The organism is Streptomyces sp. NPDC033178 (genome assembly GCF_055577685.1).
This window is the reverse complement of sequence record NZ_JBVIPT010000003.1, coordinates 1-461,373: the sequence shown is the minus strand read 5'-3', so window position 1 is coordinate 461,373 and position 461,373 is coordinate 1. Positions and strand designations below refer to the sequence as shown.

The 461,373-nt window shown below is 70.6% G+C and carries 371 protein-coding genes, 3 tRNA genes, 9 pseudogenes and 3 riboswitches; of the genes and pseudogenes, 216 read left to right on the top strand and 167 right to left on the bottom strand.

Annotated features, from left to right (window positions below):
* The first annotated feature begins 30 nt into the window (after positions 1–30).
* The gene (locus ACZ5VQ_RS09330) at positions 31–1,176 is read left to right on the top strand and encodes an MFS transporter (RefSeq protein WP_469104367.1); all 1,146 of its coding nucleotides are present in this window, start codon (positions 31–33) and stop codon (positions 1,174–1,176) included.
* Between the two features lie 197 nt (positions 1,177–1,373).
* Here the strand turns inward: ACZ5VQ_RS09330 and ACZ5VQ_RS09325 are convergent, their stop codons facing one another.
* A complete protein-coding gene (locus tag ACZ5VQ_RS09325; protein WP_469104366.1) occupies positions 1,374–2,129 on the bottom strand; it encodes an Atu4866 domain-containing protein in 756 nt (251 codons plus the stop codon).
* 903 nt (positions 2,130–3,032) lie between these two features.
* On the opposite strand from ACZ5VQ_RS09325, the gene ACZ5VQ_RS09320 reads away from it, so the two are divergent.
* The gene (locus tag ACZ5VQ_RS09320; RefSeq protein ID WP_469104365.1) at positions 3,033–5,909 is read left to right on the top strand and encodes an alpha-L-rhamnosidase-related protein; all 2,877 of its coding nucleotides are present in this window, start codon (positions 3,033–3,035) and stop codon (positions 5,907–5,909) included.
* A 287-nt stretch (positions 5,910–6,196) separates the two neighbouring features.
* Here ACZ5VQ_RS09320 and ACZ5VQ_RS09315 read toward each other — a convergent pair whose 3' ends face one another.
* From ACZ5VQ_RS09315 to ACZ5VQ_RS09290, 6 genes are all read right to left on the bottom strand, one after another.
* On the bottom strand, positions 6,197–8,131 hold the full coding sequence (locus ACZ5VQ_RS09315) for a glycoside hydrolase family 9 protein (protein WP_469104364.1): 1,935 nt from the start codon (positions 8,129–8,131) through the stop codon (positions 6,197–6,199).
* Entirely contained in the window at positions 8,128–9,528 is a 1,401-nt protein-coding gene (locus ACZ5VQ_RS09310) for a sensor histidine kinase (protein WP_469104363.1), read from the bottom strand. Before ACZ5VQ_RS09310 ends, ACZ5VQ_RS09315 begins: the two co-directional genes overlap by 4 nt.
* A gap of 65 nt (positions 9,529–9,593) precedes the next feature.
* Entirely contained in the window at positions 9,594–10,265 is a 672-nt protein-coding gene (locus ACZ5VQ_RS09305; RefSeq protein WP_469104362.1) for a winged helix-turn-helix domain-containing protein, read from the bottom strand.
* 135 nt (positions 10,266–10,400) lie between these two features.
* Positions 10,401–11,180 (bottom strand): SDR family oxidoreductase, encoded by a 780-nt coding sequence (locus ACZ5VQ_RS09300; protein ID WP_469104361.1) that lies wholly within the window; start codon positions 11,178–11,180, stop codon positions 10,401–10,403.
* A 128-nt stretch (positions 11,181–11,308) separates the two neighbouring features.
* A complete protein-coding gene (locus ACZ5VQ_RS09295) occupies positions 11,309–12,148 on the bottom strand; it encodes an SDR family NAD(P)-dependent oxidoreductase (protein ID WP_469104360.1) in 840 nt (279 codons plus the stop codon).
* 136 nt (positions 12,149–12,284) lie between these two features.
* Positions 12,285–13,160: a helix-turn-helix transcriptional regulator gene (locus ACZ5VQ_RS09290; protein ID WP_469104359.1), complete on the bottom strand. Its 876-nt coding sequence runs from the start codon at positions 13,158–13,160 to the stop codon at positions 12,285–12,287.
* Between the two features lie 177 nt (positions 13,161–13,337).
* On the opposite strand from ACZ5VQ_RS09290, the gene ACZ5VQ_RS09285 reads away from it, so the two are divergent.
* The 3 genes from ACZ5VQ_RS09285 (at position 13,338) to ACZ5VQ_RS09275 (ending at position 16,892) form a co-directional block, all read left to right on the top strand.
* A complete protein-coding gene (locus ACZ5VQ_RS09285; RefSeq protein WP_469104358.1) occupies positions 13,338–14,258 on the top strand; it encodes a helix-turn-helix transcriptional regulator in 921 nt (306 codons plus the stop codon).
* A 185-nt stretch (positions 14,259–14,443) separates the two neighbouring features.
* Positions 14,444–15,010, top strand: a complete 567-nt coding sequence (locus ACZ5VQ_RS09280; RefSeq protein ID WP_469104357.1) for a flavin reductase family protein — start codon at positions 14,444–14,446, stop codon at positions 15,008–15,010.
* 289 nt (positions 15,011–15,299) lie between these two features.
* The gene (locus ACZ5VQ_RS09275; RefSeq protein ID WP_469104356.1) at positions 15,300–16,892 is read left to right on the top strand and encodes a serine/threonine-protein kinase; all 1,593 of its coding nucleotides are present in this window, start codon (positions 15,300–15,302) and stop codon (positions 16,890–16,892) included.
* A 31-nt stretch (positions 16,893–16,923) separates the two neighbouring features.
* Here ACZ5VQ_RS09275 and ACZ5VQ_RS09270 read toward each other — a convergent pair whose 3' ends face one another.
* Positions 16,924–17,793: a DUF2236 domain-containing protein gene (locus tag ACZ5VQ_RS09270; protein WP_469104355.1), complete on the bottom strand. Its 870-nt coding sequence runs from the start codon at positions 17,791–17,793 to the stop codon at positions 16,924–16,926.
* Positions 17,794–18,089: 296 nt separating this feature from the next.
* Here ACZ5VQ_RS09270 and ACZ5VQ_RS09265 point away from each other — a divergent pair, with 296 nt between their 5' ends.
* The 4 genes and pseudogenes from ACZ5VQ_RS09265 to ACZ5VQ_RS09250 all read left to right on the top strand — a co-directional run bounded on the left by ACZ5VQ_RS09265 (position 18,090) and on the right by ACZ5VQ_RS09250 (position 21,169).
* Positions 18,090–18,347, top strand: coding sequence for a hypothetical protein (locus ACZ5VQ_RS09265; RefSeq protein WP_469104354.1), 258 nt, complete (start codon positions 18,090–18,092; stop codon positions 18,345–18,347).
* Positions 18,348–18,390: 43 nt separating this feature from the next.
* Positions 18,391–18,738, top strand: a pseudogene (locus ACZ5VQ_RS09260) (hypothetical protein); the annotation flags it as partial.
* A 151-nt stretch (positions 18,739–18,889) separates the two neighbouring features.
* Positions 18,890–19,819 (top strand): LysR family transcriptional regulator, encoded by a 930-nt coding sequence (locus ACZ5VQ_RS09255; protein WP_469104353.1) that lies wholly within the window; start codon positions 18,890–18,892, stop codon positions 19,817–19,819.
* 189 nt (positions 19,820–20,008) lie between these two features.
* Entirely contained in the window at positions 20,009–21,169 is a 1,161-nt protein-coding gene (locus tag ACZ5VQ_RS09250) for an NAD-dependent formate dehydrogenase (RefSeq protein WP_469104352.1), read from the top strand.
* A gap of 164 nt (positions 21,170–21,333) precedes the next feature.
* Here ACZ5VQ_RS09250 and ACZ5VQ_RS09245 read toward each other — a convergent pair whose 3' ends face one another.
* The 6 genes from ACZ5VQ_RS09245 to ACZ5VQ_RS09220 all read right to left on the bottom strand — a co-directional run bounded on the left by ACZ5VQ_RS09245 (position 21,334) and on the right by ACZ5VQ_RS09220 (position 26,908).
* Positions 21,334–21,726 (bottom strand): TOBE domain-containing protein, encoded by a 393-nt coding sequence (locus ACZ5VQ_RS09245; RefSeq protein WP_055613660.1) that lies wholly within the window; start codon positions 21,724–21,726, stop codon positions 21,334–21,336.
* A gap of 18 nt (positions 21,727–21,744) precedes the next feature.
* Positions 21,745–24,141 carry an ATP-binding cassette domain-containing protein gene (locus ACZ5VQ_RS09240; RefSeq protein WP_469104351.1) on the bottom strand — a complete coding sequence of 799 codons (2,397 nt, stop codon included), beginning with the start codon at positions 24,139–24,141 and terminating at the stop codon, positions 21,745–21,747.
* A gap of 189 nt (positions 24,142–24,330) precedes the next feature.
* Positions 24,331–24,783 (bottom strand): pyridoxamine 5'-phosphate oxidase family protein, encoded by a 453-nt coding sequence (locus ACZ5VQ_RS09235; protein ID WP_469104350.1) that lies wholly within the window; start codon positions 24,781–24,783, stop codon positions 24,331–24,333.
* Complete coding sequence (locus tag ACZ5VQ_RS09230) at positions 24,780–25,136, bottom strand: VOC family protein (protein ID WP_362076464.1); 357 nt, start codon at positions 25,134–25,136, stop codon at positions 24,780–24,782. Before ACZ5VQ_RS09230 ends, ACZ5VQ_RS09235 begins: the two co-directional genes overlap by 4 nt.
* Positions 25,137–25,366: 230 nt before the next feature.
* Complete coding sequence (locus ACZ5VQ_RS09225) at positions 25,367–25,846, bottom strand: hypothetical protein (protein ID WP_469104349.1); 480 nt, start codon at positions 25,844–25,846, stop codon at positions 25,367–25,369.
* Between the two features lie 12 nt (positions 25,847–25,858).
* A complete protein-coding gene (locus ACZ5VQ_RS09220) occupies positions 25,859–26,908 on the bottom strand; it encodes a LacI family DNA-binding transcriptional regulator (protein WP_469104348.1) in 1,050 nt (349 codons plus the stop codon).
* 242 nt (positions 26,909–27,150) lie between these two features.
* Between ACZ5VQ_RS09220 and ACZ5VQ_RS09215 the strand changes: the two genes are divergently transcribed.
* Together ACZ5VQ_RS09215 and ACZ5VQ_RS09210 are read left to right on the top strand one after the other, a co-directional pair.
* Complete coding sequence (locus tag ACZ5VQ_RS09215) at positions 27,151–27,933, top strand: TIM barrel protein (protein WP_469104347.1); 783 nt, start codon at positions 27,151–27,153, stop codon at positions 27,931–27,933.
* Between the two features lie 117 nt (positions 27,934–28,050).
* A complete protein-coding gene (locus tag ACZ5VQ_RS09210) occupies positions 28,051–29,088 on the top strand; it encodes a Gfo/Idh/MocA family oxidoreductase (RefSeq protein ID WP_469104346.1) in 1,038 nt (345 codons plus the stop codon).
* A 75-nt stretch (positions 29,089–29,163) separates the two neighbouring features.
* Here the strand turns inward: ACZ5VQ_RS09210 and ACZ5VQ_RS09205 are convergent, their stop codons facing one another.
* On the bottom strand, positions 29,164–29,526 hold the full coding sequence (locus tag ACZ5VQ_RS09205) for a DUF952 domain-containing protein (protein ID WP_469104345.1): 363 nt from the start codon (positions 29,524–29,526) through the stop codon (positions 29,164–29,166).
* 233 nt (positions 29,527–29,759) lie between these two features.
* Between ACZ5VQ_RS09205 and ACZ5VQ_RS09200 the strand changes: the two genes are divergently transcribed.
* The 3 genes from ACZ5VQ_RS09200 to fusA all read left to right on the top strand — a co-directional run bounded on the left by ACZ5VQ_RS09200 (position 29,760) and on the right by fusA (position 33,637).
* Complete coding sequence (locus ACZ5VQ_RS09200) at positions 29,760–30,182, top strand: PPOX class F420-dependent oxidoreductase (protein ID WP_469104344.1); 423 nt, start codon at positions 29,760–29,762, stop codon at positions 30,180–30,182.
* 52 nt (positions 30,183–30,234) lie between these two features.
* On the top strand, positions 30,235–31,068 hold the full coding sequence (locus ACZ5VQ_RS09195) for a DUF429 domain-containing protein (RefSeq protein WP_469104343.1): 834 nt from the start codon (positions 30,235–30,237) through the stop codon (positions 31,066–31,068).
* A gap of 397 nt (positions 31,069–31,465) precedes the next feature.
* Positions 31,466–33,637 carry an elongation factor G gene (fusA, locus tag ACZ5VQ_RS09190; RefSeq protein WP_469104342.1) on the top strand — a complete coding sequence of 724 codons (2,172 nt, stop codon included), beginning with the start codon at positions 31,466–31,468 and terminating at the stop codon, positions 33,635–33,637.
* A 116-nt stretch (positions 33,638–33,753) separates the two neighbouring features.
* On the opposite strand, the gene ACZ5VQ_RS09185 is transcribed toward fusA, so the two are convergent.
* The gene (locus ACZ5VQ_RS09185; protein WP_469104341.1) at positions 33,754–36,438 is read right to left on the bottom strand and encodes a DUF7824 domain-containing protein; all 2,685 of its coding nucleotides are present in this window, start codon (positions 36,436–36,438) and stop codon (positions 33,754–33,756) included.
* Positions 36,439–36,443: 5 nt separating this feature from the next.
* Complete coding sequence (locus ACZ5VQ_RS09180) at positions 36,444–37,322, bottom strand: hypothetical protein (protein WP_469104340.1); 879 nt, start codon at positions 37,320–37,322, stop codon at positions 36,444–36,446.
* Positions 37,323–37,758: 436 nt separating this feature from the next.
* On the opposite strand from ACZ5VQ_RS09180, the gene ACZ5VQ_RS09175 reads away from it, so the two are divergent.
* Together ACZ5VQ_RS09175 and ACZ5VQ_RS09170 are read left to right on the top strand one after the other, a co-directional pair.
* On the top strand, positions 37,759–39,837 hold the full coding sequence (locus tag ACZ5VQ_RS09175; RefSeq protein ID WP_469104339.1) for a glycosyltransferase: 2,079 nt from the start codon (positions 37,759–37,761) through the stop codon (positions 39,835–39,837).
* A 29-nt stretch (positions 39,838–39,866) separates the two neighbouring features.
* Positions 39,867–41,078: an LCP family protein gene (locus ACZ5VQ_RS09170; protein WP_469104338.1), complete on the top strand. Its 1,212-nt coding sequence runs from the start codon at positions 39,867–39,869 to the stop codon at positions 41,076–41,078.
* A gap of 71 nt (positions 41,079–41,149) precedes the next feature.
* Here ACZ5VQ_RS09170 and ACZ5VQ_RS09165 read toward each other — a convergent pair whose 3' ends face one another.
* Complete coding sequence (locus ACZ5VQ_RS09165; RefSeq protein WP_469104337.1) at positions 41,150–42,343, bottom strand: N(5)-(carboxyethyl)ornithine synthase; 1,194 nt, start codon at positions 42,341–42,343, stop codon at positions 41,150–41,152.
* A 114-nt stretch (positions 42,344–42,457) separates the two neighbouring features.
* Complete coding sequence (locus ACZ5VQ_RS09160) at positions 42,458–42,730, bottom strand: hypothetical protein (RefSeq protein WP_200394834.1); 273 nt, start codon at positions 42,728–42,730, stop codon at positions 42,458–42,460.
* 486 nt (positions 42,731–43,216) lie between these two features.
* Here ACZ5VQ_RS09160 and ACZ5VQ_RS09155 point away from each other — a divergent pair, with 486 nt between their 5' ends.
* Together ACZ5VQ_RS09155 and ACZ5VQ_RS09150 are read left to right on the top strand one after the other, a co-directional pair.
* Positions 43,217–43,420 (top strand): cold-shock protein, encoded by a 204-nt coding sequence (locus ACZ5VQ_RS09155; RefSeq protein WP_266752945.1) that lies wholly within the window; start codon positions 43,217–43,219, stop codon positions 43,418–43,420.
* Positions 43,421–43,595: 175 nt separating this feature from the next.
* Positions 43,596–44,696: a fatty acid desaturase family protein gene (locus ACZ5VQ_RS09150; protein WP_469104336.1), complete on the top strand. Its 1,101-nt coding sequence runs from the start codon at positions 43,596–43,598 to the stop codon at positions 44,694–44,696.
* 6 nt (positions 44,697–44,702) lie between these two features.
* Here the strand turns inward: ACZ5VQ_RS09150 and ACZ5VQ_RS09145 are convergent, their stop codons facing one another.
* On the bottom strand, positions 44,703–45,281 hold the full coding sequence (locus ACZ5VQ_RS09145; protein ID WP_469104335.1) for a TetR/AcrR family transcriptional regulator: 579 nt from the start codon (positions 45,279–45,281) through the stop codon (positions 44,703–44,705).
* Positions 45,282–45,674: 393 nt separating this feature from the next.
* On the opposite strand from ACZ5VQ_RS09145, the gene ACZ5VQ_RS09140 reads away from it, so the two are divergent.
* The gene (locus ACZ5VQ_RS09140) at positions 45,675–47,138 is read left to right on the top strand and encodes an MFS transporter (RefSeq protein ID WP_469104334.1); all 1,464 of its coding nucleotides are present in this window, start codon (positions 45,675–45,677) and stop codon (positions 47,136–47,138) included.
* Positions 47,139–47,160: 22 nt separating this feature from the next.
* Here ACZ5VQ_RS09140 and ACZ5VQ_RS09135 read toward each other — a convergent pair whose 3' ends face one another.
* Positions 47,161–48,072, bottom strand: coding sequence for a helix-turn-helix transcriptional regulator (locus tag ACZ5VQ_RS09135; RefSeq protein WP_469104333.1), 912 nt, complete (start codon positions 48,070–48,072; stop codon positions 47,161–47,163).
* Between the two features lie 172 nt (positions 48,073–48,244).
* Between ACZ5VQ_RS09135 and ACZ5VQ_RS09130 the strand changes: the two genes are divergently transcribed.
* A complete protein-coding gene (locus tag ACZ5VQ_RS09130) occupies positions 48,245–49,123 on the top strand; it encodes an oxidoreductase (RefSeq protein WP_469104332.1) in 879 nt (292 codons plus the stop codon).
* Positions 49,124–49,254: 131 nt separating this feature from the next.
* Here ACZ5VQ_RS09130 and ACZ5VQ_RS09125 read toward each other — a convergent pair whose 3' ends face one another.
* The gene (locus ACZ5VQ_RS09125) at positions 49,255–50,040 is read right to left on the bottom strand and encodes a CDP-alcohol phosphatidyltransferase family protein (RefSeq protein WP_469104331.1); all 786 of its coding nucleotides are present in this window, start codon (positions 50,038–50,040) and stop codon (positions 49,255–49,257) included.
* Positions 50,041–50,184: 144 nt separating this feature from the next.
* Here ACZ5VQ_RS09125 and ACZ5VQ_RS09120 point away from each other — a divergent pair, with 144 nt between their 5' ends.
* From ACZ5VQ_RS09120 to ACZ5VQ_RS09100, 5 genes and pseudogenes are all read left to right on the top strand, one after another.
* On the top strand, positions 50,185–51,207 hold the full coding sequence (locus tag ACZ5VQ_RS09120) for a zinc-dependent alcohol dehydrogenase (RefSeq protein ID WP_469104330.1): 1,023 nt from the start codon (positions 50,185–50,187) through the stop codon (positions 51,205–51,207).
* Between the two features lie 171 nt (positions 51,208–51,378).
* On the top strand, positions 51,379–51,777 hold the full coding sequence (locus ACZ5VQ_RS09115) for a 6-pyruvoyl trahydropterin synthase family protein (RefSeq protein WP_189839644.1): 399 nt from the start codon (positions 51,379–51,381) through the stop codon (positions 51,775–51,777).
* Between the two features lie 23 nt (positions 51,778–51,800).
* Complete coding sequence (locus ACZ5VQ_RS09110; RefSeq protein ID WP_469104584.1) at positions 51,801–52,901, top strand: glycosyltransferase family 4 protein; 1,101 nt, start codon at positions 51,801–51,803, stop codon at positions 52,899–52,901.
* Positions 52,898–53,977: a class I SAM-dependent methyltransferase gene (locus ACZ5VQ_RS09105; protein ID WP_469104329.1), complete on the top strand. Its 1,080-nt coding sequence runs from the start codon at positions 52,898–52,900 to the stop codon at positions 53,975–53,977. Before ACZ5VQ_RS09110 ends, ACZ5VQ_RS09105 begins: the two co-directional genes overlap by 4 nt.
* A pseudogene (locus tag ACZ5VQ_RS09100) lies at positions 53,977–55,026 on the top strand (lysylphosphatidylglycerol synthase transmembrane domain-containing protein); the annotation flags it as partial. The gene ACZ5VQ_RS09105 and the pseudogene ACZ5VQ_RS09100, both read left to right, overlap by 1 nt.
* A 206-nt stretch (positions 55,027–55,232) precedes the next feature.
* Here ACZ5VQ_RS09100 and ACZ5VQ_RS09095 read toward each other — a convergent pair.
* The gene (locus tag ACZ5VQ_RS09095; RefSeq protein ID WP_469104328.1) at positions 55,233–56,024 is read right to left on the bottom strand and encodes a creatininase family protein; all 792 of its coding nucleotides are present in this window, start codon (positions 56,022–56,024) and stop codon (positions 55,233–55,235) included.
* A gap of 39 nt (positions 56,025–56,063) precedes the next feature.
* On the opposite strand from ACZ5VQ_RS09095, the gene ribA reads away from it, so the two are divergent.
* From ribA to ACZ5VQ_RS09070, 5 genes are all read left to right on the top strand, one after another.
* Entirely contained in the window at positions 56,064–56,723 is a 660-nt protein-coding gene (gene ribA / locus ACZ5VQ_RS09090; RefSeq protein ID WP_469104327.1) for a GTP cyclohydrolase II, read from the top strand.
* Between the two features lie 149 nt (positions 56,724–56,872).
* Positions 56,873–57,850 (top strand): ornithine cyclodeaminase family protein, encoded by a 978-nt coding sequence (locus tag ACZ5VQ_RS09085; RefSeq protein WP_469104326.1) that lies wholly within the window; start codon positions 56,873–56,875, stop codon positions 57,848–57,850.
* Positions 57,847–59,001, top strand: a complete 1,155-nt coding sequence (locus tag ACZ5VQ_RS09080; protein WP_469104325.1) for an NAD(P)/FAD-dependent oxidoreductase — start codon at positions 57,847–57,849, stop codon at positions 58,999–59,001. The genes ACZ5VQ_RS09085 and ACZ5VQ_RS09080 overlap by 4 nt, the downstream gene beginning before the upstream one ends.
* Positions 58,998–60,059: a saccharopine dehydrogenase gene (locus ACZ5VQ_RS09075; protein WP_469104324.1), complete on the top strand. Its 1,062-nt coding sequence runs from the start codon at positions 58,998–59,000 to the stop codon at positions 60,057–60,059. Before ACZ5VQ_RS09080 ends, ACZ5VQ_RS09075 begins: the two co-directional genes overlap by 4 nt.
* Positions 60,052–61,248, top strand: a complete 1,197-nt coding sequence (locus ACZ5VQ_RS09070; protein WP_469104323.1) for a saccharopine dehydrogenase family protein — start codon at positions 60,052–60,054, stop codon at positions 61,246–61,248. Before ACZ5VQ_RS09075 ends, ACZ5VQ_RS09070 begins: the two co-directional genes overlap by 8 nt.
* A gap of 126 nt (positions 61,249–61,374) precedes the next feature.
* Here the strand turns inward: ACZ5VQ_RS09070 and ACZ5VQ_RS09065 are convergent, their stop codons facing one another.
* Positions 61,375–62,595 (bottom strand): serine hydrolase domain-containing protein, encoded by a 1,221-nt coding sequence (locus ACZ5VQ_RS09065; protein WP_469104322.1) that lies wholly within the window; start codon positions 62,593–62,595, stop codon positions 61,375–61,377.
* A 511-nt stretch (positions 62,596–63,106) separates the two neighbouring features.
* On the opposite strand from ACZ5VQ_RS09065, the gene tgmA reads away from it, so the two are divergent.
* Both tgmA and tgmB read left to right on the top strand, forming a co-directional pair.
* Positions 63,107–63,298, top strand: a complete 192-nt coding sequence (tgmA, locus tag ACZ5VQ_RS09060) for a putative ATP-grasp-modified RiPP (protein WP_033325990.1) — start codon at positions 63,107–63,109, stop codon at positions 63,296–63,298.
* A gap of 16 nt (positions 63,299–63,314) precedes the next feature.
* Positions 63,315–64,304, top strand: a complete 990-nt coding sequence (gene tgmB, locus ACZ5VQ_RS09055) for an ATP-grasp ribosomal peptide maturase (protein WP_469104321.1) — start codon at positions 63,315–63,317, stop codon at positions 64,302–64,304.
* A gap of 139 nt (positions 64,305–64,443) precedes the next feature.
* Here tgmB and ACZ5VQ_RS09050 read toward each other — a convergent pair whose 3' ends face one another.
* Together ACZ5VQ_RS09050 and ACZ5VQ_RS09045 are read right to left on the bottom strand one after the other, a co-directional pair.
* Positions 64,444–66,360, bottom strand: a complete 1,917-nt coding sequence (locus tag ACZ5VQ_RS09050) for a phosphatase PAP2 family protein (protein WP_469104320.1) — start codon at positions 66,358–66,360, stop codon at positions 64,444–64,446.
* 211 nt (positions 66,361–66,571) lie between these two features.
* Positions 66,572–67,513, bottom strand: coding sequence for an N-acetylglucosamine kinase (locus ACZ5VQ_RS09045; RefSeq protein ID WP_469104319.1), 942 nt, complete (start codon positions 67,511–67,513; stop codon positions 66,572–66,574).
* Between the two features lie 256 nt (positions 67,514–67,769).
* On the opposite strand from ACZ5VQ_RS09045, the gene ACZ5VQ_RS09040 reads away from it, so the two are divergent.
* The 5 genes from ACZ5VQ_RS09040 to ACZ5VQ_RS09020 all read left to right on the top strand — a co-directional run bounded on the left by ACZ5VQ_RS09040 (position 67,770) and on the right by ACZ5VQ_RS09020 (position 74,378).
* Positions 67,770–68,891 carry an ROK family protein gene (locus ACZ5VQ_RS09040; protein ID WP_469104318.1) on the top strand — a complete coding sequence of 374 codons (1,122 nt, stop codon included), beginning with the start codon at positions 67,770–67,772 and terminating at the stop codon, positions 68,889–68,891.
* Between the two features lie 267 nt (positions 68,892–69,158).
* Positions 69,159–70,490, top strand: a complete 1,332-nt coding sequence (locus ACZ5VQ_RS09035; RefSeq protein ID WP_200394812.1) for an ABC transporter substrate-binding protein — start codon at positions 69,159–69,161, stop codon at positions 70,488–70,490.
* Positions 70,491–70,633: 143 nt separating this feature from the next.
* Complete coding sequence (locus ACZ5VQ_RS09030; protein WP_469104317.1) at positions 70,634–71,611, top strand: carbohydrate ABC transporter permease; 978 nt, start codon at positions 70,634–70,636, stop codon at positions 71,609–71,611.
* Between the two features lie 32 nt (positions 71,612–71,643).
* Positions 71,644–72,531, top strand: a complete 888-nt coding sequence (locus ACZ5VQ_RS09025) for a carbohydrate ABC transporter permease (RefSeq protein ID WP_359721770.1) — start codon at positions 71,644–71,646, stop codon at positions 72,529–72,531.
* A gap of 5 nt (positions 72,532–72,536) precedes the next feature.
* The gene (locus ACZ5VQ_RS09020; protein WP_469104316.1) at positions 72,537–74,378 is read left to right on the top strand and encodes a hypothetical protein; all 1,842 of its coding nucleotides are present in this window, start codon (positions 72,537–72,539) and stop codon (positions 74,376–74,378) included.
* A gap of 71 nt (positions 74,379–74,449) precedes the next feature.
* Here the strand turns inward: ACZ5VQ_RS09020 and ACZ5VQ_RS09015 are convergent.
* Both ACZ5VQ_RS09015 and ACZ5VQ_RS09010 read right to left on the bottom strand, forming a co-directional pair.
* Positions 74,450–74,674, bottom strand: a pseudogene (locus ACZ5VQ_RS09015) (MFS transporter); the annotation flags it as partial.
* A gap of 38 nt (positions 74,675–74,712) precedes the next feature.
* A complete protein-coding gene (locus ACZ5VQ_RS09010) occupies positions 74,713–75,378 on the bottom strand; it encodes a TetR/AcrR family transcriptional regulator (RefSeq protein ID WP_469104315.1) in 666 nt (221 codons plus the stop codon).
* Positions 75,379–75,543: 165 nt separating this feature from the next.
* On the opposite strand from ACZ5VQ_RS09010, the gene ACZ5VQ_RS09005 reads away from it, so the two are divergent.
* The 4 genes from ACZ5VQ_RS09005 to ACZ5VQ_RS08990 all read left to right on the top strand — a co-directional run bounded on the left by ACZ5VQ_RS09005 (position 75,544) and on the right by ACZ5VQ_RS08990 (position 81,116).
* Positions 75,544–76,428, top strand: coding sequence for a shikimate dehydrogenase (locus ACZ5VQ_RS09005; RefSeq protein ID WP_469104583.1), 885 nt, complete (start codon positions 75,544–75,546; stop codon positions 76,426–76,428).
* Between the two features lie 137 nt (positions 76,429–76,565).
* Positions 76,566–78,362 (top strand): bifunctional sugar phosphate isomerase/epimerase/4-hydroxyphenylpyruvate dioxygenase family protein, encoded by a 1,797-nt coding sequence (locus ACZ5VQ_RS09000; protein ID WP_469104314.1) that lies wholly within the window; start codon positions 76,566–76,568, stop codon positions 78,360–78,362.
* Between the two features lie 298 nt (positions 78,363–78,660).
* A complete protein-coding gene (locus tag ACZ5VQ_RS08995) occupies positions 78,661–80,142 on the top strand; it encodes an APC family permease (protein ID WP_469104313.1) in 1,482 nt (493 codons plus the stop codon).
* 11 nt (positions 80,143–80,153) lie between these two features.
* Positions 80,154–81,116 (top strand): hypothetical protein, encoded by a 963-nt coding sequence (locus ACZ5VQ_RS08990; protein ID WP_469104312.1) that lies wholly within the window; start codon positions 80,154–80,156, stop codon positions 81,114–81,116.
* A 219-nt stretch (positions 81,117–81,335) separates the two neighbouring features.
* Here the strand turns inward: ACZ5VQ_RS08990 and ACZ5VQ_RS08985 are convergent, their stop codons facing one another.
* The 7 genes from ACZ5VQ_RS08985 to tkt are packed head-to-tail and all read right to left on the bottom strand — an operon-like array spanning position 81,336 to position 90,404.
* On the bottom strand, positions 81,336–81,929 hold the full coding sequence (locus ACZ5VQ_RS08985; RefSeq protein WP_469104311.1) for a histidine phosphatase family protein: 594 nt from the start codon (positions 81,927–81,929) through the stop codon (positions 81,336–81,338).
* 12 nt (positions 81,930–81,941) lie between these two features.
* Positions 81,942–82,820, bottom strand: coding sequence for a phosphogluconate dehydrogenase (NAD(+)-dependent, decarboxylating) (gnd, locus tag ACZ5VQ_RS08980; protein WP_469104582.1), 879 nt, complete (start codon positions 82,818–82,820; stop codon positions 81,942–81,944).
* 15 nt (positions 82,821–82,835) lie between these two features.
* The gene (gene pgi, locus ACZ5VQ_RS08975) at positions 82,836–84,542 is read right to left on the bottom strand and encodes a glucose-6-phosphate isomerase (protein WP_469104310.1); all 1,707 of its coding nucleotides are present in this window, start codon (positions 84,540–84,542) and stop codon (positions 82,836–82,838) included.
* On the bottom strand, positions 84,535–85,470 hold the full coding sequence (gene opcA, locus ACZ5VQ_RS08970; RefSeq protein ID WP_469104309.1) for a glucose-6-phosphate dehydrogenase assembly protein OpcA: 936 nt from the start codon (positions 85,468–85,470) through the stop codon (positions 84,535–84,537). The genes pgi and opcA overlap by 8 nt, the downstream gene beginning before the upstream one ends.
* On the bottom strand, positions 85,467–87,170 hold the full coding sequence (gene zwf / locus ACZ5VQ_RS08965) for a glucose-6-phosphate dehydrogenase (protein ID WP_469104308.1): 1,704 nt from the start codon (positions 87,168–87,170) through the stop codon (positions 85,467–85,469). The genes opcA and zwf overlap by 4 nt, the downstream gene beginning before the upstream one ends.
* On the bottom strand, positions 87,167–88,309 hold the full coding sequence (gene tal / locus ACZ5VQ_RS08960) for a transaldolase (protein WP_469104307.1): 1,143 nt from the start codon (positions 88,307–88,309) through the stop codon (positions 87,167–87,169). The genes zwf and tal overlap by 4 nt, the downstream gene beginning before the upstream one ends.
* A gap of 19 nt (positions 88,310–88,328) precedes the next feature.
* Positions 88,329–90,404 (bottom strand): transketolase, encoded by a 2,076-nt coding sequence (gene tkt / locus ACZ5VQ_RS08955; protein ID WP_469104306.1) that lies wholly within the window; start codon positions 90,402–90,404, stop codon positions 88,329–88,331.
* 145 nt (positions 90,405–90,549) lie between these two features.
* Here tkt and ACZ5VQ_RS08950 point away from each other — a divergent pair, with 145 nt between their 5' ends.
* On the top strand, positions 90,550–91,461 hold the full coding sequence (locus ACZ5VQ_RS08950) for a helix-turn-helix domain-containing protein (RefSeq protein ID WP_469104305.1): 912 nt from the start codon (positions 90,550–90,552) through the stop codon (positions 91,459–91,461).
* Between the two features lie 99 nt (positions 91,462–91,560).
* On the opposite strand, the gene ACZ5VQ_RS08945 is transcribed toward ACZ5VQ_RS08950, so the two are convergent.
* Both ACZ5VQ_RS08945 and ACZ5VQ_RS08940 read right to left on the bottom strand, forming a co-directional pair.
* Positions 91,561–92,943, bottom strand: a complete 1,383-nt coding sequence (locus tag ACZ5VQ_RS08945; protein ID WP_469104304.1) for a glycoside hydrolase family 16 protein — start codon at positions 92,941–92,943, stop codon at positions 91,561–91,563.
* Positions 92,944–93,183: 240 nt separating this feature from the next.
* Positions 93,184–94,428 carry a L,D-transpeptidase gene (locus tag ACZ5VQ_RS08940; protein WP_469104303.1) on the bottom strand — a complete coding sequence of 415 codons (1,245 nt, stop codon included), beginning with the start codon at positions 94,426–94,428 and terminating at the stop codon, positions 93,184–93,186.
* Between the two features lie 231 nt (positions 94,429–94,659).
* On the opposite strand from ACZ5VQ_RS08940, the gene ACZ5VQ_RS08935 reads away from it, so the two are divergent.
* Complete coding sequence (locus ACZ5VQ_RS08935) at positions 94,660–95,343, top strand: hypothetical protein (RefSeq protein ID WP_469104302.1); 684 nt, start codon at positions 94,660–94,662, stop codon at positions 95,341–95,343.
* A gap of 101 nt (positions 95,344–95,444) precedes the next feature.
* Positions 95,445–95,861 carry an ester cyclase gene (locus ACZ5VQ_RS08930; RefSeq protein WP_469104301.1) on the top strand — a complete coding sequence of 139 codons (417 nt, stop codon included), beginning with the start codon at positions 95,445–95,447 and terminating at the stop codon, positions 95,859–95,861.
* Between the two features lie 138 nt (positions 95,862–95,999).
* Here ACZ5VQ_RS08930 and ACZ5VQ_RS08925 read toward each other — a convergent pair whose 3' ends face one another.
* From ACZ5VQ_RS08925 to ACZ5VQ_RS08905, 5 genes are all read right to left on the bottom strand, one after another.
* Complete coding sequence (locus ACZ5VQ_RS08925; RefSeq protein WP_469104300.1) at positions 96,000–98,105, bottom strand: MMPL family transporter; 2,106 nt, start codon at positions 98,103–98,105, stop codon at positions 96,000–96,002.
* A gap of 285 nt (positions 98,106–98,390) precedes the next feature.
* Entirely contained in the window at positions 98,391–99,062 is a 672-nt protein-coding gene (locus tag ACZ5VQ_RS08920; RefSeq protein ID WP_469104299.1) for a response regulator, read from the bottom strand.
* A complete protein-coding gene (locus tag ACZ5VQ_RS08915; protein ID WP_469104298.1) occupies positions 99,059–100,285 on the bottom strand; it encodes a sensor histidine kinase in 1,227 nt (408 codons plus the stop codon). The genes ACZ5VQ_RS08920 and ACZ5VQ_RS08915 overlap by 4 nt, the downstream gene beginning before the upstream one ends.
* 270 nt (positions 100,286–100,555) lie before the next feature.
* Complete coding sequence (locus ACZ5VQ_RS08910; RefSeq protein ID WP_469104297.1) at positions 100,556–101,305, bottom strand: IclR family transcriptional regulator; 750 nt, start codon at positions 101,303–101,305, stop codon at positions 100,556–100,558.
* 30 nt (positions 101,306–101,335) lie between these two features.
* Complete coding sequence (locus ACZ5VQ_RS08905; protein ID WP_469104296.1) at positions 101,336–101,764, bottom strand: MarR family winged helix-turn-helix transcriptional regulator; 429 nt, start codon at positions 101,762–101,764, stop codon at positions 101,336–101,338.
* Between the two features lie 242 nt (positions 101,765–102,006).
* Here ACZ5VQ_RS08905 and ACZ5VQ_RS08900 point away from each other — a divergent pair, with 242 nt between their 5' ends.
* From ACZ5VQ_RS08900 to ACZ5VQ_RS08885, 4 genes are all read left to right on the top strand, one after another.
* Positions 102,007–102,924, top strand: a complete 918-nt coding sequence (locus ACZ5VQ_RS08900) for an SDR family oxidoreductase (RefSeq protein ID WP_469104295.1) — start codon at positions 102,007–102,009, stop codon at positions 102,922–102,924.
* 12 nt (positions 102,925–102,936) lie between these two features.
* Positions 102,937–103,812 carry an amidohydrolase family protein gene (locus ACZ5VQ_RS08895; RefSeq protein ID WP_325176327.1) on the top strand — a complete coding sequence of 292 codons (876 nt, stop codon included), beginning with the start codon at positions 102,937–102,939 and terminating at the stop codon, positions 103,810–103,812.
* A 64-nt stretch (positions 103,813–103,876) separates the two neighbouring features.
* Complete coding sequence (gene menE / locus ACZ5VQ_RS08890) at positions 103,877–105,382, top strand: o-succinylbenzoate--CoA ligase (RefSeq protein ID WP_469104294.1); 1,506 nt, start codon at positions 103,877–103,879, stop codon at positions 105,380–105,382.
* Positions 105,383–105,400: 18 nt separating this feature from the next.
* Positions 105,401–105,856, top strand: a complete 456-nt coding sequence (locus tag ACZ5VQ_RS08885; protein WP_359711807.1) for a MaoC family dehydratase — start codon at positions 105,401–105,403, stop codon at positions 105,854–105,856.
* 67 nt (positions 105,857–105,923) lie between these two features.
* On the opposite strand, the gene ACZ5VQ_RS08880 is transcribed toward ACZ5VQ_RS08885, so the two are convergent.
* The 8 genes from ACZ5VQ_RS08880 to ACZ5VQ_RS08845 form a co-directional block, all read right to left on the bottom strand.
* On the bottom strand, positions 105,924–106,748 hold the full coding sequence (locus tag ACZ5VQ_RS08880) for a PaaX family transcriptional regulator (RefSeq protein WP_469104293.1): 825 nt from the start codon (positions 106,746–106,748) through the stop codon (positions 105,924–105,926).
* A gap of 118 nt (positions 106,749–106,866) precedes the next feature.
* Positions 106,867–108,537 (bottom strand): PHP domain-containing protein, encoded by a 1,671-nt coding sequence (locus ACZ5VQ_RS08875; protein WP_469104292.1) that lies wholly within the window; start codon positions 108,535–108,537, stop codon positions 106,867–106,869.
* A gap of 30 nt (positions 108,538–108,567) precedes the next feature.
* Positions 108,568–110,418: a LamG-like jellyroll fold domain-containing protein gene (locus tag ACZ5VQ_RS08870; RefSeq protein WP_469104291.1), complete on the bottom strand. Its 1,851-nt coding sequence runs from the start codon at positions 110,416–110,418 to the stop codon at positions 108,568–108,570.
* Between the two features lie 123 nt (positions 110,419–110,541).
* Positions 110,542–113,457 carry a glycoside hydrolase family 2 TIM barrel-domain containing protein gene (locus ACZ5VQ_RS08865; RefSeq protein WP_469104290.1) on the bottom strand — a complete coding sequence of 972 codons (2,916 nt, stop codon included), beginning with the start codon at positions 113,455–113,457 and terminating at the stop codon, positions 110,542–110,544.
* Positions 113,457–114,353 (bottom strand): carbohydrate ABC transporter permease, encoded by an 897-nt coding sequence (locus tag ACZ5VQ_RS08860; protein WP_362081049.1) that lies wholly within the window; start codon positions 114,351–114,353, stop codon positions 113,457–113,459. The genes ACZ5VQ_RS08865 and ACZ5VQ_RS08860 overlap by 1 nt, the downstream gene beginning before the upstream one ends.
* 14 nt (positions 114,354–114,367) lie before the next feature.
* Complete coding sequence (locus tag ACZ5VQ_RS08855; RefSeq protein WP_469104289.1) at positions 114,368–115,330, bottom strand: carbohydrate ABC transporter permease; 963 nt, start codon at positions 115,328–115,330, stop codon at positions 114,368–114,370.
* Entirely contained in the window at positions 115,330–116,616 is a 1,287-nt protein-coding gene (locus ACZ5VQ_RS08850) for an extracellular solute-binding protein (RefSeq protein ID WP_469104288.1), read from the bottom strand. Before ACZ5VQ_RS08850 ends, ACZ5VQ_RS08855 begins: the two co-directional genes overlap by 1 nt.
* A gap of 37 nt (positions 116,617–116,653) precedes the next feature.
* Positions 116,654–117,709, bottom strand: a complete 1,056-nt coding sequence (locus ACZ5VQ_RS08845; RefSeq protein WP_469104287.1) for a carbohydrate kinase family protein — start codon at positions 117,707–117,709, stop codon at positions 116,654–116,656.
* Between the two features lie 148 nt (positions 117,710–117,857).
* Between ACZ5VQ_RS08845 and ACZ5VQ_RS08840 the strand changes: the two genes are divergently transcribed.
* The 5 genes and pseudogenes from ACZ5VQ_RS08840 to ACZ5VQ_RS08820 form a co-directional block, all read left to right on the top strand.
* The gene (locus ACZ5VQ_RS08840) at positions 117,858–118,607 is read left to right on the top strand and encodes a DeoR/GlpR family DNA-binding transcription regulator (protein ID WP_055614767.1); all 750 of its coding nucleotides are present in this window, start codon (positions 117,858–117,860) and stop codon (positions 118,605–118,607) included.
* A gap of 70 nt (positions 118,608–118,677) precedes the next feature.
* A complete protein-coding gene (locus ACZ5VQ_RS08835; RefSeq protein ID WP_469104286.1) occupies positions 118,678–120,015 on the top strand; it encodes a 6-phospho-beta-glucosidase in 1,338 nt (445 codons plus the stop codon).
* Positions 120,016–120,044: 29 nt separating this feature from the next.
* On the top strand, positions 120,045–123,098 hold the full coding sequence (locus ACZ5VQ_RS08830) for an alpha-mannosidase (protein WP_469104285.1): 3,054 nt from the start codon (positions 120,045–120,047) through the stop codon (positions 123,096–123,098).
* A 151-nt stretch (positions 123,099–123,249) separates the two neighbouring features.
* The gene (locus tag ACZ5VQ_RS08825) at positions 123,250–124,122 is read left to right on the top strand and encodes a sulfotransferase family protein (RefSeq protein ID WP_469104284.1); all 873 of its coding nucleotides are present in this window, start codon (positions 123,250–123,252) and stop codon (positions 124,120–124,122) included.
* A 481-nt stretch (positions 124,123–124,603) separates the two neighbouring features.
* Positions 124,604–124,920: pseudogene (locus tag ACZ5VQ_RS08820) on the top strand (IS200/IS605 family accessory protein TnpB-related protein); the annotation flags it as partial.
* A 51-nt stretch (positions 124,921–124,971) separates the two neighbouring features.
* On the opposite strand, the gene ACZ5VQ_RS08815 reads toward ACZ5VQ_RS08820, so the two are convergent.
* The 4 genes from ACZ5VQ_RS08815 to ACZ5VQ_RS08800 all read right to left on the bottom strand — a co-directional run bounded on the left by ACZ5VQ_RS08815 (position 124,972) and on the right by ACZ5VQ_RS08800 (position 129,301).
* Complete coding sequence (locus ACZ5VQ_RS08815) at positions 124,972–126,153, bottom strand: ATP-grasp domain-containing protein (RefSeq protein ID WP_469104283.1); 1,182 nt, start codon at positions 126,151–126,153, stop codon at positions 124,972–124,974.
* Positions 126,154–126,354: 201 nt separating this feature from the next.
* On the bottom strand, positions 126,355–127,119 hold the full coding sequence (locus tag ACZ5VQ_RS08810) for a 2-oxo acid dehydrogenase subunit E2 (RefSeq protein WP_469104282.1): 765 nt from the start codon (positions 127,117–127,119) through the stop codon (positions 126,355–126,357).
* The gene (locus ACZ5VQ_RS08805; RefSeq protein WP_266752837.1) at positions 127,116–127,343 is read right to left on the bottom strand and encodes an acyl carrier protein; all 228 of its coding nucleotides are present in this window, start codon (positions 127,341–127,343) and stop codon (positions 127,116–127,118) included. Before ACZ5VQ_RS08805 ends, ACZ5VQ_RS08810 begins: the two co-directional genes overlap by 4 nt.
* Positions 127,340–129,301, bottom strand: a complete 1,962-nt coding sequence (locus ACZ5VQ_RS08800) for an HAD-IIIC family phosphatase (protein WP_469104281.1) — start codon at positions 129,299–129,301, stop codon at positions 127,340–127,342. The genes ACZ5VQ_RS08805 and ACZ5VQ_RS08800 overlap by 4 nt, the downstream gene beginning before the upstream one ends.
* Positions 129,302–129,526: 225 nt before the next feature.
* On the opposite strand from ACZ5VQ_RS08800, the gene ACZ5VQ_RS08795 reads away from it, so the two are divergent.
* Together ACZ5VQ_RS08795 and ACZ5VQ_RS08790 are read left to right on the top strand one after the other, a co-directional pair.
* On the top strand, positions 129,527–130,432 hold the full coding sequence (locus ACZ5VQ_RS08795) for a metallophosphoesterase family protein (RefSeq protein ID WP_469104280.1): 906 nt from the start codon (positions 129,527–129,529) through the stop codon (positions 130,430–130,432).
* Positions 130,380–131,078, top strand: a complete 699-nt coding sequence (locus tag ACZ5VQ_RS08790; RefSeq protein WP_469104279.1) for a 4'-phosphopantetheinyl transferase family protein — start codon at positions 130,380–130,382, stop codon at positions 131,076–131,078. The genes ACZ5VQ_RS08795 and ACZ5VQ_RS08790 overlap by 53 nt, the downstream gene beginning before the upstream one ends.
* A 150-nt stretch (positions 131,079–131,228) precedes the next feature.
* Here ACZ5VQ_RS08790 and ACZ5VQ_RS08785 read toward each other — a convergent pair whose 3' ends face one another.
* Positions 131,229–131,456, bottom strand: coding sequence for a hypothetical protein (locus ACZ5VQ_RS08785; RefSeq protein ID WP_055614757.1), 228 nt, complete (start codon positions 131,454–131,456; stop codon positions 131,229–131,231).
* 241 nt (positions 131,457–131,697) lie between these two features.
* On the opposite strand from ACZ5VQ_RS08785, the gene ACZ5VQ_RS08780 reads away from it, so the two are divergent.
* Positions 131,698–132,741 carry an alpha/beta fold hydrolase gene (locus ACZ5VQ_RS08780; protein WP_469104278.1) on the top strand — a complete coding sequence of 348 codons (1,044 nt, stop codon included), beginning with the start codon at positions 131,698–131,700 and terminating at the stop codon, positions 132,739–132,741.
* Positions 132,742–132,776: 35 nt separating this feature from the next.
* Here the strand turns inward: ACZ5VQ_RS08780 and ACZ5VQ_RS08775 are convergent, their stop codons facing one another.
* From ACZ5VQ_RS08775 to ACZ5VQ_RS08760, 4 genes are read right to left on the bottom strand one after another with little or no spacing between them, the layout of a single operon-like run.
* Entirely contained in the window at positions 132,777–134,213 is a 1,437-nt protein-coding gene (locus tag ACZ5VQ_RS08775; protein WP_469104277.1) for an NAD(P)/FAD-dependent oxidoreductase, read from the bottom strand.
* Positions 134,197–135,438, bottom strand: coding sequence for an MAB_1171c family putative transporter (locus ACZ5VQ_RS08770; protein WP_469104276.1), 1,242 nt, complete (start codon positions 135,436–135,438; stop codon positions 134,197–134,199). The genes ACZ5VQ_RS08775 and ACZ5VQ_RS08770 overlap by 17 nt, the downstream gene beginning before the upstream one ends.
* A gap of 15 nt (positions 135,439–135,453) precedes the next feature.
* Entirely contained in the window at positions 135,454–135,984 is a 531-nt protein-coding gene (locus tag ACZ5VQ_RS08765; protein ID WP_359711860.1) for a toxin-antitoxin system, toxin component, read from the bottom strand.
* Positions 135,985–136,015: 31 nt separating this feature from the next.
* Complete coding sequence (locus ACZ5VQ_RS08760) at positions 136,016–136,675, bottom strand: helix-turn-helix domain-containing protein (RefSeq protein ID WP_362081249.1); 660 nt, start codon at positions 136,673–136,675, stop codon at positions 136,016–136,018.
* 275 nt (positions 136,676–136,950) lie between these two features.
* Here ACZ5VQ_RS08760 and ACZ5VQ_RS08755 point away from each other — a divergent pair, with 275 nt between their 5' ends.
* Positions 136,951–137,607, top strand: coding sequence for an MmyB family transcriptional regulator (locus ACZ5VQ_RS08755; protein ID WP_469104275.1), 657 nt, complete (start codon positions 136,951–136,953; stop codon positions 137,605–137,607).
* Positions 137,608–137,615: 8 nt separating this feature from the next.
* On the opposite strand, the gene ACZ5VQ_RS08750 is transcribed toward ACZ5VQ_RS08755, so the two are convergent.
* From ACZ5VQ_RS08750 to ACZ5VQ_RS08735, 4 genes are read right to left on the bottom strand one after another with little or no spacing between them, the layout of a single operon-like run.
* Positions 137,616–138,422 carry an ABC transporter ATP-binding protein gene (locus ACZ5VQ_RS08750; RefSeq protein ID WP_469104274.1) on the bottom strand — a complete coding sequence of 269 codons (807 nt, stop codon included), beginning with the start codon at positions 138,420–138,422 and terminating at the stop codon, positions 137,616–137,618.
* A 20-nt stretch (positions 138,423–138,442) separates the two neighbouring features.
* Complete coding sequence (locus ACZ5VQ_RS08745) at positions 138,443–139,222, bottom strand: ABC transporter permease (RefSeq protein WP_469104273.1); 780 nt, start codon at positions 139,220–139,222, stop codon at positions 138,443–138,445.
* Positions 139,219–139,992, bottom strand: coding sequence for an ABC transporter permease (locus tag ACZ5VQ_RS08740; RefSeq protein ID WP_469104272.1), 774 nt, complete (start codon positions 139,990–139,992; stop codon positions 139,219–139,221). Before ACZ5VQ_RS08740 ends, ACZ5VQ_RS08745 begins: the two co-directional genes overlap by 4 nt.
* A complete protein-coding gene (locus ACZ5VQ_RS08735; protein WP_469104271.1) occupies positions 139,989–140,960 on the bottom strand; it encodes an ABC transporter substrate-binding protein in 972 nt (323 codons plus the stop codon). Before ACZ5VQ_RS08735 ends, ACZ5VQ_RS08740 begins: the two co-directional genes overlap by 4 nt.
* 190 nt (positions 140,961–141,150) lie before the next feature.
* Between ACZ5VQ_RS08735 and ACZ5VQ_RS08730 the strand changes: the two genes are divergently transcribed.
* The gene (locus ACZ5VQ_RS08730) at positions 141,151–141,948 is read left to right on the top strand and encodes an IclR family transcriptional regulator domain-containing protein (RefSeq protein WP_362081118.1); all 798 of its coding nucleotides are present in this window, start codon (positions 141,151–141,153) and stop codon (positions 141,946–141,948) included.
* A 6-nt stretch (positions 141,949–141,954) separates the two neighbouring features.
* On the opposite strand, the gene ACZ5VQ_RS08725 is transcribed toward ACZ5VQ_RS08730, so the two are convergent.
* The 3 genes from ACZ5VQ_RS08725 to ACZ5VQ_RS08715 are packed head-to-tail and all read right to left on the bottom strand — an operon-like array spanning position 141,955 to position 144,232.
* The gene (locus ACZ5VQ_RS08725) at positions 141,955–142,899 is read right to left on the bottom strand and encodes a PDR/VanB family oxidoreductase (RefSeq protein ID WP_469104270.1); all 945 of its coding nucleotides are present in this window, start codon (positions 142,897–142,899) and stop codon (positions 141,955–141,957) included.
* On the bottom strand, positions 142,896–143,171 hold the full coding sequence (locus ACZ5VQ_RS08720) for a hypothetical protein (protein ID WP_469104602.1): 276 nt from the start codon (positions 143,169–143,171) through the stop codon (positions 142,896–142,898). Before ACZ5VQ_RS08720 ends, ACZ5VQ_RS08725 begins: the two co-directional genes overlap by 4 nt.
* Entirely contained in the window at positions 143,168–144,232 is a 1,065-nt protein-coding gene (locus ACZ5VQ_RS08715) for a Rieske 2Fe-2S domain-containing protein (RefSeq protein ID WP_469104269.1), read from the bottom strand. The genes ACZ5VQ_RS08720 and ACZ5VQ_RS08715 overlap by 4 nt, the downstream gene beginning before the upstream one ends.
* A gap of 295 nt (positions 144,233–144,527) precedes the next feature.
* On the opposite strand from ACZ5VQ_RS08715, the gene ACZ5VQ_RS08710 reads away from it, so the two are divergent.
* From ACZ5VQ_RS08710 to ACZ5VQ_RS08685, 6 genes and pseudogenes are all read left to right on the top strand, one after another.
* Positions 144,528–145,205, top strand: a complete 678-nt coding sequence (locus ACZ5VQ_RS08710) for an HD domain-containing protein (protein WP_469104268.1) — start codon at positions 144,528–144,530, stop codon at positions 145,203–145,205.
* 23 nt (positions 145,206–145,228) lie between these two features.
* A complete protein-coding gene (locus ACZ5VQ_RS08705; protein WP_469104267.1) occupies positions 145,229–146,182 on the top strand; it encodes a GlxA family transcriptional regulator in 954 nt (317 codons plus the stop codon).
* Positions 146,179–146,779: pseudogene (locus ACZ5VQ_RS08700) on the top strand (HAD hydrolase-like protein); the annotation flags it as partial. The gene ACZ5VQ_RS08705 and the pseudogene ACZ5VQ_RS08700, both read left to right, overlap by 4 nt.
* Positions 146,776–147,028, top strand: a pseudogene (locus ACZ5VQ_RS08695) (ATP-binding cassette domain-containing protein); the annotation flags it as partial. The pseudogenes ACZ5VQ_RS08700 and ACZ5VQ_RS08695, both read left to right, overlap by 4 nt.
* Positions 147,029–147,308: 280 nt before the next feature.
* On the top strand, positions 147,309–149,357 hold the full coding sequence (locus ACZ5VQ_RS08690) for a phosphocholine-specific phospholipase C (protein WP_469104266.1): 2,049 nt from the start codon (positions 147,309–147,311) through the stop codon (positions 149,355–149,357).
* 86 nt (positions 149,358–149,443) lie between these two features.
* On the top strand, positions 149,444–150,343 hold the full coding sequence (locus tag ACZ5VQ_RS08685) for an LURP-one-related family protein (protein ID WP_469104265.1): 900 nt from the start codon (positions 149,444–149,446) through the stop codon (positions 150,341–150,343).
* 97 nt (positions 150,344–150,440) lie between these two features.
* Here the strand turns inward: ACZ5VQ_RS08685 and ACZ5VQ_RS08680 are convergent, their stop codons facing one another.
* On the bottom strand, positions 150,441–151,421 hold the full coding sequence (locus ACZ5VQ_RS08680; protein WP_469104264.1) for a DMT family transporter: 981 nt from the start codon (positions 151,419–151,421) through the stop codon (positions 150,441–150,443).
* A complete protein-coding gene (locus ACZ5VQ_RS08675; RefSeq protein WP_469104263.1) occupies positions 151,418–152,284 on the bottom strand; it encodes a phosphatase PAP2 family protein in 867 nt (288 codons plus the stop codon). The genes ACZ5VQ_RS08680 and ACZ5VQ_RS08675 overlap by 4 nt, the downstream gene beginning before the upstream one ends.
* Positions 152,285–152,533: 249 nt before the next feature.
* Here ACZ5VQ_RS08675 and ACZ5VQ_RS08670 point away from each other — a divergent pair, with 249 nt between their 5' ends.
* Complete coding sequence (locus tag ACZ5VQ_RS08670) at positions 152,534–153,157, top strand: TetR/AcrR family transcriptional regulator (protein ID WP_469104262.1); 624 nt, start codon at positions 152,534–152,536, stop codon at positions 153,155–153,157.
* A 181-nt stretch (positions 153,158–153,338) separates the two neighbouring features.
* On the opposite strand, the gene ACZ5VQ_RS08665 is transcribed toward ACZ5VQ_RS08670, so the two are convergent.
* The 3 genes from ACZ5VQ_RS08665 to ACZ5VQ_RS08655 all read right to left on the bottom strand — a co-directional run bounded on the left by ACZ5VQ_RS08665 (position 153,339) and on the right by ACZ5VQ_RS08655 (position 156,990).
* Positions 153,339–154,301: a DUF2510 domain-containing protein gene (locus tag ACZ5VQ_RS08665; protein ID WP_469104261.1), complete on the bottom strand. Its 963-nt coding sequence runs from the start codon at positions 154,299–154,301 to the stop codon at positions 153,339–153,341.
* 54 nt (positions 154,302–154,355) lie between these two features.
* The gene (locus tag ACZ5VQ_RS08660) at positions 154,356–155,612 is read right to left on the bottom strand and encodes an anhydro-N-acetylmuramic acid kinase (protein WP_469104581.1); all 1,257 of its coding nucleotides are present in this window, start codon (positions 155,610–155,612) and stop codon (positions 154,356–154,358) included.
* 73 nt (positions 155,613–155,685) lie between these two features.
* Positions 155,686–156,990: an MFS transporter gene (locus ACZ5VQ_RS08655; RefSeq protein ID WP_469104260.1), complete on the bottom strand. Its 1,305-nt coding sequence runs from the start codon at positions 156,988–156,990 to the stop codon at positions 155,686–155,688.
* 225 nt (positions 156,991–157,215) lie between these two features.
* On the opposite strand from ACZ5VQ_RS08655, the gene ACZ5VQ_RS08650 reads away from it, so the two are divergent.
* The gene (locus ACZ5VQ_RS08650; RefSeq protein WP_469104259.1) at positions 157,216–159,906 is read left to right on the top strand and encodes an ATP-binding protein; all 2,691 of its coding nucleotides are present in this window, start codon (positions 157,216–157,218) and stop codon (positions 159,904–159,906) included.
* A gap of 233 nt (positions 159,907–160,139) precedes the next feature.
* Here the strand turns inward: ACZ5VQ_RS08650 and pcaDC are convergent, their stop codons facing one another.
* The 7 genes from pcaDC to ACZ5VQ_RS08615 all read right to left on the bottom strand — a co-directional run bounded on the left by pcaDC (position 160,140) and on the right by ACZ5VQ_RS08615 (position 166,673).
* Positions 160,140–161,291 carry a bifunctional 3-oxoadipate enol-lactonase/4-carboxymuconolactone decarboxylase PcaDC gene (pcaDC, locus tag ACZ5VQ_RS08645; protein ID WP_469104258.1) on the bottom strand — a complete coding sequence of 384 codons (1,152 nt, stop codon included), beginning with the start codon at positions 161,289–161,291 and terminating at the stop codon, positions 160,140–160,142.
* A complete protein-coding gene (gene pcaB / locus ACZ5VQ_RS08640) occupies positions 161,288–162,601 on the bottom strand; it encodes a 3-carboxy-cis,cis-muconate cycloisomerase (RefSeq protein WP_469104580.1) in 1,314 nt (437 codons plus the stop codon). The genes pcaDC and pcaB overlap by 4 nt, the downstream gene beginning before the upstream one ends.
* An 86-nt stretch (positions 162,602–162,687) precedes the next feature.
* Positions 162,688–163,251 (bottom strand): protocatechuate 3,4-dioxygenase subunit alpha, encoded by a 564-nt coding sequence (gene pcaG, locus ACZ5VQ_RS08635; RefSeq protein ID WP_469104257.1) that lies wholly within the window; start codon positions 163,249–163,251, stop codon positions 162,688–162,690.
* A gap of 2 nt (positions 163,252–163,253) precedes the next feature.
* Positions 163,254–164,024, bottom strand: a complete 771-nt coding sequence (pcaH, locus tag ACZ5VQ_RS08630) for a protocatechuate 3,4-dioxygenase subunit beta (protein WP_469104256.1) — start codon at positions 164,022–164,024, stop codon at positions 163,254–163,256.
* A gap of 8 nt (positions 164,025–164,032) precedes the next feature.
* Positions 164,033–165,235, bottom strand: coding sequence for a thiolase family protein (locus ACZ5VQ_RS08625; RefSeq protein ID WP_469104255.1), 1,203 nt, complete (start codon positions 165,233–165,235; stop codon positions 164,033–164,035).
* Positions 165,232–165,891, bottom strand: coding sequence for a CoA transferase subunit B (locus ACZ5VQ_RS08620; RefSeq protein ID WP_469104254.1), 660 nt, complete (start codon positions 165,889–165,891; stop codon positions 165,232–165,234). Before ACZ5VQ_RS08620 ends, ACZ5VQ_RS08625 begins: the two co-directional genes overlap by 4 nt.
* Entirely contained in the window at positions 165,891–166,673 is a 783-nt protein-coding gene (locus tag ACZ5VQ_RS08615; RefSeq protein ID WP_362081173.1) for a CoA transferase subunit A, read from the bottom strand. The genes ACZ5VQ_RS08620 and ACZ5VQ_RS08615 overlap by 1 nt, the downstream gene beginning before the upstream one ends.
* Positions 166,674–166,877: 204 nt before the next feature.
* Between ACZ5VQ_RS08615 and ACZ5VQ_RS08610 the strand changes: the two genes are divergently transcribed.
* Positions 166,878–167,351 carry a MarR family winged helix-turn-helix transcriptional regulator gene (locus ACZ5VQ_RS08610; protein WP_362081176.1) on the top strand — a complete coding sequence of 158 codons (474 nt, stop codon included), beginning with the start codon at positions 166,878–166,880 and terminating at the stop codon, positions 167,349–167,351.
* Between the two features lie 3 nt (positions 167,352–167,354).
* Here ACZ5VQ_RS08610 and ACZ5VQ_RS08605 read toward each other — a convergent pair whose 3' ends face one another.
* Positions 167,355–168,341: a DUF3048 domain-containing protein gene (locus tag ACZ5VQ_RS08605; RefSeq protein ID WP_469104253.1), complete on the bottom strand. Its 987-nt coding sequence runs from the start codon at positions 168,339–168,341 to the stop codon at positions 167,355–167,357.
* Between the two features lie 201 nt (positions 168,342–168,542).
* Positions 168,543–169,613, bottom strand: a complete 1,071-nt coding sequence (locus ACZ5VQ_RS08600) for an ATP-dependent DNA ligase (RefSeq protein WP_469104252.1) — start codon at positions 169,611–169,613, stop codon at positions 168,543–168,545.
* A 94-nt stretch (positions 169,614–169,707) separates the two neighbouring features.
* Between ACZ5VQ_RS08600 and ligD the strand changes: the two genes are divergently transcribed.
* On the top strand, positions 169,708–170,736 hold the full coding sequence (gene ligD, locus ACZ5VQ_RS08595; protein ID WP_469104251.1) for a non-homologous end-joining DNA ligase: 1,029 nt from the start codon (positions 169,708–169,710) through the stop codon (positions 170,734–170,736).
* Here the strand turns inward: ligD and ACZ5VQ_RS08590 are convergent.
* Both ACZ5VQ_RS08590 and ACZ5VQ_RS08585 read right to left on the bottom strand, forming a co-directional pair.
* Positions 170,723–172,939, bottom strand: a complete 2,217-nt coding sequence (locus ACZ5VQ_RS08590) for an OmpL47-type beta-barrel domain-containing protein (protein ID WP_469104250.1) — start codon at positions 172,937–172,939, stop codon at positions 170,723–170,725. The two genes, ligD and ACZ5VQ_RS08590, sit on opposite strands and share 14 nt — an antisense overlap.
* A 14-nt stretch (positions 172,940–172,953) precedes the next feature.
* Entirely contained in the window at positions 172,954–175,461 is a 2,508-nt protein-coding gene (locus ACZ5VQ_RS08585; RefSeq protein WP_469104579.1) for a ThuA domain-containing protein, read from the bottom strand.
* A gap of 295 nt (positions 175,462–175,756) precedes the next feature.
* Here ACZ5VQ_RS08585 and ACZ5VQ_RS08580 point away from each other — a divergent pair, with 295 nt between their 5' ends.
* Positions 175,757–176,725, top strand: a complete 969-nt coding sequence (locus ACZ5VQ_RS08580; protein ID WP_469104578.1) for a multicopper oxidase domain-containing protein — start codon at positions 175,757–175,759, stop codon at positions 176,723–176,725.
* Positions 176,726–176,920: 195 nt separating this feature from the next.
* Positions 176,921–177,967: a LacI family DNA-binding transcriptional regulator gene (locus tag ACZ5VQ_RS08575; protein ID WP_362081191.1), complete on the top strand. Its 1,047-nt coding sequence runs from the start codon at positions 176,921–176,923 to the stop codon at positions 177,965–177,967.
* Between the two features lie 132 nt (positions 177,968–178,099).
* Here the strand turns inward: ACZ5VQ_RS08575 and ACZ5VQ_RS08570 are convergent, their stop codons facing one another.
* Positions 178,100–179,326 (bottom strand): glycoside hydrolase family 64 protein, encoded by a 1,227-nt coding sequence (locus ACZ5VQ_RS08570; RefSeq protein WP_469104249.1) that lies wholly within the window; start codon positions 179,324–179,326, stop codon positions 178,100–178,102.
* Between the two features lie 253 nt (positions 179,327–179,579).
* Positions 179,580–180,368: a VOC family protein gene (locus ACZ5VQ_RS08565; protein WP_469104248.1), complete on the bottom strand. Its 789-nt coding sequence runs from the start codon at positions 180,366–180,368 to the stop codon at positions 179,580–179,582.
* 355 nt (positions 180,369–180,723) lie between these two features.
* On the opposite strand from ACZ5VQ_RS08565, the gene ACZ5VQ_RS08560 reads away from it, so the two are divergent.
* The gene (locus ACZ5VQ_RS08560; RefSeq protein ID WP_190227651.1) at positions 180,724–180,993 is read left to right on the top strand and encodes a WhiB family transcriptional regulator; all 270 of its coding nucleotides are present in this window, start codon (positions 180,724–180,726) and stop codon (positions 180,991–180,993) included.
* A 12-nt stretch (positions 180,994–181,005) separates the two neighbouring features.
* On the opposite strand, the gene ACZ5VQ_RS08555 is transcribed toward ACZ5VQ_RS08560, so the two are convergent.
* The gene (locus ACZ5VQ_RS08555; protein WP_469104247.1) at positions 181,006–181,908 is read right to left on the bottom strand and encodes a hypothetical protein; all 903 of its coding nucleotides are present in this window, start codon (positions 181,906–181,908) and stop codon (positions 181,006–181,008) included.
* A gap of 164 nt (positions 181,909–182,072) precedes the next feature.
* Here ACZ5VQ_RS08555 and ACZ5VQ_RS08550 point away from each other — a divergent pair, with 164 nt between their 5' ends.
* Complete coding sequence (locus ACZ5VQ_RS08550; protein WP_469104246.1) at positions 182,073–185,465, top strand: hypothetical protein; 3,393 nt, start codon at positions 182,073–182,075, stop codon at positions 185,463–185,465.
* 110 nt (positions 185,466–185,575) lie between these two features.
* Here the strand turns inward: ACZ5VQ_RS08550 and ACZ5VQ_RS08545 are convergent, their stop codons facing one another.
* From ACZ5VQ_RS08545 to ACZ5VQ_RS08530, 4 genes are all read right to left on the bottom strand, one after another.
* Positions 185,576–186,556 (bottom strand): acyl-ACP desaturase, encoded by a 981-nt coding sequence (locus ACZ5VQ_RS08545; RefSeq protein ID WP_362081206.1) that lies wholly within the window; start codon positions 186,554–186,556, stop codon positions 185,576–185,578.
* 215 nt (positions 186,557–186,771) lie between these two features.
* On the bottom strand, positions 186,772–187,548 hold the full coding sequence (gene ddaH, locus ACZ5VQ_RS08540) for a dimethylargininase (RefSeq protein WP_362081208.1): 777 nt from the start codon (positions 187,546–187,548) through the stop codon (positions 186,772–186,774).
* A 165-nt stretch (positions 187,549–187,713) separates the two neighbouring features.
* Complete coding sequence (locus ACZ5VQ_RS08535) at positions 187,714–190,056, bottom strand: ATP-binding cassette domain-containing protein (protein WP_469104245.1); 2,343 nt, start codon at positions 190,054–190,056, stop codon at positions 187,714–187,716.
* Positions 190,057–190,066: 10 nt separating this feature from the next.
* On the bottom strand, positions 190,067–191,698 hold the full coding sequence (locus ACZ5VQ_RS08530; RefSeq protein ID WP_469104244.1) for an ABC-F family ATP-binding cassette domain-containing protein: 1,632 nt from the start codon (positions 191,696–191,698) through the stop codon (positions 190,067–190,069).
* 321 nt (positions 191,699–192,019) lie between these two features.
* Between ACZ5VQ_RS08530 and ACZ5VQ_RS08525 the strand changes: the two genes are divergently transcribed.
* Together ACZ5VQ_RS08525 and ACZ5VQ_RS08520 are read left to right on the top strand one after the other, a co-directional pair.
* Entirely contained in the window at positions 192,020–192,688 is a 669-nt protein-coding gene (locus tag ACZ5VQ_RS08525; protein ID WP_469104243.1) for a GOLPH3/VPS74 family protein, read from the top strand.
* Positions 192,689–193,066: 378 nt separating this feature from the next.
* Positions 193,067–193,540: an isocitrate lyase/phosphoenolpyruvate mutase family protein gene (locus ACZ5VQ_RS08520; protein ID WP_469104242.1), complete on the top strand. Its 474-nt coding sequence runs from the start codon at positions 193,067–193,069 to the stop codon at positions 193,538–193,540.
* 15 nt (positions 193,541–193,555) lie between these two features.
* Here the strand turns inward: ACZ5VQ_RS08520 and ssgD are convergent, their stop codons facing one another.
* The gene (gene ssgD / locus ACZ5VQ_RS08515; protein WP_055614704.1) at positions 193,556–193,972 is read right to left on the bottom strand and encodes a spore wall synthesis regulator SsgD; all 417 of its coding nucleotides are present in this window, start codon (positions 193,970–193,972) and stop codon (positions 193,556–193,558) included.
* A 222-nt stretch (positions 193,973–194,194) separates the two neighbouring features.
* On the opposite strand from ssgD, the gene ACZ5VQ_RS08510 reads away from it, so the two are divergent.
* The 3 genes from ACZ5VQ_RS08510 (at position 194,195) to mmpA (ending at position 196,490) form a co-directional block, all read left to right on the top strand.
* The gene (locus ACZ5VQ_RS08510) at positions 194,195–195,382 is read left to right on the top strand and encodes a WD40/YVTN/BNR-like repeat-containing protein (RefSeq protein ID WP_469104241.1); all 1,188 of its coding nucleotides are present in this window, start codon (positions 194,195–194,197) and stop codon (positions 195,380–195,382) included.
* A 79-nt stretch (positions 195,383–195,461) separates the two neighbouring features.
* Positions 195,462–196,154, top strand: a complete 693-nt coding sequence (locus ACZ5VQ_RS08505; RefSeq protein ID WP_469104240.1) for an endonuclease V — start codon at positions 195,462–195,464, stop codon at positions 196,152–196,154.
* Between the two features lie 189 nt (positions 196,155–196,343).
* Positions 196,344–196,490: a morphogenic membrane protein MmpA gene (gene mmpA / locus ACZ5VQ_RS08500; RefSeq protein ID WP_469104239.1), complete on the top strand. Its 147-nt coding sequence runs from the start codon at positions 196,344–196,346 to the stop codon at positions 196,488–196,490.
* On the opposite strand, the gene ACZ5VQ_RS08495 is transcribed toward mmpA, so the two are convergent.
* Positions 196,471–197,367 (bottom strand): adenosine kinase, encoded by an 897-nt coding sequence (locus ACZ5VQ_RS08495; RefSeq protein ID WP_469104238.1) that lies wholly within the window; start codon positions 197,365–197,367, stop codon positions 196,471–196,473. The genes mmpA and ACZ5VQ_RS08495 overlap by 20 nt on opposite strands.
* Positions 197,368–197,402: 35 nt before the next feature.
* A complete protein-coding gene (locus tag ACZ5VQ_RS08490) occupies positions 197,403–198,593 on the bottom strand; it encodes a saccharopine dehydrogenase family protein (protein ID WP_469104237.1) in 1,191 nt (396 codons plus the stop codon).
* A 112-nt stretch (positions 198,594–198,705) separates the two neighbouring features.
* On the opposite strand from ACZ5VQ_RS08490, the gene ACZ5VQ_RS08485 reads away from it, so the two are divergent.
* The 7 genes from ACZ5VQ_RS08485 to ACZ5VQ_RS08455 all read left to right on the top strand — a co-directional run bounded on the left by ACZ5VQ_RS08485 (position 198,706) and on the right by ACZ5VQ_RS08455 (position 207,989).
* Positions 198,706–199,086 (top strand): MmcQ/YjbR family DNA-binding protein, encoded by a 381-nt coding sequence (locus tag ACZ5VQ_RS08485; protein ID WP_055618769.1) that lies wholly within the window; start codon positions 198,706–198,708, stop codon positions 199,084–199,086.
* Between the two features lie 118 nt (positions 199,087–199,204).
* Positions 199,205–200,434, top strand: coding sequence for a CaiB/BaiF CoA transferase family protein (locus tag ACZ5VQ_RS08480; protein ID WP_469104236.1), 1,230 nt, complete (start codon positions 199,205–199,207; stop codon positions 200,432–200,434).
* Entirely contained in the window at positions 200,431–201,573 is a 1,143-nt protein-coding gene (locus tag ACZ5VQ_RS08475) for an acyl-CoA dehydrogenase family protein (protein ID WP_469104235.1), read from the top strand. Before ACZ5VQ_RS08480 ends, ACZ5VQ_RS08475 begins: the two co-directional genes overlap by 4 nt.
* A 40-nt stretch (positions 201,574–201,613) precedes the next feature.
* Positions 201,614–202,828 carry an acetyl-CoA C-acetyltransferase gene (locus tag ACZ5VQ_RS08470; RefSeq protein ID WP_469104234.1) on the top strand — a complete coding sequence of 405 codons (1,215 nt, stop codon included), beginning with the start codon at positions 201,614–201,616 and terminating at the stop codon, positions 202,826–202,828.
* Positions 202,829–202,868: 40 nt separating this feature from the next.
* Positions 202,869–205,094 carry a 3-hydroxyacyl-CoA dehydrogenase NAD-binding domain-containing protein gene (locus tag ACZ5VQ_RS08465; RefSeq protein WP_469104233.1) on the top strand — a complete coding sequence of 742 codons (2,226 nt, stop codon included), beginning with the start codon at positions 202,869–202,871 and terminating at the stop codon, positions 205,092–205,094.
* Between the two features lie 349 nt (positions 205,095–205,443).
* Positions 205,444–207,069, top strand: coding sequence for a thiamine pyrophosphate-binding protein (locus tag ACZ5VQ_RS08460; RefSeq protein ID WP_469104232.1), 1,626 nt, complete (start codon positions 205,444–205,446; stop codon positions 207,067–207,069).
* A gap of 167 nt (positions 207,070–207,236) precedes the next feature.
* Positions 207,237–207,989 carry an IclR family transcriptional regulator gene (locus tag ACZ5VQ_RS08455; protein WP_362073203.1) on the top strand — a complete coding sequence of 251 codons (753 nt, stop codon included), beginning with the start codon at positions 207,237–207,239 and terminating at the stop codon, positions 207,987–207,989.
* A gap of 29 nt (positions 207,990–208,018) precedes the next feature.
* Here ACZ5VQ_RS08455 and ACZ5VQ_RS08450 read toward each other — a convergent pair whose 3' ends face one another.
* The 3 genes from ACZ5VQ_RS08450 to ACZ5VQ_RS08440 form a co-directional block, all read right to left on the bottom strand.
* Entirely contained in the window at positions 208,019–209,503 is a 1,485-nt protein-coding gene (locus ACZ5VQ_RS08450) for a sugar ABC transporter ATP-binding protein (protein WP_469104231.1), read from the bottom strand.
* A gap of 1 nt (position 209,504) precedes the next feature.
* Positions 209,505–210,575 (bottom strand): sugar ABC transporter substrate-binding protein, encoded by a 1,071-nt coding sequence (locus tag ACZ5VQ_RS08445; protein ID WP_469104230.1) that lies wholly within the window; start codon positions 210,573–210,575, stop codon positions 209,505–209,507.
* 102 nt (positions 210,576–210,677) lie between these two features.
* Positions 210,678–211,736, bottom strand: coding sequence for an ABC transporter permease (locus ACZ5VQ_RS08440; RefSeq protein WP_469104229.1), 1,059 nt, complete (start codon positions 211,734–211,736; stop codon positions 210,678–210,680).
* Between the two features lie 227 nt (positions 211,737–211,963).
* Here ACZ5VQ_RS08440 and ACZ5VQ_RS08435 point away from each other — a divergent pair, with 227 nt between their 5' ends.
* Positions 211,964–212,689: an SDR family NAD(P)-dependent oxidoreductase gene (locus ACZ5VQ_RS08435; RefSeq protein WP_189839564.1), complete on the top strand. Its 726-nt coding sequence runs from the start codon at positions 211,964–211,966 to the stop codon at positions 212,687–212,689.
* 43 nt (positions 212,690–212,732) lie between these two features.
* On the opposite strand, the gene ACZ5VQ_RS08430 is transcribed toward ACZ5VQ_RS08435, so the two are convergent.
* Positions 212,733–213,440 (bottom strand): MerR family transcriptional regulator, encoded by a 708-nt coding sequence (locus tag ACZ5VQ_RS08430; RefSeq protein WP_362073188.1) that lies wholly within the window; start codon positions 213,438–213,440, stop codon positions 212,733–212,735.
* A gap of 145 nt (positions 213,441–213,585) precedes the next feature.
* Between ACZ5VQ_RS08430 and ACZ5VQ_RS08425 the strand changes: the two genes are divergently transcribed.
* The gene (locus tag ACZ5VQ_RS08425; protein ID WP_469104228.1) at positions 213,586–214,065 is read left to right on the top strand and encodes a macro domain-containing protein; all 480 of its coding nucleotides are present in this window, start codon (positions 213,586–213,588) and stop codon (positions 214,063–214,065) included.
* Positions 214,066–214,215: 150 nt separating this feature from the next.
* On the opposite strand, the gene ACZ5VQ_RS08420 is transcribed toward ACZ5VQ_RS08425, so the two are convergent.
* Entirely contained in the window at positions 214,216–215,715 is a 1,500-nt protein-coding gene (locus ACZ5VQ_RS08420) for a M1 family metallopeptidase (protein WP_469104227.1), read from the bottom strand.
* A 216-nt stretch (positions 215,716–215,931) separates the two neighbouring features.
* Between ACZ5VQ_RS08420 and ACZ5VQ_RS08415 the strand changes: the two genes are divergently transcribed.
* The 3 genes from ACZ5VQ_RS08415 (at position 215,932) to ACZ5VQ_RS08405 (ending at position 220,965) form a co-directional block, all read left to right on the top strand.
* Positions 215,932–217,893, top strand: a complete 1,962-nt coding sequence (locus ACZ5VQ_RS08415; protein ID WP_469104226.1) for a Xaa-Pro dipeptidyl-peptidase — start codon at positions 215,932–215,934, stop codon at positions 217,891–217,893.
* Complete coding sequence (locus tag ACZ5VQ_RS08410) at positions 217,893–219,170, top strand: M14 family metallopeptidase (protein ID WP_469104225.1); 1,278 nt, start codon at positions 217,893–217,895, stop codon at positions 219,168–219,170. Before ACZ5VQ_RS08415 ends, ACZ5VQ_RS08410 begins: the two co-directional genes overlap by 1 nt.
* 88 nt (positions 219,171–219,258) lie before the next feature.
* Positions 219,259–220,965, top strand: coding sequence for a BCCT family transporter (locus tag ACZ5VQ_RS08405; RefSeq protein ID WP_469104224.1), 1,707 nt, complete (start codon positions 219,259–219,261; stop codon positions 220,963–220,965).
* A gap of 166 nt (positions 220,966–221,131) precedes the next feature.
* Here the strand turns inward: ACZ5VQ_RS08405 and ACZ5VQ_RS08400 are convergent, their stop codons facing one another.
* Positions 221,132–222,091 (bottom strand): FAD-dependent oxidoreductase, encoded by a 960-nt coding sequence (locus tag ACZ5VQ_RS08400; protein ID WP_469104223.1) that lies wholly within the window; start codon positions 222,089–222,091, stop codon positions 221,132–221,134.
* 66 nt (positions 222,092–222,157) lie between these two features.
* Here ACZ5VQ_RS08400 and ACZ5VQ_RS08395 point away from each other — a divergent pair, with 66 nt between their 5' ends.
* Both ACZ5VQ_RS08395 and ACZ5VQ_RS08390 read left to right on the top strand, forming a co-directional pair.
* Positions 222,158–223,177: an oxidoreductase gene (locus tag ACZ5VQ_RS08395; RefSeq protein ID WP_469104222.1), complete on the top strand. Its 1,020-nt coding sequence runs from the start codon at positions 222,158–222,160 to the stop codon at positions 223,175–223,177.
* 226 nt (positions 223,178–223,403) lie between these two features.
* Entirely contained in the window at positions 223,404–225,044 is a 1,641-nt protein-coding gene (locus tag ACZ5VQ_RS08390) for an ABC-F family ATP-binding cassette domain-containing protein (protein WP_469104221.1), read from the top strand.
* A 97-nt stretch (positions 225,045–225,141) separates the two neighbouring features.
* Here ACZ5VQ_RS08390 and ACZ5VQ_RS08385 read toward each other — a convergent pair whose 3' ends face one another.
* The 3 genes from ACZ5VQ_RS08385 to ACZ5VQ_RS08375 form a co-directional block, all read right to left on the bottom strand.
* Complete coding sequence (locus ACZ5VQ_RS08385) at positions 225,142–227,532, bottom strand: Tex family protein (RefSeq protein ID WP_469104220.1); 2,391 nt, start codon at positions 227,530–227,532, stop codon at positions 225,142–225,144.
* A 158-nt stretch (positions 227,533–227,690) separates the two neighbouring features.
* The gene (locus ACZ5VQ_RS08380) at positions 227,691–227,831 is read right to left on the bottom strand and encodes an LPFR motif small protein (RefSeq protein ID WP_189839553.1); all 141 of its coding nucleotides are present in this window, start codon (positions 227,829–227,831) and stop codon (positions 227,691–227,693) included.
* Between the two features lie 149 nt (positions 227,832–227,980).
* Positions 227,981–228,847, bottom strand: coding sequence for an SCO6745 family protein (locus ACZ5VQ_RS08375; RefSeq protein WP_469104219.1), 867 nt, complete (start codon positions 228,845–228,847; stop codon positions 227,981–227,983).
* Positions 228,848–228,994: 147 nt separating this feature from the next.
* Between ACZ5VQ_RS08375 and ACZ5VQ_RS08370 the strand changes: the two genes are divergently transcribed.
* Together ACZ5VQ_RS08370 and ACZ5VQ_RS08365 are read left to right on the top strand one after the other, a co-directional pair.
* Positions 228,995–229,963, top strand: coding sequence for a GlxA family transcriptional regulator (locus tag ACZ5VQ_RS08370; RefSeq protein WP_469104218.1), 969 nt, complete (start codon positions 228,995–228,997; stop codon positions 229,961–229,963).
* 116 nt (positions 229,964–230,079) lie between these two features.
* Positions 230,080–230,715, top strand: coding sequence for a DJ-1/PfpI family protein (locus ACZ5VQ_RS08365; RefSeq protein WP_469104217.1), 636 nt, complete (start codon positions 230,080–230,082; stop codon positions 230,713–230,715).
* Here ACZ5VQ_RS08365 and ACZ5VQ_RS08360 read toward each other — a convergent pair.
* On the bottom strand, positions 230,702–231,475 hold the full coding sequence (locus ACZ5VQ_RS08360; RefSeq protein ID WP_469104216.1) for an enoyl-CoA hydratase/isomerase family protein: 774 nt from the start codon (positions 231,473–231,475) through the stop codon (positions 230,702–230,704). The genes ACZ5VQ_RS08365 and ACZ5VQ_RS08360 overlap by 14 nt on opposite strands.
* Positions 231,476–231,742: 267 nt before the next feature.
* On the opposite strand from ACZ5VQ_RS08360, the gene ACZ5VQ_RS08355 reads away from it, so the two are divergent.
* Positions 231,743–232,249, top strand: a complete 507-nt coding sequence (locus ACZ5VQ_RS08355) for an ATP-binding protein (protein ID WP_469104577.1) — start codon at positions 231,743–231,745, stop codon at positions 232,247–232,249.
* A gap of 59 nt (positions 232,250–232,308) precedes the next feature.
* Here ACZ5VQ_RS08355 and idi read toward each other — a convergent pair whose 3' ends face one another.
* The 3 genes from idi to galE form a co-directional block, all read right to left on the bottom strand.
* Complete coding sequence (gene idi, locus ACZ5VQ_RS08350) at positions 232,309–232,902, bottom strand: isopentenyl-diphosphate Delta-isomerase (RefSeq protein ID WP_362073147.1); 594 nt, start codon at positions 232,900–232,902, stop codon at positions 232,309–232,311.
* A 332-nt stretch (positions 232,903–233,234) separates the two neighbouring features.
* Positions 233,235–234,179, bottom strand: coding sequence for a cation diffusion facilitator family transporter (locus tag ACZ5VQ_RS08345; protein WP_469104215.1), 945 nt, complete (start codon positions 234,177–234,179; stop codon positions 233,235–233,237).
* Between the two features lie 182 nt (positions 234,180–234,361).
* Positions 234,362–235,351, bottom strand: a complete 990-nt coding sequence (galE, locus tag ACZ5VQ_RS08340; protein WP_469104214.1) for a UDP-glucose 4-epimerase GalE — start codon at positions 235,349–235,351, stop codon at positions 234,362–234,364.
* A 334-nt stretch (positions 235,352–235,685) separates the two neighbouring features.
* Here galE and ACZ5VQ_RS08335 point away from each other — a divergent pair, with 334 nt between their 5' ends.
* The 20 genes from ACZ5VQ_RS08335 (at position 235,686) to ACZ5VQ_RS08240 (ending at position 257,047) form a co-directional block, all read left to right on the top strand.
* Positions 235,686–237,482 (top strand): DUF5941 domain-containing protein, encoded by a 1,797-nt coding sequence (locus tag ACZ5VQ_RS08335; protein WP_469104576.1) that lies wholly within the window; start codon positions 235,686–235,688, stop codon positions 237,480–237,482.
* Positions 237,479–238,231, top strand: a complete 753-nt coding sequence (locus tag ACZ5VQ_RS08330) for a phosphocholine cytidylyltransferase family protein (protein WP_200394692.1) — start codon at positions 237,479–237,481, stop codon at positions 238,229–238,231. The genes ACZ5VQ_RS08335 and ACZ5VQ_RS08330 overlap by 4 nt, the downstream gene beginning before the upstream one ends.
* Positions 238,219–239,280, top strand: coding sequence for an iron-containing alcohol dehydrogenase family protein (locus tag ACZ5VQ_RS08325; protein ID WP_469104213.1), 1,062 nt, complete (start codon positions 238,219–238,221; stop codon positions 239,278–239,280). Before ACZ5VQ_RS08330 ends, ACZ5VQ_RS08325 begins: the two co-directional genes overlap by 13 nt.
* Positions 239,258–240,037, top strand: coding sequence for a CDP-alcohol phosphatidyltransferase family protein (locus ACZ5VQ_RS08320; protein ID WP_388905169.1), 780 nt, complete (start codon positions 239,258–239,260; stop codon positions 240,035–240,037). Before ACZ5VQ_RS08325 ends, ACZ5VQ_RS08320 begins: the two co-directional genes overlap by 23 nt.
* Positions 240,034–240,918, top strand: coding sequence for a glycosyltransferase family 2 protein (locus ACZ5VQ_RS08315; protein WP_469104212.1), 885 nt, complete (start codon positions 240,034–240,036; stop codon positions 240,916–240,918). The genes ACZ5VQ_RS08320 and ACZ5VQ_RS08315 overlap by 4 nt, the downstream gene beginning before the upstream one ends.
* A 98-nt stretch (positions 240,919–241,016) precedes the next feature.
* Positions 241,017–241,946, top strand: coding sequence for an ABC transporter permease (locus ACZ5VQ_RS08310; protein WP_190227418.1), 930 nt, complete (start codon positions 241,017–241,019; stop codon positions 241,944–241,946).
* Positions 241,939–242,718 (top strand): ABC transporter ATP-binding protein, encoded by a 780-nt coding sequence (locus ACZ5VQ_RS08305; protein WP_362073131.1) that lies wholly within the window; start codon positions 241,939–241,941, stop codon positions 242,716–242,718. Before ACZ5VQ_RS08310 ends, ACZ5VQ_RS08305 begins: the two co-directional genes overlap by 8 nt.
* A gap of 374 nt (positions 242,719–243,092) precedes the next feature.
* Complete coding sequence (gene hpnC / locus ACZ5VQ_RS08300; protein ID WP_469104211.1) at positions 243,093–243,995, top strand: squalene synthase HpnC; 903 nt, start codon at positions 243,093–243,095, stop codon at positions 243,993–243,995.
* A gap of 26 nt (positions 243,996–244,021) precedes the next feature.
* Positions 244,022–244,942, top strand: a complete 921-nt coding sequence (gene hpnD / locus ACZ5VQ_RS08295; RefSeq protein ID WP_307887923.1) for a presqualene diphosphate synthase HpnD — start codon at positions 244,022–244,024, stop codon at positions 244,940–244,942.
* Positions 244,942–245,082: a DUF6380 family protein gene (locus ACZ5VQ_RS08290; protein WP_469104575.1), complete on the top strand. Its 141-nt coding sequence runs from the start codon at positions 244,942–244,944 to the stop codon at positions 245,080–245,082. Before hpnD ends, ACZ5VQ_RS08290 begins: the two co-directional genes overlap by 1 nt.
* On the top strand, positions 245,079–246,503 hold the full coding sequence (hpnE, locus tag ACZ5VQ_RS08285) for a hydroxysqualene dehydroxylase HpnE (protein ID WP_469104210.1): 1,425 nt from the start codon (positions 245,079–245,081) through the stop codon (positions 246,501–246,503). The genes ACZ5VQ_RS08290 and hpnE overlap by 4 nt, the downstream gene beginning before the upstream one ends.
* Positions 246,500–247,630 (top strand): polyprenyl synthetase family protein, encoded by a 1,131-nt coding sequence (locus ACZ5VQ_RS08280; protein ID WP_200394684.1) that lies wholly within the window; start codon positions 246,500–246,502, stop codon positions 247,628–247,630. The genes hpnE and ACZ5VQ_RS08280 overlap by 4 nt, the downstream gene beginning before the upstream one ends.
* A gap of 112 nt (positions 247,631–247,742) precedes the next feature.
* Entirely contained in the window at positions 247,743–249,761 is a 2,019-nt protein-coding gene (gene shc / locus ACZ5VQ_RS08275) for a squalene--hopene cyclase (RefSeq protein ID WP_469104209.1), read from the top strand.
* Complete coding sequence (locus ACZ5VQ_RS08270) at positions 249,761–250,405, top strand: phosphorylase family protein (protein WP_469104208.1); 645 nt, start codon at positions 249,761–249,763, stop codon at positions 250,403–250,405. The genes shc and ACZ5VQ_RS08270 overlap by 1 nt, the downstream gene beginning before the upstream one ends.
* 5 nt (positions 250,406–250,410) lie before the next feature.
* Positions 250,411–251,433, top strand: a complete 1,023-nt coding sequence (gene hpnH / locus ACZ5VQ_RS08265; protein WP_469104207.1) for an adenosyl-hopene transferase HpnH — start codon at positions 250,411–250,413, stop codon at positions 251,431–251,433.
* A 4-nt stretch (positions 251,434–251,437) separates the two neighbouring features.
* On the top strand, positions 251,438–252,619 hold the full coding sequence (ispG, locus tag ACZ5VQ_RS08260; protein ID WP_055616154.1) for a flavodoxin-dependent (E)-4-hydroxy-3-methylbut-2-enyl-diphosphate synthase: 1,182 nt from the start codon (positions 251,438–251,440) through the stop codon (positions 252,617–252,619).
* Positions 252,620–252,648: 29 nt separating this feature from the next.
* The gene (gene dxs, locus ACZ5VQ_RS08255) at positions 252,649–254,745 is read left to right on the top strand and encodes a 1-deoxy-D-xylulose-5-phosphate synthase (protein ID WP_469104206.1); all 2,097 of its coding nucleotides are present in this window, start codon (positions 252,649–252,651) and stop codon (positions 254,743–254,745) included.
* A complete protein-coding gene (locus ACZ5VQ_RS08250; protein WP_469104205.1) occupies positions 254,742–256,139 on the top strand; it encodes an aspartate aminotransferase family protein in 1,398 nt (465 codons plus the stop codon). Before dxs ends, ACZ5VQ_RS08250 begins: the two co-directional genes overlap by 4 nt.
* A 153-nt stretch (positions 256,140–256,292) precedes the next feature.
* Positions 256,293–256,925: a helix-turn-helix domain-containing protein gene (locus tag ACZ5VQ_RS08245; RefSeq protein ID WP_362073109.1), complete on the top strand. Its 633-nt coding sequence runs from the start codon at positions 256,293–256,295 to the stop codon at positions 256,923–256,925.
* Positions 256,922–257,047, top strand: a complete 126-nt coding sequence (locus ACZ5VQ_RS08240) for a DUF6126 family protein (protein WP_055616152.1) — start codon at positions 256,922–256,924, stop codon at positions 257,045–257,047. Before ACZ5VQ_RS08245 ends, ACZ5VQ_RS08240 begins: the two co-directional genes overlap by 4 nt.
* A gap of 72 nt (positions 257,048–257,119) precedes the next feature.
* Here ACZ5VQ_RS08240 and ACZ5VQ_RS08235 read toward each other — a convergent pair whose 3' ends face one another.
* Entirely contained in the window at positions 257,120–257,917 is a 798-nt protein-coding gene (locus tag ACZ5VQ_RS08235) for a tyrosine-protein phosphatase (protein WP_469104204.1), read from the bottom strand.
* 169 nt (positions 257,918–258,086) lie between these two features.
* Between ACZ5VQ_RS08235 and ACZ5VQ_RS08230 the strand changes: the two genes are divergently transcribed.
* The 4 genes from ACZ5VQ_RS08230 to ACZ5VQ_RS08215 all read left to right on the top strand — a co-directional run bounded on the left by ACZ5VQ_RS08230 (position 258,087) and on the right by ACZ5VQ_RS08215 (position 263,402).
* On the top strand, positions 258,087–260,168 hold the full coding sequence (locus ACZ5VQ_RS08230; RefSeq protein ID WP_469104203.1) for an alpha-galactosidase: 2,082 nt from the start codon (positions 258,087–258,089) through the stop codon (positions 260,166–260,168).
* 295 nt (positions 260,169–260,463) lie between these two features.
* Positions 260,464–260,630, top strand: a riboswitch (cyclic di-AMP (ydaO/yuaA leader).
* A gap of 2 nt (positions 260,631–260,632) precedes the next feature.
* On the top strand, positions 260,633–261,553 hold the full coding sequence (locus tag ACZ5VQ_RS08225; RefSeq protein ID WP_362073100.1) for a M23 family metallopeptidase: 921 nt from the start codon (positions 260,633–260,635) through the stop codon (positions 261,551–261,553).
* A gap of 197 nt (positions 261,554–261,750) precedes the next feature.
* On the top strand, positions 261,751–262,470 hold the full coding sequence (locus ACZ5VQ_RS08220; protein WP_469104202.1) for a DUF6250 domain-containing protein: 720 nt from the start codon (positions 261,751–261,753) through the stop codon (positions 262,468–262,470).
* Positions 262,471–262,616: 146 nt separating this feature from the next.
* Entirely contained in the window at positions 262,617–263,402 is a 786-nt protein-coding gene (locus ACZ5VQ_RS08215; protein ID WP_362073094.1) for an SGNH/GDSL hydrolase family protein, read from the top strand.
* A 329-nt stretch (positions 263,403–263,731) separates the two neighbouring features.
* Here ACZ5VQ_RS08215 and ACZ5VQ_RS08210 read toward each other — a convergent pair whose 3' ends face one another.
* Positions 263,732–264,352, bottom strand: coding sequence for a TetR/AcrR family transcriptional regulator (locus ACZ5VQ_RS08210; RefSeq protein WP_362073091.1), 621 nt, complete (start codon positions 264,350–264,352; stop codon positions 263,732–263,734).
* Between the two features lie 99 nt (positions 264,353–264,451).
* Positions 264,452–265,642, bottom strand: a complete 1,191-nt coding sequence (locus ACZ5VQ_RS08205; RefSeq protein WP_469104201.1) for a glutamate dehydrogenase — start codon at positions 265,640–265,642, stop codon at positions 264,452–264,454.
* Between the two features lie 339 nt (positions 265,643–265,981).
* Here ACZ5VQ_RS08205 and ACZ5VQ_RS08200 point away from each other — a divergent pair, with 339 nt between their 5' ends.
* The 6 genes from ACZ5VQ_RS08200 (at position 265,982) to ACZ5VQ_RS08175 (ending at position 272,139) form a co-directional block, all read left to right on the top strand.
* Positions 265,982–267,184, top strand: a complete 1,203-nt coding sequence (locus ACZ5VQ_RS08200) for an MBL fold metallo-hydrolase (protein WP_362073085.1) — start codon at positions 265,982–265,984, stop codon at positions 267,182–267,184.
* Between the two features lie 382 nt (positions 267,185–267,566).
* Positions 267,567–270,086: a sensor histidine kinase gene (locus ACZ5VQ_RS08195; RefSeq protein WP_469104200.1), complete on the top strand. Its 2,520-nt coding sequence runs from the start codon at positions 267,567–267,569 to the stop codon at positions 270,084–270,086.
* Positions 270,087–270,163: 77 nt separating this feature from the next.
* The gene (locus ACZ5VQ_RS08190; protein ID WP_055509592.1) at positions 270,164–270,598 is read left to right on the top strand and encodes a roadblock/LC7 domain-containing protein; all 435 of its coding nucleotides are present in this window, start codon (positions 270,164–270,166) and stop codon (positions 270,596–270,598) included.
* 2 nt (positions 270,599–270,600) lie between these two features.
* A complete protein-coding gene (locus tag ACZ5VQ_RS08185; RefSeq protein ID WP_143635063.1) occupies positions 270,601–270,972 on the top strand; it encodes a DUF742 domain-containing protein in 372 nt (123 codons plus the stop codon).
* Entirely contained in the window at positions 270,950–271,549 is a 600-nt protein-coding gene (locus ACZ5VQ_RS08180; RefSeq protein WP_469104199.1) for a GTP-binding protein, read from the top strand. The genes ACZ5VQ_RS08185 and ACZ5VQ_RS08180 overlap by 23 nt, the downstream gene beginning before the upstream one ends.
* A complete protein-coding gene (locus ACZ5VQ_RS08175) occupies positions 271,546–272,139 on the top strand; it encodes a GAF domain-containing protein (protein WP_362073076.1) in 594 nt (197 codons plus the stop codon). Before ACZ5VQ_RS08180 ends, ACZ5VQ_RS08175 begins: the two co-directional genes overlap by 4 nt.
* 83 nt (positions 272,140–272,222) lie before the next feature.
* Here ACZ5VQ_RS08175 and ACZ5VQ_RS08170 read toward each other — a convergent pair whose 3' ends face one another.
* A complete protein-coding gene (locus ACZ5VQ_RS08170; RefSeq protein ID WP_469104198.1) occupies positions 272,223–274,106 on the bottom strand; it encodes a DUF2264 domain-containing protein in 1,884 nt (627 codons plus the stop codon).
* Positions 274,107–274,409: 303 nt separating this feature from the next.
* Here ACZ5VQ_RS08170 and ACZ5VQ_RS08165 point away from each other — a divergent pair, with 303 nt between their 5' ends.
* The 9 genes from ACZ5VQ_RS08165 (at position 274,410) to ACZ5VQ_RS08125 (ending at position 282,546) form a co-directional block, all read left to right on the top strand.
* The gene (locus ACZ5VQ_RS08165; protein WP_469104197.1) at positions 274,410–275,594 is read left to right on the top strand and encodes a Gfo/Idh/MocA family protein; all 1,185 of its coding nucleotides are present in this window, start codon (positions 274,410–274,412) and stop codon (positions 275,592–275,594) included.
* 252 nt (positions 275,595–275,846) lie between these two features.
* Positions 275,847–276,875, top strand: a complete 1,029-nt coding sequence (tdh, locus tag ACZ5VQ_RS08160) for an L-threonine 3-dehydrogenase (RefSeq protein ID WP_469104574.1) — start codon at positions 275,847–275,849, stop codon at positions 276,873–276,875.
* Between the two features lie 67 nt (positions 276,876–276,942).
* Complete coding sequence (locus ACZ5VQ_RS08155) at positions 276,943–278,157, top strand: glycine C-acetyltransferase (protein WP_469104196.1); 1,215 nt, start codon at positions 276,943–276,945, stop codon at positions 278,155–278,157.
* Between the two features lie 59 nt (positions 278,158–278,216).
* Complete coding sequence (locus ACZ5VQ_RS08150; protein ID WP_469104195.1) at positions 278,217–279,122, top strand: LysR family transcriptional regulator; 906 nt, start codon at positions 278,217–278,219, stop codon at positions 279,120–279,122.
* Positions 279,123–279,146: 24 nt separating this feature from the next.
* Positions 279,147–279,764: a helix-turn-helix domain-containing protein gene (locus ACZ5VQ_RS08145; RefSeq protein ID WP_469104194.1), complete on the top strand. Its 618-nt coding sequence runs from the start codon at positions 279,147–279,149 to the stop codon at positions 279,762–279,764.
* On the top strand, positions 279,761–280,312 hold the full coding sequence (locus ACZ5VQ_RS08140) for a GNAT family N-acetyltransferase (RefSeq protein ID WP_469104193.1): 552 nt from the start codon (positions 279,761–279,763) through the stop codon (positions 280,310–280,312). The genes ACZ5VQ_RS08145 and ACZ5VQ_RS08140 overlap by 4 nt, the downstream gene beginning before the upstream one ends.
* Positions 280,313–280,409: 97 nt before the next feature.
* Entirely contained in the window at positions 280,410–280,769 is a 360-nt protein-coding gene (locus tag ACZ5VQ_RS08135; protein WP_469104192.1) for an MmcQ/YjbR family DNA-binding protein, read from the top strand.
* 191 nt (positions 280,770–280,960) lie between these two features.
* Positions 280,961–281,176, top strand: coding sequence for a hypothetical protein (locus ACZ5VQ_RS08130; protein ID WP_469104191.1), 216 nt, complete (start codon positions 280,961–280,963; stop codon positions 281,174–281,176).
* Positions 281,173–282,546, top strand: coding sequence for an MFS transporter (locus ACZ5VQ_RS08125; protein WP_469104190.1), 1,374 nt, complete (start codon positions 281,173–281,175; stop codon positions 282,544–282,546). Before ACZ5VQ_RS08130 ends, ACZ5VQ_RS08125 begins: the two co-directional genes overlap by 4 nt.
* Before the next feature lie 21 nt (positions 282,547–282,567).
* Here the strand turns inward: ACZ5VQ_RS08125 and ACZ5VQ_RS08120 are convergent, their stop codons facing one another.
* On the bottom strand, positions 282,568–283,482 hold the full coding sequence (locus tag ACZ5VQ_RS08120; RefSeq protein ID WP_362073046.1) for a transketolase family protein: 915 nt from the start codon (positions 283,480–283,482) through the stop codon (positions 282,568–282,570).
* Positions 283,483–283,522: 40 nt separating this feature from the next.
* A complete protein-coding gene (locus ACZ5VQ_RS08115) occupies positions 283,523–284,227 on the bottom strand; it encodes a transketolase (RefSeq protein WP_469104189.1) in 705 nt (234 codons plus the stop codon).
* A 140-nt stretch (positions 284,228–284,367) separates the two neighbouring features.
* On the opposite strand from ACZ5VQ_RS08115, the gene ACZ5VQ_RS08110 reads away from it, so the two are divergent.
* A tRNA-Pro gene (locus tag ACZ5VQ_RS08110) sits at positions 284,368–284,444 on the top strand.
* 238 nt (positions 284,445–284,682) lie between these two features.
* Here ACZ5VQ_RS08110 and ACZ5VQ_RS08105 read toward each other — a convergent pair.
* Genes ACZ5VQ_RS08105 through ACZ5VQ_RS08095 form a run of 3 tightly spaced genes read right to left on the bottom strand, consistent with a single transcriptional unit; the run spans position 284,683 to position 286,669 of the window.
* Entirely contained in the window at positions 284,683–285,555 is an 873-nt protein-coding gene (locus ACZ5VQ_RS08105) for a haloalkane dehalogenase (RefSeq protein WP_469104188.1), read from the bottom strand.
* Positions 285,556–285,587: 32 nt separating this feature from the next.
* A complete protein-coding gene (locus tag ACZ5VQ_RS08100; RefSeq protein ID WP_469104187.1) occupies positions 285,588–285,992 on the bottom strand; it encodes a pyridoxamine 5'-phosphate oxidase family protein in 405 nt (134 codons plus the stop codon).
* Entirely contained in the window at positions 285,989–286,669 is a 681-nt protein-coding gene (locus ACZ5VQ_RS08095; RefSeq protein WP_469104186.1) for an NAD(P)-dependent oxidoreductase, read from the bottom strand. Before ACZ5VQ_RS08095 ends, ACZ5VQ_RS08100 begins: the two co-directional genes overlap by 4 nt.
* On the opposite strand from ACZ5VQ_RS08095, the gene ACZ5VQ_RS08090 reads away from it, so the two are divergent.
* Complete coding sequence (locus ACZ5VQ_RS08090) at positions 286,632–287,294, top strand: TetR/AcrR family transcriptional regulator (RefSeq protein ID WP_469104185.1); 663 nt, start codon at positions 286,632–286,634, stop codon at positions 287,292–287,294. The genes ACZ5VQ_RS08095 and ACZ5VQ_RS08090 overlap by 38 nt on opposite strands.
* Positions 287,295–287,352: 58 nt before the next feature.
* Here the strand turns inward: ACZ5VQ_RS08090 and ACZ5VQ_RS08085 are convergent, their stop codons facing one another.
* Entirely contained in the window at positions 287,353–288,708 is a 1,356-nt protein-coding gene (locus ACZ5VQ_RS08085) for an outer membrane protein assembly factor BamB family protein (RefSeq protein ID WP_469104184.1), read from the bottom strand.
* Positions 288,705–289,253, bottom strand: a complete 549-nt coding sequence (locus tag ACZ5VQ_RS08080) for a SigE family RNA polymerase sigma factor (protein WP_362072943.1) — start codon at positions 289,251–289,253, stop codon at positions 288,705–288,707. The genes ACZ5VQ_RS08085 and ACZ5VQ_RS08080 overlap by 4 nt, the downstream gene beginning before the upstream one ends.
* Positions 289,254–289,445: 192 nt before the next feature.
* Between ACZ5VQ_RS08080 and ACZ5VQ_RS08075 the strand changes: the two genes are divergently transcribed.
* Positions 289,446–290,648 (top strand): cytochrome P450 family protein, encoded by a 1,203-nt coding sequence (locus ACZ5VQ_RS08075; RefSeq protein ID WP_469104183.1) that lies wholly within the window; start codon positions 289,446–289,448, stop codon positions 290,646–290,648.
* Here the strand turns inward: ACZ5VQ_RS08075 and ACZ5VQ_RS08070 are convergent.
* The 5 genes from ACZ5VQ_RS08070 to ACZ5VQ_RS08050 all read right to left on the bottom strand — a co-directional run bounded on the left by ACZ5VQ_RS08070 (position 290,614) and on the right by ACZ5VQ_RS08050 (position 294,386).
* Entirely contained in the window at positions 290,614–291,033 is a 420-nt protein-coding gene (locus ACZ5VQ_RS08070) for a TOBE domain-containing protein (protein WP_362072937.1), read from the bottom strand. The two genes, ACZ5VQ_RS08075 and ACZ5VQ_RS08070, sit on opposite strands and share 35 nt — an antisense overlap.
* Before the next feature lie 112 nt (positions 291,034–291,145).
* Positions 291,146–292,258, bottom strand: a complete 1,113-nt coding sequence (locus ACZ5VQ_RS08065; RefSeq protein WP_469104182.1) for an ABC transporter ATP-binding protein — start codon at positions 292,256–292,258, stop codon at positions 291,146–291,148.
* The gene (locus tag ACZ5VQ_RS08060) at positions 292,255–293,127 is read right to left on the bottom strand and encodes an ABC transporter permease (RefSeq protein WP_469104181.1); all 873 of its coding nucleotides are present in this window, start codon (positions 293,125–293,127) and stop codon (positions 292,255–292,257) included. Before ACZ5VQ_RS08060 ends, ACZ5VQ_RS08065 begins: the two co-directional genes overlap by 4 nt.
* Positions 293,124–293,948, bottom strand: coding sequence for a molybdate ABC transporter substrate-binding protein (gene modA, locus ACZ5VQ_RS08055; protein WP_469104573.1), 825 nt, complete (start codon positions 293,946–293,948; stop codon positions 293,124–293,126). Before modA ends, ACZ5VQ_RS08060 begins: the two co-directional genes overlap by 4 nt.
* A 51-nt stretch (positions 293,949–293,999) precedes the next feature.
* The gene (locus ACZ5VQ_RS08050) at positions 294,000–294,386 is read right to left on the bottom strand and encodes a TOBE domain-containing protein (protein WP_469104180.1); all 387 of its coding nucleotides are present in this window, start codon (positions 294,384–294,386) and stop codon (positions 294,000–294,002) included.
* A gap of 242 nt (positions 294,387–294,628) precedes the next feature.
* On the opposite strand from ACZ5VQ_RS08050, the pseudogene ACZ5VQ_RS08045 reads away from it, so the two are divergent.
* Positions 294,629–294,892, top strand: a pseudogene (locus ACZ5VQ_RS08045) (glutamine amidotransferase-related protein); the annotation flags it as partial.
* Positions 294,893–295,319: 427 nt separating this feature from the next.
* On the opposite strand, the gene ACZ5VQ_RS08040 reads toward ACZ5VQ_RS08045, so the two are convergent.
* Entirely contained in the window at positions 295,320–296,165 is an 846-nt protein-coding gene (locus ACZ5VQ_RS08040) for an SCO2400 family protein (RefSeq protein ID WP_469104179.1), read from the bottom strand.
* 193 nt (positions 296,166–296,358) lie between these two features.
* Complete coding sequence (locus tag ACZ5VQ_RS08035; RefSeq protein ID WP_200402108.1) at positions 296,359–296,529, bottom strand: hypothetical protein; 171 nt, start codon at positions 296,527–296,529, stop codon at positions 296,359–296,361.
* 404 nt (positions 296,530–296,933) lie between these two features.
* Between ACZ5VQ_RS08035 and ACZ5VQ_RS08030 the strand changes: the two genes are divergently transcribed.
* From ACZ5VQ_RS08030 to ACZ5VQ_RS08015, 4 genes are all read left to right on the top strand, one after another.
* Complete coding sequence (locus ACZ5VQ_RS08030; protein WP_469104178.1) at positions 296,934–298,781, top strand: ABC transporter ATP-binding protein; 1,848 nt, start codon at positions 296,934–296,936, stop codon at positions 298,779–298,781.
* 217 nt (positions 298,782–298,998) lie between these two features.
* A complete protein-coding gene (locus ACZ5VQ_RS08025) occupies positions 298,999–299,949 on the top strand; it encodes an SDR family NAD(P)-dependent oxidoreductase (protein WP_469104177.1) in 951 nt (316 codons plus the stop codon).
* 203 nt (positions 299,950–300,152) lie between these two features.
* Entirely contained in the window at positions 300,153–303,527 is a 3,375-nt protein-coding gene (locus ACZ5VQ_RS08020) for a pyruvate carboxylase (protein ID WP_469104572.1), read from the top strand.
* Positions 303,528–303,600: 73 nt separating this feature from the next.
* Positions 303,601–304,248 (top strand): dihydroorotase, encoded by a 648-nt coding sequence (locus ACZ5VQ_RS08015; RefSeq protein ID WP_469104176.1) that lies wholly within the window; start codon positions 303,601–303,603, stop codon positions 304,246–304,248.
* Between the two features lie 35 nt (positions 304,249–304,283).
* On the opposite strand, the gene ACZ5VQ_RS08010 is transcribed toward ACZ5VQ_RS08015, so the two are convergent.
* On the bottom strand, positions 304,284–305,366 hold the full coding sequence (locus ACZ5VQ_RS08010; protein ID WP_469104175.1) for a DUF2235 domain-containing protein: 1,083 nt from the start codon (positions 305,364–305,366) through the stop codon (positions 304,284–304,286).
* 135 nt (positions 305,367–305,501) lie between these two features.
* Here ACZ5VQ_RS08010 and ACZ5VQ_RS08005 point away from each other — a divergent pair, with 135 nt between their 5' ends.
* Genes ACZ5VQ_RS08005 through ACZ5VQ_RS07995 form a run of 3 tightly spaced genes read left to right on the top strand, consistent with a single transcriptional unit; the run spans position 305,502 to position 308,994 of the window.
* Positions 305,502–306,674, top strand: a complete 1,173-nt coding sequence (locus ACZ5VQ_RS08005; protein WP_469104174.1) for a caspase family protein — start codon at positions 305,502–305,504, stop codon at positions 306,672–306,674.
* On the top strand, positions 306,671–307,957 hold the full coding sequence (locus ACZ5VQ_RS08000) for a hypothetical protein (protein ID WP_469104173.1): 1,287 nt from the start codon (positions 306,671–306,673) through the stop codon (positions 307,955–307,957). Before ACZ5VQ_RS08005 ends, ACZ5VQ_RS08000 begins: the two co-directional genes overlap by 4 nt.
* Positions 307,954–308,994 (top strand): ComEC/Rec2 family competence protein, encoded by a 1,041-nt coding sequence (locus ACZ5VQ_RS07995; RefSeq protein WP_469104172.1) that lies wholly within the window; start codon positions 307,954–307,956, stop codon positions 308,992–308,994. Before ACZ5VQ_RS08000 ends, ACZ5VQ_RS07995 begins: the two co-directional genes overlap by 4 nt.
* A gap of 30 nt (positions 308,995–309,024) precedes the next feature.
* Here the strand turns inward: ACZ5VQ_RS07995 and ACZ5VQ_RS07990 are convergent, their stop codons facing one another.
* The 3 genes from ACZ5VQ_RS07990 to ACZ5VQ_RS07980 form a co-directional block, all read right to left on the bottom strand.
* Positions 309,025–309,552, bottom strand: coding sequence for an NUDIX hydrolase family protein (locus ACZ5VQ_RS07990; RefSeq protein ID WP_055612524.1), 528 nt, complete (start codon positions 309,550–309,552; stop codon positions 309,025–309,027).
* 162 nt (positions 309,553–309,714) lie between these two features.
* Positions 309,715–310,779 carry an iron-siderophore ABC transporter substrate-binding protein gene (locus tag ACZ5VQ_RS07985; RefSeq protein ID WP_469104171.1) on the bottom strand — a complete coding sequence of 355 codons (1,065 nt, stop codon included), beginning with the start codon at positions 310,777–310,779 and terminating at the stop codon, positions 309,715–309,717.
* A gap of 206 nt (positions 310,780–310,985) precedes the next feature.
* On the bottom strand, positions 310,986–312,335 hold the full coding sequence (locus ACZ5VQ_RS07980; RefSeq protein ID WP_469104170.1) for a lysine N(6)-hydroxylase/L-ornithine N(5)-oxygenase family protein: 1,350 nt from the start codon (positions 312,333–312,335) through the stop codon (positions 310,986–310,988).
* Positions 312,336–312,420: 85 nt separating this feature from the next.
* On the opposite strand from ACZ5VQ_RS07980, the pseudogene ACZ5VQ_RS07975 reads away from it, so the two are divergent.
* Positions 312,421–312,582: pseudogene (locus ACZ5VQ_RS07975) on the top strand (methionyl-tRNA formyltransferase); the annotation flags it as partial.
* 116 nt (positions 312,583–312,698) lie between these two features.
* Complete coding sequence (argB, locus tag ACZ5VQ_RS07970) at positions 312,699–313,520, top strand: acetylglutamate kinase (protein ID WP_469104571.1); 822 nt, start codon at positions 312,699–312,701, stop codon at positions 313,518–313,520.
* A gap of 105 nt (positions 313,521–313,625) precedes the next feature.
* Here argB and ACZ5VQ_RS07965 read toward each other — a convergent pair whose 3' ends face one another.
* The 4 genes from ACZ5VQ_RS07965 to ACZ5VQ_RS07950 all read right to left on the bottom strand — a co-directional run bounded on the left by ACZ5VQ_RS07965 (position 313,626) and on the right by ACZ5VQ_RS07950 (position 317,724).
* Complete coding sequence (locus ACZ5VQ_RS07965; protein WP_469104169.1) at positions 313,626–314,507, bottom strand: ABC transporter ATP-binding protein; 882 nt, start codon at positions 314,505–314,507, stop codon at positions 313,626–313,628.
* A 4-nt stretch (positions 314,508–314,511) separates the two neighbouring features.
* Positions 314,512–315,531, bottom strand: coding sequence for a FecCD family ABC transporter permease (locus ACZ5VQ_RS07960; protein ID WP_469104570.1), 1,020 nt, complete (start codon positions 315,529–315,531; stop codon positions 314,512–314,514).
* An 83-nt stretch (positions 315,532–315,614) separates the two neighbouring features.
* Positions 315,615–316,637 (bottom strand): FecCD family ABC transporter permease, encoded by a 1,023-nt coding sequence (locus tag ACZ5VQ_RS07955; RefSeq protein WP_469104168.1) that lies wholly within the window; start codon positions 316,635–316,637, stop codon positions 315,615–315,617.
* Positions 316,638–316,776: 139 nt separating this feature from the next.
* The gene (locus tag ACZ5VQ_RS07950; protein ID WP_362072883.1) at positions 316,777–317,724 is read right to left on the bottom strand and encodes a methionyl-tRNA formyltransferase; all 948 of its coding nucleotides are present in this window, start codon (positions 317,722–317,724) and stop codon (positions 316,777–316,779) included.
* A 255-nt stretch (positions 317,725–317,979) separates the two neighbouring features.
* On the opposite strand from ACZ5VQ_RS07950, the gene ACZ5VQ_RS07945 reads away from it, so the two are divergent.
* The 8 genes from ACZ5VQ_RS07945 (at position 317,980) to ACZ5VQ_RS07910 (ending at position 338,219) form a co-directional block, all read left to right on the top strand.
* Entirely contained in the window at positions 317,980–319,314 is a 1,335-nt protein-coding gene (locus ACZ5VQ_RS07945; RefSeq protein WP_469104167.1) for a lysine N(6)-hydroxylase/L-ornithine N(5)-oxygenase family protein, read from the top strand.
* Between the two features lie 52 nt (positions 319,315–319,366).
* Complete coding sequence (locus tag ACZ5VQ_RS07940; RefSeq protein WP_469104166.1) at positions 319,367–320,422, top strand: FecCD family ABC transporter permease; 1,056 nt, start codon at positions 319,367–319,369, stop codon at positions 320,420–320,422.
* Complete coding sequence (locus ACZ5VQ_RS07935; protein WP_469104165.1) at positions 320,419–321,492, top strand: FecCD family ABC transporter permease; 1,074 nt, start codon at positions 320,419–320,421, stop codon at positions 321,490–321,492. Before ACZ5VQ_RS07940 ends, ACZ5VQ_RS07935 begins: the two co-directional genes overlap by 4 nt.
* Positions 321,493–321,537: 45 nt before the next feature.
* Positions 321,538–322,377: an ABC transporter ATP-binding protein gene (locus ACZ5VQ_RS07930; protein ID WP_469104164.1), complete on the top strand. Its 840-nt coding sequence runs from the start codon at positions 321,538–321,540 to the stop codon at positions 322,375–322,377.
* Between the two features lie 110 nt (positions 322,378–322,487).
* Positions 322,488–323,540: an iron-siderophore ABC transporter substrate-binding protein gene (locus ACZ5VQ_RS07925; protein ID WP_469104163.1), complete on the top strand. Its 1,053-nt coding sequence runs from the start codon at positions 322,488–322,490 to the stop codon at positions 323,538–323,540.
* 49 nt (positions 323,541–323,589) lie between these two features.
* On the top strand, positions 323,590–325,377 hold the full coding sequence (locus ACZ5VQ_RS07920) for an ABC transporter ATP-binding protein (RefSeq protein ID WP_469104162.1): 1,788 nt from the start codon (positions 323,590–323,592) through the stop codon (positions 325,375–325,377).
* A 58-nt stretch (positions 325,378–325,435) separates the two neighbouring features.
* Positions 325,436–336,529: a non-ribosomal peptide synthetase gene (locus tag ACZ5VQ_RS07915; RefSeq protein ID WP_469104161.1), complete on the top strand. Its 11,094-nt coding sequence runs from the start codon at positions 325,436–325,438 to the stop codon at positions 336,527–336,529.
* Positions 336,513–338,219, top strand: coding sequence for an ABC transporter ATP-binding protein (locus tag ACZ5VQ_RS07910; protein WP_469104160.1), 1,707 nt, complete (start codon positions 336,513–336,515; stop codon positions 338,217–338,219). Before ACZ5VQ_RS07915 ends, ACZ5VQ_RS07910 begins: the two co-directional genes overlap by 17 nt.
* Positions 338,220–338,330: 111 nt before the next feature.
* Here ACZ5VQ_RS07910 and ACZ5VQ_RS07905 read toward each other — a convergent pair whose 3' ends face one another.
* Complete coding sequence (locus tag ACZ5VQ_RS07905) at positions 338,331–339,467, bottom strand: alpha/beta hydrolase-fold protein (protein ID WP_469104159.1); 1,137 nt, start codon at positions 339,465–339,467, stop codon at positions 338,331–338,333.
* 172 nt (positions 339,468–339,639) lie between these two features.
* Here ACZ5VQ_RS07905 and ACZ5VQ_RS07900 point away from each other — a divergent pair, with 172 nt between their 5' ends.
* From ACZ5VQ_RS07900 to ACZ5VQ_RS07890, 3 genes are read left to right on the top strand one after another with little or no spacing between them, the layout of a single operon-like run.
* Positions 339,640–339,852: an MbtH family protein gene (locus tag ACZ5VQ_RS07900; RefSeq protein ID WP_362072853.1), complete on the top strand. Its 213-nt coding sequence runs from the start codon at positions 339,640–339,642 to the stop codon at positions 339,850–339,852.
* Positions 339,853–339,891: 39 nt separating this feature from the next.
* A complete protein-coding gene (locus ACZ5VQ_RS07895; protein WP_469104158.1) occupies positions 339,892–341,466 on the top strand; it encodes an amidohydrolase in 1,575 nt (524 codons plus the stop codon).
* The gene (locus tag ACZ5VQ_RS07890; RefSeq protein WP_469104157.1) at positions 341,463–341,696 is read left to right on the top strand and encodes a hypothetical protein; all 234 of its coding nucleotides are present in this window, start codon (positions 341,463–341,465) and stop codon (positions 341,694–341,696) included. The genes ACZ5VQ_RS07895 and ACZ5VQ_RS07890 overlap by 4 nt, the downstream gene beginning before the upstream one ends.
* A gap of 51 nt (positions 341,697–341,747) precedes the next feature.
* Here ACZ5VQ_RS07890 and ACZ5VQ_RS07885 read toward each other — a convergent pair whose 3' ends face one another.
* A complete protein-coding gene (locus tag ACZ5VQ_RS07885; protein ID WP_469104156.1) occupies positions 341,748–342,407 on the bottom strand; it encodes an isochorismatase family protein in 660 nt (219 codons plus the stop codon).
* Between the two features lie 136 nt (positions 342,408–342,543).
* Between ACZ5VQ_RS07885 and ACZ5VQ_RS07880 the strand changes: the two genes are divergently transcribed.
* The 9 genes from ACZ5VQ_RS07880 (at position 342,544) to ACZ5VQ_RS07840 (ending at position 352,474) form a co-directional block, all read left to right on the top strand.
* A complete protein-coding gene (locus tag ACZ5VQ_RS07880; protein WP_469104155.1) occupies positions 342,544–344,643 on the top strand; it encodes a penicillin acylase family protein in 2,100 nt (699 codons plus the stop codon).
* Positions 344,644–344,754: 111 nt separating this feature from the next.
* Positions 344,755–345,300, top strand: coding sequence for an RNA polymerase sigma factor (locus tag ACZ5VQ_RS07875; RefSeq protein WP_469104154.1), 546 nt, complete (start codon positions 344,755–344,757; stop codon positions 345,298–345,300).
* A gap of 88 nt (positions 345,301–345,388) precedes the next feature.
* Entirely contained in the window at positions 345,389–346,039 is a 651-nt protein-coding gene (locus ACZ5VQ_RS07870; RefSeq protein ID WP_469104153.1) for a helix-turn-helix domain-containing protein, read from the top strand.
* A 47-nt stretch (positions 346,040–346,086) separates the two neighbouring features.
* Positions 346,087–347,427 carry a M24 family metallopeptidase gene (locus ACZ5VQ_RS07865; RefSeq protein ID WP_469104152.1) on the top strand — a complete coding sequence of 447 codons (1,341 nt, stop codon included), beginning with the start codon at positions 346,087–346,089 and terminating at the stop codon, positions 347,425–347,427.
* A 95-nt stretch (positions 347,428–347,522) separates the two neighbouring features.
* Entirely contained in the window at positions 347,523–348,464 is a 942-nt protein-coding gene (locus tag ACZ5VQ_RS07860) for a thiamine pyrophosphate-dependent dehydrogenase E1 component subunit alpha (protein WP_362073233.1), read from the top strand.
* The gene (locus ACZ5VQ_RS07855) at positions 348,452–349,432 is read left to right on the top strand and encodes an alpha-ketoacid dehydrogenase subunit beta (RefSeq protein WP_469104151.1); all 981 of its coding nucleotides are present in this window, start codon (positions 348,452–348,454) and stop codon (positions 349,430–349,432) included. The genes ACZ5VQ_RS07860 and ACZ5VQ_RS07855 overlap by 13 nt, the downstream gene beginning before the upstream one ends.
* A 29-nt stretch (positions 349,433–349,461) precedes the next feature.
* Complete coding sequence (locus ACZ5VQ_RS07850) at positions 349,462–350,820, top strand: amidohydrolase family protein (RefSeq protein WP_469104150.1); 1,359 nt, start codon at positions 349,462–349,464, stop codon at positions 350,818–350,820.
* The gene (locus tag ACZ5VQ_RS07845; RefSeq protein ID WP_469104149.1) at positions 350,817–351,728 is read left to right on the top strand and encodes a cupin domain-containing protein; all 912 of its coding nucleotides are present in this window, start codon (positions 350,817–350,819) and stop codon (positions 351,726–351,728) included. The genes ACZ5VQ_RS07850 and ACZ5VQ_RS07845 overlap by 4 nt, the downstream gene beginning before the upstream one ends.
* Positions 351,729–351,784: 56 nt before the next feature.
* Positions 351,785–352,474, top strand: coding sequence for an SDR family NAD(P)-dependent oxidoreductase (locus ACZ5VQ_RS07840; protein WP_469104148.1), 690 nt, complete (start codon positions 351,785–351,787; stop codon positions 352,472–352,474).
* A gap of 30 nt (positions 352,475–352,504) precedes the next feature.
* On the opposite strand, the gene ACZ5VQ_RS07835 is transcribed toward ACZ5VQ_RS07840, so the two are convergent.
* The 5 genes from ACZ5VQ_RS07835 to ACZ5VQ_RS07815 all read right to left on the bottom strand — a co-directional run bounded on the left by ACZ5VQ_RS07835 (position 352,505) and on the right by ACZ5VQ_RS07815 (position 355,518).
* Positions 352,505–353,320 carry an SAM-dependent methyltransferase gene (locus ACZ5VQ_RS07835; RefSeq protein WP_469104147.1) on the bottom strand — a complete coding sequence of 272 codons (816 nt, stop codon included), beginning with the start codon at positions 353,318–353,320 and terminating at the stop codon, positions 352,505–352,507.
* 111 nt (positions 353,321–353,431) lie between these two features.
* A complete protein-coding gene (locus tag ACZ5VQ_RS07830; protein ID WP_469104146.1) occupies positions 353,432–353,782 on the bottom strand; it encodes a DUF3140 domain-containing protein in 351 nt (116 codons plus the stop codon).
* A gap of 82 nt (positions 353,783–353,864) precedes the next feature.
* Positions 353,865–354,347, bottom strand: a complete 483-nt coding sequence (locus ACZ5VQ_RS07825; protein WP_362072813.1) for a Dps family protein — start codon at positions 354,345–354,347, stop codon at positions 353,865–353,867.
* Complete coding sequence (locus ACZ5VQ_RS07820) at positions 354,344–354,640, bottom strand: WhiB family transcriptional regulator (protein ID WP_469104145.1); 297 nt, start codon at positions 354,638–354,640, stop codon at positions 354,344–354,346. The genes ACZ5VQ_RS07825 and ACZ5VQ_RS07820 overlap by 4 nt, the downstream gene beginning before the upstream one ends.
* Before the next feature lie 68 nt (positions 354,641–354,708).
* Complete coding sequence (locus tag ACZ5VQ_RS07815) at positions 354,709–355,518, bottom strand: alpha/beta hydrolase (protein ID WP_469104144.1); 810 nt, start codon at positions 355,516–355,518, stop codon at positions 354,709–354,711.
* Between the two features lie 150 nt (positions 355,519–355,668).
* On the opposite strand from ACZ5VQ_RS07815, the gene ACZ5VQ_RS07810 reads away from it, so the two are divergent.
* The 3 genes from ACZ5VQ_RS07810 to ACZ5VQ_RS07800 all read left to right on the top strand — a co-directional run bounded on the left by ACZ5VQ_RS07810 (position 355,669) and on the right by ACZ5VQ_RS07800 (position 359,301).
* On the top strand, positions 355,669–356,442 hold the full coding sequence (locus tag ACZ5VQ_RS07810; RefSeq protein ID WP_362072804.1) for a sulfite exporter TauE/SafE family protein: 774 nt from the start codon (positions 355,669–355,671) through the stop codon (positions 356,440–356,442).
* A gap of 168 nt (positions 356,443–356,610) precedes the next feature.
* Positions 356,611–358,446 carry a glycoside hydrolase family 15 protein gene (locus ACZ5VQ_RS07805; protein WP_469104143.1) on the top strand — a complete coding sequence of 612 codons (1,836 nt, stop codon included), beginning with the start codon at positions 356,611–356,613 and terminating at the stop codon, positions 358,444–358,446.
* A 108-nt stretch (positions 358,447–358,554) separates the two neighbouring features.
* Positions 358,555–359,301 carry a cobalt-precorrin-6A reductase gene (locus ACZ5VQ_RS07800; RefSeq protein ID WP_469104142.1) on the top strand — a complete coding sequence of 249 codons (747 nt, stop codon included), beginning with the start codon at positions 358,555–358,557 and terminating at the stop codon, positions 359,299–359,301.
* A 22-nt stretch (positions 359,302–359,323) separates the two neighbouring features.
* On the opposite strand, the gene ACZ5VQ_RS07795 is transcribed toward ACZ5VQ_RS07800, so the two are convergent.
* The 3 genes from ACZ5VQ_RS07795 to ACZ5VQ_RS07785 all read right to left on the bottom strand — a co-directional run bounded on the left by ACZ5VQ_RS07795 (position 359,324) and on the right by ACZ5VQ_RS07785 (position 363,024).
* Positions 359,324–361,426 carry an MDR family MFS transporter gene (locus ACZ5VQ_RS07795; RefSeq protein ID WP_469104141.1) on the bottom strand — a complete coding sequence of 701 codons (2,103 nt, stop codon included), beginning with the start codon at positions 361,424–361,426 and terminating at the stop codon, positions 359,324–359,326.
* A gap of 234 nt (positions 361,427–361,660) precedes the next feature.
* Positions 361,661–362,431 (bottom strand): precorrin-6A synthase (deacetylating), encoded by a 771-nt coding sequence (gene cobF / locus ACZ5VQ_RS07790; RefSeq protein WP_469104140.1) that lies wholly within the window; start codon positions 362,429–362,431, stop codon positions 361,661–361,663.
* An 80-nt stretch (positions 362,432–362,511) separates the two neighbouring features.
* Positions 362,512–363,024 (bottom strand): DUF309 domain-containing protein, encoded by a 513-nt coding sequence (locus tag ACZ5VQ_RS07785; RefSeq protein WP_469104139.1) that lies wholly within the window; start codon positions 363,022–363,024, stop codon positions 362,512–362,514.
* A 101-nt stretch (positions 363,025–363,125) separates the two neighbouring features.
* On the opposite strand from ACZ5VQ_RS07785, the gene ACZ5VQ_RS07780 reads away from it, so the two are divergent.
* From ACZ5VQ_RS07780 to ACZ5VQ_RS07770, 3 genes are all read left to right on the top strand, one after another.
* Positions 363,126–363,199 (top strand) — tRNA-Pro (locus ACZ5VQ_RS07780).
* Between the two features lie 414 nt (positions 363,200–363,613).
* Complete coding sequence (locus tag ACZ5VQ_RS07775) at positions 363,614–363,970, top strand: hypothetical protein (RefSeq protein ID WP_469104138.1); 357 nt, start codon at positions 363,614–363,616, stop codon at positions 363,968–363,970.
* Positions 363,971–364,017: 47 nt separating this feature from the next.
* Positions 364,018–364,190: riboswitch (cyclic di-AMP (ydaO/yuaA leader) on the top strand.
* A gap of 95 nt (positions 364,191–364,285) precedes the next feature.
* Positions 364,286–365,719, top strand: a complete 1,434-nt coding sequence (locus tag ACZ5VQ_RS07770) for a C40 family peptidase (protein WP_469104137.1) — start codon at positions 364,286–364,288, stop codon at positions 365,717–365,719.
* 93 nt (positions 365,720–365,812) lie between these two features.
* On the opposite strand, the gene ACZ5VQ_RS07765 is transcribed toward ACZ5VQ_RS07770, so the two are convergent.
* From ACZ5VQ_RS07765 to ACZ5VQ_RS07755, 3 genes are all read right to left on the bottom strand, one after another.
* Positions 365,813–366,673 carry a DUF4394 domain-containing protein gene (locus ACZ5VQ_RS07765; protein WP_079052983.1) on the bottom strand — a complete coding sequence of 287 codons (861 nt, stop codon included), beginning with the start codon at positions 366,671–366,673 and terminating at the stop codon, positions 365,813–365,815.
* 184 nt (positions 366,674–366,857) lie between these two features.
* Entirely contained in the window at positions 366,858–370,130 is a 3,273-nt protein-coding gene (locus ACZ5VQ_RS07760) for an AfsR/SARP family transcriptional regulator (protein WP_469104136.1), read from the bottom strand.
* Between the two features lie 134 nt (positions 370,131–370,264).
* A complete protein-coding gene (locus tag ACZ5VQ_RS07755) occupies positions 370,265–370,960 on the bottom strand; it encodes a glutathione S-transferase C-terminal domain-containing protein (protein WP_469104135.1) in 696 nt (231 codons plus the stop codon).
* Positions 370,961–371,169: 209 nt separating this feature from the next.
* Positions 371,170–371,315, bottom strand: a riboswitch (SAM riboswitch).
* Positions 371,316–371,586: 271 nt separating this feature from the next.
* Here ACZ5VQ_RS07755 and ACZ5VQ_RS07750 point away from each other — a divergent pair.
* The 4 genes from ACZ5VQ_RS07750 (at position 371,587) to ACZ5VQ_RS07735 (ending at position 377,009) form a co-directional block, all read left to right on the top strand.
* Positions 371,587–371,709, top strand: coding sequence for a putative leader peptide (locus ACZ5VQ_RS07750; protein WP_267924769.1), 123 nt, complete (start codon positions 371,587–371,589; stop codon positions 371,707–371,709).
* A 75-nt stretch (positions 371,710–371,784) separates the two neighbouring features.
* Positions 371,785–373,065 carry an LLM class flavin-dependent oxidoreductase gene (locus ACZ5VQ_RS07745; protein ID WP_469104134.1) on the top strand — a complete coding sequence of 427 codons (1,281 nt, stop codon included), beginning with the start codon at positions 371,785–371,787 and terminating at the stop codon, positions 373,063–373,065.
* A 22-nt stretch (positions 373,066–373,087) separates the two neighbouring features.
* Positions 373,088–374,500, top strand: coding sequence for an NtaA/DmoA family FMN-dependent monooxygenase (locus tag ACZ5VQ_RS07740; RefSeq protein ID WP_469104133.1), 1,413 nt, complete (start codon positions 373,088–373,090; stop codon positions 374,498–374,500).
* Positions 374,501–374,606: 106 nt separating this feature from the next.
* On the top strand, positions 374,607–377,009 hold the full coding sequence (locus ACZ5VQ_RS07735; RefSeq protein ID WP_469104132.1) for a SpoIIE family protein phosphatase: 2,403 nt from the start codon (positions 374,607–374,609) through the stop codon (positions 377,007–377,009).
* Between the two features lie 159 nt (positions 377,010–377,168).
* Here ACZ5VQ_RS07735 and ACZ5VQ_RS07730 read toward each other — a convergent pair.
* Positions 377,169–378,212 (bottom strand): annotated as a pseudogene (locus ACZ5VQ_RS07730) (RNA polymerase sigma factor); the annotation flags it as partial.
* A gap of 323 nt (positions 378,213–378,535) precedes the next feature.
* On the opposite strand from ACZ5VQ_RS07730, the gene ACZ5VQ_RS07725 reads away from it, so the two are divergent.
* The 4 genes from ACZ5VQ_RS07725 (at position 378,536) to ACZ5VQ_RS07710 (ending at position 383,622) form a co-directional block, all read left to right on the top strand.
* A complete protein-coding gene (locus tag ACZ5VQ_RS07725; RefSeq protein ID WP_469104131.1) occupies positions 378,536–378,805 on the top strand; it encodes a hypothetical protein in 270 nt (89 codons plus the stop codon).
* 98 nt (positions 378,806–378,903) lie between these two features.
* On the top strand, positions 378,904–380,505 hold the full coding sequence (locus ACZ5VQ_RS07720) for a glycoside hydrolase family 43 protein (RefSeq protein WP_469104130.1): 1,602 nt from the start codon (positions 378,904–378,906) through the stop codon (positions 380,503–380,505).
* Between the two features lie 259 nt (positions 380,506–380,764).
* A complete protein-coding gene (locus tag ACZ5VQ_RS07715; RefSeq protein ID WP_469104129.1) occupies positions 380,765–382,510 on the top strand; it encodes a putative Ig domain-containing protein in 1,746 nt (581 codons plus the stop codon).
* 392 nt (positions 382,511–382,902) lie between these two features.
* Entirely contained in the window at positions 382,903–383,622 is a 720-nt protein-coding gene (locus tag ACZ5VQ_RS07710; protein WP_469104128.1) for a hypothetical protein, read from the top strand.
* A 51-nt stretch (positions 383,623–383,673) separates the two neighbouring features.
* On the opposite strand, the gene ACZ5VQ_RS07705 is transcribed toward ACZ5VQ_RS07710, so the two are convergent.
* Together ACZ5VQ_RS07705 and ACZ5VQ_RS07700 are read right to left on the bottom strand one after the other, a co-directional pair.
* On the bottom strand, positions 383,674–384,744 hold the full coding sequence (locus tag ACZ5VQ_RS07705) for a LacI family DNA-binding transcriptional regulator (RefSeq protein ID WP_469104127.1): 1,071 nt from the start codon (positions 384,742–384,744) through the stop codon (positions 383,674–383,676).
* 151 nt (positions 384,745–384,895) lie between these two features.
* Positions 384,896–386,728: a helix-turn-helix domain-containing protein gene (locus ACZ5VQ_RS07700; protein WP_469104126.1), complete on the bottom strand. Its 1,833-nt coding sequence runs from the start codon at positions 386,726–386,728 to the stop codon at positions 384,896–384,898.
* 226 nt (positions 386,729–386,954) lie between these two features.
* On the opposite strand from ACZ5VQ_RS07700, the gene ACZ5VQ_RS07695 reads away from it, so the two are divergent.
* The 5 genes from ACZ5VQ_RS07695 to ACZ5VQ_RS07675 all read left to right on the top strand — a co-directional run bounded on the left by ACZ5VQ_RS07695 (position 386,955) and on the right by ACZ5VQ_RS07675 (position 393,869).
* Positions 386,955–388,703, top strand: coding sequence for an FAD-dependent oxidoreductase (locus ACZ5VQ_RS07695; protein ID WP_469104569.1), 1,749 nt, complete (start codon positions 386,955–386,957; stop codon positions 388,701–388,703).
* A gap of 142 nt (positions 388,704–388,845) precedes the next feature.
* Entirely contained in the window at positions 388,846–389,721 is an 876-nt protein-coding gene (locus ACZ5VQ_RS07690; protein WP_469104125.1) for an intradiol ring-cleavage dioxygenase, read from the top strand.
* Positions 389,722–389,744: 23 nt separating this feature from the next.
* Positions 389,745–390,791, top strand: coding sequence for a maleylacetate reductase (locus ACZ5VQ_RS07685; protein ID WP_469104568.1), 1,047 nt, complete (start codon positions 389,745–389,747; stop codon positions 390,789–390,791).
* A gap of 178 nt (positions 390,792–390,969) precedes the next feature.
* Entirely contained in the window at positions 390,970–392,226 is a 1,257-nt protein-coding gene (locus tag ACZ5VQ_RS07680; RefSeq protein WP_469104124.1) for a glucarate dehydratase family protein, read from the top strand.
* A 170-nt stretch (positions 392,227–392,396) separates the two neighbouring features.
* Entirely contained in the window at positions 392,397–393,869 is a 1,473-nt protein-coding gene (locus ACZ5VQ_RS07675) for a glycoside hydrolase (RefSeq protein ID WP_469104123.1), read from the top strand.
* On the opposite strand, the gene ACZ5VQ_RS07670 is transcribed toward ACZ5VQ_RS07675, so the two are convergent.
* From ACZ5VQ_RS07670 to ACZ5VQ_RS07640, 7 genes are all read right to left on the bottom strand, one after another.
* Positions 393,859–395,988, bottom strand: a complete 2,130-nt coding sequence (locus tag ACZ5VQ_RS07670) for a PQQ-dependent sugar dehydrogenase (RefSeq protein WP_469104122.1) — start codon at positions 395,986–395,988, stop codon at positions 393,859–393,861. The genes ACZ5VQ_RS07675 and ACZ5VQ_RS07670 overlap by 11 nt on opposite strands.
* 5 nt (positions 395,989–395,993) lie before the next feature.
* Positions 395,994–397,022: a LamG-like jellyroll fold domain-containing protein gene (locus ACZ5VQ_RS07665; RefSeq protein WP_469104121.1), complete on the bottom strand. Its 1,029-nt coding sequence runs from the start codon at positions 397,020–397,022 to the stop codon at positions 395,994–395,996.
* 66 nt (positions 397,023–397,088) lie between these two features.
* Positions 397,089–397,886, bottom strand: a complete 798-nt coding sequence (locus ACZ5VQ_RS07660; RefSeq protein ID WP_469104120.1) for an ABC transporter ATP-binding protein — start codon at positions 397,884–397,886, stop codon at positions 397,089–397,091.
* Positions 397,876–398,625, bottom strand: a complete 750-nt coding sequence (locus ACZ5VQ_RS07655) for an ABC transporter ATP-binding protein (RefSeq protein ID WP_469104119.1) — start codon at positions 398,623–398,625, stop codon at positions 397,876–397,878. Before ACZ5VQ_RS07655 ends, ACZ5VQ_RS07660 begins: the two co-directional genes overlap by 11 nt.
* Positions 398,622–399,746, bottom strand: coding sequence for a branched-chain amino acid ABC transporter permease (locus ACZ5VQ_RS07650; RefSeq protein WP_469104118.1), 1,125 nt, complete (start codon positions 399,744–399,746; stop codon positions 398,622–398,624). Before ACZ5VQ_RS07650 ends, ACZ5VQ_RS07655 begins: the two co-directional genes overlap by 4 nt.
* Positions 399,730–400,617, bottom strand: coding sequence for a branched-chain amino acid ABC transporter permease (locus ACZ5VQ_RS07645; protein ID WP_469104117.1), 888 nt, complete (start codon positions 400,615–400,617; stop codon positions 399,730–399,732). Before ACZ5VQ_RS07645 ends, ACZ5VQ_RS07650 begins: the two co-directional genes overlap by 17 nt.
* 4 nt (positions 400,618–400,621) lie before the next feature.
* A complete protein-coding gene (locus ACZ5VQ_RS07640; RefSeq protein ID WP_469104116.1) occupies positions 400,622–401,848 on the bottom strand; it encodes an amino acid ABC transporter substrate-binding protein in 1,227 nt (408 codons plus the stop codon).
* Between the two features lie 148 nt (positions 401,849–401,996).
* Here ACZ5VQ_RS07640 and ACZ5VQ_RS07635 point away from each other — a divergent pair, with 148 nt between their 5' ends.
* Entirely contained in the window at positions 401,997–403,031 is a 1,035-nt protein-coding gene (locus ACZ5VQ_RS07635) for a LacI family DNA-binding transcriptional regulator (RefSeq protein ID WP_469104115.1), read from the top strand.
* A 229-nt stretch (positions 403,032–403,260) separates the two neighbouring features.
* The gene (locus tag ACZ5VQ_RS07630) at positions 403,261–404,175 is read left to right on the top strand and encodes a YceI family protein (RefSeq protein WP_469104114.1); all 915 of its coding nucleotides are present in this window, start codon (positions 403,261–403,263) and stop codon (positions 404,173–404,175) included.
* Positions 404,176–404,191: 16 nt separating this feature from the next.
* On the opposite strand, the gene ACZ5VQ_RS07625 is transcribed toward ACZ5VQ_RS07630, so the two are convergent.
* The 4 genes from ACZ5VQ_RS07625 to ACZ5VQ_RS07610 all read right to left on the bottom strand — a co-directional run bounded on the left by ACZ5VQ_RS07625 (position 404,192) and on the right by ACZ5VQ_RS07610 (position 408,275).
* Complete coding sequence (locus tag ACZ5VQ_RS07625; RefSeq protein ID WP_469104113.1) at positions 404,192–404,728, bottom strand: cupin domain-containing protein; 537 nt, start codon at positions 404,726–404,728, stop codon at positions 404,192–404,194.
* 72 nt (positions 404,729–404,800) lie between these two features.
* Positions 404,801–405,706 (bottom strand): amidohydrolase family protein, encoded by a 906-nt coding sequence (locus tag ACZ5VQ_RS07620; protein ID WP_469104112.1) that lies wholly within the window; start codon positions 405,704–405,706, stop codon positions 404,801–404,803.
* Entirely contained in the window at positions 405,703–407,268 is a 1,566-nt protein-coding gene (locus ACZ5VQ_RS07615) for an HAL/PAL/TAL family ammonia-lyase (RefSeq protein WP_469104111.1), read from the bottom strand. The genes ACZ5VQ_RS07620 and ACZ5VQ_RS07615 overlap by 4 nt, the downstream gene beginning before the upstream one ends.
* Positions 407,265–408,275: an ornithine cyclodeaminase family protein gene (locus ACZ5VQ_RS07610; RefSeq protein WP_469104110.1), complete on the bottom strand. Its 1,011-nt coding sequence runs from the start codon at positions 408,273–408,275 to the stop codon at positions 407,265–407,267. The genes ACZ5VQ_RS07615 and ACZ5VQ_RS07610 overlap by 4 nt, the downstream gene beginning before the upstream one ends.
* 119 nt (positions 408,276–408,394) lie before the next feature.
* Here ACZ5VQ_RS07610 and ACZ5VQ_RS07605 point away from each other — a divergent pair, with 119 nt between their 5' ends.
* The 11 genes from ACZ5VQ_RS07605 (at position 408,395) to yjfF (ending at position 420,224) form a co-directional block, all read left to right on the top strand.
* On the top strand, positions 408,395–409,759 hold the full coding sequence (locus ACZ5VQ_RS07605) for an ABC transporter ATP-binding protein (RefSeq protein ID WP_469104109.1): 1,365 nt from the start codon (positions 408,395–408,397) through the stop codon (positions 409,757–409,759).
* Entirely contained in the window at positions 409,756–410,421 is a 666-nt protein-coding gene (locus ACZ5VQ_RS07600; RefSeq protein WP_362072699.1) for an ABC transporter permease, read from the top strand. The genes ACZ5VQ_RS07605 and ACZ5VQ_RS07600 overlap by 4 nt, the downstream gene beginning before the upstream one ends.
* Positions 410,418–411,107, top strand: a complete 690-nt coding sequence (locus ACZ5VQ_RS07595; RefSeq protein WP_362072696.1) for an ABC transporter permease — start codon at positions 410,418–410,420, stop codon at positions 411,105–411,107. Before ACZ5VQ_RS07600 ends, ACZ5VQ_RS07595 begins: the two co-directional genes overlap by 4 nt.
* A gap of 83 nt (positions 411,108–411,190) precedes the next feature.
* Positions 411,191–412,132, top strand: a complete 942-nt coding sequence (locus ACZ5VQ_RS07590; RefSeq protein WP_469104108.1) for an ABC transporter substrate-binding protein — start codon at positions 411,191–411,193, stop codon at positions 412,130–412,132.
* Between the two features lie 345 nt (positions 412,133–412,477).
* Entirely contained in the window at positions 412,478–413,356 is an 879-nt protein-coding gene (locus tag ACZ5VQ_RS07585) for a MurR/RpiR family transcriptional regulator (RefSeq protein ID WP_469104107.1), read from the top strand.
* 178 nt (positions 413,357–413,534) lie between these two features.
* Positions 413,535–413,608: transfer RNA gene (locus ACZ5VQ_RS07580), tRNA-Pro, on the top strand.
* Between the two features lie 544 nt (positions 413,609–414,152).
* Entirely contained in the window at positions 414,153–415,199 is a 1,047-nt protein-coding gene (locus ACZ5VQ_RS07575; RefSeq protein ID WP_362072687.1) for a LacI family DNA-binding transcriptional regulator, read from the top strand.
* A 156-nt stretch (positions 415,200–415,355) separates the two neighbouring features.
* Entirely contained in the window at positions 415,356–416,366 is a 1,011-nt protein-coding gene (locus tag ACZ5VQ_RS07570) for an ABC transporter substrate-binding protein (protein ID WP_469104106.1), read from the top strand.
* Positions 416,367–416,575: 209 nt separating this feature from the next.
* The gene (locus ACZ5VQ_RS07565; RefSeq protein WP_469104105.1) at positions 416,576–418,114 is read left to right on the top strand and encodes a sugar ABC transporter ATP-binding protein; all 1,539 of its coding nucleotides are present in this window, start codon (positions 416,576–416,578) and stop codon (positions 418,112–418,114) included.
* The gene (locus tag ACZ5VQ_RS07560; protein ID WP_362072678.1) at positions 418,111–419,202 is read left to right on the top strand and encodes an ABC transporter permease; all 1,092 of its coding nucleotides are present in this window, start codon (positions 418,111–418,113) and stop codon (positions 419,200–419,202) included. Before ACZ5VQ_RS07565 ends, ACZ5VQ_RS07560 begins: the two co-directional genes overlap by 4 nt.
* Positions 419,202–420,224 (top strand): galactofuranose ABC transporter, permease protein YjfF, encoded by a 1,023-nt coding sequence (gene yjfF / locus ACZ5VQ_RS07555; RefSeq protein ID WP_469104104.1) that lies wholly within the window; start codon positions 419,202–419,204, stop codon positions 420,222–420,224. Before ACZ5VQ_RS07560 ends, yjfF begins: the two co-directional genes overlap by 1 nt.
* Positions 420,225–420,339: 115 nt before the next feature.
* Here yjfF and ACZ5VQ_RS07550 read toward each other — a convergent pair whose 3' ends face one another.
* Complete coding sequence (locus ACZ5VQ_RS07550; protein WP_469104103.1) at positions 420,340–421,353, bottom strand: S1 RNA-binding domain-containing protein; 1,014 nt, start codon at positions 421,351–421,353, stop codon at positions 420,340–420,342.
* Positions 421,354–421,408: 55 nt separating this feature from the next.
* Positions 421,409–426,607, bottom strand: coding sequence for a family 43 glycosylhydrolase (locus ACZ5VQ_RS07545; protein ID WP_469104102.1), 5,199 nt, complete (start codon positions 426,605–426,607; stop codon positions 421,409–421,411).
* Between the two features lie 393 nt (positions 426,608–427,000).
* On the opposite strand from ACZ5VQ_RS07545, the gene ACZ5VQ_RS07540 reads away from it, so the two are divergent.
* Positions 427,001–428,437, top strand: a complete 1,437-nt coding sequence (locus ACZ5VQ_RS07540; protein WP_469104567.1) for a family 43 glycosylhydrolase — start codon at positions 427,001–427,003, stop codon at positions 428,435–428,437.
* Positions 428,438–428,551: 114 nt separating this feature from the next.
* Positions 428,552–429,976 (top strand): family 43 glycosylhydrolase, encoded by a 1,425-nt coding sequence (locus ACZ5VQ_RS07535; protein WP_469104566.1) that lies wholly within the window; start codon positions 428,552–428,554, stop codon positions 429,974–429,976.
* A 70-nt stretch (positions 429,977–430,046) separates the two neighbouring features.
* On the opposite strand, the gene ACZ5VQ_RS07530 is transcribed toward ACZ5VQ_RS07535, so the two are convergent.
* Together ACZ5VQ_RS07530 and ACZ5VQ_RS07525 are read right to left on the bottom strand one after the other, a co-directional pair.
* Positions 430,047–431,477: a sensor histidine kinase gene (locus ACZ5VQ_RS07530; RefSeq protein WP_469104101.1), complete on the bottom strand. Its 1,431-nt coding sequence runs from the start codon at positions 431,475–431,477 to the stop codon at positions 430,047–430,049.
* Positions 431,474–432,172 (bottom strand): response regulator transcription factor, encoded by a 699-nt coding sequence (locus tag ACZ5VQ_RS07525; protein ID WP_362072657.1) that lies wholly within the window; start codon positions 432,170–432,172, stop codon positions 431,474–431,476. The genes ACZ5VQ_RS07530 and ACZ5VQ_RS07525 overlap by 4 nt, the downstream gene beginning before the upstream one ends.
* Positions 432,173–432,379: 207 nt before the next feature.
* On the opposite strand from ACZ5VQ_RS07525, the gene ACZ5VQ_RS07520 reads away from it, so the two are divergent.
* The 14 genes from ACZ5VQ_RS07520 to ACZ5VQ_RS07455 all read left to right on the top strand — a co-directional run bounded on the left by ACZ5VQ_RS07520 (position 432,380) and on the right by ACZ5VQ_RS07455 (position 448,576).
* On the top strand, positions 432,380–433,666 hold the full coding sequence (locus ACZ5VQ_RS07520; RefSeq protein WP_469104565.1) for a ferredoxin reductase family protein: 1,287 nt from the start codon (positions 432,380–432,382) through the stop codon (positions 433,664–433,666).
* 10 nt (positions 433,667–433,676) lie between these two features.
* Positions 433,677–434,408: an FMN-binding protein gene (locus ACZ5VQ_RS07515; RefSeq protein ID WP_469104100.1), complete on the top strand. Its 732-nt coding sequence runs from the start codon at positions 433,677–433,679 to the stop codon at positions 434,406–434,408.
* 23 nt (positions 434,409–434,431) lie between these two features.
* Positions 434,432–435,163 (top strand): FAD:protein FMN transferase, encoded by a 732-nt coding sequence (locus ACZ5VQ_RS07510; protein WP_469104564.1) that lies wholly within the window; start codon positions 434,432–434,434, stop codon positions 435,161–435,163.
* 162 nt (positions 435,164–435,325) lie between these two features.
* Positions 435,326–435,976, top strand: a complete 651-nt coding sequence (locus ACZ5VQ_RS07505) for a GntR family transcriptional regulator (protein WP_143634567.1) — start codon at positions 435,326–435,328, stop codon at positions 435,974–435,976.
* Positions 435,977–436,024: 48 nt separating this feature from the next.
* Positions 436,025–436,798 carry a PIG-L deacetylase family protein gene (locus ACZ5VQ_RS07500; protein ID WP_469104099.1) on the top strand — a complete coding sequence of 258 codons (774 nt, stop codon included), beginning with the start codon at positions 436,025–436,027 and terminating at the stop codon, positions 436,796–436,798.
* Entirely contained in the window at positions 436,795–437,523 is a 729-nt protein-coding gene (locus ACZ5VQ_RS07495) for a 4-carboxy-4-hydroxy-2-oxoadipate aldolase/oxaloacetate decarboxylase (protein WP_469104098.1), read from the top strand. Before ACZ5VQ_RS07500 ends, ACZ5VQ_RS07495 begins: the two co-directional genes overlap by 4 nt.
* A gap of 105 nt (positions 437,524–437,628) precedes the next feature.
* A complete protein-coding gene (locus tag ACZ5VQ_RS07490) occupies positions 437,629–438,753 on the top strand; it encodes a 4-oxalomesaconate tautomerase (RefSeq protein ID WP_469104097.1) in 1,125 nt (374 codons plus the stop codon).
* A gap of 9 nt (positions 438,754–438,762) precedes the next feature.
* Positions 438,763–439,713, top strand: a complete 951-nt coding sequence (locus ACZ5VQ_RS07485; RefSeq protein WP_469104096.1) for a catechol 2,3-dioxygenase — start codon at positions 438,763–438,765, stop codon at positions 439,711–439,713.
* A 222-nt stretch (positions 439,714–439,935) separates the two neighbouring features.
* Positions 439,936–441,261, top strand: coding sequence for an MFS transporter (locus ACZ5VQ_RS07480; RefSeq protein WP_469104095.1), 1,326 nt, complete (start codon positions 439,936–439,938; stop codon positions 441,259–441,261).
* 691 nt (positions 441,262–441,952) lie between these two features.
* Positions 441,953–442,975 (top strand): LacI family DNA-binding transcriptional regulator, encoded by a 1,023-nt coding sequence (locus ACZ5VQ_RS07475; RefSeq protein WP_469104563.1) that lies wholly within the window; start codon positions 441,953–441,955, stop codon positions 442,973–442,975.
* 209 nt (positions 442,976–443,184) lie between these two features.
* Positions 443,185–444,525, top strand: a complete 1,341-nt coding sequence (locus tag ACZ5VQ_RS07470) for an ABC transporter substrate-binding protein (protein WP_469104094.1) — start codon at positions 443,185–443,187, stop codon at positions 444,523–444,525.
* Positions 444,526–444,669: 144 nt separating this feature from the next.
* Positions 444,670–445,611 carry a carbohydrate ABC transporter permease gene (locus tag ACZ5VQ_RS07465; protein WP_469104093.1) on the top strand — a complete coding sequence of 314 codons (942 nt, stop codon included), beginning with the start codon at positions 444,670–444,672 and terminating at the stop codon, positions 445,609–445,611.
* A complete protein-coding gene (locus tag ACZ5VQ_RS07460) occupies positions 445,608–446,483 on the top strand; it encodes a carbohydrate ABC transporter permease (protein WP_469104092.1) in 876 nt (291 codons plus the stop codon). The genes ACZ5VQ_RS07465 and ACZ5VQ_RS07460 overlap by 4 nt, the downstream gene beginning before the upstream one ends.
* Positions 446,484–446,512: 29 nt before the next feature.
* Positions 446,513–448,576 carry a beta-galactosidase gene (locus ACZ5VQ_RS07455; protein ID WP_469104091.1) on the top strand — a complete coding sequence of 688 codons (2,064 nt, stop codon included), beginning with the start codon at positions 446,513–446,515 and terminating at the stop codon, positions 448,574–448,576.
* 70 nt (positions 448,577–448,646) lie between these two features.
* On the opposite strand, the gene ACZ5VQ_RS07450 is transcribed toward ACZ5VQ_RS07455, so the two are convergent.
* The 4 genes from ACZ5VQ_RS07450 to ACZ5VQ_RS07435 all read right to left on the bottom strand — a co-directional run bounded on the left by ACZ5VQ_RS07450 (position 448,647) and on the right by ACZ5VQ_RS07435 (position 453,687).
* Positions 448,647–450,122, bottom strand: coding sequence for an FGGY-family carbohydrate kinase (locus tag ACZ5VQ_RS07450; protein ID WP_469104090.1), 1,476 nt, complete (start codon positions 450,120–450,122; stop codon positions 448,647–448,649).
* A gap of 118 nt (positions 450,123–450,240) precedes the next feature.
* The gene (locus tag ACZ5VQ_RS07445; RefSeq protein WP_200394522.1) at positions 450,241–451,314 is read right to left on the bottom strand and encodes a mechanosensitive ion channel family protein; all 1,074 of its coding nucleotides are present in this window, start codon (positions 451,312–451,314) and stop codon (positions 450,241–450,243) included.
* A 353-nt stretch (positions 451,315–451,667) separates the two neighbouring features.
* Positions 451,668–452,432 (bottom strand): crotonase/enoyl-CoA hydratase family protein, encoded by a 765-nt coding sequence (locus ACZ5VQ_RS07440; RefSeq protein ID WP_469104089.1) that lies wholly within the window; start codon positions 452,430–452,432, stop codon positions 451,668–451,670.
* Between the two features lie 214 nt (positions 452,433–452,646).
* Complete coding sequence (locus ACZ5VQ_RS07435; RefSeq protein ID WP_469104562.1) at positions 452,647–453,687, bottom strand: lysylphosphatidylglycerol synthase transmembrane domain-containing protein; 1,041 nt, start codon at positions 453,685–453,687, stop codon at positions 452,647–452,649.
* A gap of 169 nt (positions 453,688–453,856) precedes the next feature.
* Between ACZ5VQ_RS07435 and ACZ5VQ_RS07430 the strand changes: the two genes are divergently transcribed.
* Complete coding sequence (locus ACZ5VQ_RS07430; RefSeq protein ID WP_469104088.1) at positions 453,857–455,791, top strand: ABC transporter ATP-binding protein; 1,935 nt, start codon at positions 453,857–453,859, stop codon at positions 455,789–455,791.
* Between the two features lie 104 nt (positions 455,792–455,895).
* Here ACZ5VQ_RS07430 and ACZ5VQ_RS07425 read toward each other — a convergent pair whose 3' ends face one another.
* Positions 455,896–456,324, bottom strand: coding sequence for an enediyne antibiotic chromoprotein (locus tag ACZ5VQ_RS07425; protein WP_469104087.1), 429 nt, complete (start codon positions 456,322–456,324; stop codon positions 455,896–455,898).
* Positions 456,325–456,772: 448 nt separating this feature from the next.
* Here ACZ5VQ_RS07425 and ACZ5VQ_RS07420 point away from each other — a divergent pair.
* A partial coding sequence (locus tag ACZ5VQ_RS07420) for a type I polyketide synthase (protein WP_469104086.1) occupies positions 456,773–461,373 on the top strand: 4,601 nt, incomplete at its 3' end.

The following is a 461,373-nucleotide window of genomic DNA, read 5'->3' as shown; positions in this document are numbered from 1 at the left end:
ACGCCGACCGGTAGCCGTACCGCCTCCACCGTGGCTCTGCTGACCGCCCTCGGCGTCCTCGTCGTCGGCCAGATGTACACCGTCCTCGCCATGCTGGTCCCCATGGCCGGCTCCCTTGCGACCACCCCGACGCAGACGACGTGGACCGCCACCGCGTTCGGGTTCGCCTACGCGGCGGGGTTCCTGATCGCCGGACCGCTGTCCGACCGCTACGGTCCCCGGACGGTGATCACTGGCGGACTGGTGGGGGCAACCGTCACCACGCTGGCAGTGAGCGCTGCTCCCACTCTCACCTGGGCCGTCGCGCTGCGCATCGTGCAAGGGCTCACCGCGGCCACGTTCGCGCCCTCGGCGTTCTCGTACATCGCCGGCCACCTCGTGCCCCACCGCCGGGGCATCGCCCTCACCTGCGTCACCAGCGGGATGCTGGCCTCGGCCGTGCTCATGCAGATCGGCGCTCAGATCGTCGCGGCCGGACTCGGCTGGCGGATGGTCTTCGTCCTCGGCGCCGCCCTCATGGCACTCAGCCTCTGGCCGGTCCGGCATATCCTGCGCCCCACGGCGGCACAGGGCTCCGGCCCCAGTCTGCTCCAGGCCTTCGTCGCCGTACCTCGTCTGCTGCGCAAGCCTCGCCTCGTCGCCCTGTATCTCGCCACGGTCACCGTCATGGCATCCTTCGTGGCCGTCTACACCGCGGTCGTCGTCGCCGGGCCCCCTGGCGTCGCGGGCGACAACGCCGCCCTGCTCGCCCTGCGGGCCAGCGCCCTGCCCGCCCTCGTCGCGGTCCCGCTCCTCACCTCTGCCCTGCATCGACTGGCAGCGCCGGTACGCGTCGTACTGGCGATGTTCGTGGCGGCAGGAGCGGTCGCGGCCGGCTCCGTGCTGCGCGGCGATGTCCGCGTCCTCGCGCTGGTGTTGCTCGTGTTCGTGGCGGCGGTGGCGACGGCCGCTCCCGCCGTCGTCGAGATCGTTCACACCATGGCTTCCCATGCCCGGGGCGCGGGCGTCGCCCTCTACGCCTGCAGCATGTTCCTCGGCGCCAGCCTGGGCCCGCAACTGGCTGGCGCCCTTTCCGGGCAGGGCTTCGGCGGCATCCTCCGCGCCGTCACCGTACTGCTGGTCGTGGGCACGCTGCTCTCCCTGCCTGCCCTCACCGGCCGTCGGCGCGACCTGTGAAACCTGCGGAGCCCAACTTGGCTCCGTTGCGGACAAGCGAGAGCTCCAGCCCCTCCGCCTGATGGCGAGCGGGGGCTGGAGCTCACTGGTTTGTTCAGCGCCCGTACGGGTCAACGCCCGTACGGGGCAGGGCCAGAACGGGGCAGGGCCAGAACAGGTCAACGCCGGTACGGGCAAGGCCCGTACCGGCAACGGCGTCAGCCCAGTCGCATGGCGTACCCCGCGTGGTGCAGTTCCTCGCCCTGGAACTCGCCGAAGGCCCAGAAGCCGAGGTCGTCGAGGTAGTCGATCCGGTCGCCGTCGACCCAGTACCGGCCCTGGTAGGCGTGTGGGCGGCCGCCCCGGGTCTCGTCGTAGCGGCCGTCGACGGTGAGCTCCTGGTGCAGGAAGTCGTTCCTGTCGATCCAGACACCGACGCGCGGGCTGCCGGTCATGTCCCCGGCGGCCGGGATGCCGGCCTCGGGCGCGGTGGGGCGGTCGGGGGCGTCGGTGCCGGCCCAGAGGACCGGCTTGCCGGCCGCGACCAGGGCGCGGACCTGGTCCGGGCGGGTCAGGAGGGTGGCCTGTGCGCTCGCCACGTCGGCGGCGAACTCGTCGGGCACGACGAGCAGGTCGCCGACGTTCCCCGGCGTCAGCGTCGCGACGTACTCCGAGCGGTGGCCGCGTCCGCCGACCAGGGCGACGGTGTCCACGACGGCCGGTACGACGGTCATGCCCGTGCAGTCGACGACGATGGCGTTGTCGTCCTGTGCCGCGGTGATGATGCCGGGGCCGACGCCCACGAGCAGGGCGCCCACGAGCAGGACGTCGGCGCCGGTCATGGTCCCGATCAGCGGGTCCATCGTCAGGACCCGGGCGTTGGTGAACAGGACGGGACGTCCCGCGTCGTTCGAGACGATCTCGTCGAAGGCCTTGCTGTTCCAGTTCACGGTGTCCGTGTCGGTGTCGCTCATCGCCTGCTCCTCAGGTGAGTGGGTCCGTCGGCCTGTGGATTGCGTCGAGCGCGTTCACGCCGGCCGAGGCGGGGTCGGCAGCTCCTTGCGGCTGCCTTACGGTCAGCCTGGTCGCGGCCACGGAGCGGAACCAGGCCGCCGTTTACCCAGGTGTTCGGCACCCACCCTGCGCGCCGGTCCGTATGCGGAGGCGCCTACTGAGGCGGTCCCCAACCGGGCAGTGGCTCGGTCAGCACGCGGCCAGTCCCCAGCCACTGCGCGGCGAGCGGCATCGACCGCCCGAGCGTCTTCGCCCACCCGGGCCGAGAGCCCGGGTGCCGTCAGCGGTGAACGTTCCGAGGACACAGGCCCGGGTACGCCGTCCGGTCGGGGCCGCCACCGGCCCCGTACCACCGGCCCCGTACCACCGGCCCCGTACCACCGGCCCCGTACCAGCGGCCCCGTACCACCGGACATGGTCGGCGACACGGCGAAGCCCTCGCCGAGGCAGCGGGAGCCGCCGCTGCCGTCGTACGCGCCGCCCGGTGCACCCGATGACCCGTCGCACGCGCAGCGCCGGAGGCACCGGTCGCTCGCCGCCTCGCTCACCCGGCAGCCTCGCCCTGCCGGTCCGAAAACGAGCACTGGTCCATACCTGTCCCGGGGCAGTGAATCGTTTTGGCGAGTCCCTGTCAATGCCCCCAAAGGGCGGCATTTTCAGTGGAGTTCAGGAGGGGCGCGATGGGTTGACAGTCCATTTCCGGGCGCCCATCATCGGTGCAACTTCGGCGAGGCGTCTCGCAGACCCACTGTTCCATGAGTCCCAGGCCTTCGTGGGCGATCGATTTGAATCGATTCAGTCAGCTTGTTTCCGAACCGATCCGGGAGGTATTCATGCGGCGCCGCCGTCCCCTGCTCCACCGAATGCCCTTTCCAGGGCACCTGGTTGGCCTCGCCATGGTCGTGGCCTCCGCGCTGGCCGTGGCTCCCGCGCCGTCCGCCGACGCATCCGCTCCAGCGTCCCTGGCGACTTCGAAGGCGCCAACTGCCGCACCCCGCGCTGCCGTTGACCCCCTGAACTACTCGCCGACCTCACGCACCCTCAAGCCGACCGCCGTCCACAAGACGTCCGGCAGTGTCGCGAACCCGCAGAACGTCCTCAGCGGGCAGCCGACGAGGATCTCCGGCTCGCAGTCGGCCATCACGCTCGACTTCGGCAAAGAGGTCGGCGGCGTGACAACGTTGTCCTTCGGTGGCACCAGCAGCGGAGGCCAACGGGTCGGCCTGGCGTACAGCGAGTCGTCGCTGTACGTGGGCAACAACAGCGACCGGAGCAGCGGTCGCGACGGAGAGGACGGGGCCCTCTACACCACGGCCTCCGCCAACGGCACCTACACGGTGCCCACCGCGAGACAGCGGGGCGGCTTCCGCTACCTCACCGTCTTCCTCGACACCTCGGGCTGGGTGGACCTCAAGGGCGTGAGCCTCGACTTCACGGCGGCTCCGGGGAAGAGCAACCCGGCCGACTACGCCAACTACTTCCACTCCAACGACGAACTGCTCAACCGCATCTGGTATGCCGGGGCGTACACCGTGCAGCTCAACACCATCGCCTCCGACCAGGGCCGCGCCTGGCCACCGCCGGCCTCGGAGTGGGACAACGGCGCCACTGTCGGGGTGGGTGACTCCATCCTGGTCGACGGGGCCAAGCGCGACCGTACGGTGTGGCCCGGCGACCTGGGCATCGCAGTACCCAGCCAGTACGCGTACTCGGGCGACCTCACCTCGACCCGCAACGCGCTCACCACGATGTTCGACGCTCAGTCCGCCGAGGGTGAAATCCCCTGGTCCGGACCGCCGTTCAACCTCAAGGGCTCGGACACCTACCACACCTGGACACTGCTGGGCACGTCGACGTACTACACGTACACGGCCGACCGGGCGTGGCTGGACTCCCAATGGGCCGACTACAAGCGTGGGATGGCCTTCATCATCAACAAGATCGGCAGCAGCAACCTGCTCAACGTGACCCGCACGCAGGACTGGGCCCGGTCCGGCCAGGGCGGCGAGAACATCTCCGCCAACGCGCTGCTGTACGCCGCGCTCAGGGGCGGCGCCACCCTGGCCACGGTCGAGGGCGACAGCGCGCTCGCCGCGAGCTGGAACAGCAGGGCGGCCGCCCTCAAGACCGCGGCCAACTCCCGTCTGTGGGACCCCTCGAAGGGGATGTACAAGGACAACCCGACCAGCGGCCTGTACCCACAGGACGGCAACTCGCTCGCCGTCTGGTACGGGCTCACCGACTCCACGGCCAAGGCGAAGAGTGTCATCGCGGGGCTCGGCACACGCTGGGGCACCTACGGTCCGACCACTCCCGAGTGGGGCGGCAACGTCTCGCCCTTCGTGGGCGGCATGGAGCTGAACGCCCGCTTCACCGCCAATGACGACCACGGAGCCCTGGACCAGATCCGCCGCACCTGGGGCCACATGCTGAACAGCGACATCGGCACCAAGAGCACCTTCTGGGAGGGCATCAAGGCCGACGGCGGCCTCGCCTACGGCGGTTCGTTCATGAGCCTGGCCCACGGCTGGTCCAGTGCGCCGACCTCCACGCTCACCTTCGACGTGCTCGGCACCGCACCGGAGTCGGCGACCGGCGCGTACCGCTTCGTCCCGCACCCCGGCGATCTGACCAGCGCCGAGGGCCGCATCACCATGCCGCAGGGCGCCGTCAACGCGTCTTGGTCCCGCGACCTCGCGGCCGGCACCTACTCGGCGCACCTCACCAGCCCGTCCGGCACCACCGGCCGTATCGGAGTCCCGAAGTTCGGCGGCGGCAACGTCACGGTGTCCGTGAACGGTTCCGTCGTCTGGCGCAACGGAACCTTCACGCCCACCTCCGGCATCACCGGCGGCGGCCAGGACGACACCTACGTCTACCTCACCGGTGTCGCCCCGGGCGGCTACACCGTGACCGCCACCGGACTGGGCAATCCCTCGCCGCCCGCCGAGCCGGGTACCGGCGCCCTGCGCGCGGGCTTCACCCGCTGTGCGGGCGAGGGCGGTACGTGCTCCTTCAGCGGCACCCGTTCGGTGGCCTACGGGGCCGGAACGTACAGGTACAAGACGGTGACCGACAGCACCGCGTGCACCAACACCGCCTTCGGCGGCGACCCGGCGTCGGATCTCGTCAAGTCCTGCTACGTCGCCGACGCGGGCGGCCCGCCCGGATACACCGTCTGCGCGGCCGAGGGCGCCAACTGCTCCGTTCCCGGCTACAACCGCGACGTGGCGTACGGCGCCAACGGCAACTTCGCCCACCAGGTCACCAACGGCTCCGTCGCCTGCACCAACGCCCACTTCGGCGATCCCATCGACGGCGTGGCCAAGTCCTGCTACCTGCCGCCCGCCGGGGGGCCACCCGGTGGCTGGACCAAGTGCGCGGACCAGAACGGCACTTGTCCGGCCGCCGCCGGACAGCCGGTGATGTACGGAGCCTTCGGCGCGTTCGCCACCGTCACGGCCACCGGTAACACCCCGTGCACGGACGCCACGTTCGGCGACCCGATCTCCGGGGAGTCGAAGTCCTGTTACACCGCCACCGGCGGCCCGGCCGGTTACGCCACGGCCTGCTCCGCCGAAGGCGGCACGTGCTCCTTCAGCGGACAGCGAACCGCCGCCTACGGCGCACGGGGCAGCTTCGTGTACAAGTCGTTCACCGGCGGCACCGGTTGCACGACCGCGGCATTCGGCACCGATCCGCTGCCGGGTGTGAGCAAGTCCTGTTACCTCACGTCCTGAGTGGTACGACCTACCGCACGTCCTGGGCAGTACGACGCCTCCGGCAGCCCTCGCCTCCCCGCGTGTTCGGGGGCTGCCGGATCACTCCGGGCGGGCTGCCGCGACCACGTCCGCGTCCCGGATGGCCAGCACGAAGTTGTTCTTCTTGCTCAGTCCCATGATTCCTGTCATGGGGATCAGCCTGGCTGTCATGTTCTTTGCGTGCCAAGCGACTTGAGGAGGCTCAGAGGCTGAGCTCCTACGAGCAATGGATTACCGGCTACCGGCCACCGGCTACCGGCTAGCGGCTAGCGGTTGTCGGCCTGTGCGGTCAGGGCGAAGGCCAGCAGTGCCGTCGTGGTGAAGTCCAGCGCGGGTTCCACGGTCTGCCAGGCGCCCACGTCGTCCACGTACCGTGCGCCCTTGCCGTCGAAGTCGGTCCAGGCTCCTGTCGGCGGGGCGGCCGTGCACTTCTTCATGGTCGGGAAGCTGTTCAACTCCTCCAGTTTCGAGGCCTCGTTGGGGCCGTTGACCACCGCGCCGCGCAGGATGGCGCCCTTTCCGTCGTGGCTGCCCCTGAGGTTGGCCAACTGGTGTTCCGGACAGTGCGGATAGACCTCACCCACGCCGATCACGAAGCTGGTTCCCCAGGCGTTGGCGCCCAGCGCCCAGCCTCGCTGCCGGTCGGCGAAGGCCGCGTAGCGGGTGTCCCCGGTGGCCTTGGCGTAGAGGCGGGCGGTGGCCACCAGGCCGAAGGCGTGCGGTACGGCGTCGAAGTCGTCGTAGACGGCGCCTGCTCCGAACGGGTCGTGACCTGCGCGATCGACACCGTCGTCCAACTGGCGGCGCAGGTCCTCGTACAGCTCCTGGGCCCCGACGCCGTTCGTCCGGGTGCCGTCCAAGGCGGTGGCCAGGTCCACGTGGGCCAGGGCGCTGACGTCCGCGACGTTGAGGGTGCCCTTGACGTCGGAGTCCAGGTAGGCCCTGGCCCAGCGGGCCGCTTCGTCGGCCCAGTCAGCCTCCCGGTCGTCCCCGAGTTCCCTTGCGGCCAGGGCCAGTTCGGCGCCGGCGAACTCCATGTCGTCCTGCCAGGAGTCCTCGGGATAGAAGGCGCTCGGGAAGGCGGTGAAGAGCGGCTCGTCGGGGTCCGGGTCGGTGTCGGCCAGGTCGTACACGGCGGCGGCCTTGTCCAGCCAGTCCCTCGCCTCCTCCGGGTCCGTGGCAGCCGCGCGCTGTGCGGCGAGGGCGAAGGCCGCGGCCACGCGTCCCGCCAGGCTGGGGGTGATCCGCTCGCCCGGGTCGTTCGCGCGGAAGACCGGCCGGTGCTTGATCGTGTAGTCCGGGTCACCGGGCGACACATCGAGCCGGTCGTCGGCCTCGGGCAGCCGCCACACGTCGTGATCCGTCCGTACGTTCTCGTTGCCCGCGCCGATGCCGACCTGGGCGTAGAGCGTCTCGCTGTCCCCGTCCCACATCCTGTCCAGCCAGTCCAGTCCGTGCGAGGCCTCGGCGGACAGCTCCCTCATGTCCGGCAGGTCCCGCTGGGCGAGGAGGAGTTCGGCGACCGAGTAGGAGGTGGTGCCGGTGAACTTGAGGAAGTCTCCCGCGTCGAACCAGCCGCCCGAGACATCGACCCGGTCGCCCGTCGGGGTCAGCCGCTCGTCGAGGAGTTCGGTGCCCTCCTCGTCGTACTCCGGATCCGCATAGACGGACGCGTCCTCGTCGGCCAGATGCGAAGGGCCGTGCCTGAGGGCGCCGGGAAGCACGTCGGCTCCGTCGCGCTGGGCCTGGAGGAAGCGGACGTTGTCCCGGACGAGCGGGGTCATCAGCTCGCGGGCACCGGCGATGCGGAAGGCGGGCGAGCGGCCCGCCGCGGTACCGGTCAGGACGACGCGGTAGGTGCCGGGGGTGTTCAGCGCGGACAGGTCGGCGGTGCGTACCGAGGGGTACCTGGCGTTCCAGCGGCCGGTGGTGGCTCCGAGCCTGCCCGCGGCGACCACCTCGTCCTTGGCGTCGACGACCTTGAAGCGTGCTCCGGCGAGTGCCGCCGAGGGCCCCATGACGTAGGCCTGCTTCTTCTCGCCGCGCACATGGCCGACCTGGTCGACGCGGATGGCCACCTCGGTCGATTCGGGCGTGGTGTCGCCGCCGAAGGGCAGGCCGTGCAGGCTCACGGCGAGGAGCAGGGTGCTGAGTCCCGCGGCGGCGCCGACCAACAGCCGGGGGGTGAGCGATGGGTTCATGCGCTCACGGTGCCGGGGCCTTCATGAGATGACGATGAGGAACCGTGGGCCGGTGGCATCGGCAGCCGGAGCTCGGCGAGCAGACCGCCGCCGGGAGCGTCCGCGAGGTGAGCGGTGCCGTGATGCAGCTCGGCCACCCACCGGACGATGGCGAGGCCTGCTCCTGTTCCTGGGACGGCGCCGGTTCCTGTCGCGGCTCCCGTAGCCGAGACGGCCACTCCCGATCCCGCGGCGCCTCCCGTACCCGTTCCTGCGGCGCCTCCCGTACCCGTGGTGGCCCCCGTTCCTGCGGCGCCTCCCGATCCCGAGGAAGCGCCCGTGCCTGCGGCTCCTGCCGGAGTCCCGGTGACACCCCGGGCGAAGACCCGCTCCCGGTCCGCGGGCGGCACACCCGCCCCGTGGTCGCGGACCGTGACGAGGCCGGGTGCGACGGTGACCTCCACCGGTGACTCGGCCGGGCCGCCGTGCCGCAGGGCGTTCTCCACCAGGTTCCGTACCGCCTGGGCCAGCAGGTCCGGATCCCCGAGCACCACCACCGGCTCGGAGCTGACCGTGACGCTCTCGTGGTCCGGCAGCTCCTCGACCATGGTCTCCACCAGTTGGTCGAGGCGCAGGGGCACCAGCTCGGCCCGCTGCGCACCTGCCTCCAGCCGGGCCCTTGCGAGCAGCCCGGTGACCAGCCGACTGAGCCGGTCCACCAGCCGCAGGGCCTCGTCGGACGAACCGGAGGAACCACCCCGCTCCACCACGAGCCGCAACGTCGCCAGCGGCGTACGCAGCTCGTGCGCGGCCTCGGCCAGGAACTGTTCCTGCTGCGCCAGCCCGCGCAGGGCGGGACGCATGGCCCGGCCGGACAGCAGATGGCCGACGGCCGCCGCGCAGCAGACCAGAGCCGTGCAGCCGAGCGCCAGCCAGCGAACGAGGACCTCGTGATCGTGTTCACTGCGCGCCAGCTCGGTGCCGACCAGCACGGCCGCACCGATCCGGTCGCCGTCCCAGACCGGGGCCGCCGCCCACCTCAGCCGCCCGCCGTCCGCGGAAGGGGCGTTGATGACGACGGTCCCCTGCTCCTCCAGGACGCTCCGCCAGACATCGTCGAGCCGGTCGCGACCGGGTAGTGCCGCACGAGCGGGAACGACGTTCCGAACGGACGGCGACTCTCCGGACGCCGCTTGCAGGACGGCCAACACCTCCGCGCTCCGGGCGAGTTCGTCCTCACGCAGCGGCTCCAGATGGAGCACCCCCGCGTCGAACCAGACCGCCCGCGACAGGCCGACGGCACGGCTGCCGGCCTCGTGGTCGAGGCCGGAGCGGCGGGATGCGGCATCGATGCGGACGGCGACGACGGCGAGCACGACGAGACAGGCCGTCGTCGTCGTGGCGAACAGCAGCGTCATCAACCGACGGGTACGCCCCAGCCGGGCCACGGCGGGCGACAGGGACGACGCTGGGGCCCGGCGGATCACGCCGACGCCCCGTCGCCCAGCCGGTAGCCGACGCCGCGCACCGTCCCGATCGGATCGGGCGGCCCGAGCCGTCGCCGCAGCTGGCCGATGAGGACGTCCACCACATTGGACATGGGCTCGCCGGCCTCGTCCCAGCAGCTCTCGATCAGCTCGGTGCGGGTGACGACCTCGCCCGCGCGCAGCATCAGCAGCTCAAGGACCGCGAACTCCTTGGCCGACAGGCTGAGCAGCACCCCCGCCCTGGAGACGCGGCGTCGTGGGAGATCGACCTCCAGGTCACCCGCGTGCAGGACCGGCGGCCGCGCGGGCTGCGCCCTGCGGCACAACGCCCGTGCCCGTACGACCAGTTCGGCGAAGGCGAAGGGCTTGACCAGATAGTCGTCGGCCCCGTGCTCGAAGCCGGCCACCCGGTCGCTCACCGCGTCCAGTGCCGTCAGGAGGAGAAAGGGCAGTACGGATCCGGTCCGCCGGTGTGCGGCGAGCAGTGTGAGCGAGTCACCGTCCGGGACCGAGCGGTCGGCCACGACACAGTCGTAGCTGTTGACCGAGAGCTTGAGATCCGCTTCGGCCAGAGTCCGCGCGAGGTCCACCGCGAACCCCGTACCACGCAGCTGAGCAGCGACGACGGGCCCCAGCTCGGGATCGTCCTCCAAGACCAATACGCGCATGGCCCGGAGCTTAGACGGTGCGGGCGCCGGGGCCCGGTGGCCGCTCGGCCGTGCGGTCCGTCATGTCCACCGACCCGTCATGGCGGGGGAGGAACAGCGCTCGGCCGTTCCTCCCCCGCCATGACGGGTCGGACTTCAGACGACCTGGGCGGTGGGCAGGATGGTGATTTCGGTGAGGTTGACGTGACGCGGGACGGCGGCCATGAAGGCGACCGTCTCGGCGACGTCGGCGCTCTGGAGGACGTCGATGTCGTGGATGAGGTCGGCCATCAGCTTGGACGCGTCGGGGTCGGTGACGTGGTCGGGCAGCTCGGTGTCGACCATGCCGGGCTCGATGGTGGCGACGCGGACCATCTTGGGACCGAGTTCGACGCGGAGCAGCCGGGTGAGGTGGCTGATGTACGCCTTGGTGCCGGAGTAGATGGAGAACTTCGCCAGGATGCGGGTGGCCGCGATGGACGAGGTGTTGATCAGGTCGGCGGGCCTGCCCTGGGCGGCGGAGTCCGTCAGGTGGGGGAGGAACGCGGCGATGACGTTCATCAGGCCGCTGATGTTGAGGTCGATCTGGCGCTGCCAGTCGTCGACCTTCAACTCCTCGATGCCGGAGATGAGCTGGACACCGGCGTTGTTGAACACGAGGTCGGCCTTGCCGAAGCGGGCGGCTACCTGGTCGGCGGCGGTCTGGACGGCGGCGCGGTCGGTGACGTCGACGGCCAGGGCGAACGCGGTGCCGCCGGCTGCCTCGATGTTCTTGACCAGGCTGTCGAGGCGCTCCTTGCGCCGGGCCAGTACGACCACGGTGGCGCCGAGTTCGGCGAGGCGTTCGGCGGTGACGGCACCCATGCCGCTGGACGAGCCGGAGACGACGGCGACACGACCGGCCAGGGGAGTGCCCGTGAGCAGAGCAGCAGACATCGCAAAACCTCAATCTGTTTGATCGGGAGGCGGGGGAGAGCTCTTTGAACGGAGGGAGAGCTCATTGATCGGAGGGCTCGGAGGGTGGGGGCGGGGAGGGCTCGGAGGATGGGGAGAGCCGGCGGTGGTCAGGCGGCGTCGTCGTGCCCGGTGGCGGCGGACTTCTCGCGCCACGGGGCGAGGTCGTCCTGCACCTGCTGGTACTTGACGTCGAGCCGCTCAAGGGTGTCGCGGCCCAGGTAGAGGTGGGTGGGCAGCTTCTCGGCGGACGCGACCTCGACGATGAGGGCGGCGCCCTTGACCGGGTCACCGAGCTGGGCGTGGTTGGCCCGGTCGATCCAGTCCAGCGTCACGTGCGCGGGGGTGTCGTCGTAGTCGGCGATGCGGTTCGCGGCCACGGAGAGCGAGCTGGAGTCGAGGAAGTCGGTGCGGAAGACACCCGGCTCGACGACCACCGACTGGATTCCGAACGGGGCCATCTCGGCCGAGAGCGCTTCGCTGATGCCGGCGACCGCGAACTTCGACGCGGCGTAGAGGCTGACACCGGGCTCCCCCTCGAAGCCCGAACGGGAGCCGATGTGCACGAGCCTGCCCGAGCCCTGCTTGCGCATGACGGGCAGCACGGCGCGGGTGACGTTGATCAGACCGAAGACGTTGAGGTCGAACAGCGACCGGGCCTCCGCGTCGGTGATCTCCTCCAACGCGCCGAGCAGGCCGCGACCGGCGTTGTTCACCAGGACATCGATGCCGCCGAACCGCTCCACGGCGGCGTCGACCGCGTGCGGGATGCTGTCGTTGTCCGTGACGTCCAGGGCGACCGCGAAGACCTGGTCGGAATCCTTCAGATCGGCCGGAACCCGCTCCGGGTTCCGTACGGCGACCACGACATTGTTTCCGCCCGCCAGGGCGGCCCGAGCGATTTCAGCACCGATTCCGCGGGAAGCGCCGGTGACAAACCACGTAGCCATGGGAAAACCCCTTTCGTCGTTTCCCCTTTTCGGGGATTTCCTGTTGACGTATTCGAGTCTGCCCATGGGCCGAGGCGCGATGAAGGCCGTGCTTTTCCTGGGAGTCCCATACCTAGGAAGAGGAGGCGAACGTGGCTCAGGCGCCCTGTGCGGGATTCCCCTGGTGAGGTACTTCGGGCGCGCTGATGGAACCCAGCAGGGACAGGCGGTCCTCGGAGGGAGAACCCGGCTCCGCCTGAAGGATCACCAGCTGCTGTCCCGGAGCGCTGCGGATGTTGAGGGCCTCGTGCCTCAACTCCAGGTCTCCCACGCCGGAGTGGTACATCTGCTTGACCTCGTACGGCGGGACCCGGGTGTACTCGCGTGCCCACAGGGAGCGGAACTCGCCGCTGCGCACCGACAGTTCACCGACGAGCTCCAGGATGCGGGGATCCTCGGGGGTGCTCGCCGCGGTCTGCTGAAGGTCGGCGACCGCGCGGTTCTTGGCCCGTTCCGCGTTCCGGTAGAAGGTCTTCGCCGCGGGGTCGAGGAAGAGCATGCGCAGTACGTTGTCGTGCTGTGCGAAGTCTCCGTAGAGGGCGTCGGCCAGTGTGTTGGTGGCCAGCAGGTCCTGGGCGTGGCCGATGATGAAGGCCGGTGTCCTGGTCCAGCCTTCGATCAGTTGCCGCAGGTGCGGGCGGACACGCTCGACCCGGAAGGGGGACTTCGTGCGGCGGGTTGCCGGCCGGCCCAGCCGGAAGAGTTCCCGCTTGTCCTCTTCCCCGAGGTGCAGCACGCGGGCCATGGCCTCCAGAACCCGTGGCGAGGGGCTGAGTTCACGGCCCTGCTCCAGCCGGCTGTAGTAGCTCAGGCTGACACCCGCGAGCGCCGCGACCTCGTCGCGTCGCAGTCCGGGCACCCTTCGCCGGCCGGCGCCGGGCAGTCCCGCGTCCGCGGGGGTGAGGCGTTCCCTGCGGGAGCGGAGAAACTGACCCAGCCCTTCAACCAGGTCGGGGCGCGTGTCGTTGTCCATGCTTTCGAGGCTAGGTGGAGAACGCCCGGAAATCGTGTGCGGACGGTGGGTGCGTTACACCCAGGATTGCGGGTGCACTCCACCCCCACGGCTACTCTGCGTATATGTTGGAGTCGCCCGGTGTCATATTGCGCAACCTGGACTTCTGGTCGGCCGGAAACCATCTAGGCTTGCCGCATGAGCAATGGGACACCTTTGGGTGATTTCCTCAGAGCCCGTCGAGAGGCCCTCAAGCCGCACGATGTCGGTCTCCCCGAATACGGGCGACGTCGGGTGCCGGGACTGCGCAGAGAGGAAGTCGCGCTACTCGCAGGAGTCAGCTCCGACTACTACATCAGGCTGGAACAGGGGCGTGAAAGCAGCCCCTCCGCGCAGGTGGTCGAGGCCGTGGCACTCGCCCTGAAACTGGACGCGGAGGCCGCCGACCACCTCAACCGCCTCTGCCTCACCGCCTCGCAGCGCCCGCGCCACTGGGGTGAAGGGGAGGTCAGCCAACAACTGTTGCAGCTGATGGACGGATGGGAGCACACCCCGGCCTTCGTGGTCGGCCCGGCCCTCGACATCATGGCGGGCAACTCCCTCGCCACGGCTCTCCACAGCGGATTCGACCAGTTCGACAACCTCGCCCGTATGGTGTTCGTCGACCCGGCAGGGCGCGAGTTCTACCAGGAATGGGAGCGGGCCGCGCACTCCTGCGTCGCCGAGATCAGGGCCGCCTACGGCCACGATCCCGAGTCGGCCCGTATCGCCGAGGTCGTTGCGGAACTGTCCGCCCAGAGCGAGGAGTTCGCCGGGCTCTGGAAGATGCACGAGGTCAAGAGCAAGTCCCAGGAAGGCAAGCACCTCAAGCATCCCGAGGTCGGAGACCTGAACATCAAGTTCGCGGCTTTCACGGTCAACGGGGCGCCGCATCAGCAACTGGTCGTCTACCAGGCCGAACCGGCCAGCCCGACGGCGACCGCCTTCGAGACGCTGAGGGCCATGGCAGTCGAGCCGAAGCAGGCGCGGGCTGCCGCGCCGGAGCAGGCCCAGGCAGCCGAGCCGGAGCAGGCCCAGGCGGCCGAGCCCGTGGCCGACCTCGCCGGCAAGGAGCAGTAGCAGCGAGGAACGGGATCATGTGAGCCGGGCGAGGCCGGTCCTGCCGTACCCAGGAACCTGGTCCTGCCGTACCCAGGAACAACGTGGCCTTCATGGCGGTGTGCCCGTCTGCCGACACTCGATGCGACAGACAGCGCGCCGGGCCCGGATGCCGGCGCCCGGATCGCACGGCGCCAGGAGCAGACATGATCACCGTGAAGGACCTTCGGCCCCACCCCGTGGACCAGGTTCACCGACTCATCGAACCCGGCCCCGTCATCCTGGTCACCACCAGGCATCGCGGCATCCCGAACGTGATGACCAACGGGTTCAACATGATGGTGCGCCACGCCCCGCCGCTGATCGCGTGCACCATCGGCCCCTGGGACCGCAGCTACCAGGCGCTGGTCGAGACCGGCGAGTGCGTCGTCTCGGTCCCGACGGCGGACATGGCCGCCACCGTGGTCGACATCGGCAACTGCTCGGGCGCCGACGTGGACAAGTTCGAGGAGTTCGACCTGACCGCCGTGACCGGTGAGCAGGTCCAGGCACCGCTGGTGGCCGAATGCTTCGCCAACATCGAGTGCAGGGTCGCCGGCACCAGCCTCGTGGCCCCCTACAGTCTCTTCCTTCTCGAACCCGTCAGGGCGTGGACCGACCCCTCGCAGTCGCAACCGCAGCTGTTTCACCACCGCGGAGACGGAACCTTCACCCTGGACGGGCCGACCGTCGACCTGAAGGACCGCATGACCAAGTGGCAGTACCTCCTGTAGTGCCGGTGCATCCGACGGTGACGAATTCCGGCGGATCGGCCCCCGACCAACTCGCGGCTCAACTCCCGGACCAACCCGCGGTTCAACTCCCGGACCATCTCGCGGTTCAACGCACGGCTCAACGCACGGATCAATCCCCGGATCGACGCCCGGGTGGAATTGCTCGTTGGCTGATTGCAAATGCCCCGGACCGGCCTCTGGCGCGCGATGCGCTCCGCTATGCTCGCCCCCGTTCGAGTGAATGACGGCCGGTGGCGTTGACGCTGCCGGGAGGGATATGTGAGAGCGCGTGTTGTCCGGAGATGGCGATCACCAGGCTGGGATACGTTCCGAACGCGGCTCGGGGCGGCTGATCGCCGGCCGGTACCTGCTCCACGACATCCTCGGCCAAGGCGGCATGGGCACCGTCTGGCGCGCCCATGACCAGTTGCTGGACCGCCCGGTCGCCGTCAAGGAACTCCACGTTCTCACCCACGGCGATGAGGAGCAGCGTATCCGGGTGCGGCGTGCGGTGCGTGAGGCGCGGGCGGTGGCCCGGGTGCCGCACCCGCATGTGGTGGGCGTCCATGACCTGGCCGAGTCGCAGGACCGGCTGTGGATCGTGATGGAGCTCGTGGAGGGTCCCTCGCTGGCCCAGCACCTGGCCGAGCGCGGACCGCTCACCGCGCAGCACACCGCCGCCCTGGGACTGCAGTTGCTCGACGCGCTGGTGGCGGTGCACGCGGCCGGCACCCTGCACCGGGACGTCAAACCGGCCAATGTCCTGCTGCGCCGGGACGGCAACGCGGTCCTGACCGATTTCGGTATCGCGGTCCTGGACGACGGCGAGTTTTTGACCACCACCGGCGAACTGATCGGCTCGCTGGAGTTCATGGCCCCCGAGCGGGTGATGGGGGCCGAGGTGGGCCCGGCCTCCGACCTGTGGTCGCTGGGCGCGACCCTGGCCACCATCTGCGGCGGACAGTCCCCCTTCCGCAGACCGGCCCGGCCCGCGACCCTGCACGCGGTCGCCTACGCCGAACCCGCCCTGAACGAGCGGCTCGGCCCGCTGCGCCCGGTCATCGAGGCCCTGCTGCGCAAGTCCCCCGACGAACGCCCCACCGCCGCCCATACCCGCCAGGCACTGCACCACGTCGCGGCGGGCCACGCGGACGCCGGACCGCTGCTGCCGTCACCGACCGGACACGTGTCCTGGCCCACGCCCCAGCCGGCCGACGCGGACACCCTGACCAGCGACCACCGGCACCCGGCCCCATCCCGCCACAGCGGCCACAGCGGGCAGGGCGGGCACAGCGGGCACAGCGCACCGACGGCAACCCACACCACCTCCCTCAGGCCCGCCCCCCAGCCCCCCTCCCGCTCCCGGGGTGCGAAGCGGCTGGGCTGGGCGCTGGCCGCAACGGCGGTGCTGGCGGCGGGCGTTGGCGGTGGCCTGTTCCTCACCGGAGTGCTGCCGCTGAAGAAGGACCCGACCACGACGACCACCCGGCAGGCCGTGAAGTCGACCACCGGCTGGCAGAAGGTGACCGGGGTGACCGTCCGGCAGGGAGACAGGGTCACCGTCCGCTTCCTCTCGGGCCAGTGGACCGTCGACCACGTCAACATCCCCATGACCGGCCCGGCCGGCTACAACACGGCCATCGACCAGTCACTGGACGGCGCCAAGGACTGCAAGATCAAACCCGCGGCACCCTTCGGCACCCTGCTGGCACGCCTCACCGGCGAGCCGGACCTCCCCCTCCGCTCCGTCGGACGGAAACTGACCTTCAAGGCCGCCGACAACGCCACCCTGCAACTGGCCATCAACGACGCCCCCGACCGATGCCTCCACGACAACAGAGGCACCCTGACCGTCCAGGTCAGCGTCACCCACCAACCCTGATTGCCGAGCATTCCGATGACGCGGTCGAAAACTACGGCTCAAGCTCCTTGAGCTGTGCGTCGGTGCGCCGGTTCCGGCGGAGGCGTTCCGGGAGCGGTGTGCGGAAGTCGGGCAGTAGGCGCTGGGCGAGGAACGCGGACTTCAGGAACGCGCGGACGAGACGCTCGCGGCGGGGGCCGATCCAGCCGATGCGATGGAGTCGGCAGACCCGCTCGCCCGCGAGGTAGCGGGTCAGATCGCTGCCGAACGACCGTAAGGGGGCGGGGAACCAGCGCTCCGCGAAGAAGTTCATCATCGCGGTCGCCACGCGATGGCCGGACTCCGTCGGCTCGTACGGCCTGGACTCGAACTCGACGGCGAACGCGATCATCGCGTCCCAGTCCTCGGGGAACGCCTCGTCGGACAGTGGGCCGGACTCGCGTTCCAGGAGGCGGAAGAGCGCCTGTGCCCATCGGTGCCAGGCGGTCTTCATGGGTTCGCTCGTGCCGGGCAGGCCCAGCGAGGTCTGGAGACGGTCGCCGAACGTGGCCAGCAGCACCAGTGGATAGACGAAGTCGTCGGGGTCGTCGAAGTTGCCGGGTAAGTGCGGGGTTCCGCGGGCGACGGCCAGGTGGATACGGTTCAGCCGTGCGGCGGCCCCGCGGCCCGCCGTACTGGACAAGCCGTCCACCATCCAGGCCATCAGGAAGTCGTTGCCGTCCTGGAAACGCCGGTGGGGCCTCGTCTCCAGCTTCGAGGTGTGGGCCAGCGTGGCGGACCCGAAACTCGGCTGCATCATGCGCATGGTGCCCGGATAGACCATCATCGCCAGGGCGAACTCCGGGACGCGGTGGCCGACATAGAGCGAGACCATCCGCTCCCAGTCGGTCTCCGGGTCCATCCGGGACAGTTCGCGGTCCACCCACCTGTATCCGCGGCGCAACGTCGGTTCTCCCTGTCTCCGACCATGCGCTGTGGCGTACTGCCGACCGCACGTCCGTCGGCTTCGCCCGCAGGACGGCGCATGATCCCCGTGGGGGAGAGGACGCTCCTGCTCCCCCTCTCGATACCGCGGCTCGTTGTGACTTGTGCCATATCCCTGGCGCCCTGCGAAGCAACCCTTCCAGGTGCGCGGGCGTCCTTTCCGGCGTCGTGTTCGGAGGATCAGGATCAGCCTCCGTCCACGCGTACCGGCAGTCGACTGAAAGGGCGCAGTCCATGGAGCTCGATCCCGACCTCTGCCTCGATGTTCCGGAGGATTTCGACGACTCGGATGCCGAGAGCCAGGTGCATCCCATAGCCAGGAAGCTGTTCCCGGCCACAACCGCCGCGGAAGCCTTCGGGAAGGCCCAGGAGTGGGTGGAGGAGAACCAGGTCTTCCTGCTGGATGTCTCATGGGACTTCGCGTACGACGAGGACGAGCCCTACACGCTGAGCATCTACTTCACGTTCGAACTGGAACCCGAAGACGCCTGACGACAGCCGGCCCCGGGGAGAGGGGGAAGGGCACGACAGGCGTGCGTACGCCTGCGCCACCAGCGGTATCAGGCACCACCGCTTCACCGGACCGCTCCTGCACGACGTGCTGACGGCCGCCGGCCCCGCCTTCGACCCCGCCCGCCGCAAGGACAGGCTGCGCTTCCTCATCGCCGTGTCCAGCAGGGACGGCCACCACGTGCTGCTGTCCTGGGCCGAGTTCGACCCCGACTTCGGCCGCGCGCCGGTCCTGCTCGCGGTCGGCATCGACGGCACTCCGCTCGACCGGGAGGGACCCCAACTCGTGCTGCCCCAGGACCGCTGCGGCGCCCGGCACATCAGCGGCATCGACACGATCCGCGTGGACGGCGGCTACACCCCGTGGACGTGACACCGCCCGGCATGTGACAGCAGCCGACGCGGTCGGCCCTCCCCGGAGGCCCGCCGCCCGGGTCGGCCTCCCCGGACGCGCGTGCCCGGCCCATGCTGTACGTCGGCACACCGGCACCCGGGCACGCAGCCCCCTCCCGCGGAGGTCACGCATGCAACTGCGCCAGCTGGAATACCTGGTCGCCCTCGCCCGCGAACGCCACTTCGCCCGCGCGGCGGCCGCCTGCTATGTCTCCCAGCCGTCGCTGTCCGCCGCGATCCGCCGACTCGAACACGAACTGCATGTCCCGATCGTGCGGCGGGGGAGACGGTACGAGGGCCTCACCCCGGAGGGCGAGGTGGTCCTGGCCTGGGCGCACCGCATGCTCGCCGAACGCGACGCACTCCGCCAGGAGTTGTCCGCCCTGGGCGACGGCCTCACGGGCACGCTCCGCCTCGGGGTTGTCCCCACGGCGCTGCCCGCCGCCTCCCTGCTGACGACCCCCTTCTGCGACCGTCACCCGCGCGCCCGCGTCAGCATCGAGTCCCTGTCCTCGGTCGACATCACCCACGGACTCGCCGAGTTCGAGCTGGACGCGGCGATGACGTACCTCGACGACGACTCGCTGCGCCGACTGCCGCTGTACGAGGAGCGGTACGTCCTGCTCACCCCCACCGACGGCCCGCTCGCCGCCGCCTCCACGGCCCGCTGGGCCCAGGCCGCCGCCCTCCCGCTGTGTCTGCTCGGCCCGCGCATGCGCAACCGCCGCATCATCGACGAGTGCTTCGCGGCCGACGGCGCCACGGCCGCCCCCGCGATCGAGTCGGACAGCGTGGCGGGGCTGTACGCGCACCTCCCCGGCGGCCGCTGGTCCAGCGTGATCTCGCACGCGTGGCTGCACATGTTCGGCGTACCGGACGGGATGCGGGTGGTACCGCTGGAGGGGCCCGCCCATGGACCGAGGGTGGGACTGGTGACCGGTCCGGACGACCCTCCCTCCGTACTGGCCGCGGCGCTGGTGGCGGTGGCGCGGGAGGCGGGCGTACGCGAGGCACTGGACGAACGGCTGCGGACGTACCTGGAAACCGCCGATTCCGACTGACGGCCAACCGGTCGCCGGCCGTCCTGCCGGTGACCGTCCTGCCGATGGCCGTCGTGATAGCCGTCGGCTATACGGACATAGCGAAGTTCGCTTTGACCTGCGCATTCGATCCGGAGGATCGTGAAATCCACCTTCCCGCACGGGAGTTGAGCCGAACTCCCGGACCCCGGAGTCGAGGAGAGCTGCGACATGGCCAAGGTGCTCTGCGTCCTGTACGACGACCCCACCGACGGATATCCGACCTCGTACGCCCGTGACGACCTCCCCACGATCGACCACTACCCCGGCGGCCAGACCGCCCCGACCCCGTCCGAGGTCGACTTCACGCCGGGCCACCTCCTCGGCAGCGTCTCCGGCGAACTCGGCCTGCGGCGCTTCCTGGAGGCCGCCGGGCACACCCTCGTCGTCACCTCCGACAAGGACGGCGACGGCTCGGTCTTCGACCGCGAGCTGCCCGACGCGGAGGTGGTGATCTCCCAGCCGTTCTGGCCGGCGTACCTGCCCCCGGAACGCGTCGCCGCCGCGAAGAACCTCAAACTGGCGATCACCGCCGGCATCGGCTCCGACCACGTCGACCTCGACGCGGCCATCGCCCACGGTGTGACGGTCGCGGAGGTGACGTACTGCAACAGCATCAGCGTCGCCGAACACGTGGTGATGATGACCCTGTCCCTCGTCCGCAACTACCTGCCCTCCCACCAAGTGGTGCTCGACGGCGGCTGGAACATCGCCGACTGCGTGGCCCGCTCGTACGACCTGGAGGGCATGCACGTCGGCACGGTGGCCGCCGGGCGCATCGGCCTCGCGGTGCTGCGCCGCCTCGCGCCCTTCGACGTGAAGCTGCACTACACCGACCGGCACCGCCTGCCCGAGGACGTCGAGCGGGAACTGGGCCTGACCTTCCACGAGACGGCCGCCGACATGGTGCCGCACTGCGACGTCGTCACGATCAACGCTCCGCTGCACCCGGAGACGGAAGGGCTGTTCGGCGACAAGCTGCTGGGTGAGATGAAGCGCGGCGCGTACCTCATCAACACCGCGCGGGCGAAGATCGCCGACCGGGACGCCGTCGACCGGGCCCTGCGCAGCGGCCAGTTGGCGGGCTACGCGGGCGACGTCTGGTACCCGCAGCCCGCCCCGCCGGACCACCCCTGGCGGACCATGCCGCACCACGGCATGACCCCGCACATCTCCGGCTCCTCCCTCTCCGCGCAGGCCCGCTACGCGGCGGGCACCCGGGAGATCCTGGAGTCGTGGCTGACGGGCCGTCCGATCCGCGACGAGTACCTGATCGTGGACGGCGGCGCACTGGCGGGAACGGGCGCGCACTCGTATTCAGTCACCAAGTGACCGTGCGCTTGTACTCGGTCGCCAACTGACCGCGCACCAGTACTCGGTCGCCAACTGACCGCGCACCAGTACTCGGTCGCCAACTGACCGCGCTCCGGCATTCGGTCACCAAATGACCGGCCTCCCGGCCGAGTTGTGACCGGTGGAGGCCACCCCCGTTCCTCTCAGGCGCGGTCGATGTGCACGTTCGTCGACTTCACCCGGGCGGTGGCCTCCACCCCGACCTCAAGACCCAGCTCCTCCACGGCCTCCCGGGTCAGCAACGACACCAGCCGGTGCGGACCTGCCTGGATCTCCACCTGGGCCGCGACATCGCCGAGCTTCACGGCGGTGACGATGCCGGGAAAGGCGTTGCGGACGGAGGTGTACGAGACGTCCTCCTCGCTGCCGCTCTTCGCCAGCTCGACGGAGAAGGCGGCCAGGTCCCGTCCGTCGACGAGGCGCCGCCCGCCCTCGTCCCGGTGCGTGGCCACCCGGCCCGCGTCCGCCCACCGCCGAGCGGTGTCCGGACTCACTCCGAGCAGCCTCGCTGCCTGGCCGATCGTGTAGGACTGCATAGCCGTCAAGATAGGCGATCAGGCGCCGACGTACGCCGCCAGGTGCTCGCCGGTGAGGGTCGAGCGGTCGGCGACGAGGTCCGCGGGAGTGCCCTCGAAGACGATCTTGCCGCCGTCGTGTCCGGCGCCGGGACCGAGGTCGATGATCCAGTCCGCGTGTGCCATGACCGCCTGGTGGTGCTCGATGACGATGACCGACTTGCCGGAGTCGACGAGCCGGTCGAGCAGGCCGAGCAGCTGCTCGACGTCGGCGAGGTGGAGGCCGGTGGTCGGCTCGTCCAGGACGTAGACACCGCCCTTGTCTCCCATGTGCGTGGCCAGCTTGAGCCGCTGCCGCTCGCCGCCGGACAGCGTGGTCAGCGGCTGGCCGATGGTGAGATAGCCGAGTCCGACGTCGGAGAGCCGCTGGAGGATCCTGTGCGCGGCCGGCGTGGCCGCCTCGCCGTTCCCGAAGAACTCCTCGGCCTCCGTCACCGGCATCGCGAGCACCTCGCTGATGTCCCGCCCGCCGAGGCGGTACTCCAGCACAGACGCGTCGAACCGCTTGCCGCCGCAGTCCTCGCAGGTGGTGGAGGTGCCGGCCATGATCCCCAGGTCGCTGTAGATGACGCCGGCGCCGTTGCAGGTGGGACAGGCGCCCTCGGAGTTGGCGCTGAACAGCGCGGGCTTCACGTCGTTGGCCTTGGCGAACGCCTTGCGGATCGGGTCGAGCAGTCCGGTGTACGTTGCCGGGTTGCTGCGCCGCGAGCCGCGGATCGGGCTCTGGTCGATCGACACCACGCCCTCGTCGGTGGGGACCGACCCGTGCACGAGCGAGCTCTTGCCGGAGCCCGCGACGCCGGTGATGACACTGAGCACCCCGAGCGGGATGTCGACGTCGACGTCCCGCAGGTTGTTCGCCGTCGCGCCGCGGATCTCCAGCGCGCCGGTGGACTTGCGGACCTCCTCCTTGAGGGAGGCCCGATCGTCGAGGTGGCGTCCGGTGATGGTGTCGCCGGCCTTCAACCCCTCGACGGTGCCCTCGAAGCAGACCGTGCCGCCCGCCGTACCGGCGCCGGGGCCCAGGTCGACGACATGGTCGGCGATCGCGATCACCTCCGGCTTGTGCTCCACGACGAGCACGGTGTTGCCCTTGTCCCGCAGCTGCAGCAGCAGGTTGTTCATCCGCTGGATGTCGTGCGGGTGCAGGCCGGCGGTGGGCTCGTCGAATACGTACGTGACATCGGTGAGCGAGGAGCCGAGGTGGCGGATCATCTTGACGCGCTGCGCCTCACCGCCGGACAGCGTGCCCGACGCCCGGTCGAGCGAGAGGTAGCCGAGACCGATCTGCACGAAGGAGTCGAGGGTCTGCTGGAGCGCGGTGAGCAGTGGCGCCACCGACGGCTCCTTGACGCCGCGGACCCACTCGGCCAGGTCCCTGATCTCCATCGAGCAGGCGTCGGCGATGCTCTTCCGGTTGATCTTCGACGACCTGGCCCCCTCGGTCAGCCGGGTGCCCTCGCACTCGGGGCAGACGGCGAAGGCCACCGCCCGCTCCACGAACGCCCGGATGTGCGGCTGCATCGCTTCCTTGTCCTTGGACAGGAACGACTTCTGGATCTTGGGGATCAGCCCCTCGTAGGTGAGGTTGACTCCGTTGACCTTCACCTTGGTCGGCTCGCCGTAGAGGAAGGCCTGCATCTCCTTCTTGGTGAAACTGCGGATCGGCTTGTCCGGGTCGACGAAGCCGGACTGGGCGTAGACCTGCACGGTCCACTGGCTGTCCGACTTCCAGCCGGGGATGGTGAACGCGCCCTCGGCGAGCGACTTGGAGTCGTCGTAGAGCTGGGTGAGGTCGATGTCGGAGACCTTGCCCCGGCCCTCGCAGCGCGTGCACATACCGCCCGTGCGGTTGAAGGTCGCCTTCACGGTCTTCGTCTTGTCGGCACCGCGCTCGACGGTGATGCCGCCGCTCGCCCGGACCGAGGCGGTGTTGAAGGAGTACGCGCTGGGCGGGCCGATGTGGGGCTTGCCGAGCCGGCTGAAGAGGATGCGCAGCATCGCGTTGGCGTCGGTGGCGGTACCGACCGTGGAGCGGGGGTCGCCGCCCATCCGCTGCTGGTCGACGGTGATCGCGGTCGTCAGCCCGTCGAGCACGTCCACCTCAGGCCGCGCCATCGTCGGCATGAAGCCCTGCAAAAAGGCGCTGTACGTCTCGTTGATCAGCCGTTTGGACTCCGCGGCGATCGTGTCGAACACCAGGGAGCTCTTGCCCGAGCCTGAGACACCGGTGAACACCGTCAGCCGCCGCTTGGGGATCTCGATGCTGACGTCCTTGAGATTGTTCTCCCGCGCGCCGTGCACGCGGATCATGTCGTGGCTGTCGGCATCGTGCGTCGCAGGCGACTGCGCGTCCGTCCTCGTGGTCCTGCTCATCGTGTCTCCCTCCGTGGGACGGGACCGCTCGCGCGGTGCTCCGTCGGCGTCGCCTGGCTCGATCCATCCGACCGGCTTCGAGCAGCACGTCTGGTTCTACTTCGTCGGCGCCGGTCGCGGCAACGGGACGCCGGCATTCCTGATCGGCGGTGTCGGCCGGGGTGACACGAGGCCCGCCCGGCCGAGGTGTCAGACCGACCAGCGGCCGTCGCGCATCAGCTCGCGGTCGTCCAGTTCGTTCACTTCGCGCCAGGCCTGGATCCGGCGCGGAGAGACACGGAACCAGCGGTACGGAGTGGCCAGCGTCCGTGGGTCGAAGTCGGTGTGCGCGGCGAACCGGTCACCGCTCTCCTTCGGCAGTTCGTCGATCTCCAGGACCTCGACCTCGCCGTCGATCATGACCACGTCCCGGGTCGGGCCGAGGCCCAGCCGAACGGTCCGGGTGGCGGCCAGGTTCCTGCCGGTGGGGCTGTTCGTCGGCGTGGCCACCAGCAGCGCCTCGCCGTCCCAGTCGAAGGACAGCGGTACGAGGTAGGGCGTACCATCCGCCGAGGCGCTGGCCACCCAGAGGTCGACGTCGTGGGTGAGCCGGTGCTCGGTGTCGCGACGGCGCTGGTCGCGGCTTCGGGGGGCGGCGCTCATCGGTCCTGCAGCAGTCCGAGGACATTGCCGTCGAGGTCGGTGACGGCGGCCACCAGACGTCCGCCACCGACATCGTGAGCGGGCTCCTTCACGGTGGCACCGGCAGCCGTCACCTCGGCCAGCTTCGCCTCGATGTCCGGCACGTGCCAGTACACCACCGGCGAGCTCATGCCCTGCTGCCCACCGTTCGGCACCAGCCCGATGTGCTGGCCCGCGGCCTCGAAGCCGACGTAGTACGGCTCGTCGGTCTGCGGCGCCACTCCGAGCAGCGCGGTGTACACCGCCTTGGCCGACGCCAGGTCGGACACGGGATGCAGCACGGTCCTGATTCCTTGTGTGGCAGAGCCGGTCATGGTCACTCCTGAAGCGATCGTGCCGCGAGGAAAGGCCGGGGACGCGTCCGGGGACGCGTTCGTGTCGTAGCGCGGCGGGAATCCTGGCTGACTGGTGAAGCACATGGCAGTCACGCTAGCCGCGGCCCGCAGGAGACGCTTCTCGATTCCTGACCGATGCGTTCGGCTGCTTCACCACGCACCAACGGGTGACCGGAGTGCCGTTCCGCTCCGGCCGTTCCTGCCGGCAGTCACCCCGAGGCGCACCGCAGCGCGTCCAGGGCCGTGCGAGCCCCGGCGACGCGCTGTCTCCAGTCGTCGCTTCGCAAGGTGGCGACGTCCCACACGACCACCGGCTCGGAGCCGCTCACGCAGTAGCCGTAGACCTGGTCGGCCACCGGGTCGGTGAGGAGACGGTCGTAGGAGAACGATCCCTCGAAGGCCGCCCAGGCGACGGACCGGGTGCCCTCGCAGACCCGCCGCAGGACCGCTCCTGTGTACGCCCGCAGGTCGAGCGAGGTGTCCTCGAAGTCGAGGTCGTACGACACCAGGCCGAGGGCGGCGATGTCCTCCGGCGGTTCCATCAAGGCAAACGGCAGCACCCGGTCGGGAACGAGTCCGGCGAGGTGGAACGTCTCCTTCGGGAACGGTGTGCTGCCCGCGCCGAGGACGAACACGTTCACCGAGACCGGACCCCGCCAGCAGAGGAAGTCCTGTATCCCGTCCGGCACTTGTACCTCTCCCTAGGTCCGTGAAGTCCGGACGCCGTGCGGCGGTGCCGCCGTTGTTCCGCGCGTCACGAGATGCGGGGCGATGACCGTCTCCGTGCCGGACCGCTCCTCGCCCTCCAGCCGTGCGACGGCCCGGCCGACGGCGAGTTCGGCGAGGCGGGAGGCGTCCTGGCCGACCGTGGTGAGGTCGATGTGGGCGAGTCGGGCGAGGTGGCTGTTGTCGAAGCCGACCACGGAGATCTCGTCGGGGACGGCCACCCGGGCGCGGAGGAACGCGTCGAGGACGCCCGTGGCGCAGCGGTCGTTGAAGGCGAGGACTGCGGTGGGCCGCGGCCGGGCGTCGAGGAGCGCGCGGGCGGCCGTGGCACCGTCCTCCTCGGTCAGGCCACCGGGCAGAACGCGCGCACGGTCGGTGAGACCGTGGCGGTTCATGGCGGTTCGGTAGCCACGGCGCCGGTCGGCGGCGCCGGGCGCGTTTCCGCCGTCGATGTGGGCGATGTCGCGATGGCCGAGGGCCACCAGATGGTCGACGGCCTGGCGCGCACCCTCGTCGTCGGCGGTGCGCACGACGTCCACCCCGGCTGCGGTCGGCCGCAGCCGCCGCACCACGGAGACCACCGGCAGGTGCGCCGACAGCTCGGCCAGCCGTGCGGCGGGGGCCTGCGGACCGAGCAGGATCAGGGCCTCACAACGGTCGCCGAGCAGCGTCTCCACCGCCTGCCGCTCACTGCGGCTGGGGGCGACCGCGCTGAGGGCGACCTGGTAACCGGCGCACCCGGCCGCCGCGTAGATGCCCTCCACGAGATCGGTGTGGAAGGGATGCTGGAGACCGAACTGCACCCCGAGCAGACGTGAGCGGTTGCTGCGCAGCAACCGTGCCCGGGAATCCGGCCGGTAGCCGATCTCCCGCGCCGCCTTCAGCACCCGCTCACGGGTCGCCGCACTGGCGCCCTTGGCCTCGCGCATCACGATGGAGACCAGCGCCGTGGACACACCGGCCCGTGCCGCCACGTCGGCGAGGGTCGGCCGCTTTCCGTCCGGGACCACGGGGGTCGCTGGCATCGCCGGCCTCCCCGGTCGAGGTGTGTGACTCGGTCGAGGCGCGTGCCCCGCCGAGGTGTGTGCTTCCGCGACGATCGTAGACCAAGAGTGAACGCGCCGGCCGGAGAGAACTGCAACGTTCTAGTTCTCGCCGTCCCGGAGCTTGACAGGGTGCCTCGGTGGCTGGCGTACTGCTACTCCCGGCTGAACCTAGAACGTTCTAGTCGGAGGTGCCGTGGCGAACCGAGAGAGGGCGAGCAGCGATGTTCACGTTGGCGGTCTGTGCCGAGATGGTCTTCCGGGACCTGTCGATACCCGAGCGGGCAGTGCGCATTCACGACGCCGGATTCCAGGTCGAGATCTGGGACTGGACCCGGCACGACCTGGACGCCCTGGCCCGGACCCCGGCCGAGTTCTCCTCGATGACCGGCTACATCCGCGGCAGCCTCACCGACGAGGACGGGGCCGCCGAACTCCTGCGTACCGCCGAGGAGTCGGTCCGGGCCGCCGAGCGGCTGGTCTGCCCCCGGCTGAACCTCCACGGCACCGGCCTGGACGGCGAGGGCCTGCCCGTGGTGCCGGTGACCGGCGAGCCCACCGGGGAGATGTGGATCGCCGCCCACCGCACGCTCACCCGCCTCGCCGAGCTGGGCGAGAGCGCCGGGGTCACCTTCACCCTGGAGAACCTCAACACCGCCGTGGACCACCCAGGGGTGCCGTTCGCCAGGGCCGCCGACACCCTGGCCCTGGTCGCCGCCGTGGACCGCCCCGGGCTGCGGATGAACCTCGACCTCTACCACGCGCAGATCGGCGAGGGGAACCTCGTCGACTTGGTCCGCCGGGCCCACGGCCTGGGCCTGATCGGCGAGATCCAGGTCGCCGACGTACCGGGCCGCTGCGAACCCGGGACGGGCGAGATCAACTACCCGGCCGTCGCGAGCGCCCTCGTGGACCTCGGCTATGAGGGCACCGTCGCCATGGAGGCATGGGCCTCCACCGACAGCGACCTCGCTCTGGAGAGGTTCCGCTCGGCCTTCACACCCTGACGGCGCTGCAATTCCACACGACGCTGCGATCCCAGACGGCGCCGCGTTCCACATTGCACCGCATTCCGCACGCGCCCCTTCCCGCCAACGCCCGCCCGCAGACGTACGGAGAACCGGATGACCACACACCAGCCTCTCGCCGTCGGCCTCATCGGTGCCGGACGGATGGGCTCCTTCCACGCCGAGACGCTCGCCCGCCGCCTCCCCGGTGTCCGCCTCGCCGCGGTCGCCGACCCGGCGCCGGGCGCCGCGATCCAGCTTGCGGACCGGCTTGCGGACCACCTCGGCCGTCCCGCGGCGTACACCGAGATCGGCGAACTGCTCGCCGACCCGCGGATCGAGGCGGTGGTGATCTCCACCCCGGCCCGCACCCACGCCGACCTGGTCGTGGCGGCGGCCCGGGCGGGGAAGGCGGTCTACTGCGAGAAGCCCATGGCCGTCACCCTCGCGGACGCCGACCGGGCCATCGCCGCGGCTCGCGACGCGGGCGTGCCGCTCCAGGTGGGCTTCAACCGCCGCTACGACACCGGCTTCCGCGCCGCCCACGACAGGATCGGCGCCGGTGACATCGGCACACCCCAACTGCTGCGCTCACTCACCCGGGACCCCAGGCTCAACGACCCGGCTCGCATCCCGCCCTGGACGATCTTCCTCGAAACCCTGATCCACGACTTCGACACCCTGCGCTTCCTCAACCCCGGCGCCGAACCGGTCGAGATCTTCGCCTGGGCCGACGCCCTGGTCCGCCCCGACCTCAAGGACCGCGGCCTCCTCGACACCGCCGTGGTCACGATCCGCTTCGACAACGGCGCCCTCGCCACCGCCGAGGCCAACTTCCAGGCCGTGTACGGCTATGACGTGCGCGGTGAGGTCTTCGGCTCCGCCGGAATGCTCACCATGGGCGACATCCGCCGTACCCATCTCACCTCGTACGGCCCGGACGGCGTCGCCGCCGACTGCGTCACCTACGACCAGGACCTGTTCCACGACGCGTACGTGGCCGAACTCGCCGACTTCGCCGACAGCGTCCGTACCGGGCGCACCCCCTTCGCCACCGGCGAGGACGCCCGGGCCGCACTGTCCATCGCGCTCGCGGCCGTCCGGTCGGTCACCACCGGCGTCCCTGTCGGCATCGCGGAACTCAAGGCTGAGTAGGGCCGAGTGAGGGCGAGGGAAGCCAAGTCGGGGCGGGAAAAGCCGTGTTGGGGCTCGTGAGGACTCGGTGGGCCGTCAGTTCAGGTCCTTCAGACCCGTCGCCCGGCCTTCCTCGTCCCACTGGATCTCCAGGACGCGTTCCACGGCGTCGCGGTTGAGGGGGCCGAAGACGTGGGGGAACAGGACACCTTCGTCGACCCCTGGCGGCGGGGTGGGATCCGCCGCCTCCCATACGCACCTCGCGGCGAGCCGGCTCTCGTCGAGGAGCAGCGCCACCAGGGGCCTCGGCGCGTCCCGGTAGAAGGCGTTGACGACGGCCAGCGTGGTCGTCTCGTCGGGGGAGCAGTGGACGAAACCTTCCTCCGCGAGGGAGGCGGGGGCGTACGGCCGGTCGGGACGGGCGGTCCAGTCACCGAGCGTCACAGCGTGGTAGATCATGGGCTGGTTATACAACGGCGGGCGGGCATACGGGCATGTCGGAGGCCCCCCGAGCCGGTTCCGCCACATGGGCCCCGGGAGGCGTCGCGGGTTCGGCTCCGGGATGTGGCAGCGTGGGTGTGTACCCCCGTGGATCAGTTGACGATCGCCAGTCGCCAGTCGCCAGTCGCCAGTCGCCAGTCGCACGGGGCGGGGCCGTGCGGAACGTGAATCCATGAAGCAGAGGAGAGTTCGTGTCGAAGCCGCCGCTTCCCGAGGCCGTGGTCGCCATGCTGAGGAAGCCGAATCCAGCCGTCATCGCCACCCTTCGGTCCGACGGGCAACCGGTGTCCGCGGCCACCTGGTACCTCTGGGACGACGGGCGCGTGCTGGTCAACATGGACGAGGGCCGCAAGAGGCTCGACCACATCCGCAACGACCCGCGGGTCACCCTGACGGTGCTGGACGAGTCCGGCTGGTACACCCATGTGACCCTCATCGGCCGTGTCGCCGAACTGCGTGACGACGAGGGCCTGGCCGACATCGACCGGCTGTCCACGCAATACCTGGGCCACGCGTACACGAGCCGGAAACGCCGCCGGATCAGCGCGTGGATCGAGATCGACCGCTGGCACGGCTGGGGCAGCCACCGGGACAGCAACCAGGCGATGGGCTAGCCAGGGGCCGCCGCCCCACACGACGGAGTCCGATGTCTGGTACCACCGACGCATGGGGATGGAGCGGTTCATCGGCATCGACCTCGCCTGGTCGCACGGCGGGGCGCGCGTCAAGCTCAACGAGACCGGCGTGGCCGCCATCGACGGTCGCGGCGTGGTGATCGACTGCGGCTGGACGCGTGGGGTCGCGGGGACGATGGAGTGGCTTGCCAGGACGGCCGTCGACGGATCGACCCTGGTCTTCGTCGACGCGCCGCTGGTCGTCGACAATCCGGCCGGCCAGCGGCCGTGCGAGCGTGACGTCGGCCGACGGTACGGGCGTTGGAAGGTGAGCGCGAACAGCACCAACCAGGGCTCTCCCCGTCAGGCCGGCGTCCTGCTGCGGACACAGCTGCAGGAGTCCGGCTGGGTCTACGACGACGGCAGGGGCGGGCCGCCGACCGACGGGCTGGTCATGTCCGAGTGCTATCCGTACACGACCCTGGTCGGCGCCGCGGAGTTGGGCTACGACCAGGAGCGCCCCAGGTACAAGCGGCCGGGACTGAGGCCGCCGCAGGGGTGGCGGGTGACGCGGGCGGACACGTGCGACGAACTGATCGTGCGCCTCTCGGGCCTGGCCGAGGCCGATCCGCCGTTGCTCCTGGCTTCCCACCCGGTCTCCCGCCGACTCACGACCGAGCCCTCACCGGAGAGGGACGCCTCCTACAAGCACCGCGAAGACCTCATCGACGCACTGCTCTGCGCGTGGACGGCCGCACTGTGGTCCCGGCACGGCCTGACACGCTGCCAGGTACTCGGCATGGACAGCCTCGCACCGCCCGGCCACGCCCCCACCATCATCGCGCCCGCCCGCCCGGAACAGCGGCGGGTCGACGCGACGAACTGAACCCCGAAAAACCCGGTGCCCCGCCTCCGCCCCGTTCCCTAGACTCGCCCCACAACGCGCGCCGCACACCACTGCGGCGCGCCCCGTGACCAATTGAGGGGAGCCCAGCCATGCGCTATCGCACGGCTGTTGTTGTTCCCTCGTCGCGGTACGAGGTGATCCTCGTGTCTTCGGGTGTCCGGTGTCGGCTGCGCGGCCGGCCCCGGATGGCCCTGACGAACGTCTGATCCCCGCACGCTCTGCCCCCTGCCCCGCATGCGCATCCCCCTGCGGTTCGCGGTTGCGGTTGCGGTTGCGCGGGTTCGGGGGTGCCCCTAGGACGTGGGCCGTACGTCATGGCCCGTTCGTCAGGGAATTGCGCCGACCCCTTCCGGAACATCCTGAAAGGCCATGGGCCGTGCGTACCGAACCTCACCAAAACCTCGTCAACCCGCTGACCGCCGTCCGCAATCTGGGCATCCTCGCCCACGTGGACGCCGGGAAGACCACCGTCACCGAGCGGATCCTGTATGTCACCGGGACCACGCACAAGCGGGGAGAGGTCCATGACGGAACGACCGTCACCGACTTCGACTCGCAGGAGAGGGACCGAGGAATCACCATCTTTGCCGCGGCCGTGAGTTGTGGCTGGGACGGGCATCGGATCAACCTCATCGACACCCCGGGACACGTCGACTTCTCCGACGAGGTCGCGCGTTCGCTGCGGGTGCTCGACGGGGCGATCGCGGTGTTCGACGCCGTGGCGGGGGTCGAGCCGCAGAGCGAGTCCGTGTGGCGGCAGGCCGACCGGTACGGGGTTCCGCGTATCGCCTTCGTCAACAAGCTGGACCGGGCCGGTGCCGACCTCGACGCGGCGGTCGAGTCGATCCGGCAGCGGCTGCACCCTGCCCCGCTGGTCGTGCAGTTGCCCATCGGCGCCGAGGACGGGTTCGGCGGGGTCGTCGATCTGCTGCGCATGCGGGCGTTGGTCTGGGTGGACGGCCGTGACTCGGTCGAGGAGAGGCCCGTACCCGATGCGCTGGTGGACGAGGCCCGTCGGCGGCGTCGGGTGCTGGAAGAGGCGGTTGCCGAACTCCATCCCGGCGCGCTGGAGGAGTTCTGCGCGGAGTCGGTCGTCTCCGCTCGGACCCTCGAAGGCGCGCTGCGCGACCTGACCCGTACCGGTGACGGTGTGGTCGTGCTGTGCGGCTCGGCCTACCGCAACCGGGGGATCGAACCGCTGCTGGACGCCGTGGTGGCCTACCTGCCCTCGCCGCTGGACGTAGCCGCCGTGCGCGGGGTCCGGGACGGGGATGGAGACGGAGGAGAGGAGGAGCGGGCCGCCGACCCCGCGGCGCCGTTCGCGGCGCTGGCGTTCAAGGTGAACTCCACCCCCACCGGGCGACTGACCTGTCTGCGGGTGTACTCGGGAACGATCCGGAAGGGAGAGGCTGTGACCGTGTGGGACGCCGGTGCGCCGCGTACCGAGCGGATCGGGCGGATCCTGCGCGTCCAGGCCGACCGGCACGCCCAGTTGGACCGGGCGGTGGCCGGGGACATCGTCGCGGTGGTCGGGCTGAAGACCGCCCGTGCCGGTGCGACCGTGTGCGCGCCCGGGGCTCCGCTGCTCCTCGAACCGCCGGCCACCGCCGAACCGGTCGTCTCCGTGGCGGTCGAGGCCCGGGCCCGTACGGACACGGACCGCCTGGTGTCGGCGTTGGCGCGGCTGGTCGAGGAGGACCCCTCGCTGGTCGTCCGGACCGACCCCGAAACCGGACAGACACTGCTGTCCGGCATGGGCGAACTGCATCTGGAGGTGGCGGTGGAGAAGATCCGGCGCGCCCACGGGCTGGACGTCCGGGTCGGCCGGCCGAAGGTGGCGTACCGGGAGACGGTCGTACGCGGGGTCACGGGACATGTCCACCGGCATGTCAAACAGGACGGTGGCGCGGGGCAGTTCGCGCATGTCGTCCTCGACGTGGAACCCCTGCCGGACTCCTCGGACGCGACTGGTGACAGTGCGACGGGCTTCGAGTTCCGGTCGGTCGTCGTCGGCGGACGCGTACCGCAGGAGTACGTGCGGGCGGTGGAGGCCGGCTGCCGGGACGCGCTGGGCGAAGGGCCGCTCGGCGGTCATCCGGTGACGGGGCTGCGTGTGGTCCTGACCGACGGCGCGACCCATTCGAAGGACTCTTCGGAGATGGCGTTCCGGACGGCCGGACGGCAGGCGCTCCGGGAGGCACTGCGCGCCTGCGCGATGGTCCTCCTGGAACCGGTGGTCGAGGTCACGGTCACCGTGCCCGAGGACTTCCTCGGCGGGGTGCTCGGCGACCTGGCCGCGCGGCGCGGACGGGTCACCGACTCGACCACGCGCGGGGGAGCGGGAACGGGCGCGGGCACGGCGGTGCTCACCGCCACCGTGCCCCTGGCCGAGCTGTTCGGTTACGCGACCCGGCTGCGCAGCCGGACGCAGGGCCGCGGAGTCTTCACCACCCGGCCCACCGGCTACGCACCGGCTCCGGCATCGGTGTCGGCTTCGGCGGAGGCTTCGGCACTGAGTTCGGCTGCCGACGGGACACCTCGCCGGTAGCCGGAGCCGCGGTCCGGTCCCGCCCGCAACGACGGTCCTGCCCGTACGCGGGCGGGACCGTCACTCCGGCGGACCCACCGGACCCACCGGACCCGGCGGGCGTACCGGCGTCCCCCTCAGCGCAACGCGTCGCGCAGCAACCTCGCGTTCTTCACCGCCTGGCTCGATCCCTTGCGGTCGGCCAGTGCCGTGACCTCGGCGATCTCTCCCTTGGCACCACACCGCGAAGCGCACTCGACGGCGAGTGCGAGCATCGCTGCCGCGCCCCGGACCGGGCTGTCGCCCAGCAGACCGGGCAGAGCGGCTTCGAGTACGGACCACACGGTGGCGTACGCACCTGTCTCGGCGGCGGCCCGCAGCGAGCCGCTCGCCTTCTCCGCGAAGGCCCACCCGTGGTTCAGCAGGGCCTCCAACTGCCGTCCGAGCAGGTCTGTGTCCAGCTGCTTCCGCGCGGCGAGTACCAGCACGGCGTCCACCACCGCGTCGCCGTCCGTCTGCCAGATCAGTCCGAGCGCGAGCGCGAGGTGCACCGAGTAACCCGCAGGCCCGCCGGACTCCGCGACGTACGGCAGGTTGCGGGGCCACCCACGCTGGGACATGCGCGGCTCGAAGTAGTCGCGTGCCATCAACTCGTCGCGGTGATACGGCAGTTGGGCCACCCAGAAGGGTGCCATCGGGTCGGCCAGGCCCTGGTTGCCGACATACGGCCCGATCAGGGCTGCGGCGACCTGCGGGAGCGGGGGATCGATGACGGCTCCGGGGCGTGCGGGGGTCCACCACCCCTGCGACGCGGGCTTCGGCGGCTTGCAGTGGGGCCAGCCCTTCGGCTCCGAGTCCTGGTGCGCCGGGCCGCCCTCGCGCAGCCAGCGCGCCAGCCGCCGTCCGGCGTCGGAGGCGAGTGACTCGGCCGCGCGGAGCACCTGTTGGTCCGACGTCGGAGTGACCCGCAGCAGAGCCTGTGCTAGGTCGACGGGCGCGGGGGTGACACCGAGTTCGTCGAGCGCCGAGATCCGCTCCACCAGTACGGCGGCGTCCAGCGCGCCGGTGGCGAGGGTCGGCACGGCCAGCAGGAACGGCTGGGTGCCGGACTCGATGACGTCCATCGCCTCGGCCAGGCGTGCCGCGAGCATCGAGCCGGCCAGCGAGTGGCTGCGGCTCGGGGCGGTCCGGTTGATGTGGACGGCCCGGTGCATCAGGGCGGCCCGGCTTCTCGGCTCGTCGCCGCGTACCGCGCGCGCCACGTCGTAGAGGTCGGACTGCACCCAGTCGACATTGCTCTTCGGTTCCCTGCGCATGACCGGCTTCAGCGCCTCGGCCAGTGCGGTCCGGTCGAGGTGGGCGTGCCGGACCAGTCCGTCCAGGGCGCGCTCGAACGCCACCACGTCCCTGTCGTTCGCGACGACCGCCGCGACCTCCTGCGCCACCTCGGCGGCCGTCGCGATGGGGCCCGGCACCGGGCGGGGCTCGGGCACGGCGGGCAGTACGTCGGCGTACGGCTGCCCGGTGACGAAGTCCTGGGACGGGCCGAGCGGTTCGGCCGTGCCGAGCAGTTCGGCGGCTCGCGCCGACAGCCCCGGGCTGAGCTGTTCGGCGGCCGTCCGCAGCTCCCGCAGTACCGAGTCGTCGGCGGCCTTGAGATGCTTTGCGACCAGCTTGAGCGCCTGCTCCTGCAGCGTCATCTCCCGGTGGCCGAACGTCGTCGCCGCGTCGACCAGGGCCCGGCCCGCCCGCGCCGGATCCCGCCGCGCCACCCGGCCGAGCCAGGCGAGTTGGGCGCGCACCAGTTTCTTCTCCGGGCGGAGCAGGACCCGTTCACATGCCTCGGTGAGCAACTCGGGCTCCAGCAACCCCGCCTCGTCCAGGCCGGTCAGGACCTCCTGGGCGTAGGTGGCCACCGGCAACGACCGGTCGAGCAGCGCCAAGTAGTCCCGCACCACCAGCGCCTCCTCGGCCGGTGTGGGGGCCAGGGCCCGCAGGAACACCATGAAGGGCGCGATCTCCATGCGCGTACCGTCCTCGAGGAGACGCCCGAGGAGATGGTCGACCAGCGCGGCGCGTTCGCGGGTCACCCCGGCGTGTTCGGCAGGGGTGAGCGCGAGTGCCTCCAGCGTGACCAGCGCCTGCGCCCCGTGCGGCGGATCGCCGACCATGTCCGCGAAGAGGTTGCGGATCAGCTCGCCACGGTCCACGACGCCTTCGGCAGCGAGGCCGACGAGCGCTTCCAGCGGCCGTTCCGACGTGTGCCAGCTGAAGACGAGGCGCCCCGGTCGGGCCACGGCCAGTGGCAGGAGCTTCGGGGTGAAGTCGTCCGCGCGCAACCGCTCCAGGAAGTCGGCACCCGGTGCTCCGCCCAGCACCCGCGGCTGCCGCTCCGGGCTGTCGGCGCGGTCGTACAGCCACGCCAGGACGAACTCGTGCGAGGCCGGCAGCGGACAGCCGGTGTCGCGGACGAGGTGCTCGGTGACCGCGAACACCGCGCCGGCGGTCGTCGCCCGTTCGCCGAGCTGCGCGACCAACTCGGTCCGCCATGCGACGGGGTACAGGTCCAGGAGGTCCACCGTCCAGGCGTCCATCGTGAAGTACGGGTACGACCGGATCCAGGCCGCCGTGGCCTCGGGGGTGACCTGACACCCCAGTCGGGCGGCGAACATGGCGACCCTCTCCGCCTCCGTGCTTTCACGCCGGGCGATGACCTCGAAGAAGGCTGTCAACTCGGCGGCGCACGCCCCTCGTTGATCGGGCGTCAGTGCACCCAGTTCCCGGACCACTCCGGCGACGTCGCCGGCTTCCACGAGCTCCATCAGCTTCATCGTGCCGCCTTCGTCGTCGTGTCCCTGACCATGCTGACGGCGAGCGTGTGCCTGCACGGGCCGCGTCCTCCCCGGTACTTCGCCCACCACAGGCAGGCGCAGCTCAGTCGTCCCGTGTCGTCGGCGCGCACAACATGGGTGTGGCCGCCCTTGCCGACCGACGCGAGTGCGCCGTCCAGCCGTACGGCCCCCTCCGCGACCAGCGCCCGCGCACCGCGCAGCCGGGGATTGCGTGCCTCCGCGCCGCCCGCCGAGAACGGCAGCTGCCGGTGGAAGTGGGCCTCCTCCGCGAGGTCGTAGGAGTTGGACCTCCCGGACGACGGCGGCCGCGTCGGACTCCGTGCGGACCGGGGCGTACACCCGCACGGTCGTCGCGTGTCGCAGCAATCGGCGAAGCCTCGCAACCAGCGTTCGGGCAACGGGACCTGCTTCTCCACGAACCGTCCGTCGAGCGTCGGGACCTCCAACTCGCCAGGTCCGACGGTCAGTTGCAGGGGGCCGAGTCCGCCGATCCTGGCGAGGGCCCTGCGGAGCGGGGAGTTGATGTCGACGTTGGTGGCCCCGTGGCCGACGTCGTCACCGTCGAGACCGGGAGCGAGGACGTCGAGGCGCGCGTACACCCCGCAGCAGCCGGAGAAGGACTCCACCCGCGGGCGGTCTCTGTCGGCCGTCACCACCGGGTCCAGCGAGGCCGGCGCCGCCGGCTGGTAGTAGCGGGTGGCCGCCACGTCGGCGACCGTCAGCAACGCCGCCGCGGCGGCGACCGGCGCGGTCAGGAACCCGTGGAAGAACCGCGGGTTGGCGACCTCGCCGGCCGGGGTCGCGCCTCCCGAGGTCTCCAGCGCGAGGGTGCGTCCCGCCGTGGACTTGCTCACGGCCGAGGGTCGTAAGTAGGTGTACGAATGTATGAGTGATGTCACGCGGCCACGCTAAGGCCGGGTACTGACAAGAGCGGTCCTCGCACTGCCGCCTCCCGAAAACGCTTGCCCCGCTTGTCCCTTGACGAGGGCCGGGTACCGTGCGCTCACGGTCGTGACAGGATTCGCCGCGTTTCTGTGAGGCTCGCTGTTGCGGCCGTGCAGTCGCAAAGCTGTGACTAGACTCGCGCCCCATGCGTAGCGCCAGCCCCATCCGGCAGTGGAAGACGACATCCCCTCGCGCATCGCGCGCCGACGTTCACGGCTGGAGAAGAACGACCCGGTACACGGACCCCCGAGGCGGCCGGACGCGTATCGACCTCCCTGGGGAACCCGCCGAACACGCCACGCGCGAGCCGTACTTCATAGCCGCCGAGAGGGGGGACGACGGCCCGTGAAGGCTCGGCACAAGCAGTCCCGCGACCCGCGCGCACACTGGCTGTTACTGATCCTCGTCCTGCCCGCCATGTTCGCGGCCCTGCTCTTCGAGGGCTGGACCAACCACGAGGTGGACGCCGCGACGACGCGGTCCGCGTGCACCTCACCCGCGCCCGATGCCGTGGCCGGCGGCGGTCCCGTGGTGGGGATCAACGGCAACGGGATTCAGACCGCCTCGATGCCCGCCCGCACCGTCGCGCTCACCTTCGACGGCGGCCCCGACCCCGTATGGACCCCGCGCCTGCTCGACCTGCTGCGACAGCACCGGGCGCGGGCCACGTTCTTCCTCTTCGGCTCCCAGGCGGCCCGCCATCCTGACCTGGTGCGGCGTATCCGCGCCGAGGGGCACGAGATCGGCTCGAACACCTACACCGGGGGCGCCCTCGGCGAGGCGTCGTCCGTCCGCTTCTCCGCCGAACTGGACCTGACCCAGGCCGCGTTGGCGGGCACCACCGGCATCCGTACCAATCTGTTGCGGATGCCGAAGACCACCTCGCCGGACACCCTCTGCGGCCGCGAGTGGACCGCCGCACGGCGCGCCGCCGCCCAGGGATACGTCCTCGTCGCCGCCGACAAGGGGTCCCGGAAACCGGCTCAGGGCCTGGTCCGTCAGCTCAGTCAGACGGCGACCGCGTACCGGGAGACGGAGAAGCTGCTCAAGAACCCGGGCGTCGACCGCTTCACCACCGTCTCGGTCGGCCTCCGGCTGTCCCCGTACGAGCCGGTCTCGGTCGTCGAACGGTGGCGCGGCACCGCCCTCGTCTGGGCCACCACCCTCGGGCGCGCGTTCTCGAACGCGATGACCTGGACGCTCGGCATCGCGGGGGCTCTCGGGGTGCTGCGACTGGTGCTGCTCGTCTTCTTCGCCCGGGCGCACGTCCGCCGACTGGAACGCTCCCGGCCCGGCGCGCCCTGGCTGAGGGAGGTCACCGAACCGGTGACGGTGCTCGTGCCCGCCTACAACGAAGAGGCCGGGATCGAGTCCACGGTCCGTTCCCTGCTCGCCTCCGACTATCCCCAGCTGCAGATCGTCGTCATCGACGACGGCTCGACGGACCGTACGGCCGAACTCGCCGAAGGCATCGACGATCCACGCGTACTGGTGGTCCGCAAGCCCAACGGAGGCAAGGCCGAGGCACTCAACACCGGTCTGGGACACGCGAGTCACGACATCCTGGTCATGGTCGACGCCGACACCGTCTTCGAACCGGACGCCATCCACCACCTGGTCCAGCCGCTCGCGCACCCCGCCGTGGGCGCGGTCAGCGGCAACACCAAGGTCGGCAACCGGCGGGGTCTGCTCGCCAAGTGGCAGCACCTGGAGTACTGCTTCGGCTTCAACCTCGACCGCCGGATGTTCGAGGTGCTGGAGTGCATGACCACGGTCCCCGGCGCCATCGGGGCGTTCCGCCGGGACGCGGTCATCGGCGTCGGCGGGGTGAGCGACGACACCCTCGCCGAGGACACCGACCTCACGATGGCCCTGTGGCGGGCGGGCTGGCGGGTGCTCTACGAGGAGTCCGCCGTCGCCTGGACCGAAGTACCCACCTCGCTGCGGCAGTTGTGGCGTCAGCGCTACCGCTGGTGCTTCGGCACGATCCAGTCGATGTGGAAGCACCGCGGTGCCGTCCTGGAGATGGGCGTCGCGGGGCGCTTCGGACGGCGCGGACTCACCTACCTCGCGCTCTTCCAGGTCGCCCTGCCGCTGCTCGCGCCGGTCATCGACGTATTCGCCCTGTACGGCGTGCTGTTCCTCGATCCGCTCACGTCGGCCGGGGTGTGGTTCGGCTTCATGGGCGTCCAACTGGTCTGCGCCGGTTACGCGTTGAAGCTCGACGGGGAACGCGTACGGACCCTGTGGTGGATGCCGTTCCAACTCGTCGTCTACCGGCAGCTGATGTACCTGGTCGTCATCCAGTCCGTGGTCGCCGTGCTCCTCGGCAGCCGGCTGAAGTGGCAGCGCATGAAGCGTTCGGGCACGGCCGCTGAACAGATCGAGGGTCCGACGCCGTATAAGAGCGTGCCGATGAGATGACCCCGTGTGGTGAGGGACTGGACAGGCCGATGAGTGAAGGGACCGACCTGCCGGTGGGCTACGACCGGAGCGGTGGTGCGACTCAACCACCGAGTGGCGTCACGGGCCGGGTGGCACGCGGGAACGCGTCCCCGCCCTCGACACGTACGGCACCACTGCCGGGCATGCCCTCGCCCGCCACCCCGGGCCGCACCGGGCACGGACGCCGGCCACCGGGGGACGAGGGCGGCGGCAGGTCCCCCAAACCGCCCCCCACCCGGCGCCGCAAGGTCACGCGGCTCGCGATCCTCCTGGTCGTCGCGCTGGTGGCCTCCGCCGCCGGGACGTACGTGTGGGCCGACACCAAGCTCGACCAGGAGGTCGACCTCGGTGCGCTGCCGGACCGCCCGCAGGAGGGAAAGGGCACCAACTACCTGATCGTGGGCTCCGACAGCCGTGCCGGTCTGTCCGAACAGGCCAGGAAGAGTCTGCGCACCGGCTCGGCCGAGGGCCGCCGCACCGACTCGATGATCCTGCTGCACACCGGCGCGAACGGCACCACGATGATGAGCCTGCCGCGCGACTCGTGGGTGACGGTTCCGCCGTACGTCCGCCCCGAGACCGGCAGGAGCTACCGCGCCGAGCCGAACAAGCTGAACGCCGCGTTCTCGCTGGGCGGTCCCGACCTGCTCGTGCGGGCCGTGGAACGCAACACCGGGCTGCACATCGACCACTACGCGGAGATCGGCTTCGCGGGCTTCGTCGGGGTGGTGGACGCGGTCGGCGGCGTGGACATGTGCCTTGACCGTGCCGTCAAGGACGAGAAGTCCGGCGCCGACCTGCGTCAGGGCTGCCAGACCCTCGACGGCGCCGAGGCGCTGGCGTTCGTCCGGCAGCGCAAGCAGGAGGCCGAGGGCGACCTGGGCCGCACCCGCAACCAGCAGAAGTTCCTGACCGCGCTCGCCAAGAAGGCGGTCACCCCGGGCACGCTCCTCAACCCGGCCAGGTCCTTCCCGACACTCGGGGCGGGCCTCGACACGCTCGTGGTCGACAAGGACACGGGCCTGCGGGACCTCATGTCGCTGTTCCAGGCGATGCAGAGCGTCTCGGCGGGCAACGGCAGGCAGATCAACGTGCCCGTCTCCGACCCCGGCTTCGCCACCTCCAAGGGCAGCGCCGTGAAGTGGGACGACCGCCGGGCACGGCAGCTCTTCGCGGAACTGCGGGACGACCGGCCGGTGACGCTCCCGCCCGGGAAGTGACCCCGCCCGGTCCGGGACGCGGCGGACCGGCCGACCGCAGGTGTGTGTCGGGGCGGATGGCCGGAGGTGCGTCAGACCGGCTGTGCGGAGGAGTGCAGCTCCGGGGCGAGGACCGGGTCCCGCATCTCGCGGGTGTGCGGGAAGTTGGCCGCCCGGTGCTGGAACGAGAGGATCTTCGGGTTCATGACGACGCCGTCGCGGATCTCGATGGCCTTGCTGATCGTGGCGTCGGCGTCCCATGCCGTGGGACCGCTCATCACCTTGCGCAGATAGGGGAGGAGCGCCTCACTGATCTCCCACGTGGCCGAGTTCCACAGATGGGACGGGCTGTGGTCCACCCCGTAGTAGTGGCAGCCGGGACCGACCGTGGGCATCGGATCGCCGAAGGTGGTCGGGCGGGCCCAGGTGAAGCCCATGCCGTCATCGCAGGCGACGTCGACGAAGAAGGTCCCCGGATTGAACAGGGCGAGCTCCTCGTCGGTGACGAACGTCAGCGGTGCGTCGGTGTCCTGCCGGATGCAGTTGACGATGATGTCGAAGCCCGACAGGTACTCCGCGAGCGGCACTGGACCGAGCCCGGTGAGTGCCTGCAGACGCGAGGGATCGTCCGCCCGCTCCTCGAAGTGGCCCATCACGACGGACGGCATCGGCGAGGCCACCGCCGCCGCGGCACGCTGGGTGAGCACCGTGACGTCGGAGACCCCCATGGCGCCCAGACCCGTGACCGCTCCGCGTGCCGTGGCGCCGAAGCTGATGACCACCGCGCGCATCCGACGCCCGTAGCTGCCGGTCAGCCCGCCGAGCTGCAGGGCGTGCAGCACCGAGCAGTAGCCCGCGAGCTCGTTGTTCTTGTGGAAGACATGGACACTGAAGGCGCCCGTGGACGTCCAGTGGTTCATGGCCTCCCAGGCGATGAGAGTCAGCTGGCGGTCGATGCCGAGCTGGGTCATCGTCTCGTCCTGTACGCAGTGCGGCCATCCCCACAGCACCTGGCCCTGGCGCAGCGCGGCGACGTCCTCGTGCATCGGCTTGGGCAGCAGCAGCACGTCGCACTCGTCGAGGAGTTGCTCGCGGGAGCGCAGGCCCGCCACCTGCGGCCGCAGCACATCGTCCGCGACGCCGAACCGTTCGCCGTAGCCCTGTTCCAGGAAGATCTTCTCGCGTACGTCGGATGCGATCCGGCCGAGGTGGGCCGGGTGCAACGGAAGGCGGAACTCGTTTTCCTTGTGGGAGGAGGCGAGTACTCCGAGACTCAGCAGGCTCATGCGCTTCCTCATCATCATTTCGTTCGTGTCATGGCGTTCACGCCAGGTCGTTCTCGTCGTGCTGCGTGCTGCGTGCTGCGTGCTGCGTTTTGCGTGCGGCTGTCCGGTCTCCGGTCAGGAGCCGCCGGGCCGGTGCCCGCGGACGCGCTCGGTCAGCGGGAGCGGCGCCTCGTCCAGACCGTTCACCGATCCGCACGCCATGCGTGCGCACGTCCCGTGGCAGGCGAGCAGCTGCTTGCCGTCGCGGTGGGAGACCACCACCGCCTCCGGGTCGGGCGCGTTGCGGTAGTCGGTGCCGCAGATGAGGCAGGCCAGCCCGGAGAGCATCTCGGCGGTCGGTTCGGGACGGCCACGGCGGTGGCCGGAGATCGAGTCCTGTGAATACATGTATCCGCATCCTCTTGATCGGTTCAGAGCCGTGCGCGGACGCCGGAATGCGTCGGAGGCATCCCGGTGGGCAGGAAACTCGCTACCGCGCTGCGCGGGAACGGATGCGGAAGGCGGCGAGACGATACGAGCCAAAAGGCATGTGCGGCCCATTTCCGGCCGGGTCCGAGGTGCTCCGGCCTGTGCCGTTCCCCGAGGGCGACGCCGAAACGGATGACGGCATGCGAGGTGCGCTCGGTCCTCCAACCGTACTCCCCTCCGGACCCGCCACGCGCCGCATCCCACAGCCCGGGAACGTTGCCGGCGTCCCGGACGTTGTAAGGAGTGGTTGTAGTTGAAGTTTGCGAACGTGGAAGCGCCCGCGGAGTTCCGACAGCGGGCGTTTCGTCGTTTCGGGGGTTTTCTTCGACGGCTGACGACCAACAGCCCGGGATCGCGCGAGCGCGCGACTTTCCGACCGGCTCGTCATCTCGAAGGAGACAACACATGGCTCAGGGCACAGTGAAGTGGTTCAACGCGGAGAAGGGCTTCGGCTTCATCACCTCCGACGAGGGCGGCGCCGACGTCTTCGTGCACCATTCGGCGATCGACACCGAGGGTTTCCGCTCCCTGGCGGAGAACCAGCGGGTGGAGTTCACCGCAAGCCAGGGCCCCAAGGGCATGCAGGCCGACCAGGTCCGCGCCCTCTGAGGACATCTCGTCAGGACAGGCCCGCACCGCGGGCCTGTCCAGTGCTGCATCCGTGTGCATCGGTCCACACCCGTCTGCACCGTTCCGCATCCATCAGCTTCCGTACGGGCTTTCCGCGTTCGGCGCCCTGCCCCCGCGTCGCCGGTATCGGCCCTCGCATCCCGAAAGGAAAGCCGTGAGCACTGATTTCATCAGCCGGGGCACCGATCCGACGGCCCAGCACGCCGAGACGACGAAACCCCCGCCCGGCGCCCGGGGCAGCGACTACGCGGCGCTGTCCCGTGAGGTGAAGCAGCGCGGGCTGCTCAAGCGACGCCCCGGCTACTACAGCGTCAAGGTCGGCGGGAACCTGCTTCTGCTGGCCGCCGGCTGGACCGCGTTCGCCCTGATCGGGCCCTCGTGGTGGCAGCTGCTGACCGCCGCCTTCCTCGCGGTGATGTTCACCCAGACCGGGTTCATCGGGCACGACGCCGGACACCACCAGATCGCCTCCTCCAAGCGCGTCAACACGCTGCTCGGCCGCGTCCACGCCGATCTGCTGATCGGCCTCAGCTACGGCTGGTGGATCGCCAAGCACAACCGGCACCACTCCCACCCCAACCACGTCGACCGCGATCCCGACATCGCCGACGGCGCGATCGCCTTCACCGAGGACCACGCCCGCGTCCGCAGCGGAGCGTACGCATGGCTGGCCCGTCACCAGGCCTGGCTGTTCTTCCCGATGCTGCTGCTGGAGGGCTTCGCCCTGCACGTGGCCGGCGTCAAGGCGCTTTTCGACCGCACCGGCGCCGCGACCCCGCGGCGGAGCAGGCTTGCGGGAGCGGGCCTGCTGGCGGCACATATCGGCGGCTACCTCGCCGCCCTGTTCCTGGTACTCACCCCGCTCCAGGCCGTGGTCTTCCTCCTTGTGCACCAAGGGCTGTTCGGGCTCTACATGGGGTGTTCGTTCGCCCCGAACCACAAGGGCATGCCCATGTTCGCCAAGGACGACAAAATTGACTTCCTGCGTCGGCAGGTGCTGACCTCACGGAACATCCGTGGCCACCGGATCACCGACTTCGTGCTCGGCGGGCTCAACTACCAGATCGAGCACCACCTGTTCCCCTCCATGCCGCGGCCCAGCCTGCGCCACGCCCAGGAACTCGTGCGCACGTACTGCGCCCGCCACGGCATCGCGTACCACGAGACCGGCCTCCTCGACTCCTACGGCCAGGTGCTGCGCCACCTCCACGACGTCGCCGGGCCGCTGCGGCTGCGCCCCGAGCTGGAGTACTGACCCCGGTCAGCGGGACGCGCGTACGCCGTCCAGTGCGACAGCCAGGACCCGGTCGCGCTGGGCGTCGTCGTCGAAGGCCGTCGCGGTGATGCCCGCGACCATGCGCAGCAGGTCGACGAAGTCCATGTCCGTGCGGGCCGCGCCGGCCCGCTGGGCGCGTTCGAACAGCGGGCCGCCGGCCGCGTACATCGACTCGCGGCAGGCGGTGAAGATCTCCGACTCGTCGTTGAGTGCCTCCCGGACGGCCCGCTTGGTCACCATGTAGTCGGCGAACCGGTCGAGCCACGTCGTCAGCGCCTCCCACGGCTCCAGCGCGGCGACCTCCTCGGCGACCCGGCACAGGGCGTTGACCTCGTCCGCGTAGACGCTCTCGAAGAGGTGCCTGCGGGTGGGGAAGTTCCGGTACAGCGTGCCGATGCCGACGCCCGCGCGACGGGCGACGTCCTCCAGGGAGGCCTCCGCGCCCTGCTCCGTGAAGGCCTCGCGGGCGGCCGTGAGCAGGGCGTCGTAGTTGCGCGCCGCGTCCTTCCGGTGCGGCCGCCGGGACGCGACGATCTCGCTGACGGGGAACGACTGGGCGGTCACTGGTGCCTCCAGGGGCGGGACGAGGTTGAAGCGGAGGTGTGCCTCCGCTACAGTGGAGGGGTACCTCCACTTTAACAGTGCGGGGTGCGTACGGCGTGGACGCGTGCGGCCGCACGCATCGACGACGCGACGCCACCCGCATGCGGGCGGCCCCCGGGCCACCCCGCATACGGACGGGCCCCGGGCCCGTACCCGTGCGGGTCCCGCGCCTGAGCGCATCGCCCGTCCCCTGACACTTTCCGCGACCTCCTCCCGGCTCTCGGCCGTGCCCGAAGCCGGGAGGGCCGCCACCCCGTGATCGTCGCCGTGCCCTGTGCTGCCCCCGGGCAGGCATCGGGCCCGTACGGTCGCGGTCCGAGGCTCTCGGCCGCAACCAGTTCGGAGAGGCTCTTCATGCCCCGCAAGTCCACCCGCCTCACCTTCGCGGTCCTCGCGACCGGTGCGGGCGTGTTCTCCATGCTCCAGTCGCTGATCGCGCCGGCCCTGCCGACCGTTCAGCACGCACTGAACACCTCCCAGTCCACCGCGACCTGGGTGATGACGGCGTACCTGCTGTCCGCCTCGGTCTTCACGCCGATCCTCGGCCGGGTCGGCGACCTGATCGGCAAGAAACGCACCCTCGTCGCCGTCCTGGTGGCCGTGCTGCTCGGGTGTCTGCTCGCCGCGCTCGCCCCGACCATCGGCGTACTGATCGTCGCCCGGGTCGTCCAGGGCATCGGCGGCGCGCTGTTCCCGCTGTCCTTCGGCATCATCCGCGACGAGTTCGCCGCGAACCGGGTGAGCCCCAGCATCAGCAACCTGTCCGCCGTGATCGCCGCCGGCGGCGGTGTCGGCATGGTCGCGGCCGGGCCCGTCGTGAGCGCGCTCGGCTACCGCTGGCTCTTCTGGCTCCCCGTCGGCATCGTCGCGGTGACCGCGCTGATCGCCCTCCGGTACGTCCCGGAGTCGCCCAGCCGTGCCGAGGGCCGCGTCAACTGGCTCGGCGCCGTCCTGCTGTCCGCCTGGCTGGTGGCGCTGCTGCTGCCCCTCAGCCAGGCGGGCCAGTGGGGCTGGGGCTCCGCCCGGGTGATCGGACTGTTCGCCGCCGCCGTGGTGCTCTTCGCGCTGTGGCTGCTGTCCGAGTCGCGGTCCCGCTCCCCGCTGATCGACCTGCGTGTGATGCGGCTGCCGGCCGTGTGGACCACCAACACCGCCGCGCTGCTGTTCGGCGCCGGCATGTACTCGATCTGGTCCTTCCTGCCCAGCTTCGTCCAGACACCCAGCTCCGCCGGGTACGGATTCGGCGCGAGCGTCACCGCGTCCGGACTGCTCATGCTGCCGATGCTGATCGCGATGTTCGTCTCGGGCATCCTGAGCGGCCGTCTGGAACCGGTACTCGGAGCGAAGAAGCTGCTCACCACCGGTGCCGCCCTCGGCGCGGTCGCCTGTGGCTTCCTCGCCCTCTGGCACGACGAGCAGTGGCAGATCGCCTTCGTGTCGGGTGTCTTCGGCCTCGGCATCGGTCTCGCCTTCGCCTCCATGGCCAATCTGATCGTGGGCAGCGTCCCGGCCGAGCAGACCGGCGCCGCGACCGGCATGAACGCCAACATCCGCACCATCGGCGGGTCCATCGGCGCCGCCGTGACCAGCGTCCTGGTCACCGGCCACCTGCAGCCCTCGGGTCTGCCGTACGCCTCCGGCTACACCCACGGATTCACTCTGCTCGCCCTGCTCTGCCTCGCCGCGGCCCTGGCCGCCCTCCTCGTCCCGGGCCGGCGGGCGAACCGTATGTCCCGCGTGCCCCGGGCCGCTGCCGCCGACGACCACGCGGTGTCGCGTACGGATCAGGAGACCGTCACACCCGGCGTGCGCGGCTGACGCGATCGGGGACCGACGGCCGTCACTGTTCGTCGACGGCCTGGTGCTCGTCGGAGCCCGTCAGGTTCCGGCTCTCGCCGGGGGGCGCCGTCAAACTCCCCAGTATGGCGAGCAGTTCGGCGTCGCGGCTGCCCGGTTCGGCGTGGAAGACCTTGAGGATCAGGCCGTCCGTGCCGTTGATGACCAGCTTGTTGGACTGCAGTTCGAGGTCGCCGACCTTCGGATGGCGCAGCCGCATGACGCGCGCGTGCTTGGGCCGCACGTCGTGACGGCCCCACAGACGGCGGAAACGCTCACTGCGTACGGACAGTTCGCCCACGAGTTCCACCAGGCGGGGATCGTCGACATCGGGTCCGACATTGGCCCGCAGGGCGGCGACCCCCGCCTCGGTCAGTTCCTCCCAGTCCCGGCGCAGTTCCCGTTCGGCCTCGTCGAGAAGGATGGCCCTCAGGAGGTTGCCGCCGGGGGAGTGGCTCGGGGACAGGGCCATCGCCAGTGGGTTGGCCGCGAGTACGTCGGTGAACCTGTTCTCGACGTACGCGGGATTGCTCGGCCATCCGTCGATGAGCTGGAGAATGCCGGGCGGCACGGGCTCGGGCCTCTGTGCGGCGCGTCCGCGGTCGCCGGAGCGGTCCGACCGACGGGCCTGGGACGGGCGCGCCTGGGTCAGGCCGATCAGGTGTGCGGTGGCGGGGGCGTCCAGGTCGAGGACGTCGGCCAGGGCTTCGAGGACCTGGAGCGACGGGTTGCGGTCGCGGCCCTGTTCCAGGCGCAGGTAGTAGTCGGCGCTGATCCCGGCCAGCATCGCGACCTCCTCGCGCCGCAGTCCCGGCACCCGCCGCAGACCGCCGCCGCGGCGGATCCCGGCGTCCTCGGGCCGTATCAGCCCGCGGCGGGCCCGCAGGAACTCTCCGAGGGCGTTCGTGGCGTCCATGACCCCACCGTAGGTCCCTCCCGGCGCCGGTGACTGTCCCTGTCACTACCAGGAACAGCGGGGTACTGCCGACCGCCGCCGATCGGGCGAAGAGTCGGTATCGGCGGAGGACGAACCGGTCCACGCACACACGGACACAGAACAGCCATGGACACGCAGCGAAAGGCACACCATGACGGACGCAACCGGCACGGTCTCCGGCGGAACCCTCACCCCGGCGGACGGTCTGACGATCACCCGCATGGGATACGGAGCCATGCAACTGGCGGGTCCCAACGTCTTCGGGCCGCCCAGGGACCGGGCCGAGGCCGTCGCGGTACTGCGGGAGGCCGTCGAGCGGGGCATCACCCACATCGACACCAGCGACTTCTACGGGCCCGTCGTCGTCAACGAGATCATCAAGGAGGCCCTGTATCCCTACCCCGCCGACCTGCGCATCGTCACCAAGGTCGGCGCCCGCCGCGGTGACGACGGCAGCTGGATCCTGTCGCGTGACCCCGAGGACCTCAAGGCCCAGGTCCGCGAGAACCTCCAGCACCTCGGCGTGGACGCCCTCGACGTGGTGAACCTGCGCGTCGGCTCCAACGACGGGGGAACGGACGAGGAGCCGCTGAGCGACCAGTTCGGCGCACTGGCCGAACTGCGGAAGGAGGGCCTGATACGCCACCTCGGCGTCAGCTCCGTCTCCGACGCCCAGCTGACCGAGGCGCAGGCCATCGCCCCGGTCGTCACCGTGCAGAACCTCTACAACCTGGCCAACCGCCAGGACGACGCCCTCGTCGAGCGGTGCGCGGCGGAGAACATCGCGTTCGCCGCGTTCTTCCCTCTCGGCGGCTTCAGCCCGCTCCAGTCGCAGACGCTGACCGACGTGGCCGCCCGCCTGGACGCCTCGCCCCAGCAGGTGGCCCTGGCCTGGCTGCTCCAGCGCTCCGCGACCACCGTCCTGATCCCCGGCACGTCTTCGCGGGCTCACCTGCGCGAGAACATCGCGGCGGCGGAGTTGGTCCTGCCGGACGATGAGATCGCGGAACTGGACAAGATCGGACGCTGATTCACCACCTAAGGGGCGCGGGGAACTGCGCGACCAGCCACAGACCACCCGCAGTGAAAGTGGTACCTCAGCTGCGGGTCGGTGGGGGCTGGTCGCGCAGTTCCCCGCGCCCCTTACGGGGCACAGCCCCGTTACGGGGCGCCCACACCCGCCGTCTCCCGGTGGAGGAGCTCCACCTCAACCGCCGCCACCTCCCGCTCGGCGGAGCCCCTCGTGCGCCACAGCCACGCGATGTCACGGCCGAACGACCACGTCAGCAGGCCGAGGGCGAGGGCGACGACGCCGAACGTCGGGGCGTACGGGAGGATGCCCGAGCCCGCGAGCAGGAGCAGGACGCCCTGGAGGGCGGCCACCGTCTTGCGGCCCGTGCTCGGCGGAAGGGCGTTGTTCAGCCAGGGCAGGAACCTGGCGGCCGCCACGAAGGCGTAGCGCATACCGCCGATCAGCAGGGCCCAGGGGCCCACGGTCGTGGAGACGTACACGCTGAGCACCAGGATGAGGAACGCGTCGACCTCCATGTCGAACCGCGCGCCCAGCGCGGAGGAGGAACCCGTCCGGCGGGCGACCTTGCCGTCGACCGCGTCGAGAATCAGGGCGACCGCGGTGAGGGCGACGAGGACCGTCACGGGCGGCGGGCTCTGGAAGGAGTCCGCGACGAGCGCGGTCACTCCGCCGACAAGGGTGGCCCGGCCCAGGGTCACGCGGTTCGCGGGTCCGAAGGAACGGGGCCGCGTGCGATGCAGGGCGCGTGAGAGCACCGCCCACGTCGCGAGCGCGAACGCCAGTCCCGTCAGCCAGCCCGCGGGCCCCATGCCGAGCGCCGTGCCGAGCACGGTGAGCAACAGAAGCTGCACACCCGCTCCCACGGCCGTCTCCTGCTGCAAGAGCCTCGCGTCGTACGTGTTGTTCAGGGCCACCGCACATCCTCCGGCCAGGTGACAGAGTCGATCATTGCCGCGTACCTTGTGCGCGGCTTCGCAAAGGTCGGTACGTGGCTCGCCGCCCGATCGTTCAGCTGATTTGCTCAGCCCATTCACATGGACCACCCAGGAGGATGCCGAATGGACCGCTCCGCCCGCGCCTTCTGGCTCCGCTCTCCCGGCCTCGGTGAGATCCGGGACGCCCAATTGCCCGAACCCGCCGAGGGCGAGGTCGTGGTGCGAACACTTTTCTCAGGGGTGAGCCGCGGAACCGAGACGCTCGTCTTCCGGGGAGGCGTGCCGGAGAGCCAGCACGCCGCCATGCGGGCGCCCTTCCAGGAGGGCGACTTCCCCGGGCCCGTCAAGTACGGGTACCTGAACGTCGGAGTGGTGGAGGCGGGACCGACGGACCTCCTCGGGCGGACCGTCTTCTCTCTCTATCCGCACCAGACCCGGTTCGTCGTCCCGGCGAGCGCCGTCACTCCCGTGCCCGAGACCGTGCCCGCCTCGCGCGCCGTCCTCGCCGGAACCGTGGAGACCGCCGTCAACGCCCTGTGGGACGCGGCACCCCTGATCGGCGACCGGATCACCGTGGTCGGCGCCGGCATGGTCGGCGCGAGTGTCGCCGCGCTCCTGGCCCGGTTTCCCGCCGCCCGTGTCCAACTCGTCGACGCCAACCCGGCACGCGCCGACATCGCACAGGCCCTCGGCGTCGACTTCGCGCTCCCGGCGGACGCGGCCGGCGACCGCGACCTGGTCGTCCACGCCAGCGCCACCGAGGCCGGGCTCGCCCGTTCGCTCGAACTCCTCGCCCCGGAAGGCACCGTCCTCGAACTGAGCTGGTACGGCGACCGGAAGGTCAGCCTGCCGCTCGGCGAGGCGTTCCACTCCCGCCGCCTGGTGATACGCAGCAGCCAGGTCGGAACCGTCTCCCCTGCCAGGAGCGCCCGCCGCACCTACGCCGACCGTCTCGCCATCGCCCTCGACCTGCTCGCCGACCCGGCCTTCGACGCTCTGATCACCGGAGAGTCCTCCTTCGAGGAGCTACCGGAGACGATGACCAGGCTCGCTGCGGCAGACTCGACGCAGATGTGCCACCTCGTTCGCTACGACGCGACCGCGCCCCTCAGGGGCGCGGGGAACGGCGCGGCAAGCCCCCACTGACCCGCAGTCACCAACTCACCCCCACCCACACCGAACCCAACTGCCCCACCCAGCGGAGCGCACCGTCCGAAACTCCGAGCCGAACCCCCTGAACACGGAGAACGGACCGGCCGTACTACACGGCACGCCCCGGCAGAGGGGTCAGACGCGCCGCACCTGGAGGGTCGTCCGTTGTTCAGCATCACCGTCCGCGATCACCTGATGATCGCCCACAGCTTCCGCGGAGAGGTCTTCGGACCCGCGCAGCGCCTGCACGGGGCGACGTTCCTCGTGGACGCCACGTTCCGCCGCGCCGAGCTGGACGACGACAACATCGTCGTCGACATCGGACTGGCCACCAGGGAACTCGGGGAGGTGGTGGCGGAGATGAACTACCGGAACCTCGACAACGAGCCGGTGTTCGCCGACACCAACACCTCGACGGAGTTCCTGGCCAAGGTCGTCGCCGACCGCCTCGCCGAGCGCGTGGAGAAGGGTCTGCTGGGCGAGGGCGCCCGCGGCCTGGCCGGCATCACCGTCACCCTGCACGAGTCGCACATCGCCTGGGCGAGTTACGAGCGTGCCCTGTGAACCACAACGCCGACATCATCCCCATGTCCCTGCGCGCCATGCACTTCGTGATGCCCGGCGGAGTGGACGACCCGACCATGCCCAGCGGCGGCAACGTCTACGACGCCCGGGTCAGCCTCGACCTCCCCGGCTTCGGCTGGCAGGTCCACAAGCACGCCATCGACGGCAGCTGGCCGCAGCCCGAGGCCCCGGCCCGTGCCGAACTGGCCCGCACCCTCGCGGACCTGGCCGACGACACGGTCGTACTCCTCGACGGTCTCGTCGCCTGCGCGGTCCCCGAGATCGTCATCCCCGAAGCCGAACGGCTGCGACTGGTCGTCCTCGTGCACCTGCCGCTCGGCGACGAGACGGGACTCACGCCCGCGCTCGCCGCGGACCTCGACGCCCGGGAGCGCCGCACACTGCGATCCGTGCCCGCCGTCGTCGCCACCAGCGAGTGGGCGGCCCGCAGGCTCGTCGCCCACCACGGCCTCGCACCCGACCGGGTCCATGTGGCAGCGCCCGGCGCCGACATCGCGCCCCTGGCCTCCGGTACCGACGGCGTCTCGCACCTGCTGTGCGTCGCCTCGGTCACACCGCGCAAGGGACAGCACCGTCTGGTCGAGGCCCTCGCCACCGTCACCGACCTGCCCTGGAGCTGCGTCCTCGTCGGCGGCCTCAACCAGGACCCCGAGTACGTGGCCCGGCTGCGGGCACTGATCGACCAGCACGGCCTCGGCGACCGGCTGCACCTGGCCGGCCCCCAGTCCGGCGCCGCGCTCGACGCGAGCTACGCCTCCGCCGACCTCATGGTCCTCACCTCGTACGCCGAGACGTACGGCATGGCCGTCACCGAGGCGCTCGCCCGCGGTATCCCCGTGCTGGCCACGGACGTCGGCGGGCTCCCCGAGGCGGTCGGGCGCGCGCCCGACGGCGGGGTGCCCGGGCTCCTCGTGCCGCCGGAGAACCCCGCGGCCCTCGCGGCCGAACTGCGCGGCTGGTTCGGCGAGGCCGACGTACGCCGTCGCCTCAAGGCCGCCGCGCGCGCCCGCCGGGCCTCCCTCGGAGGCTGGGCCGCCACGGCCCGGAGTCTGTCGGGTGTCCTGGGGCGACTGAAGAGCGAGGCAAGGATCGGGGCGGCATGAGCAGTACGAGCACGACGCCGCCCGGGACTCCGGGGCACGGCACGACGACGGCCGAACCGGGCCTCGACGAGGAGACGACGACCGCCTCGCTGGGACGTGGTGAGGGGACCGACACGGCAGGGCGGGGACGCGACGAGATGACGACGACCGAGACCGAGGCCGTGGTGCCGGGCCAGGGGCGAAACGGCGAGGGACGGGACACAGGAACGATTCGGCTCGGTGACCGCACCCGTGGTGAGGCCATCGACGACACGACCCGTTACGCCCCCGAGTGGCTGGAACTGCGCGAGCCCGTCGACGCGGCCGCCCGCGCGGCCGAGCTCCTCGACCCGCTGCGGATCCGGCTCGCGAACCTGCCGGGGCGTGGCGGGCTCGTCATCCACGACCTCGGCTGCGGCACCGGCTCCATGGGCCGCTGGCTCGCGCCCAGGCTCGACGGACCCCAGCACTGGGTGCTCCACGACCGCGACCCGTATCTGCTGCACTTCGCCGCCGTCGGGTCGCCCCGGTCGGCCGCCGACGGCAGCCGCGTCACGGTGGAGACACAGCGCGGCGACGTCGCCCGGCTGACCGCGGACGCCCTGGCCGGCGCCTCGTTGGTGACGGCCTCCGCGCTGCTTGACGTCCTCACCCCGGACGAGATCGAGGCGCTGGCCGCGGCCTGCGCCGGAGCCGGCTGCCCCGCGCTCCTGACGCTCTCCGTGGTCGGACGCGTCGAACTCACCCCGGCCCACCCGCTGGACGACGAGATCGTCGACGCGTTCAACGACCACCAGCGGCGCGGCGACCTGCTCGGCCCGGAATCGATCAACGCGGCCTGCGACGCCTTCGCCCGGCACGGCGCGACGGTCCGGGTGCACCCGAGCGCCTGGCGCCTCGGCCCGGACGAGTCCGCGCTGACCGCGGAGTGGCTGCGCGGCTGGGTCGGCGCGGCCGTCGAGCAGCGGCCGGAACTGGCCGCGCGCGCCGACGCCTATCTCAAGGAGCGCCTCGCGGCCTGCGAAGCGGGCGAGTTGAACGTGGTGGTGCACCACAGTGACCTGCTCGCGCTGGCCCGCCCGACAGGGGGAGCCTGATGAGCACGCCGGCGATGGCGGACGAGGCACAGTCACTGGCCGTCCTGGACGACGCGTTGTCGGCGGAGTCGGCGGTCCGTGACGGCGGTGCGCGGAAGGAGACCGGACGAGTACGCCTCGACGGTGAGGACGGCGAGACCAGGTCGGCCCGCGCCGACGCGACGGTGGGCACGCCCACCGCGGGTCCGCGCAGGGTCCTGGCCCGCGTCGCGGGTCCCGTCCGGGCCCGTCTAGACTCCCGCGTCCTGCGCACCCACTTCGGCACCATCGCCGGCGTCGTCATACTCACCGTGCTCACCTGGCGGCTCGGCACCGGGGTCTTCCTGGACGGCCTGCGCCGGATCGACGGCCCGACGCTCCTCGCGGCGCTCGGTATCGGCGTGCTGACCACGGTATTCAGCGCCTGGCGCTGGTGCGTGGTGGCCCGCGGGATGAAGCTCAGGCTGCCGCTGGGCCCGGCCGTCGCGGACTACTACCGCGCGCTGTTCCTCAACGCGGCCCTGCCGGGCGGCGTGCTCGGCGACGTGCACCGCGCGGTACGGCACGGACAGAGCGCCGGTGACGTCGGCCGCGGAGTACGCGCGGTCGTCCTGGAACGGGTCGCGGGACAGGCGGTCCTGGCCGTCGTCGGCGTGACCGTGCTGCTCACCCAGCCCTCGCCGGTACTGACCGAGACCCGGCACCTCGCCGTGCTGCTGGCCGCCGTCTCGCTGTGCGGAGTCGTCACCGTGGGCGCGGTCCGCAGCAGGGGCAGGGCGCCGAGCGCGTCCCGCCGCTACCGTGCCGTGCGCGCCGCCCTCACCGAGGCGCGCGGGGCGCTGCTGGCCCGTGGGAGCTGGCCGGGCGTCCTGATCTCGTCCGTCGTGGTGCTCGCGGGACACGTCCTGATGTTCCTGCTCGCGGCCCGGGCGGCAGGATCGTCCGCCTCCGCCGCCGAGTTGGTGCCCCTGGCGCTGCTCGCCCTGATCGCCATGGGGCTGCCGCTGAACGTCGGCGGCTGGGGGCCCAGGGAAGGCGTCACCGCCTGGGCGTTCGGCGCGGCGGGCCTGGGCGCCACCCAGGGCCTGACCGTGGCCGTGGTCTACGGCGTGCTCAGCTTCGCCGCGAGCCTGCCCGGTGTCGCCGTACTGGTGGCGCGTTGGTACGCGGGGCTGCGGCGCCCGCAGGAGAACGCGGCCGCCGAGCCGGGCCCGGACTCGCACCTGGAGTCACCGGCGCCCCGGATCTCGGCCCGCGCGGAAGGAAACGGGGACACTCAGTGCCGATCGACGACCGCAGGAATCCCGGTCTCCGATGTCAGCAGCGAGAAGTACGCTCCGAAGGAGCCGGCCAGCGAGGCGAGGAGTTCCTTCCCCTTCTCGGCGGACGCCCTCGAAGGACGCCCGATGACACCGGACTTGGTATAGGCCGACATGCCCAGCGTGAGCAGTTGCCGGCGGTCGTCGGCCTCGAAGTCGGAGGTCTCGTAACCCGGCCTGACCAATTCGGGATGCCTGTGCAGCAGAATGGAGGTCTCTATTTCCCCCGCGTGCATATCGGTGAGCAACGAGGTCTGTATCCCGGCCTGTTCGCGCGCCGCCTCCCAGTCCTCCGCGGCCGGGAAAAGAGCCATCCGGGCACCGGCGGCTGTGGATTCCTGCACGACATTGCCCAACACGTAATTGCCGCCATGTCCATTGACCACGACGAGGGTGTCCACACCCGACCGACGCAGCGAATCGGCAATGTCCCGCACCACCGCATGGAGCGTCACGGAGGAAATGCTCACCGTTCCCGGCCAGGCCGCGTGTTCGTGCGAGCAGGAGATCGTCACCGGAGGAAGGAGGTGAACGGGGAATGCGGCAGCGACCTCTTGGGCTATCGCGCACGCGACGAGCGTGTCCGTCGACAGCGGAAGATACGCACCGTGCTGCTCGAAGCTGCCCACGGGAAGCACGGCGACCTGCCGGGCAGCGCCGGCACCTCGTGCGCGTACGTCTTCCGTGGTGTCTGTCGGCAACTGTCCTGACACCGTGAGCCGTATTTCCGAACCGCCCGAATTGCCCATTTTCTCGCGACCTTTCGTCTCTGCTTAGGAACCAGAATCATGACAGAAATAGATGGCGTACTTGCCGGGAAAGTCCACTCCGCAGGCGTCGAGCGGGTCGTGAATGCCCCGCTGCCCACGGTGTACGGCGATTTCCAGGCCGTCGGCTACCTGGACCGTACCCGCGGAGACGAACAAGTGGCTCTGGTCCACGGTGACATCCAGAAAGACGGAATGCTCACCCGGCTGCACTCCGAGTGCCTCACCGGTGACGCGTTCGGATCGCGGCACTGCGAGTGCGGTCCCCAACTCTCCACCGCACTGCGGGAGATCGTGGCCGAGGGGCGCGGCATCCTCATCTATCTGCGGGGCCACGAGGGCCGCGGTATCGGGCTGCTCGCCAAGCTCCAGGCGATGAAGCTCCAGTCGGAGGGCCTCGACACCGTCGAGGCGAACCTCGCGCTCGGGCTGCCCGTGGACGCCCGCGACTACGGCGTGGCCGCGGACATCCTGCACGACCTCGGCGTCCGTTCCGTGAGACTGCTGTCCAACAACCCGCGCAAGCGCGAGGCGTTGCTCCGCAACGGCATCAAGGTCGACGCGCAGGTCCCGCTGCTGATCCCGCCCTGCGAGGACAACATCACCTATCTGCGCACCAAGCGGGAGCGCCTGGACCACGACCTGCCGCACCTGGACGCCGTGGTGGGCCACCGCGTCTGATCCGCCCGAAAGACCCCGGCCGTCCCGCGCGCCGCGCGTCCCCAGTGGCGCGCGGCGGCCGGGCAGTGGTCCGAGGTCCGATCAGGAGGAGCGTCACCCGGACGCCCCGGCCGCGGTGACATCGGTGCGGACAGGGGAAGGGAAGAGGGATGACCGACGACGTCCTCCACCTCTCCCGCGACCAGGTGGCCGCCCTGCTCGACACCGACACCGCGATCCGGTCCCAGCGGGCCGCCTTCACGGCGCTCGGCGGCGGCACGGCCGAGCTGCCCGGCAAGATCATGCATCCGAGCGGGTTCGACGACAGTGTCGTGTTCGCGTACCTCGCGCGGCTGTCTGCGGACACCGGGGCCGTCGCCAAGATCGGCAGTGTCAACCCGGGCAACGCGGCCGCCGGGCTGCCGACGATCCACGCCGTGATCAACGCGCTCGACCCGGTCACCGGGCAACTCGTCGCCGTCATGGACGGCACGGCGGTGACGACCCTGCGCACCGCAGCGGCCAGTGCCGTGGCCCTCGACGCACTCGCCACACCCGACAGCGCCGAGCTGGGCCTGATCGGCTCCGGCACCCAGGCCCTCGCGCACGCGCGCTCCGTCGCCCGGGTACGGGACCTGAGAGCCGTACGGATCTGGAGCCCGTCCCCGGAGCGCAGAGCACGGGCGGCCCGGCTCCTCGCGGCCGAACTCGGCATCCCCGTCAAGGCCGTCGACTCGGCGGAGGAAGCCGTGGCCGGACTGCCCATGGTCGCCGCCTGCACCCTCAGCAGCACGCCCGTCGTCCGGGGCGAGTGGCTCGCGCCGGGCTGCACGGTCGTCAGCGTCGGATCGTTCGAACCCAGCCGCAGCGAGGTCGACACCGAGGTCGTACGGCGGGCCGCGGCCGTCGTCGTCGACGACCCCGAGACCGCGGCCGAACACGCGGGGCCGGTCGTGGACGCACTGCGCGCCGGAACGCTCAACCGCCAGGACCTGATCCCGCTCGGCGAGGTACTCACCGGCCGCCGCGAGGGACGTACGACCGAGCGGGACATCGTCTACTACAACAGCGTCGGCCTCGGCATCCAGGACGCCGCCGCGGCCTGGGCGGTCATCGACGCCGCTCGCGACCAGGGGATGCACTCATGACCGGTGTTCCCGGACGCGCGGGGGTCGTCGTCATCGGCGGCGGGGTGATGGGCACGAGCATCGCGTACCACCTGGCGCGGGCCGGAGTGCCGGACGTGGTGCTCGTCGAGCGGGACGAACTCGCGTCCGGGTCCACCTCGCGGGCGGCGGGCGGAGTGCGCGCGCAGTTCTCCGACGAGCTCAACATCCAGCTGGGCGCGCGCAGCCTGGAGGCGTTCGACCGCTTCGGCGAGGAGACGGGCCACGACATCGGGCTGCACCGTGTCGGCTACCTCTTCCTGCTGTCCACACCGGAGGAGGTCGAGGCGTTCGAGGCCGGGGTGCGGCTGCAGAACGGACTCGGCGTGCCCAGCCGCATGCTGGACCCGGCCGAGGCGCGCCGCCTCTCGCCGCTGATCACCACCGACGGACTGCTGGCCGCCGCCTTCTCCCCGGACGACGGCCACTGCACACCCGAGGCCGTGGTGCACGGCTACGCGGCCGCCGCCCGCCGCCACGGCGTCAAGGTCGTACGCCACTGCGAGGTCACCGGCATCGAGACGCGCGGCGACGACATCACGGCCGTCGTCACCGCTCTGGGCCGGATCGACACGACGGCCGTCGTCTGCGCGGCGGGCGCCTGGTCGCGGGCCGTCGGCGCGATGGCCGACGTGGACCTCCCGGTGGAGCCGCTGCGCCGTCAGATCGCCGTCACCGAACCGGTCCCGGACCTCCCGCCCGACCTGCCCATGACCATCGACTTCACCAGCAGTCTGTACTTCCACACCGAGGGCCCCGGCCTCCTCGTCGGCATGTCCGACCCGGACGAGCGGCCCGGCTTCGCCACCGACACCCACGACCGCTGGATCCCCCGCCTCTGCGAGGCCATGGAGCACCGCGCACCCGCCCTGCTCGACCTGCGCAGGACGGGCGGCTGGGCGGGCCTGTACGAGATCACCCCCGACCACAACGCGCTGATCGGCGAGGCGGGTTCGGTCTCCCGATTCCTGTACGCGACCGGGTTCTCCGGGCACGGCTTCCTCCAGGGGCCCGCCGTGGGCGAGGTCGTCCGCGATCTCTTCCTGGGGCATGATCCCTTCGTCGACATCACCCCGCTGCGTGCCGAACGGTTCGCCGCCGATGCCCTGAGACCGGAGGTCAACCGCGTATGACCGAGCTCCACTTGTGGCTGCGCCACGAGACCCGCACGACCGAGCGACGCACCCCGATCGTGCCGTCCGACGCCCGGCGGCTCGTCGAGAACGGCGTGACGCTCACCATCGAGGACTCCCCGCAGCGCGTCTTCCCGATCGGGGCGTACGAGGAGGCGGGCTGCCGAGTCGTCGACGCGGGGGCCTGGACCGACGCCCCGGCGGACGCGGTGATCGTCGGTCTCAAGGAACTCCCGGACGGGCCGGATCAGTTGAGGCACCGTCATGTCTTCTTCGGGCACGCGTACAAGGCACAGCCCGGGGCGGAGGCGTTGCTGCGCCGGTTCGTCGCCGGGGGAGGGGCGCTGTTCGACCTGGAGTACCTGGTGGACGACAACGGCCGCAGGCTTGCCGCCTTCGGCTACTGGGCCGGTTATGTGGGCGCGGCCCTTGCGGTACTGCACCACCGGGGCAGGCTGAACGCTCCACTGCGGCCGACGTCCAAGGAGGAACTGGACGCCGAACTCCAACCGGCCGCAGGCGACGAGGAGTTCGCCTCACTGGTGATCGGTGCGCTCGGCCGCTCCGGACGCGGTGCGCGGGTCGCGCTCGCCGAGGCGGGGCTCGACCCCACCTGCTGGGACCTCGCCGAAACCCGGGACCTGGACCGAGGGGCCCTGCTGGACCACGAGTTGATGGTCAACACCGTGCTCACCACCGGGCCGAGCACCCCCTTCCTCACCGACAAGGACCTGGACGAGCCGGGCCGCCGGCTGCGCACGGTCTGCGACGTGACCTGTGACGTCGGCTCCCCCTACAACGTCCTGCCGGTCTACGACACGGTCACGGACTGGACCGACCCCGTGCGGCGCCTGCACGAGCGGCCCGCCCTCGACCTCATCGCCATCGACAACCTGCCGTCCCTGCTGCCCAAGGAGGCGAGCGCGGACTTCTCGGCGGCGCTGACGCCACAGCTCCTGGAGTTCGGGGTGGCCGGTGCGTGGGGACGCGACCTGGACCGGTTCCACGAGACGTGCCGTGAACTCGGCCTGGCACAAGGGGAGTTCCGCGATGCCTGACACCACCGACCGGCCTGCCGGTGTCCCCGCCTCCGGCACCGTCCACTGGATCGGCGCGGGCCTGTCCACCGGAAGCGGACTCGCCGCACTGTGCGACGCGGCCGACCGCGTACGCCTGTGGCACCGCACCGAGGAGCGGGCCGCCCAGAGCCTGGAGGCCCTCGGCCTCACCGGCCGCGCCGAGCCACGCGCGTACACGCTCCCGGCCCTGACGGCTGAACTTGCGCCCGGCGACGTGGTGGTCTCCATGCTCCCGGCGCCCGAACACGCGCCCCTGCTCGCCGCCTGTGTGAACCGCGGGGCTCATTTCGCCTGCTCCAGCTATGTCTCGGAGGCGGTCCTCGACCAGGTCCCCGCCGCCAGGGCCGCCGGTGTCGTCGTCCTCACCGAGGCGGGCCTCGACCCGGGCATCGACCACCTCTTCGCGCACAGCCTCATCGCCAGGGCCCGAGAGGAGATCGGCGCCGACACGACCGCCGAGGTCAGCCTCACTTCCTACTGCGGCGGCATCCCGGCCGTCCCGAACGACTTCAAGTACCGGTTCAGTTGGGCACCGGCGGGCGTCCTCAACGCCCTGCGCTCGCCCGCCCGTTACATCGAGGCCGGCGCCGAGACCACGACCCCGCGCCCCTGGGAGGTCACGCGCCCCCATGTGGTGGACGGCGAACCGTTCGAGGTCTACCCCAACCGCGACAGCCTCCCCTTCGTCGACCAGTACGGACTGCCCCCGGCCTGGAAGCCCCAGACCTTCATCCGCGGCACCCTCCGCCTCGACGGCTGGCTCGACGCCTGGCAGCCGGTCTTCGAGGAACTCCGCCACGGTGACGACCGGCGAATCGCCGCCCTCGCCCAGGAGTTGGCCGCCCGCTACCCGACCACCGACGCCGACCGCGACCGCGTCGTCCTCGCCGTCTCCCTGGACGTACGCGCCGGCTCGGACCGGACGGACGGGACGGACCGGACCTGGTCGGGCCGCTACCTGCTGGACCTGGAGGGCGACGCGGAGGAGAGCGCGATGGCGCGATGCGTGTCGCGGACGCTGGCGCTCGGGGTGCGGCGGATCCTCGGCGACGACCTGCCGCCCGGCCTCAACCGAGCGGCGGAGACGGCCGAGCGCTCCGAGGACTGGCTTGCCGAACTCGCCCGGGACGGCGTCGACTTCACACTGCGGACGGGCAAGTCTTCCTGACGTCCGGCGAGCACGCCCAAGGGGACCTGCGGGCTGCGGTTGACCCATCAGGGCCTCGGGAACGGGGACTGCGGGCCGCGTCGTCCCCGACAGGCGCACCTGCCCAGCCGTCCCGTCCGGCCCTCCTCAGCCGCCGAGCGCCTCGCTCACGAACCCCTTCAGCTCATGGAAGGACAGCATCCCCGCAGGCCGCACCTGTGCCATGAACTGCACGGTCAGGTCGTTGCGCGGGTCGACCCAGAAGGTCGTGCCGCCCGCCCCGCTCCAGCCGTAGGACCCCTCGCTCTCCGGGGACTCCGTGCGGTGCGCGTCCACCACGACCGAGACGCCGAGGCCGAAGCCGAGGCCCGCGTTGCCCGGCTGGCCGTGGATGGGTTTGCTGCCGAAGGCGTGGAGGTCGGTGGGGAGGTGGTTGGCGGTCATGGTGTCCACGGTCTCGGGGGACAGCAGCCGGACGCCGTCGAGTTCGCCGCGTCGGCGGAGGAACTCCATGAAGCGGTGGTAGTCGCGGGCCGTCCCCACCAGCCCGCCGACGCAGGAGAGCAGCCGCGGGCGCTCGTGCACCGGCGGGCCCGCGATCGGCGCGATCCCGCCGTCCTGGTCCTCCTGGTAGAGGACGGCCAGCCGGTCCGCCCGCTCGCCGGAGACCCAGAAGCCGGTGTCCGTCATTCCGAGCGGTGCGAAGACCCGTTCGGCGAGGAACTCGTCGAGCGGCCGGCCCGTCACCACCTCGATGAGCCGCCCGACCACATTGGTCGCGACCGAGTAATTCCACTCGGTCCCCGGCTCGAACTGCAGCGGCAGCCCCGCGTACACCTCGCAGGCCTCGGCGAGGTCCGCGTCCTTCGGCGCCGAGATCTCGACTCCGGCCGCCAGGTAGAGGGAGTCCACGGGGTGGGTGCGGTACGCGCCGATGGTCAGGCCCGCGGTGTGCGTCAGGAGGTGCCGGACCAGGACGGGGCCCTCGGCGGGGTGGGTCCTGATCTCGTCGCCCGTGCCGCTTTCGTAGACCTGCGGGTCGGCGAAGGCCGGCAGGTGGCGGGAGACGGGGTCATCGAGGCCGAGCAGGCCTTCCTCGTGGAGCATCAGCGCGGCGACGGACACCACCGGCTTGGTCATCGAGTAGAGCCGCCACACGGTGTCCGCGGTGACCGGAATGCCGGCCTCCCGGTTTCGCAGACCGTACGACGTGAGATGTGCGACACGGCCGTGACGAGCCACGGAAACGAGGTACCCGGGGAGCAGGCCGTCGTCCACGCGACGGGCGAAGAACCGGTCGAGACGGTCCAGCGCCACCGGATCGAGACCGACCTCGACCGGATCCACTTCTTGCTGCAACTGATCCATGGTCTGCCTCCGGTTGACAGTCGAAAGGGGCGGAAACGGGTTGGAAAGCGGCTTCGGCAAGAGGTCGGCAATGGGGGCGGGGAGATCGGAAAGCGCTACGAGAGTAGCTGTGAGGGGGGTGTCCTCCGAATGGAATTCATGGCCACGGCCGGACATGTACGGCGACCTGTGGTCCGGCGTGCCCAGGCGCCGCCGGCCCCGGGGCACCTCACGGGCGCGCGAGGCGTTCGAAGGGTGAAGGTGTGCGCCAGTGCGCTGAACTGCGGCTCGACCCCGGATCCGTAACCCCCGGGCGTGCGTCATAAGAGGCGAATGGCTGCCCCATGCACGCAGGATCGGCCCGGTCGGATCACGTCACGGACCGTACTGGTCCGATGACTACGCTGCGTGAGGCAACCATTCGCCTGTTCGATTCGTATATCTCCGTGGAAGCCCTGCGAACCTGTCAGGCGACGTGACGCCGGAGCGTCACGATCCGCTTCACCGGGTTCGCACCGAGCAAGGAGAACCGATGCGACCGTTCGCGCTCAACTACGCCCGTCCGGCCCAGCAGTTGGAGGTCAGCGTTCCGTATGCCTATGACTCCAGACTGCAGTTGAACGTGCTCCCGGACGGGCGGCTCGCCGCTCATGACTACGCCGTGTTGCGTGAGTTGGGGGCCACCACCTCCACGGCAGGCTCGAAGACCCACTTCGACGACTGAAGCCGGACCCGTAACGATGACGGTTCTGATCCTGACGTGCGAACAGGATGTGACCGCGGACATGGTGGTGGCCGAACTCGACGGGACCGGGGTGCCGGTCGTCCGCCTCGACCCGGCGGACCTGCCGGGCCCCGTGGCCCTGTCGGGGGAGTACGTGCACGGTGTCTTCCGCGGACACCTGTCCGTCGGCGGCCGACTGGTGAGCATGAACGGGTTGCGGTCCGTCTGGGTCCGCAGGCCCGGCGTGCCCGCGAGCCGGGTCGCCGAGCCCACCGACTGGCTGACCGAGGAGTCCGCCCAGGCGCTCTACGGCATGCTGCGCTCCACCGACGCGCGCTGGATGAACCACCCCGACGCGGCCCGGCGGGCCCGGCACAAGCCCTGGCAGCTTCACCTCGCCCAGCTCAGCCGCCTGCCCGTACCCGCCACGCTGATCACCACGTTCCCGCAGGCGGCCCGTGACTTCGCGGACCGCTTCCCGGACCTGGTGGTCAAGCCCGTCTCGGGCGCGCACCCGCAGGAACCGCCCCGGGCGGTCCCGACCAGCAGGGTCGCGCCCGACGCGGACTTCGCGGCCGTCGCCTACGGCCCGACCCTGCTCCAACGGCGGGTGGCCAAGCGGGCCGACATCAGGCTGACCTGTGTCGGCGACCGGATCCACGCCGCCCGCAAGGCGGTCGACCCGGACGCCGACCCCGACGAGGTGGACGTGCGGTTCGCCACCTCCGACACTCCCTGGCGACCCGCCGACGTGCCCTCGCGCGTCGCCGCCGGCGTGGTCACCTATCTCCGGGAGGCCCAACTGGCCTACGGCGCCTTCGACTTCGCCGAGGACGCCGAGGGTATGTGGTGGTTCCTGGAGTGCAACCAGTCCGGCCAGTTCGGATTCGTACAGATCGAATCGGGCCAGCCCATCGCGCGCACGGTCGCCGACTGGCTGTCCGCCCCCACCCCGCCCGCCACCCCGGCCAACGGCGGCAGAGCATGGCTGCTGGAGGGCCACTGACCGGCTCCGACGCCCCGCGCCCCCTCAAGGGGCGCGGGACTGTGGCACTTGCGGCTCCGCCGCGTGGTCGCGACAGGCCCCACCGGCCCGCGGACGAATCACCACGCCGTCGCGGAGCGCACAGGCGCTCGCGAAGCGGTCAGACGACCCGTACGGACAACCCGCGCCCAGTGAACACCTGCTCGGCGCGGACCCCGTCCACGGTGACGCTCCCGAAGCGCCCCTGCAGCACCCGGCTCTCGATCACGGGAAGAACGGCGCCCCGCCGCGGCCGGTAGGCGCCGTCCAGCCGAACGGCAAGCCGACTGCCCCGGTCGAGCAGCACACGACCACCCACCTTCAGCGCCGGTACCCGGTCTCCGTCGAGCGTCACGTCGAGGACCGTGCCGGACGACTGGGTGTACACCCCCCGAACACGAAGCGGCGAAGTCGCCCGCAGCGTCCCGCCCTTCACCCGCACGTCACCACGGCCGAGCGCGTCCGCCGAACCGGTCGCGAGGACACCCTCCTCCACCGTGCTGCCGCCGGAGTACTCGTTGTCGCCGGTGAGCGTCAGCGTGCCGCTGCCGCGCTTGACGAGCGCGCCCCGGCCGCCGATGTCGTTGCGCCAGGTGTCGGCGGCACCGAAACCACCGGCCGAACCGTCCAGCGTGACGCGCACATCCGTGTCGAAGGCCCCGTACCCGTCGGCGGCGGCGAAGAGGTTGAGCCGCCCCCACTGCTCGAAGCCGTCCAGCAGGACGTAACCGGCGGGCAGCGCGGTCGTCCGCAGCACCTCGCGCCGCTGGGCCGCCGTGAGGTACGGCAGACGCGTCTCCAGCTGGACCTCCGCTCCCTTCGGCACGGTCATGCGGTCGTGCGAGTGCCGCTTGGGCAGGATGTACGTCAACCGGGGCTCGACCGCTGCCCAGTTGGCCGACCGGTCCGCGTACGGGTCGGTGTCCGGGCCCGCCGAGTGCGCGTACGCGTACAACGTGTCCGCGCTCGTGCCCGTCTTCTCCTGGAAGTACGCGGAGGCCTGGGCGCGGGCCGCGGCCTTGAGGCCGGCGTTCTTCGGGTCGGCGAGCGCCGCCGCCGCGAGGGCCGTGGCGAGGACCCGGCCGCCGATCACGTCCACGGAGTTGTGCATGCCCGCCACGATGCGGGTGTGGGCGAGCTCGGAGGCGCGGGCCACCAGCTCCTGGAACCGCTCGGGGACCGCGTACGCCATGGCCAGCGCCGCGAGGTAGAAGGCGTTCGTGTGGCCGCTGGAGAAGCCTCCGTCGTCGGCCGGGTCGGTGCCGCGCTGCCTCAGCAGCTGCGGGACGACCACGACGTCGGATTCGTAGACGGGGTAGCCCAGTTCGTCGGTCCTCCCGGTGTCGACGACCTCGCTGTCCTCGTTCATGCGCCACGGACGCGGGTACTGGTAGGCGAGCTTGGAGGGATTGCTCGACGCGAACGGGCCGCGCACCGTGTCGACCAGCTCGGCGACCTTGCCCAGGTCCGAGGTGTGGGAACCGGCACCCAGCGCGGAGCCCGCGGGCGCGTCGGCCGGGATCGTGTCGTTGATCCTGCCCGCCGGGATGCCGTCCGGAGCCGAGGTGATCCCGGTGACGGCCTTCGCCCCGCTCCTGTAGAGGCCGGCGAGCGGGCCCAGGCCGGCGATCACCGCGTAACTCTGGTGCTGGCGGTCCTGGATGAACGCCGTCCTGGCCTCGGCGTCCGTGCGGCGCCGGGTGACGCGCACGCTGTACCGCACGTTGGCGCGCAGGACCTCGGGCATCAGCGGCGTGCCGGTGTTCCAGGCGGCGCCCGTCTTCCAGATGCGCGCGAAGCCGTCGAGGATGTGCACGGCCGCGTTGGTCTCGGACGTGAGGTTGCCGATGACGTTCGTGGTGTACGAGTCCACGAAGGCGGCGGACGCGTTCGTGGCGGCCGAGGCCGTGGCGGCGGGCCAGGCCACCACGGCGGGGCCCGCGACCAGTCCGGCCGAGACACCCACGGAGGTCCGCAGGAACACACGCCGGTCGAAACCGGATCTGCCACGAGGGGGACGGGGGTGCGCACCGGGCATGAAGGTGCCTCTCCTTCTGGAGTCACAACGGGATGAATGAACGAAAGCAATGAACGCGAAAGCGATGAACACGCAAGCAATGAACGCGCAAGCAATGAACTCGAACTGATCACATGAGCTGAACCCGGACCGCTGAACGGGAGTTGAACGCGTGGACGCACCCTGGAGCGGTCAACTCAACGGTCCGGGAAACAGATCGGCCCGGGCCGACTCACCGGAGCGACCTGGCCAGCGCCACGGCGCCCTCCACCGGCGGTACGCGCAACGGCCGGGGCCGCGCCGACGGCAGCGCTTCGGCAAGTGCCTCGGTGAACGCCTCGTACAGCGCGGGCTGGACGAGCACCGTGCTGCCCGCCACCACCACGTCGTCCACGGGAACCCCGCGCCCGGCGAGCCGTACGACGAGCGATGCCAGCGCGCGGCCGCCCTCGGCGATCACCCGACGGGCGAGCGGCGAACCGTCCTCGGCCGCCGCGAACACACTGGGCGCGTGCCGACCCCACTCGGCGGACGGCTGGGTCGCGCTCTCCAGCGCCGCACCCAGGGCGGGGACTTCGGGAACGTCGAAGGCGGCGGTCAGCCGGGCCGCGAGGGCGTCCGGCGGATCGCCGCGGTCGTGTGCCGCCCAGAGGGCCCGCGCGGCCTCGCGCACGAGACCGGCCGAGCCGCCCTCGTCGCCGAGCACCGCGCCCCAGCCGCCGACCTGGACGGTGTCGCCGCCGGGCAGTCGTCCCACCGCTACCGAACCGGTGCCGGCGACGAGGCCGACCCCCTTGTCCAGACCGGCGGCGGGTACGAGGAGTTCGGCGTCTCCCACGACGAGGCAGGGGACACCGAGAAGAGTGTGGAGCGCGGAGCGGATCTCCTCGCACTGGCGAGGTGTCTCGCAGGCGTGCCCGCCGACGGCCACCGCGGCCGGGCGCGCGTCCTGGGGCAGCGCCTCGTCGATCAGTGCGGCCAGCCACGCGGCGGCGGACACGGGATCGTGGGGCCGCCATCCCCTGCTCATACGCACGTGATCGGCGATGCTCGTACGCACGTCATCGGCGACCGCACTTTGCCCGGGGCCGGGGTTTCCCCCGGCCTCCGCACGCAGATGCGTCTTCGTGCCGCCCACGTCGATGCCGACGGCGATGGGCGTGGAGTCCTGCACGGAGCCTCTTTCGTCGTTGCGCGATACCGCGCATGCGGAGCGAACGGCGGGCGAACCGTGTCTTGGCACGAGCGATCGTGTCTTCGGACGAGTTCTCGGGAAGCCCCGGGACGGGCTTCTGATGAGCGCGGCAGGCGTGTACCGCTTGAGTTCGTTAGGAAGTTAACTAACGAAGTAGGGTGCGTCAAGAGGTACGGAATCCCGGTGCCGTACAACCATTGCGACCGGATCGCCGCGGCATGACCTGAGGGAGCCCATGAACCTGAGTGAGAGTGCCCGCGCGGTGTTCGCCGTGCTGGCCGAGGCGGGCACCGCCACCCGCCCCCAGCTGGCGGCGGGCGCGCGCCTGTCCAAGCCGACCGTCTCCTCGGCCGTGGCCGAGCTGGAGACCGCCGAACTCGCCACCCATTCCGGCACCGTCTCCGGCGGCACCGGCCGTTCCGCCGCGGTCTACGGACTCGGGCCGGCCGCCGGCACCGTGCTGGCCGTCGACCTCGGCCCCGCCCAGACCCGGGTGCGGGGCTGCGCCCTGGACGGAACGCTGCTGGCCGAGGGCACCGGCACCCGGCCGGAGGCCGCCGACACCGTACGCAAGGTCCTCGACACGCTGCCGGTCGGAGTCCCGCTGCGCGCCATCGTCGTCGCCGTCGGCGACGTCACCGCACAGGACCGGGAGGGCGCCGGAATGCGTCCCGCGACCGAGAAGGCGGGCCCGATCTTCGACGCCGTGGCCGTCGCGCTGCCACCGGGTGTCCCCGTGCACCTGGAGAACAACGTCAACTGTGCCGCGCTCGCCGAGCTGCACGAGGGGGCCGCCCGGGGCCGCGACACCTTCGGCTATCTGCGGATCGGGGTGGGCATCGGCCTCGGCGTCGTCATCGGCGGCCAGGTGCTGCGCGGGGCGAACGGCGCCGCGGGTGAGGTGGCCCGGCTGCCGTACCCCTGGGACGACGGCCGGGAACCGCGGCACGAGGCCCTGGAGGAGCGCATAGGTTCACCGTCCCTCCTGCGCCGGGCCGCGGCGGCCTGGCAGGGCGCCGACGGCCCGTGTCCCCGTACCGCGGAACGGCTCTTCGCGCTCGCCGAGGAGGGCCATGCGACGGCCCGCGCCGTGGTCGCTCTGCACGCGGCCGAGGTGGGCCGGCTCGCCGCCGCCGTGGCCGCCGTACTGGACCCGGGACTGATCGTGCTGGGCGGTGGCACCGGCGCGTTTCCGCAGCTCCTGCCCGGTGTACGGGCCGAACTGGGCCGGCTGAGCTGGCCCACGGAGGTGGTCAGCAGCACGGTCGGCGACAGCGGCACGGTGGTGGGCGCGAGCCGTCTCGCCGTGGCCCGTGGACGTCAAACCGTGACCGGTGGTACGGGGGCGAAGCATTGACGGCTTACGTGTAGGTCTGCCAATGTCCGGACAAGCGCTTTCCATAGCCGGTGGGACCCGGCTCTGGATGAGGCGTCCCGCCGTACGTGACGTACGGCAGTCGTACGAGGGCGCGCTCGTACGACTGCGGCCCTCAGTGGCCGGGGACCCCCATCCGTCAGTGCGCAGCGGCCGGGCGAGGCCGAGCGCAGGAACGCGTACTCCAGGGAAAAGACCCGAGCCGCTCGTTCGGCCAGGGGATCCGTCACGCACATCCAGGAGGACCCGGTGGGTCACCAGATCTCGCGCAGAACTCTGCTCCGGACCACGAGTGGTATCGCCGTCGCCGGCGCGCTCGGCAGCGCGCTGAGCGCCTGCAGCGGAGGAACCGGAGCCGGCAGCACCAGCAGCGACCTGACCATGATTTGGTGGGGCAGCGACGACCGGCACGCGGCCTACAAGAAGGCGCTGGCCGCCTTCCAGAAGAAGAACTCGAAGATCAAGATCCGGGAGACCTACTCCGGCTACGACGGGTACTTCGACAAGTTCAACACCAACATCGCCGGCGGCAGCGCCCCGGACCTGTTGCAGATGGACACCGCCCTGGTCGCGCAGTACGCCCGCAAGGGAGTCCTTGCTCCGATCGACTCCTACGTCGGCAAGTCCCTGGACCTCACCGGCTTCTCCAAGACGCTCCTCGCCGCAGGCACCGTCGACGGCAAGCTGTACGGCGTCCCGTCCGGCATCGGCGTCAATCAGCTCACGGTCAACCGCACCGGCCTGGAGAAGCTCGGCCTCAAGCTGCCGGACCGCGAGTGGACCTGGGCCGACCTGAAGAAGATCTCCCAGGACGTCTACAAGAAGAGCGGCGGCAAGATCTACGGCGTCGACGACGGCGGCGGCTCCACCCTCCAGTGCTTCGAGGTCTTCGCCCGCGAGAAGGGTGAGACGTTCTTCTCCGACGACGGCAAGAAGCTCGGCTTCACCCCCGCCACGCTCCAGGAGTGGTGGGAGTTCTGGGCCGACATGCGCAAGGCCAACGCCTCCCCGCCGCCGGCCATCACCTCGGCCGCGCACAACGACCTCACCAAGAACGCGGTCGTCATCGGCAAGGCCCTGTTCAGCTTCGACTCCGGCATCTACGGCGCGGGCGGCTCCATCACCGACGCGCAGCTGGACTTCCTGCCCACCCCGCAGGGCGACTGGTCCGGCGCCCGCGAAGGCAACTTCGTCAACGGCGGTGTGCTGCTGAGTGCCACCAAGGCCAGCAAGAAGGTCGCCGACTCCGTCAAGATCATGTCGTTCTTCGCGCAGGACGAGACGGCGATCAAGGACATGCAGCTGCTGCGCGGCATCCCGCCGACGGAGAAGGCCCGCAACCTGATCGCCTCGGGCCTGACCCCGACCGACAAGCTGAACATGGAGAACGCCGACTACATCTCCCAGCGAGTGGGGAAGGCGACCAACGCCCTGCCCGCGCCGGTGCCGCCGCCGCAGGGGGCCGACCAGATCTGGGACCTGCTGTTCCAGTCGAACCTCGCGGTGGCCTTCGGCAAGAAGTCGATCAAGGGTCAGCTCGGGGAGTTCTTCGACCAGGCGTCGGGGATCCTGGGCGGCTGACGCTCCGCTGGGGCGCGATATTTCGGCTGCGGGCCGTATGTGGCTGGTCGCGCCCACGCGGCGGAGTCGCATATGTCACAGCCCCGCGCCCCTGACGGGGCGCCGCACCACCGCAAGACCGGGAGAGGGCCAGGGAGATGAGTATGACCACCGCGAAGACAGACGAGGTCGTGAAGGAGCAGCCCGCTCCCGCGACCCCGTCCGACCAGCGGGAGCGCGACCGTATGCGCCGCCGCCTCGCCAGACGGCGGGGCGGGGGCTGGTGGCCGTACGCCTTCCTGGCCCCCTGGTTCATCGGCCTGTTCGGCCTGACGATCTACCCGATGCTGGACTCGCTGTATCTGTCCTTCACCAACTTCGACCTGCTGACTCCGGCGCAGTGGGTCGGGATGGACAACTACAACAAGATGTTCACCGACGACCCGGTCTTCTGGGACTCGGTGCACGCCACGCTGCTGTACGTGGTCGTGTCGGTGCCGCTGAAGCTGGCGCTCGCGCTCGGCGTGGCCATGCTGCTCAACCGCGACCTGAAGGGCATCGGCCTGTACCGGGCCGCCTTCTATCTGCCGTCGCTGCTCGGCGGGGCGGTCGCGATCGCGATCGTGTGGCGGCAGGTCTTCGGCGGCGACGGTCTGTTCAACGACTTCCTCGGCTGGTTCGGCATCAAGGGCCAGGACTGGATCTCCAGCCCCGACACCGCGCTCTACACGCTGATCCTGCTGGCCGTCTGGCAGTTCGGCACCCCGATGGTCATCTTCCTCGCCGGTCTGAAGCAACTGCCGAAGGACGTGTACGAGGCGGCCGCGATCGACGGCGCCTCGCCCATCACCCGGTTCTTCAGGATCACCCTGCCGCTGCTGACCCCGATCGTCTTCTTCAACGTGGTCCTGCAGATCATCGACGCGTTCAAGACGTTCACCCCCGCCTTCGTCATCAGCAACGGCTCCGGCGGACCGCTCAACTCGACCATGCTGTACTCCCTCTACCTGTACAAGAAGGGCTTCACCGACCTCCAGATGGGATATGCCTCGGCACTCGCCTGGGTGCTGTTCCTGGTCATCGCAGGCTTCACGGCGGTCAACTTCATCGCCAGCCGCTACTGGGTCCATTACGACGACTAACGCCTGAAGTCTGAGCGAGGAGTCCTTCAGCCATGTCCGCCATCACCTCGGCCCACGCCCCGAAGTCGCCGTTGCAGAAACTGCGTTCGGCCACCGGATCGCGCCGCATCTTCATCCACACCGTGCTCATCGGCGTGGCGATCGTCATGCTCTACCCGCTGCTGTGGATGCTGAGCAGTTCGTTCAAGCCCGACACCCACATCTTCACCCAGCCGGGTCTCATCCCGAGCTCGGTGCGCCCGGAGAACTACTCCGAGGGCTGGAGCGGCTCAGGCAACTCCTTCTCCCTCTACATCACCAACTCGCTGATCGTCACGATCGGCGCGGTGATCGGAAACGTGATCTCCTGCTCGCTGGCCGCCTACGCCTTCGCGCGCTTCGAGTTCCGCGGCAAGAAGATCTGGTTCGGCCTGATGCTCGGCACACTCATGCTGCCCACCCAGGCCGTGCTGATCCCGCAGTACACGATCTTCTACAACCTGACCTGGATCAACACCTATCTGCCGCTGATCGTGCCGAAGTTCCTCGCGGTGGACGCCTTCTTCATCTTCCTGATGGTCCAGTTCATCCGCTCCATCCCGCGCGAGCTCGACCACGCGGCCATGATGGACGGCGCCAACCCCTTCCAGATCTACTGGAAGATCATCCTGCCGCTGATGAAGCCGGCCCTGATCACCACCACGATCTTCACCTTCATCTGGACGTACGACGACTTCCTCCACCAGCTCGTCTACCTCCAGCAGAACGACAAGTTCACCGTCCCCCTCGGCCTGACCCTGTTCATGGACCAGACGAGCGGCTCCTCCTACGGTGCGATGTTCGCCATGTCGACCCTTGCCCTCCTGCCCACGCTCATCTGCTTCCTCATCTTCCAGAAGAGGCTGGTAGAAGGCTTGGCGACCTCGGGCATGAAGGGCTGAATTCCGTGCATCTTCCCCACCAGCGCGGCCAGTTGCACCACCTCCCCGACGACCCGGCCGCGTACGACGCCGTGCTGGCCGCCGTCGCCGAGACGGCCCTGGCCCGCCTCACACCCGAGGGCAACCTGGAGAACCCGGCCGCCGGCGACGACATCGGCGACACCTCGCTCGGCATCACGTCCCTGCTCGCCCTCGCCTGGCACCGCACCAAGGACCCGCGGCTGCCCGAGGCGGTCCGCCGCAGCCTCGCCTTCCATCTGGGCTCGCGCGTCTACACCGAGGACAACCCCGGCTACCCGAACCTGACGGCACGCAACTCCGGTCTGCCGTACGCCCGTTACGTACTGGAGGCGGGCGCCCACCCCATCGGCGACTGGCCGAGCACGGTGTGGGCGCTGCTCCAGGCCGTCAACGTCCTCGACGCGGCGGACGGTCTCGTCGAGGAGGAGCAGTACCGCGAACTCCTGGGCGTGGCGGGCGGCTACTGGCGCTGGCTCACCGAGGCCACGGTCTTCAACCCGCAGGACGCGGCGAACCAGGCCATCGGGTGCGTGGTCGGCGGACTGATGCTCGCCCGCCATCTCCCGCCGGAGGAAGGCGAGTCGGTCCGGCAGCGCGCCCTGCGGCTGTACGCCGACGAGATCCGCGCCCGGCGTGTACGGGACCGGGGCGCGCCCCTGCCTCCGGAGCACGGCGGCGCCTACGACAACAACTACGGGCCGATCTCCCTCTCCTTCCTCGCCCAGGCCCACCGGGTCAGCGGGGAGGAGGTCTTCGCGGAGGACGGCGACACGCTCGCCCGGTACATCGACGCGCGGCTCTGCGGGAGCGGCTTCGACATCGGCGGGCCGCGCTACAGCGAGCAGCACTCCGCCTTCGAATCCGTCCTCGGGCTGCGGTACTTCGGCCATCGCATCGGCGCCGACATCGGCCGCTACGCCGGCGACACGCGCTGGGCCCGGCACGCGGTCGGGGCCGACGGAGGCGTGGACGGGCACTTCGCGTACATGCTCGTCTGGCAGATCCAGGACACCACGAGCTGGCACCGCACGCCGGGCACGGAGCCCGCCCGCCACCAACTGCGGTCCGGCACCGTCACGGTGTCGTTCGACGACCGGATGACTCCCTCCGTGATCGAGGTGGGCGGCACGGCGCTCGTGGCCGCCGCCGTCAACCGGCAGCACGGGTTCGGGCCCGTGACGGACGACTTCCTGCTGTGCCGCCCGATGGGTGCGGTGCGGGTGGCGGACGTGCGCGTCGGCGGGCTCGCGGCCAAGCTCGTGAGCAAGCCCGTCGTCGGACGCGACCATGTCCTGCGTCATCTTCAGTCGCTGTACGTCACGGACGGCACGCGGCTGTGGACCACCGTGGTCGTCGAACGGCTCGACGGGGAGCGGTACTTGCTCGCCGGGATGCCGTATGTCGCCGCGGACGGCGACCGGTTCCGCCGCGTGGGCGACTTTCCGCTCGTCGCGGCCGTCGGCGAGCTGCGTCTGACGCATCCCCCGCAGGGCAGCCCGGACTCCTTCGACGCCCGCGCCGAAGTCACCCAGCAGCAGGCCGCGTTCGCGTTGGCCGCCGATCCGCGTGGGTACGGTGACCCCGACGCCGGGTGGCGGCACGTACGGACCACGACCGCCCTGGAGGCTGGGCCCGCGCCGGATGCGCCGGAGGGGCTCGACGTCTTCGCCGTGCGGTACGGGGAACCGGCTGCCGAGCCGCTGACCGTCGTCTGCGAGTGGGCGGAGGAGGGGCTGGTGTTGCGTACGGACTCCTTCAGCGCGGTGCTCGGCGAAGCGGACGAGCGCGGCGAGCCGCGGCTCTCTTTGACTCCCGCGGGGACCTGACCTCCTCGGTGGATGTGCCCGAGCCCCCGGACAGCTGTTGCTGCCGGGGGCTCGGGCATTCCGGAGGGATCTCAGGCCGACACCGGCTCCCTGCCCGGTGACTCCTGGAGGGCCCGCTTGCCGAGGCGTTCCGTCGGCACCTTGTGCGTTTCGCGGGCCGTGAGCGCGGCGATCACCGGCGGGACGCACAGCGCGGCGGTGAACAGGGCCACCGACCCCCAGTCGTCGCCGTCCGGGCCCGCGATCTGCGCGGCGAAGGTCACCGCGAAACCGGCGATCGCGAAGCCGATCTGCGTGTGCCCTGCCCGCGTCCCGCCCGCGCCGCGCCGCGCCCTCAGTTCGTCGAGCGGTCCGCCGTCAGATAGGCGATGACCATGTCGCCCAGCATGTTCCGGTAGTGCTCGCGCTGGGCGGGGTCGACCAGGTCGCGGCCGAACAGGGCCCCGAACGTGTTCCGGTTGGCGACCCGGAAGAAGCAGAACGAACTGATCATCGCGTGCAGGTCGACGGCGTCCACGTCGGCCGTGAAGAGGCCCGACTCCTGCCCCGACTCCAGGATGCGGCGGATCACGTCCAGGGCGGGCGAGCCGATCTTGCCGAGCTTCTCGGAGGCGGCGATGTGCTCGGCCCCGTGGATGTTCTCGATGCTGACCAGGCGGATGAAGTCGGGGTGCGCCTCGTGGTGGTCGAAGGTCAGCTCGGCCAGCCGCCGGATCGCCGCGACCGGGTCCAGGTGCTCCACGTCGAGCCCCTGCTCGGCCTCGCGGATGACGCTGTACGCGCGCTCCAGTACGGCGGTGAAGAGCTGGTCCTTGCCGCCGAAGTAGTAGTAGATCATCCGCTTCGTGGTCCGGGTGCGGGCGGCGATCTCGTCGACCCTGGCCCCGTCGTAGCCGGCCCTAGCGAACTCGTGCGTGGCGACGTCGAGGATCTCGGCCTGGGTGCGGGCGGCGTCACGGATGCGCCCGTTTGGTCGTGCCGGTTCTTCGACGCTGGTCATCGGGCTTCCTTCGGGCGAGGGGCGTGTGCCCGAGATTCTAGAAGCAGGCTCCCGTACGCGGTTCCGGGTTGTCGGCCGGGCCTTCCCGTGGCTCGCGGATGCTGGTATAGCTAACGTACTAGTTCGTACATTAGTGAGCCGCTCTGGAGGTCCGTCGTGGTCGCCCTGGTCAAGGACTCGTATCTCGTCGGACTGATCGGTGCCGGGATCGGCCCGTCGCTCAGCCCGGCACTGCACGAGCGGGAGGCCGACCGGCAGGGCCTGCGCTATCTGTACCGGCTGATCGACATCGACACGCTCGGCGTCGGGCCGGAGGCGGTGGGAGACCTGGTGCGCGCCGCCCGCGACCTGGGCTTCGACGGGCTGAACATCACGCACCCCTGCAAGCAGCTCGTCATCGAGCATCTGGACGCGCTCGCGCCGCAGGCCGAGGCGCTCGGTGCGGTGAACACCGTCGTGTTCGACGGCGGGCGTGCGGTCGGGCACAACACCGATGTCACCGGCTTCGCCGCCTCGTTCGCCCGTGGGCTGCCGGACGCTCCGCTGGAGCGGGTCGTGCAGTTGGGCGCGGGGGGAGCCGGGGCGGCCGTCGCGCACGCCATGCTCACGCTCGGGGCCGGGCACGTCACCGTCGTGGACGCCCTGCCGGACCGGTCGGCCGACCTTGCCGCCTCGCTGAACCGGCACTTCGGTGCGGGGCGGGCCACTGCCGCGGGCCCGGAGCGGCTGGCGGTGCTGCTCGGTGGTGCGGACGGCATCGTGCATGCCACGCCGACGGGGATGGCCGCGCATCCAGGGCTGCCGCTCCCCGGTGAGTTGCTGCATCCCGCGTTGTGGGTGGCCGAGGTCGTGTACCGGCCGTTGGAGACGGAGTTGCTGCGGGCCGCCCGGGGGGTGGGGTGTGCGGTGCTCGACGGCGGGGGGATGGCTGTTTTTCAGGCCGCGGATGCGTTTCGGCTGTTCACGGGGCGGGAGCCGGACGCTTCGCGGATGTTGGCGGATATCGCGGAGTTGGCCGGGGCCGCGGGTGCCGCCGGGGCACGGGGTTGAGGGTGCCCTGGAGGTGGGGGGCTCGGGGTGTGGGGCGGGCGCGGGTTGTCGTGGGCCGGCCGCGCAGTTCCCCGCGCCCCTGAAGGGGCACCTGTCGTCGACTCGTTCACAGACGTTCAGCACCGAAGGAGCTCGCCATGCGTACGTCCATTGCCACCGTCTCTCTCAGTGGGGCCCTTACCGAGAAGCTCACGGCCGCGGCGCGGGCGGGCTTCGACGGCGTCGAGATCTTCGAGAACGACCTGCTCGCCAGCCCTCTCACACCCGAGGAAGTACGGGCCCGCTGTGCCGATCTCGGGCTGAGCATCGATCTCTACCAGCCGATGCGGGACATCGAGGCGGTGCCGGCGGAGGAGTTCGGGCGGAATCTGCGGCGGGCCGAGCACAAGTTCCGGCTGATGCAGCGGCTCGGGGCCGACACCGTGCTCGTGTGCTCCAGCGTGTCGCCGCTCGCCGAGGACGACGACGCGCTGGCCGCGTTCCAGCTGCGGCGGCTCGCCGAACTGGCCGAGGGGTTCGGCATCCGGGTCGCGTACGAGGCGCTGGCGTGGGGGCGGTACGTCAGTACGTACGACCATGCCTGGCGCATCGTCGAGGCCGCCGGCCATCCCGCGCTCGGGACGTGCCTGGACAGTTTTCACATCCTGGCCCGCGGGTCCGACCCCAAGGGCATCGAGGACATCCCCGGGGAGAAGATCTTCTTCCTGCAGCTGGCCGACGCGCCGCTGATGGCGATGGACGTGCTGCAGTGGAGCCGTCACTACCGCTGCTTCCCCGGACAGGGCGGCTTCGACGTCGCCGGGCTCGTCGGGCATGTGATGCGTGCCGGATACGAAGGGCCGCTCTCGCTGGAGGTGTTCAACGACGTGTTCCGGCAGGCGGAGGCCGGGCCCACCGCTGTCGACGCGCTGCGTTCGCTGCTCGTGCTCCAGGAGAGCGTCGGCCTCACCGAACCGCCCGCCCCCGTCGTACCGACCGGCATCGCCTTCGCCGAACTGGTCACCCCCGACGTCGAACCACTGTCGGAGATCCTCGAAGCGCTCGGCTTCGCCCGCACCGCCCGGCACCGCAGCAAGCCGGTCGACCTGTGGCAGCAGGGCGAGGCCCGGCTGCTGCTCAACACGGGCCCGGCCGCGCGACGGGACGGTACCCAGCTGGCCGCCGTCGGTCTGGAGTCCCCGGATCCGGCGGGTGCGGCCCGGCGTGCCGAGGCCCTGCTCGCTCCCGTCCTGCCGCGCCGACGCGCCCCGGAGGACGCCCCGCTGGACGCGGTCGCCGCACCCGACGGCACGGAACTCTTCTTCTGCGCCACGGACCGCCCTGATCTGCCCAGCTGGACCGGCGACTTCGAGCCCGTAGCGCACAAGTCGCCCGTCGCCGGGGGCGTACACCGCATCGACCACCTGGCCCTCACCCAGCCCTGGCACCAGTTCGACGAAGCGGCCCTCTTCCATCACAGCGTCCTCGGCCTCGGTGCGCAGGAGAGCGTGGACGTCGCCGACCCGTACGGACTCCTGCGCAGCCGTGCCGTCACCAACGCCGACGGCACTGTGCGGATCGCCCTCGGTGTCGGTGCGGCCCCGAGCGCCGACGAGGGCGGCCGCGCCCAGCACATCGCCCTCGCGACCGACGACATCGTCACCGCGGCCCGTCGGTTCCGGGACGCGGGCGGCCGCCTGCTGCCGATTCCCGCGAACTACTACGACGACCTCGCGGCCAAGTACGAGTTGGCCGACGGCGAGCTGGAGGCGTACCGCGAACTCGGCATCCTCTACGACCGGGACGCGGACGGCGCCTTCCGGCACTGCTACACGGAGACGATCGGCCGCGTCTTCTTCGAGCTCGTCCAGCGCGACGCGGGCCACCGCGGCTACGGCGCGCAGAACGCCCCGGTACGGCTGGCCGCCCAGCACGTACGGCGGCCGGTGCGCTGACTCCACACCGGGGGACTTTCTCTCACCGGATTCTCAACCTCCGCCAGGCCGGGCCCGATCGCACGGGCCCGGCCTGCGGCATGCGCTAGCACCGAGCCTCGGCGGTATGCAAGCAGGCGGACATTACCCACGGGTTGACATTGAAACCTCAAGACCCGCCGCTATCATCACTCCACTACGGAGCGACCGTCCGCCGACCACCAGCACGGCTGCACGGAATCGGCCACATCTCCCACTTTCACCTGGCGCGGTCGGGCATGCCCGCACGCACTCGTGCAGGACGGAAAGCAGCGCATCCATGGGCAACAACAGGGGCAGAGGGCTCCAGGCCAATGTCCTCGGCACGTTCGACACGGTTGTGATGGCGGTCGCCGGCAGTGCACCGGCGTACTCGCTCGCCGCGACCACCGCGGTCCTCGTCGGCGCGGTGGGCCTGGCCAGCCCCGCCGCGCTGTTGTACTGCGCGATACCCATGCTGGGCATAGCCCTGGCCTTCAGCTATCTCAGCCGCATCGACACCAACGCGGGCGCCAGCTACTCCTGGGTCGGCCGCACGCTCCACCCCTTCCTCGGCTTCATCAGCGGCTGGGCGCTGGTCGTCTCGGCCACCATCTTCATGGTCGCCGGTTCGCTGCCCGCCGGTTCGATGACGCTGTCCCTCTTCGACGAGGGGCTCGCGGACAACACGGCCCTGGCCACCCTGGTCGGCGCGGCCTGGTTCGTCGCCATGCTGCTCGTCGTGCTGGGCGGCGCCCGGCTCACCGTCCGCGCCCAGCTGATCATGTCCGGTGTCGAGCTCGCCATCCTGGCCCTCTTCGCGGTCGGCGCCGTGCTCCACACCGACAACGCCCGGCCCTTCGACTGGTCCTGGCTCGGCTTCAGCCACTTCGACGGGGTGAGCGGCTTCGCGTCCGGTGCCCTCATCGCCGCCTTCTACTACTGGGGCTGGGACGTCACCTCCAACCTCAGCGAGGAGACCAAGGACAGCCGGCGCACCACGGGCCTCGCCGGTCTGATCGGCGTGGGCATCGTCTTCCTCCTCTTTGAGGCCTTCACCATCGCGGTGAACGTCATCCTCTCCTCGCAGCAGATCCAGGAGAACGACGCCAACGTCCTCGCGGTGCTGGGCGAGGAGATCTGGCCGGGCTGGGGCGGCAAGCTGCTGATCGTCTCCGTGATGCTGTCCACCATCGCCACCCTGGAGACCACGCTCATCCAGGTCACGCGCTCGCTGTTCGCGATGGGCCGCGACCACACGATGCCCAGCGCCCTGGGCAAGGTGCACCGCACCTGGAACACCCCGTACGTCGCCATCACCGTGGTCGGCACCGTGGCACTGCTGATGCTCGTGGCGTCCAACGCCCTCGGCAGCGTAGGCGACATCCTGGAGAACGCCATCGCCGCGATCGGCCTCCAGATCGCCGTCTACTACGGCCTCGCGGGTCTCGCGGTCGTCGTCGCCTACCGCAAGATGCTGCTGAAGTCGACGTCCAACTTCCTCTTCGGCGGACTGTGGCCGTTCCTCGGCGCCCTGTTCATGTTCTGGATCTTCATCGAGTCGCTGAGCGACCTGAGCAACGCCTCGATCGCCATCGGCATCGGCGGACTGGCCGTCGGACTCGTCCCCATGCTCTGGTACTGGCGCCAGGGCAGCGACTACTACCGGCCGGCGAACCTCGACGCCAGCGACGTCGTCGAGACCGACTACATCCCCGACAGCTACACCGCCGCGGAGGCGGAACGTTCCCGCGTCCACGAGGGTCTCCCCACCGACTTCTGAGAGGGGCCCCGATGGTGAGAGACCGCTTCAAGCCCGAATTCGACCCCGACTGCGGGGACGCGCCCCTCACCTCCGCCAAACAGGACATCGTCATCGGCCGCTGGCAGGGCCTGCGGGAGCTGCTGCGCACCACCGGCCCCGCGTGGCTCGCGAGGGGCCACCGGATGCGGCTGCTCGCACAGGCCTGCGCGAGCACCTCGACGGCCGAGTCCTGGCTGGCCGCCGAACCCCACAGCGGCGACGCGCTGGTGCTGCGGGCCGCCACCGAGACGGCACGGGCCTTCAACCTGGCGATCGCCGCGGGCCGGGGTGTCCCCATCGACCTCAACCGCGTCGACGGCGCGGTCATGGCCTGCCTCCAGGCCGCCGAGGCGTACGTCGACGACCCCACCCCCTGGATCTCGCTCATCGCCGTCGCGCGGCTCTATCCCACCGGGGTGCGCCGGCAGGAACTGGGGCGCTGGTGGGACGAGTTGCACGCGCGCGATCCGTACAGCGTGGAGGGGCATCTCCAGGTGCTGCACTACTACTCGGCGCGCTGGCACGGTACGCACGGCGTGATGTACGACTTCGCCCGGGACGCGGCCGGTGTGGCTCCGCCGGGGTGTGCGCTGCCGGTTCTCGTGCAGTTCGCCCGGGTGGAGGAGTACCGGTACATCCTGGAGGGGGCGAAGGGGCAGCAGGGGTCCCTGACCGGGGTCAGTCAGCACTGGAACCATGACGGGGCCGTCAGTGATGTGCGGCGTACCTGGCAGCGGTGGATCACGGGGCGCTCCGACGCTCCCGTCGAGCCGGGGGAAGTCCACCAGCTCAACCACCTCACGCATGCCGCCTGTTACGCCGGGGTGCCGGACATCACCGCCTCGCTGTTCCGCCTCCTCGGCCGGCGCGCCACGCGCACGCCGTGGTCGTACACGGGCGACCCGGAGAAGCAGATCATCCGGTGGCACAACAACCCGAAGCACCGAGCGTGAATCTTTCGCCCCCGCCGCCCCTACCCATTCCCGTCCCTTTCGGGGGCCAGCCCCCGAACCCCCGCTCCTCAAACGCCGGAGGGGCTGGATTTTCCGCAGCCCGGGCCGACAACTTCAGCCCGTCCGGCGTTTGAGGACGAGGCCGTTCAGGCCGAAAGGGGGGTCTGGGGGCGCAGCCCCCAGGGACGGGACGGGTAGGGGCGGCGGGGGCGAGGAAAACTACCCCGGCGGAAGGGTGTTCCACTCGCTGATGACCGGACGGTCGTGCTCCGTCGAGAGCCGACTCAGCGTGCCGGTTCCGAGCTGGAACAGGCGCCCGTCCGCGGCGGAAAGACCGAGGCGCCGAGCGGTCAGGACACGCAGGAAGTGGGCGTGCGCGACAAGCACCACGTCACCATCCCCGAGCGACTTCTCCGCCCGGGCCAGAACTCGATCCGCCCGCTCACCCACCTCGGCAGGGGATTCGCCCGGATGCCCGTCCGGCCCCGCCGGCACCCCGTCGTTCCACAGATACCAGTCGGGACGAGTCCGGTGGATGTCGACGGTGGCGATACCTTCGTACGCCCCGTAGTCCCACTCGTGCATGTCCGGATCGGACACCGCCCCGGTCAGCCCCGCCAGCTCCGCGGTCCGTATCGCCCGCCCGAGCGGACTGGTGAGCACGAGTGCGAAGTGCCGCCCGGCGAACAGCGGGACGAGGGACTTGGCCTGTTCCTCACCGCGCTGGGTGAGGGGCAGATCGGTCCAGCTGGTGTGCCGGCCCGACCTGCTCCACTCGGTCTCACCGTGCCGGACGAGAAGGAGGTCGCCCATGACCACTGACTCCTACTTCGCGGACTCGACGGCGTGGCCGCCGAACTGGTTGCGCAGCGCCGCGACCATCTTCATCTGCGGGGAGTCGTCCTGCCGGGACGAGAACCGCGCGAAGAGGGAGGCCGTGATGGCGGGCAGCGGCACGGCGTTGTCGATGGCCGCCTCGACGGTCCAGCGGCCCTCGCCGGAGTCCTCCGCGTAACCGCGGAGCTGCTGCAGGTGCTCGTCCTCGTCCAGCGCGTTGACCGCCAGGTCGAGCAGCCAGGAACGGATGACCGTGCCCTCCTGCCAGGAGCGGAACACCTCGCGCACGTCCGTCACGGAGTGCACCGCTTCGAGGAGCTCCCAGCCCTCGGCATAGGCCTGCATCATGGCGTACTCGATGCCGTTGTGGACCATCTTCGAGAAGTGGCCGGCGCCCACCTTGCCCGCGTGGACGAACCCGGCGTCGCCCTCCGGCTTGAGGGCGTCGAAGATCGGCTGGACCTTGGCGATGTTCTCGGCGTCGCCGCCGACCATCAGGGCGTAGCCGTTCTGCAGGCCCCAGACGCCGCCCGAGACACCGGCGTCGACGAAGCCGATGCCCTTGGCCGCCAGCTCCCCGGCGTGCTTCTCGTCGTCCGTCCAGCGGGAGTTGCCGCCGTCGACGACGGTGTCGCCCGGCTCCAGCAGGTCCCCGAGCTCGTCGATGACGCCCTGGGTGGGGGCCCCGGCCGGGACCATCACCCAGACCACGCGCGGGCCTTCGAGCTTGCCGACCAGTTCGGTCAGGCTGCTGACGTCGGAGAGGTCCGGATTGCGGTCGTAGCCGATCACGGTGTGGCCCGCGCGGCGAATCCGCTCGCGCATGTTGCCGCCCATCTTGCCGAGGCCGATGAGCCCGAGCTGCATCGCAGTCATGTCAGTTCACTTCTTTCGCAGAGTGCGGTACGTGGCCACGAGGGCGGCGGTGGAGGGATCGAGACCGGGGACGTCGGCACCCTCGGTGAGGGCGGGTTCGACACGCTTGGCGAGGACCTTGCCGAGCTCGACGCCCCACTGGTCGAAGGAGTCGATGTTCCAGATGGCGCCCTGGACGAACACCTTGTGCTCGTAGAGGGCGATCAGCTGGCCGAGGACCGAGGGGGTCAACTCGGCGGCCAGGACGGTGGTCGTCGGGTGGTTGCCGCGGAACGTGCGGTGCGGGACCTGCTCCTCGGGCACCCCCTCCGCGCGCACCTCGTCGGCGGTCCTGCCGAACGCGAGGGCCTGACCCTGGGCGAAGAGGTTGGCCATCAACAGGTCGTGCTGGGCGGCGAGTTCGGCACCCAGATCGTCGACCGGGTTGACGAAGCCGATCAGGTCGGCCGGGATCGTCTTCGTACCCTGGTGGAGCAACTGGTAGTACGCGTGCTGGCCGTTGGTGCCCGGCGTGCCCCACACGACGGGCCCGGTCTGCCACTCGACGGGGTGTCCCTCGCGGTCGACGGACTTGCCGTTGGACTCCATGTCGAGCTGCTGCAAGTACGCGGTGAACTTGGACAGGTAGTGCGAGTACGGCAGCACCGCGTGCGACTGGGCGCCGAAGAAGTCTCCGTACCAGACACCCAGCAGGCCGAGCAGCAAAGGCGCGTTGGCCTCGGCGGGAGCCGTACGGAAGTGTTCGTCGACGGTCCTGAACCCGTCCAGCATCTCCCGGAAGCGGTCCGGGCCGATCGCGATCATCAGCGACAGACCGATCGCCGAGTCGAACGAGTAGCGGCCGCCGACCCAGTCCCAGAACTCGAACATGTTGGCCGTGTCGATACCGAAGTCCGAGACCTTCTCGACGTTCGTGGACAACGCCACGAAGTGCTTGGCGACGGCGTCGGAGCCGGCGTCGGAGCCGGCGTCGGACGCGCCGCCGGACGCGCCGCCTAGACCGGCCAGCAGCCAGGACCGCGCCGAGGTCGCGTTGGTGATCGTCTCGATGGTGGTGAAGGTCTTCGAGGCGACGACGAACAGCGTCTCCGCCGGATCCAGGTCCCGCACCGCCTCGTGCAGGTCGGCCCCGTCCACGTTCGACACGAAGCGGACCGTCAGCTCGCGGTCGGTGAAGGCGCGCAGGGCCTCGTACGCCATCGCCGGGCCCAGGTCCGAGCCGCCGATGCCGATGTTGACGACGTTGCGGATGCGCCTGCCGGTGTGGCCGGTCCACTTGCCGGAGCGGACCTGTTCGGCGAAGTCGGCCATCTTGTCGAGCACGGCGTGCACCTTCGGCACGACGTTCTCGCCGCCGACCTCGACGACCGCGTCGAGCGGGGCGCGCAGCGCGGTGTGCAGCACGGCCCGCCCCTCGGTGACGTTGATCCTCTCGCCGCGGAACATCGCGTCCCGCAGCCCGAACACGTCGGTGGCGGTGGCGAGTTCCTGGAGCAGCGCGAGCGTCTCGTCGGTGATCAGGTGCTTGGAGTAGTCGATGCGCAGGTCACCGACGCGCACGGTGTAGCGCTCGGCGCGCTCCGGGTCCGTCGCGAACAGTTCACGCAGCTGCGGATGGAGGAGTGGTCCCGCGCGGTGGTCCTCCAGGGCCGTCCACTCGGGGCGGCGGGTGAGCCTGGGCGTCCGAGGCTCGGACGGAGGTGTGTCAGGCACGGCTCTCCTCCCTTGCGGAGTCGTCACCGCGCAGGGCGACGGCGTACATCTCGTCCGCGTCCAGGCGCCGCAGCTCCTCGGCGATCAGCTCGGAGGTGCTGCGGACCTTGAGCGCGAGGGTGCGCGAGGGCTGGCCCGGCAGCGACAGCGTCGCGAGGGGGCCCTCGGGGCGGTCGATGACGATCTCGCCGCCCTTGGTGCCGAGCCGGACGGCGGTGACGACGGGCCCCGCGGTCACGACCCGCTCGACCGGGACCTGGAGGCGGGCCTCCAGCCAGCGGGCCAGCAGTTCGGCGCTCGGGTTCTCGGCCTCGCTCTCCACGGCGGCCGAGGTGACCTTCGTACGGGCCTGGTCCAGGGCGGCCGCGAGCATGGAACGCCACGGGGTCAGCCGGGTCCAGGCCAGGTCGGTGTCGCCCGGTGCGTACGAGGCGGCACGGGCCTCCAGGGCCGCGAGCGGCGTCTCGACCGCGTACATGTCGGTGATCCGGCGCTGGGCGAGGGCGCCCAGCGGGTCCTTGGCCGGGACCTCGGGAGCGTCCACCGGCCACCACACGACGACCGGCGCGTCCGGCAGCAACAGTGGCAGGACGACCGAGTCGGCGTGCTCGGACACCTCCCCGTACAGCCGCAGCACGACCGTCTCGCCGGTGCCGGCGTCGGCGCCCACCCGGACGTCGGCGTCGAGGTGCGAGTTGGTGCGGTCGCGCGGGGTGCGGACGTGCCGCTTGATGACGACCAGGGTGCGCGAGGGGTGCTCGTGCGAGGCCTCCTCGGCCGCCTTGATCGAGTCGTATGCGTTCTCCTCGTCCGTGACGATGACCATCGTCAGGACCATGCCCACGGCAGGCGTGCCGATGGCGCGGCGGCCCTCCACTAGGGCCTTGTTGATCTTGCTTGCCGTGGTATCGGTCAGGTCGATCTTCATGGCCTGCGCCAGCTCCGTCCGTCTCGTGCGAGCATCTCGTCGGCTTCCCCGGGACCCCAGCTGCCCGAGGCGTACTGCGCGGGCCTGCCGTACTTGTCCCAGTACTCCTCGATCGGATCGAGGATCTTCCAGGACTCTTCCACCTCCTGGTGACGGGGGAAGAGATTGGCGTCGCCGAGCAGGACATCCAGGATCAGCCGTTCGTACGCCTCCGGGCTGGACTCCGTGAACGACTCGCCGTAGGCGAAGTCCATGGACACGTCCCGGATCTCCATCGACGTACCCGGCACCTTCGATCCGAAGCGCACCGTCATGCCCTCGTCCGGCTGGACACGGAAGACGATGGCGTTGGCGCCGAGCTCCTCCGTGGCGGTGGAGTCGAACGGGGAGTGCGGGGCGCGCTGGAAGACGACCGCGATCTCGGTGACCCGCCGGCCGAGCCGCTTGCCGGTCCGCAGATAGAAGGGGACGCCCGCCCAGCGGCGGTTGTCGACCTCCAGCTTGACGGCCGCGTACGTGTCGGTCTTCGACGCGGGGTCGATGCCCTCCTCTTCGAGGTAGCCGGGCACCTTGGCGCCGCCCTGCCAGCCCTCCGCGTACTGCCCGCGCACGGTGTGCTCGCCCAGGTTCTCCGGCAGCCGCACCGACTTGAGGACCTTGAGCTTCTCGGTGAGCAGCGAGTCCGCGTCGAAGGCGATGGGCTCCTCCATCGCGGTCAGCGCCATGAGCTGGAGCAGGTGGTTCTGGATGACGTCACGGGCCGAGCCGATGCCGTCGTAGTAGCCCGCGCGGCCGCCGATGCCGATGTCCTCGGCCATCGTGATCTGTACGTGATCCACGTACGACCGGTTCCAGACGGGCTCGTACATCTGGTTGGCGAAGCGGAGCGCCAGGATGTTCTGGACGGTCTCCTTGCCGAGGTAGTGGTCGATCCGGAAGACCTGCTCCGGATCGAACACGTCGTGCAGGACCTTGTTCAGCTCACGGGCGCTCTTGAGGTTGTGGCCGAACGGCTTCTCGATCACCGCGCGCCGCCAGGAACCCGCCGGGGCGTCGGCCAGCCCGTGCTTCTTGAGCTGCTTGACGACCTTCGGGAAGAACTTCGGCGGTACGGAGAGGTAGAAGGCGTAGTTGCCGCTGGTGCCCCGGGAGGCGTCCAACTCCTCGACGGCCGCGCGCAGTTGCTTGAACGCCTGGTCGTCACCGAAGTCGCCCGGGATGAACCGCATGCCCTCGGCGAGCTGCTGCCAGACCTCCTCGCGGAACTCCGTACGGGCGTGTTCGCGCACCGAGTCGTGGACGATCTGGGCGAAGTCCTCGTCCTCCCAGTCGCGCCGGGCGAAGCCGACGAGGGAGAAGCCCGGCGGGAGCAGCCCTCGGTTGGCCAGGTCGTAGACGGCCGGCATCAGCTTCTTGCGGGCCAGGTCGCCGGTGACACCGAAGATGACGAGACCGGACGGGCCGGCGATCTTCGGGAGACGACGGTCGCCGGGGTGGCGCAGGGGGTTGTCCCAGTCGGACGCGAGATCCAGCGCATGGGCGAGGGACTCGGGCGTGAGGTCGGCGGGGGCGGGGGCGGGGGCGGAGGCGTCCGGCGTCGTACCGGCCGCTTCGGCCGCGGCGGCCCCGGTCTTCGCTCCTGCGGCCGGTGCCGCTTCGGATGCCTTCGCCGAGGTTCCCTCGGGAAGCTTGTCGCTCATTCCCCGTCAACTCCCTTGCGGCTCAGTGAGACGGCGACCGCGTCGAGCAGCTCGCCCCAGGCGGCCTCGAACTTGGCGACGCCCTCGTCCTCCAGCTGCCGTACGACCTCGTCGTACGGGATGCCCTGCTTCTCGACGGCCTCCAGGTCGGCGCGGGCCTGGGCGTAGCCGCCGGTCACCGTGTCGCCGCGGATCTCGCCGTGGTCGGCGGTGGCGTTGAGCGTGGCCTCCGGCATGGTGTTGACCGTGCCGGGCGCGACCAGCTCGTCGACGTACAGCGTGTCCTTGTAGGCCGGGTCCTTGACGCCGGTCGAGGCCCACAGCGGACGCTGCTTGTTGGCGCTCCCGCCGAGGGCGGTCCAGCGGTCCGAGGAGAAGACGTCCTCGTACGCCTCGTACGCGAGCCGCGCGTTGGCGAGTGCCGCCCTGCCCTTGAGCGCGAGGGCCTCGTCCGTGCCGGCCTTCGCCAGCCGCTTGTCGATCTCGCTGTCGACGCGGGAGACGAAGAAGGAGGCCACGGAGTGGATGGCGGAGAGGTCGAGGCCCGCGGCCCGCGCCTTCTCCAGACCGGCCAGGTAGGCGTCCATCACCTCGCGGTAGCGCTCCAGCGAGAAGATCAGCGTGACGTTGACGCTGATGCCGCGGCCGATGACCTCGGTGATCGCGGGGAGACCGGCCTTCGTCGCCGGGATCTTGATCATCACGTTCGGGCGGTCGACCAGCCAGGCGAGCTGCTTGGCCTCGGCGACCGTCGCCGTCGTGTCGTGGGCGAGGCGCGGGTCGACCTCGATGGAGACCCGGCCGTCCCGGCCGCCGGTCGCGTCGTACACCGGACGCAGGATGTCGGCGGCGGCGCGGACGTCGGCCGTGGTCATCATCCGTACGGCCTCGTCGACCGTCACGCCGCGTGTGGCGAGGTCGGCCAGCTGCTCCTCGTAGCCCTCGCCCGAGCCGATCGCGGCCTGGAAGATGGAGGGGTTGGTGGTGACGCCCACCACGTGCCTGGTCTCGATGAGTTCGGCGAGGTTGCCGGACGCGATCCGCTTGCGGGACAGGTCGTCCAGCCAGATGGAGACGCCTTCGGCGGAGAGGTTCCTGAGGGTTTCCGCGGTTGCGGTTGCTTCGGTCACAGTGATCATCTTCCTTCGTGCGAACGGATCAACCGCGGACGGCTGCCTGGGATTCCCGGGCGGCGGAGGCCACGTTCTCGGGGGTGAAGCCGAATTCGGCGAACAGGGTCCTGGCGTCGGCGGAGGCGCCGAAGTGTTCGAGGGAGACGATGCGTCCATGGTCACCGACGTACCGGTACCAGGTCAGACCGATCCCGGCCTCGACCGCCACGCGGGCCTTCACGGACATCGGCAGCACGCTCTCCCGGTACTCGGCGGACTGCTCCTCGAACCACTCCACGGACGGCATGGACACCACACGGGTGCCCACTCCCTCGGCTTCCAGCTGCTCACGTGCCGCGACGGCGAGCTGCACCTCGGAACCGGTCGCGATGAGGATCACGTCCAGGGTTCCGGTGGAGGAGTCGCGCAGGACGTAACCACCCTTCGCCGCCTCGGGGTTGGCCTCGTACGTCGGTACGCCCTGACGGGTGAGGGCGAGGCCGTGCGGGGCCGGGTCGGTGGCGTGCCGCTTGAGGATCTCGGCCCAGACGATCGAGGTCTCGTTGGCGTCGGCGGGGCGCACGATGTTCAGGCCCGGGATGGCGCGGAGCGAGGCGAGGTGTTCGACCGGCTGGTGGGTCGGGCCGTCCTCGCCGAGTCCGATGGAGTCGTGCGTCCAGACGTACGTCACCGGCAGCTGCATGAGAGCCGACAGGCGGACGGCGTTGCGCATGTAGTCGGAGAAGACGAGGAACGTGCCGCCGTAGATACGGGTGTTGCCGTGCAGCGCGATGCCGTTCATCTCCGCGGCCATCGAGTGCTCACGGATTCCGAAGTGGACGGTTCGGCCGTACGGGTCGGCCTCCGGCAGCGGGTTGCCCTTCGGGAGGAAGGACGACGTCTTGTCGATGGTCGTGTTGTTCGAGCCGGCCAGGTCGGCGGAGCCGCCCCACAGCTCGGGGAGCACATCGCCGAGCGCCTGGAGGACCTTGCCGGACGCGGCTCGGGTCGCGACCGACGTACCCGCCTCGAACGCCGGGAGCGCGGACTCCCAGCCCTCGGGGAGCTGACCGGCCACGATCCGGTCGAAGAGCTTGGCGCGGGCGGGCTGCGCGGTGCGCCACTCGGCCAGCTGCTTGTTCCAGGCGGCGTGCGCCTCGGCGCCCCGGTCCAGGGCCCGCCGGGCGTGGGCGAGCACCTCGTCGGCGACCTCGAAGGTCTGCTCCGGGTCGAAGCCCAGAAGGCGCTTGGTGGCCGCGATCTCCTCGGCGCCGAGCGCCGAGCCGTGCGAGGCCTCGGTGTTCTGGGCGTTAGGGGCGGGCCAGGCGATGATCGTGCGCATCGCGATGATCGAGGGGCGCCCGGTCTCGGCCTTCGCCGCGGTGAGGGCCTCGTGAAGCGCCTGCGGGTCGATGTCGCCGCCGAGCGCGGGCTCGATCCGCTGCACATGCCAGCCGTACGCCTCGTACCGCTTCAGCACGTCCTCGGAGAAGGCGGTGGCGGTGTCGCCCTCGATGGAGATGTGGTTGTCGTCGTAGACGAAGACGAGGTTGCCGAGCTTCTGGTGGCCGGCGAGCGAGGACGCCTCGGCGGAGATGCCCTCCTCCAGGTCGCCGTCGGAGACGATCGCCCAGATGGTGTGGTCGAAGGGGGACTCGCCCTCGGGGGCCTCGGGGTCGAACAGGCCGCGCTCGAAGCGGGCGGCCATCGCCATGCCCACCGCGTTGGCGACGCCCTGGCCGAGGGGGCCCGTGGTCGTCTCGACCCCGGCCGTGTGCCCGTACTCCGGGTGGCCGGGCGTCTTCGAGCCGTGCGTGCGGAACGCCTTGAGGTCGTCCAGCTCCAGCTCGTACCCGGCGAGGAAGAGCTGGGTGTAGAGGGTCAGCGAGGTGTGGCCGGGGGAGAGGACGAAGCGGTCGCGGCCGGTCCACTCGGGATCGGCCGGGTCGTGTCGCATCACCTTCTGAAAGAGGGTGTACGCCGCCGGTGCCAGGCTCATCGCTGTGCCCGGATGGCCGTTGCCGACCTTCTGCACGGCGTCCGCCGCAAGCAGACGGGCCGTGTCGACGGCTCGCCGGTCCAGGTCGGTCCACTCAAGGCTGTCAGGTGTCTGCGTACTCATCTTCAAGAAGTCCTCGGTAGAAGCCCGTAACTGCTCGGTTGCGTTCAAACTTAAAAGTCAGACTTTTGCCGGGGAAGGTGGCCCTGTGTCAGCCTTTGGTGAAAGTGGGACAACGACTGCGGGACCGAGCCGACGCGAGAAGGACATGGCGGACAGAAGCACCCAAGAAGGTGACAGTGGCGGCGGTGACACCGGCGACGGGATCAGAACCTTTCCCTTTCCCGTCGACCTGAGCGTCTGCGGAGTCGGCATGCAGGTCGGCCCGATGGAGCCCGGCCGGACCTGGCACGCGAACGAGGCGATCGAGCGCGTCCACCGCATCGACTTCCACGTGGTCATGCTCTTCGGGGACGGCCCGGTCCGGCACATGGTCGACTTCACCGAGTACGAGGTCTCCGCCGGCGAGCTCCTGTGGATACGCCCCGGCCAGGTCCACCGTTTCTCCAGCACGGAGGCCTACCGCGGAACGGTCCTGATCATGCAGCCGGGCTTCCTGCCCCGCGCCACGGTCGAGGCGACCGGCCTCTACCGCTACGACCTGCCGCCCCTGCTCAGGCCGGACCCGGCCCAGCTCGCCGGACTGCGGGCCGGCCTCGACCAGCTGGAACGCGAGTACGTCGACTCGACCACGCTGCCGCTCAGCCTGCACACCTCCGTGCTGCGGCACTCCCTGACCGCGTTCCTGCTCCGCCTGGCGCACCTCGCCGCCAGCTCCGCCGACTCGGCACGCGATCAGGCGGACACCACCTTCACCCGCTTCCGCGAGGCGGTCGAGAAGGGCTTCGCCACCAACCACAGCGTCAGCGCGTACGCCGACACTCTCGGCTACTCCCGCCGCACCCTCGTCCGGGCGGTCCGCGCCGCGACGGGTGAGACCCCGAAGGGCTTCATAGACAAGCGGGTCGTCCTGGAGGCCAAGCGGCTCCTTGCCCACACGGACATGCCGATCGGCCGCGTCGGGGTCTCCGTGGGCTTCCCCGACGCGGCCAACTTCACCAAGTTCTTCCACCAGCACACCGGGGTGGCGCCGGTGGCGTTCCGGGCGGAACTGCACTGAGGAATCAGCGGAATCGGAGGAGTTCGGCGAGTTGGAGGAATCAAAGGAGGAAGAGGGGGCGGGCCTGTCCGGCCCGCCCCCTCCTCTCCGACTCGGCTCTCAGCGGGCGAAGTTGAACCAGTTCACGTTCACGAAGTCCGCCGGCTGGCCGCTCGTGAAGGTCAGATACACGTCGTGCGTCCCGGTGACGTTGCTGATGTTCGTCGGGACGGTCCGCCAGCTCTGCCACCCGCCGGTGTTGGCGAGCGCGAAGGTGCCGATCGGGGCGCTCGTACGGCTGTCGAGGCGGACTTCGACCAGGCCACTGGCGCCGCCCGCAATACCGCTCGCGACCCGGGCGCTGAACTGCCTGGCCGCCGTGGAGCCGAAGTTGACGCCTCGGTAGAGGGCCCAGTCGCCGTTGGCGAGGGCGCCGATGTTCTGGCCGCCGCCCGAGTCGGTCGTGGTCTCGGTGATCGTGCCGCTCTGACCGTCGAACGACTCGGCCTGGATCGCGCTGTACGCGTCACGGTTGCCGGTCGGCGGAGGCGTGGTGCCGCCCGTGGACTGCAGCACCTGGACGTAGTCGACGACGAGTGGATGGCCGGGCACGGTGGCACCGTCCGGGCCGCCGCCGAAGGCGTCGACGAAACCGCCGCCCATCGCCACGTTCAGGATGATGAAGAAGCCGTGGTTCGTGGCGTTCGACCAGGTCGTCGCGTCGACCTGGTTCGCCCGTACGGTGTGGTAGTTGATGCCGTCGACGTAGAAGCGGATCTCCTCCGGGCTCGTCGACCGGTCCCACTCCATGCCGTACGTGTGGAAGCCCGCCTGGCAGGTCGCGCCCGGGCAGGTGGTCGAGCCGCCGAGGCCGGTCGTCTCGTTGCAGGGGCCGCCCGGGTTGGTGCCGCAGTGCATCGTGGCCCACACGGTGTTGAGCCCCTGGACGTTCTCCAGGATGTCCAGCTCGCCGACGCTCGGCCAGTTCTGGTAGTTGCCGCGGTAGGGCGCGCCCAGCATCCAGAACGCCGGCCAGTAGCCGCGGGCGGCGGCGCCCGTCACGTTCGGCATCTGGATCCGGGACTGGACGCGCAGCTTGCCACCGGCGGGCGGCTGGAAGTCGGTGCGGTTGGTCTCGATGCGGCCCGAGGTCCAGTTGCCCGCGGCGTCGCGGCGCGGGGTGATCCGGAGGTTCCCGGTGCCGTCCAGCGCCACGTTGTTGGTGCTGGACGTCATGTTCTCGATCTCGCCCGTGCCCCAGTTGGCGGGCCCGCCCGGGTAGCCGTGGCCGGTCGCGTACTGCCAGTTCGAGGTGTTGACGCCGGTGCCCGCTGTGCCGTTGAAGTCGTCGACGAAGACCTGGGTCCAGCCGCTGGGCGGCGCGGGCGCGTCCGCCTCTGCTGCCGATGCCCCGGCCGCCGCCAGGCTGAGCACGCTGACCAGCGCGATGAGCGTGCGCCGGAGTGGACCGCGTCTGACGGGTGTGCCTGAAGTTTCCCTCATGGGTGCCTCTTCGGGTACGGAGTGGGGGTGCGCGGGTGGTTCGGGGGTGCGCGAGAGCAGCTGAGAGCGCTCTCAACGCAGCTGCGCGGCCAATGTGCTCTTCGGCACTCCGGTCGTCAAGAGGTAAAGCAGAGAAAGCCCTCAGCGGGCAGGGGAGTTCACACCATGAAGGAGGGACGGATCGGACGGTGAACGAGGGAGGGATCGGACCGCGAAGGCGAGGACGCATCTGACGTGGCGTCAGAGAGCGCTTCCCGCCTGCCAGTCCGTCCACGACAGGTTCCAGCCGTTGAGGCCGTTGGCCGGATCGACCGTGTCCTCGCCCGAGTTCTCGACCACGACCACGTCTCCGAGCATGGAACTCTCGTAGAACGCGTAGCCCGGCGTGGACTTGTCGTCCGCGCCCTTCGTGTCACGCAGTCCGACGCACCCGTGACTGGTGTTGCTGCTGCCGAAGATCGACGCCGACGCCCAGTAGTTGCCGTGGATGAACGTGCCCGACGTGGTGAGGCGTTGCGCGTGCGGCACGTCGTCGATGTCGTACTCGTCGCCGAGCCCGACGGTGGAGGACTCCATCCGCGTCTCCTCGAACCGCTCGCTGATCACCATGATTCCGGACCAGGTGGTGTGCTCGGCGTCCCCGCCGGACACGGGATACGTGGCGAGTGTCTGCCCGTCCCGCCGTACCGTCATCGTCTTCTTCGCCAGATCGACCGTGCTGATCTGCTCGCGGCCGATGTGGAACGTGACGTCCTTGGACTGGGTGCCGTAGACGCCGTCCGCGCCCTCGACGTCCTTCAGCCGCAGGCCGAGCGTGATCTTTGTGCCCGCTGCCCAGTACTCCTCGGGCCTGAAGTCCAGCCGGGTGTCGCTGAACCAGTGGCCCACCACCGCCACCTTCGGGTCCGCCGTCACGGTGATCGCCTTCTCGACGGCGGCGCGGTCCGTCACGGCGTGCGTGAAGTTGATCGAGACGGGCATGCCGACGCCGGAGGTCGAGCCCGCCTCCGGTGTGAAGTAGCCGACGAACGTGTCGGCAGGGGCTTCGGTGGTGAAGGCCACGGTCTCCGCCGCGCCGCCCTGCGCCTCGGCTGTCACCGTGTACGCCGTGCCGGAGTACGGGTTTCGGGTGGAGGTCCACTTCGTGCGGGTGTCGTTGAAGGTGCCGGGGAGGGCGGAGCCGTCGTCGCTCGTCACCTTGACGCGGGAGAGAGTGCCGGTCGAGGCGGTGACCCGGACGGGGCTGGTGAAGGCGGCGTTCCTGGTGCCGTCGGCGGGCGTGATCGTGAGGGTGGGGGCGGTGGCCTCGGCCGCCTTCGGAGTGCTTGTGCCGGAGGCGGCCGAGGCGGTGCATCCCGTCAGCACGGCGGCCGGTACGAACCCGAGGACGGCGAGCACGCCCCGCCGGGACCACGTCTCCGGCTGCTCCGGCGTCCTGGGCTCTTCCGGCTGCTCCGGCCGGTTGGATATGTGCGGGACGCCCACGGGGTGCCTTCCTGCTGTGACCACTGGTGCGCTCGCATCGTGCGCCTCTTGTATGGGGTGGGCCTTTGAATCGGGCGGGTCCTGGCTGAGATTGCTGTGAGGAGACCGTGAGAGCGGCTGAGACGACTGACGGTGCTCGCGTTTCCGGGGAGGGCCACGGTCCGGGTCCTGTTCGGTCACGTGTCGGAGAAGGGGGGTGCTCCGGGGCGGTAGCCCGGGGAGTGTGCGGGCATGGCGAGACGCGGGGGATGTCTGATCAACGGGTGTCTGGGTGTGCTGGTGCTCGGTGTCGCCCTCGCCGTACTTGTCGCCGGAGGGACCTACGCGGCCTACGAACGGGACGAGGGCAAGGCGCGCGACCAGGTCGAGGCGGGCGCCGAGCGGGCAGAGGCCGAGCTGTCCAGGGCGGCCGAGGACGGCACGCTTCTCGGCACGGAGATCGCCAGGGCCGTACACGGTGGCGTGGTGCGGCGGCAGGGCCGTGACGTCACGGTGACCGGCGCGTTCATCGGGCAGGTGAACGGCTGGTACGTCGGCGGCATGGTTGCCGAGGACTGCTACCGCTTCAAGGTCGTCCCGCCCGCTGCGGCCGTGCGGGAAGTGGTCGAGGAGGGGTGCGGTTACGCCCTGAAGACAGCACGCCGGGATCCGGCGGCGGTCGCCGACGACGTGGTTGTGGAGCTGCGGTCGGCGGTGGCCCGGGGAGGGGTCGCGGCCGCGCGTACCGCGCAGGTGTGGCAGACCCCGGGCATCACCGTCGAGGACACCGAGACCGAGGGCGGCCGACTGACCAGTCTTGTCCGGCTGGACGGCGGCACCGGACAACAGGGCAAGGACTGCTACGAGTTCCGGGCGGCCAAGTCCTCGGTCACCGCCAAGAGGCTGAAGCCGGAGGGTTGTTACCGGCTCCAGTGACCCATTGCTGCCGTGACGCCCGTCGCTGGTCGCTTCGGGGAGCGAGGTCGGCAGGGGACGGGTACTCGCGCGGCGGATCTGCCGATGGATACGGTCCTTCCATGTCCGACTCAACCGAAGCCATCAGCGAGCGCAACGCCGAGGTCGTCCGCCGCTACCTTCGGGTCTTCGAGACGAAGGAAGTCGCCGAGTTCGAAGAGCTCGTCGCCGAGGACGTCCTCGTTCACGGTGCGGGCCTGCATGTTAGGGGCCGGCACTATCCCGAGGGATCGGTGCTGACTCCGGGGCTGTCCAACTGCCGTGTCCAAGTGGACGACCTGTTCGCCGCCGGCGACCGGGTCACCGCAGCTTTCACCCTTACGTACAGCCACGACCGCAGCGGCCGGGATCTCACCATGACGGGAGTCAAGTCCTACCGGCTCCGAGAAGGACGGATCGTCGAGTACTGGGGCGAGACCGACCTCTACGGCCTTCTCCGCCAGGCCGGACTCGTACCCGAGCAGATTCCCCCCTTCTGACGGGGACCGCACCCCGCCACCGACCGCCGGGCAGCCCCAGGACCCGGCCGCGTCTCCGAGTGCGACGAAGGCCCCAGTCCGGAGGGGCCGGGGCCAACGCTCAGTGCTGCGCGGGAAGTTCAGGGATGTGCGGTGACTTCAGTGCTGCTTGGTGAGTTCGGGCTCGGCAGGCCGTGCCTCCTCGTGCAGCCCGAACCGGTCGTGGGCCCGCCGCAGCCGCGGGGGCGCCCACCAGGCGCGTCGGCCGAGCAGTGCCATGGTCGCCGGGACCAGGAGCATCCGTACGAGGGTCGCGTCGATCAGTACCGCGAGGGTCAGCCCGAGGCCGATCTGCAGGATGGGTGCGAAGCCGCCCGTCATGAAGGCGCCGAAGACGACGGCGAGCAGCAGGGCGGCGCAGGTGACCACGCGTCCGGAGCGGCGCAGCCCGGTCACCACGGCCTCGCGGTCGTCGCCGCTCTGCAGCCGTGCCTCCCGCATCCGGGCGAGGATGAACAGCTCGTAGTCCATGGCGAGCCCGAAGGCGATCGCGATGATCAGCGGAGGTGCGGTCAGGCTCAGCGCGCCGAGTTCCTGGGAGCCCAGCACCGAGGCCAGATGCCCGTCCTGGAACACCCAGACCACCACACCGAGCGCGGCACCCAGGCTGAGCAGCGTGGTGACGATGGTGCGCAGCGGAATCAGGACCGAGCCGGTGAAGGCGAAGAGCAGGAGGAAGATACCGGCCAGGACGGTGACGGCGGCCCAGGGTGCTCGGTCGCCGAGCATCGCGCGGAAGTCGACGAGGCGGGCCGCGACACCGGTGACCTCGACGGGCTCGTCGCCTCGTATGTCCCGTACGCGCTGGACCAGTTCGGTCGCCTCCTTGCCGTCGGCGCTGCCGCCCGGCCGCAGGTTCAGGACCGTCGTGCCGCCCGGCAGGTCACGGGATTCGGCGCCCGGCGAGAGAGCCCGGATCCGGTCGGCCGTCGCGGGGGCGGTGCCCGGCTTCAGGACCACGGTCACCGGGGAGACTCCGGTGCCCGGTGGGAAATGGTCCTCCACGGTGTCGTCCAACTGGCGTGCCTCCGTGCTCGACGGCAACTGCTGGGCGTCCCCGATGTTGATCTTCATGCCGGTGACGGGCAGGGCGAGGACGAGCAGGGTGAGGGCGGAGGCCGCTGTCACGACGACCGGTCGGCCCGTGGCGAACCGGGCGAGACGGGCGAAGACACGGCCCTCCTCACCGGCGGGCTTGGTGCGTGCCGGGGCGATCTTTCCGCCGAAGCGGGCCAGCAGCGCGGGCAGCAGGGTGAGCGCGGCCAGCATGTCGACGACCACCACGGCGGCCACGGCGAGGCCCATGCTGCGCAGGAACGTGCTGGGGAACACCAGCAGACCCGTGAGGCTGACGGCCACGGTCAGGCCGGAGAAGAGGACCGTGCGTCCGGCGCGGGCCACCGTGCGGTGCACGGCCTCCACCACGTCGTCGGTGGTACGGCGTTCCTCGCGGAAGCGGACCACCATCAACAGGGCGTAGTCCACGGCCAGTCCGAGGCCGAGCATGGTCGTCACCTGGATCGCGTACACGGAGATGTCGGTGAACTGGCTGAAGCCGAACAGCGCCAGGAACGCGCCCGCGATGCCGCTGACCGCGACCAGCAGGGGCAGTCCGGCAGCGCGCAGTCCGCCGAAGATGACGAGCAGCAGGACGAGAACCACCGGCAGCGAGATGATCTCCGCACGCGCCACGTCCTCCTGGGCTCGCTCGCCGAGCTGCTGCCCGAGCAACGGGCCCCCGCTGACGTGGACTTCGGGTGCCTTGATCTCGTGGATGCGGTCACTGGCCGTGTCCAGGACCTTCTCCTCCGCCTCGTCGTCGAGGCCGCCCTTGAGCGTCACCGGGATGACGAGGGCCTGCCCGTCCTCCGCGAGAAGGCCGGGTGTGTCGTACGGGTCGGGCACGGCCGCGATGCCGGCGGCGTCGCGCAGGTCGGCGACGGCGGCCTCGACCTGGGTGCGCAACCCCGGGTCGGACACCGCTGTGCCGCCGACCACCGCGGTGATCGACTCGCCGACGGGGTCGATGCCGTCGAGGTGCACGGCGGCCCGGTCCGACTCGGTGCCCGGCACGTCCGGCACCGAGTCGCTGAGCCGCCCGAACACGCCCGTCCCGAGCCCGAAGCCGAGCAGCAGGAAGAGCAGCCAGAGGCCGATCACGGTCAGGGGGCGGCGAGTTGATGCCCTGGCGATGGTGGCGAGCACGGGGTGCCTCCCGGCGGGTTGGCGGTTCTCGGGGTCGTCCCAAGACTCGCGTGGCCGGGCCCGCCACCGGATCGCCGGGGGGAGCGGTTTCGGGGGATCCCTCGCGCGGGTGAGTGGGGGGTATGGCTCCGCCATGCGGGGGATGCGTCTGCGGGCCGGTGGGGGCTGGTCGCGCAGTTCCCCGCGCCCCTCAAAAGCAGGGGCTCCGCCCCAGTTACCTCAGGGGCGCGGGGAACTGCGCGAGCAACCCCCACTCACCCGCACCCGACGAACCACCCCGAACGTTCAGTTCGACCCCGGGGTAACCAACCCCGACTCGTACGCCCGGATGACAGCCTGGACCCGGTCCCGCAGGCCCAGCTTGCCGAGGATATTGCTGACGTGAGTTTTCACGGTGTGCTCGCTGACGAACAGTGTCGTCGCGATCTCCGCGTTGGAGAGGCCGCGGGCCAGCAGCCGCAGGGTCTCCTCCTCGCGGGCCGTCAGGACGTCGAGCCGTGCCGACGAGGGCGGCGGAGCCGACGCCTCGGCCCGCCGTCGCTGGATGATGTCGGCCACCAGCCGCCGTGTCACCGACGGCGCGAGCAGCGAGTCGCCGGCCGCGACCACGCGCACCGCGTGCACGAGGTCGTCCCGGCGTACGTCCTTGAGCAGGAAGCCGCTGGCACCCGCGTACAACGCCTCGTACACGTACTCGTCGAGGTCGAACGTCGTCAGCATGACCACCCGGCACCCGGACTGCGCGCAGACCAGCCGGGCCGCCTCCAGGCCGTCCATCCGGGGCATGCGGATGTCGAGCAGCAGCACGTCGGGCGTGTGCCGCTGGACCGCGGCCACCGCCTCGACGCCGTCCCCGGCCTCCGCGACCACCTCGATGTCGGGCTGGGCCTCAAGGATCATGCTGAACCCGCTGCGGACCAGCTCCTGGTCGTCGGCGACCACCACGCGGATGCTCACCCCAGAGCCGCCTGCCGGTCGACGGCCACCGGGAGGCGTACGGCGACCCGGAAGCCGCCGTCGGGCCCGGGTCCCGTACGGGCCGTGCCCCCGCAGGCGGCTGCCCGCTCGCGGATCCCGATCAGGCCGTGGCTGGCCCCGCCCTCACTCCCGCGCCCGCTTCCCCCGTGGTCCGCGGGGCCGCGCCCGTCGTCCGTCACCGTGAGCGTCAACTCGTCCTCCGTCCAGTCGAGTTCGACCCGCGCCAGGGAAGCGTACGCGTGCTTCACGGTGTTGGTCAGGGCCTCCTGGACCACGCGGTACGCGGCGACCTCGGTGTCCGGGTGCAACGGACGCGGCTCGCCGGTGGCGCGGAGCTCGACGCGCAGACCGGCGGACTCCGCGACCTGCCGGACCAGTTCGGCCAGGGCCGCCACACCGGGCTGCGGCAACCGGACGGAAGTACCGTTCACCGGCTCGTCCTTGAGCACGCCGAGGATCCGCCGCAGCTGGTTCATCGCGTCGCGCCCGGCGGCGGCGATGGCGTCGAACGCCGTCTCCGCGCGCTCGGGATCGCTGCGCACCACCACGGGTCCGGCCTCCGCCTGCACGACCATCAGGCTCACCGCGTGGGCCAGGATGTCGTGCATGTCCCGGGCGATCCTGGCCCGTTCCCGCGCGACGGCCCGCGCGGTGTCGGCGGCCCGCTCCCGCTCCAGCCGGCGGGCCCGGTCCTCCAGCGCCGCGGTGTACGCCCGCTGGAGACGGGACAGCATCCCGAACCCGTACGCGCTGACGCAGCTCAGCAACTGGAAGGCGTACTCGAAGGGTTGGGCGCCCTCCTTGTGCATCATGGTCATCGACACTCCGACCAGCCACCCCATCAGCATGAAGCGCCGCTGCCAGGGCAGGGCGATCGCGGCCATCGTGTAGAGCACGACCAGGCCGCCGTACATCACGTCGGGCGGCGGCGCGTGGTAGACCGCCATGGCGGGCGTGAAGACCGAGACACCGCAGGCCGCCAGGAGCGGTGCCCGCCGCCGCCACACCAGCGGCACCGCCGTACCGGCGCCCAGCAGGAACCCCTGCCAGGTGAGGCGGTCGTCGCCGTCGTCGGGGAACATCCACTGCAGCGACGCGGCGAACAGCACCAGCGCGGCGAGCGCGGTGTCGACGACGTACGGGTTTGCCGCGCGCAGGCGTGCGACGGCGGGTGTGATCCAGGACTGGGCGGACACGGACATACGCGGCTCCTCGGGGCAAGGGCCGTCTCAGTATCGGATGGCCACCGGGCCGCGTCCTCACCGGTGAGAGGGATATCCGACGCCCGCCCATGCTGGACGGGGCTCGCCATGCTGGACGACGCCCGCCATCCTGGACGGGGCTCGCCATGCCAGACGGGGCTCGCCATCCTGGACGGGGCCCGCCATGCCGGACGCGGCCCGCCGTCCCGGACGGGGCACACGTTCCCGGACGGGACCCGCCGTCCCGGACGGGGCTCGCGCGCGGCGTCACTACCGTTCCGGCTGCCACCCCAGCGCCCGCGAGATGCCGAGCGCCGCGAGCCGTACCGCCGGGATCAACGCCGGTGTGTGCGCGTCGCGTTCGGGCACCACGACCGAGACGGCCGCGGCGACCGAGCCGTCCGCCGCACGGACCGGCGCGGCCACCGACAGAGCGTCGTCGGTGATCTGACGGGTGCTCACCGCCACGCCCGCGCGCCGGACTTCGGCGAGTACGCGGCGCAGGGTGGCCCCGTCAGTGATGGTGTGCGGGGTGAATCCGGCGAGCGGCCCGCCGCAGTACGTCTCCTGGAAGGCGGCCTCGCAGTGCGCGAGCAGCGCGAGTCCCACGCCGGTCGCGTGCAGCGGCCAGCGTGCGCCCACCTGGATCTTGACGCCCACCGCCGAACGGCCGGAGATCCACTCTATGTAGACGACCTCGGAGCCGTCCCGGACCGCCAACTGCACGTTCTCGTGCGTGGCTTCGTACAGGTCCTCCAGATACGGCAGCGCGATCTGCCGCAGCGCGAGACCGCGCGGGGAGAGCGCCGCGATCTCCCACAGGCGCAGGCCCACGTGGTAGATCCCGGACGCGTCGCGCTCCAGGGCGCCCCAGTCGCTCAGCGCGCCCACCAGCCGGTGGGCGGTGGTGAGGGAGAGCCCGGCCCGTCGGCTGATGTCCGTGAGGGTGAGCGCCGGGTGGTCGTGGTCGAAGGCGGCGAGCACGGCCAGGAGGCGGTCGGGGGCGGACGCCGCGGTCATCGGCCGGGACCGGTCATGTGTCGAGGCCGGTCATGTGTCGAGCTCCGCTTCGGCGACCCGCTGCAGCAGCGTGTGCAGGGTGTCCCGCTCGGCGGGGTCGAGTGGCTTGAGCAGGTCGTTCGTCACCCGCAGACCCGCCTCGTCGGTGTCGCGCAGAAAGGCGCGGCCGTCCTCGGTGAGCACCACGGTGCGGCTGCGGCGGTCGTCGGGGGAGGGGCGGCGCGCGGCGAAGCCGAGCTTCTCCAGGTCGTCGACCAGGCCGACGATCGCGCTTGGGTCGTAGCCGAGCCGCGAGCTCAGCTCCCGCTGGAGCGCGCCCTCGGAGGTGGCCAGGAACCGCAGCAGCGCGTAGTGCCGCAGCCGCAGCCCCGATTCCTGGAGGAACGTGTTGAACAGCTGCCCCGACCGCAGCCCCAGCCGGTACAGGAGATAGCCGGTGTCCGAGTGCAGCCCGCGCATCCACGGCTCCTGCGAGTCGATGGCGTCGGGGGGCGTGGCGTGCTGCTGGCCGGCGATGGCGGGCTCCCTGGGCCGGGCCCCCGCGGGGGCGGTGCGTAGGTGTTCCTTACAGCATGCCGCACGGACGAGTCGGCAACAACTATTGACGACAACAATGATTGTCTTTAGCTTCGATCTCGTACTGCTCCGATCTCGTAGCCGTCCTGCCTTCCGCAGGTGATCCGTTTCTCGAAGGGACCGTCGTGCCCAGCATCGATCTCACCGGCAAGGTCGCCGTCGTCACCGGCTCCGGCCGTGGCCTCGGCCTGGCCTATGCGCACGCCCTGGCCGCCGCGGGCGCCTCCGTGGTCGTCAACGACGTGGACGACGACGTCGCCGAGCAGGCCGTCAAAGCGATCACCGAGGCGGGCGGCACCGCCGTGGCCGAGGTGGTCCCGGTCGGCACCACCGAGGCCGCGGACCGCCTGGTGGGCCGCGCGGTGGAGGAGTTCGGCCGCCTCGACATCCTGGTCACGAACGCGGGCATCCTCCGGGACAAGGTCCTGTGGAAGATGACCGACGAGGACTTCGACGCGGTGATCACCACCCACCTCAAGGGCACCTTCACCTGCGCCCGCGCCGCCGCCGTACGCATGCGCGAGCAGGGCGAGGGCGGCACGCTGATCCTGGTCGGCTCCCCGGCCGGACAGCGCGGCAACTTCGGCCAGACGAACTACGCCGCCGCCAAGGCAGGCATCGCCGCCATGGCCCGTACGTGGTCGATGGAGCTGGGCCGCGCGGGCATCACCGTCAACGCGATCGTGCCGGTCGCCGCGACCGCGATGACCGAGACCATCCCCGCCTTCGCGCCCTACATCGAGGCCATGCGCGGCGGCGAGCCGCTGCCGGACTTCCTCCGCAAGGGCGAGGGATTCGGCACCCCCGAGGACTGTGCCGTGCTCGTCCCGTTCCTGGCCTCCGAGGCAGCCCGCGGGGTGACCGGCCAGGCCATCGGCATCGGCGGCGACAAGGTGGCCCTGTGGTCCCACCCCCAGGAGATCAGGGCGGCGTACGCTGACGGTGGCTGGACCCCCGACTCCCTCGCCGACGTCTGGCCGGCCTCGCTGGGCGCCGAGCCGCAGTCGGTCGGCATCCCCGCCCCGAAGTTCCCGGAGGCGTGACCCATGACGAACATCGACGTCGAGGAACTCGTCGCGATCGACGTCCACACCCACGCCGAGGTCTCCTCCAAGGGCACCTCCTCCCTGGACGACGACCTGCACGAGGCCTCCAGCGCCTACTTCAAGGTTGAGGGCAAACGAAAGCCGACGCTGGAGGAGACGGCCGCCTACTACCGTGAGCGGAAGATGGCCGCCGTGATCTTCACGGTCGACGCCGAGTCCGCCACCGGCACCGAGCCCGTCCCGAACGAGGAGGTCGCCGAGGCGGCCGCCGCCAACCCGGACGTGCTGATCCCCTTCGCCTCCATCGACCCCTTCCGCGGCAAGGCCGGCGTCAAGCGGGCCCGCCGCCTGGTCGAGGAGTACGGGGTGAAGGGCTTCAAGTTCCACCCCAGCATCCAGGGCTTCTTCCCCAACGACAGGTCGGTCGCGTACGACCTGTACGAGGTGATCGAGGAGACCGGCACGATCGCCCTCTTCCACACCGGACAGACGGGCATCGGAGCGGGCGTCCCGGGCGGCGGCGGGATCCGGCTCAAGTACTCGAATCCCCTGCACGTGGACGACGTCGCCGCCGACTTCCCGCACCTCAAGATCATCCTGGCGCACCCGTCGTTCCCCTGGCAGGACGAGGCGCTGGCGGTGGCCACCCACAAGCCGGGCGTCCACATCGACCTGTCCGGCTGGTCGCCGAAGTACTTCCCGCCGCAGCTCGTGCAGTACGCGAACACGCTGCTCAAGGACAAGGTGCTGTTCGGCTCGGACTACCCGGTCCTCACTCCGGACCGCTGGCTGGCCGACTTCGCGAAGCTCTCCATCAAGGACGAGGTCAGGCCGAAGATCCTCAAGGAGAACGCGGCCCGGCTGCTCGGGCTGACGAAGCCATAACGGGCAGCCATGTGCAACGAAGGACAGGGGCACCCCATGTGCAACGAAGGACAGGGGCACGGACATGCGCAATGAGGGACTGGGGTCGTGGCCCGCACGCCGGGCCCGCAAGACCCCGCACCGCACCGCCCTGATCCACGGCGACACGACGGTCACGTACGCCGGGCTGTATGAGCGCACCACCCGCCTCGCGCACGCCCTGCGAGCCTCCGGAGTGCGCCGCGGCGACCGGATCGCCTACCTCGGCCCGAACCACCCCTCCTACCTGGAGACACTGTTCGCCGCGGGCACCCTCGGGGCGGTCTTCGTCCCGCTCAACACCCGCCTCGCCGGGCCCGAGATCGCCTACCAGCTCACCGACTCCGGGGCCAAGGCCCTCGTGTACGGGCCGTCGTTCGCCGGCCTGGTCGCGGGACTGCCGGGCAACAGCGACGTCCGTACGTACGTCGAAGTGGGCGCCGAATACGACCAGTTGCTCGGCGCGGCCTCCGACGAGGCGATCGACGAACCCGTCACCGCCGACGACACCTGCATCATCATGTACACCTCGGGCACGACCGGCCGGCCCAAGGGCGCGATGCTCACCCACGGCAACCTGACGTGGAACGCGGTCAACGTCCTGGTCGACCAGGACCTGATCACCGACGAACGCGCCCTGGTCTCCGCCCCGTTGTTCCACACGGCCGGGCTGAACATGCTGACCCTGCCGGTCCTCCTCAAGGGCGGCACCTGTGTCCTGGTCGAGGCCTTCGACCCGGCGGCCACCCTCGACCTGATCGAGCGGCACCGGATCACCTTCATGTTCGGTGTGCCCACCATGTTCGAGCACGTGGCCCGTCACCCGCGCTGGGCCGACGCCGACCTGTCCTCCCTGCGGATGCTCAGCTGCGGCGGCTCACCCGTGCCGACCCCGCTCATTGCCGCCTACCAGGAGCGGGGCCTCACCTTCCTCCAGGGCTACGGCATGACCGAGGCCTCGCCCGGCGTGCTCTTCCTCGACGCCGAGCACGCGGTCACCAAGGCGGGTTCGGCGGGCGTGCCGCACTTCTTCAGCGACGTCCGCGTCGTACGGCCCGATCTCGCCCCCGCCGAGATCGGCGAGACCGGGGAAGTGGTCGTACGAGGGCCACATGTCATGCCCGGCTACTGGGGGCTGCCCGACGAGACCGCGGCCGTGTTCCATGACGGCTGGTTCCGCAGCGGGGACGCCGCCCGGATCGACGAGGACGGCTACGTCACCATCGTCGACCGCATCAAGGACATGATCATCTCCGGCGGCGAGAACATCTACCCCGCCGAGATCGAGGACCAGCTCCTCGCCCACCCCGACATCGTCGAGTGCGCGGTCATCGGCGTGCCCGACGAGAAGTGGGGCGAGGTGCCGCGCGCGGTCGTCGTGCCCCGCGAGGACGTCGAGCTCGACCCCGACGAGGTCCTCGCGTCCCTGGCCGGGCGCCTCGCCAAGTACAAGATCCCCAAGTCGGTGGTGCTCGCGGACGAACTGCCGCGGACCGCCTCCGGCAAGCTCCTCAAGTCCCGTGTCCGCAAGCGGTACGGCACCAACTCCTAGCGAAGGAACGAACGACACATGAGCATCACCGCGAACGGCATCGACGAACTCAAGAAGCTCGCCGGCAGCGACCTCGGCACCAGTGAGTGGATCGAGGTCACCCAGGAGCGCATCAACACGTTCGCCGACGCCACGGGCGACCACCAGTGGATCCATGTCGACGAGGAGAAGGCCAAGGAGGGCCCGTTCGGCGCGCCCATCGCGCACGGCTATCTCACCCTCTCCCTCTTCATCCCGCTCTTCACCGAGCTGCTGGACGTCCAGGGCGTCACCACGAAGGTCAACTACGGCCTCAACAAGGTGCGTTTCCCCTCACCGGTGAAGGTCGGCTCCCGCATCCGCCTGGTCGGAAAGCTGGCGGACGTCGAGGACGTACCGGGGGGTGTGCAGATCACGGTGGACGGCACGATCGAGATCGAGGGCGCGCCCAAGCCCGCGGCCGTGCTCCAGAGCCTGTCCCGCTTCTACGCGTGAGCGCTCCGCTGTGAGCGCCATTGTGTCTGCGGGTTCGTCGTGGCTGGACGCGCAGTTCCCCGCGCCCCTATGGGGCGCGAACCGGCACCAGGTCGAGAAGCCGATCCGCCGCCTCCCGTGCGAGGGGAGTCAGTCGGGCGTACACCGTGCGGAACGTCTTCTCGGCCTGTTCGGCGGGCCAGTCGTCCGGCAGGTGTTTGACCGGCAGACGCGGGTCCCGGCGGACGACCTGCAGCCACTCCGTCGACAGGCGCAGCCGCAGGGCGAGCGCCTCGTCGGCGGCGGGCTCCGTCGTCTCCCAGCGTTGCCAGCGATGCGCGAACGCCTCGTAGCGCGTGGCCAGTTCGTCCAGCGCCCAGGTCTCCTCGATCATGGCGCCGATGTCCATGCCCGCGTCCGCGTGGGCCCGGAAGATCTTCACATGGGCGGACAGGCCGAGCTCGGTGACGAGCGCGGAGACGTCGGCCTCGCCGGGTGCGATCCACAGCCCGCCGAACAGTGGGCCGAAGCCGCTCCAGGTCAACTGCGCGCGCAGATCGTGCCGTTGACGCTGCCAGGACTCCGGCAGGGAGAAGCCGAGCAGCGTCCAGGAGCCGTCCCACTGCCGGTTGACGGCCCCCTCCTCCCAGATCCGCTGCTCGCCGTCCCGCAGCACGGACTCCGAGCGCTCGGTCAGCCCGAAGTACATACGGCGTCCCTCGCGCTGCCGCCTGAGCAGATCGCGGCCCACCATGCGCGTCAGCGTCGAGCGGGTCGCGTGCTCGCCGACGCCCGCGCGCCCGAAGACGTCGATGACGCTCCCCGAGTACACGCAGACGTCACGGCCGAGCACCTGGTCGCCCAGGAACGACAGCATGAGGGACTGGGGCCGCAGCGCCTCGTCAGTGGTCACCGGCCCACGGTACGCCCGTCGATCAGCTCGTGACCAGGTAGTTACGGGAGCACCGGCTGCCCCAGGACTGGTCACTTCAGGACCGGTAGCCTCAGGGCCGTCAGCCGCCGTACCCGTCTCACCGGTGACCGGCGACCTCCACGAACACGGGGTTGGAGTAGAACCACGTGTCGAGCCACGGATCACCGTCGCCGGGCGCGTGCGGGATCGGCCCGTGCGGGTCGACCGACGCGCCCAGGTACCCGGCGCCGTGCCGGTTGCCGTCGCTGCCGCGCAGCCGCACGTAGAAGGACTCGTCCCCGGCGGTCAGCGGGATGCGCAGGGTGTACGTGCCCTTGCGGCCTGACACGTCCGCCGTGTGCACGACCTTTGTCGCGGGCGCCCGCCAGTTGTCCCGGTCGGCCGCCGGACCGCGCACCGCGCCGCGGATGACGTCCACGTGGGCGAGCTCGGGCAGGATGTCGTGCGGGTTGGGCCGCGAGGCCGTCGTCACGGTCACGTTCAGGGTGAGCTTCTCGCCCTTGCGGACGCGCAGCCGGCTGCCGAGCGTGACGCCCCGGCCGTGGTCGCAGTCCCGCTTCAGCCGTACGTCGAGGCCGTCGAGCAGGTGCCCGTGGTCGAGCCAGACCCGGCCCGCGCGCAGGCCCGCCATCACCGCGCGGTAGCCGTGGCGGGACACGCCGACGTGGGTGCGGCTGAACTGGCCGGGCCAGAAGTCGCCGCCGGGCTGCGGCTCGGTGGTGTTGACCGGGTCGGGCAGCCGTCCCGTGTTGTCGAAGTTCTGCCCCGGCGGCCAGTCGCCGTTCTTCCAGGTGTCGAACACCACCCGGTGCACATCGGAGTTGGTGGTGATCGTGAACAGCCTGCCCTCGGAGAGCATGGCGTCCCACATGCCGCCGACGGTCGCCGTCATCCAGTCGAAGCCGCCGTAGGTGACGTACGCGTCCGTCGGATAGCCCGGCCAGGAGTCCGCCGAGGGCTTGTTCTCGTACTCGCCGCGTATCGAGGTCGGACCGCGCCAGCCGGGGATGGCACCGCCCTGCGCACCGGGAGCGCCCTCCATGCCGATCATGATCTCAGGGGCCGCGTCCCGCCAGTTCCGCATCTCGTGCGGGGAGTCGATGCCCAGGCGCGAGGGGTGGTTGGCGAAGACCAGTACGTCGTCCACGTAGCCCGAACGGCGTTGCGCGGCCAGCCACTTGATGGCCTTGACGGCGTGTGCCTCGTTGCGCGGGGTGTCGGGGTGGGTGGGGGCGCCCGCCGTGTAGCCGAGCAGCTTGCCGTCGTAGGCCAGCTCGAACTTCGTGAGCAGGTCGACCTCGTGGCGGCCGGGCGCCGCGAAGATCGTGCAGTGTTCGGCGCCGGGGATGTACCACTCCAGGCCCTGGAAGATCAGCTGACGCGGGTTCGCCGCACGGGCCTTGAGGATCTCCTTGTGCTCCAACTGCGCGCCGTACTTGGCGTGCCCGAAGTTGGAGTGCTCGTTGAACACCATCCAGTCGAGGCCGTACTCGGCTCCGGCCCGCGCGATCTGGTCGAAGGTGTACTTGGCGTCGTGGCTGTAGACGGAGTGCACATGGTGGTCGCCGACGAGGTAGGCGAGACGCGGGTCGTTGCCGCCGAAGCCCTTGGCGCTCGCCATGGCGGGCGTCGCCAGCGACCCGGCGGCGAAGGCGGCGCCGAACAGGCCCGCGCGGCGCATGAGTTGACGTCTGGACACGCCCTGCGCGTCGAGGGCGGCGGGGGAGACGGACGGATCTGCCCAGGCGGGCAGCTGCTGCTCGGTCATGGTCTGGTGAGTCCCTCGGAGTTCGATGGATCAGTGGTTCATGAACGACGTGACGGGCAGGGCGCGTTCGACGATCCGCACGTCACCGAGCCGTCCGTGCAGGATCTGGTCGATCTTCCCGGCGTACTCGTAGCCGCCGAGGAGCCAGGGCAGGCCGACCGAGGTCAGCCCCACGGAGCGCGCGGTGGGATTGCGGGCCACGGGGCACCCCTGGACGTACAGCGTGGTGTGCGAGCCGTCGTTGACGACGGCGACGTGCCACCACTGTTCCCGGGCCGTCTCGTCGCCCCAGTTGGTGGCGATGCCCTCCTGGTTGAGCGGCCGCACCGCCCACTGCGGGCCGGGTCCGTCCGACAGGGACAGCGTGGCGAGCGGCTCGTCCGGGTCGCCCTCCTTCTTGCCCGCAGCCCCGCCCGTACCGGTGCGGCTGACCAGCCCGGACCAGGCGTTGCGGGACGGGTCCCAGGCGGCGGGCAGCTGGTAGAAGGCCTCGACGGTGTAACCGCCGCGGAAAGTGGCCGAGTTGAGTGGGGCGTTGTCCACGGTCCGCAGGTAGGCGCCCCGCAGCGGCGACTTGTCGCCGTCGAAGGACAGGCTGCCGTGCCCCGGCTGGTCGGGGTGGTGTGCCGACGACCAGGTGAGGGAGCCGTCGCCGACCTTCACCACGGTCAGGTCGTTGCCGCGTCCTGAGAGGTCGCGGACCGTGCCGTCCACGGCCGCACCCTCCGCGTGGCCGTCGAACCGCCAGTAGGCGAGCGTGCCCCGCACCAGCATCCGGGAGGCGGGCCGGGGCGCCCGCGGCGGCACCGGGGCGAAGCCGGAGAAGCGCTTCTCGAAGTCGACGGCCACCGAGAACCGGTCCGCGGGGCCGGACAGTTCGATCTCCTGGCGCTCCAGCTCGTTGAGCCCCTTGGCCGCCCGGCCCAGGATCCACGGGGAGATCGTCTCGACGTCGATGGTGTCGCGGTCGAGGTCGAAGCGGTACAGCCGGATCATCGCCGCGCCGCCGTAGTAACGGTTCTGATAGTTCGTCAGGTGAAGGTGTACGTCGTTCCCGGCGGCGTTCCTGCGCACGGTCCGGGCGGCCGGCCAGTAGTGCCCGTTGAGGGTGAGGAAGATCTGGTCGTGCTCCTTGACCAGCCGGTCCCAGAGCTGCTGTCCGTAGGTGGAGAGGGTGTCGTCCTCGTAGACCAGTTCATGGGTGGTGAGGATGACCGGAGTCCTCGGGTGCTGGGCGATGACGTCCTTGGCCCACTCGTAGCCCTTCGCCGACAGCCGCCAGTCCAGCGCGAGGACGAGCCACTGCCGGCCGGCCGCCTTGAAGAGGTGGAAGGTGTTGTAGCCGTCCGGCGAGGCCCCGCCGAAGGTCGGCCTGCCCTTGAAGCGCTTGGGGCCGAAGGCGTCCAGATACGGGGTCGGGCCCCGCTGGTCGTCGGTGGAGGACTTCACGTCGTGGTTGCCCGCCAGGACGCTGTAGCCCACGCCCTGCCGGTCGAGCAGCTCGAACGCCTTGCTCACCGCGGCGACTTCGGGCTGTGCGCCGTTCTCCGTGAGGTCGCCCAGATGCGAGAGGAAGACGATGTTCTCGTCCTTCCCGTGCTCCAGGACGTACCGCAAAGACGCCTCGATCGGGGCGGGGTTGATGCTCGGCCCGTCGAAGAGGTACTGCGTGTCGGGCATCACGGCGAGCGTGAAGCGGCGGCTGTCGGGGTCGGGTCTCCAGCGGGTGCCCGAAGAGGGTGCCGCCTGAGCGGTGGCCGCCGGCAGCGAGACCGCCGCCGTTGCCGCGCCGATCAGCGCGGTCGCCCGCAGGAAGTTCCGTCGTCCGGCGCCGGCTTGCGGGCAGGCCTCGGCCGGGTCGTGCTCATGCGAAGTACACACGTCTGCTCCGTGAGAAGGGGGACTGCTCGGGAGAGGGGGGTGGTGACTCGGGAGGGGGTGGCGACCGGGAGAGGGCGGCCGTCGGGAGGGGGGGCGGCGGTCGGGAGGGGCCGGCGGCAGGGATCAGAGCACGCGCAGCGTCCAGGCCCAGCGGTGGGTGCCCGGCGCGACGAGGTACTCGGCCGAGGTGTCGGGCCCGCACGACGCCGTGCCGAGCCCCCGGTGCGCGGCGTCGAGGTGCACGACACAGCCGGGCCGCGGCACCAGCTCGTCGTGGTGCGATGCGGCGGCCAGATCCTCGGCCCGGTACCGGTTCACGGAGACCTGCCCCGGCGCCCCGAGCTCCACGGACAGCCCCGTGGCGTCCGGCGCCGACAGCGTGAACCGCCGCACACCGTGCCGGCCGCCGCTCTCCTGGGGCCGCAGATAGGGGGTGAACAACTCGTCCACCGGGAGCGAGTGGTGCCCCACGGGCGCGCCCGTGCTCCGGTCCGGGTAGGACTCCCAGGGGCCCTGCCCGTACCAGTCCAGGACATCGAGCCCGGGGACCGTCTCGAAGACCGTGCCGACGCGGGCCACGTCGTCGAGGCCCTCCGGCAGTTCGGCCGACTCCTCGACCCGGAGGCCGCCGGTGACCGGGGTGAACACCTGCTCGTGGCGGACGGGCCCGGCGCCGGTCGCGTACTCGGCGACCACGACGACCCGGGAACCCTCCTCGCGCACGTCCACGACCTTGCGTACGAGCTCGTCGAGCCCCCAGTCGTGCCAGCGGGCCGCCATGCCGCCCAGCTCGTCGTTGTCGGTGGGCGCCCGCCACAGCGAGAGCACGGGCGCGGCGGTCAGCAGCGGATGGACCAGCAGCGCGTCCGCGTCCAGCGTGACGGCCGGGCCGGACGCCGGCTCCGGCGCCGCGTCGGTGACCGCCGCGCCCAGCCGGACCTGCGGCAGACACACCTCGGTGCCGAGCGGCGCCCAGGCCTCGTCGTCGGCGGTGATGACCCGCAGGGTCAGCCAGGACTCGCCCTCCGGCACGGGGAACGGCAGCGGCACCGCCGCGGACTCGCCCGGCAGTACGTCGGGCAGCTCGGCCGGTGCCGTCACCGTGGTGCCGTCCGCGAGGACCAGGCGCCACTCGGCTGCCAGCCATTCCAGGTCCCGGAAGTGCTGCCGGTTGTGGACCAGGAGCACGCCCTGGTCGTGGGTGAGGCGGACCGGCGCCGCGATCTCCCGGTGCTCGTACATGACGGGCTTGGGCGTGCGGTCCGGGAACACCACGCCGTCGGCGATGAACGCCCCGTCGTGGATGGTCTCGCCGAAGTCGCCGCCGTAGGCCCAGCGATGGCCGGGCGCGGCGACTCCGTGCTCGTACAGCCCGGCGCCCCCACGCCCGACAGGTCTTCCGTCGTTCACACGCTGGAGAATGCCGTGGTCCCAGAACTCCCAGATGAAGCCGCCCTGAAGACCTGGGGTGGACTCGATGGCGGCCCAGGTGTCGGCGAGCGTGCCGTTGCTGTTGCCCATGGCGTGCGAGTACTCGCACTGGATGACCGGCTTGGTCTGCTTCCCTGACCGGGCGTGCGCGACGCAGTCCTCGATCGGCGCGTACATCGGGCAGGCGATGTCGGAGGCGACCGTGAGGTCCGCCCAGTCGAGCTTGGCCGCGCCCTCGTACTGGATCGGCCGGGTCGGGTCGTGGCGCCGGACCCAGCCCGCCGCCGCGTCGTGGTTGGCGCCGTAGTCGGACTCGTTGCCGAGCGACCAGATGATGACCGACGGATGGTTCTTGTCGCGCAGCACCATGCGCGAGACCCGGTCCACGAAGGCGGGCAGATAGCGGGGGTCGTCGGCGATCTCGTGGGCGTGGTCGTGCGACTCGATGTTCGCCTCGTCCACGACGTAGAAACCCAGCTCGTCCGCGAGGTCGTACAGCGTCGGGTCGTTCGGGTAGTGGGCGGTGCGGATCGCGTTGAAGCCGAAGCGCTTCATGACGACCAGGTCCGCGCGCATGTCGTCCGCGGTGACCGTGCGACCGGTCAGCGGGTGGAAGTCGTGCCGGTTCACACCCCGGATGTAGACGCGCTCGCTGTTGACCAGCAGGTCCCGGCCGCGGATCTCGACGTCCCGGAACCCGACCCGGTGGTGCGAGGTGTCGGCGACCGAGCCGTCGGCCCGGTGCAGGCGCACCGTCAGGTCGTACAGCTCGGGTGTCTCGGCGGTCCACGGCCACACGTTCTCGACGGTGCCCCGCAGCCGGGCCTCACCGAAGAAGTCGGACACTCGCATGTCCTCGGCGTTGAAACGGTCGAACTCGGTGTCCTGGGCGAGGAGTTGGCCCTCCAGCGCCCCGGTGACGTACCACCCCTGGGGCAGTGGTCCCGCCGCGTCGCGCACCTGGCAGTCGACCCGGAGCCGCCCGTCCCGCCGGGCCCGCACGGTCACGTCCGCGAGATACAGCGGGTCGGTCGCGTACAGCAGCACCGAGCGGGTGATCCCGGCGTGCCACCACTGGTCCTGGTCCTCGATGTGCGAGGCGTCGGACCACTTGACGACGGTGAACCGTACGGTCGCCGGGTCCCCGGGGCGTACGACGTCGGAGAGGTCGAACTCGGCCGCGAGGTGGGAGTCCTTGGAGATGCCGACCGGCTTGCCGTTCACATGGACCAGGAGCACGCTCTCGGCCGCGCCGACCTGGAGCACGATCCGGCGTCCTGCCCACTCGGCGGGGATGTCGACGGAACGCTCGTATATGCCCGTCGGGTTGGCGGCGGGCGAGGCGGGCGGGAACTCGCCCCACGGCATCTGTGCGTTGGTGTACTGCGGCAGGTCGTCGCCGCTCTGGGTGGTCCAGGTGCCCGGCACCTCGGTCCGGGTCCACTCGCCCGAGCAGCCCATGGGCGAGGGCAGCAGCTGGAAGTGCCAGGAGCCGTCCAGGGACAGCGCACCGGAGCGCCGGTCCACGGCGTTCATGGCCAGCCGCCCCCAGGAGGTCACCTCGGGTGCCTCCCAGGGGCGCAGGGCGATCAGGTGATCGCGTCGCATCAGCGAATGGCTCCCTTGCCGAGATCCGCGATGATCTGCTTGGCGCCGATCGCGAAGACGATCAGCAGCGGGATGAGGGCCAGTACTGCACCCGTCATGACCATCCCGTAGTCCGTGGTGCCGTGGACACCGTTGAGCTGGGACAGCGCGACCTGGAGGGTCACGTTGTCCGGGTTGGTGAGGGCGATCAACGGCCAGGCGTAGTCGTTCCACTGGCCCATGAACGTGAAGATGCCGAGGAAGGCGAGACCGGGCCGGACGACCGGCAGGGCCACGTGCCAGTACTGGCGCATGAAGCTCGCCCCGTCGAGCTTGGAGGCGTCGAGCAGCTCGTCGTGGATCGCGCTCTTCATGTACTGCCGCATCCAGAAGATACCGAACGCGTTCGCGGCCGCCGGCACGACCAGCGAGGTCATCGAGCCGATCCAGCCGAGCTTCGCCATGATCACGAACTGCGGGATGGCCTGCAGCTGGGCCGGCACCATGAAGATCATCATCATCATGGCGAACAGCACCCCCCGGCCCGGGAAGCTGAACTTCGCGAAGACGAACGCGGCCAGCGAGTCGAAGAAGAGCACGAGGACCGTCACCGTGGTGGCGACGAGCAGCGAGTTGAACATCGATCCGAAGAAGTCGATGCTGTCGAAGAGCTTGCTGAGGTTGTCGCCGAGGTGCGATCCGGGCAGCAGCTTCGGCGGGTAGGAGAAGATCTCGGTCGACGAGTGCGTCGACATGATCACGGCCCAGTAGAACGGGAACGCGGAGAGCAGCACGCCGAGGATCAGCGAGGCGTGGAGGGCGATGCCCCTGCGCCGGGTGCCGTCGATGCGCCTGTTCTTGCCGTGCCTGGCCTTGCCGGGCTCGGACTCGGTGGGCTTGACATCGGTGATTGTCATGGTGACGGGCCTCCCTAGTCTTCGCCCCGGCGCTGCACCAAGCGCCAGTTGATGATCGAGAAGATGACGACGACGAGGAAGATGCCCCAGGCCACGGCGGCGCCGTAGCCGAAGTCGTTGTTGTCGAAGGTCTGCTGGAAGAAGTAGAGGACCATCGTCCGGCCGGCGTGGTCGGGACCGCCGGAGAACGTCGACTCGTTGGCCGTGGTCTGCAGCAGCACCTGGGGTTCGGAGAAGCTCTGCAGTCCGGTGACCGTCGAGATGACGAGGACGAAGAGCAGCACGGGCCGCATCATCGGCAGTGTGATCCGGAAGAAGGTCTGGACGGGCCCTGCCCCGTCCACGCGCGCGGCCTCGTACAGCTCGCCGGGGATCGTCTGGAGTCCGGCGAGGAAGATGATCGCGTTGTAGCCGGTCCACTGCCAGGTCATCAGGGTCGCGATGGCGACCTTGATGCCCCAGGGGGTGTTCAGCCAGGCCACCTGGTCGAGACCGACCGCCTGGAGAAGCGCGTTCACCAGGCCGAAGTTGGTGGAGAAGACCGAGCCGAAGATGATCGCGACGGCCACGACCGAGGTGACGTTCGGCAGGAAGTAGGCGAAGCGGTAGATCTTCTTGAAGCGGACCGCCGAGTTGAGCATCACGGCCGTCACCATCGCCAGGAAGATCATGGGGAAGGTGGCCAGCGCCCAGATGATGATCGTGTTGCCGATCGAACTCCAGAAGTCGGTGTCCGTCAGCAGGTACTTGTACTGCGACAGCCCGGCGTACTCCATCGAGCCCAGACCGTCCCAGCGGTGGAACGACAGATACAGCGAGAAGCCGACCGGGATCAGACCGAAGGCCAGGAACAGCAGATAGAAGGGGGAGATCGCGGCGTACAGCCGCCAGTAACTCAGGATGCCCTTCTTGGGGTTGGGGGTGGGGGGCTCCACGGCGGGCGCCGGGGGCTTCTCGACCAGGGGCACGGTAGCCATCAGTGACTCACCCCCAGGTGGTCCGCGATGCGCCGGCACTTGCTCATGGCGTCCCTCCAGGCCTTCTTGGGGTCCTTGCCGAGGACGCCGACGTTCTTGATCTCGTCCTTGATCGGCTGCCCGAGCGCCACGTCGAACGGGCTGTTGAAGGCGACCGGGATCTTCTCCGCGGCCGGCCCGTAGACGTCCATCGTGATCTGGTCGCCGAAGAACGGGTCGGGCTCGCGCAGCTTCTTCATGTCGTACGAGGCGGGGGTCGACGGGAAGAGTCCGGCGTCGACGAAGCCCTGGGCCTGGTTGTCCGCGTTGAGCAGCCAGGTGATGATCTCGAAGGCCTTCTCGGGTTCGCGGCACGCCTTGGTGATCGCCAGGAACGAGCCGCCGACGTTCGACGGGCCGCCCGGACAGTTCGCGACCCGCCATCTGCCCTTGGTCTTCGGGTACTGCAGCTTGAGGTCGCCGGCCGCCCAGGAGGCGTTCAGCTGGCTGGGCAGCCGGCCCTTCTCGGTGGCCGAGATGGAGTCGGGGGTGCCTGTCACGAGGTCGGAGACGATCCCGCGCCGCTTGGCCTCCACCGCACGGTCCCAGCAGTCGCGTACGTGCCGGCCGTCACCGATGAAGTGCTTGTCCCGGTCCACGTATCGGGTGGTCCCCTGGCCGATCGACATCTCGAAGACGCTGCCGACGTCGGTCAGGATGTACGTGCCGGGGATGCGCTTCTTGAGCTGCTCACCGGCCGCGAAGAACTTGTCCCAGGTGTTCATCTCCGAGGACACGTCGTCCGGTTCGTACGCCAGTCCGGCCTTCTCGTAGACCGCCGGCTGGTAGTAATGCACGACCGGGCCCACGTCGATGGGGAAGCCGATGAGGCTGCCGTCCGGTGCGACCGCCTGCTGCCACTTCCAGTCCAGGTACTGGCTCTTGAGCTTCTCGGCGCCAAGGGTCCGCAGATCGACGAACTGGTCGGCGTTCGGCAGATAGGACGCCATGTCCTCGCCCTTGAGCCCCGCGATGTCGGGGATGTGGGCCTGGCCGGTCATCGTGGTGATCAGCTTGGAGCGGTAGTAGCCGCCGATCTGGATCGCGTCCAGGTCGACCGACGAGTCGTAGCGGGCCTTGGCCTTCTTGACGACGGTGTCGCTCAGCCCGCCGCTCCAGTACCACAGGACCATGTTCCGGCCGGTCGAGCCGGTCGGTACGGCGCAGCCGGTTGCCAGGCCGCCGAGCGCCGTGGCGGCCGTACCGGCCAGACCCGCGCGGAGCAGGCCCCTTCGTGAGAGCCGCACAGCTCCCACCGCCTTTCGGATGTGTTCGGTCTTCGCATCAGGGGAGATCGGGAATGCCGTGGGGGGCGGGTGGGGTCACCGGGGCGTGGGGGACCGGCGGGCCGGGGTCCGCGGGCATGCGGTCGGCCAGGAAGCCGTACGCACGCCGCAGCTCGGCGTTCTCGGTGTTCTTGACCGACTGCCACCACTCGTGGACGCCGTACCAGCCGGGTGCGGCGAGAGCCCCGCCGTGCCGCTGTACGGACAGTCCGGCGGCCAGCACCGCGAAGCGCAGCCGCTCTTCGAGGGGCCAGTCGCCGAGGGAGGCCGCGACGAAACTCGCGCCGAAGACGTCTCCGGCACCCGTCGCGTCCAGCACCTCGGTGGCGAGGGCGGGTACGTCGGCGTACTCGCCCGTGGTCTGGTCGACGGCGATCGCGCCGTCGCCGCCGTGCGTGACCACGGCCACCGGCACCAGCTCGGAGAGCTTGGAGAGCGCGTCGGCGGCGGTGTCGGTGCGGGTGTACGCCATCGCCTCGGTGTCGTTCGGGACGAAGGCGTGGCAGAGGGCGAGCTGGTCGAGGAGGGCCGAGGACCACTGCTGGGTGGGATCCCAGCCGACGTCCGCGAAGATCTTCGTACCGTTCGCCGCCGCCTTGGCGAGCCACTCGCGGGGTTCGGCCTCGATGTGCACGAGGGCCGTGCGCGCGGCGGGCGGGTCACCCATCAACGCGTCCTGCGAGTACGGGGGTTCCTGGCCGTGGGTGACCAGGGCACGGTCGTGTCCGTACGCGATCGAGACGGTGACCGGGGTGTGCCAGCCGTCCGCGGTCCGGGAGAGCGAGAGGTCGATGTGCTCCTGGTCGGCGAGGACCTCACGGCAGTGGGCGCCGTAGTAGTCGTCGCCGAACACCGTGGCCAGGGACGTCCTCAGGCCGTAGCGGGCCGCGGCCACGGCCAGGTTCGCGATCCCGCCCGGGCTCGTGCCCATCCCGTCGGTCCAGATCTCCTCGCCGGGGGTCGGCGGCTTGCCCAGACCGGTCAGGACGAGGTCGTAGAAGAGCAGCCCGGTCAGCAGCACATCGGGCCGCGCGTCGGGCCGTTCGTCACCCACGAGCGCATCCTCTCGTCAAAACTCTTCACTTTCGATGCACGGGATCGTGTTTCGGTGGACAGGATCGTGCGCGCCTCTGGCTGATTTGGCAAGAGTCGAGCAGAACTGAGCATAGAAATGATTGCGAATGACGAGTACTGTTCAGCGCGTGCTGGCAGAGCGACGACATCAACTCATCCTGCGGGCCCTGCGAAACGGGGGCCCCGCAGCCGTCACCGACCTCTCGGAGCAGCTGGGTGTGAGCCCCGCCACAGTCCGGCGTGACCTGCTCAAACTGGAGGAGGAGGGCCTGCTCACCCGCGTGCACGGCGGGGCGGTCGCCGAGGAGGGCGACCAGCCCTTCGCCGAGGTCGCCGAGGTGCGCGTGGCCGAGAAGGACGCCATAGCCGAACGCGCCGCCGCGATGGTCGAGGACGGCCAGTCGGTCCTGCTCGACATCGGCACCACCGCGTACCGGCTGGCCCGGCAGCTGCACGGCCGCCGGATCACCGTGATCACCAGCAACCTCGTGGTCTACGAGGAGCTGGTGGACGACGAGGGCATCGAACTGGTGCTGCTCGGCGGCATGGTCCGTCGCGAGTACCGCTCACTGGTCGGCTTCCTCACCGAGGACAACCTGCGTCAGCTGCACGCGGACTGGCTCTTCCTCGGCACCAGTGGAGTGCGGCCCGGCGGGCAGGTGATGGACACGACGGTCGTCGAGGTGCCGGTCAAGCGGGCCATGATCAAGGCGGCCGAGCGGGTCGTGCTGCTCGCCGACCGCGCCAAGTTCCCGGGGACGGGCATGGCCAAGGTCTGCGGGCCCGAGGAACTGGACGTGGTGGTGACCAACGGACCGGCGGACGCCGGAACGCGGTCGGCCCTGGAGGAGGCGGGCGTGCGCGTGGTGCTGACGTGAACGGCGTGCGCGCCGGTTCACGGACATCGAGGAGCTCAAGGACCTCGACGAACATCGAAAGGGCAGTTGCGTGAAGCTGACGATTCTGGGCGGCGGCGGGTTCCGGGTGCCGCTCGTGTACGGGGCGCTCCTCGGGGACCGCGGTGAGGGCCGCGTCACCGACGTCGTGCTGCACGACCTGGACGCGGGACGGCTCTCCGCCGTCGCCCGCGTCCTCGCCGAGCAGGCCGCGGACGTCCCCGACGCACCGGCCGTGACCGCCACCACCGATCTCGACGAAGCGCTGCGCGGCGCCGACTTCATCTTCTCCGCGATCCGCGTCGGCGGCCTCGAAGGACGCGCGGCCGACGAGCGCGTCGCCCTCGACCAGGGCGTCCTCGGCCAGGAGACGGTCGGCGCCGGCGGCATCGCGTACGGACTGCGCACGGTGCCCGTCGCCGTCGACATCGCACAGCGCGTGGCCCGGCTCGCGCCCGACGCCTGGCTCATCAACTTCACCAACCCGGCGGGCCTGGTCACCGAGGCCATGTCCCGCCACCTCGGCGACCGCGTGATCGGCATCTGCGACTCACCGGTCGGCCTCGGCCGCCGGATCGCCCGCGTGCTCGGCGCCAACCCGCGCGAGGCCTGGATCGACTACGTCGGCCTCAACCACCTCGGCTGGGTCCGCGGCCTGCACGTCGCCGGACGCGACGAACTCCCGCGGCTGCTCGCCGACCCGGACCTCCTCGGCTCCTTCGAGGAGGGCAAGCTCTTCGGCACCGAGTGGCTCCAGTCGCTCGGCGCGATCCCGAACGAGTACCTGCACTACTACTACTTCAACCGGGAAGCGGTCCGCGCCTACAGCGAGGCCGAGAAGACCCGCGGTGCGTTCCTCCGCGACCAGCAGGAGCACTTCTACGAGGAGATGAAGCGGCCCGACGCCTCCGCGCTGACCGCCTGGGACCGTACGCGGGCCGAGCGCGAGGCCACGTACATGTCGGAGAACCGGGAGACGGCCGGCGCCGGCGAGCGCGACGCCGACGACCTCTCCGGCGGCTACGAGAAGGTGGCGCTCGCCCTGATGCGGGCCATCGCCCGCGACGAGCGCACCACGCTGATCCTCAACGTCCGGAACCAAGGCACCCTCTCGGTGCTCGACGCGGACGCCGTCATCGAGGTGCCCTGCCTGGTCGACGCCAACGGCGCCCACCCGGTCGCCGTCGCCCCGCTCCCGGACCACGCGACCGGCCTGGTGTGCGCGGTGAAGGCGGTGGAGCGCGAGGTGCTCGCCGCCGCCGAGTCGCGTTCCCGCACGACGGCCGTGAAGGCCTTCGCCCTGCACCCGCTCGTCGACTCCGTGAACGTCGCCCGCAGGCTGGTCGACGGATACACCGGAGCCCATCCTGGGTTGGCGTACCTTGAGTAAGCGCTTTCCCCGCTACCTGGAGACTTGAGATGCACGACGAACGCCGCCGGATCGAAGAGCGCGTCCAGCGCGTACACGACCAGCGCATCAAGACCGCGATCTACGCCGCCTCCGTACCCTTCGAGGTCGAGGCCTGGCAGGCTCCGGGCGAGCCCGTCCCCTTCGAGGAGGCCGCGGTCGCCTCGTACGAGCCCTTCGCGATGGACACCCCCTGGGGACCGCCCTGGGGCACCACCTGGTTCCGGATGCGCGGACAGGTTCCCGCCGAGTGGGCGGGCAAGCGCGTCGAGGCTGTCATCGACCTCGGCTTCATCGGCGACTGGCCGGGCAACCAGGCCGAGGCGCTCGTCCACCTCACGGACGGCACCCCGCTGAAGGCGGTCAACCCGCTCAACCAGTACGTGGCGATCGCCAACCCCGCCGTCGGCGGCGAGCGGATCGACTACCTGGTCGAGGCGGCCTCCAACCCGGACATCCTCGCCGACAACTTCTCCAAGATCACGCCCATGGGCGACAAGCTCACCGCGGGCGACAAGCCGATCTACACCTTCCAGCGCGCCGACATCGCCATCCTCGACGAGGAGGTCTGGCACCTCGACCTCGACGTCCAGGTGCTGCGCGAACTGATGCTGGAGCTGGGCGAGCACGACCCGCGCCGGCACGAGATCATGCACACCCTGGACCGGGCCCTGGACCTGCTGGACCTCGACGACGTCTCCGGCACGGCGGCGGACGTACGGGCCGCGCTGAAGCCCGCGCTGTCCAAGCCCGCCAACGCCAGCGCCCACATCGTCTCCGGCGTCGGCCACGCGCACATCGACTCCGCCTGGCTCTGGCCGATCCGCGAGACCAAGCGCAAGACGTCCCGCACCTTCTCGAACGTCACCTCGCTCGCCGACGAGTACGACGACTTCATCTTCGCCTGCTCGCAGGCCCAGCAGTACGAGTGGGTGCGCGACAACTACCCGAAGGTCTGGGCCCGCATCCAGGAGTCCGTCAAGAAGGGCCAGTGGGCGCCGGTCGGCGGCATGTGGGTCGAGGCCGACGGCAACCTGCCCGGCGGCGAGGCCGTCGCCCGCCAGCTCATCCACGGCAAGCGGTTCTTCATCGAGCACTTCGGCGTCGAGACCAAGGGCGTCTGGCTGCCGGACTCCTTCGGCTACACCGCGGCCTACCCGCAGCTCGCCAAGCTGGCCGGCAACGAGTGGTTCCTCACCCAGAAGATCTCCTGGAACCAGACCAACAAGTTCCCGCACCACACCTTCTGGTGGGAGGGCATCGACGGCACGCGGATCTTCACGCACTTCCCGCCCGTCGACACCTACAACGCCCGCTTCAGCGGCGAGGAGATGGCCCGCGCCACCCGCAACTACCAGGAGAAGGGCGCCGCCACCCGCTCGCTGGCCCCCTTCGGCTGGGGCGACGGCGGCGGCGGCCCCACCCGCGAGATCATGGAACGGGCGCGCAGGCTCGCCGACCTGGAGGGTTCGCCGAAGGTCGTCGTCGAGCACCCGGACGACTTCTTCGCCAAGGCCCGCGAGGAGTACCCGGACGCCCCGGTCTGGGTCGGCGAGCTCTACCTGGAGCTGCACCGCGCCACCTACACCTCGCAGGCCCGCACCAAGCAGGGCAACCGCAGGAGCGAACACAGGCTCCGCGAGGCCGAGCTGTGGGCCACCACGGCCGCGCTGCACGCTCCCGGCTACGCCTACCCGCACGAGAAGCTCGACCGGCTCTGGAAGACGGTCCTGCTCCACCAGTTCCACGACATCCTGCCGGGCTCCTCGATCGCCTGGGTGCACCGCGAGGCGGAGGCCGAGTACGCGCGCGTCGCGGTCGAGGTCGAGGAGCTGACCGCCGAGGCGGTCACCGCACTCGGCACGGGCGGCACCCGCGTCTTCAACACGAGCCCGGTCGAGCGCCGGGAGGTCGTACGGACCGCCGACGGCTCCCTGGCCCACACGGTCGTCCCGGCGAACGGCAGCGCGCCCCTCGGCACCGGCGACGCACCCGAGCCGGTGACGGTCGCCGGCCGCGTCCTCGACAACGGCCTGGTCCGCGTCGAGGTGGCCGAAGACGGCACCCTGGCCTCCGTACGCGATCTGCGCGCCGGCGGCCGTGAGGTCCTCGCCGACACGGGCAACCTGCTCCGGCTGCACACGGACCTCCCGAACTACTGGGACGCGTGGGACGTCGACAAGCACTACAAGAACCGCTACACGGACCTGCTGGACGCGGAGTCGTTGACCGTGGTCGAGGAGGACCCGCTGCTGGGCGCGATCCGCGTGGAGCGCTCCTTCGGCAAGGGCTCGCGCATCACCCAGACGATCAGCCTGCGCGCCGGCAGCCCCCGTATCGACTTCGAGACGGACATCGACTGGCACGAGGCCGAGAAGTTCCTCAAGGCGGGCTTCCCGGTGGACGTCCGGGCGGCCCACTCGTCCGCCGAGATCGCGTTCGGCCACATCCAGCGGCCCACGCACACCAACACCAGCTGGGAGTCGGCCCGCTTCGAGGTCTCCGGCCATCGATGGGTGCACATCGGCGAACCGGGCTACGGCGTCGCGGTCATCAACGACTCCACCTACGGCCACGACGTCACCCGCACGGTCCGCGAGGACGGAGGCACGACCACCACGGTCCACCTCAGCCTGGTCCGCGCCCCGCGCATCCCGGACCCGGAGGCCGACCAGGGCAGGCACCGCTTCACGTACGCGCTGCTGCCCGGCGCGACCATCGAGGACGCGGTCGCCGAGGGCTACGCGCTCAACCTCCCGCTGCGGGTGGCGGACTCGGCGGGCACCCCCGAGCCGGTGGTGTCCGTGGACGGCGGCGGGGGCGTGACCATCGAGTCGGTCAAGCTCGCCGACGACGCCTCGGGCGATGTCGTCGTACGCGTCTACGAGTCCCTCGGCGGCCGGGCACAGGGCACCCTGCGCACGAGCTTCCCGCTCGTCGGGGCCCAGCTCACCGATCTCCTGGAACGCCCGCTGACCAGCGCGGACACGGACGGCGACAGTGTGTCCGTCACCCTGCGGCCCTTCGAGATCCAGACGCTGCGCCTGGCTGTGGGGAACAAGTGACCACGCTTCCCATGAAGAATTAAGGAAGCGGTAAGACGCCTGGTCACGGCGGGTCCATCGCCCGCCGTGACCAGTGCCCGTTCCCTGCACGACACCTGGAGTTCGCCCGTCGCCCCTCTGATGTGGGGCAGTGCGAGAGAAAGGTGTCACCGTGCGAGACCCGCGAATGTCCGCGATCGGCAAGGGGCTGAGGCGCAGGGGAAGGCTGATGGCCCAGGCGGTGAGCCCGCCGCGCCGGAACCTCGACGCCATGCCCACGCCCAGGACCGACGGGGACTCGTACACCGCTCCGCCCGCCCCGCGGCTGGTGGACTCGCCGGTCTTCGTCCTCTCCTCCGTGCGCTCGGGCTCGACCCTGCTGAGGGTCCTGCTGAACAGCCACAGCAGGATCCGCGCCCCGCACGAGATGCATCTGCGCACCCTGCACATCAACCTGTCGCGCGACTTCACCGCCGAGGCCATGAAGGCGCTCGAACTCGACAAGGACGAGCTGGAGCACGTGCTGTGGGACCGGGTGCTGCACCTGGAACTCGCCCGCAGCGGCAAGGAGATCATCGTCGACAAGACCCCGCCGAACACCCTCATGTGGCCGCGCCTGCACCGATGTTGGCCCAACGCCCGCTACATCGTGCTGCTCCGCCACCCCGGCGCGGTCGTCGCCTCGCTCACCGACCGCCGCACCGACCCGGACCACGAACAGATCCGCGCCGAGGTCCTCGACTACAGCGAGAAACTGGACGAGGCCCGCCAAACCCTCGACGCCCACGTGATGACGTACGAGGACCTCACCGCCCACCCGGAGCGGACCACCCGCGGGGTGTGCGAGTACCTCGGTGTGCCCTGGGAGAGCGCGATGCTCGACTACGGCGCGAAGGACCACGGCGACTTCCGCCCGCAGCTCGGCGACTGGAGCCACACGATCAGGTCGGGCCGCATCCAGCAGGCCCGCCCGGCCGACCCCGCGGCCGAACTGCCGCCGCGCCTGGCCGAGTTGGCGAAGGCGTGGGGGTACTCGGTCGACTGACCGGGCACCCACTTGAGAGCCGCCTGGGGACCCTGTGGGGACTTCTCGGGCCCCTTGCGCGGGCGTCAGCCGGTGAAGCCCGCCATGACTGGAGAACGGGAGTTCTTGGGTCGAATGGGTGATCTTTGCGGGTGGTGCTCGTTGAGTGCCGTGACGGGATCTTCGGCTGGTGGGGGTGAACGGGTGGGCAAGCTGCGGGAGTTGGCGGCGTCCTTCGTGGTGCCCGGTCCGGCCGGAGTGGCTGTCCGGGACCGGCTGCGGGTGAGTGAGTCGGATGCGGGGGTGCGCCGCGTCGGTCGAGGCGCGGCTGGCCCGACCGCTGGGCGCCAAGGCCGACAAGCGGGCAGAGCTGGTGCGCGGCTATGCCTCGCGGGGTGAGTGGCATGCCAAGGCGCGCCGTCTGCAGACCTTGAAGGACCGACTGGCGGTGGTGGAGGCGGGCCGGGTGCGGGTGGTGCGCGGCGGCAAACGCCTCGCCCGCACCCGCCACGATGCGGCGAGCATCGCGGTCGGGCGACGCGCCCTCGGGCACCCGATCAGGCTGGGGCACCTCCCAGCGGTAGCTGGGGGAGGACGGCACCGCCCCACGACGACCGGAGTGATCGTCGTGGGCATCGGACCGTCCAGGCCCGACCGGAGATCCGGCTGCGTGAGGAAACCCGCCCCCACCTACCCGGACCACGCACCAGATGCGTGTCACCGGTGGTGGAGCGACAGCGGAGGACCAGCCTGCCCAACACCGTTCGGGGCAGCGCCACCGAGCAGCAGTCCTGGCAACAGGACTCACTAACGCTCAGTTTTCAGGAACGGTCCGGGAGTCGGCACGTCCACCAAGTCGGTATGGGCCAGTCAGACGGTCAGGGGACTGTCTGAAATCTGGGCGGCCTGGGGCGTCTGAGCTGACTGGGGCGCCGGCCCCACCTGTGCGGTCTGCGTTGTCTGGGTGCTCACGACGGACTCGGGCGCCGACGCGGGGACGTCCTGGTCCGAGCGCTGCTGCGGCAGCGACACGGGCCGTACCGCACGCGGTCCCGCGACCACCGTGTAGTCCTGCCCGAGGAACGGCGGGACCACGTCGCCGGGCTCCTCGCCGAGCGCCAGCCGCACCGCCGCCCAGGGGGCGTTGATGCCGCACTGCGAGAGCTGGTGCAGGCCGCCCGCCGGGCGGGTGTTCACGTCCATGAGGACCGGCTCGTCACCGAGCATCCGGAACTGAATGTTCGTCAGATAGTGCAGCCCGAACGACTCCGCGAGCAGCCGGGACGGCTCGATCCACTGGGGGTCGAGCGTGAAGCCGCGCCGCCGGCCGTTCTTGGTCCGGCCCACGGCCATCCGTACCCGTCCGTCCGGACCGGTCAGGCAGTCCACGGACACCTCCGGCTGCTCCAGACGCGGCATGACCAGCCAGTCCACCGGCTCGTCGGCCTGCTTCAGCGCCTCGACGACCATGTCCAGCGGCACGTACGGGCTGGGGAAGCCGTTGAGGTGCATCAGGGAGAAGGGGGTCCGCGTGATGATGCGGAAACCGACACCGCCCGCCCCGGAGGCCGGCTTGAAGCACGCCTTGTGGCCGTCGGCCTCCAGCGCGTCGACCGCCACGATCAGCTCGTCCGCGGTCCGCACCCGCCACCACGGCGGTGCCGGGATGCCGAGCTTCTCGACCGCCTCGTACGCGATCACCTTGTCCTGGAAGGTGTGCACGGCCTCCGCGGGCGGCGCCAGCAGCGCCGTACCGACCGCGGCGAACTCCTCGCGGTGCTCGACGAGGGTCGCCTGGTGCAGGACCGGCACGAACACGTCGATGGAGTGCCGGGCGCACTGGTCGAGCGCGTACTCGACGTACGCCGCCGGGGACAGCCCCTCCGGCTCCAGCGCGGCCACGTCGGCGGCGGCGAGGATGGGGGAGTCGGCGTCGCCGTGGGTCGCGTGGATCTCGACGGCCCGGCCGCACGGATTTCGCCGTAGCTGATCCATGAAGAACACGTTCTCCGCGTACGTGCGGTTGAGCCAGACGCGTACGCGAGAGACCATGCAGGCCGCCTTTCAGGGTTCGCGGGCACGGCGAAGCAAGCCGTGCCCGGCCAAGGAGTAAATGGGTACACAAAACCGCCGTTCGAAAACGGGAGTCCGTGGCGGTTGTGTAGGGCCGATCATAGGGCCTGCGCAGCGTGCTCGCTGCTACGTGCGTGTTACAGAATCCCCGGACGGGCCCGCCGGTGCTCCTGAGGCACGTCAGGCCCCCTGGACCCCGCTCCCCTTGACGGACTCCAGACCCTCCTTGATCTCCGCGAGCACGTCCGCCGCCTCGGCCCCGTCGATCACACGGTGGTCGAAGGTGAGACTCAGCGGCAGCACCGGAGCGACGACGACCCTCCCGGCACGGACCGCCGGGCGGTCGGCGGTCGCGCCGAGCCCGAGCGTGATCGTCGTCCCGCCGACGGAGTGGAACGCCTCCACGGGACGGTGGCCGAGCGAACTCACCGCGAACGTGCCGGTCGTCGACGCACGCCTGCGCAGCGGACGGGTCGCGGCACGGTAGGCGAGGGTGCGCAGCGGCCCCGGCAGTCGCTGGAGCGCGCGGACGCCGGCGAACTCCGGCATCGTCTCGGGGTCGCCGTCGCGGAAGTGGTCGACGCGCTCCTGGATCTCGGCGAGAGAGGCCCGCTCCAGGTCCGGCAGCACGGCCGACAGCACCACCCGGCGACCGCCCAGTGTGCGGTCGAGCGTGAACTTGCCGTGCACGCCGTCGTAGCGCGCGACCCTGGACCGCCCCCGCAGCGCGGCGTTCGCCTCGGGATGCGCGGCCAGCACCCGCGCGGCCACATGGAGCACGTACGTGACCGTGGAGATCCGGCGCCCCGACGCCTGCCCGGCACGGTGCTCCCGTACGTTGCCCATGTCGACGGACGTCCCGAGGAACACCGGCGCGAAGGACCGGATGCCGTCGAGGAAGGCCAGGGTGTGGCGGCGCTCGCGGGCGACCGGTGAGATCCTCACGAAGCCACCGCCAGCGTGTAGATCTCTTCCAGGCTGCCGGCCTCCAGAGCCTCCGCCAGAGGGAGCGCACGGCCGGTCGTACGCTCCAGGAGCGCGAGGAGCGAGAGCAGGTGCACCGAGTCCCAGCCGGGCACCCGGTCCAGCCCCGCGCCGACGTCCGCGCCGGTCACCGGCAGGCCCAGGTCGTCCTGGAGGAGGATGAGGAAGTCGTCGATGGAGTTCACGAGCCGTCGTCTCCCGGGATCTCGGTGAAGTGGACGTGCGGGGGCGGGGCGGGCAGGACCGCGAGGTCGTGCTCGTACGTCACGGTCGTGCCGTCGTTCCGGCAGGCGGCTGTCGTATGGGTGACTGTCGTGTGGGTGACCGTCGTGTTCTCGTCCGCGACCAGGGCGAAGCCGTTCCTCGGGTAGAAGTCCTTGACCTTGGTGTTCTTCGGTGTGGCCCGGTAGTTCGCGCGCACCGCACGGGCGCCGTGCGCGCGGGCGTGTCGCAGCACGGCACAGAGCGCGGTCTGCTCGATGCCTCGGGAGTACACCCGGCAGCTGAGCAGGAAGTTGTCGATGTGGACGGTGTCGCCGCGCCGGTGCGTGAACACCGCCCCGACGACGCCGTTGTCCCCGAAGCGGTCGGCGGCGCGGACGGCGAGGACACGCGCCGCCGGATCGTCGAGGAGGGCGCGCACCTCGGCGGGCCCGAGCCGCAGCGTCATCTGGTTGAACTGGTTGGTGCGCAGGCTCAGTTGGGAGAGCCGGGCCACCTCGGCGGGGCCGGCCTCGACGAGGTGGACCTCGACCCGCAGCTGCCGCAGGTACTCGTCCAGGGAGCCGAAGCTGTCGAGGAAGTCCTTGCGGACCAGCTCGTCGCGGTACTGGGCGACCCGCGTGACGTCCTCGCGGGTCAGCTCCGGGGCGTCGAACCAGCCGTCGCGCAGCAACGCCTCGATGTGCAGGGCCGGTTCGCCGTTCACGGGGACGACGGAGACCCCTGGCAGCTCGTGGCGGACGAGGCCGCACTCGTACGGGCTGTCGTCCACGAACACGAAGCTGTCCACGCCCAGGTTGAGGGCCTCGGCGAGCTCGGTGAGGTTGTCGTGCTTGGGCCGCCAGTTGGCGACGACCCGGACGAAGTCGTCCTCGCGCAGGAACATGCCGGGATGCCCGCGCAGGACCTCGCCGACCGGTTCGGGGTCGTTCTTGCTGACGGCGGCCAGCAGCACGCCCTGCGCGGCGAGTTGTCCGACGACTCGCTGGAACGCGTGATGGGCCCCGCCGCGGTGCGTGCCGTCGGGTCCGGTCTCGATGCCGTCCGGGCCGTCCTCGCTGAGGATCCCGCCCCACAGCGTGCCGTCCAGGTCCAGGACGAGGGCCTTCTTGCCCTGTCCGGCCCGATGCCGGGCCAGATGCCCGACCTCGCGGGCGTACGCGGCGAGCAGGGCGGGGGAGAGGTGCGTCCTGGTGTACTGGCTCAGCCGCGGCTCGATCACGGGCACGCCCTCGCCGGCCAGCGGGTCCAGGTCGAGGACTACGACCCGCTCGTGCTCCTCGGCCAGCCGCAGCAGTCGCGCGTTGGCCTCCCGCCACGCCGCCCCGAGCCGCGCCCGCGACCGGTGATCGACGAGCTGCGCCGTGAACCGCCTCGGCAGCGGCAGGGTGTTGAGGACGAGCGTCCCGCGCGCGGACTCCACGAACCGCGCGACCAGCCCCGCCAGCGTCCCGATCCGCTCCCGCGCGACCCGTTCCACGTCGTCGGGCCCCCAGGGCACGGGAACCTCGTCGAAGACCACCATCGGATCGAGCACACAGAGGGCCAGATCGGCCCGGTACAGCTCGCCGCCCGGGTCGGCGAGGTCGAAGACGTACGCGTCGAAGTCCGCGAGATGCGGCCGCAACAGCAGTCCGTGGCGGGCCAGTTCGACGGTCAGGGACGGCAGTAGGGGTGCCAGCGTGCCGTGCCCGGTGACGGCGACGGTCATGACCGGCACGGCCGGGTGCTCCGCCACCACCTCGTCCGGATCGAGGCGCGCCAACAGCTGCCCGGCCCGGGCGAGTTCGGCGTCCGAGGCCCCGCCGAGCAGCCGCCGAACGCCGGAATACTCACGAACGAGCCGCCCCTCACGGTGCAGCTCGACCAGCGTCGAAGGCCCGCTCCCCACCAGACGCTCGGAGCCGGATGCGCCTGTCATAGCTCTCCTCGGAGTCGGCGCCCCGTAGGGGGCGCGGGACGCTGACGTCTGCGGCTCCGCCGCGGAGCGCGAGCAACCGCAACCGACCCGCACCCAAGAGGCCGGCCGCAGCCACATCGTCGGCGAGCCCGCTAAAGCCGCTCTTGTACCGTGGAGGCGGCATGTGTTCTTGTGGTCCCATCCGGGCACGCCGAGGGGCGTCTCCGGTCCACGGAGGGGGCGAGGGTGACGACGGCTGACCGTCCGGGCCGGCTGCTGGCCATCAGCGACCTGCACATCGGATACGCCGAGAACCGCGCCCTCGTCGAGCGGATGCGCCCCGAGACCGACGACGACTGGCTGCTGGTGGCCGGCGACGTCGCGGAGACGGTGGCCGACATCCGCTGGGCCCTCGAAACGCTCGCCGGCCGCTTCCGCAAGGTGATCTGGGCACCCGGCAACCACGAGCTGTGGACCCACCCCAAGGACACCGTCACCCTGCGCGGCGTGGCCCGCTACGAACACCTCGTCGAGGTCTGCCGCGAGCTGGGAGTGACGACCCCGGAGGACCCGTACCCCGTGTGGGAGGGCCCGGGCGGGCCGGTCGCCGTCGCACCGCTCTTCCTCCTCTACGACTACTCGTTCCTGCCCGCGGGCTGCGCGACCAAGGAAGAGGGGCTCACGTACGCCCACGGGACCGGCGTCGTCTGCACGGACGAGCACTTCCTGCACCCCGACCCGTACCCGAGCCGTGAGGACTGGTGCCGGGCCCGGGTGACCGAGACCGAGCGCAGGCTCGCGGAGATCCCCGCCGACCTGCCGACGGTCCTGGTCAACCACTATCCGCTGGACCGCCACCCGACGGAGATCCTCTGGTACCCGGAGTTCGCCATGTGGTGCGGCACCCGGCTCACCGCGGACTGGCACCGCACCTACGGCGTCGCGGCCATGGTCTACGGCCACCTGCACATTCCCCGCACCACCTGGCTCGACGGCGTCCGCTTCGAAGAGGTGTCGGTGGGTTACCCCCGCGAGTGGCGCAAGCGCTCGGAACCGCCGGGCAAGCTGCGCCGCATTCTGCCGATGGAGGTCGGATCCGGTGATCGAGGAGCTGCTCCCGGAGTCGGTCGTGGCCGTGGAGGCACACGGTGACGAGCGGCCCGGCGGCACGACGCCGTACCCCGAGCTCTATCCCGAGGAACAGGCGCTGATCGCACGCGCCGTCGAGAAACGGCGCCGCGAGTTCACCGTCGTACGCGGCTGCGCCCGGCACGCCATGGAGAAGCTCGGCGTGCCCCCGCAGGCCGTGCTGCCCGGTGAGCGGGGAGCCCCGCAGTGGCCCGCCGGACTGATCGGCAGCATGACGCACTGCGAGGGCTACGCCGCGGCGGCGCTGGCCCGCGCCACCGACCTGGCCTCGCTCGGCATCGACGCCGAGCCCCATCTGCCGCTCCCGGACAACGTACTGGCGTCCGTGGCGCTGCCCGACGAGGACCGGCGGCTGCGCGGCCTGGCCGCGCAGCACCCCGGCGTCCACTGGGACCGGCTCCTGTTCAGCGCCAAGGAGTCGGTCTACAAGGCGTGGTTCCCCCTCACCGGGAAGTGGCTCGACTTCACCGAGGCGGACATCGAGGTCTTCATGGATCCCGGACACACCACGTCAGGTGCCCTCCGTGCCCGGCTCCTCGTGCCCGGGCCGGTGGTCGACGGCCAACGGATCGGATACTTCGACGGGCGCTGGACCGTACGCCGGGGACTCGTGGCAACCTCGGTGACCGTGCCGCACGCCCACGGCTGAGCGGTGCCGCACGCCCAGGGCTGAGCGCGCCCTCGGACGGCGGTCGGCGGCGGGCCGGGCCCGCCGCGACGGCCGCGGAACGAGGGCTCGTCCGACTCGTCCGGCTCATCCGACTCGCTCCGCCTCCGTCGAACGGCTGACGGCGGCTCATCACACCTCCGGGCACCAGGTGTGCAGCAGGCGGAAGAACGCCTCCTCGTTGCCCGTGAGCCCCGCCGCGGCCAGCGCGCGCTCCGCCTCCGCGAGGGCGGCGGGCGGCACGACAGGTGGTCGGCCCGTGCCGGGAGGGCCGTCCATGGCGGCCCGGACCGTCTGCAACAGGCGCAGATAGGCCTGCACGGCGGTGCGTTCGTGATCGGTCAGTACGGCGGTCGGCATCGGACGGCTCTCCCCGGTTCGGCTCGGCTGCAGCGCTTGTGGCGGTTCACTCGCCCCCGCACAGCGGTGGCGCTGGGTCCAGCTTGCCGTCCGCCACTGACAATGCCCTTTCGGTACGCGTCGGTTCGCCCGGTTAGCGGAGGGGAAACATCACGGAAATCCCTTGTCGGACAAGGGTCCTACGCTGGAAGCCAGGGCCTGGAGCCGTACTCCCGGCGGCCCGGTGAGGGGAGGCGAGCCCGTGGTCGACGTCCCGCGACAGCACCCGAGGACCACCGCGCGGCTGCGCCCGGTGGGCGACGGAGAGCTGCGGCTGCACCACCGCGTGGTGCACGGCTACCGCCGCGCCTACCGGATGGCGGGCGAGGGCCCGGCACTCGTCCTGATCCACGGCATCGGCGACTCCTCGGCGACCTGGGCCGAGCTCATCCCCGATCTCGCCCGCACCCACACGGTGATCGCCCCCGACCTGCTCGGCCACGGCGCCTCGGACAAGCCCCGGGCCGACTACTCGGTGGCCGCGTACGCCAACGGGCTGCGCGATCTGCTCTCCACCCTCGGCATCGAGCAGGCCACACTGATTGGGCACTCGCTCGGCGGCGGCGTCGCCATGCAGTTCGCATACCAGTTCCCAGAGCGCACCGAGCGGCTGATCCTCGTCAGTGCCGGCGGCGTGGGCCGCGAGGTGAACCCGGTCCTGCGGGCGGTCTCGCTGCCCGGCGCCGACCTGGCCCTGGCCGCGCTGCGGCTGCCCGGGATGCGGATCCAAGTGGGGCTGGTCGCCCATCTGATGAGGCTCCTCGACACCGACCTGGGCCAGGACGCGCCGGAGTTGCTGACCCTCGTGGACGCCCTGCCCGACGCGACCTCGCGCAGCGCGTTCATCCGTACGCTGCGGGCGGTGGTCGACTGGCGCGGCCAGGTCGTGACGATGCTCGACCGCTGCTACCTCACCCAGGGCATGCCGACGATGCTGATGTGGGGCGACCGCGACAGCGTGGTCCCCGTACGGCACGCGTACGGGGCGCACGAGGCGATGCCCGGCAGCCGCCTGGAGATCTTCGAGGGCGCCGGGCACTTCCCCTTCCACACCGACCCGGCCCGCTTCCTCGCCCTCGTCGAGGAGTTCACCGGCACCACCAGCCCCGCCGACTGGAGCCGCGAGCACTGGAGCGACCTCCTGCGCGCCGGCCGCCCGGGCACTACCGCGGGCAGGCCGGACACCGCCCGCAGCCGGGCGGTGGAGCGGGATCTGAGGGAGGCGAGCGAACGCAGCGCGACGTGACCGCCGCGCAGGCCCGCGCCTCTGGGGGGGCGTCGTCAGCCCTCCCGTGCCCCCGACGGCTCCGGTGCGCCCAGGACCGTGTCCCGCTCCTTGTCCGACAGCGGCGGATCGGCGAGGGGCGCCCGGCGGGGGCCCCGGAGCACCGCGATGACGACGGCGGGCTGGACCAGCGCGCTGAGGGGCTTGGACAGCGTCACCACGTCGAAGAACGCCTGGGTGACCAGCGGGCGGGCGGTCGCCGTGAGCATGAGGCGGTCGATGTAGCGGCCCAGGAGCTTGTCCGTGAAGCCCGGCTGCTCGCCTATCGCGCCGGGGTAGAGGATGTCCGTGCCGGTGGCCAGGTCCCAGGCGGTGGAGACCGGCCGGGCCACGGCGCGCTGCACACGCCGGGCGAGCCCGGGTGTGGCGATCCCGTACTCGGCCACGAGTTCGCGCATCGCCACGGCACCCTGCGCGGCCACCGACAGCCCGTGCCCGTACACCGGGTTGTACGTGGCGACCGAGTCCCCGATCGCGACGAAGCCCTCGGGCCAGTCCTTGACCTTCTCGAACAGGTGGCGGCGGTTCACGGTGCTGCGGGTGACGAAAACGTCCGAGAGGGGCTCGGCGTGGGCGATGAGTTCGCCCACGACCGGATGCCTGACCTCGCGGGCGAACGTCTCGAACTCCTCGGCGGAGCCGGTGGGCTGACCGCCCCGCGTGCCCGAAAGGGTCACCAGCCAGCGGCCGCCCTCGATCGGCACGATGGTAGTCGTCCGCCCGGGCACGGGCTGCCGCGCGTCCGACTGCACGTTCACCAGGGGATAGTCCTCGGTGCCCTCGGGCGCCCGGAAGATCCGGCTGGCGTACGCGAGTCCGGAGTCGACCTCCTCCATCGGAGCCGGGGGCACACCCAGCTCGTCGAGCCATTTGATGGCCCGCGAACCGCGCCCGGCGGCGTCCACGACGAGATCGGCCGCCAGGACGCTCTCCTCGCCCTCCTTCGTACGGACCCGCACACCGGTCACGCGCCGCGCGTCGCCCTCCAGACCCAGCAGCTCGGTGCGCGGCCGCACGGTGACGCGGGCGTTGCGGGCGACCCGCTCCCGCACCACCCAGTCGAGGAGGTCACGGCTGCAGGCGATCATGAACTGCATCTCGGGCCACCGGCGGAACCAGCCGCGCGGCTGCATGGAGACAAGACCCGTCGGCAGCGAGATGCGCCGGGCACGGGCGGCGAGCCACCCGTCGGTGACGCCGGGCAGCAGCTCCTCCATCGCGCGGGCACCGCCGGACCACACGACGTGGACGTGACGTGCCTGGGGGAGCCCCTTGCGCGGCTCGGGTCCGTCCGGCAGCGCATCGCGCTCGACGACGGTGACGTCCGCGTACGCGCTCAGCGCGGCGGCGGCCAGCATGCCGGCCATGCCACCGCCGATCACGACGGCACGTCTGGGGGCCGTTCCCGGCGCGGGGCTAGCTGGTTCGCTCATGGAAGTCGCTCTCTGACCTGGTCGCGTACTGCCCTCGGGCAGCCGCGACGACGGGGGACTGACGCAGCGCGATGGACATCCGCACGAGGTCGCGCGGTCCCTCGGTGGACATGGACGGAGAGGGGGCGGCGGGCGAGGGGGCGGGGCCTGGGGCGTCTGCCGCCTCGGCCGAGTCGATGACTCTGCCGTCCGGGTCGGCGGCCCGCGCCCGCACCGCCGCCGTCACCATCGCCGCGTCGGCCTCGGCCTGCGCCTGGGCGGGATCGGAGCCCGCCGCGAGCGCCGCGTCGTAGGCGCTTGCGCGCACCGCGGTGTCGAAGTAGGGATACAGGCTGAGCATGCCGTCGTGGATGTCCGACTCCCGCTGGGTGACCTGGAGTTCGGCCGGGGACCACCACGACATCCGTACCCCGTGGGCCGCGTGCGGCGAGAGCGGCTTCAGCTCGCGCCACAGCGGGCCGAGGCGGCGGTACGTGGACCAGGTGGACCAGGTGTCGCCGACCCGCTGGCAGGCCAGCGGGAAACAGAAGCCGATGGCGCTGATCTGCACCCCGGCGGAGGCGAGTACGGGCGCCGCGTCGGAGCTGAGGTAGTCGAGGTTCGCGCCGTTCCAGCGGGCGATCACCGCGGTGAACTTGGTGGTCAGATAGGCGATGTTGAACAGATAGCCGGCCACGATGATCATCAGGCCGGCCCGCAGCCACCCCTGCACCTGAAGTGCCCAGCGCCCGCACATGACGCTCATCGCGACACCCGAGACGGTCAGTGCCACGAGATAGAGCACGATCATCTCGCGGACGAACGGCTCGTTGGCGTAGTACGTGTCGAAGTCCACCAGCCGCTCCACCGGAGCGTCGCCGAGGACGAACAGCACGACCAGCGCCACGATCACGATGCTGTAGCCGATGATCCAGCGGCGCGACACCCGGCGGGTCGACTCCGGCGGCCCGCCACGCCAGTTGACGATCAGCACCAGACAGGCGGCGCTGAAGGCGCTCAACAGGCAGTAGACCAGCGGAGCCGAGACGTTCGTGATCCCGATGACGTCGTTGACCTCGCCGATGGTCGGCGGGGCCGCGAAGAAGAACACCAGCCCGGCCAACGCCATCAGCGTGCACACGGAGCGCAGCAGCGGGTCGCGCCAGGACCGCGACAGCGCGGGCGCCTTGACCAGGAGGGCGGCCGCCATGGCGACGGCGGGAATGTAGTAGCTGGACCCGTCCACGGTGTGCCGGCGCCCTCAGCCCTGCGGCCCGCGATAGCCCAGGGTGGCCTCGATCCGGCCGGCGAGACCGTCACGCCGTACGGGTCCGCGGAGCGGCGAACCCGCGAGCCACACACGGCACTTGCTCGCCAGCAACAACCCGAAACTCTCCGCGTCCTTCTCGTCCGCCAGGTCCGACCGCGTGCGGGCCGCCACCTTCAGGACGGTCGCCTGGAGATCGGCGTCGTCCGACAGCATGCGGGCGGCGACGGCCGCGCCCTCCACATGGTGGCTGCAGTGCCCGGCGTTCATGTGCCACAGCTCATGGCCGAGGATCACCAACTGGTGGTCGGGCGCGGTGCGTTCCTCGACGACCACGAGGTCCTGGTCCGCCATGTCGAGCCAGAGCCCGCTGGCGGTGCCCGGCGGGAACGCGGCCGTACGGAACTGCACCGGACGCCCGCGCCGTCTGCTCATGGCGTCGCACAGCGCGGCGTACAGATCGGCGGGCTCCGCCGGTGCCGGCAGTGAGAGCTCGTCGACCAACTCGCCGCACAGACGGCGCATGTCCTTTCCTATGCCCACAGAATCCCCCGGATCACGACTCGGGCCGCTTGACGCTCTCCAAGAGCATGTCCAGCCACTCGGCGACCTTGTCGCGGTGCTGGTCGGTGGGCAGCTGTGCGGCCCGCCAGGCGATGCCGCGGACCCCGTGGTCCTGCAGCAGCCGCTCCAGCGGATCGTCGGCGGCCGCCAGGGCCGCCGCGCGCTCCCGGTCGGCGAGCCGCTGGAGCAGCTCCTGCTCGGTGTGCTGGAGGGCGCCCGCGAGCGCCTCGGGGTCCTCCGCGGTGAGGAATCCGGCGTGCACCCGGAAGAATCGCTGGATGGCGTCGCAGTGCTCCATCGTGGGGCGCCGGTCGCCGTTGATGAGGGCACCCGCCTGCTGGCGCGACATACCTGCGCCGTCGGCGATCTCCTGCTGGGTGTAGCGGCGGCCGCCAGGCTTCAGCCGGGTGCGGCGCAACAGGTCGAGGCGTTGCAGGAACCGGGCCTGGAGATCGGGCTCGCCCGCGGGCCGCCCGTTGAGCAGGGATCTGACCACGACCTCGGGGACTCCGGAGGCCGCGGACAGCCGCCGGACGTCGAACACCTCGTCGTGCGGCGCACCGAGCCTGTCGGCCAGCCCGGTGACTCGGGACACGACGGCCGGCAGCAGACCCGTCGCCGTGGCGCCCGGAACCTCGAAGCCATCCGTCACCGACACTTCTCTCCTACGTCTCTGTCGACCGCTCTGGTGGAACCGGATCCCTCGGACGTGAAGCCCCTGTGGGAATTCCGGATGTGCGGAGTGAACCGCCCGAAGACCGGAGAGTAGCCCTTCGGTCGAACTCACATCCAGGTCTCGCCACAACTGTGGCGAGATTCAGCCGTCAACGGGCGTCAAATGCCACGATAGTTGACACCGCTCGGCCAGGGGTAGCAGGATCACGACGCCGCGATAGGGCCGCATAGGCAAGAGGGGTGGACCTCCCGATGGCATACCAGGCAGGAGGGTCCCGGCCACAGCCGCGACCAGCCCCCGAGAGTCGTGAGGCCCAGGCGTATCTCCAGGACTACGCCGCGCTTCTGGAGGCCGTCACCTTTCCCTCCGTCGTCGTCGACCACCGCTGGGACGTCGTCCTGGCGAACGGTGCGTTCGAGACACTTTTCCGCGGAGTCGGCCCGCATCCCACCGCCATGCCGGGGGACAACTTCCTCCGGTTCGTCCTGTTCCATCCGGACGCGGGCACGGTCCTCGGCGAGCACGAGTCGAGCTGGTGTCTGCCGATGCTGGCGCACTTCGCCGCCGCAGTCGAGCGGCACGGCCACGACCACGGACTCCAGTCGATCCTCCGGGACATCGCCCAGGACCCGATCATGGACGCCGCCTACCGGCACGGCCTGCCGCACTGGATCCGCTCGGTCGGTCCGGACGCCGTCGAGCACGACGGCGCGGTCCGGCCGTTACTGCATCCCGACCCGCGCTGGGGCCGTACGGACTGCCGCATCGTCGGGGAGACCACCAAGACCCTTCAGGGCATGGGCTACACGCGACTGACGCTGGTCCTGCGCGAGGCCCGCCGCCCGCCCGCGCGGCGCACGCGACGCGCGTCGAGTCATCTGAGCGTGGTGTACTCCGCGGAGGCGTAAGCACCCCGTCACGCAAGCCGTTGGTCCTTCACCACACGGTCGACCGGAGTCCCGCGCTTCGCCGCCTGGATCTGCTCGTACACATGGGTCCGCAGCTCGGCGAAGCGAGGGGCCACCCGGGTGTTCAACTGGTCGCGCTCGGCAGGGAGATCGATCTTCAGCTGCTCCTGGACGACGGTCGGGGAGGAGGACAGGATCAGCACCCGCTCGCCGAGATACACGGCCTCGTCGATGTCGTGCGTCACGAAGAGGATCGTGATGCCCCGCTGCCGCCACAACCCGCGGACCAGGTCCTCCAGTTCGGCGCGGGTCTGCGCGTCCACCGCCGCGAACGGCTCGTCCATGAGCAGCACATCGGGCTCGTACGCGAGTGCGCGGGCGATCGCCACCCGCTGCTGCATGCCGCCCGACAGCTGCCACGGGTACGCACCCGCCGCGTCGGTGAGACCGACCGAGTCCAGCGCGTCGGCGACCAGTTCACGACGCCGCGTGCTGGACAACTTCTTCTGCTTGAGAGGCAGTTCGACGTTCTCGCGGACCCGCATCCAGGGGAAGAGACTGCGCCCGTACTCCTGGAAGACGACGGCCATCCCGGGCGGCGGCCCGGTCACGCGCTCACCTCCGAGGAGCACGTCACCCGCTGTGGGCGTCAGCAGCCCGCCCACGCACTTCAGCAATGTCGTCTTGCCGCAGCCCGACGGGCCGACGAGACACACCAGTTCGCCGGCCTCGACCGTGAAGGTGAGGTCGCGTACCGCCTCCACCCGGCGGCCCGACCCCTCGTAGACCTTCTGCAGGCCGCGTACGTCGAGCATGGAGTGCCCTTTCGAGAGGTTCACGACGACCGCCGGGAGACGTCGCGCAGACCGTGGTACCAGCCGAGCACCCGCCGCTCGACCAACCGGAAGAGAACCGACAGCACAAAACCGAGCAGCCCGAGCAGCAGGATCCCGGTCCACATGTCGGGGATGGCGAAGCCGCGCTGGAACTGGACGATGGTGAAGCCCAACCCGTTGCTCGCGGCGAACATCTCGCTGATGACCATCAGGATGATGCCGATGGACAGGGCCTGCCGCAGCCCAGCGAAGATCTGCGGACTCGCCGAGCGCAGCACCACGTGCCGCAGCCGCGCGACGCCCGTGATGCCGTACGAGCGGGCCGTCTCCGACATCACGGAGTCGACCGCCCGGACGCCCTCCACGGTGTTGAGCAGGATCGGCCAGACACAGCCGCTCGCGATCACCGCGATCTTCATCGTGTCGCCGATGCCCGCGAAGAGCATGATGACCGGCACCAGCACGGGTGGCGGCACCGCGCGCAGGAACTCCAGGACCGGCTCGCACACGGCCCGCACCCGTCGGTACGAGCCGATGACGGTGCCCAGTGCCACACCGGCGACGGCCGCGCACGCGTACCCGGCGCTCAGCCGCAGCACGCTCGGCAGCACGTCCTCCCGCCACCGCTCACCCGTCCACACGTCCGGAAAGGTGGTGAGGATCGTGCGCAGCGACGGCCAGTAGATGTCGGTGTTGTCCTCCGAGGCGACCCACCAGAGCGCGACCAGCAGCGCGGGCAGCGCGACGGCGAAGCACAGCCGCAGCAGCAGACCCTTCACACCGCCACCTCCCCGCGTACGGACTGGTGCCAGGACAGCGCCCGCCGCTCGACGGTCCGCGCGCCCACGTTGATCAGCAGCCCGAGCAGCCCGGTGACCACCACCAGCGCGTACATCTCCGGCACCGCCTGCGAGGTCTGGGCGACGGCGATCCGGGCGCCCAACCCCGGTGCCCCGATGACGAGTTCGGCGGTCACGGCGAGGATCAGCGCCACCGTGGCAGCCAGCCGCACACCCGTCATGACGTACGGGAGGGCCGAGGGCCAGAGCACGTGCCGGATCCGCGCCCAGGTGCCGAGGCCGTACGAGCGGGCCGTCTCCTCGGCGACCGGGTCGACGTCCCGGACGCCGTACATGACCTGGATCAGGACCTGCCAGAAGGACGCATAGACGACGAGGAGCAGGACCGAGCGCAGATCGGTGCCGAACAGCAGCACCGCCAGCGGGATCAGGGCGACCGAGGGGATCGGGCGCAGGAACTCGATCGTCGAGGCTGTCGCCTCGCGTAGGTAGGGCGTGACCGAGATCAGAACTCCCGCCAGGATTCCGGCCGTTACCGCGATCGTGAGCCCGATCGCCCAGCCGGTGAGCGTGTCCCCGAGCGCGGTCCAGAACGCCTCGTCGGCGAGTTCCGTCGCGAGCGCGTCGGCGATGCGGCTGGTCGGCGGGAAGTACTCGTCCTTGACGAGGCCGAGCCGCGGCACCGCCTCGCCGAGTGCGAGGAAGGCCACGAGCCCGGCCGCGCCCAGGACGGCGTTGGCACCCCTCACGGCAGCAGCTTGTCCAGGTCCGGGGCCTTGTCGAACAGACCGTCCTGCACGCCCAGTTCGGACAGCCGCTCGATGGAGGCGCGGTTCGGCTCGGCCGGCCACCGGGGGAGGGTCAGCGTCTCCAGGAGGTCCTTCGGGATCTTCGTGTACGTGGCGATGATCTCGCGCGCCTCCTCCGGGTGGCTGTCGGCGTACGCGAGGGACTCGGCGGTGGCCTCATGGAACTTCTTCACCATCTCCGGGTTCTTCTGGGCGTACTGCTGGGAGGTGAAGTACATGGCCACGGTGAGGTCGGGCGACACGTCGACGAAGAGCGACGCGATGCTGGTGCCGCCCTGGGACTTGATGGTGGCGAGCGCGGGCTCCACCACACAGGCCGCGTCCACCTGGCCGTTCGCGAGCGCGGCCGGCATCTGGTCGAAGGGCATCTCCACGAACTCGACCTTGGACGGGTCGCCGCCGTCCTTGCGGACCGACTCCCTCGTCGAGGTGTCACAGATGTTGTTGAGCGTGTTGGCGGCGACCTTCTTGCCCTCCACGTCCTTGGCGGACCTGAGGGGGCTGCCCTTCTTCACGGCGAGCTCCGCGAAGTCGGCACCCTCCTTGCCGGTGGACGCGACACCGTTCGCCACGGCCTTGACCGGCATGTTCTTGGACTGGGCGACCAGCAGGGACGTCGTGTTGCTGAAGCCGAAGTCGAACTGGCCGGAGACGACGCCCGGCACGATCGCCGCGCCGCCCTGGGCGCTCGTCAGCGACAGCTTGATGCCGCGTTTGCTGTAGAAGCCCTTCGACTGGCCCAGGTACAGGGGCGCGACGTCGATGATGGGGATGACGCCGGCCTTGATCGTGGTGGTACCACCGCCGGACGCCTTGTCGTCGTCCGACCCGGAGGAGTCGGACGAACCGCAGGCCGTCGCGGCGACGAACACGGCGCCGGCCGCGAGGCCGATGAGCAGACGACGCATGACTCCCCCTCTGGACCACTGGGACAGTTCCTCGACAGGCTGTGCGCAGACCGCACAGAAGTGCTCAGCGGGAACGTAGAACCTCGCCGGGAGCGGGTCAATGCTCTTGACACGCAAGGTCGTTGACAGTTGCCGAAGTGTGCTCCTAGCGTGCGCAGTGCGCACCCCCGTGCGTCCCGTGGAGGCGACGATGCCTGCTGGAGCCCGCGAACCTCACTTCGTCCGTTCCTTCGAGCGCGGCCTCGCGGTCATCCGCGCCTTCGACGCCGACCACCCGGAACTGACGCTCAGCGAGGTGGCAAGGCTCACCGACCTCACCCGCGCGGCGGCCCGCCGCTTCCTGCTGACGCTCTTCGACCTGGGGTACGTGACGACGGACGGGCGGATGTTCCGGCTCACCCCGCGCGTCCTCGAACTCGGCTACTCGTACCTGTCCAGTTTCACCCTGCCGGAGATCGCCGAGCCGCATTTGGAGCAACTCGTCGCACAGATAAGGGAGTCGTCGTCCCTGTGCGTCCTCGACGGCGACGACATCGTCTATGTGGCCCGGGTGCCCACGCACCGCATCATGACCGCGACGATCACCGTCGGCACCCGCTTCCCAGCCCACGTCACGTCCGTGGGACGGGTGTTGCTCGCCCAGCTGCCCGACCAGGAGATCGACGCCCGGCTCGGCCGCGCGGACCTGCGCGCTCTCACGGCTCGCACGATCGCCTCGGCCGACCTGCTGCGCACCGAACTGCGCCGGGTCCGCCGGCAGGGGTACGCGATCGTCGACCAGGAGCTGGAGGAGGGGCTGCGCTCGGTCGCCGTCCCGGTACGGGACCGGGACGGCGAGGTGGTGGCGGCGGTCAACATCCCCGTGCACGCCAGCCGCAACTCCGTCGACTCCGTACGCCGTGACCTGCTGCCGCATCTGCTGGCCACGGTCGCCCGGATCGAGGCGGACCTGGGGTCCGTCCGGCGGATCAGGTCGCAGACGCGGTAGGAGTCGTCACAGGTCGAGCACGAGGCGCTTCCCACGGCACCGGGACACACAGATGAGCATGGTCTCACCGGCCTCCCGTTCCTCGTCCGTGAGCACCGAGTCCCGGTGGTCCGGGGTGCCTTCGAGGACGTCCGTCTCACAGGTCCCGCAGGTGCCCTCGGTGCAGGAGAAGAGCACCTCGACCCCCGCGGACCGTACGGTGTCGAGCACGGAGACGTCCGCGGGGACGGTGAGGGTCTGGCCCGAACGTTCCAGGACCACCTCGAACTCCGTGTCCGCGCCCGTACCCTGGACCTTGGGCTGGAACCTCTCGACGTGCAGCGCGCCCTTCGGCCACCCCGCGCACCGCTCCTCCACGGCGTCCAGCAGCGGACCGGGACCGCAGCAGTAGACGAGCGTGCCGGGCTGCGGGCTGCCGAGTTCGGAGTCGAGGTCGAGCAGCCCGGCCTCGTCCTGCGGGGCGACGCGCACCCTGTCCCCGTACTGGCTCAACTCCCCAACGAAAGCCATGGAGTTGCGCGTACGGCCGCCGTACAGCAGTGTCCACTCCGCGCCCGCCGCCTCGGCCTCCGCCAGCATCGGCAGGATCGGGGTGATGCCGATGCCGCCCGCGACGAAGCGGTAGCGCGGCGAGGGCTGGAGGGCGAAGTGGTTGCGCGGGCCGCGCACGCGGACCTTGTCGCCCGCCTCCAACTGGCCGTGCACATGGGCGGATCCGCCGCGACCGTCGGGTTCCCGCAGGACCGCGACGCGCCAGGAGTGCCGGTCGGCCGGATCACCGCACAGGGAGTACTGCCGCTCCAGGTCCGGGCCCAGGATCACATCGATGTGGGCGCCCGGCTCCCAGGCCGGCAGCTCCTCGCCCAGCGGATGGCGGAGGGTGAGGGCGAGCACGCCTTCGGCGGCCAAGTCCCGTCGCTCGACGACGAGTTCGGCTTCGTAGGAGGTCATGAGCCGTTTCCTTGAGGGGCGTGCGGGTCGCTCGGAATGTTCGGGTTCGGGACGTGCGGGTCGCTCGGTGCGTGCGGGTCGCTCGGCGCGTGCGGGGTCCGCGGGGCGTGCGGATCCCGAGGGGCGTGTCCTTCGGGGTGGCCGAGCATCCACTCCCACATCTCGATCGGATCCTCGGCGCTGTGCTCGGCCCCGCAGTGACAGGTGCCGTGCAGCACATCGGTGCCCGGCAGCCAGTCGATGCGGTAGATCTCGCCGGTCGGGCTGGTCACTGGACCTTCTCCATGGGCTTCTCGCCCTCCTCGACCAGCCGGGCGAGGATACGGCGGGCGGCCAGACCACCGGTGTCGATGTTGATGCTCAGCTCCTGGTAGCCGGTCCGCTCCGTGCCCAGCGTCTTCTGCAGCAGATTGAGCGCGTCGACGTCCTGCATCACGACCGTGTGGTTGTTGCCCCGCAGGAACTCGGTGACCTCGGCGTCGTCGGTCGCCCAGTCGCGCGAGACCATCCAGAAGTCGTACACCTTGCCGTCGGCGGACGGCGTGATGGCGTACGTGATCTCCGTGTGGAAGCCGTTCGGATCACTGCCGTCCGCCTCGGGCACCACACCGACCGGGGCGATCCGGCTGTGCAGCAGATACAGACAAGGCGCGTGGTACTCGATGTCCTGCCAGCGGGTGATCCGCCCCTCGATACCGGTCGACCTGGCGTAGAACGGCGGGCACTCGGCGTCGTCCATGTGCCGGCTGACCCGGACGATGCCCGCACCCTCGTCCACCTCGGTGGTGATCGGCGTCTCGGCGACCTCCGGGGTGCCGATGTAGCCGCCGTGCAGATACGTCTCATGGGACAGATCGAGGAGGTTGTCGACGAGGAGGCCGTAGTCGGCGTCGATCGGCTCCATCCCGCTGACGGTGACCCAGCCGGGGGAGTCCAGGTGCCTGGCCCGCGGAATGGTCTCCGGGTCGGCGAGGGCCGGGTCGCCTATCCACACCCAGATCAGGGCGTCCTGCTCGACCACCGGGTACGAGGCGACCCGGGCGGTACGGGGGACGCGTTTCTGACCGGGCACGTACACACACGCACCCGTCGTGTCGTACGTGAAGCCGTGGTAGCCGCAGACGATCCGGTCGCCGTCGAGCCCGCTCTCCGAGAGCGGATACCGGCGGTGCACGCAACGGTCGTGCAGGGCGACCGGCCGTCCGTCGTCCTCGGTGCGGTAGAAGACGAGCGGCTCACCGAGAACCGTCCGACCGAGCAGTTCCCGTCCCACCTCGTGGGCGTAGGCGGCGACGTACCACTGGTTCCTGGCGAAGGCGGTCATGTGAGGCATGGGCGGTCCCGTCCCTGAGAGCGGGGCGCCGTCGCCCCGCGTGCCGTGGTTGGAATCAGAGTCGTGACCGGTGCGGGGGTTCCGCAAGGCGGCTTCCGTGAGACGGAAGAGCTCTCGTAAAGGGGCTGGTGGGAGTAGTTGGCCCGCCTGCCGGGGCTGCGGGCGTGTGCGAGGGGGTGGCGCTGTTGAGCCGGTGGAGCGGTGTTGTTTCAGCCGGTGGCCGTATCTGTGGGTTGTGTGGCCGTATGGCCATGGCGGGGTCAGGGCCCGGTTCGGACACTGGAGGTGTGGCCGGATGCGCCGGCGAACGGAGAAGCAGGTGGTGGCGATGGTGAACGTTCATTCCGCAGCTGGAGTGCAGGTGCCGGATTCCACATTGGCGAAAGAGGCGACTCAGCTCGTCCGGGACAGTACGAGTGATCTCATTTACGATCATTCGCGGCGGGTGTACTTCTTCGGCTGCCTTCAAGGCCGCAATCGGGATCTCAGCTTCGACCCGGAACTGCTGTATGTCGCGGCGATGTTCCATGACCTCGGACTGGGTGAGCCGTTCCATGACAGTGGACGCCGGTTCGAGGTGGACGGAGCCGACGAGGCCCGTCGCTTTCTGCAGGCGAGGAGTGTGCCCGAGGACAGCATTCGCCGGGTGTGGACCGCTGTCGCTCTGCACACCACTCCGGGCATCCCGGAGTTCATGGAGCCTGAGGTGGCTCTGGTGACGGCGGGCGTGGAGACCGACGTGCTGGGCATCGGTTATCACGAGATTTCAGAGGCGGAGCGTTCCGCTGTGGTGGCTCTGCATCCCCGTCCCGACTTCAAGAACCGCATTCTGGGTGCCTTCACCGAAGGTGTGCGGCCCAAGGCGGAAACCACGTTCGGCAACGTCAAGGCCGATGTCCTCGCCCATTACGTGCCCGGTTTCGAGCGTGGTGACTTCGTCCGCACCATCCTGGACTCCCCGTGGCCCGAGTAGGAGCGGATTCCGCGGATCGAGTGGTGGCCATCACCGCATTCGAGGGCGTGCAATTGCTCGACGTCACCGGCCCCGCCGAGGTGTTCGGGACGGCCAACATGTTCGGTGCCCGCTATGACGTCCGGACCGTCTCTCCGAGCGGCGCGGACGTGCGCACGTCCTCGGGTGTGCGGATCGGGGTGGACGGTGCCCTGGAAAGCCTGCCCGCACGGCTGGGCACCGTGGTCGTGCCCGGCCGGCGCGACTGGCGGCAAGCGGTCGCCGACGTCGATGTCGTGGAGTGCGTCACCGAGGTCGTACGCCGATCAGACCGGGTCACCTCGGTCTGCGCCGGCGCCTTCCTTCTTGCGCACATCGGGGTGCTGGACGGGAGACGAGCGGCCACACACTGGCGGCTGGCCGACGAACTGGCGGCGGCCTATCCGCCGGTGAACGTGGAAGCGGACCCGGTCTTCGTCAGGGACGGGCACGTCACCACCTCCGCCGGTATCACCGCGGGCATCGACCTGGCGCTCTCCTTGGTCGAGGACGACTACGGCCCCGACCTGGCACGTGACGTGGCACGCGAACTCGTCGTCTTCATGGCCCGTCCTGCGGGGCAGTCCCAGTTCAGCGCCCGTCTGATTCCGCGTGAGGCCAGGCATCCCCTGCTGCGACGGGCGATGGACACGGTCGTGGCCGACCCGGCGGCTCCGCACAGCCTGGACACACTCGCCCGGGACGTCGGCGTCAGCCCCCGCCACCTGACCCGCCTGTTTCGTAGCGAAACAGGCATGTCGCCAGGTCAGTACCTCGAATCCGCAAGGCTGGAGAGTGCCCGAGCCATCCTTGAGGCCGGCGACGAACCCGTCGAAGCCGTGGCCGACCGATCCGGTTTCGGTTCTTCGGAAACCATGCGCCGCGCCTTCCGCCACACGCTGGGGGTGACGCCCACCACCTACCGGGCACGTTTCCGGTCCACCAATCCCGGTCGCTGAAGGCGCGGGCCTTCGCGACAGCGGCGCGGCGCCTGGGAGCCGATCCCGACGCCATGCTGGACTACGTCCGCGCCACCATGGGCGAGTCCAAGATCTCCGTCTTCCGGCATCTGTTCGGGGAGGAGACCAAGGCCCAGGAAGCCAACAAGGCCTTCGAGGAGGCGTACGCGGAGCTGGTCGACGGCGGGCTCGTCGCGCCGGTCCCCGGTGCACGCGAGGCGATCGAGCAGCTCAGGTCCCAGGGCCGCACGGTCGTGCTGACCACCGGCTTCGCGCGCACCACGCAGGACGCGATCCTGGCCGCGCTCGGCTGGCAGGACCTGGTGCCCGTGACGCTGTGCCCCGTCGACGCAGGGGGCCGCGGGCGCCCCTACCCCGACATGGTCCTCGGCGCGTTCCTGCGGACGGCCGCGGCGGACGGCGTCCGGCAGATCGCCGTGGTGGGCGACACCTCGTACGACATGCTCAGCGGGGTCCGTGTGGGCGCGGGCGTGGTGGCCGGTGTCCTGACCGGCGCGCACGACGAGGACGCGCTGCGGGCGTCCGGGCCTCCATGTGCTGGGTTCCGTGGCGGAGTTGCCGGGAGCACTCGCATGAGCAGCGGCATCCGCTTCGACTCGGTCACGGTCGCCTACGACGGGAACGTGGTCCTCGACGCGCTCGACCTCACCGTCGAACCCGGCGAGGTGATGGCCCTGCTCGGGCCGTCCGGGTCCGGCAGGACCACCGTGCTGCGGGCGGTCGCCGGGCTCGTGCGGCCCGTCTCCGGGCGGGTGTACCCGGGCGGGCGCGATGTGACCGACCTGCCTCCGCACCGGCGGGGGATCGGGATGGTCGTCCAGCAGTGCTCATGGACGGCGTACAGGTCTTCCAGCCCAAGTGGGCCGACATCGACAAGAACCTCACGTCGTACGTCGACGAATGGAAGGAAACGACCGGAAGCTGACCGTTCCCGGTCCGGTCATGGACGGTTCATGGGCGGGCCGCGCACCTCACGTACCGCCGTCTTTCACACAGATGCCACGCGACCCTTCCCTGTCGTTTGTTGCTCTTGGAACACTCCATTCGCGCACGTTCCATCACGTACTCGCCCTCAGTACCCCTTCAGGACAAGAGGTCAGCTGCCATGCCCGAAGTGAATCGGCGCCGTTTCCTCCAACTCGCAGGCGGCACCGCGGCGTTCACCGCGCTGTCGGAGAGCATCGCCAAGGCCGCGGCCATTCCCGCGGGCTACCACCGCGGCACCATCGAGGACGTCGAGCACGTCGTCGTCCTCATGCAGGAGAACCGTTCCTTCGATCACTACTTCGGTGCGCTCAGAGGCGTCCGCGGCTTCGGTGACCCGCACCCGGTCACGCTCGACAACGGCAAGTCCGTGTGGCACCAGTCGGACGGCACCAAGGACCTGCTGCCCTTCCACCCGGAGGCCGACGACCTCGGCATGCAGTTCCTGGAGGGCCTGCCGCACAGCTGGCCCGACGGGCACGCCGCCTACAACGGCGGCAAGTACGACAAGTGGGTCCCCGCCAAGGGCGCCACGACCATGGCGTACCTGACCCGCGAGGACATCCCGTTCCACTACGCGCTCGCCGACACCTTCACCGTCTGCGACGCGTACCACTGCTCGTTCATCGGCTCCACCGACCCGAACCGCTACTACATGTGGACGGGCTTCACGGGGAACGACGGCAAGGGCGGCGGGCCGGTCCTCGGCAACGACGAGGTCGGCTACGACTGGACGACCTACCCCGAGCGCCTTGAGAAGGCCGGGATCTCCTGGAAGGTCTACCAGGACATCGGCAACGGCCTGGACGCGGCCGGCTCCTGGGGCTGGATCTCGGACCCGTATCGCGGCAACTACGGCGACAACTCGCTGCTCTACTTCAACAAGTACCGCAACGCCAAAGCCGGCGACCCGCTGTACGACAAGGCCCGCACCGGCACCGACGCCCGTAAGGGCGAGGGCTTCTTCGACCAGCTGCGGGCCGACGTCAAGGGCGGCAAGCTGCCGCAGGTTTCGTACATCGCCGCCCCCGAGGCCTTCTCCGAGCACTCCAACTGGCCCTCGAACTACGGCGCCTGGTACATCTCCCAGGTCCTGGACGCGCTCACCTCCGACCCCAAGGTGTGGGCGAAGACGGCCCTGTTCATCACGTACGACGAGAACGACGGCTTCTTTGACCACCTCGTTCCGCCGCTGCCGCCGCGCGACGCCGCCCACGGCAAGTCCACCGTCGACGTCGGCCCGGACCTCTTCGCGGGCAGCTCGACCCATGTCGCGGGCCCCTATGGGCTCGGCCCGCGTGTGCCGATGATCGTCGTCTCGCCCTGGAGCAAGGGCGGCTACGTCTGCTCCGAGACCCTCGACCACACCTCGATCGTCCGGTTCATGGAGCGCCGCTTCGGCGTCGAGGAGCCGAACATCTCGCCCTGGCGGCGGGCCATCTGCGGCGACCTGACCGCCGCCTTCGACTTCTCCCGCAAGGACAGCAAGCCGGCCGACCTCCCGGACACCGACGCGTACGAGCCGCCGGACAAGGACCGGCACCCGGACTACAAGCCGACCCCGCCGGCGGATCCCGAGCTGCCCAAGCAGGAGCGCGGTCTGCGGCTCGCCCGCCCGCTCCGGTACGCACCCTGGATCGACGGCTCGGCCGACCCGAGGGCCGGGAAGTTCACGCTGACCTTCGCCTCCGGAAAGAAGGCCGGCGCCTCCTTCCACGTGACCTCCGGGAGCCGCGCCGACGGACCCTGGACCTACACCACCGAGGCCGGCAAGAGCGTCTCGGACACCTGGAACTCCGCCTACTCGAACGGCTCGTACGACCTGACCGTGCACGGGCCCAACGGCTTCGTACGCGTCTTCAAGGGCCCGGGCAAGACCGCCGGACCCGAGGTCACCGCACGGCACGACGGGGACGACATCGAGCTGACCTTCACCAACAAGGGCTCCCGCACGGCCGAGCTCAAGCTCACCAACGGCTACGGCGGAAGGCCCAAGTCGATCCGGGTACGGTCCGGCGCGACCGTCAGGCACACCGTGGACCTGGGGGCGAGCAAGCGCTGGTACGACCTCACCGTGTCCGACGCGGACGGTTCGTTCCTGCGCCGGTTCGCCGGGCACGTCGAGAACGGCCGGGTGGGCGTCAGCGACCCGGCGATCGCCAGGGCCTAGAGGGTGCGATTCGCCGCCGGAGATGCGATGAGTCCCACATCGCACGGACTGGTCAGGTACTGGCGGACCCGGGGTAGTGTGCCCCGGTGACCACGCATTCGAACACTCCTGCAGGTTGGTACCCGGATCCTCAGGGTCTGCCCCAGACGCTGCGTTACTGGGACGGCGTTCAGTGGACCCAGCACACCAACCAGGACCAGCAGCAGGCCCAAGCCGCGCAGCCGGTCCAGCACGTGCAGCAGCAGCCGCAGCACCCTGTGCAGCAGCCGCAGCCCGTGCACCAGCAGCCTGCGCAGCAGGTTCCGCAGCAGGCGGGAGGGTTCGACCCGCGTGTGCAGCAGCAGGTGCATCAGCAGGCCGGTGTCGCCCCGAACGCCGCCGGCGGGGGCACGCTGTTCACCGAGCCGGTCCTGGTGGTGAACCAGAAGGCCAAGCTGATCGAGCTGACCAACGAGTACAAGGTCATGGACCAGCAGGGCAACCAGCTCGGCTCGGTGGTGCAGGTCGGACAGGGCGCGCTGAAGAAGGTGCTGCGCTTCTTCGCGAGCCTCGACCAGTTCATGACGCACAAGCTGGAGATCCGCGACGCGTACGGTCAGCCGCAGCTGCTGCTGACCCGGCCCCGGAAGTTCATGAAGTCGCGGGTGCTCGTGGCCCGTCCGGACGGTTCGCCGGTCGGTGAGATCGCCCAACAGAACATGGTCGGGAAGATCAACTTCGCGATCAAGGTCGACGGCAAGCAGGTCGGTGCGATCAAGGCGGAGAACTGGCGCGCCTGGAACTTCTCGATCGTCGACCACGCCGACAACGAGGTCGCCCGGATCACCAAGACCTGGGAAGGCCTCGCCAAGACGATGTTCACGACTGCGGACAACTACGTCCTGCAGCTGCACTACCGGCTTCCCGAGCCCATGTTGAGCCTCGTGATAGCGACGGCGCTGACCGTCGACACGGCGCTCAAGCAGGACAGCCGAGGGCTTGGCTGACGCGTCGGTTGGTCGGTTGGCCGGTTCGTCATGAGGGAGGGCGGCCGCGGATGTCCGCGGCCGCCCTCCCTCGTTCCGTCGTGGCCCGCAGAGCGGCCTACAGCGGGGTGAGACGCCCGCGCTTCGGCTGCCGCGGCAGCAACGACGGCTCGTTCAGGGCCGATCCGGGCTCCAGGGCGAGAACCGCGGCCACCGGGTGCTCCTCGTCCGTCGAAGGCTCCGTTGGAGGTTCCGCCGTTGGGGCTCCCACCGCCGAAGGCGCCGGCGTGGCGCGCGACAGCGTCACCACGCCCCAGGCCGCGACCGCCGCCCCGGCCAGCGCCAACAGGAGTCCCGCCGCGCCGCCCTGCAGTCGCTCGCCGAGCAGCGAGAGGCCGATCACCGCGGCGGCGATCGGGTTGGCCAGCGTCACCACCGCGAGGGGAGCGCCGAGCCCGCTCTTGTAGGCGGTCTGCGACAGCAGCAGCCCGCCCGCCGCGAACGCGGCGACCAGCAGCGCGACCACGATCACCTGCCCGCTGAGCAGAGATTCCGAGCGGTCCGTCGCGGCGACCGTGACGGTCTGCGTGAGCGCCGAGGCGACACCCGAGGCGAAGCCGGACGCGGTCGCGTGCCGCAGCCCGGGGCGGGTGCCCCGCCCGGCCAGTACGCCGATGAGGGCCGCGGTCGTGCCCGCCACGGCCAGTGCCTGCGGGAGGCTCAGCACATCGTCGGGAGCGGGCCCGGACGCCGTGACCAGCAGGGCCGCGAGCCCGGCCAGCGTCAGCGCCGTACCGCGCCACTCGACGAAGGTGACGCGCCGCCCCGCCATCCGCGCGCCCAGCGGCACCGCGGCGACGAGAGTGAGCGCGCCGAGCGGCTGGACCAGTGTGAGGGGCCCGTACTTGAGGGCGGCCACGTGCAGCAGCGCCGCCGACGCGTTGAGGCCCACGGACCACCACCAGGCACCGCTGCCGAGCAGCCGGAGCACCCCGGAGTCGGGGGTCCGTGCGGCCAGCCGCTGCTGGGCCACCGCCGCGGCCGCGTACGCGACGGCCGAGAACAGCGACAGGACGACGGCGACGAGCGTGGCGCTCATCGTCCGGCTCCCACGAGCTCCGGAGCGTCCTGCGCGCCGGGTGCCCCCGGTCCGTTCGGCCCGTCCGATCCTTCCGGCCCTTCCTGTACGGAGCCCCCGGCGCCCACGCGCTCCCGGGTGGGCGCCGTCGGCGTCGCCGTCAGGCGCGGTACGCGGATCACGGCGAGGGCGATGCCGAGCAGCGCGGCCGCCACGATCGCGTCGAGCCAGTAGTGGTTCGCCGTGCCGACGACGACCAGGAGCGTGACCAGCGGATGCAGCAGCCAGAGCCACCGCCACCGGGACCGGGTCGCGGCGATCAGGCCGATCGCGACCATCAGGGCCCAGCCGAAGTGCAGCGACGGCATCGCCGCGAACTGGTTCGACAGCGAGTCGGTCTCGGGCGAGGCGCCGTACACCGTGGGCCCGTACACCTGGCCGGTGTCCACGAGGCCCGTCGCGGCGAGCATGCGCGGCGGGGCGAGCGGGAACGTGAGGTGCACCACCAGGGCGGCGGCGGTGACCGCGGCGAGGACCCGGCGGGCCCACACGTAGTGCCCGGGCCGCCGCAGGTACAGCCAGACCAGGAAGGCCGCGGTGGCGGGGAAGTGGACGGTCGCGTAGTAGGTGTTGACGATGTGCACGAGGGTGTCGCCGTGCAGCAGCGCCGACTGCACGTCGCCTTCGCCGGGCAGGTGCAGGAACCGTTCGAGGTCCCAGACCCGGTGCGCGTTGTCGAAGGCCTCACCGGTGTGGCCCGTGGCCAGCTGCCGGCCGAGCTTGTAGACGAGGAAGAGTCCCGCGACGAGCAGGAGCTCACGGACGAGGGGCGGCCGCCGTATCGCGGCCTCCCCTTCTCTTGCAGGCTCGGTTCCGCTTTCCATCCCCCGGCCCCTTTGCTGACGTTCTGGTGGTGCTGGTGCGTGGTGAGCCCAGGAGGGGATCCACTCGACACAGGGGTGGGTCCTGTCCAAGGCTCATCGATACGCCAGTGTACCGATACGTTCGCGTTCCGGTACACTGGCGTATCGATAGGACTTACGCCACACTGAGGGCCGGGTCGAGGGCCACACTGGAGAGCACACGGGAAGCGGCCCCGCACGGGGCCGCGGAGACCAGCGAGGAGAAGAGCCATGACGTCGCAGGCAGCGGACGGACCGGAGACGGTCGTCGCCTCGCGCCGCTCCAAGATCACGCGCGAGCGTGAGCAGGAGTTCTTCGACGCCGTGCTCGACCAGATCCGCGAGTGCGGCTACGACGCGCTGACCATGGAGGGCGTCGCCTCCAGCACCCGGTGCAGCAAGTCGACGCTCTACCGGCAGTGGAAGACGAAGCCGCAGTTCGTGGCGGCCGCGCTGCGAGCCAACCACTGTCCCAAGTTCATCGGTATCGACACCGGCTCGCTCGCAGGGGACCTGCGCGCGGTCGCGCGCACGGCGGGCGAGCGGTCGGACGAGGACATCAGGCTGCTCCAGGCGCTCGGGCAGTCCCTGATGCAGGACGACGAACTGCAGCGGGCGCTGCGCGACGCGCTGGTGGAGCCCGAACTGGAGGCGCTCCGGGGGATGGTCCGGCGCGCGGTCGACCGCGGAGAGATCGCGGCCGACCATCCGGTACTGGAGTTCGTGCCGGCGCAACTGCTCGGCGTGCTCCGCGTCCGTCCCCTCCTTGAGGGGCGACCCGCGGACGCGGACTACCTCCTGCGCTATGTGGAGGTGGCCCTGCTGCCGGCCCTGGGGCTGTCGGACACCACCTGAGACCCAGGCCGCCGTCCATGGGATGACTGGACGGTGACCTGCTCGCGCCGCACCGTGGGGACGGGGGCGGCGCGCACCCCCCGGCCGGGTGGGGTTCCTCTCCAGCGGAGAGGCGCTCCACCCGGCCGATCGGTGTCCGGTCCGGGCCCCGGGGCCCCGACCGTCGTACGTCCTGCACGTCCTACACGTTCTGCCCGTTGCCGCCGCCGCCCGCGGCCTCCTTGATGCCCTTGGTGATCTCGTCGATGACCGACTGCTTGGGGGCCTTGGAGCTGACATCGATGCCGAAGCGCACGACGACGAGCTGCTTGGAGTTGGAGGGCGCCGGGAAGACGAGCGACTCGACGTAGCCGTCGTCGCCCTTGCTCGTGACGACCTTCCAGCGGACCGCGTAGCCCTTCTGCCCGGCCACGGTCACGGCCTTGGAGGAGAGCTCGTCGTGCGAGGTGATCTTTCCGTAGCTCTTGCCGCCGTAGGACTCCTCGGCGTTCTTGGCGATGTCCTCCTTGGCGGCGGCCTCGGCGGTGGTGGCCTTGAGCTCCAGCGCGAGCGCGGGAGCCGAGTAGGCGCCGCCGAGGCTGCACGTCTCCGAGGTGTCGCCGGGGCACTTGTAGGTGCCCTTGGCCGTCACCTGCGCGCCCACCTGGATGGTCGAGCCGCTCCAGCCGTCGGGCACGGGCAGGCTGATGCCGTTGATCGGGTCCGTGGCGTAGCCGTCCTCGGACGGGAGCGGCTGCGGGAGCTCGGACTCGCCGCCCTCCGGGGCGCCGGGGCCGCCCTGTCCGCCGCCGTCCTGTCCCTGCGGGCCGCCCGGCTGGGTCGGCACCGGCTGGGCGTTGGTCGAATCGGTGCCGTCCGAGCCGCCGTCCGCGGTCAGCGCGTACACCCCGCCGCCGATGCCGGCGAGGACCGCCACGGCGACGGCCACGGCTATCGCCGTGCGGGCTTTGCGCCGCGGGCCGCCGGGGTGCGCGCCGGGATACGGCGAGCCCGGTGAGAACGCCGGAGGACCCCAAATGGCGCCGGACTCCGCGGGGCGGGTCTGGTCCGTCCATGTCCTACCGTCCCACCAGCGCTGCGTTGCGGGGCCGTCAATTGTCTGCCCGGGGTCGGGATACCAGCCGGGGGGAGTCGCCTGCGTCATGGGTCCACCGTATGAGGCGCGAGTGAAAGCCGGATGAGAGGATCCGGATTCATTTCACCCAATCACCAGCCGCACCGGCTGTTTCAAGCCCCGGGGCACCCGGGGCAGCCCGTCCCGCCCCGGTGTCACCGAGCCCAGGACGCTGGGATGCCGGGCTCCGGTGCTCCTCGGGTCGGTGCCCGCGAGACCGTGCAGTGTCAGGAAGCCGAGGACGGCGAACGCGTACGCCTCCTTCGCGGCCGACGGCAGGCCCAGCGCGTCGGAGGTGTGCAGCGGCACCCCCGGCAACTCCTCGGCGAGCATCGCCATCAGGACGGGATTGCGCGTGCCGCCGCCCGAGGCGATGACCTCGGTGGCGCACACGGAACGGACGGCGTCCGCGACCGTGCGCGCGGTGAGCCGGGTGAGGGTGGCGATCACGTCCTGGTGGGCGAGAGGGCCGATGCACGCGGGAGCCGTCGGAGCCGTCGGAGCCGCGGGAGCCGTCGGATCCGACGGAGTGGCCGGAGCCGCCGCCTTGGCTCGAGTGGCCAGTACGGCCGGATCCGCCACCGCGGCCAGGGCCGCCAGCAGATAGTCCCGGTGGAACAGCTCCTTGCCGGTCGTCTTCGGTGCGGGCAGCGCGTAGTACGGCTCGTCGAGGAGTCGGCGCAGCAGCGGCTCGTGGACCCGGCCGCGGGCGGCCAGTGCGCCGTCCGTGTCGTAGGCGCGGCCGGTGAAGTGGTGGACCGCCGCGTCGATGAGCGCGCCCGCGGGACCGGTGTCGAAGGCGGTTCCGTCGGGCGCGGTGAGGTTGGCGATGCCGCCGAGGTTCAGTGCGACCGGGGTGCCCGGTCTGCCGCGCAGCCACAGCAGGTCGACGAGGCTCACCAGGGGTGCCCCCTGGCCGCCGGCGGCGATGTCGCGTGGCCGGAAGTCGGCGACCACGGGCAGTCCGGTGGCCTCCGCGATCCAGGCGGGCTGACCGATCTGCAGGGTGCCGCGCACCCGCCCGCCGTCGGTCCAGTGGTAGACGGTCTGGCCGTGCGAGGCCACCGACTCGGCCCGTCCGTCGCACAGTTCACGGTCGGCGCGGAGGGCGGTCGCCGCGAAGGCCTGCCCGATGAGCGTGTCGAGGTGGCATACCTCGGCGAGGGTCGTGGCCGCCGGGGGCAGCGCCGCCGCGAGGGCCTCGCGCACCTCGGCGTCGTACGCATCGCCGATCATGCCGAGCGGCCGCAGCGCGAGGCTGTCCCCGTCGAGCCGCAGGTCGGCCGCCGCCGCGTCGATCGCGTCGTACGACGTGCCGGACATCAGGCCGATCACCCGCACCCGCCCGACCCCCTCCTGTTCGACCTCCACCCGCTGGACCTCCACCTGCTCGACGTCCACGTGCTCAACCCGATCAACTCCCTTGCCGTGCCAGCTCCTTGCGGAGCGTCAGAAGTGCGAGCACGCTCACTGCGCATGTCACGGCCGCGTAGTACGCCGGAATGTCCACGCTCCCGGTCCGCTTGATGGTCTCCGTGATGACGAGGCCCGCGCATCCCGAGAACACGGCATTGGACAGGGCGTAGGCGAGTCCCAGTCCCGTGTAGCGGACGCTCGTCGGGAACATCTCCGAGAGCATCGCGGGGCCCGGCCCCGCCATCAGCCCCACGACGGCGCCCGCGACGAACACGGCCCCGCCCTTCACCGCGTTCGAAGTGCCCGTGCTCTGAAGGAGGTTGAGCAGCGGGACCGCGAGGACGGTGACCAGCAGCGCGCCCGTCAGCATCACCGGCCGCCGGCCGATCCGGTCGCTGAGCAGGCCCGCCGGGATGATCGTGACCGCGAAGCCCAGGTTGGCGAGGACGGTGGCGACCAGCGCCTGCTGGAACGTGGCGTTCAGCGAACTCTGCAGATACGAGGGGAGCACGACGAGGAACGTGTAGCCGGCCGCCGCCCAGCCCATGACGCGACCCGCGCCCAGCGCGATCGCCTTCGCCACCTCACGCCCCGGCGGACGCTCCGGCCGGGACTCCTCCCGGAGCGACTCGAAGGACGGCGTCTCGTCGAGCCGCAGGCGCAGCCACAGCGCCCCGAGCCCCATGGGCAGCGTCAGCAGGAACGGCAACCGCCAGCCCCAGTCGCCCAGTTGCCCCTCACTGAGCATGGTCGCAAGGAGCGCGGCCACTCCCGCCCCGCCCAGCAGCCCCAGCGCCACCGTGAACGACTGCCACGACCCGTACAGGCCCCGTCTGCCCGGTGGCGCGAACTCCGTCATCACCGACACCGCGCCCCCGAACTCGCCGCCCGCGGACAGCCCCTGAAGAACCCTCAGAAAGGTCAGCAGCCAGGGCGCGAGGGCGCCCACCGAGTCGTACGTGGGCAGCACGCCGATCAGGGTCGTCGCGGCCGTCATGAGGACGATGACCATGATGAGTACGGGACGGCGTCCGACGCGGTCGCCGAGCCGCCCGAACAGCGCGGCGCCGACGGGCCGGAAGAAGAACGCGAGCGCGAAGGACGCGTACGTCCTGACCAGCGCCTCGACCTCGCTGCCGCCCTCCGGCGTGAAGAACCGGGCCGCGATGACCGTCGCGAAGTAGCCGTAGACGCCGAACTCGTACCACTCGATGAAGTTGCCCACCGACCCCGCGACCAGCGCCCTGCGGGAGCGCTCCGGCCGGCCGGTCCGCAGGTCGGAGCCGTGCACCGGAGCGCCCATGCCGTTCCTCCCGCCGCCCTGACGATGTTGGAAAGTTAGTTTCAGTTCACGGCTTTTGACTGTCAATAACTTTCACCCCGGCAGGTCGGTGGTGTCGTCCGTCGTCTTCGCGCCGCCGACGTCACCCGTCGCGACAGCAGGTGTCCCGACCAGGCTCCATCGTGTCTTCCGGAGGGCTAGGCTCAAGGTCTGTACGTCGTTTGGGCGACCTGGGGAGGTAGCGGGATGACGGAGGCACGGCCGGGAACGGCCGCCTCGGCACCCCTCTGGGAGCGCGACGCGGAACTCGCCGCGGTCGCGGAGGCAGTCGACGCGCTGTGCGCGGGTTCGGCCTCGGGCAGCCTGCTGGTCTTCACCGGAGAGGCGGGCATCGGCAAGACCGCGCTGCTCGCCGAGTCGCGCCGGATCGCGGAGACACGCAAATGCACGGTGTGGTCGGCACGCGGCGGCGAGACCATCACGTCCGTTCCCTTCAATGTCGTACGGCAGTTGCTGCAGCCGGCGCTCGTGGCGCTGATGCCCGACGAGGCGCGTGAGTACTTCGGCGACTGGTACGACATCGCGGGTCCCGCCCTCGGGATAGCCGAACCCGGCGACCGCCAGGCCGACCCGCAGGGCGTGTGCGACGGCCTGGTCGCGGCCGTGCGCAGGCTCGCCCGACGCGAGTGGCCGCTGGTGCTGCTCGTCGACGACGCGCACTGGGCCGACCAGGAGAGCCTGCACTGGCTCGCCGCCTTCGCGGAGCGCCTCGACGACCTGCCCGTCCTCGTCGTGGTCGCCCGCCGTCCCGGGGACGTCACCGGCGAAGGCGCGCGTCACCTCGACACCGTCGGCGCCGTGGCAGACCCGATGCCCTCCCTGCGCGCGCTGACCCCCGACGCCACGGCCGGACTCACCCGCGCCACGCTCGGCGCGCACGCCGACGTCCCGTTCTGCCGCGAGGTCTGGGCCGTCACCGGCGGCAACCCGTACGAGACCGTGGAGCTCCTCGCCAAGGTCCAGGACAGCGACTTCGAACCGGTCGAGGACTCGGCCTCGGAACTACGCGCGCTGAACCGTGCGGCGCGCGGCCGCGGACTCGTCGACCGGCTCGAAGGACTCGGCGTGGACGCCACCCGCTTCGCCTGGGCGGCGGCCATCCTCGGCACGCAGATCTCCCTGGAACTGGCGGCCGAACTCGCCGGAATGCCGCGGGAGGAGGCGGAGCGCTGTGCGGCGCTCCTCGGCGCGGCGCGCATCCTCACCGAGGCCGACCGGACGACAGGTCAAGTCGACGACGGGGACCTGGAGTTCGTCCACCCGCTCATCGCCACCGCCGTCTACCGCTCGATCCCGGACGCGCTGCGCACCGCGATGCACGGCGTGGCCGCCTCGGTCGTCACCGCGTCGGGCCTCGGCGCCGCCGCGGCCTCCCGACACCTCCTTGAGGTACATCCGGACGACGACCCCGAACTCGTCGAGCAGATGCGCGAGGCCGCCCGCGAGCACCTGGCCGTCGGCGCCCCGGACGCGGCCCGCCGCTGTCTGGAGCGCGCCCTGGTGGAACCGCCGCTTCCCGAGGTCCACGCGCGCGTGCTCTACGAGTTGGGCTGTGCCACGCTCCTCACCTCGCCCGCGACGACGATCGGGCACCTGCGGGAGGCCCTCACGGTGCACGGCCTGGAGGAGGAACTCCGGGTCGACGCGGTCTGCCGGCTCTCCTCGGCGCTCGTCCACAACGACCAGCTGGAGGAGGCCGTCGCCACGGTCGACGCGGAGGCCGACAGGCTGGAGGCCGGTCCCGCCCGTATGCGTCTGCAGGCCGTGCACTACATGTGGGTGGGCATCCACGCCGGCGAGGAGGACGCGACCGGCCGCTCCCGCCGCCTCGCCGAGCTCGTCAGGCCGCTCACCGGGCGGGACAACTCCGAGCGCGCCCTGCTCATCCTGCGCGCCTTCGACGCGATGACCCGCGGGGAGAACGCCGAGGAGGTCGTCGAACTCTGCGACCGCGCCCTCGTCAACGGCCGCCTCGCGCCGGGCCTCGGCTGGACCGACACCGAGTGGAGCTTCGAGCTCCTCATGATGCTCGGCATCTCCTACACGTACGCGGACCGCCTCGACCGCGCCGAGAGCCTCTTCACGGAGGCCCGGCGGAGCTACGAGCACGCCGGGTGGAGCGGCGGCCATCTGGCCCTCGCGCACGCCTTCGGCGGATACGTGCTCCGCAGACGGGGCCGCCTCGTGGACGCCGAGGAGTCCCTGCGCGAGGCCCTCCGCCTGGCGGACCGGGTGGGCCACGGGCTGCCCATGCACTGGTCGGCGGCGTGCATGCTCATCGACACGCTGCTCGCCCGCGGCCATGTGGGTGCGGCCGAGGAGATCGCCGAGCGGTACTCCTTCGAACCGCCCCACCCGTCCACGATCGTCCTGCCGGACACCCACTCGATAAGGGGCCGCCTGCTGATCGCCACCGGCCGTGTCGAGGAGGGCGTGAACGAGCTGGAGACCGCCGAGAAGATGTCCGCGGCCCGCGGCGGCCACAACACGGTGATGGCGCCCTGGGCCGGAGAGCTCGCCCGAACCCTCGCCGTCGCCGACCCGCGGCGCGCCGCCGAGGTGGCGGCCGACGCCCGTATGCAGGCCGAACGCTTCGGCACGGACACCGCCATAGGAGAGGCCCTGCGCTGCGCCGCCGCCCTGGAGACCGGCCGGCGCTCGGTCACGCTGCTCGCCCAGGCGGTCGCGTACCTGGAGGCGTCTCCCTGCGCCTATGAACACGCGGCGGCCCGCGTCGAGTACGGCATCGCGTCCCACTCCGTCACGGAGCTGACCCGCGGTCTGACTCTGGCACGGACCTGCGGCGCGGACGGCCTGGTGACCAGGGCCCGGGAGGCACTGGCACTGGACACGGGCCGGGTGCCGCGCCCTCGGTGACCGAGGGGCGAACGGCTCGGTGACCGGTGGCCGAGGGGCGGACGGCTCGGTGACCGGTGGCCGAGGGGCGGACGGCTCGGTGACCGGTGGCCGAGGGTGGATGGCCCGGTAGCGCGTGTCCGAGGGTGGACGGCCGGTAGCTGGTGGACGAAGGCGGACGACCCGGTAGCCGGTGGACGACGGGCAGACGGCCCGGTGACCGGCGTCCAGGTTCAAGGACGCCGGTCGGCCGGTCAGCCGGCCGTCTCGTCCTCCTCTGCGAGCACCCGCTGGGCCACGGCGAACGCCGAGTTGGCGGCCGGGACCCCGCAGTACACGGCGGTCTGCAGCAGCACCGCGCCGATCTCCTCCGGCGTGAGCCCGTTGCGGCGGGCGGCGCGGATGTGCATCGCCAGCTCGTCGTAGTGGCCGTGCGCCACCAGCGCGGTCAGGGTGATCATGCTGCGCTCGCGGCGCGCCAGCGTCGGATCGGTCCAGATCTCGCCCCACGCGTACCGCGAGATGAAGTCCTGGAAGCGCGCCGTGAACTCCGACTGCCGGGCCTGCGCACGGTCGACGTGCGTGTCGCCGAGCACCTGGCGGCGCACCTCCATGCCCCGCTTGGCGCCGCCGTCGAAGTGCGCGCGCAGCGCGGTGAGTACGGCCTCCGGGCACTGCGCGGGCGCGAGGTGCGAGGCCCCCGGGATCTCGACGAGCGCGGCACCGGGCACCGCGTCGGCGATCTCGCGCAGATGCGCGGGCGGCGTCGCGGGATCCTCACGTCCGGCGACGAGCAGCGTCGGCGCGCCGATCTCCGGCAGCCGCGCCCGGATGTCGAAGGCCGCGAGCGCGTCACAGCAGGCGGCGTACGCGTCCGGATCCGCCGTGCGGTGGTCCTCGACCAGCTCGGGAACGGTGAAACCCGGTGTGAACCAACGCGCGTCGGCCCCCTCCGCAAGCCCGGCCAGCCCCTCGGCGCGCACCAGCGCGGCCCGCTCCTCCCACGGCTTGGAGCCGTTGAAGTGGGCGGAGGAACAGATCACCGCGAGCCGTTCCACCCGCTCGGGGTGATGGACGGCGAGATGCAGCCCCACCGCGCCGCCGAGCGAGACACCCGCGTACGAGAACCGGTCGAGGCCGAGCGAGTCGGCGAGCGCGAGCACCAGCGCGGCGAGGTCGGCGACGGTCGCGCCAGGGCCGATCAGCCCGGCGGGGGAGCCGCCGTGGCCCGGTAGGTCCCAGCGCACGACCCGGTGGGTGACGGACAGTTCGGGCGCGACCTTGTCCCACAGGGCTGTCGACGTGCCGAGGGACGGGCCGAGAAAGAGCGGGGGAGCGGTTACGGGACCCTCGGCGCGGTGGTGGAGCAACTCGCCGTCGGAAAGGGGCTGCTGTCGGGTGCTCAACTTCGCTCCAGGGCACGGTCGGTGAGGGCTCCGGCAGAGCCGGTGTACTGGGTCGGATCGGTGAGGGCCGCGAGGTCGACGTCCTTCAACTCGGGCTCCTCGGCGAGGAGTTCGACAAGTGGCCGGTCCTCGGCGGTGGCCCGCCGCGCGGCGCGTGTGAGCAGTTCCTTGGCCCGGGCGCGCCCGAGCACCGGCGCGAGTTCGGCGGACAGCCGCTCGGAGACGATCAGGCCGTGGGTGAGATCCAGATGGGCGCGCATCGCGTCCGCGTGGACCCGGAGGCCCTCGGTCAGCTCGGCCGCGTCACGCGCGGCCCCGCCGACCAGACGCAGCAGGTCACGCAGGGGCTCCCACTCGGCGTGCCAGGCTCCGGCGGGCCGTTCGTCCTCGGCGGCCAGGGACCCGTACAGCGTCGCGGCGAGCTGCGGGGCCCGGCGGGCCGCCGCGGCGACGAGGGTGGAGCGCACCGGGTTCGCCTTGTGGGGCATGGCGGAGGAACCGCCGCCCGTGCCCTCGCTCAGCTCGCGGATCTCCGTACGGGCGAGGGTGAGCACGTCCGTGGCCGCCTTGCCGAGGGCGCCCGCGGTGAACGTGAGGGCTCCCGCGAGGTCGGCGACGGGGGTGCGCAGGGTGTGCCAGGGCAACTCCGGTACGGCGAGGCCCAGTTCACGGGCGTACGCCTCGACGAGGGCACCCGTGTCCGGCGTTCCGTATGCGGTGAAGGCCGCCAAGGTGCCTGCCGCGCCACCGAGTTGGGCCGGGAGTCCGTCCCGTACGGCCTGCACGCGGTCCCTCGCGTCCAGCACCAGCGAGCGCCAGCCGGCCGCCTTCAGCCCGAAGGTCGTCGGCACGGCGTGCTGGGTGAGGGTGCGCCCCGGCATGACCGTGTCCCGGTGCTCGCGCGCGAGCCGCGCCAGCGCGACCTCCGTACGGGCCAGGTCAGCCAGGATCAGGTCCAGTGTCCGGGCGCCGACCAGCATGGTGGCCGTGTCCATGATGTCCTGGCTGGTCGCGCCCCGGTGGACGTAGGCGGAGTGCCCGGCGTCGACGGCCTCGACCGTCGCCGTCAGGTCCGCGACCAGCGGGATCACCGGATTGCCGCCGCCCCGCGCGCGGAGCGTCAGATCCCGGACGTCGAAACGCGACGCGTCGGCCGCCGCGGTCACCGCGTCGGCGGCCTCCGCGGGGGCGAGGCCGAGCGAGGCCTGCGCGCGGGTGAGTGCCGCCTCCGCGTCGAGCAGCGCCTGGAGGAAGGCGCGGTCGCCGGTCGCGGACTCGGCGGGCGAGCCCGCCCGGCCGGGCGCGAGCAGACCGACGTCGAAACCGACGGAATCACCGGGACCGACGGGATCGCCCGAACCGGTGGGATCGCCGGGTTCGTCAGGGGCGGCAGCTGTCACTGGAACTCCAGGAAGACCGTTTCGCCTTCGCCCTGAAGGCGGATGTCGAAACGGTACGTCCGGTTCGCGCCCTCGGCCGCGATCAGCGTGGCGCGCCGCTCGGCCGGGAGCGAGTCGAGCAGCGGGTCCGCGCCGTCGGCGAGGTACGCGCGGGTGAAGAGGTGGTGCGTCAGCCCGCGCGCGAACACGCACACGCTGATGTACGGCAGCCCGGCGTTGCCCGGCGCCAGCGTGTGGAGCGCGTAGTGCCCGTCGGCATCCGTGGGGACCCGTCCGTAGCCCGTGAAGTCGACGCCGTTGCGGCCCACGAACCCGCCCGTCGCCGGGTCACGTCGCATCGAGCCGGGCGCGCCCTTCAGCGAGCCGTCGGGCGCCGCCTGCCAGAAATCCAGCAGGGCGTCGGGGATCGGCGTGCCCGCGCCGTCGAACACGTACCCGTGCAGGGTGATCGCGTCGGAGTGGCCCTGCGGCGCCACCTCGGCGCCGCCCGGGAAGGGGAGCGCGTGCCCGTAGAACGGGCCGACGGTGTGGGACGGGGTGGGGAGCAGTCGCTCGGCCATGGTCAACGGCCCTCCTCGATCCAGGTGGCGGAGGGACCGTCCAGGACGATGTCCCATTCGTAGCCCATCGAGAACTCGGGCCGTGAGAGATCGTGGTTGTACGAGGCGATCAGCCGGTTCCGGGCCGCCTCGTCCGTCACGGACTGCAGGATGGGGTCGTACCGGAACAGCGGGTCGCTCGGGAAGTACATCTGCGTCACGAGCCGCTGGGTGAACGCCGTGCCGAACACCGAGAAGTGGATGTGCGCGGGCCGCCACGCGTTGGTGTGGTTGCCCCACGGGTACGGGCCCGGCTTGATCGTGGTGAACGAGTACCGTCCCTGATCATCCGTCAGGGTCCGCCCCACACCGGTGAAGTTGGGGTCGTGCGGCGCAGGGTGCTGCTCGCGCAGATGGGCGTACCGCCCGGCGGCGTTGGCCTGCCAGATCTCGACGAGCTGGCCGCGCACGGGACGGCCGTCACGGTCGAGCAGCCGGCCCGAGACGGTCATGCGCTCGCCGATCGGCTCGCCCCGGTGCTGGAGGGTCAGATCGCTGTCGTGCTCGGTGATGTCGGTGACCCCGAACACCGGCCCCGACAGCTCGACCGCCTCCGGGTCCCCGCCGCTCACGGCGACCAGCGGCTGCTTGGGATGGCGCAGGAGCGAGCTGCGGTACGGGGCGTAGTCGCGGCGCGGGTGGTGCAGGACCGGGGCACCGCCCGCGACCGCCTTGTCATACGCGTCCTGGAGATCCTTGATCTCGGTGTCGATGTCCGACTGGGTGAGAGCCATGAGAGTTCCTAACGCTCCAGTACGAGGGCGAGGCCCTGGCCGACGCCGATGCAGAGGGTGGCGACGCCGACCCCGGTGCCCTTGCGGGCGAGCTGGTGCGCCACGGTCCCGGCGAGACGGGCACCGGACGCGCCCAGCGGGTGACCGAGCGCGATGGCACCGCCCTGCGGGTTGAGGATCGCCGGGTCGAACTCGGGCCACTCGGCGACACAGCCGAGGACCTGGGCGGCGAACGCCTCGTTGAGTTCGAGCGTTGACAGTTCGTCAAATCCCTTGCCCGCCTTGGCAAGTGCTCGGTTGACGGCCTCGACGGGGGCGAGTCCGAAGTAGTGCGGATCGAGCGCGGAGACACCGGTCGCGGAGACCCGGGCGAGGGGTTCGCGGCCGGTGGCTCGGAGGCCTTCCTCGTCGACCAGGAGCAGGGCGGCGGCGCCGTCGTTGAGCGGCGAGGCGTTGCCGGCGGTGACCGTGCCGTGCTCGGTGCGGAAGGACGGCTTGAGCTTGGCCATCGCGTCCAGCGACGTCGAGGCCCGTACGCATTCGTCGGCGCCGAAGACCAGCGGGTCGCCCTTGCGCTGCGGGACCGGCACCGGCGCGAGCTCGGCGTCGAACAGGCCGTCCGCCTGGGCCTGGGCTGCCTTGCGGTGGCTGGCGAGCGCGTACTCGTCCTGCTGCTCGCGGGTGATCTTGTGCTTGTCGGCGATGAGTTCGGCGGACTCGCCCAGCGGGATGGTCCACTGCGGGTCCATCTTCGGGTTGGTCATCCGCCAGCCGAGGGTGGTGGAGTACAGCTCGGTGTGTCCGGCGGGGAAGGGCCTGTCGTTCTTGGGCAGCACGTAGGGGGCGCGGGTCATCGACTCCACGCCGCCGGCCAGGGCGATCGACGCGTCACCGACCGCGATGGCGCGGGCGGCCTGGATGACCGCTTCGAGACCGGAGGCGCACAGCCGGTTGACGGTCACGCCGGGTACGGAGGTGGGCAGCCCGGCCAGCAGTCCGGCCATGCGGGCGACGTTGCGGTTCTCCTCGCCGGCGCCGTTGGCGTTGCCGAAGTACACGTCCTCGATCCGGGACGGGTCCAACTCCGGCGTACGGGCGAGGAGTTCACGGATGGCGTGCGCGGCCAGGTCGTCCGGGCGCACGGCTGCCAGCGACCCGTTGTACTTGCCGAACGGCGTGCGGACCGCGTCGACGATGTAGACGTCCTTCACGACTGGATCTCCTCGGTGAGCTCGTCGGCGATACGGACCTTCGCGGCGGTCTTCGCCGCGACCTCCTCGACGGTGACACCGGGCGCTGTCTCGACGAGCACCAGGCCCTCGTCGGTGACGTCCAGGACGCCGAGGTCGGTGATGACCCGGTTGACGCACGCCTTGCCGGTCAGCGGCAGCGCGCACTCCTGAAGGATCTTCGGCGAGCCGTCCTTGGCGGTGTGGGTCATCACCACGATGACCGTACGGGCGCCGTGGACGAGGTCCATGGCCCCGCCGATCCCGGTGATCATCTTGCCGGGGATGGCCCAGTTCGCGAGATCCCCGCCCGCGGAGACCTGCATGGCGCCCAGCACGGCGACGTCGATGTGCCCGCCGCGGATCATCCCGAAGGAGAGCGACGAGTCGAAGTAGGAGGCCCCGGGCAGGACCGTGACGGTCTCCTTGCCCGCGTTGATCAGATCGGGGTCGACCTGGTCCTCGGTCGGATACGGGCCGGTGCCCAGGATGCCGTTCTCCGACTCCAGGATCACCTCCACGCCCGGCGGGAGGTAGTTGGGGATCAGCGTCGGCAGACCGATGCCGAGATTCACGTACTGACCGTCCCGAAGCTCGCGCGCGGCGCGGGCGGCCATCTCTTCCCTGCTCCAGGCCATCACGCACGCACCGTTCCCTCTGCGGCGGGCGCCGAGACCGTCCGCTTCTCGATCAGCTTGGCGTTCGCCTGTTCGGGCGTGAGCGCGAGAACCCGCTGCACGAAGATGCCCGGCAGATGCACGGCGTCCGGGTCGATCTCACCCGGTTCCACCAGCTCCTCCACCTCGGCGATCGTCAGCCGCCCGGCCATCGCGGCCAGCGGGTTGAAGTTCCGGGACGACTTGTTGAAGACGAGGTTCCCGTGCCGGTCGCCCTTCGCGGCCCGCACGAGCGCGAAGTCGGTACGGATCCCGTGCTCCAGTACGTACTCTGTACCGTCGAACTCCCGCACCTCCTTCGGCGGCGAGGCGAGCGCCACCCCGCCGCTGCCGTCGTAGCGCCAGGGCAGCCCGCCGTCGGCGACCTGCGTGCCCACCCCGGCCGGTGTGTAGAAGGCGGGGATCCCGGCGCCACCGGCCCGCAGCCGCTCGGCCAGCGTGCCCTGCGGGATCATCTCCACCTCCAGCTCACCGGCCAGATACTGCCGCGCGAACTCCTTGTTCGCCCCGATGTAGGAGCCGGTCACCCGGGCGATGCGGCCTGCCGCAAGGAGCACCGCAAGCCCCGACTCCATCGCCCCGCAGTTGTTCGAGACCACGCCCAGACCGGAGACCCCGCGCTCGTACAGCGCCTCGATCAGCACGTTCGGCACACCGCTGAGCCCGAAACCGCCGACCGCCAGGGTCGCGCCGTCGGGCACATCGGCCACTGCCTCGGCGGCTGTGGCGACCACCTTGTCCATCTGCGAAGCCTCATCTCTGCCGAGCCTCAGCGGCCTTATTAGTCAGGGCACTGAGTATTTCTTCGAGGTTTCAAACACGCTGCCATTCGAACCCCCGACCGTCAAGACCTCAAGGGAACAAGCAGCTCAGAGTCTCGGCGTATGGCGGGACAAGGAGAGTGGCCGCCCGGTATCGTTCAGTGCACCAACGAACAAGGAGGGCACATGGCCGCGGTGGATCTCTCCGCCCACCCCGGGCACCTGGCCCGGCGACTGCAGCAGGCGCACCACCTGCTCTGGAACACGATGGTCTCCGAGGAGATCACCTCACCCCAGTTCGCGGTCCTGAACGCGCTCGTCGCCGAACCGGGGCTCGACCAGCGCTCGGTGGGGGAGCGGGTCGGGCTCGACCGGTCCACCATCGCCGAGGTCATCAGCCGCCTGGGCCGGCGCGGACTGCTGGACAAGGTCCGTGACACCCAGGACGGGCGGCGCTTCCTGCTCCGCCTCACCGACGAGGGTGTGCGCGTCCACCGGAAGCTGACGGTACGGACGGCGCGGATGAACCAGGTCTTCCTGGCACCGCTCTCCAGTGAGGAGCAGACCGTCTTCTTCGATCTGCTCCAGCGGGTGTCGGACGCGGCGGAGGGGCTGCGCAACCCCGGCGCCGCAGCGGCGCCCCTCGTCACACAGCGCTGAGGCTCAGGCCTTCGCGAACACCACCCAGACCTGGCCCTCCGCGAAGTTCAGGGGACTGCCGTCCGTCGTCGTGAACTCCGTGCCGTCCTCGGCCGCCGGGCGCTTCCAGCCGGCGTCGAAGACCTTGCCGTCGCGCAGGACCTTCGCCGTGCCCGAGCCCACGGTGTTCGTGTACGGCGTGTTGTTGCCCAGGAAGTCGCGGAACGTTGACTTCCGGACGTTCACGTACTGCACGACGACCGTCGAGGCGGCCACCCGCTTGCCGTCGGTCGTGACCGTCGGACTGCCGTCCATCGACACCAGCCAGCGCTGCCGGTCCTGCGCCCAGTCGAAGGTGAAGCGGGCCGCCGGGAAGCGGACCGTACGCGTGCTCTCGGCCTTGCCGCCCGCGGGCGCCGCCCCGTACCGGAACCCCGTCGTCAGCGCGTCCGCCCCGGGCGCGGACTTCAGGAGCCGCTCCGGACGCAGGTAGAGGTTGTGCGGCAAGGGCTTGTCCGACCCCCGGTAGTACGCATTCCCGTCGTCCTCCGGGGTCGCCGCGCGCAGCGGCGCGCTGTCGATCAGCGGCATCAGCTTGCCCTGCGCGCCCGAGAAGGCCAGCGTCGGCTCGTTGAACTGGCGCAGCAGCTCCAGATCGGACTCGCGGGCGCTGCGCACCGGGCCGATGGTCTTCGGCAGCTTGGTCGCGTACACCGCCATCAGCCGGCTGAGACCGCCCTCCACCTGCTCCGCGTACACGATGTCCGCGGCGTCCAGGCCGGTCTGCGGCCGGGCGGCGGGGACGTTGTCGATCTTCACGGCGAGTGGCGAGGGGGCGCGGGGTGTCGAGCTCTCCGGGCTGCCGCTGTCCGTGCTGTCGGGGACGTCTCCGCGCCCGTCGTCGAGCCGACCGCCTGCTGTCGTACAGCCCGACGCCAGGGCGGCGGCCACCGTGGCAGCCAGCAGTGCCGCCGTCATCGTGCGGCGCCGCCTGCGCGCCATGCGTCCCATGCCCACCGTTGCCACCAATTCTCGTATTGATGATTGTGTGCTTATAAGTTCATTGATGGCCTTGCCCGCTCGGTTCTGATTGCGCGCGTCGATCGGCCGATCAGTCCAAGTTGATGACCGATCGATACCTGCCGAGGGGCCCGGCGGTGACCGTCCGAGTATCCATGTGCGCCCCGCTCACTGCCGTCCGGTCGGCGCCGGTTAGTCCCGCGGCCCCAGGATGTCCGCCAGGTCGTAGCCGACCGGCTCCTCCAGCTGGGCGTAGGTGCAGCTCTCGGGCGTACGGTCCGGCCGCCAGCGGCGGAAACGGGCCGTGTGCCGGAAGCGCTCGCCGTTCTCCATGTGCTCGTACGCCACCTCGCACACCAGCTCCGGCCGCAGTGGCAGCCAGGAGAGGTCCTTCTTGCCCGTCCACCGGCTGGGCGCGCCCGGCATCCGTGCGGACTCGTGCGCCGCGTCCTGCGTCCAGGCCGCCCAGGGATGCCCGGCGGCCGACTCCATCCGCAGCGGCTCCAGCTCCGTGATCAGTTCCTCGCGCCGCTTCATCGTGAACGCCGCGCACACCCCCACGTGCTGCAAGGTGCCATTGGCGTCGTACAGCCCGAGCAGCAGCGAACCGACGACCGGCCCGCTCTTGTGGAGCCGGTAGCCCGCGACGACGACATCGGCCGTGCGCTCGTGTTTGATCTTGTACATCAGGCGCTCGTCCTGCCGGTAGGGCAGCGCGAGCGGCTTGGCGACCACCCCGTCGAGGCCCGCGCCCTCGTACTGCTCGAACCACCGCTGCGCCACCTCGATGTCCGTCGTCGCCGGTGCCACATGGACGGGAGCCGTGGCGCCGGACAGCGCCGCCACCAGCAGCGCCCGCCGGTCGCTCAGCGGGACATCCAGCAGTGACTCGTCGGCGAGCGCGAGCAGGTCGAACGCCACGAACGACGCCGGATTCCGCTCGGAGAGCGTCTTCACCCGGGAGGCCGCCGGATGGATGCGCTCGGTGAGCGCGTCGAAGTCGAGCCGCCCCTCGCGCGCGATCACGATCTCGCCGTCGACCACACAGCGCTCCGGCAGCCGCTCCCGCAGCGCCTCCACCAGCTCGGGGAAGTATCTGACCAGCGACTTCGTGGTGCGGCTGCCGATCTCGATCTCGTCCCCGTCCCGGAAGGCGATCGCCCGGAACCCGTCCCACTTCGCCTCGTAGTGCATGTCCGGTGGAATCCTCGCCACGGACTTGGCGAGCATGGGCTTCACGGGTGGCATCACCGGCAGATCCATGTTCCGATTCTGCGCGGATCGGAGAAGATTCGCCCGGTGTGGCGGTATGCACCCGAATATGCGAGGTGTGCCCGGTGCGCCTACCGTGGCTCGCATGGCAGACGCGGTGCAGCTGGAGGTGGCCGGGCGGACGGTACGGCTGTCCAGTCCGGACAAGGTCTTCTTTCCGGAGCGCGGGTTCACCAAGCGGGACCTCGCCGAGTACTACATCGCCGTCGGCCCCGGCATCCTGCGCGCACTGCGGAACCGGCCCACGACCCTGGAGCGCTATCCGGACGGAGTGACCGGTGAGTCGTTCTTCCAGAAGCGGGCGCCGAAGAACATGCCCGACTGGATCCCCACTGCCCACATCACCTTCCCCAGCGGACGCAGCGCCGACGAGATGTGTCCCACCGAGGTCGCCGCCGTCCTGTGGGCCGCCCAGTACGGCACGCTCACCTTCCATCCGTGGCCCGTGCGTCGCGACGACGTCGACCGGCCCGACGAGCTGCGCATCGACCTCGACCCCCAGCCGGGCACCGACTACGGCGACGCCGTCCGCGCCGCCCACGAACTGCGCGAGGTGCTCCACGAGTACGGGGATCTGCGCGGCTTTCCCAAGACCTCGGGCGGCCGCGGCCTGCACGTCTTCGTGCCGATCGAGCCGCGCTGGACCTTCACCCAGGTCCGCCGGGCCGCGATCGCCGTCGGACGTGAGCTGGAGCGCCGGATGCCGGAGCAGGTGACCACGGCATGGTGGAAGGAGGAGCGGGGCGAGAAGATCTTCGTCGACTACAACCAGACGGCCCGTGACCGCACCATCGCCTCCGCCTACTCCGTACGCCCCCGCCCGCACGCCCCGGTGTCGGCGCCCCTCACCTGGGACGAGGTCCCCGACGCCGTACCCCGTGACTTCGATCTCGCGACCATGCCCGCGCGCTTCGCCGAACTCGGCGATGTGCACGCGGACATGGACGAGCACGCCTACTCCCTCGAAGCCCTGCTCGAACTCGCCAGCCGTGACGAACACGACCACGGCCTGGGTGATCTGCCGTACCCGCCCGAGTACCCGAAGATGCCGGGCGAACCGAAGCGGGTACAGCCGAGCAGGGCCAGGAAGGAGAACGGCCCTACAGCTCCTTGATCCGGATGTCCCGGTACGAGACGACATCCGTCGTGCCGTGCACCTGCAGTCCGAGATAGCCGGAGGCGAACCGTCGCCCGTCCGTGCCCGGGTCGTCCGAGCGTGGCGGGGTGAAGTCCTGGCCACCGGTGTTGTCGAACTCGTTGATCAGCACACCGTTGCGGTAGATCGAGTAGTGCTGGTCCACCACACGGATCTCGTAGTCGTTCCAGGTGCCCTTCTGGGTGACACCCGCACCGGCCAGACCCACGCGGTCGAAGCCGTAGACCGAACCGGTCTTGTACATGTCGCCAGTTGGGCTGTCGAACACCTGGACCTCGTGCCCGTACTTGATGGCGACCCACTCGGGCCGGGACTCCTCCGGATGGCCGTGGACCCCCGGGAACCGCACGAACACACCGGAGTTGGCGTTGCCCGTGCCCGGCGCGTCGTCACGCCACTGGAGCTTCAGCGAGAAGTCCCCGTACTTGCGCTCGGGGAACCACAGCATGCCGAGCCCGGCCTTCGACGTACCCGAGGTGATGGTCCCGTCGGCGTTCAGGCCGAACGAACCGCCGCCCACGTGCTGCCACTTGGCGAACGACGCCGGCGTACCGTCGAGGATCGTCCGGTAGCCCTCGGTCTGGCCGGGCCTGCCGATGCCCGACTGCTTGGCCGCCTTGTTGATCAGGTTGTACTCGCGCTGGACGACGACACCTTCCTTGAGGAGGGCGTCCAGGACCGTCGTCACGTGCTTGAGGAACAGCGCGTGGGACGTCCACTCCTTCTCGTCCTCGATCAACTCGTTGATGCGGCAACGGCTGTTGGTGATCCGGTTCGGCACGCCCGAGTCGATCGTGCCGACGATGACCGTCAACCGCTCGTCGTACTCGGCACAGTTGGGCGCCGGCACACCGCCACCCGGGGCGACCGTGAAGCTCACGGACCGGGCGTCGGAGGTGTTGCCCGCCTTGTCACGAGCGCGGTACGCCACCGTGTGCGCGCCCACGCGGTCGACCACCACGGGCGCGGTGTAGGCGAGATACGGACCGCCGTCGAGCGAGTACTCGATCGCCTCGACACCCGAGCCGTGCGCGTCCGTCGCGGTCACCGTCACCTTGGCGCTGTTGATGTACGCACCGGACGAGTTCTTCGTGCCCTCGACGCTCACGCCGGTCACCGGGGGAGTCTTGTCCTCCTCCGGCGGTGCGACGACGGTGAACGAGACGGACTTCTCGGCCGCCGCGTTGCCCGCCTTGTCCGTGGCCCGGAAGCGCACCTTGTGGGTGCCCACCTCGTGGACCATGACCGGGGCGGTGTACGGCTGCCAGGCGCCCGCGTCACCGATCGCGTACTCGATGGTGTTGACGCCCGAGCCGGTGTCGGAGGCCGTCACCGTGACGGTCGCCATGGAGAGGTACTCCCCTTGCGGGTTCTGCTCACCGGTCACGGAGGCCGACGTCTCCGGGGGAGTGGTGTCGTCCGTCGGCTTGGCCACCACCGTGAACGACTCCGCCTTCTCGGCGGCCATGTTCCCGGCCTTGTCGAGCGCCCGGTAGCGGACCTTGTGGGCGCCGACCTGATCGACCACGACCGGTGTGGTGTACGGCTGCCAGGCACCCGCGTCGCCGATCGCGTACTCGATCCGTTCCACGCCCGAACCGGCGTCCGTCGCGCTGAGCGTCACGGTCGCCGAACCGACGTACGCGCCGTCCGCGTTCTGCGTACCGCTCACGTCCGCCGCGGTCTCCGGCGCCGTGGTGTCCTCGCCGGTGCCCTCGGTGACCACGAGGATGCCCTGCATCTGGCCGTGGCCGGGGATGGTGCAGTAGTAGCGGTACCGGCCGGGAGTGAGTGTCACCTCGGCCGTGTACTTGCCGCCCTGGTCGTCGTTCGGGCTGGCCAGGATGTTCAGCGGTACGTCGTTCTGGTACTCCGGGTCGGACACGTCGAACGTCAACGTGTGCGGCATTCCGGTGGTGTTGCCGGTCGCCTTGCTGTTCTCGAAGACGATCGTCGTCGGGCCCGCGACCGCCGTGGTGGGCGCGGACGCGTACTTGGTGATGTCGTCGTCGGCCGTCCACGTGAGTGTCTGCGCGGCGGCTGCCGCGCCGGCCGGAGCGCCGTCGGTCTGGCCGGACGCCGAGGTGGCCGCGAGCCCGAGCACCATCAGCAGCGACGCCACAAGTGCCGTCCACAGCCGTCCAGTTCTTCGCCTTCGCATGTCCGTCACGCTTGTCACTGCGCCTCCCTGGCCAGCTGATCGGCGGCAGGCGTGGGGCCACCGCCCTTGTACGTCACCTGCCACAGCGCGGACTTGGAGTCCGACGTGAAGAAGCCACGCCCGTAGTCGAGGACGTACAGCGTGCCGTCGGGGCCGAACTTCCAGTCCATGAGGTTCTTGATGCCGTCGTTGCCGATGGGGATGATCTTCTTCAGCGACTCGGCGTGCACCGGAATGCCGCCCTGCCCGGCCGTCTTGGGGTCGAGCAGCACCGCGTGCCGCGGCTGGTCGGCATCGTAGAAGTCACCGACGAACCACTTGCCGTCCCAGTACGAGGGCCACTTCGCGTCACTCGCGGTCGTGGCGTCGTACCGGTAGACCGGCCCGTCCATGGCCGCCTGGCCGCCGCCCTTCAGCCACGGCAGCAGGAACTTCTGGTCCTCCGCCTTGTACGACGGGATGCCGTTCGCGTCCCGCGGGAAGTCCGGGCCGCCGCCCTGCGGCGAGTACCAGATGGTGTTGGACGTGATCGGCGGAAGGTTGACGAGGCCGTCGTTGTTGGGCGACTCGTTCTTCGGCGCGTCGCAGTTGTACCAGCCGAGCGGCTGGTTGGGGTCGGGCAGGTTGCGGTCCCGGTAGGGCTGCTTGTTGCCCATGCAGTACGGCCAGCCGTGGTTGCCCGGCTTGGTGATCGCGGCGAAGGTGTCGTACTTCGCCGGCCCCCAGGTCGTCGACGGCGCCCCGGCGTCCGGGCCGACCCAGCCCGCGTACAGGGTGTCCGTCTTCTTGTCGATGGAGATGCGCGCGGGGTTCCTGACACCCATCACATAGATCTCGCCGCGCGTCTTCCCGCCGCCCTCGGCGGTCTCCTTGCCGGTGAAGAGGTTCCCCTCGGGCAGGGTGTACGTGCCGTCCTGCTCCGGGTGGATGCGCAGGATCTTGCCGTTGAGGTTGTTGGTGTTGCCCGCGGTGCGGCGCGCGTCGGCGAAGGAGACGCCCTTGTAGTTCGGCTGCGGGTTGTTGCCCGAGTAACCGCCGCTGAAGCCACTGGAGTTGTTGTCGCCGGTCGCGATGTAGAGGTTGCCCTTCGAGTCCCACGCCATGCCGCCGCCCGAGTGGCAGCAGCTGTGGATCTGGACGGGCCACTTCAACAGGACCTTCTCGCTGGTCATGTCCAGCTTGCCCGTGGTCGAGCTGAGGGTGAAGCGGGAGACGTAGCGCTCGGCCATCCGCGTGTCGCGGTTGATCCGGGAGTGCGGCGTGTAGTGCAGGTACACCCAGCCGTTCTCCTCGAACCGCGGGTCCAACTCGATGCCCAGCAGGCCCTCTTCGACCTTGATGAGCTCGTCGCCGCCGCCCTTGTTGCCGAAGACGGTGAGCGCGCCGGCCAGCGTGACCTTCTTGGTCTTCGGGTCGTAGACGTGGATCTCGCCCTTGCCCTTGCCGATGTCCGGGTTGTTCCAGTCCGTCACGACGGGCTGCGAGGAGTCGGCGCCGCCCCGGCCGATGTAGAACACGCGGCCGTCGGGCGCGGTGACCAGGCCGTGCGGCTCGCCGATCTGGTCGTTCTGGCCCGGCTGGTTGGGCTGGGTCAGGCGCTCCGCCTTGTAGTTGGCGTTGATCGTGGCCTTGCAGTCGGCCTGCGCGATACGGGTCGTCCAGTTCAGCGCCCCGCGCAGATGGGTGCGGAAGTCCGTCTCGTCGTACGAGGAGACCGTGCCGCCCATGCCGGTGTAGAAGGAGCGGCCGCCGTCGTAGTCGCGGCACCAGGACACCGGGTGGTCCGCGCCGTTCTTGCTGTCGCCCGGCTGGTACGTCGACTCGCGGACGCGGGCCACGGTGTGCACGTCGCCGGACGGGTTCTTCACCCAGTTCAGCCACTGGTCGGGGCGCTTCCACTGGAGCGGGAGGTCCTTGGTGGCCGGGTGCTGGCGGTCACCTACCTCAACGGTCGCGCGCTGTACGGCGGTTGGGCTGCCGGCCGCCGGACGGGCGCCGACGAGTCCCGTGAACCAGTCCGAGTAGGGCTCGGCGCGGGCCGCGTCATGGACGCCGAGGAAACCGCCGCCCGCCTCCATGTACGCCTCCAGGCCGGACTCCTGCTCCGGTTCGAGGATGTCTCCGCCGCCGGTAAGGAAGACGACGGCGTTGAAGCGGCTGAGCTTCGTGTCGTTGGTGAAGACCGAGGCGTCGTCCGTGGCCGTCACGCTGAACCGCTGTGCCGCCGGCCCGGTCAGACCGATGTCCTCGATCGCCTCGATCCCGGCGTTGACGACGGGCGACTCCTCGCCGTTCGCCGCGGATCCGTGGAAGATCAGCACACGTACGTTGGCGCCGCCGGGCGGCGACTTGATCGACATCGTTGTCAGCGCCGGGTCGGGCACCTGGCGCGCGCTCGCGGCCGGCCCCGAGAGGACGCCCGCGGTGACGACTCCGGCGGCCAGCGCGGCCGCCCAGCCTCTCCGTCTACCTCTGCTCAACCCTCGTACGGTCAAGGGCTTTTGATGCGGTGTGAACCGCATGTGGTCACCCACCCCTCTGCTTCCTTTAGGGCTCGGTTCGCCGCCGGGGCGCTACAGCCTGGGTCCCTTTGGCTCACTCGCGTCACAGCAACAGCGCCATGGAAGCTAGACCTTTTCGTGGAACTCGCCAATAGGTATGACCGGGATCGCACGAACTTTGTCCTGGGTGTGGATAAACGGGCGCGATGCCACTACCGTCTCCCGGGTTCGTCTCTGTCACTCGGTCCTTCAATTCCGTCAATTCCGTTGATTCCGCACCAAGTTGGGGGAGTTCGGCATGGGCACCACGGACGACATGGACAGACGCGGCCTCAGCCGGCGGATGGTGCTGGCCGGGGCTGCGGTGGCCACGGTCGCGACATCGTTGTCGCTCGTGGCGGCGCAGGACGCGACCTCCGCGGACAGTCCCGTCCGGACCGCGCCCGCGGGCGGCGAGGTGAAGCACCTCAAGCTCTACATCGAGAAGCTGGCCGACGGATCGATGGGCTACGGCTTCGAGAAGGGCAAGGCCTCGATCCCCGGCCCGCTCATCGAGCTCAACGAGGGCGACACCGCCCACATCGAGGTCGAGAACACCATGGACGTGGCGGCGAGCCTGCACGTCCACGGCCTGGACTACGAGATCTCCAGCGACGGCACGAAGCTGAGCAGGTCCCAGGTCGAGCCGGGCGACACCCGTACGTACACCTGGCGCACCCATGCCCCGGGCCGTCGCAAGGACGGCACCTGGCGGGCGGGCAGCGCCGGTTACTGGCACTACCACGACCACGTCGTCGGCACCGAACACGGCACGGGCGGCCTCCGCAAGGGCCTCTACGGTCCTGTGATCGTCCGACGCAAGGGAGACATCCTCCCCGACAAGACGCACACGATCGTCTTCAACGACATGACGATCAACAACAAGCCCGGCCACCAGAGCCCCAACTTCGAGGCCACGGTGGGCGATCGCGTCGAGTTCGTGATGATCACGCACGGCGAGTACTACCACACGTTCCATGTGCACGGTCACCGCTGGGCGGACAACCGCACCGGGCTGCTGACCGGCCCCGACGACCCGAGCCAGGTCATCGACAACAAGATCGTGGGACCCGCCGACTCGTTCGGTTTCCAGGTCATCGCCGGGGAGGGCGTCGGCGCCGGGGCATGGATGTACCACTGCCACGTCCAGAGCCACTCGGACATGGGAATGGCGGGCCTGTTCCTGGTGAAGAAGACGGACGGGACGATCCCGGGGTACGAACCGCACGAGCCGCACGAGCACTGACAGCTCGGCTGGAGGGGCGGGGTTGGTGTCCGCGGGTTCGGTGTGGCCGGCCGCGCAGTTCCTCGCGCCCCTTCGGGGTGGCGGCGAGGCGGATTTCCAGGAACGCACATTCGACCACTGAACAGGGAGCGCTCTCAATGGTGCGTCGTTCGGCGGCTATCCTGATCGGCAAACGCCGCCCTGAGGAGCCCCGAGGTGTCCGAGCAGTCGACAGAGCCCCGCCCGACACTGGAGGCCGTGGCCGCCAGGGCCGGAGTGTCCCGGGCCACCGTGTCGCGTGTCGTCAACGGCGGTGACGGTGTGCGGGAGCCCCTGGTCGAGCGGGTCAGGCAGGCCGTCGAGGAACTCGGCTACGTGCCCAACCAGGCCGCGCGCAGCCTCGTGACCCGGCGGCACGACGCCGTCGCCGTGGTGATCGCCGAACCGGAGACCAAGGTCTTCGCCGACCCCTTCTTCGCACTTCAGCTCCGGGGCATCAGCAAGGAACTGACGGCTCACGACTCACAGTTGGTGCTGCTGCTCACGGAGGGGCGCGCCGACCACGCGCGCGTGGCCCGATATCTCGCCGGCGGCCATGTCGACGGCGCGCTCGTCTTCTCGCTGCACCTCGACGACCCGCTGCCCGGCCTCATCCACGGGGTGCCGACGGTGTACGGCGGGCGGCCCGGCTGGATCGACGGTTCGCGCGGCGCGGTCTATGTCGACTGCGACAACCGGGGCGGCGCTCGCGAGGCCGTACGTCATCTCGTCGGGCTGGGGCGCCGGAACATCGCCCACATCACCGGCGCCCTCGACCAGACCTCGGCGGTCGACCGGCTCGACGGGTTCCGGGACGTGATGGTGGACGCCGATCCGAAGCTGATCGCCGAGGGCGACTTCACCCCGGCGGGCGGTGAGCGTGCGATGCGGGAACTCCTCGACCGCTGCCCCGGCCTGGACGCGGTGTTCGCCGCCAACGACCTCACGGCGGTGGGCGCCATGCGCGTCCTGCGTGAGCGGGGACGGCGGGTGCCCGAGGATGTCGCCGTCGTCGGCTTCGACGACATGCTGCCGTTCACCGAGCAGGCCGACCCACCGCTCACGACGGTCCGGCAGGACATCGAGGAGATGGGTCGGCTGATGGCGCGGTTGCTGTTGCGGGGGCTCGACCGGACCGCCTCCGCGTCGGCCTCCGGCGGGTTGGCGGGGGCGCCGTCCAGTGTCGTGCTGCCGACGACATTGGTGAGGCGGGCCTCGGCGTAGCGCTCCGCGGGTCGGCGTGGGGTGGGTTGTGTTTCGGGTGCGGGCCGGTGGGGGTTGCTCGCGCAGTTCCCCGCGCCCCTGAAAGACGGGGCTGCGCCCCTGTCTTTCGTCTTTCAGGGGCGCGGGGTGCGCTCAGGATCCGACCGTCACCGTGAAGCGGCGCGGGTTGCCGTCATGGGCTGCGCCCGATACGTCGGGCTGGCCGTCCGGGCGTACGTCGTCGTACGGGAAGGCGTAGCCGATGGGCGAGTTGGCGTGGACGACACGCGACCAGTGGTTGACGGCCGAGCCCTTGTAGTAGTCGGCCGTGGTCGTGCCGTTGGGCTGGGTGGGGTGGGTGAGCATGATCGAGCGGTTGAAGCCGGCGGCGAGACGGGCGAGGAGGGCCTTCTTGTCGTCGGAGTCGCCCGGGTTGTTGGCGAACGGGCCGTGGTTGCAGGTGAAGATGTCCTTCGACGTGGGCTTGGCGAAGGTGTGGCCGCCCGCGAAGGTGAGCGTGTCACCGCTCACCCGCCCGGTGAGCGTGCCCCGGCCGCCCTGGAGGTCGATCTTCAGGTCGGTCGAGCGGTACTTCGCCCACACCTCGTCGATGTAGCTGTTCCAGAGGTCGCGGAACGGCATCTCGGCGGGCCGGTCGAAGTACGGGGCCATCAGGTTCTGCGGGGAGATCACGCGCAGTACGGAGCCGCCGTCGCCGCGGATCACCAGCTTGTCCCAGGGCTGGCCGTCCCTGGCCGCCTGTGCCGTGAGGTCCGAGGCGATCCTGTCGACCGCGCCGTCGGGCAGGGGCGCGACCGTGTGCGTGGCGTCGCCCTCCAGGGTCAGGCCGATCGGGAGGGCGGTGACCAGGTCGACGTAGCTGATGTTGGCGTACAACTGCTGGGTGTTGAACGTGAACTCGCAGAACGACCAGGTCTTGCCGTAGTTCGAGTCGCCGGGCGTGGCGAACGCGGGCTCCACGAGCGCGGGGCCCGGGTTGAGGAAGAAGTTGAGCGTGCTGTCCCGGACGAAGTAGACGCGGGCACCGAACATCTGAGGCAGCGTCAGGATCTTCGGGGCCGAGCCGGCGGCGCCGAGCGGAATGGCGCAGTCGACGGGCAGCGGGGTCTGCGGCGCCGAGGGGGAGGTGGGCCGGTAGACGCTGCCGTCGGCCCGCAGCAGCACCCAGTCGCCCGTCGACTGCTCGTGCCCGGTGACGTACGCGCGGACCGTGCCCGGCAACGAGGCGTTCTTGAGGGCGAGTTCACACGTGGCGGGGGCCGCCTCGGCGGTGGGGCTGAGAGCGCTTCCCCAGACGGGGTAGCTTGCGGTGGCTCCGACGGCTGCGGCTCCGGACAGGAACGCTCTGCGTGAGATCACGGAAGTCTCCTGGAGTGTGGGGGAGGCAGGGAGACGGGCCGACCTGTGGGGGATCGGCGCCCTGCGGTGCACCACTGTTCCCAGGGGGAGTTGGGGCGTCAAGGGTTATGACTGAGAGCGCTCTCGAAATCTGCTTGCGTTCATAAGTTGATGGCGAAGTCGACGGTCCGGTGGCCGGGTCCCGATCGTGGGGACCCGGCCACCGTCCGCCCTGCCGGCTGCCCTGTTGTCCTCCTTGCCGTCAGTTGTGTGGTCAGCTCTGCGGCTCGCTCCTGATCACCGCGAAGCGCGCGCCGTACGGATCGGCGAACTTGGCCATACGGCCGACGCCTTCCACGGACGTGGCGGGCATCCGGACCGTGCCGCCCAACTCCTCGGCCTTGGCGACCACGGCATCGGTGTCCGTTACTTCGAAGTACGGCAGCCAGTAGGCCCCCGCCTCCCGCTCCGTCGGGTCGTCGGCCAGCGGGACGACACCGCCGAACATGGAGTCCTCGCCGCCCTCCGCGGGGTTCAGGCAGGTGTACGTGCCGCCGGGGAACGGCATGGCAGAGGTCTCCATGCCCAGTACGGAGTTGTAGAACGCGGCCGCCGCTGCGATGTCCGGTGTGTAGAGCTCGACCCAGCACAAGGAGCCCGGGTCGCCCGCGATGTCGATACCGCGCAGTTGACCCGGCTGCCAGACGCCGAAGGAGACGCCCGCCTTGTCGCTGAAGACGGCCAGCCGGCCCTCCTCCATGACGTTGTCCGGCGCCATCAGCACGCTGCCGCCGGTCTGCTCGACGGCCTTGGCGGTGGCGTCGGCGTCCGGGGTCTGGAAGAACACGCCCCAGGACGGTGGGCCCTGCTCGGGGGAGGTCTGCATGCCGCCGGCGGCGGTCTTCCCTGCCAGTTGGAAGAAGCCGTAACCGCCGGCCTCCGGTCCCGCCGACCGGAAGTCCCAGCCGAAAAGGCCGTTGTAGAAGGATGTGGCGCCTTCGATGTCGCTCGTGCCGAGATCGACCCAGTTCGGGGCGCCGGTGACGAAACGGGTGGTGAGCATGTTGCCCTCCTTTGAGGGGTCCCGTTGCCTGCACTGCCGAGTCTGGCACCGCGGACTGACAATCGCTGCCGGAGCGCTGCCGCTGGGCTTGGCGGTTTGTGGTGCTTACTCTGGGTGATCGGGTGCTGCTTGTGTGAGGTGGGGTGGGTGAGTGGTGGTGGGAGGGTGCGGGTCGGTGGGGGCCTGGCGCGCGGTTCCCGGCGTCCCTGTCGGGCGCGCCGCCGTGCGGTCCGCCCGCTCTGGGCCACATCATGGGGTCCGCGCGCTCATCACTGGAGCCGGTCGTGACGTGCCGGGGCATGTCATTGATCCGGCGTTGATCGAACGTTTTTCGGTGCGCGGCACGATCCTGGGCATGCACAACGACACCATTGCCGCGCCCGACCTCTCCTGGCAGGAACAGGCACTGTGCGCCCAGACCGGATCCGAGTTCTTCTTTCCCGAGCCGGGCAGCTCGGTGCGTGAGGCGAAGCGCATCTGCGGACTGTGCGAGATACGCTCCGCCTGCCTCGAATACGCGCTCGACCACGACGAACGCTTCGGCGTCTGGGGCGGCCTGTCCGAGAAGGAGCGGCTCAGTCTCCGCCGCACGCAGGACCAGCAGCAGCACCAGCAGCAGTACTGACGGCGGCGCCGCTCACTCGTACGTCACGGTGAACCGCTCCGTCCCGGCCGGTACCCGCACGTCCTGGCCCGTCACCTCCAGCTTCCGCCCGTCGGCGGACGCCGCCCGCACCCGGCCGAACCGGCACGGATAAACGAACCGCACCCCGTCCGGAGCCGCCGTGATGTCGACCGTCACCATTCGCCCGGCCGGATCGTGCGCGAGCCCGTACCCGAACGGATTCCCGAAGAGCGTGGGCGCCCCTTCCGCCGCGACCTCTTCGCCCTCCGGTACCCAGCGCGGAGGTATGCCCGGCGCGATGTAGAGATGCGGATCGCGGTCCTCGTCCGCCTCGAAAAAGAGGACGTCGCGGATCAGCAGCAGATACTCGGCCGCCGCCCAGCCGTGCGGGATGTCTCCCATGTACCAGGGCCGGTAAGGGACTTCGGCGAAGTCCGAGGCGACCGGGAACGCGTGCTGCTCGTTCCACGCGCCAAGTGCCACCACCCGGTCCGCCGTTCGGGGGAAGCCCGCGCCGACCGTCCAGCCGAGCAGCGCGTCCATCCGGGCGGGATCGCCCGCGAGCAGGTACGCGTGCGCCAACTGCAGCGTCAGATAGGGCCCGTACGCGTTCCAGGCGGCCTCGTGGCGATAGCCGCCGGTGACGAAGTGCGCGTACATCGTGTCCAGGGTGAGGCGGGCGGCCCGGTCGACCTCCTCGCCCAGCTTGCTGCCCATGTGCAGGCGCAGCGGGTGGAAGTAGGCGGCCGTGCCGATCATCGTGGAGTCGAGCCGTCCGATGTCGGCGGGCCCGGTCGGGATGTACGTCTCCCAGGCGCCGCGAGCACGCTGCTCGGCCAGCACCCAGCGGGTGGAGTCCCCGGTGGCCCGCTTCAAGTCGTCGTAGGCGGCCCAGAGTTCGGATACTTCCGGCACGTCGATCCGTTCCGCCAGGCGCGCCGCCTCGTATGCACCGCGGAGGCGACCCGTAAATGCGTACGCCTGACAGTCGCACGCGAGGTGGGCGGCTTTCGGCTTCGCGGTGGGCCTCATCGGCAATTCGGCGCGCACCACGGTCCCCGGCAGGCACAATCCACCCCATGGTCCACACCCCGCGGCACCAGGCCGAGAGCCTGCTGAACGCCCTCGATCCACTCCCGTACCCCTTGCGCATGCGTGAACTCGCCGCTCGCACACGGGAATTGGAGGAAACGCGTCCGCTGCTGGACGAGCTCGAATCGCGCGGCGCCTACGAGCGAGGGCTCGCTGTCGTCGCGGCGGCCGTCGCCGGGGACACCGAGTGGATCGCGGCGCGTATCGCCGATCCGGACTCCTTCGTGCGCGGACACGCGTTGCGCGTCGCCGACAGTCTCCAAGTGCCGGACTCCGCCTACGAGTCGGCGCTCACCGACGCGCCCGAGACGATACGTCGTCAGCTGCTGCGTGCTGTCGTCGCGGGCCGGCGCACCGCGCTGGCCGACCGGCTCGTCGACGGGCTGCGGGCGGAATGGGGCGACGAGGAGGCGGCACGGCTGCTGCCCGGGTGCTCTCCGGAGACGGTCGCCCGGCTGCTGCCCGCATTGCTGCACGCGGTACGGGGCTCGAAGGCCCTCGGCCGACGGCACCCCAATGCCTTACTGGACGTGGCGGAACGGGAGTTGGCAGCCCTGCCGGAGTCCCTGCGCGACGCCTGGTGGCAGCGGTACGCGGAGGTCGTCGTCATCACTGTGGCCGTCGAGCCACTGCGCGTGCTGGACCTGGTCGAGCGTCTCGGGCCCTCCAGGATCCCGGCTCAACTCCTCGACCAGGCAGGCGCGTTCGCCGCCGTAGCGCCGGAACGCGTGCTCCGGCTGCTGATCTCGGGCCGCTTCCCCTCCTACATCGGCACACGCAGTCGTTCGCTGCAACGCAGACTGGCGCGATCCGAAGCGGAGGAACTCGCCGTCTACGGGCGGATGCTGGCCGCGTCGGGCGGCCTCGCACCACTCCTCCAGGCGCTGCCGCCCGCTCGCCGTCACGCCTTCTACACGGCGTCGACCGTGGACCGGGGCGCAGGCGGTGCCACCGTGGACGCGGTCATCCTTGAGGCGTTGCCCCGCAGTTGCGTCGCCGAGGAGGCCCGGCGGATGGCTGCCGCGGCACGCGAGCGCGGGGAGGCGTGGGACACCGTGCTGCTCGCCGAATCCTTCTTGCCCGTCGCCGAGGTACGGGAGCGGCTCATCGAGGCGACGCGCCGCCCCGCCGCCGAAGACCGGGCGCTGGCCTGGCCGTTGCTGATCCGCAACGCCGCCCGCTCCGGCGATCCCGCCGCCGTCACCTCCGTACTGGAGGAGTCGGCCAGGCTGCGCAACGAGCAGGAACCGGTGCGGCTGCCCGCTCTGTACGCGGTGTCCCGCACCCCGCCCGCCCTGTTCACCGAGGACGCCGAGCCGCACCTCGACCGGATCGCCGCCGACGCCGTCGAGGCCCGGGACTCCTCGCACCAGACCCGGGGCAACCTCAGCGAGCTCGCCCTGTCCGTGCTGCGGGAGCACGCGGCGGGCGGGTCGCGGGAGTTGGTGAACTGGGCGCTGCGCACACTCGTCCGGATCTCCGGCAACACCGGACGTGCCGACCTGGGCCGACTCGACGCGAAGCTGCGGCGCGGCCAGGAACACCAGGTGTACGACGCGCTGCGGCCGTGGATCGAGGCGGGCGCGGAGAAGGCCGACTACAGCCTCGCCTTCGCTCTCGCCAGGGCCGTGGGACGCCGTGCCGCGGGCATGTCCGAACTGCAGGAACTCCTGTGGCAGGCCGTCCGGTTCGGGAACGATGACACCGCACGCGACGCTGTCGAGCTGTGGCTGGAGCCGCCCGCCACCCGCGACGAACGGGCCGCGCGCGTCCTCTCGCTCGAACCCTCGGCGGGAACACTGTGGCCGGTCCTGGACGTGATCACCCGGCGCCGTACCGACCTCCTCGACGTGCTCCTCGCGGACACTCCGCCGTACGGGCGTTTCCTCACCAAGGGCAGCCCGTGGACCGTACCCGTGGACCAGTACATACGACGCTGGCTGCCACGCCAACAGGAGGCCGTGGCCCGGCAGTTGGCCGAGCAGGCCGCCGACGCCGGGCTGCCGTCGTACGCGCGGGTGGCCGCCGTCGCGCAGGGCGCGCGGATACCGGGCGCGGGCGTCGCACTCGTACGCGACTGGACGGGCTCGTCGGACGTCGTGCTCGCGGAGGCCGCGCTCGGCGCGCTCGCCCACACCGACCGGCCTGGCGACGTACTGCCCGAACTCCTCGCGCACGCCGGGGACGACCGTGCCCGCGTCGCCGTGTACGCGGCCACCCGGGCATCCCGGCACGTGGTGCCGTCGCGGCTCGTGGGACAGCTGCGCGAGGTGCTGCTCGGCCCGGGCATCAAGGTGACCAGCCGCAAGGAGGCAGCCCGTCTCGCCGCCGCCCGGCTCCCGATACCGGTGGCCGCGGGGCTCCTCACCGAGGCGTACGAGCGTCCCGGCGCCCACCTCGACGTCCGGGCCGCGTGTGTCGCCTTCGCGGGCGCGCTGCTCACCGAGGAGAACGTCTGGACACTCCTGCACGACGCGTCGGGCGCCGAACCGGTGCTCCGCGCGGCCGTTCTGCGCGTCTCGCCTCTCGACCTGCCGGAACGGCACCGCGCGCGGTACGCCCGTCTCGTCCGCGACGTGTGCGCGACCGACGACCCGGCAACGGCGACCCTCGCCTTCGGCGCCCTGTCCCACTGGGCGCCCTGGTCCCCGGACGCCCCCACCGTCCTGGCCTCCGCCACGGCGGACCTGTCGAACCGCACGAGCTGGCGGGCGGCGGCGCAGGGCCTGGTGGTCACGGCGGCGGGGTCGGCCGGGGGAGCGGGCGGCCTGCGGGAAGCTCTGCGCGTACTGGCCGAGGCGGAGGGGGAGTCCGAGCCCGAGTCCGAAACCGAGGCCGGCGCCAACGCTTTCGCCGCCGACGCCGAACCCCGTCGCGACCGCCCCGCCCGCCAACGGGTCGACCATCTCGTCGCCCGGCTCGCCCAGCAGGCCAGGACGGCCGCCGTTCCCATCAGGGAAGCGGCCCTCGGGGCAGGCGAGCTGCTCGCGCGCTACGACGGATTCGTACCGCAGGCCGCCACCATCGCGGCGTTCCATCTCGACCTGGACGCGGCGGCGGAGCGGGTCGACGAGTCCCTGGACCGGCTGGCCGCGCTGACGGAAGGGCGGCCGGTGCTCGCCGCCCGCACCGCCACGGAACTCGCCGCGAGGCTCCGCCGTACGCAGGAGGGCGACGCCGAGATCCTGCTCGGCGCCGCCCAACGGCTGACTGTCCACGGCGGCCACAGCGAGGGACTGCTGGCCACAGCCATCACCGCCACACTCGGCACCCGCACGGGCTGGGCGCCTCAGTGGCGGGCCCGGCTACGGACCCTGCGCCGCCACCCACACCCCGATGTCCGGGACGCGGCACTGGCGCAGATGACGGCGTACGAGTGAGTCGGGGCGCCTCGTAAGGGGCGCGGGGCTGTATCGATATGCGGCTCCGCCGCGTGGGCGCGCTCAGCCCTCGACGAGCCGCAGCTGAACGACTCGCCTGAGCCAATCGGTCAGACGGCCGCGGCGCGCGCCGCCATCCGCGCCTTGCGAGCCGCGAGCTTCTCGTCGAACTTGGCGGCCTCGGCGTCGAGCCCGCCCATGTACAGGCCGAGCTCTTCCTGGGCCTTGAGGCCCTCGGGGCCCAGGCCGTCGATCTGCAGGACCCTGAGGTGACGCAGCACCGGCATCAGCACGTCGTCGTGGTGGATCCGCATGTTGTAGACCTCGCCGATCGCCATCTGCGCGGCGGCCCGCTCGAAGCCGGGCATGCCGTGTCCGGGCATCCGGAACTGCACGATGACGTCCCGCACGGCCTGCATGGTCAGGTCGGGGGCGAGGTCGAACGCGGCCTTGAGGAGGTTGCGGTAGAAGACCATGTGCAGGTTCTCGTCGGTCGCGATGCGCGCCAGCATGCGGTCACAGACGGGGTCGCCCGACTGGTGGCCGGTGTTGCGGTGCGATACGCGGGTCGCGAGCTCCTGGAAGGCGACGTACGCGACGGAGTGCAGCATCGAGTGGCGGTTGTCCGACTCGAAGCCCTCGCTCATGTGCTGCATACGGAAGGCTTCGAGCTTGTCCGGGTCCACGGCGCGCGACGCGAGCAGGTAGTCGCGCATCACGATGCCGTGGCGGCCCTCCTCGGCGGTCCAGCGGTGCACCCAGGTGCCCCAGGCGCCGTCGCGGCCGAAGAGGGAAGCGATTTCGTGGTGGTAGCTGGGCAGGTTGTCCTCGGTGAGGAGGTTCACGACCAGCGCGATACGGCCGAGCTCGGTGACCTTGGACTGTTCCTTGTCCCAGGCCTCGCCGTCCTCGAAGATGCCGGGGAAGTTGCGGGCGTCGGACCAGGGCACGTACTCGTGCGGCATCCAGTCCTTGGCGACCTTCAGATGACGGTTGAGTTCGGTCTCCACCACTTCTTCCAGCGCGTACAGCAGCCGTGCGTCGGTCCAGTCGGAGGACGGGCTGCCGAGATGGGGAGAAGTGATCGTCACGGGGGCTCCAGGGGGGACGTAAATGCTGAGCGTTCACACAACCTACGGCATCGTAGGCTACGTATCCGTAGGTTACGATGCCGTAGGTTAAGCGCGACGTAAAGAGCCCTGATCAGCGACGATCTCTCCGGAGATCGCCAAGGGCCGCTTCCTTGAGTCGCCCACCTGGCGGACACCGCAGGTCCCGGGGGCGAACGGGTGTCCCCGACGGCCGTTCAGGCGTACAGCCCCCTGAGCCGGACCGAGAGACACGTCACACAGCCTTCGAGCTTCTCGAACTCGCTGATGTCGACGAGGACGGGCTCGTGGCCGAGGTCGGCGTACAACTCGGCGGTCTTGGGCGCGCTGGCCGCCATCAGCAGCTTGCCGCCGCCGAGGAGCACCACGTGGGCGCCGGACTCCTCCGGCACCCCGAGGAAGCGCGGGAAGATCGACGGGGTGTCCACCAGTGGTTCGTGCCCGACGACCGTGCCGTCCGGGAGTGCGGTGACCGCCGATTTCAGGTGCAGCACCTTGCTCACCGGTACGGCGACGACGCGGGCGCCGAGCGGTTCGAAGGCGGCCCGCAGCTGCTGGATGCCGGCCCCGTTGGTCCGCCCGCCCCGGCCGACGTAGATCGTGTCACCGACCTTCAGGACGTCGCCGCCGTCGAGCGTGCCCGGCTCCCACACCCAGTTCACCGAGCAGCCGAGCCGTGCCACGGTCTCCTCGACCCCGGCGGTCTCGCCGCGCCGGGACTCCGCGCCGGAGCGGCCGATCAGCGCCACGTTGCGGTAGACGACCACCGCGTCCTCCACGAACACGGAGTCCGGGCAGTCGTCGGCGGGCTCCACGTCGACGGTCTCCCAGCCGTGCGTACGCAGCGCCTCCGCGTACGCCTCCCACTGCTCGACCGCCAGCTCGACGTCGACCTTCGTGCGCTCGATGTGCGTGACCAGACCCTCGGCCAGGCGGGGGCTCGGGCGGCGGATGAGGGCTTTCTGGCTGGGCACGTGCGTTTCTCCGTCTCGGCCGGGTGTGTCCCCGCACATCATGCAGCCCATGCCGGAGTCACAACAGCCCCCCGGGGTGCGGGGCTGGAGAGGGGATTGTGGCGGGTGTGTCCGTATCCGCACTCCCTCCCGCGACCTGTGCCCCCCGTGGCCCCCGGCGGACCCCTACCCCACGAACCGCCGCAGGTGCTCCGCCGTGAACGACCCCTCCGCGTCCAGGAGCTGCCCGGGCGTCCCCTCGAAGACGACCCGACCACCCTCCTTGCCGCCGTCGGGCCCCAGGTCGATCACCCAGTCGGCGTGGGCGACGACATCGAGGTTGTGCTCGACGACCAGGACGGTGTTGCCCGCGTCGACCAGCCGGTCCAGGAGCGCGAGCAGGCCGTCGACGTCCGACATGTGCAGGCCGGTGGTCGGCTCGTCGAGCACGTACACCGCTCCGGTCCTGTGGAGCCGGGTCGCGAGTTTGATGCGCTGGCGTTCCCCGCCGGAGAGCGTGGACAGGGGCTGACCGAGTGTCAGATACGTGAGCCCCACGTCCCGTAGAGCCCGCAGACGGCGGCGTACGGCCGGGTCCTCGAAGAAGCCCAGGGCCTGATCGGCCGTCATCTCCAGTACGTCGACGATGGAGTTGCCGCCCACGGTCAGCCGCAGCACCTCGTCCTTGAAGCGCCGTCCCTCGCAGTCGGGGCAGGTCGTGGTCACCGGGTCCATGAACGCGAGGTCGGTGCAGCTGACCCCGCGCCCCTGACAAGTCCCGCACGCCCCCTCGGAGTTGAAGCTGAACAAGCCCGGCTCCACGCCCGTCTCCCGCGCGAAGATCTTCCGTACGGTGTCCATGACGCCGAGGTACGTCGCCGGAGTGGACCGCGCCGAGATGCCGATGGACGACTGGTCGACGACCACGGCGTCCGGGTGCGCGGCCGTGAACTCCTTCGAGACGAGCGTGCTCTTCCCCGAACCGGCGACACCGGTCACGGCGGTCAGCACCCCCGTGGGGAACTCGACCGTGACGTCCCGCAGGTTGTGCAGGACGGCGCCCTTCACCCAGAGTCCGCCGGTGGCCGTCCGTGTCCGTCGTTTCACCTCGGTGCGGCGGCGCAGACAACGGCCCGTCGGGGTGTCGGCCGAGGCCAGCTCGCCGGGCGTTCCCTCGAAGACGACCCGGCCGCCGTCCGCCCCCGCCCGCGGCCCCATGTCGACGATGTGGTCGGCGAGGGCGATGACGTCCGGGTCGTGCTCGACGACCAGCACGGTGTTCCCCTTGTCCCGCAGCAGCAGCAGCAGGTCCCCGAGCCGTCCCACGTCACGCGGGTGCAGCCCGACGCTCGGCTCGTCGAAGATGTACGTCATCCCGGTCAGGCTCGACCCGAGATGCCGGACCATCTTCAGCCGCTGCCCCTCTCCGCCGGACAGCGTCTGGGTCTCCCGGTCCAGGCTGAGATAGCCGAGCCCGATCGCCTCGATCCGCTCCAGCGAGGCCACGGCGGCGGCCGCGACCGGTGTGGCGACCGGGTCGTCGATGTCCTTCAGTACGGGGATCAGGTCGCTGATCTGCATCCCGGTGCAGTCGGCGATGGACAGGCCGGGCCGCCCGGCGGACCCGGTGCCGATCCGGGTGGCGAGCGCCGCCTCGTTCAGCCGAGCGCCCCGGCACCCCGGGCAGCGCCCCTCCGTCATATAGCCCTGCACCTGGTCACGCGTCTTCTGGCTGAGCGCGGACAGGTCCCGCTTGAGATACAGCCGCTCGAAGCGATCGGCGAGCCCTTCGTAGTCGGTGCTCCAGGTGCCGCCCGAGCCGCTGATGGTGACCTTGCTGCCGGGGCGCCCGCGCAGCAGGAACTCCCGCTCGGCCGTGGTGAATTCGCGTACGGGCTTGTGCGGGTCCAGTTCGGTGGTGTTCGTGTATCCCTGCCCCTGCCAGGTCCCGGCGGCGAACGGCGGGAAGAGGATCGCGCCGTCCGCCAGGGACAGGTCCGGGTCCAGGATGCGGTCCCAGTCGGGCCGGACCGTACGCCCGAGGCCGTCGCACTCGGGGCACATGCCCGACGGATCGTTGAACGAGTACGCGGTGGCCGGGCCCGCGCTCGGACTGCCGTGCCGCGAGAACAGCACCCGGATCACCGAGTACACGTCCGTCATCGTGCCCACCGTCGACCGGGAGTGGCCGCCGACCGGCTTCTGGTCGACGACGATCGCGGGCGAGAGATCCTCGATGGCCTCCGCGTGCGGCCGCTCGTACTTCGGCAGCCGGTTGCGGACGAACCAGGTGAAGGTCTCGTTCAGCTGGCGCTGCGACTCGACCGCGATCGTGTCGAAGACGACCGACGACTTCCCCGACCCCGACACCCCGGTGAAGACCGTGAGCCGGCCCTTCGGGATGCGCAGGGTCACGTCCTGGAGGTTGTTCTCACGGGCCCCGACCACCCCGATGAACGAGTGCGTACCGGAAACGGGCTGGTCAGGGCCGGTGACGGGCTGATGTGTACCGGTGGTCAACTGGCTCATACCGCCGAAGCTAGCCGGGATACCCGACAGCTTCTGGCGTGATTTCCCTGAGTTCTCCTCCTTCCATCAGCAGCCAGCGGGTGATCCCGATCGACTCCAGGAACGGCACGTCGTGACTGGCCACGATCAGCGCTCCCTCGTACGACTCCAGGGCCGTGGTGAGCTGCCGCACGCTCGCCATGTCGAGGTTGTTGGTCGGCTCGTCCAGCATCAGGACCTGCGGCGCGGGCTCGGCGAGCATCAGCGCGGCCAGCGCCGCCCGGAAGCGTTCGCCGCCGGAGAGCGTCGCCGCCCGCTGGTCGGCCCGCGCGCCCCGGAAGAGGAAGCGGGCCAGGCGCGCCCGTACCCGGTTGTTGGTGGCACCGGGCGAGAAGCGGGCCACGTTCTCGGCGACCGTCAGCTCGTCGTCGAGCACATCGAGCCGCTGCGGCAGGAAACGCAGGGGCACATGCGCCCGTGCCTCTCCGGAGACCGGTTCCAGCTCCCCAGCGATCGTGCGCAGCAGGGTCGTCTTGCCCGACCCGTTGCGCCCGATCAGCGCGACCCGCTCGGGCCCGCGCAGATCGAAGCTGCCCACGCTCGCGCCGTACGCCAACTCCAGGTCCAGGAGCGTGAGTACGGTACGGCCCGGCGGCACGGCCGTGTACGGCAGGTCGACGCGGATCTCGTCGTCGTCCCGCACGGCGTCCACCGCCTCGTCGAGCCGCTCCTTGGCCTCGGCCAGTTTCTCCTCGTGCATGATGCGGTGCTTGCCCGCGGACTCCTGGGCGGCGCGTTTGCGGGCACCCATGACGATCTTCGGCTCGCGTTTCTGCTCGAACATCTTCTGGCCGTACTTCTTGCGCCGGGCCAACTTGACCTGCGCCTCGGCCAGTTCACGCTTCTGCTTCTTCAGATCGGACTCGGCGACGCGCACCATGCGCTCGGCCGCATCCTGCTCGGTGGCGAGTGCCTCCTCGTACATCGAGTAGTTGCCGCCGTACCACGTCACCTCGCCGGAACGCAGATCGGCGATCTGGTCGACCAGCTCCAGGAGTTCACGGTCGTGGCTGACCACGATCATGACTCCGGACCAGGCCTCGACGGCCGCGTACAGCCGCCGCCGGGCGTACAGGTCGAGGTTGTTGGTGGGCTCGTCGAGCAGGAGGACGTCGGGCCGGCGCAGCAGCAGTGCGGCCAGCCGCAGCAGGACCGACTCGCCGCCCGAGACCTCGCCGATGGTGCGGTCCAACTCGATGTGGCCGAGGCCGAGTTCGCCGAGGGTCGCGACGGCTCGCTCCTCCACGTCCCAGTCGTCGCCCACGACGTCGAAGTGCGCCTCGGACACGTCGCCCGCCTCGATGGCGTGCAGCGCGGCCCGCTTGGCGGCGATGTCCAGCGCCTCGTCGACTCGCAGACCGGTGTCCAGGGTGACGTTCTGCGGCAGGTAGCCGACCTCGCCCGCGACACGCACGGTGCCGTCGGCCGGGGCCAGTTGCCCGGCGATCAGCTTCAACAGGGTTGATTTTCCTGATCCGTTGACGCCGACTAGCCCGGTCCTGCCGGGTCCGAAGGCCACCTGCAGATCATCGAAGACGGAGGTGCCGTCCGGCCAGGCGAAGGAGAGGGAGGTACAGGTGATGGAGGTGGGGAAGGTTGACATACGCGCCTCGCGGTACTTGATGCGGTCAGGGCAACGCGTATCGAGACACCGGGGCGGCGACGACGGCCGGGAGGACGGGAAGAGGTCCTCAAGGCATCCTGGGAGGAAAGGGGAAGGCCCTGTTCCGGAGGACGGCTCGAATGCCGAGGTCGCACGCTGCGCACACACGGATACGTGTGTGACGAGGTGTCTCAGGACCTCAGACGAGCAACGTCCTTCTCCAATCGGCGACAACAGAACCGTCATACACCGTACGAAGGGCTCTCACGGCTGTCAACGAATTAACGTGAGCCCCCACCTCGACCGCACCAAGGAGACCCCGTGCCCGACGGTTCCCTCTCGTTGCCCGCCCGGCTCTACCTGCTGGCCTGGGACACCACGAAGCTGAAGGTCACCGACGCCGCCCACCTCCCCCATATCGTCCGGGCCGGCGCCCTCACCGAGCTGGCACAGCGTGGACTGCTCGCCGACGTGGACGGCATCGCCACGCCCACGGACCCCGACGCCCAGACCGGGGACCCCGTCCTCGACGGGCTTCTGGAACTCGTCGAGGAGTCCCGCCCGCACAGGTGGAAGACCTGGGTCGGCCTTCGGGCCCGCGTCACCCTGGACGCCGTACGGGCGCAGCTGGCCGCCGACGGATACCTGCGCGCGGAGAAGACACGGGTGCTCGGGGTGTTCCCGTCGGTGGAGTACGAGATCGACCGCGTCGCCGCCGTGGACGCGCTGCGCCAGGCGGCCCGGGAGGTACTGGAGGGGCCGGCGCGCGTCGGGGAGGTGCCCGAGCAGGACGCGGCCCTCGTCGCCCTCGCCGCCGGCGCCGAGCTGCGCACCCTGCTGTCGGGCAAGGAGCAGCAGCAGTACAAGCAGCGGATCGAGGACTTGGCCGAGCGCAGCGGGGCAACAACTCCCGCCCTGAAGAAGGCGGTCCAGGAGGTGCGTTCGGCGGTGACCCTGGTGATGACGACTACAGGGGTGCCCGGGAGCTGACGGGTAGGAGAGGCCGGTGTTGCCCGGGAGCTGAGGGGAAGAAGAGGCCGGGGTTGTCGGGGGCCGGGGTGGCAGGAGCGGCTTGTGCCGGGAGGCGACCCCGCCCGGATGAGTGGCGTGGCGGGAGCGCCGGTCGTGGCCGTGAGGTCCGCCGGGGCGCCCACGTACGTGTCGGATTCCTGCCAGCCAAGCCGCCCGCCCCGGTGATTGGCTCGTCCGTATGACCGGTCTCCGTGCACAGGCCCTGACCTTCCGCGAGCTGCACATCCCCGGCCGGCCCGTCGTCCGACACGGTCCGCGCGGTACTGGCGGCCGGCGCGGTGGGCGTGAACATCGAGGACGCCCTGTACGGGCCGGCCCAGGTGCCCAGGTGCCCAGGTGCTCAGGGGCGGTGAGGCCCTGCGGTCGGTCGCCGAGCAGGCCGAGCGGATCGCGGCCGCCCGGGAGGCCGCCGACTCGGCCGGGGTAGCGCTGTTCGTCAACGTCCGCATCGACACGTATCTGCGGGGAGCCGGAGACCTGGCCGCCACCCTGGAGCGCGCCGCCGCCTTCCTCGCCGCCGGGGCCGACGGAGTCCTCGTGCCCGGTCCCGGCGACCCGGTCACCGTCAAGGCCCTGGCCGAGGGCGTGGACGGCCCGCTCAACGTGCTTGCCGGCCCCGGCGCCCCGTCCGTCGCCGAGCTGTCCTCACTCGGCGTCGCCCGGATCAGCGTCGGCTCGGGCATCGCGCAGGCCGCACACGCACTTGTCCGCCGTGCCGCGCGGGAGCTGCTGGGCACGGGAACGTACGAGTCGCTGGCCGGCGGACTCGACCACGGCGAGCTCAACACCCTGCTGGGGAAGGGGCGCTGACCTCTCCGGAAGGGGTCAGCAGGCGTCCCGCAGCAACTCGGCGAGCTGCTGGTCCAGGTCCTGGTGCAGATGCTCCAGACCGAAGGGCACGACCTGGGTCGTACTCTCCAGGAAGCGCCGCAGCTCGCCCGTGCGGACGTGGACCACGGCGGTGCCCTCGGGAGCGTGGAACTCCAGGACGATACGGTCGTACCCGTACGGCCGCACGCGGACGTCCCCGCGTCCCACCGGCTCCTCCAGGCCCGAGGCGAGGAGCTCGCGGGCGAAGGTCCAGATCACGTCCACGCCTTCGAGCGTGGCCGGGGCCGGGAAGGACATGCGGACGGCGAAGGGGTCGTGCGGGTCGTATCGGAGTGTTGCGGGAATGCTCGGCATCCGCGGAGCCGCGGCGACGAGACGGGCCTCTACGGGCTGCTCGATGACGGTGGACAACGCCTTGCTCCCTTGTGACGGCTGGACGAACGGTGGACGGATGAGCCGGGCACTTGTAGAGACGCTCGAACCGGCCAATCCGTGCGCACTAAAACGCATGAAATTCGAGTGACCTCCGTCACCGCCTTCAATCACGGAAGTGATCAAAGATTCCTGAAGTGGCCGCCGATGCCTTCCGGGGCATCTGGACGCCACTGGGGGAGTGGGCTAGCTTCGCCCGCCATGAGGGGCTTGGGGAAGACGCGACGCACAAGACATACGGGATCCACAGGGCGTACGGGATCCACGAGGCGACTGGTGAAGGCGGGGGTGTGCGGATTCGCACTCGCGGCCACGCTCGCGGCACCCGCGCAGGCACACGGACCGGGCCAGGGATCGGGTCAGGCAACGGGCCAGGAGGCGGGCCTCGGTTCGGCCGGCGGGTCCGGTGGCGGGAAGGCTCCGCACTGGGAGCTGAAGGACAGCGGCACGGACGTCCGGTTCCGCGGGCTCTCCGCCGTCAGCCGGAACACCGCCTGGCTGGCCGGGTCCAAGGGCACCGTGCTGCGCACGGCCGACGGCGGCAGGAACTGGCGGAACGTATCGCCGCCGGGAGCCGCCGAGTTGGAGTTCCGCGACATCGAGGCCTTCGACACCAGGCGTGCCGTGGTGCTGGCCATCGGCGAGGGCGAGGCGTCCAGGGTCTTCCGGACCGAGGACGGCGGGGCGACCTGGACCGAGTCGTTCCGCAACACCGACGCCAAGGCCTTCTACGACTGCATCACCTTCTTCGACAGCCGCCACGGCCTGGCGATGAGCGACCCGGTGGACGGCAGGTTCCGCATCCTGTCGACGAGTGACGGCGGCCGCTCCTGGAAGGTGCTGCCGAGCGCCGGAATGCCCGCCGCCCAGCCGGGCGAGGCGGGCTTCGCGGCCAGCGGGCAGTGTCTGGTCAGTTCGGGGCCGCGGGACGTGTGGCTGGCCACCGGCGGGGCGGCGCGCGGGCGCGTGCTGCACTCCTCCGACCGGGGCCTGACCTGGACGGCCACCGACACCCCGATCCCGGCGGGCGACCCGGCGCGCGGCGTCTTTGCCGTCACCTTCCGCGACCGGACGCACGGCATCGCCGTCGGCGGCGACTACCGCGCCGACCAGGCCTCCCCGCAGGCGGCCGCGACCAGCCGCGACGGCGGCCGCACCTGGACCACGGCCGGCACACCGCCGCCCGCCTACCGCTCGGGCGTCACCTGGCTCCCGCACAGCCGCACCTCCGCCCTCGCGGTCGGCCCCACCGGCACCGACCTCACCACGGACGGCGGCCGCACCTGGCGCACCGTGGACACCGGCTCGTACGACACGGTGGACTGCACCCCCGACCGGGCCTGCTGGGCCTCCGGCGAGAAGGGCCGGGTGGCCCGCCTGGAGCGCTGAGCGCGATCCCCCGGGAGAACGGGACCGGAACGGGTTCGGCAAGTGACCGTCGGCCGCGGGGCCGTACGCTCGTCACATCATGACGACGACCGTACGCATCCCCGCGGGCTGGCCCGCCACCGAGGACCAGGCCCGGGCCGTGCAGGACGAGTTGCGGGGGCGGGTGGTTCTCGACGAGCCAGGGCCGCCGCCGGGAACCGGCCGGGTGACCGGGGTCGACGTCGCGTACGACGACGAGCGCGATGTCGTCGTGGCCGCGGCCGTCGTGCTCGACGCGTCGACGCTCGACGTGGTCGCCGAGTCCACGGCCGTGGGACAGGTGCCGTTCCCGTACGTCCCCGGGCTGCTGGCCTTCCGGGAGGTCCCGGCCGTCCTGGCCGCCCTCGAAGCGCTGCCTTGCGCACCGGGCCTGGTCGTCTGCGACGGCTACGGCCTCGCCCACCCCCGCCGCTTCGGCCTGGCCAGCCACCTGGGCGTCCTCACCGGCCTTCCGACGATCGGGGTCGCCAAGAACCCGTTCACCTTCACGTACGAGGAGCCGGGCGCCCTACGTGGATCGGCCTCCCCGCTGCTCGCGGGCGAGGAGGAGGTCGGCCGGGCACTGCGCACCCAGGCGGGCGTCAAGCCCGTGTTCGTCTCCGTCGGCCACCGGGTGACCCTGGACACCGCCTGCGCCCACACCCTCCACCTCGCGCCGCGCTTCCGCCAGCCGGAGACGACCAGGCACGCGGACGCCCTGTGCCGACGGGCGTTGAAGGCGACGGCCCTCTGAGACGGGCGTTGGAGGCGACGGCCCTCTGAGACGGGCGTTGGAGGCGACGGCCCCCTGAGACGGGCGTTGGAGGCGACGGCCCCCTGAGCACGAGTACTCGGCACCGGCCTCTGAGTACCCGTTCTGAGTACTGGTTCTGAGTATCTGTACGGATGCCGGGCCCCCGCCATGATCGGCAGGCTGTGACGCATGACGACACACCGTGCCCCGAAGGCCGCCACCAGCCCCACCCAGCCCGTCGAGCGGGCCGTGATGGCCGGACTGCTCCTCGCCGTCCTCGCCGGTGTCGCCTGGATAGCCGGGATGATCTACACGGTCATGGGGTGGCCGCTCTGAGCAGTTCCTCGCGGCCGATGACGTCCGCCCGCGTGGACGGCACCGTGCACGCGTAGGCCCCGGCGATCGCGCCGAAGAGCCCGCACCGCTCGGGCGGTTCGCCGCCCAGCCTGCCGAACAGATAGCCCGCCGCGAAGGCGTCCCCGGCTCCGTTCGAGTCCACGACCGGCGCGCTCGGCGTGACGGCCGGGATACGGGTCAGCTCGCCGCGCAGCAACTGGTACGCGCCCTCGGCCCCGGCGGTGGCGACGACCACCTCGGCCCGGCCCCGCTCGGCGATCCGCCGCATGGTCTTCTCCGGGTCCGCCAGCTCGGCCGCCGACAGGAACACGACGTCGGCCTCGTACGCGAACGCCTCGTGATACGCCTGCGTACCGTCCCAGTCGTGCAGGTCGGTCGAGATGCTCACCCCCGCCTCGCGCAGCACCGGGAGGGCGTACGCGCAGGGGTGCGTGATGGAGACATGGGCGTGCCGGCTCGTCGCGGCGAGGGCCCGTACCGTCTCCGGGGGCAGCCGGTCCTCCTCCCGCGCGCGCGTGCTGTCGTACAACGAGAGCCGCCGCCCGTCCGGCCCGACGAGGTTCACCGCCCGCTTGGTACCGGCCGGCTGCGGAACCTCCGTGAGCGCGATACCCCGGTCGCGGTGCAGCTCCCGCACCAGATCCCCCGCGTGATCCGCGCCGACCATGTCGAGATGGTGCGTCCGCAGCCCGAGCGCATGCACCCCGAGCGCCACGAAGTCCCCGGTCTGCCCGGCCCGCATCTCGATCGCGGGCACCATGTGGCTGTCGGCGAGGGGCAACGGCAGCTCGGGCACGTACACGATGGTGTCGACCCCGGCACCTCCGAGAACGAGCACATCGATCGAGCGGCTCAAGTGCACTCCTGTGATGGTCGGGGTCCCGCAGAGCACTACCGAGTCGCAGCCACCCGAAAACTGATCCCAGCCCCCCGCAACCGCTCGATCAGCGAATCTCCCATGGCAACGGCAGTCGTCACCTGCCCGGACGTCGAGGGCAGCTCGTCAAAGGCAAGACACAACGCGGACTCGGCCAACATCTTCGCGGTGTCCCCGTACCCGGGATCCCCACCGGAGACCTCCGTGAACACACGCCGCCCACCCCCCTCACCGACGAACCGCACCGAGAACCAACTCTCCGCCCGCTTCTCCTCGCTGGGCCCGTCACCGGGCTTGAGCCGGTCCGACAGCCACCGCCGCACCGGCGGCACCTGCGCCGCCGCGACGATCGCACCGGCCCCCGCCACCCCGCCCACCGCGAACGGCAGCGTCTCGACGGCCGCGTAGTGCCGGTAACGGAAATCGGGCCCGTACCGCTCCAGCGCCCGCGCGGACCGCTGCACGATCTGCGCGTCGATGGTGGGCAGGGGCAAGGCCCACGCCCCGACCTCCTTGGCGTACCGCGGAGCGCTCGGCGGCGCGTAGGCCCGCCGTCCCACCAGCCGGGGCTCGTGCCGCTTGCGGTCCCGCGCCGCGGCGAGCATGTGCCGCCCGCGCGACATCTGGTTGAGGGCGGAGGCGAAGGTGCCGCCCGAGAACATGCCCCCGGCGCGTACGAACCCGTCCACGGTCAGCGGTACCCCTTCGGGCAGCTGACACACGGTGAAGTAGGCGCCGAGGTCGTGGGGGATCGAGTCGAAGCCGGCGGCGTGCACCAGCCGCGCGCCGGTCTCACGCGCGCGTGCGTCGTGCCGCACGTACATGAGGTCCACGAACTCGGACTCACCGCACAGGTCCAGATAGTCGGTACCGGCCTCCGCGCAGGCGGCGACCAGGTCCTCGCCGTAGGCCAGGTAGGGCCCGACGGTCGTGGCCACCACGCGCGCGTGCTCCGCGAGTTCCCGCACGGACGCCGGATCGGCGACGTCGGCCCGCAGCAGGGGCAGCTCCGCGCAGGCCGGGTCGATCGACGTCAGGCGCTCCCGCAGCCGTTCCAGCTTCGCGGTGTCGCGCGCCGCGATCGCCCACCGCAGCCCCTCTGGAGCGTGCGCGGCGAGATACTCCGCCGTGAGCACGCCGACGAACCCCGTGGCCCCGAAGAGCACGATGTCGTACGCGCGCTCCGTCCTGTCCTGCCTGCTCATGGCACCTCTCAGCCGTCCAGCCCGCGCCGTTGTCGGTGGCTGAGGCTAGCGTGAGGTACGAGGAGCCGAACCAGGACCCCGTGCGCGGGGCCGAAAAGGACCGGAGGCAGCCGTGGCCCCGACGAAGACCGCCCTGAAGAAGTGGGAGAAAGTACGAGAGTTCGCCCTCGGACTGCCGGGCGCGGCCGAGGAGTTCCCCTGGGGCGAGAGCGTCGCGAAGGTCAACAAGAAGGTGTTCGTGTTCCTCGGTGTCGCCGACGGCAGCTATCCGCTGGGCGTCACCGTGAAGCTCAAGGACGAGGTGGCGCACGCCCACGCGCTGTCCTCACCGGGCGCGGAGCCCGCCGGATACGGCCTGGGCAAGGCGGGCTGGGTGAGGGTCCCGCTGGAGGAGAAGGGCGCCCCTGCCGCGGAGCTGCTGTGCGACTGGGTCGAGGAGAGCTACCGCACCATCGCCCCAAAGAGGTTCATAGCGGAGCTGGACGCGCGCTGAAGCTCCTGGTTGGCTTCCAGAATCTACTAAGCGCTTGCTCGCCAGGGCTTGTGCGGAGTGGAACACGTTCTTAACATCGCTGATGTTACATCAGGTGTGTCACAGTGCTGGGGGCTTGATGGCGGCGGCAGGAAAGGCAGTGCACGGCCCGCTCGCCGGGGTGCGCGTGGTCGAGCTGGCGGGCATCGGGCCCGGCCCGTTCGCCGCCATGCTCCTGGCCGACCTGGGCGCGGACGTCGTCCGCGTGGACAGGCCGAACGGCGTGGGACTCGCGATCAACCCCGACTTCGACATCACCAACCGCAACAAGCGCTCGGTGATCGTCGACCTGAAGGCACCCGACGGCGCGGACCACGTCCTCGACCTCGTCGCCCGCGCCGACATCCTCATCGAGGGCTACCGTCCGGGCGTCGCCGAGCGCCTCGGCGTCGGCCCCGAGGCCTGCCACGCCCGCAATCCGAAGCTCGTCTACGGACGGATGACCGGCTGGGGCCAGAAGGGCCCGCTCGCCCCGCGCGCGGGCCACGACATCGCGTACATCGCGCTCACCGGCACCCTCGGCATGATCGGCGCTCCCGGCGAGCCGCCGGCCGTCCCCGCGAACCTCGTCGGGGACTACGCGGGCGGCTCGCTCTACCTCGTCGTCGGCGTCCTGGCCGCCCTGCACCACGCCCGCGCGACCGGCGCCGGACAGGTCGTGGACGCGGCGATCGTGGACGGCACGGCCCACCTCGCCTCGATGATCCACGGCATGATGGCCGCCGGCGGCTGGCAGGACCGGCGGGGCGCCAACCTCCTCGACGGCGGCTGCCCGTACTACGGGACGTACGAGACGGCCGACGGCCAGTACATGGCGGTGGGCGCGCTGGAGGGCCAGTTCTACGAGGAGTTCGTGTGGCTCCTCGGCCTGGGAGAGTACGTCTCGGCGCGCAAGGACGTGTCCCGCTGGGGCGACCTCCGCGAGGCCGTCGCGGCCCGCTTCAAGACCCGTACGAGGGACGAGTGGACCGCCGTCTTCGAGGGATCCGACGCCTGTGTGGCGCCGGTGCTGTCGCTCCGCGAGGCCCCGCACCACCCGCATCTCGCCGCCCGCGGCACCTTCACCAACCACGGCGGCATCACCCAGCCCGCGCCCGCGCCCCGCTTCTCCACCACCCCCACCGCCGTCCGCAGCGGGCCCGCACTGCCGGGCGCCGACACCGCGGACGTGGCCCGCGACTGGGACGTACCGGACCTTCTGAAGGGCAGCGACGAGCCGGAGGGCCGCACTGGGCCGGAAGGCAACAGCGAGCCGGAGGGCAAGACCGAGCCGCAGGGCAACAACGAACCGAAGGGCAGCGCCGAATGAAGCGGCAGATCTTCGCGCCCGAGCACGACGCGTTCCGCGAGACCGTCCGGATCTTCCTCGCCAAGGAGGTGCTGCCGCACTACGAGCAGTGGGAGAAGGACGGCATCGTCTCGCGGGACGCCTGGCTGGCCGCCGGAAGGCAGGGGCTGCTCGGACTCGCGGTGCCGGAGGAGTACGGGGGCGGGGGCAACGCCGACTTCCGCTACAGCGCGGTACTCGCCGAGGAGTTCACCCGCGCGGGGGCCGCCGGGCTCGCCCTCGGGCTGCACAACGACATCATCGGGCCGTATCTGACGGGCCTCGCCACCGACGAGCAGAAGCGGCGCTGGCTGCCCGGCTTCTGCGACGGCTCACTGATCACCGCCATCGCGATGACCGAGCCCGGCGCGGGATCGGACCTCCAGGGCATCAAGACGCGCGCCGAGGACCGGGGTGACCACTGGCTGCTCAACGGCTCCAAGACCTTCATCTCGAACGGGATCCTGGCCGACCTGGTGGTCGTCGTCGCGAAGACGACCCCCGAGGGAGGCGCGAAGGGCCTCTCCCTGCTCGTCGTCGAGCGCGGCACGGACGGTTTCGAGCGCGGCCGCAACCTCGACAAGATCGGGCAGAAGGCCCAGGACACCGCCGAGTTGTTCTTCCACGACGTACGCGTCCCCAAGGAGAACCTCCTCGGCGAGCTCGACGGTGCCTTCGTGCACCTGATGACGAACCTCGCGCAGGAGCGGCTGAACATCGCGGTCGCCGGGATCGCCGCCGCCGAGTACCTGCTGGAGATCACCACGGAGTACGTCAAGGAGCGCGAGGCCTTCGGGCGGCCGCTGTCCCGGCTCCAGCACATCCGCTTCGAGATAGCCGAGATGGCCACCGAGTGCGCCGTCACCAGGACGTTCGTCGACCGTTGCACAGAGGACCACGCGAACGGCGAACTCGACGCGGTGCACGCCTCGATGGCCAAGTGGTGGGCCACCGAACTCCAGAAACGCGTCGCGGACCGCTGTCTCCAACTGCACGGAGGCTACGGCTACATGACGGAGTACCGCGTGGCCAGGGCCTTCACCGACGGCCGCATCCAGACCATCTACGGCGGGACGACCGAGATCATGAAGGAGATCATCGGCCGCTCGCTGCTCGGCTGACCCTCCCGGCCCTTGCGGGCTCTCCTTGAAAGGCTCACGCGTGACCACCGAAGCGTACGTGTACGACGCGATCCGCACCCCGCGCGGCCGCGGCAAGGCGAACGGCGCCCTGCACGGCACCAAGCCCGTCGACCTGGTCGTCGGGCTCATCCACGAGATCAGGGCCCGCTTCCCGGGGCTCGACCCCGCCGCCATCGACGACATCGTGCTCGGTGTCGTCGGACCCGTCGGCGACCAGGGCTCCGACATCGCCCGGATCTCCGCCATCGCCGCCGGACTGCCCGACACGGTGGCCGGAGTCCAGGAGAACCGCTTCTGTGCGTCGGGCCTGGAAGCCGTCAACCTCGCCGCGATGAAGGTCCGTTCGGGCTGGGAGGACCTCGTCCTCGCAGGCGGCGTCGAGTCGATGTCCCGGGTGCCGATGGCCTCCGACGGCGGCGCCTGGTTCGCCGACCCGATGACCAACATCGCCACCAACTTCGTACCGCAGGGCATCGGCGCCGACCTCATCGCCACCATCGAGGGCTTCTCGCGCCGCGACGTCGACGAGTACGCGGCGCTGTCCCAGGAGCGCGCCGCCGCGGCCTGGAAGGACGGCCGCTTCGAGAAGTCCGTCGTCCCCGTGAAGGACCGGAACGGACTCGTCGTCCTCGACCACGACGAGCACCTGCGCCCCGGCACCACCGCCGACTCGCTCGCCAGGCTCAAGGCGTCGTTCGCCGACATCGGCGACCTGGGCGGCTTCGACGCCGTAGCCCTGCAGAAGTACCACTGGGTGGAGAAGATCGACCACGTCCACCACGCGGGCAACTCCTCCGGCATCGTGGACGGCGCCTCGCTGGTCGCCGTCGGCTCGAAGGAGGTCGGCGAGCGGTACGGAATCACCCCCCGCGCGCGGATCGTCGCCGCGGCCGTCTCCGGATCCGAGCCGACCATCATGCTGACCGGGCCCGCGCCCGCCACCCGCAAGGCGCTCGCCAAGGCCGGGCTGACCATCGACGACATCGACCTCGTCGAGATCAACGAGGCCTTCGCCGCGGTCGTCCTGCGCTTCGTGAAGGACATGGGCCTGTCCCTGGACAAGGTCAACGTCAACGGCGGCGCGATCGCCCTCGGCCACCCCCTCGGCGCCACCGGCGCGATGATCCTCGGCACGCTCGTCGACGAACTGGAGCGCCAGGACAAGCGGTTCGGCCTCGCCACCCTGTGCGTCGGCGGCGGTATGGGCATCGCCACGATCGTCGAGCGCATCTGACTCCCCAGTGGACCAACGGACTTCAACGGAGAACCCCCTCATGACCGAGAGCACCACCATCCGCTGGGAACAGGACGAGACCGGCATCGTCACCCTGGTCCTCGACGACCCCGACCAGTCCGCGAACACCATGAACCAGGCGTTCCGCGACTCGCTCGCCGCGATCACCGACCGTCTGGAGGCGGCGGTTCAGGCCGACCCCGACTCCATCCGCGGCATCGTCTTCACCTCCGCCAAGAAGACCTTCTTCGCGGGCGGCGACCTGCGCGACCTCATCCGGGTCACCCCCGAGACCGCCCAGCAGCTCCTCGACGGCGGCCTCGCCATCAAGCGCGACCTCCGCCGCATCGAGACGCTCGGCAAGCCCGTCGTGGCCGCCATGAACGGCGCGGCCCTGGGCGGCGGCTTCGAGATCGCTCTGGCCTGCCACCACCGCGTCGCCCTGGACGCGCCCGGCTCCAAGATCGGCTGCCCCGAGGTCACACTCGGCCTGCTGCCCGGGGGCGGCGGCGTCGTCAGGACCGTACGCCTCCTGGGCATCGCCGACGCGCTCCTGAAGGTGCTCCTCCAGGGCACCCAGTACAGCCCGCAGCGCGCGCTGGAGAACGGCCTCGTCCACGAAGTGGCGGCCACCCGCGAGGAGATGCTGGCCAAGGCCCACGCCTTCATCGACGCCAACCCCGAGTCGAGCCAGCCCTGGGACAAGCCCGGCTACCGCATCCCGGGCGGCACCCCGTCCAACCCGAAGTTCGCGGCCAACCTGCCCGCCTTCCCGGCCAACCTGCGCAAGCAGACGAACGGCGCGCCCTACCCGGCCCCGCGCAACATCCTGGCCGCCGCCGTCGAGGGCTCGCAGGTCGACTTCGAGACCGCGCAGGTCATCGAGGCGCGCTACTTCGTGGAGCTGGCCGCCGGCCAGACCTCCAAGAACATGATCCAGGCCTTCTTCTTCGACCTCCAGGCCGTCAACTCGGGTGCCAACCGGCCCAAGGGCGTCGAGCCCCGCCCGGTCCGCAGGGTCGCCGTCCTGGGCGCCGGGATGATGGGCGCGGGCATCGCGTACTCCTGCGCCCGCGCGGGCATCGACGTCGTCCTCAAGGACGTGACGGCCGAGGCCGCGGCAAAGGGCAAGGGCTACTCCGAGAAGCTCTGCGCCAAGGCGGTCTCCCGGGGCCGTACGACCCAGGAGAAGGCGGACGCGCTGCTGGCCCGCATCACGCCGACCGCCGACCCTCAGGACGTGGCGGGCTGCGACGCCGTCATCGAGGCCGTCTTCGAGGACTCCGCGCTCAAGCACAAGGTGTTCCAGGAGATCCAGCACATCGTCGAACCGGACGCGCTGCTCTGCTCCAACACCTCGACCCTGCCGATCACCGCCCTCGCCGAAGGCGTCGAGCGACAGGTCGACTTCGTCGGACTGCACTTCTTCTCGCCCGTCGACAAGATGCCGCTCGTCGAGATCATCAAGGGCGAGCGCACCGGCGACGAGGCACTCGCCCGCGCCTTCGACCTCGTACGGCAGATCAGGAAGACCCCGATCGTCGTCAACGACTCGCGGGGCTTCTTCACCTCCCGTGTCATCGGGCACTTCATCAACGAGGGCGTGGCGATGGTCGGCGAGGGCATCGAGCCCGCCTCCGTCGAGCAGGCCGCCGCCCAGGCGGGCTACCCCGCCAAGGTCCTCTCCCTGATGGACGAGCTGACCCTCACCCTCCCGCGCAAGATCCGCGCCGAGTCGAAGCGGGCCGTCGAGGAGGCGGGCGGCACCTGGACGGCGCACCCCGCCGACTCGGTCATTGACTCCATGGTCGACGAGTTCGGCCGCCCCGGGCGCAGCGGTGGCGCGGGCTTCTACGAGTACGGGGAGGACGGCAGGCGCGCCGGGCTGTGGCCCGGGCTGCGCGAGCACTTCACGCGCGCGGGAGCCGAGATCCCGTTCCGGGACATGCAGGAACGGATGCTGTTCTCCGAGGCGCTGGACACCGTCCGGCTCCTGGAGGAGGGCGTCCTGACGTCCGTCGCCGACGCCAACATCGGCTCGATCTTCGGGATCGGCTTCCCGGGCTGGACGGGTGGCGTTCTGCAGTACATCAACGGGTATGAGGGCGACGCTGGGGCAGGTGCCGGCGCCGGGGGTGCAGGCACCGGGCTGCCCGCATTCGTGGCACGCGCGCGTGAGCTCGCCGAGCGGTACGGGGAGCGGTTCACGCCTCCCGCGCTGCTCGTGGAGAAGGCGGAGAAGGGCGAGCGGTTCACGGACGCGTGAGGGTTCGGCGCCGGGGGATCTCTTCGCCCCCGCCGCCCCTACCCATCCCCGTCCCCTGGGGCTCCGCCCCAGACCCCGTGGGGTGGGTTGCCGGGTGCGGGTTCGTAGTGGCTGGGGTGCGCAGTTCCCCGCGCCCCTAATTAGGGGCGCGGGGAACTGCGCAGTCTTTTGGGGGTTCGGGGGCGGAGCCCCTGAGGAAGTGACGGGAATGGGTAGGGGCGGCGGGGGCGAAATCCCCCGGTGCGCCGGCCGTCCGTACCGCTGAGCGACACGCCCCCCTTGCCCCCCGCCCCCGCGGCCCCGACGCTGACCGGCGAACCCAGTTCCCCGTCCCCGCGAGGAGCCAACGATGGGCCGCCGCCCCACCCCCGCCCTGCTCGACATCCTGCGCGGCGAGGGCGTGGACCGCGTCTTCGGCAACCCCGGCACCACCGAACTGCCTTTCCTGGCAGCCCTGGAGGACACCGAAGAGGCACCGGACTACGTCCTCGGCGTCCACGAGGGCGCGGTCGTCTCCATGGCCGACGGATACGCCCGAGCCACCGGCCGCCCCGCCTTCGTCAGCCTCCACATCGCCGCGGGCCTCGCCAACGGACTCATCGGCCTGCTCAACGCCCGCCGCTCGCGCACCCCGCTGGTGGTCATGGCCGGTCAGCAGGACCGCCGCCACCTCCAACAGGACCCCATGCTCTCCGGGGACCTCGTGGCTCTCGCCGCGCCCGCCGTGAAGGCGACCTACGACATCCAGCACGCCCGCGACCTCCCGCTCGCGCTGCGCCGCGCCTTCGCACTCGCCGTACGGCCGCCCGCCGGGCCCGTGTTCCTGTCCGTACCCATGGACCTGCTGGCCGAGGACACGGAGGTCGACGTCCCGGCCCGCACGCCGCCGCTCAGGCCCACCCCCGCCGGGGGCCTCGACCGGGCCGCCGTCCTGCTCGGCGCCGCCGCCCGGCCCGTGATCGTCGCCGGGGACGGGGTGGGCCGCGAGGACGCGATGGCCGCGCTCGTCCGGACCGCCGAGACGTGCGGCGCGCCCGTGCACCACCAGCCGATGGCGGACCACCTCGACTTCCCGACCACCCACCCGCTGTACGCCGGGATGCTGCCACCGCGCCACGACGCGATCCGCACCACGCTCGCTCCGTACGACACCGTGCTGATCGCCGGAGCGCACGCGTTCACACCGCACCACTACAGCCCCGGTCCCGCACTGCCGCCCGGCATCACCGTCGTACAGCTCGACTCCGACCCGGACGAGATCGGCCGCAACTTCCCGGCCGACCACGGGGTCGTGGGCGCGCTCCGTCCCTCCCTTGACCGGCTCGCGGAGTTGCTGCGCGAGCGGGTTTCCGAACGTACGGCGAAGATCCGGGTGCTGCGTGCCTGTGACCGGCACACGGTCGAACGGGAACGTGCGGAGGCCGCCGCGCGGGCCGCGTACTCACCTGCGCCCCTCGCCCCCTGGGCCGCCGCCCACGCCGTCGCCCGCGGGCTGCCGCCGGGCGCCGCGGTCGTCGAAGAGGCCATCACCGTGGGCCTGTTGCTGCGCCGGCTCGTGCACCTCGACCGGCCCGGCAGCTACACGCACACCGTCGGCGGCGGACTCGGCTGGGGCATCGGCGCCGCGGTCGGCCGGGCCCTCGCCGAGCCGGGACGGCCCGTCGTCGCGGTTCTGGGCGACGGCTGCGCGCTCTTCGGCCTCCAGGGCCTGTGGAGCGCGGCCCGGTACGCGGCTCCCGTGCTGTTCGTGGTGATGAGCAACGGCGCATACCGCACGCTCCAGAACACCTACGAGGCGATGGGTGGCAACGGGCCCTGCCCCGGCACCGAGTTGGGGCGACTGGACTTCACACAGGCGGCCCGCTTCTTCGGGATCGACGCCGTGCGCGCGGAGAGCGCGGATCACTTACGTGAACTGGTGGGCGGGGTCCGTGAGTTGGCGCGGCCGATGCTGGTCGATGTGCCGCTTCGGTAGGGGAGACCCGGTGGCGGCGTACTTCGGCGGCAGGGGCGGGCGGGTCGACGTGACAGCCATTGGACGACGTACGAACTCCCTCGCGCCGCGTACGAGTTCTCCGGCGGCCGGTGACTCACAGGGACCCGCACCTTGTCACCCGCGTGCCGGGGCCGGACCATCGGTCCATGACGGACGGTCAGGTGCCTCGGGTACCTCAGGTGCCGAAGTCGGTGCTCGCGCGCGGGGCGGCGCTGCTGCGTGCCTGCGGTGAGTCCGAGGGCGCGCAGAGTCTGGCCGAACTCGCGCTGCGCACGGGGCTGCCCAAGCCGACCGCGCACCGGCTGCTGGGCGAACTGGTCCGGCTGGGGCTCGTGGAGCGCGGACCCGACGGCCGCTACCGCATCGGGCTCGCCCTCTTCGTACTCGGTCAGTCGGCGCCGTCCGCTCGCGAACTGCGGGACATCGCCCTGCCGTTCCTCGGCGACCTGTACGAGGCGACCGGCGAGAACGTGCACCTGGCCGTGCCCGACGGCCCCGACACCCTCTTCCTGGCGAAGCTCACCGGCCGCCGCGCCACACCGATCGTCTCGCGCACTGGTGGTCGCCTGCCTGCCCACTGCACCGCCACGGGGAAGGTCTTCCTGGCCCACGACCCCCGGCCGCCGTGCGTCTCCCTGCCCAGGCTCACCCCGCGCACGCTCGTCCTACCCGGCCAGCTCGCCCGCGACCTCGCACGGACCCGTGCCCGCGGCTTCGGCGTCAACCTGGAGGAGGCGGAGATCGGCATCTCCGCCGTCGCGGCCCCGGTCTACGCCCACGAACGCCGCCCGGTCGCCGCCATCTCCGTGACGGGCGGGACCCGGCGCCTCGACATGGAACGCATCGGCGCGCGGGTGTGCGCGGCGGCGCGTGCGTTGACGCGGGCGTTGTCGGCGTGAGCGGTACGCGGGGCAGGCCCCGGGGCGGGTCACTGCTCGGTCCCGGCCTTGCCCCCCGCCTGCATCGACACCGCCAACTGGTGCTCGGTCAGTCGGGCGCCGCTCAACTCCTCCACGGTCCGGCCCCGTACGAAGACCAGCACCCGGTCGCAGACCTCGGTCAGTTCGGCCAGGTCGGTCGAGGCGATGAGCACGGCGGCGCCGCCCGCCGCCAACTCGCCCACGATGCGGTGCATTTCGGACCGGACGCCGACGTCGACACCACGCGTGGGGTCGTCCAGGACGACGATGCGGGGCTCGGTGGCCAGCCACTTCGCGAAGACGACCTTCTGCTGGTTGCCGCCGGAGAGGCGGGCCACGACGTCGTGCGGGTCGCCGCGCAGACGCAGACGCTCCGTCAAGTCACTGGTGCGACGGACCAGTTCAGCGCGCGACGGTATGAAGCCGCCCCGCCCCAGCGCCAGCCAGCTCACCGCCGTGGTGTTCTCCCACACCGTGCGGTCGGTCATCAGCCCGTACCGTTTGCGGTCGCTCGGCACGAACGCCACGCCCGCCCGGACCGCGTCGCGCAGGGACCGTGGCAGCCCCCGGCCACCGATGTCGACCCGGCCGACAGAAACGGCCGTGCGCCCGCACACCACCGCCAACGCGTCGAGATGACCGGCCCCTTGGAGCCCGGCCACGCCCACCACCTCTCCCACGCGCACGGTGAAGGTCACGTCCGCGAGGCGCCCCGGGAGGCAGACCCCGGAGAGCACGACCGGCGGCGGCCCGTCGGCCACGGCACGCGTCCGCCGCACCGGCTGCTGGGGTGTCCCGCCCAGCATCGCCGTCACGAGATCCGGCACGCCGACGTCCTCCCGCCGTACGCCGGCCAGGGTGACCCGTCCGTCGCGCAGCACCGTCACGCGCTGCGCGAGGCGCATCACCTCCTCCAGGAAGTGGGTGACGTACAGGATCGCGATGCCCCGCCCCGTGAGCGTCCGCAGGACCCTTTCGAGACGGTCCACGGCGGCGGCCGGCAGCGCGGACGTCGGCTCGTCGAGCACCAGCACACGCGGCCGGCGCAGCAGCGCCCGCGCGATCTCCGTCAACTGCTGGTCGGCGAGCGGCAGTTCACCCAGCAGCGTGCCGGGCTCGACGTCGAGCCCCAGCTCGTCGAGCACGGGGCGCGCGGCGCGGTCCATCGCACTCCGGTCGAGCAGCCCGAAGCGCCGCGGTGGACGGTGGGGGAAGAGGTTCTCCCGTACCGACAGGTCGGGGAAGAGGCTCAACTCCTGGGAGACGACGGCGATTCCGCCCGACCGCGCCTCCGGCACGAGCCGCAGCGTCCCTTCGTCCGGCCGCAGCGTGCCCGACAGGATCCGCACGAGCGTCGACTTGCCCGCCCCGTTCTCACCGACCAGCGCATGGACCTCCCCGCCCCGAAGCCGGATGCCGGCTCCGTCCAGGGCCCTGACCCCGCCGTACGACTTGACCAGGCCCTGCGCGGCCAGCATGTCGCCGTACGTCATCTCAGCGCGCGTCCTTCAACGGCTTGAGCTGCGCCTGCTGGTCACCCAGCAGCTTGTCGATCACGGGCTTGTACCAGTCGTAGGCCGCCTTCGCGGACTTCTGCCGCGTGATGATCTCGTCGATGTTGGAGGAGTCGACGACCCCGCCGGGGGAGAGGAACCAGCCGTCGGGCAGCTTGCCGTCGTTGTCCCGCACCGACTCGATGAGCATCGCCGTCGAGAGGTAGCCCTTGAGGAAGTGCTGCGGGTCGATGGTGACGAAGTTCGAGCCGTCCTCGACCGCGTCGAGGGTCTTCGGGTCGACGTCGAAGCCCGCCGTCAGCCACTTGCCGTTCTTCTCCTTCTTGATCTTCGCGAGGTTGTAGCTGTCGGCGTCACCGACACCCAGGAAGGCGAGGGCCTTCGGATGCGCGCCCACCTGCGACGACCAGGAGCTGTGGTTCTGCCCGGGATCGCTGTACGTCTGGAAGGGGCCGAGCACCTTCACGCCCGGAGCCTCCTTCCTGAACGCGTCGGCGATGCCCTTGGCCCGGTTGTCGAGCACCGGCGTCCCGGGGTTGGGCACCCCGACGACGATCTCCCCCTTCGGGTCGTCGCCGAGCCGCTTCAGCGCCTCCTTCGCCATCAACTCGCCCAGCGCGTAGTTGTCGTTGCCCACGTAGAAGGTCACCTTGCTGCCGTCGGTGGGAGAGGTGTCCAGGGCCACGATCGGGATGCCCTGGTCGACGGCGCGCGCGGCGGGGCGGGTGAAGATCGGCGGATCGAGGTTCTCCAGGACGATGCCGTCCTTGGCGCGGGCCGTGAGGTTCTGGAAGAGCTGCACCTCGGCGGGCCCGTCCGTGTTGGGCGGCCCGACGGCCTTGAAGTTCACGTCCCCCGCGTGGTCCGCGGCGCTCTCGGCTCCCAGCACCATCTCGTGGGCGAAGTTCAGGCTGATGTTGGCCACCGCGATGCCCATGTCGAGCTTGCCGCCGCCCGAGCCGCCGGGGCCGTCGTCATTGCCGCAGCCGGTGGCGGAGAGGAGGACCAGCGCGCCGAGCGCGGCGGACAGCGTACGCAATCGGGAGTGCATGACGGCCTCCAAAAAGGCTCTGAACAAACTCCGAACAAGGCTCCGAACAAGGCTCCGAACAGGGCTCCCGGCGATCCGAACAAGGCTCAGGACAAGGGGACTTCAATGTCGGCGGCGCCCGCCGCGCCGCAGCGCGCTGTCCGCCGCGACCGCGACGAGGATCACCCCGCCGGTGGCGAACGACGTCCAGTTGATGGGTACTTCGAAGAACACGAGCCCGGAGGCGACGACGGACAGGATCATCGCGCCGGCCACCGCCCCGACCACCGATCCTCGTCCGCCCGCGAGCGGGGTGCCGCCGATGATGCACGCGGCGATGGCCTGCAACTCGTAGCCCTGGCCGAGCGTGGGATCGCCGGCGCCGTAGTACGCGAGCGCGAGGACCGCCGCGCACGCCGTGGTGAGACCGGACAGCGCGAGGGCCTGAACGCGCGTACGGACGACGGGGATACCGCTGAACGCGGCGGCGTCGGGATTGGACCCGATCGCCCGCACCCGAGCCCCGAACCGGGTGCGGGCGAGCAGCACCGCGAGAGCGACCACGACCGCGAGCAACACCCAGAGCGCGAAGGGCACTCCGGCCGCGTCACCGCCCGCGAGCGTGAAGAACGAGTCGTCCAGCGGCAGATCGGTGATCTGCTTCCCGTCGGCGAGCGCCAGTCCGACGCCCCGGAACAGCATCAGCGTGCCCAGTGTCACGATGAACGACGGCAGGGCGAGCAGCGTCGTGACCAGTGCGTTGAATACCCCCAGCGCGATCCCGGTGAGCAGGACCGCCGGGACGGCCAGCCAGGGCGCGACACCCTCCCGTACGAGCAGGGCGCCGACGACCAGGCACATCGCGTAGCTGCCGCCCACCGACAGGTCGACCTCGCGCATGGCGAGCGCGAAGACCATGCCGCACGCCATCAGCGAGATGTACACGGAGTTGTGCGCGGTGGAGAGCAGGTTGTCGCTGTCGAGGAAGTCCGGGTACGGGATGCCGATGCCGGCGACGAGCAGGGCGAGGACGACCAGGACGCCTAGTTCGTCGGGCAGCAGCCGCCGGTTCCCGAGGCGGCGCGCCGGTAGCCGACCGGGCGACAGCCTGAACCACCGTCCGCCGCCGCCCTGTTCGCGGGCCCGCTCGGCGTCGTCCACGGCACGGTCGGTCTCGGTCATCGGACACGGCTCCCGAACGCCGGTGGCTGGGGGGTCGCCCCGCAGCGTCGGGCCGTCGGGCGCGCGCGGCAACACGGCCGTTCCAGCGAATGGAACAGGAGCCGGTGGTGGTCGGGTCGACTCGGGGAGCCGCCGGTCGAAGGGAGCCGCGCCGGACCCGACCACCGCGTTCCGAAGACCGGAAACGCCCCCTTGCCCACCGCCTGACGGGTCATCACACTCACCGCATGGAGACGCGGACCGCGCTGGTGACCGGAGCGGCACAGGGCCTCGGGCAGGAGTTCGCCGTCGCGCTCGCCGGACGAGGCTACCGAGTCGCCGGACTCGACCTCGTCCCGCAGACCCGGACGGCCGAACGCGTTCTGGACTACGTGGAGTTGATCGCCGACGTCACCGACGAGGCACAGGTCCACGCGGCTCTTGAGCGGGTGCTGGAACAGTTCGGCACGCTGCACGTCCTCGTCAACAACGCGGGCGTGTACCCGGAGTCGCCGTTCGAGGACATCACGCCCGAGGAGTGGCGGCGTGTCATGCGCGTCAACCTGGAGGCGCCGTTCCTGATGACCCGGGCCGTCCTGCCGTACCTGAAGGCGGCGGGCTGGGGGCGCATCGTGAACATCGCCTCGGCCGCCGTCCTCACCGCACCGCCCACGATGGTGGCGTACACCGCCTCGAAGGCGGGCCTGATCGGCTTCACCCGGGCGCTCGCCTCGGCGCTCGGCCCGTACGACATCACGGTCAACGCGATCGCGCCGAGCATGGTCCGCACCGCGACCGCCGAGCGCACGGTCGGTGCCGGCGGCGGTTTCGAGCACGTCCGCGCCCAACAGGCCGTCCCCAGAACCCAGGAGCCGTCAGACCTCGTCTCCACACTGCTGTACGTCGTCGACGAGGGCAGCGGTTTCCTGACGGGCCAGACGCTCAACGTGGCAGGCGGCTCGGCGTACTTGTGAGGGCGGGAGGCGTATGCGTGAGCGTCAGCGGTGGGCGGGTGACTCAGGACTCCTCGGTGAGCCACTCCCGCAGCTCCTCCTTCAAGGAGCGCTGAAAGGTCGTCAACAGCGCCTGCACCACGAGCGGTTGCATGTGGGCGGAGAGATCCTTCACCGCCTCGACGGACTCGCGCTCGGACACCTCGTCGCGGAACAGCAGGGACAGCTCGTGGGCCGCGGCACGCGTGTGCTTGAGCAGGACCGTGCGTGCGGCGAGGATCGTCTCGTGCGCGATCGGTACGTCGAGCAGCTGGACGCCGAGCCGCAGCAGCCCGAGGTCCACGCGGTACGTGCCCGGGGCGGCCGCCTCCCTGACGACGCTCATCGCGACGAGCCGGTCCAGGTCCTCCGCGCTCAGCGGCCGCCCCGCCCGGCGCTCCAGCTCCGCCCGGCTCACCTCCTCCGCCGAGTCCGGCGCCCAGGAGGCCACCACGGCCCGGTGGATGGCCAGGTCATGGGCGCTGAGCCCCTCCGGCAACTGCTGCAGATAGCGTTCGATGGCGGCCAGCGTCATCCCCTGGTGCTGCAGCTCCTCGATGAGCGCGAGCCGGGACAGATGCTCCTGGCTGTAGTGCCCCACCCGGCGCGGCCCGATCACGGGCGGCGGCAGCAGCCCCTTCGTGCCGTAGAACCGAACGGTCCGCACCGTGACCCCCGCCCGCGCGGCCAGCTCGTCGACCGTGAGCGTCGGCTCCTCGATGTCCGTCGCCATGACCGCTCCTTCGGATACCACATCTGCCTCACGGGTGCGGTGCAACAGTATTGCTGTCTCACCTGAGTTGTGAAAGCTCCCATCGGCGGCCGGCGCCCCCGAATGCCGAGGCCGATTGTCAGTGGCGGTCCGTACGGTTGGCGTCATGTCGGAGATCACGTACGTCCGGGGCGACGCCACCACCCCACTGGGCAAGGGCGTCAAGCTGATCGCCCATGTCTGCAACGACATCGGGGGCTGGGGCAAGGGCTTTGTCCTCGCCCTGTCGAACCGCTGGCCGGAACCGGAGGCGGCCTACCGCCGCTGGCACCGCGAACGCGCGGGCAACGACTTCGCCCTGGGCGCCACCCAGTTCGTCAAGGTCGCCCAATACGTGTGGGTGGCCAACATGATCGGCCAGCGGGGCACGAAGACCGGCAGCAAGGGCGTCCCCGTCCGGTACGAGGCGATCGACACGGCCCTCGCCCCGCTGGCCGACAAGGCCCTCGAACTCGGCGCGTCCGTCCACATGCCCCGCATCGGCTGCGGACTGGCGGGCGGCAAGTGGTCACGAGTGGAGCCACTGATAACCGAGCGACTCATAGCAAGAGGCATCCCGGTGACGGTGTACGACCACGGCGACTGAGCGAGTCCGCCCAAGGGGGGCGGGCCCCGTAAGGGGCGCGGGGCTCTGACATTTGCGGCTCCGCCGCGGGGCGCGACCAGCCCAGTACAACCCGCACCAGGCAACCCGCATCAGCGCACCCGCACCCCTCCCCGCCCCCCCAGCGGCGCGCTAGCGCTGGTCCTCGTGAACCGAGTTCGTCGCCGCGATCTTCTTCCACGACTTCGGCCGCACCAGCTCCCCCTGAGCCCGAGGCGCGATCGAGGCAGCCCGCGCCGCCGGCGCCCCCGGCTTCGACGCCTGGTACAACCACGTGTCGAACAGCGAGGCGAGCGGCTGCCCCGACACCTCCTCCGCGTACTTCACGAAGTCACCGACCGTCGCGTTCCCGTGCGCGTACTTCTTCGGCCAGCCCTTCAGAACGGCGAAGAACGCCTCGTCCCCGATCTCGTTGCGCAGCGCCTGCAACGCCAGCGCCCCGCGGTCGTACACGGCGATGTGGAACTGGTTCTCCGGCCCCGGATCCCCGGGCTTGACGGTCCAGAACGGATCGTCGGCGGCCCGCGACGCGTACACGTAGTCCGCGATCTCCTGCGCCGTCCCCTCGCCCTCGTGCTCCGACCAGAGCCACTGCGCGTACCGGGCGAAGCCCTCGTTGATCCAGATGTCCTTCCACCCGGTGACGGACACGTAGTCGCCGTACCACTGGTGGGCCAGCTCGTGCACGACCACGGACACGTTCGTCCCGCTCGCGAACTGCCGCGGGCTGTAGAACGGCCGGGTCTGCGTCTCCAGTGCGTACCCGGTGTCGGTATTGGGGACATAGCCACCCAAACCATTGAACGGATAAGGCCCGAAGTACTCGGACAGCCAGTCCGCGACCTCCCCGGTCCGCTCGACGCTGGCGCGCGCCGCCCCGTAGTTGTCGCCCAGATCCTTGCTGTAGGCGTTGACGATCGGGATGCCACTCTCCGACGTGCCGGTCGTGAGGTCGAACCTCCCGACCGCCAGTGTGGCCAGATACGTGGCCTGCGGCTTGTTCGACCGCCAGCTGTAGCGCGTCCAGCCGGCCCGTGAACTCACCGACTGGAGCGTGCCGTTGGAGATCGCCTGCGAACCGTCGGGCACGGCGACCGACACGTCGTACGTGGCCTTGTCCAGCGGATGGTCGTTGCTGGGGAACCACCACCAGGCCGCCTCGGGTTCGTTGGCCCCGACTCCGCCGTCCGGAGTGCGGTGCCAACTGGTGAACCCGTACGCCTTCTTCGAGGACGGCACCCCGCTGTAGCGCACCACGACCGTGACGGCCGCGCCCTTGGGCAGCGGGTTCTTCGGCGTGATCTCCAGCTCGTGCTCGCCCGAGGTGGCGAACGAGGCCTTCGTGCCGTTGACCCGCACCTCGCTCACATCGAGCAGGAAGTCCAGATTGAAGCGCGAGAGATCCTGCGTGGTCCTCGCCAGGAGGGTCGCGGTGCCCTCCAACTTGTCCGTCTCCGGCTGGTACTGGAGCCGGAGGTCGTAGTGGGAGACGTCGTATCCGCCGTTGCCGTAGGCCGGGTAGTAGGGGTCGCCGATGCCCGGAGCGCCAGGCGTGTAACTGGCCGCCGATGCCGGGATCGCCAGCAGGAGGGAGGCCGCGAGTGCGCCCGGGGCGATGAGTCTGCGGTGCACGTCAAGCTCCAAGTCGTAGGGGCACGAAGTCTGTTCGGAGCCTATTCATTCGCTGTGGGCCCATCGCTGTCCATGACCTCTCCTGTCACACGATCGCCATTCGGCCGACATGAGCGACGCCGTCCCACGCACCTTTCAAGCCACACCTCGGCCGAACCTCCGCACACCCCAATCGGCCCTCTTTTGCACAGGAGTTGACCGGAGTACCTTCCGCGCATGCGGACACCTGCGCGCTACAAGCGCTTCACCAACTGGAGATCGCTCGCGACGGCGGCCACAGCCGCCCTGATGGCCACGCTCCTCACCCCGGCCGCCGCCCACAGCGCCCCGCGGGAGAGCGCCCCCGTCTACTCGTACGAGAACGCGATCCGCGAATCCGTCTGGGTGGACACCAAACTGGACGGCGACAGCGACGGGAAGACCGACCGCGTCGCCGTCGACATCGTCCGCCCGCGCGAGCCCGCCCAGCAGGGCCGCAAGATCCCCGTGATCATGGATGCCAGCCCGTACTACTCCTGCTGCGGGCGCGGCAACGAGAGCCAGAAGAAGACGTACGACGCGAACGGCGACGTCGTCCAGATGCCGCTCTACTACGACAACTACTTCGTGCCGCGCGGCTACGCGTTCGTCGCCGTCGACCTGGCCGGGACCAACCGCTCCGACGGCTGCGTGGACGTCGGCGGACGCTCCGACGTCCAGTCCGCGAAGGCCGTCGTCGACTGGCTGAACGGCCGGGCCAAGGGCTACACCTCCCGCACGGGGACCACGAAGGCCAAGGCCGGCTGGACCAACGGCAAGACGGGCATGATCGGCAAGAGTTACGACGGCACCATCGCCAACGGTGTGGCCGCCACCGGAGTCGAGGGCCTGGAGACGATCGTCCCCATCGCCGCCATCTCCTCCTGGTACGACTACTACTTCGCCAAGGGCGCCCCCCTCTACGACTCCGGCCCCGAGTGGCTGTCCGACTACGTCGAGAGCCCCGACGCCCGCGCCAGGTGCGCCGCCGTCCAGCAGAAACTCGTCGACGGCGCCCCGCGCACCGGCGACTGGACGAAGCTGTGGACCGAGCGCGACTACGTGAAGGACGTCGGCAAGGTCGACGCCAGCGTCTTCGTCATCCACGGCATGCAGGACCTCAACGTCCGCCCCAAGCACTTCGGCCAGTGGTGGGACGGCCTCGCCGAGAACGGCGTCGACCGCAAGGTCTGGCTGTCCCAGACCGGTCACGTCGACCCCTTCGACTTCCGCCGCGCCGAGTGGGCCGACACACTGCACCGCTGGTTCGACCACGAACTCCTCGGCTACGACAACGGCATCGACGACGAGCCGATGGCCGACATCGAGCGCGCCCCCGACCAGTGGGTCACCTCGAACGTCTGGCCGCCGCGCGCCACCGACACCGTGAACCTGCGCCCGGGCCAGGGCGCGCAGGCGGGCGTCGGCACCCTCGGACTGCGTACCGGATCGGGCACCGAGACCTTCACCGACGATCCGCAGCAGGACGAGACCGACTGGGCCGCCCAGATCGACCAGTCCACGTCCGCCAAGGCCGGATTCACCACCAAGCCGCTGACGCGTGACGTCCGCCTGTCCGGCTCCTCCAAGGTGACCGTCACCGCCACCCCGACCACGTCGAGCGCCCATCTCTCCGCGGTCCTGGTCGACCTCGGCCCGGACACGATCCGCGACTACTCGGCCTCGGGCGAGGGCATCACCACGCTCACCGACCGCACCTGCTGGGGCCCGAGCACCACCGGCGACAGCTCCTGCTTCAAGGAGACGCGGGCCAAGACCGCGGACGTCGACTACACGGTGTTCAGCCGCGGTTGGGCCGACCTCGGCAACCACGCCTCCGACGCCAAGGGCGAGCCGCTCACCCCGGGCAAGCGCTACACCATCACCCTCGACCTGCACGCGAGCGACCACGTCGTCCCGGCCGGACACCGCCTGGCGCTGATCGTCGCCGGCACCGACGAGGGCCTCATCGACCCGCCGTCCAGCACGCCGACCCTCGCTCTCGACCTCGCGCGCACGAAGGCCAGTGTGCCGCTCGTCGGAGGCGCCGCCGCCTTCGCGCGCGCCACCTCGGGATCCTCGTACGTCACCCCCGACGCCACCCTCGACGGCATCGGCGAGCCGCGCGCCACGCAGCGCGTACCCGGAGGCACCCACTGATGACATCCCGCCGCACAGGAATACTCGCCCTGACGGTGGCGGTGCTCACCGCACCCCTCCTGACGGTGCCCGCCCACGCCGCCCAGACCCCGCCCCGTACCGGATTCGAGCAGACCGACGGCGCACGCTGGACCACCCAGCCCGAGGAGCGGGACTTCCTCGCCGCCGTCGACAGGGCGAGCGACCGCGTGTCGATCAGCCGGATCGGCACGACGAAACAGGACCGCCCGCTCCGCCTCGTACGCATCGGCAACAGCCACGCGGCCAACACCGTCCTGCTGGTGTGCAGCCAGCACGGCGACGAGCCGTCCGGGCGCGAGGCCTGTCTCACGACGGTCCGCGACCTCGCGTACGCGAAGGACTCCGCCACGCGGAAGTTCCTCGACCGCACCACGCTGCTCGTCGTGCCCACCGCCAACCCGGACGGCCGGGCCGCCGACACCCGCGGCAACAGCGACGGCGTCGACATCAACCGCGACCACCTCGCGCTCCAGACGGCCGAGGGCCGCGCCATGGCCGCCGTCGTCCGCGACCGCAAGCCCGACGTGATCTACGACCTGCACGAGTACGGGGCCACACCCCCGTACTACGACAAGGACCTCTTCGACCTCTGGCCGCGCAACCTCAACACCGACGCGGCCGTGCACGACGAGGGGCAGACCCTGTCGGGGGCGTACGTACGCCCCGCAGCCCAGGCGGAGGGGTACTCGACCGGCACGTACGGAATCTGGACCGACCCCGTGACCGGCGACCCGATCCGGCAGGTCGCGGGCGACGGACAGGAGCGGATCCTGCGGAACATGTCCGGCGTCAAACACGGTGTCGGGCTGCTCATCGAGAGCCGCGTCGACCCCCTCACGGACGCCGAGAAGGCCGACGAGGCGCTCAACAACCGGCGCCGCGTCCACTCCCAACTGGCGGCGCTGGACGGGCTGTTCGAGTTCACGGGCGAACGGCGCACCCGTATCGAGGCGGCCACGACTACGGCCCGGCTGGCCGGTTACCGGGACACAGGCCCGGTCTACGTCGGCGGCGCCGACAACGACCCGGCCGAGCCGTCCGAGATCATCGCGGACCCGCCCTGCGCCTACCGGCTGACGGCGGACCAGTACGCGGACGTCAAGGACGAACTCGCCCTGCACGGGGTCGGTACGCGGCAGGACGCCGAAGGCGCCTTCGTCCCGCTGCGCCAGTCCCTGCGCGCTCTCGTCCCGCTGCTCCTGGACGAGCGCGCTCCGTACCACCTCACGGTCGGGGAGCCCGACACCGACTGCTGAGGCGGTTGAGATCTGTAGCACCTGTGGTAGGTCGTAGGGCATAGCGAGGAAATGGCTTACCCACGGTTTCCAGGGGAAGGTGCCGCAGATGACTGAAGACCTGTACAAGAGGGGAGGCCGGGAAGGTCCTTCGGACATTCCCGGCGGCCCCGGTCAGCACACCGACCGGGTGGTGTTCGGCGTCACCGCCGCCATCACCGTGGCCTTCGTGATCTGGGGATCGGTCGGCACCGACTCCCTGAAGAGCGCCTCCGACAAGATGCTCAGCGGCCTGATGCACAACGGCGGCTGGGCCTTCATGCTGGCCGCCTCGGGTTTTGTGGTCTTCGCGCTGTGGCTCGCGATCAGCCGGTACGGCAGGATCCACCTCGGCGCGGAGGGCGAGGAGCCCGAGTTCAAGACCGTGTCCTGGGTCGCGATGATGTTCAGCGCCGGTATGGGCATCGGCCTGATGTTCTACGGCGTGAGCGAGCCGCTCTCCCACTACACGACCCCGCCACCGGGAACCGACCCCGCGGACTCCGCGGAACGCATGCAGACGTCGATGGCCACCACCCTCTTCCACTGGACGCTGCACCCCTGGGCGATCTACGCGGTGGTCGGTCTCGCCATCGCCTACAGCACCTTCCGCAAGCGCCGCCGCCAGACGATCAGCGCGGTCTTCACCCCGCTCATCGGGGAGAAGCACGCGAACGGCGGCGTCGGCCGGGCCATCGACATCCTCGCGATCATCGCCACCGTCTTCGGCTCCGCGGCCTCGCTGGGCCTCGGCGCCCTCCAGATCGGCTCCGGGTTCACCGAGCTGGACTGGATGGACAAGGTGAGCGACGGTCTGCTCGTCGTGATCATCGCCGTTCTGACGGTGGCGTTTGTCGCCTCGGCCATCTCGGGCATCGAGAAGGGCATCCAGTGGCTGTCCAACATCAACATGGTGCTCGCCCTGGTGCTCGCCGTCTTCGTGTTCATCGCGGGCCCGACGGTCATCGTCCTCGACCTGCTGCCCACCTCGGTCTTCTCCTACCTCGGTGACCTGCCGCAGCTGGCCGGCCGCACCGAGGCCAGCACCGGCGAGGGCGTCGCGGACTGGCTCGGCAGCTGGACCGTCTTCTACTGGGCGTGGTGGATCTCCTGGACGCCCTTCGTCGGCATGTTCATCGCGCGCATCAGCCGCGGCCGCACCATCCGGCAGTTCGTCGGCGGCGTCATCCTCGTGCCCAGCACCGTCAGTCTCGTCTGGTTCGCGATCTTCGGCGGTACGGCGATGAAGCTGAAGGAGGGCGGCGCGCTCGGTGGCGAGTCGACCCCCGAGGGCCAGCTCTTCGGCGTCCTGCAGGAGTTCCCCATCGCGACCGCGACCAGCCTGCTCGTGATGATCCTCGTCGGGATCTTCTTCGTCTCCGGCGCCGACGCCGCGTCCATCGTGATGGGCACGCTCTCCCAGAAGGGCGCCCTCGAACCCGGCCGGTTCGTCGTGGTGTTCTGGGGCGTGGTGACCGGAGCCGTCGCCGCCATCATGCTGCTCGTCGGCACCGAGGGCAACGCGCTCCAAGGCCTCCAGAACCTCACGATCCTGGCCGCCGCGCCCTTCGTCCTCGTGATGATCGGCATGTGCATCTCCCTCATGCGCGACCTGCGCAGGGACCCCGTCATCGTGCGCCACGAAATGGGCTCCGAGGCCGTCTCGCTCGCCGTGATCGAAGGCCACAAGAAGTACGACGGCGACTTCGAGATCAGGGTCGGGCCGGGCGCGGGCACAGAAACGGAGGGCGACCCTCTGGGCCACGACCACGGCTGAGGCCTCAGGGCTTGGGTCTTGGGGCTGAGGCCTCGGCGAGGTCGTCCGGGGGCGAGGCCTTCGTCTTTCAGGGGCGCGGGGAACTGCGCGACCAGCCACGACGCACCCGCGGCCAACAAACAACCCTCACCACGGGGCGCCCTGCGAAGGGCGCCCCGCCGGGCGCTCAGCCGAAGGCGAGCCCGGCAGCCACCCGCGCACACCCCCAAGCCACCGTGACCCCCGCCCCACCATGCCCGTAGTTGTGCACCAACACCCCACCCCCGGCCCGGACTTGCCGCTCCAACCGCACCGCCGGCCGCACCGGCCGCAACCCGACCCGGTGGTCCAGCACCCGCGCCCCCGCCACCGCGGGCCGCAACCGCGCACACCGCTCCACGATCCGCGCGGCCACCGCCGGATCAGGTGTCAGCGACCACTCGTCCTCGTCGGTCGTCCCACCCAGGACCAACCGGTCCGGCTGGGGAAAGAGATAGGTGGTCGTCCCGGCGACGGCATCCGTCGAGACGAGCCAGCTGCGCACACCGGGGTTCTCCACGATCACGAGCTGCCCCCGCACGGGCCGAACCGCGGTATCCGGTACGAGCTTCCGGGCACCCAACCCCGTGCAGTTGACGACGACCGGCGCCGCGGCCTCCGCCTCGGCGAGATCCGTCACGGCACGCACCTCGACCGATCCGCCCGCCCGCAGGAACCGCTCGCGCAGCCACCGCAGCTGCACCGGCATGTCGATCAACGGCAGCCGGGCCCACAGCCCGGTACCCGCGTACTCCTCGGGCGTGGACGCCCGAAGCCCCGGCAGCCGAGCGGCGGCCCACGGCCCCTGCTCGTCCAGCCGCGACCCACCCAATACGCCCTCGACCATGCGTACGCCCGTCTCGTCGGGCCGCGCCGCCAACTCCTCGTACACGGAAAGTGACTCCAGGGCCCATGCGCGGGCGAGCTCCAGCGGTTTGACGTTGTACGGCCACCACAGCGCGCCCGCAACCGCCGAGGTGGTTCCCTCGGCGGGCTCCCGCGTCCAGACCCGCACCCGCCTGCCGCTCTCGGCCAGAACGACGGCCGTCGTGAGTCCTATGACCCCGCTGCCGACCACGATCACGTCACCGCTTCGATCCCTCGTCACGCGGGGACGGTAGCGGAATGTGTCATGCCGTGCTCAGACAGCGCTCACTCTGGGGATACTCACAGCATGTCTGCCGAGTACGCGACCTTCGGCCTGGCACCGGCGATGCGTGCCGGTGGAGTCCTTGCCAACGGTGACTACCAAGCGCACCGGGATTTCGTCGACTTCATCGTCGACGGCCGCCCGCTGCTGTACCAGCTCTCCGACCTCGACGCCGTGTCCCCCCTCGCCTCCGACGTACCGCCCGCGATCTTCACCGCACAGGTACGCAGTCTCCTCCTGGAAGCCGACGCCCCGCTGGAGGGCGGCCGGTACGTCATCTACGGCTGCCCCGAGTGCGAGGACCTCGGGTGCGGTGCCGTGACCGCCGCGATCGAACGGCACGGCGACGACTACGTATGGCGCGACTTCGCCTGGCAGACCGACGAACACGCGGATCTGGAGCGGAACGGCTATCACGGCATCGGCCCGTTCCTCTTCCACGGCGAGGAGTACCGCGCCGCCCTGGGCTCGCTGCTCACCGGCACCGCGGGCGAGCGCCGCAGGGTCCTGCTCATCGGCGCCAGGGCAGCCGTCCTGGCCAAACTCGCCGCCGCCCTGCGCATCATCGGCATCGGTGCCGAGACCGCGCAGGACGCCACCGACATCTCCGCCGACGAACTGCGCACGTACGGCGCCGTCGCCTTCGGCCGCGCGGTCACCGAGCAGGAACGTGCCGCCGTACGGCAGTCCTTCGAGCACGCGGGCGCCGACGTCGCGTACGTCGAGGGACTGGCCCCGATCGTCCCGCTCCTGGTCGCCCAGATAGAGAACGCCCTGGACCGCAGCCCCCGGGAACAGCGCCGTCTGACCCGGCTGGTCGCCGCCGACGGTGAGGCGGGCGTCGAGGTCACCTCCACCTGCAGGGTCCAGCTGACCGCGTACCGCCTCGACCGCCTCTACCGCACGCACATGTACGAGGTCTTCGACGGCGTCCTGGAAGCGGGCCGCCACCGGCTCGCCCTGGACGCGAAGGCCACGAAGGGAGAGTCGTTCATCGTGGCGCGTACATCGGGAGGCGTGCTGGTGGAGGCGATGGTGCGCTGAGTTCCCGGGGCGCGCAGGGAGCCCCCGACATCCGTGCGCAGGGAGCCCCGACACCGGCGGGCCGCCCCTCGACATGGGCACGCCGGGAGCTCGCGACATCGGCACGCCGGGAGCCCGCGATGCCGCCGCGCCGGGACCGGGGCAGCGGCACACCGGCGCCGGGACGTCGGCGTGCGCGAAAACCGAGGGCGGTCGTGCGTGGCCGGGCGATTAGGATCGCCCTCTGATGACTGCCACCCTCGTCGCCAAGAACCTCGCCGCCGGCCACGGCGACCGCTCGCTCTTCTCCGGGCTCGACCTCGTCGTCGCGCCCGGCGACGTGATCGGTCTCGTCGGTGCCAACGGCGCGGGCAAGTCCACCCTCCTGCGGATGCTCGCCGGGCTGCTCACACCCGAGGAGGGCGAGCTGCGGCTCTCCCCGCCGACCGCGACCGTCGGCCATCTGCCGCAGGAGCCGGAGCGCAGGACCGGCGAGACCGTCCGGGACTTCCTGGCACGCCGCACGGGCGTCACCGAGGCCCAGCGACTGATGGACGAGGCCACGCAGGCGCTCGTCGACGGGGCACCGGGCGCGGACGACGCGTACTCGACGAGCCTGGAGCGCTGGCTCGACCTCGGCGGCGCCGACCTCGACGAGCGGGCCGAGGAGGTCGCCGACTCGCTCGGCCTCGCCGTCGGCCTTGACCACCCGATGACCGCCCTCTCCGGCGGCCAGGCGGCCCGCGCCGGACTCGCCTCCCTCCTCCTCTCCCGCTACGACGTGTTCCTGCTCGACGAGCCGACCAACGACCTCGACCTGGACGGCCTGGAGCGCCTCGAACGCTTCGTCTCCGGCCTGCGCGCCGGCACGGTCGTCGTCAGCCACGACCGCGAGTTCCTCACCCGCACGGTCACCAAGGTCCTCGAACTCGACCTCGTCCAGCAGCAGATCAAGCTGTACGGCGGCGGCTACGAGGCCTATCTGGAGGAGCGGGACGTCGCCCGTCGGCACGCCCGCGACGACTTCGAGGAGTACGCCGACAAGCGGACCGCGCTCGAAGGGCGGGCGCAGATGCAGCGCTCCTGGATGGACAAGGGCGTCAAGAACGCCCGGCGCAAGGCGAACAACGACAACGACAAGATCGGCCGCAAGTTCCGGAGCGAGGCCAGCGAGAAGCAGGCCGCGAAGGCCCGGCAGACCCAGCGCATGATCGAGCGGCTCGATGTGGTGGACGAGCCGCGCAAGGAGTGGGAACTGCGGATGGAGATCGCGGCCGCCCCGCGGTCCGGTGCCGTGGTCGCCACTCTGCGGGACGCCGAGGTCCGGCGGGGCGACTTCGACTTCGGCCCGGCCACGCTTCAGATCGACTGGGCGGACCGGGTCGCCGTCACCGGCGCGAACGGCGCGGGCAAGTCGACCCTGCTCGGGGCGCTGCTCGGCCGGGTGCCCCTGGACGCAGGCCACGCCACCCTCGGCTCGGGCGTGATCGTCGGCGAGGTCGACCAGGCCCGCAAGCTGTTCCACGGCCCGGAGGCACTCATCGACGCCTTCTCCGCGGCCGTGCCCGACACCGAGCCCGCCGAACTCCGCACCCTGCTGGCCAAGTTCGGCCTCAAGGCGGAGCACGTCCTGCGCCCGGCCGCCACGCTCTCCCCGGGCGAGCGCACCCGCTCCGCCCTGGCCCTCCTCCAGGGCCGGGGCGTCAACCTTCTGGTCCTCGACGAGCCGACGAACCACCTCGACCTACCGGCCATCGAACAGCTGGAGTCGGCCCTCGACTCGTACGAGGGCACGCTGCTCCTGGTCACCCACGACCGCAGAATGCTGGACGCGGTCCGGACGACCCGCCGCCTGGAGGTGGCGGCGGGCAAGGTGACGGAGCGCTAGAGCGCCCCGAAGGGGCGCGGGGCGTGACATCCGCGGCTCCGCCGCGGGGCGCGACCAGTCACGATCCACCCGTAGTTCCGCCACGCGCCCCCAGTGATCAGCGCTTGCCCTTCTTCGGGTCGGCGAGCCCTGCGCGCCGCAGTGCGTCGGCCATCGCGCTGTTGGCTGGCGGAGGCGCCTGACGGGAACCCCCGCCACTGCCACCACCGGCACGGCCGCCCCCCTGCCGCTGCTGCCCCCGCTGCTGAGGAGGTCGCCCACCCCGCTGAGGCCGGTCCTGCCGCCCCTCGCCGGAGGCCGCCGCCTCGTCGTCCAGCCGCAGCGTCAACGAGATCCGCTTGCGCGGGATGTCGACCTCAAGGACCTTCACCTTGACGATGTCACCGGACTTCACCACGTCCCGCGGGTCCTTGACGAACGTCTTGGACATCGCGGAGACGTGCACCAGACCGTCCTGGTGGACGCCGACGTCCACGAAGGCACCGAAGGCGGCCACATTCGTCACGACCCCTTCGAGAACCATCCCGGGGGCCAGGTCGGAGATCTTCTCCACGCCGTCCTTGAAGGTGGCCGTCTTGAAGGCGGGCCGCGGGTCGCGCCCCGGCTTCTCCAACTCCTTGAGGATGTCGGTCACGGTCGGCAGGCCGAACGTCTCGTCCACGAAGTCGTCCGGCCTCAGCGACCGCAGGACACTCGTGTTGCCGACCAGCGAGGCGACCTCGCTGCCCGCCGTCTTCACCATCCGCCGCACCACGGGATACGCCTCGGGGTGCACGCTCGACGCGTCCAGCGGGTCGTCACCGCCACGGATCCGCAGGAAGCCCGCGCACTGCTCGTACGCCTTGGGGCCGAGCCGTGCCACGTTCTTCAGCGCCGTACGCGAGGTGAAGGGGCCGTTCGTGTCGCGGTGCGCCACGATGTTCTCGGCGAGTCCGGAGGTGATGCCGGAGACGCGGGAGAGCAGCGGGGCCGAGGCGGTGTTCACGTCCACGCCCACGCCGTTCACACAGTCCTCCACGACCGCGTCGAGGGAGCGGGAGAGCTTCACCTCGGACAGGTCGTGCTGGTACTGGCCGACGCCGATCGACTTCGGGTCGATCTTGACCAGCTCGGCGAGCGGGTCCTGGAGGCGGCGGGCGATGGAGACGGCGCCGCGCAGCGACACGTCCATGCCGGGCAGCTCCGCCGAGGCGAACGCCGACGCCGAGTACACGGACGCGCCGGCCTCCGACACCATCACCTTCGTGAGCTTCAACTCCGGGTGCTTGGCGATGAGTTCACCGGCGAGCTTGTCGGTCTCGCGGGACGCGGTGCCGTTGCCGATGGAGATCAGCTCGACCGCGTGCTCCTTGGCGAGCCGGGCGAGCTTGGCAATGGCCTCGTCCCACTTGTTCGCCGGGACGTGCGGGTGGATGACGTCCGTGGCGACGACCTTGCCGGTCGCGTCGACCACGGCCACCTTCACACCCGTACGGAAACCCGGGTCGAGGCCCAGCGTCGCGCGTGTGCCTGCCGGGGCGGCGAGCAGCAGGTCGCGGAGGTTCGCCGCGAAGACGTTGACCGCCTCGTCCTCGGCGGCCGTCCGCAGCCGCATCCGCATGTCGATGCCGAGGTGCACGAGCAGCCGGGTGCGCCAGGCCCAACGGACCGTGTCCGTCAGCCACTTGTCGGCGGGACGGCCACGCTCGGCGATCCCGAACCGGTGGGCGACGATCCCCTCGTACGAGGACGGGCCGGGCTGTTCGGAGGGCTCCTCGGGCTCCAGGACGAGGTCCAGGACCTCCTCCTTCTCGCCGCGCAGCATGGCGAGGATCCGGTGCGAGGGCAGGTCGGTGAAGGGCTCGGCGAAGTCGAAGTAGTCGGCGAACTTGGCGCCCGCCTCCTCCTTGCCGTCCTTCACCTTGGCGGCCAGCCGGCCCCGCACCCACATGCGCTCGCGCAGCTCGCCGATCAGGTCGGCGTCCTCCGAGAACCGCTCGGTGAGGATCGCGCGGGCGCCGTCCAGGGCGGCCTGCGGGTCGGCGACGCCCTTGTCGGCGTCCACGAAGGCCAGGGCCGCGGCGAGCGGGTCGACGGACGGGTCGCCGAGCAGCCCCTCGGCCAGCGGCTCGAGGCCCGCCTCACGGGCGATCTGCGCCTTCGTGCGCCGCTTCGGCTTGAACGGCAGGTAGATGTCCTCCAGCCGCGCCTTGGTCTCGGCGCCACGGATCTGCGCCTCCAGCTCGGCGGTGAGCTTGCCCTGCTCGCGCACCGAGTCGAGGATCGCCGTGCGCCGCTCCTCCAGCTCCCGCAGATAGCGCAGCCGTTCCTCGAGCGTGCGCAGCTGCGCGTCGTCGAGCATCTCGGTCGCTTCCTTGCGGTAGCGGGCGATGAAGGGCACCGTCGACCCGCCGTCGAGCAAGTCGACGGCGGCCTTGACCTGCCGCTCCCGTACGCCGAGTTCCTCGGCGATCCTGCCTTCGATGGACCCTACGAGGGGTGTCGTCACGATCCCGTACCGCCTTCTTGACTGGGGTTGCGCGGCAATTGTGGCAGGTGGCACCGACAACGGGGGATCAGGGCGGCGAACAGGGTCTCGACACGGCGGCGGACATGCGGGGAGCCGGACACGCCCGTGGCGTCTCCGGCTCCGGTGGCAGTCGGCGGTCAGGCCCTGCGACCCCGCCCGCCGCGTGTCGACTGGGAGGCGCCGCCGAACAGCCGGGCCAGGGCCCGGAACGGCAGCGTCACAACCGTGGCGATGGCCCCACCGATCTGCCGCAGCACGTCTGCGATGGCACGGAACACGTCTTTCCCCTTTCCTCTCCCGGCCGGCACGACCGGGGAAGGACCGAGTACCTCGTTACGGGGTTCCGAATCCCGGCCGGGCGAGCGCCACCCCGAAGCCACGCGCGCGTGCCCGACGACAGACACCCTCCGCCGCGACCCCGCCGCGCTCAGTTCTTGCCGATCATGCCCTCCGGGAACGCCCCCGCGGCCATCGCCGCCATGAGCAGCCCCGTGGCCAACTCGGTGAGGCGTTCGACGCCCGGGGCGCCCAGGTGCTCGTACGGGGCCGCGTCGAGGCGGTCCGTCCGCGTCTCGATCTCCTTGCGCAAGGCGACCCCCGCCTCCGTCAACTCGCCCTCGGCGTTCAGCAGTCCGCGCCCCCTGAGACGGCTCACCGCCGCGTCCCAGTCCTCGCGGGCCCAGCCGCGCGTGGCGAGGACCCACCTCGGGGCCATCCCCTTGCCGGTCGCGGTGTGGCTCACCAGCGCCTCCAGGGGGTCGAGTTCCGCGTCGAGCAGCGCCGCGAGATGTCCGTCGCCGCGGTGCTCGCGCAGCAGGGTGGCCGCGTGCCACAGCGCGAGGTGCGGCTCACCGGGGACCGGCAGATCAGCGTGCGCGGCGTACAGCGGGCGGGCGGTACGGGTGCACGCCTCGGCCGCGCGCAGCGCGAGTTCGGCCGCCTCGGCGACCTCCTTGGCGGCGAGCATCTCGTCCCCGAGCAGCCGGCGCAGCGTCGCGTCCACGGCACGCGCGCGTGCCGCGAGCACCACCTCCGGAGAGGCGGTCTGCCACACCTCGGGTACGTGCCGCGCGACCAGGTCGTGGCGGAAGTTGTAGAACGTCGCCGTCACCGTGCCCGCGCCCACCGGCCCCATGGCCGCGGCCCGCACCGCGAAGTACGCCGCCCTGGGGTCCGTGACACCGACCCCGGCCAGCTGCTCCGCGAGATCGGGCGAGAAGTAGTGGGTCGAGTGCAGGGGATTGAGGACGTTGTGACACCGGCGTCCGGCGCGCTCCGGCAGGGCTGTGGTCATGCCCGGCACGTTACCGACTGGTTGGTACGTACGGAATGGCGGGGCGGCGATCGGGTCGGCCGTCCAGGGTCTCCGCATGGCTCCATGGCAGGAAAGGTGGGGTACTCGTCATTGCGGACATCCCGCCGCCCGCGAAGAATCGAGCCCATGGCGTTCCGAACCGTCCTCGTCGTCCTCTTCGACGGCGTCCAGAGCCTCGACGTCACGGGTCCCGTGGAGGTCTTCACCGGCGCCGACACCTTCGCCGGTGAGCCCGGAGAGACGTACCGCATCCACACCGCCTCCCTGGACGGCGCTCCCGTACGCACCTCCAGTGGCCTGACCGTCGTCCCGGACCACGCCCTGGCCGAGGCCCCGGCGCCGCACACCCTGCTCGTTCCGGGAGGCAGGGGCACACGCGGTCCCGATCCACGCGTGATCGACTGGCTGCGTGAGCACGGCCCGCGCGCCGACCGCCTGGTCTCCGTCTGCACCGGCGCGATCCTGCTCGCCGAGGCGGGCCTCCTGGACGGCCGCCGCGTGACCACCCACTGGGCGTACTGCGACCGGCTTGCCCGGGACCACCCGGCCATCGAGGTCGACCCGGACCCCATCTACGTACGCGACGGCCATGTGGCCACCTCGGCCGGTGTCACCGCCGGCATCGACCTGGCCCTCGCGCTGGTCGAGGAGGACCTCGGCCGGGACGCCGCGCTCAGCGTCGCCCGGTATCTCGTCGTCTTCCTCCGGCGCCCGGGGAACCAGGCCCAGTTCAGTGCCCAGCTCTCCGCGCAGACGGCCCGCCGCGAACCGCTCCGAGAGGTCCAGCACTGGATCACCGAGCACCCGGGCGACGACCTGTGCGTCGAGTCGCTCGCGGCCCGCGCCCGCCTGTCGCCCCGCCACTTCGCCCGCGCCTTCCAGTCCGAGACGGGCGTGACCCCGGGCCGCTACGTCGACACCGTCCGCCTCGAACACGCCCGCCGCCTCCTGGAGGACACCACGGATGGCATCGAACAGATCGCCCGGGCCAGCGGCTACGGCACCCCGGAGGCCATGCGCCGGGCGTTCGTCAGAACCCTGGGCTCGGCTCCGGCGGAGTACCGCCGCCGTTTCCGACCGGCGCCGACTCCGTGATGTGGACACCGGGCCCACAGGCGCCCCTTCAGGGGCGCGGGGAACTGCGCAACCAGCCACACACGACCCGCACGGAACGCACAGACCTCCGCACCTCAGGAAATCGAAAGGCACCCATGCAGATCGCCATCGTCCTCTTCGACCGCTTCACCGCCCTCGACGCAGTGGGCCCCTACGAAACCCTGGGCCGCCTCCCCGACTCGCAGACGGTCTTCGTCGCCGAGCAGACGGGACCCGTCCGCACGGACACCGGCAACCTGGCCATCACCGCCGACAAGACCCTCGCCGAGGTCACGAACCCGGACATCGTCGTGGTCCCCGGTGGCCCCGGCCAGACCCCGCAGATGGACAACGAGGCGCTCCTCGACTGGCTGCGCGCGGCGGACACCACGAGCACCTGGACGACATCCGTGTGCACCGGTTCACTGCTGCTCGCGGCGGCCGGACTCCTGGAGGGCCGCCGTGCTACCTCCCACTGGCTGGCCCTCGACCACCTGAAGAACTTCGGCGCCGAGCCGACCGGCGAGCGGGTCGTGACCGACGGCAAGTACGTCACGGCGGCCGGCGTCTCGTCCGGCATCGACATGGGACTCACGCTGCTCGGCAGGATCGCGGGCGACGAACAGGCCCAGGCGGTACAGCTGTTGACGGAGTACGACCCGCAGCCGCCCTACGACGCCGGCTCACCGCAGAAGGCCCCGGCCCATCTCGTCGAGCGGTTCCGTTCGGGCAGCCGCTTCAACGTGGCGTAGGCGGGGGCCCGGACGCGGGCGTGGTCCAGGTGAAGTCGGGCGGCCGGCGCTCCAGGAAGGCGGCGACCCCTTCCGCGGTGTCGCCACCGTCGCGCGCCTGCCGTGCCCAGTAGGCGTCCCGGTCCGTACGCCCGTCGGCGAACTCCTTCGCCGCGGCCTGCGTCAACTGCGAACGCGAGACGAGGATCCGGCTGAACTCCGCGACCCGCTTGTCGAGTTCGCCGCCGGGCAGCACCTCGTCCACCAGGCCGGTACGCAGCGCACGCTCCCCGTCGATCAACTCGCCCGAGAACAACAGGTACTTGGCGGTAGCGGGCCCCACGAGTGACACCAACCGCCGGGTGGAGGAGGCCGCGTAGACGATTCCCAGCTTCGCCGGAGTGATCCCGAACGACGCCTCCTCGTCCGCGAACCGCAGATCGCACGCCGCCGCGAGCTGACACCCACCACCCACGCAGTAGCCGCGTACGGCGGCGAGCGTCGGCCTGGCGAACGCGGCGAGCGCCTCCTCGGCCCGTACGGCCAGCCCCTGTGCCTCGCCCGACGAACCCCGCAGCGAGGAGATGTCGGCCCCTGCACAGAACGTCCCGCCCTCACCGGTGAGCACGAGCACACGTACGGCGGAGTCGGCGGCCAGTGTGTCGAGGAGCGGCGGCAGCGCCCGCCACATGTCCGCGGTCATGGCGTTGCGCTTCGCCGGATGGTGGATGACGACGGTGGCGACCCCGTCGGCGACGCTGTGCAGCAGCTGCGGCTCCATGGGCCGGATGCTATCCGCCCTCGTCGAACGCACGATCAAGCAGGCCTCGAGATCACGCTGCGCCGCCCGGAGCAAACCCGTACAACCCGAAGAGTTCCGGATTCGGCACAAGACGGACAGGACCGGTCTCACAGCTGACGGTGTCATGCGCAGGTGATCAGAAATCGCCGATACTCGCTGACTTCTGTTCAGTTATCCGGTACGGACCAGCGCGTTACCAACACTCGACGTGTGGTGACAATCGAGCGCAAGGGCGGCGACCGGACGATGGACGACCAGGGGCGGGGGTCCGGCCCACGCCCCGAAGGCGACGGGGAGGCGCTCCCCGATGTCAGACCGCCGGGCCCGCTGCCGTACGAGGGGGTGTGGCGGTTCACCGCTCCCGCCGTCGACTCCTCGGTACCGCAGGCGCGGCACGCCGTCCGGGACCTGCTGGCCCGCCAGGGCGTACCCGTCTCGGACGAGCTGGTCCAGGGGCTCCTGCTGATCGTTTCGGAGCTGGTCACCAACGCGGTCCGGCACGCGGCACTGCTCTCCCCGATGCTCGCCGTGGAGATCGCCGTCGGCGCCGAGTGGGTGCGCGTCTCCGTCGAGGACAACCACCCCTACCGCCCGACCGCCCTGGAGGCCGACCACGGCCAGACCGGCGGCCGCGGCCTCCTCCTGGTCCGCGAGGTCACGAGAGAAGCAGGCGGAGTCTGCGACGTGGAACACACGGCAACAGGCGGCAAGGTGATCTGGTCGGCGCTGCCACTCGCACCCGCGCCCCTTTAGGGGCGCGGGGAACTGCGCAACCAGCCACACGGGCCCGCAGCCACTTCAGATGCGGGCGGTCACCAACCTGCGGCGGCCCCGGTCAACTCCCGAATCGCCGGCCGGGCCGAATCCAGCACAGTCATGAACCACGCGGAGAACGGATCCTCCGCATGCCGCTCCACAAGCTCCCCCGCGGTCACGAACGCCGTGGATCCCACCTCCTCGGGATCCGGCCGCACAGCAGACTGCACCATCCCCACGAACAGGTGATTGAACTCCTGCTCCACCAGTCCCGACTCCGGATCGGGGTGGTTGTACCGCACCGTCCCCGCCTCGGCGAGCAGCGACGGCGAGACCCCCAGCTCCTCGTACGTCCGCCGCGCGGCCGCCGCGAAGGGTGCCTCGCCGGGATACGGATGACCGCAGCACGTGTTGGACCAGACACCGGGGGAGTGGTACTTGCCGAGAGCCCGCTGCTGGAGCAGCAGCCGGCCCCGCTCGTCGAAGAGGAAGACGGAGAACGCCCGGTGCAGCTGCCCGGGCGGCTGATGGGCCGTGAGCTTCTCCGCCGTGCCGATCGTGGTGCCGTCCTCGTCTACCAGTTCGAGCAAGATGGCTTCGGCGGTGCCGTTCGACGAACTGTGCGTCGCGGTGGCAGGTGTGATCGGCATACCCATCCTTCGCATCGGTCTTCAAGCCCCAAGTCTGCCGTACGAAACCGGCACTCCCGGCATCACGCGGAGTCCCGCATGTCCGGTTCCGCCCCTCGGCCGAACCGGGCATCGCGGCCGGCGCCGGTCGGACGCCGAAAGCGGCCGGACACCTGATCGTGCCCGGCGCCACCGGGGCGGAACCGTCCGGTCAGGCGCCACCACTGCTGCCTCCGGTACCTGGAATCCGGGCCGGATGCCGTAACCCGAAGTCGGTACGCAGTGCTCCCCGACCGCCCTCGCACGCGCGTGTCGCCTCCGTCACCGGACGTACGCCCGCCCGTCCCCGCAGCTCAGTGGCAGAGACGCAGCTCGTGCGCCGCATGCCCGTCGGGCTCCAGCTGGAAGGTGCAGTGCTCCACGTCGAAGTGGTCGCCGAGGCAGGTCCGCAGCTCGTGCAGCATCTTCTCGTGGCCGATGGTGTCGAGGGCCTCGGCTCCGACGACCACGTGCGCGGAGAGCACCGGCAGCCCCGAGGTGATCGTCCAGGCATGCAGATCGTGGACGCCCTCGACACCCGGCAGCGCACGGATGTGCGAGCGCACCGCAGCCATGTCGACGTCGTCGGGCGCCGCCTCCAGGAGCACGTTCAGGGTCTCCCGCAGCAGCTTCCACGTACGAGGAACGATCATCAGGCCGATGACGATCGAGGCGACCGGGTCGGCGGCCTGCCAGCCCGTGGTCAGGACCAGGACGGCGGAGACCAGCACCGCCAGCGAGCCCAGCGCGTCCGCGGCGACCTCCAGGAACGCGCCGCGCACGTTCAGACTCTCCTTCTGCCCGCGCATCAGCAGCGACAGCGAGATCATGTTCGCGACCAGACCGATCAGGCCGAACGCGGCGGTCAGACCGCCCTCGGTCTCCGCCGGGGTCACGAAGCGCTGGATCGCCTCGTACAGGACGTACCCGCCCGCCCCGAGCAGCAGCAGACAGTTCGCGAGCGCGGCGAGGATCTCGGCGCGCGCGTAGCCGAACGTGCGGTTCCCGCTCGGCGGGCGGCCCGCGAAGTGGATCGCGAGCAGCGCCATGGCGAGGCCGAGCGCGTCCGTCGCCATGTGTGCCGCGTCCGCGACGAGCGCGAGCGAGTTCGCGACGATCCCGCCGACGATCTCGACCACCATGACGGTGAGCGTGATCCACAGCGCGACGCGCAGCCTCCCGCGGTACGCCGCTGCCGCCGTGCCCCCACCCCCGCCGGCGGCGCCGTGCGCATGCCCGTGACTGTGACCGGCCCCCATGAGAACCACCCTCCGAAATCGCCCCGACGCCCTGTCGGCGATCTCCAGTGAACTACGGGTGGGGGGTATGTGCAACGCGGTACTGAACACCGTTGTCATATGCTCTGACCTGCGGAAACGCTCCGCAGGTCAGAGCGGGGACCGGAACGGACGGGGCGTCCTCCGGCGGGCTGCCCGGCGGGTCATCCGGGGTGGTGCAGCCGCCAGCCCTCCCAGGCCGACTCGACCATCTCGCGCACCCCGCGGCGCGCGGTCCACTCCAGCTTCTCGGCGGCCAGCGCGGCCGAGGCGACCGCGCGCGGGGCGTCGCCCGGCCGGCGCGGCTCGACGAGCGCCGGACGGCTGTCACCGGTGACCTCGCCGATGAGCGTCACGAGCTCGCGTACCGAAACCCCTTCGCCGCGGCCGATGTTGACCGTCAGATCGCCCTGATCACCCGGATCGCCCTCGCCGCCCGCCGAGGTCAGCCGCCGGGCCGCCGCGAGATGTGCCTCGGCGAGGTCGGCGACGTGGATGTAGTCCCGTACGCACGTGCCGTCCGGCGTCGGATAGTCGTCGCCGAAGATCCGCGGGGCCTCGTCGCGTGTGAGCCGGTCGAAGACCATCGGGACCACGTTGAAGACGCCGGTGTCCGCCAGTTCGGGCGTGGCAGCGCCCGCCACGTTGAAGTAGCGCAGACACACCGTCGCGATGCCGTGCGCGCGCCCCGCCGCCCGCACCAGCCACTCACCTGCGAGCTTCGTCTCGCCGTAGGGGTTCACCGGGACACAGGGAGTGTCCTCCGTGATGAGATCCACATCCGGGTTGCCGTAGACGGCGGCGGAGGAGGAGAAGAGGAAGCGCTCGATGCCCGCCCCGGCGACCGCCTCCAGGAGCGTGGCGAGTCCTCCGACGTTCTCCTGGTAGTAGCGCGTGGGCTGGGCCACGGACTCGCCGACCTGCTTGCGCGCGGCCAGGTGCACCACACCCGTCACCGCGTGCTCGGCGAACACCCGCTTCAGCAGCTCCCCGTCCAGCGACGAACCCTGGACCAGAGGAATGTCGTCGGGCAGCCGCGCGGGGACGCCGGCCGAGAGGTCGTCCAGCGCGACCACGCGCTCCCCGGCCCCGGTCATGGCACGCACCACGTGTGCCCCGATGTATCCAGCTCCGCCTGTGATCAGCCATGTCATGGACGCCAACCCTATGCCGGTCCCACGCGCCCGGATCGGTGCGCGGGCATGAGGAGGGGCAAGCGACGACAAGAACCATGACGGGAGCTATGCCATGAATTGCGGTGGAATCAGCCGTGGTTTGTGGGCCGGGGCCCGGATCCCCGATGATGATCGCGGCGGACGCGGCACAGCAGACCCTGTTGATCGGGCCGTGAACGGCCGGTGAACGGTCCGTTCCCATCATCCGATAGCCTCTGCCGACACGCTGCCCGGCCGCCCCCGGCCTGGGGCGCCCCCCACCACGCACATGCCCGGCGTCGGCGTACGCCGGAACCCAGAGGAGTGAGTTCGTCTGTCGACCGCCATCCTCACCGGTCAGCCGGTCCCCGGGTCGTCGCTCGAGAACGATCTCCGGTCGCTCGGCTTCGACGTGCGGGTCGCCACTGACGCGGCCGACGCCGAGACGCTCCTCGCCGCCGTCCCCGCCGACCGGCGGGTCGCCGTCGTCGACGCCCGCTTCGTGGGGCACGTCCACGCGCTGCGGCTCGGCCTGACCGACCCGCGCTTCGACGCCGCCGCGATCCCCGGTGCCGTCACCGCCCGGCCCGCGGCCCGTCCGGCGCTGACCCGCGCGCTGCGCACCGCCTCCGACGACGCCTCGAACGGCTCGGTGGTGGTCGGCATCCTCGCCGAGCGGATCGCGGAGGTCCTCGACACCGACCTGCACCGCCCCGAACTCGGCGAACTCGTCGCCGAGGTGCCGAGGGACCCGCAGGCCCGCAACGAGGCCCGGCAGGCCGTCTCCGTCGTGGACGACGAGGCGATCAGGCTGCGTACGGCCGTGAAGTCCCGCGACGGCTTCTTCACGACGTACTGCATCAGCCCGTACTCCCGCTACCTCGCCCGCTGGTGCGCCCGCCGCGGCTTCACCCCGAACCAGGTCACCACGGCCTCGCTGATCACCGCGCTGATCGCGGCGGGCTGCGCGGCGACCGGCACCCGTGCCGGCTACGTCGCCGCGGGGCTGCTGCTCCTCTTCTCCTTCGTCCTCGACTGCACGGACGGCCAGCTCGCCCGCTACTCCCTGCAGTACTCCACGCTCGGCGCCTGGCTCGACGCGACCTTCGACCGCGCCAAGGAGTACGCCTACTACGCGGGCCTCGCCCTCGGCGCGGCCCGCGGCGGTGACGACGTATGGGCGCTCGCCCTCGGCGCGATGGTCCTGCAGACCTGCCGGCACGTCGTCGACTTCTCCTTCAACGAGGCGAACCACGACGCCACCGCCAACACCAGCCCCACCGCGGCCCTTTCCGGCAGGCTCGACAGCGTCGGCTGGACGGTCTGGCTGCGCCGCATGATCGTGCTGCCCATCGGCGAGCGCTGGGCGATGATCGCCGTCCTCACGGCGGTCACGACGCCCCGCATCACCTTCTACGTGCTGCTGATCGGCTGTGCCTTCGCCGCGACGTACACGACCGCGGGCCGGGTGCTCAGGTCCCTGACCCGCAAGGCACAGCGCACCGACCGCGCCGCCCAGGCCCTGGCCGACCTCACCGACTCCGGTCCGCTCGCCGAGTTCCTGGCCCGCCTGACGCGCGGTGTGCGCCTCAGCGGCCCGGCCGTCGTCGCCCTGGTCGCCGGTGCACTCGTCGTGGGCGCCTCCTGGCTTTCCCCGTACGGCAGTTGGTGGCCCGTCCTGGGCGCCGGCGTGTACGTCCTGCTGTCGCCCGTGGCCCTGCAGCGGCCCCTGAAGGGCGCCCTGGACTGGCTGGTTCCGCCGTTCTACCGGGCGGCCGAATACGGGACCGTACTGGTACTGGCGGCCAAAGCCGATGTGAACGGAGCCCTTCCTGCGGCTTTCGGGCTGGTGGCGGCCGTCGCCTACCATCACTACGACACGGTGTACCGCATCCGCGGCAACGCCGGCGCGCCGCCGCACTGGCTGGTGCGGGCGATCGGCGGGCACGAAGGCAGGACGCTGCTGGTCACCGTCCTGGCCGCGCTGCTCACGGCCACAGATTTCAAGGTCGCGCTCACGGCTCTCGCCGTGGCCGTGGCGCTCGTGGTGCTCGTCGAGAGCATCCGCTTCTGGGTGACCGCCCACAAACTCGGCGCACCCGCCGTACACGATGAAGGAGAACCCGCATGATCGGCCTCGTGCTGGCTGCCGGCGCCGGACGGCGTCTGCGCCCCTACACCGACACCCTGCCCAAGGCACTGGTGCCGGTGGGACCCGAGGGCAACGAGGACAGCATCACCGTGCTCGACCTCACGCTCGGCAACTTCGCCGAGATCGGCCTGACCGAGGTCGCGATCATCGTCGGTTACCGCAAGGAGGCCGTCTACGAGCGTCGCGAGGCGCTGGAGCAGAAGTACGGCGTCAAGATCACTCTGATCGACAACGACAAGGCCGAGGAGTGGAACAACGCCTACTCCCTGTGGTGCGGCCGTGACGCCATCAAGCACTCGGTGATCCTCGCCAACGGCGACACCGTGCACCCGGTCTCCGTCGAGAAGACCCTGCTCGCCGCCCGCGGCGACGGCAAGAAGATCATCCTCGCCCTCGACACGGTGAAGTCCCTCGCCGACGAGGAGATGAAGGTCGTCGTCGGCCCCGAGGGCGGCATGACCAAGATCACCAAGCTGATGGACCCGGCCGAGGCGACCGGTGAGTACATCGGCGTCACCCTCATCGAGGGCGACGCGGCCGACGAGCTGGCCGACGCGCTGAAGACGGTCTTCGAGACCGACCCGCAGCAGTTCTACGAGCACGGCTACCAGGAGCTCGTGAATCGCGGCTTCCGTATCGACGTGGCCCCCATCGGCGACGTCAAGTGGGTCGAGATCGACAACCACGACGACCTCGCCAAGGGACGCGTGATCGCGTGCCAGTACTGACGAGGCTCATCCCCTCGCCGGTCGTCGTCGACATCCGTCCGGGTGCCCTGGACGACCTGGCGAGTGTCCTCGCCGACCAGCGCATCTCGCACTCCGGCAAGCTGGCCGTCGCGATCAGCGGCGGCTCGGGCGCCAAGCTGCGTGACCGGCTGGCCCCGGCGATGCCGGGCGCCGACTGGTTCGAGGTCGGGGGCGGCACCCTGGACGACGCGATCAAGCTCGCCGACGTCATGAAGAAGGGGCACTACGACGCGGTCGTCGGCCTCGGCGGCGGCAAGATCATCGACTGCGCGAAGTTCGCCGCGGCACGCATCGGCCTCCCGCTGGTCGCCGTCGCCACGAACCTCTCGCACGACGGTCTGTGCTCGCCGGTCGCGACCCTCGACAACGACGCGGGCCGTGGTTCCTACGGTGTGCCGAACCCGATCGCGGTCATCATCGACCTCGACGTGATCCGTGAGGCTCCCGTCCGCTTCGTGCGCTCCGGTATTGGCGACGCCCTGTCCAACATCTCCGCGGTCGCGGACTGGGAGCTGGCCAACCGTGAGAAGGGCGAGGCGATCGACGGCCTGGCCGCCGCGATGGCCCGCCAGGCCGGCGAGGCCGTGCTGCGGCACCCGGGCGGCGTCGGCGACGACGCCTTCCTCCAAGTGCTCGCCGAGGGCCTGGTCCTCACCGGCATCTCCATGTCGGTGGCGGGCGACTCCCGCCCGGCGTCCGGTGCCTGCCACGAGATCAACCACGCCTTCGACCTGCTCTTCCCCAAGCGCGCCGCCAGCCATGGCGAGCAGTGCGGTCTGGGCGCGGCCTTCGCGATGCACCTGCGCGGTGCCCGCGAGGAGTCGGCGTACATGGCCGAGGTCCTGCAGCGCCACGGCCTCCCCGTGCTCCCGGACGAGATCGGCTTCACCGTGGAGGAGTTCGTCCAGGTCGTGGAGTTCGCTCCGTCGACCAGGCCGGGCCGCTACACGATCCTCGAACACCTCGACCTGTCCACCGACCAGATCAGGGACGCATACGCCGACTATGCAAAAGCCATCGGTAGCTGAGCTCCGCCCGGTCGTCCACCCCCCGGGTGTGAAGGACCGGCGGAGCGGCGAGCACTGGGGAGGCCGGCTCTACATGCGCGAGATCTCGCTGCGCATCGACCGGCACCTGGTGAACACCCGGGTCACGCCCAACCAGCTGACCTACGTGATGACCGTCTTCGGCGTGCTCGCCGCCCCGGCCCTGCTGGTGCCGGGCATCCCGGGCGCCCTGCTCGGCGTACTGATGGTCCAGCTGTACCTGCTGTTCGACTGCGTCGACGGCGAGATCGCCCGCTGGCGCAAGCAGTACTCGATGACCGGGGTGTACGTCGACCGGGTCGCCGCCTACCTGTGCGACGCCGCGGTCCTGGTCGGCTTCGGCCTGCGCGCCGCGGACCTGTGGGGCACCGGGCGGATCGACTGGCTGTGGGCCTTCCTCGGCACCCTGGCCGCCCTCGGCGCCGTCCTGATCAAGTCCGAGACCGACCTCGTCGGGGTCGCCCGGCACCAGACCGGCAAGGCGCCGGTCCAGGAGTCGGCGTCCGAGCCGCGCTCCTCCGGCATGGCGCTGGCCCGCCGGGCCGCCGGCGCTCTCAAGTTCCACCGGCTCGTCCTCGGCATAGAGGCCTCCCTGCTGATCCTGGTCCTCGCGGTCCTGGACACGGTCAGGGACGACCTGTTCTTCTCGCGACTCGGCGTCGCGGTCCTGGCCGGCATCGCGCTGCTGCAGACCGTGCTGCACCTGGTGTCCATCCTCGCTTCGAGCAGGCTGAAGTGAGCACGGCCATGAAGGTCGGCGCGGTGATCATCACCATGGGTAACCGCCCCGACGAACTCCGTGCCCTCCTCGACTCGGTCGCCAAGCAGGACGGCGACCCGGTCCAGGTGGTCGTGGTCGGCAACGGCTCGCCCGTACCGGACGTCCCCGCGGGCGTACGGACGGTCGAGCTGGCCGAGAACCTCGGCATCCCCGGCGGCCGCAACGTCGGCATCGAGGCGTTCGGCCCCGGCGGAACCGACGTGGACGTCCTTCTCTTCCTGGACGACGACGGCCTCCTCGCGAACCACGACACCGCGGAGCTCTGCCGGCAGGCCTTCGCGGCCGACCCGGAGCTCGGCATCATCAGCTTCCGCATCGCCGACCCCGAGACCGGCGTCACCCAGCGCCGCCACGTGCCCCGGCTGCGCGCCTCCGACCCGATGCGCAACTCGCGCGTCACCACCTTCCTCGGCGGCGCCAACGCCGTCCGTACGAAGGTGCTCGGCCAGGTCGGCGGACTGCCCGACGAGTTCTTCTACGCCCACGAGGAGACCGACCTCGCCTGGCGTGCCCTCGACGCGGGCTGGATGATCGACTACCGCTCGGACATGGTGCTGTACCACCCCACGACCGCCCCCTCGCGGCACGCGATCTACCACCGGATGGTCGCCCGCAACCGTGTCTGGCTGGCCCGTCGCAATCTGCCCGCGCCGCTGGTTCCCGTGTATCTCGGCGTGTGGATGCTGCTGACCCTCGCCCGACGCCCCTCCCGCCCCGCGCTGAGAGCCTGGTTCGGTGGTTTCAAGGAGGGCTGGACCAGTCCGTGCGGCCCCCGGCGCCCCATGAAGTGGCGTACGGTATGGCGCCTGACCAGACTGGGCCGGCCACCCGTCATCTGACAAGCTCGAAATCTGAGAGCATTCGGGCCGTACCCCGGTCCCTGGCTTTGGCCTACGCCCGACCAGGCTGCGTATCTTGAGGACGAAAGTTTCCACTTGTGAGTGAGACAACGCATGACGGTGGTGTCGCGGTGAGCGCCCCTCCGTCGCCCGATGAAGGGCTCTCCGCGGCGGACCTCGCCGCCAAGTACGGGCTTGCCGTCAGCGGCGCCCGGCCCGGACTCGTCGAGTACGTCCGCCAGCTCTGGGGACGGCGTCACTTCATCCTTGCCTTCTCGCAGGCGAAGCTGACCGCCCAGTACAGCCAGGCCAAGCTCGGCCAGCTCTGGCAGGTGGCCACACCGCTGCTGAACGCACTCGTGTACTTCCTGATCTTCGGCCTGATCCTGGGCGCCGACCGCGGTATGCCCCAGGAGGTCTACATCCCGTTCCTGGTGACGGGCGTCTTCGTCTTCACCTTCACCCAGAGCTCGGTGATGGCGGGAGTCCGCGCGATCTCCGGGAACCTCGGCCTGGTCAGGGCGCTGCACTTCCCGCGCGCCGCGCTGCCGATCTCGTTCTCGCTGCAGCAGCTCCAGCAGCTGCTCTTCTCGATGATCGTGCTGTTCGTCGTGGCGGTCGGCTTCGGCAGCTACCCGGGCCTGTCCTGGCTCCTGATCGTTCCGGTGCTCGCGCTGCAGTTCCTCTTCAACACCGGCCTGGCGATGATCATGGCCCGGATGGGCGCCAAGACCCCGGACCTCGCCCAGCTCATGCCGTTCGTGATGCGTACGTGGATGTACGCGTCCGGTGTGATGTTCTCGATCCCCGTGATGCTGGAGAAGCACCCTGCCTGGATCGCCGACATCCTTCAGTGGAACCCGGCCGCCATCTACATGGACCTGATGCGCTTCGCGCTGATCGACGGCTACGGTTCCGAGAACCTGCCCCCGCACGTGTGGGCGGTCTCGGCCGGCTGGGCCCTCCTCGTCGCCGTCGGCGGATTCGTGTACTTCTGGAAGGCTGAGGAGCGCTACGGCCGTGGCTGAGGAAAACACCGGGGACCAGATCCCCACCGTCATCGCGGACGAGTTGCACATCGTCTACCGGGTCAACGGCGCCAAGACCGGCAAGGGCAGCGCCACCGCGGCCCTCAGCCGCATAATCAAGCGCGGCGAGGACCGTGGTGTCCGCAAGGTGCACGCCGTCCGTGGGGTCTCCTTCAAGGCCTACCGCGGCGAGGCGATCGGCCTGATCGGCTCCAACGGCTCCGGCAAGTCCACCCTGCTGCGGGCCATCGCGGGACTGCTCCCCGCCGAGAAGGGGCACGTCTACACCGACGGCCAGCCCTCGCTCCTCGGCGTCAACGCGGCCCTGATGAACGACCTCACGGGCGAGCGGAACGTCATCCTCGGCGGGCTCGCCATGGGGATGTCCCGCGAGCAGGTCCGGGAGCGCTACCAGGACATCGTCGACTTCTCCGGCATCAACGAGAAGGGCGACTTCATCACCCTGCCGATGCGCACCTACTCCTCCGGTATGGCCGCCCGGCTGCGCTTCTCCATCGCGGCGGCCAAGGACCACGACGTCCTGATGATCGACGAGGCCCTGGCGACCGGCGACCGCTCCTTCCAGAAGCGCTCCGAGGCCCGCATCCGCGAGCTGCGCAAGAGCGCGGGCACGGTCTTTCTCGTCAGCCACAACAACAAGTCGATCCGTGACACGTGCGACCGCGTCCTGTGGCTGGAGCGCGGCGAGCTGCGCCTGGACGGCCCGACCGACGAGGTCATCAAGGAGTACGAGAAGTTCACGGGCAAGTAGCCCGAATCGCTCAGGGCCCCGTCGGAACGTTCCGGCGGGGCCCTGCGTCTGCAAAGGAAACGCCAACTCTGGGCGTCCTTAGGAATCTTGACGCCAATCGGTGTGTTGTTGTGATGTGCAGGACACCCCGACGAGGCATGGCGGGTTGTACAACGTAAGCTGTACCGGTGCTGATTCGCGGCAAGTAGGGCGATAATGCGCGACACCCGGCATAGGGTCTGCTGCGCGGACGTCCGGGCGGCGTGTCCGAAATAGTCTGTATTGGGTCGGCAGTGTAGAACGGGAGATGTGACGGCAATGGCTACGGAAACTCTCCAGCTCAGCTGCGCGTGTGCCGTCTGTGCGTGTGCCGTTCCCGGCCCAGGCAGTGAGCGGTGACGCCAGCCGGGACCGCGCGCGCCGGTGACCCGGAGCGCAGCACCCTGGACAAGGCCACGGACGAGAACTTCCCCGTGGCACCGTTCTTCCTGCCCAGGGCATGGCGCGCCGACCTGATGGCCGTCTACGGCTTCGCCCGCCTGGTCGACGACATCGGCGACGGCGACCTGGCCCCCGGCGGTGCCGACGCCCGCCTCCTGGGCGTGTCCCCCGAGGAGGCCGAGGACCGGCTGCTCCTCCTCGACGCCCTCGAGACCGATCTCCGCAGGGTCTTCGACGCGACCCCCCGCCACCCGCTCCTGCGCCGCCTCCAGCCGACGGTCCGCCGCGCCGGGCTGACCCCCGAGCCCTTCCTCGGCCTGATCGCGGCGAACCGCCAGGACCAGCTCGTCCAGCGGTACGAGACCTACGACGACCTCGTCGCTTACTGCGAACTGTCCGCGAACCCCGTCGGCCGACTGGTCCTCTCGGTCACCGGCACCTCGACCCCCGAGCGGGTCCGCCGCTCGGACGCCGTCTGCACGGCACTGCAGATCGTCGAGCACCTCCAGGACGTCGCCGAGGATCTGGACCGCGACCGTATCTATCTGCCCGCCGAGGACATGAAGCGCTTTCATGTCCAGGAGGCGGATCTGGCCACGGCCACGGCAGGCGCATCGGTGCGCGCACTGGTTGCATACGAAGCAGAACGCGCCCTGAACCTCCTGAATGAAGGCACCCCCCTCGTGGGTAGCGTCCACGGCAGGCTGAGGCTGCTGCTCGCGGGCTTCGTTGCAGGAGGAAGGGCGGCAATCCGTGCGATTGCCGCCGCCGAATACGACGTACTTTCCGGCCCGCCCAAGCCCGGCAAGATCCAGTTGCTGCGCGAGGTGGGAGTGACTCTGCGAGGAGAGGGGTGATCCGGACCGTGGAGGCTCCGCCGCACATGTCCGCACCGGTACTCGCCGCATACAGCTACTGCGAGGCGATCACCGGGCAGCAGGCCCGCAATTTCGCGTACGGCATCAGACTGCTGCCGACGCCCAAGCGTCGCGCCATGTCGGCGCTGTACGCGTTCTCGCGCCGCGTCGACGACATCGGAGACGGCACGCTCGCCCCCGACGTCAAGGCCGCGCGCCTCGAAGACACCCGGGCGCTGCTCGCCCGGGTCCGCGACCGCTCCGTGGACGAGGACGACACCGACCCGGTCGCGGTCGCCCTCAGCCACACGGCGGACCACTTCCCGGTCCCGCTCGACGGCCTCGACGAACTGATCGACGGCGTCCTGATGGACGTCCGCGGCGAGACCTACGAGACCTGGGACGACCTCAAGGTCTACTGCCGCTGCGTGGCAGGGGCCATCGGCCGCCTCTCGCTCGGCGTGTTCGGTACGGAACCGGGGGCGCGCGGTGCCGAGCGGGCGCCCGAGTATGCCGACACGCTCGGGCTCGCGCTGCAACTCACCAACATCCTCAGGGATGTTCGCGAGGACGCCGAGGACGGGCGGACCTATCTGCCCGCGGACGACCTGGCGAAATTCGGCTGCTCGGCTGGCTTCGACGGAGCGTATCCACCGGCCGGTTCCGACTTCGCGGGCCTCGTCCACTTCGAAGTGCGACGGGCCCGCGCCCTTTTCGCGGAGGGCTACCGGCTGCTGCCCATGCTGGACCGCCGCAGCGGCGCCTGTGTCGCGGCCATGGCCGGCATCTACCGCCGCCTCCTCGACCGCATCGAGCGCGAGCCGGAGGCCGTCCTGCGCGGCCGTGTCTCATTGCCCGGCCGCGAGAAGGCGTACGTCGCCGTGCGGGGCCTTTCCGGCCTCGACGCGCGGCACGTCTCGCGCCGAACCATCAGGAGGCGCGCTTGATGGACGCTTTGGGCCAAGATGACGCAAGTCCAGGGAAACGGCGCGCAACCCTCCGGTCGGGGACCGCGTCCCTGACTTCAACGGCCGACCGTGCACTGTTCGATCAGCGCGGCCCGGCTTCGGGGGAAGGTGCACGATGAACGACACGACGCAGGACGAGGGGCTCGACGCGGATCCGCAGAGCCGCCCGGCGACGGCCGTGGTGGTCGGCGGGGGGCTCGCCGGAATCACCACCGCGCTCGCGCTCGCCGACTCCGGGGTGCGTGTGACGCTGGTGGAGGGCAGGCCGCGTCTCGGCGGGCTGGCCTTCTCCTTCCAGCGCGGCGCTCTCACCGTGGACAACGGCCAGCATGTGTATCTGCGCTGCTGCACCGCGTACCGCTGGTTCCTCGACCGCGTCGACGGAGCAGAGCTTGCTCCCCTGCAGGATCGTCTCGACGTGCCCGTTCTCGACGCCGACGCGAAACCCGGGCGCAGACTCGGCAGAATCGGCCGCACGGCGTTGCCCGTACCACTGCATCTGGCGAAAAGCCTCGCGACCTATCCCCATCTGTCGCTCGCCGAGCGCGCCAGAGTAGGACGTGCCGCGCTGGCCCTGAAGGGCCTCGACCTCGCGGATCCGGCGCTCGACGCGCAGAACTTCGGCACCTGGCTGGCCGCGCACGGTCAGTCGGAGCGCGCCATCGAGGCACTGTGGGACCTGGTGGGGGTCGCCACCCTCAACGCGGTGGCCGGCGACGCTTCGCTCGGGCTCGCCGCGATGGTGTTCAAGACCGGTCTGCTGTCCGATCCGGGCGCGGCCGACATCGGCTGGGCACGCGTCCCGCTGGGTGAACTGCACGACCGGCTGGCCCGCAAGGCGCTCGACTCCGCGGGCGTCCGTACCGAACTCCGGACACGGGTCACCTCCATCTCCCAACACGGGAACGGCCGTTGGAGCGTTCAGGTTCCCGGCGAGACGCTCGACGCCGACGCGGTCGTGCTCGCCGTACCGCAGCGCGAGGCCCACGATCTGCTGCCCGACGGCACCCTCGACGCCCCTGAGCAGCTCCTCGACATCGGTACGGCACCGATCCTCAACATCCACGTCGTGTACGACCGCAAGGTGCTCAGCCGGCCGTTCTTCGCCGCACTCGGCTCGCCGGTGCAGTGGGTCTTCGACCGGACCGAGGCGTCCGGGCTCTCGGACGGCCAGTACCTCGCGCTGTCGCAGTCGGCCGCGCAGGACGAGATCGACGAACCCGTCTCGGCACTGCGCGAGCGGTACCTGCCGGAGCTGGAGCGGCTGCTGCCCGGCACCCGCGGCGCCGAGGTCCGGGACTTCTTCGTGACCCGGGAGCGCACGGCGACGTTCGCTCCGACCCCCGGCGTCGGGCGGCTGCGGCCCGGCGCCCGCACCAAGGCACCCGGCCTCTACCTGGCCGGCGCGTGGACCGCCACAGGGTGGCCCGCGACCATGGAGAGTGCGGTCCGCAGTGGCGTGAGCGCGGCGGACGCCGCGCTGAGCGCCCTGGGCCGGCCCCGCGACCACCTCCTCGAACTCTTCGAGGAGGCGGCGTGACGCTCGAACTGAGCGCGGCGGGCCCCCGCACCCCCCGTATCACCACAAGAGGAGAGACTGTGCCCACTGTGCCCCCGGCATCGACGGCTGCCGACGCGGTGGACGTGACCGCGCTCCTGGAGCGCGGCCGGACCCTGGCCACTCCGGTACTGAGGGCGGCCATCAACCGCCTCGCCCCTCCCATGGACACCGTCGCCGCCTACCACTTCGGCTGGATCGACGCCGAAGGCAACCCCGCCGAGGGAGACGGCGGCAAGGCCGTACGTCCCGCCCTCGCCGTCATGTCCGCCGAGGCCGCCGGCGCGGCCCCCGAGGTGGGCGTGCCGGGCGCGGTCGCCGTTGAACTGGTGCACAACTTCTCGCTCCTGCACGACGACCTGATGGACGGCGACGAGCAGCGCCGCCACCGTGACACCGTCTGGAAGGTGCACGGCCCCGCCCAGGCCATCCTCGTCGGCGACGCCCTGTTCGCGCTGGCCAACGAGCTGCTCCTGGAGCTCGGCACGGTCGAGGCGGGCCGTGCCACGCGCCGACTGACCACCGCCACCCGCGCCCTGATCGACGGCCAGGCGCAGGACATCTCCTATGAGCACCGCGACCGGGTCAGCGTCGAGGAGTGCCTGGAGATGGAGGGCAACAAGACGGGCGCCCTGCTCGCCTGCGCCTGCTCCATCGGCGCGGTTCTCGGCGGCGCCGACGACGTCACCGCCGACACGCTGGAGAAGTACGGCTACCACCTCGGCCTCGCCTTCCAGGCCGTCGACGACCTGCTCGGCATCTGGGGCGACCCGGTGGCCACCGGCAAGCAGACCTGGAGCGACCTGCGCCAGCGCAAGAAGTCCCTGCCGGTCGTCGCCGCGCTCGCGGCGGGCGGCCCGGCCTCCGAGCGCCTGGGTGAACTGCTCGCCGAGGACGCCAAGAGCAGCGACTTCGAGAACTTCTCCGAGGAGGAGTTCGCCGCGCGCGCCGCGCTCATCGAGCAGGCGGGCGGCCGCGAGTGGACCGCCCAGGAGGCGCGCCGCCAGCACACCATCGCCATCGAGGCCCTCGACACGATCCTCATGCCGGACCACGTACGGGCCCAGTTCGTTGAGCTCGCCGACTTCGTCGTCGTACGAAAGAGATGATCACTATCGGTCGAATAAGCCTCGCGTAGTCGCCGGCCGGTGCCGCGGGAGAACGAGCACCGGCCGACGGCGGACCCACAGCAGAGACATGCCACTGCACGAAGGGGAAGCCATGACAGCGACGACCGACGGAAGCACCGGGGCCCTGCCGCCCCGCGCAACCGCGGCCAGCGAAACCACAGAAGTCACGACTCCCGAGGCGGCCGGGACAGTCGACACCCGAGACGCCGCCGAGCGCGCGATACTGCGCGCCACCGACTTCCTGCTCTCCACGCAGGACGCCCAGGGTTGGTGGAAGGGCGACCTTGAGACGAACGTCACGATGGACGCCGAGGACCTGCTGCTGCGTCAGTTCCTGGGCATCCGCGACGAGGCGACCACCCGCGCCGCCGGCCTCTTCATCCGCGGCGAGCAGCGCGAGGACGGCACCTGGGCCACCTTCTACGGCGGACCGGGCGAACTCTCCACCACCATCGAGGCGTACGTCGCCCTGCGGCTGGCCGGTGACGCGCCGGACGAGCCGCACATGGCGAAGGCGTCCGCGTGGATCCGCGAGCGGGGCGGCATCGCCTCGGCCCGGGTCTTCACCCGGATCTGGCTCGCCCTGTTCGGCTGGTGGAAGTGGGACGACCTGCCCGAACTCCCGCCGGAGCTCATCTACTTCCCCAAGTGGGTGCCGCTCAACATCTACGACTTCGGGTGCTGGGCGCGGCAGACCATCGTGCCGCTCACCGTCGTCTCGGCCAAGCGTCCGGTACGGCCCGCGCCGTTCGCGCTCGACGAGCTGCACACCGACGCGAACAACCCGAACCCGGTCAAGCCCCTTGCCCCCGTGGGGAGTTGGGACGGGGTCTTCCAGCGGCTCGACAAGGCCCTGCACACCTACCGCAAGGTCGCGCCGCGCCGACTCCGCAGGGCCGCGATGAACACCGCCGCCCGCTGGATCATCGAGCGACAGGAGAACGACGGCTGCTGGGGAGGCATCCAGCCGCCCGCCGTGTACTCGATCATCGCGCTGCACCTGCTGGGCTACGACCTCCAACACCCGGTGATGCGCGAGGGGTTGGCGTCCCTCGACCGGTTCACCGTCTGGCGCGAGGACGGGGCCCGGATGATCGAGGCCTGCCAGTCGCCGGTGTGGGACACCTGCCTCGCGACCATCGCGCTCGCCGACGCGGGCGTGCCCGCCGACCATCCGCAGCTGGTGAAGGCCGCGGACTGGATGCTCGGAGAGGAGATCGTCCGCCCGGGGGACTGGGCGGTCAAGCGGCCCCATCTGCCGCCGGGCGGCTGGGCGTTCGAGTTCCACAACGACAACTACCCCGACATCGACGACACCGCGGAGGTCGTCCTCGCGCTGCGCCGCGTCAAGCACCACGACCCGGAGCGCATGGAGAAGGCCATCGGGCGCGGGGTGCGCTGGAACCTCGGCATGCAGTCGAGGAACGGCGCGTGGGGCGCATTCGACGTCGACAACACCAGCCCCTTCCCCAACCGGCTGCCGTTCTGCGACTTCGGCGAGGTCATCGACCCGCCGTCCGCCGACGTCACCGCGCACGTCGTGGAGATGCTCGCGATCGAGGGACTGTCCCACGACCCGCGTACCCGCCGAGGCATCGAGTGGCTGCTCGCCGAACAGGAGGCGAACGGCTCCTGGTTCGGCCGCTGGGGCGTCAACTACGTATACGGAACCGGGTCGGTGGTGCCCGCGCTGGTCGCCGCCGGGCTGCCCGGGTCGCATCCCGCGATCCGCCGGGCCGTGGCGTGGCTGGAGACCGTGCAGAACGACGACGGCGGCTGGGGCGAGGACCTGCGCTCCTACCACGACGTCGCCGAGTGGAGCGGGCGCGGCGCCTCGACCGCATCTCAGACCGGGTGGGCGCTGCTGGCGCTGCTCGCGGCCGGGGAGCGCGACTCCAAGGCCGCCGAGCGCGGTGTCGCGTGGCTCGCGGAGACCCAGCTGGCGGACGGCTCCTGGGACGAGCCGTACTTCACCGGTACGGGGTTCCCGTGGGACTTCTCGATCAACTACCACCTCTACCGGCAGGTCTTCCCGCTCACCGCGCTCGGCCGGTACGTCAACGGCGAACCGTTCGCCGACCGGCAGGGCTCCTTCGGCAGGGCGAGCTGATGAGCACGACACCGGGCGCCGCCCCGCTGCTGATCGCCTGCGCGCTCGGCATCGAGCAGCTCGCCCTGCGCACCGGCGGCGACCGGGGCAGCGCCGACGGCCCGGTCACCGTGCTGCGTACGGGCATGGGGCCGGAGGCCGCCGAGCGGGCGGTCACCCGGGCCCTGACCGGACCCGCGCTGAGTGGGGCGGCCGTCCTGGCCACGGGCTTCTGTGCCGGGCTCGCCCCCGGCATGCACCCGGGGGACCTGGTCGTCGCCGACGAGACCCGGGACCCGCGCGGCACCACGCCCTGTGTGGGCACCGACCTGCTCGTCAAGGAACTGGCGCGAGCCCTGCCCGGGCGCACCGTCCACACGGGGCCGCTCACCGGCTCCGATCACGTCATCCGCGGTCAGGAACGGTCGGAACTGCTCGCGACCGGCGCTATCGCGGTCGACATGGAGTCGGCGGCCACACTCCACAGCGCCGTCCGCGCGGGCATGCGCCCGGTTGCGGCCGTCCGGGTGGTCGTGGACGCTCCAGAACATGAACTCGTCCGGATCGGCACGGTGCGCGGTGGAATATCAGCCTTCCGCGTTCTTCGTGCCGTTCTTCCCGCTTTCTTCGAATGGCACCGTTCTTTGCTGCTCCCCAGGAGGTGAGCCAGATGGCCATGCCGCTCCGCCAGACCATCAAGGTCGCGACGTATCTCTTTGAACAGAAACTGCGCAAGCGCGAGAAGTTTCCGCTGATCGTCGAGCTTGAACCGCTCTACGCCTGCAATCTGGCATGCGAGGGCTGCGGCAAGATCCAGCACCCGGCCGGAGTGCTCAAGCAGCGCATGCCGGTGGCCCAGGCCGTCGGGGCGGTGCTGGAGTCCGGGGCGCCGATGGTGTCCATCGCCGGCGGCGAGCCCCTGATGCACCCGAAGATCGACGAGATCGTGCGGCAGCTGGTGGCCAGGAAGAAGTACGTCTTCCTGTGCACCAACGCCATGCTGCTGCGCAAGAAGATGGACAAGTTCACGCCCTCGCCGTACTTCGCCTTCGCCGTGCACATCGACGGCCTGCGTGAGCGGCACGACGAGTCCGTCGCGAAGGAGGGAGTGTTCGATGAGGCCGTGGCGGCCATCAAGGAGGCCAAGAAGCGCGGCTTCCGGGTCACCACCAACTCGACCTTCTTCAACACCGACACCCCGCAGACGATCATCGAGGTCCTCAACTTCCTCAATGACGACCTGCACGTGGACGAGATGATGATCTCGCCCGCGTACGCCTACGAGAAGGCGCCCGACCAGGAGCACTTCCTGGGCGTGGAGCAGACCCGCGAACTGTTCAAGAAGGCCTTCGCGGGCGGCAACCGGCGGCGCTGGCGGCTCAACCACTCCCCGCTCTTCCTGGACTTCCTGGAGGGCAAGGTCGACTTCCCGTGCACGGCGTGGGCGATCCCCAACTACTCGCTCTTCGGCTGGCAGAAGCCCTGCTACCTGATGAGCGACGGGTATGTCACGACGTACCGGGAACTCATCGAGGACACCGACTGGGACTCGTACGGCCGCGGCAAGGACCCGCGCTGCGCCAACTGCATGGCGCACTGCGGATACGAGCCGACAGCGGTCCTGGCCACCATGGGCTCCCTCAAGGAGTCCCTGCGGGCCGCCCGCGACACCGTCTCCGGAAACCGCGGGTGACGTCGTGACCGCCATCTCCTTGGGCCTCCCCGAGGTGCCCGTCCGGCCGATCGCGGAGCGCCGTGTGTCGCGGCAGATCCAGGTCGGACCGGTGGCGGTCGGGGGCGGGGCACCCGTGTCCGTCCAGTCGATGACGACGACGCGTACGTCGGACATCGGCGCCACCCTGCAGCAGATCGCCGAACTCACCGCGTCCGGCTGCCAGATCGTCCGCGTCGCCTGTCCCACGCAGGACGACGCGGACGCGCTGGCCACCATCGCGCGCAAGTCGCAGATCCCGGTGATCGCGGACATCCACTTCCAGCCGAAGTACGTGTTCGCCGCGATCGAGGCGGGCTGCGCGGCGGTCCGCGTGAACCCGGGCAACATCAAGCAGTTCGACGACAAGGTGAAGGAGATCGCGCGGGCCGCGAAGGACCACGGCACGCCGATCCGGATCGGGGTCAACGCGGGTTCGCTGGACCGGCGGCTGCTCCAGAAGTACGGCAAGGCGACGCCCGAGGCGCTCGTCGAGTCGGCGCTCTGGGAGGCATCGCTCTTCGAGGAGCACGGGTTCCGGGACATCAAGATCTCGGTCAAGCACAACGACCCGGTCGTGATGGTCAACGCCTACCGGCAGCTGGCGGCCCAGTGCGACTACCCGCTGCACCTCGGCGTGACCGAGGCGGGACCCGCCTTCCAGGGGACCATCAAGTCCGCGGTGGCCTTCGGGGCGCTGCTCGCCGAGGGCATCGGGGACACCATCCGGGTCTCCCTGAGCGCGCCGCCCGCCGAGGAGTGCAAGGTCGGCATCCAGATCCTGGAGTCGCTGAATCTCAGGCAGCGGCGGCTGGAGATCGTGTCCTGTCCCTCCTGCGGGCGGGCCCAGGTCGACGTCTACAAACTGGCCGACGAGGTCACGGCCGGCCTGGAGGGCATGGAAGTGCCCCTCCGTGTCGCGGTCATGGGCTGCGTCGTCAACGGACCGGGAGAGGCCAGGGAGGCGGACCTGGGGGTCGCCTCCGGCAATGGCAAGGGCCAGATCTTCGTCAAGGGCGAGGTCATCAAGACGGTGCCCGAGTCGAAGATCGTGGAGACCCTCATCGACGAGGCGATGAAGATCGCCGAGCAGATGGAGGCGGACGGCGTCGCGTCAGGCGAGCCGGAGGTCACGGTGCCGGGGCAACCCACCGTCACCGCGAGTTAGCTGGAGCACGGACCGAGAGGGGGCCGAGCGTGACGATTCTGGAGAGCATCCGGGGACCACGCGACCTGAAAGCGCTGTCCGAGGCGGAGATAGGTCAACTGGGCGACGAGATCCGGGAGTTCCTGGTGCACGCGGTCGCCAGGACCGGCGGTCATCTGGGACCCAACCTGGGGGTGGTGGAACTCTCCATCGCGCTCCACCGGGTCTTCGAGTCGCCGGTCGACCGCATTCTGTGGGACACCGGCCATCAGAGCTACGTACACAAGCTGCTGACGGGACGTCAGGACTTCTCCAAGCTGCGTGGCAAGGGCGGCCTGTCCGGCTACCCGTCGCGCGAGGAGTCCGAGCACGACATCATCGAGAACAGCCACGCGTCCACCGCGCTCGGCTGGGCCGACGGGCTCGCCAAGGCCCGCCAGGTGCAGGGGGAGAAGGGGCACGTCGTCGCGGTCATCGGCGACGGCGCGCTCACCGGCGGTATGGCGTGGGAGGCGCTGAACAACATCGCGGCCGCCAAGGACCGGCCGCTGATCATCGTCGTCAACGACAACGAGCGTTCGTACTCGCCGACCATCGGCGGCCTCGCGAACCATCTGGCGACCCTGCGGACCACCGACAGCTACGAGAAGGTCCTGGCCTGGGGCAAGGACGTGCTGCTGCGCACACCCGTCATCGGCGGCACGCTCTACGAGTCGCTGCACGGCGCGAAGAAGGGGTTCAAGGACGCGTTCGCGCCGCAGGGCATGTTCGAGGACCTGGGGCTGAAGTACGTCGGGCCGATCGACGGGCACGACGTGGGCGCGGTGGAGTCGGCGCTGCGGCGTGCGAAACGATTCCACGGGCCCGTACTCATCCACTGTCTGACGGAGAAGGGGCGCGGCTACGAGCCCGCGATCGCCCACGAGGAGGACCACTTCCACACGGTCGGTGTGATGGACCCGCTCACCTGCGAGCCCCTCGCGCCGTCCAACGGCCCTTCCTGGACCTCGGTGTTCGGCGACGAGATCGTACGGATCGGTGAGGCGCGCGAGGACGTCGTGGCGATCACGGCGGCCATGCTGCACCCGGTGGGCCTCGCGAAGTTCGCGGAGAGGTTCCCCGACCGGGTGTGGGACGTGGGTATCGCCGAACAGCACGCTGCGGTGTCCGCGGCCGGGCTCGCGACGGGCGGACTGCATCCGGTCGTCGCGGTGTACGCGACCTTCCTGAACCGTGCCTTCGACCAGCTGCTGATGGATGTCGCACTGCACCGCTGCGGAGTGACCTTCGTGCTGGACCGCGCCGGGGTCACGGGAGTTGACGGTGCGTCACACAACGGCATGTGGGACATGTCGATCCTCCAGGTCGTGCCGGGGCTCAGGATCGCCGCGCCGCGCGACGCCGACCAACTGTGCGCCCAGCTGCGCGAGGCGGTCGCGGTGGACGACGCCCCGACCCTGATCCGGTTCCCCAAGGAGTCGGTGGGGCCGGTCGTTCCGGCGGTCGACCGGGTCGGCGGCGTGGACGTCCTGCATCGCGGCGAGCGGCCCGAAGTGCTCCTCGTGGCCGTCGGTGTGATGGCGCCGGTGTGCCTCCAGGCGGCCGAACTGCTGGAGGCGCGGGGTCTCAACTGCACGGTCGTGGACCCGCGTTGGGTCAAGCCCGTCGATCCCGCGCTGCCCGGCCTCGCCGCCGAACACCGCCTGGTCGCCGTCGTCGAGGACAACAGCCGGGCGGCCGGCGTGGGCGCGGCGGTCGCGCTCGCCCTCGGGGACGCCGAAGTCGACGTGCCCGTACGGCGGTTCGGGATCCCCGAGCAGTTCCTCGCGCACGCCAAGCGCGGTGAGGTGCTCGCCGACATCGGTCTCACGCCGGTCGAGATCGCGGGACGGATCAGTGCGAGCCTGGCCACCCGGGAGGCGCGCTCGACGGTCATGGAGGCCGAACCCGCGGCCGAGGGGCGGGCTGTGAACGGGCAGGCCGCCGGGGCGAAGGCCTCCTCGTCCTCCGCGTCCGGCGTCTCGAAGGCGCGGTCCGCCGGGCAGAGTGCTTCGAAGGCGCAGCCCGCCAGGCAGCGCGTCGCGAAGAGGCAGACCGCCAAGAAGCCGGCGGGCAAGGAGCATGCGTCCAAGGAGAAACAGGAATGACCACCAGCAAGCCCCAGGAGTTCGACCTCGCAGGCCTGCTCGCCGAGCGTGGAGCCGAGCGCTACGAGCTGCACGCGAAGCATCTGAACCACCAGCTGCCGCGCATGCTGCACACCATCGGCTTCGACAAGGTCTACGAGCGGGCCGAGGGCGCGTACTTCTGGGACGCGGACGGCAACGAGTACCTGGACATGCTGGCCGGGTTCGGGGTGATGGGCCTGGGCCGCCATCACCCCGTCGTCCGCAAGGCGCTACACGACGTCCTCGACGCCCAACTCGCCGACCTCACGCGCTTCGACTGCCAGCCGCTGCCCGGGCTGCTGGCGGAGAAGCTGCTCACGCACAGTCCGCATCTGGACCGGGTGTTCTTCGGCAACAGCGGTACGGAGGCCGTCGAGACGGCGCTGAAGTTCGCCCGGTACGCGACCGGGAAGCCGAGGGTTCTGTACTGCACGCACGCCTTCCACGGTCTGACCACCGGATCCCTGTCCGTGAACGGTGAGGACGGCTTCCGGGACGGCTTCGCCCCGCTGCTGCCCGACACGGCCGTCCCGCTCGGCGATCTCGACGCGCTGGCAAGGGAGTTGAAGAAGGGCGACGTCGCCGCGCTGATCGTCGAGCCGATCCAGGGCAAGGGCGTGCACGAGTCGCCGCCCGGATATCTGCGCGGCGCACAGGAGTTGCTGCGCAGGCACAAGGCGCTGCTCATCGCGGACGAGGTGCAGACGGGGCTCGGGCGGACCGGGGACTTCTACGCCTACCAGCACGAGGACGGCGTGGAGCCGGATCTGGTGTGCGTGGCCAAGGCGCTGTCCGGCGGGTATGTGCCGGTCGGGGCGACGCTCGGCAAGGACTGGATCTTCAAGAAGGTCTACTCGACCATGGACCGCGTCCTCGTGCACTCCGCGAGCTTCGGGGCCAACGCGCAGGCCATGGCGGCGGGCCTCGCCGTCCTGTCGGTCATGGAGAACGAGCAGATCGTCGCCAACGCCCGCGCCACGGGGGAGCAGTTGAAGTCCCGGCTCGCGGCGCTCGTCGACAAGTACGAGCTGCTGAGCGACGTCCGCGGCCGTGGGCTGATGATCGGCATCGAGTTCGGGCGGCCCAAGTCGCTGAAGCTGCGCAGCCGTTGGACGATGCTGCAGGCGGCGCGGAAGGGGCTGTTCGCCCAGATGGTGGTCGTGCCGCTGCTGCAACGGCACCGGATCCTCACCCAGGTCTCCGGCGACCATCTGGAGGTGATCAAGCTGATTCCGCCGCTGGTCGTCGGGGAGCGGGACGTCGACCGGTTCGTGGAGGCCTTCACCGCTGTGATGGACGACGCGCACAGCGGGGGCGGGCTGATGTGGGACTTCGGGAAGACGCTGGTGAAGCAGGCGGTCGCCAACCGTTAGGGCTCTGTGCCACTCACGGACCTGCGTCGTCGCTGCCGCGGACCTGCGTCGCTGCCGCGTCGCTGCCTGCCTCGTGGCGGTGGGCCGGCCTCGCTTTTTGCCTCTGAGGTAAGAAATTTGCCTCAGAGGTAAGCCTCCGGCTCAATGGAGGCCATGAACCCTGTCGAGGGTACGAGCCCTTCCGAGCCGGGGGCGGCCGACGAGCTGCCCGCGGTCGCACCGCAACTGCGTGCGCTGCGGCGCCGTGCCTCACTCACCCTGGAGTCCGCGGCCCGCGCCGCCGGGCTCTCGCCCGCGCATCTGTCCCGTCTGGAGACCGGACAGCGCCAGCCCTCGCTGCCGATGCTGCTCGCACTGGCCCGCATCTACGGTACGACCGTCTCCGAGCTGCTCGGCGAGACGGTCGCCGAGCGGGACGCCGTCGTGCGTGCCGCCGACATGGAGCCCACCCGGGCCGGTGGCTGGACGTACTGGCAGGCCGGCGCGGCGGGCCGTGGCATGCAGTCCCTGCGTGTGCACGTCCCGTACGGAGCCCAGGGCGACATCGTGCGGGTCCACCCCGGAGAGGAGTGGCTGTACGTCCTGGAGGGGCAGCTGCGGTTGCGCCTCGGAGACACCGCGCACGTCCTCGCGCCCGGCGACAGCGCGCACTTCGACTCGCTGACCCCGCACCGGATCGCCGCCGCGGACCGGGACGGGGCCGAGCTTCTCTTCGTACACACCCTGCTGCAGAGCCCCACGGCCACGCTGTGTCTCGGACCGACGACCCCTGGAGAGACGTCATGAAGGACATGGAGGAGAAGTTCCCGCGCGCTCTGTGGGTACGGCTGATCATCTACGTGGCGGTCGGGCACATCTTCGCCGCCTTCATCTACCTGCTGTTCTCGCTCGGCGCCCAGGGGCAGTAAGCAGTAGCGGATCCCGAGGTCGGGAAGCCAGGTCGGTAGGACGGCATGCCGGGTCGGTCGGCGGGCGGCCGGTCAGTCGAGGAACCGCTCCCGCAGTCGCTCCCGGATCTCGGGGGTCACGCCCAGGCCCTGCTCCAGATACGCGTCCACCCCGCCCCACTTCTCCTCGATGGTGTCGAACGCCGCTTCCAGGTACTCGGCGCGCGCGTCGAAGAGGGGGCTGAGCAGCTCCATCACCTCGGGGGAGTACGCCGAGGCGGAGGACTTGCTGCGGTGCACCTTGTAGCGGCGGTGCGTGGCGTTCGACTCCAGGTAGTCCGCGACGATGGCCTCGCGCTCGACACCGAGGGCGAGCAGGGTGACGGCGATGGAGATTCCGGCGCGGTCCTTGCCCGCCGCGCAGTGCATCAGGGCGGGGACGCTGTCCTCGGCCATCGAGTGCAGCACCTGGCGGTGCTCGGCCGTGCGCTCCCTGATTATCGCGCGGTAGGAGCCGATCATCCGGTCCGCCGCCTTGCCGTCCCCGAGGATCGAGCGCAACTGGTCCAGGTCGCCGTCGCGGACCATCGTCCAGAACTCGGCGCCGTGCGCCGGGTCGGTCAGCGGAAGATTCACGTTCCGCACACCTGGCAGCTCGACGTCGGGCCCTTCGAGTTTCTGGTCGGCGGCGTTGCGGAAGTCGAAGATCGTGTGCAGGCCCAGGGACGCGAGGAACGCGGCGTCCGACTCCGTCGCGTGCGCGAGGTGGCCGCTGCGGAACAGCCGTCCGTACGCCACCCGCCGGCCGTCCACCGTCGGCAGGCCGCCCACATCACGGAAGTTGCGCACTCCAGCCAGCTCGGGCTCGGTCGACGGGACCTGCTGCGTCACGGGGGCTCCTCCCATTCGGCTGCCGACGCGGCTCGTCGGCGAGGTGCGTTCTCGACGATACGACATCGATTCGTAGGCCAATGAGTTGTCCACAGGCGTTGCCGGGGACGTACGCGGCACATAATGATGTTGATGATTGAGCGTGCCTGTTCGGATCTGTGAGGGTTTGATGTTGGAGATCGGCGAAGACGGTCGTACGTGGCTTCTTTCGGGCCCGGCGAGCAGTTATGCCCTGCGGCTCGGCGAGGACGACGCGCTGCTGCATCTGCACTGGGGTCCGCGTATCGCGCTCGCCGACGCTGAGGCACTCGCCGCCGGCCCGGGACCGGAGTACTGGGCCTTCGAGGCCACCCTCGACGGACATGAGGAGTACCCGGTGGAGGGCGGCCCTCGTTTCGTACGGCCCGCCCTGTCCGTGCGGACGGACGAGCGGCGCGGCACCGAGTGGCGCTTCGAGACGCACGAGGCGGACGGCGACGAGCTGCGGCTGCGGTTCTCCGACTCCGGTCTCGGGATCACGCTGCACTACCGGATGCGGGCCGGGACCGACGTCGTGGAGCGCTGGGTGACCCTCGACAACGAGGGGCCCGCCCTGGAGGTGCTGCGCGCCGACTCCGCGGCCTGGACGCTGCCGCAGCGCGACGGCTGGCGGCTGTCCCAGCTGCACGGGCGGTGGGCGGCAGAGTCCCGGCTCGTACGCTCCGAACTCACCTACGGTGAGAAGGTCATCGGCAGCAGGCGCGGGCACACCTCGCACCAGCACCTGCCGTGGGTCGCCCTGGACGCCGACGGAGCGGCCACCGAGGAGCGGGGCGAGGTCTACGGATGCGCCCTCGCGTGGTCGGGCACCTGGCGGATCGCCGTGGCCCAACTCCCCGACGCGCGCGTGCAGATCACCGGCGGGGTCGGGTACGACGACTCGGGGCTGCTGCGGCTGGAGCCGGGGGAGAGCTTCGTCACACCCGTGTTCGCGGGGCTGTGGAGCGACGGCGGATTCGGCGGGGCGAGCCGTGCCTGGCACGCCTACCAGCGCGCGTATGTGATCCCGGACGCGGACGAGCACCGGCCGGTGCTCTACAACTCCTGGGAGGCCACGGAGTTCGACATCTCCGAGGAGCAGCAGGGGGTGCTGGCGCGGCGGGCCGCCGCGATGGGGGTCGAGCTGTTCGTGGTCGACGACGGCTGGTTCGGGGCGCGCACCAGCGACCGGGCCGGGCTCGGCGACTGGACGCCCAACCCCGACCGCTTCCCGGCCGGCCTCAAGCCCCTCGCCGACGAGGTACACGCGCTGGGGATGCAGTTCGGGATCTGGGTCGAGCCCGAGATGGTCAATCCGGACAGCGAGCTGTACCGCGCGCACCCCGACTGGGTGCAGTTCCAACCGGGACGAAAGCGAACAGAGCTGCGCAATCAGCTCGTTCTGAACCTCGCCCGTGAGGATGTCCAGGAGTACCTGTGGGAACAGCTCGACGCGCTGCTCTCCAGTGCGCCGATCGACTATGTGAAGTGGGACTTCAACCGTTGCTTCACCGACGCGGGGTGGCCCGGCGAGGCCTATCCGCAACGGCTCTGGGTGGACCATGTGCACGCCCTGTACCGCCTCCTGGACCGGCTGAGGGAGGCCCACCCGGGCGTCGCCTTCGAGTCCTGCTCGGGCGGCGGCGGCCGTATCGACCTCGGGATCATGGCGCGTACGGACCAGGTGTGGACCTCGGACAACACCGACCCGCTCGACCGGCTCGCCATCCAGCACGGCTTCAGCCAGGTGCATCCCGCGCGGACCATGGCCGCCTGGGTCACCGACAGCCCGAACGTCCAGCTCAACGGCCGCGTCAGTTCGTTGCGCTTCCGCTTCGTGAGCGCGATGGCCGGAGTGCTCGGTGTCGGCGGCGACCTGACCCGGTGGAGCGACGAGGAGCTGGCCGAGGCGCGGACGTGGGTGGAGCTCTACAAGGAGATCCGGCCCGTCGTGCAGGGCGGTGACCTCCACCGGCTGCGAGCGCCGGAGGGCGGGTTGAGCGCCGTGCAGTACACGCGTGACGGCCAGGTCGTCGTGCTCGCCTGGCTCCAGGCCCAGCACTACGGCGAGCCGGTCGCTCCGGTGCGGCTGCGCGGACTCGACCCGGCAGCGGCGTACGAATGCCTCGAAACGGGCGAAGTTCACCGAGGTGCGGTGCTGTTGCATCACGGGTTGCGGACGGGGCTGCAGGGTGACCTTGATGCGGCAGTTTTCCGGCTGCGTCGTATGTGACTGTTGTGTCCGTAATGGAGCCTTAGTTCCAACTCGCTCTGGAATAAAGGCTCCTGAAACGGCACTCCGTGAGCAGCGTCATATTCGTGACGGTCCGCTGTCGCCATGTTCACGTAATTCGGCTGTGTTTTCAGGCATTTAACAAACGGGGGAGATCCCTGCTTTACGCAGCGTGACCGTCATTTCGGTCAGGGATCAAGAGAACGGGGCACACAGGAAACCCCAAAGGTTGTTCCTGCGTCTTCATGTCGCTTACGTTCGCCACCAATCCGGACGGACGCCCAATCCTGCCGCCGCCCGGAATCCGCTCACCCACCCGTACACGGCAGGAGCGGGGGACCCACAGGTAGAACGCCTGTTCCGGTCTCCGGAACGGCTAGGGGTTAAGTCGTGCGCAAACACGGCCGGGCATCTCCAGCTCGCACCCGACAGCTCACCTCGCAGGCGCCGGAGAGGAATTCGCCATGCCCGCGAAGGGTAAGCACCGCCGTCCCAAGTCCCAGCGTTTCACCCGCTCCATAGCCGTCGCCGGAACCGGCGGCGCGGCGCTCGCCCTTCCGCTGCTCGGTGCGACCGGAGCGCACGCCGCGACTCCGCAGTCCGCCGCCGATTCCGTGGCGAGTGTCTCGAATGTCGCGAGCAAGGCCGCCGAATCGGCGCCTGCCGCCGCCGACAAGCAGGCCGAGGCGAAGAAGGCCGCGGCCAAGACCTATTCGGTGCGTGCGGGCGACTCCCTGTCGAAGATCGCCGACACGCAGGACGTCAGCGGTGGCTGGAAGAAGCTGTACGAGGACAACCGCAAGGCGATCGGCGGTGACCCGGCGCTCATCCACCCGGGCCTGAAGCTGTCGATCGGCAAGGCCGCCGCCACGTCGAGCTCCGACTCCGGCGCCTCCAAGGCCACCCAGTCCTCCGCGAAGAAGGCGGCCGCTCCCAAGGCAGCCGCCGCCCCCAAGGCCGCGGACAAGGCCAGTGCCGCCGGCTTCACGCTGCCGGTCGCGGGCGCGAGCGTCGGCACCCCGTACAAGATGTCGGGCAGCATGTGGTCCAGCGGGTACCACACCGGCGTCGACTTCGTGGTCCCGACCGGCACGTCCCTCAAGTCCGTCGGCGCGGGCACGGTCGTCTCGGCCGGCTGGGGCGGCGCGTACGGCAACCAGGTCGTCATCCAGCTCGACGACGGCCACTACGCCCAGTACGCCCACCTGTCCTCCCTCTCTGTCTCGGCCGGACAGGCCGTGACCGAGGGCCAGCAGGTCGGTCTCTCCGGCGCGACGGGCAATGTCACCGGCCCGCACCTGCACTTCGAGATCCGCACAACCCCGGACTACGGCTCGGACGTGGACCCGCTGGCGTACCTGCGCGGCAAGGGCGTCTCCATCTGACCCGACGCCGGGCACGCCCCCGCCGGGCGTACCGCTCCGCTCGTCTCCGAAGGCCGGACCCTGTGATCCCCGGGGTCCGGCCTTCGGTGTTTCGGTTCTGTGGCATGGCCGGGCGATGTGTCGACAGGGGTGCGGAAGCCGGGACACAGTGATCTCCGCAAGCGCTTTCTGTGCGCTTCCCTGCCATGGAGGTCCACATGACGACCACACGCAGAGCCTTCGGAGTCCTGGCCGCCGGTGCCGCGCTCACGGCGCTCGTCCCCGCGCAGACCGCGGGCGCGGCGGTGCGCCACCGTCCGGGGCGCCTCATCGCCCGCGACGACTTCCGGCACGGCCTCGGTCAGTGGGTGACGGAACTGCAGGACGGCGGCAGCGTCACCGCGTCCCGGGGCGTCCTGGAGATGGACGTGCCGAGCGGCGCGACCGTGTGGTTCAAGCGAAGGCTCCAAGGGCCGTACGTCCTGGAGTACACCGCCACGCCGGTCTCCGCGGGCGGCGTCAACGACCGGGTCTCGGACCTCAACAACTTCTGGAACGCCACGGACGTCCGCTCCCCGGAGGACCTCTTCGCCACGCACCGGGGCGGCGCGCTCGAAGAGTACGACCACCTCACGACGTACTACGCCGGATACGGCGCCAACACCAACACCACGACCAGGCTGCGCCGTTACGTCGGTCAGGCGGGCGTGCGGCCGCTCGTCCTCGACTACACGGAGCCCCTGCTCGCGGCGAACGAGCCCAACCGGGTCCGGATCGTCTCGAACGGCTCGACGGTCCAGTGGTGGAACAACGAGCGGCTCGTCCTCGGCTTCGTGGACCAAGAGCCGTACACGAGCGGGCACTTCGCGTTCCGGACCGTGTGGAGTCACTTCAGGATCACGGACTTCCGGGTGCGGGAGCTGCGACAACGTCCCTGATCGAACCCCTTATTCCGGGATTGACCAACACTTGACGAGTGGCTTATCTCACCGCGCGTCAACCCCTTCCTACGGTCGCGTAGCTCACACCCGAAGGTGAATCATGGCCCGATGTGGCAGACGATTCGAAGAATGACAACAGATCAGTGATCGGGTCGTACGTGGCGGTGGGGGACAGCTTCACCGAGGGCGTCGGCGACCTTGGCCCGGACGGGGCGTTCGTCGGCTGGGCCGACCGGTTCGCGGTGCTTCTCGCGGACCGCCGGCCCGAGGGCGACTTCGACTACACCAACCTCGCCGTCCGCGGGAAACTCCTCGACCAGATCGTCGAGGACCAGTTGACGCGCGCGAAGGAACTCGCGCCGGACCTGGTCTCCTTCTGCGCGGGCGGCAACGACATCATCCGGCCGGGCACCGATCCCGACGAGGTCGCGGAGCGCTTCGAGCGCGCCGTCGCGGACCTCACGTCGGCCGTCGGCACGGTTCTCGTGACCACCGGCTTCGACACCCGTGGCGTACCTGTGCTCAGGCACATGCGCGGCAAGATCGCCACGTACAACCTCCACATCCGGGCCATCGCCGACCGGTACGGCTGTCCCGTGCTCGACCTGTGGTCCCTCAAGACCATCCAGGACCGGCGGGCCTGGGACGGCGACCGGCTCCATCTGTCGCCCGAGGGGCACACGCGGGTGGCCCTGCGCGCCGGCCAGGTCCTCGGCCTGGAAGTGCCCGCGGACCCCGACCAGCCGTGGCCGCCGCTGCCCCCGCGCGGCACGCTCGAAATGCGGCGCGACAACATCCAATGGGCGCGCGAGTACCTGGTGCCGTGGATCGGGCGGCGACTGCGCGGGGAGTCCTCCGGGGACCGCGTGGTGGCGAAGGGAAGCCTGTCGCCCGGCGACATCAAGATGCGGATCGAGCCGGTGGCTTGAAGGTCCGAGGACCTGAGGGTCTTCGGGGGCGGGTCGCGGTTCGACCAGTGGTCGAGACCGGTGGCCCGAATGTCCGCGGAGCGGCGGGGCTTTCCCGACGGGTGACGTCGGGGAAGCCCCTCCGCCTTTGGCCGGCGGCGTCGGGGAAGCCCCGCCACCATTCGGCCGGTGATGTCGAGGGGGCCTCACCATCCCCCTGCTGCAGCTCCAGGTGAGGCCGAGCCGTCTCCCGGCCGGTGATGTCGAGGAAGTTGCCATCCCTCGGCGGTGATCGACGAGGGGGCGCGCTGCTCCGCGCCCGTGAATCGGCGATACGTCGGTACTCCGCCTCAGGCGCCCGGGGTCGTCAGCGCCGCGCGTTCCAGCCCCAGCTCGCGGGCCAGTGCCTCGTCCACCCACTCCTGGGTGCGGGCGCGTGACACGGCGCCTGGGTACGCCGTCATCTGGACGGCGAGCCCGTCCAGCAGGGCGGTGAGACGCAGCGCCGTGCTCGTGGGGTCCGGGCAGTGGAACTCGCCCGCGGCCACGCCCTCCGCGATGACCTCGGTGAGCGCGGCCTTCCACTGCCGGTCGAGGTCACGCGTGACGTCCCGCAGCGTAGGCTCGCGCAGCGCCACCGCCCAGCCCTCGATCCACAGGCGCCAGCCCTTGGCCTGTCCGGTCGGGGCGTACCAGCGCACCGCCGCCCGCAGCCGCCGCAGCGCGGTCGTCCGGCGGCCGAGCAGCTTGCGCAGATGGGCGAGGTCGTCCTCGGCCGCGTACGTGAACGCGGCGGCGACCAGTTTCTCCTTCGTCGAGAAGTGATAGAGCACCAGCGCATTGCTCACCCCGAGCGAGGTCGCCACATCGGCGATCCGCACCGCGGACACGCCCCGCTCCTCGATCTGCTGGATGGCGGCCCGCAGCAGTTCCTCACGCCGCTCCGCCACGCTCAACCGCACTCTTGTCACCGGGCAACCCTATTGCGTCGCCCCGGGGTGTGCCGGTGGAGGGTCGGTTACCGGCCGCGGCCGGGCCGTCACCGACCTGGACCGGCCCCGCCGACGGCGTCACCGGTACCAGCCGAACCGTTCCGCGATCAACGGCAGCCGGTCCGCGACGATCGCGTGCGCGGCCGCCCGCGGTGTCGTCCCGTCGGCCTCCGCGCGCGCGAGCGTCCGGTCGATCAGGGCGCGCATCGAGCGCCGCGTGTACGCGAACGCCTCTTCCGCGTCGGCCCCGATGTCGCCGAACAGCGTCCACCACCACCAGGCGTTGGTCCCGGAGTTGACCACGACGTCCGGCAGGACGGTGACACCGCGGCCGGCGAGCAGTTGCTCCGCGCCCGGCAGGACGGGCATGTTGGCGGCCTCGACGATCCAACGGGCCGTGATCCGCCCCTGGTTGGTGGTGTCGATCGCGTACGAGACCGCCGCCGGCACCAGTACGTCGGCCTCGGCGGACAGCCAGGCGTCGCCGGGCAGTTCGCGGTCGCCCGGACGCAGCACTGCGCGGTCGATCGTTCCGTACGAGTCCCGGGCGGCGAGCAGCGCGTCGACGTCCAGCCCCCCGGGGTTCGCGATCGTGCCCTTCACGTCGGCGACTGCCACGATCCTGAGCCCCGCGCGCGTGAGGAAGCGGGCCGTGGCCCCGCCCATCGTGCCCAGACCCTGCACGGCGACCCGGGTCCCCTCGTACGCGACCCCGGCCCGGTCCAGGGCCGCGAGGACCGACTCGGCCACCCCGCAGCCGCCGACCAACTCGTCGAGCCCGATGCCGTCCACCTCGACCGCGAACGCGTCCGCCAGCCGCCACCGGGCCGCCGCCTCGTCGTCGAGCAGCGGATACACGGCCTGGATCGACGACACGAGCCCCGCCTCCGCCGCGGCCCGGTCGACGAGGTCCTGGGTGAGGCCGAGATCCTCCCCGGTGGTCCAGAGGCTCTCGATGTACGGACGCATGGCACGCAGATAGCGCACGAGCAGGCCGTACGCCTCCGGTGCCTGGGGATCGCAGTCGATGCCGCCCTTGGCGCCGCCAAGCGGCACGTAGCGGCTCTCGGGGTTGTAGTGCAGGGCTTCCTTCATGGTCATGCCACGGGCGAGCCCGGTGACCTCGTCCAGCGTGCAGCCCGCCCGCATGCGCAGCCCGCCGCTGGAGACACCGCGTACCAGCCGGTCCACGACCAGGTGCCCCTGACGGCCGGTGACGTGGTCGGTCCAGGTGAGCGTCATCAACGGGCTGCTGTCCTGGGCGGTCATGGGGCTCCTCGGGAACGGGGATCTGGGAACAGAGAAACAGGGGAACAAGCGGAATCAGGGGAACAAGGTGACAGGTTCGGAGCGTTTGACCGGCGTGAGGCCGGGAGCGCGATGTGCCCCGGCGCTGGTACCGGCTCGCCTTTACTGAATGGTCGGTCAGTATCGAAAGTGCTGCATGTATCTGTCAACACACTGAATGGATCTTCAGTAGAACGTGATCTCGTACTCGATGGATCCCGCCATGGCCCGCGCGGAAGCCGCCCTGCCATACGCCCGACCCGGCGCTGTCAGAGGCGGCGACCATAATGGAAAGTCAGACCGACTCCACCTGGAGGTGCCGTGACCGGTTCCCGTTCTCTTAGCTCCGGGCTCCGTGCGCTGCGGCCCGCCGCGTTCGGCGCGGATCCGAGCGGTGAGCGCATGGAGCGCATCCGCAGATCGCCGAACTACGCGGACGGCGTCTTCCGGAACCCCGAGGGCGCACCCCGGCCCGACGGCGCCATGCTCGAGTTCGCGCGGTCGTTCTTCCGCAAGGAGGAGCGTGTCCGCCGCGCCCCTGCGGGCACGGTGCCGGTGCATGCCACGACCCTCGCCGACCTGGCCAGGCCACCGGCCGACGGGCTGCGGCTGACGTGGATGGGGCACTCCAGCGTCCTCGCCGAGATCGACGGGCACCGGGTGCTCTTCGACCCCGTCTGGGGCGAGCGCTGCTCCCCGTTCGCCTTCGCCGGTCCCAAGCGGCTGCACCCCGTGCCCCTCCCGCTGGAGGCGCTCGGCCCGGTGGACGTGGTCGTCATCTCGCACGACCACTACGACCACCTGGACCTGCCCACGATCAAGGCCCTGGCCGGTACGGACACGGTGTTCGCGGTGCCGCTCGGCGTCGGCGCCCACCTGGAGCACTGGGGCGTCTCCGCGGACAGGCTGCGCGAGCTCGACTGGCACGAGACGACGAAGGTCGGCGGAATCTCGCTGACCGCCACACCCGCCCGCCACTTCTGCGGCCGCGGCCTGCGCAACACGCAGCACACCCTCTGGGCCTCCTGGGCCGTGGCGGGGGACGAGCACCGGATCTACCACAGCGGCGACACGGGGTACTTCGCCGGTTTCGCGGACATCGGCGCCGAACACGGCCCCTTCGACGCCACGATGATCCAGATCGGCGCGTACAGCGAGTTCTGGCCCGACATCCACATGACGCCCGAGGAGGGCATGCGGGCCCATCTGGACCTCCAGGGCGGCCGGCCCAGCGGCGTGATGATGCCGATCCACTGGGCGACGTTCAACCTCGCGGCACACCCCTGGGCCGAGCCCGGCGAGGGCACCGTCACCGCCGCCCGCGCGGTCGGCGCCCGCATCGCGCTGCCCCGGCCCGGCGAGCCCTTCGAGCCGACCGCGGAGACCGTCCCGTCCGAGCCCTGGTGGCGCGGTGTGGCAGTCGTCCCGGAAGGCGGCTGGCCCGCCGTCGAGGAGACGGTGCGTGACACACCGCGTGACACCAAGGAGGACACCGGAGACCCGGAAACCGTCCCCGCAGGGTGACGTAGAAGCGCGCGGAGGCATTCGAAGGCAATCGGCGAGGGCCGAGGAGCATCCTGCTCCTCGGCCCTCGCCGATTTTTGCTGACCGCTTCTGACCAGGTCTGATCGGTTCGCCGACGCACGGGAACGGGCGTGCGAGGGGTTTATCGGCCTGTCGTACGAACCCTCATACCAGAGCGGGACGCAGGCCGCCGGACTTTGTCAACTGCCCATCGCACATGATGCGGTGGCGACTACTGTGAGTGGCCGCTGAGCGACACGGGGCCGAATTCTTCGACTCTCTCGACCGGCGCAGCGATGGCGCGTGTCCCAGTCGGCGCATGCCTCGGTCGCAGAACCCGCGGGAGCCCCCACGGCCCCGACACACCAGTACGAGGACGTCGATGTCTCACCTTCGCGCACCGGCCGCACGCGCAGACCGCCGCGAGGGCGGGCGGCACGGGCGACCGGTCGCCCGCACCGCCCCCACGCTGCCCGAGACCCATATACGGCCCCAGCTCCTCCGCCTCGCGGTCCTGCCGCCCATCGCGGTCGCCCTCAGCGCCAGCGCCGCGGTGCTCTTCACCGTCCGCACGACCGCCGCACGGCCCGGCCCCACCCTGTGGATCGTGCTCGGCGGGGCCGTCGCGGTGGCTCTCGCGGGCATCGTGATCGCCGCCGTGGCCGCCGACCGCGCCGCCAGGTCCGTGCACGAGCGCGTCGGCACACTGCGCCGCACCAGCGCCCGCGGCCAGTCCGATCTGCGTGCCCTCGTCGAGACCCTGCGCCGGGGCGAGGGGCCGCCCGAGCCACGACCCGTCGGCCGGCCCGCCTCGGACGCCGACGAGTTCGACCTGCTCGAGGACGACCTGGCGCGGGCGCACGACGGCGCCGTGAACGCGGTCGTCCAGGCGGCCCAGCTCTCCAGCCAGGCGGGCAGCGAGCAGAAGGTCGAGGTCTTCGTCAACCTGGCACGGCGGCTGCAGTCGCTGGTGCACCGCGAGATCTCGATCCTCGACGAGCTGGAGAACGAGATCGAGGACCCGGACCTGCTCAAGGGTCTGTTCCACGTCGACCACCTCGCCACCCGTATCCGGCGGCACGCCGAGAACCTCGCCGTGCTCGGCGGGGCCGTGTCGCGCCGGCAGTGGAGCAACCCGGTCTCCATGACCGAGGTACTGCGCTCCGCGATCGCCGAGGTCGAGCAGTACTCGAGGGTCAAACTCGTCCCGCCGATCGACGGCACCGTGCGGGGGCACGCCGTCGCCGACGTGATCCATCTGCTGGCCGAACTCGTCGAGAACGCCACGGTGTTCTCGGCGCCGCACACCCAAGTGCTGCTGCGGGCCAACGTGGTCACGTCCGGGCTCGCCGTCGAGGTCGAGGACCGCGGGCTCGGGATGCCGCTGGCCGAGCAGCACAAGATGAACGCGTTGCTCGCCGATCCGGATCAGGTGAACGTCGCGAGTCTGCTGCAGGACGGCCGCATCGGGTTGTTCGTGGTCTCGCAGCTCGCGCGTCGGCACGGGATCGTGGTGCGGCTGCAGACCAATATCTACGGTGGCGTACAGGCCGTACTGGTCGTGCCGCAGGCGCTGCTGGGGGCGGAGGGGGAGCAGCCGGCCGGGGGTGGGGCCGATGCGGGGGCCCGTTCCGGGGCTGTGGCTGTGGCTGGTTCCGGGGCTGGGTCTCAGCGGGCGGTCACGGCGGGAGGTGTCGGTGCCGGTCCGGGGGCCGGAGTGTTGGGGCAAGGCGCTTCCGGGCGTGAGGGGGCGGTCGGGCGTGGTGGTCCCGCACATGGGGGTTCCGCACATGGTGCTCAGGCACATGCCGGTTCGGCACAAGGTGCCTCGGCGCATGGTGCTTCGGTGCCGGGGGTTCCAGCACATGCCACTCCGACACACGCTGCTCCGACACATGCCGCTCCGGTACATGGGCCTGAGGCACACAGCTCTTCGGCACACAGCTCTTCGGCACACAGCTCTTCAACACATGGAGCCGCGGTTTCTCATGGCATGTCGGCACAGGAGCCGCCGCTGAGGAGCATGCCTCGCCACGGCACGCCGGGGCAGGACGTGCCGGCCCATGGCACGCCACCACATGGCACGCCCGCACATGGGACACCGGCCCATGGGACCCCGGCTCACGGGACACCGGCCCATGGGACACCGGCCCATGGGACCCCGGCTCACGGGACGGCTGCCCATGGGACACCGGCCCATGGGACTCCCGCCCATGGGACTCCCGCCCATGGAACTCTCGCTCACGGAACTCCCGCCCACGGGACGCCGATCCCCGTCCCGGGCGTGGTTCCGGGTGCCTCCGTCGACGTACCGCGGGTGCCGTTTCACGAGTCCGCGTCGTATCCGTCGTACGACGGATACGGCGTTAGGACCGCCGTGCCGGTGCAGCCGCGGCGGGACGGCGCGCCGGGCGGGCTGTCGGCCGTGAACAGTGGTGCTCCGGCCCCGCTCCCGGTGCGCGGTGCCGAGACGCGGGCCAACCCGGCGGAGGCCGTGCCCGGTATCCGTCCCGGCGATCGGCGGTTCGTCGCCGAGAACACGGTCACGCCCCCGACCCCGCGCGGCGGTGTGGTGCGCGGCACCATGAGCAAGCCCCAACTGCCCAGACGGCGGGCTCAGGAGCACCTCGTGCCCGAACTGCGCGACGGACCCGCACCCCGGCCGGACTCCGAGTTCCACGTAGGCCACGACCCCGGTCTGATGGCGGCGTTCCAGCGCGGCATCGGGCTCGCCGAGGCCCAGTTCCGGGACGCGGCCCACATGGATGAAACGCCCATAGGGGAAGCGCACCCGGCGCACCCGGCGCACGAACCACCCGAGGCGCACGCGGCGCACGAGACGGCGCCCGCGCCAGGTCATGACCTCACCGCCCGGCACGACGGGAGCACACCAGCCGGATGAACCACGCGACCCCCACCCCCACCCCCACCCCCACTTCCGCTCCCGCAGACCTGCGTACTTCAAGGAGTCGATCCCCCATGGCGAGCGATGTGCCGACCGGGCACGCATCCGACCTCGACTGGCTGATGAGCGGCCTGGTGCAGCGCGTACCGCACACCAGGAGCGCCGTGCTGCTCTCCTGCGACGGCCTCGTGAAGTCGGTGCACGGGCTCGACCCCGACAGCGCCGACCACATGGCCGCCCTGGCCTCCGGGCTCTACTCCCTGGGCCGCAGCGCGGGCGTCCGCTTCGGTGACGGCGGTGACGTACGCCAGGTCGTCGTCGAGCTGGACTCCACCCTGCTGTTCGTGTCCACCGCGGGCTCCGGCACCTGTCTTGCCGTGCTCGCCGGACGCGACGCCGATGCGGCCGTGCTCGGCTACGAGATGGCGATGCTGGTCAAGAGCGTCCGCCCGTACCTGATGACCGCGCCGAGGCAGCACTCCGTCGAACCGTCGGCGATGAGGCCTTGAGCGTGACCTCGGCCGGCGACGGGCCCTGGCTTGACGATGCGGCCGGACGCCTTGTGCGCCCCTACCAGGTCAGCAACGGCCGGACCCGGCCGAGCACCGCGCTCGACCTTCTGTCGCAGGTGATGGCCACCGGCGTCACCCCTCTCGGCTACCTCGGCCCCGAGCACGCCCAGGCACTCGAACTGTGCCGGGACCCCGTGTCGGTCGCCGAGGTCGCCGCGCATCTGAGACTGCCCGCCGCGGTGACCAAGGTGCTGCTGTCCGATCTCGTCGACTGCGGGGCGCTGTCCATGAAGCCCCCGACGTTCCACCACAACCCCACTGACCGGTCTCTTCTGGAGGCAGTGCTCGATGGACTACGACGACAGCTCTGACCCCTTTCCCACCGCCTTGAAGATCCTGGTGGCGGGAGGGTTCGGAGTAGGAAAGACCACCTTTGTCGGCGCGGTGAGCGAGATCGCGCCGCTCAGTACGGAGGAGCTGCTGACCACGGTCGGCGCCGCGACCGACAATCTCGACGGCATCGAGAACAAGGTCGAGACGACCGTCGCGATGGACTTCGGCCGCATCACCCTCGATCCGGAACACGTGCTGTACCTGTTCGGCACGCCCGGACAGGAGCGGTTCTGGTTCATGTGGGACGAGCTCTCCGAAGGCGCGCTCGGCGCGGTCATCCTCGCCGACACCCGCCGCCTGGAGGACTGCTTCGCCGCCGTCGACTTCTTCGAACAGCGCGGCCTGGGATTCATCGTGGCCGTCAACGAGTTCGACGGAGGCTTCCGCTACGACCCGGAGGAGGTGCGGGCGGCCATCGACCTCGACCCGGAGGTGCCCGTCGTGCGCTGCGACGCCCGGATCTCCAGCTCGGGAGTGCAGACCCTGCTCACCCTCGTCCGCCATCTCCTCGCCCACGCCCCCTCGCACGCCCCCAGCCACGGAGCCCACACATGACGTACGACCCGCCGCGTCCGGCCGGTCGGCTGCTGCTCACCCCCGAGGACAAGGAGGCCCCCGCCAGAACACGGCGGCTGCGGGTGCTCGGTCTGGGGCAGCACACGGAGCCGGCCCTCGACGCGTTCGCGGACCGGCTCGCCGAGCTCGCCGGAGCGCCGTACGCGATGGTCAACTTCATCGACGAGGAGCGGCAGTTCTTCGCGGGCCTGCACATCCCCGACGGCCCCGTCCCGGCCGGGCCGTCGGCCGACGCGCGTACGGATCACGCGGGCGCCGCGAAACCGAGGATCGGCCGTTATATGGCCCGGGACCATGGCTTCTGCCCCCATGTGGTCGTCCGCCACAAGGCGCTGGTCCTGGAGGACGTCCGTGACTACCCCCGGTTCGCCGGCAACCCGGTCGTCGACGAGTTCGGCATCCACTCCTATCTCGGCGCCCCGCTCATCGACCGCACGGGCATCGCGCTCGGCACGGTGTGCGTCAGCGACGTCGAGCCCCGGCCGTGGGGGCGGGCGGGGCTCGACACCATCAAGTCGATGGCGGCGGAGCTGGTCGAGCGGATCGAGCTGCGGGAAGGCGGGTTCTGACCCGCGCCCTTCGCCTCCGCATGCAGACGAGGTCCCTCTCGCCACCTGGACGGCGTCCCTTTCACACCGGGGCGACGTCCCTCTCACACCAAGACGGTGTCCCCTTCGGGGAACGTGATCCGGACCTCGTGCCCCTCGACCTCGCAGGACACCGACTCCCGTAACGCCTGCGGGTGTACGGAGTCCCGCGTCAGCGCGAGCAGCGTGACGTACACGCCGGAGCCGCTCGGACGGCCCGCCGCGCACCGGAGGTACGGCGTCGCGGAGTGGGGGCCGAAGGCGTTGGCCTCGACCTCGCGCGCGATGCCCGTGTCCTCGTCCCAGCCGTGCAGTGCGACGACGACACTGGTCAGCCCGTTGTCCGTGCGGGCCAGCGCCCAGCCGTGGCCCCGCTCGGCGGTGGGCCGGGTCCCGGCGGCGACCGCGTAGCCGCCCTCCCGGACGGTCAGGCCGGTCGGCGCGAGCACCCGGTGCACGCGTATCTCCCAGGGACCGCGCAGAACGCTCGTCGTCTCGATCGGGAACTCATCCTCGCTGCCGGGCAGTTGGGCGTTGTGGCGGGAAGCGGCCGTCCGCCCGGAGCAGTGCAGCGGGACGATGGTGAGCCGGCGGGACGCGGTGCCGTCCGGGGTCACCAGGGCGATGTGCCCGTCCACGGTCCGCTCCCAGGCGTGGGGAGCCGCCTCGGGCGCGGTCGCCGTCGAGTAGCCGAACTTCGCGTAGTGCGGGTCGTCCTCGGCGGGCGCGGACGGGGAGTTGTGGTCGCTGCCGTGGTTGACCAGGCGGACGATGCCGTCGTGCTTCGTGCCGTGCAACAGCCAGCCGGGGGCCGGGAGCGCGGTGTACTGGTCCGACTCCTCGACGGGCAGCGGCAGTTCGCGTGCCGTCCACACCGGGTGCTCCGGAGGCAGCAGCAGCCCGAGGAAGCCCATGCTCGCCCAGTACGGGGAGGCGGGCCCCGAGTACGGCCGGGTCATCGGCAGGAACGTTTCGTACCAGCCGAGCGGCAGCAGCCCGCGCTCGTCGGGCACGCCCCGCTCCACGAAGTGCCGCACCGTGCCTGACGCCAGCCGTCGGGTGAGGCCCGGCTCCAGCGGCGTACAGCCGGCGAGGGCGCCCATCCATGCCGGGGCGGCGGTGGCGAAACGGTACGTCAGGGAGCGGCCGTGGTGTATGGGGGCACCGTCCGCGCCGAAGAACCGCGGGTGGTCGGCGAGGTACCGGGCGAGCCGCTCGCGGTAGACCTGGCCGCGGCCGCCGCCGTCTCCGCCGGTCATCCGGCACCACAGCAGCGGGTACAGGTGCATGGTCCAGCCGTTGTGGTAGTCGAAAGTCCGGCCGTCGCCGTCGCTGTACCAGCCGTCGCCGACGTACCAGTCGTCGAGGCGGTCGAGCCCGGCGTCGATGTCGTCCTGGCGGTAGGGCGCGCCGACCGAGGCCAGGAACTGCTCGGCCACCACCTGGTAGAGCCGCCAGTGGTTGTCCCAGGTGCGGCGGCCCACAAAACCCCACAGCCAGTCCACGACCCGCTCCTGCGCCTCGGTGTGCAGCCGGTCCCAGATCCAGGGGCGGGTCTCGTGCAGCGCCACGGCGACCGAGGCGGCCTCCGCCATCTGCGGGGAGCAGTCGGTGAGTTCGGGCCACGCCTCGCCGCTGTCGCGGTCGGTGCCCGCTGTCAGACCCCGCGCGTAGCGTTCTGTGAGACGGGGATCGACGTCGCCCCGCGCCCCGGCGATCCGGAAGGAGGCCAGCAGGAATGACCGCGCGAACCCTTCGAGGCCGTCCGACACCACCCCCGACCACGAGGCCCGCCCGGGCAGCCGGTACTGCGCGAAGCCCGGCGTCGCGTACGGGACCAGGGCTTCGAGCTGCCGGTCGGCGAGCGTCTCCCAGTGCGCCCGCGTCCAGCCGGTGTGCGGCGACAGGACGTGGTCGATGGGCGGCAGGGACACGTGCGGTGCGGGCATGGCGGGGTTCCGACTCCTCTGTTCCCGGGCGCGATTCCAGGTTCCGGAGAGGGATACGGCTGGTGGGGGCCGTCAGATCAATTGTGCTGTGTGCGTATGCCATGTGTCCTGTGCGCACACAGTGAGGCCTGTTCGTATGTGGTCGGCCCTGTTCGTATGTGCGGCCCCAGTGCGCTCTCCCGGAACGTGTCGCCCGATGGGAAGTTGACTCCGGCTCAGGTGGGCACGGCTTCCTCGGATGAACACGGCCGGGCCCTCCTGCCGCCGGACCCGACTCCTCGTCACCGAACGGGAAGGCATCTCATGACCGACCTGCGTCTCGGCGCCCTCGGCTTCGGCCTGCGCGGTTCGCTCGCGCGCATCGCCCACCGGCCCGGCCGGGGCTCGCGCGTGACCGTCGTCGCCGAACACGATCTGGCACTGCGGGACCGCGCCGCCGACCGCATCCCCGGCGTCCGGACCGTCGAGGACCACCGCAAGGTCGTCGACGACCCGGACGTCGACGCCGTGCTCGTCCTCACCCCGGACCACACCCATGCCGACATCGCCTGCGAGGCCCTGCGCGCGGGCAAGCCCGTCTTCGTGGAGAAGCCCCTGGACATCACCATCGAGCGCTGCGACCTCATCCTGCGCACGGCCTTCGAGACCGGCACCCGGCTGTACGTGGGCCACAACATGCGCCACATGCCGGTGATCCGGCTGATGCGCGACCTCGTCCTGCGCGGCGACATCGGCACGGTCAAAACGGTGTGGGTACGCCACTTCGTCGGCTACGGAGGCGACTGGTACTTCAAGGACTGGCACGCCGAACGCCGGTGCACCACCGGCCTGTTGCTGCAGAAGGGCGCCCACGACCTCGACGTACTGCACTGGCTCGCGGGCGGATACACCCGGCAGGTACAGGCGTTCGGCGACCTGATGGTGTACGGCGGCAATCCGCACCGCCGGTCGCCGGGCGAGCCGAAGGCCGACGACTGGTACACGGAGGACGGACACTGGCCGCCGCACACCCAGCGGGCCCTCAACCCCGTCATCGACGTCGAGGACGTGTCCATCGTCAACATGCGCCTGGACAACGGGGTGTTGGCCGCCTACCAGCAGTGCCACTTCACCCCCGACTACTGGCGCAACTACACGGTCGTCGGCGACGCGGGCCGCCTGGAGAACTTCGGGGACGGGCCCGGGGGAGTGGTGAAGGTGTGGAACTCCCGGCGCTCCGGGTACCGGGCCGAGGCGGACGCCGAGTACGCGGTGCCCGATGTGGAGCAGGACGCCGAGCACGGGGGCGCGGACCCGGTGCTGATCGACGAGTTCCTGCGGTTCGCACGCGAGGGAGGGCGCACCGACACGTCCCCGGTGGCCGCGCGGATGGCGGTGGCGGCGGGATTCCGGGCCACGGAGTCGCTGCGCGGGGGCGGCGTTCCGTACGAGGTGCCGCCGCTGGACGCCGAGCTGGTCGCGTACTTCGAGAGGGGGCAGACACGCTGACGGGGGCGGGGGGTGCGCGCGTGGGGAGCGAGGCGTGAAGGAAAGCTGCGGCGGAGCTTAAGAAAACCTCGATGGACCGCAGCGCCCGTGTACGGCAGATTTCTCCGCGTCGGCAGTGGAGCGCCGCAGCCGCTGAGAGGCGCTCCCGCATGGCCCACCCGCCATGCCCCCTGCCGTGACGCCACCCCTCACTCCGGGCCGGGGCATGCCGAGGCATGCCCCGGCCCGGAACCCTCGTACACGGGAGCCGTGTTGAAGGCGCTGGTCAAGGAGAAGGCTGAGCCGGGACTCCGGCTCATGGACGTACCGCAGCCGGTCGTCGGACCCGGCGACGTACTGATCAAGGTCCTCAGGACCGGGATCTGCGGCACCGACCTGCACATCCGCAGCTGGGACGGCTGGGCACAGCAGTCGATCAGGACCCCGCTCGTGATCGGCCACGAGTTCGTGGGCGAGGTCGTCGAGACGGGCCGCGACGTCGGCGAGATCGCCGTGGGCGACCGGGTCAGCGGCGAGGGCCACCTGGTGTGCGGCAAGTGCCGCAACTGCCAGGCCGGACGGCGCCATCTGTGCCGCGCCACGGTGGGGCTCGGCGTCGGCCGGGACGGCGCGTTCGCCGAGTACGTCGCGCTGCCCGCGTCCAACGTGTGGGTGCACCGCGTCCCCGTCGACCTCGACGTCGCCGCGATCTTCGACCCCTTCGGCAACGCCGTGCACACCGCGCTGTCGTTCCCGCTGGTCGGAGAGGACGTACTGATCACCGGCGCGGGACCCATCGGCCTGATGGCCGCCGCCGTCGCCAAGCACGCCGGCGCCCGGCACGTCGTGGTCACCGACATCAGCGAGGAGCGTCTGGAGCTCGCCCGCAAGATCGGCGTCAGCCTCGCGCTGAACGTCGCCAAGTCGACCATCACCGACGGGCAGCGCACGCTCGGCCTGCGCGAGGGCTTCGACGTCGGCCTGGAGATGTCCGGCAACCCCGTCGCGATGCGCGACATGCTCGCCAACATGACGCACGGCGGAAAGATCGCCATGCTCGGACTTCCGTCCGAGGAGTTCGCCGTCGACTGGTCCCGGATCGTCACCTCCATGATCACGATCAAGGGCATCTACGGCCGCGAGATGTTCGAGACCTGGTACGCGATGTCGGTCCTCCTCGAAGGCGGCCTCGACCTCGCCCCCGTGATCACCGGCCGCTACGGCTACCGCGACTACGAGGCGGCGTTCGCCGACGCGGCGAGCGGCCGCGGCGGGAAGGTCATCCTCGACTGGACTGCGTAAGCCCCCGGTCCCCTCAGCGCCCCTCCGCACGCTCCCCGTACCGCGTGAGCCCCTCTAGGAGCCCCTCATGTTCGACTCCGTACGCGACGACCTCCGCACCACCCTCGACGAGATCCGCGCCGCCGGACTGCACAAGCCCGAGCGCGTCATCGGCAGCCCGCAGTCCGCGACCGTGACCGTCACCGCGGGCGGCCGCCCCGGTGAGGTCCTCAACTTCTGCGCGAACAACTACCTCGGTCTCGCCGACCACCCCGAGGTCGTCGCCGCCGCCCACGAGGCCCTCGACCGCTGGGGATACGGCATGGCCTCCGTGCGCTTCATCTGCGGTACGCAGGAGGTGCACAAGGAGCTCGAACAGCGCCTCTCCGCCTTCCTCGGCCAAGAGGACACGATCCTCTACTCCTCCTGCTTCGACGCCAACGGAGGAGTCTTCGAAACCCTCCTCGGCGAGGAGGACGCGGTGATCTCCGACGCCCTCAACCACGCGTCGATCATCGACGGCATCCGCCTCTCGAAGGCCCGCCGGCTCCGCTACGCCAACCGCGACCTCGCGGACCTGGAACAGCAGTTGAAGGAGGCCGCGGGCGCCCGCCGCAGGCTGATCGTCACCGACGGCGTCTTCTCCATGGACGGGTACGTGGCCCCGCTGCGCGAGATCTGCGACCTCGCCGACCGCTACGACGCCATGGTCATGGTCGACGACTCGCACGCCGTCGGGTTCGTCGGCCCCGGCGGCCGCGGCACCCCCGAGCTGCACGGCGTCATGGACCGCGTCGACATCATCACCGGCACCCTCGGCAAGGCACTCGGCGGCGCGTCCGGCGGTTACGTCGCCGCCCGCGCCGAGATCGTCGCCCTGTTGCGCCAGCGCTCGCGCCCGTACCTCTTCTCGAACACCCTTGCCCCGGTGATCGCCGCGGCCTCGCTCAAGGTCCTCGACCTGCTGGAGTCGGCGGGCGACCTGCGCGAGCACCTCGCCGCGAACACCGCGCTGTTCCGCTCCCGGATGACCGAGGAGGGCTTCGACATCCTCCCCGGCGACCACGCCATCGCCCCGGTCATGATCGGCGACGCGGCCGTCGCCGGACGCATGGCGGAGCTGCTCCTGGACCGCGGGGTGTACGTGATCGGCTTTTCGTACCCGGTGGTCCCGCAGGGCCGGGCCCGGATCCGCGTACAGCTGTCCGCCGCGCACTCGACGGAGGACGTGAACCGTGCCGTGGACGCCTTCGTGGCGGCGCGGGCGGAGCTGGAGGCGGAAGGGACGGCGGCGGAGGCCTGAGTGCGGACGGGGCCGGGGACGCTGCGGGGTGAGCGTGAACCTCTGAGAGAATCGGTCACATGATCGAAGCGCGGCGGCTCCACATCCTCCGTGCGGTGGCGGATCATCGCACGGTGACGGCCGCTGCCGCCGCGCTCTACCTCACGCCCTCCGCCGTCTCGCAACAGCTGACGGCCCTGGAGCAGGAGACGGGCCACCGCCTGGTGGAGCGCAGTGCCAGGGGTGTACGCCTGACTCCGGCCGGTGAGATCCTGCTCAGCCACACCAACGCGGTCCTCGCCCAGCTGGAGAAGGCCGAGGCGGAGCTCGCCGCGTACGACTCGGGTTCGGCGGGCACGGTCACGGTCGCCTCCTTCGCGACCGGCATCGGCCTGGTCGTCGCGCCCGCCGTGGCCCGGCTCGCGCGGACCGCGCCCGGCATCCGCATCCGCGTCCAGGACGCCGAGGGCGACGCCAGCCTGCCGATGGTGCTCGACCGGCAGGTCGACGTGGCGGTCGCCGTCGAGTACCGAGGCGCACCGGACGCCGACGACCCCCGCCTCGCCCACATTCCGCTGTACGCCGAGCCGTTCGACGCCGTCGTTCCGGTGACCCACCGCCTCGCGGACCGTACGGAGGTGCCGCTCGGCGAGCTGGCGAAGGACCCGTGGATCGGCCCGTACCCCGGAAACCCCTGCCACGACGTGGTGGTCCTGGCCTGTGAGCACGCGGGATTCCAGCCCCGTCTCGAACACTCCTCGGACGACTTCCGCGCCGTCGTCGCGCTCGCGTCGGCGGACGCGGGGGTCGCCCTGGTGCCGCGCTCGGCCCTGAGCGGAATGGATCTCGCGGGTGTGGTCGTGCGCCCCGTCGACGGTGTCGCACCCACGCGCCGGGTCTTCGCCGCCGTGCGCCGGGGGGCCGAGGAGCATCCGCTGATCCGGCCGGTCCTGGAGGCGCTGGGGGAGGCCGCACCCGTGGGATGAGCGGCGGCGGACACTCCGTTTCGTATGTGGGATAGCATCCCGAATGTGAGACGTGATGGAGATGCTGACCCGGAGGTCGGTGGACCGGACCCCGTCGATACCCGTCTCGGCGCGCGACTGGCCGAGCTGCGGGCCGAACGAGGCTGGTCCCTGGGCGAGTTGGCAGAGCGCAGCGGGGTGAGCCGGTCGACCCTGTCCCGGGCCGAGCGCGCGGAGATCAGCCCCACGGCCTCGCTGCTGAACCGCCTGTGCGGCGTCTACGGCCGCACGATGTCGCAGCTGCTCAGCGAGGTCGAGGCCGAGCCCGCCCTGCTGGTACGGGCCGCCGACCAGGCCGTGTGGGAGGACAGGGCATCCGGCTTCGTACGCCGCTCCGTGTCCCCGCCGCATGCCGGGCTGCGCGGCGAACTCGTCGAGGGGCGGCTCGCGGCCGGCGCGGACATCGCGTACGACCGGCCGCCCGTACCCGGCCTCGAACAGCACATCTGGGTGCTCGACGGGCGGCTGGAGGTCACGGCCCAGGACACCGGGCACCGGCTCGACGCGGGCGACTGCCTGCGGTTGCGGGTGTGGGGGCCGACACGCTTCCGGTGCACCGGCCCCGAGGACGCGCGCTACGTGCTGGCGGTGGTGCTGCCATGACCACCGTCGTCCGGCTGACGGCCGACCAACTCCTTCGATCCGTCGATGAATTGGCCGGCCTGCTGACCGACACCGTCAACGGGGGAGCGTCGGTCGGATTCCTCGCCCCGCTCGACCGCACCGCCGCCGTCGGCTGGTGGCGGGGGCGGGCCGACGTGCTCGCGGAGGGCGGTCTCGCCGTGTGGGCCGCGTACGCGCGGGGCCGGATCGTCGGCACCGTCGGCCTGGCCTTCCCGGACAAGCCCAACAGCAGTCACCGCGCCGAGGTGGTGAAGCTGATGGTGCACAGGGAGGGGCGAGGAAAGGGACTTGGACGTGCGCTGCTCGCGGCGGCCGAACGCGCCGCTGCCGAGGCGGGTGTGACCCTGCTCAACCTGGACACCGAGACGGACAGCCCGGCCGAGTCCCTCTACCGGTCGGCGGGTTGGACCCGGGCGGGTGTCATACCCGACTACGCACGGACGCCCGGCGGGGTGCTTCGTCCGACAACGATCTTCTACAAGTACGTGGTGGCGGCCGAGGGTTCGGAGTCTGCTCCGAGTCGTTGACCGCCTCGCTCGCGGCGGGTGGTCGCACCGGCTCTCAGAGGCGCCTGAACCGGCTCTCAGCAGGTGGTTGTCAGTGGCATTGGCTACGGTGCTTTCCATGCAGGATGCCGAAGACGTACGCCGAATCTGCCTCTCTCTGCCGGACACGACGGAGAAGATCGCCTGGAGCATGCCCACCTTCCGGGTCGCGGGGAAGATGTTCGCCACGCTGCCCGAGGAGGAGACCTCCATCGCCGTGCGCTGCCCCAAGGAGGAGCGCGACGAGTTGGTGCTGGCCGAGCCTGGGAAGTTCTGGATCGCCGACCACGAGGCGGGCTTCGCCTGGGTGCGTGTGCGGCTCGCGGTCCTTGAGGACTCGGACGAGTTGCGTGACATCCTCGCGGACTCCTGGCGGCAGGCGGCTCCGACCCGACTGCTGGAGTCCTACCCGGAATTGGGGCTTCCGGCGGATGGGTGACGGCTGACGGCTGATGACCGAGGGGCGTTGTCAGTGCCGCGTGGCATGATCCGAAGGCGGGTGGGGAGCCCGGCGCGGAGGGGCGCGGTGGTCCCGTCGAGGGGTCGATCGGTCGGTGGGGGAGGGGTGTGTGGGGATGGCTGGGGGCGGGGTGTCCTCGGGCGGGGTGCCGTCGTCGGGGGAGGGCGGGGGTGCCGGTGGCCGTGGCGTTGGTGTCGGAGGGCGTGGCGCGGGCGCGGGTCACCGTGACGCGGGTGCCGACCATCATGATCCGGGTGGCGGTCACCGGGATGGGGACGGCGGTCACCGTGGCGCGGGTGGCAGTGGCCGCGATGTCGGTGGCAGTCACCGTGGCGGCGGGGCCGGTCATCGTGACGTCGGCGGTGGGACCGGTCGTCGTGATGTGAGTGACGGCGCCGGGTCCCGGAAGGTCTGGTCGCGGGATTTCGGACTGTTCTTCACCGCGCGGGCCGTCGCCAAGCTGGGCGACACGATGTTGCCGGTGGCGCTGGCGGCGGGACTGCTGCAGCACGGCTACGGGGTGGGAGCCGTCGGCCTGGCCATGGCCGCTTCGGCCGCCTGCTTCGCGGGTCTGGTGATCTTCGGCGGGGTCTTCGCCGACCGGTTCAGCACCCGTCTGCTGATGATCGGTGCCGATGTGGTGAGGCTGGGCAGCCAGTCCGTCGCCGCCACGCTGTTCTTCACCGGCCACGTGGTGCTCTGGCAGATCTGTGCGATCGGCGCGGTCAACGGCGCGGCGGCCGCGATCTTCGAGCCCGGTGTCGCCAGCACGGTCCCTCGGCTCGCCACCGACGTCCAGGCGGCCAACGGCGCCATACGGGTCGCGGAGTCCACGGCCCAACTGGCGGGCCCCGCGCTCGCCGGCCTGCTGGTCGCCTTCGCCTCACCCGGCGGAGTCTTCGCGGCCCACGCCACGACATACGCTCTGAGCGCCCTGTGTCTCCTGCTGCTCCGACTGCCTCCGGCCGACCCCGACCACCGGGCCCGCACCAACGGCTTCGGGGCCGATCTCGTCCAGGGCTGGCGGGAGTTCAGATCACGTACGTGGCTCTGGGGCGTGATCGTCATCTGGTGCGTCCTGATGATCTCCGTCTGGGGGCCGACGGTTCCGCTGGTCGCGACGGAGGTCGTCCAGGAGCACGGGCCGCGCGCCTACGGCCTGGTCAACTCCGCCCTCGGCGCGGGCACGGTCATAGGCGGCCTGATCGCACTGCGCCTGCGTCCTCGGCACATGCTTCGCGCGGGCTCACTCGCCCTCTTCTCCTTCGCCTGCTTCCCGGCCGCCGTCGGAGCGGGCTTCGGAGTGGCGACGATGGCGGCCGGTGCGGCGATAGCGGGCGCGGGCCTGTCGTTCTGGGGCGTCATGTGGGCGACCAGCGTGCAGACCCAGGTCCCGCCCGAGGCCCTCAACCGCATCCACGCCTACGACATCGCCGGCTCCCTGGCCATGATGCCGGTCGGCCAGGCACTGGCCGGCCCGGCCGCGGCGGCCCTCGGCGCGGACAACGTCCTCCTCGTGGCCGGCGCCATGACCCTCGTCGTGGCGACGGCGCTGCTCTCGGTGCCCGCGATACGGGGGCTGGTGCGGGCCGAGGCGCCGACGTCGCGGTCGCTGTCGCTGTCGCACGGGTCGGCGGGGGGCACCGCCCGACCCACGCGGACCGGCGGAGCAAACAGCCACGGGGACAGACGACAAGGGAACGGACCGGGTGATGGACAAGGAAAGAGACAGACGTGCGGCGGCGGTAAGAGCTGAGACCCGGCCGAGGAGCCAGGTCTACGCGCTGACCCGCGTCGCCCCCAGGAACCCACCGATCCGTTCCCGCAACGACCCGGCGTCCAGCCCGTGCGCGGTCACGTGCTCCTCGATCTGTCCGTAGCGGCGCAGCTCGCGACGGCCGACTCCGAGGCCGAGGACACGGTGCGGCAGGTCCGCGAGGGCGTCGTTCGCGGCCGCCGTCGACGTGCCGGCCAGGTATGGCTCGACGAGGACGACGTCGGTCCCGGCCGCCTCGGTGGCCCGGCGCAGCGCGGCCGAGTCGAAGGGGCGCACAGTCGTGCCGTACAGCACGGTGGCGTCGAGGCCCTCGGTGGCGGCGAGCACCGCGTCGAGCATCGGCCCGACCGCGACGACCACGCCGGCCCGGCCCTCGCGGACGGTGTGGAAGCGGGCTCCGTCGACGGCGAGGGCTTCGGCGTTCGACTGCACGGACAGTCGTACGTACACCTTGTCGTCGCCCGCCGCGACGGCGTGCCGCAGGAGCGTCTCGGCCTCGTCCGGGTGGCCCGGGACATGGACCGTCCAGCCGTCGAGCGTGTCCAGCAGGGCGATGTCGCCGGGTGCCATGTGGGTGTAGCCGCCCGAGGGCCAGTCGAAGGACGCGGAGGCGCTGACCAGCACCGCTCCCACGTCCTGGTGCCCGAGGTCCAGCTTGACCTGTTCGAAGGGCCGCTCGACGAGGAAGCTGGCGAAGGTGTGTACCACGGGCCGCAGCCCGGTGAGCGCAAGGCCCGCGCCCGCCCCGACCAGCAACTGCTCCCGGATGCCGACGTTGATCACGCGGTCCGGATGCCGGTCCCGCGCCTCCTCGAACCCGGCCAGACCGATCTCGGCCAGGACGACCGCGACGCGCGGATCCTCGTCGAGCAGCCGTGAGACGACGGGGGCGAAGCGGTCACGCATGGTGTCCATGGGGAAAGTCCTCCGTTGTGGGAGTGGGAGCCGGACCGGCTCAGACGGTCTTCGGCTCCACCTGGGCGACGACCACGCGCGGCCGTCCCGGGTGAGGAGCGGTGAAGGCGGCGTACAGGGCGTCGTGATCCCGTCCGTCGACGGTCTCGGCGGACCAGCCCGCGGCCTCGAAGCGCGCGGCGATCCCGCCGGGGAGCGCGTAACTGGCGGAGGAGTTGTCGATCACGACGGTGTGCAGCTGGTCGAGCCCGGCCGGACCGGCGTACGCGATGGCCTCGTGGTTGCTGCCCTCGTCCAGTTCGGCGTCCCCGACCAGCACCCACACGCGCGGGTCGTTCTGTCCTTGGGCGCGCAGGCCCAGCGCCGTGCCGACCGCGATCGGCAGCCCGTGCCCGAGCGAACCGCTGCCGATCTCGGCACCCGGTACGAGCACGCGGTCCGGATGGTGACCGAGCGGCGACTCGTACGAGCCGAACCCCGGCAGCCAGTCGACCGGAACGAAGCCCTTCGCGGCGAGTACCGCGTAGTAGGCCATCGGCCCGTGCCCCTTGGACAGCAGGAACCGGTCCCGTTCCGGATCGTCGGCCCGCTCCGGCGTCACCCGCATGACCCGGTCGTAGAGCACCCAGAGCGCGTCGAGCGTGGAAGTCGCCGCCGGTCCGTGCTTCTCGTCCCCGCTCATCAGCCCCATCAGGCCGGGCAGGTCCGCATACTCGTAGCCGCGTTTCAGCGTTGTCGTCGTCATACGGACGATCGTGCGACCTCAATCAAGGTTGAGGTCAAGTGGCGATCGCCGGGACAAAAGGAGTGCGCGACCACCGACCCGAGTGCGGTATTGTTTCCGTGCGCGTTCAGCCAGGGGAAACCCCAGGTCACAACGGGCAACGGGACGTGGCGCAGCTTGGTAGCGCACTTGACTGGGGGTCAAGGGGTCGCAGGTTCAAATCCTGTCGTCCCGACCAGCTTTTTGCAGGTCGGAGGCCGTTCTCTCGATTGTGGGAGGGCGGCTTCTCGCGTTCCTGGAGGGCGCGGGGTCACCCCCGCGTCCGCAGGGGTGGTCCCGTCATGGACTTCCGGGCCCGCCGCGGACTGACCTGCTCCTCGCACGCGAGGATGGCCCGAACGACCTGGATGTCCGAAGCCATCCAGCGGCAGTGCAGCCGGCCGGGGGACGGTCGGCAGCGTCGTGGTCGAGGACGCCTACCGGCGTGCAAGTCCGTGGCGGTCGGCCCAGGCGTCGATCGCTGCGGCCAGCTCCTCGGGGCGGTCCTCCGGGGAGTGGTGGCCGGCGAGGCCGTGGCGGGAGACCTCCAGGCCGGCGATGTTCTCCTCGCACCAGGCCACGGCCCCTTGGTCGGTCATCGCGCCCGGGCCGGGCTCGAACGCGGCGAGCAGCTTGGGGACTTCGGGGCCGGCGGCCAGCCAGGCGTCGTAGTGCTCGACGCGGGCCACGATGTCGGCAGGCTCGCCGTCCAGCGGCATCATGCGCGTCCACGCCAGTACCGGGCGGCGGCTGTGCGGTGTCGGGAAGGGGCGGCGGTAGGCCTCCAGGTCGGCGGGGTCGAGCGGGGTGGCGAGCGTGTCCGGGAGTCCTTCGATGAACATGGACTTCTCCAGGATCATCTCCTCGCCCACTCCGGGGGTGCGCAGGAGGGTGAACAACTCCCGTCCGGCCGAGGGGAATTCGTCACCGACCAGCGGCTTGACGATCGTCTCGGTGAAGGCGAGGCCGCGGACGTGGCCCGGGAGGCGGGCGGCGCGGTCGAAGGCGAGCGCGCCGCCCCAGTCGTGGCCGACGAGGACGGCCTCGGCGAGGCCGAGGGCGTCGAACCAGGCGTCGAGGTAGCGGGCGTGGTCGTCGAAGGAGTAGGCGAGGTCGGGTTTGCCGGAGTCGCCCATGCCGATGAGATCGGGGGCGAGAAGGCGGCGACCGGGCGCGGCCACACGCGGCAGGACGTTCCGCCACAGGTGGGAGGAGGTGGGGTTGCCGTGGAGGAAGACGAACGGCAGACCGTTGGGGTCGCCGGACTCGCGGTAGTGGAGAGTGGAATCGAGGACGGGGAGGTGGGGCACGGCGGTGTCACTTCGCCTTCTTCGAGGGGGACTCAGAGGTTGAGGCTCAGGACTCGGTCGACGGCGATGTCGACGACGACCAGGTCCAGCGGGGCGGGCGGGGCCGTGCGGTAGCGGACGGTGTAGCGGCGGACCGCCTCGGCCAGGCGCGCGGGGTCGTCGGTGACGGTGGCCCGGCCTTCGAGGGTGACCCAGCGGAAGCCGTCCGCCTGGCAGAGCGCGACAGGGGCCGGCGGGCCCCCCGTCGCCACGTTCCGGGCCTTGCGCGCTCCTGCCCGGGTGGTCACTCGGATCAGGCCGGTGACCGCGTCAAAGGTGAAGCGGACAGGGGTGACATGCGGGGTGCCGTCGGGGCGGAGGGTGGTGAGGGTGGCCGTGCGGGGGCGAGTGAGGAACATCCTTGTAGCGGGCGGGAGTTCGACGGTCGCCCGGCTCATTTCTTCTTCACGCCCTCGTTCCAGATCAGCTTGGCGATGTTCGGCTTCACGGCCGTGGTGATGACACCCATGGCCGTACGGACGTACCGCCGCTCCTCCAACTCGCGCAGCATGCTTGAGGCGAGGTCGGCACGGGCGGTGAAAACGCCGTCGGCACTGGTCTCGGCGGTGTGGTAGTCCGTGACGACGGGGTGCTCGAAGAGGCCTGAGGGCCGGACGAAGGTCCAGTCGAGGTCCGTCCGACGGATCACCGCCTCCATGCGGCGCATGTCCTCGTGGAGGGTGCGGCCGAGGCGTCGGTTCACCAGCGGGTCGAGCACATGATTGAAGAAGTGCGCGCCCGTGGGACGCCAGTGCGGGTCGGCGATGCTGGAGCTCACGGCGAGCAACCGCTTGATGCCGTGGCGGGCCATGGCCCCGGTGATGGCCGTGGCGCTCGCCGAGTACGTGCTGATGGTCTCCTTGCTGAAACGCGCGCCCAGTACGGAGAGGACGGCGTCCGTCCCCTCGATCACGACGTCGACAGCCGCCGGGTCGGTGGCGTCGGCGACGGCCACAGCGAGACCGGGCCGCGCGGGGAGGGAGCCGGGGCGGCGAGTCACGGCGACGACCTCGTGGCCGGCGGCGAGGGCCTGGCCGGTGTGGCGGAATAACTCCGCCCCTGCCCCCGCCCGCACCCGAGGCCGCCCCCGCGGCAACCCGCCGACCCGCGACTCGATCGTCTCGGCGGCCCGGGCGCTCTTCCTGGAGCGCGGCTACCGGGGCACCACTCTGCGCGCGGTGGCCGGAGCCGCCGGGGTCGACCCGGCGCTGATCGCGTACCACTTCGGCTCGAAGAAAAGCCTGTTCGCGGACGTGATGCAGTTCCAGTGCGCCAATGCGCTGGCGGTGGACGACGTCCTCGGCGGCGACCCGGCCACCCTCCCCGACCGCCTGATCGACGCGGTGACGAACCTGTGGGAGGACGCTGACTTCGTACAGCTCACCACCCAGGGCGACGAGGCTGCCGAGGTGATCCGCGAATACCTGGAACGCGAACTGCTGGCCCGGCTTGTTGAATTTCTCGGCGGCCGGGACGCAACCGCCCGCGCCACGGCCGTGGTCACGATCCTCGGCGGCCTCATCTACACCCGCTACCTCAACCCGCTCCCGACCCCCGCCGCCCTCACCCCCTCCGAGACCCGCCACGTCCTCACCCCGGCGCTGCGCGCGGCACTGACCCCGAGACCGCGCACCGCGGCAACCACCGGAGCGGGCCGTCGGGGCTCGCCGGCCTCCGGTGGAGGAGCCGTCAGGCCTTGACGAGCAGTAGGTGCCGTCGGCCGGGGCAGCGTTGCCGCCCCGGCCGACGGTCGTTCGGTCAGTCCCCGATCCGTGGCAGCAGGGAGACGATCTTGCTGCCGTTCCGGGCGATCAGGACGTCCTCGTAGAGCAGGAGTTGGGGCGTGTCGCCGAAGGCGGGACCCGGCTCCTGGTCGCCGGTGTCGGCGTGGCCGCGCCAGATCTGTTCACCCGTGCGCAGATTGAGGCCCGACAGGCCTCCGTTCGGGCCGACGAAGTACACGACCCCTTGCCCCGCCGACACCACGGGTGCCGCGAGGCCCGTAATCGTCTCCTTGTCGGGCATCTTGACGCCCACCGGGACGGTCCACAGGGTCTTTCCCGTGGACAGCGAGTAGGCCGAGGCCTTGCCCTGCCAGGACACGGAGATCAGAAGATCACCGACGATGTCCGAGTTGGCCGGCTCTCCCCCGATCCGGTAGGAGTGCGAGGTCTGCTTACCGGAGCCGCTGACGGTGGTCAGCCGCAGGTCCTTGTCGTCCGCGTTCTTCGCCGCGATCAGGACCATCCGGTCGCCCGAGGTCCCGACGAGCTGCTGCCTGCCGGGCATGGTCACGACCTTCTCGGCGCTTCCCGTGGCGGGATCGAGACGGAAGATGTCGGTGTCGTCCGGCTCCTCGGTGTCCTGGTTGCACAGGAGATAGGGCACCCCGCTCAGCACCGTCCGCTGGCACACGATCCCCTTGTCCCATGTGTGGCGCCACTTCTCCTCACCGGTCAGCGGATCGAGGGCCGACATGGTGCGGAGCGACGGGGTGTTCGCCAGGACCGCGCCGTCGATGAGCATGGCGGCCTGGTCGGTGCGGTCGTCCTGCGGCATCTCGGCCGTCCACACCACCTTGCCGGTGTCGGCGTGCAGCGCCATCAGATCCGTACCGCCGATGTAGTCGCCGTTCGGCTCCTTGTCCGCGGTGTGATTGCGGTAGGCGTAGACAATGCCGTCCCGCACGGCGAACGCGTGGTCGGGCCCGTCGCCTTCGCGATTGACCTTGACGGTCCACAGCCGCTTGCCGGTGTTGGCGTCGAACTTCGCGACGTCGTACTTGGACCCGCTGCAGTACAGCGCGGAACCCTCCACCAGGCAGCCCCGCTCGCCGGCGCCCCGGATGTCGCTCTGCCACGGCTTCCAGCCCTCCGGTGACGCCGCCGGACGCACAGGGTGGTCCCGCTCGGCCGCACCGCCGCCCCCGAAGCCGAACACCGCCCCCACGGTGATCGCCGCAACGGCCACCGCCGCCCCCGCGGCCTGCGAGAAGCGCCGCCGGCTTCGCCGTCGCACCACCGTTTCGGCCAGGTCCCCGGGCGCCCGCACCCGGTCCAGGGCGACCGCGCGCAGTGTCTCCCGGACCTTCTCCTCCACCTGCTCCGTCGTCATCCCTGGACCTCCTTCGGCGTGTAACCGAGTGACTGCACCTGTTCCGCAGGACTTTCGGGCCCGAGCTCCGGTACGAGCAGCCGGAGCTTGGCGAGCGACCGGTACGCCGTACTGCGCACCGTGCCGACCGGGCATCTCAGCAGCGCCGCGACCTCGGCCTCCGGCAGGTCCTCGAAGTAACGCAGTACGACCACGGCCCGCTGCCGTTTCGTCAGTTTTCCGAGCGCCGCCCACAGAGCGATCCGCAGTTCGGAGTCCGATTCGGTGCCGGCGTCGCCGGACTCGGGCAGCACGGGCACCGTCGTCTCGGCACGGTGCCTGCGCAGCCGCCAGCGGTTGACCTGCTGGCGGTACATGACCTGGCGGACGTACGCCTCGGGCTGCTCGATGTGAGCCCAGCGCCCGTAGGCCTTCATCAGCGCGATCTGCAGCAGATCCTCCGCGGCATGCCGGTCCCCGCCGGTGAGCAGCACCGCGAGCTGCAGCAGCGCGGTGGAGCGCATCGCTACGAACTCCCGGAACTCGTCGTGACTTGTGGCCTCCATCGACCCTCCCCTTCTCGCAACCACCACGACGTGATGGGCCGCCCGTCGCTATCCCTCAGCGAGCGAGGTTGTGTGTTCGCACATGCCGTCGCCCCCGCCGGCACCCCTGCCGTCACTCCAGCCTTCGCCCAGGGCAAGATCGCACGTACCGTCACTGACGAACCGAAGACCCTCGGGAATGGAGCCGCAAGCGTGACCGACCCGTTGCGGGACCCGCGGTTCTTCGCCGACCCGTACCCGACCTACGCCCGGCTGCGAGACGCGGCGCCGGTGCAGAAGGTGCCCACCGGTTCGGGCGGGCGCCACAGCTACCTCGTCACGGGGTACGCGGAGGCCCGGGAGGCATTCGCCGATCCTCGGCTCTCGAAGAACACCACGCGGTTCTTCGCCGGCCGGCCGTCGCAGCGCGATCTCCATCCGGCCGTCTCCCGGAACATGCTCGCCACCGACCCTCCGCAGCACGCACGGCTGCGGGCTCTGGTGACGAAGGCGTTCACCACCGGGGCCGTCGCGCGGTTACGGCCCTATATCGCCGGCCTGGTCGACGAGTTGCTCGACGACTGGCCGGAGCACGGACCGGTGGACCTTGTCGCGAGTCTCACCGTCCCTCTGCCGGTCACCGTCATCTGCGAGATGTTGGGGGTGCCCGAGTCCGACCGGCGGCTCGTGCGCACCTGGTCGAGTGATCTGTTCGCCGCCGGAGACCCCCGACGGATCGACGCCGCCTCACATGCCATCGGCGGCTACATGACCGATCTCGTCGCCTCCGGACGCAGCTCGCCCGGCGAGAGTCTGCTCGACGACCTCATCGCCGTACGCGACGGCCAGGACCGGCTGACCGAGGACGAACTCGTCTCGCTCGCCGTGCTCCTGCTCGTGGCCGGCCACGAGACCACCACCAACTTCATCGGCAACGCGGCCCTGGCGCTTCTCCAACACCCGGAGTCCCTCGCGCGGTTGAGAGCCGAGCCGCAGCTCCTCGGGAGGGCGCTGGACGAGTTGCTGCGCTTCGACTCGCCTGTCGGGATCGCCACGTTCCGCTACAGCACCGAAGCGTTCACGCTCGGCGGGACCGTGATCCCCGAAGGCGTTCCGGTACTCATCGCTCCCGGCGCCGCCAACCGCGACCCGAACCGATTTCCCGGTCCGGACCAGCTCGATCTCGACCGCGGTGCCACCGGACACCTGGCCTTCGGCCACGGAATCCACAGATGTCTTGGAGCACCCCTCGCGCGAGCCGAAGGCGAACTCGCACTCCGGGCGGTCATTTCCCGCTTCGCCGACATTCGGCCGGCGGTTCCCGCAGAGGAACTGCAATGGCGGCACACGCGATTGACGCGTGGCCTCACGTCCCTGCCTCTCACCTGGTCGCGAGGGACACCTCGGTCGACTTGATGAGGGCGACGACGGCGGTACCGGTCCCCAGGCCGAGGTCGGTGACGGCGTCCTTCGTGATCGCAGACGTCAGGTTCGCGCCGTCGACGCTCACCTTCACGGACGCCATGGCGCCGCCCGTGGCGATGCCGGTGACCGTGCCAGGGAGCCGGTTGCGGATGGACAGGCCGTCCACCGAGCCGGTGGCCAGCGAGATCTCGGTGGACTTCACCAGGGCGCGTACGGCGGAACCCTCGGCGAGACCGAGTTCCTCCACGGCCTCCGAGGTGATCGCCGCGGTGAGGTCCTGCCCGCCGTCGAGACGCACCTTGACGGTCGCCATGGCCTCGCCCGGGGTGATGGCGGTGACGGTGCCGGGGAGCTGGTTGCGGATGCTCAGACTCATGACGGGATGCCTCACAGACTGCTTGGTGAATATGCCCCATTTTGGGGTGACTGTGGGTTTCACCGTAGCCGGGTGGGGCGACGGATGCCGTGCGATGTCGTGCCGTGCCGCCTCAGGCCGGGTACGCATGGGTCTGGGCCGCCTTGACCGTCGCCCAGACCGTGGCTCCGGGGTGGAGGTCGAGTTCGGCGGCGGCGACGGTGGTGAGGTCGGCGGCGAGGGGGAGTTCGCCGGTGAGGTCGGCCCGGATCTGGTCGCCGTGGGTCTCCATGCCGGCGACCTCGCACTGCCAGAGGTTGCGGGCGCTGGAGCCGGTGGGGCGGTCCCGGTAGAGGGTGACCGCGCTCGGTGGGTAGGCGACGAAGACCGGGCCCGTCAGATCCTCCGTGGTGGTGATCGACGGGCCGTCGTCCACGTGGACCGTGTGGCCTTCGGCCCGTCCCTTGTAGAGGTTCAGGCCGACCAGATGCGCGATGTAGTCCGTGCGCGGGTGGCGTGCGATGTCGGCGGGGGTGCCCTCCTGGACGATGCGGCCGTCCTCGATGACGACGAGGCGGTCGGCCAGAACCATGGCGTCGAGCGGGTCGTGCGTGACGAGTACGGCGACGGCCTCGAACTCGGCCAGGTGGCGGCGGAGTTGGGTCCGTACCTCCAGGCGGGTGCGGGCGTCGAGGGCGGCGAGGGGTTCGTCGAGGAGGAGCAGGCGGGGGTTGGTGGCGAGGGCGCGGGCGAGGGCGATGCGCTGGGCCTGACCACCGGAGAGACGGCGGGGCTTGGCGTCGGCATGCTCGGCGAGGCCCATCCGCTCCAGCCACTGGGCGGCCTGGGTGCGGGCCTCCGCCTTGGTCGCACCGTGGCAGCGCGGGCCGAAGGCCACGTTGTCCAGGGCCGTGAGGTGCGGGAAGAGCAAGTAGTCCTGGAAGACGACACCGACGGGGCGCGACTCGGGCGGAGTACGCTCCAACGCCGCACCGTCCAGGCGGAGACGGCCGCCGGTGAGCGGTGTCAGGCCGGCCAGGGCGCGCAGGGCCGTGGTCTTTCCGGCGCCGTTGGGGCCCAGCAGCGCGACGACGTCGCCGGGCGCGGCGGTCAGCGCCACGTCGAGCCGGAACGAGCCGCGCTCGACGACCAGATGGGCGTCCAGCCCCGTCGGAGCGGGGCCGGGGCCGCCCGTGGCCTCGTACGCGGACTGCTCGGCTTTCTCGGTCTTCTCGGTGTGGGTCATGAGGCGGTCATCCAGCGATCGCGCAGCCCGGCCAGGACCGCGACGGACACGGCGAGCAGCACCAGGCTGAGGGCGATGGCCGCCTCCGGGTCGCTCTGCAGGGCCAGGTAGACGGCCAGCGGCATGGTCTGCGTACGGCCGGGGAAATTGCCGGCGAAGGTGATCGTCGCGCCGAACTCGCCGAGCGCCCGTGCCCAGGCCAGGACCGCGCCCGCCGCGATGCCGGGCGCGATCAGCGGGAGCGTGACGCGGCGGAAGGCGGTGAAGCGGGAGGCGCCGAGTGTGGCGGCCGCCTCCTCGTAGCGGGGGTCGGCGGCGCGCAGGGTGCCCTCGACGCTGATGACCAGGAACGGCATCGCCACGAACGCCTCGGCGACGACGACACCGGTGGTGGTGAACGGCAGCGTGATCCCGAACCACGCGTCCAGCCACTGCCCGACGATGCCGTTGCGGCCCAGCGCCATCAGCAGTGCCACACCGCCCACCACCGGGGGCAGGACGAGCGGCAGCGTGACCAGAGCCCGTACGAGGCCGCGCCCGGGGAACTCGACCCGGGCCAGCAGCCAGGCCAGCGGCACCCCGATCACCAGGCTCACCGCGGTCGCCGCAGTGGCGCACAGCAGGGACAGCTTCAGCGCCTGCCAGACCTCGGGGCTGGTCAGCTGGTCCGGCAGGCTGTGCCAGGGGGTGCGGACCAGCAGGGCGATCAGCGGCAGCACCAGGAACGCCAGGCCCAGCAGCGCGGGCACCAGCAGGGGCAGCGGTACGCCCCGGCCGAAGCCCGTCCGGGTGCGCCCGCGCCGTGGCCCACCCCGGAGGGTGTCGGCCGCGGCGGCGGACTTGTCGGGTGCGTCGGTCGGGAAGGTCACGGCTTGAGGAACCCGGCCTCGGTCAGGACCTTCTGGCCGTCGGCGGACTGCACGAGCGCGATGAACGCCTTGGCCGCCTCGGCGTTGGGCGCGTCCTTGAGCCGGACGATCGGGTAGCCGTTGATGGCGTCGGCCGATTCGGGGAAGTCCACGCCCTCCACCTTGTCACCGGCGGCGTTCACATCGGTCTTGTAGACGACGGCCGCGTCGGCCTCCTTGAGCTCGACCTTGGTCAGGGCGGCTTTGACGTCCTGCTCGTACGAGACCGGTGTGAGCTTGAGCTTGCTGGCGTCGAGCGCCTTCTGGGCGGCGGCCCCGCACGGCACGGTCTTGTCGCAGAGGACGACCTTCAGGCCCGACTTGGTGAGGTCCTTGAGAGAGGCGATCTTGTCCGGGTTGCCGGGCAGGGTGGCGATCTCCAGCTGATTGCGGACGAAGGTGGCGGGCGTCCCCGACGCGTCGCCCTTGTCCGTGACGATCGCCATCGTCTTGGGGCTGGCGGAGGCGAACACGTCGGCCGGGGCGCCGCCGGTGATGCTCGCGGCGAGAGAGTCGCTGCCGCCGAAGCTGAAGGTGACCTTCGTGCCGGGGTGCTCCTGCTCGAACTCCTTGCCCAGCGCGGTGAAGCTCTCCTTGAGAGAGGCCGCGGCGAACACGGTCACCGTGCCGGACAGCTTCGGGGACGAGGACGCCGACGCGGAGGAGCCGGACTCCGTCGACGAGTCGTCCGAGGAGGAGCAGGCGCTCAGGGCCAGCAACGCGGCGGCTCCCGCACCGGCCACCTGCAGGGTCCGGCGGGTCCGGCGCGCGGAACGAGTCATCACGGATCTGCTCCCTTTGTCACATGACGAAGAATCCACCGCGGGACCCTTCTACGGTCTCTCGACGACCACGTTGGTCGACTTGATCACGGCAACCGCCGGAACACCGGGCTCCGGCTTCAACTCCTCAGCCGACTCGCGGCTGACCAGGGACACCACCCGGAACGGTCCCGCCTGGATCTCCACCTGCGCGGACACGTCTCCGAGGATCACGTCCGTGACGATGCCGGAGAGGCGGTTGCGGGCCGAGGAGCCGGCGTTCTCCCGGTCCGTGCGGTGCAACTGCCTGGCATAGGCGGCGAGGACCGGCCCGGGGATGATCCGGCGGCCCATCCCGTCGCGTTCGGCGGCGAGTTTCCCACCGTCGACCAGGCGCCTCACGGTGTCGGCGCTGACACCGAGCAGGGCGACGGCGTCCCCGATCCGGTAGGTGTGCATGCGCCGATGATACTGCCGCAAATACAAGGCGAAAGCCTACTGTCTCATTGCATGAGCCGGATCATTTATTCACGGGGCTGGAATGTGCGTTTGTACGAGACGGCTGCCCGGGTACGGTCGTCCGGGAGGTGGGAGGAGCCCGGTGAGTCCTATGGCAGCAGGCGGGCGTCCTGGTCGTCGAGCACGTACGGCGCGAGGGGCCGTACGCCATCGGCGCGGCCCTGGAAGCCGTCGGGCTGCCGGTGCGGGTGTGCCGGACCTGGGTCGGTGACCCGGTACCGGACACCCTCGCCGGAGCGGTGGCGCTCGTGGTGATGGGCGGGCCGACGGCGGCGTACGAGGACTTCACCGGCCGCGCGGCCGAACCGGCGTTGCCGCGTGCCGCGCCGGCCGCCGAGGTGCCGGTGCTCGGGGTGTGCCTGGGGGCGCGGCTGCTTGCGGTGGCGGCCGGTGGCAGGGCCCGTCCGGGGGAGGCGGGAGCGCGGATCGGCCGGGGCGAGCACCGGACGGGCCGGGACGCGCGCACCGACCCCCTATTCGCCGGCGCCCCCGAACGGCTCCGGGTCCCGCACCGCACGGCGACACCATGGACCTCCCGGCCTGGGCGACGCTGCTGGCCTCCTGCGACCGCTGTCGCGTGCAGGCGTTCCGGATCGGGGGTGCGGCCTGGGGGCTCCAGTTCCACCCGGAGGTGGACAAGGCCGCCGTCGACACCTTCGCCGCGGCCCTTCCCGAGGAGGCGGCCACCGCGCCGCGCCTGCGCGAGTCCGCCGCCGCGGAACCGGGTGACAGGCGCGCGTCCTCGGGTCGGCGACGACGAACGGATCGTGCAGCGGCATGTCGGGAAGGCGCATCGGTTCGCTCTCGGCCACGGCCGAAGAATAGGTCGGCGGGCGCCGGGCGCGGTCGGGGAGCCTGGCTGGTTCGACGCCGTCAGCCGAGGCACACCACCAGCAGGCAGATCTGCGACGGCGAAGTCGCGGTCGGCGCGGGGCTCGTCGTCTGCGGCGGCTGTGAACTCGGCTCGGTGGCCGAGGGCGTGGACGTCTGACCGGTCTGCGCCTCGTTGCGGTCGGAGACCGTGTCCTCGGGGGTGGGCGAGGCCGGGGACGTCGTCTGCGGCCGAGGGGTCGACTCCGGCGTCGTGCGCGGCGGGGCGGCCGAGTCGGGTTGAAGGTTCGAGGGCGTGCTGTGGGGCGGGGCGGCGGTGCGCTGCCGACTGGGGCGCTCGGGCGCGGAGGACGTGGGGGAGGACGCGCCGCTGTCGGGCCGTGTCCTGCTCGGCTGCGTGTAAGGCGTAGACGGTCCGTCCGCGGTGTCCGTGTCCGCGCCGGCGGACTCCGGTGCCGTGGCAGCCTGTGCCCGGTCACCGGACTGCTGGTCCATCACGGACACCGTCAGGCCGCCTCCGACGAGTGCGACGGCGGTCGCCACCACGGCCCGGCGCTGGTTCTTCTTCCAGCGGGCCCGCTGACGACGCCGTGCCGCCCGTCCCTGCGGGGCGGACGGCACGGGTGCGAGGTCGTCGCCCGGGTCGGTCCGCGGGTACTCGCTCAAGGCCGCCGTGATCGCCGCCCCGTCCGCGGCGTGCGGTCGGCCGTCGTGCCACGCGTCGGAGGAGGCGGCTTCCCATACGGGCTCGGTGCGCGACCCCGTCGAGGTGGCCGCAGAGGTGTGGCCGTCGGCGGTGATCGGGGCGATGTCCGGGGCGTAGGCACCGCACCCGGGACACACCAGGGCGCCGTTGAGATGCCGGCGGCAGGAGGTGCAGTAGTCCATCTGGGGTCTTCCTGGGTTGACGCACCGTCGACCCTCCGGGCCGCGGCCCGGGCACGTTCGTACGTGGGATCGAGCGGCCTGCAACGCTAACGAGGCTTTCGAAGGACTGTGTGCAGTCTGTGTGAGACTCCTGCGCGGGTTCTCCGGGGGGTCTGTGGGTTACAGCGGTGCGCTGCGCCCGGCCGGAGCGGGCTCACCGGGGACCGTGTTCCGGCTGAACCCCTTCGTGTCCGTTGAGTGCTTCGGTCATCTGGCGCTGCGTCTGCTCGGCCACCGCACGAGCTTCCTCCACGACGTCACCGCGCTCGCGCACCAGGCTCTCGTAGACCGGCAGATGGTCGTTTCGGGTGGAGCTGGATATCACAGGGCTGGTCCTTCTGTGTGTCGTACCCGGATGAACGAGCGGTGTCGATACGCGCATTCAACCGGCCGGGCCGAGATTCGCACGCAATTATGCCCGGCTATTCGTGCGGCAATCCCGTTGGCCGGCCGGCGAACAAATCGCGGAGGGTAAAACGCAATTGAGGAGAACGCGAAGTAATTCTGTGCCCGTGGTGAAAACATTTCGCGACGGCCCGTGGCGTGCCACCGGTCCAGGACCCGACGGTCGGTCCGGTGGCGGGCGGCGGTCACCCTCGGTTCGTGCCGGCGCGCGCCTGCGGGCGTACCGGTGCGCGGCGGGCCGGCGGCTGAGAAAACGCTTGGACTCCGGGGGTGCCGTCGCGGGACGATTTGGTTCCAGTCGGCACACAACACCACAGGGTTGGAATGGGATCGCCCGAATCGCGAGAGGTTCCGCGGAGCAAGGGCTCGGTGCTCCTTGCACTCCGATACTACGGACGGGAGTTGGCCCGGCTCAGGTGGCTGACGGTACCCGCGATGCTGATGCCCGCACTGGGCAACATCGGCATCAACTACATCGCGCCGCTCATCGTCGCGAAGCTCGTCGGCCGCATCGCCGGTGACGCCGGCATCACCCTCGGCTCGACGCTGCCGTACGTTCTCGGCTTCGCCGGCGTCCTGCTGCTCGCGGAAATACTGTGGCGCATCGGCCTGCACTGTCTGAACCGCCTTGCCGCCCGCGGTATCGAGCAGCTGTACGTGATCGGCATGGACGAGCTGTTCGCCAAGGACGCGGCGTTCTTCCACGACAACTTCGCAGGGGCGCTGACCAAGCGGGTGCTGAGCTTCGCGTCCCGCTTCGAGGAGTTCATCGACACACTGACGTTCCAGGTCGTGGCCAGTTTCGTGCCGCTCGTGTTCGGGTCGGTGGTGCTGTGGCGCTACGAACCGCTGCTCGTCGTCGGCCTGTTGACGATGATCGCGATCACGGCGCTGTTCGTGGTGCCCCTCATCCGCCGCCGGCAGGCGCTCGTCGACAAGCGCGAGGAGGCGATCGCCAGGGTGGCGGGCCATGTCGCCGACAGCCTGATGAACATGGACACGGTCCGGGCGTTCGCGGCCGAGGAACGTGAGGCCGCCGAGCACCGCTCCCGCGTCGCGGAGTCACGACGGCTCACGCTGAGGTCGTGGGACTACGGCAACCTGCGCATCGACACGCTGGTCGCGCCGATGTCCGTACTCACCAACGCGCTGGGCCTGTTGCTCGCGGTCGCGCTCGGCGGGGGCAGCCTCGGCGTGGAGGCGGTCGTGGTCGCCTTCACGTACTACTCGAACGCGACGCGGATCATGTTCGAGTTCAACCAGATCTACCGCCGCCTGGAGAGCTCGATGACGGAGGCCGCACAGTTCACCGAACTGCTGCTGGCGCCGCCCACCGTGCTCGACCCGGCGTCGCCTGCGGCTCTGCCCAGGGCCGCCGACGTCCGCTTCGAGCAGGTGACCTTCGCCCACGGGGGCGCGCAGCCGCTCTTCCAGGACCTCGACCTGGCCGTGCCCAGCGGGACGAAGATCGGCCTCGTCGGACGGTCCGGCGGCGGCAAGACCACGCTCACCCGGCTGCTGCTGCGGATGACGGACATCGAGGCGGGCCGGATCCTGATCGGGGGCCAGGACATCAGCAGGCTGCGCCAGGCCGACCTGCGCGGTCTGATCGCGTACGTCCCGCAGGACCCGGCGATGTTCCACCGCACACTGCGGGAGAACATCGCGTTCGCCCGGCCGGACGCCACCGACGCCGAGATCCGCCGCGCGGCCGAGGCGGCGCACGTCGCGGAGTTCGCCGACGCGTTACCGGACGGCTTCGACACCATGGTGGGCGAGCGCGGTGTGAAGCTGTCCGGCGGACAGCGCCAGCGGGTCGCTCTCGCCAGGGCGATCCTGCGCGACGCGCCGATCCTGCTGCTCGACGAGGCCACCAGCGCGCTGGACTCCGAGAGCGAGATCCTCGTGCAGGAGGCGCTGTGGCGGCTCATGGAGGGACGGACGGCGCTCGTGGTGGCGCACCGGCTGAGCACGGTCGCCACCATGGACCGACTCGTCGTCCTCGACCGCGGACGGATCATCGAGCAGGGCACGCACCAGGAACTGCTCGCGTCGGAGGGCGCGTACGCGAAGCTCTGGCAGCACCAGTCGGGCGGCTTCCTCGACGAGGACGCCATGGACCCCGTCGACGACCCTGTCGACGGCAGTGCGGCCCGGGCCGACCTGCTCTGAACGCGAGCCGGATGGACGTCTCGACGCGAGCCCGGGTGGGCGAGGGACGCCTCGAACCGCTGCGGGGGGAGCGGCTGTGTCGCTCGTCTGTCGGCGGCGGACGGCAGCTGTCGGCGATCTGTCGGAGGCCGCCGGGATCTTGGGGATGTGGGCGACGGGCCGTGAACGCACGGCCCGTCCACCGCAGCCGGATCGTCCCGAGCGCAAGGAGCGTGCCATGTCGTCCGCAGTCCAGTCCCGGCCGTGGTCCGTTCACCGGCTCCCGCGTGCCGACGGCAAGACCTTCCTGGTCACCGGCGGCAACGCGGGCATCGGGTACTTCGTCGCCGAGCAGCTCGCCGGCACCGGCGCCACGGTGGTGCTCGGCAGCCGTGACGCGGCCAGGGCCGAAGCGGCCATGGTCTCCATCCGCTCCCGTGTCCCCGACGCACACGTACGTCATCTGAGGCTGGACCTCGCCGACCTGTCCTCGCTGCGCGCCTGTGCGGACGCGCTGGAGGCGGACCGTCTGGACGCGGTGGTCCACAACGCCGGGGTCCTGATCGAGGAGCCGGAGCGCCGGGAGACCGCGGACGGCAACGAGTGGATGTTCGGCATCAACCACCTGGGGCACTTCGCGCTGACGGGATGGCTCGCGCCCCTGCTGGCGGCCGCGCCTGCCGGCCGCGTCGTCACCACCGGAAGCTTCACGGGCAAGTCCGTGCGACTGGACCTCGCCGACCTGCAGAGCACCCGGGACTACCGGCCCAAGCGCACCTACTCCCGCTCCAAGCTGGCGCAGATGCTCTTCGGCTTCGAGCTCGACCGCCGGCTGCGGGCCGCCGCGAGCCCTGTGTCGAGCGTGGTGACCCACCCCGGCGGTGCGCTGGACTCCCTGACTCCCGAACGCGCGGACGTGCACCGGCGCACCACCGGCGAACGGCTGCGAGGCCTCCCCGCCGGTCTGCTCGTCCAGGGCAAGGAGCACGCCGCGTGGCCTGCCGTACGGGCCGTTCTCGATCCGTCCGTGAGCGGCGGGCAGCTGTGGGGACCCCGGGTGTTCGGCCTGCGAGGCCTGCCCGCGCTCGAACCGGTGCGCGACGCTTTGGCGGACCGGGCCGTCGCGGCGAGTCTGTGGGAGGCCAGTCGCGATCTGACCGGTGTCGATCCGACCTTCGGGCTCACGTGACTGCGCACCCCGTAACTGGGTAGCCGCCCGACCGCTCAAGGAGTTCGCCGGTGGCCCGCCAGGCCGCCCACTGGGCGTCTTGGCCGGGTACCCGGCTGCTCCGGCGGCCGGGGGCATCCGGACGAGTGGCCCGGCTCACATGGCGCGGGGCGGGCGGGGCCGACACGATGGTGCGCGTCACCGGGCAGGCTGAAGGGATCCACATGTTCCGCAAGGTGCTGGTCGCCAACCGTGGTGAGATCGCTATTCGCGCGTTCCGTGCCGGCTATGAGCTGGGCGCGAGGACCGTGGCCGTCTTCCCGCACGAGGATCGCAATTCACTGCACCGGTTGAAGGCCGACGAGGCCTATGAGATCGGCCTGCCCGGACACCCGGTCCGGGCCTACCTGTCGGTGGAGGAGATCGTCCGCGCGGCGCAGCGGGCGGGAGCGGATGCCGTGTACCCGGGATACGGGTTCCTCTCCGAGAACCCCGACCTGGCGCGCGCCTGCGAGGAGGCCGGCATCACCTTCGTCGGCCCGAGCGCCGACACGCTGGAGCTGACCGGCAACAAGGCGCGCGCGGTGGCCGCCGCCCGCGCGGCCGGCGTACCGGTGCTCGGCTCCTCGGAACCCACCACCGACGTGGACGAACTCGTCCGCGCCGCCGAGGACATCGGCTTCCCCGTGTTCGTCAAGGCCGTCGCCGGCGGTGGCGGGCGCGGCATGCGGCGGGTCGAGGAGCCCGCCCAGCTGCGCGAGTCCATCGAGGCGGCGTCCCGTGAGGCCGCGTCCGCGTTCGGCGACTCCACGGTCTTCCTGGAGAAGGCCGTCGTCGAGCCCCGTCACATCGAGGTGCAGATCCTCGCGGACGGGGAGGGCAATGTCATCCACCTCTTCGAGCGCGACTGTTCGGTGCAGCGCCGCCACCAGAAGGTGATCGAGCTGGCCCCCGCGCCGAACCTCGACCCCGATCTGCGCGACCGGATGTGCGCCGACGCCGTACGGTTCGCCCGGGAGATCGGCTACCGCAACGCCGGCACCGTGGAGTTCCTCCTCGACCGCGAGGGCAACTACCACTTCATCGAGATGAACCCGCGCATCCAGGTCGAGCACACGGTGACCGAGGAGGTCACCGACGTCGACCTCGTGCAGTCGCAGCTGCGCATCGCCTCCGGCGAGACCCTGGCCGACCTCGGGCTCTCGCAGGAGACCGTCACCCTGCACGGCGCCGCGCTCCAGTGCCGTATCACCACCGAGGACCCGGCCAACGGCTTCCGCCCGGACACCGGGAAGATCAGCGCCTACCGCTCGCCCGGGGGTTCGGGCATCCGCCTGGACGGCGGCACCACCCACGCCGGTACGGACATCAGCGCGCACTTCGACTCGATGCTGGTCAAGCTCACCTGCCGGGGGCGCGACTTCAGCACCGCGATCGGCCGGGCCAGGCGTGCCGTGGCCGAGTTCCGCATCCGCGGCGTGGCCACCAACATCCCGTTCCTGCAGGCCGTGCTCGACGACCCGGACTTCCGGGCGGGCCAGGTCACGACGTCGTTCATCGAGAAGCGTCCGCACCTCCTCACGGCCCGCCACTCCGCCGACCGCGGTACGAAGCTGCTCACCTACCTCGCCGACATCACGGTGAACAAGCCGCACGGCGAACGGCCCGAGCTGAGCGACCCCGTCACCAAGGTCCCGCCCGTGCCGGCCACGGAACCGCCCGCCGGGTCCCGGCAGCGGCTCGTCGAACTCGGCCCCGAGGGCTTCGCCCGATGGCTGCGCGAGTCACCGGCCATCGGTGTCACCGACACCACGTTCCGCGACGCCCACCAGTCGCTGCTCGCCACCCGGGTGCGTACCAAGGACATGCTCGCCGTCGCGCCCGTCGTGGCGCGGACCCTGCCCGAGCTGCTGTCCCTGGAGTGCTGGGGCGGCGCCACCTACGACGTCGCGCTCCGCTTCCTCGCCGAGGACCCCTGGGAACGCCTCGCCGCGCTCCGCGAGGCCGTGCCGAACATCTGTCTGCAGATGCTGCTGCGCGGCCGCAACACCGTGGGCTACACGCCGTACCCGACCGAGGTGACCGACGCCTTCGTCCAGGAGGCCGCGGCGACCGGCATCGACATCTTCCGGATCTTCGACGCGCTGAACGACGTCGGACAGATGCGTCCCGCCATCGACGCCGTACGGGAGACGGGAACGGCGATCGCCGAGGTCGCCCTCTGCTACACCTCCGACCTGTCCGACCCGTCCGAGCGGCTCTACACGCTGGACTACTACCTCCGCCTCGCCGAGCAGATCGTCGAGGCCGGTGCCCACGTCCTGGCCGTCAAGGACATGGCGGGCCTGCTGCGGGCCCCGGCCGCCGCGACCCTCGTATCGGTGCTGCGCCGCGAGTTCGACCTGCCGGTGCACATCCACACCCACGACACCGCGGGCGGCCAGCTCGCCACCTACCTCGCGGCGATCCAGGCAGGCGCGGACGCGGTCGACGGAGCGGTGGCGTCGATGGCGGGCACCACCTCGCAGCCGTCGCTGTCGGGCATCGTCGCCGCGACCGACTACACCGAGCGGTCCACCGGGCTGAGCCTTCAGGCCGTGGGCGACCTGGAGCCGTACTGGGAGAGCGTCCGCAAGATCTACGCGCCCTTCGAGGCGGGACTGGCCTCGCCGACCGGGCGGGTCTACCACCACGAGATCCCCGGCGGGCAGCTCTCCAACCTGCGCACCCAGGCGGTCGCGCTCGGCCTCGGCGACCGCTTCGAGGAGATCGAGGCGATGTACGCCGCCGCCGACCGCATCCTCGGCCATCTGGTGAAGGTCACCCCGTCCTCCAAGGTGGTCGGTGACCTCGCGCTCCACCTGGTGGGCGCCGGCGTGTCACCGGCGGACTTCGAGGCGACGCCGAACAGGTTCGACATCCCCGACTCCGTCATCGGCTTCCTCCGCGGCGAGCTGGGCAACCCGCCCGGCGGCTGGCCCGAGCCGTTCCGCACCAAGGCACTGGAGGGCCGCGCCGCCCCCAAGCCCGTCGAGGAACTGACCGCGGACGACCGTACGGGTCTCGCGAAGGCCCGGCGTACGACGCTCAACCGGCTGCTGTTCCCCGGTCCGACACGCGAGTTCGAGACACACCGTCAGACCTACGGCGACACCAGCGTGCTGGACAGCAAGCACTTCTTCTACGGGCTGCGTCCGGGCAAGGAGTACGCGGTCGATCTCGAACAGGGCGTACGGCTGCTCATCGAGCTGGAGGCCGTGGGCGAGGCGGACGAACGCGGGATGCGTAGCGTGATGTCCACCCTGAACGGCCAGTTGAGGCCGATCCAGGTGCGCGACACCTCGGTCGCCTCCGACATCCCGGCGACGGAGAAGGCCGACCGGGCCAACCCCGGCCATGTCGCCGCGCCGTTCGCCGGGGTCGTGACGCTCGCGGTCGCCGAGGGCGACGAGGTGGCGGCCGGTGCCACGGTGGCCACCATCGAGGCCATGAAGATGGAGGCCTCGGTGACCGCATCGAAGGCCGGCACGGTGTCCAGGCTGGCCATCAACAAGATCCAGCAGGTGGAGGGCGGCGACCTGCTCGTCGAGATCGGCTGACCCTTCCGCCCCTTCCGACCGTTCCGACCGTTCCGGCCGAAGGGTTCGGAGAGTTCGAAGGGTTCGGAGGGAATTGAGGGGTCCCGGGAGGCGGTTCGCCGCCCCCGGGGCCGCCCCGCACATCGACTTCCGTCGCGAGGTCACCGTCGGGCACCTGCTCGCGGACATCACCACCGCGCACGGACTCGGCGGCAAGGTCAACCCTCCGCTGCGGCCCCGCGAGGACGTCGAGGCGCTGTGGGAGTACGTGCTCGACGGCACCGCCGACTGGGTCGTCAGCGATCACGCGTGCTGCCGCGAGAAGGCGAAGTTCGGCGAGCCCAAGGACGACGTGTTCCTGGCCAGGTCGGGGTTCGGCGGGGCCGAGTACCTCCTCCCCGGACTGATCACCGAGGGGAGCAAGCGCGGCCTGCCTCTCGGCCGGATCGCGGCGCTGACCTCCTGGAACCCGGCCCGGCGCTACGGGCTGCGCACCAAGGGCGCCCTCGCACCCGGCTTCGACGCCGACATCGCCCTGGTCGACCCGGGGCGAACCCGGACCGTCCGCGCCGCCGAGTCGGAGTCGACGCAGGAGTACACCCCGTTCGAGGGCTTCGAGCTGACCGCCCAGGTCACGGACACCTTCCTGAGGGGGCATCACATCCTGCGGGCAGGCAAGATCGTCGGCGAGCCAGTTGGCGCGTACCTCCACCGCCCTGTGGGGATCACTGCCGGGCGGTGAGCCAGGGGGCACTCCGGGGCCGTGAGCCAGAGGGATCACTCCTGGGCGGTGAGCCAGCCGGTGTCCGACCAGACCGCCGTCGGCGGGATCCGGCCCGCGTGGCCGGCGTCCTTCTCCAGCCGCGCGCGGACGCTCTCGTGGACGTGCGCGCCCTGCGGAAGACGACGGCGCCGGTAGGTGAGCAGGGCCCAGATCCAGCCCATCCGGTGCACCGTGCCCAGGGCGTCCTCGGGCACGAGGGTCACCTCGCGCTCGTAGGCCCGGGGCTTCAGGAGGAGACGCGCTTCGGGCTCGCCGTCCCGCGCTTCGAGGGCGCCGTCCACGACCCACTTGAGCGCGATCGTGGCGAGCCGCGGATCGTCGTCGAAGGTCCCGCCGACGTCGGAATGGACCCCGGCGAACCAGACCTGCTCGACCGTCGACGGGACGGCCTGCTTCTTTTCCCCCTCGGCGGGGGTGACGAGATACTCGCGATACGGTCTGCGCTTCTCGTCGATGGACACGGCGTGGCGGATGCGGCGGACGTTCGGAGCCTGACGGGTGTACGGCCACCGCAGGTTCCAGCGCAGGAGGCCCGCGGCCTTCACGGAGTCCCAGATTCCCAGGTACTCGACGCGGATGCCGACCCGCCCCTCGACCGCGTTGCTGAACGCGCCCGCGAAACGGTGGAGTTGGTCCCAGTCCTCCCGCGTCCAGTCCTTGTTCCTCGCGTACACGGACACGGCGTACGGGACGAGGTTCTCCATGCCGGGCCGCATCAGACCGACCGCCTTGAGCATGCCCACGAGGGCACGGGCCGTGTAGGCGCCGCGGCTGAAGCCGAACACGTAGATTCGGTCGCCCGGTTGGTAGTGCCGCATCAGGTACGTGTACGCCTCGGCGAGGTTGGTCCGCATTCCGGATCCGAAGGCGAGACCGAGGAGTTTCGACAGATGCCGGCCCATGGGTGTCCAGGCACCCGCGGCCGAGAACGTGCCGACACCGGGGTCGTAGTAGGCGATCTGCCGGGCGGGATCGGTGAGGTCCAGCATTTCGTAGAGCCGGACGACATTGGTGTTCCCTTTCGCCTTCAACTGATTGCCCGTGCCGTCCAGACAGACGACGAGATTCTTGGCCATGGCGGGCCTCACGTTCACCGAGGAACACGATCACTGGGTGACATATCGGGACATAATGGATGTCTCAGGAATATAATAAGGAAAAGGCTGCCTGCGGGCATGCTCCGGCGCGGTAGTAGGGGTTCCGGAGGATCCATGGCCGGTTCCGTGGTCCATCTCGATGAGCACGCCGGTCCTCCGCGCACCCACGCACTGGTCATCGGCGTCGGCAAGTATCCCCATCTCGCTGGTGGCGAGGCACCGGTCGCCGATCCCGACGGGATGCGGCAGCTCAGCTCGCCGCCCATCTCCGCCCGTACGCTCGCGACCTGGCTGCTGGCCGAGTACCACGATCCCGGGCGACCGCTCGGCAGTCTCGCCCTGCTGCTCAGTGAGGAAGCGCCGACCCCGTTCGTGAACCCCCGGACCCAGCAGGCCCACGAGGTCGAGACCGCCACCATCGACAACATCCTCACGGCGGTCACCCAGTGGTACGACCGCGGCGACAGCCATGTCGACAACCGGCTCGTCTTCTACTTCTGCGGCCACGGAGTCTCGCAGGGCGACGACATGGCTCTCCTGGCGGCGGACATCTTCGCTGACGAGCACAACCCCCTCAACAGCGCACTGGACTTCGCGGGCCTGATGAACGGCCTCAAGCGATGCAGAGCGAGCGAGCAGGTCTTCTTCGTCGACGCCTGCCGGTCCAACTCCGATGTCCTCATCGAGCGTTCGGGCGCGCGGTTCGCGGGGCGCTCGCCCCTCGGCGCCGGGACACGGCCCCTGGATCTGCCGCGCCGCTTCCACATCCCGTACTACGCCACCCTGTCCGGCGACCGCTCGCACGCGCGGCCCGGTCAGGTGAGCCTGTTCACCGAGGCCCTGCTGAAGAGCTTCTCCGGCGCGGCGAGCGACGATCCCGAGGGCGACTGGCGGGTCGACACCTCCGATCTGCTCAAGGCGATCGACCACTTCATGCGCCAGCCGCGGTTCGCCGGGGCGGTCGCGGGCGTCCAGGTCCCCTCGGTCGGCGAACTGCCCGTGTTCGTCCTCCACCAGCTGCCGGGACCACCGGTCGTCCCGGTGTACGTCGGCTGCGATCCCGCCGAGGACAACGCCGAGGCCGAGTTCGTCTGCCGTGAAGACGGTCTTGAGCGGCTGCATCGGGCCGCGGGAGACGTCGACGGCGAGAACCCCGACAGCGAGTGGGCCATCGAACTGCGCTTCGGGGACTACGACTTCGAGGCCAGACTCGGCGACCAGGACGTGCGGACGAAGTCCGTCACCGTACGTCCGGTGTTCCGCCGCGTGAAGTTGGAGAAGCCATGAGCGCGGGCCTGAGCGTCAACGTCGAACTGAGCCTCCACGAAGCCGACCTCGCCGACGGGGCCAAGGTGGTCGGCAACATCTACCCGTCCGAGGGCAGTGGCCCCGGCCACCGTGCCGTCCTCCTTCCCTGCGGGACCACGGCGGCTCCGGCGCGGTTCGAGGTCGACCCCGGCCACTACATCGTGTCCGCCACACTGCCCTCCGGGGTCGTGCTCTCCAAGGACGCCGAGGTGGCGGACGGCGAGGAGAAGCAGGTGACGCTCCGCCCGGCGGCCTCGCCCTTCGAGTCCCACTCCTGGCAGCACCTCATGGGCAACATCGAGTCCTACGGGGCCTACCACGACGGGGCCCCGATTCCCGTGCCCCGCTCCCTGGGCTCGCGGTCCGGGACCTGGGAGCGCGGTGCGTTCATCGAACCCGGACACGCGGCCTGGGTCGGCGACCCGAAGCCGACGAGCTGGCAGTTCCCGGCGATGCTCCGGCTGACCGACGGGCCCGCGAGGCAACTGGTCGCGTTCGAGATCGCCCGCTCCGAACCGCACTCCGTCGCCAGTCTCGAACTGGGCGACGCCGCCGCCCGGCTGTACCGCTTCGGCGAGCACGGCCCGGTAGACGAGCGGGGCGACCACACGCTCGACGTGCCTCTGGGCCCACGCCAGTTCCTGGTCGTCTCACTGGCCGGCACCGAGTACGTCGTCACCCTGCCCGCGCCCTGGGGTGCCGCGCAGATCGAGGTCCTCGTCAACGAACGGCAGAGCCCCACCGGCAGCGCCGTCTCGGTGTCCGTACGGGACAGCCGGGTGGGGCCCGCCCTGGCCTACATGGCCCGGGGCGCCTTCGACGCGGCGGCGACGCTGGTCAGGGACGCGGAGACGATGCTCTACGACGGCAGGATGACCAACCCGCTAGCGGCGGTGGCCGGCGCCTACGTCCTCGTCGGCAGCGAGCTGACCGAGCGGCCGCACCGCTGGGACCCGTGGCTGTCCCGGCTGCGGCACGAGTTCGACTGGATGAGCGACGGATCCCTGCTCTGGGCCATGCGGCATCTGCGCCGGGCCCACACCGAGCCGGAGCGGGAGGCGGCGCGGGACGCCCTGGTCGAGGCCTTCGACCGCGGAGTGCCGGTCTTCACCCTGGGCCTGAGCCGCCTCATCCACGGGCTCTCCGAGTTCCCCGACGACCCCGGGTGCGCCGCGCGGCTCGAACAGGCCCGCCGCCTGTCGTGGCGTGTCGACATGCGCGAGCCGTTCGTGGTCGTCGCTCTGCGAGGGAGACAGCAATGATCCGGTTCACGATGATGCCCGGCGAGGACGGCGACTGCCTGCTCCTGGAGTACGGCGACGGCGGCTTCGTACGCCGGATCCTCGTCGACGGCGGCCGTTCGGGCACGTACCCGCTGATCAAGCCCACGCTCGCCGGGCTCGACGGTCAGGTCGACGTCCTCGTCGTCACCCATGTCGACCAGGACCACATCCTCGGGGTGCTCGCCCTGCTGGACGACCCGGACCGGTCCGTGGAGTTCGGGGACGTGTGGTTCAACGGCTTCGACCACCTCCTCGACACCGAGGGGTTCGGCGCCCAGGACGGTGAGAAGCTCACCAGCGCCCTGCTGGAGCAGAAGGTGCCGTGGAACGACGCGTTCGGCGGTCGCGGTGTCGAGGTCGGCCGGGAACTCGCGTGGTTCGACGACGGATCCACGATGGACGTGCTCTCACCCGACCGCAGACAGCTGGAGAAGCTGGCGCCCGCCTGGACCGCGGAATGCGCCAGACACGGTCTGATTCCCGGCCGGGATCCCGAGGAGAACCCTCCGGTCCCGGGCTTCGAGCACTTCGGCGGCGTGAACGTGGACCGGCTGGCCGCGTCGGTGTTCAAGCCGGACACGTCGAAGACGAACGTGTCGAGCATCGGCCTGCTCTTCGAGTTCGAGGACAAGCGGATCGTCCTCACCGGTGACGCGGACGACCGCCGGCTCGTGGCGTCGATACGGCCCCGGGCCGAGGCGGAGGGCGGACGGATGCATGTCGACCTCCTCAAGGTCGCCCACCACGGCAGCGACCACAACCTCTCCAACGAACTCCTCGACCTGATCGACTGCGACCGCTACCTGATATCGACCAGCGGCGCGCGGCACGACCACCCCAACGAGATCGCGATCGCCCGGATCCTCAAGCACGGCGGCGCCCGGAAGGAACTCGTCTTCAACTACCGCGACCGGGCGGCACTGTGGGACGTCACGGGCCTGAAGGATCGCTTCGGCTACACCGTGACGGCCCCGGCACCGGACGAGCCGGACGGCTTCGTCGGTCTCGAACTCTGAGAAGCTCCGGGGCAGGACAGGCACCCGCCGTCAGGACAGGTGGCCGATGTGCGCGAGGGCCTGCTTGAGGAGGGCTCCGGTGCCGCCCGGCATCTCGTTGATGACCACGGGAGACGCGGCCTCCTCGGGGCTGAACCAGACCAGGTCGAGAGCGTCCTGCCGCGGACGGCAGTCACCGGACACCGGGACGATGTACGCGAGGGACACCGCGTGCTGGCGGGGATCGTGGAACGGCGTGACCCCGAGCGTCGGGAAGTACTCGGCGACGGTGAAGGGCTGCAGCGAGGCAGGCACGCGGGGGAGTGCGACCGGGCCGAGGTCCTTCTCCAGGTGGCGCAGCAGGGCGTCCCGCACCCGCTCGTGGTGCAGCACCCGGCCGGAGACGAGCGCGCGGCTGACCGTCCCGTCCGACCCGATGCGGAGCAGCAGTCCGATGCTGGTGACTTCGCCGCTGTCGTCGACGCGGACAGGCACGGCCTCCACGTACAGGATCGGCATGCGTGCGCGCGCCTGCTCCAGTTCGTCGTGCGGGAGCCAGCCGGGCGTGGTTTCGGTCATGTCAGACATTGGTTGATCATACTTTCAGCGTCTCCAGTAGCGAGCGTGTCGCGTGACACAGCCGGGGCCGAGGTCACACGCGCGACACAGCGGGACCGGGGACACGGCTCGCCCGTGGCCCCGGCCCTCTGTATACATCCGCCGGGTTCCTCGCGGACGTCGTCAGGACGTCGGCCCGGTGACCTTCGTGGCCGTGTCGCCGTCGACCGCCGCGCTCAGCTGCGGGACCAGACGCTCCAGCATGTACGGCAGGCTCAGCACCGACACGAACGAGACGGCGTTGCCGTAGTCGCTCGATTCCTTGACGAAGACCTCACGCCCCAGCTTCACCACGTTCAGGTCGGCGTAGAGGGCGTTCCTGTGGAGCGTGGCCGCGTCCTTGGCCGTGTCGCCGACGATCCACACGATCGCGTCGGTGTCCAGCAGGTCGGTGCGCTCCTTGCTGATGTTGGCCCCGAACTCGTCGCCGATGACCTTGTCCAGGTCCTTCGGCAGCTTGAAACCGAGGTCGGTCAGGATGCGCGAGCGCGGGTCCTGGCTGCCGAAGACGAAGATGCCCTCGTACGGGGTCGCCATCACGCCGGTCGACTCCCCGAACTCCGGATTGTCCTCGGCCGTGGTCGCGATGTCGTCCTGGACGCCCTTCACCAGCTCCTTCGCCTTGCTCTCCTGACCGAGCGCCCTGCCGATGATCTCGGTCTGCTTCTGCCACGGCACACCGAAGTCGTTGTACTCCTTCGGCTGGGCCACGACCGGGGCGAACTTCGACAGGGTCGTGTACTGGTCCTTCGTCAGACCGCCGTAGACCGCGAGGATCAGATCCGGCCGGAGTGCGGCGATCTTCTCCGTCTGCGGGCCCGTGCCGGTGTCCTTCAGGACGGTCGGGGCCTTCGCGCTGCCCAGCTCGTCGGCGGCCCACGGGCCGATGGCTCCCTTGTAGTCGCCGAGCCACTGGGTGGTGCTGACGGGCACCTTGCCCAGCGCGAGCACGGAGTCCTGGTCGGTCAGCCCGACCGTGACGATCCGCTTCGGCTCGGACCTGACGGTGGTGCTGCCGTACTTGTGGGCGACGGTCACCGGGAAGGCGCTGTTCGCGGAAGCGGACGAGTCCGAGCCTGCTTCGGAGCTGTCGTCCTCGGAGCCGCAGGCCGCGGCGGTGGTGAAGAGGAGGAGTGCCGACGCGAGCGCCGAAACGAGGCGTGTGCCTCTTCTGGAAGAGCCGGGCATCAGTGGTCCCTCAGGGTGGTGGTGTCGGGGCGGTGGTGCGTGGGGGTCTCGCCGGCCCCGCCGCCGGGAGCCGAGGAGCGAGCCGGGGGCGACGTCGCACCGCTGTCCGCCGACCGGTTCCCGCAGGACGTCCCGCCCCGTCGGACAGGCCGTGCGGGTGGGACGGCACGTGGATCCGTGCCCTCCCACCCGGCCTGCGGGGACCCTCAGCCGGTTCGCGCGGTGAGGCCGTCCGCCAGGTCGTCCGTGCGATGGGCGAGCAGGGAGTCGAGGATCTCGCCGGACCGGACCGCCGTGGTGGACAGCAGGGTCGAGGTGAGTCCGTGCGTGTGCTCGGTCGCGCCCTGCAGATAGATGCCCGCCGTGACGTCGGGCGTGAGCTCGACACGGTGATCGCGCCCGACGCGCACGGCGTCCTTGTCGTCCCGCAGGCAGAGTTTCGCGGTCCTGCCCAGGAGGGTGTCGAGGTCCCTGGGGCGGTAGCCGGTCGCGTGGACGAGCAGGTCGGCGGAGAGCACCTCCCGTTCCCCGGTGGGGAGATACTCGACAGTGACCTCCAGATGGTCGTCGAGACTGCGTACGTCCCGGATGCGGGACACGTTGCGCAGGCGCAGCCGCTCACGGCCCTGCACCTTCTCGCGGTACATGGTCGCGTACAGCGACTCGATGAGGTCCATGTCGACCACCGAGTAGTTGGTGCTGCGGTGGTAGTCGACCAGGGACTGCTTCACCTCAGGTTTGGAGCGGAAGTAGACGTCCACCGCCTCCGGGTCGAAGATCCGGTTGGCGAACGGGCTGTCGTCGGCGGGCGTGTAGCCGTACTTGGCGAAGATCGCGCAGATCTCCGACTCGGGGAAGGACTGGTGCAGGTAGTCCACCGCCTCGGCCGCGCTCTGGCCCGCGCCGAGCACCAGGACGCGGCCCACCGGAGTACCGGACTCGTTCAACTCGCGCACGCGCGGGACGAGTTGGCTGTTGTGCCAGATGCGGTCGGACAGGGCGGTGTCCGGTGGCAGGTGCGGCTCCAGGCCGACGGCCACCGAGATGTTCCGGGCCCTGCGGGTGATGGTCCGCCCGGGGACGCCGGGCACGCGACTGACCACGTCCAGCCAGCGGACCTCCCCGTCGGGTCCGGTCACCGGGTCGACCGACACGACCTCGTCGGAGTAGTCGACGAGGTGGGCCACCCGGGCGGCGGCCCATTCGAAGTACTCGTGGAACTCGATGCGCAACGGGAACAGCGTCTTCGCGTTGAGGAAGTCCACCATCCTGCCCCGCTCGCGCAGGAAACACAGGAAGCTGAAGTCGCTGGTCGGGTTGCGCATGGTGACCAGGTCCTTGAGAAAGGACACCTGCATCGTGGCGTCTTCGATGAGCATTCCCCGGTGCCAGCCGAACGACGGCTGGCGCTCCAGGAATCCCGCGCGGATCCGGTGCTCCGGAGCGACTTGGGCGTTGTGTTCCTCAACCGCAATGGCCAGTGCGAGATTTGACGGCCCGAAACCTATACCGAGCACGTCAAGGATGGCGTCCGGCTCGTCATGCAGTGCGTTCACCGCAACTTTCCTTCCCCTAGGCGCCACTGATGTTAAATAAGGTTAGCCTTACCTTGCAATGGTGTGTCCTAGGAGAGGATCGACGATGCGGGTCGTCATGTTCGGCTGTCAGACCTTGGGGCGCCGCACGCTCCAGGCTCTGTTGGACTCCGACCACGAGGTGGTCACGGCCGTGACCCACCCGAAGAGCGACCACGTATACGAGAAGATCTGGGACGACTCCGTGGCCGACCTGGCCGAGAAGCACGGGGCCCGCAGCGGCCGGCGTCCGTGAACGGGGCCGTCGTGGCCGAAACGGCCACCCCCCTCGATGCCGCGTCTTGCGAGGTCACGTCCTCCGCTGCCGATCTCACCGGTCGCCTCGTGGCGCTGGAGCCCCTGCGCGGGCGCACGGTCGTCGTCAAGTACGGCGGCCACGCGATGACCGACGACACGCTCCGGCGGGCCTTCGCGCAGGACGTCCTCACCCTGCGGCACGCCGGTGTCAGACCGGTGGTCGTGCACGGCGGCGGTCCGCAGATCGGCGCCCATCTGGACCGACTGGGCCTCAAGTCGTCCTTCCTGAACGGGCTCCGGGTCACCACACCGGAGACCATGGAGGTCGTCCGCATGGTGCTGTCCGGCAAGGTCCAGAAGGAACTCGTCGGACTGCTCAACGAACACGGCCCGTACGCCGTCGGCCTCAGCGGTGAGGACGGGCACACCCTCACCGCCGTCAAGCGGTATGCCGAAGTGGCCGGTGAGCCCGTCGACATCGGGCTGGTCGGCGACGTGGCGCGGGTGAACACCGCGGTGGTCGGCATCCTGCTCGACAGCGGCCACATCCCGGTGATCTCCTCCGTCGGCCGGGGCGAGGACGGGCAGGTCTACAACGTCAACGCCGATACGGCGGCAGGGGCGTTGGCGGCCGCGCTGGGGACGCGGATCCTGGTCGTCCTCACCGATGTTCCCGGGCTGTACGCCGACTGGCCACAGAGCGACCGGATCGTCGACCGGATCGGCGCGGGGGAACTGGAGCGGCTGCTGCCGGGGCTGAACGGCGGCATGGGGCCCAAGATGGAGGCCTGTCTGAGGGCCGTCAGGGGCGGGGTGGGGGCGGCCCGGGTGCTCGACGGGCGCGCACCGCACGCGCTGCTCGACGGGCTGGCCGGTGTCGCCGGAACCGGGACGACGATCGTGCCGTGACGCTCCGCCGGGCGCAGGGCTGTTCGGCTGCGGGCGCGTGGGGGCCGGCCGCGCCCCGCGGCGGAGCCGCACATCGACACGGCCCCGCGCCCCTGAGGGGCGCGCTCACTCGGCCGCCGGGACCGCCGTCCCAATCGACGGGGCACCGTGGTGACGACCTATCGGGATCACCAGCGGGGTGCCGCTGACCGGGTCCGTCGTGATCTGGCAGGTCAGGTCGAAGACGTCCTCGACGGTGGCGGCGGTGATGACCTCCGCGGGGCCTCCTTCGGCGACGATCCGTCCGGACTTCATCGCGACGACGTGATCGGCGTACCGGCAGGCCTGGTTGAGGTCGTGGAGCACCATGACGACCGTGCGGTTCTCGCGCCGGTTGAGGTCGGTGATCAGGTCCAGGACGTCGATCTGGTGGGCCAGGTCCAGATACGTCGTCGGCTCGTCGAGCAGCAGTACGGGGGTGCCCTGGGCGACCGCCATGGCGATCCAGGCGCGCTGGCGCTGGCCGCCGGACAACTCGTCGACGGGCCGGTCCGCGAGGTCCGCCATGCCGGTGGCGTCCAGGGCCTGCCGCACGGCCTGCTCGTCGGCCTTCGACCACTGCCGCCACCAGGTCTGATGCGGTGAACGGCCGCGGCTGACCAGGTCGATGACGGTCAGTCCCTCCGGCGCGACCGGACTCTGCGGCAGGATGCCGAGGCGCTGGGCCAACTCCCTGCTCGGTATCGACCGCAGGGCCCGGCCGTCGAGGAGGACGGCTCCTTCCTTGGGCGCCAGCAGCCGGGCGAGGGCGCGCAACAGGGTGGACTTGCCGCACGCGTTGGCGCCGACGACGGCCGTGATCCGGCCCGGCGGTACGGCCAGGTCGAGGCCGTCCACGACGAGCCTGCTGTCGTAGGCCAGTCGCAGACCGCTCGCGCGCAGGTCCGGATCGGGGGCCGGCACGCGGTCGGTCGACCGGGGACCATCCGACCGGGGATCAGCCGACATGGGTTCAACCTCCTGAACCCGCGCGGTTGGCGCGGGCGAGCAGCCAGAGCAGGACCGGTGCGCCGAGCACTCCGGTGACGATTCCGACCGGCAGTTCCGTGCCGGGGACGAGCGTACGGGCGATGAGGTCGCCGCCGAGGACCACCAGCGCCCCGGTCAGTCCCGAGGCGACGGTCGGCGGCCAGGCCGTACGGGCCAGCCGTTGGGCGATCTGCGGTGCGGCGAGCGCCACGAACGCGACGGGACCGGCGGAGGCGGTGGCGAACGCGATCAGTCCGACACCGGTGAGCAGGATGGCGAGGCGGACGGGCTGTACGCGCGTACCGAGGCCGGTGGCCACGTCGTCGCCGAGCTGCAGGGTGCGCAGCAGCCGGCCGAGCAGCAGTGCCGTCGGCAGCAGCACCGCCAGCGCGACGGCGAGCGGGCCGACCTGGTCCCAGGTACGGCCGTTGAGGTTGCCGACCAGCCAGCCGAGGGCGGCCTGGGCCTGGAAGCGTCCGCCCTTGGCCACCAGGTAGTCGGTGGCGCTGGTGCAGATCCAGGCCACGCCGATGCCGACCAGGACGATGCGGTATCCGGTGGTGCCGCGCCGCCAGGCCAGCACGTACACGATCAGGGCCGAGGCCAGGGCGCCGAGCAGTCCGAGGGCCTGGGTGCCCAGGCCGCCGTCCCAGCCCAGCACGATGCCCGCGACCACGGCGGTGCCCGCGCCCTGGGTGAGGCCGATCATGTCGGGGCTGGCCAGCGGATTGCGGGTCATCGTCTGGAACAGGGCGCCGGAGACACCGAAGGCGATGCCGGCCAGCAGTCCGACCAGGGCGCGCGGCAGCCGCAGTTCCCGCACCACGAGGACGGTTCCGGGGTCGCCGGAGCCCACCAGGGCCCGTACGACATCGGTGAAGTCGATCGGATAGTCGCCGGTCGTCAGGCCCCAGCAGAACAGCAGGAAGATGGCGGCGGTGAGCACCGCGCACAGGGCGACCAGCCGGGGACGGAAGACACCGGAGACGGGCGGCAGGGCCAGCCGGTAGGTGCGGAAGCGGGGGCCACCGGGCGAATCGTCGGGAACCGGGCGGGACTTGAGCGCGGACTTCGGGTTCGGCACGCTCACACCTCCGCCAGATTGCGCCTGCGGACCATGGCGATGAAGAACGGGCCGCCGATGAAGGCGACCAGCACGCCTGCCTGGATCTCGGTGGGCCGTGCCACCAGGCGTCCGAGGATGTCGGCGGTGAGCAGCAGGCTGGGGGCGAGCACCGCGGACAGCGGCAGCAGCCAGCGCTGGTCGGGGCCGATGCCCGCCGACTGGGCCAGTACACGCGCGACATGGGGGACCACAAGGCCGATGAAGACGACCGGGCCGATCACGGCGACCGAGGCGCCCGTCAGCAGGGTGACCGCGGCGACGCCCGCGAGCCGGACTAGGCCGAGGCGCCGGCCGAGCGAGGCCGCGACGTCGTCGCCGAGGGCCAGGCTGTTGAGGGCCGGGGCGCAGGCCAGCGCCAGCGCCGCGCCGACGACGAGGAAGGGCAGGGCCCGCCACACCATGCCGTTGTCGGCGTCCGCGAGCGAACCCGCGGACCAGAAGCGGAACTTGTTGAGCGCGTCCACGTCGGTGAGCACGATGGCCTGGGTGAACGACCACAGCATCGAGGTGACGGCGATTCCCGCGAGCGCCAGCTTCACCGGGGTCATCCCGGACCGCCCCAGACCGCCCAGCAGATAGACGGCGACCGTGGCGATCAGCGCTCCGGCGAACGCGAACCACACATACCCGTACAGGGAGTTGATGCCGAGCACTCCGACGGCCAGCACGATGGCGAAGGAGGCACCGGCGCTGACCCCGAGCACCCCGGGGTCGGCGAGCGGGTTGCGGGTCAGTGCCTGCATCAGTGCGCCGGCCAGCCCGAGGGCCGCGCCCGCCGTGAGCGCGAGGGCGGTACGCGGCACACGGGCCGTCCAGACGATGTTGTCCACGAAACGGCTCGGAGCATCGCCGAACAGGGCCTCAATCACCTGGTCCGGCGGGACGTCGGCCGCGCCGAGCGCCAGTGACAGCAGGCACAGGACGGCCAGGACGACACCCAGCAGCGCCACGAGAAGGGCGGGGCGCGCTCTCTTGCCTGTCACCTTGCGGTCTCCAACGGCCGACTCCCTTGGGCGGGGCGGGCTCGAATCACAGGAGGAGCACCCCCGCCGTGCGGAGACGGGAAGTTCCGCACGGCGGTGGCGTCCGGCCGGCCCTCGGGACCGTGCTGGGGCCGGGGTATCAGGGGCGGGTGGTGAGATAGCCGCCCATGGAGGTGAAGTACTGCGTCGCAGGCAGCTCGCGGCCGTCCTCGGTCCGTACGCGGGTGATGGCCAGGCCGTGGTTGCGGCCGGTGCGGGCGTCGGCTCCGGCGACGATCACGACGCCCTCGCCCTCGCGGTAGAAGATGCGGCCGGGAGTGCCGCCGTACTTGCCCTGGGACACGACCGCCGTCAGGACGTCGAGGCGCTTGCCCTTGTGGAAGGTGTAGGCGCTGGGGTACGGCTCGGACTGGGCGCGGACCAGGCGTTCGAGGTCCTCCGCCGGCCAGGTCCAGTCGATGCGGCTGTCCTCGGCGGACCGCTTGTGGAAGAAGCTGGCCTGCGACCTGTCCTGCTTGGTGAACTCCGTCTGCCCGGCGGCGATGAGGTCGAGCGCGCCGATGGTGACCGGGGCGATGAGGTCGACGGTCTTGTGGAAGAGGTCGGTGGCGGTGTCCGTCGGTCCGACCGGAACGGCCTCCTGCCGGACGATGTCGCCCGCGTCGAGCTCGTCGTTCATCATGTGCGCGGTGACGCCCACTTCGGGCTCGCCGTTGATCAGGGCCCAGATCAGCGGGGAGAAGCCGGCGTACTTCGGCAGCAGCGAGTCGTGGACGTTCAGCGTGCCGTGGCGCGGCAGGTCGAAGATGCGCGGGGGGATCCACGTCCGCCAGTTGTTCGCCACGAGGATGTCCGGGTCGGCCGCCTTGAGGCGCTCGAACAACTCGTCGTCGTCGGGGCGGTTGCGGATCAGCACCGGGACGCCGTGCTCTTCGGCGAGGTCGGCGACGGAGTCGCTCCAGATCTTCTCGTACGCGTGCTCGCTCTTGGGGTGGGTCACGACCAGCACCACGTCGTGTTCGGAGTCCAGGAGGGCTTGCAGGGTGCGGTGCCCCCAGGTCTGGTAACCGAACATGACGACCCGCATGGGGTTCCTCCTCGAAGGCAGGGGATGGACCGGGGTCAGTAAAGCAAGGCTTACCTTAGTATGCAACGGGGGTGCGTAGTGCCCCAGTTGGCGAGTGCCGGTGCCTGATTGCCCGGTTCGTCCTGTCGACAGCCTTATGGGATTAGCTTAGGCTAACCTAAATTCCCGGCGGGCTCGGCCGTCGGTCTGCCCACCTTTCGCACCTCGCACTTTCCCCACGCCTGACAGGCGACTGCCCCGCACGATGGGAGTGACATGTCACAGGTTCTTCCTGATGACGCACCACTGGTCCACGACCTCATTGGCATCGGTTTCGGACCGTCCAATGTGGCCATGGCGATCGCACTCGGCGAGCACAACGCACGAGCAGGCGAGCAGGAGGCGATCACCGCTCACTTCTTCGAGCAGCAGCCGTGCTTCGGCTGGCACCGGGGCATGCTGATCGACGACGCGACCATGCAGGTGTCCTTCCTCAAGGACCTGGTGACGCTCCGGAACCCCGCCAGTGAGTTCAGCTTCCTCTGCTACCTGAAGAGCAAGGGCCGGCTGATCGACTTCATCAACCACAAGAACCTCTTCCCGCTGCGGGTCGAGTTCCACGACTACCTGGAGTGGGCCGCGGCCCAGGTCGAGGACGTGGTCTCCTACGGCCACGAGGTCGTCGGCGTCGCGCCCGTCGTCCGTGACGGAGTCGTGGAGCACCTGGAGGTGACGGTCCGGTCGGCGGAGGGTCTCGCGGTCCACCGGGCCCGCAACCTGGTCATCGGCACCGGGATGCGCCCCCTCATGCCGGAGGGTGTCGAGACGGGCGACCGTGTCTGGCACAACTCCGAACTCCTGGCGAAGGTCGACCGGTTGGAGGGCACCTCGCCCTCCCGGTTCATCGTCGTGGGCGCCGGTCAGAGCGCCGCCGAGAACGTCGCCTACCTGCATCGCCGTTTCCCCGAGGCCGAGGTCTGCGCCGTCTTCTCCCGCTACGGCTACAGCCCCGCCGACGACAGCAGCTTCGCCAACCGGATCTTCGATCCCTCGGCGGTCGACGAGTACTTCGCCGCGCCCGAGAACGTCAAGCGCCGCCTGATGGACTATCACGGCAACACCAACTACTCCGTGGTGGACATCGACCTGATCGAGGACCTGTACCGGCAGACGTACCAGGAGAAGGTCCTCGGCACCGAGCGGCTGCGCTTCCTCAACGTGTCCCGGCTGACCGACGTCGAGGAGACCGCGGGCACGGCCCGTGCCACCGTTACGTCCCTCGTCACCGGCGAGGAGACGCTCCTGGACGCGGACGTCGTGGTCTTCGCCACCGGTTACAGCCCCGCCGACCCGCTCGGACTCCTCGGCGAGGTCGCGGACCACTGCCTGCGCGACGACGAGGGCCGCGTCCGCGTCGAGCGCGACTACCGCATCGTGACGGAACCCGAACTGCGCTGCGGCATCTACCTGCAGGGCGGTACGGAGCACACGCACGGCATCACGTCGTCCCTGCTGTCCAACACCGCGACCAGGGTCGGGGAGATCCTGGACTCGCTCCTCGCCCGGGGCGTCAAGTCCCCTTCGGACGAGGCCCGGACGGTCGCCGCGTGAAAGGCCATGGCCCTGCTTCTCCAGTGGATCAATAGGGATAACGTACTTCGCCATGGGCACGACTGCGGTTGAGCGCCCCGCGCCCAGGGGCACAGACGCCCGCCGGCGGCGGGTGATGGGTTTGGGCATGCTTGTGGTGGTCCTCGTGGCCGCGGGGGTGGTGTCGTTGGCTGTCGGTGCGCGCGCGTTGAGCCCCGCCGAGGTGTGGCACGGGCTGTTCGCGGCGCCCGACTCCGACCAGCGGCTCACCGAGATCAGGCTCATCGTGCGGACCGTGCGGGTGCCCCGGACGGTGCTCGCGATCGTGGCGGGCATCGCGCTGGGGGTCGGCGGGGCGCTGATCCAGGGCTACACGCGCAACCCGATCGCGGACACGGGCCTGTTGGGCGTGAACGCGGGCGCCTCGTTCGCCGTGGTGTCGGTGATCGCCGTGTTCGGGTTCTCCAACCCGTTCCAGTACGTCTGGTTCGCCTTCCTGGGAGCGGCGGTCGCCGGCGTTGTCGTGTTCGGCCTCGCGAGCATCGGCCGGGGCGCCGGCAACCCGTTGACGCTCGCCCTGGCCGGGCAGGGGATCACGGTGTTCCTCGCGGCGATGACCACCGCGGTCGCGCTGACGGACCTGGCGTCGCTGAACGCGCTGCGGTTCTGGAACGCGGGCTCCGTGGCCGGCGTCGGATTCGACGTCATCTGGCCGGTGACCGCGTTCATCGTGGTCGGCCTTGTGCTGGCCCTGGCCATGCTGCCCTCGCTCAACCTGCTCAACCTGGGCGACGACGTGGCGCGGGGCCTCGGAGTGAATATCGCGCTGAGCCGGACCGTCGGCATCGTCGCCATCACCCTGCTCGCGGGCGCGGCTACGGCGGCCTGCGGCCCCATCGCGTTCCTCGGGCTCATGGTGGCCCACGTGGCCCGGTACCTGACCGGTCCGGACTACCGCTGGTTGGTGCCGTACGCGGGTCTGCTCGGCGCCGTCGTCCTGCTGGTCTGCGACATCGTGGGCCGACTGGTGGTGCGGCCGGGCGAGTTGGACGCGGGTGTCCTCGTCGCCCTCCTGGGCGCTCCGTTCTTCGCGGTCCTGGTGTGGCGCGGAAAGTTCAAGAACGCATGAACGGGACTGACGTGAAGCCAGACGTGAAGCCATCGGTGGCGCCGGGTGTGCGGCTCGGCCAGGTCTCGTTCGTATGGCGGCCGTTGATCGTGTTCGTCACGCTGCTGCTGGCGGCGGCGACCTTCCTGGTGTTCTGCGTGTCCATCGGCGTGGGGGACTTCCCCATCGGCCTGAACCGGGTGATCGCCACGATCCTCGGCCGGGGCGAACGGGTCGACGAGTTCGTGGTCATGGACCTGCGGATGCCGCGCGCCCTGGCCGGTCTCGTCGTGGGGATCGCGCTCGGGGTGTCCGGGGCGCTCACGCAGTCCATCGCGCGCAATCCGCTGGCCAGCCCGGACATTCTGGGGGTCACCGCGGGCGCCAGCGCGGTCTCGGTGTTCCTGGTGACGGTGTCGGGCGGGACCGCGACGGCGATCGTCAGCTCCGTGGGCCTGTCCGCCGCGGCGCTCCTCGGCGGGCTCGGCACGGGTCTGCTGGTGTACTTCATGGCGTGGCGGCGCGGGGTCGACGGCTTCCGGCTCATCCTCATCGGCATCTCGGTGAGCGCGGTGATGGAGGCGATCACGACCTGGCTGCTGGTCACCGCCGACATCCGGGATGTGGCCAAGGCCCAGGCGTGGTTGGTCGGTTCGCTGGACAACCGGTCCTGGGGCGAGGTCCGGATTGCGCTCTGGTGCACGCTCGTCCTCCTGGTCGTCGTGGCGAGCGTCGCGTTCCAGTTCAAGCCGATGCACTTCGGCGACGAGATCGCCGCGGGCCTGGGCGTCCGGTACGCGATGGTGCGGGCCGTCCTGCTGCTGTGCGCGGTGCTGCTCGCCGCCGCCGCGGTGAGCGCCGCGGGCCCGGTCCCCTTCGTCGCGCTGGTGGCACCGCAGGTGGCGATGCGGCTGGCGAGATGTCCGACGCCGCCGATGGTGGCCTCGGGACTGGTCGGGGCGCTGCTCCTGATCGGCGCGGACCTGGTGGCGCGTACGGCACTGCCCATCAGTCTCCCGGTCGGTGTCGTCACCGCCGCGATCGGCGGCCCCTTCCTCGTCTATCTCCTGGTACGGGCGAATCTCAGATAACTGGTACAAAGAGTTAGGCAAACCTAAGTAGGCGGAGGGGGATTCGTGGCCGCGCAGCACATGGCCGAGGTCGAGGCCGGGGTCGGTGACACCTCGCGGCTGGCAGCAAAGGGCGTCACGGTCGGGTACGGCGGCCGGATCGTCATCGACGAGCTCGACGTGGCGATACCGCCCGGGGTGATCACCACGGTCATCGGCCCCAACGGCTGTGGGAAGTCGACCCTGTTGAGGACCCTGTCGCGGCTGCTCAAGCCGACCAGGGGGACGGTCGTGCTCGACGGCGACGACATTGTCAAGCTCAGGACCAGGGACGTGGCGAAGAAGCTCGGCCTGCTGCCCCAGGCACCGGTGGCGCCGGAAGGGCTGACGGTGTCCGACCTGGTCGCCAGGGGCCGCCATCCGCACCAGAGTTGGCTGCGGCAGTGGTCGTCGGACGACGTCGCCGTCGTGGAGCGCGCGCTGGCCATGACCGGGGTGTCCGACCTCGCCGACCGTCCCGTCGACTCGCTGTCCGGCGGACAGCGTCAGCGCGTCTGGATCTCGATGACCCTGGCCCAGGGCACCGACCTGCTGCTGCTCGACGAGCCGACCACATACCTGGACCTGGCGCACGCGATCGACGTGCTCGACCTGGTGGACGACCTGCACGAGTCGGGGTGCACCGTCGTCATGGTGCTGCACGACCTCAACCTCGCCACGCGCTACAGCGACAACCTCGTCGTGATGAGGGAGGGGGCGATCCTGGCGCAGGGGCATCCGCGTGACGTGATCACCGCCGACTTGCTCCACGAGGCGTTCGGACTGCGCGCCATGGTGATCGACGACCCGGTGGGCGACCGGCCGCTCATCGTGCCGATCGGCCGCACTCATGTCCAACTCGACTAGATCCGCATAAAGATGACAAAGTTAGGCTAGGCTAACCTCACTTCGCCAGGATAAGGTTTGCCTGCCCTAAGACAGGGTGCAGCGGACGGCGCTAAAGCAAGGGATCTGGGATGTTCCTCCTTCGAACGACGCGTATGAAGCCCTGGCGGCGGTTGGCGGCGACGGTTTCCGCGGCGACGCTCGGCGTCGGTCTTCTCGCGGGATGTGGTTCCGACTCCAAGGACGAGTCGAACGACAGCGCCCCGGCTGCCAAGTCCGGCGCGTTCCCGGTCACCGTGGAGCACGCGTTCGGATCCACGAAGGTCGCCGAGGCCCCCAAGCGCGTGGTCACCGTCGGCTACACGGACGACCAGAGCGTCCTCGCGTTCGGCATCAAGCCGGTCGGCATGGTCGACCAGTACCCGAACCCGGCGGGCCAGAGCCCCGACATCAACACGCAGTGGCCCTGGGTGAAGGACAAGTGGGGCGACGCCAAGCCCGAGGTCATCATGAAGAACGGTGACGCCGGCCCCAACTACGAGAAGATCGCGGCCCTGCGGCCCGACCTGATCATCGCGGTCTACTCCGAGGTCGACAAGGCCGCCTACGACAAGCTCTCCCAGATCGCCCCGACGGTGGGCCGTACCAAGGCCGAGAAGGAGCCGTTCAGCGCTCCGTGGCAGGACAACGCGCTCCAGATCGCCAAGGCGCTCGGCAAGGCCGACGAGGGCGAGAAGATGGTGGCGGGCATCCAGGCCCAGCTCGACACCGCAAAGAAGGAACACCCGGAGTTCGCCGACCAGAAGGCCGTCGCGCTGTCCTGGTACAAGGACGCGGTCAACCCCTTCACCTCCACCGACGTGCGCGGACAGCTGCTGACGGGCATCGGCTACCAGTACCAGACCGAGATCGACAAGGTCGCGGACGGCAGCTTCTCCACCGCGCTGTCCCCCGAGCGCATCGACCTGGTCGACGTCGACCGCATCTTCGTCATCAACGACAAGGCGGACACGGAAGCCCTGAAGAAGTTCAAGCTGTTCACCAACCTGGACGCCGTCAAGAACGGCAAGGTCACGTACCTGCTGGACAGTGAGGGCCCGGCGATCGGCGCGGCCATCTCCCAGGGCACCCTGCTGTCCATGCCGTACGCGGTCGACGAGCTCGTGAAGTCGGCGGCCGGCTAAAGATGTCGATGGTCAACGGATCCCGTCCCCGACCCGATCTGGTTGTGGTGTGAGCACTACCGACACACGCGTCGCCCCGGCAACTCTCCGTACGGCGACCGGGGGTGAGGCCACCCGCTGGGTCGCGGCACACTGCCGCGAGGTGCCGTGGCTGACCCTCTCCACCGTGCTCACCACGGTGGTGGGGGCGGCGCTCCAGGTACTCCCGGTGCTCCTGCTCGGCCAGGTGGTCGACGGGGTGGTCGGGGGCGAGTCCCGCTCGATCCTGGTCAGGATCGGGGTGTTGATGGTGGCCGCCGCGGTGTTCGGCGCGGTGGCCACCGCGGTGTCGACGTACCTGATCGGGCGGCTGGGCGCGGATCTGCTCGCGCGGCTGCGCGAAGGGGCCGTCCGGGCGGTGCTCGGGATGCCGAGCGAACGGATCGAGCAGGTCGGCCGGGGAGACGTGCTGTCCCGGGTCGGTGACGACGTCGCCGTGATCTCGAAGGGCATCCGGACGGCCATCCCCACGGTGTTCTCGGCGGGAGTGCTGGTCGCCATCGCCACGGTCGGCATGTTCGGCCTGGACTGGCGGCTCGGCCTGGCGGGCGCCGGCGCGCTGCCCGCGTACGCGCTGGCCCTGCGCTGGTATCTCCCGCGGTCCGCCCCGCTCTACCGGAAGCAGCGGGTGGCCCAGGCCGACCGCGCGCAGGCGTTGATCAGTGGTCTGAACGGGATCGACACGGTCCGGGCGTACCGCCTTGAGGGTGCCGTCCGCGAGAAGGTCACCAGCGAGTCGTGGCGGGTGCGCGAGCTCGGCATCGAGGTGTTCCGGTTCTTCGGCCGGTTCGTCGGCAGGGAGAACCGCGCCGAGTTCATCGGCCTCGTCCTGATCCTCGTGGTGGGGTACGCCCTGTTGGAGGCCGATGCCGCCAGCCTGGGCGAGGTCTCGGCGGCCCCGCTGATGTTCCACCGGCTGTTCACCCCGCTGGGCGCCATCATGTTCACCTTCGACGAGGCGCAGAAGTCGGGCGCGAGCCTGACCCGGCTGGTCGGGGTGCTGGCGGAGGACGCGGAGGACCGGCTGGTGGGCGACGAGGCCGTCGCGCCCGCGGAGGCCGTGGCGTACCAAGTGACGGTGGAGGGGCTGACGTTCAGCTATCCCGACACCGAGGAACCGGTCCTGAGGGATGTCGGCCTGACGATCCCGGCCGGCGGTTCGCTCGCACTTGTGGGGGCGACGGGCGCGGGCAAGTCGACCCTGGCCGCGCTGATCGCCGGCATAGGGACACCGCAGGCCGGGTCGGTGCGCGTCGGCTCGACCGACCTCGCCGGTCTGGACGAGGCCGGGGCGCGGGCCCTGGTGAGCATCCTGACGCAGGAGACGCATGTGTTCTCCGGCCCGCTCGCCGACGACCTGCGGCTGGCCGCGCCGGAGGCGACCGACGCCGAGCTGATGGACGCGTTGCGAACGGTCGGCGCCGGCGGCTGGGTCGACGGGCTGCCCGACGGGCTCAACACTCTGGTCGGCGAGGGCGGCGAGCGCCTGGACGTCACCAAGGTCGCCCAGATCGCCCTGGCCCGCCTGGTGTTGGGCCGGGCTCCGGTGGTGGTGCTCGACGAGTCGACCGCGGAGGCCGGCAGCGAGGGCGCCGCCGAGCTGGAGCGGGCCGTGCTGGCCGCCTGCGCGGGCCGGACCACGCTGTTCGTGGCGCACCGGCTGACCCAGGCGATGGCGGCCGACCGCATCGCCGTGCTGGACGCGGGACGCGTCGTTGAGCAGGGAACTCACGAGGAGCTGGTGGCTCTGGGCGGCCGCTACGCACGACTGTGGCGGGCCTGGCGCGAAGGCAGTTAGGTAAACCTAATTTAGGTTAGGCTAACTTTCATTACCTGGAAGGGACGCTGAGTCTTCGATGATGGAACCGAGCGCTCGTCTCGTACTGCTTTCTCCCACGCGCCTGGCCGACGTACGCAGGCGGACCGGCGACTTCTCCGACCGGACCATCGTCGAAGCGTGCGCGATCGGCCTGTCGTACTGGGCGACGGGCCGGAGTCCCGAGGGCATCGACCTCACCCCCGGCACGCTGTTCGCCGACGTCCTCGCGTGGGTCGACAACGGCGGGGACGGGCCCGGCGGTTGGGAGACCGGTGGCTGGGAGGCCGGCGGGGACAGCTGGAGCATCGCCGTCCCGGCAGGCGCCATGCAGTCCGACGCACAGCTCGCGCTCGACGACCTGGCCGACTTCCCCGACCGGCCCATCGGCACCATCGGCCCGTCCGGCGTGGCCGCGCGGATCGAGGCCCTGGCCGAGTGGAACGACACCGAGGCCGACCGGGTCCGCCCGACCATGGTGGAGATGTTCCGCGAGCAGGCGCGTACCAGGCCGGACGCCGTTGCCGTCGTCGACGAGCACCGCTCCCTGACGTACCGTCAGGCGGCGGAGCTGTCCAGCCAGTTGGCCCACCATCTGATCGAGCACGGACTCACGGCCGAACAGGTCGTCGGCATCTCACTGGGCCGCTCCGCCGACATGGTGATCGGGCTGCTCGGCGTGCTCCAGGCCGGGTGCGCGTTCGTCCCGCTCGATCCGCAGTGGCCCGCCGCACGCCGGGCCGTCGTCATCGAGGACGCCCGGGTCGTGCTGCAGCTCAACGGCTCCGGAGAGCAGGCCCCGGGCGAACCCGACGCCGTGGCCGTCGACCTCGGCGACTGGAAGTTCGGTTCCCACCCAACAGACGGGACCGGGATCGCCGTCGACGGCGACGCCCTGGCGTACGTCATCTTCACGTCCGGTTCGACCGGGCGGCCCAAGGGCGCGATGATCCGTCACGAAGCCATCAGCGAACGCCTGTTGTGGCAGGTGGACGAGATCCTCGGCTTCGGCCACGACGACGCGTCGCTGTTCAAGGCGCCGCTGTCCTTCGACATCTCCATCAACGAGATCTTCCTGCCGCTGGTGTCCGGCGGCAGACTGGTGGTCCTGCGGCCCGGTGGCGAACGCGACCCGCACCACCTGCTGGGCGTCATCGCCGAACACCGCGTCACCTTCACCTACTTGGTGTCGTCCATGCTGGACGTACTCCTTGAGATCGCCGGCGACTCCGGAGACCTGAACAGCCTGCGGCACGTGTGGTGCGGCGGCGAGGTGCTGACCCCGGAGCTGTACGAACGGTTCCGCACCCGGCTCGACATCCCCATGTACCACGGCTACGGCCCGGCCGAGACGACGATCGGCGTCTCGCACGTCGTCTACCGTGGCGCGGCGGAACGCCTGTCGACGTCGATCGGCAAGGCCAACCCCAACACCCAGTTGTACGTGCTGGACGACGAACTGCGCCCGGTCCCGGTCGGAGTCGGCGGCGAACTGTACGTGGGCGGCTTCCTCCTGGGCCGGGGGTACGTCAACGCGCCCGGGCTCACGGCGTCCCGGTTCGTGGCGAACCCCTTCGCCGCGGACGGGTCCCGGCTGTACCGGACCGGTGACCTCGCGAGGTTCGCCCCGGACGGATCGCTGGACTTCCTCGGCCGGGCCGACAACCAGATCAAGATCCGCGGTATGCGGCTGGAGATCGAGGACGTCGAGGTCGGTCTCGCCGAACACCCCGGCGTACGGCACACCTGCGTCGTCGCCAAGAAGAACGCGGCCGGCGGCACCTACCTCGTGGGGTACGTGATCCCGGCCGCCGGGAGCGAGACCCTGCGGGCGGACGAGGTCAAGGCGTGGGCCGCCGAGCACATGGTCGAGTACATGGTTCCCGCCCATGTCGTCGTGATGAAGGAGTTCCCGCTCACTGCGAACGGCAAGCTCGACCGGAACGCGTTGCCGGAACCCGCCGTAGGGACGGGCTCGATCGTCCCGCCCACCACCGAGAACGAGCGCGCGGTCTGCGCCGCGATCGCGACGCTGCTGCAGCTCGACGAGGTCGGTGTCGACCAGGACTTCTTCCAGCTCGGCGGAGACAGCATCCTGGCGATCTCGCTGCTCAGCGCGCTGCGCGACGCGGGGCTCTACGTCACGACACGGCAGATCTTCACCCACACCCTGGTGGGGGCACTGGCGGCGGTGGCGAGCCGTGAGGACGTCTCCACCGTGGACCACGGGGACATCGCGGCCGGGTCCGTCGTGGGATCGCCCATCGTGCAGTGGCTCGGCGAGACCACCGACGCGATCGACGGCTTCGTCCAGTCGGTCGTGCTGAACACCCCGGCGGACCTGACCGCCGACGCGCTCGACGAGATCCTCGCCGCCGTGGTCGGCCGGCACGACATGCTGCGCGCCGAGCTGGTGCGCGGCGACCGCTGGAGCTTCCACATACCGGAGGCGGACCGGGCCGCCCCCGGGTGGCAGGAGAGCGACCGGCCGCTCGACGAGTGTGTCGCGCTCGCCACCGACGGACTCGACCCGGCGGGCGGCGCGATGCTGCGTGCGGTCTGGCGCCGCGAGGCGCGCCAACTGGTCCTGGTCGCCCACCACGTCGTGATCGACGGCGTGTCCTGGCGGGTCCTGATGGAGGACCTGGCCACGGCGTGGCGGCAGTTCTCCTCGGGCGCGCCGATCGACCTGCCCCCGGTGGGCACGTCCTTCCGACGCTGGACGCAGCTGCTGGACCGCGCGGCCTTCGACGCGGACAGCGCCTACTTCCGGCGCCCCCTGCCGGGAGCGGACGAACCGGTGGGCAGGCGCGCGCTGTCCGCGACCGACACCGTCGCACGCGAGCGGCTCCGGACCGTCTCGGTCGGCCCCGAGGTCACGGCCGCGCTGCTCGGCGAGATCCCCGCGAAGTTCCACGCGGGCGTCAACGACGTCCTGCTGACCGCGCTCGCCGTCACCCTCGCCCGCTGGCGCCGCGACCACGGGCAGGACCAGACGTTCGCGCACATCGAACTCGAAGGCCACGGCCGCGAAGGCCGGTTCGTGGCGGGCAGCGCCGGCTTCGAACCCGAACTGTCCCGCACCGTGGGCTGGTTCACCACGCTGTTCCCGGTGACCGTGGACCCCGGCGCGGCCGGCGACCTCACCGCACCCGAGTACCTGGCCACCGCGCTCAAGGCGGTCAAGGAGGACCTCGCCAGGGTGCCGGACAACGGCGTCTCCTACGGCGCCCTGCGCTACCTGGCCCAGAGCGAGTTCGACGCGCCCGCACCGCAGGTGCTCTTCAACTACCTGGGCCGCTTCGACGCGGGAGCGTCCGGCGACTGGCAACTCGCGGGTACCACCGGCCAGTTGGGCGAGAAGCGCGACCCGAGGATGCGCCTGCCGCGCGCCCTGGAGTTCAACGCGATCGCCGAACCCGCCGCCTCGACCGGCGAGTACGAACTGGTCACCACCATCTCCTGGCCCGACGGGATGTTCACCGACGAGGACATCACGACGCTCGGCGAGTACTTCCGGGTGGCCCTGGCCGGACTGGCCGCGCTCGACCAGGGCGGCCACACCCCCAGCGACTTCCCCCTGGTGCCCCTGACCCAGGCCGACGTCGACGTCCTGGACGGCCCGGAGCTGCGGGACATCCTGCCGCTGACCCCGTTGCAGGAGGGTCTGTACTTCCACTCGGTCTTCGACGACGACTCGGCGGGCAGCTACGTCGAGCAGCAACTGCTCACGCTGGACGGCGAGGTGGACGCCGACCGGCTCGCCGCGGCGGCGACCCGTCTGCTCACGTTGTACCCGAACCTGGCCGCACGGTTCGTGGCCCTCGCCGACGGCCGCGTGGTCTCCGTACTGGACAGCGGTGTCGAGGCGCCGTTCACCACGCTGGACCGCCCCGGCATCACCGACGACGAGATACGCGACCACGCCGAACGGGACCGCCGCGCCGGGTTCGACCTGGCCACAGGACCGCTGATGCGCTACACGCTCATTCGCACGGGCTCCGGCCGCAGCGTCCTGGTGCAGACCGTGCACCACATCATCGCCGACGGCTGGTCGGTGCCCCCGATGCTCCGCGCGCTGCTGGCCGAGTACCACGCGCCGGGGACCGTGTACGCGATCGGCGGCTTCCCCGACTACGTGCGCTGGCTCGCCGGACGCGACGACGACGAGAGCGACCGGGTCTGGCAGGAGCAGCTCGCCGAGCTGCCCGGCCCCTCCCTCGTCGCCGAGGGGCACACCCCCTCCGACCGGTTCGCCGACACCGCCGTGGAGCCGGCGGACGACATCGACGCGGCTGCCCGGACGGCCGGGGTGCCGCTGAGCGCGGCCGTGCACAGCGCCTGGGCGGTGACGCTGGGCGGCATCCTGCACGGCAGGGACGTCGTGTTCGGCTCCACGGTCTCCGGGCGCGACGCCGAGGTGCCCGGCATCGAGAACATGGTCGGTCTGTTCATCAACACGATCCCCGTACGCGCCCGTTGGGCCGCCACCACCACGGCGGGCGACCTGCTCACCTCGGTACGGGAACACCAGAGCGCGGTGCTGCCTCACCAGCACGTGTCGCTGGCGAGGATCGGCCGCCAGGCCGGCGCAGGCTCCCTGTTCGACACCCTGGTGGTGTTCGACGTGGCGACCGACGTGGACGCGCTGCGGGGGCCCGACGACGACCTGGTCATCACCGACATCGTGAACGAGGGCGCCCCGCACTACCCGTTGACACTGGTGGTGGAGCGCGCACTCGACGGGCGTCCGCGCTTCAACCTGATCTACGACGGCGAACTGCTGCGGGAGGCGAGCGCCCAGGAGATCCTGCGTACGTTCACCCGGACCCTCACCGACCTGCTCACCCGGCCCGAAGTCCTGGTCGACGACCTGGCGTCCGGGGACACCCGGCGTCCCGCGCGCATCACTCCGACCACCCTGGGCGGACTGTTCGATGCCGCCGCGCACCGGGACCCGGCCGCCACCGCCGTCACCCAGTGCGGTCTCGACGGCGGTACCCGGTCACTGACGTACGGCGAACTGTCAGCGGCGAAGGGCGAGTTGGCCTCCATGCTGCGGGCGGCCGGGGTCGGACCCGGCAAACGGGTCGCCGTCGCCGTCCCGCGTTCCCTTGAGCAGGTCGTCGCCCTGGTCGCGATCGTCGGCGCGGGCGGTGCCTACGTGCCGCTGGACCTGGCGTACCCGGACGAACGGCTGGAGTACATCCTCGCCGACGCCACTCCGCAGGTCGTTCTCGTGGACCGTGAGCAGCGGGAACGCTTCACGGACCTGCTGGCCCGGGCGGGCGTGTCGGCCCGCGTGCTCGTACAGGGGGACGAGCCGCCGCGGGGAGACGAGCAGACACTCGGAGATGGACAGACGCGGGGAGAGCCGCAGGCCGAGAGTGACGGGCAGGCGCCGGAGCCCAACGAGCCGGGTCCGGCGGTCAGTTGGCACGACCCCGCGTACGTGATCTACACGTCCGGTTCGACCGGCCGGCCCAAGGGTGTCGTCGTCCCGCACTCCAGCGTGGTGACGCTGCTCGCGAACACCCGGCCCGATATGGACTTCGGTCCGTCCGACGTGTGGGTCCAGTTCCACTCCTTCTCCTTCGACTTCGCGGTCTGGGAGCTGTGGGGGGCGTTGGCTCATGGCGGTGAGCTCCTTGTCCCGGAGTACGGGCTGACCCGCTCCCCGGTCGACTTCCACCGGCTGGTCCGCGAGCGCGGAGTCACCGTGCTCAACCAGACCCCATCGGCGTTCTATCAGTTCATCGAGGCCGACCGGCACGCCGGCGAGCCGGTCACCGCACTGCGCCGGATCATCTTCGGCGGCGAGGCGCTGGATCTCGGGCGGCTGCGCGGCTGGGTCGAGCGGCACGGCACCGGTTCGCCCGAGCTGGTCAACATGTACGGCATCACCGAGACCACCGTCCACGTCACCCACCGGGTGCTGACCGACGAGGACTTCGGCCTCGGCGACGACGTCAGCCCGATCGGCGGTCCGATTCCCGGCCTGACCACCTACCTGCTCGACGACCGGCTCCGGCCGGTGCCGCCGGGACGGGTGGGCGCCATCTACGTCGCCGGCGACCAGGTGTCCCTCGGCTACCTGGGCAGGCCGGGGCTCACCGCGGGCCGGTTCGTGGCGAACCCGTTCGCCGACGACGGCTCCCGCATGTACCACACGGGCGACCTCGCCCGCCGCACGCTCGACGGCGAGCTGGAGTTCGCAGGGCGCGCCGACAACCAGGTCCAACTCAAGGGCTTCCGGATCGAGTTGGGCGAGGTCGAGTCCGCGATCAGGGAACTCGACGGCGTGGTCGACGTGGCCGTCACGGTGGCGGACAGCGGCGACCATCTGGTCGCGCACGTGGTGGGGCGGGTGCCCGGTGACTTCACGGAGTCGCTCTCCGCGAAGCTGCCCGTGCACATGGTGCCCGGGCGGGTGTTGCCGGTCGACGCGCTGCCGTTGACGGTCAACGGCAAGCTGGACCGCAAGGCCTTGACCGAGCGGGCAGGCACGCCCACCAGGGACGCGGGGCAGCATCCATTCGCGGGTCAGCCGCGGGGCGCGACCAGCCATGACGCACTCGCAGCCGAAGACGCCGCCGTTGCGGCACTTCCCGCGGAGCGCTTCAGCGATTCCACGCTCGCCCAACTGGTCGGTATCTTCGCGGAAACCCTGCCCGGCTCCGCCGCGGACACCGTGGACGCCGACACCGACTTCTTCATGGCCGGAGGCGACAGCATCGTCGCCATCACCGTGATCAACCGGGCCCGGGCGCTCGGCCTGCCGATCGCGCCACGGGACGTGTTCCTGTTCAGGACACCGCGCGCGCTCGCCGAGCACGTGGGTACGCGCACACCGCAGGCCACGGCGACGAACTCGACACCCGCCCGCCGCGAGGACGGCCCGCTGACGCCGACGCCGATCATCCTGCGCCAGCGGGAACTGGGCGGATCGCTCGCCCGGTTCGCACAGGCGAGGACGCTGGTGGCCCCCGAGGGCACCGGTTTCGCCGATGTCGAGCGCGCCGCGAACGCCGTCGTCGAGGCCCACCCGGCTCTCCGGCTGGGGCTGCGCGCCGAGCACGGCGTGTGGGCACTGCGCACCGAACCCGCCGGCCGCGTCACCGTCGTACGGACGGACGAGACCGACGCGACCACCGCGGCGAACGAAGCCGCCGGACGGCTCGATCCCGAGTCCGGGGACGTGATCGCGTTCTCGTGGCTGGCGGCGAGCCGGACCCTGGTCGTCACCGTGCACCACCTCGCCGTCGACTCGGTGTCCTGGCTGATCCTCCTCGACGACCTGGCCGCCGCCCTGCGCGGGGCGCCCCTGGCACCGCCGACCACCTCCTACGCCGAGTACGCCGAAGCACTGACGCTTCGGTCCGCCTCGGCGATCGACGATCTCGGGGACTGGGTCACCACGCTCCGGGCGCCCGAACTGCTGCCCACGGTCGAGAGGTTGCGCGAGATCACGGTCGTACTCGCGCCGGACGTGAGCGACCTCGTGACACGCACGGCGCCCGCCGCACTCGGTGTCGGTCTCACCGAGCTGCTGTGCGGCGCCCTGCGCACCGCGCTGACCCGCGTCCAGCCGTCACCCACCGACCTCGCTGTCGAGCTGGAGCGGCACGGCCGGGTCCCGGCCGTCGAACACCACGACTACACCCGCACGGTCGGCTGGTTCACCTCCATCGCGCCCGTGCGGCTCACGGCGCACACCGACCCCGTCGCGGCGGCGCGCGAGGTCGCCGAACGCCAACCGGACGAGTCCGGGCACGTCGCCTACGGCGGGCTCAGGTACCTCAACCCGCAGACGGCCCCGCTCCTGACCGCCCGCCCGCAGGTGCTGTTCAACTACCTCGGCCGGGGCAGCGAGTCCCAGGCGCTGCACATCACCGGCGGCGATCAGGGCAGCCCGTACGCCGTCGAGGTCAACGCCTGGATCGACGAGGCCACCGGGAGCCTGCGCGCGGAGTTCATCCTCGCCGAGGGCATACCCGACGAGATCGCCGAACACTGGCTCGGCGCGCTGAAGCACATCGCGGACGCCTCCGCGACGGCCGAGCGCACGGCACCGGTCACTCCGCTCCAGCGTGGTCTGTTTTTCCAGGCCCAGATGGCGGGCTCGGCCGGACACTACGTCGCGCAGAGCTGGTTCACCTTCGACCGGCGCCTGGACACCGACGCGCTGGCCGAGGCGATGGCGTACGTGATCGGACGTCACCCGATCGTGGGCGCCGGCTTCTCCACCGACGACGACGGAAACCCGGTCCAGGTCCTCAAGGCGGGCCGACGGGTCGACGTACGTACGGTCGAGTTGGCGACGGACGCCGAGGTCGAGGCCCTGCGTGCCCGGGACCGGGACACGGGATTCGACCCGGGTGAGCCGCCGCTGATCCGGCTGACCGTGGTGCGGCTGCCCGACGACCGCGACGGCCTGCTGCTGAGCTACCACCTGCTGCTGTGGGACGGCTGGTCCCGCGAGATCATGCTGCGGGACCTGTTCGACGCCTACCGGGCCGTCGTCGTGGGCGAGCCACTGGACGCGGCCCCGGCCACGCCGAGCTTCGAGGACTACGCCCGGGCGCTCGACGCCAAGGACCCCGCCGTATCGGAACGCTTCTGGGCGGAGCACCTGGCGGGCCTCCCGGGTCCGACACTGCTTGCCGGACCGGCGCCGTCCCTCTCGGACGACCTGCCGCGCGCGCTCGTGCACCAGATGTCGGAGGAGCAGTCGGAACTGCTGCGGGAAGCGGCAAGGACGCACGGCGTCACACTGAACTCGGTGCTGACCGGCGCGTTCGGCCTCCTGCTCGGCGCCCACACCGGCCGCAGCGACGCCGTGTTCGGCGTGACCGTCTCCGGCCGGGAGGGCGAGGGGCTGTCCGACATCGTCGGCGTGCTGCTCAACACCGTGCCCATGTGGACACGGGCACGGCCGGACGACACGGTCCGGGAGTACCTGTCGGCCGTGCAGACGGCCAGGGTCGAGGCCATGGAGCACGAGCACCTCGGCCTCGGTGAGATCCAGCGGGCCAGTGGACACGACACCCTGTTCGACAACCTGTTCGTGCTCCAGAACTTCCTGGACATGGACGCGTTCGCCGAGATGAACGCCCGGCACGGCATCACCTCGGTGAAGGCCGACGACTCCACCCACTACCCGTTCACCTGGGTCGTCACGCCCGGCGACCGGCTCACGGTCAAGCTGGAGCACCGCTACGGCGACACCGACAACGCCCGCCGTCTCCTCGACGACTACCTGCGCGTGCTCGAAGACCTGGCCCGGTCGACCGGACCGGTCGGCGCGCTGCCGGGCCTCGGGGCGGAGCCCGAGCCCGCCGAACGCACGGACGTCGGAACGGACACCGTGGTCGACCGGTTCGACCGGGCGGCGGACCGTGACCCGCAGCGGGTGGCGCTCGTCGCCCATGGCTCGACCATGACCTTCGCCGAACTGCGGGACCGCAGCCGCGCGGTGGCGGGTGTGCTCGCCGGTCGCGGCATCGGCACGGAGACGAACGTGGGTCTCGCGATCCCGCGCTCCCTCGACTCGATCGTGGCGCTGTTCGCCGTGCTGCGCGTCGGCGCCGCGTACGTGCCGCTGGAACTGGACCACCCGGACGAGCGGATCGCCGCGATCGTCGAGGACGCCCGCCCGGACGTGATCCTCACCGCGAGTGCCGTCTCCCCCCGGCTGACCGGCGACCTGATCGAACTGGACCGCCCGCTGCCCGAGGCCGAGCCGTATGTGACGTTCGCGCCGGACGACCCGGACCGCCTGCGGCACCCCGCCTACACGATCTACACCTCCGGATCGACCGGGAAGCCCAAGGGCGTGGTGACCGAGTACGCAGGGCTCACCAACATGCTGATCAACCATCAGCGCCGCATCTTCGAACCGGTGTTGGCGGAGCACGACCACCGGGTCTTCCGGATCGCGCACACCGTGTCCTTCGCGTTCGACATGTCGTGGGAGGAGCTGCTGTGGCTCGCCGACGGCCACGAGGTGCACATCTGCGACGAGGAACTCCGGCGCGACGCCCCCCGGTTGGTCGAGTACTGCCTCGAATACGGGATCGACGTCATCAACGTGACCCCAACCTACGCGCAACAGCTCGTCGCCGAGGGGCTGTTGGACAACCCGGACCGACGGCCGGCGCTGGTGCTGCTGGGCGGCGAGGCCGTCACCCCGACGCTGTGGCAGCGGCTCGCCGAGACGGAGGGGACCGTCGGCTACAACCTGTACGGGCCTACCGAGTACACGATCAACACCCTTGGTGTCGGCACCTTCGAGTGCCAGGACCCGGTGGTGGGTGTGGCGATCGACAACACCGACGTGTACGTACTGGATCCGTGGCTGCGCCCGCTTCCGGACGGGGTTCCCGGTGAGCTGTACGTGTCGGGCATCGGCATCGCGCGCGGTTATCTCGGGCAGCCCGCCCAGACCGCGCACCGCTTCGTCGCCTGCCCGTTCGGCGAACCCGGCGAGCGCATGTACCGCACCGGAGACCTGGTGGTCCGGCGGCCCGACGGCAACCTGATGTACCTGGGCCGCACCGACCAGCAGGTCAAGATCCGGGGACACCGGGTCGAACTGGGCGAGGTCGAGGCCCTGTTCGCGGCACACCCGGCGGTGCGGTTCGTCGCCGCGGTGGCCCAGCCCGACCCGCAGGTCGACGGGGCGTACCGGCTGGCCGCCTACCTCGTGCTCGACGGCTCCGACCTGGCGGCGGTCGCCGCCGAAGTGGGCGCCGGGCTACCGGACTTCCTGCGACCGACGCACTACGCCGAGGTCGACAGCATCCCGCTGACGGTGAACGGGAAGGCTGACACCAAGGCGCTGCCGGAGGCCAAGCCGCTGGGCGCGCTGACCACGGCGGGGGAGCGCGGACCGGAGACCGAGACCGAGACCACGGTGTGTGAGTTCTTCGCCGAGGCACTGGACCTGGACGACGACGAGGTGAGCGCGGTGAGCGACTTCGTGTCCCTCGGCGGGCACTCCATGCTGGCGGTGCGGCTGATCGGGCTGCTCCGCCGGGAGTACGGTCCAGTGATCACCATCCGAGACCTGTTCACCCTTCGAACCCCGGAAGCGATTGCCCACCACCTCGATGACAATGCCGACAACTCCTGACACGCGGCGGCCCCGCCCAGGGTCCGACATCCTCCGTACCGCTCTGCGTCGCAACATCGGCGCCATGGTCTGGGGCACCGTCCTCATGGGCCTGTACCAGGCGGGTGAGACGGCCTTTCCCATCGCGCTCGGTCTCATCGTCGAACACACCATGCAGGGAGACCGGAGCCTCGGCGCGCTGGGCCTGTCGATCGGCGCGCTGGCCGTGATCATCACGACCGTGTCGCTGTCGTGGCGGTTCGGGATGCGCGTCCTGCAGAAAGCCAACACGACCGAGGCACACCGCTGGCGGGTGCGGGTCGCGGCCTGCGGACTCCAGCCGGTGGCCAGGGACGTCGACCTCAAGTCCGGCGAGATCCTGACCATCGCCACCGAGGACGCCGACCAGACCGCCGACATCATCGAGGTGGTCCCGCTGCTGATCAGCTCGCTGGTCGCGGTGGTGGTCGCCGCGGTCGCGCTGGGCCTGGCCGACATCCGGCTCGGTCTGCTGGTGATAGTGGGAACCGTCGCGATCCTGTCCGTCCTGAGCGTGATGTCCAAGCGGATCGGCGCCAGTACCCAGGAACAGCAGGCCCGGGTCGCGCGGGCCGGAGCGAAGGTCGCCGACCTGATCATCGGCCTCCGCCCGCTGCACGGCTTCGGCGGCAACCACGCCGCGTTCGGGTCCTACCGGAAGGTCAGCACGGAGGCCAAGCACCAGGCGATCACCGTCGCCAAGGTGAACGGCGTCTACGCGGGCACCGCGCTGGCCCTCAACGCGGTTCTCGCCGCCGCCGTGACCCTGACGGCGGGCTGGCTCGCGTTCGACGGCCGGATCACCATCGGGGAACTCGTCATGGCCGTGGGCCTGGCGCAGTTCATCATGGAACCGCTCAAACTGTTCTCGGAGATGCCGAAGTACGTGATGATCGCGCGTGCGTCCGCCGAGCGGATGGCGCTTGTGCTGACCGCGCCGCCGGTGACGACACCGGGCCCGGAGCGCCCGGCCGCGGGCGGCTCCCTGGAGATCGACTGCGTCCGGTACGGGACCCTGCGCAAGCTGAAGTTCCAGGTGCCGGCCGGCGAGTTCGTGGCGATCGCCGTCTACCAGCCCCGCTCGGCGGCCGACCTCGCGTCGGTCCTGGCCGTGAACGTCCCGCCCGAGGCGTACGAGGGAGCGGTGCGGGTCGGCGGGCAGGAGCTCGCGGACCTGTCGGTCGAGGCGGTGCGCGAGCACATGCTGGTGAACCCGTACGACGGGGAGATCTTTGCCGGCACCCTCCGCACGAACATCGACCCGTCGGGCACCAGCCGGACGGTCCCCGAGGCCGTCGAGGCGTCCCTGCTCACCGATGTCGTCGCCCTGCACCGTGAAGGACTCGACCACGGCGTCCGCGACCGCGGCGCGAACCTCTCGGGCGGGCAGCGCCAACGGCTGTCCCTGGCCCGCGCGTTGGCCGCCGACACCGACGTCCTCGTCCTGCACGACCCGACGACGGCCGTCGACGCGGTCACCGAACAGCTCATCGCCCGCAACATCGCGAAACTGCGCCGGGGCCGCACCACCGTCGTCCTCACCAGCAGCCCGGCCCTCCTGGACGCCGCCGACCGCGTCCTAGTACTGGACGACGGCGTAATCACAGCAGAAGACACCCACCGCAACCTCCTCGCCAAGGACGAGGCCTACTGCTCGGCGGTGGCGAGGTGAACTGCTGAACTTCCTGGGGGCGAGACGCGCCCCATCAGGGGCGCGGGGAACGGCGCAATCTTTTAGGGGCGCGAGGAACCGCGCACCCAGCCCCCACCGACCCGCAGAAAATCACGACGCTCCCCGCGGAGCGCCCAGCACCCAGGCCACATCCCTCAACAGGGCATGCCGCCACCCCGCCCGATCATGCCCCGCAGGGGATCGCGAAACCCGCACAGCCGCCCCGCCCTCCGAGGCCAACGCCTCAACCGACTCACAGTGCGGCAACATCCGCGTCTCATGCTCACCGACATCGAACGCAACCCGCAGCCCGGCGAGTTCGGCGGCCCCCCGATCCCGCAGCCGCGCGGCGATGGCCCCGCCGAGCGGGCCGCCGAACGGGTCGGCCAGACCCATCGCATCGGGTGTCCACCAGAACGACCCCGACTGACAGGCGACACGCGACACCAACTCCGGGAACTCCAACGCCGCGTACATCGCGCTCAGCCCCCCGAGGCTCTGCCCGGCGACCACCAGTCGGTCCGGATCGGAGGGGACGTCGGACTCCGCGACCAACGGCAGCAGTTCGTCCCGGACCGCCTCCCAGAGTTCACGCCTGCACGCGAACTCGGCCTCCCTGTCCTTGCTCGGAAGGAAGATGAGTGTGACCGGGGGCATCTCACCACTGGCGACGGCCGAGTCGAACGCGGTCATGGCCGGATGCAGGTACAGCCAGTCGTCCCCGTCGAGCAGCAGGACCACCGGCCCGCCGCCGCCCACCGGATGGACCCGCACGGTACGCCGCCCCCCGAGCCGTTCACTGGCCCAGCGGAGCCGGGTGAGCGGGAGGGGCAGTACGACATCGGCGCCGATGACGGGCCAGTGCGGCTGGGCCGGGGCGTCCGGGGTCGCGGCGATGGACCGGTCACCGCCCGCACCGACCGGGTTGAACGGGTCGGCGTACGCCGCGTCGTCCGCGAGGAACCGGTAGGTCACCCGCAGCCGCGCGGGCATGCGCACCTCGGCGTACCAGCAGTCCGTGTCGCCCCACCGGCGCAGGGGGACCGGCTCCGACCAGCTCTCGAACTCGATGCTCGCCGGAGAGCCGCGCCACAGGAACAAGGTCACCCAACCGCCGCCGTCGGCAGGTACGGACGCGGGTGTCCCCGCCGCCGCCCAGAACTCGTCGGTGCCTGGTTTGCCTGGCAGTCCGTACCCAACGAAGGCGTTCTCCCTGTCGGCCGCGAGGCCGGGAACGGCGTCGGTCACGGCCGGACCCCTTCGATCGCCAGGCGCATGAACGTCTCCTTGTGAGAGGGAAGGGGCAAAGGCTAAGCTCGCTGCTAATTAGGCGAGCCTAACCTAATCATTGCATTCCTCTCCATCCCCGATTCCGCCCCGGCTCCATCCCCGATGCGCTTCCTGAAAGGGCCACCGACACATGAGCACCAACCCTTTCGACGACACCGAAGGCCGCTTCCTGGTTCTGGTGAACGACGAGGGCCAGCACTCGCTCTGGCCGTCCTTCGCCGCCGTGCCCGGGGGGTGGACGGTTGCCTTCGACGAGAACACCCGAGAGGCGTGCCTGGACTTCATCGAGGCCAACTGGACGGATCTGCGCCCCCGGTCCCTCGCGGCGTCCATGGACGTGTGACCCTGCCGACCACTCCGGGGGGGGGGGGGGACACCGCTGATGCTCTGCACCAGACTGACGAACGCCCGCTTCCTCACCATGGATCCGGACCACCCCGTCGCTCACGAGCTGGGCATCTGGCGGGGCCGGATCGTGGGCCTGGACGCAGCCGTGACCTCCCTGCCGGCCCGCGAGGTGATCGACCTCCAGGGCGCCACCGTGCTGCCCGGGTTCATCGACAGCCATGTGCACCTGGCCTGGACCGGTTTCAAGGCGGGCACACCGAGCGTCGCCCCGTGCGCCTCGGTCGAGGACGTGCTCGTCGCCGTGGCCGAAGCGGTGGCGCGTACGCCGGAAGGGGGCTGGGCCGACCTCGCGGGGTACGACCAGCGCGGCCTCGGACGCCATCTGACCGCCGCCGAACTGGACAAGGTCAGCGCCGGGCGAAAAGTCTTCATGATGCACGACTCCGGACACGGCTGCATGGTCAACACGGCCGTCCTGGACCTGCTTCCCGCCGAACTCCCGCACGAGGAGGGCTTCCTGGCCGAGGGTGCCATGGGAGCCGCCCGGGCGCTTCGACTCCCGTACTCCCAGCAGGAGTTGGCCGAAGCGATCGGGCTGGCCGCCCGGACCTGTCTGGCCGAGGGAGTGACGGCCTGCGCGGAGGCGGGCATCGGCGGCGCGCTGTTCGGCCACAGTCCGGTCGAGCTCGGCGCCTATCAACTCGCCCAGGAGCAGGGCAAGTTGCCGCTCAGGGTCCAGCTCATGGTGTCCGCGGACCGGCTGCGCCCCGTCACCGCGCACGAGGGCGACGGCATTCCCCGCGCGCTCGACCTCGGCCTGCGCACCGGGTTCGGCGACGACCGGCTCTCCGTGGGCGCGCTGAAGATCTACACCGACGGCGGCATGATGGCCCGTACCGCCGCGCTGACCGGCCCGTACCAGGGGCTCGACCACACGGGCCAGTTGCAGGACGACCCCGAGGCCCTCGCGGACACGATCGTCGACGGGCATCTCGCGGGCTGGCAGCTCGCCGTGCACGCCATCGGCGACCGGGCGGCCGATGTCGCCCTGGACGCCCTGGAGCGGGCACAGCGGATCCGGCCGCGCCCCGGCGCCCGGCACCGCATCGAGCACGCGGGCCTGATCCGGCCCGACCAGCTGGAGCGCTTCGCGCGGCTGGGCGTGACGGCCGTGATCCAGCCGAACTTCCTGCGCTACTTCGGCGACGACTACGCGGCGATCATGGGGGAGGAGCGGGCGCCCTGGCTGTACCGGGGGCGAGGTTTCCTGGAGCACGGGATCACCCTCGTGGGCAGCTCCGACCGGCCCGTCGCGGACGGATCGCCGCTCAGGGCCGTGCAGTTCATGGTCGAGCGCGCGTCCGAGTCGGGTCAGGTCATCGGCCCGGAGGAGGGCATCACGGTCGACGAGGCCCTGCGCGCGTACACCGTGGCCGGCGCCTTCGCCTGCCACTGGGAGGACAGCGCGGGAAGTCTGACCCCGGGGAAGCGCGCCGACCTGGTCGTCCTGGGCGACGACCCGAGGAGTGTCGACGTCTCGAGCATCGGCGACATCGAGGTGGTCGCGACGTACGTCGACGGCCGTGAGACCGAGGAGGCCGCGTCGTGAGCACGCGGACGGACAACGACAACACCCGGTACGCACACCTGTGGCAGGGGTCGCCGTACCCGCACCGGTGGGTGCTCTGGGACACCGCCGGCGACATCCTGGTGTTCGACCGGGACGCCAACGGCCTTGTTGACATCGACGACGACCGCGTCCGGCACGAGGTCGTGCGCAGGATGCGCGAGGCGGGCGTACCGGAGAGCGACGACTATCCGGGTCGCCCCTGCTCGTGAACGACCCGCTTCGGCGAAGGCGAAGGCGAGAGTGAAGTCGGGGCGAGGGCATCACATGCTCTGTGCCGCCCTGCCGTGCAGGAGCTGGCGGATCAGCTGGTCGGTGGTGCACACGACGCTGGTGCGTCCGATCCAGCGCAGCGCCATGGAGTGGTCCTCGGCGGAGAAGTCGGCCACCGCGTCGGCCACGACGAACGGCTGGATGTCGTTCATGAAGGCGTCCGCGGCTGTCAGCAGTATTCCGAGATGTGCCTGCACCCCGCAGAGGATCAGCTGGTCGCGCCCCTCGGAGCGCAGCAGCCGGCCCAGATGACTGCGGAGAAAGGCGTTGTGGCGGACGTTGACCAGCAGGTGTTCCCCCACCCTGGGCGTGAGTTCCGCGACGATCGCCGCGTCGTCGCCAGGCTCCTGACCGATGCCGGGGCCCCAGATGTCGGTCATCAGCCCTCGCTGGCCCGGGCGTTGGGCGGCCGGCTCGGCGCTGAACACCACCGGCATGCCGAGTGTCCCCGCGAGCTCGCGCAGGGTGGCGCTGTTGTCGAGCAACTCCACGACGGGCGAGCAGTCAGGCGGGAAGGCCTGGACGAAGTGGTTCTGCATGTCGTGGATCAACAACGCGGCCCGTGCCGGATCGATCGTCCAGGGCGGGCCCGACGGGGGCACCGCGGAACGGTCGGGCATGGGATAGGAGTTGATGACCGGCAAGCCCATGGGCGGACTCCTCCCTGATGGCGTGAGTGCCGAGCCCGATTGAGGGAAGTTAGCTTAGCCTAAGCTAACTTGATGAGGGGTGGATCGTCAGGTGGCCGGTTCGGCCGAGTTACCAGGAGTTCGAGGAGCGAGGATCATGGCGAGCAGTACGTACCGGGACGCCTGGGGCATCCCGCATCTCCGTGCCTCCGATCCGCTGCGACTGGCCTTCGCCCAGGGGCGGAACGCGGCGCACGACCGGGCCTGGCAGATCGAGGCCGAAAGGCATCGCTCGCAGGGCACCACGGCCTCCTTCCTCGGGGCGGGCGCCGTCCCCTGGGACCGTTTCGTCCGCCGGGCCCGGCTCGACGACACGGCCCGGCGCTGCTTCGAAACGCTGGAGGAGGAGACGGCGGCCTGGGTGTCGGCGTACGTCGACGGGGTGAACGCCGGCATTGAGCGGGGAGCGGCCGACGCGCCGGAGTTCGCGGCCACGGGACTGGCCCCGGGAACCTGGCAGAAGTGGACGCCCCTCGGCGTCTGGCTCGCCCACCACATCCTCTTCGCCGGATTCCCGACCAAGCTGTGGCGCGAGGAGGTCGCGCACCGGCTCGGCGACGAGGCACTCGAACTCTTCGCCTCGGACGGCCCGGGCGCCTCGGGCTCCAACGGCTGGATGGTCGCGGGCGACCGCACGGCGTCCGGATCCGCGCTCATCGCGGGCGACCCCCACCGCTTCATCCAGGACCCGGGCTTCTACCAGCAGATACACCTCTCGTGCCCGGAGTACGACGTCGTCGGCTTCGCTGTTCCCGGGGTGCCCGGCATCGCGCACTTCGGCCACACCGGGACCGTGGCCTGGGCCATCACCAACGCCATGTCCGACTACCACGATCTCTACCGGGAGCGGCTGCGCACATCGGGCGACGGTATCGAGGCGCTGGGGCCCGAGGGGTGGCGGCCGGCCGCCCGTCACCGGGAGACCATCCAGGTCGCGGGCGGCGACCCGGTCGAGATCGACGTGATCGAGACGGAGCGCGGGCCGGTCGTCATCGACGGACCCGCCGAGGGGACCGGGGGCGACTCGGGACCCACCGCGCCCTCCGAAGGCATCAGTCTCCGCTATCCGCCCCGCGTCACCGAGGACCTGGGGTTCGACGTGCTCCCGGCCCTCCTCCGGGCCCGTACGGTCGCGGACGTGGACAGGGCGCTCGACCGCTGGATCGAGCCGGTGAACGTCGTGCACGCCGCGGACACGTCCGGCGGGCTGCTGCACCGTGTGGCCGGATACGTGCCCGTACGTCATCGGGAGAACGGGCTGCGGATCGTGCCCGCCTGGCGGGGCGGGCACGAATGGCAGGGCCGCCATGACACGCCCCGCGCCGAGGTGGACGGCATCGCGGTGATGGCCAACGAGCGTGGCCTCGCTGCGCCGTTGGGCACGGAGTTCGCCCCGCCCTACCGCGCCGACCGTATCGACGCTCTGCTGCGCGCGTCACGGCAGTGGGAGCCCCACGACATGGCGGCCATCCACATGGACACCCGACTCGCCTCAGCCGCACCCCTGTTGGAGCGAGTGGCACAGCTCGACGGAGTCGGCCCCGAGGCGGAGCGGCTGAGGGCGCGACTGCTGGCCTGGAACCGGCACATGGACGCCGACAGCACCGCCGCCGCGGACTACGCCCGGTTGCGCTCCGCGGTCGCGCAACGGGTCGCGGCCGCCCCCGAGTTGAAGAGCCTCGCCGTGCCGCCCCTGCCGTATCCCGCGGTGTTCGAGCCCTGGCTGAACCTCACCGCGAAGGTCGCCTACGCGCTGGAGAACCTGCTGGCCACCGAGCTCCTCCCGGGGCTGGACAGCGCGGCGGTCGTCCGGACGGCTCTGGAGGAGACGGCGCGTTCGGAGCCCGTCACCTGGGGCGAACTGCACCGGCTCGCACCCTGCCGGATACTCCCCGACACCGAGGGCGAGGAGTGGCCCGGCCTCGGCGGGGACCACGACTGTGTGCTCGCCACGTCGAGCACGCCCGGCGTGACCGACCTCAGCTCACGAGGACCGTCCGCCCGGTACGTCTGGGACCTCGCCGACCGCGAGAACAGCCTCTGGGCCGTGCCGCTGGGTGCACGCGGCATCCCCGGGGACCCGCACCGGCGGGACCAGCTTCCGCTGTGGCTGAGCGGTCAACTCGCCCCTGTCATCACCGATTTCGCGCTCCTCGTCGAAGAACCGGAGCACGGCTCCCGAGACATCGGAATGTGATCGTCCGTTCTTCATGCGGACGAATGAAAGGCGAAGGCCCCTGGTTTTTCGCTCTCCCCGCTCGGACAGACCGGGGGCATGGTTCACGGGAATTGGGCGGAGACTTCAGGCGTGTCCGGGATCGACGACCCGGAACTCCACGCATCCCAGGAGGAATTACGAAGGGCGTTGTCCTGGGAGGTGATCGCCGGCCACCGGGAGCGGCTGATGGGGCTTGTCCGCCGACGGCTTCCGAACGCGCAGGACGCGGAGGACTGCGTACAGGAGACGATGCTGAGGGCGGCCGCCTGCGGCGATCTGGATCGGGAGCGGATCGGCCCCTTTCTGACCACGGTGGCCCTGCGCCTCTGTGTCGACACCCATCGCGAACAGGAGCGGAGCAGGCGGCTGTTGCCCCGCACCGCCGATGTCCGTACGCCCGAGACCCCGGACGAGGGCGTGTGCGACAGGGACTTCGGGCGCTGGCTGCTCCGCCAGGTGCACCTTCTGAGGGGCCGGGAGCGGCAGGTCGTGCTCGCCCGCGCCCATGGAATCTCCACGCTGGAATTCGCCCGCATCCACCAGATCTCGGTCAAGGCCGCCGAGGGCGCGTTCACGCGCGGCCGTGCGCGGCTTCGGCTGATCTGCGCCAGGTCCATGGACGGTGTCGTGGCGTAGTCGGAGTACGACGTTTTAGAGCAACGCTCCCGATTCCTCCGGCGACGCTGTTCAATGAGCGTGAACGCATCTGCGAGAGGAGCCGTCCGTGTCCCCTGTGGTCGTGCCGCCCGTCGGCGCGCGCATCCGGCAGGCGCGTACGGCGCGGGGGATGAGCCTGCGCGGCCTCGCCCGGGAGATCGGGGTCTCCGCGAGCCTGATCTCCCAGATCGAGACCGGCAAGAGCCAGCCCTCGGTGAGCACCCTGTACGCGATCACCACCGCCCTCTCCATCCCGGTCGAGTCGCTCTTCGACGCGGAGGGGGAGAGGGTCCGAACCCCGGCGACGGCGGTCGTGGGCGCGCCGCCCGACACCGTGCTGCACGCCCTCGCCGCCTTCGCCGCCGACCCCGGCCGCAGGATCGGTCCGCTGGTCGGAAGCGGTGAGCGAGAGGTGCTTGAGCTGGATTCGGGAGTGATCTGGGAACGTCTCGGCCATGTTCCGGGAGCGGACGTCGACTTCCTGCGCGTGACCTACCGGCCCGGCGGGACCTCCTCCAGCGCGGGAGGCCTGATGCGGCACCCCGGCACGGAGTACGGCTATCTGACCTCCGGCGAACTCGTCCTCACGCTCGGTTTCGAGGAGCACGTGATCCGGCCCGGCGACGCGGTCTGCTTCGAGTCGACGACCCCACACCGCTACCGCAACGACGGCAGCGAACCGGCGGTCGGCGTCTGGTTCGTGTTCAGTATGGATTGACACTTTCCCCGGACGGTCGTTCACTCCGGATGAGGGTGGTGGTCGTCATGGCAATCCGCACATTCGGACCGAACGCCGTCGACTGGGAACAGCGCATCGACCTCGACCGGCTGCGCGCGCAGCGGCTGGCCCGGCTCCACGAGGCACTGAACCGCTCCGAACTGGGAGCGCTGCTCAGCTTCGACTTCGCCAACATCCGCTACATGTCGTCCACCCACATCGGCACCTGGGCGATGGACAAACTGATCCGCTTCGCGCTGCTCGTCCGCGGCGGCGAACCGATCGTCTGGGACTTCGGCTCCGCCGCCCGCCACCACCAGCTCTACAACCCCTGGCTCGACTACGGCGACGGCAAGGAAGGCAGCCCGCCCACCGGCGCCCGCGCCGGCATCTCCACCCTCCGCGGCGCCTTCCACCCGGACGCCGGCATCGGCGCGGACGTCGCGGCGAAGGTGGCGGCGGAACTGCGCGAACACGGCCTGGCGGGCGAGCCGTTGGGCGTCGACCTCGCCGAGATGCCCGTCCTGCACGCCCTCAAGGAACAGGGTATCGACGTCGTCGACGGCCAGCAGGTCTTCCTGGAGGCCCGCCGCGTCAAGACACCCGACGAGATCTCCCTGCTCACCCAGGCCTGCTCGATGGTCGACGCCGCCTACGAGGAGCTGTACGCCCATCTGCGGCCGGGCGTACGCGAGAACGAGTGCGTCGGACTCGTCAGCAAGGTCCTCTACGACCTCGGCAGCGAGTACGTCGAAGGCGTCAACGCCATCTCGGGCGAGCGCTGTTCACCGCATCCGCACGTCTACAGCGACCGGCTGATCCGCCCCGGCGACCCCGCCTTCTTCGACATCCTGCACAGCCACCTCGGCTACCGCACCTGCTACTACCGCACGTTCGCCGTCGGCAGCGCCTCGCCCGCCCAGCGTGACGCGTACATCCGCTGCCGCGCCTACATGGACGAGGCCATCTCCCTCGTCAGGCCCGGTGCCACGACCGCCGACATCGTCCAAGTCTGGCCGCGCGCCGAGGAGTTCGGCTTCCCGGACGAGACGGCCGCCTTCGCGCTCCAGTACGGGCACGGGGTGGGCCTGTCCATCTGGGAGAAGCCGATCTTCAGCCGCCTCGTCTCGCTCGACCATCCCGAAGTCCTCGAAGAGGGCATGGTGTTCGCCCTTGAGACCTACTGGCCGGCGGCCGACGGCTGGTCGGCGGCGCGTATCGAGGAGGAGCTCGTCGTCACGGCCGACGGGTGCGAGGTGATCACCAAGTTCCCCGCCGAGGAACTCCTCGTCGCGGGCCGCAAGTACTGGACCGTCGGCGGCGAACTCGACACCCGGCGCGAGTCCCAGTCCCACCTCAACACCCGCGAGGGCAGGGGGGAACGATGACGCACGCCCCTCACCCGGACGCCTCCGGGCCGGAAGCCCCGCAGCGGGAGTCCGCAGAACCGGACGCGGCCCAACTCCTCGCGCTGTACGAGCAGATGGCCGTCATCCGGCGTACGGAGAAGGCCGCCCACGACCTGTTCATGTCCGGCCTCGTCAAGGGAACCACCCACCTCGCCGCCGGACACGAGGCCATCGCCGTCGGCGCGAGCGCGGCCCTGCGTGACGACGACTACGTCTTCGCCACCTACCGCGGCCACCACCACGCGCTGGCCCGCGGCGCGACCCCCGAGGAGTGCCTCGCCGAACTCATGAGCCGCGCCACCGGCCTGTGCGGGGCCAAGGGCGGCTCGATGCACCTGACCAAGGCGTCGAGGAACATGCTCGGTTCGTACGCGATCGTCGGCGCTCATCTCCCGATGGCGGTCGGCGCCGCCTGGTCGGCCCGGCTGCGCGGCACCGAACAGATCGCCGTGGCCTTCTTCGGTGACGGCGCGACCAACATCGGCGCGTTCCACGAGGCGCTCAACCTCGCCGCCGTGTGGAAACTGCCCGTCCTGTTCGTCTGCGAGAACAACCTCTACATGGAATACACCCCGATCGCCGACGTGACCGCGGTCGCCAACCCCGCGGCCGACCGGGCGCCCGCCTACGGCATCCCCGGCGAGATCGTCGACGGCAACGACGTGGTCGCCGTCCAGGAGGCGGTGACCCGCCTCGCGGGTCGGGCCCGGGCAGGAGACGGGCCCAGCCTGCTGGAGGCGCAGACCTACCGGCACTTCGGCCACAGCCGCGCCGACCCGGCGACGTACCGCCCGGCGGAGGAGGTCGAGCGCTGGCTCAAGCACGACCCGCTGGACGTGGCACGCGGCCGCCTCGCCGAACTCGGGGTGCCCGCCGAGACGGTCACCGAGGCCGACGAGCGCGCAACCGGCCTCGTACAGGCGGCAGTTGAGGACGCCAAGCGCGCGCCCGCGCCCGATCCCCGGGAGGCGCTGACCGACGTATGGGCCGACGGAGGTGCGGCGTGGCGGACGTGATCACCTACCGGCAGGCGGTCGCCGAGGGCATCGCGCGGGAGATGCGGCGCGATCCGACGGTGGTGTGCCTGGGCGAGGACATCGGCGCGGCGGGTGGGGTGTTCAAGACGACCGCCGGGCTGTACGAGGAGTTCGGGTCCGGGCGGGTGTGGGACACGCCGATCTCCGAACAGGCCATTGTCGGGGCGGCGATGGGCGCCGCGATGACCGGCATGCGACCCGTCGCCGAGATCATGTTCTCCGACTTCCTCGCCTGTTGCTGGGACTACCTCGCCAACGAGATACCCAAGGTTCGGTACATGACGGGCGGTCAGGTCACCGTGCCGCTCGTGGTGCGTACGGCCAACGGCGGTGGGCTCGGCTTCGGCGCGCAGCACTCGCAGGCCACCGAGAACTGGGCACTGACCGTCCCCGGGCTGAAGATCGCGGCACCGGCCACCCCCGCGGACGTGGTCGGCATGATGGCGGCAGCCATCCGCAGCGACGACCCCGTGGTCTTCTTCGAGCACAAGGGACTCCTCGCGGCCAAGGGGGCGCCCGCGCCGCCGGACCACGTGGTCGAGCTGGGACGCGCGGCCGTCGTGCGCGAGGGCGCCGACGTCACGCTCGTGGCCCTCGCCTCGATGGTGCCGGTCGCGCTCACCGCCGCCGAACGGCTGGCCGAGGAGGGCATCGAGGCGGAGGTGATCGACCTGCGCTGTCTGGTGCCGCTCGACACCCGGACCGTGCTCGGCTCCCTCGCGAGGACCTCGCGGCTCGTGACCGTCGAGGAGAACCCGTACCAGGGCGGCTGGGGCGGCACACTCGTGTCGGTCGTCGCCGACGAGGGATTCGGCCTCCTCGACGCGCCCGTGCGCCGGGTCGCCGCCGAATGCGTGCCCCTGCCCTTCGCGGACGCGCTCGAAGAGCAGGTGATCCCCACCGTCGACAAGGTCGTGACCAAGGTCCGCGACCTCACCGCGTACTGAACTCGGCAAGGAGAGAGGCGAGTAGGGCGATGACGAATCGGATGCTCCTGCGCTCGGGCCACGTGATCTCGATGGACCCCGACATCGGGGACCTGCCCGGCGGTGACGTCCTGATCGAGGACGGGAAGATCGTGGCGGTCGACCGCGACATCAGCGCGGACGCCGAGGTGCTCGACATGACGGGCCGCATCCTCGTGCCCGGCTTCGTCGACACCCACCGCCACACCTGGGAGGCGCCCATCCGCGGCTGCGCGCCCAACGCCACCCTCGACGACTACTTCGTGGAGGTCCTCGACACCTTCGCGCCCGTCTACACACCCGAGGACGTGTACGCGGGCAACCTGGCCGGCTCACTGGAGTGTCTGAACGCGGGCATCACCACCCTCGTCGACTGGTCGCACATCAACAACACGCCCGAGCACCCGGACGCCGCGGTCCAGGCACTCGGCGAGACCGGTATCCGCGCCCAGTACGCGTACGGCAGCGCCAACACCTCCCTCGCCGACTACTGGTACGAGAGCAAGATCGCGATCCCCGGGGACGACGTACGACGGGTGAGGGAGCGTCACTTCGCCTCTGACGACGGTCTGTTGACCATGGGACTCGCCACCCGGGGCCCCGGCTTCTGCATCAACGACGTCGTCGAGGCCGAATGGCGGCTTGCCCGAGAGCTGGGCATCCCCATCACCGTGCACGTCGGCATGGGCCGGCTCGCCGGCCGCTTCGGAATGGTCAAGCAGTTGCACGAGCTCGGGCTGCTCGGCTCCGACACCACCTATGTGCACTGCTGCTACTTCAGCGGGGAGGAGTGGCGGATGGTCGCCGACAGCGGCGGCACGGTCTCCATCGCACCGCAGGTGGAAACCCAGATGGGGCACGGCTGGCCGCCCGTGATGAAGGCCATCGAACACGGGCTGCGGCCGTCCCTGAGCATCGACGTGGTCACCACCGTCCCCGGCGACATGTTCACCCAGATCCGCGCGGCCTTCGGCGCCGAGCGGGCACGGGTGAACGCCGAGTGCTGGCAGGCCGACATCCCCGTACCCGAAACGATGTTGACGGCACGTCAGATGCTGGAGATCGCGACGGTCAACGGCGCGCATGTCGCGGGACTTGAGCACCGCACCGGTTCACTGACCCCCGGCAAGCGCGCCGACGTCGTCGCGATCGACGCGACCGCGCTCAACGTCGCGCCGCTCATCGACCCGGTGGCAGCCGTGACGCTGAGCGCGGACGTGTCCAACGTGGAGACCGTCATCGTGGACGGCGTGGTCCGCAAGCGCGACGGCAGGCTGCTCGCCGACGTCGGGCGGGCACGGCGCCTGGTCGAGGAGTCCCGCGACCGCCTCGTGACAGCGGCCGAGGCACGTGGGAAGCAGCAGGCATGACGCACCACGTGATCCGGCGGGAGGCGGACGCCACCTTCGCCGCCCCGCCCCAACTGCCGTACACGAGCACGGGATTCACCCGGCGGACCGTGGTCGGCGAGGAGGACGGCTCCGTACACACGGGTTTCGGCGTGTGCGAACTGACGCCGGACGGGGCGATCGGGGCCCACGTCCACTCGTACGAGGAGTCCTTCCACCTGCTCTCAGGGACGGTGATCCTCGATACGCCCGAGGGCTCGTACCTCCTCGAAGAAGGCGACTACGGACTGCTGCCGACGGGCGTGCCGCACGCCTGGCGCGGGGCCGGGGACACCGCCGTACGCTGGGCGGACATGCTCGCACCGGTGCCGAGGGCACGCTACGGACACGACACCCGGGCGGTGCCCGCGCTGCCGGTCCGCGAGTCGGTCCGGATCGACGTCCGCGACCCGCGCACCCGATCCTTCGGCCACTTCGAGGCGGCCCAGATGGACCCGGGCAAGCAGTCCCAGGACCTGCTCTCCGTGTCGGCCGGCATGCGCACCGCGTTGCTCGTCTACAGCGGGATCACCGTGAAGATGATGGTGGACGCCGACCTGGGCGCGGTGGCCTCGACGATGTTCATGGTGCAGTACGCGGCCGACGGCGTCGCGGGCGCGCACGACCACCCCTTCGAGGAGACGTATCTGATCGTCGAGGGAACGGTGGACGCCGCCTTCGACGGCGAGCAGTACCGGCTCGGCGTGGGCGACGCCGCCTGGGCGGGCGCCGGTTGCGTGCACAGCTTCACCAACGCAGGTACGGGACCGGTGCGTTGGCTGGAGACACAGGCACCGCAGCCGCCGTCGCGCCACTCCTACCGGTTCGCCCGCGACTGGGACCACCTGCGCGACGTGCTGGGTGGAGAGGAAGGGGAGAAGAAGCCGTGAGCCACCCAGGCACCGGAGGGGAAGTCCGCGAGCCGCGACATGCCAGGGGAGAGGCCATGAGCAGTGTTGTCGTCATCGGCGGTACGGCCGGCATCGGCCGCGAGTTCGCCCGCACCCGCGCGGAACGCGGCGACGAGGTCGTACTCACCGGCCGCGACGCCCACCGCGCCGACACGGCCGCCAAGGAGACCGGCGCGCGCGGGCTGGCCCTGGACCTGTCCCGGCCCAGGGAGATCGCGGCCGCGCTGGCCGACGTCGGCAGGGTGGATCACCTTGTCCTCGCAGGCATTTCGCGCGACCAGAACACGGTCACCGAGTACGACATCGACGCCGCGCTGCACCTCGTCACGCTCAAGCTCGTGGGCTACACCGAGGTCGTGCACACGCTGCTGCCCCGGATGACCGAGCAGAGCGCCGTGGTGATCTTCGGCGGGCAGGCCAAGGAACGGCCCTACCCGGGCGCCACGACCGTCGCCACGGTGAACGCGGGCGTCACGGGCCTGGTGCGTACCCTCGCGAGCGAACTGGCCCCGATCCGCGTCAACGCCGTCCACCCGGGCATCGTCGGCGACAGCCCCTTCTGGGCGGGCAAGCCCCCGGAGGTGCTGGAGAACTACCGAGCTCAGACGCCCACGGGACGGCTCGCGCGCATGCGGGACGTCGTGGACGCGGTGGACTTCCTGCTGCGCAACGAAGCGGTCAACGGCGTCAACCTGAGCGTGGACGGAGGGTGGCTGCTGCGATGAGCGGGCGTGGCCCCGGCACGGGGGAGTTCCTCAGGATGTCTTGAACCCCACACCCGCGTACAGCGGCACCGGCGCCTCGCCCCCGAGCCGCTCGCCCGCCGCGAGTTCCGGATGCCATTCCGGCAGGGGGACGACCCCCGGTTCGACCAGTTCGAGTCCCGTGAAGAAGCGGGTCACTTCGGCGTGCGAACGGGCCACGAGCGTGACGCCGCCCGCCGCGTACGACCGCACGGCCCGGTCCATGTTCTCCGGATCGTAGTCCCCGGTGATCATCGACAGCACGACACAGCTGCCGGGCGGCAGCGCCTCGACCAGACTGCCCACCAGGTCGTACGCCCCGTCCTCGTCGGCGACGAAGTGCAGCAGCGCGACCAGCGACAGCGCGATGGGCCGGTCGAAGTCGAGGACGGCCCTCGCCTGTTCCAGGATCTTGCCCGTGTCGCGCACATCCGCCTGGATGTACTCCGTGGCGCCCTCGGGAGTGCCGTGCAGCAGCGCCGCGGCATGGGCCAGCACGATGGGGTCGTTGTCGACGTACACGATCCGCGCGTCGGGCGCCGCGGCCTGCGCTATCTGGTGGAGGTTGGGCTCCGTCGGTATACCCGCACCGATGTCGAGGAACTGACGGATGCCCGCCTCCTGGACCAGCCACCGCGTGGCACGGTGCATGAACCAGCGGTTGTTGAGCGCGGAGTGCCTGGCGTGCGGCTCCAACGCCAGCATTTGAAGGCCCAGTTGCTCGTCGACCGGGTAGTTGTCCTTGCCCCCGATGAGCCAGTCGTACACCCGTGCGGGATGCGGCCTGCTGGTGTCGATCCGGTGCGCGGAAGGCTCTGTCCCCGGCATGCGGCGCTCCTCTGCTCATCGATGTGTGCGAGCAGTGTGCCACCGGTCACCGGATCTTCGAATGCCTTTGCCGGGCCCTGCGAGGGGCCCCGCGAGAGGGAGTCCGCCGTTCTAGGAAGGCGGTTTGAGCGGGTCGTGGCCCAACGCCATCAGCCGATGCCGACGCTGTGTCTCCTCGTCCCCCGGACCGGCCAACGGTTCGCTCCCGGCGTCCGTCTCGGCCGTGACGGCGTCCACGACCTCGTACATCACGTCGAGGTCGTCGTCGGTGAGGTCGGTGCGGCGCTTCTGGAGGATGGCCAGCACATGCTGGCCGGTGGGCGAACCCGCGTGCTCCGGCAGCGGTTCCGTCTCCTCGGAGGCGTCGCTCACCCGCAGCCACGCGGCCAGCTCCTGCGAGGTCATGTTCACCGCGCGGTGGAACTCGTCCCACAGCGCGTCGAGTTCGAGGGCGTCGGTCATGACGTACCCCTTTCGGTCGTGCGCTTGTCCTGACTACGTGGCCTGCGTGCGCTTCTCGCGACGCCGCGCACGCCCGCGGACCTCAGGCGCGCCGCGGCCAGTCCTCGGCCTGGAACATCCAGCGGTGCTTCTCCAGCTCCGCCGTCAGACCGATGAGCAGGTCCTGGGTGACGGGGTCGGGCTCGGCCGTCGCGGTGATCCGCTCCCGCAGCAGCCCTATGGTCGTCTCCAGCGCGTCGACGAGCACGCCGACGACCTCGGTGTCCTGGACCCAGCCCTCCTTCGGGCCCTGCGGGGCGGCCGTCGTCGCGACCGTCTCGGGCCGGCCGTCGGGCGGCACACCGAGCGTCGCCGCGCGCTCGGCCACGGTGTCGGCGTACGTACGGGCCGTGTCGACGACCTCGTCGAGCTGCAGATGGATCGAGCGGAACCGCGGGCCCACGATGTTCCAGTGGGCCTGCTTGCCGATGAGCGAGAGCCCGAGCAGATCCACCAGAGTGCCCTGCAGGGCCTCCCCGACGACCTGACGAGCAGACTCGGACAGGGTGCTCTTCACCACGGTCATGGTGCGTTTCTCCTTGACGTTTGCGACGTTTGCGAGGTTCGCGATTCCTGCGACGCTTGTTGACGGCGAACCGTGCGGAGCAGCGCGGCGCGCTCCTCCTCGCCCGTGCCACCCCACACACCGGAGGTCTGTCCGGTGGAGAGCGCCCACGCGAGGCACTGGCCGGCGACCGGACAACGGGCGCAGACGCGCTTGGCGGCGGCGATGTCCCGCCGGGCGGGGCCGACCGTACCCACGGGGAAGAACAGTTCCGGGTCCTCCTCCGCGCAGGCCGCTCGCCGCAACCACTCCATGGGGGGCCGGGTGCCCAGGGCGGATCACCGAAAACACCCGATTCCGCGGCCGCGGGGCCCGTCCGCCCTCAGTTCGCGAGGACCCGGTCCACGAAGGCGGTCACGTCCGCGAGGACCGTGTCCTTGTTCGTCTCGTTGAACACCTCGTGCTGCGCGCCCGCGTACACACGCTCGGTCCAGTCGGCGCCGCGCAGTTCCTCGATGCCCGAGCGGCTGGCGGGCAGCGGCACGATCCGGTCGTCGTCCCCGTGCAGCCACAGCAGCGGCAGCGCCCCCACGTCACCGCTCTTGGCGATGGTCTCCAGAGTGCGTACGAACGCCTCCAGGGTGGGGCGCTTGAACGGCCCGTGCCAGACCAGCGGATCCGCCGCGTACGCCTCACCGACCGACGGGTCGCGCGAGAGCGTCGTCGGGTCGATCGGGATGTCGGGCAGTGGATCGAGCGCGAGCAGCTTGTGCAGCAGGTCCCAGCTGCCGATGACCGGCCCGGAGAGGACGAGCGCGGCCAGGCCGTCCCCGTACCGCTGGGCGTGTCGCGCGGCGATCAGGCCTCCCATGGAGTGGCCGATCAGTACGACCGGCACACCCGGATGGGCGGCCCGGGCCAGCCGCTCCACCGCGTGGACGTCGCTCACCACGTCCTCGAAGTCCCCGACCAGCACGCGCTCGCCGGCCGACCTCCCGTGCCCCATGTGGTCGGGGCCGAACACGGCCGCGCCGTGCCCGTGCAGTACGTCGGCCACGTACTCGTACCGGCCGATGTGCTCCCCGTAGCCGTGCACCAGCAACGCCACGTACCGCGGCCGCTCCCGTGGCCACTCGCGTGCGGTGATCGTGCCCCGGGTGCCCCTGAGGGTGTGCTCGCGGGAGTCGGCCATGGGTCCTCCATCGGCGTCGGCGAAGGGTCGGGGTGATCTTCCCAGGGGGAGGGGGAGCGGTCCATAACGCGTGACCGCGCCGGAGGCAGGGGCCACCTGTCGAGACGGTCCTGACGCGACCGGATACGTGGGCATAGCATCGGTCCCCGCATGAACACGATGACGCTCTGGCACATATCCCTGTGGGAGTTCGCCGCACTCGCTGCCGCGGCCCTGCTCGTCGGCTTCTCCAAGACAGCTGTCAGCGGCGCCAACACGGTCAGCCTCGCCATCTTCGCGGCCGTCCTGCCCGCCCGGGCGTCGACCGGAGTGCTGCTCCCCATTCTCATCGTCGGCGACGTGCTCGCCGTGCTCACCTACCGACGGCACGCACACTGGCCGACGCTGTGGAAACTGTTCCCGGCGGTCGCCGCGGGAGTCGTCGTCGGCACGGTGTTCCTGATGTGGGCCGACGACCAGGTCGTACGGACGTCGATCGGCGCGATCCTGCTGCTCATGGCCGGGGTCACCGTCTGGCGCCGCCGCAAGGCCGAGGCGGAGGAGGAACCCGACTCCCTGGCCACGCGGACCGGCCGCATCAAGGCCCGTTCGTACGGAGTGCTGGGCGGCTTCACCACGATGGTCGCCAACGCGGGCGGCCCGGTGATGTCGATGTACCTGTTGTCCGCGGGCTTCCGGAAGCTCGGCTTCCTGGGGACCTCCGCCTTCTTCTTCCTGATCGTCAACGTCTCCAAGGTCCCCTTCAGCGTCGGCCTCGGCCTGATCGACGGCAACTCGCTGCTGCTGGACGCGGCCCTCGCCGCCTTCGTCGTACCGGGGGCGTTCATCGGGAAGTGGGCCGTCAACAAGATCAATCAGCGGCTGTTCGAACAGCTGGTGATCGCGGCGACGGTGGTGGGCGGAGCGCAGCTGCTGCTGCGCTGATGCCGCGTCCCCGAGCCCCGTAAGGGGCGTGGGGCTGTATCAATCTGCGGCTTCGCCGCGGGGCGCGACCGGCCCCCACCGGCTTGCGCCAAACGAACCGCGGATCCAGCGGAGCGTCTACGCTGGAAAGCGTCAACAGTGTGTTCCCGGGGCAGGGAGACTGCGGCCATGTCCGAGGCGTCCGGTCACCAGGATCCACCGGCATCCGCCCGCTATCTGCCGATCGCCGAGCACGGCCTGATCGGCGATCTGCGCAGCGTGGCCCTGGTGGGCACGAACGGCACGATCGACTGGTACTGCTGTCCGTCCTTCGACGCCCCCAGCGTCTTCGCCTCCATCCTCGACGCCGACCGGGGCGGCTCCTTCGAGCTGGCGGCCGCCGTGCCGGCCCGGACCAAGCAGTTCTACTTCCCCGACACCAACGTCCTGGTCACCCGGTTCTTCACCGAGGACGGGGTCGGCGAGATCCAGGACTTCATGCCGGTGGACGGCGACAAGACCGAGGCGGACCGGCACCGGCTGATCCGCCGCGTGCTGTGCGTACGCGGCTCGATCCCGTTCCGCGCGCGCGTGGCCCCCCGGTTCGAGTACGGAGCCCGGCCGCACACCGCACGGCTGCACGACGACATGGTGATCTTCGAGTCGGCGGACCTGGCCCTCGCGCTGACCGCGACGGAGCCGCTCGAATGCGACGGACTCGACGCGCGAGTGGACTTCAAGCTGCAGGAGGGCGAGTCCGCGGTGTTCGCCCTCGACCAGGTCAGCGGCGACATCGCGCCCCGCCGCTGCCCGCGCGCCGAGGCCGAGGACCTGTTCGCCGCCACGGTGGCCTTCTGGCGGCACTGGCTGACCGCCTCCCAGTACCGCGGCCGGTGGCGGGAGATGGTGCACCGCTCCGCGCTGACACTCAAGCTGCTCACCTACGCTCCGACCGGCGCGATCGTGGCCGCGGCCACGACCAGCCTGCCCGAACAGCTCGGCGGCGAGCGCAACTGGGACTACCGGTACGTGTGGGTGCGCGACGCCGCCTTCTGCGTGTACGCGCTGCTGAGGCTGGGCTTCACCACCGAGGCCGAGTCCTTCATGGCCTTCGCGGCCAAGTACATCACCCCGGGCGACGGCCACCCCGGGGGCCCACTGCAGATCATGTACGGCATCGACGGCCGCACCGACCTGCCCGAGCGGGAGCTCCCCCACCTGGAGGGGTACCAGGGTTCCGCCCCCGTCCGGGTCGGCAACGCGGCCTCCGACCAGCTCCAGCTCGACATCTACGGGGCGCTCATCGACTCGGTCTACCTCTACGACAAGTGGGCCCAGCCGATCTCCAGCGACCAGTGGGACGACATCTGCGGACTGGTCGACTGGGTCTGCGAGCACTGGGACCAGCCCGACGAGGGCGTCTGGGAGACCCGAGGCGGCCGCAAGAACTTCCTCTACTCCCGGCTCATGTGCTGGGTGGCGATCGAGCGGGCCATCAGGCTGGCCACCCGCAGGGGCCTGCCCGCGGACATCGTGCGCTGGCGCGACGCCCGCGACACGATCTACCGGCGGATCATGAAACGCTGCTGGTCACCGGCGCGCCAGGCGTTCGTCCAGCACGAGGACGACGACGTCCTGGACGCCGCGGTGCTGATGATGCCCCTGGCCAAGTTCATCTCACCCACCGACCCGAAGTGGCTCTCCACCCTCGACGCGCTCACCGAGGACCTGGTCTCCGACTCGCTGGTCTACCGCTACGACCCGAACGCGAGCCCCGACGGCCTGCGCGGCGAGGAGGGCACCTTCTCGATCTGCTCCTTCTGGTACGTCGAGGCCCTGACCCGGGCCGGACGGCTCGACGAGGCGCGGCTGGCCTTCGAGAAGATGCTCACCTACGCCAACCACCTCGGCCTGTACGCCGAGGAGATCAGCCACACCGGCGAACAGCAGGGCAACTTCCCGCAGGCCTTCACCCATCTCTCCCTGATCAGCGCGGCCTTCAACCTCGACCGGGCCCTGGGCTGACCGCGCCCGACAGGGACGCCGGACCGGCAGACCGGCGGACCGCCGGACCGTCAGACCGCGCCGGACCGCCGGGCCGGCGAAGGAGCCCGGCCCCGTACGCTCGATGCCATGTCCCCGCATGTCCTGGTCCTCGGCGGGACCACCGAGGCGCGTGAACTGGCCGCGTCGCTCGCGGCCCGCCCCGGCGTGCGCGTGACCACGTCGCTCGCGGGCCGCGTGTCCCGGCCGGGGGCCCTGGAAGGGGAGGTACGCATCGGGGGGTTCGGCGGGGCGGAGGGGCTGGCGGAGTGGCTGCGCGCCGAGGACGTGAACGCAGTCGTCGACGCCACGCACCCCTTCGCGACGGGCATCACCGAGAACGCGGCACGGGCCGCGGCGGCCACCGGAGTCCCGGCCGTCGTCCTGCGCCGCCCGGGCTGGGCCCCCGTCCCCGGCGACCGCTGGCACCCGGCGGCGTCCCTCGCCGAAGCCGCCGCCCTGCTCCCGCCCCTGGGCCGGCGCGTCTTCCTCACGACGGGCCGCCTTGGCCTCGCGGCCTTCACCCGGGAACCCGAACTGCACTACCTCGTACGCTCGGTGGAACCCCCCGAGCCGCCGATGCCGCGCCACACGGACGTCCTGCTGGCGCGCGGCCCGTTCACGGTGGAGTCCGAGACGGCCCTCCTGCGCGACCACCGCATCGACGTCCTGGTCACCAAGGACAGCGGCGGCTCGGCCACCTCGGCCAAACTGACGGCCGCCCGGGAACTGGGACTGCCGGTCGTGGTCGTACAGCGCCCATCCCTCCCGGAGCGGGTACGAGCCGAACCGGATGTGGCGTCGGTGCTGGCCCGGCTGGGCTTCGGGGAAGGGTAGGGCCGCTCGGGCGTCGTGCTCGTCAGGTCTCCTGCGTGGCCGCCGCCACGGACTTGGGGCGGTTCTCCGTCAGGACGTCGTGGGTCAGGTCCTCGACCAGGAGACGCTTGGCGATGGTGTCGACGGCGGCGCGGAGTTCCGCGCCGGAGGGGCGGCCGACGTCCTGTTCGACGCGTGCGGCGAGCGCGGTGGACAATGCCTCGCCGATGACGTGGGCCTCGCGGTCACCCGCCTCGGTGTGGGTGAAGAGGGTGCCGTGGCGCGTGAGGTAGCCCTCCTCGACCATGCGCTGGAAGACCGGGACCAGGACCTCCGGGGGCATGCGGCGGCGGGCGGCGATCAGGCCGAGGCTCGCGTGGCCGACCATCCGGTTGAACAGCTCGACCTGCATCACGGCCCAGGCGCCCGCGATGTCGAGACGGGTGTCGGACTCGGTGACGAGCCGGCGCATGTCGTCAGGACTCGTACCGCCGATGATCTTTCCGACCACGGCCTCCAGACGCCGCTGGTTGTCGGCCGAGGTGGGGGTCGCGAAGCCCTCGCCCAGGTCCGTGGACCCCATCCGGGCGCTGTCGCGCAGCTGCACCTGCTTGAGGAACAGCGCGACCACGAAACCGATCAGCGTCACCGGCACGGTCCACAGGAAGACGGACTGGAGCGTGTCGGCGTACGCCTCCACGATGGGCGCGGCGGTCGCCGACGGCAGTCCGTGCAGCCCCTCGGGACTGGTCGCGGCCTTCATGAGGGTCGCGGGGTCGGTCCCGCTCGTCCGGGCCGCCTCCGCGACACCGTCCGTGAGCTGGGGCTTCAGCGTGTTCGTGTAGATCGTGCCGAACACCGCGGTGCCGAACGAACTGCCCAGCGTACGGAAGAAGGTCACCCCGGACGTCGCGGTGCCCAGGTCGGTGTACTCGACGGTGTTCTGCACGGCGATGGTGAGCACCTGCATGCACAGACCGATCCCGGTGCCCAGGACGAACATGTAGAACGACGCGAGCCAGGTGTTGGTGCCGGGGCCCATCAGGGAGAGCAGGAACAGGCCGATGCCCATGACCAGGGACCCGACGATGGGGAAGACGCGGTAGTGGCCGGTCTTGCTGACGACGTTGCCGCTGAACACCGACGCGATGAGCAGCCCGATGACCATGGGCAGGGTACGGACGCCGGAGATCGTGGCCGAGTCGCCGTCCACGTACTGCAGGAACGTCGGCAGGAACGTCATCGCGCCGAGCATCGCGAAGCCGACGATGAAGCTGAGGATCGAGCAGACCGTGAAGACGGGGTTGCCGAACAGCCGCATCGGCAGCATCGGTTGGTCCGCGCGTGTCTCCGCCCAGCAGAAGGCCGCGAGGGCGACGACGCCGCCCGCGAAGAGGCCGATGATGACCGGCGAGCCCCAGGCGTACTCGTTGCCGCCCCAGCTCGTCGCCAGGATCAGGGCGCTGGCGCCGACGGCCACGAAGGCGATGCCCAGGTAGTCGATGACCGGGCGGGAGGCCGACTTCACCACCGGGATCGTGCGGGCCGCGGCCACGACGACGAGGATCGCGATCGGGACGTTGACGTAGAAGCACCAGCGCCAGGTGAGGTGGTCGGTGAAGAGGCCGCCGAGCAGGGGGCCGATGACGGTGGCGACACCGAAGACGGCACCGATGGCGCCCTGGTACTTGCCGCGCTCGCGCAGCGGGATCACATCGGCGATCAGGGCCATCGCGGTGACCATCAGACCGCCCGCGCCGATGCCCTGCATGCCCCGCCAGACGATCAGCAGCGTCATGTTCGAGGCGAGGCCGCACAGGAACGAGCCGGTGATGAAGATGATCGCCGACGCCTGGAAGACCACCTTGCGGCCGAACAGGTCACCGAACTTGCCGACCAGCACCGTCGCGACGGTCTCCGCCAGCAGATAGCTGGTGACCACCCACGACATGTGCTCCGCACCGCCGAGGTCCGACACGATCGTCGGCAGGGCCGTGCCCACGATCGTCTGGTCCAGCGCGGCCAGCAGCATGCCGAGCATGATCGTCACGAAGACGACGTTGCGGCGGCGCTTGTCCAGCACGGGCGGCTGCGCGGGAGCCGCCTGAGCCTCGGACGGCGACTCGGCGGTGTCGGTGGTCGTCACACCCGTCAGCTTCACACCGGGTGATGGCGCGTGCATGCGGGGCCGTCCGCACGGGTGCGGGCCGCTGCCGCGGTGGTGGTGCGGGGCAGCGCAGGGGCGCGGGCGCCCCTGAACGCTCCGCCGGAAGGCCAGTGCTTCGACCGCGGGTCCGCCCGTGGCTGGTCGCGCAGTTCCCCGCGCCCCTTCGGGGCGCTGCCGGACCCCGCGACTGCGGCATGATCCGCCGGACCGGCCCTAGTCCCGGGGGTGTCTGCGCAGCAGGTACGTGTCCATGATCCAGCCCTTGCGGTCGCGGGCCCGCTCGCGCAGTTCGGCGATGCGCGGGGCCGTCTCCGCGAGGGGGCCGGAGGCCAGGATCTCGTCGGGTGTGCCGATGTAGGCGCCCCAGTAGATGTCGATGTCCTGGTCGGCGTACTGCTGGAAGGTCTGGTGGGCGTCGAGCATGACCACCACGTCGTCGACGTCCTCCGGGAAGCCCTGGGCGAGCCGGCGGCCCGTGGTGATCTGGACGGGGCGGGCCACGCGGTTGAGCCCGGTGCGGTGGCGGGCGACCAGTGCCGAGACGCTGCTGATGCCCGGCACCACGTCGTGTTCGAAGGAGACCGCGCCCCGGTCGAGGATCTCCTCCAGAATCCCCAGCGTGCTGTCGTACAAGGAGGGGTCGCCCCAGACGAGGAACGCCCCGCTCTCGTCCTCGCCCAGCTCCTCGGTGATCAGCCGCTCGTAGATGTCGGCGCGGGCACTGCGCCAGTCGCCGACGGCGGGGGAGTAGCCCGCGCCCCCGGCGGCCCGGTCCCGCTCCGGGTCGCGCGCCTCCACCAGGCGGTACGTCCCGTCCGGCAGATGCGCGTCGAGAATGTCACGGCGCAGCTGAACGAGGTCCGACTTGGCCTCGCCCTTGTCGAGGATGAAGAACACGTCCGTGCTCCTCAGCGCCTTGACCGCCTGCAGGGTCAGTTGGTCGGGATCGCCCGCCCCGATACCGATGACATGAATCTTTCGCACACCCCGAGTCTGCCCCACGCCACCGACAGTCCCGTCACCGCGTCCGACGGTGGTGGGCCGCGCCCGGTCCCGAGCCGCTGTCAGTCCCCGTCGCCCCGCAGTCGCGGTGCCCACACCTCCGCGTCCACGGCCGACCCGTCCTTCTCCACCGTGCCCGCCAACTCCCGCGCCCACGCGGCCAGTTTGGCCAGCTCCAGCCCGTACGGCCGCGGCTGCTCGGCCTCCACACCCCACTCCTCGACCGCCCCGGCGCCCCGCCGCAGCAACCGCGCCCCGCCCGTCACGTTCCCCCGGGCCGCGTGGGTCAGCCCCACCGCGAGCTGGGCGAGCCCGCGCCACAGCGCCCGCTCCTCGTCGGGACCCGACTTCCAGGCGTCCTCGAAGACCTCGTGCGCGTGGAACGGCTTGCCCGCCGCCAGCAGCGCCTGCGCCTCGGTGACCGTCTCCTCGGGCGCGCGCACCACCCCCTCGGGCTGCCGCTCCACCCCGTCGGTCCCGTACGGCAGGGGCCGCCCGAGCCCGTCCCGGGGCCGCGCGTTGCGCGCCCGCCCCTCGGTGTCCCGGTCCCGCCTGTCGTCAGAAGCACTGCTCATGCACCGATTGTCCCTCGCCCCACGCCACCTTCGAAGCAGCCCCGGGCGTGGGGTAGTGTTCTGTTTGCGCGATCACGCGGTTCCACCGCGACAAAGCGCATCGGGACGTGGCGCAGCTTGGTAGCGCACTTGACTGGGGGTCAAGGGGTCGCAGGTTCAAATCCTGTCGTCCCGACAGCATCGAACAGCGGGTCTGCCGACAACGGCAGGCCCGCTGGATGCGTTTGTGCGGCAGGTGGCGATGTCCGCGGTCTCCGCGTAGGCGTCCCGACGACCAGGCGAATCCCGAATCCCGCATGATTCCCGTGTGGGTCAGTCATCGGATGAAAACTGAGTGTGTCGGTCGCATTGACGCATAATTGGTCGCTTCCTACCCTCTCGATTATCCGAGTCATCGGATCAACCTGACGGGGGAGCGATGATGGGTGTCAGCAGGCGGGGTTCCTGGGCGGGGTCGCCGCGAGCGCGTCCGGCGGAACTGCGACCGGGGCGGGCGCCGCGGAACCGGCGTCGGCAACGGCCTGCTCGGCTCGATCGTCCACCAGGAACCCGGGACAACGCCCTGCGCTTCACGGTGCACCACAGCGAAGTGCAGGATCACCGGCCGGAGTCTCGGGCGGCCGGGCAGGAGATCGCCGTCCCGCAGGGCGCGCAACGTGCGTTCACGAAGCTGCACGTGCTCGGCGCGGGTGATACGGCGGCCGTGACCGTCCCCGCGGTGGTCCGGTACGCCGACGGAACGAGCGAGGCCGCGCCGATCGCACTCACCAACTGGCTGGCGTCCGGCCCCGAGTTCGGCGAGACCGAGGCGGTGATCACCTGTCAGATCCACGCGCGCACCGGGCTGTTGGCTCCGGCGATGTCTCGACCCGGTACGACGAAGGTCACAGTTATATATCGGACACTTCGCCCTTCAATCTTCACACGAGGTGCACATGTTGGCTAAGTTGACCGACAGGACGCACGACTCCCTCCGGTGAACCTCGCCGGGTCGCGCGGCCTCCGCCGAATCCGGTGGCCCTCGCGGCGACCGGAACCGGGGACCCAACCGAACTTTGGGGTGAATCGGCCCAACCGCCCGACAGGGCAAGGGCCGTAGGGCATACCTTCCGGATTCCTCGCCCGAACCCGACAGCTAACTCGGTAGGCGGAGCACGGAAGGAGTACGGCTCCCATCGCGCCGGAACGAACCCCGCGCCCCGGAGGCAGCAACCTCCCGGGTATACCCCGGCCCGCCCTCGCGACGGCGGCCGCCACCTCTGTGGACCTGTACTCCTCGACCGGCGGTTCCTCGCCCGCGAGAGAAGACGACAAGCCGAGTCGCGAAGAGGTCCAGCAGCGGATCAGCAGCCTCTACGACCAGGCGGAGACCGTCAGCGGGAACTACAACGCGACCCGGGCGATGAGTTCGGGACGTCCACGCGAGCGTGTGACCTCCGGACCCGACACCGGGCGGGGGCGCGCCGACTCGGTCGCCGCCCCTGCCCCCGCTCTGAACGACCGCGCCAAGCAGTGGTTCGACGTGGGACGCTCGCAACTGGGGCCCCTCATCCCCGCCGTGCTGCCGCCCGACAGAATGCCGGACCGCGGCCAGGCCGCGACGCGGCCCAAGAGCACTGGTGACCGTCCGGCGGAGCGGTCGCCCGACCGTGCGCTGGAAGCGGCGGCCAAACCCGTCCTGGAGCTGACCGCCGGGCCCGGCGCCGCGACAGCCGCCCGACCCGTGGCGGAGTTGACCGCGGGTCCCGTCGCCGCGCTGCCGGCCGTGCCACAGCAGCGTCAGGAGGCCACCGAGGTCCTCCCCGCACTGGCCGCCGACCCGCGGCAGTCGCTGAAGACCTCCAAGCAGCGGAACCAGAGCAAGCTCGCGAAGGCCCGTGAACTGCTCTCCGCACACACCGCCCGGCGGAGCGCGCCGGTGGCGGCCATCGAACCCCCGCCGGCGGAGACCGCCTGGGCCACCACCGAGGGACAGGGCTACCGCCAGCCCGAGGCCGAATGGTGGCAGCCACAGCAACAGCCGCAGGGACTGCCGCAGTCGGCCGGTTTCGGCACGGGAGTGTCCGTCGACGCCCTGGGAGGCCCGGACCTGACGTTCGGCATGGGTCTGCCCGCCGCTCCGGCTCCGGCAATGGCTCCGACCCCGTCCATCGGCATGGACCTGCCCATGGGACCGGACCTGACGTTCGGTATGGCTCCGCCCATCGACGCCCGTACGCCGATCGGCACGGGTCTGCCCATCGGCTCGGACGGTGCCTCGAACCCGGGATACGGCGCTGCGACCCCGGAATACGGCGGATCGAATCCGGGATACGCCGGGTCGACCCCGGGATACGGCGGGAAGGCGGCGACAGCGGTCGACTTCGCCCGTGCGCAGATCGGCAAGCCCTGTGTGTGGGGAGCGATGGGGCCGGGCTCGTACGACTGCTCCAGCCTCACCCAGGCGGCCTGGAAGGCGGCGGGGGTCGCACTCCCGCGTACCGTGAACGATCAGGCGGTCGCGGGCATGGCGGTGCCCCTCTCCGACATCCGTCTCGGCGACCTGGTCCTCTTCCACGGGCACGTCGGCCATGTCGGCATCTACAGCGGCAACGGCATGATGGTCCATGCGCCGAGCCCGGGGGCGGCCATCCGTGAGGAGTCGATCCACTGGGCCGGCGAGTCGGCGATCCACAGCGTGATCCGGCCCGCCTGACCCGACCCGGAGGCCGTATCGGTGCGCGCGCGAGGCGCCGCCCGATACGGCCCCTGATCGTCTCGTTCCGGAGACGGCAGGTCCGCGAAAGTGTCAGCTCATGTCGAGCGAGACGGCGACGTCGGTGATGGCTATGGGGAACTGGTCCACACTGGTCGTGGCTCCGGTGAGCACGTCGACGGTGTAGAACGTCGACGTCGAGGCACCGGCCGGGGTCAGGGTGGCGAAGGCCGTGTTCGAGATCGTCTTGCCGGCGCTCAGATCGCTGAAGATGTCGAAGCCCGCGTTGACACCGGCGTCGAAGCCCAGTGAGCCGGTCGGGACCAGCAGGCCGTTGGCGGGCGGCGACTGGATGACGACCTGGTCCGAGGTCGTGTTGATGTCGAACAGCGTCGTCGCGGTGGCCGAGTTCAGGTCGTTGTTGGTGTAGGCGGCTCCGGTGACGCCGTGGGTCGTCGCCCCGTCCGTGGTCAGAGGGGTGTTCGTGGCGGTGCTGCTGTTGGCGAGGTTGTGCGCCAGGTTCTGACCGGTGTCACTGATGATCCGCAACCGGTCGGCCGCGGGGTTGAAGTCGACACCGAAGTTCGTGCCCTGCAGCGGAACACTGAGCTGCGAGACCTTGGTGACCAGCGGGTTCGGGACCGCGGGCGGGATCTGGACCGTGTAGATGCCGCCCTTGTTGCCGACCAGGTACAACAGTCCGTTCTGTACGCGGAAGTCGAGCCCGACGACGGCGGTGTCGCCGACGAGCCCGTCGATGCGCTTGAACCAGTTGAGCGTGCCGGGGTCGTCGGTATTGAACGCGGCCATCAGCGTACCGTCGGCCGAGATGCCGAACGCCAGCAGACGGGGCGGCGCCGCGTGGCTGGTGCCCGGCGTCGCCACGACGAGTGCCGCCATGGCGGACGCGGCCGCGACCGCCGCGGCCATTCTCTTCTTGAGCCCTGCTTTCATCGCTACTTCCCTCTCGGTCGGCGTGAGCTTGAGCGTGGATGTGAGCGCGAGCGTGTGCTGTGTCAGAGGTGTTGCCGCCTGGTCCGTCAGGCCGGATCGACAGGCGGCGACGGCAAGCTATGGGGCAGGACTGGACATCCACTGGACGGTGGTTGAACGGCCGAACGGCTGGGGCTCCGCGCGCTCACGGTCCCGAAGTGGTCGACGACGCGGTGGCTGCCACCCACGGCCCCAGGGCCCGGCGGGCTTGCTCGACGCCCGCGTGCGCCCGTGCCAGCTGGTCGTGTTCACCGGTGACGGCCGCGACCGTCGCCGCGGTGGAGTGATGGTCGAGCGCCTCGTCGTGACGGCCGCTGCCGTGCAGCGCCTCGGCGAGGCCGTTGAGCGCCGCCGCCTCGCCGTAGCCCTCCCCGTTCTCCCGGAACAGTTCGAGGGCCCGTCGCTGACAGGTGACGGCGGCCTCGAACTCGCCCTGCCTCAGCCGGATGTCGCCGAGGCCGGACAGCGCGTACGCCTCCCCGCCGTGGTGCCCCAACTGCTGGAAGAGCGTGAGGGCCTGCTCCTGACACTCGGCGGCGGCCTCCGAACGGCCCAGCCGCAGAAGGGCGTTGCCGAGGTGGGAGAGGGTGCGGGCGCGACCGATCCGGTCACCGGTCAGATCGTGCAGGGCGAGGGCCTGCCGTTGGTGGTCGGCCGCCTGTTCGTACTCGCCGAGCCGCAGACGGACATTGCCGAGATTGGTGAGGGTGCGTGCCTGGCCCACCTGGTCGCCGGTCTCCCGGTAGAGCGCGAGGGCCTGTTGATGGTCGTGCGCGGCGTCGCGGAGACTGCCCAGCCGCCAGTGGACGTTGCCGAGGTTGGACAGGGTTCTGGCCCGCCCCGCGAGGTCGCCCGTCCGGCGGTGCAGTTCGAGGGCGCGTACGAGGTGGTCCTCGGCCGATCCCGGGTCGGCGAGCCGCCAGTGCACGACCCCGAGATTGGTCAGCGCGTGGGCCTGCCCGCCCAGGTCACCGATCGTCTCGGCGGCCCGCAGGGCGTGGCGGTGGATCTCCAGCGCCTCGGTGTGGTGACCGGAGTCGAGGTGGCGGAACAGCAGAGCGGCCAGTCGGACGGCGTGCCGGGGACTGCCGCGGTCCGCGGCCACCGCGCAGACGGCGGCCAGCGTCGGCCGCTCGGCGTCCAGCCAGGCCCGTGCCGCCGCCGCGTTGCCGACGACGGGCGAGACATGGACGGAGGGTGCGACGGCGGGCCTGTGGTGCCGCTCGGCCGGGTAGAGCGTGTCCATGGCCGCCGCGGCCGTGCCCAGATAGTGGTCGAAGAGACGGACCAGCGCGGCCTGCCGGTCGGCCTCGGAGTCATGCGTACGGGTCAGGCGAAACGCGTAGGCACGCAGCAGGTCGTGCGTGCCGAACCGGCCCGGCCGGGCGGGCTGAAGGAGGTGGGCACGGGCCAGCGACGCCAGGGTCCCGGCGGCGTGTGCGGGGCTCTCACCGGCGTCCGCGGGCTCGTCGGCCGGTACGACCTCCGACGCGCGGGCCGGCGTCCGGCCCGGCAAGTGGTCCGACGCGTGCTCCGGCGTGTGGCGTGGCGCGCTGCCCGGCACCTCGCCCGACCGGGTGCCCGGCACGTGTCCGGGTCTCTCGGCCTGCGCGGCGCCCGGCACATGGGCATGCCCCTCGCCCGGCACGCGGACCGGTGCTTCGCCGATCAGCGCCGCGACCGCATGGGCGTCCGCGTCAGGTCCCGGGTGCAGGCTCAGCAGGCGGAAGGTGCGGGCGGCCGGGGCGGGGAGTCGCTCGTAGGACCAGGAGAACACCGCCTCCACCGCCGCACGCCGGTCGCCACCCGCGTCCAGGAGATCGAGCCGCCGCTGCTGGTCGGCCAGCTCCGCCACCAGGTCCGCCAGCCGTGACGACGGGTGGGCGACGGCGAGTTCGGCCGCGACCCGGAGGGCCAGCGGGAGACGTGCGCACTGTTCGGCCAGGGCGGCGGCCGGCCCCGGCTCGGTGTCGACACGCGCCCCGACGAGCGTGCGCAGCAGGGCGACCGCGTCGGACGGCGGAAGCGGGCCCAGACCGATACGGCGGGCGCCGTGCAGGGCCACCAGTCCCGCGAGGCTGTCCCGGCTGGTGACCACGACCGAACAGGCCGGCGAGCCGGGAAGCAGCGGGCGGACCTGTTCCTCGGACAGGGCGTTGTCGAGGACCAACAGCATCCGCCGGTCGGCCAGTTCGGTCCGGAACCGGCTCGCGCGGTCGTCGACGTCGAGCGGGATCGCGTCACCGGGAACCCCGAGGACGCTGAGGAACCGAGTGAGGGCGTCGCCGGGAGGCATGGGGCGCTCAGGGTCGTAGCCGCGCAGGTTGACGTAGAGCTGGCCGTCGGGGAAGCGGTGCCGTGTGCGGTGCGCCCAGTGCACGGCCAGTGCGGTCTTCCCCACTCCGGCAGTGCCGGAGACGACCGAGACGGCCCCGGCCGTCGGGCTGTCCGCCGCGGCGGCCAACAGCCTGTCGAGTGCGGACAGTTCCGGGTCACGGCCCGCGAAGTCGGGTACGTCCGCCGGGAGTTGTGCGGGTAATCGGTGCGCCGAAGGCGGATACGGGGGCACGTGGGCGGGCACCTGAGCGGGCAACTCGGCGGCGCCTGCCGTGCCATGGCCGTCGGCGGGAGCGTGCCCGGCGCCGGGAGTCGAAGGCCGGGGGCGGCGGCGCAGCAGGGCGGCATACGCCTCGGCCAGCGCGGGGCCGGGGTCGACGCCGAGCTCGTCGGCCAGCCGACGGCGGCTCCGCCGGTAGACGGCGACCGCCTGGTCGCGCCGCCCGACAGCCTCGTACGCCCGGATGAGCCGGGCCTGGGCATCCTCGTCCAGCGGCTGCGCGACCGCGGTCTCCTCCAGGACGGGCAACGCGTCGGCGGTCCTGCCCGCCGCGATCATGGCCTCGCCGTACTGGGCGACCGCACCACGACGTTCCTCCGCCAGCGCGACGACCACCGGGTGGGCGGAGAGGAAGGGCAGGTCCGCGAGGGGCGGTTGCTGCCACAGCCCGAGCGCGTCGGTCAGCAGTGCGGCCGCCCGCTCCTGGCCGCCGCCCCTCCCGTCCCGTCGTACGGTCACCGCCCCGGCGACCAGGTCCCTGAAGCGCAGCAGGTCTATGGCGTCGTACGGGACGCGCAGCGCGTAGCCGTCGCCGAGCCGGGGGAGCACCGCACTGCGGGCGCGTGGTGGCCGGTCCGGTTCCAGCAGGTGGCGCAGGTGCTTGATGTGGGTCTGGACGACGTTCGACGCGGTCGCCGGCGGGCGCTCGCCCCACAGCGCGTCCGCGAGTCCGAAGAACGGCAGTTGCTGTCCACGGGACACGGCGAGCAGGGCCAGTACCGCGCGGCGCTGGGGCGAACCGAGGTCGAGGCGGGTGCCGTCCCGCCATGCGCATACCGGTCCGAGTACCTGAATGCGCATGCGTCCCCCGCCCGCCGTTTTACAATTCCCCCACTATTCCCTTTCTCTATCTCCCTCATCGGCATATCCGGAAGGCGTATTCCGGCCCAGTGCCGCGCAGTTGTCACACCGGTTCGTGGGCCTGCGCCGAGCGCTCAGTGCTCGTCGGCGGAAAGGCCCGGGTGATCGCCGAGGCGTCGTACGTAATCCTCGATGTGGCGGTACGCGGTGAGGGTGCCGGCCGCGTCGAAGTGGTCGAGGTGGGTGAGTGTCACCCAGAGGTCCCTGTCCGTGGTGCTGAGCTCATCGCCCAACACGTAGGGGTGGCAGGCGAGTTGCCGGTCGAGCCGAGCCAGTGCGGACTCACACGCTCCGTCGGCGAGCAGGCCGGCGAGGTCGCGGAGGATGTCGGGCGCGTGGTTGCTGACGACGCGTCCGCTCCAGCGGTCGCACAGCGCGGGCGCGGTGAGCGGGCCGTCGTAGTGGTGCCAGGTCGCCTCGTAGGCGCCGCGCAGTGATGCGAAGGCATCCGGCGTCTCGGCGGGGAGCTTCAGGAGCGTGGTGGTGAGCGAGCCCTTGAGGCCGAGCAGGTCGAGGACGACCGCTACACGCCCCGAGTAGGGACAGGCCTCGGACAGGTACAGCTGATAGCGGTGCGGCGCCGGGTAGAAGCCGCCCGCGAGACCGACGCCGATACGGCCGCGGAAGCGGTGCGGACGGGCGGCCGGACCGGGGACGGCCGTGCCGCCGGCGGCTGTGCCACGGCCGGACGAGTGAGTAGCGGTCGCGCGAGAGGCCGCCGACGTGAAGGTGTCAGTGCTGCTGGAACCGCGGGAAACTGTCTCGGGCATGACTCTCCAGGGGGAACGCGGAGGCCCTGGCCGCCTCGTGGGCGCCAGTGGCGGAACGGAGTGACTGCGCTGCCGTACAGGTCCGGATCGGTCGGACGCGTAGCGGATCAGTAAGCGCTGGAGACACGCGACAAATCGATGTGCAGGCGCCTCGTCAAGCCGTTCCTGGACATTCCCACCGGTCCTGCCGTCGGGGCTCGCGAGACGCGAGACCACGCTTGCCCCGCCGCTCCGGCGGAACCCGGTCGTCACCCGGGGCACCCCGTCGCGGTGGAAGGGTTGCCTGCCAGCGGGCCGGGGCCGATGACCGCACGAACGGGGATTCCCCGCACGACGGGCGCTGGCAATCGTGACCGTCCCCGCCAGTGTTGACGCGGTCCGCGGGACCGTCAAGACGGCGTCTCAGCAACTGGGCATCCGGCCGCCGGACCACCGGACCGGCTTCGCACCTCGTGACGGGAAGCCTCCCGACAGGAACTCCGAACGAGAACTCCCCATGGCAGGAAGAAAAGGCACAGCCGTACTGTTGTGCCCGTTGACGACGATGCGGTGCCCCATCGAGGGCCCGCGAATATGAGGTCGGCCGGACTCCCGTCCGCCGGGCCGGAAGTGCGGAGGTGACGCAGGTGCGAGCCCGAACCGTGTCCCGCCGCGGCGTCCCGAAGGCCGCCCCGCTCCATCGCGTACGCCTCTACTCCCGGCCGCACATCGACCTGCTGCGCGTTGCCGGCGCGCTCTGTTGCTCCTGACCTGTATCCCACGCGGCCGCGCCCTCAGGTGAGGGCCGGCTTCCTCGTACGGTCGATCAGGAAGGCACACCCCTCGTGTCCTCAGCACCTTCTGCCCTGCCCTCTTCAGCCCATCTGCACCTCGCCGTGGCACTCGATGGCGCCGGCTGGCACCCCGCCGCCTGGCGCGAACCGGTGGCCCGGCCCCGGGAACTGTTCACCGCCCAGTACTGGGCCGACCTCGTCGCCGAGGCCGAGCGCGGACTTCTCGACTTCGTGACCTTCGAGGACGGCCTGGGACTGCAGTCCTCGCACTTCATCGAGCCGGACGGGCGGACCGACCAGGTCCGCGGCCGGCTCGACGCCGTTCTCGTCGCCGCCCGTGTCGCCCCGCTGACCCGCCACATAGGCCTGGTGCCGACCGTGGTGGCCACGCACACGGAGCCGTTCCACATCTCCAAGGCCATCGCCACCCTCGACTATGTGAGTTCCGGCCGGGCGGGCCTGCGGGTGCAGTTGACGGCACGACAGAACGAGGCGGCGCACTTCGGCCGCCGTACGCTGCCCCGCCTGGATGCCTACGACAGCCCGGCCACGCGGGATGTGGTGACCGAGCTCTTCGACGAGACGGCCGACTACGTCGAGGTCGTGCGCAGACTCTGGGACAGCTGGGAGGACGACGCCGAGATCCGGGACGTGGCCACCGGCCGCTTCGTCGACCGCGACAAGCTCCACTACATCGACTTCGAGGGCCCGCACTTCAGCGTCAAGGGCCCCTCCATCACCCCGCGTCCGCCCCAGGGCCAGCCCGTCGTCAGCGCACTCGCACACCAGACCGTCCCGTACCGGCTGGTGGCCCGCTCCGCCGACATCGGCTACGTCACCCCGCACGAGACCGACCAGGCCCGCGCGATCGTCGCCGAGATCCGCGCCGAACAGGCCCTCGCGGGCCGCGCCGACCAACCCCTGCACGTCTTCGGCGACTTGGTGGTTTTCCTCGACGACGATCCGGCCGCCGCGGCCGCCCGCAGGGACCGCCTCGACGCCCTCGCGGGAGCGCCGTTCACCAGCGACGCCCGCGTCTTCACCGGCACACCCGCCCAATTCGCCGACCTGCTCCAGGAGCTGCGGTCGGCCGGGCTGAGCGGCTTCCGGCTGCGTCCCGCCGTCCTCTGCCACGACCTGCCGGCCATCACCCAGGGCCTGGTGCCCGAACTCCAGCGCCGGGGTGCCTTCCGCCGCGCCTACGAGGCCGACACCCTGCGCGGACTGCTCGGACTCGCCCGCCCGGCCAACCGCTACGCCGCCAAAGCCGTTGCCGATGTCAACGCCAACGCCAACGCCAACGCCAACGCCGCTGCCAACGCCACCGCCTGAGCCGGACGGAGACCGCAGGACCATGAGCAAGCCGCTGAAGCAGATCCACCTGGCCGCCCACTTCCCCGGCGTCAACAACACCACCGTGTGGAGCGACCCGGAGGCCGGCAGCCACATCGAGTTCAGCTCCTTCGCGCACTTCGCGCGGACCGCCGAACGCGCCAAGTTCGACTTCCTCTTCCTCGCCGAAGGGCTGCGACTGCGCGAACAGGGCGGAAAAATCTACGACTTGGACGTCGTCGGCCGCCCCGACACCTTCACCGTCCTCACCGCGCTCGCCGCCGTCACCCAGCACCTCGGCCTGACCGGCACCATCAACTCCACCTTCAACGAGCCCTATGAAGTGGCTCGGCAGTTCGCCAGCCTTGACCACCTCTCGGACGGGCGCGCCGCCTGGAACGTCGTCACCTCCTGGGACGCCTTCACCGGCGAGAACTTCCGCCGCGGCGGCTTCCTCCCGCAGGACGAGCGCTACTCCCGGGCCAAGGAGTTCCTGGCCACCGCGAACGAACTCTTCGACTCCTGGCACGGCGACGAGATCGTCGCCGACCAGGAAACCGGCACCTTCCTGCGCGACGCGAAGGCCGGCGCCTTCGTCCACCAGGGCCAACACTTCGACATCGAGGGGCAGTTCAACGTCCCGCGCTCCCCGCAGGGCCGCCCGGTGATCTTCCAGGCCGGCGACTCCGAGGAGGGCCGCGAGTTCGCCGCCTCCAGTGCCGACGCGATCTTCAGCCGGTACGCCACGCTCAAGGACGGCCAGGCGTTCTACACGGACGTCAAGGGACGCCTGGCCCGCTACGGCCGTACCCCCGACCAGTTGCTGATCCTGCCCGCCGCGACCTTCGTCCTCGGGGACACCGACGCCGAGGCGGAGGAACTGGCACGGGAGGTGCGCAGGCAGCAGGTCAGCGGGGCGACCGCCATCAAGCACCTGGAGTTCGTCTGGAACCGCGACCTGTCCGCGTACGACCCCGACGGCCCGCTGCCCGACATCGACCCCGACCTCGGCGAGCACACCGTGGCGCGCGGCCGGGCCCAGGTCCGGATGTACCGCGACCCGCTGGCCACCGCCCGCGAGTGGCGGGAGCGCGCGGCCGCCAACAACTGGTCCATCCGCGACCTGGTCATCGAGACCGGCAACCGCCAGGCATTCGTCGGCTCCCCGGCCACGGTCGCGGCCACCATCGACGACTTCGTCCAGGCCGACGCGAGCGACGGCTTCATCCTCGTCCCGCACATCACCCCCGGCGGCCTCGACGCATTCGCCGACACGGTGGTCCCGCTGCTCCAGGAGCGCGGAGTGTTCCGCACGGAGTACGAGGGCACGACCCTGCGCGACCACCTGGGCCTGGCCCATCCCGATTCCCGTACGACTGCCGACGCCGATGCCGCCGCCGACATCGGTGAGCGGGGTGAGCGGGTGGCTTCGTGACGGTCCCGGAGGTCACCCCGACCGGGTGGGCACGAGGCCGCGGAGTGGGGGTGGAAACCGGTCATCTGGCTTGATGCGGATGCCGAAGGGGACCATTCTTGTACACATGGTGACATTGCCGCGCGACGGAGGACCGGCGGCCACGGCCGGTGACGCCATGGCGGTGGTCGACGCGAGCGGCAACGTCACGGGCTGGAGCGAGGGCGCACGGCTGCTGACGGGGCACACGGCCGAGGACGTGACCGGGCGGCCGGCGTCGGAGCTGGTGGCGGGGGACCCCGCGGCGGCCCGGCACGCTCTGCTCACACACGGCGACGCGGTCGTGGCCGTACGCCACAAGGACGGGCGGCGACTGGAGCTGGCGCTGCGGATGTGCCCGCTGCAGGGCGGGGAGGGGCGGCCGCCGGGGTTCGTCATCACCGCGACCCCGGACCGGGTCGAGCGGGCCTCGGGCGAGCGGACCCTGGGCGAGCTGGCCTTCAAACAGGCGTCGATGTCCATGTCGATCTTCGACACCGGGCAGCGCTACCTGCGGATGAACGACTTCGCGTGCCAGGTCATGGGGCAGCCCGAGGAGGCGTTCCAGTACCGGTACTTCCCCGACACCGTGGAGAACGCCGAGCACAGCCGTGGCTTCCTGCGCCATCTGGAGATCGTCGTCGAGACCGGGCAGCCGGTCCACTACGAGAGCTGGACCCGCTCACCGTCCGGCCGTCGCATGCACGCCTGGAGCTTCGAGATGTGGCCGGTGCGGGACCAGGCCGGAGAGCTGCTGGGCACCGCGCTGGCAGGGTTCGACAGCAGCGAGCAGTACTGGGCGCGACAGCGGCTGGCCCTGTTGAACGAGGCCGCCGGCTCCATCGGCACCAGGCTCGACGTGATCCAGACCGCCCGTGAACTGGCCGAACTGGCCGTGCCCAGGCTCGCCGACTTCGCCAGTGTCGACCTGCTGGACTCGGTCCTCCAGGGCGAGGAACCCGGGACGGGGCCGGTGGAGGGCGGCGTGGAGCTGCGCCGGGTCGCCCACCACTCCGACACCCCCGGTGTGCCGGAGGCGGCCATCGACCTGGGTTCCGCCGACGTCTACCCCGCCTTCTCCCCGCCCGCCCGCGCCCTGGCCACCGGTGAGCCCGTGCTCACCCGGACCGGCGACAGCGGCCTCGACACCTGGTTCGCCGAGCACGGCGCCCGCTCCGCCAAACTGCGCGAGGGCGAGGACCACGAGCTGTCGCTGATGGCCGTGCCGCTGGTGGCACGCGGTACGACACTGGGCGTGGCCGTCTTCGTACGGATCCTCACTCCCGAGCATCCCGACGCCTTCGACCTGGACGACGTGTCGCTGGCGGAGGAACTGTCCAGCCGGGCGGCCGTCTGCGTCGACAACGCCCGCCGCTACACCAAGGAGCGCACCACCGCGCTGGCCCTGCAGCGCAGCCTGCTGCCCCAGGTGATGGCGGGGCAGGCGGCCGTCGAGTTCGCCTCCCGCTACCTTCCGGCGCTGTCGCAGGCGGGGGTGGGCGGAGACTGGTTCGACGTGATCCCGCTCTCCGGGACCAGGGTGGCGCTGGTCGTCGGGGACGTCGTCGGACACGGCCTCCACGCCTCCGTGACCATGGGCCGGCTCCGTACGGCGGTCTGGACCCTCGCCGATGTCGACCTGCCGCCGGACGAGCTGCTCACACACCTGGACGACCTGGTCGGACACCTCGCGGCCGACGAGAGCGCGATGATCGGCGAGATCGGCGCCACCTGCCTGTACGCGGTGTACGACCCGGTCTCCCGCCAGTGCACCGTCGCCTCCGCCGGCCACCCGCCGCCCGTCGTACTGTTCCCGGACGGGACGGTGAAGGTCGTCGAGGTCGCCGCGGGACCGATGCTCGGCGTCGGCGGGCTCCCGTTCGAGGCCACCGAGCTGGACGTGCCCGAAGGCGCTGTACTGGCCCTCTACACGGACGGTCTCGTCGAGGCCCGTGACGTCGACGTGGACGCGGGCACCGCCGCCCTCTGCACCGCCCTGGCCGCCCCGGCCGGGAATCTGGAGGACACCTGCGACAACGTCCTCAAGGCCCTGCTCCCGCAGCGCCCCGCCGACGACGTGGCGCTGCTCCTGGCCCGTACCCGGGCCCTGGACACCGACCAGGTGGCCGTGTGGGACCTGGAGTCCGATCCGGCGCTGGTCGCCACGGCCCGGCAGTACGCCACCGAGCAGCTGACCCGCTGGGGGCTCGACGAGGCCGCCTTCGTCACTGAACTCGTCGTGAGCGAACTGGTCACCAACGCCATCCGCTACGGCGGCTCCCCGATCCAGCTCAGACTCATCCGCGACCGCACGCTCATCTGCGAGGTCTCCGACGCCAGCAGTACCTCGCCCCATCTGCGCCGGGCCCGCACCTTCGACGAGGGCGGCCGGGGTCTGCTGCTCGTCGCGCAGCTCACCGACCGCTGGGGAACCCGGCCGAGCGGCACCGGAAAGACCATCTGGGCCGAGCAGGCACTGCCGGTGCAGTGAGCACCGGGCCGGACTCAAGGAAGCCGGACTCAAGGAAGCCGGACTCAAGGAAGCGGGCGGGGCTCAGGGAGTCGGGCCGGGCTCAAAGAATCGGGCCGGACTCAAAGTGTGGGGCCGGGCTCAAGAACCGGGCCCGGGTCACGCATCGGGCGGCTCGGCTCAGTCGAGGCCGACGTAGTCGCGCAGGGCCTGGGAGCGGGAGGGGTGGCGCAGCTTCGACATCGTCTTGGACTCGATCTGGCGGATGCGCTCGCGGGTTACTCCGTAGACCTGGCCGATCTCCTCCAGGGTCTTCGCCTGTCCGTCCAGCAGCCCGTAGCGCAGGGTGATGATGCCTGCCTCGCGCGGGGTCATATGGGCGAGGATCTCCTGGATGGTGTCCTTGAGCAGGAGGAACGTCACCGCGTCGAAGGGGGAGATGCTCTCGCTGTCCTCGATGACGTCGCCGAGTTCGCTGCCGCCGTCCTCGCCGAGCGGCAGGTGCAGCGAGACGGGGTCCTTGGTGTAACCGTCGAGCTCGATGACCTTGGAGATGGGCAGCTCCATCCGCTCCGCCACCTGCCCCACCGTGGGCTCGACGCCCAGCTCCTGGAGCATCTCCCGGCGGAGCCTGGCCATTCTGTTGATGACCTCCACCGCGTGCACCGGAATGCGGATCGTACGGCTCTGGTCGGCCAGGGCCCGTGTCAGCGCCTGCCTGATCCACCAGGTGGCGTAGGTCGAGAACTTGAAACCCTTGACGTAGTCGAACTTTTCCACGGCTCGAATCAGGCCTGTGTTGCCCTCCTGGATCAGGTCCAGAAAATTGAGACCCCGTCTCGTATAACGCTTGGCGATGGAGACGACCAGGCGGAGGTTGGCCTCGATGAGGTGGGATTTCGCCCGGTGGCCGTCCTCGACGAGGACTTTCAGCTCGCGCCGGAGCGCCGGATCGAGATCGGGCTCTTCTTCGAGCCGGTGCTCGGCGAACAGGCCGGCCTCGATCCGCTTGGCGAGGTCGACCTCCTGTGCGGCGCTGAGGAGACGGACCCGGCCGATCACCTTCAGGTAGTCCCGGACAGGATCGACCGAGGCACCGTCGGAGCCGAGCCGGGGCTCGGGAGCGTCGGCGTCGTAGTCCGGAGACAGCAGAAGAGTCTCCTGCCCCTGTCCCTGTTGTTCCGGGGTATCCGTCTCCATTGCGGTCAACATCTCTTCCCGTGCCTCAGTTCTTGGTGCAAACTCAACAATGTCGAGCAAGACCTTCGGTCTTCAGGAATCCTGAATTCTCGTCGTCCACGGTGCTGTTTGCTCGGCGTGGGAATCTTCATCAGGCTCGCCCCATTACGGTACACCCGCCGGAGCCCCGGTCGGCGGCCCCGCATTGCCTCGAAATGTGGGTGACATGAATCACGTCGTCCGCGCGGTTGATTTTCTCGAAGGATTCTGAACGCCCAATATTCCGTGGCCCGCACGGGCGGGGTGAGCCCATACTTCGACACCGGTGAGCACGCAGACTCCCGGGGAGATCCCCGAAAAGTGGCGCGGTGCGTCTGCTCGACCACGACCCGGACACCGGCACCATACTGCTGGAGCGACTGGACGCGGCGCGGCCGCTGTCGTCGCTGACCGATGATGACGCCGCACTGCGGATCCTCGCCGACCTGTTGGGGCGCTGGGCCGGGAGGGGGTTAGGAGGCGGCCCCGAGGCGTGTCGTGCGTGCGGGTCGTACTGGGCTGGTCGCGCAGTTCCCCGCGCCCCTGAAGGGCGCCCCCTCCTGAGCCACGCCCAAGTGCCCAGCGAAAGTTTCGAATAGCGGTGCCTGCGCGAGGGGAGCGTTGACCCCGCGGGAACCGGTTCCTACATTGAGCGCGCCTCAGCGAGGCGTGGCGGACTCCGTGTGAAGGGACCTGCATGACCGTGGGCCACATCAACAACCCCGTACTGCCCGGATTCCACCCGGATCCGAGTATCGTGCGCGTCGGCGCGGAGTACTTCCTCGCCACCTCCACCTTCGAGTGGTTCCCGGGTGTGCCCGTGCACCGCTCTACCGATCTCGTCCGCTGGGAGCACGCCGGTCACATACTGGACCGGCCCGATCTGCTCGACCTGCGCGGAGTCGCCGACTCGGCGGGTGTGTGGGCGCCCTCGCTCTCGCACCACGAGGGCCGGTTCTGGCTCGTATACAGCATCGTGCGGACCATCGGGCACCCGTACAAGGACGTCGACAACTACCTGATCACGGCCCCGTCGATCGACGGCCCGTGGTCCGAGCCGGTGTTCCTCAACTCCTCCGGCTTCGACCCGTCGTTCTTCCACGACGAGGACGGCCGCAGCTGGCTGCTCAACATCCAGTGGGACCCGCGCGACGGCCACCCGTCCTTCGCCGGGATCGTGCTCCAGGAGTACGACGCCGACAAGCACGCCCTGACCGGACAGCCGCGCACGATCCTCACCCACGAGGAACTGATCGAGGGGCCCAACGTCTACCGGCGCGACGGCTGGCACTACCTGATGCTCGCCGAGGGCGGCACCGGCTGGAACCACGGCATCCTGATGGCCCGCTCGCGCGAACTGACCGGACCGTACGAACTCGACCCGGACGGCTCGCTGTTGACGACCCGCGACGCCCCGGACTGGCCGCTGCAGAAGGCCGGTCATGGTGAACTGGTCGAGACGCCGGAGCGGGAGTGGTACCTCGCCCACCTGGCCTCCAGGCCCGTACGGACACCGGACGGGCCGCGCTGCATCCTCGGCCGGGAGGCCTGTCTGCAACGTGTGGTCTGGACGGACGACGGCTGGCTGCGGCTGGCGGACGGAGGGCGGCGGCCGAGTCCGGAGGTTCCGGCGCCCAAGGGGATGGAGCCTGGACCGCTCGCCCCGTCCGCCGCCAGGGACGACTTCAACTCGCTCTCTCTGGAGGGGAGATGGAGCACGCTCCGCGCGCCTGCCACCCCCGACTGGCTGACCCTCCGCGAGCGTCCCGGACATCTGCGGCTGCGCGGCAGGCAGAGCCTGCACTCGCGGTTCGACCAGAGCCTGGTCGCGCGGCGGCTCACCTCGGTGCGCTGCGAGGTGACGACGGTCGTCGACTTCCGCCCCTCGCACTTCAGCCAACTGGCGGGCCTCATCTGCTGGTACGACACGTCGACGCACTTCTATCTCCGCCTCACCCATGTCGAGGGCCGAGGGCGCGTCCTGGGCGTGGTCCTCACCGACGACGGCGCGTACGGAGAGCTCCCGGACAGTGAACTCGTCACGGACGAATGGCCGTTGGTGCATCTGCGGGCCCGGTTCGACGGCGCGGAACTCCGTTTCTCCGCGTCGCCCGACGGCACGGACTGGCGTGCCGTGGGCCCCGTACTGGACGCGAGCAAGCTCTCCGACGACTACGGGGACCGGCTGCGGTTCACCGGCGCATTCGTCGGCATCTGCGCGCAGGACCTTGGCGGCACCCGCACCCCGGCGGACTTCGACTGGTTCGAGATGCGGGAGCTCGACGACGGCCGGCAGTAGGTGCTCTGCGATCTGCCGCTGAACAACCGGTTGTGCGGCCATATTGAGGGTCGAACCGCCCGTCGTCACCCCACCGAAATCGACAGTCGGTCCGCCCCGGACCTGTGGTTCGGGGCGTTCTCGGTACTGGGTCTTTTCGAAAGTCGGTGAAGACCCTTGACGCCGTTTCCGGACAGGAAGAAGCTCTGCGCACCCACTGATGACAACCGGTTGTCAGGATCGCTGCCGCACACAACCCGAAGCAGGAGATGACCAGTTGATGCGCTCACCCGCCGTCGCTCCCCTCGGCCGAGGCCGCTTCCTCCCTCTGTCGGCGGCCGACACCGCCGGAGCGGAGGAGGACGGTCCGGAGGCCGCCGACCGGCTGGTGGTGCATCCCGTCCCGACCGGATTGCCGCTCAACACCAGCTTCTCCGTCAAGGCCCGCAAGCCCGGCGGCGGGTGGCGGACCGTGCCCGTACTGCGCGCCCGGACGAGGACCGTGGACGAGACGACCGGCGCGGGCGTCGTCAGGAACTCGTCGGTCGCCAACCTGGACTTCACCGGCACGGTCGAGGTCGAAATCACCTCCGCCAAGGGCGCCATCGGCTCCGCACGGGTCCGTCCCCTGTCGTACGCCGTCGAGCACGAGGTGAGCGGCGACACCGTCCGCTTCAGCCTCAGCGAGCCGCGCAACCTCTCCGTCGAGATCGACGGCGACCTCTACGACAACCTCCATCTGCACGCCAACCCGGTCGAGCAGCAGCGGCCCGACGCCGACGACCCGGACGTGATCTACTTCGGCCCCGGTATCCACACCGTCCCGGACAACGTGCTGCAGGTACCCAGCGGAAAGACGGTCTACCTGGCCGGCGGCGCGGTGCTCAAGGCCCGAGTGGACTTCACGAACGTCGAGAACGCCGGGCTGATCGGCCGGGGCATCCTGTACGACACGGACGGCGGCACCACGGTGGCGTTCTCCAGGAACATCGAGATCGACGGCATCCTCGTCCTCGACCCGAGGACCGGCTACTCCTGCGCCATCGGCCAGTCCCAGCAGGTCACCGTCCGCAACCTGCACTCGTACAGCTGTGGCCAATGGGGCGACGGCATCGACGTGTTCAGCAGCGAGGACGTCCTGATCGAGGGCGTCTTCATGCGCAACAGCGACGACTGCGTCGCCGTCTACGCCCACCGCTGGGACTACTACGGCGACTGCCGCAACATCACCGTCCGCGACTCCACCCTGTGGGCCGATGTCGCGCACCCGGTGAACATCGGCACGCACGGCAACCCGGAGAAACGCGAGGTCATCGAGAACATCGTCCTCAGCAACATCGACGTCCTCCAGCACCGCGAGCCGCAGGTGCTCTACCAGGGCTGTCTCGCGCTGAATCCCGGCGACGGCAACCTCATCCGGAACGTCCGCATCCAGGACGTCCGGGTCGAGGACTTCACCTGCGGCCAGCTGGTCAACATGCGGGTCATGGCCAACCGGTACAACGCCTCGCCCGGCCGGGGCATCGAGGACGTGTACGTGCGGAACCTGACGTACGACGGTACGCACGCGGACACCGCGATCCTGACCGGCTACGACGCCGACCGGCCCGTCAAGAACGTCACCTTCCAGAACCTGACGGTCAACGGCACGGTCGTCCACCACGGGATGGAGAAGCCGGGCTGGTTCCTGACCACCGACATGGTGCCGATGTTCGCCAACGAGCACGTGTGGAACCTCCGCTTCCTCGACGAGGCGACGGCCGCCTCCACCGTGACTCCGGAGATCACCGGCGCGGGCGAGGCGACGGCCACCAGGGACCGCGCCTTCAACCACCTCGTCATCGCGACCGCGTTGCCGACGTCGTTCGACGCCGAGGGGCTGCCCATGGGCCTGGTCATCGACAAGGGCACGGGCCTGATCTCCGGGACCCCGTTGGCGCTCGGCACCAGCACGGTCACCGTCTCGGCCACGAACGCGGCGGGCACGGCGACCAAGTCCCTCAGGCTCACTGTCCGGAACGTGTGAGGGGGGAGCAGGCCGTGCTACCCGGTCGAGATCGTTTCCGTGCGAACCGAGCAGTACGGCCGGGCCGTACGTACTACTGCACGGTCTCCGCCACCAACCCGCAGGAGGCAAGCGGCAGCAGCTCGGGGTGGGTGGCGGCGACCGTCGGCCTCCCCACTGCGCGGCGACGGACGCGCACCGCGACTGCGTCGAGACCGCATCTGGACTGCCTCCGGCGCGGCCGCTTCCCCCGATGACGGCGTCGCCCGGACCCCCCTCGCCGAGGGAGAGATCCCCGGCTTCGGCGACGCCCCCCCGGTGGTCTCACCGCCGCCCTCGCGGTCGGCGCCTCCGCCGCTGCCCTCACCGGCAGTACGGCAGCGGCGGCCCCGGCCACCTTCACCCACCCGGGCATGCTGCACGCGTACGGCGAACTCAACCGGGCCAAGGTACGGGTGGCCGCGGGGAACGACCCCTGGCTGTCCGGCTGGAACCGGCTGACCGCCAACTCCCACTCCGCCAGTACGTGGACGCCGCGTCCGCAGGCCACGATCATCCGCGGCGGCACCGGCGAGAACTACGGCATCCTCTGCGACGACGCCGCCAAGTACGACCAGGCCGTGAACTACTTCAGGAACGGCGCGGGCAACGGCTCCATCAACCACGCCGTCCCGTTCGTGTACGACTCGCAGGGTCTCGCCCAGTGGCAGGAGAGCGGGCGCGACCAGGGCCACACCATGATGGGCATGGGCCAGATGGGCGCCTTCTGCGAGATGGCCTGGTCACAGGGCGACGACCTGTACGGCTACGGCGACAACCGGTTCATGAAGGCGGCCCAGTACGTCGCCAAGTACAACCTCGGGCAGGACGTGCCCTTCACGACGTACACCTGGGGCACGGGTCAGAACTGTGCCCAGCAGTCGCACACCGTGATCTCCGCGTCGAGCCGGGGGCAGGTCAGGCCGGCGTGGGACCTCCTCCACTACCACTACGCCCGTCGGCGCGGGCTGTCCGTCCCGTACATCACCGCCATGGCCGAGAGCGTGCGGCCCGAGGGCGGTGGGGGTGACTACGGCGCCGCCAGCGGGGGCTTCGACCAGCTGGGCTTCGGGACGCTGATGTACGCCAAGTAGGCGCTGAAACCCGGCACTTGGAGCGACGGTGCCTGCTGTGTCCGCCGCCGGTCACTGACGTGTGTCCGGTGGCGGTGCCACCGAGGCCCGTACGACCACGTGCGTGCCCAGGAGCAGATGTTCGTCGGGGGCGTCCGGCGTGCGGGTCAGGGCTGTGCGGACCGCGAGCCGGCCGAGGTCCTCGTAGGGGACGTGGACGGTGGTCAGCGGCGGGTTGAGGTCCCGGGCGAAGGGGATGTCGTCGTAGCCGACCAGGGAGACGTCCTTCGGGACGGAGAGCCCCGCCTCGTGGAGGGCGGTCAGGGCTCCCGAGGCGACCATGTCGGTGGACGCCATGACCGCGGTGAAGTCGAGGCCCTGGGCGAGTGCCTGGCGGACGAGGCGGTGGCCCGAGTCGCGGGTGAAGTCGCCGAAGAGGCGCAGGGCCGGGTCCGCGGTGACGCCGCGGGCCCGGTGGGCCGCGAGGTAGCCCTGTTCGCGGCCCCGGGCCGTGGTGTTGGACGGTTTGCCGCCCAGGAAGAGGACGCGTCGGTGGCCCTGGGCGAGGAGATGGGCGCAGAGTGCGTACGCCCCGCTCTCGTTGTCGTATTCGATGACGGTCACCGGAGTGCCCGGGTCCAGGGGCGGGCGGCCGCAGAGGACCAGGCGGGAGCCCGCGGAGGCCAGGGAGTCGGCGATACGGGCCATGCGTTCGCGGTACTCGGCGGTGTCCGCGGTTCCGCCGACCAGGATCACCGCGGCGGCACGCTGGGCGCGCATCATCTCGATGAACTCCAGCTGGCGTTCGGCGTCGCCGTCCGTGCTGCACACGAGGGACAGATGGCCGAGCCGTGTCGCCTCGCGTTCCACACCGTGTGCCATGTGCGCGAAGGACGGGCCCGTGATGTCGTCGAGGACGAACGCGAGCGTGGGAGTGCCCGCCCCCGCGATGGCCTTGGCGCGGGCGTCCGCCACGTAGTCGAGATCGCGGACCGCCCGCATCACGCGGGTACGGGTCGATGTGCTGACCGGGTAGTCGCCGCCGAGGACGCGCGACACCGTGGACGCCGATACGCCGGCCCGTGCCGCCACGTCCCGGATGGTGCGCCGGCCCGCGACGTCGCCGGTGGTCTTCCTGGTCATGACCCGCCCCTCTTCTCCGCCCCGGAAGCGACTCGTCCGCCGTCCGGGTACGCCCCACCCCCGGGAAGTGCGGCAACGCTCGTGGCAACCGGTTCCCGGGCCGGAGGCTAGCAGGGGGAGCGGCGGACGGGGAGGGGGCGGAATCCGGCTGTCACAGGGAGTAGCCCCGCAGCTTTCGGTACAGCGTCGCGCGGGCGATGCCCAGCGCCGCCGCGGCACGTGCCTTGTTGCCGCCGTGACGGCGCAGCGACTCCAGGATGGCGGTGCGCTCGGCGAGTTCCATCGGACTCAGCTGCCGGGTCGCGGGGCCCTCCCGGACGGGATCCGGGAGTTCGGCGCGTCGCACCGGGCCCGCCACCTGGCGATGCTCGGCCAACGCCCTGACGAGATGGGCGAGTTCCGTGATGTTCCCGGGCCACGGATGACGTTCCAGGGCCCGTAGCGCGTCCAGCGTCCAGGTGAGCGGCGGCCGTCCCGGCACCGGCCTCGGAGCCAGTTCGGGGAGCAACTCCCTGATGTCGTCCGGGCGTTCGCGCAGCGCCGGGAGGGTCACCGAGCGGGCGGCCAGCGTGTCGAGCAGCCGCTGGAGGCAGGGGCCCGGGGGAGTGCCGGGTGTGTACGTGAGGAGCAGGGCTGCGTCCGGGCGTTCGTCGAGCAGTGAGTTGAGAGCGGCGACGTCGGCCTGGGCGAGGCGCTCGGCATGGCGGAGGAGGAGCGCGCGGTCGCTCGCGAGTGTCGTTGCCCAGATGTCCGGTTCGTCGACCGGGCCCTCCGCCGCGTCCACGACCAGCGGATCCAGATCCCCGCGCGCTGTCAGCAACTCCCTTGCCAGGGCGGTCTTTCCGGTGCCGCGCTCCCCGGTCAGGAGCAGGGGCTCCCGGGAACGGGCCAGTTCTGAGGCCTTCGCCGTCGCGTGACGCCATGGCACCGAACGCCCGGCGAGCGCGACCCGGGGCTGCTGCGCATGCGGTCGCACCGCTTCGCCGGCGGGCGGCTCGACCACGGCGACCACACCGATGACCGTGCCCTCATGGCGCACGGGGGTGACACGCGCCGTGCCCGTGCCGTCGGGGAGTTCGAGGTCGTAGGCGACGGAGCCGTTCCTGTGCCGTGCCGAGTCGTACGGCTCAGCTGGGGCGTACGCCTCAGAAGTGCCGGCCGGTTCGGAGGGGTCGTACGCCTCGGCGGGGTCGGTGTCGTCCTGCTCCGAGCCGTTCGCCGCCGCGGTCCGTTCCAGCACCGCCACCGCGCCCGGCGACAGCATTCCCGCTGCCGCGTCGCTCAGCAGCCGGTTCTTTCCGTCGAGCGCCACGACCGCCGCCCCAGGCTGTGCGGCGGCCCGCTGGAAGGCGTCCAGCAGCACGCGTTCCGTCGTACGGGACCGGGCCAGCAGTTCCGCCTCGACGGCCGTCGCCGTGGCCTCGGCCAGGGCGGCGCCGGGATGCGGCGTGCACCCGGTGCACAGGCCGCACGCGACGGTCACCGTGCCCAGGACCTGGCCGTTCTCCGGGGCCAGCACCGGCACGCTGACGGCGGACACGTCCTGCCACAGGTCGAGGAAGTGCTCCGGGCCGTGCACCTCCGCGCGACGCCGGGTGCGCAGGGCGAGGGCCGCGCTGTTGTGCCCGACCTCCTGCTCGGACAGGTCATGGCACTTCTCGTCGACGGGCCCGCTCCCGGCCGACCAGAGCACGCGCAGCCGCTCGTCGGTGAGGACGAGGGACGTCTGCCCGGAGGCGAGGGCGGGGGCGAGCCGTTCCAGCACGGGCCGCGCGGCGGTCAGCAGGGCCGACCGCGCGGGAAGCAGGGGCTCGGAGGGTTCCGTCAAGTCGTGCCGTACGCCGAAGAAACGGGCACGCCGCCAGGCGGCGACGATCTCGTCAGGCACGTCGTCGGGCAGCGGGCGTCCCGTCAGGAACCGCTCTCGCGCCTGGCGCAGCGGCGTGAGAGCGGGGCGGGCGGGGGACTCTTCGGTGGTCGTCACGGCGCCTCCCACCGTACCGGGCATGGTTGAACACGTAACAAAGGGGCGCCCCCGCTGTGTTCCGCGCCCGCATCGGTGTCCCGTTGAACCCACATAGGTGCCGCGTAGACCCGCGCCGATGTCCCGCAAACCCGCGCCGGTGTCTCGTAATGAGACACCCGCGTTCCCGTGCACCGCACCATGATCATGAATGGTTGGTGCTGTTCTCATCCTCTGGAGCGTGCCCGTGCACACCGTCGAGCCCGTAGTCGAGACCGACGTACTCATCGTGGGCAGCGGCCCCGCGGGCGCCTCGGCCGCCCTGGCCCTCAGCACCTACGGCGTGCCCAACATCGTGGTCACCCGCTACGCGAGCCTCGCCGACACGCCCCGCGCCCACATCACCAACCAGCGCACGATGGAGGTCCTGCGCGACCTCGGCGTCGAGCAGGAGGTCGTCGCGCAGGCCACGCCCCAGCACCTGATGGGCAACACCACCTTCTGCACCAGCCTGGCCGGTGAGGAACTCGGCCGCGTCCGCTCCTGGGGCAACGACCCCCTCGTACAGGCCGCGCACGACCTCGCCAGCCCGACCCGTATGTGCGACATGCCGCAGCACCTCATGGAGCCGGTGCTCGTCGACGCCGCCGTCGCGCGTGGCACCCACCTCCGCTTCAGCACGGTCTACAAGTCGTTCGTCCAGGACGCCGACGGAGTCACGGTCACCGTCGAGGACCGGCTGCGCGGCGACGAGTACACCATCCGCGCCAAGTACCTGATAGGCGCCGACGGGGGCCGCTCGAAGGTCGCCGAGGACGCGGGTCTGCCGATGGGCGGCCAGATGGGCGTGGCCGGCAGCATCAACATCGTCTTCGACGCGGACCTGAGCAAGTACACCGCGCACCGGCCGTCCACGCTCTACTGGGTGCTCGCCCCGGGCGCGACCGTCGGCGGCATCGGCGCGGGCCTCGTCCGCAACGTCCGCCCCTGGAACGAGTGGATGATCGTCTGGGGCTACGACGTGACCGCGGGCGCGCCCGACCTCACCACCGAGTACGCGGAGTCCATCGTCCGCAGACTCGTCGGTGACGACGAGATCCCCGTGACCATCAAGTCCTCCTCGGCGTGGACGGTCAACGAGATGTACGCCGAGTCGTACTCGAACGGCCGCGTCTTCTGCGCGGGCGACGCCACGCACCGCCATCCGCCGTCCAACGGCCTCGGCTCCAACACCTCCGTCCAGGACGCGTACAACCTGGCGTGGAAGCTCAGGCTCGTCCTCGACGGCTCCGCCTCGCCCAAGCTCCTCGACACGTACACCGCCGAGCGCGCCCCGGTCGGCCGGCAGATCGTCACCCGCGCCAACAAGTCCATCGGCGAGACCGCACCGATCTTCGAGGCACTCGACGGCCTCTCCCCGCAGAGCCCCGAGCAGCTGTGGGCCAACATCGCCGCCCGCAAGGACGCCACCGAGGCCGCCGAGAAGCAGCGCGCCCGGCTCCGCGAGGCGATCGCCTTCAAGGCGTACGAGTTCAACGCGCACGGGGTCGATCTCAATCAGCGGTACGTGTCGGACGCGGTCGTTCCCGACGGCACGCCCGATCCCGGATTCGATCGCGATCCCGAGCTGTACCACCAACCCTCGTCGCGGCCCGGCGCCAAGCTGCCGCATGCGTGGATCACGGCCGGGGACCGGACCCTCTCCACCCTCGACGCGGCGGGGCAGGGGCGCTTCACGCTGTTCACCGGCATCGGCGGTGACTGCTGGGTGCGGGCCGCCGAGGCCGTCGGCCTCGATATCGCCACCGTCGTCATCGGGCCCGGTCAGCAGTACGAGGATCCGTACGGCGACTGGGCGCGGCTGAGCGAGGTCTCCGACCCGGGCGTGCTGCTTGTGCGGCCCGACGGGTATGTGGCGTTTCGGTACGCGACGGCTGCCGGGGATGCGGAGGAGTTGCTGGGGGGTGCGGTGCGGCGGATCCTCGGTCACGGGTAGCTCTGAGGGTTGGTGGGGCCGGGCGCGCCCACGCGGCGGAGCCGCACATCGACACGGCCCCGAGCCCCTGAAAGGGCGCCCCGGTGCAGACGGGGTAGGACAATGATCGTCGGGAGCGGGACATGGTGAATCAGGAGTCGTCATGACCATCGATGCCAGCGGGACCGCGGTCACCGAGGAGGCCGTCGGGAGTCTTGGTGCGGGTACCGATCCGCGGTTGCGGGAGTTGCTCACCGGTCTGATCCGGCACCTTCACGACTTCGCGCGGGAGACGCGGCTCACCCAGGAGGAGTGGGAGCGGGCGATCGGGTTTCTGACGGCGACCGGGCAGACGTGCACCGACACCCGGCAGGAGTTCATTCTCCTGTCGGACGTGCTCGGACTGTCGATGCTGGTCGAGACCCTGAACGCCGACCGCGGCCCCGGCGCCACCGAGTCGACCGTCCTCGGCCCCTTCCACATGACCGAGTCCCCGGTCCGTGAACTCGGCGCGGACATCGACCTGGTGGGCAGCGGCGAACCGTGCGTGGTCAGCGGCCGGGTGCTCTCCCAGGACGGCACGCCGCTGCCCGGCGCGGTCCTCGACGTCTGGCAGGCCGACGCCGACGGCTTCTACGACGTGCAGCAGCCGGACCTCCAGCCGCCGGGCAACGGCCGCGGTCTGTTCACGGCGGACGCGGCGGGCCGCTTCTGGTTCCGCACCTGTGTACCGAGCCCGTACCCCATCCCCACCGACGGTCCGGTCGGCGACCTGCTCCGCGCCACCGGGCGGCACCCCTACCGCCCCGCCCACATCCACTTCATCGCCACCGCCCAGGGCCACGCCCCCGTCACGACGCACATCTTCGTGGCGGGCAGCGACTACCTCGGCTCGGACGCGGTGTTCGCGGTGAAGAGCAGTCTGGTCGAGGACTTCGCGGAGACCGACGACCCTTCCCTGGCACGGGAGTTCGGCATCCCGAACCCCTTCCGGCACGCCCGGTTCGATCTCGTACTGACTCCTGGGGCGAAGGCGTGAACTTCTCGTACGAGGCCCAGCCCATGCGGGTCGTCTTCCGGCCCGGCGCCTCGGTGAGCGCGACGGCCGGGGAGGCCCAACGGCTCGGTCTGCGGCGGGTGTTGGTGGTGTCCGGCACGCGCGGCGCCGACATCGCTCGGGCGGTCGCCGACTCGCTGGGCGAGCTGTGTGCGGGACTGCACGCCGAAGCCCGGATGCACGTTCCGGTGGAGGTCGCCGACCGCGCCGTCGAGGTGGCTCGCGCGGCCGGTGCCGACGGCTGCGTCGCCGTGGGCGGCGGTTCGTCGATCGGCCTCGGCAAGGCGATCGCGCTGCGCACGGGACTGCCCTTGATCGCCGTGCCCTCCACGTACTCCGGTTCCGAGATGACCCCCGTGTGGGGCCTCACCGAGCACGGCGCGAAGCGCACGGGGCGCCACCCGGCGGTCCTCCCGCGCAGCGTGGTGTACGACCCCGAGCTCACCCTCTCCATGCCCGTGCCCCTCTCCGTCACGAGCGGAGTCAACGCCGTCGCGCACGCGGTCGAGGCGCTGTACGCCCCCGACACCTCGCCCCTCGTCTCCCTGATGGCCGAGGAGGGCGTACGGGCGATGACCTCGGCCCTTCCGGAGATCGCTGCCGAGCCTTCGTCCCTGGAGGCCCGCGGGCGCGCCCTCTACGGGGCCTGGCTCTGCGGTTCCTGCCTGGGCGCGACCACCATGGGCCTGCACCACAAGCTCTGCCATGTGCTGGGCGGCACGTTCGGCCTGCCGCACGCCGAGACGCACACGGTCGTCCTCCCCTACGCCCTCGCGTACAACGCGCCCGCCGCTCCCGATGCGATCAGCGCCCTCGACCGCGCCCTCGGCACCGACGACGCCCCGCTCGCTCTGTGGTCCCTGTCCGGACGTCTCGGTGCACCTCGCTCTCTCGCTCAACTGGGTCTGGCCGAGGCCGACTTGGCGGTCGCGGCCGAGCAGGTCGCGGGGCAGGCGTACGCCAATCCACGCGAGGTCACGCACGAGGGCGCACTCGCCGTGCTGAGGGCGGCTTTCGCGGGGGACACCCCTCGCGCCGAGCTCCCGGAGTAGCTCCGGAGGGGCCCCGGAACGGTCCCGGAATGGCTGCCTTCTCTCCAGTCCATGTCTTGACATACACCTGAAACGATTCTTAGCTGGCTGCGCGCCATCCAGATTCATGAAGCAGGTCCATGGACGTGAATGGAGTGTGTGTGAAGCTCATCGACCACGGCCTGGAGGCAGTCCGCGCATGACCACCCCCGACAGTCGGATCCGTGAACTGGTCGTCACGCCGATCGCCTTCCGTGACCCGCCGCTCCTCAACTCCAGCGGTGTGCACGAGCCGCTCGCGCTGCGGCTGATCCTCCAACTCGTTCTGGAGGACGGCACGGTGGGCCTCGGCGAGTCGACCGGGGGTGACATCCGTATCGAACGGCTGGGGGCCGCGGCGCGGGCGGTCGTCGGCATGGACGTCTTCGACACCACGGCCGTCGCGGCCGCGATCGACTCCGTCCTGCTGCCCACCGTGCCCAGTTCCCACGAGCGCGGCTGGACCACCTCCGCCGTCGAGGTCGCCTGTCTGGACGCCCAGGGCAAGCTCCTCGGGCGTTCCGTCAGCGACCTGCTGGGCGGCGCGGTCCGCGACGCCGTGCCCTTCGCCGCGTACCTCTTCTACAAGTGGGCCGAACACCCGGCGCTCGACGGCAGTCCGGCCGTCGGTGACGAGTGGGGCGAGGCCCTCGACCCGGCGGGCATCGTCGAGCAGGCCCGGCTGATGCAACAGCGGTACGGATTTAGCTCGTTCAAGCTCAAGGGCGGTGTCTTCCCGCCCGACGAGGAGATCGCCGCGATGAAGGCACTCGCCGAGGCGTTCCCGGGCCAGCCGCTGCGGCTCGACCCCAACACGGCCTGGACGGTGGAGACTTCGCAGTACGTGGCGCGGGAGCTGGACGGCTGCCTGGAGTACCTGGAGGACCCCACCCCCACCATCTCGGGCATGGCCGAGGTCGCGAAGACCTCACCCATGCCGCTGGCCACCAACATGTGCGTGGTCGCCTGGGAGCACCTCAAGCCGGCCGTCGAGCAGGACGCCATCCAGGTACTGCTCACCGACCACCACTACTGGGGTGGACTCCGCCGCACCCGTGAACTCGCCGCCGTCTGCGAGGCGTTCGGCATCGGGCTGTCCATGCACTCCAACTCCCACCTGGGTATCAGCCTCGCCGCCATGACCCATGTGGCCGCCGCGATCCCGAACCTCGACACCTCCTGCGACACCCACTACCCGTGGAACTTCGCGGACGACGTCATCGTCCCCGGCGTGCTGGAGCTGCGGGACGGTGCGGTCGAGGTCCCCACGGGCCCCGGTCTCGGCGTCGAACTCGACCACGACGCGCTGGAGCGGCTCCACCGGGTCTATCTCGACTCGGGCATGAAGGGCCGCGACGACACCGGTTACATGCGGCGCGTCCACCCGGAGTACGAGCTCAAGCTTCCTCGGTGGTGATGCCGGCGCGCAGCTGAGGCCGCGCCGACACGGGCGCCCGTAGCCCGCTGTGGTGACACCGGTGTCCGTAAAACTATCGAAACAGAAAGCGCTGTCACGCGTCTCGACAACCGTTTGCCCCCGCCTCATTCTTCAACCAGGTTGTGGCATGAGCGCGACAGGAGACCTCCATGATGAAGCGCAGATCGCTGCTGGCGGCGGCGGGCGGCACGCTGCTGGGCAGTGCGCTGGCGACGGGCACCGCCCGCGCCGACGCGACCATCAGCGTCAACCCGGCTACCAGATACGGGAGTTGGGAAGGCTGGGGCACCTCGCTCGCGTGGTGGGCCAACGTGTTCGGCGCGCGGGACGACTTCGCCGACATCTTCTTCACCACCAAGTCCGTGGCGTACGGCGGCAGGACGCTGCCGGGTCTCGGCATGAACATCGCCCGCTACAACCTGGGCGCGTGCAGCCCGAACAGCGTGGGCGGCCAGTCCATGGTCGCCTCGCCCAACATCCCGGCCTTCAAGCAGATCGAGGGCTACTGGCAGGACTGGAACAACGAGGACCCCGCCTCCTCCGCCTGGGACTGGACGGCGGACGCCAACCAGCGCGCCGCCCTGGTGAAGGCCGTCCAACGCGGCGCGGTCACCGAGCTGTTCGCCAACTCGCCCATGTGGTGGATGTGCCTCAACCACAACCCGTCGGGCGCGTCAGGGGGCGGCAACAACCTCCAGTCCTGGAACTACCGCCAGCACGCCTCCCACCTGGCGGCCGTCGCCCTGCGCGCCAAGAACAACTGGGGTGTGAACTTCGCGACCGTCGACCCCTTCAACGAACCCTCGTCCTCCTGGTGGACCGCCACCGGCACCCAGGAGGGCTGCCACATGGACGCCGCCGTCCAGGCCGCCGTCCTCCCGTACATGCGCAGCGAGCTCGACGCGCGGGGCCTGTCCGGCATCAAGATCTCGGCGTCCGACGAGACGAGCTATGACCTGGCCCGTACGACCTGGAACTCCTTCGGGGCGTCGACGAAGGCTCTGGTCAGCCAGGTCAACGTGCACGGCTACCAGGGCTCCGGCGGCCGCCGCGACCTCCTCCACACGGATGTCGTGACGACCGCCGGCAAGAAGCTCTGGAACTCCGAGACCGGTGACAGCGACGGCTCCGGCCTCACCCTGGCGAGCAACCTGTGCCTGGACTTCCGCTGGCTGCACCCGACCGCCTGGGTCTACTGGCAGGTGATGGACCCCTCCACCGGCTGGGCCATGATCGCGTACGACGCGAGCACCCTGCAGCCGACCACCGTGCAGACCAAGTACTACGTGATGGCCCAGTTCAGCCGCCATATCCGCCCCGGGATGACCATCCTCGACACCGGCGTCGGGTACGCGGTCGCCGCCTACGACGCGACACAGAAGCGCCTCGTCATCGTGGCCGTCAACTCCGGTGCCGCACAGACGCTCACCTTCGACCTGTCCCGCTTCACCACGGTCACGGGCGGCAGCGGCGGGCTCGTACGGCGCTGGAACACCCTCACCTCCGGCAGCGGCGACCTCTACACGGCACGCTCGGACACCTACCTCAACGGCAAAAGCCTGAGCGTGCCGTTCGCCGCCGCCTCGGTGCAGACCTTCGAGATCGACGGTGTCACCGTGTGAGGGCGGCCCCGTCCGCGCCGGTGACCTTCAGGTCGCGCATCCGTCCGATGTTGTCGAACGAGCCGAAGCCCACCCGGCCGGAGGAGAGCGTGGTGTCGACGGCGGTCATCAGGGGCTGTTTCGAGCCGTCGAGATAGACCGCGATCTCACCGGTGCCCTTGCAGTGCACCACCCGCACCTTGTGCCAGGCCGAGTCGGTGATGGCAGGTGGCGCACCGGTGGTGCCGTTCCACTGGTCCTCCAGGCGCAGCCGGTCGGCGTCGTTCACGACGAAGATCCCGTTGTGCGGATAGATGGTGTTGTCGGTCGACAGGTGCGCGTAGTAGAACCTCGTGTCCGACTGGTGGCCGAACACGATGATCACGTCCCGGTTGGTGACCTCGACGGGCGTGTCGAGGCGGACCTGCGCGTCGATCCGTACGGAGCCGAAGGCCGGAGGGCCTGCGGTGAGCACGGCGTACTCGAAGGGACGCCGGGGGCCGGGGCGGGCGACCCCGGCCTCGGCGAGGATCGCCTCACGGCCGGGGAACCGCCACTTGGACGGGGTGACCGGCGCCCAGTTCCGGCCGGCCATGACGTTGGTGACCTTCGTGCCGTCGGTGTCGCAGGAGGCGAACTTCCGGGTGCCGGTCACCTTCCAGATCCTGCCGTTGGCCTTGGAGAGCAGATAGAGCCCGCCGTCGGCGTCCTGTCCGAAGCGCAGGTCGACCCGGTCGTCCCCGGCGAGGTCCTGCAGGGTCACCCGGGTGCCGCTCTCGTCGTACAACATCAGGTCGTACAGCCGGGCCAGATCCGTGCCGCCCCGGCGCATGTCCTTGGTGTCGGCGTAGAGGAGCCGGCCGTCGACGAGGTCGCCGAAGACGTACTTGCCGTACAGCTCGGGCAGGTCGCGGTCGCGGAGGACGAAGCCGCCGACGACGGCCCGTCCGACGTCGGAGGTGCAGTTCCAGTTGGCGGGTGGGTCGTGGTCGTAGGCGGCGACGGGATACGTGTAGCCGTACTTCTCGTCGTCGGCGGGCAGCGGCTGGATCTTGGCGCAGGGATCGGTGGCGGCCTTGTCGAAGACGAAGGCGCCCTCGCGTTCGCTCCAGCCGAGGTTGTCGCCCGCCCTCACCTCGTAGACGGCCTCGATGGCGTGCTCACCGATGTGGCCGAGGTACATACGGTTGCGGCCGCCGGAGTCCCAGCTGAACCGGTGCGGGTCGCGCATGCCGTACGCGTAGATCTCGCCGAGGGCGCCGGGGGTGCCGACGAAGGGATTGCGGGACGGGATGCCGTACTTGCCGTTGGCGCTGTCGCTGCCCCGCGGGTCGATGCGCAGGATCTTGCCGTGCGGCACAGCCAGGCTCTGGGGCTCGCTGTTCCTGGCGCCCTGGCCGCCGTCGCCGACGGCGAGGTAGAGCAGCCCGTAGTCCTTGTCGTGGGGCCGGGCTGTGGGGTTGAAGTCGATCTGCTGGATGCCGTGGACGCGGCCCGTGAAGCCGATCCGGAACACCTCGCGACGCGTGCCCTCGAAGGTGTCGGCCGAGGGGTCGTCAGCCGTCCACTCGGTGACGATGCCGTGGTACACCGTGTTCGACGCCTGCCGCATGTCGGGCACGGCCGTGGTGGCGGAGGCCAGTTCGGTGTGGACGGTGTAGAAACGGCCGTTCTTCTTGAACCGCGGGTCGAAGGTGACGAACCCGAAGCCCATGCCGAGACCCTGGCTGCCGAAGAACGCGGGGGAGAAGGTGCCGGCGACGTCGAGGTAGACGCGCGGGGTGCCGTTCTCGACGAGATACAGCTTGCCGTTGAGGTCCGGCACGGCCATCCGGCCCGAGCCGTCGGGGAGTTCGCTCAGATAGTTGATGCGGGCGTGCCGCATCAGACGCGGGTCGGTGACGGGACCGTCCGGCGGCTCGCTCTTCGGGAAGGCCGCGAACTCCTCAACGGTGAGCCCGATGCCGGAGGTGGTGGGCCGCTCGGGGATCGGGTCGGTGATCGGTTCGGCCGCGTGGGCCGTGGCGCCGGGCAGGGCGACGAGGACGGAAAGCAGCAGTGCCAGAACGAGTAACGGTGTCAGCAGGATGGGTCTGGGACGGGGCCCGAGTCCGGGTCTGGTGCCGGGGGATCCGGTCATGGCTGTCACTCCTCTGCGGCCTTGTGCGTGACCAGTCGGTACTGCGCTCGGACCAGCGCGGCGTCCACCGCGCGGTCGAGGAACATCAGGCTGTCCATACGGCAGTTGCAGGGATTGCCCTCCCGGGTGTTCTGCGGGAAGCTGCCGCCGATCTTGATACCTCGCGGGTCGGTGGCCGAGGTGCGGTGCGGGCCGGGGCCCGAGAGGTCCCAGGGGTCGCCGGGCACGGTGTAGAAGCCGTCCAGCGGCTTGCCGTTGCGGTAGAGAGCCATCTCACCGCTGTCGAAGTCGAAGGTCGCGGCGAGGAACACCCACTTGTCGGGCGGCAGCAGGGTCCGCCAGTCCTGGGAGGCCGCGAAGGTCTGGGAGGCGGCCCCGTCGATCCGCCGGCCGAGGGCGACGAGCCGGAGTTCGCCGTTCACGTTGATGAGTTCCAGCAGGGCGCGCACGCCATGTCCGTCGGAGTCTCCGGACAGCACCCCGGCTAGACCGATCGCGCCGTAGAGGTCGTCGGGGGAGGCCGTGTTGGAGTTGGGGCTCGGGTTCTGCCCGGTCATCTTGAACCACCCCATCACCGTGGTCCCGCGCACCGCGTTGAAGGCGTGCAGCGTCGGCACGCCGGACGCGGAGTACACGCCCGCCTTCCAGTCGTCATTGCCCGCGGCATCCGGATTGACCTGCCGCACCTGGAGCGAGGCCCGGCTGCCGTGGTGCGCGCCGTCCGGTGCCCGCATCCGGGCACCGCCACCGACGAGGTCGATGTCGGTGCCGGAGAAACCCCGGTCGCGTTCCCGGGCCGGATTTCCGCGTACCGGATGCTCGAAGTCGTAGTGGGCGGCGAGGTGGGGTCTCAGACCGGGGTGCACGGCGGACCCCGGCCGGCCGTCGCCGCGGGCCCCGGCCGGAGCCGCCGCCAGTGCCGTGAGAACTGTCAGGAGAACGGCCAGTACCGCCCCCTCGTACCGTCTGCGTGCTCTGTGCGGTCTACGGGCCTTACGGGGCCCACGAGGTCCGTGCCGTCTGCGCTCGACCATGTCGCTCGCTCCTTTGCGAGGCGTGCCACGTCATAGCTGTCCTTGCCGTGTGTCATCCCTGCGGGCCTACCTCTTGGGCGTGGCCGGTGGCTGCGCCGGTCTGCCCCCGAGGTAGAGCTCGCCCAGCTGCGGATCTGCCAGCAACTCCCGTGCCGGGCCCGAGATATGGACCCGTCCGAGGTCGACAACGCAGCCGATGTCGGCGGTCTCCAGCGCGCGGCGGGCGTTCTGCTCGACCAGCAGTACGGCCGTGCCCGCCTCCCGCATCCGCACGATCTGCTCGAAGACCACGCCCGTCGTCTTCGGGTCGAGCCCCATGGACGGTTCGTCGAGCAGCACCACGCGGGGCCTGGCCATCAGCGAGCGGGCGAACTCCACCTGTTTCTGCTGGCCGCCGGAGAGCAGTCCGGCCAGGCTCGTCCAGCGTTCGGCGACGAGCGGGAAGAGGTCGCGTACGAAGTCGGCGCGCTCGGCGACGACCGCCTTGTCCTTGATGGTGTAGCCGCCGAGCAGGACGTTCTCGCCGACCGTCATCTCCCGGAAGACGCTGTGCCCTTGGAGGACGTGGGCGACTCCGGCGGCGAGCAGTTGCTGGGGTCCGCGGCCGGTGACGTCCACGCCGTCGACCAGGACCCGGCCGGAGCGCGGCGCGAGCAGCCCGCTGGCCACCTTCAGCACGGTGGACTTGCCCGCGCCGTTCGGGCCGACCAGGCACACCACGGCCCCGGCGGGCACCCGGACCGTAAGACCGCGCAGCACCAGGGCCGCCCGGCCGTATCCGGCGCGGATGTCGTCGAGTTCGAGCAGGAATCCGGAGTCGGAGGGGGACGGCGAGACGGTGGAGGAGCCGGAGTCAGACGCCAAGGTAGGCCTCCAGAACTCGTTCGTCGGACTGGATCACCGAGGGCGGGCCCTCCGCGATCGGCCGCCCGCGGTCGAAGACCACGACGTGGTCGCTGAGGGACATGACCAGGTCCATGTTGTGCTCGACGATCAGGAACGTCCTCCCCTCGGCGTTGAGTTCGCGCACCAGGTCACAGATGCGGTCGATCAGTGCGGGGTTGACCCCGCCCGCCGGTTCGTCGAGCAGGATCAGCTCGGGTTCGCTCATCAGGACGCCCGCGAGTTCCAGCAGCTTCTGCTGCCCCCAGGACAGGTTCCGCGCCTCCGCCGTCTCCAGGTGGTCGATGCCCATGCGGGTGAGCCAGTACCGGGCCCGTTCCGTCTCCTCCCGCTTGCGGGCACCGGCGAGCTGGGCCAGCAGGTTCGTCGGGCGTACGGCGACGAGCAGGTTGTCCAGGACCGTCATCCGTGGGAACACACGGCAGAGCTGAAAAGAGCGGCCGATCCCCGCCCGGGCGATGCGGTGCGGCGGCCTGGCGGTGATGTCCCGGCCCCGGTACGTCGTACGGCCCGCGTCGGGACGGATCATGCCGGTGACGCAGTTGAAGAACGTGGTCTTGCCGGAGCCGTTGGGTCCGATCAGGGCGTTGACCCTGCCGTGGCGGAAGGACACGGTGGCGCCGTCCAGGGCGGCGACCCCGCCGAAGGTCTTGGTGAGTCCGACGGTCGCCAGGCTCTGCTCATCCTCCTCCGCGCTCACTGCCTCACCTCTCTCTTCCCGTCTCTCTTCCCGTCCGGTCTTTTCCCGTCCGGCCGGTGGTCCGGCCGGACGTCCGCCTCGCGCTCGTCGCGTTCGTCGCGCAGTTCGGCCGCGGTGACCTCGCGGATCGACGTCTCGCCGGTCCCGAGGACACGTGCGACCAGTCCGGTGACCGCCGGGATGACCCCGTCCGGCATGAACATCACGACGACGCCCAGCAGCAAGCCCGCGAAGACCAGATGCAGCGGAGTATCGCCGTACTCGAGCTTGGAGTACTCAAGGCCGTACCCGACGACCACGGCCCCGAGCAGCGGCCCGTACAGATGGCGTACGCCCCCGAGGAGAGCCATCAGAACCATGTAGGCCCCGCTCAGGATCGAGAACTGGAACACGGGGTCGAGGTCGCCGAACCACAGCCCGTAGAGCCCTCCCGCCAGAGCGGTGAAGGCCGCCGAGACCACGAAGACGACGAGCTTGTACGTGTAGGTGGGGGTGCCCAGCGACTGGGCCTTGTCCTCGTCCTCGCGGATCGCCTTCAGCCCCATGCCGAACCGGGAGCGGTCGATGATCCACCAGGCAAGGAGCGCCAGCGCCAGCAGCCCGAGGAACAGGAAGTAGAAGATCTCGTGGTGCTCGGAGCGCAGCTTGCCGGGGAACGGCCGCGGGACCACCAGACCGCGCGAGCCTCCGGTGAACGAGGCCCAGCTCTGGAAGACCAGCAGCATGATCAGCACCAGTGCGATCGAGACGATGACGAAGGACGCGCCGCGCACCCGCAGCGCGGCGTAGCCGACGGGTATCGCGAGCACGGCGACCAGGGCGGCCGAGACGAACAGCGCGACGAACGACGGCAGTTCGCCCTTGGTGACGAGCAACCCGGTCGCGTAGGCACCGAGCCCGGCGAACGCGCCGTGCCCCAGGGAGATGTAGCCGGTGAAACCGCCGACGAAGTTCCAGGAGGTGGAGAGCACCGCGAAGTTGAGGATGGCGATGCCCACGGTCAGTTCGTACGGGCTGGGCGCCATGGACGGGAAGGACAGCGCGACGGCGATCCCGGCGAGCAGTGCTCCCAGCCGCAGCAACCTGCCGGTGTGGCGCGGGCGTTCAGAATCTCTGGGCAAGCCGACCCCCGAAGAATCCCTGCGGCCGGACGGCCAAGGTGGCGAAGAGCGCGACATAGAAGACCGTCTGCGCCCAGGTCGTGCTGAGTTCCAGCTGCAACAGGCTCTGTGTCAGGCCGAGGGCCATGGCCGCGATCGCCGCGCCCGGCACGCTGCCGAGGCCGCCGACCACGATGATCGCCATCAGCGGACCGATCCAGTGCCAGTGCAGCGACGGGTAGATGGTCGTGTCGAGCGAGAGTGCCGTACCGCCGACCGCCGCCGTGGCGAGACCGAGACCGAAGCCGTACCCGGCGATCCGGTCGGTGTCGATGCCGACCAGCGCGGCCGCCTCCCGGTGCTGGATCGTCGCCCGCAGCGCCTGGCCGAACCTGCTGTGCCTCATCAGGAGATACAGCCCGAGCAGTGCGGCCGCCGCCAGGCCGAACGCGATGAGCTTGACCACCGCGACGCGCGCGCCGAAGAACTCCAGGCTCGCGGAGGAGTAGCCGAGCCTGATGCGGCGCTGGGTGCCGGAGAAGGCGTACCCGAGGAGCCCCTCGATGACGAGGGCGACGGAGAACGTCAGCAGCACCGACATCATGGTCAGGGTCGCCGGGCGCAGCCGGGTCAGGAGCAGCCGTTGCATGGCCACGCCCGCGACGAAGAACAGCGGCACGGTCACGAGCAGGGTGAGCAGCGGGTCGACGCGGGTCTCCCGGTGGGCGTACCAGGCGAGGTAGGCGGCGAGGATCAGGAACGCGGAGTGTGCGATCATCACGACGCGCATGACGCCGAAGTAGAGGGTCAGGCCGGCCGCCAGGAGGGCGTAGAGCCCTCCCAGCAGCACACCGAGGACGATGCTCTGGAACACGAGGCTCGCGGAGGGCACAGGCTCACCACTTCGGCTTGGGGTGGACCAGGTCGGCTTCCTTCTGTTCCTCGGGCAGGACGATCTGGATCTCGCCGTCCACCCACTGCTGGATCATGTGCGCGCTCTGCGGGCGCCCCTTGTCGTCCCACTTGAGGGGGCCGACGACGGTCTCCACCTCGTTGCCGCGCAGCCACTCCACGAGCTTCTGCTGGCACTCCTCGTCCTGGGAGGCGCACTCGGCGGCCTCGACGGCCGCCGCGACGACCTGTCCCGTGGTGTAGGCGTTGGCCTCGTCCTCCTCCGGGGCCTTGCCGAACTGCTCGGTGTACTTCTCGACGAACTCCTTGTTGCTCGGGTAGTCCGCGTGCTGGGTGTAGCCCGTCGGAGCGAGGATGCCCTCGGTCTTGTTGCCGATGGCCTTGGCGAACTCCGGTTCGGTGGGGGCGGTGGAGAAGGCGGCCATCTTCGGCTGGTAGCCGAGCTGTTGGAGGGCGACGATCAGGTTCACCCCGTCCTGGTACTGCGAGCCGCCCACCACCATGTCGGCCTTGGAGGAGGCGATCTGCGCGGCGATCGAGCCGAAGTCGGTGGTGTTGGGCGGATAGACCTCGTCGACGACGGTCTTGATACCGCCCTTCTCCAGCTTGTCCTTCAGCCCGTACGCCGTTCCCTGGGCGAAGGGGTCGTCCATCGCCGCGTACGCCACGGACTTGGGACGCTCCGCCTCGGGCAGCGCCAGGATGTAGTCGGCGAGGTGGTTGTAGTGGTCGTTGGCGACCGCAGGGGCCGCGTAGAAGAGGTTCTTGAAGCCCTGGTCGAAGACTTCCGGAGCCGCGCCGGCCGGCTCGACGAAGAGCAGACCGTACTCCTCCGCGACCCGGGCCGCCGGCACCACGAGCCGGGTGGAGAACGGGCCGAAGACCAGGTCGACCTGGTCCCTGCCGATCAGTTGCTCGTAGTCGGAGACCACCCGGTCGGCGTTCGACTGGTCGTCGAGGATCTTCAACTCGACCTTGCGGCCGAGCAGTCCGCCGTTGTCGTTGACGATCTTCGCCCATGCCTTGTAGCCGCGCTCCACACCCTTGCCGGGCTCCGAGAAGTCCCCGGTGAGCGGCAGCGAGACACCGATGGTGATGGGGTCGTCTGGTGAATCCTCCGAGCCGCCGCCCGAGCCGCAACCGGCGGCAGTGAGTGCCGTGGCGGACGCGAGGGCGGCAACTCTCCATGAAAGGCGCTGTGTTGTGCTCATCGCTGGACTCCCCTGTCCGCAGGCACTCTCTTCGCCGTTCGAAAGCGCTTTCGCGAGCGCTTGCGTACTATGTAAGCCACGTCACATGAGTTGAGACAAGCGTCGTGCACGGACCGATTGACAAGGCCCTGTTCGGAGGCGGTGACGAATGCCAAGGCCCCGTTCACGACTGCGGCTCGCCGATGTGGCCGAGCGCGCGGGTGTTTCACTGACCACCGCGTCCCGGGCGCTCGCCGGACGGGACGGGGTGCGCGAGGAGGTGGCCGAGCGGGTCCGCCGCATCTCGCGGGAGCTCGGCTATGTCGCCAACCCCCACGCACGCACCCTGGCGGGCGGTACGGCGTCGACGGTGGGGCTGATCGTCCATCAGATCGACGACCCGTACTTCTCGGAGATCGCGGGCGGGGTCGTCCAGGTGGCGGGCGAACGCGATCTGATCGTCCAGATCTGCCACTCCGGCCGGAACCCGCAGAACGAACTGCGTCAGATCCGCCATCTGATCGCCCAGCGCGTCGGCGTCATCATCATCGCGGGCTCCGGGTACGTCGATCCCCGGATGGAGGCCGAGTCCAGGGCCGAGCTGTCCGCCTTCCAGGACGCCGGCGGGCGGCTCACGGTGATCGGCCGTCACTTCCTCAACGCGGACGCGGTACGGCCCGACAACAAGGAGGGCGCCGAGACTGTTACTGATCATCTGCTGTCCCTCGGACACCGCCGGATCGCGGTGGCGGCGGGGGAGATGCTGCTGTCCACGGTCGCCGACCGGTTCGCGGGGGTGGCGGGGGCACTGGCGGGGGCCGGACTGCCCTCGGACGAACTGCCGTTGGCGCAGGCCGAGTTCACCCGCGACGGCGGGCGTGACGCGGCCGAGCGGATCCTGCGCGACCACCCGGACACCACCGCGATCGTCGCCCTCAACGACGCCATGGCCATCGGCGTCCTCTCCGCACTCCGCACCCACGGCGTACCGGTCCCGCACCGGATGTCGGTCGCCGGATTCGACGACGTGTCGTTCGCGGCGGACCTCGCCCCTGGCCTCACCACCGTCCGGCTGCCCCTCGCCGAAATGGGCCGCCAGGCCCTCTCGATGGCCCTCAGGCCGCCCGCCGCCCGGCCCCGCCGGAAATCCACCGGCCATGCGCTGGTGGTACGCGACTCCACGGGGCCGGCGCCCTCGCGGTGAGGCCCCGCGGGCTCGCGGTGCCCGGACGTGGTGCCGTCGAGCCACTTCTCGGACGGCGAGTCACTGTCTCGTATTGAGACACCCACGTCGGGGACGGCTGGATCACGATCATGAGTGGCTCACGTCCCGGTCCGCCATGCCCGTGTCCGTGCGGCCCACGGGCCTGCCGGGTGCGTGGGAGGGCGTCGAGCCGTGGCACGCAACGGAATTGAGAAGACAGGTGAACATCATGGCCCTCGGACTGCTTCGGCGTCGGCGTTCCAGGGACGCCTCCGCCGCCGCCTCGGGCCTCACAATGCCCCTGCCGCCCGGCGCGGGCGCGGTCGGCTGCGAGGTCGCGGACCCCATGGGACAGCCCATGGGCGGCGCCGACGTCACGATCACCGCGCTCGACTCGCATCGCGTCGCGGCCCGCGGCACCACCGACCCGTACGGCTTCTTCATGGCCGTGCTGCCGCCGGGCGGCTACAGCATGATGGTCATGGCCGAGGGGCTCTCCCCGGTCCGCGAGACCGTCGAGATCGTCGCCGGCGTCACCCTCCCCACCCTGTACGCCCGCCTGGAGCCGGCCCGTCAGCTCGACCTGCCGCCGACCGGCACCTGGCTCTTCGACCCGCCCCACACGGCGATCCGCTTCATCGCCAAGCACGTCGGGATGGCCCATGTGCACGGCCGCTTCGAGCGTTTCGACGGCGGCATCCAGATCGCCCAGGACATGACCGAGTCCCGGGTCCATGTCCGGATCGACGCGTCGAGCATCACGACCGGCAACACGACCCGCGACAACCACCTCCGGTCGGCGGACTTCCTGGACGTCAAGCGGTTCCCCTTCATCGACTTCCACAGCACGCGGTTCGCCTACCGCGGCGGCAGCAAGTGGATCCTGCAGGGCTCGCTGACGATGCACGGGGTGAGCCGCTCGGTGGCCCTGGACACGACGTACCTCGGCATGGTGAACGGCGGCTACGGCGAGGAGCTGCGCTGTGCGGCCCTGGCCCAGGCCGAACTGCACCGCGAGGACTACACGCTCAACTGGCGGAACATGCTGGCCCGCGGCATCGCGGTGGTCGGTCCGACGATCCAGCTCGAACTGGACGTACAGGCGATGTACCGCACGCACGACACACCCACGCCGCCGGAGTAGCGGTCCCCCTCCGGACTCACGGCCCGATCGAGTTGAGGGCGTCGAGCAGCCGGGGACTCGCCGGGGAACCCTCGTCGGGCGGCCCGGCCGTGCGATGGAGTTCGCCGTCGACGATCTCGTAGTGCCCGATGGCCTCGATCGGCGGCGAGTAGACGTGGATGGTCACGGCTCCGGCGTCGTGGTCCATCCGATGGACGCCCGAACCCGGGAACGAGAACGACTCGCCGGGCCCGTACCGGCGGGCGCGCCGCGGGCCGCCCACCGGCAGCCCCTCCTGCCAGGCGGCGCCCTCGATCACGTGCACACCGACGCAGGACCCCTGGTGGTCGTGGTAGCCGGTGTCGCGCGACTGCCACCAAGTGTTCAGCCAGGCCTCGGAGTTGTCGTTCCGCCACAGCAGCAGATATGAGCCGGGACCGGAGCGGTCGAGCGCGTCGGTGTCGACGAACGCCGCCGCCCGGCGGGCCCGGTCCGCGCATTCCTCTGCCGTGAACGGCCGGTCGGACGCGCCGAGTTCGGCGAGCGCGGTCGCGTCGATCGGGGTCGGATTCATGGTCATCCCCCTTGTGCCGATTGCGTGTTGGACGGTCACGAGTGGCCCTTCGCGTGAGGCCGGCGGGCGCGGTCAGTCCTCTCCGGTGAGCAGGCGGCGTGGATTGGTGATGCGGAAGGCGTACGCGGTGGCCCCGCCCAGGCCGAACCCGGGCTGCTGCGGCGGTTCCGCGTAGGGCCGGTCCGAGCCCATCACGACGACTTCGGTACCGAGCACGCGGACGACCGAGTCGACGGCACGCGGACCGTACGAGGACGTCTCGACGAACACATCGGGATCGACCCCCGCGCGCCCCTCGTCCCCGCCACGGGCGGCGAAGCGCTCTCCGTGCAGCGGGGCGAGCCCGGCCAGCAGCGCGAAGCACACGCGCAGCCGGGGATGACGAGGCCGGCCGAACGCCCGGAAGGCGAACCACGCGGAGTGCATCTGCTGCACGTACGGCACCATCGCGGGCCACCAGCCGGGCCCCGGAGAGGCGCCGGGCGCCGGGCCGGGGTGGACGAACAGGGGGAGGCCGCGCGCTTCGAGCAGATCGAGCAGCGGGGCGCAGCGCGCGTACCCCGCCTCGTCGGTCAGGGCGTTCGCCGGGAGCTGGAGCCCGGCGAACCCGCGGTCGAGGTCCGCGGCGGTCGCGTCGGCGTCGATGTCCCGGACGCAGGCGGCGGCCCAGGCCCCGAACGGTTCGGGCAGGCCTGCCGCGTCCTCGTGGTAGGCGGCGAGCAGCGGCCGTGCCTCCTCGGGCGGCAGCCACTCGATGCCGAGCGGGGCGGACAGTGAGACGAGCGCCCTGCCGAGCCCGTCGGCGGCGGCCAGTTCGGCGCGCGCGGCGACATCGTGCTGGGCGGCCGGGACCTCGTAGGGCGGCTCACCGGCCGTGTGCAGGGTCCAGCCGTCCAGGAACGGCGGCTCGTCGCGCGCTCGCAGGGCCGCGAGGAACGAGGCGGTCCACAGATGCTGGTGTACGTCGACGTTGGTCACGAAGGTCCTTCCACCAAAGCGTGCAGAGCGCTTCGTACCTCGTCGGAGCCCAGGAGGTCACGGCTCACCCGGTCCACGTCCACTCCGCAGGGCCGGTCGTCGTCCAGGCGCGGCACGAGCCCGCGGATCGCGCGGTGCAGGAGCCCGGGTCCGCGTCCCACGGTCGTCGGGGCCGCCAGGTCCACGGCCTGTGCCGCGGCCAGGGCCTCCACGGCGAGCAGCTGCCGCAGCCTGACCAGCATCGTCGTCAGCCGTCGCGCCCCGAGCGCCGCGTTGGTCGAATCGTCCTCGACCGCGTCCGCGCCGTGCCGGGGGTCGGTGCACACGGGCGCGGACAGGGCACGGATCTCGGCGACGAGCGCCTGTGCCGTCTTGGCAAGCGGCGCGAAACCCGAACGCTCCGGACCGTACGGCGAGAGGTTCGCGGGCAGTCCGCTGACTGCGGGATTCAGCAGCCGCCGCATGCGCTCGGCCGATATCGCCGCGGTCTGCGTCAGCGCCAGTGCGACGGTGTCGAAGCCGAGGGCCAGGGCCGGGGTGTGGAAGTTGCCGGAGGAGAGGATCTCCCCGGTGTCGGCCAGGACCACCGGGTTGTCGCCGCAGCCGTTGAGCTCGGGTTCCAGCGCGGCCCGGGCGAAGTCCAGCGCGGCGTGCAGCGCTCCGTGCACCTGGGCGGCGCACCGCAGGCTCACGGGGTCCTGGACACGCCTCGCGTTACGGGGATCAGCCAGCGCCCCGCCGTCCAGCAGTGCGAGCAGTTCGGCCGCCGCCCGGGCCTGGCCGGGGGCCGGACGCAGGCCCAGTACGCGGCTGTCGAGCGGGCTCGTGTTCGCCCGGAACCCCTCGAAGGTGAGCGCCGTGACCGCCTGGGCAAGAGTGAGGACGGCGGCCGCCTCGTGGAGGGCGAGGGCGCCGACACCGGCGGCCAGCGGGCTCGCGCTGCACAGCACATGCCCGTCCTTCGGGCCCAGTTCGGCGGGGGCCAGCCCCGCCAGCCGCAGTGCCTGCGCACCGTCGAGCACCTCGCCGGACACCTCTGCCCGTCCCTCGCCGATGACGACCAGGCCGACATGGGCCATCTGACACAGGTCGGAGGCGCCGATCGACCCCACCTCGGGGATCACCGGGTGCACCCCTGAGTTGAGCATCGAGACCAGCAGCGGCACGATCTCCGGCCGCACTCCGCTGCCACCGCCCGCGATGCCGTTCACCCGGGCCAGCAGGGCGGCGCGTACGACGGGGACCGGCAGCGGATTGCCGACCGCGTTGGCCCGTCCCCGGACCGTGCGCACGCTGAACTCGCCGAGTTCGGCCCGCGGCAGCGCGTACGAGGACCGGCTGCCGAGACCCGTCGTCAGACCGTACGTCGGCACCTCACGGTCGACCACGTCGTCGACGACCGCGCGGTCGCGCTCCAGCCGGGGCAGGACCTCTTCGGCCAACGCGATCCGGGCGCCGCGAAGTGCGACGGCGGCGACGTCGTCGCAGGTGAGGGCGCGCCCGTCGAGGACCACGGCGTCAGCGGCGACCGCCGGGGTAGGAGCGGAAAACGTACCGGTCATGAGAACCGCAGGTTCTGCCCGAGGCCACGTTCTTCGGCCTTCTTCAGCATGGCCGCGCCCAGCGCGATGTCGGACAACGAGAGGCCGCGATGCCAGAACAGGATGGTCTCGTCGTCGCGCTCACGGCCGGGTTTGTCGCCGACGACGATCTCGCACAGCTCGCCGTACAGGGTCTCCTCGCTGAGCCGCCCCGACTCGACATGCGCGCGCAGGGCACCGAACGGCCCGGACCGGCACTGGCCCCAGTCGTCGACGACGACCTTGTCCATGATGTCGGTGAGGGAGAGTTCGACCGCGCTCATCGTTCCGTACGGTACGACAAGCGCTCCTGGCGCGATCCACTCCGTCCTCAGCAGTGGCTCGGGCCGTTCCAGCCGGGACGCCTCCACGACGATGTCCGCGCCCTCGACGCACGACTTCCAGTCGTCGGTGACGGTCACGGGCTTGCCGAGGTCGCGCTCAAGGCGCTCGGCGAAGGCCTCGCGGCTCTCCGGGCGGCGCGAGTGGACACGTATCTCGTCGAAGTCGAAGATCCGGTCGAGCAGGCGGACGTTCCAGTACGAGGTGGCGCGGGCGCCGATGTGGCCGAGCACCTTGGAGCCGGGGCGGGCCAGGTGCCGTGCCCCGAGCGCGGTGAGCGCGCCGGTGCGCATCTCGGTGATGGCGGTGGCGTCGACCACGGCCACCGGCATGCCCGTACGCGGGTCGAAGAGGTTGAGCAGCGCCATCTCGGAGGGCAGCCCGGCCTTGTAGTTGCCGACGTAGTCGCCCACAATCTTGACTCCGGCCAGCCCCAGTGGCGCGATGTAGCCGCGCAGGACGTTGAAGTGGCCGTTGAACGAGGGATCGGGCGTGAGGTGGACCCGTGGTTCGATGACCGTCTCCCCGCGGCCCTGAGCACGCAGCCCCTGCTCGACTGCGTCGAGCACCTCGGTGTCGTCAAGTTCGAGCTGTTCGATGTCCGAGCCGTTCAGGAACGTGAACCAAACCGGGTCAAATGCCTGCATTCCGGGCACCCTTTCACTTTCTTCGGACGAACGTAACGTCCCGTTTACAAAAGGGGATTGACTGTAATTCAGCCACACACAACTCTGCATGACCATATGCAGTCGGGTAAGGGGCAGCTTTGATCAGATTCGACGCGGTGAGCAAAAACTATCCCAACGGCACGACAGCCGTGGACGAGCTGTCGCTGGAGTTGGCGGAGGGCGGCATCACGGTCCTGGTCGGCCCTTCCGGCTGCGGCAAGACCACGACTCTGCGCATGGTCAACCGCATGGTGGAGCCGACGGCCGGCACGGTGAGCCTGCGCGGCCAGGACATCCGGGAGATCGCCGCCCCGGAGCTGCGCCGGGGCATCGGCTACGTGATCCAGCACGCCGGGCTGTTCCCGCACCGCACGGTGCTGGACAACATAGCCACCGTGCCGCTGCTGCTCGGCTGGGGCAAGAAGAAGGCGCGCTCGCGGGCAGCGGAACTGCTGGAGCTCGTGGGGCTGCCGGCCGCCATGGCCAAGCGCTATCCGTACCAGCTCTCCGGCGGACAGCAGCAGCGTGTCGGGGTGGCCAGGGCACTGGGCGCGGATCCGCCGGTACTGCTGATGGACGAGCCGTTCAGCGCGGTCGACCCCATCGTCCGGGGGGAGCTGCAGGCGGAGTTCATCCGGCTGCAGAAGGAACTGAACAAGACGATCGTCTTCGTCACCCATGACATCGACGAGGCGATCAAGCTCGGCGACCACATCGCGGTGCTCCGCACCGGTGGCAGGCTCGCGCAGTTCGACACCCCGGAGCGGCTGCTCGCGCATCCCGCCGACGACTTCGTGGCCGATTTCGTGGGCCAGGACCGTGGCATCCGCCGCCTGTCCTTCGTCAAGGCCGCCGATCTGCCGCTGCGGGAGGGGCTGGTCCTGCCGGCCGACTCCCCGGTGGCGCGGGCCCGGGCCGCGGGCGAACCCTGGGTGCTCGTCGTCGACGGGGACCGGCGGCCGCTCGGCTGGGCCGCGGTCGCCGACCTGCCGTCCGGCGGCACGCTCGCGGACGCCGCGCTGACCCCGCTCGGCCACACGTTCAGCCTGGCCGGCGACTCGGCCCGGGCCGCCCTCGACGCGGCCCTGCTGTCGCCGTCGCGGCTCGCGGTGGGGGTTGACCCACAGGGCGCGGTCGTCGGGGTCGCGGACGCGTACGAGCTGTCCGCGGCGATGACCGGGGACGGGACGGTCGTCGACGCGGCGGCCGAGGAGGCGACGGCCGGAGACGCGGCCGCACCCGGGACGGCCCAAGCGGAGACGACTGAAGCGGAGACTGCCGAGGCAGCGGCGACCGACGCGGGGACGGTCGGCACGGAGGCGGCTGGCGCGGAGGCCTCCGGCGCCGCCTCGGCCGACACAGCGACCGCCGAGGACTCGGTGTCCAAGGTGCAGGTCGTCAAGGGCGACCAGGGCGGCGGCGACGAGGCCGACAGCGCGGGCGCGGGCGGTGACGGGCGATGAGAGACGGCGAACCCCTCATACGCTGGGACTGGATCGGCGATCACATCGGCGAGCTGGCCGACTACACCGGTGTCCATCTGCGGCTCGGACTCCTGCCGGTGCTGTTCGGACTGCTCATCTCCGTGCCCCTCGGCATCCTCTGCCACCGCTGGCGGTGGATCTACCCGCCGACCCTGACCGCGGCCAACGTGCTGTACTCGATCCCGTCGTTGGCCCTGTTCATGATCTTCGTCCGCTACACGGGTCTGACCGAACGCACGGTCATGATCCCGCTGACGCTCTACACACTGTCGGTGCTCATCCCCAACGTCGTGGACGGACTGGCCTCGGTCCCCGAACCGGTACGGCAGGCGGCCACCGCCATGGGATTCAGTACGGTGCGCCGTGTCGTCCAAGTCGAGCTGCCGATCGCCGTACCCGTCGTCGTGGCCGGCGTCCGGGTCGCCGCCGTCTCGTCCATCAGCCTCGTCGCCGTGGGGCAGCTGATCGGACAGGGCGGCCTCGGCTACTACATCACCCGTGGACTCCAGCTCGACTTCCCGACCCCGATCATCACCGCGACCGTACTGATCATGCTGCTGGCCCTCGTCACCGACGCACTGCTCGTACTGGCACAGCGGCTGCTCACACCATGGGCGCGCGGCAAGGGGGCGACGGCGTGAACGACTTCCTGAACCAGATCGAGCTGGTGGGCGACTGGCTTACGTCGTCCCAGCAGTGGCGCGGGGACGACGGCATCCCGAACCGGCTCGCGGAGCATCTGACCTACAGCGGCATATCGCTGCTGTTCGCCACCCTCATCGGGCTGACGTTCGGACTGCTGGTCGGACACACCGGCCGGGGCGCGTTCGCCGTCGCGAGCGTGGCGAACCTGGCGCGGGCCATCCCCACCTTCGGCCTGGTCGTCCTCGTCGTCACGGTCGCCGGGCTGAGCACCACGCCGGTGCTGGTGGCCCTGGTCGCGCTGGCGGTCCCGCCGATCCTCATCAACACCTTCGAGGGCGTGCGCGGCGTGGACCCCGACACCAGGGACGCGGCGCGCGGGATGGGCATGACCGGCTGGGAGGTCCTGCTGAAGGTCGAGGTGCCGATGGCGCTGCCGCTGATCCTGCTCGGGCTGCGGGTCGCCGCGATCCAGGTCGTGGCCACGGCCACCGTCGCCGCGTACCCCGGTCTCGGCGGTCTGGGGCGCTTCATCGTCGACGGACTCGCCCGCAACAACTACGAACTGGTCATCGGCGGCTCCGCCGTCGTCGTCATGCTGGCGCTCGTCGTCCAGGCCGTCTTCACCGCGCTGCGGCGCTTCGTCGTCTCGCCGGGGCTGCAGCCTTCGGCGACCAAGTCCTGATGTCCCGAGTTCCTGATTTCCCGAGCTCCCACGCTCCCGAACGCCCCGAGAGCTCCTGAGGGCTCCCAAGAAAGGAAACACCCATGAAAGCCAAAGCCATCGTTCGCGCCACCGCGTTCGGCCTCGTCACCGCGTTCGCCCTGACCGCCTGCGGGGGAGGCGACGACAGTGACGACAACCCGCTGACGGGCAGCAGCGAGGACAGCGGAGGCGGCAAATCCATCGTCGTCGGCTCGGCGAACTTCCCCGAGAACCAGCTCCTCGCCGAGATCTACGCCCAGGCCCTGGAGGACAAGGGCCTGAAAGTGACCCGCAAGTTCGACATCGGTGCCCGCGAGGTGTACTACGACCAGGTGGTCAAGGGCGGCATCAATGTCTTCCCCGAGTACAACGGCGCGCTGCTGTCCGTCGCGGTCGACAAGAAGAGCACCGCCACCAGCACGGAGGAGATCAACGCGGAGCTGAAGGCGAAGCTCCCGAAGTCCGTGGAGATACTCGACTCCGCCGCGGCCGAGGACAAGGACTCGGTCACGGTCACCTCCGAGATCGCCGCCAAGTACAAGCTGAAGACCCTGGCCGACCTGAAGCCGGTCGCGAAGGACATGACCATCGGTGCCGGCTCGGAGTTCAAGACCCGCACGCAGGGCGGTGTCGGTCTGAAGACGGTCTACGGCGTCGAGTTCGGGAAGTTCCAGCCGCTGGACGCGGGCGCCCAGAGCACCCTGCTGAAGCTGCTGAAGGACAACAAGGTGCAGGCCGCCAACCTGTACACGACCGACCCCGCCATCGTCGAGGACAAGCTGGTCGTCCTGGAGGACCCGAAGAACCTCTTCTCCTCGCAGAACGTCACACCCCTCGTCTACAAGGCCGCGGTCGACGACAAGGCCAAGGCGGCGCTCAACGCCCTCTCGGCCAAGCTCACCACCGAGGACCTGCTGGAGATGATGAAGAAGCTCGTCAACGACAAGGAGGACGCCTCCGACGTCGCCAAGGAGTGGCTGACGAACGCCGGTCTCGTCGGCTGACGCCGACCGTCGTCCGGACCTTCCGCACCGGTCGCGGAAGGTCCGGCACGCCCGGCGAAGAGTCGGGTACGCCCGGCGAAGGTCCGGTACGCCCGGCAGTCGGGCAGGACCGCACTGACTCGGGCAGGCCGGCACCGGGTCGGGCAGGCACTGAGTCGGCAGGCACTGAGTCGGGCGGAACGGCGTAGGAGCCCGATACCTCCGGCACGGAGTCGGGCGGCACGGAGTCGGGCAGGACCGCACGCAGTCAGGACAGGACGGCCAAGGAGTCCGGTGCGCCGCCCGGCACGGAGTCAGGCAGGGCCGGCAAAGAGTCCGGTCCGCGCGGCAGGGAGGGGGACCAAGGTGACCGACACGGACGGTGCCGGCGTCGGTGCCGGCGCGCCCCAGGGGGCCCTCGCGCCCGCACGGCTGCACCAGCTGTTCGAGGGGCGCCGACTGACGCCCACGCAGCGCCGTATCGCCCACTGCCTGGTCCGGCAGACCGCGGCCGCCCCTTTCCTGTCGAGCGTGGAACTGGCCCAACTGGCGGGGGTGAGCCAGCCGTCGGTGACCCGCTTCGCGGTCGCCCTCGGCTTCGACGGATACCCGGCCCTGCGCAGACACCTGCGGGACGTGGCACCCGACGGTCCGACCGTGGACGCGCGGCCGGCCAACCCGTACCAGCAGGCCGTACGGGCCGAGATCCACCATCTGCTCCAACTCGCGTCCCTGCTCGCCGATTCCGGGCCCGTGGAACGCGCGGGACGGCTGCTCGCCGCCTCGCGGCCCCTGCCGGTGCTCGGACTGCGTGCCTCCGCGGCCCAGGCCCGCGGCTTCGCCTACTTCGCGTCCAAGGTCCACCCGGACGTACGTCTGCTCGACGAGGGCGGCTCACGGCTCGCCGACCGCATCGACATGGCCAAGAACGCGGGGGCGAGCGCCCTCATGTGCTTCGCCCTGCCGCGCCATCCGGCCGAGCTTCTCGCCGCACTCGACCACGCCCGCGCGACGGGACTGACCGTGGTGACGATCGCCGACGGCACCTTCGCCCCGGTGGCCGCCCACAGCGACCTGCTCCTGCCGGCCGCCGTCGGCACCGACCTGGTCTTCGACACGGTGAGCGCCCCCATGCTCCTCGGCCAGGTCCTCCTGGAGGCGATGTGCGACGCCCTGCCCGACGCCCAGGCCCGCCTGGAGGAGTTCGACACACGGGCGGCCGCGCGGGGCCTGTTCGTCGACTGACCGGCCCGGGCGAGCGCCGCGCGACGGATGCTGCAGCGACACCGGTCGCGGGCGTGTCCCGACACCGGGCACGGGCGCTGTCCCGACACCGGGCACGGGGCTGTGCCGGCCGCGGTCACCAGACGCGTACGGTAAGGTTCACCTGCGTGTTCACGCGGAACTCCGCGACGAAGCGCATCGGGACGTGGCGCAGCTTGGTAGCGCACTTGACTGGGGGTCAAGGGGTCGCAGGTTCAAATCCTGTCGTCCCGACAGAGCGAAGGGTCTTCGCAGGCGAGAGCCTGTGAGGGCCCTTTTCGCGTGCGGGTGTTGTGCCGATGCTCAGCATCGTCGGGGGAGGGGTGTGTGCCTCTGGCTGGAACCGATCATCATCAACGTCCGATATTTCGTTCGTGGTTCGAAGTTTCGGTGCCGAAAATAGAGCCGTGCCGGAAGCGCGTCAAGGCCCTTGCCGTGAACCCGCGTTGTGGGCTGCCGGCCCGACACCGCGTGCTTCCGTCGCGTTACTCAAACGTGACGTCCTCCTGTTGTCGTCCCCCTTGACCGGCATGAATTGTTAGCGCTCACAATGACCTCCGCAATCACCAGCCGACTTCCAGGGAGGTACGACCATGGCGTTCGCGACGCCTCAACTCGCCTCCATGGCAACTGTCGTGGTCGTGGGGCTCCCGCCCGGAGAGTTACCCGGCTCTCCGGCGGACCGGTTGCCGTTGTCGCGGGCCGGGCCCCAGTGCCCGGAGACGTCCACGGGTGTCACAGAAATCTTCCGGTATACGACCGCCAAGGAGGTGCGGCCATGGCACAATCGCAGCTTCGGCCGCCCACCATGGCCGATGTCGCGCGACTGGCGGGCGTGTCCCACCAGACCGTTTCCCGTGTGCTGGGGGATCACCCCAACGTGCGGGACGAGACTCGGACCAGGGTGCTGCACGCGATCGAGGAAATGGGCTACCGCCGCAACTCCTCCGCACGAGCCCTGGTCACCCGACGCACTCGGACCCTGGGTGTCGTCGCCTCCGACACGACGCTCTACGGTCCGGCCAGCACCCTCTTCGCACTCGAGGAGGCGGCGCGTGCCGAGGGCTACCTCGTCTCCACGGTCAGCCTGCGCAAGCTGACCCTCGATGCGCTGTCCGAAGCCCTGGACCACCTCAGTGAGGGCGGGGTGGAGGGAGTCGTCGCCATCGCCCCGCAGCGGTCGGCGGTCGAGGCACTCGCCGAACTCCGCCACCCGTTCCCGGTGGTGACCGTGGGCAGCGGACCGGGCGTGGGCATTCCCTGCGTCAACGTGGACCAGTACATGGGCGCGCGGCTGGCCACCGGTCATCTGCTGGCCGCCGGCCACCGTACGGTCTGGCACCTCGCCGGACCCGAGGACTGGCAGGAGGCGGCCGACCGGGCCGCCGGCTGGCGGGCGACCCTCGAAGAGGCCGGTGTCGAGCCGCCGATGTCCCTGCGCGGGGACTGGAGTCCGTTGTCGGGCTACCGGGCGGGCCAGGAACTGGCCGGCTGGGTGGGCAGGGGGCTGACGGCGGTCTTCGTCGCCAACGACCAGATGGCGCTGGGGGTGTTGCGGGCCCTTCGGGAAGCGGGCGTGCGAACTCCCCAGGACGTCGCGGTGGTCGGCTTCGACGACATACCGGAGTCGGAGTTCTTCGCCCCACCTCTCACCACCGTCCGGCAGGACTTCTCGGCGGTGGGCAAACGGAGCATCGCCCTGCTCCTGGACCTGATCGAGGGCCGCGACCCGGCCGGGACACCCCGGTTCGCCATCGAGCCCCAACTCGTGGTCCGCGCAAGCACTTTCCCGTACACCGCGGACCCGGGCGCAGCACCCACCTGACACCGCGCACAGCACCCGACGGCCGATTTTCACCGCATCAGCATGGCCGATATGTCGAACAATGATCGACAGGCTGGACGAGGGCAGCCTGTCCCGGCGAGTGGCAAGGCGTACCAGCAGGTCCCTCAGGGACCGGCTCTTCAAAGGAGAAGACACATGCTCAACAGAAGGAACTTCCTCACCGCGGCGGTCGGCGTGGCGGCGGCGGGCGGCCTGGCGGCCTGTGCCAAGGAGGACGAGGGCGGCTCGAGTTCCTCCGCCGGCGGCAGCGGTGGCAAGAAGATCACCCTCGGCTTCGCGCAGGTCGGCTCGGAGAGCGGCTGGCGCACCGCCAACACCAAGTCGGTGAAGGAGGCGGCCAAGGAGGCCGGCTACACCCTCAAGTTCTCCGACGCCCAGCAGAAGCAGGAGAACCAGATCTCGGCGATCCGCAGCTACATCGCGCAGAAGGTGAGCGTCATAGCCTTCTCGCCGGTGGTCGTCACGGGCTGGGACGCGGTGCTCAAGGAGGCCAAGTCCGCCAAGATCCCGGTCATCCTCACCGACCGCTCCATCGAGACCTCCGACGACTCCCTGTACGTGTCCTTCATCGGCTCCGACTTCACCGACGAGGGCCGGCGCGCGGCCAAGATGCTGGAGAAGGTCCTCGAGAAGGCCGGCCACAAGGGCGCGGTGAAGATCGCCCAGCTGGAGGGCACCACCGGCGCCGCCCCCGCGCTCGAACGCGCCAAGGGCTTCAAGGAAATCATGGACGCCGACCACAAGGACGACTGGAAGGTCGTCGTCAGCCAGACCGGCGACTTCACCAGGGCCGGCGGCAAGCAGGTCATGGCGGCCTTCCTGCAGTCCAACCCGGACATCAACGTGCTCTACGCGCACAACGACGACATGGCTCTCGGAGCCATCCAGTCCATCGAGGCGGCCGGCAAGAAGGCCGGCAAGGACATCCTGATCATCTCGGTCGACGGCGTGAAGGACGGCTTCGTCGCGATGTCCGAGGGCAAGATCAACGGCATCGTCGAGTGCAACCCGCTGCTCGGCCCCCAGCTGATGGAGCTCGTGAAGAAGGTCAACGACGGCGAGACGGTCGAGCGCCGGATCAAGACCAAGGAGGGCGACTTCCTGCAGGAGCAGGCCAAGGACGCGCTCCCGACCCGCAAGTACTGACCCACGGGTGCCGACCCGCAGGTACTGACCTACGGGTGCCGATCCGCAGTCACCGATCCGCGGGTGCCGATCCGCACGTACGGATCCGCGGGCGTCGACCCGCACGTACTGACCGACCGCACCCACCGCCAGGGAGCCTCCGTCCGGCCGAACACCTCGGCTCAGGGGGCTCCCTGCGGGCCTGAACGAAATCCATGAGGAGCGCTGCCATGGCAGAGCCGCTGCCCGTCCTGGAGATGACGGGCATAGTCAAAGAGTTTCCGGGGGTACGGGCTCTGTCGGGTGTCGACTTCCGGCTCTTCCCCGGCGAGATCCACGCCCTGCTCGGCGAGAACGGCGCCGGCAAGTCCACCCTCATCAAGGTGCTGACCGGGGTCCACTCCCTGGACGGCGGCACCATCACCCTCAACGGCACGACCGTACGGTTCGCCAGCCCGTCGCAGGCGCAGCAGGCCGGCGTCAGCACGGTCTACCAGGAGGTCAACCTCTGCCCCAACCTGTCGGTGGCGGAGAACATCTTCATCGGACGCGAACCCACCCGCTTCGGCCGCATCCAGTGGAAGCGGCTGCGCCGCGAGGCCGCCGAGCTGGTCGACCGGCTCGGCCTCGACATCGACGTCACCGCGCCCCTGTCCTCGTACCCGCTGGCCGTGCAGCAACTGGTCGCGATCGTACGGTCGGTGGGCACCGGGGACGCCGACGGCCAGGGGGCGGGCACCAAGGTGCTCATCCTCGACGAGCCGACCTCCAGCCTCGACCGGGACGAGGTCCTCGAACTGTTCGCCCTGATGCGGCGGTTGAAGGACGAGGGCGTCGCGATCCTCTTCGTGTCGCACTTCCTCGACCAGATCTACGAGGTCTGCGACCGGATGACCGTCCTGCGCAACGGCACCCTGGTCGGCGAGCACATGGTCCGCGACCTCGACCAGGTCGGCCTCGTCCAGCTGATGATCGGCAAGGCCCTGGACCAGCTGGAGGAACTGCACGACCAGCAACTCCACTCCGACGTGGGGGAGTTGCTGCTCAAGGCGGACGGCCTCGGCCGCGTCGGCGGCATCGCCCCCTTCGACCTGGAGATCAAGAAGGGCGAGGTCATCGGACTCGCCGGACTCCTCGGATCCGGCCGCACCGAACTCGCCCGGCTGCTCTTCGGCGCCGACCACCCGGACAGCGGCAAGCTGACCATCGGCGGCAAGCAGGTCTCGATGAGCGCCCCGAACGACGCGATCGCCGCGGGCGTCGCGTTCTGCTCGGAGAACCGCAAGACCGAGGGCCTCGTACCGGACCTGACGGTGCGGGAGAACATCATCCTCGCCCTGCAGGCCACCCGCGGCTGGACCCGGCCCATCCCGGTCGCCCAGCGCGACGAACTCGTCGCCAAGTACATCAAGGCCCTGGACATCAGGCCCGCCAACCCCGAGGCCAGGGTCGGTCAGCTCAGCGGCGGCAACCAGCAGAAGGTGCTGCTCGCCCGCTGGCTGATCACCCAGCCGAAACTGCTGATCCTGGACGAGCCGACGCGCGGCATCGACATCGGCGCGAAGGCCGAGATCCAGAAACTCGTGGTCTCGCTCTCCGAGGAGGGCATGGCCGTGCTGTACATCGCGGCCGAGCTGGAGGAGGTCCTGCGGCTCAGCCACACCATCGGAGTGCTGCGCGACCGCAAGCTGGTGGCGCAGCTCGCCAACGGGCCCGAGATCACCACCACCCGGATCCTGGAGACCATCGCGAGCGGAGAGCACCAGTGACCACCACTCCCCGATGGCGAGCGCTGACGCACCATCACCTGTTCTGGCCGGTCGCCGTGCTGGTCATCCTGCTGCTCGTCAACGTTCCCTTCACACCCGACTTCTTCGCCGTCAAGATGACGGACGGCCACCTCTACGGCAGCCTCGTCTCGATCGTCCTGTTCGGCTCGCCCCTCATCCTGGTCGCGGTCGGCATGACCCTGGTCATCGCCACCGGCGGCATCGACCTCTCCGTCGGCGCCGTGGTCGCCATCACCGGCGCCCTGACCTGTTCGTACATCAGCGACCAGGCCGACCAGAGCGCCCTGTCCGGGGTGTTCCTGGCCCTGGGCATCGGACTGGCGGCCGCCATCGTCTGCGGCCTCTGGAACGGCTTCCTGGTCGCCAGGATGGGCATCCAGCCGATCATCGCCACGCTGATCATCATGGTCGCCGGCCGCGGTGTCGCCCAGCTCATCACCGACGGGCAGATCATCACCGTCAACAGCGAGCCGTACAAGCTGATCGGCGGCGGCTACTGGCTGACGCTGCCCTTCTCCATCTTCATCGTGGCCGCCGTCGTGGCCGTCACCGTCGTACTCACCCGCCGCACGGCCCTCGGCCTGCTCGTCGAGTCCGTCGGCGGCAACGCCGAGGCCAGCCGCCTGGTCGGCATCAGGTCCATGCGGATCAAGATCATGGTGTACGTGTTCTGCGCACTGTGCGCCGGTATCGCGGGCCTGATGATCAGCTCCAACACCTCGGCCGCGGACGGCAACAACGCCGGTCTGTGGATCGAGCTCGACGCGATCCTCGCCGTGGTCATCGGCGGTACGTCGCTGCTCGGCGGCCGGTTCTCCATCGGCGGCACGGTCGTCGGCGCCCTCGTCATCCAGACCCTGACCACCACGATCTACACCATCGGCGTGCCGACCCAGACCAACCTGGTCTTCAAGGCCGCCGTCGTCATCATCGTCTGCCTGATGCAGTCGCCGAAGTTCCGCGCCAAGGTGTTCGGCGCGAAGGGCGGCGGCAAGAAGGCCGCGGCACCGGCCCCGGCGGAGACCGCCCCGGCGGCCGAGGCCTCTCCCAAGATGGAGGTGTCGTGATGAGCACGACCACCCAGCGGCCGACGGCGGCGGACAGCCGTACGACCGGCAAGGCCGCGCGCGTACTCGGCGACCGGCGGCTGCCCGTCCTGGTGACGGCCGGTCTCTTCCTCGTCATGTACGGCGTCGGCCTGAGCCGGTACCAGAACTACGGGTTCGCCGAATCGCAGGTCTTCCTGAACCTGTTCATCGACAACAGCTATCTACTGGTCGCGGCCGTCGGCGCCACATTCGTCATCCTGTCCGGCGGAATCGACCTCTCCGTCGGCTCCGTCATCGGCTTCACGACCATGTTCACGGCATGGCTGGTGGAGCGTCAGGGACTGCCGATCGTGGTCGTCATACCCATGGCGCTCGCGGTGGGAGCCTTCGGCGGGTTCCTGATGGGCTATGTGATCCAGAACTTCGAGATCCAGCCCTTCATCGTGACCCTCGCCGGCCTCTTCCTCTTCCGGGGCCTGTGCCTGGTCATCAGCAAGGAGTCCATCTCCATCAGCGACTCCTCCGTGAGCAGCATGGCCCAGACGCAGGTGTCACTGGGCGGGGCCTTCCTCTCCATCGGGGCCATCGTGGCGCTGGTGGTGCTGGCCGCGGCGTTCTACGTCCTGCACTACACGCGCTTCGGACGCCGGGTGTACGCCATCGGCGGCAACGAGCAGTCGGCCCTGCTGATGGGGCTTCCGCAGGGCGGCACCAAGATCGCCGTATACACGATGAGCGGTTTCTGCTCGGCGCTCGCGGGTCTCCTCTTCACCCTCTACATCCAGTCCGGCGACCCGCTGCACGCCACCGGCATGGAGCTCGACGCCATCGCCGCGGTCGTCATCGGCGGCACGCTCCTCACGGGCGGCTCCGGCTACGTGATCGGCACCCTCTTCGGCGTCCTCGTCCTCGGCCTCATCAAGAGCCTCATCCAGTTCGAGGGCACACTGAGCTCGTGGTGGACGAAGATCGCGACAGGTGTCCTTCTGTGCGCGTTCATCCTGATCCAGCGGGCGATGACGAGCCGCAGGAAGACCTGACCCGCCCACAGTTCCCTGTCCTTGGGCCCGCCCTGCACTTGGGGCGGGCCTTCGGTATGAGATCTCCACCGCCGCCCTACCCCGTGACGGACCTCGGACTCCCAGGTCGGAGCGGTCAGGCATCCGCCTCATCTCCGTCGGCCGAGACCGCCTGCCGGTGCGAGAGAGTGATCCGGCGCCGGACCGGGTCGACGTCCAGAACCTTGACCGGCAGAGCGTCACCGACCTGTATGCCGAGCTGGGGGCTGTCGGAACGCCCGTCTGCCAGCTCGGAGTTGTGCGCCAGTCCCTCGAAACCGTTCGCCACCTCTTCAACGCGTACGAACACGCCGAACGGCACGAGCTTGGTGACGCGGCCGACGATCGTCCGGCCGATCAGCCCGGTCAGCAGCTGCATCGGGTCTTCCTGCAGGGCCTTGAGGGACAGTGATACGCGTTCACGTACCGGGTCGACGCCGAGAGTCACGGCGTTGATCTCCTGACCGACTGAGACGACGTCGGAGGGGTGGCCGATGGGACGCCATGACAGCTCGGGGATGTTGATCATCGCTTCGAAGCCGCCGATGTCCACGAACGTGACGCCGAAGTCGGCGATGTGGGTCACCGTGCCGGTGACGATCTCACCTCGTTGAAGGGTTCTGAGAAAGGCCCAGTTCCGGTCGCTCGGCGTCGGCTCGGTCCGCCAGCGGGCCCGTACCACTCCGTCGTTGTCAGGCATGACAGCGGTGAACAGAGGCGCACCCTCATCGGCGTACACGGACAGGAGCGCGGCGGCATCGGCACCGGACATCCGGGCGGTCAGCGCCGGGAACTCCTCCTCGTCGGCGACAGCGCTGTGGATCCGGCCGCCCTTGTCCTGCCAGACACCTTCGACGAGGCCCTCGGCGGGGAGGGCACCGAGAACCGCGTCGATGTCGGAGGACAGGCCGGGCCATACGGCCAGCCGGGCGCGGGGAGCGAGCCCGGCGCGGACCGTGCCAATGGTGTCGCGGGTGAGGCGGTGCCACCGCGAGACGCCTTCGATGCATGTCTCCTCCACGAGCCCGGCTCGGCCGGTGGTGACTGCCCAGCGCAGACAGGCCCAGAAGTCGTCGTCGCCCGGCAAATACTTCGCCGGACGGTACGACACGCAGAAGCGGTGCCCGGAGCCCCGGACACCGCTTCTGTCAGTGATGTGTCGGCCGTCAGCCGAACACGATGCCGTACGCCTTCGTGCCCGTGCGGTTGTCGTAGACGACGTCGCCCGTGGACTTCTTCCAGATCCTGATGCGGTAGGTGTCGGGGGAGTCCGTGATGGTGATGCGGAAGGCGTAGCCGACGGTGCCGTTGACCGTGCCCGAGCCCTGGTACTGGGCTTCGGAGCGGGTGACGACCAGCCAGTCCGAGGCGGTGGAGCGGAACTTGACCTTGGCGGCCGCGAAGTCGAAGGTCGCGCTGCCGCTGGGCACGGTGTCCTTCGCCTTCTTGTACGCGGCGCCGAAGGAGAAGCCCGCAAGACCGGTCAGCGAGGGCTTCGCCGGGTAGGCGCCCGCCGGGGAGGAGATGACTCCGACGCCGGCGATCGGACCGGCCCCGCGGTCGTAGACGACCAGTTCGGGCAACTGGCTGCTGTCCTTGCCCCCGTCGTCGTCGGTGACCGTGATCACCGGACGGTGGATGCCCGCCTTCTCGTAGGTGTGCGTGGCTTCGCAGACAGTGCCGGTGACCTTGCCGGTGGTCGGCTCGGTGCCGTCCTTCCAGTCGACCTTGCACGTCTGGGTGTCGTCCGCCCCCAGGTCGGTGAACTCGGCCTTGACGGCCGCGCTCTTGGCGACGGACACCGCCGAGGCGGGCCCCGTGGCCGACGTGATCACCGGCGCCGCGTTGTCCACGGTCACGGTGAGCGTGTCGCTGCTGCGGCCACCGGTCAGCGTCACCTCGTACGTACCGTCGTCGGCGCAGGTGATCGACGTGAGGATGGCCCCGGGGTCGGCGAACGTGCAGGGCGCTCCGGCCTTGACCGTCCAGCGTGGCTTGCCCGCCCCGGAGATCGTGCCCGTGACCGGGATCGCGCTCCCCTCCGTGCCCATCGCGTCCGGGCCCGCCCGGACGATGGTGACCGGGTCGATGCCCGACAGCGTCGGGACGACCTTCTCGATCAGGCCGTCGGCGTCGAACTCCAGCTTGTCGATGGTGGTTTCGCGGTTCGTGCCGTCGCCGCCGGGGATGGCGAAACGGTGGTAGGCGATGTACCAGTCGTCGGTGTTCGGCACCTTGACCACCGAGTGGTGGCCGGGGCCCTTGATGCCCAGGGAGAGGTCCTTCTCCAGGATCACGCCCCGCTTGGTCCAGGGGCCCGTGGGCGAGGAGCCGGTGGCGTAGGCGACGCGGTAGTTCTCGTCCCGGGTGTCGTTCTCCGACCACATGAAGTAGTAGGTGCCCTTGCGCTTGATGACGAAGGTGCCCTCGTTGTAGCCGCTGGGAGTCATGTCGGTGACCTTCGACGCGTCGAAGGAGACCATGTCGTCGTTGAGCGGGACGGCGTACGCCCTGCCGTTGCCCCAGTAGAGGTACGGTGTGCCGTCGTCGTCGGTGAACACCGCCGGGTCGATCATCTGGCCCGGGTACTGGCCCGCCTTCAGCAGCGGCTTGCCCAGCGCGTCCTCGAACGGGCCGGTGGGCGAGTCGGACACCGCGACACCGATGTTCGCGTCGGCGCAGAAGTAGAAGTAGTACTTGCCGTCGCGCTCCTCGATCGCCGGCGCCCAGGCCCTGCTGTCGGCCCAGCCGACGTCAGGACCGAGGTCGAGGATGACGCCGTGGTCCTCCCAGTGCACCAGGTCCTTGGAGGAGTACGCCTTGAACTGGGTGCCGCTCCAGCCCGGGAAGCCGTCCATGGTCGGGTAGATGTAGAAGGTGTCGCCGAACCGCGTGATGTTCGGGTCGGCGTTGAGCCCCGGCAGCACCGGGCTCTTCATCTCAAGTGCCCTGACCGTCCAGGTGCGCTTCCTGCCGTCCGAGCCGGTCACCTCGTACGTCACCGGTTCGGTGAAGTCGTGCAGCGAGCCGGACGCGGGGCTGATCGACGCCCCGTGGGCGAGGTCGAACTCCGGGGCCAGGGCCGTGACATCACTGCCCTCCGCGAGCGGCAGCGTGATCCTGCTGTCCGCGTCGTCGATGATCGCGTCGACCTTCAGCGCGGGATGGGTCGCCGAGGCGATACCCGTGGTGTTCCCGCTCAGCTCCAGGACCTCGGCGGGCGACAGCGCCCGGTTGTAGATGCGGAAGTCGTCGACCTCGCCGCCGAAGTACGGGTCGGGGGAGTAGAGCGACCTGCCGATGTAGCCGGAGTAGCCCTTCGACGCGTCGTACAGCTCGGACGGCTTGATGGTGACCCCGGTCGCCCGGGCCGCCTCGACGCCGTCCACGTAGAGGACCGCCGTCTCGGTCGCGCTGTTCACCGTCACCGTGACGTGCTGCCACTCACCGGGGGTGAGCTGCGAGCCGCCGGTCATCTGCTTCTCACCCGACCAAGTGGCCTTGGTGATCGCCGAGAAGAGCTTGCCGCCGCCGTTGGACGGAGTGGCGAAGAGGTACTTGTCGCTGTCCGGGCCCAGCCCGAAGAGCCACTGGAAGTTGTCCCCGCCCTTCCACTTGGCGTACGTGGAGACGGTGACGCTGTCGGCTCCCTTCAGCACGCCGTTCGGGATCCGCACGTACGGTGATGTGGTCGAACTGCTCGAACCGCCGGACATCTTGAACGAGCCGCCGTCCACACCGGTCCCGAAGTCGGGCGTACGGACGTACGTGCCGTGGTAGCCGTGGCCGCTGGAGTCACGGGCGATGCTGCCGCCCGTCTCGTCGAACCCGTAGCGCAGGACCAGGTCGGCGGGCACGTCGGGGCCCTCGGCCGAGACCGTGACTTCGGCCTCGGCCCGTAGCACGGCGCCGTCGGGCAGGCTGCCCTTCACGGTGAACGTGCCGGCCTGCGCGTACGCCGAGGCCGGGACGTCGTCCCAGGTGACGGAGACAGGGCGCTCGACCCCGTCCGCGTACTCGGCGATGACCGTGCCCGGCAGGACCGGGGCGTCACCGATGCCCGTCGTGACCTTGACGTCCTCGACCGACTCGACGATCTGGTCCGGTTGATACGCCTTCAGCAGCCGGTCGTACTCGGCCTGTGTAACCGGAAGTACCGTACCGTGGCGGGGTTTTGACGGAAGGTCATATCCCGTGGACGGGGCCCAGTTGCCGGAGGCGAGGTTCGTCGTCTCGAAGGGGATGTAGCCGCGGCCGCCGAACTCGTCGAGGAACGCGTACCACTTCTCCTCGGTGTTGGACTTGAACACCAGCGGTCCCTCGGCGGCGCTCATCGCGCCCTTGCCGATGCCCTCGGCCACGAAGTCCCAGGACTCGTCGAGGATCGAGTCGCTCTTCTCCTGGAAGATGAACTTGCTGTTGGGGGTCGAGGAGGAGTTGTTCCGCTCGTCCTTCGACAGCCGGTAGTAGGTGTCACCCTGCTTGATCATCGTCGAGTCGATGACCGAGTAGCCGCGGTCGATCCACACCTTGGGCTCGCTGAAGGTGCGGAAGTCACGGGTGGTCGCGTACATCATGCGGTTGTACGTGTCGCCCGAGTGCTCGGGGTTGTCGTACAGCTTCGACGCCCAGAAGACGACGTACGAGCCGAGCTTCTCGTCGTAGAACGCCTCCGGGGCCCAGGTGTTGCCGGCCGAGTCGGGCGAGACCTTGACCAGTCGCTGGTCGGTCCAGTGGACCAGGTCGGTGGATTCCCAGACCATGATGGACTTGCTGCCGGTGCGCTGGGAGGCGTCCCAGTTGCCGTTGCCGTAGATCCGCAGGTCGGTGGCTATCTGGTAGAACTTGTCGCCCTCGGGGGAGCGGATGATGAATGGGTCGCGCAGGCCCTTCTCGCCGAGCGTGGACGTCAGGACGGGCTTCCCGTCGTTCAACTCCCGCCATTTCAAAGGGTCGTCGCCCTTGCTGAGGGCCGCGTAGAGCTGCTCACCGTCCGAGGTGCCCTCGCCGGTGAAGTAGCTGAACATATAGCCCTTGAGGGGCGCCTCGGCGGGGAGTTCGGGAACCTTCGCGGTGAGGACGCGGGTCGCCCGCGCGTCACCCTTCGTGACGGTCGCGGTCAGCTCGACGGTCGTGCCGCCGTCGCCGTGCGCCGGGCGGTGGACGATGCCGTCGGCGGAGACGATGTCCGGCTTCGCGGAGGTCCAGCCGACCTTCGTACCGTACGAACCGGTCGTCGGCAGGGTGATGTTGCCGCGCACGTCGTCGAGGTTGTCGACCTTCAGTGCCTCGGCGGCCTGTTCGGTGGCCGTGTCGTCGTCGAACGCCGCCGGGACTGTGATGTCGAACGACTTGGTGTCGGTCACCGGCCCCTTCTTGAGGGTCGCCGTGAGTGTGGCGTGGCCGTCCGGTTCGCCGGCTGCGGGGCGGGTGACGGAACCCGAGTCCGCCACCACCGAGGGGGTGTCGGACTTCCAGGTGATGGTGGAGCCGCCCGCCGTGCCCGTGGTCGGCAGGGTCACGTCCGCGACGACGGCGCTCGTGTCGCCGAGCGTGAGGGCGGCCTTGTCGTCGGCCACGCCCCGGGTGGCGACGGGGAGGGAGAGCTGCTCGACCTCCGAGCCGGCCAACGCCCGGTCGTAGACGCGGAAATCGCGGATGCTGCCCTTGAAGAGCTTGTCGCCCGGGTACACCGACTTGCCGATGTGGTTGGCGGTCGTGGTGCCGGAGCCGATGGAGCCGGGCGTGATGGTGACCGCCGTGTTGCGGGCGACCTCGACGCCGTCCTCGTACAGGACACCGGTGGTGCCGGTCTGGGTGTACGTGACCTGCTTCCACACGGCACGGGTCATGGCGCGGGCTGGGGAGGGCTGGGTGGTCTGTTCCGTCGACCAGTTGCCGGAGGCGATGGAGGTCCGGAGGGTGCTGCCGGTGGTGAACAGATAGCCGTTGCCCGCGGAGCCGCTCGTGTTGCCGAAGCCGTAGACGAAGTACGGGGTGCTCTGCGCGGAGTCGACCTTCACGTCCATCGAGACGGAGATCGAGTTCATGCCGCTCATGATGTTGTCCGGCACCTTGACGTAGGTGTCGGAGCCGTTGAACGAGAGTCCCTCACCGGCGTCGGACCAGGTGGCGGTGCCGTTCACCGTGCCGGTCCGGCCGTTGCCGGAGGCGTCGGCAACTGTGGTGCCGGAGGCGGCGTCGAGCTTGTACCAGAGGGCCAGGCCCTCGGTGATGTCCGCGCTCTCGGCCGCGTCGGCGGGGGCGACGGGCCCGGCGAGTCCGAGGAGCAGTGAGGCCGCGGTCAGTCCCGCGAGCCCTCCTGCCCAACGTCTTGTACGGCTACGGGGTCTCGCGAGTTGCATCGTTTCAACTTCCTCTGCTGAGACATGCCGGAAGGAAAGGACCGCGAGGTCTCAGCAACGGGCTTGGGCCGTTTCGCGTGTGTGACGTCGCGTTGCGAGAGTGTGAAGCGGTGTGAACGGGGGCGTCAAGAGGTTCCGAACAATGTCCGGCAGGTCGAACGGCTGGGGACTTCGCGCAACATCCATAGGTCCGCGTGGCGTTCGTGGTTTTACGTCACGGAAAGCCGAACGGAACCAAACGCGTCAGAAGCGTTGACGCGTACCCCGTGCGTACTTATCTTCTGGTCGAAGTTACGCACGCCGTACGGGATTTCGAACGACGTGTTCATCGGAAGGGGACTCACCGTGTTCCGTGCCCGTCACTGGTGCACCCTCGTGGCAGCGCTGCTCGTGATGCTCGCCTCCGTCGCCACGCAGCCCGCCACGGCCGCGGAGGGGCGGCCGTACACGAACCCCGTCAAGGCGCAGAAGGGTGCCGACCCCTGGCTGGAGTACTACAACGGCAACTACTACCTGGTCACCACGTCGTTCACCGGTGTGCTGACCATGCGGAAGTCGCCGACCCTGGCCGGTCTGTCGGTGGCCCCCAGTGTCCAGGTGTGGAGTGACACGACCTCCACCCGCAACACCAACTTCTGGGCCCCCGAACTGCACTTCGTCGACGGGCACTGGTACCTGTACTACTCCGCGGGGCAGAGCGGCGTCGCCTGCTGCGACTCCCAGCGCACCTACGTCCTGGAGAGCGCGGGCACCGATCCGATGGGCCCGTACACCTTCAAGAACCAGCTCACCGGCTCCAACCTCACTCCCGGCGGCTGGCTCATCGACGCCAGCGTCCTGCGGCACAACGGGAATCTGTACCTGCTGGGCAGCGGCTTCATCAACGGCAGTACGCAGAGCCTGGTCATCGCGCCGATGAGCAACCCGTACACGCTGAGCAGCTCCACCTTCAGCGTCATCTCCAGCCCGACGCTGAGCTGGGAGACCTCGGGCGGCGCCGTCAACGAGGGGCCCGAGCCGCTGTACCACGACGGCCGCACCTTCCTGACCTTCTCCGCCAGCCACTGCCAGACCGCGGACTACAAGCTCGGCCAGCTCGAACTGACCGGCAGCAACCCGCTGTTGGCGTCCGCCTGGACGAAGAAGCAGACCCCCGTCTTCCAACGCAACGACGCGGCCGGCGTCTACGGCCCCGGCCACAACGGGTTCTTCACCTCGCCCGACGGCACCGAGAACTGGATCGTCTACCACGGCAACAACACCGCGAACGGCGGCTGCGGCAACGGCCGGACCACTCGCGCCCAGAAGTTCACCTGGAACTCGGACGGCACACCGAACTTCGGCACCCCGGCCGCCCTCGGCACCACGCTCCCCGGCCCGGCAGGGGAGACCGCGGCGACCCCGACCGCGTACACGCTGGTGAACCGCAACAGCGGCAAGTGCCTGGACGTGGCCGGTGGCAGCACCGCGGACGGCGCCAACATCTTCCAGTGGACCTGCAACGGCGGTACCAACCAGAAGTGGCGGATCGAGGACCAGGGCAACGACACCAGCCGGCTGGTCAACGTGGCCACCGGCAAGGTCATGGACACCGCCGGCTGCGCCGCCGCGGACGGTACCGACATCGCCCAGTGGTCCTGGCTGAACAACAACTGCCAGAAGTACCGCCTCGTGTACACGGCCACCGGTGACTACGTGCGGATCGTCAACGAGAGCACCGGCAAGGTCGCCGACGTCGCCAACTGCGGTACGGGCGACGGCGTCGACGTGCGCCAGTGGACCTGGCTCAACAACACCTGCCAGCAGTGGCAGTTCAAGCCCACGACGTGACCGGCGCGCATCCGGCTCGACGGGCTCGACCGACGCGTTCGAGACGCACGTGATCGAGACGGATTCGACTTCGACGTGATCGAGAGGAACTCAGTGAGACGCACGATCGCAAGGGTGGTCACGGCGCTGCTCGTCACCCTGGCCGCCCTGACCTCCGGCATCGCCGAGGCCGCCGCCCCCGCCTCGCCCGCCGTCACCTTCACCAACCCCGTCGCCGAACAGCGCGCCGACCCGCACATCTTCAAACACACCGACGGCTACTACTACTTCACCGCCACCGTGCCCGCGTACGACAGGATCGTCATGCGGCGGGCCACCACCCTCCAGGGCCTGTCCACCGCCACCGAGACGACGATCTGGACGAAGCACGCCAGCGGTGAGATGGGCGCGCACATCTGGGCGCCGGAGATCCACTTCATCGACGGCAAGTGGTACGTCTACTTCGCCGCCGGTACCTCCAACGATATCTGGAAGATCCGGCCCTACGTACTGGAGACCAGCGCCGCCAACCCGCTGACCGGGACCTGGACCGAGAAGGGCCGCATCGCCCTGCCGCTGGACACCTTTTCGCTCGACGCGACGACCTTCACCGTGGGCGGCACCCGCTATCTGAGCTGGGCGCAGAACGACCCGGCGGTCGGCAGCGGAACCAGCATCTACCTCGCCCCGATGTCCAACCCCTGGACCATCAGCGGCACTCCGGCGCGCATCTCCACCCCGACGCTCTCCTGGGAGATCGTCGGCCACCGCGTCAACGAAGGACCGGCCGTCATCCAGCGGAACGGCAAGGTCTTCATGACCTTCTCCGCCAGCGCCACCGACGCCAACTACTGCCTCGGCCTGCTGACCGCCAACTCCACCGCCGACCTGATGAACCCGGCCTCCTGGACGAAGACCCAGACCCCGGTCTTCAGGAGCAACGACGCGACCGGCCAGTACGGCCCCGGCCACAACACCTTCACCACGTCCGAGGACGGAAAGTCCGACATCCTCGTCTACCACGACCGCAACTACAAGGACATCAGCGGCGACCCCCTCAACGACCCCAACCGCCGTACCCGCTACCAGAAGCTGTACTGGAACGCCGACGGCACGCCCAACCTCGGCATCCCCGTGGCCGACGGTGTCACCCCGGTCCGCTTCTCCTCGTACAACTTCCCCGACCGGTTCATCCGGCACTGGGAGTACCGGGCGAAGATCGAGCCGAACGTCACCAACCTCGCCGACTCGCAGTTCCGTGTGGTGACCGGTCTGGCCGGTACCGGGACCGTCTCCCTGGAGTCGGCGAACTTCCCGGGTTACTACCTCCGCCACCGGAGCAACGGTGAGGTCTGGGTGGACAAGAGCGACGGGAGCACGACCTTCAGGAGCGACGCGAGCTTCTACCGGCGGGCGGGGCTGGCCGACGCGTCCGCGGGCGTTTCGTTCGAGTCGTACAACGTCGCGGGCAGCTACATCCGGCACTACAACTATCTGCTCGTGACGCAGCCGGCCGACACGACGACGGCCAAGGCCGACGCCACGTTCTACGCCGAGTAGGCGGGGGGCTTGCCCCGTGGGGCGCCGGGTGCGGGTCGGCTGTGGCTGGTCGCGCAGTTCCCCGCGCCCCTTACGGGGCCAGAGGGAGCTTCATCGTGAACGTCGTCGCGCCCGGGCGGCTCGTCAGGGTGATGGTGCCGCCGTGGGCCTGGACCAGGGAGCGGGCGACCGCGAGGCCAAGGCCGCTGCCTCCGCGGTCGCGGCTGCGGGCCTTGTCGATGCGGAAGAAGCGGTCGAAGACGCGCTCCTGGTCGGCGGCCGGAATGCCGGGACCGGAGTCGGTGACCCGGACGACCGCCGCGCCGGACTCGACGGACACCTCCACGGACACCTCCGTACCGGCCGGGGTGTGCACGGCCGCGTTGGTGAGGAGGTTGTCCAGGACCTGGCGGATGCGCAGGGCGTCGAGGCGCAGCCGCACAGGACCGGGACCGGCCGTCACGGCCAGCGGATGGTCCGGGCGGGCCGCGCGGAACGCCTCCGCGGCCTGGCGCACCAGCTCCGCCAGATCCGCGTCCTCCAACCGCACCGGTGCCTCCACCTCGGCGGCGTCCAGCCGGGCGAGCAGCAGCAGATCGTCCAGGAGTATGCCCATCCTGGCCGCCTCGGCACGCAGCCGGGCCAGGTGCTTCTCCCGTTCCTCGGGCTCGTTGGCCGCCGCGTACTGGAAGAGGTCCGCGTAGCCGCGTACCGACATCAGGGGTGTACGGAGCTCGTGCGAGGCGTCCGCGACGAACCGGCGCAGCCGCTGCTCGGCCTCCGTGCGGACGGCCAGCGAGTCGTCGATGTGCTCCAGCATGGTGTTGAAGGCGGTCCGCAGCTCCTCGACCTCCGGGCCGCCGTTCCCGCGGTCGGCGCGCACCGGCAGCCGCGCCGAGTCGGTGAAGTCGTGCGAGGTGATGCCGCGGGCCGTGTGCGCCATGTCGCTGAGCGGCTTCAGACCCCGCCGCAGCACGGCACGGCCGAACACCACGAGCCCCACAAGCGCCAGGGCGAAGGCGACGACCTGGACCGTGGCCAGCTGGTCCATGGTGTCCTCGATGTCGTCCATGGGCGCCGCGGTGACCAGGACCACCCCGGGTTCGGGCTCGCAGGCACGCAGCCGGTATGTGCCCTCCCCCTTGATGTGCGCGGTGCGGAAGACGGGGTCGTCTCCCGTGTCCCGTACCGCCTCGGCGACGACGGCGAGCTCGTCGGCGTCCGCCGGCACGTCGGCAGGCTCGCGGAGTACGGCCGAGTCGGCCGAGACCTCGAACGAGGCGGTGTACCAGCCGTAGTACGGCTTTCCCTGCACGGTGCCGTACGCTTCGACGTCCTTGGACTGGGTGAGCTGGACGAGCTTCATCTGGTCGTTGAGCTGGCGCTCCAGATAGTCCCGCATGTACATCGACAGCGCCGCCCCGACGACGGCGAACACGACCAGCGAGAGCACGCCCATACCGAGGGCGAGCCGGGTGCCCAGCCGCAGTCTGCGATAGGTCTCCCTGAAGCGGCGGATCACTCGGCGACCTGCCGCACCACGTATCCGACGCCCCGAACGGTGTGGATGAGCGGCGCCTCGTCCTCGTCGTTGCCGTCGAGCTTGCGGCGCAGCCGGCTGATGACCAGCTCCACCACGTTGGACCGGCCGCCGAAGCCGTACTCCCAGACGTGGTCGAGGATCTGCGCCTTGGTGAGCACGGTCGGCGACTTCCGCATCAGATAGCGGAGCACCTCGTACTCGGTCGGGGTGAGCGTCAGCAGCCGGTCGCCGCGGCGCACCTCGCGGGTGTCCTCGTCCATGGTCAGGTCCGCGACGCTCAGCACCGACCGCTGGAATGCCGGTCCCGCGCTGCGGCGCAGCACGGTCCGCAGCCGGGCCATGAGCTCCTCCACCGCGAACGGCTTCACCAGGTAGTCGTCGCCGCCCCTGGTCAGGCCCGCGACCCGGTCGGCCACGCCGTCCCGCGCGGTCAGGAACACCACGGGCACCATCGTCCCGGACAGCCGCAGCCGGTCGAGCACGGCGAAGCCGTCGAGTCCGGGCAGCATCAGGTCGAGCACCACGATGTCCGGATGGAAGTCCGCGGCCCGGTGCAGCGCCTCCTCGCCGGAGTTCGCGGTCACCGCCTCCCAGCCCTCGTAGCGGGCGACCGTCGCGACCAGGTCGGCGATGGGCGGGTCGTCGTCCACGACGAGAAGTCGTACTTTTTCCACGTGCCCATAGTGCTTCACGTGCCTCGTGACGCCATAGTCGCGGGCCTGTCTACTTCATATCGATAAAAACTTGAAAGTTGAGCGACAGGAAAACGACAGCACCCGGAAGGCAGGCTCGGAGTCCCAGGACCCGATCAAGGAGTTGCCGACCCCGTGACTACTGTCCAGACGACCGTTCCCCCACCTCCCGCGGCGGTGCGTCCCAAGGTGGTGGCCCGCGCCGGCCTGTACGGCGTGCTGGCCGTGAACGTAGCCGTGGTGACCGTGTTCTTCGTCCAGGCCGGGTTCGCCTCGAACGCCCTCATCGTCATCGGCCGGCTCCTCGGCCTGTACGGCGCGCTCCTGATGGCATTCCAACTGCTGCTGGTCGCCCGGCTGCCCTGGCTCGACCGCCGCATCGGCATGGACCGGCTGACCTCCTGGCACCGCTGGGTCGGCTTCGGCCTGCTGTGGACGCTGCTGGGCCACGCCGTGTTCATCACCTTCGGCTACGCCGACTCCTCCGGCATGGATCCGGTGAGTCAGCTGGTGGACCTCGCCGAGACCGTCGAGGGCGTGCTGCGCGCCGTCGTCGCGCTGGTGCTGATCCTCGTGATCGGCGGCGTCTCGGCCCGCTACGCCCGCCGAAGGCTGGCCTACGAGACCTGGCACTTCATTCACCTCTACACGTACCTCGCGGTCGTGCTGGCCTTCACGCACCAGGTCGCGGTGGGTACGTCCTTCACCGCGTCGTCCTTCGCGACGGCGTACTGGTACGGCGTGTGGGGCGTGGCGCTCGGCGCGGTCGCCCTGGGCCGGCTCGTGCTGCCGCTGTGGCGGAACATGCGCCACCAGCTGCGGGTGTCGGCCGTGGTGCCCGAGTCCGACAACGTCGTGTCGATCTATATGACGGGGCGCGACCTGGACCGGCTGCCGGCGCGCGCGGGCCAGTTCTTCCTGTGGCGGTTCCTGACCAAGGACAGGTGGTGGCAGGCCAACCCGTTCTCGCTGTCGGCGGCACCGGACGGCCGGACACTGCGGCTCACCGCCAAGACGGCGGGCGACGGCACCGCGGCCCTGCGGCACCTGAAGGTGGGCACGCGGGTCTTCGCCGAGGGCCCGTACGGCGCCTTCACCGCGATGCACCGCACCCGGCCGGAGTCCGTACTCATCGCCGGCGGTGTCGGCGTCACCCCCATCCGGGCCCTGCTGGAGGAGGTGGAAGGGCACGCCGTGGTCATCTACCGCGTGGCATCGGACCGGGACGCGGTCCTCTACGACGAGCTGCGGGAACTCGCCCGGGACAAGGGCGCCGAGCTGCACCTGGTGTCCGGGCCGGTCAGCCCCGACAAGCTGGCGCCGCACGAGCTCGTACGGCTCGTGCCGGACATCGGTGACCGGGACGTCTTCCTGTGCGGACCGCCTCCGATGATGAACGCGGTGCTGGGCAGCCTGCGCGAGCTGAACGTGCCCAAGCAGCAGATCCACTTCGAGCGCTTCAGCCTGGCGGGATGAGAGAGACACCGTGAAACGAGCCATTCCTGTCCTGGTCCTGACCGTCGCGGGTCTCATCCCGGTGTGGCGCTACGCGCCCTCGACCGACACGTCGTCCACCACCGAGGTCGCCGAACCCGCCTCGACACCGTCCACGTCCTCTTCGGGGGGTACCTCGAACCAGGTCGTCGCCGGTTCGACCATCAAGACCGAGAAGGGTCCCGTACAGGTCGAGGTGACCTTCGACGGCGACAAGATCAGCTCCGTACGGATGCTGCAGCAGCCGAACCACCCGCAGACCAAGGCGGCGGTTCCGAAGCTGATCGCGGAGACGCTGGAGGCGCAGAGTTCCGACATCGACGCGGTGTCCGGTGCCACGATCACCAGTGAGGGGTACGTCGAGTCCCTCCAGGCCGCCATCGACGCGAAGCCGGCGACTTCCTCGTCGTCCTCGTCCTCGTCCTCTTCTTCGTCTTCGCCCTCGCCGTCCGCCTCGGCCGCCGCTTCCCAGGTCGTCGCGGGTTCGGCCGTCGACACGGAGAAGGGCACCGTGCAGGTGGAGGTGACCTTCGAGGGCGACAAGATCGACGCGGTACGGATGCTGCAGCAGCCGAACCACCCGCAGACGAAGGCCGCCGTGCCGAAGCTGATCGCGGAGACGTTGGAGGCGCAGAGTTCCGACATCGACGCCGTCTCGGGCGCCACGATCACGAGCGAGGGGTACGTCGAGTCCCTCCAGGCCGCCATCGACGCGAAGGGCTGATCGTGATGTCAACGGCTGAGGAAGTGCGCCGCGTCGAGCACATCATGGGGCTGCCGATCTCCCTGCGGATCGACGACCCCGCCACCGACGGGGGCGCGCCCGTGGCCGCGGACCGGGTCTTCGCGTGGCTGCGCGAGGTCGACGCGCGGTTCAGCCCCTTCATCGCCGACAGCGAGGTGTCCCGGCTGGGCCGGGGAGAGCTCGAATCCCACGAGCTCAGCGCGGACCTCGTCGAGGTGCTCGACCTGTGCGAGGAGTACCGGGTCGCGAGCGGGGGCGCGTTCCAGGTGCGGCTGCCCGGCCGCGGCCTCGACCCCTGCGCGATGGTCAAGGGCTGGGCGGTGCAGCGGGCGGCCGAACTGCTGCTCGCCGAGGGCGTCACGACGTTCTGTCTGAACGCCGGCGGCGATGTGGTCTCCGCCGGCCGTCCGTGGCGGGTGGGCGTGCGTCACCCGGAACAGGCCGACCGGCTGTGCGCGGTCCTGGAGATCACCGACGGCGCGGTGGCGACCTCCGGGCGGTACGAGCGCGGTGACCACATCCTCGACGGCCGCACCGGGCGTCCGGCGACCGGGCTGCTCAGCCTGACCGTCGTGGCCCCTTCCCTGACCGAGGCGGACGCGACGGCGACCGCGGCGTTCGCGATGGGCGCGGACGGGATCGACTGGGCCGCCGCGCGCGAAGGCTGCGAGGTGTTCGCCGTGGACGCCGAGCGCCGCGTCTTCCGCACGTCGGGGTTCCCTGTCGCTGCCTGAGCGCGGGAGACCCCTCGTACGAACTCCTTAGGGCCCTGGTATCCGCAACTGCGGATACCAGGGCCCTTGTTGGTATGGCCGCACCACATGGAGAACAAAATTGTTGACAATCTTGTTCGTCTAGATTTAGGTTCGACACGCACTCACTCAGGGAGAGCACACATGCCGAAACAAGCCCGTCCGAGCACTGGGGAGCAGGCCAGGCAGCACGCGCTCGCGCAGCTGCGGCAGGCGATCCTGCGTGGCGAGATGGCACCGGCCCAGCGGCTGGTGGAGAACGAACTCGCCGAGCAGTTCGGTGTGACACGGGCCAGTGTGCGGGCGGCACTGATCGAGCTGGAGTCGGAGGGTCTGGTCGAGCGGATCCGCAACCGCGGTTCGCGGGTGCGGGTGGTGACCGTGGAGGAAGCGGTCGCCATCACCGAGTGCCGCATGGCCCTCGAAGGGCTGTGCGCGGCCAAGGCGGCCGTCGCGGTCACGGACGAACAGCTGACCCGGCTGGTCGACGTGGGCGAGGCGATGTCCAAGGCCGTCGCCGACGGCGAGCCGGTGACCTACTCCGACCTCAACCACGAACTGCACGCCCTCATCAGGCAGTTCTCCGGCCAGCAGACGGCCGTGGAACTGCTGGAGCGGCTCAACGGGCAGCTGGTGCGCCACCGTTTCCAGCTCGCGCTGCGACCGGGGCGGCCCCAGAAGTCCCTGGGTGAGCATCTGGCCATGATCGAGGCGATCAGGGCCCGGGACCCGCAGGCGGCCGAAGCGGCCGTCCGCGCCCACCTTTCGGGTGTGATCGACGCGTTGCGCGAGTGACACCGCGGGGGTGGGCCAACCGGCTTGTCCACCAAGGAGATTGCAACAATGACGCATGGCAATGCGGCCGGTACGTCACCACCGTCGACGCCCCCCACCCCACGATCCACGCTCGTCATCACCGCGCACGCCGGGGACTTCGTGTGGCGGGCGGGTGGAGCCGTCGCCCTCGCCGCCTCGCGTGGCGAGAAGGTCACCATCGCGTGCCTGACCTACGGCGAGCGCGGTGAGTCCGCGAAGGCATGGCGCGAGGGCAGGTCGCTGGAGGAGATCAAGGAGATGCGCCGCGCGGAGGCCGAGGCCGCCGCCGCCGCTCTCGGCGCCGAGGTCGTCTTCTTCGACGCAGGCGACTATCCCCTGACCATCACCCCCGAGCTGACGGACCGGCTGGTGGCCGTCTACCGCGAGGCGCAGCCCGACGTCGTCCTTACCCACCCGCTCGACGACCCGTACAACGGCGACCATCCGGCGGCTGCCCGGATGGCCCTGGACGCGCGGGTGCTCGCCCAGGCCATCGGCTACCCGGCCGAGGGGGAGATCATCGGCGCCCCGCCGGTGTTCTTCTTCGAGCCGCACCAGCCCGAGATGTGCGGCTTCAAGCCGGAGGTCCTCCTCGACATCTCCGAGGTGTGGGAGACCAAGCGCAAGGCCATGGAGTGCCTGGCCGCCCAACGGCACCTGTGGGACTACTACACCGACCTGGCCGTCCGCCGCGGTGTGCAGCTCAAGCGCAACGCGGGCCCCAACCTCGGTCTGCCGCACACCACTTACGCCGAGGCGTACATGCGCCCGTATCCGCAGGTCACGGGGGAGCTGGCATGAGCGGCCTGATCGTCACCAACCCACCGAAGGCCGCCGAGAAGGACGTCGAGGCGCTCTCCGCGTACGGCGTGGCGACCGTCCACGAAGCCCTCGGCCGCACCGGCCTCCTCGGCAGCGACCTGCGCCCGGTCCAGCAGGGCGTACGGGTCGCGGGCACCGCCGTCACCGTGCTGAGCTGGCCCGGCGACAACCTCATGATCCACGCGGCGGTGGAGCAGTGCGGCGAGGGCGACATCCTCGTCGTCACCACCACCTCGCCCTCCACGGACGGCATGTTCGGCGAACTCTTCGCCACCGCCCTGCAACGCCGGGGCGTCCGCGGCCTGGTGACCGGTGCCGGAGTGCGCGACACCGAGGAGCTGCGCGCGATGGGCTTCCCCGTCTGGGCGGCGGCCGTCTCCGCGCAGGGCACCGTGAAGGCCACCGGCGGATCGGTCAACGTCCCGGTGGTACTCGGCGGACAGAGCGTCCGGCCGGGCGATGTGATCCTCGCCGACGACGACGGCGTGATGGTCGTCCCGCGTGAGCGGTCCGCCGAGGCCGTCGACGCGTCCGCCGCGCGCACCGCTAAGGAGGAGGCGACACGCGCCGCCTTCACCGAGGGCCAACTCGGCCTGGACCGCTACGGGTTGCGCGAGACGCTCGTACGACTCGGCGTGCGCTACCAGTCGTACGAGGAGTACCGGCGGGAGCGGCGGGACCTGTGTGACGGGGCCGGGACGTGACCGGGCACAGGAATGGAGCCGGGCTGTGACCGGGCACCGGGCCGGAGTGGGCTCGTGACCGGGGCCGGGCCCGGGTCCGGGCCCGGACACGAGGAGGTGCGCTGCATGCTCATGCGCGGCGGAACCTCCAAGGGCGCCTACTTCCTGGCCGGGGACCTGCCCGCCGAACCCGCCCCGCGCGACGACCTGTTGCTGCGCGTCATGGGCAGCCCCGACCCGCGCCAGATCGACGGCCTGGGAGGGGCGCACCCCCTGACCAGCAAGGTGGCCGTGGTGTCCGCCTCGACCGACCCCGAGGCGGACGTCGACTACCTGTTCCTCCAAGTCGGCGTCGACACACCGGAGGTGAGTGGCCGTCAGAACTGCGGAAACCTCCTCGCCGGGGTCGGCCCGTTCGCTGTCGAACGCGGACTGGTCGCCGCCGGAGAGGGCCGTACGTCGGTGCGGATCCGCATGCTCAACACCGGGGACCTCGCCGTCGCGTCCTTCTCCACCCCGGAGGGGCGCGTCGACTACACCGGTTCCGCCGAGATCTCCGGGGTGCCGGGAGCCGCGGCGCCGGTGGTCATCGAGTTCCCGCAGGGTGGCAGCCCGTTGCTGCCGACCGGCCGGGTGCGTGACCTCGTCGCCGACGTACCGGTCACCTGCGTGGACAACGGCATGCCGACCGTGCTGATCGCAGCGTCCTCGCTGGGTGTCACCGGCTACGAGACCCCCACCGACCTGGAGGCGGACCAGACCCTCGCGGAACGGCTCCGGGAGATCCGGCTGGAGGCCGGAAAGCTGATGGGGCTCGGCGACGTCGAAGGCACCACCGTGCCCAAACTCAGCTTGCTGGCACCGCCGTTGGACGGTGGCGCGGTCATGACCCGCACCTTCATCCCGGTGCGCTGCCATACGTCGATCGGGGTCCTGGGCGCCGCGAGCGTCGCCGCCGGACTGCGGATCGAGGGCGGCGTCGGCCAGACGGTCGCACGTCTGCCGGCCCACGGGGACCAGGTGCGCATCGAGCACCCCACAGGATTCCTCGACATAGAAACGACCCTCGCGTACGACATACCGGGCGCTGAACCGGGCGCTGAACCGGGCGCCGCAACGAGTGCTGCTGCTTCGGGCGCTGCCCCGAGCGCCGTCCCGGTGGCCCGGCGCACCGCCGTCGTCCGCACCGCACGCAAGATCTTCGACGGCACGGTCTTCCCCCGGCCGGCCGGAGCCGCACAACACCCCTGAGGAGGCCCCATGGCCCCGCCGCTCGGCGACATCGCCCACCTCGGGCACGTCGAACTGCTCACCCCCGACCTGGACGCCAGCGTCCGGTTCTTCACCGACTACCTCGGCCTGACCGAGAACGGCCGCTCCGGAGACTCCGTATACCTGCGGACCTGGGACGACTACGAGCACCACAGCGTGACCCTGACCGCCCACACCACGTCCGGAATCCGCCGCACCGCCCTGCGCGCCTCCAGCGAGGAAGCTCTCCAGCGCCGGGTGAAGGAGACCGAGAACGCCGGCCGCCCAGGCCGCTGGGTCGAGGACGAGCCGGGCATCGGCCCGCTGTACGTCACCACCGACCCCGACGGCCATGAACTCGCCCTCTACTGGGAGAGCGAGTGGTACCAGGCTCCGGACGAGCTGAAGCCCGGCCTGAAGAACCAGCCGCAGGCCAAGCCCGGCCACGGCGTGGGCGTACGACGCCTGGACCACGTGAACTTCCTCGCCGCCGATGTCGAGCCCAACGGAAACTTTGTCCACGAGGTGCTCGGCGCCCGTCCCACCGAGCAGATCCGGCTCGACAGCGGGAGGATCGCCGCCCAGTGGCTGACCTTCAGCAGCAAGTCGTACGACATCGTCTACACCGAGGACTGGACCGGCTCCAACGGACGCCTGCACCACATCGCGTTCGCCACGGACACGCGTGAGGACATCCTGCGGGCCGCCGATCTCGCCCTGGACACCGGCGTGTTCATCGAGACGGGCCCGCACAAGCACGCCATCCAGCAGACGTTCTTCCTGTACGTCTACGAGCCCGGCGGCAACCGTGTCGAGCTGTGCAACCCGCTCACCCGACTCGTCCTGGCGCCCGACTGGCCGCTGATCACCTGGACCGAGGAGGAGCGGAAGAAGGGGCAGGCCTGGGGGCTGAAGACCATCGAGTCCTTCCACACCCACGGAACGCCGCCGGTCGGCTGACACCGGCATCCCCACCGCGCGGACGGCACACCACCGCTGTGTGCCGTCCCGGTGTCCCACCCGCTTCCTATGATTGTTGACAAAAACGTTGACAATCGCCACGGCGGATTTCTAGCGTCATGCGCGTCAGGGGACCGGCCGCCGTACGAACCGCTCGGGCCGCCGCACCCCGCCTCCCCGATCCCCTCCAGGCGCATGACTCCTGGACGAGAGGAAACAACGATGTCCTCCTCCTTCGCCCTGTCCGCCCGTGGCGGCAAGCTGGCGGCGCTGGCCGTCGGTCTGTGCTGGCTGGCCGTGCTCTTCGACGGTCTCGACATGTTCATCTACGGCTCGGTGCTGCCGCACATGCTGGCGGAGAAGGCCCTCGGCATCACTCCGGACCGGGCCGGTGACCTGGGTAGTTACGCCACCTTCGGCATGCTGGTCGGTGCTCTGACCGCGGGGACGGTCGCCGACCGCGTCGGCCGCAAGAAGCTGATGATCGCCTGCGTCACGCTCTTCTCGCTGGCCTCCGGCCTGTGCGCGATGTCGGGCAGCGTCGCGGTCTTCGGCCTCGGCCGCACCCTCGCCGGAGTCGGTCTCGGCGGACTGCTGCCCACCGCGATCAGCATGGTCTCCGACTACGCCCCGCGCGGCCGCACCGCCCTCACCATCGGCATGCTGATGACCGCCCACCACGCCGGCGGCATCCTCTCCGCGTACGTGGCCCTGTGGATCGTGGAGCCCCTCGGCTGGCGCGCCGCCTTCTGGGTCTGTGTGGCCCCGATGCTCTTCGTCCCGGTGCTCGCCAGGTTCATGCCCGAATCGCTGAGCTTCCTGGTCGCCAAGGGCCGTACCGAGGAGGCCCGCGAGCTGGCCGGCCGCTTCGAGGTCCAACTGCCCGCCGCGGCCGGGAAGAAGGCCCCCGCCGACCGCTGGAACTCCCTCGTCAACCTGTTCCGCGGCGGCGAGTGGACCCAGACCCTGCTGTACTGGCTGGCCTCCTTCGGCGGGCTCCTGCTCGTCTACGGCGTCGCCACCTGGCTGCCCACCCTGATGCGCAGCGAGGGCTACGAACTGGGCTCCGCGCTCACCTTCGTCGTCCTCTTCAACCTCGGCGGCATCGTGGGCATGCTCGTCGCGGGCCGGGCCGCCGACCGGTTCGGGGCGCCGCGCATCTCGTCGGTCTGGTTCGCACTGACCGCCGCCGGAGTCTTCCTGCTCAGCGTCCACATGCCGCTCGCGGTGACGTTCACGGTGGTCTTCCTCACCGGCGTGTTCCTCAACAGCGCCCAGACCATGATCTACGCGACGGTCTCGATCCGCTCCACCCCCGACAACCGCGCCACCGCTGTCGGCTGGACCTCCGGTCTGGGCCGCTTCGGCGCCGTGTTCGGCCCGTGGCTCGGCGGCCAACTGCTCGCCGCCGACAACGGGGACTGGGGCTTCACCGCCTTCGCGATCGCGGGCCTGTCGTCGATGGTCTTCATCGGTATCGCCGCCCTGCGCAGCTCGCGACAGACGCCGCAGGGCAGCGCGCAGCAGGAGCTGATCGCCAGCGGCTGACCCACCACGGGGACATGCTCCTGGGCCAGCCACGGGGATGGGCCTGGGCCAGCCACGGGGGGCCTGGGTCGGCCACGGGGGATGGGCCTGGGCCGGGTTCGAGGGCGACGCCGGCCCTGGAATGTATCGACATCCACCTGGACAGAACCGCGAACGTGGCTGCGCAACCCCCGGGGACAGGAGCCCGAGGCCGATCAGGCTCGCGCTCACCAGGGCGGTCACAGCTCCGCCGAGTGGTCTCATGCGTCGCATCGATCCCTGCTTCCTGTTGACGTGCCGGGCATGAACAACCAGGAGGAGAGGTTCGGGCTCGCTCCACCGACACCGGTCGCCTGATCTGACTGCACTGCACTGGACTGGACTGCACTCGGCGGGACCGGGCGGGACCGCGGGGTCTGCGGCCGTGGAGAAGTGGGGGCCCGAGACCGTCCGACAAGGTCGGCGCGGCTCTCGGACACCCCCGCCTCCCTCCCCTCCGGCACTGGTTCCGCCCGGAGTATTGACTCGCGTGCCCGCGCTGTGAACACTGGCCTGACTACGCAGTCATCCCGATCCTCGCGTCATCACGCGCCAGATTGACTACGTAGTCAACGCCGACGAACACCGGACGAGAACAAGGAGGGTCATGGCCACCACCGGCACCGAGCCGTCGTCCTCCGGTCCCGGACGCCGCCGGCGCGGCCCCGGGATGATGGAGGTGGCCCGCGCCGCGGGTGTCTCCCAGAAGACCGTGTCCCGTGTCGTCAACGGCGAGCCCCACGTCAGCGCCGACGTCCGCGACCGCGTACTCGGCGTCATCCGCGAACTGGACTACCGTCCCAACAACGCGGCCCGCGCCCTGCTGATGGGCAGGTACCGGCGGATCGGCGTGGTCTCGCTCGGCAGCGCGCTCTACGGCCCGTCGACCCAGCTCATCGACCTGGAGCGGGCCATGCACCGGGTGGGCTACTCGTTCGCCGTGGCCAGCACCCTGGAAGGCCAGGGCGGCGCCGGAATCGCGGCGGCCGTGGAATCCCTGCTGGAACAGGGCGTCGACGGGATCGTCCTGTCGGAGCCCATCGACGACGGCACGCCCCTGCGACTGAGCGCGGACGTACCGGTGGTGAGCCTGGGCGAGGGCGTGCACCTGGCCGACGCGCCCAGCACCGTGGTCCGAGCCGACGGAGTCTCCGCGGCACGGATCGCCACACAGCACCTGCTGGCGCTCGGACACCGCACGGTCTGGCACATCCCCGGCCCACAGGACTGGTGGACCGCCCGCGACCGGCTCCGCGGCTGGCGCGAGGCGCTGGCCGCCGCCGGAGCCCCCGAACCACCACTGCCCGCGGACGGCGACTGGACCCCGGCCTCGGGCTACGCGGCCGCGCAATCGCTGGCCCAAATCCCCGACCTGACCGCCGTGTTCGCCGCAAACGACGACATGGCCCTCGGCGCGCTGCGCGCCTTCGCCGAGGCCGGACGTGCCGTACCCGCCGAGGTGAGCGTGGTCGGCTTCGACGACATCCCCGCCGCGCCCTATCTCTCCCCGCCGCTGACCACCGTCCGTCAGGACTTCGCCGCCGTCGCGACCCGCGCCGTCGACGTCCTGGTCGCCATGATCGAGGGCAGGCCCCACCCGGCCGAACCCGTCGACCTGGCAGTCGAGTTGACCGTACGCGACTCCACCGCACTGCCCCCCGGCCGACCGATCTCATCGCATCTCCCGGCCCGCTGACCGATCTCGTCGCAACCCCTGGCCCGCTGACCGATCTCGTCGCACCGCCCGCCAGCTGACCGACCCCACCCGCTCGAACCGCCGAACCGCCGAACCGTCGGCGGGACGGCCGACCTCGCCGTCGGCCGGATCCGCCCTGCCCGCGTGTGCCCGGACCGGGACGTCCGTCGTACGCGCACCCCGTAGCCGCACCACGTGAGGAGTCACGTGTGTACACCCCACCGCCCCTGCCGCGCCGCACCCTGCTGCGTGGCGCCCTAGGCCTGGGCACGGCCGCCGCGCTCGCCGCCTGCGGCCGTGACAGCACCACCGCCCGCACCTCCGGAGACGTGAACCTCGCGCTGTGGACCCACGACCCGGGATACGAGGCCTTCTTCCGCAAGGGCATTCCGGAGGCCGACGGGCTCACCGACTTCCGCTACCACCTGACGGTCACCCGCGCCGGACCGGCCGACATCGTCACCAAGCTGCTCGCCCAGGCCGTCGCCGGACGCGGCACACCGGACATGGCGGGCTTCGAGATCGGCAGCTTCCCGCGCATGCTGCGGGGCGACATCTCCGAGCGGCTGCTGCACGACTTCACGCCCGGCATCGCCGCCGTGCCCGGACTGAAGGAAGACCTGCTGCCGGCCCGAACCGCCCCCTACAGCAAGGACGGCAGGGTCTACGCCCTCGACTCGGACACCCCCATGGTCGTCTACTACTACCGCGACGACCTGTTCACGAAGTACGGGCTGGCGAAGGACACCCCGACCTGGGAGGAGTTCGCCGAACTCGGCGCCCGCGTGCACAAGGACCACGACGCCTCGCTCTGCGTCGTCAGCACCAACGGCAGCGACACGGCGCAGATCGTGCAGTCCTTCCAGATGCTCCTCTACCAGCGCGGCGGCGCCTTCTTCGACGCCGACCAGCAGCTGGTGCTCGACTCCGCCGAGGCCGAGGAGGTCCTGGGCTTCCTCTGCGAGGGGCTGCGCAGCGGCTTCGTCATCGACATCTCCGACTACTACGGCGCCGCGATGCAGACCGCCCTGAAACAGGGCAGGGTCATCGGCCTGCCCATGGCCATCTGGTACAAGAGCTACGGCCTCGTGCCCAACGTGCCCGAGCAGAAGGGCAAGTGGCGGGTCCGCGCGATGCCGCGCTTCGCCGAGGGCGGCGGGACGACGGCGGCCCTCGGTGGCACCGGCTTCGGGGTCATCAAGAACAAGGCCAACACACAGGCAGCCACGGACTTCCTTCTCAACACCTGGCTCACACATGAGGGCCAGGTCCGGCGGTTCATCGAGACGGGCTATCTGCCCACGCGGCGGTCCGTGTTCGAGGATCCGCAACTCAGAGGTCTCAAGGACGACTTCTGTGGCGGGCAGCGGCTGTTCGGTCTCTATCGGGACCTTCTTCCGGATGTGCCTCCGCAGCACACGAGTCCCGACCAGTCGATTCTCTTCGACGTGCTCGCCGGGAATCTGCTCCGGGCCTATCGCGGAGACGTCAGTCCGCGGGGCGCTCTGCGGCGGACCGCGGAGGAGTTCCGCGACCAAGCGGGCCGTTAGGGCTCTGTCGTCGGGTTGGTCGCGGGCCGGTTGCGGCCGGTCGCGCCCACGCGGCGGAGCCGTATATCGACACCGCCCCGCGCCCCTTGAACGGGGCGCGCCTCTCGCATCCGGAATTCATCAGTACGGCCAGGAGAGTTGTCCATGACCATCGCCATCGCCGATCCGGCCGGCAGCGCTCGTGAACGCACGGGTGCGCGCCGGGCCGCTCCCCGTCTCAAGCAGTCCCGCGCGCCCTACCTCTTCATCGCCCCCTTCTACGTCCTCTATGTGCTCTTCATGCTGGTGCCCGTCCTGGTGTCGCTCTGGCTGAGTCTCACCGAGTGGGTGGGCCTCGGTACTCCGCACTGGGTGGGGCTGCGGAACTACCGGCTCCTCGCCACAGACGTCAGCTTTCACCGGGCCCTGGGCAACACGGGCGTGTTCGTGCTGATCGCGGTCTTCGTCGTCGTGCCGCTCGCGCTGCTGATCGCGCAGGCCCTCAACACCCGTGGTCTGCGGGTGCGCGACCTGTGGCGCACCGCCTACTTCGTGCCGATCGTCGTCTCGCCGATCATCGTGGCGCTCATCTTCGGGCTGATCTTCGACCGGCAGTTCGGGCTGCTGAACTCCGTCCTGCGGGCCCTGTTCGGCACCGGAGGCGTCGACTGGCTCGGCGATCCGGACCTGGCCAGGGTGAGCATCGGACTCGTGATGCTGTGGCGCTGGACCGGCTACCTCACCGTTTTCTTCCTCGCCGGACTCCAGGCCGTACCGAAGGAGTTGTACGAGGCGGCCGCCCTCGACGGCGCCGGACGCATCCGCACCTTCACCACCGTCACGCTCCCGGCGCTGAAACCGGTGACCGCCTTCGTGGTCGTCACGTCCTTCATCGGCGCCGCGCAGATCTTCGAGGAGCCGTATCTGCTGACCGGCGGCGGACCGGCCGAGAGCACCCTGTCGGTGACGATGTTCATCTACCGGGCTGCCTTCCAGCGCCAGCAGTTCGGGTACGCGGCCGCCGCGGCCGTCGTGTTGTTCGTCCTCGTCTTCGGGCTCAGCCAGCTCTTCAACCGTCTGCTCGGCATCGGGAGGGCGACCTCATGAGCGCGACCACTTCCGCCACCTCCGTACGCGCTTCCGTACGCTCCTCCGCGGGCGCCAGGAGCCGCCGCGGCCTGCTCTACCTGACGCTGGTCCTGCTGCTGCTCGCCTTCCTGGCCCCGCTGGTGTGGGCGCTGAGCGGGTCGTTCAAGCCGCGCGGCGACATCTTCGCGTACCCGCCGAAGCTGGTTCCGGATCCCTTCACCCTGCACAACTACCGTGCGCTGATCGAGGATCAGCCCTTCGCGCGCTGGTTCGTGATGAGCACGGTGGTCGCCGTCGTCGCCACCGTCGTGTCGGTCTTCGTCTGCGCCCTGGCCGGCTACGGCTTCGCCAAGTTCCGGTTCGCGGGCAAGAGGCTGCTGTTCGGCGTGATGTTCAGCTCGCTGTCCATTCCGTTCGCGGTGATCCTCGTGCCGCTGTTCGTGATCCTGGTCAAGACCGGGCTCGGCAGCCCTGGGTTCGCGCTGATCGTGCCGTGGGTGGCGCCCGCGTTCGGGATCTTCATGATGCAGCAGTACATCGTGCAGTCCGTCCCCGACTCGGTCCTGGAGGCCGCCCGCATCGACGGCGCGAGCGAGTTCGGCATCTTCCGGCGGATCGTGCTGCCCCTGTTGCGGCCCTCGCTCGGCGCCCTCGCCGTATGGACCTTCCTGCAGAGCTACAACAGCTTCCTGTGGCCGCTGGTCCTGGTCTCCGACAGCTCGCAGTACACGCTGCCGCTGGGCCTGCAGACCCTCTTCGTCTCGGAGCAGCGGCAGTACGACCTGGTGATGGCCGGTGCCGTGCTGGCCGTCCTGCCCGCCGTCGCCCTCTTCGTGCTGCTGCGCAAACAGCTCCTCGAAGGCCTTTCCACGGGTGCCGTCAAAGGCTGACGCACCCTCATGTCCCGCAAAGGAGAAGCATGTTCGAGCTGCCCGGCCGGGTTCTGTTCGGCGCCGCCTACTACCACGAGTACCAGCCGAACGAGCGGCTCAAGGACGACCTCGACCTGATGGCGGAGGCCCGCTTCACGGTGATCCGTGTCGGCGAGTCCGTCTGGTCGACCTGGGAACCGGAGAACGGCCGCTTCGACCTAGACTGGCTCCAGCCCGTCCTGGACGGGGCGGAGGAGCGGGGAATCGGCGTCATCCTCGGGACGCCCACCTACGCCGTGCCCCCGTGGCTGGCCAGGCAGTACCCGGAGATCGCGGCGGAGCGGCGCACCGGCGAGCGCGTTCCCTGGGGCGCCCGCCAGGAAGTCGACTACACGCATCCGGCGTTCCGCTTCCACGCCGAGCGGATCATCCGCAAGGTCGTCGGCCGGTATGCCGCGCACCCGGCGGTGATCGGCTTCCAGGTCGACAACGAACCCGGTCTCGAACTCTTCCACAACCACGGTGTGTTCCAGCGTTTCACCGACCATCTGCGCGAGACCTACGGCGACGTGGAGACCCTCAACCGCGAGTGGGGACTGGTCTATTGGTCCCACCGGCTGTCCACCTGGGCGGACCTCTGGACCCCAGACGGCAACGCCCAGCCGCAGTACGACCTGGCGTGGCGCCGCTTCCAGGCAAGGCTCACCACGGAGTTCATCGCCTGGCAGGCGGACATCGTGCGCGAGTACGCCCGGCCGGACCAGTTCGTCACCACCTGCATCTCCTACGACCGCCCCACGGTCGAGGACGACGAACTGACCAGGAAGCTCGACGTCACGGCCGGCAACCCCTACTACACGATGCAGGACGCCCTCGCGCTGCCGGACGAGAACCGCCAGGGCCAGGGCTGGACCACCAACGGCACCTGGGCGCTGTACCAGAGCGCCGACCGCATGTACGCCTCCCGCCAGGAACCCTTCCTGGTGACCGAGACCGACGCGCAGGCCATCGGCTTCCCCTGGAACAACCGCCCCGCGTACGACGGGCAGTGGCGCCAGGCCGCCTGGGCGCTGATATCGCGGGGCGCCTCGATGATCGAGTACTGGCACTGGCACACCCTGCACTTCGGCACCGAGACCTACTGGGGCGGAGTGCTGCCCCACAACGGGCGACCCGGCCGCGTGTACCGCGAACTGGCCGCGCTGGGAGCCGAGTTGGAGACCGTGGGCGATCTCGTCTCGTCCCTCACCCCGGACGCCGACGTGGCCTTCCTCTACTCCAATCCCAGCAAGTGGGCGCTCCAGGCACAGCCCGCGCTCGCCACGCCCGACCAAGGGCCCGACCGGCGCTCGTACCAGACCGTCTTCGACGCCTTCTACCGCGGCGCCTTCGACGCGGGGCTGCAGGGCAGGCTCGTACACCCGGGCCAACTGGACGACACGGACCTGCCGCCGGTACTCGTCGTCCCCGCCTTCTACGCGGCCGACGACGCGACCCTCGACCGCCTCCTCGCCCACGCCGAGGCCGGCGGCCATCTGGTCCTGGGCCCGCGCACGGCGTACGCGGACCACGAGGCGCGGGCCCGCACGGAGGAGCAGCCCGCCCGGCTGGCCGAGGCCGCCGGAGTCACGTACGACGAGTTCAGCAATCTGGGCACCGGACTCGCCGTCCAGGGCACGGACTCCCTTCCGCTGTCCGGGGAGGCGCGTGCCCTCCACTGGGTGGACGGCCTGCGTACCCGGGGTGCGGAAACCCTGGCCACGTACGACCACCCGCACTTCGGCCGCTGGCCCGCGGCCACGACCCACGTACACGGCGCGGGACGCGTCACCTACGTCGGCACGGTGCCCGACCCGGAATTCGCCAGGGCCCTCCTCCGCTGGGCCGCCCCGTCGGGCCTCGTGAGCACGGCCCACCCGAGCGTCACGTCGACGAGGGCGACCGCACGCGACGGCCGCCGGGTCCGGTTCCTGCACAACTGGTCGTGGGAGCCGGTGGAGGTCGCACTGCCGACGCCGGTACGCGACGCGCTCACGGGGACGTCGTACGCACCGGACGAGGCGATCCCGCTCGGGGCGTGGGACGTGAAGGTTTTCCAGGAGGAATCATGAGTAACTGAGCAACTGAGCAACTGAGCGCCCAGCGGTTCTGTGGGCGGGGCCGGGGGCGGGCAGCCTCGGCCTAGCCCCGTTGCCGCGCGGCCAGTTCATGGGCGATGTCCCGCGTTGCCGGATAGAGCCGGAGGTACAGCGCGTACAACTCGTCGTAGCCGGAGCGCAGTTGTGGGTCCGGGGCGACGCGTTCGCGCACGGGGTTCCACTCGTCGATGAGCGGGCTGCCGACCGCGCTCGCCGCGAGGAACGCCGCGCCGTAGCTCGCCCCGAGCGTGACGGTCCTGATCTCCTGCTCCAGGCCCGTCACGGCCGAGACGATCCGGGTCCACAGTCCGCCCCGGGTGCCTCCGCCCACGGCGACGACACGGCGGATGTCCGCACCCGCCGCGCGCATCGCCTCGACGTTGTGCCGTACCCCGAAGGCCGTCGCCTCCAGGGCGGCACGGTAGAGGTCGCCGCGGGTGTGCTCCACGGTGAGCCCGGCGATCACCCCGCGGGCGTGCGGATCGGCCACCGGCGTCCGTTCGCCCGCGAAGTACGGCAGCATCAGCAGCCCCCGCGCACCGGGCCCGGACGCCTCGGCCCCGACGAGCAGATCGCTGTGCTCGGGCGTGCCGAACAGCTCCCGGAGCCAGTCGGTGATCATGCCGGACGTGGCCATGCCGCCCGCGAGGCTGCGCGTTCCGGGCAACGCCCCGACGGTGCTCCACAGTTGGGGCACCAGCAGACGCTCGGACAGGGTGTTGATCAGGAACATGGTGCTGCCGTACATGAGCATCAGGTCGCCGGTGTGCTGTGCCCCCACGCTCAGCGCCTCGGACCAGGCATCGATCGTGCCGGCGATCACCGGGATCCCGGCGGGCAGACCGGTGGCGTCGGCGGCCTCGGCCGTGACCTGTCCGGCGATGTCCCCCGGCCAGAGCAGGCGGGGGAGTTCGAGCCAGGGCGCGATGTGCCGGGTCCACGGCTCGTACCACTCCTGGGCCACGGAGTCGTACAGCGGAACGGCCTGGCTCGCCGAGTGGTGGTCCAGCACATAGGTCCCGGTGAGCCGGACCACCAGGTACGAGCTGGGCATGTGGAGGCGCCGGGCCCGGGCGACCACGTCGGGCTCGTGCTCCGCCAGCCAGGCGATCTTGGGACCGACGGCCTGGGTGGAGAGCAGGGACCCGCAGCGCCGGAGTACGGCGTCACGGCCCAACTCGTCGTCCAGGCGCGTGATCTGCTCGGTGGCCCGGGTGTCGACGCCGTACAGGATCGCCGGGCGCAGCGGTGTGTCCGTCGCGTCGGCCAGAGCGACGCACGGGCCCATGCCGCTGACGCCCACCGCGGTGACGGAGGTGCCGTCCGGCGCGGACTCCAGCAACTCCCGGGTGATGGAGGCGAACTCGTCCCACCACACCCGTGCGTCCATCTCCACGTGACCGGGGTGCGGACGGTCGACCGTGTGCGGGCGGACAGCCGTCGCGAGGACGGTTCCGTCGTCGTCCACCAGCACGCCCTTGCTGCTGGACGTACCGATGTCGACCCCGACCACCGTCATACGCTCACGTCTCCCCGCTCACTCGCCACCCGGCCCGGTACAGGACGGTCCGGCCCGGTACGGCGTGGCCCGGCCCGGCACCGGGGCCGTCCCGGCGTGACCGCCCCACCCCGATGTTCTACGGGATCGACAGGGATCCGTCGCGCTGAGGCGGAATCGCCACGCCGTTCTGCTGGAGGGCGACGGTGCGCGCGGGAGAGGGAATGCGGATGCCCTCCACGTGGTACCGCTTGTGCAGCCGCTTCACGAACTCGTGCTTGATCCGGTACTGGTCGCTGAACTCCCCGACACCGAGGATGACGGTGAAGCTGATCCGCGAGTCCCCGAACGTGTGGAAGCGGATGGCGGGTTCGTGCTCCGGAACCGCGCCCTCGATCTCCGTCATGACCTCGGTGACGACCTCGGAGGTGACGCGCTCGACGTGGTCGAGGTCGCTGTCGTAGCCGACGCCGACCTGCACGGTGAGGGTCATCTCCTGTTCCGGACGGCTGAAGTTGGTCATGTTGGTGCTGGAGAGCTGCGCGTTCGGGATGATGACGAGGTTGTTGGAGAGGTTGCGCACGACGGTGTTGCGCCAGTTGATGTCGACGACGTACCCCTCCTCACCGCTGGTCAGCCGGATGTAGTCGCCGGGCTGGATGGTCTTCGAGGCCAGGATGTGGATGCCCGCGAAGAGGTTGGCGAGGGTGTCCTGGAGAGCCAGGGCGACCGCGAGACCGCCGACGCCGAGGGCCGTGAGCAGCGGGGCGATGGAGATGCCCAGGGTCTGCAGGACGACCAGGCAGCCCATGGCGAGGACGACGACCCGGGTGATGTTGACGAAGATCGAGGCCGATCCGGCGACCCCGGAGCGGGACTGGGTGACGGCCCGCACCAGGCCGGCGACCACGCGTGCCGCCGTGATGGTGGCGGCCAGGATCAGCAGGACCGTCAGGATCTGGTTGACCGTGTGATTGACCTTGCCGGTCAGTGGGAGCGCCGCCGCGGCGGCCGCGATCCCGCCCGTGAGGGCGGCGACCGGTATCAGCGCGCGCAGCGCGTCGACGAGGACGTCGTCGCCGCTCCAGCGGGTGCGGGTCGCGTGCTTGCCCAGCCAGCGTAGGAGGAGGCGCAGCAGGACGCCCGCCGCGAGGCCGACGGCCAGCCAGACACCCGCGACGATCCAGTCGTGCACAGTGAGATCCCGGTTCACCAACTGCCTCCCGTCGTGCCGCGAAGGGCGTTCGCGCCCGGTATGTGATGTGTCGTCACCTTGTTGCCACCTGCTGCTCGATTGCTGGATGTGCGACCCGCGGGGAACGAGGAGTCGTTGACCGGCGGGTTCGCTCATCTTGCTACATGCGCACAGGTGTTCCGCGCCAGGACCGCTCGGGTCAGGCCATCTCCCACCAGCATCGCCGCCAACTCGTAGTGCCCGCAGGCAGGTTGGCGCCTTCCCTGCTTCGGGTGAGCGCCGAGGCACCCTCGCCGTCCGGCCCGGCGGGCGCCACTCGGCCCCTTTGCGGATCCCGCCCCAATTTGGCCTGGATACGTCGTCCGGGACGCTCAGATCTCGCCGAACGAACCGTGCCGCCCCGCCCCCGCCGAGAACCGCGCCGCCCCCTCAAGACTCTCCTCCAGCACAGTCGTCCCGTGCCGGAACTCACCCCGCATGGCGGTGCGTTCGTTCAGCCCCTCCTGGTCGAGGACGGAACCGCGGTCGCCGCGGAGACAGGCCTGCGGGAAGCGGGCGATCGACGCGGCCAGCGCCTCCGCCTCCGCACGTGCCCGCCCCGGCGGGACGACCCGGTTCGCGAGGCCCATCTCGTAGGCCTCGGGAGCGGCCACCGGACGGCCGGTCAGGATCATGTCCATCGCACGGCTGGTGCCGACGAGGCGGGGAAGCCGCACCGTGCCGCCGTCGATGAGAGGCACGCCCCAGCGGCGGCAGAAGACCCCGAAGACCGCGTCCTCCTCGGCGACCCGCAGATCGCACCAGAGGGCCAGTTCCAGACCACCTGCCACGGCGTGGCCCGCGACCGCGGCGATCACCGGTTTCGACAGCCGCATCCGCGTGGGGCCCATGGGACCGTCGCCGTCCTCCGTCACATGGTTGCCGCGTTCCGTGCCGAGCGCCTTGAGGTCCGCGCCCGCGCAGAAGGTGCCGCCCTCGCCCCACAGCACCGCCACCCGGGCCGTCTCGTCGTTCTCGAACGCGCGGAACGCGTCGGCGAGATCGGCCGCCGTGGGACCGTCCACCGCGTTGCGGACCTCGGGGCGGGAGAGGACGACGGTGGTGACGTGTTCCTGGCGCTCGATCCGGACCGGCATCGCTCGGACCCCTTCGTGTGGCGACCTGGTGTGGCGACGCCAGAAGGTTACTCCCCAGTCACACCGACGAGTTCAGGCCGTCCTCGTCAGTCGTCCTCGCCGGCCGTCGCCGCCAGCCGTCACACGTCGCCGTCAGCCGCCTTCGCCACCCGCCCCGTCAACTTGCGGACGGAATGAGAAGAGTGCTTTCGGGCGGGCCCGGCGGCCGACGCGCTCAGATCATCTTCAGCCGCACAAGCGCGCCGAGCGTCAGTGCCCCCGGCAGCAGCGGCAGCCACACCGTGATGATGCGGTAGGCGAGCACCACCGCCGTCGCCACCGCCACCGGACCGCCCGCCGCCACCAGCGCCAGGATCAGCGCGGCCTCCACCGAGCCGATTCCGCCCGGCGTCGGCACCAGGGCGACGGCGACCGTCGCCGCCAGATACGCGAGCGCCATGTGCAGCGGCGGCACCGGCAGCCCGAGCGCCTGCCCCACCGCCGCCAGTCCGGCCGCCTGGAACATCGGGAAGGAGAGCGAGCCGCCCCACAGCGCGAGCGCGCGGGCCGGCCGCGTGTGCACGGACCGGGCCTCACCCAGCGCGGTCCGCAGGAACGTGAACACGACGGTACGCACCCGTCGTACGAGCAGAAGCACCGTCACCGCGACGCACACCACCGCTGCGACGACCAGCAGCAGCGGGCCGACCGCGCCGTCCGGCAGGAGCGCGCCGACCCGCAGTGCGTCGGGGAAGGCGATCAACAGGGCCAGCAGCAGCCCGACCCGGGCGATGGACTCCGCCAGCAGATAGAGCGCGAGCGCGGCCGACGAACGGGCCAGCGGCACCCCGCACACCGTCATGAACCGCAGATTCACGGCACTCGCGCCGAGCCCCGTCGGCAGCAGATGGTTGGCGGCCCCCGCCGCGAACTGCGTGGCCAGCAACCGCCGTTTGGGCAGCCGTTCGACGAGCGCGCCCTGCCGGGTGACGGCGGCCGCCACCCAGGTCAGACAGGTCGCGGCGACCGCGGCCAGCAGCCACGGCCACTTCGCCGACGCCAGATGCCCGAAGCCCTCCGCGAGCACGGACCTGTGCTGCACCGCGACCACGGCCACGAGGGCGAGTGGGAGGAGGCACAGGATCTGCCGGACCGGAAGGCGTCTGGCGAAGCCCTGGGGAAAGCGTTCGACCGTCACATCGGGAGAGGGTTTCCACACCGCACCAACGTGGGGTTGCGGGCACGGGGACAACGGCTGACACGCCGGGCACGGCATCGGGTCGCCGGGCTCGCCGAGAGCGTCGGTGCCGGTGGGACTCGCTGTCTCGATGGGATCGGTGGGATCCGCCGGCCCGGTGAGGGGAGTGGGTTCAGTGAGTGTCATCGATCATCCCTCGACCTCATCCCTTGACCTCAAGATTGCTTGAGGTTCTACGGTCTGTCCCATGAGTATGGAGACCACGGCCTGGACGCAGCTCCACAGCGTCATGAACGCCGAGCAGGAACGCCGCCCCCTCGCCAGAGCCACCCTGCGTCGCATCGCCGGATTCGCCCGCCCGCACCGCCGCCGTATCGCGCAGTTCGTCGTGCTCAGTGTGGTGACGGCACTGCTCGCCGTGGCCACCCCGGTCCTCGCCGGACGCGTCGTGGACGCGATCGTGTCCGGCGGCGACGAGGGCACGGTCGTACGACTCGCCCTGCTCATCGCCCTGATCGCGTTCGCGGAGGCGGCGATCGGACTGGTGGGCCGCTGGCTCTCGGCGAACCTCGGCGAAGGACTCATCCTGGATCTGCGGACAGCGGTCTTCGATCATGTACAGCGCATGCCGGTCGCGTTCTTCACACGCACTCGTACGGGCGCGCTCGTCAGTCGACTCAACAACGACGTGATCGGCGCCCAGCGGGCGTTCAGCAACACCCTCTCCGGAGTGGTGAGCAATCTCGTGACCCTGCTGCTCACCCTCGCCGTGATGCTCACCCTGTCCTGGCAGATCACCCTGCTCGCCCTCGTACTCCTCCCGGTGTTCGTGGTGCCCGCCCGCCGGATGGGCAGCCGGATGGCGAAACTGCAGCGCGAGGCGGCCGACCTCAACGCGTCCATGGGCACCCGGATGACCGAGCGCTTCTCCGCGCCCGGCGCCACCCTGATCAAGCTCTTCGGCCGGCCTGGCCAGGAGTCCGCGGAGTTCGCGGTGCGCGCCCGGCGGGTGCGGGACATCGGGGTGCGCACGGCGATGGCGCAGACCGCGTTCATCACGGCCCTGACCCTCGTCTCCGCCCTCGCGCTCGCCCTGGTCTACGGACTCGGCGGCTGGTACGCCCTGCGCGGCAGCCTGGAACCGGGCGCCGTCGTCTCGCTGGCCCTGCTCCTCACCCGCCTGTACGCGCCGCTGACCTCCCTCGCGGGCGCCCGTGTCGAGGTCATGAGCGCCCTGGTCAGCTTCGAGCGGGTCTTCGAGGTCCTCGACCTGAAGCCGCTGATCGACGAGAAACCGGACGCCCGGGCGGTCCCCGAGGGCCCGGCCTCCGTCGAGTTCACCGACGTCCGCTTCGCCTACCCGTCCGCCGACAAGGTCTCCCTCGCCTCCCTGGAGGAGGTCGCCGCACTCGACACCCGCGGCGGCGCCGAGGTCCTGCACGGGATCTCCTTCCGCGCCGAACCCGGCCAGACCCTCGCCCTCGTCGGCTCGTCCGGCGCGGGCAAGTCCACGGTCGCGTCACTGCTGCCGCGGCTGTACGACACCGACGAGGGCTCCGTACGCATCGGCGGCGTCGACGTCCGTGACCTGAGCGCCGAGTCGATGCGGGCCACCCTCGGCATGGTCACCCAGGACGGTCATCTCTTCCACGACTCGGTCCGCGCCAACCTGCTCCTCGCCCGGCCCGGCGCCGACGAGGAGGAACTGTGGGACGTCCTGCGCCGGGCCCGCCTCGACGAGCTCGTACGCTCCCTGCCCGACGGCCTCGACACGGTCGTCGGTGAGCGCGGCTACCGCCTCTCCGGCGGCGAACGCCAGCGCATGACCATCGCCCGGCTGCTCCTGGCCCGCCAGCGGGTGGTCGTCCTCGACGAGGCGACGGCCCACCTGGACAACACCTCCGAGGCCGCCGTACAGGAGGCACTCGCCGAGGCCCTCCAGGGCCGCACCGCACTCGTCATCGCCCACCGGCTCTCGACGGTACGGGCAGCCGACCAGATCCTCGTCGTCGAGGCCGGCCGCATCGCGGAACGCGGCACCCACGAGGAACTCCTCGCAGTGGGCGGGCGGTACGCGGAGCTCTACCGGACGCAGTTCGAGAAACCGGCACACAACGGTCGGGCCGTCGAGAGCCCCGTGAACGCCACCGGGATCGCCGCGGCGGGGGAGACGGCCGCGTAGCCGGTGAGCAGGTCGGCCACCACGCCTGGCCGCTGGCTGGGGCCAGGCACGGACGGCGGGCCGTCGGCTCACAGAGCTACCGCGTCATACGGAAGTCCCGGGCACTACTGGAACGTGATCGGTACCGACGCGCCCGGTGTGCTCTGTGAGCCCGCACCGAAGACACAGCCGTTGGGGGCGGTGGAACAGTCCACGGAGACGACTTCGCCGTCCGGGGCCGTTCCCTCGAACGTCTTGCGTGCCCAGGTGGCTCCCGAGGCGTTCCCGGACGCGTCGGTGACCAGGTCCAGTGCGTCGGGGAGGTTGCACACGGCCACGGTCTCGGAGAGCTGCGCGCACTGCGCCGCGTAGATCTGTTCGCCGGCACCGAATCCGGACACGGAAACGGTGATTTCGGCGCCGTCCGTCAGATTGGACGACGGAGAGACGGATATGGCCGGAGCGGCGGCCACGGCGGACGAGGTTCCGGCCAGTGCGAGTGCTAATGCAGAAATGACAACTGCGGATCCACTGGTGAGGGACCGGAAATTCATGGGGAAAACCTTTCTCTCTTGTGCCTGAATGCTGTCTGACCAGTAAAAAAGCCGCCCCTGTGCATTGCTGCGGAACGGCTGTCGGTCAAGATCGATCGTACGGGGGAAGGAGTGTCAGTAAACCCCTATGGGCCCCTATGGGTTTGCTTTTGGGATCGGCCGGAGAATTGATTTCATATTTCGCGTGCAAGTTGTGATCGATTTGTGAAATAAGATCGCCGGAGAGATTCCGGGGTAGTAGGGGTTTACCGGGCCGCGGTTCGCATTCCTCGTCGCGGGACGCCGTTCCCGCACCCGGCGTCAGCGCGGTCTCCGTTCGGCCCGTCTAGGGGTGGGTTAGGGGTGTGGGCCGGGCACAGGGGCGGCTCTACTGGCAGGCGGAGCTCATTCCCGGCCGTGGACGATCACGAACTCCGGCTCGGCCGACAACTGCGGGTGGAGTGTGTAGATGAGTGGGGCAGAGCAGCACTTTTCCGATGTCCTCGGCCGACTGGCAGAGCTCCCGGCACCGGAACAGGTGCGCGTGCTCACCGATCTGGTGTGCGCGGAGACCGAGGCCGCCCTGCGCGCCATCCGACGCGAATCGGCGACGCCGGTGGACGCGGAGCGCTCCTTCCAGGAGCAGGGACTGGACTCCCTCGGCCTTGTCACCCTCCAGCGCGGCGTGAACGACGCCACCGGCCTGACACTGCCGCCCACCATCGGATTCGATCACCCCACCCCCGCCGCCCTCGCGGCGTTTCTGCGCGCCGAACTCCTCGGGGAACCCGAGGAGGGCGACGGCGACCCCGTGGGCCCCGCCGCAGGGCACCTGGCAGCGCGGGACGACAGCGACCCCGTCGTCATCGTGGGCATCGGATGCCACTTCCCCGGGGGGATCGACTCCGCCGACGACCTCTGGCAGCTGGTGGCCGACGGCCGCGAGGTGCTCGGCGACTTCCCCACGGACCGCGACTGGGACATCGAGCATCTCTTCGACGCGGATCCCGACGCCCCGCACCGAAGCTATGTGGACAAGGGCGGGTTCCTCGCGGGCGCGGCGGAGTTCGACGCCGACTTCTTCGGCATCAGCCCCCGTGAGGCCCTCGCGATGGATCCTCAGCAGCGGCTCATGCTGGAGACCGCCTGGGAGACGCTCGAACGCGCCGGCATCGACCCGACCTCTCTGCGGTCCAGCCGCACCGGCATCTTCGTCGGTGCCGAGGCACAGGAGTACGGCCCACGCACCCACGAAGCCCCCGAGGGGCTCGACGGCTATGTGTCGAACGGGAACGCACTGAGCTTCACCTCCGGCAGGGTCTCCTACAGCCTCGGCCTGGAAGGTCCGGCGGTCACCGTCGACACCGCCTGCTCGGGGTCGATCGTCGCTCTGCACCTCGCCGTGCAGGCGGTGCGCCGCGGCGAGTGCTCGCTCGCGCTCGCCGGCGGGGTCGCCGTGATGGGGAGCGCCAGCAGCTTCACCACCTTCAGCAGGCAGCGGGGGCTGGCGCCCGACGGCAGGGTCAAGGCCTTCGCCGCGGCGGCCGACGGCACCGGCTTCTCCGAGGGCATCGGCCTGCTGGTCGTCGAGCGGCTGTCGGACGCCCGGGCGCAGGGGCACACGGTCCTCGCCGTCGTCCGTGGCACGGCCGTCAACCAGGACGGCGCCAGCAACGGGCTGACCGCTCCCAGCGGAACCGCGCAGCGGCGACTCATCCGCCAGGCACTCGCCGCCGCCGGACTCACGGCCGCGGATGTGGATGCCGTGGACGCACACGGCACCGGTACGACCCTGGGTGACCCCATCGAGGCGCAGGCCCTCATCGCCACCTACGGCCAGGACCGCCCGGAGGACCGTCCTCTGTGGCTCGGCTCTCTCAAGTCCAACCTCGGCCATGCCCAGGCCGCGGGCGGAGTCGCGAGCGTCATCAAGATGATCATGGGCATGAGGTACCGGGTGCTGCCCAGGACACTGAACGTCGACGAGCCCTCGCCCCACATCGAGTGGTCGGCCGGCCACGTGAAGCTGCTGACCGAGGCGCGTCCGTGGCCCGAGCACGGTCGCCCCCGTCGTGCGGGCGTGTCCGCGTTCGGCATCAGCGGCACCAACGCGCACGTGATCATCGAGGAACCCGCGGCCCACGACGCGGCGGACACGGCACCGGACGCCCCGGCGCACACGGCGGACGCACCGTCCACCCGGACAGGGGACGGTGACGCGATCGCCCCGGACCCCGGGCCGCTGCCCGTCGTCGTATCGGCCAAATCGGCACCCGCCCTGCGGGCCCAGGCCGAACGATTGCTGGAACTGCTCCGTCAGGAGCCGACGGCGTCACTCGTCGACGTGGGGCATTCCCTCGCCAGCACCCGTGCCTCCCTCGGCCACCGTGCCGTCGTGCTCGCCGCCGACCGCCCCGGCCTCGAACGGGCCCTTGGGGCCCTCGCGGACGATGACGTGGACCGGCGGCCCCCAGACCTTTTCCTCGGTACGCCGGCCGCGGGCCGACTCGCGTTCCTCTTCACCGGTCAGGGCAGCCAGCGGCTCGCCATGGGCCGCGAACTGCACTCCGCGTACCCGGTGTTCGCCGAGGCGCTCGACGAGGCCGTCGCACACCTGGACCTCCAACTCGACGTCTCCCTCTGGGACGTGCTGTTCGCCGAGCCCGGCACGCCGGAGGCCGGACTCCTCGACGAGACGATGTACGCGCAGTGCGCCCTCTTCGCCGTCGAGACCGCACTCTTCCGCCTCGTCGAGTCCTGGGGAGTACGGCCCGACTTCCTCGCCGGACACTCCGTCGGTGAGCTGGCCGCCGCTCACGCCGCGGGCGTGTTCTCGATCGAGGACGCGGCGATTCTGGTCGGCGCGCGGGCACGCCTCATGCAGGAACTCCCCCGTGACGGCGCCATGGTGGCGGTCCAGGCGGGCGAGGCCGAGGTCCTGGAGGCCATCGCCGGCCTCGAGGACCGGATGAGCATCGCAGCGGTGAACGGTCCGGAGTCCGTCGTCCTGTCGGGTGACGAAGCGTGTGTCCTGGCGGTTGCCGCCGAACTCGCCGACCGCGGACGGAAGTTCAAGCGACTGAAGGTCAGCCATGCCTTCCACTCCCCGCTCATGGAACCGATGCTGGAGGAGTTCGAGCAGGTCGCCCGGGTCGTCCGCTACTCCGAGCCGCGCATCCCCGTCATCTCCGACGTGACAGGCCGGCCCGCCACCGCCGAGCGGCTCTGCTCGCCCGGCTACTGGGTCGAGCACGTCCGCGCCTCGGTCCGCTTCGCCGACACCGTCACCTTCCTGCGGTCCGCGGGCGTCACGACCTTCCTCGAACTCGGCCCCGACGCGGTCCTGTCGGCCATGGGTCCGGACAGTGTCACCGAGACCGCGACGGGGACAACGGGCGTCGCGGACGCCGTCTTCGTGCCGGCACTGCGCCGCAACCGCGACGAGCGGCACGAGGTGCTGTCGGCCGTCGCCCGGATCGCCACCCGCGGTCACCGTGTCCGCTGGGACGCGCACTACACGGGTCTCGGCGCCCGCAGGCTGTCCCTGCCCACCTATCCGTTCCAGCGCCGGCACTACTGGCTGGGCGGTACGAAGACCGAGGGCGACCCCGGACAGCTCGGCCAGCTAGCGGCCGACCATCCGCTGCTCGGCTCCGTGGTGCATCTCGCGCACGGCGACGGCATCGTCCTCACCGGGCGCATCTCGCTGAGTTCCCACCCCTGGCTCACCGACCACGTCATCGCCGGCGTTCCGCTGCTCCCCGGCACGGCCTTCGTCGAACTCGCCCTGCGGGCCGGCCTGCAGACGGACTGCGATGTGGTCGAGGAACTCACCCTGCAGGTACCGCTCGTGCTGTCCCCGACCACGGGCACCGACCTGCAGATCGTGGTGTCCGCCGCGGACACAACCGGCCGACGGCCCGTCGAGTTCTACGCGCGCCCCGTGGACACCGCCGCGGACGCCGAGTGGACCCGGCACGCCGTCGGCGTGCTCACCACGTCCGACACCGCCGCACCCACCGCAGCGGACTTCGGCATGGTCACCTGGCCGCCCACCGGCGCGGAACCCGTCGACATCTCCACCCTGTACGAGGCCATGCGGGACGAGGGATACGAGTACGGTCCCGCCTTCCGGGGACTCAGGGCGGTGTGGCGGCGCGGTGACGAGGTCTTCGCCGAGGTCGCCCTGCCCGAGGAAACCTCACCGGACAACGCCGCTGCCGCAGACGGCTTCGGTTTCCATCCGGCGCTTCTCGACGCCGTCCTGCACGCCACCGAATTCACCATGCCGGAGGCCCGGTCCGACGCGATCAGGCTCCCCTTCGGCTGGACCGGCGTCATGCTCCACGCCACCGGTGCATCCGCCGTGCGCGTACGCCTTGCGGCCACGGGATCCGAGTCCGTGTCCCTCACCATCGCCGACACCACCGGTTCGCCGGTGGCCCGGGCGGACTCCTTCGTGCTGCGGCCCGTCGACGCCGACCGTCTCGCGGCGGCACGGCAGGACTCCGGCTCGCTGCTGCGCGTCGGCTGGAGGCCGCTCGACGTGCCCGTCCCCGATCCGGCGTCGCCGGGCCCGGTGCCCACGCTGGTCTTCGCCGAACTCATGGACCTACCGGCCGACACCGTGCCGGACGGGGTCAGGAAGTACACCACCCGGGCCCTGGAACTGCTTCAGCAGTGGAGCACCGACGAACAGCACGCACACTCCACACTCGTCTTCGTCACCCGCCGCGCCGTCGCAGCGGACCCGCAGGAGACCCCTGACCTCGCCGCCGCCCCGGTGTGGGGTCTGGTCCGGGCCGCACAGGCCGAACAGCCCGGCCGCTATGTCCTGATCGACACCGACGGCCCTGTGGAGCCGGCCGCGGACCTCACGGCCGCCGTCCTGACCGGAGAGCCCGAACTCGCCCTGCGCGAAGGGCGGTTCCTCGTCCCGAGGCTGACCCCCATGTCCCCGGCACCCCAGGGGACGCCCTCGGTGTGGGGTGGTGGGGGGACGGTGTTGGTGACGGGTGGTACGGGTGGGTTGGGTGCGTTGGTGGCGCGGCATTTGGTGGTGGTGCATGG

What these genes read in the sequence shown, in the direction of transcription:
- ACZ5VQ_RS09325 (WP_469104366.1), bottom strand. Translation starts at nt 2,129, where the DNA reads ATGAGCGACACCGACACGGACACCGTGAACTGGAACAGCAAGGCCTTC.
- ACZ5VQ_RS09320 (WP_469104365.1), top strand. Translation starts at nt 3,033, where the DNA reads ATGCCCTTTCCAGGGCACCTGGTTGGCCTCGCCATGGTCGTGGCCTCC.
- ACZ5VQ_RS09315 (WP_469104364.1), bottom strand. Translation starts at nt 8,131, where the DNA reads ATGAACCCATCGCTCACCCCCCGGCTGTTGGTCGGCGCCGCCGCGGGA.
- ACZ5VQ_RS09310 (WP_469104363.1), bottom strand. Translation starts at nt 9,528, where the DNA reads ATGACGCTGCTGTTCGCCACGACGACGACGGCCTGTCTCGTCGTGCTC.
- ACZ5VQ_RS09305 (WP_469104362.1), bottom strand. Translation starts at nt 10,265, where the DNA reads ATGCGCGTATTGGTCTTGGAGGACGATCCCGAGCTGGGGCCCGTCGTC.
- ACZ5VQ_RS09300 (WP_469104361.1), bottom strand. Translation starts at nt 11,180, where the DNA reads ATGTCTGCTGCTCTGCTCACGGGCACTCCCCTGGCCGGTCGTGTCGCC.
- ACZ5VQ_RS09295 (WP_469104360.1), bottom strand. Translation starts at nt 12,148, where the DNA reads ATGGCTACGTGGTTTGTCACCGGCGCTTCCCGCGGAATCGGTGCTGAA.
- ACZ5VQ_RS09290 (WP_469104359.1), bottom strand. Translation starts at nt 13,160, where the DNA reads ATGGACAACGACACGCGCCCCGACCTGGTTGAAGGGCTGGGTCAGTTT.
- ACZ5VQ_RS09285 (WP_469104358.1), top strand. Translation starts at nt 13,338, where the DNA reads ATGAGCAATGGGACACCTTTGGGTGATTTCCTCAGAGCCCGTCGAGAG.
- ACZ5VQ_RS09280 (WP_469104357.1), top strand. Translation starts at nt 14,444, where the DNA reads ATGATCACCGTGAAGGACCTTCGGCCCCACCCCGTGGACCAGGTTCAC.
- ACZ5VQ_RS09265 (WP_469104354.1), top strand. Translation starts at nt 18,090, where the DNA reads ATGGAGCTCGATCCCGACCTCTGCCTCGATGTTCCGGAGGATTTCGAC.
- ACZ5VQ_RS09255 (WP_469104353.1), top strand. Translation starts at nt 18,890, where the DNA reads ATGCAACTGCGCCAGCTGGAATACCTGGTCGCCCTCGCCCGCGAACGC.
- ACZ5VQ_RS09250 (WP_469104352.1), top strand. Translation starts at nt 20,009, where the DNA reads ATGGCCAAGGTGCTCTGCGTCCTGTACGACGACCCCACCGACGGATAT.
- ACZ5VQ_RS09245 (WP_055613660.1), bottom strand. Translation starts at nt 21,726, where the DNA reads ATGCAGTCCTACACGATCGGCCAGGCAGCGAGGCTGCTCGGAGTGAGT.
- ACZ5VQ_RS09240 (WP_469104351.1), bottom strand. Translation starts at nt 24,141, where the DNA reads ATGAGCAGGACCACGAGGACGGACGCGCAGTCGCCTGCGACGCACGAT.
- ACZ5VQ_RS09235 (WP_469104350.1), bottom strand. Translation starts at nt 24,783, where the DNA reads ATGAGCGCCGCCCCCCGAAGCCGCGACCAGCGCCGTCGCGACACCGAG.
- ACZ5VQ_RS09230 (WP_362076464.1), bottom strand. Translation starts at nt 25,136, where the DNA reads ATGACCGGCTCTGCCACACAAGGAATCAGGACCGTGCTGCATCCCGTG.
- ACZ5VQ_RS09220 (WP_469104348.1), bottom strand. Translation starts at nt 26,908, where the DNA reads ATGCCAGCGACCCCCGTGGTCCCGGACGGAAAGCGGCCGACCCTCGCC.
- ACZ5VQ_RS09215 (WP_469104347.1), top strand. Translation starts at nt 27,151, where the DNA reads ATGTTCACGTTGGCGGTCTGTGCCGAGATGGTCTTCCGGGACCTGTCG.
- ACZ5VQ_RS09210 (WP_469104346.1), top strand. Translation starts at nt 28,051, where the DNA reads ATGACCACACACCAGCCTCTCGCCGTCGGCCTCATCGGTGCCGGACGG.
- ACZ5VQ_RS09205 (WP_469104345.1), bottom strand. Translation starts at nt 29,526, where the DNA reads ATGATCTACCACGCTGTGACGCTCGGTGACTGGACCGCCCGTCCCGAC.
- ACZ5VQ_RS09195 (WP_469104343.1), top strand. Translation starts at nt 30,235, where the DNA reads ATGGGGATGGAGCGGTTCATCGGCATCGACCTCGCCTGGTCGCACGGC.
- ACZ5VQ_RS09185 (WP_469104341.1), bottom strand. Translation starts at nt 36,438, where the DNA reads ATGGAGCTCGTGGAAGCCGGCGACGTCGCCGGAGTGGTCCGGGAACTG.
- ACZ5VQ_RS09170 (WP_469104338.1), top strand. Translation starts at nt 39,867, where the DNA reads ATGAGTGAAGGGACCGACCTGCCGGTGGGCTACGACCGGAGCGGTGGT.
- ACZ5VQ_RS09165 (WP_469104337.1), bottom strand. Translation starts at nt 42,343, where the DNA reads ATGAGCCTGCTGAGTCTCGGAGTACTCGCCTCCTCCCACAAGGAAAAC.
- ACZ5VQ_RS09160 (WP_200394834.1), bottom strand. Translation starts at nt 42,730, where the DNA reads ATGTATTCACAGGACTCGATCTCCGGCCACCGCCGTGGCCGTCCCGAA.
- ACZ5VQ_RS09155 (WP_266752945.1), top strand. Translation starts at nt 43,217, where the DNA reads ATGGCTCAGGGCACAGTGAAGTGGTTCAACGCGGAGAAGGGCTTCGGC.
- ACZ5VQ_RS09140 (WP_469104334.1), top strand. Translation starts at nt 45,675, where the DNA reads ATGCCCCGCAAGTCCACCCGCCTCACCTTCGCGGTCCTCGCGACCGGT.
- ACZ5VQ_RS09135 (WP_469104333.1), bottom strand. Translation starts at nt 48,072, where the DNA reads ATGGACGCCACGAACGCCCTCGGAGAGTTCCTGCGGGCCCGCCGCGGG.
- ACZ5VQ_RS09130 (WP_469104332.1), top strand. Translation starts at nt 48,245, where the DNA reads ATGACGGACGCAACCGGCACGGTCTCCGGCGGAACCCTCACCCCGGCG.
- ACZ5VQ_RS09120 (WP_469104330.1), top strand. Translation starts at nt 50,185, where the DNA reads ATGGACCGCTCCGCCCGCGCCTTCTGGCTCCGCTCTCCCGGCCTCGGT.
- ACZ5VQ_RS09110 (WP_469104584.1), top strand. Translation starts at nt 51,801, where the DNA reads ATGTCCCTGCGCGCCATGCACTTCGTGATGCCCGGCGGAGTGGACGAC.
- ACZ5VQ_RS09105 (WP_469104329.1), top strand. Translation starts at nt 52,898, where the DNA reads ATGAGCAGTACGAGCACGACGCCGCCCGGGACTCCGGGGCACGGCACG.
- ACZ5VQ_RS09095 (WP_469104328.1), bottom strand. Translation starts at nt 56,024, where the DNA reads ATGGGCAATTCGGGCGGTTCGGAAATACGGCTCACGGTGTCAGGACAG.
- ribA (WP_469104327.1), top strand. Translation starts at nt 56,064, where the DNA reads ATGACAGAAATAGATGGCGTACTTGCCGGGAAAGTCCACTCCGCAGGC.
- ACZ5VQ_RS09085 (WP_469104326.1), top strand. Translation starts at nt 56,873, where the DNA reads ATGACCGACGACGTCCTCCACCTCTCCCGCGACCAGGTGGCCGCCCTG.
- ACZ5VQ_RS09080 (WP_469104325.1), top strand. Translation starts at nt 57,847, where the DNA reads ATGACCGGTGTTCCCGGACGCGCGGGGGTCGTCGTCATCGGCGGCGGG.
- ACZ5VQ_RS09075 (WP_469104324.1), top strand. Translation starts at nt 58,998, where the DNA reads ATGACCGAGCTCCACTTGTGGCTGCGCCACGAGACCCGCACGACCGAG.
- ACZ5VQ_RS09070 (WP_469104323.1), top strand. Translation starts at nt 60,052, where the DNA reads ATGCCTGACACCACCGACCGGCCTGCCGGTGTCCCCGCCTCCGGCACC.
- ACZ5VQ_RS09065 (WP_469104322.1), bottom strand. Translation starts at nt 62,595, where the DNA reads ATGGATCAGTTGCAGCAAGAAGTGGATCCGGTCGAGGTCGGTCTCGAT.
- tgmA (WP_033325990.1), top strand. Translation starts at nt 63,107, where the DNA reads ATGCGACCGTTCGCGCTCAACTACGCCCGTCCGGCCCAGCAGTTGGAG.
- tgmB (WP_469104321.1), top strand. Translation starts at nt 63,315, where the DNA reads ATGACGGTTCTGATCCTGACGTGCGAACAGGATGTGACCGCGGACATG.
- ACZ5VQ_RS09050 (WP_469104320.1), bottom strand. Translation starts at nt 66,360, where the DNA reads ATGCCCGGTGCGCACCCCCGTCCCCCTCGTGGCAGATCCGGTTTCGAC.
- ACZ5VQ_RS09040 (WP_469104318.1), top strand. Translation starts at nt 67,770, where the DNA reads ATGAACCTGAGTGAGAGTGCCCGCGCGGTGTTCGCCGTGCTGGCCGAG.
- ACZ5VQ_RS09030 (WP_469104317.1), top strand. Translation starts at nt 70,634, where the DNA reads ATGACCACCGCGAAGACAGACGAGGTCGTGAAGGAGCAGCCCGCTCCC.
- ACZ5VQ_RS09025 (WP_359721770.1), top strand. Translation starts at nt 71,644, where the DNA reads ATGTCCGCCATCACCTCGGCCCACGCCCCGAAGTCGCCGTTGCAGAAA.
- ACZ5VQ_RS09010 (WP_469104315.1), bottom strand. Translation starts at nt 75,378, where the DNA reads ATGACCAGCGTCGAAGAACCGGCACGACCAAACGGGCGCATCCGTGAC.
- ACZ5VQ_RS09000 (WP_469104314.1), top strand. Translation starts at nt 76,566, where the DNA reads ATGCGTACGTCCATTGCCACCGTCTCTCTCAGTGGGGCCCTTACCGAG.
- ACZ5VQ_RS08995 (WP_469104313.1), top strand. Translation starts at nt 78,661, where the DNA reads ATGGGCAACAACAGGGGCAGAGGGCTCCAGGCCAATGTCCTCGGCACG.
- ACZ5VQ_RS08990 (WP_469104312.1), top strand. Translation starts at nt 80,154, where the DNA reads ATGGTGAGAGACCGCTTCAAGCCCGAATTCGACCCCGACTGCGGGGAC.
- ACZ5VQ_RS08985 (WP_469104311.1), bottom strand. Translation starts at nt 81,929, where the DNA reads ATGGGCGACCTCCTTCTCGTCCGGCACGGTGAGACCGAGTGGAGCAGG.
- gnd (WP_469104582.1), bottom strand. Translation starts at nt 82,820, where the DNA reads ATGCAGCTCGGGCTCATCGGCCTCGGCAAGATGGGCGGCAACATGCGC.
- opcA (WP_469104309.1), bottom strand. Translation starts at nt 85,470, where the DNA reads ATGAAGATCGACCTGACCGATACCACGGCAAGCAAGATCAACAAGGCC.
- zwf (WP_469104308.1), bottom strand. Translation starts at nt 87,170, where the DNA reads ATGAGCGACAAGCTTCCCGAGGGAACCTCGGCGAAGGCATCCGAAGCG.
- tal (WP_469104307.1), bottom strand. Translation starts at nt 88,309, where the DNA reads ATGATCACTGTGACCGAAGCAACCGCAACCGCGGAAACCCTCAGGAAC.
- tkt (WP_469104306.1), bottom strand. Translation starts at nt 90,404, where the DNA reads ATGAGTACGCAGACACCTGACAGCCTTGAGTGGACCGACCTGGACCGG.
- ACZ5VQ_RS08950 (WP_469104305.1), top strand. Translation starts at nt 90,550, where the DNA reads ATGGCGGACAGAAGCACCCAAGAAGGTGACAGTGGCGGCGGTGACACC.
- ACZ5VQ_RS08945 (WP_469104304.1), bottom strand. Translation starts at nt 92,943, where the DNA reads ATGAGGGAAACTTCAGGCACACCCGTCAGACGCGGTCCACTCCGGCGC.
- ACZ5VQ_RS08935 (WP_469104302.1), top strand. Translation starts at nt 94,660, where the DNA reads ATGGCGAGACGCGGGGGATGTCTGATCAACGGGTGTCTGGGTGTGCTG.
- ACZ5VQ_RS08930 (WP_469104301.1), top strand. Translation starts at nt 95,445, where the DNA reads ATGTCCGACTCAACCGAAGCCATCAGCGAGCGCAACGCCGAGGTCGTC.
- ACZ5VQ_RS08915 (WP_469104298.1), bottom strand. Translation starts at nt 100,285, where the DNA reads ATGTCCGTGTCCGCCCAGTCCTGGATCACACCCGCCGTCGCACGCCTG.
- ACZ5VQ_RS08910 (WP_469104297.1), bottom strand. Translation starts at nt 101,305, where the DNA reads ATGACCGCGGCGTCCGCCCCCGACCGCCTCCTGGCCGTGCTCGCCGCC.
- ACZ5VQ_RS08905 (WP_469104296.1), bottom strand. Translation starts at nt 101,764, where the DNA reads ATGCGCGGGCTGCACTCGGACACCGGCTATCTCCTGTACCGGCTGGGG.
- menE (WP_469104294.1), top strand. Translation starts at nt 103,877, where the DNA reads ATGCGCAATGAGGGACTGGGGTCGTGGCCCGCACGCCGGGCCCGCAAG.
- ACZ5VQ_RS08885 (WP_359711807.1), top strand. Translation starts at nt 105,401, where the DNA reads ATGAGCATCACCGCGAACGGCATCGACGAACTCAAGAAGCTCGCCGGC.
- ACZ5VQ_RS08875 (WP_469104292.1), bottom strand. Translation starts at nt 108,537, where the DNA reads ATGACCGAGCAGCAGCTGCCCGCCTGGGCAGATCCGTCCGTCTCCCCC.
- ACZ5VQ_RS08865 (WP_469104290.1), bottom strand. Translation starts at nt 113,457, where the DNA reads ATGCGACGCGATCACCTGATCGCCCTGCGCCCCTGGGAGGCACCCGAG.
- ACZ5VQ_RS08860 (WP_362081049.1), bottom strand. Translation starts at nt 114,353, where the DNA reads ATGACAATCACCGATGTCAAGCCCACCGAGTCCGAGCCCGGCAAGGCC.
- ACZ5VQ_RS08855 (WP_469104289.1), bottom strand. Translation starts at nt 115,330, where the DNA reads ATGGCTACCGTGCCCCTGGTCGAGAAGCCCCCGGCGCCCGCCGTGGAG.
- ACZ5VQ_RS08830 (WP_469104285.1), top strand. Translation starts at nt 120,045, where the DNA reads ATGCACGACGAACGCCGCCGGATCGAAGAGCGCGTCCAGCGCGTACAC.
- ACZ5VQ_RS08815 (WP_469104283.1), bottom strand. Translation starts at nt 126,153, where the DNA reads ATGGTCTCTCGCGTACGCGTCTGGCTCAACCGCACGTACGCGGAGAAC.
- ACZ5VQ_RS08800 (WP_469104281.1), bottom strand. Translation starts at nt 129,301, where the DNA reads ATGACAGGCGCATCCGGCTCCGAGCGTCTGGTGGGGAGCGGGCCTTCG.
- ACZ5VQ_RS08785 (WP_055614757.1), bottom strand. Translation starts at nt 131,456, where the DNA reads ATGCCGACCGCCGTACTGACCGATCACGAACGCACCGCCGTGCAGGCC.
- ACZ5VQ_RS08775 (WP_469104277.1), bottom strand. Translation starts at nt 134,213, where the DNA reads ATGAGCGAACCAGCTAGCCCCGCGCCGGGAACGGCCCCCAGACGTGCC.
- ACZ5VQ_RS08765 (WP_359711860.1), bottom strand. Translation starts at nt 135,984, where the DNA reads ATGCGCCGTCTGTGCGGCGAGTTGGTCGACGAGCTCTCACTGCCGGCA.
- ACZ5VQ_RS08755 (WP_469104275.1), top strand. Translation starts at nt 136,951, where the DNA reads ATGGCATACCAGGCAGGAGGGTCCCGGCCACAGCCGCGACCAGCCCCC.
- ACZ5VQ_RS08750 (WP_469104274.1), bottom strand. Translation starts at nt 138,422, where the DNA reads ATGCTCGACGTACGCGGCCTGCAGAAGGTCTACGAGGGGTCGGGCCGC.
- ACZ5VQ_RS08735 (WP_469104271.1), bottom strand. Translation starts at nt 140,960, where the DNA reads ATGCGTCGTCTGCTCATCGGCCTCGCGGCCGGCGCCGTGTTCGTCGCC.
- ACZ5VQ_RS08730 (WP_362081118.1), top strand. Translation starts at nt 141,151, where the DNA reads ATGCCTGCTGGAGCCCGCGAACCTCACTTCGTCCGTTCCTTCGAGCGC.
- ACZ5VQ_RS08725 (WP_469104270.1), bottom strand. Translation starts at nt 142,899, where the DNA reads ATGACCTCCTACGAAGCCGAACTCGTCGTCGAGCGACGGGACTTGGCC.
- ACZ5VQ_RS08715 (WP_469104269.1), bottom strand. Translation starts at nt 144,232, where the DNA reads ATGCCTCACATGACCGCCTTCGCCAGGAACCAGTGGTACGTCGCCGCC.
- ACZ5VQ_RS08710 (WP_469104268.1), top strand. Translation starts at nt 144,528, where the DNA reads ATGCGCCGGCGAACGGAGAAGCAGGTGGTGGCGATGGTGAACGTTCAT.
- ACZ5VQ_RS08690 (WP_469104266.1), top strand. Translation starts at nt 147,309, where the DNA reads ATGCCCGAAGTGAATCGGCGCCGTTTCCTCCAACTCGCAGGCGGCACC.
- ACZ5VQ_RS08680 (WP_469104264.1), bottom strand. Translation starts at nt 151,421, where the DNA reads ATGAGCGCCACGCTCGTCGCCGTCGTCCTGTCGCTGTTCTCGGCCGTC.
- ACZ5VQ_RS08675 (WP_469104263.1), bottom strand. Translation starts at nt 152,284, where the DNA reads ATGGAAAGCGGAACCGAGCCTGCAAGAGAAGGGGAGGCCGCGATACGG.
- ACZ5VQ_RS08670 (WP_469104262.1), top strand. Translation starts at nt 152,534, where the DNA reads ATGACGTCGCAGGCAGCGGACGGACCGGAGACGGTCGTCGCCTCGCGC.
- ACZ5VQ_RS08665 (WP_469104261.1), bottom strand. Translation starts at nt 154,301, where the DNA reads ATGACGCAGGCGACTCCCCCCGGCTGGTATCCCGACCCCGGGCAGACA.
- ACZ5VQ_RS08655 (WP_469104260.1), bottom strand. Translation starts at nt 156,990, where the DNA reads ATGGGCGCTCCGGTGCACGGCTCCGACCTGCGGACCGGCCGGCCGGAG.
- ACZ5VQ_RS08650 (WP_469104259.1), top strand. Translation starts at nt 157,216, where the DNA reads ATGACGGAGGCACGGCCGGGAACGGCCGCCTCGGCACCCCTCTGGGAG.
- pcaG (WP_469104257.1), bottom strand. Translation starts at nt 163,251, where the DNA reads ATGGCCGAGCGACTGCTCCCCACCCCGTCCCACACCGTCGGCCCGTTC.
- pcaH (WP_469104256.1), bottom strand. Translation starts at nt 164,024, where the DNA reads ATGGCTCTCACCCAGTCGGACATCGACACCGAGATCAAGGATCTCCAG.
- ACZ5VQ_RS08620 (WP_469104254.1), bottom strand. Translation starts at nt 165,891, where the DNA reads ATGGCCTGGAGCAGGGAAGAGATGGCCGCCCGCGCCGCGCGCGAGCTT.
- ACZ5VQ_RS08615 (WP_362081173.1), bottom strand. Translation starts at nt 166,673, where the DNA reads ATGGACAAGGTGGTCGCCACAGCCGCCGAGGCAGTGGCCGATGTGCCC.
- ACZ5VQ_RS08610 (WP_362081176.1), top strand. Translation starts at nt 166,878, where the DNA reads ATGGCCGCGGTGGATCTCTCCGCCCACCCCGGGCACCTGGCCCGGCGA.
- ACZ5VQ_RS08605 (WP_469104253.1), bottom strand. Translation starts at nt 168,341, where the DNA reads ATGGGACGCATGGCGCGCAGGCGGCGCCGCACGATGACGGCGGCACTG.
- ACZ5VQ_RS08600 (WP_469104252.1), bottom strand. Translation starts at nt 169,613, where the DNA reads ATGGATCTGCCGGTGATGCCACCCGTGAAGCCCATGCTCGCCAAGTCC.
- ligD (WP_469104251.1), top strand. Translation starts at nt 169,708, where the DNA reads ATGGCAGACGCGGTGCAGCTGGAGGTGGCCGGGCGGACGGTACGGCTG.
- ACZ5VQ_RS08590 (WP_469104250.1), bottom strand. Translation starts at nt 172,939, where the DNA reads ATGCGAAGGCGAAGAACTGGACGGCTGTGGACGGCACTTGTGGCGTCG.
- ACZ5VQ_RS08585 (WP_469104579.1), bottom strand. Translation starts at nt 175,461, where the DNA reads ATGCGGTTCACACCGCATCAAAAGCCCTTGACCGTACGAGGGTTGAGC.
- ACZ5VQ_RS08580 (WP_469104578.1), top strand. Translation starts at nt 175,757, where the DNA reads ATGGACAGACGCGGCCTCAGCCGGCGGATGGTGCTGGCCGGGGCTGCG.
- ACZ5VQ_RS08565 (WP_469104248.1), bottom strand. Translation starts at nt 180,368, where the DNA reads ATGCTCACCACCCGTTTCGTCACCGGCGCCCCGAACTGGGTCGATCTC.
- ACZ5VQ_RS08560 (WP_190227651.1), top strand. Translation starts at nt 180,724, where the DNA reads ATGCACAACGACACCATTGCCGCGCCCGACCTCTCCTGGCAGGAACAG.
- ACZ5VQ_RS08550 (WP_469104246.1), top strand. Translation starts at nt 182,073, where the DNA reads ATGGTCCACACCCCGCGGCACCAGGCCGAGAGCCTGCTGAACGCCCTC.
- ACZ5VQ_RS08535 (WP_469104245.1), bottom strand. Translation starts at nt 190,056, where the DNA reads ATGAGCCAGTTGACCACCGGTACACATCAGCCCGTCACCGGCCCTGAC.
- ACZ5VQ_RS08530 (WP_469104244.1), bottom strand. Translation starts at nt 191,698, where the DNA reads ATGTCAACCTTCCCCACCTCCATCACCTGTACCTCCCTCTCCTTCGCC.
- ACZ5VQ_RS08510 (WP_469104241.1), top strand. Translation starts at nt 194,195, where the DNA reads ATGAGGGGCTTGGGGAAGACGCGACGCACAAGACATACGGGATCCACA.
- ACZ5VQ_RS08505 (WP_469104240.1), top strand. Translation starts at nt 195,462, where the DNA reads ATGACGACGACCGTACGCATCCCCGCGGGCTGGCCCGCCACCGAGGAC.
- mmpA (WP_469104239.1), top strand. Translation starts at nt 196,344, where the DNA reads ATGACGACACACCGTGCCCCGAAGGCCGCCACCAGCCCCACCCAGCCC.
- ACZ5VQ_RS08490 (WP_469104237.1), bottom strand. Translation starts at nt 198,593, where the DNA reads ATGAGCAGGCAGGACAGGACGGAGCGCGCGTACGACATCGTGCTCTTC.
- ACZ5VQ_RS08480 (WP_469104236.1), top strand. Translation starts at nt 199,205, where the DNA reads ATGGCGGCGGCAGGAAAGGCAGTGCACGGCCCGCTCGCCGGGGTGCGC.
- ACZ5VQ_RS08475 (WP_469104235.1), top strand. Translation starts at nt 200,431, where the DNA reads ATGAAGCGGCAGATCTTCGCGCCCGAGCACGACGCGTTCCGCGAGACC.
- ACZ5VQ_RS08465 (WP_469104233.1), top strand. Translation starts at nt 202,869, where the DNA reads ATGACCGAGAGCACCACCATCCGCTGGGAACAGGACGAGACCGGCATC.
- ACZ5VQ_RS08460 (WP_469104232.1), top strand. Translation starts at nt 205,444, where the DNA reads ATGGGCCGCCGCCCCACCCCCGCCCTGCTCGACATCCTGCGCGGCGAG.
- ACZ5VQ_RS08455 (WP_362073203.1), top strand. Translation starts at nt 207,237, where the DNA reads ATGACGGACGGTCAGGTGCCTCGGGTACCTCAGGTGCCGAAGTCGGTG.
- ACZ5VQ_RS08450 (WP_469104231.1), bottom strand. Translation starts at nt 209,503, where the DNA reads ATGACGTACGGCGACATGCTGGCCGCGCAGGGCCTGGTCAAGTCGTAC.
- ACZ5VQ_RS08445 (WP_469104230.1), bottom strand. Translation starts at nt 210,575, where the DNA reads ATGCACTCCCGATTGCGTACGCTGTCCGCCGCGCTCGGCGCGCTGGTC.
- ACZ5VQ_RS08440 (WP_469104229.1), bottom strand. Translation starts at nt 211,736, where the DNA reads ATGACCGAGACCGACCGTGCCGTGGACGACGCCGAGCGGGCCCGCGAA.
- ACZ5VQ_RS08435 (WP_189839564.1), top strand. Translation starts at nt 211,964, where the DNA reads ATGGAGACGCGGACCGCGCTGGTGACCGGAGCGGCACAGGGCCTCGGG.
- ACZ5VQ_RS08430 (WP_362073188.1), bottom strand. Translation starts at nt 213,440, where the DNA reads ATGGCGACGGACATCGAGGAGCCGACGCTCACGGTCGACGAGCTGGCC.
- ACZ5VQ_RS08425 (WP_469104228.1), top strand. Translation starts at nt 213,586, where the DNA reads ATGTCGGAGATCACGTACGTCCGGGGCGACGCCACCACCCCACTGGGC.
- ACZ5VQ_RS08415 (WP_469104226.1), top strand. Translation starts at nt 215,932, where the DNA reads ATGCGGACACCTGCGCGCTACAAGCGCTTCACCAACTGGAGATCGCTC.
- ACZ5VQ_RS08410 (WP_469104225.1), top strand. Translation starts at nt 217,893, where the DNA reads ATGACATCCCGCCGCACAGGAATACTCGCCCTGACGGTGGCGGTGCTC.
- ACZ5VQ_RS08405 (WP_469104224.1), top strand. Translation starts at nt 219,259, where the DNA reads ATGACTGAAGACCTGTACAAGAGGGGAGGCCGGGAAGGTCCTTCGGAC.
- ACZ5VQ_RS08395 (WP_469104222.1), top strand. Translation starts at nt 222,158, where the DNA reads ATGTCTGCCGAGTACGCGACCTTCGGCCTGGCACCGGCGATGCGTGCC.
- ACZ5VQ_RS08390 (WP_469104221.1), top strand. Translation starts at nt 223,404, where the DNA reads ATGACTGCCACCCTCGTCGCCAAGAACCTCGCCGCCGGCCACGGCGAC.
- ACZ5VQ_RS08375 (WP_469104219.1), bottom strand. Translation starts at nt 228,847, where the DNA reads ATGACCACAGCCCTGCCGGAGCGCGCCGGACGCCGGTGTCACAACGTC.
- ACZ5VQ_RS08370 (WP_469104218.1), top strand. Translation starts at nt 228,995, where the DNA reads ATGGCGTTCCGAACCGTCCTCGTCGTCCTCTTCGACGGCGTCCAGAGC.
- ACZ5VQ_RS08365 (WP_469104217.1), top strand. Translation starts at nt 230,080, where the DNA reads ATGCAGATCGCCATCGTCCTCTTCGACCGCTTCACCGCCCTCGACGCA.
- ACZ5VQ_RS08360 (WP_469104216.1), bottom strand. Translation starts at nt 231,475, where the DNA reads ATGGAGCCGCAGCTGCTGCACAGCGTCGCCGACGGGGTCGCCACCGTC.
- ACZ5VQ_RS08355 (WP_469104577.1), top strand. Translation starts at nt 231,743, where the DNA reads ATGGACGACCAGGGGCGGGGGTCCGGCCCACGCCCCGAAGGCGACGGG.
- idi (WP_362073147.1), bottom strand. Translation starts at nt 232,902, where the DNA reads ATGCCGATCACACCTGCCACCGCGACGCACAGTTCGTCGAACGGCACC.
- ACZ5VQ_RS08345 (WP_469104215.1), bottom strand. Translation starts at nt 234,179, where the DNA reads ATGGGGGCCGGTCACAGTCACGGGCATGCGCACGGCGCCGCCGGCGGG.
- galE (WP_469104214.1), bottom strand. Translation starts at nt 235,351, where the DNA reads ATGACATGGCTGATCACAGGCGGAGCTGGATACATCGGGGCACACGTG.
- ACZ5VQ_RS08330 (WP_200394692.1), top strand. Translation starts at nt 237,479, where the DNA reads ATGATCGGCCTCGTGCTGGCTGCCGGCGCCGGACGGCGTCTGCGCCCC.
- ACZ5VQ_RS08320 (WP_388905169.1), top strand. Translation starts at nt 239,258, where the DNA reads ATGCAAAAGCCATCGGTAGCTGAGCTCCGCCCGGTCGTCCACCCCCCG.
- hpnD (WP_307887923.1), top strand. Translation starts at nt 244,022, where the DNA reads ATGTCCGCACCGGTACTCGCCGCATACAGCTACTGCGAGGCGATCACC.
- ACZ5VQ_RS08290 (WP_469104575.1), top strand. Translation starts at nt 244,942, where the DNA reads ATGGACGCTTTGGGCCAAGATGACGCAAGTCCAGGGAAACGGCGCGCA.
- hpnE (WP_469104210.1), top strand. Translation starts at nt 245,079, where the DNA reads ATGAACGACACGACGCAGGACGAGGGGCTCGACGCGGATCCGCAGAGC.
- shc (WP_469104209.1), top strand. Translation starts at nt 247,743, where the DNA reads ATGACAGCGACGACCGACGGAAGCACCGGGGCCCTGCCGCCCCGCGCA.
- ACZ5VQ_RS08270 (WP_469104208.1), top strand. Translation starts at nt 249,761, where the DNA reads ATGAGCACGACACCGGGCGCCGCCCCGCTGCTGATCGCCTGCGCGCTC.
- hpnH (WP_469104207.1), top strand. Translation starts at nt 250,411, where the DNA reads ATGGCCATGCCGCTCCGCCAGACCATCAAGGTCGCGACGTATCTCTTT.
- ACZ5VQ_RS08250 (WP_469104205.1), top strand. Translation starts at nt 254,742, where the DNA reads ATGACCACCAGCAAGCCCCAGGAGTTCGACCTCGCAGGCCTGCTCGCC.
- ACZ5VQ_RS08245 (WP_362073109.1), top strand. Translation starts at nt 256,293, where the DNA reads ATGAACCCTGTCGAGGGTACGAGCCCTTCCGAGCCGGGGGCGGCCGAC.
- ACZ5VQ_RS08240 (WP_055616152.1), top strand. Translation starts at nt 256,922, where the DNA reads ATGAAGGACATGGAGGAGAAGTTCCCGCGCGCTCTGTGGGTACGGCTG.
- ACZ5VQ_RS08230 (WP_469104203.1), top strand. Translation starts at nt 258,087, where the DNA reads ATGTTGGAGATCGGCGAAGACGGTCGTACGTGGCTTCTTTCGGGCCCG.
- ACZ5VQ_RS08225 (WP_362073100.1), top strand. Translation starts at nt 260,633, where the DNA reads ATGCCCGCGAAGGGTAAGCACCGCCGTCCCAAGTCCCAGCGTTTCACC.
- ACZ5VQ_RS08220 (WP_469104202.1), top strand. Translation starts at nt 261,751, where the DNA reads ATGACGACCACACGCAGAGCCTTCGGAGTCCTGGCCGCCGGTGCCGCG.
- ACZ5VQ_RS08205 (WP_469104201.1), bottom strand. Translation starts at nt 265,642, where the DNA reads ATGACCGCCCAGGACAGCAGCCCGTTGATGACGCTCACCTGGACCGAC.
- ACZ5VQ_RS08195 (WP_469104200.1), top strand. Translation starts at nt 267,567, where the DNA reads ATGTCTCACCTTCGCGCACCGGCCGCACGCGCAGACCGCCGCGAGGGC.
- ACZ5VQ_RS08190 (WP_055509592.1), top strand. Translation starts at nt 270,164, where the DNA reads ATGGCGAGCGATGTGCCGACCGGGCACGCATCCGACCTCGACTGGCTG.
- ACZ5VQ_RS08180 (WP_469104199.1), top strand. Translation starts at nt 270,950, where the DNA reads ATGGACTACGACGACAGCTCTGACCCCTTTCCCACCGCCTTGAAGATC.
- ACZ5VQ_RS08175 (WP_362073076.1), top strand. Translation starts at nt 271,546, where the DNA reads ATGACGTACGACCCGCCGCGTCCGGCCGGTCGGCTGCTGCTCACCCCC.
- ACZ5VQ_RS08170 (WP_469104198.1), bottom strand. Translation starts at nt 274,106, where the DNA reads ATGCCCGCACCGCACGTGTCCCTGCCGCCCATCGACCACGTCCTGTCG.
- ACZ5VQ_RS08165 (WP_469104197.1), top strand. Translation starts at nt 274,410, where the DNA reads ATGACCGACCTGCGTCTCGGCGCCCTCGGCTTCGGCCTGCGCGGTTCG.
- ACZ5VQ_RS08155 (WP_469104196.1), top strand. Translation starts at nt 276,943, where the DNA reads ATGTTCGACTCCGTACGCGACGACCTCCGCACCACCCTCGACGAGATC.
- ACZ5VQ_RS08150 (WP_469104195.1), top strand. Translation starts at nt 278,217, where the DNA reads ATGATCGAAGCGCGGCGGCTCCACATCCTCCGTGCGGTGGCGGATCAT.
- ACZ5VQ_RS08145 (WP_469104194.1), top strand. Translation starts at nt 279,147, where the DNA reads ATGTGGGATAGCATCCCGAATGTGAGACGTGATGGAGATGCTGACCCG.
- ACZ5VQ_RS08140 (WP_469104193.1), top strand. Translation starts at nt 279,761, where the DNA reads ATGACCACCGTCGTCCGGCTGACGGCCGACCAACTCCTTCGATCCGTC.
- ACZ5VQ_RS08135 (WP_469104192.1), top strand. Translation starts at nt 280,410, where the DNA reads ATGCAGGATGCCGAAGACGTACGCCGAATCTGCCTCTCTCTGCCGGAC.
- ACZ5VQ_RS08120 (WP_362073046.1), bottom strand. Translation starts at nt 283,482, where the DNA reads ATGGACACCATGCGTGACCGCTTCGCCCCCGTCGTCTCACGGCTGCTC.
- ACZ5VQ_RS08115 (WP_469104189.1), bottom strand. Translation starts at nt 284,227, where the DNA reads ATGACGACGACAACGCTGAAACGCGGCTACGAGTATGCGGACCTGCCC.
- ACZ5VQ_RS08100 (WP_469104187.1), bottom strand. Translation starts at nt 285,992, where the DNA reads ATGAGCCGGGCGACCGTCGAACTCCCGCCCGCTACAAGGATGTTCCTC.
- ACZ5VQ_RS08085 (WP_469104184.1), bottom strand. Translation starts at nt 288,708, where the DNA reads ATGACGACGGAGCAGGTGGAGGAGAAGGTCCGGGAGACACTGCGCGCG.
- ACZ5VQ_RS08080 (WP_362072943.1), bottom strand. Translation starts at nt 289,253, where the DNA reads ATGGAGGCCACAAGTCACGACGAGTTCCGGGAGTTCGTAGCGATGCGC.
- ACZ5VQ_RS08070 (WP_362072937.1), bottom strand. Translation starts at nt 291,033, where the DNA reads ATGAGTCTGAGCATCCGCAACCAGCTCCCCGGCACCGTCACCGCCATC.
- ACZ5VQ_RS08065 (WP_469104182.1), bottom strand. Translation starts at nt 292,258, where the DNA reads ATGACCCACACCGAGAAGACCGAGAAAGCCGAGCAGTCCGCGTACGAG.
- modA (WP_469104573.1), bottom strand. Translation starts at nt 293,948, where the DNA reads ATGACTCGTTCCGCGCGCCGGACCCGCCGGACCCTGCAGGTGGCCGGT.
- ACZ5VQ_RS08050 (WP_469104180.1), bottom strand. Translation starts at nt 294,386, where the DNA reads ATGCACACCTACCGGATCGGGGACGCCGTCGCCCTGCTCGGTGTCAGC.
- ACZ5VQ_RS08040 (WP_469104179.1), bottom strand. Translation starts at nt 296,165, where the DNA reads ATGGACTACTGCACCTCCTGCCGCCGGCATCTCAACGGCGCCCTGGTG.
- ACZ5VQ_RS08030 (WP_469104178.1), top strand. Translation starts at nt 296,934, where the DNA reads ATGGGATCGCCCGAATCGCGAGAGGTTCCGCGGAGCAAGGGCTCGGTG.
- ACZ5VQ_RS08025 (WP_469104177.1), top strand. Translation starts at nt 298,999, where the DNA reads ATGTCGTCCGCAGTCCAGTCCCGGCCGTGGTCCGTTCACCGGCTCCCG.
- ACZ5VQ_RS08020 (WP_469104572.1), top strand. Translation starts at nt 300,153, where the DNA reads ATGTTCCGCAAGGTGCTGGTCGCCAACCGTGGTGAGATCGCTATTCGC.
- ACZ5VQ_RS08010 (WP_469104175.1), bottom strand. Translation starts at nt 305,366, where the DNA reads ATGGCCAAGAATCTCGTCGTCTGTCTGGACGGCACGGGCAATCAGTTG.
- ACZ5VQ_RS08005 (WP_469104174.1), top strand. Translation starts at nt 305,502, where the DNA reads ATGGCCGGTTCCGTGGTCCATCTCGATGAGCACGCCGGTCCTCCGCGC.
- ACZ5VQ_RS08000 (WP_469104173.1), top strand. Translation starts at nt 306,671, where the DNA reads ATGAGCGCGGGCCTGAGCGTCAACGTCGAACTGAGCCTCCACGAAGCC.
- ACZ5VQ_RS07995 (WP_469104172.1), top strand. Translation starts at nt 307,954, where the DNA reads ATGATCCGGTTCACGATGATGCCCGGCGAGGACGGCGACTGCCTGCTC.
- ACZ5VQ_RS07990 (WP_055612524.1), bottom strand. Translation starts at nt 309,552, where the DNA reads ATGACCGAAACCACGCCCGGCTGGCTCCCGCACGACGAACTGGAGCAG.
- ACZ5VQ_RS07985 (WP_469104171.1), bottom strand. Translation starts at nt 310,779, where the DNA reads ATGCCCGGCTCTTCCAGAAGAGGCACACGCCTCGTTTCGGCGCTCGCG.
- ACZ5VQ_RS07965 (WP_469104169.1), bottom strand. Translation starts at nt 314,507, where the DNA reads ATGTCGGCTGATCCCCGGTCGGATGGTCCCCGGTCGACCGACCGCGTG.
- ACZ5VQ_RS07950 (WP_362072883.1), bottom strand. Translation starts at nt 317,724, where the DNA reads ATGCGGGTCGTCATGTTCGGTTACCAGACCTGGGGGCACCGCACCCTG.
- ACZ5VQ_RS07945 (WP_469104167.1), top strand. Translation starts at nt 317,980, where the DNA reads ATGTCACAGGTTCTTCCTGATGACGCACCACTGGTCCACGACCTCATT.
- ACZ5VQ_RS07940 (WP_469104166.1), top strand. Translation starts at nt 319,367, where the DNA reads ATGGGCACGACTGCGGTTGAGCGCCCCGCGCCCAGGGGCACAGACGCC.
- ACZ5VQ_RS07935 (WP_469104165.1), top strand. Translation starts at nt 320,419, where the DNA reads ATGAACGGGACTGACGTGAAGCCAGACGTGAAGCCATCGGTGGCGCCG.
- ACZ5VQ_RS07925 (WP_469104163.1), top strand. Translation starts at nt 322,488, where the DNA reads ATGTTCCTCCTTCGAACGACGCGTATGAAGCCCTGGCGGCGGTTGGCG.
- ACZ5VQ_RS07915 (WP_469104161.1), top strand. Translation starts at nt 325,436, where the DNA reads ATGATGGAACCGAGCGCTCGTCTCGTACTGCTTTCTCCCACGCGCCTG.
- ACZ5VQ_RS07910 (WP_469104160.1), top strand. Translation starts at nt 336,513, where the DNA reads ATGCCGACAACTCCTGACACGCGGCGGCCCCGCCCAGGGTCCGACATC.
- ACZ5VQ_RS07900 (WP_362072853.1), top strand. Translation starts at nt 339,640, where the DNA reads ATGAGCACCAACCCTTTCGACGACACCGAAGGCCGCTTCCTGGTTCTG.
- ACZ5VQ_RS07895 (WP_469104158.1), top strand. Translation starts at nt 339,892, where the DNA reads ATGCTCTGCACCAGACTGACGAACGCCCGCTTCCTCACCATGGATCCG.
- ACZ5VQ_RS07885 (WP_469104156.1), bottom strand. Translation starts at nt 342,407, where the DNA reads ATGGGCTTGCCGGTCATCAACTCCTATCCCATGCCCGACCGTTCCGCG.
- ACZ5VQ_RS07880 (WP_469104155.1), top strand. Translation starts at nt 342,544, where the DNA reads ATGGCGAGCAGTACGTACCGGGACGCCTGGGGCATCCCGCATCTCCGT.
- ACZ5VQ_RS07865 (WP_469104152.1), top strand. Translation starts at nt 346,087, where the DNA reads ATGGCAATCCGCACATTCGGACCGAACGCCGTCGACTGGGAACAGCGC.
- ACZ5VQ_RS07860 (WP_362073233.1), top strand. Translation starts at nt 347,523, where the DNA reads ATGGCCGTCATCCGGCGTACGGAGAAGGCCGCCCACGACCTGTTCATG.
- ACZ5VQ_RS07850 (WP_469104150.1), top strand. Translation starts at nt 349,462, where the DNA reads ATGACGAATCGGATGCTCCTGCGCTCGGGCCACGTGATCTCGATGGAC.
- ACZ5VQ_RS07845 (WP_469104149.1), top strand. Translation starts at nt 350,817, where the DNA reads ATGACGCACCACGTGATCCGGCGGGAGGCGGACGCCACCTTCGCCGCC.
- ACZ5VQ_RS07840 (WP_469104148.1), top strand. Translation starts at nt 351,785, where the DNA reads ATGAGCAGTGTTGTCGTCATCGGCGGTACGGCCGGCATCGGCCGCGAG.
- ACZ5VQ_RS07835 (WP_469104147.1), bottom strand. Translation starts at nt 353,320, where the DNA reads ATGCCGGGGACAGAGCCTTCCGCGCACCGGATCGACACCAGCAGGCCG.
- ACZ5VQ_RS07830 (WP_469104146.1), bottom strand. Translation starts at nt 353,782, where the DNA reads ATGACCGACGCCCTCGAACTCGACGCGCTGTGGGACGAGTTCCACCGC.
- ACZ5VQ_RS07825 (WP_362072813.1), bottom strand. Translation starts at nt 354,347, where the DNA reads ATGACCGTGGTGAAGAGCACCCTGTCCGAGTCTGCTCGTCAGGTCGTC.
- ACZ5VQ_RS07820 (WP_469104145.1), bottom strand. Translation starts at nt 354,640, where the DNA reads ATGGAGTGGTTGCGGCGAGCGGCCTGCGCGGAGGAGGACCCGGAACTG.
- ACZ5VQ_RS07815 (WP_469104144.1), bottom strand. Translation starts at nt 355,518, where the DNA reads ATGGCCGACTCCCGCGAGCACACCCTCAGGGGCACCCGGGGCACGATC.
- ACZ5VQ_RS07810 (WP_362072804.1), top strand. Translation starts at nt 355,669, where the DNA reads ATGAACACGATGACGCTCTGGCACATATCCCTGTGGGAGTTCGCCGCA.
- ACZ5VQ_RS07805 (WP_469104143.1), top strand. Translation starts at nt 356,611, where the DNA reads ATGTCCGAGGCGTCCGGTCACCAGGATCCACCGGCATCCGCCCGCTAT.
- ACZ5VQ_RS07800 (WP_469104142.1), top strand. Translation starts at nt 358,555, where the DNA reads ATGTCCCCGCATGTCCTGGTCCTCGGCGGGACCACCGAGGCGCGTGAA.
- ACZ5VQ_RS07785 (WP_469104139.1), bottom strand. Translation starts at nt 363,024, where the DNA reads ATGAGCAGTGCTTCTGACGACAGGCGGGACCGGGACACCGAGGGGCGG.
- ACZ5VQ_RS07765 (WP_079052983.1), bottom strand. Translation starts at nt 366,673, where the DNA reads ATGAAAGCAGGGCTCAAGAAGAGAATGGCCGCGGCGGTCGCGGCCGCG.
- ACZ5VQ_RS07760 (WP_469104136.1), bottom strand. Translation starts at nt 370,130, where the DNA reads ATGCGCATTCAGGTACTCGGACCGGTATGCGCATGGCGGGACGGCACC.
- ACZ5VQ_RS07755 (WP_469104135.1), bottom strand. Translation starts at nt 370,960, where the DNA reads ATGCCCGAGACAGTTTCCCGCGGTTCCAGCAGCACTGACACCTTCACG.
- ACZ5VQ_RS07740 (WP_469104133.1), top strand. Translation starts at nt 373,088, where the DNA reads ATGAGCAAGCCGCTGAAGCAGATCCACCTGGCCGCCCACTTCCCCGGC.
- ACZ5VQ_RS07735 (WP_469104132.1), top strand. Translation starts at nt 374,607, where the DNA reads ATGGTGACATTGCCGCGCGACGGAGGACCGGCGGCCACGGCCGGTGAC.
- ACZ5VQ_RS07720 (WP_469104130.1), top strand. Translation starts at nt 378,904, where the DNA reads ATGACCGTGGGCCACATCAACAACCCCGTACTGCCCGGATTCCACCCG.
- ACZ5VQ_RS07715 (WP_469104129.1), top strand. Translation starts at nt 380,765, where the DNA reads ATGCGCTCACCCGCCGTCGCTCCCCTCGGCCGAGGCCGCTTCCTCCCT.
- ACZ5VQ_RS07710 (WP_469104128.1), top strand. Translation starts at nt 382,903, where the DNA reads ATGCTGCACGCGTACGGCGAACTCAACCGGGCCAAGGTACGGGTGGCC.
- ACZ5VQ_RS07705 (WP_469104127.1), bottom strand. Translation starts at nt 384,744, where the DNA reads ATGACCAGGAAGACCACCGGCGACGTCGCGGGCCGGCGCACCATCCGG.
- ACZ5VQ_RS07690 (WP_469104125.1), top strand. Translation starts at nt 388,846, where the DNA reads ATGACCATCGATGCCAGCGGGACCGCGGTCACCGAGGAGGCCGTCGGG.
- ACZ5VQ_RS07685 (WP_469104568.1), top strand. Translation starts at nt 389,745, where the DNA reads ATGCGGGTCGTCTTCCGGCCCGGCGCCTCGGTGAGCGCGACGGCCGGG.
- ACZ5VQ_RS07680 (WP_469104124.1), top strand. Translation starts at nt 390,970, where the DNA reads ATGACCACCCCCGACAGTCGGATCCGTGAACTGGTCGTCACGCCGATC.
- ACZ5VQ_RS07675 (WP_469104123.1), top strand. Translation starts at nt 392,397, where the DNA reads ATGATGAAGCGCAGATCGCTGCTGGCGGCGGCGGGCGGCACGCTGCTG.
- ACZ5VQ_RS07670 (WP_469104122.1), bottom strand. Translation starts at nt 395,988, where the DNA reads ATGACCGGATCCCCCGGCACCAGACCCGGACTCGGGCCCCGTCCCAGA.
- ACZ5VQ_RS07665 (WP_469104121.1), bottom strand. Translation starts at nt 397,022, where the DNA reads ATGGTCGAGCGCAGACGGCACGGACCTCGTGGGCCCCGTAAGGCCCGT.
- ACZ5VQ_RS07640 (WP_469104116.1), bottom strand. Translation starts at nt 401,848, where the DNA reads ATGAGCACAACACAGCGCCTTTCATGGAGAGTTGCCGCCCTCGCGTCC.
- ACZ5VQ_RS07635 (WP_469104115.1), top strand. Translation starts at nt 401,997, where the DNA reads ATGCCAAGGCCCCGTTCACGACTGCGGCTCGCCGATGTGGCCGAGCGC.
- ACZ5VQ_RS07630 (WP_469104114.1), top strand. Translation starts at nt 403,261, where the DNA reads ATGGCCCTCGGACTGCTTCGGCGTCGGCGTTCCAGGGACGCCTCCGCC.
- ACZ5VQ_RS07625 (WP_469104113.1), bottom strand. Translation starts at nt 404,728, where the DNA reads ATGAATCCGACCCCGATCGACGCGACCGCGCTCGCCGAACTCGGCGCG.
- ACZ5VQ_RS07615 (WP_469104111.1), bottom strand. Translation starts at nt 407,268, where the DNA reads ATGACCGGTACGTTTTCCGCTCCTACCCCGGCGGTCGCCGCTGACGCC.
- ACZ5VQ_RS07610 (WP_469104110.1), bottom strand. Translation starts at nt 408,275, where the DNA reads ATGCAGGCATTTGACCCGGTTTGGTTCACGTTCCTGAACGGCTCGGAC.
- ACZ5VQ_RS07600 (WP_362072699.1), top strand. Translation starts at nt 409,756, where the DNA reads ATGAGAGACGGCGAACCCCTCATACGCTGGGACTGGATCGGCGATCAC.
- ACZ5VQ_RS07590 (WP_469104108.1), top strand. Translation starts at nt 411,191, where the DNA reads ATGAAAGCCAAAGCCATCGTTCGCGCCACCGCGTTCGGCCTCGTCACC.
- ACZ5VQ_RS07575 (WP_362072687.1), top strand. Translation starts at nt 414,153, where the DNA reads ATGGCACAATCGCAGCTTCGGCCGCCCACCATGGCCGATGTCGCGCGA.
- ACZ5VQ_RS07570 (WP_469104106.1), top strand. Translation starts at nt 415,356, where the DNA reads ATGCTCAACAGAAGGAACTTCCTCACCGCGGCGGTCGGCGTGGCGGCG.
- ACZ5VQ_RS07565 (WP_469104105.1), top strand. Translation starts at nt 416,576, where the DNA reads ATGGCAGAGCCGCTGCCCGTCCTGGAGATGACGGGCATAGTCAAAGAG.
- yjfF (WP_469104104.1), top strand. Translation starts at nt 419,202, where the DNA reads ATGAGCACGACCACCCAGCGGCCGACGGCGGCGGACAGCCGTACGACC.
- ACZ5VQ_RS07545 (WP_469104102.1), bottom strand. Translation starts at nt 426,607, where the DNA reads ATGCAACTCGCGAGACCCCGTAGCCGTACAAGACGTTGGGCAGGAGGG.
- ACZ5VQ_RS07540 (WP_469104567.1), top strand. Translation starts at nt 427,001, where the DNA reads ATGCTCGCCTCCGTCGCCACGCAGCCCGCCACGGCCGCGGAGGGGCGG.
- ACZ5VQ_RS07505 (WP_143634567.1), top strand. Translation starts at nt 435,326, where the DNA reads ATGCCGAAACAAGCCCGTCCGAGCACTGGGGAGCAGGCCAGGCAGCAC.
- ACZ5VQ_RS07500 (WP_469104099.1), top strand. Translation starts at nt 436,025, where the DNA reads ATGACGCATGGCAATGCGGCCGGTACGTCACCACCGTCGACGCCCCCC.
- ACZ5VQ_RS07495 (WP_469104098.1), top strand. Translation starts at nt 436,795, where the DNA reads ATGAGCGGCCTGATCGTCACCAACCCACCGAAGGCCGCCGAGAAGGAC.
- ACZ5VQ_RS07490 (WP_469104097.1), top strand. Translation starts at nt 437,629, where the DNA reads ATGCTCATGCGCGGCGGAACCTCCAAGGGCGCCTACTTCCTGGCCGGG.
- ACZ5VQ_RS07485 (WP_469104096.1), top strand. Translation starts at nt 438,763, where the DNA reads ATGGCCCCGCCGCTCGGCGACATCGCCCACCTCGGGCACGTCGAACTG.
- ACZ5VQ_RS07480 (WP_469104095.1), top strand. Translation starts at nt 439,936, where the DNA reads ATGTCCTCCTCCTTCGCCCTGTCCGCCCGTGGCGGCAAGCTGGCGGCG.
- ACZ5VQ_RS07475 (WP_469104563.1), top strand. Translation starts at nt 441,953, where the DNA reads ATGGAGGTGGCCCGCGCCGCGGGTGTCTCCCAGAAGACCGTGTCCCGT.
- ACZ5VQ_RS07465 (WP_469104093.1), top strand. Translation starts at nt 444,670, where the DNA reads ATGACCATCGCCATCGCCGATCCGGCCGGCAGCGCTCGTGAACGCACG.
- ACZ5VQ_RS07460 (WP_469104092.1), top strand. Translation starts at nt 445,608, where the DNA reads ATGAGCGCGACCACTTCCGCCACCTCCGTACGCGCTTCCGTACGCTCC.
- ACZ5VQ_RS07455 (WP_469104091.1), top strand. Translation starts at nt 446,513, where the DNA reads ATGTTCGAGCTGCCCGGCCGGGTTCTGTTCGGCGCCGCCTACTACCAC.
- ACZ5VQ_RS07450 (WP_469104090.1), bottom strand. Translation starts at nt 450,122, where the DNA reads ATGACGGTGGTCGGGGTCGACATCGGTACGTCCAGCAGCAAGGGCGTG.
- ACZ5VQ_RS07440 (WP_469104089.1), bottom strand. Translation starts at nt 452,432, where the DNA reads ATGCCGGTCCGGATCGAGCGCCAGGAACACGTCACCACCGTCGTCCTC.
- ACZ5VQ_RS07435 (WP_469104562.1), bottom strand. Translation starts at nt 453,687, where the DNA reads ATGCCGTGCCCGGCGTGTCAGCCGTTGTCCCCGTGCCCGCAACCCCAC.
- ACZ5VQ_RS07430 (WP_469104088.1), top strand. Translation starts at nt 453,857, where the DNA reads ATGAGTATGGAGACCACGGCCTGGACGCAGCTCCACAGCGTCATGAAC.
- ACZ5VQ_RS07425 (WP_469104087.1), bottom strand. Translation starts at nt 456,324, where the DNA reads ATGAATTTCCGGTCCCTCACCAGTGGATCCGCAGTTGTCATTTCTGCA.